434 protein-coding genes, 5 pseudogenes and 1 riboswitch (1 of these 440 only partly in view) are annotated in these 448,063 nt (G+C 63.8%); of the genes and pseudogenes, 206 read left to right on the forward strand and 233 right to left on the reverse strand.

Going from position 1 to position 448,063, the window contains the following annotated elements; genetic code table 11:
- Both IVB50_RS05580 and IVB50_RS05585 read right to left on the reverse strand, forming a co-directional pair.
- Window positions 1-244 carry the 5' end (the start) of an alpha/beta hydrolase gene (locus tag IVB50_RS05580; RefSeq protein WP_247294873.1) on the reverse strand. It extends 470 nt beyond the left edge of the window, so 244 of the gene's 714 nt are visible here — the first part of the coding sequence; it begins with the start codon at window positions 242-244; its stop codon lies beyond the left edge, outside the window.
- Window positions 245-316: 72 nt separating this feature from the next.
- The gene (locus IVB50_RS05585) at window positions 317-751 is read right to left on the reverse strand and encodes a DUF983 domain-containing protein (RefSeq protein ID WP_231190417.1); all 435 of its coding nucleotides are present in this window, start codon (window positions 749-751) and stop codon (window positions 317-319) included.
- Window positions 752-830: 79 nt separating this feature from the next.
- Here IVB50_RS05585 and IVB50_RS05590 point away from each other — a divergent pair, with 79 nt between their 5' ends.
- The gene (locus IVB50_RS05590) at window positions 831-2,201 is read left to right on the forward strand and encodes a PLP-dependent aminotransferase family protein (RefSeq protein WP_247294875.1); all 1,371 of its coding nucleotides are present in this window, start codon (window positions 831-833) and stop codon (window positions 2,199-2,201) included.
- 7 nt (window positions 2,202-2,208) lie between these two features.
- Here the strand turns inward: IVB50_RS05590 and IVB50_RS05595 are convergent, their stop codons facing one another.
- Entirely contained in the window at window positions 2,209-2,466 is a 258-nt protein-coding gene (locus IVB50_RS05595) for a hypothetical protein (protein WP_018454225.1), read from the reverse strand.
- A 230-nt stretch (window positions 2,467-2,696) separates the two neighbouring features.
- Between IVB50_RS05595 and IVB50_RS05600 the strand changes: the two genes are divergently transcribed.
- A complete protein-coding gene (locus IVB50_RS05600; RefSeq protein WP_085349094.1) occupies window positions 2,697-3,440 on the forward strand; it encodes a sulfite exporter TauE/SafE family protein in 744 nt (247 codons plus the stop codon).
- Here IVB50_RS05600 and IVB50_RS05605 read toward each other — a convergent pair.
- From IVB50_RS05605 to IVB50_RS05625, 5 genes are all read right to left on the reverse strand, one after another.
- Complete coding sequence (locus IVB50_RS05605; protein ID WP_247294877.1) at window positions 3,344-4,705, reverse strand: O-antigen ligase family protein; 1,362 nt, start codon at window positions 4,703-4,705, stop codon at window positions 3,344-3,346. The two genes, IVB50_RS05600 and IVB50_RS05605, sit on opposite strands and share 97 nt — an antisense overlap.
- Before the next feature lie 69 nt (window positions 4,706-4,774).
- On the reverse strand, window positions 4,775-6,181 hold the full coding sequence (locus IVB50_RS05610) for an MATE family efflux transporter (RefSeq protein ID WP_247294878.1): 1,407 nt from the start codon (window positions 6,179-6,181) through the stop codon (window positions 4,775-4,777).
- A 64-nt stretch (window positions 6,182-6,245) separates the two neighbouring features.
- The gene (locus IVB50_RS05615; RefSeq protein ID WP_247294880.1) at window positions 6,246-8,045 is read right to left on the reverse strand and encodes an ABC transporter ATP-binding protein; all 1,800 of its coding nucleotides are present in this window, start codon (window positions 8,043-8,045) and stop codon (window positions 6,246-6,248) included.
- A gap of 326 nt (window positions 8,046-8,371) precedes the next feature.
- Complete coding sequence (locus IVB50_RS05620) at window positions 8,372-9,958, reverse strand: DHA2 family efflux MFS transporter permease subunit (protein WP_247294882.1); 1,587 nt, start codon at window positions 9,956-9,958, stop codon at window positions 8,372-8,374.
- Between the two features lie 25 nt (window positions 9,959-9,983).
- Window positions 9,984-11,300, reverse strand: a complete 1,317-nt coding sequence (locus IVB50_RS05625) for an HlyD family secretion protein (protein ID WP_085361417.1) — start codon at window positions 11,298-11,300, stop codon at window positions 9,984-9,986.
- A gap of 193 nt (window positions 11,301-11,493) precedes the next feature.
- Between IVB50_RS05625 and IVB50_RS05630 the strand changes: the two genes are divergently transcribed.
- Both IVB50_RS05630 and IVB50_RS05635 read left to right on the forward strand, forming a co-directional pair.
- Entirely contained in the window at window positions 11,494-12,129 is a 636-nt protein-coding gene (locus IVB50_RS05630; protein ID WP_085361418.1) for a TetR/AcrR family transcriptional regulator, read from the forward strand.
- A gap of 53 nt (window positions 12,130-12,182) precedes the next feature.
- The gene (locus tag IVB50_RS05635; protein ID WP_085361419.1) at window positions 12,183-12,518 is read left to right on the forward strand and encodes a DUF6665 family protein; all 336 of its coding nucleotides are present in this window, start codon (window positions 12,183-12,185) and stop codon (window positions 12,516-12,518) included.
- 152 nt (window positions 12,519-12,670) lie between these two features.
- On the opposite strand, the gene IVB50_RS05640 is transcribed toward IVB50_RS05635, so the two are convergent.
- From IVB50_RS05640 to IVB50_RS05680, 9 genes are all read right to left on the reverse strand, one after another.
- Window positions 12,671-13,456 carry a potassium channel family protein gene (locus tag IVB50_RS05640; protein ID WP_085361420.1) on the reverse strand — a complete coding sequence of 262 codons (786 nt, stop codon included), beginning with the start codon at window positions 13,454-13,456 and terminating at the stop codon, window positions 12,671-12,673.
- Between the two features lie 227 nt (window positions 13,457-13,683).
- Window positions 13,684-13,872 (reverse strand): hypothetical protein, encoded by a 189-nt coding sequence (locus IVB50_RS05645; protein ID WP_085385390.1) that lies wholly within the window; start codon window positions 13,870-13,872, stop codon window positions 13,684-13,686.
- 285 nt (window positions 13,873-14,157) lie between these two features.
- On the reverse strand, window positions 14,158-14,886 hold the full coding sequence (locus IVB50_RS05650) for a Crp/Fnr family transcriptional regulator (protein ID WP_018454215.1): 729 nt from the start codon (window positions 14,884-14,886) through the stop codon (window positions 14,158-14,160).
- A gap of 32 nt (window positions 14,887-14,918) precedes the next feature.
- Complete coding sequence (locus IVB50_RS05655) at window positions 14,919-16,313, reverse strand: amidase family protein (protein WP_247294884.1); 1,395 nt, start codon at window positions 16,311-16,313, stop codon at window positions 14,919-14,921.
- A 62-nt stretch (window positions 16,314-16,375) separates the two neighbouring features.
- Window positions 16,376-17,386, reverse strand: a complete 1,011-nt coding sequence (locus IVB50_RS05660) for an ABC transporter substrate-binding protein (protein ID WP_085361535.1) — start codon at window positions 17,384-17,386, stop codon at window positions 16,376-16,378.
- Between the two features lie 29 nt (window positions 17,387-17,415).
- A complete protein-coding gene (locus tag IVB50_RS05665) occupies window positions 17,416-18,255 on the reverse strand; it encodes an ABC transporter permease subunit (RefSeq protein WP_085361422.1) in 840 nt (279 codons plus the stop codon).
- Complete coding sequence (locus tag IVB50_RS05670; RefSeq protein ID WP_085361423.1) at window positions 18,252-19,550, reverse strand: M20 family metallopeptidase; 1,299 nt, start codon at window positions 19,548-19,550, stop codon at window positions 18,252-18,254. The genes IVB50_RS05665 and IVB50_RS05670 overlap by 4 nt, the downstream gene beginning before the upstream one ends.
- 320 nt (window positions 19,551-19,870) lie before the next feature.
- Entirely contained in the window at window positions 19,871-21,076 is a 1,206-nt protein-coding gene (locus IVB50_RS05675; protein WP_247294886.1) for an extensin family protein, read from the reverse strand.
- Between the two features lie 305 nt (window positions 21,077-21,381).
- Window positions 21,382-22,230 (reverse strand): DUF2147 domain-containing protein, encoded by an 849-nt coding sequence (locus tag IVB50_RS05680; RefSeq protein ID WP_247294888.1) that lies wholly within the window; start codon window positions 22,228-22,230, stop codon window positions 21,382-21,384.
- A 193-nt stretch (window positions 22,231-22,423) separates the two neighbouring features.
- Here IVB50_RS05680 and IVB50_RS05685 point away from each other — a divergent pair, with 193 nt between their 5' ends.
- Together IVB50_RS05685 and IVB50_RS05690 are read left to right on the forward strand one after the other, a co-directional pair.
- Entirely contained in the window at window positions 22,424-23,194 is a 771-nt protein-coding gene (locus IVB50_RS05685) for a DUF2147 domain-containing protein (protein ID WP_247294890.1), read from the forward strand.
- Between the two features lie 289 nt (window positions 23,195-23,483).
- Entirely contained in the window at window positions 23,484-24,869 is a 1,386-nt protein-coding gene (locus tag IVB50_RS05690; RefSeq protein WP_094183504.1) for a FecR domain-containing protein, read from the forward strand.
- 175 nt (window positions 24,870-25,044) lie between these two features.
- Here the strand turns inward: IVB50_RS05690 and IVB50_RS05695 are convergent, their stop codons facing one another.
- Window positions 25,045-25,644 (reverse strand): hypothetical protein, encoded by a 600-nt coding sequence (locus IVB50_RS05695; RefSeq protein WP_247294892.1) that lies wholly within the window; start codon window positions 25,642-25,644, stop codon window positions 25,045-25,047.
- A 165-nt stretch (window positions 25,645-25,809) separates the two neighbouring features.
- Between IVB50_RS05695 and IVB50_RS05700 the strand changes: the two genes are divergently transcribed.
- The gene (locus IVB50_RS05700) at window positions 25,810-27,669 is read left to right on the forward strand and encodes a hypothetical protein (protein WP_247294894.1); all 1,860 of its coding nucleotides are present in this window, start codon (window positions 25,810-25,812) and stop codon (window positions 27,667-27,669) included.
- A 307-nt stretch (window positions 27,670-27,976) separates the two neighbouring features.
- Here IVB50_RS05700 and IVB50_RS05705 read toward each other — a convergent pair whose 3' ends face one another.
- Both IVB50_RS05705 and IVB50_RS05710 read right to left on the reverse strand, forming a co-directional pair.
- The gene (locus IVB50_RS05705; protein ID WP_247294897.1) at window positions 27,977-28,201 is read right to left on the reverse strand and encodes a hypothetical protein; all 225 of its coding nucleotides are present in this window, start codon (window positions 28,199-28,201) and stop codon (window positions 27,977-27,979) included.
- Window positions 28,202-28,208: 7 nt separating this feature from the next.
- On the reverse strand, window positions 28,209-28,445 hold the full coding sequence (locus IVB50_RS05710) for a hypothetical protein (protein ID WP_247294900.1): 237 nt from the start codon (window positions 28,443-28,445) through the stop codon (window positions 28,209-28,211).
- Window positions 28,446-28,934: 489 nt separating this feature from the next.
- On the opposite strand from IVB50_RS05710, the gene IVB50_RS05715 reads away from it, so the two are divergent.
- On the forward strand, window positions 28,935-29,201 hold the full coding sequence (locus tag IVB50_RS05715) for a hypothetical protein (RefSeq protein ID WP_247294901.1): 267 nt from the start codon (window positions 28,935-28,937) through the stop codon (window positions 29,199-29,201).
- Window positions 29,202-30,242: 1,041 nt separating this feature from the next.
- Entirely contained in the window at window positions 30,243-30,488 is a 246-nt protein-coding gene (locus tag IVB50_RS05720; protein ID WP_247294904.1) for a hypothetical protein, read from the forward strand.
- A gap of 311 nt (window positions 30,489-30,799) precedes the next feature.
- On the opposite strand, the gene IVB50_RS05725 is transcribed toward IVB50_RS05720, so the two are convergent.
- Window positions 30,800-31,057, reverse strand: a complete 258-nt coding sequence (locus tag IVB50_RS05725; protein WP_247294906.1) for a PepSY domain-containing protein — start codon at window positions 31,055-31,057, stop codon at window positions 30,800-30,802.
- A gap of 331 nt (window positions 31,058-31,388) precedes the next feature.
- Between IVB50_RS05725 and IVB50_RS05730 the strand changes: the two genes are divergently transcribed.
- On the forward strand, window positions 31,389-31,601 hold the full coding sequence (locus tag IVB50_RS05730; RefSeq protein WP_247294908.1) for a hypothetical protein: 213 nt from the start codon (window positions 31,389-31,391) through the stop codon (window positions 31,599-31,601).
- 682 nt (window positions 31,602-32,283) lie between these two features.
- Window positions 32,284-32,673: a response regulator gene (locus tag IVB50_RS05735; RefSeq protein WP_247294910.1), complete on the forward strand. Its 390-nt coding sequence runs from the start codon at window positions 32,284-32,286 to the stop codon at window positions 32,671-32,673.
- A 932-nt stretch (window positions 32,674-33,605) separates the two neighbouring features.
- Here IVB50_RS05735 and IVB50_RS05740 read toward each other — a convergent pair.
- The 5 genes from IVB50_RS05740 to IVB50_RS05760 all read right to left on the reverse strand — a co-directional run bounded on the left by IVB50_RS05740 (window position 33,606) and on the right by IVB50_RS05760 (window position 35,916).
- Complete coding sequence (locus tag IVB50_RS05740) at window positions 33,606-33,866, reverse strand: hypothetical protein (protein WP_247294912.1); 261 nt, start codon at window positions 33,864-33,866, stop codon at window positions 33,606-33,608.
- Window positions 33,867-34,097, reverse strand: a complete 231-nt coding sequence (locus IVB50_RS05745) for a hypothetical protein (protein ID WP_247294915.1) — start codon at window positions 34,095-34,097, stop codon at window positions 33,867-33,869.
- A gap of 334 nt (window positions 34,098-34,431) precedes the next feature.
- Window positions 34,432-34,701 carry a hypothetical protein gene (locus IVB50_RS05750; protein WP_247294917.1) on the reverse strand — a complete coding sequence of 90 codons (270 nt, stop codon included), beginning with the start codon at window positions 34,699-34,701 and terminating at the stop codon, window positions 34,432-34,434.
- 54 nt (window positions 34,702-34,755) lie between these two features.
- Window positions 34,756-34,998 carry a hypothetical protein gene (locus tag IVB50_RS05755; protein ID WP_247294919.1) on the reverse strand — a complete coding sequence of 81 codons (243 nt, stop codon included), beginning with the start codon at window positions 34,996-34,998 and terminating at the stop codon, window positions 34,756-34,758.
- Between the two features lie 177 nt (window positions 34,999-35,175).
- The gene (locus IVB50_RS05760) at window positions 35,176-35,916 is read right to left on the reverse strand and encodes a hypothetical protein (protein WP_247294920.1); all 741 of its coding nucleotides are present in this window, start codon (window positions 35,914-35,916) and stop codon (window positions 35,176-35,178) included.
- Between the two features lie 237 nt (window positions 35,917-36,153).
- Between IVB50_RS05760 and IVB50_RS05765 the strand changes: the two genes are divergently transcribed.
- Window positions 36,154-37,308: an AAA family ATPase gene (locus IVB50_RS05765; protein WP_247294923.1), complete on the forward strand. Its 1,155-nt coding sequence runs from the start codon at window positions 36,154-36,156 to the stop codon at window positions 37,306-37,308.
- A gap of 456 nt (window positions 37,309-37,764) precedes the next feature.
- The gene (locus tag IVB50_RS05770; RefSeq protein ID WP_247294925.1) at window positions 37,765-37,980 is read left to right on the forward strand and encodes a hypothetical protein; all 216 of its coding nucleotides are present in this window, start codon (window positions 37,765-37,767) and stop codon (window positions 37,978-37,980) included.
- 90 nt (window positions 37,981-38,070) lie between these two features.
- On the opposite strand, the gene IVB50_RS05775 is transcribed toward IVB50_RS05770, so the two are convergent.
- Window positions 38,071-38,760 (reverse strand): DUF4145 domain-containing protein, encoded by a 690-nt coding sequence (locus IVB50_RS05775; RefSeq protein WP_247294927.1) that lies wholly within the window; start codon window positions 38,758-38,760, stop codon window positions 38,071-38,073.
- Between the two features lie 78 nt (window positions 38,761-38,838).
- On the opposite strand from IVB50_RS05775, the gene IVB50_RS05780 reads away from it, so the two are divergent.
- The 3 genes from IVB50_RS05780 to IVB50_RS05790 all read left to right on the forward strand — a co-directional run bounded on the left by IVB50_RS05780 (window position 38,839) and on the right by IVB50_RS05790 (window position 41,090).
- On the forward strand, window positions 38,839-39,264 hold the full coding sequence (locus tag IVB50_RS05780) for a phage terminase large subunit family protein (protein WP_346283354.1): 426 nt from the start codon (window positions 38,839-38,841) through the stop codon (window positions 39,262-39,264).
- Between the two features lie 524 nt (window positions 39,265-39,788).
- The gene (locus IVB50_RS05785) at window positions 39,789-40,094 is read left to right on the forward strand and encodes a hypothetical protein (RefSeq protein ID WP_247294928.1); all 306 of its coding nucleotides are present in this window, start codon (window positions 39,789-39,791) and stop codon (window positions 40,092-40,094) included.
- A 12-nt stretch (window positions 40,095-40,106) separates the two neighbouring features.
- Window positions 40,107-41,090, forward strand: coding sequence for a ParB N-terminal domain-containing protein (locus IVB50_RS05790; RefSeq protein ID WP_247294930.1), 984 nt, complete (start codon window positions 40,107-40,109; stop codon window positions 41,088-41,090).
- A 40-nt stretch (window positions 41,091-41,130) separates the two neighbouring features.
- On the opposite strand, the gene IVB50_RS05795 is transcribed toward IVB50_RS05790, so the two are convergent.
- The 3 genes from IVB50_RS05795 to asd form a co-directional block, all read right to left on the reverse strand.
- Complete coding sequence (locus tag IVB50_RS05795; protein ID WP_247294932.1) at window positions 41,131-42,339, reverse strand: hypothetical protein; 1,209 nt, start codon at window positions 42,337-42,339, stop codon at window positions 41,131-41,133.
- 326 nt (window positions 42,340-42,665) lie between these two features.
- Complete coding sequence (locus tag IVB50_RS05800) at window positions 42,666-43,232, reverse strand: NUDIX hydrolase (RefSeq protein WP_247294934.1); 567 nt, start codon at window positions 43,230-43,232, stop codon at window positions 42,666-42,668.
- Between the two features lie 67 nt (window positions 43,233-43,299).
- Window positions 43,300-44,163: an archaetidylserine decarboxylase gene (asd, locus tag IVB50_RS05805; RefSeq protein ID WP_247294936.1), complete on the reverse strand. Its 864-nt coding sequence runs from the start codon at window positions 44,161-44,163 to the stop codon at window positions 43,300-43,302.
- Between the two features lie 35 nt (window positions 44,164-44,198).
- Between asd and IVB50_RS05810 the strand changes: the two genes are divergently transcribed.
- The gene (locus tag IVB50_RS05810; RefSeq protein WP_026232679.1) at window positions 44,199-45,863 is read left to right on the forward strand and encodes an aminotransferase class III-fold pyridoxal phosphate-dependent enzyme; all 1,665 of its coding nucleotides are present in this window, start codon (window positions 44,199-44,201) and stop codon (window positions 45,861-45,863) included.
- Between the two features lie 221 nt (window positions 45,864-46,084).
- Here the strand turns inward: IVB50_RS05810 and IVB50_RS05815 are convergent, their stop codons facing one another.
- The 3 genes and pseudogenes from IVB50_RS05815 to IVB50_RS05825 form a co-directional block, all read right to left on the reverse strand.
- Complete coding sequence (locus tag IVB50_RS05815) at window positions 46,085-46,744, reverse strand: hypothetical protein (RefSeq protein ID WP_085349114.1); 660 nt, start codon at window positions 46,742-46,744, stop codon at window positions 46,085-46,087.
- Window positions 46,745-46,868: 124 nt separating this feature from the next.
- Window positions 46,869-47,559: pseudogene (locus tag IVB50_RS05820) on the reverse strand (methyltransferase domain-containing protein).
- 30 nt (window positions 47,560-47,589) lie between these two features.
- Window positions 47,590-48,642 carry a glycosyltransferase family 1 protein gene (locus IVB50_RS05825; RefSeq protein WP_247294938.1) on the reverse strand — a complete coding sequence of 351 codons (1,053 nt, stop codon included), beginning with the start codon at window positions 48,640-48,642 and terminating at the stop codon, window positions 47,590-47,592.
- Window positions 48,643-48,915: 273 nt separating this feature from the next.
- Between IVB50_RS05825 and IVB50_RS05830 the strand changes: the two genes are divergently transcribed.
- Together IVB50_RS05830 and IVB50_RS05835 are read left to right on the forward strand one after the other, a co-directional pair.
- A complete protein-coding gene (locus IVB50_RS05830; protein ID WP_085385382.1) occupies window positions 48,916-49,623 on the forward strand; it encodes a L,D-transpeptidase in 708 nt (235 codons plus the stop codon).
- A 113-nt stretch (window positions 49,624-49,736) separates the two neighbouring features.
- A complete protein-coding gene (locus IVB50_RS05835; RefSeq protein WP_039799008.1) occupies window positions 49,737-50,147 on the forward strand; it encodes a c-type cytochrome in 411 nt (136 codons plus the stop codon).
- Here IVB50_RS05835 and IVB50_RS05840 read toward each other — a convergent pair.
- Both IVB50_RS05840 and IVB50_RS05845 read right to left on the reverse strand, forming a co-directional pair.
- On the reverse strand, window positions 50,123-50,416 hold the full coding sequence (locus IVB50_RS05840; RefSeq protein ID WP_247294940.1) for a hypothetical protein: 294 nt from the start codon (window positions 50,414-50,416) through the stop codon (window positions 50,123-50,125). The genes IVB50_RS05835 and IVB50_RS05840 overlap by 25 nt on opposite strands.
- Window positions 50,409-51,203 carry a DUF899 domain-containing protein gene (locus IVB50_RS05845; protein ID WP_085385381.1) on the reverse strand — a complete coding sequence of 265 codons (795 nt, stop codon included), beginning with the start codon at window positions 51,201-51,203 and terminating at the stop codon, window positions 50,409-50,411. The genes IVB50_RS05840 and IVB50_RS05845 overlap by 8 nt, the downstream gene beginning before the upstream one ends.
- 147 nt (window positions 51,204-51,350) lie before the next feature.
- Here IVB50_RS05845 and IVB50_RS05850 point away from each other — a divergent pair, with 147 nt between their 5' ends.
- From IVB50_RS05850 to IVB50_RS05885, 8 genes are all read left to right on the forward strand, one after another.
- Window positions 51,351-52,571, forward strand: coding sequence for a helix-turn-helix domain-containing protein (locus IVB50_RS05850; RefSeq protein ID WP_085385380.1), 1,221 nt, complete (start codon window positions 51,351-51,353; stop codon window positions 52,569-52,571).
- 30 nt (window positions 52,572-52,601) lie between these two features.
- Complete coding sequence (locus IVB50_RS05855; RefSeq protein ID WP_085385379.1) at window positions 52,602-53,240, forward strand: PQQ-binding-like beta-propeller repeat protein; 639 nt, start codon at window positions 52,602-52,604, stop codon at window positions 53,238-53,240.
- A 137-nt stretch (window positions 53,241-53,377) separates the two neighbouring features.
- Window positions 53,378-54,946, forward strand: a complete 1,569-nt coding sequence (locus tag IVB50_RS05860; protein WP_085349121.1) for a DUF4403 family protein — start codon at window positions 53,378-53,380, stop codon at window positions 54,944-54,946.
- Between the two features lie 135 nt (window positions 54,947-55,081).
- On the forward strand, window positions 55,082-56,221 hold the full coding sequence (locus IVB50_RS05865; RefSeq protein WP_085385378.1) for an ABC transporter ATP-binding protein: 1,140 nt from the start codon (window positions 55,082-55,084) through the stop codon (window positions 56,219-56,221).
- An 87-nt stretch (window positions 56,222-56,308) separates the two neighbouring features.
- Window positions 56,309-57,358, forward strand: a complete 1,050-nt coding sequence (locus IVB50_RS05870) for an ABC transporter substrate-binding protein (protein ID WP_085385377.1) — start codon at window positions 56,309-56,311, stop codon at window positions 57,356-57,358.
- A 33-nt stretch (window positions 57,359-57,391) separates the two neighbouring features.
- Entirely contained in the window at window positions 57,392-58,654 is a 1,263-nt protein-coding gene (locus IVB50_RS05875) for an ABC transporter permease (RefSeq protein WP_247294943.1), read from the forward strand.
- Window positions 58,651-59,481, forward strand: coding sequence for an ABC transporter permease (locus IVB50_RS05880; protein ID WP_018454162.1), 831 nt, complete (start codon window positions 58,651-58,653; stop codon window positions 59,479-59,481). The genes IVB50_RS05875 and IVB50_RS05880 overlap by 4 nt, the downstream gene beginning before the upstream one ends.
- Before the next feature lie 157 nt (window positions 59,482-59,638).
- Window positions 59,639-60,850, forward strand: a complete 1,212-nt coding sequence (locus IVB50_RS05885) for an ABC transporter substrate-binding protein (RefSeq protein ID WP_018454161.1) — start codon at window positions 59,639-59,641, stop codon at window positions 60,848-60,850.
- Between the two features lie 101 nt (window positions 60,851-60,951).
- Here the strand turns inward: IVB50_RS05885 and IVB50_RS05890 are convergent, their stop codons facing one another.
- A complete protein-coding gene (locus tag IVB50_RS05890) occupies window positions 60,952-61,497 on the reverse strand; it encodes a PRC-barrel domain-containing protein (RefSeq protein WP_018454160.1) in 546 nt (181 codons plus the stop codon).
- Between the two features lie 372 nt (window positions 61,498-61,869).
- Window positions 61,870-62,085, reverse strand: coding sequence for a hypothetical protein (locus IVB50_RS05895; protein ID WP_018454159.1), 216 nt, complete (start codon window positions 62,083-62,085; stop codon window positions 61,870-61,872).
- Window positions 62,086-62,320: 235 nt separating this feature from the next.
- Between IVB50_RS05895 and IVB50_RS05900 the strand changes: the two genes are divergently transcribed.
- From IVB50_RS05900 to IVB50_RS05935, 8 genes are all read left to right on the forward strand, one after another.
- Window positions 62,321-62,869, forward strand: a complete 549-nt coding sequence (locus IVB50_RS05900) for a lytic transglycosylase domain-containing protein (RefSeq protein WP_247294945.1) — start codon at window positions 62,321-62,323, stop codon at window positions 62,867-62,869.
- Window positions 62,870-62,922: 53 nt separating this feature from the next.
- Window positions 62,923-63,051, forward strand: a riboswitch (TPP riboswitch).
- Entirely contained in the window at window positions 63,039-64,064 is a 1,026-nt protein-coding gene (locus tag IVB50_RS05905) for an FAD-dependent oxidoreductase (protein WP_247294948.1), read from the forward strand. Its footprint overlaps the riboswitch before it by 13 nt.
- Entirely contained in the window at window positions 64,055-64,252 is a 198-nt protein-coding gene (gene thiS / locus IVB50_RS05910) for a sulfur carrier protein ThiS (protein WP_085349129.1), read from the forward strand. The genes IVB50_RS05905 and thiS overlap by 10 nt, the downstream gene beginning before the upstream one ends.
- Before the next feature lie 175 nt (window positions 64,253-64,427).
- A complete protein-coding gene (locus IVB50_RS05915; RefSeq protein ID WP_247294953.1) occupies window positions 64,428-65,210 on the forward strand; it encodes a thiazole synthase in 783 nt (260 codons plus the stop codon).
- Window positions 65,197-65,805: a thiamine phosphate synthase gene (locus IVB50_RS05920; protein ID WP_085349131.1), complete on the forward strand. Its 609-nt coding sequence runs from the start codon at window positions 65,197-65,199 to the stop codon at window positions 65,803-65,805. Before IVB50_RS05915 ends, IVB50_RS05920 begins: the two co-directional genes overlap by 14 nt.
- A 202-nt stretch (window positions 65,806-66,007) precedes the next feature.
- Window positions 66,008-67,906 carry a phosphomethylpyrimidine synthase ThiC gene (thiC, locus tag IVB50_RS05925; protein WP_247294956.1) on the forward strand — a complete coding sequence of 633 codons (1,899 nt, stop codon included), beginning with the start codon at window positions 66,008-66,010 and terminating at the stop codon, window positions 67,904-67,906.
- A gap of 123 nt (window positions 67,907-68,029) precedes the next feature.
- On the forward strand, window positions 68,030-68,338 hold the full coding sequence (locus IVB50_RS05930; protein ID WP_247294958.1) for a hypothetical protein: 309 nt from the start codon (window positions 68,030-68,032) through the stop codon (window positions 68,336-68,338).
- Window positions 68,339-68,634: 296 nt separating this feature from the next.
- Window positions 68,635-69,153 (forward strand): mismatch-specific DNA-glycosylase, encoded by a 519-nt coding sequence (locus IVB50_RS05935; protein WP_247294960.1) that lies wholly within the window; start codon window positions 68,635-68,637, stop codon window positions 69,151-69,153.
- Window positions 69,154-69,317: 164 nt separating this feature from the next.
- Here IVB50_RS05935 and IVB50_RS05940 read toward each other — a convergent pair whose 3' ends face one another.
- On the reverse strand, window positions 69,318-69,755 hold the full coding sequence (locus IVB50_RS05940) for a VOC family protein (protein ID WP_085349134.1): 438 nt from the start codon (window positions 69,753-69,755) through the stop codon (window positions 69,318-69,320).
- Between the two features lie 266 nt (window positions 69,756-70,021).
- Here IVB50_RS05940 and IVB50_RS05945 point away from each other — a divergent pair, with 266 nt between their 5' ends.
- Window positions 70,022-70,675 carry a glutathione S-transferase family protein gene (locus IVB50_RS05945; protein ID WP_247294961.1) on the forward strand — a complete coding sequence of 218 codons (654 nt, stop codon included), beginning with the start codon at window positions 70,022-70,024 and terminating at the stop codon, window positions 70,673-70,675.
- On the opposite strand, the gene IVB50_RS05950 is transcribed toward IVB50_RS05945, so the two are convergent.
- Complete coding sequence (locus IVB50_RS05950; protein WP_085351856.1) at window positions 70,672-71,400, reverse strand: SDR family oxidoreductase; 729 nt, start codon at window positions 71,398-71,400, stop codon at window positions 70,672-70,674. The genes IVB50_RS05945 and IVB50_RS05950 overlap by 4 nt on opposite strands.
- A gap of 117 nt (window positions 71,401-71,517) precedes the next feature.
- Window positions 71,518-71,952: a hypothetical protein gene (locus tag IVB50_RS05955; protein WP_018454147.1), complete on the reverse strand. Its 435-nt coding sequence runs from the start codon at window positions 71,950-71,952 to the stop codon at window positions 71,518-71,520.
- 448 nt (window positions 71,953-72,400) lie between these two features.
- Here IVB50_RS05955 and IVB50_RS05960 point away from each other — a divergent pair, with 448 nt between their 5' ends.
- Window positions 72,401-72,787: a RidA family protein gene (locus IVB50_RS05960; RefSeq protein WP_247294963.1), complete on the forward strand. Its 387-nt coding sequence runs from the start codon at window positions 72,401-72,403 to the stop codon at window positions 72,785-72,787.
- 151 nt (window positions 72,788-72,938) lie between these two features.
- Window positions 72,939-73,199, forward strand: coding sequence for a hypothetical protein (locus tag IVB50_RS05965; protein ID WP_007613673.1), 261 nt, complete (start codon window positions 72,939-72,941; stop codon window positions 73,197-73,199).
- A 229-nt stretch (window positions 73,200-73,428) separates the two neighbouring features.
- On the opposite strand, the gene IVB50_RS05970 is transcribed toward IVB50_RS05965, so the two are convergent.
- Together IVB50_RS05970 and IVB50_RS05975 are read right to left on the reverse strand one after the other, a co-directional pair.
- A complete protein-coding gene (locus IVB50_RS05970) occupies window positions 73,429-73,971 on the reverse strand; it encodes a transposase (protein WP_085351857.1) in 543 nt (180 codons plus the stop codon).
- A gap of 61 nt (window positions 73,972-74,032) precedes the next feature.
- A complete protein-coding gene (locus IVB50_RS05975; RefSeq protein ID WP_018454143.1) occupies window positions 74,033-74,518 on the reverse strand; it encodes a molecular chaperone DnaJ in 486 nt (161 codons plus the stop codon).
- A 111-nt stretch (window positions 74,519-74,629) separates the two neighbouring features.
- Between IVB50_RS05975 and IVB50_RS05980 the strand changes: the two genes are divergently transcribed.
- The 3 genes from IVB50_RS05980 (at window position 74,630) to IVB50_RS05990 (ending at window position 76,492) form a co-directional block, all read left to right on the forward strand.
- Complete coding sequence (locus IVB50_RS05980) at window positions 74,630-75,397, forward strand: SDR family oxidoreductase (RefSeq protein ID WP_247294965.1); 768 nt, start codon at window positions 74,630-74,632, stop codon at window positions 75,395-75,397.
- Window positions 75,398-75,614: 217 nt separating this feature from the next.
- Window positions 75,615-75,863 carry a helix-turn-helix domain-containing protein gene (locus IVB50_RS05985; protein WP_018454141.1) on the forward strand — a complete coding sequence of 83 codons (249 nt, stop codon included), beginning with the start codon at window positions 75,615-75,617 and terminating at the stop codon, window positions 75,861-75,863.
- A gap of 113 nt (window positions 75,864-75,976) precedes the next feature.
- Window positions 75,977-76,492, forward strand: a complete 516-nt coding sequence (locus tag IVB50_RS05990; RefSeq protein WP_247294967.1) for a collagen-like protein — start codon at window positions 75,977-75,979, stop codon at window positions 76,490-76,492.
- Between the two features lie 9 nt (window positions 76,493-76,501).
- Here the strand turns inward: IVB50_RS05990 and IVB50_RS05995 are convergent, their stop codons facing one another.
- Both IVB50_RS05995 and IVB50_RS06000 read right to left on the reverse strand, forming a co-directional pair.
- A complete protein-coding gene (locus IVB50_RS05995; RefSeq protein ID WP_018454140.1) occupies window positions 76,502-76,717 on the reverse strand; it encodes a hypothetical protein in 216 nt (71 codons plus the stop codon).
- A 96-nt stretch (window positions 76,718-76,813) separates the two neighbouring features.
- Window positions 76,814-77,080 carry a DUF2277 domain-containing protein gene (locus IVB50_RS06000; protein ID WP_018454139.1) on the reverse strand — a complete coding sequence of 89 codons (267 nt, stop codon included), beginning with the start codon at window positions 77,078-77,080 and terminating at the stop codon, window positions 76,814-76,816.
- Window positions 77,081-77,205: 125 nt separating this feature from the next.
- Here IVB50_RS06000 and IVB50_RS06005 point away from each other — a divergent pair, with 125 nt between their 5' ends.
- The 4 genes and pseudogenes from IVB50_RS06005 to IVB50_RS06020 all read left to right on the forward strand — a co-directional run bounded on the left by IVB50_RS06005 (window position 77,206) and on the right by IVB50_RS06020 (window position 79,701).
- On the forward strand, window positions 77,206-78,297 hold the full coding sequence (locus IVB50_RS06005; RefSeq protein WP_247294969.1) for an alpha/beta fold hydrolase: 1,092 nt from the start codon (window positions 77,206-77,208) through the stop codon (window positions 78,295-78,297).
- A gap of 145 nt (window positions 78,298-78,442) precedes the next feature.
- A complete protein-coding gene (locus IVB50_RS06010; RefSeq protein ID WP_085351861.1) occupies window positions 78,443-78,787 on the forward strand; it encodes a hypothetical protein in 345 nt (114 codons plus the stop codon).
- A 67-nt stretch (window positions 78,788-78,854) separates the two neighbouring features.
- Window positions 78,855-79,047: pseudogene (locus IVB50_RS06015) on the forward strand (hypothetical protein); the annotation flags it as partial.
- A gap of 51 nt (window positions 79,048-79,098) precedes the next feature.
- Entirely contained in the window at window positions 79,099-79,701 is a 603-nt protein-coding gene (locus tag IVB50_RS06020; RefSeq protein ID WP_026232674.1) for an MSMEG_1061 family FMN-dependent PPOX-type flavoprotein, read from the forward strand.
- Between the two features lie 83 nt (window positions 79,702-79,784).
- On the opposite strand, the gene bfr is transcribed toward IVB50_RS06020, so the two are convergent.
- The 3 genes from bfr to IVB50_RS06035 form a co-directional block, all read right to left on the reverse strand.
- Window positions 79,785-80,273, reverse strand: a complete 489-nt coding sequence (gene bfr, locus IVB50_RS06025) for a bacterioferritin (RefSeq protein ID WP_018454135.1) — start codon at window positions 80,271-80,273, stop codon at window positions 79,785-79,787.
- A 133-nt stretch (window positions 80,274-80,406) separates the two neighbouring features.
- Window positions 80,407-80,679, reverse strand: a complete 273-nt coding sequence (locus IVB50_RS06030) for a (2Fe-2S)-binding protein (RefSeq protein ID WP_026232673.1) — start codon at window positions 80,677-80,679, stop codon at window positions 80,407-80,409.
- 161 nt (window positions 80,680-80,840) lie between these two features.
- Window positions 80,841-81,137 carry a hypothetical protein gene (locus tag IVB50_RS06035; RefSeq protein WP_143274228.1) on the reverse strand — a complete coding sequence of 99 codons (297 nt, stop codon included), beginning with the start codon at window positions 81,135-81,137 and terminating at the stop codon, window positions 80,841-80,843.
- Between the two features lie 136 nt (window positions 81,138-81,273).
- Here IVB50_RS06035 and IVB50_RS06040 point away from each other — a divergent pair, with 136 nt between their 5' ends.
- Together IVB50_RS06040 and IVB50_RS06045 are read left to right on the forward strand one after the other, a co-directional pair.
- Window positions 81,274-81,618: a hypothetical protein gene (locus IVB50_RS06040; RefSeq protein WP_018454132.1), complete on the forward strand. Its 345-nt coding sequence runs from the start codon at window positions 81,274-81,276 to the stop codon at window positions 81,616-81,618.
- Window positions 81,619-81,830: 212 nt separating this feature from the next.
- On the forward strand, window positions 81,831-82,115 hold the full coding sequence (locus tag IVB50_RS06045; protein ID WP_007613695.1) for a hypothetical protein: 285 nt from the start codon (window positions 81,831-81,833) through the stop codon (window positions 82,113-82,115).
- Window positions 82,116-82,202: 87 nt separating this feature from the next.
- On the opposite strand, the gene IVB50_RS06050 is transcribed toward IVB50_RS06045, so the two are convergent.
- Both IVB50_RS06050 and ettA read right to left on the reverse strand, forming a co-directional pair.
- Window positions 82,203-83,429, reverse strand: a complete 1,227-nt coding sequence (locus IVB50_RS06050) for a lytic murein transglycosylase (RefSeq protein WP_085351863.1) — start codon at window positions 83,427-83,429, stop codon at window positions 82,203-82,205.
- 7 nt (window positions 83,430-83,436) lie between these two features.
- Window positions 83,437-85,086 (reverse strand): energy-dependent translational throttle protein EttA, encoded by a 1,650-nt coding sequence (gene ettA / locus IVB50_RS06055; RefSeq protein WP_018454130.1) that lies wholly within the window; start codon window positions 85,084-85,086, stop codon window positions 83,437-83,439.
- Between the two features lie 232 nt (window positions 85,087-85,318).
- Here ettA and IVB50_RS06060 point away from each other — a divergent pair, with 232 nt between their 5' ends.
- Together IVB50_RS06060 and IVB50_RS06065 are read left to right on the forward strand one after the other, a co-directional pair.
- Entirely contained in the window at window positions 85,319-85,534 is a 216-nt protein-coding gene (locus IVB50_RS06060; protein WP_018454129.1) for a hypothetical protein, read from the forward strand.
- Window positions 85,535-85,638: 104 nt separating this feature from the next.
- Complete coding sequence (locus IVB50_RS06065) at window positions 85,639-86,601, forward strand: D-2-hydroxyacid dehydrogenase family protein (RefSeq protein ID WP_247294971.1); 963 nt, start codon at window positions 85,639-85,641, stop codon at window positions 86,599-86,601.
- A gap of 4 nt (window positions 86,602-86,605) precedes the next feature.
- Here the strand turns inward: IVB50_RS06065 and IVB50_RS06070 are convergent, their stop codons facing one another.
- Window positions 86,606-87,574 (reverse strand): NAD-dependent epimerase/dehydratase family protein, encoded by a 969-nt coding sequence (locus IVB50_RS06070; RefSeq protein WP_247294972.1) that lies wholly within the window; start codon window positions 87,572-87,574, stop codon window positions 86,606-86,608.
- 156 nt (window positions 87,575-87,730) lie between these two features.
- On the reverse strand, window positions 87,731-88,921 hold the full coding sequence (locus IVB50_RS06075) for a L,D-transpeptidase family protein (protein WP_247294976.1): 1,191 nt from the start codon (window positions 88,919-88,921) through the stop codon (window positions 87,731-87,733).
- 321 nt (window positions 88,922-89,242) lie between these two features.
- Here IVB50_RS06075 and IVB50_RS06080 point away from each other — a divergent pair, with 321 nt between their 5' ends.
- Window positions 89,243-90,085, forward strand: a complete 843-nt coding sequence (locus IVB50_RS06080) for a hypothetical protein (protein ID WP_018454124.1) — start codon at window positions 89,243-89,245, stop codon at window positions 90,083-90,085.
- Window positions 90,086-90,087: 2 nt separating this feature from the next.
- Here IVB50_RS06080 and sseA read toward each other — a convergent pair whose 3' ends face one another.
- From sseA to IVB50_RS06095, 3 genes are all read right to left on the reverse strand, one after another.
- On the reverse strand, window positions 90,088-90,939 hold the full coding sequence (sseA, locus tag IVB50_RS06085) for a 3-mercaptopyruvate sulfurtransferase (RefSeq protein WP_018454123.1): 852 nt from the start codon (window positions 90,937-90,939) through the stop codon (window positions 90,088-90,090).
- Window positions 90,940-91,161: 222 nt separating this feature from the next.
- A complete protein-coding gene (locus tag IVB50_RS06090) occupies window positions 91,162-91,575 on the reverse strand; it encodes a rhodanese-like domain-containing protein (protein WP_018454122.1) in 414 nt (137 codons plus the stop codon).
- A 42-nt stretch (window positions 91,576-91,617) separates the two neighbouring features.
- Window positions 91,618-92,793 carry a VWA domain-containing protein gene (locus IVB50_RS06095; RefSeq protein ID WP_247294979.1) on the reverse strand — a complete coding sequence of 392 codons (1,176 nt, stop codon included), beginning with the start codon at window positions 92,791-92,793 and terminating at the stop codon, window positions 91,618-91,620.
- A gap of 248 nt (window positions 92,794-93,041) precedes the next feature.
- On the opposite strand from IVB50_RS06095, the gene IVB50_RS06100 reads away from it, so the two are divergent.
- Complete coding sequence (locus IVB50_RS06100; protein WP_007600695.1) at window positions 93,042-93,884, forward strand: MoxR family ATPase; 843 nt, start codon at window positions 93,042-93,044, stop codon at window positions 93,882-93,884.
- Between the two features lie 408 nt (window positions 93,885-94,292).
- Here IVB50_RS06100 and IVB50_RS06105 read toward each other — a convergent pair whose 3' ends face one another.
- The 4 genes from IVB50_RS06105 to IVB50_RS06120 all read right to left on the reverse strand — a co-directional run bounded on the left by IVB50_RS06105 (window position 94,293) and on the right by IVB50_RS06120 (window position 98,562).
- Window positions 94,293-95,939 carry a GMC family oxidoreductase N-terminal domain-containing protein gene (locus tag IVB50_RS06105; RefSeq protein ID WP_247294982.1) on the reverse strand — a complete coding sequence of 549 codons (1,647 nt, stop codon included), beginning with the start codon at window positions 95,937-95,939 and terminating at the stop codon, window positions 94,293-94,295.
- 16 nt (window positions 95,940-95,955) lie between these two features.
- Window positions 95,956-96,549 carry a GNAT family protein gene (locus IVB50_RS06110; protein ID WP_018454118.1) on the reverse strand — a complete coding sequence of 198 codons (594 nt, stop codon included), beginning with the start codon at window positions 96,547-96,549 and terminating at the stop codon, window positions 95,956-95,958.
- Between the two features lie 117 nt (window positions 96,550-96,666).
- A complete protein-coding gene (locus tag IVB50_RS06115) occupies window positions 96,667-97,593 on the reverse strand; it encodes an SMP-30/gluconolactonase/LRE family protein (RefSeq protein WP_085395672.1) in 927 nt (308 codons plus the stop codon).
- Window positions 97,594-97,728: 135 nt separating this feature from the next.
- Entirely contained in the window at window positions 97,729-98,562 is an 834-nt protein-coding gene (locus tag IVB50_RS06120; protein WP_162496389.1) for an AraC family transcriptional regulator, read from the reverse strand.
- Between the two features lie 177 nt (window positions 98,563-98,739).
- Here IVB50_RS06120 and IVB50_RS06125 point away from each other — a divergent pair, with 177 nt between their 5' ends.
- Entirely contained in the window at window positions 98,740-99,843 is a 1,104-nt protein-coding gene (locus tag IVB50_RS06125; RefSeq protein ID WP_085395674.1) for a mandelate racemase/muconate lactonizing enzyme family protein, read from the forward strand.
- 9 nt (window positions 99,844-99,852) lie between these two features.
- Here IVB50_RS06125 and IVB50_RS06130 read toward each other — a convergent pair whose 3' ends face one another.
- Window positions 99,853-100,209, reverse strand: a complete 357-nt coding sequence (locus IVB50_RS06130; protein WP_085395675.1) for a hypothetical protein — start codon at window positions 100,207-100,209, stop codon at window positions 99,853-99,855.
- Window positions 100,210-100,391: 182 nt separating this feature from the next.
- Between IVB50_RS06130 and IVB50_RS06135 the strand changes: the two genes are divergently transcribed.
- Window positions 100,392-100,616, forward strand: coding sequence for a hypothetical protein (locus IVB50_RS06135; protein ID WP_018454113.1), 225 nt, complete (start codon window positions 100,392-100,394; stop codon window positions 100,614-100,616).
- Window positions 100,617-100,895: 279 nt separating this feature from the next.
- On the opposite strand, the gene IVB50_RS06140 is transcribed toward IVB50_RS06135, so the two are convergent.
- Window positions 100,896-101,552, reverse strand: coding sequence for a glutathione S-transferase family protein (locus IVB50_RS06140; RefSeq protein WP_085395676.1), 657 nt, complete (start codon window positions 101,550-101,552; stop codon window positions 100,896-100,898).
- A 169-nt stretch (window positions 101,553-101,721) separates the two neighbouring features.
- Here IVB50_RS06140 and phaZ point away from each other — a divergent pair, with 169 nt between their 5' ends.
- Window positions 101,722-102,945 carry a polyhydroxyalkanoate depolymerase gene (phaZ, locus tag IVB50_RS06145; protein WP_018454111.1) on the forward strand — a complete coding sequence of 408 codons (1,224 nt, stop codon included), beginning with the start codon at window positions 101,722-101,724 and terminating at the stop codon, window positions 102,943-102,945.
- A gap of 127 nt (window positions 102,946-103,072) precedes the next feature.
- Here phaZ and IVB50_RS06150 read toward each other — a convergent pair whose 3' ends face one another.
- Together IVB50_RS06150 and IVB50_RS06155 are read right to left on the reverse strand one after the other, a co-directional pair.
- Window positions 103,073-106,402, reverse strand: coding sequence for an adenylate/guanylate cyclase domain-containing protein (locus tag IVB50_RS06150; protein WP_247294985.1), 3,330 nt, complete (start codon window positions 106,400-106,402; stop codon window positions 103,073-103,075).
- Window positions 106,403-106,719: 317 nt separating this feature from the next.
- Window positions 106,720-107,235, reverse strand: a complete 516-nt coding sequence (locus IVB50_RS06155) for a hypothetical protein (protein WP_204512115.1) — start codon at window positions 107,233-107,235, stop codon at window positions 106,720-106,722.
- Between the two features lie 570 nt (window positions 107,236-107,805).
- On the opposite strand from IVB50_RS06155, the gene IVB50_RS06160 reads away from it, so the two are divergent.
- Window positions 107,806-108,732 carry a catalase family peroxidase gene (locus IVB50_RS06160; protein ID WP_085361470.1) on the forward strand — a complete coding sequence of 309 codons (927 nt, stop codon included), beginning with the start codon at window positions 107,806-107,808 and terminating at the stop codon, window positions 108,730-108,732.
- Window positions 108,733-108,734: 2 nt separating this feature from the next.
- Here IVB50_RS06160 and IVB50_RS06165 read toward each other — a convergent pair whose 3' ends face one another.
- The 7 genes from IVB50_RS06165 to IVB50_RS06195 all read right to left on the reverse strand — a co-directional run bounded on the left by IVB50_RS06165 (window position 108,735) and on the right by IVB50_RS06195 (window position 117,684).
- Entirely contained in the window at window positions 108,735-109,661 is a 927-nt protein-coding gene (locus IVB50_RS06165) for an AraC family transcriptional regulator (protein ID WP_085385352.1), read from the reverse strand.
- Window positions 109,662-109,931: 270 nt separating this feature from the next.
- Window positions 109,932-111,800 (reverse strand): ABC transporter ATP-binding protein, encoded by a 1,869-nt coding sequence (locus IVB50_RS06170; protein ID WP_204512116.1) that lies wholly within the window; start codon window positions 111,798-111,800, stop codon window positions 109,932-109,934.
- 9 nt (window positions 111,801-111,809) lie between these two features.
- A complete protein-coding gene (locus tag IVB50_RS06175; RefSeq protein WP_204512117.1) occupies window positions 111,810-112,736 on the reverse strand; it encodes a glyoxylate/hydroxypyruvate reductase A in 927 nt (308 codons plus the stop codon).
- Window positions 112,737-112,749: 13 nt separating this feature from the next.
- Window positions 112,750-114,078, reverse strand: a complete 1,329-nt coding sequence (locus IVB50_RS06180) for an FAD-binding oxidoreductase (RefSeq protein ID WP_247294987.1) — start codon at window positions 114,076-114,078, stop codon at window positions 112,750-112,752.
- 58 nt (window positions 114,079-114,136) lie between these two features.
- Window positions 114,137-115,012, reverse strand: a complete 876-nt coding sequence (locus IVB50_RS06185) for an ABC transporter permease (RefSeq protein ID WP_085361475.1) — start codon at window positions 115,010-115,012, stop codon at window positions 114,137-114,139.
- Between the two features lie 2 nt (window positions 115,013-115,014).
- Window positions 115,015-115,965 carry an ABC transporter permease gene (locus tag IVB50_RS06190; protein WP_204512119.1) on the reverse strand — a complete coding sequence of 317 codons (951 nt, stop codon included), beginning with the start codon at window positions 115,963-115,965 and terminating at the stop codon, window positions 115,015-115,017.
- 27 nt (window positions 115,966-115,992) lie between these two features.
- Window positions 115,993-117,684, reverse strand: coding sequence for a peptide ABC transporter substrate-binding protein (locus tag IVB50_RS06195; protein ID WP_085351879.1), 1,692 nt, complete (start codon window positions 117,682-117,684; stop codon window positions 115,993-115,995).
- A gap of 216 nt (window positions 117,685-117,900) precedes the next feature.
- Here IVB50_RS06195 and IVB50_RS06200 point away from each other — a divergent pair, with 216 nt between their 5' ends.
- Together IVB50_RS06200 and IVB50_RS06205 are read left to right on the forward strand one after the other, a co-directional pair.
- Complete coding sequence (locus IVB50_RS06200; protein ID WP_018454100.1) at window positions 117,901-118,533, forward strand: cupin domain-containing protein; 633 nt, start codon at window positions 117,901-117,903, stop codon at window positions 118,531-118,533.
- A 142-nt stretch (window positions 118,534-118,675) separates the two neighbouring features.
- Window positions 118,676-120,535 (forward strand): ATP-binding protein, encoded by a 1,860-nt coding sequence (locus IVB50_RS06205; protein WP_247294990.1) that lies wholly within the window; start codon window positions 118,676-118,678, stop codon window positions 120,533-120,535.
- Between the two features lie 176 nt (window positions 120,536-120,711).
- On the opposite strand, the gene IVB50_RS06210 is transcribed toward IVB50_RS06205, so the two are convergent.
- Window positions 120,712-121,731 carry an AraC family transcriptional regulator gene (locus tag IVB50_RS06210; RefSeq protein ID WP_018454098.1) on the reverse strand — a complete coding sequence of 340 codons (1,020 nt, stop codon included), beginning with the start codon at window positions 121,729-121,731 and terminating at the stop codon, window positions 120,712-120,714.
- A 187-nt stretch (window positions 121,732-121,918) separates the two neighbouring features.
- Here IVB50_RS06210 and IVB50_RS06215 point away from each other — a divergent pair, with 187 nt between their 5' ends.
- The 5 genes and pseudogenes from IVB50_RS06215 to IVB50_RS06235 form a co-directional block, all read left to right on the forward strand.
- Window positions 121,919-122,368: a cupin domain-containing protein gene (locus IVB50_RS06215; RefSeq protein WP_018454097.1), complete on the forward strand. Its 450-nt coding sequence runs from the start codon at window positions 121,919-121,921 to the stop codon at window positions 122,366-122,368.
- A 106-nt stretch (window positions 122,369-122,474) separates the two neighbouring features.
- Entirely contained in the window at window positions 122,475-123,965 is a 1,491-nt protein-coding gene (locus IVB50_RS06220) for an NAD(P)/FAD-dependent oxidoreductase (protein WP_085351881.1), read from the forward strand.
- Between the two features lie 102 nt (window positions 123,966-124,067).
- Complete coding sequence (locus IVB50_RS06225) at window positions 124,068-125,141, forward strand: hypothetical protein (RefSeq protein WP_018454095.1); 1,074 nt, start codon at window positions 124,068-124,070, stop codon at window positions 125,139-125,141.
- A 154-nt stretch (window positions 125,142-125,295) separates the two neighbouring features.
- Window positions 125,296-125,838 carry a hypothetical protein gene (locus IVB50_RS06230; protein ID WP_240544095.1) on the forward strand — a complete coding sequence of 181 codons (543 nt, stop codon included), beginning with the start codon at window positions 125,296-125,298 and terminating at the stop codon, window positions 125,836-125,838.
- 24 nt (window positions 125,839-125,862) lie between these two features.
- Window positions 125,863-126,471: pseudogene (locus IVB50_RS06235) on the forward strand (YncE family protein); the annotation flags it as partial.
- 36 nt (window positions 126,472-126,507) lie between these two features.
- Here IVB50_RS06235 and IVB50_RS06240 read toward each other — a convergent pair.
- Entirely contained in the window at window positions 126,508-127,302 is a 795-nt protein-coding gene (locus tag IVB50_RS06240) for an ABC transporter substrate-binding protein (protein ID WP_247294993.1), read from the reverse strand.
- A 255-nt stretch (window positions 127,303-127,557) separates the two neighbouring features.
- Here IVB50_RS06240 and IVB50_RS06245 point away from each other — a divergent pair, with 255 nt between their 5' ends.
- A complete protein-coding gene (locus IVB50_RS06245) occupies window positions 127,558-128,751 on the forward strand; it encodes an efflux RND transporter periplasmic adaptor subunit (protein WP_247294996.1) in 1,194 nt (397 codons plus the stop codon).
- Window positions 128,752-128,766: 15 nt separating this feature from the next.
- A complete protein-coding gene (locus tag IVB50_RS06250; RefSeq protein WP_247294998.1) occupies window positions 128,767-131,925 on the forward strand; it encodes a multidrug efflux RND transporter permease subunit in 3,159 nt (1,052 codons plus the stop codon).
- Here IVB50_RS06250 and IVB50_RS06255 read toward each other — a convergent pair.
- A complete protein-coding gene (locus tag IVB50_RS06255) occupies window positions 131,922-134,189 on the reverse strand; it encodes a cation:proton antiporter (protein WP_247295001.1) in 2,268 nt (755 codons plus the stop codon). The genes IVB50_RS06250 and IVB50_RS06255 overlap by 4 nt on opposite strands.
- 432 nt (window positions 134,190-134,621) lie before the next feature.
- Window positions 134,622-135,794 carry an MFS transporter gene (locus tag IVB50_RS06260; protein ID WP_018454089.1) on the reverse strand — a complete coding sequence of 391 codons (1,173 nt, stop codon included), beginning with the start codon at window positions 135,792-135,794 and terminating at the stop codon, window positions 134,622-134,624.
- 59 nt (window positions 135,795-135,853) lie between these two features.
- On the opposite strand from IVB50_RS06260, the gene IVB50_RS06265 reads away from it, so the two are divergent.
- Together IVB50_RS06265 and IVB50_RS06270 are read left to right on the forward strand one after the other, a co-directional pair.
- Window positions 135,854-136,705, forward strand: a complete 852-nt coding sequence (locus tag IVB50_RS06265; protein ID WP_026232669.1) for a helix-turn-helix transcriptional regulator — start codon at window positions 135,854-135,856, stop codon at window positions 136,703-136,705.
- A gap of 171 nt (window positions 136,706-136,876) precedes the next feature.
- The gene (locus IVB50_RS06270; protein WP_085351884.1) at window positions 136,877-138,229 is read left to right on the forward strand and encodes a malonyl-CoA decarboxylase; all 1,353 of its coding nucleotides are present in this window, start codon (window positions 136,877-136,879) and stop codon (window positions 138,227-138,229) included.
- A gap of 189 nt (window positions 138,230-138,418) precedes the next feature.
- On the opposite strand, the gene tarD is transcribed toward IVB50_RS06270, so the two are convergent.
- From tarD to IVB50_RS06295, 5 genes are all read right to left on the reverse strand, one after another.
- Window positions 138,419-139,588 carry a D(-)-tartrate dehydratase gene (gene tarD / locus IVB50_RS06275; protein WP_085361487.1) on the reverse strand — a complete coding sequence of 390 codons (1,170 nt, stop codon included), beginning with the start codon at window positions 139,586-139,588 and terminating at the stop codon, window positions 138,419-138,421.
- A gap of 144 nt (window positions 139,589-139,732) precedes the next feature.
- The gene (locus tag IVB50_RS06280) at window positions 139,733-139,990 is read right to left on the reverse strand and encodes a DUF3297 family protein (protein ID WP_007613756.1); all 258 of its coding nucleotides are present in this window, start codon (window positions 139,988-139,990) and stop codon (window positions 139,733-139,735) included.
- On the reverse strand, window positions 139,987-140,463 hold the full coding sequence (locus tag IVB50_RS06285; RefSeq protein ID WP_018454085.1) for a glutathione peroxidase: 477 nt from the start codon (window positions 140,461-140,463) through the stop codon (window positions 139,987-139,989). The genes IVB50_RS06280 and IVB50_RS06285 overlap by 4 nt, the downstream gene beginning before the upstream one ends.
- Window positions 140,464-140,465: 2 nt before the next feature.
- Window positions 140,466-141,866: an amidase family protein gene (locus IVB50_RS06290; RefSeq protein ID WP_085395718.1), complete on the reverse strand. Its 1,401-nt coding sequence runs from the start codon at window positions 141,864-141,866 to the stop codon at window positions 140,466-140,468.
- 104 nt (window positions 141,867-141,970) lie between these two features.
- Window positions 141,971-142,228: a hypothetical protein gene (locus IVB50_RS06295; protein WP_007613759.1), complete on the reverse strand. Its 258-nt coding sequence runs from the start codon at window positions 142,226-142,228 to the stop codon at window positions 141,971-141,973.
- A 250-nt stretch (window positions 142,229-142,478) separates the two neighbouring features.
- Between IVB50_RS06295 and pqqA (IVB50_RS06300) the strand changes: the two genes are divergently transcribed.
- From pqqA (IVB50_RS06300) to IVB50_RS06345, 10 genes are all read left to right on the forward strand, one after another.
- Window positions 142,479-142,559 (forward strand): pyrroloquinoline quinone precursor peptide PqqA, encoded by an 81-nt coding sequence (gene pqqA, locus IVB50_RS06300; RefSeq protein ID WP_007595659.1) that lies wholly within the window; start codon window positions 142,479-142,481, stop codon window positions 142,557-142,559.
- Between the two features lie 118 nt (window positions 142,560-142,677).
- A complete protein-coding gene (pqqB, locus tag IVB50_RS06305; RefSeq protein ID WP_085361488.1) occupies window positions 142,678-143,607 on the forward strand; it encodes a pyrroloquinoline quinone biosynthesis protein PqqB in 930 nt (309 codons plus the stop codon).
- Entirely contained in the window at window positions 143,604-144,395 is a 792-nt protein-coding gene (pqqC, locus tag IVB50_RS06310) for a pyrroloquinoline-quinone synthase PqqC (protein ID WP_247295004.1), read from the forward strand. Before pqqB ends, pqqC begins: the two co-directional genes overlap by 4 nt.
- 10 nt (window positions 144,396-144,405) lie before the next feature.
- Window positions 144,406-144,717, forward strand: a complete 312-nt coding sequence (gene pqqD, locus IVB50_RS06315; protein ID WP_247295006.1) for a pyrroloquinoline quinone biosynthesis peptide chaperone PqqD — start codon at window positions 144,406-144,408, stop codon at window positions 144,715-144,717.
- Window positions 144,714-145,913 (forward strand): pyrroloquinoline quinone biosynthesis protein PqqE, encoded by a 1,200-nt coding sequence (gene pqqE / locus IVB50_RS06320; RefSeq protein ID WP_018454081.1) that lies wholly within the window; start codon window positions 144,714-144,716, stop codon window positions 145,911-145,913. Before pqqD ends, pqqE begins: the two co-directional genes overlap by 4 nt.
- Window positions 145,903-146,889 (forward strand): prolyl aminopeptidase, encoded by a 987-nt coding sequence (gene pip / locus IVB50_RS06325; RefSeq protein WP_247295009.1) that lies wholly within the window; start codon window positions 145,903-145,905, stop codon window positions 146,887-146,889. The genes pqqE and pip overlap by 11 nt, the downstream gene beginning before the upstream one ends.
- Window positions 146,890-146,901: 12 nt before the next feature.
- Window positions 146,902-147,579: a DUF4286 family protein gene (locus IVB50_RS06330; protein WP_247295012.1), complete on the forward strand. Its 678-nt coding sequence runs from the start codon at window positions 146,902-146,904 to the stop codon at window positions 147,577-147,579.
- A gap of 233 nt (window positions 147,580-147,812) precedes the next feature.
- Window positions 147,813-149,612 carry an FAD-dependent oxidoreductase gene (locus IVB50_RS06335; protein WP_247295015.1) on the forward strand — a complete coding sequence of 600 codons (1,800 nt, stop codon included), beginning with the start codon at window positions 147,813-147,815 and terminating at the stop codon, window positions 149,610-149,612.
- On the forward strand, window positions 149,582-151,429 hold the full coding sequence (locus IVB50_RS06340) for a 2-oxoacid:acceptor oxidoreductase subunit alpha (protein WP_085385335.1): 1,848 nt from the start codon (window positions 149,582-149,584) through the stop codon (window positions 151,427-151,429). Before IVB50_RS06335 ends, IVB50_RS06340 begins: the two co-directional genes overlap by 31 nt.
- The gene (locus IVB50_RS06345; protein WP_085351892.1) at window positions 151,426-152,481 is read left to right on the forward strand and encodes a 2-oxoacid:ferredoxin oxidoreductase subunit beta; all 1,056 of its coding nucleotides are present in this window, start codon (window positions 151,426-151,428) and stop codon (window positions 152,479-152,481) included. The genes IVB50_RS06340 and IVB50_RS06345 overlap by 4 nt, the downstream gene beginning before the upstream one ends.
- Before the next feature lie 4 nt (window positions 152,482-152,485).
- Here the strand turns inward: IVB50_RS06345 and IVB50_RS06350 are convergent, their stop codons facing one another.
- A complete protein-coding gene (locus IVB50_RS06350) occupies window positions 152,486-152,929 on the reverse strand; it encodes a DUF4399 domain-containing protein (RefSeq protein WP_018454075.1) in 444 nt (147 codons plus the stop codon).
- Window positions 152,930-152,946: 17 nt separating this feature from the next.
- A complete protein-coding gene (locus IVB50_RS06355; protein WP_085385333.1) occupies window positions 152,947-154,497 on the reverse strand; it encodes an SUMF1/EgtB/PvdO family nonheme iron enzyme in 1,551 nt (516 codons plus the stop codon).
- A 303-nt stretch (window positions 154,498-154,800) separates the two neighbouring features.
- On the opposite strand from IVB50_RS06355, the gene IVB50_RS06360 reads away from it, so the two are divergent.
- The 6 genes from IVB50_RS06360 (at window position 154,801) to IVB50_RS06385 (ending at window position 157,443) form a co-directional block, all read left to right on the forward strand.
- The gene (locus IVB50_RS06360) at window positions 154,801-155,421 is read left to right on the forward strand and encodes a hypothetical protein (protein ID WP_018454073.1); all 621 of its coding nucleotides are present in this window, start codon (window positions 154,801-154,803) and stop codon (window positions 155,419-155,421) included.
- 32 nt (window positions 155,422-155,453) lie between these two features.
- The gene (locus tag IVB50_RS06365) at window positions 155,454-155,903 is read left to right on the forward strand and encodes a DsrE family protein (RefSeq protein ID WP_085385332.1); all 450 of its coding nucleotides are present in this window, start codon (window positions 155,454-155,456) and stop codon (window positions 155,901-155,903) included.
- 82 nt (window positions 155,904-155,985) lie between these two features.
- Entirely contained in the window at window positions 155,986-156,312 is a 327-nt protein-coding gene (locus tag IVB50_RS06370; protein WP_085361496.1) for a metalloregulator ArsR/SmtB family transcription factor, read from the forward strand.
- Window positions 156,309-156,740 (forward strand): SRPBCC domain-containing protein, encoded by a 432-nt coding sequence (locus IVB50_RS06375; RefSeq protein WP_085361497.1) that lies wholly within the window; start codon window positions 156,309-156,311, stop codon window positions 156,738-156,740. Before IVB50_RS06370 ends, IVB50_RS06375 begins: the two co-directional genes overlap by 4 nt.
- 44 nt (window positions 156,741-156,784) lie before the next feature.
- Complete coding sequence (locus tag IVB50_RS06380; RefSeq protein WP_085385331.1) at window positions 156,785-157,003, forward strand: hypothetical protein; 219 nt, start codon at window positions 156,785-156,787, stop codon at window positions 157,001-157,003.
- 2 nt (window positions 157,004-157,005) lie between these two features.
- Entirely contained in the window at window positions 157,006-157,443 is a 438-nt protein-coding gene (locus tag IVB50_RS06385; protein WP_085352024.1) for a DUF1801 domain-containing protein, read from the forward strand.
- A gap of 215 nt (window positions 157,444-157,658) precedes the next feature.
- Here IVB50_RS06385 and IVB50_RS06390 read toward each other — a convergent pair whose 3' ends face one another.
- The 4 genes from IVB50_RS06390 to IVB50_RS06405 form a co-directional block, all read right to left on the reverse strand.
- Window positions 157,659-159,194, reverse strand: a complete 1,536-nt coding sequence (locus tag IVB50_RS06390; protein WP_247295017.1) for a SpoVR family protein — start codon at window positions 159,192-159,194, stop codon at window positions 157,659-157,661.
- The gene (locus IVB50_RS06395) at window positions 159,191-160,468 is read right to left on the reverse strand and encodes a YeaH/YhbH family protein (RefSeq protein WP_026232663.1); all 1,278 of its coding nucleotides are present in this window, start codon (window positions 160,466-160,468) and stop codon (window positions 159,191-159,193) included. The genes IVB50_RS06390 and IVB50_RS06395 overlap by 4 nt, the downstream gene beginning before the upstream one ends.
- 19 nt (window positions 160,469-160,487) lie before the next feature.
- Window positions 160,488-162,431 (reverse strand): PrkA family serine protein kinase, encoded by a 1,944-nt coding sequence (locus IVB50_RS06400; protein ID WP_018454065.1) that lies wholly within the window; start codon window positions 162,429-162,431, stop codon window positions 160,488-160,490.
- Between the two features lie 299 nt (window positions 162,432-162,730).
- On the reverse strand, window positions 162,731-163,381 hold the full coding sequence (locus tag IVB50_RS06405; protein WP_085351899.1) for a hypothetical protein: 651 nt from the start codon (window positions 163,379-163,381) through the stop codon (window positions 162,731-162,733).
- Between the two features lie 308 nt (window positions 163,382-163,689).
- Here IVB50_RS06405 and IVB50_RS06410 point away from each other — a divergent pair, with 308 nt between their 5' ends.
- From IVB50_RS06410 to IVB50_RS06435, 6 genes are read left to right on the forward strand one after another with little or no spacing between them, the layout of a single operon-like run.
- The gene (locus IVB50_RS06410) at window positions 163,690-166,539 is read left to right on the forward strand and encodes a bifunctional transaldolase/phosoglucose isomerase (RefSeq protein ID WP_247295019.1); all 2,850 of its coding nucleotides are present in this window, start codon (window positions 163,690-163,692) and stop codon (window positions 166,537-166,539) included.
- 13 nt (window positions 166,540-166,552) lie between these two features.
- Window positions 166,553-167,551, forward strand: coding sequence for a phosphogluconate dehydrogenase (NAD(+)-dependent, decarboxylating) (gene gnd, locus IVB50_RS06415; RefSeq protein ID WP_247295021.1), 999 nt, complete (start codon window positions 166,553-166,555; stop codon window positions 167,549-167,551).
- A 28-nt stretch (window positions 167,552-167,579) separates the two neighbouring features.
- Window positions 167,580-169,091: a glucose-6-phosphate dehydrogenase gene (zwf, locus tag IVB50_RS06420; RefSeq protein ID WP_018454061.1), complete on the forward strand. Its 1,512-nt coding sequence runs from the start codon at window positions 167,580-167,582 to the stop codon at window positions 169,089-169,091.
- A complete protein-coding gene (gene pgl / locus IVB50_RS06425) occupies window positions 169,088-169,837 on the forward strand; it encodes a 6-phosphogluconolactonase (protein WP_247295023.1) in 750 nt (249 codons plus the stop codon). Before zwf ends, pgl begins: the two co-directional genes overlap by 4 nt.
- Window positions 169,824-170,354, forward strand: coding sequence for a gluconokinase (locus tag IVB50_RS06430; RefSeq protein ID WP_026232661.1), 531 nt, complete (start codon window positions 169,824-169,826; stop codon window positions 170,352-170,354). Before pgl ends, IVB50_RS06430 begins: the two co-directional genes overlap by 14 nt.
- Before the next feature lie 34 nt (window positions 170,355-170,388).
- Window positions 170,389-171,201 carry an HAD family hydrolase gene (locus IVB50_RS06435; protein ID WP_085351905.1) on the forward strand — a complete coding sequence of 271 codons (813 nt, stop codon included), beginning with the start codon at window positions 170,389-170,391 and terminating at the stop codon, window positions 171,199-171,201.
- Window position 171,202: 1 nt separating this feature from the next.
- On the opposite strand, the gene IVB50_RS06440 is transcribed toward IVB50_RS06435, so the two are convergent.
- Together IVB50_RS06440 and malQ are read right to left on the reverse strand one after the other, a co-directional pair.
- Window positions 171,203-173,005: a glycoside hydrolase family 15 protein gene (locus tag IVB50_RS06440; protein WP_247295025.1), complete on the reverse strand. Its 1,803-nt coding sequence runs from the start codon at window positions 173,003-173,005 to the stop codon at window positions 171,203-171,205.
- 42 nt (window positions 173,006-173,047) lie between these two features.
- A complete protein-coding gene (gene malQ, locus IVB50_RS06445; RefSeq protein ID WP_204512130.1) occupies window positions 173,048-175,009 on the reverse strand; it encodes a 4-alpha-glucanotransferase in 1,962 nt (653 codons plus the stop codon).
- A 204-nt stretch (window positions 175,010-175,213) separates the two neighbouring features.
- On the opposite strand from malQ, the gene IVB50_RS06450 reads away from it, so the two are divergent.
- Genes IVB50_RS06450 through treY form a run of 6 tightly spaced genes read left to right on the forward strand, consistent with a single transcriptional unit; the run spans window position 175,214 to window position 189,217 of the window.
- A complete protein-coding gene (locus IVB50_RS06450; protein ID WP_247295027.1) occupies window positions 175,214-177,160 on the forward strand; it encodes a maltotransferase domain-containing protein in 1,947 nt (648 codons plus the stop codon).
- An 11-nt stretch (window positions 177,161-177,171) separates the two neighbouring features.
- Window positions 177,172-180,465, forward strand: coding sequence for a maltose alpha-D-glucosyltransferase (treS, locus tag IVB50_RS06455; protein WP_085351909.1), 3,294 nt, complete (start codon window positions 177,172-177,174; stop codon window positions 180,463-180,465).
- Window positions 180,458-182,596: a 1,4-alpha-glucan branching protein GlgB gene (gene glgB, locus IVB50_RS06460; RefSeq protein ID WP_018454055.1), complete on the forward strand. Its 2,139-nt coding sequence runs from the start codon at window positions 180,458-180,460 to the stop codon at window positions 182,594-182,596. The genes treS and glgB overlap by 8 nt, the downstream gene beginning before the upstream one ends.
- A gap of 3 nt (window positions 182,597-182,599) precedes the next feature.
- Window positions 182,600-184,678 carry a glycogen debranching protein GlgX gene (gene glgX, locus IVB50_RS06465; protein WP_085351910.1) on the forward strand — a complete coding sequence of 693 codons (2,079 nt, stop codon included), beginning with the start codon at window positions 182,600-182,602 and terminating at the stop codon, window positions 184,676-184,678.
- Window positions 184,675-186,429, forward strand: coding sequence for a malto-oligosyltrehalose trehalohydrolase (gene treZ, locus IVB50_RS06470; protein ID WP_247295029.1), 1,755 nt, complete (start codon window positions 184,675-184,677; stop codon window positions 186,427-186,429). The genes glgX and treZ overlap by 4 nt, the downstream gene beginning before the upstream one ends.
- A 1-nt stretch (window position 186,430) precedes the next feature.
- The gene (gene treY, locus IVB50_RS06475; protein ID WP_247295031.1) at window positions 186,431-189,217 is read left to right on the forward strand and encodes a malto-oligosyltrehalose synthase; all 2,787 of its coding nucleotides are present in this window, start codon (window positions 186,431-186,433) and stop codon (window positions 189,215-189,217) included.
- A gap of 3 nt (window positions 189,218-189,220) precedes the next feature.
- Here treY and IVB50_RS06480 read toward each other — a convergent pair whose 3' ends face one another.
- The gene (locus IVB50_RS06480; RefSeq protein WP_085351913.1) at window positions 189,221-189,538 is read right to left on the reverse strand and encodes a polyhydroxyalkanoic acid system family protein; all 318 of its coding nucleotides are present in this window, start codon (window positions 189,536-189,538) and stop codon (window positions 189,221-189,223) included.
- A 184-nt stretch (window positions 189,539-189,722) separates the two neighbouring features.
- On the opposite strand from IVB50_RS06480, the gene IVB50_RS06485 reads away from it, so the two are divergent.
- Window positions 189,723-189,887, forward strand: a complete 165-nt coding sequence (locus tag IVB50_RS06485) for a DUF3309 family protein (protein ID WP_007595743.1) — start codon at window positions 189,723-189,725, stop codon at window positions 189,885-189,887.
- Between the two features lie 103 nt (window positions 189,888-189,990).
- On the opposite strand, the gene ligD is transcribed toward IVB50_RS06485, so the two are convergent.
- Window positions 189,991-192,678, reverse strand: a complete 2,688-nt coding sequence (gene ligD, locus IVB50_RS06490) for a DNA ligase D (protein WP_085361508.1) — start codon at window positions 192,676-192,678, stop codon at window positions 189,991-189,993.
- 116 nt (window positions 192,679-192,794) lie between these two features.
- Here ligD and IVB50_RS06495 point away from each other — a divergent pair, with 116 nt between their 5' ends.
- The gene (locus IVB50_RS06495) at window positions 192,795-193,679 is read left to right on the forward strand and encodes a Ku protein (RefSeq protein ID WP_018454048.1); all 885 of its coding nucleotides are present in this window, start codon (window positions 192,795-192,797) and stop codon (window positions 193,677-193,679) included.
- A 144-nt stretch (window positions 193,680-193,823) separates the two neighbouring features.
- On the opposite strand, the gene IVB50_RS06500 is transcribed toward IVB50_RS06495, so the two are convergent.
- The 6 genes from IVB50_RS06500 to IVB50_RS06525 form a co-directional block, all read right to left on the reverse strand.
- Window positions 193,824-194,513, reverse strand: coding sequence for a response regulator transcription factor (locus IVB50_RS06500; RefSeq protein ID WP_018454047.1), 690 nt, complete (start codon window positions 194,511-194,513; stop codon window positions 193,824-193,826).
- Window positions 194,510-197,233 carry a sensor histidine kinase KdpD gene (locus IVB50_RS06505; RefSeq protein ID WP_247295034.1) on the reverse strand — a complete coding sequence of 908 codons (2,724 nt, stop codon included), beginning with the start codon at window positions 197,231-197,233 and terminating at the stop codon, window positions 194,510-194,512. Before IVB50_RS06505 ends, IVB50_RS06500 begins: the two co-directional genes overlap by 4 nt.
- A 37-nt stretch (window positions 197,234-197,270) precedes the next feature.
- The gene (locus IVB50_RS06510) at window positions 197,271-197,873 is read right to left on the reverse strand and encodes a K(+)-transporting ATPase subunit C (protein WP_018454045.1); all 603 of its coding nucleotides are present in this window, start codon (window positions 197,871-197,873) and stop codon (window positions 197,271-197,273) included.
- Between the two features lie 110 nt (window positions 197,874-197,983).
- Entirely contained in the window at window positions 197,984-200,098 is a 2,115-nt protein-coding gene (kdpB, locus tag IVB50_RS06515; RefSeq protein ID WP_247295038.1) for a potassium-transporting ATPase subunit KdpB, read from the reverse strand.
- Between the two features lie 49 nt (window positions 200,099-200,147).
- Complete coding sequence (kdpA, locus tag IVB50_RS06520; RefSeq protein ID WP_247295041.1) at window positions 200,148-201,851, reverse strand: potassium-transporting ATPase subunit KdpA; 1,704 nt, start codon at window positions 201,849-201,851, stop codon at window positions 200,148-200,150.
- 31 nt (window positions 201,852-201,882) lie between these two features.
- Window positions 201,883-201,972 carry a K(+)-transporting ATPase subunit F gene (locus IVB50_RS06525; RefSeq protein WP_018454042.1) on the reverse strand — a complete coding sequence of 30 codons (90 nt, stop codon included), beginning with the start codon at window positions 201,970-201,972 and terminating at the stop codon, window positions 201,883-201,885.
- A 488-nt stretch (window positions 201,973-202,460) separates the two neighbouring features.
- Between IVB50_RS06525 and IVB50_RS06530 the strand changes: the two are divergent.
- From IVB50_RS06530 to IVB50_RS06540, 3 genes and pseudogenes are all read left to right on the forward strand, one after another.
- Window positions 202,461-202,928, forward strand: a pseudogene (locus IVB50_RS06530) (hypothetical protein).
- Between the two features lie 214 nt (window positions 202,929-203,142).
- Complete coding sequence (upp, locus tag IVB50_RS06535) at window positions 203,143-203,778, forward strand: uracil phosphoribosyltransferase (protein WP_018454040.1); 636 nt, start codon at window positions 203,143-203,145, stop codon at window positions 203,776-203,778.
- A 33-nt stretch (window positions 203,779-203,811) separates the two neighbouring features.
- Window positions 203,812-205,398: an AMP-binding protein gene (locus IVB50_RS06540; protein ID WP_247295044.1), complete on the forward strand. Its 1,587-nt coding sequence runs from the start codon at window positions 203,812-203,814 to the stop codon at window positions 205,396-205,398.
- A gap of 69 nt (window positions 205,399-205,467) precedes the next feature.
- Here IVB50_RS06540 and IVB50_RS06545 read toward each other — a convergent pair whose 3' ends face one another.
- Window positions 205,468-206,634, reverse strand: a complete 1,167-nt coding sequence (locus IVB50_RS06545; RefSeq protein ID WP_007613843.1) for an acyl-CoA dehydrogenase family protein — start codon at window positions 206,632-206,634, stop codon at window positions 205,468-205,470.
- Window positions 206,635-206,813: 179 nt separating this feature from the next.
- Here IVB50_RS06545 and IVB50_RS06550 point away from each other — a divergent pair, with 179 nt between their 5' ends.
- Both IVB50_RS06550 and IVB50_RS06555 read left to right on the forward strand, forming a co-directional pair.
- Window positions 206,814-207,317 (forward strand): MaoC/PaaZ C-terminal domain-containing protein, encoded by a 504-nt coding sequence (locus tag IVB50_RS06550; protein WP_018454038.1) that lies wholly within the window; start codon window positions 206,814-206,816, stop codon window positions 207,315-207,317.
- Entirely contained in the window at window positions 207,317-208,168 is an 852-nt protein-coding gene (locus IVB50_RS06555) for a CoA ester lyase (protein WP_162496395.1), read from the forward strand. Before IVB50_RS06550 ends, IVB50_RS06555 begins: the two co-directional genes overlap by 1 nt.
- A gap of 186 nt (window positions 208,169-208,354) precedes the next feature.
- On the opposite strand, the gene IVB50_RS06560 is transcribed toward IVB50_RS06555, so the two are convergent.
- Window positions 208,355-209,152, reverse strand: a complete 798-nt coding sequence (locus tag IVB50_RS06560) for a fumarylacetoacetate hydrolase family protein (RefSeq protein ID WP_085361511.1) — start codon at window positions 209,150-209,152, stop codon at window positions 208,355-208,357.
- Between the two features lie 198 nt (window positions 209,153-209,350).
- Between IVB50_RS06560 and IVB50_RS06565 the strand changes: the two genes are divergently transcribed.
- Window positions 209,351-210,250 (forward strand): LysR substrate-binding domain-containing protein, encoded by a 900-nt coding sequence (locus IVB50_RS06565; RefSeq protein WP_018454035.1) that lies wholly within the window; start codon window positions 209,351-209,353, stop codon window positions 210,248-210,250.
- Between the two features lie 105 nt (window positions 210,251-210,355).
- Here IVB50_RS06565 and IVB50_RS06570 read toward each other — a convergent pair whose 3' ends face one another.
- From IVB50_RS06570 to IVB50_RS06625, 13 genes are all read right to left on the reverse strand, one after another.
- Window positions 210,356-211,468, reverse strand: coding sequence for a trypsin-like peptidase domain-containing protein (locus IVB50_RS06570; RefSeq protein ID WP_018454034.1), 1,113 nt, complete (start codon window positions 211,466-211,468; stop codon window positions 210,356-210,358).
- 27 nt (window positions 211,469-211,495) lie between these two features.
- Window positions 211,496-211,621 (reverse strand): hypothetical protein, encoded by a 126-nt coding sequence (locus IVB50_RS42380; RefSeq protein WP_018454033.1) that lies wholly within the window; start codon window positions 211,619-211,621, stop codon window positions 211,496-211,498.
- Window positions 211,621-211,953, reverse strand: coding sequence for a hypothetical protein (locus IVB50_RS06575; protein WP_085395707.1), 333 nt, complete (start codon window positions 211,951-211,953; stop codon window positions 211,621-211,623). The genes IVB50_RS42380 and IVB50_RS06575 overlap by 1 nt, the downstream gene beginning before the upstream one ends.
- Window positions 211,954-212,086: 133 nt before the next feature.
- Entirely contained in the window at window positions 212,087-212,548 is a 462-nt protein-coding gene (locus tag IVB50_RS06580) for an Hsp20 family protein (RefSeq protein ID WP_018454031.1), read from the reverse strand.
- A 240-nt stretch (window positions 212,549-212,788) separates the two neighbouring features.
- Window positions 212,789-214,279 (reverse strand): amidase family protein, encoded by a 1,491-nt coding sequence (locus IVB50_RS06585; RefSeq protein WP_085352025.1) that lies wholly within the window; start codon window positions 214,277-214,279, stop codon window positions 212,789-212,791.
- Between the two features lie 17 nt (window positions 214,280-214,296).
- Entirely contained in the window at window positions 214,297-215,094 is a 798-nt protein-coding gene (locus IVB50_RS06590) for a xanthine dehydrogenase family protein subunit M (RefSeq protein ID WP_247295047.1), read from the reverse strand.
- A gap of 11 nt (window positions 215,095-215,105) precedes the next feature.
- On the reverse strand, window positions 215,106-217,493 hold the full coding sequence (locus tag IVB50_RS06595) for a xanthine dehydrogenase family protein molybdopterin-binding subunit (RefSeq protein ID WP_247295049.1): 2,388 nt from the start codon (window positions 217,491-217,493) through the stop codon (window positions 215,106-215,108).
- Between the two features lie 2 nt (window positions 217,494-217,495).
- Complete coding sequence (locus IVB50_RS06600; protein WP_247295051.1) at window positions 217,496-217,987, reverse strand: (2Fe-2S)-binding protein; 492 nt, start codon at window positions 217,985-217,987, stop codon at window positions 217,496-217,498.
- A gap of 21 nt (window positions 217,988-218,008) precedes the next feature.
- On the reverse strand, window positions 218,009-219,115 hold the full coding sequence (locus IVB50_RS06605; RefSeq protein WP_085395710.1) for an ABC transporter ATP-binding protein: 1,107 nt from the start codon (window positions 219,113-219,115) through the stop codon (window positions 218,009-218,011).
- 8 nt (window positions 219,116-219,123) lie between these two features.
- Window positions 219,124-220,026, reverse strand: a complete 903-nt coding sequence (locus IVB50_RS06610) for an ABC transporter permease (protein ID WP_018454025.1) — start codon at window positions 220,024-220,026, stop codon at window positions 219,124-219,126.
- Window positions 220,023-220,940 (reverse strand): ABC transporter permease, encoded by a 918-nt coding sequence (locus IVB50_RS06615; RefSeq protein WP_085361515.1) that lies wholly within the window; start codon window positions 220,938-220,940, stop codon window positions 220,023-220,025. Before IVB50_RS06615 ends, IVB50_RS06610 begins: the two co-directional genes overlap by 4 nt.
- 55 nt (window positions 220,941-220,995) lie before the next feature.
- Window positions 220,996-222,345 carry an extracellular solute-binding protein gene (locus IVB50_RS06620; protein WP_247295053.1) on the reverse strand — a complete coding sequence of 450 codons (1,350 nt, stop codon included), beginning with the start codon at window positions 222,343-222,345 and terminating at the stop codon, window positions 220,996-220,998.
- Between the two features lie 195 nt (window positions 222,346-222,540).
- On the reverse strand, window positions 222,541-223,842 hold the full coding sequence (locus IVB50_RS06625; protein ID WP_204512143.1) for an MFS transporter: 1,302 nt from the start codon (window positions 223,840-223,842) through the stop codon (window positions 222,541-222,543).
- Window positions 223,843-224,194: 352 nt separating this feature from the next.
- On the opposite strand from IVB50_RS06625, the gene IVB50_RS06630 reads away from it, so the two are divergent.
- The 3 genes from IVB50_RS06630 to IVB50_RS06640 are packed head-to-tail and all read left to right on the forward strand — an operon-like array spanning window position 224,195 to window position 227,956.
- Entirely contained in the window at window positions 224,195-225,409 is a 1,215-nt protein-coding gene (locus IVB50_RS06630) for an ABC transporter substrate-binding protein (protein WP_085351926.1), read from the forward strand.
- Between the two features lie 7 nt (window positions 225,410-225,416).
- On the forward strand, window positions 225,417-227,144 hold the full coding sequence (locus IVB50_RS06635) for an FAD-dependent oxidoreductase (RefSeq protein ID WP_085385314.1): 1,728 nt from the start codon (window positions 225,417-225,419) through the stop codon (window positions 227,142-227,144).
- A 17-nt stretch (window positions 227,145-227,161) separates the two neighbouring features.
- Window positions 227,162-227,956 (forward strand): IclR family transcriptional regulator, encoded by a 795-nt coding sequence (locus tag IVB50_RS06640; RefSeq protein WP_085361518.1) that lies wholly within the window; start codon window positions 227,162-227,164, stop codon window positions 227,954-227,956.
- Between the two features lies 1 nt (window position 227,957).
- Here the strand turns inward: IVB50_RS06640 and IVB50_RS06645 are convergent, their stop codons facing one another.
- The 6 genes from IVB50_RS06645 to IVB50_RS06670 form a co-directional block, all read right to left on the reverse strand.
- The gene (locus IVB50_RS06645; RefSeq protein ID WP_085351929.1) at window positions 227,958-228,731 is read right to left on the reverse strand and encodes an SDR family oxidoreductase; all 774 of its coding nucleotides are present in this window, start codon (window positions 228,729-228,731) and stop codon (window positions 227,958-227,960) included.
- Window positions 228,732-228,789: 58 nt separating this feature from the next.
- Complete coding sequence (locus IVB50_RS06650) at window positions 228,790-229,380, reverse strand: thiamine pyrophosphate-dependent enzyme (RefSeq protein ID WP_143273367.1); 591 nt, start codon at window positions 229,378-229,380, stop codon at window positions 228,790-228,792.
- Window positions 229,380-229,919, reverse strand: a complete 540-nt coding sequence (locus IVB50_RS06655; RefSeq protein ID WP_085351930.1) for a thiamine pyrophosphate-binding protein — start codon at window positions 229,917-229,919, stop codon at window positions 229,380-229,382. Before IVB50_RS06655 ends, IVB50_RS06650 begins: the two co-directional genes overlap by 1 nt.
- 323 nt (window positions 229,920-230,242) lie before the next feature.
- Window positions 230,243-230,986, reverse strand: coding sequence for an aspartate/glutamate racemase family protein (locus tag IVB50_RS06660; RefSeq protein ID WP_085351931.1), 744 nt, complete (start codon window positions 230,984-230,986; stop codon window positions 230,243-230,245).
- A 9-nt stretch (window positions 230,987-230,995) separates the two neighbouring features.
- A complete protein-coding gene (locus tag IVB50_RS06665) occupies window positions 230,996-232,261 on the reverse strand; it encodes an FAD-binding oxidoreductase (RefSeq protein WP_085351932.1) in 1,266 nt (421 codons plus the stop codon).
- A gap of 3 nt (window positions 232,262-232,264) precedes the next feature.
- Entirely contained in the window at window positions 232,265-233,926 is a 1,662-nt protein-coding gene (locus IVB50_RS06670; protein WP_247295055.1) for a thiamine pyrophosphate-binding protein, read from the reverse strand.
- A gap of 204 nt (window positions 233,927-234,130) precedes the next feature.
- On the opposite strand from IVB50_RS06670, the gene IVB50_RS42385 reads away from it, so the two are divergent.
- Entirely contained in the window at window positions 234,131-234,256 is a 126-nt protein-coding gene (locus IVB50_RS42385; RefSeq protein WP_256464935.1) for a hypothetical protein, read from the forward strand.
- A gap of 83 nt (window positions 234,257-234,339) precedes the next feature.
- Here the strand turns inward: IVB50_RS42385 and IVB50_RS06675 are convergent, their stop codons facing one another.
- Genes IVB50_RS06675 through IVB50_RS06700 form a run of 6 tightly spaced genes read right to left on the reverse strand, consistent with a single transcriptional unit; the run spans window position 234,340 to window position 240,238 of the window.
- On the reverse strand, window positions 234,340-235,125 hold the full coding sequence (locus IVB50_RS06675) for an ABC transporter permease (RefSeq protein ID WP_085361521.1): 786 nt from the start codon (window positions 235,123-235,125) through the stop codon (window positions 234,340-234,342).
- Window positions 235,122-235,988, reverse strand: coding sequence for an ABC transporter permease (locus IVB50_RS06680; protein WP_026232651.1), 867 nt, complete (start codon window positions 235,986-235,988; stop codon window positions 235,122-235,124). The genes IVB50_RS06675 and IVB50_RS06680 overlap by 4 nt, the downstream gene beginning before the upstream one ends.
- 19 nt (window positions 235,989-236,007) lie before the next feature.
- The gene (locus IVB50_RS06685) at window positions 236,008-237,057 is read right to left on the reverse strand and encodes an ABC transporter substrate-binding protein (RefSeq protein WP_247295057.1); all 1,050 of its coding nucleotides are present in this window, start codon (window positions 237,055-237,057) and stop codon (window positions 236,008-236,010) included.
- A gap of 22 nt (window positions 237,058-237,079) precedes the next feature.
- Entirely contained in the window at window positions 237,080-238,387 is a 1,308-nt protein-coding gene (locus IVB50_RS06690; RefSeq protein WP_247295058.1) for an FAD-binding oxidoreductase, read from the reverse strand.
- Window positions 238,388-238,402: 15 nt separating this feature from the next.
- Window positions 238,403-239,119, reverse strand: a complete 717-nt coding sequence (locus IVB50_RS06695) for an HAD family hydrolase (protein ID WP_018454007.1) — start codon at window positions 239,117-239,119, stop codon at window positions 238,403-238,405.
- A 36-nt stretch (window positions 239,120-239,155) separates the two neighbouring features.
- A complete protein-coding gene (locus IVB50_RS06700) occupies window positions 239,156-240,238 on the reverse strand; it encodes an ABC transporter ATP-binding protein (RefSeq protein WP_018454006.1) in 1,083 nt (360 codons plus the stop codon).
- Window positions 240,239-240,448: 210 nt separating this feature from the next.
- Between IVB50_RS06700 and IVB50_RS06705 the strand changes: the two genes are divergently transcribed.
- On the forward strand, window positions 240,449-241,387 hold the full coding sequence (locus IVB50_RS06705) for a LysR family transcriptional regulator (protein ID WP_204512151.1): 939 nt from the start codon (window positions 240,449-240,451) through the stop codon (window positions 241,385-241,387).
- Window positions 241,388-241,444: 57 nt separating this feature from the next.
- On the opposite strand, the gene IVB50_RS06710 is transcribed toward IVB50_RS06705, so the two are convergent.
- The 7 genes from IVB50_RS06710 to IVB50_RS06740 form a co-directional block, all read right to left on the reverse strand.
- A complete protein-coding gene (locus IVB50_RS06710; RefSeq protein ID WP_085361526.1) occupies window positions 241,445-242,356 on the reverse strand; it encodes a lipase family protein in 912 nt (303 codons plus the stop codon).
- A gap of 263 nt (window positions 242,357-242,619) precedes the next feature.
- Window positions 242,620-243,810, reverse strand: coding sequence for a mannonate dehydratase (uxuA, locus tag IVB50_RS06715; RefSeq protein WP_204512152.1), 1,191 nt, complete (start codon window positions 243,808-243,810; stop codon window positions 242,620-242,622).
- 15 nt (window positions 243,811-243,825) lie between these two features.
- Window positions 243,826-244,875 (reverse strand): L-idonate 5-dehydrogenase, encoded by a 1,050-nt coding sequence (locus IVB50_RS06720; protein WP_085361528.1) that lies wholly within the window; start codon window positions 244,873-244,875, stop codon window positions 243,826-243,828.
- A complete protein-coding gene (locus tag IVB50_RS06725) occupies window positions 244,872-246,278 on the reverse strand; it encodes a TRAP transporter large permease (RefSeq protein ID WP_085351941.1) in 1,407 nt (468 codons plus the stop codon). The genes IVB50_RS06720 and IVB50_RS06725 overlap by 4 nt, the downstream gene beginning before the upstream one ends.
- Before the next feature lie 4 nt (window positions 246,279-246,282).
- Window positions 246,283-246,861 carry a TRAP transporter small permease gene (locus IVB50_RS06730; protein ID WP_018454000.1) on the reverse strand — a complete coding sequence of 193 codons (579 nt, stop codon included), beginning with the start codon at window positions 246,859-246,861 and terminating at the stop codon, window positions 246,283-246,285.
- A 136-nt stretch (window positions 246,862-246,997) separates the two neighbouring features.
- Window positions 246,998-247,957 (reverse strand): sialic acid TRAP transporter substrate-binding protein SiaP, encoded by a 960-nt coding sequence (locus IVB50_RS06735; protein ID WP_018453999.1) that lies wholly within the window; start codon window positions 247,955-247,957, stop codon window positions 246,998-247,000.
- Window positions 247,958-248,062: 105 nt separating this feature from the next.
- The gene (locus IVB50_RS06740) at window positions 248,063-248,872 is read right to left on the reverse strand and encodes a FadR/GntR family transcriptional regulator (RefSeq protein ID WP_204512153.1); all 810 of its coding nucleotides are present in this window, start codon (window positions 248,870-248,872) and stop codon (window positions 248,063-248,065) included.
- A gap of 145 nt (window positions 248,873-249,017) precedes the next feature.
- On the opposite strand from IVB50_RS06740, the gene IVB50_RS06745 reads away from it, so the two are divergent.
- Together IVB50_RS06745 and IVB50_RS06750 are read left to right on the forward strand one after the other, a co-directional pair.
- Window positions 249,018-250,487, forward strand: coding sequence for a mannitol dehydrogenase family protein (locus IVB50_RS06745; RefSeq protein ID WP_204512154.1), 1,470 nt, complete (start codon window positions 249,018-249,020; stop codon window positions 250,485-250,487).
- A 99-nt stretch (window positions 250,488-250,586) separates the two neighbouring features.
- Window positions 250,587-250,994: a nuclear transport factor 2 family protein gene (locus IVB50_RS06750; RefSeq protein ID WP_018453996.1), complete on the forward strand. Its 408-nt coding sequence runs from the start codon at window positions 250,587-250,589 to the stop codon at window positions 250,992-250,994.
- A gap of 70 nt (window positions 250,995-251,064) precedes the next feature.
- Here the strand turns inward: IVB50_RS06750 and IVB50_RS06755 are convergent, their stop codons facing one another.
- Window positions 251,065-251,781, reverse strand: coding sequence for an HAD family hydrolase (locus IVB50_RS06755; RefSeq protein WP_204512155.1), 717 nt, complete (start codon window positions 251,779-251,781; stop codon window positions 251,065-251,067).
- A gap of 144 nt (window positions 251,782-251,925) precedes the next feature.
- Between IVB50_RS06755 and IVB50_RS06760 the strand changes: the two genes are divergently transcribed.
- Window positions 251,926-252,780, forward strand: a complete 855-nt coding sequence (locus tag IVB50_RS06760; protein ID WP_247295061.1) for an SDR family oxidoreductase — start codon at window positions 251,926-251,928, stop codon at window positions 252,778-252,780.
- 7 nt (window positions 252,781-252,787) lie between these two features.
- Here the strand turns inward: IVB50_RS06760 and IVB50_RS06765 are convergent, their stop codons facing one another.
- Both IVB50_RS06765 and IVB50_RS06770 read right to left on the reverse strand, forming a co-directional pair.
- On the reverse strand, window positions 252,788-253,675 hold the full coding sequence (locus IVB50_RS06765; protein WP_085351944.1) for a dienelactone hydrolase family protein: 888 nt from the start codon (window positions 253,673-253,675) through the stop codon (window positions 252,788-252,790).
- A 111-nt stretch (window positions 253,676-253,786) separates the two neighbouring features.
- Entirely contained in the window at window positions 253,787-255,076 is a 1,290-nt protein-coding gene (locus IVB50_RS06770) for an MFS transporter (protein WP_247295063.1), read from the reverse strand.
- 396 nt (window positions 255,077-255,472) lie between these two features.
- Here IVB50_RS06770 and IVB50_RS06775 point away from each other — a divergent pair, with 396 nt between their 5' ends.
- Window positions 255,473-256,051, forward strand: coding sequence for a MarR family transcriptional regulator (locus tag IVB50_RS06775; RefSeq protein WP_247295065.1), 579 nt, complete (start codon window positions 255,473-255,475; stop codon window positions 256,049-256,051).
- A 13-nt stretch (window positions 256,052-256,064) separates the two neighbouring features.
- Here IVB50_RS06775 and IVB50_RS06780 read toward each other — a convergent pair whose 3' ends face one another.
- Complete coding sequence (locus tag IVB50_RS06780) at window positions 256,065-257,048, reverse strand: hypothetical protein (RefSeq protein ID WP_247295067.1); 984 nt, start codon at window positions 257,046-257,048, stop codon at window positions 256,065-256,067.
- A gap of 818 nt (window positions 257,049-257,866) precedes the next feature.
- On the opposite strand from IVB50_RS06780, the gene IVB50_RS06785 reads away from it, so the two are divergent.
- A complete protein-coding gene (locus IVB50_RS06785; RefSeq protein ID WP_018453989.1) occupies window positions 257,867-258,637 on the forward strand; it encodes a response regulator transcription factor in 771 nt (256 codons plus the stop codon).
- Between the two features lie 173 nt (window positions 258,638-258,810).
- Here the strand turns inward: IVB50_RS06785 and IVB50_RS06790 are convergent, their stop codons facing one another.
- From IVB50_RS06790 to motA, 37 genes are all read right to left on the reverse strand, one after another.
- Window positions 258,811-259,269 carry a hypothetical protein gene (locus IVB50_RS06790; RefSeq protein ID WP_018453988.1) on the reverse strand — a complete coding sequence of 153 codons (459 nt, stop codon included), beginning with the start codon at window positions 259,267-259,269 and terminating at the stop codon, window positions 258,811-258,813.
- Window positions 259,266-259,778, reverse strand: a complete 513-nt coding sequence (locus IVB50_RS06795; RefSeq protein WP_018453987.1) for a FlgN protein — start codon at window positions 259,776-259,778, stop codon at window positions 259,266-259,268. Before IVB50_RS06795 ends, IVB50_RS06790 begins: the two co-directional genes overlap by 4 nt.
- Before the next feature lie 42 nt (window positions 259,779-259,820).
- Window positions 259,821-260,300, reverse strand: a complete 480-nt coding sequence (locus IVB50_RS06800) for a rod-binding protein (RefSeq protein WP_018453986.1) — start codon at window positions 260,298-260,300, stop codon at window positions 259,821-259,823.
- Entirely contained in the window at window positions 260,297-260,716 is a 420-nt protein-coding gene (locus IVB50_RS06805; protein ID WP_085351951.1) for a hypothetical protein, read from the reverse strand. Before IVB50_RS06805 ends, IVB50_RS06800 begins: the two co-directional genes overlap by 4 nt.
- Window positions 260,717-260,722: 6 nt before the next feature.
- The gene (gene fliR, locus IVB50_RS06810) at window positions 260,723-261,475 is read right to left on the reverse strand and encodes a flagellar biosynthesis protein FliR (protein WP_247295069.1); all 753 of its coding nucleotides are present in this window, start codon (window positions 261,473-261,475) and stop codon (window positions 260,723-260,725) included.
- Window positions 261,472-263,553 (reverse strand): flagellar biosynthesis protein FlhA, encoded by a 2,082-nt coding sequence (flhA, locus tag IVB50_RS06815; RefSeq protein ID WP_247295071.1) that lies wholly within the window; start codon window positions 263,551-263,553, stop codon window positions 261,472-261,474. The genes fliR and flhA overlap by 4 nt, the downstream gene beginning before the upstream one ends.
- Before the next feature lie 92 nt (window positions 263,554-263,645).
- Complete coding sequence (gene fliQ, locus IVB50_RS06820; RefSeq protein WP_018453982.1) at window positions 263,646-263,912, reverse strand: flagellar biosynthesis protein FliQ; 267 nt, start codon at window positions 263,910-263,912, stop codon at window positions 263,646-263,648.
- Window positions 263,909-264,331, reverse strand: coding sequence for a flagellar hook assembly protein FlgD (gene flgD / locus IVB50_RS06825; protein ID WP_018453981.1), 423 nt, complete (start codon window positions 264,329-264,331; stop codon window positions 263,909-263,911). The genes fliQ and flgD overlap by 4 nt, the downstream gene beginning before the upstream one ends.
- Before the next feature lie 14 nt (window positions 264,332-264,345).
- Window positions 264,346-264,756, reverse strand: a complete 411-nt coding sequence (gene flbT, locus IVB50_RS06830) for a flagellar biosynthesis repressor FlbT (protein ID WP_085351953.1) — start codon at window positions 264,754-264,756, stop codon at window positions 264,346-264,348.
- Window positions 264,756-265,100 carry a flagellar biosynthesis regulator FlaF gene (flaF, locus tag IVB50_RS06835; protein ID WP_018453979.1) on the reverse strand — a complete coding sequence of 115 codons (345 nt, stop codon included), beginning with the start codon at window positions 265,098-265,100 and terminating at the stop codon, window positions 264,756-264,758. The genes flbT and flaF overlap by 1 nt, the downstream gene beginning before the upstream one ends.
- A gap of 67 nt (window positions 265,101-265,167) precedes the next feature.
- Window positions 265,168-266,214, reverse strand: a complete 1,047-nt coding sequence (locus IVB50_RS06840; protein ID WP_247295073.1) for a flagellar hook-associated family protein — start codon at window positions 266,212-266,214, stop codon at window positions 265,168-265,170.
- Window positions 266,215-266,217: 3 nt separating this feature from the next.
- Window positions 266,218-267,696, reverse strand: a complete 1,479-nt coding sequence (gene flgK / locus IVB50_RS06845) for a flagellar hook-associated protein FlgK (RefSeq protein ID WP_231190391.1) — start codon at window positions 267,694-267,696, stop codon at window positions 266,218-266,220.
- Between the two features lie 34 nt (window positions 267,697-267,730).
- On the reverse strand, window positions 267,731-268,972 hold the full coding sequence (locus IVB50_RS06850; protein WP_026232642.1) for a flagellar hook protein FlgE: 1,242 nt from the start codon (window positions 268,970-268,972) through the stop codon (window positions 267,731-267,733).
- A gap of 95 nt (window positions 268,973-269,067) precedes the next feature.
- A complete protein-coding gene (locus IVB50_RS06855; RefSeq protein ID WP_026232641.1) occupies window positions 269,068-269,649 on the reverse strand; it encodes a transglycosylase SLT domain-containing protein in 582 nt (193 codons plus the stop codon).
- Window positions 269,600-270,961, reverse strand: coding sequence for a flagellar hook-length control protein FliK (locus tag IVB50_RS06860; protein WP_247295075.1), 1,362 nt, complete (start codon window positions 270,959-270,961; stop codon window positions 269,600-269,602). Before IVB50_RS06860 ends, IVB50_RS06855 begins: the two co-directional genes overlap by 50 nt.
- Window positions 270,958-272,151, reverse strand: a complete 1,194-nt coding sequence (locus IVB50_RS06865; RefSeq protein ID WP_247295078.1) for a chemotaxis protein — start codon at window positions 272,149-272,151, stop codon at window positions 270,958-270,960. Before IVB50_RS06865 ends, IVB50_RS06860 begins: the two co-directional genes overlap by 4 nt.
- Window positions 272,148-273,485, reverse strand: a complete 1,338-nt coding sequence (locus IVB50_RS06870; protein WP_085351958.1) for a MotB family protein — start codon at window positions 273,483-273,485, stop codon at window positions 272,148-272,150. Before IVB50_RS06870 ends, IVB50_RS06865 begins: the two co-directional genes overlap by 4 nt.
- A 6-nt stretch (window positions 273,486-273,491) precedes the next feature.
- Window positions 273,492-274,187, reverse strand: a complete 696-nt coding sequence (locus IVB50_RS06875) for a hypothetical protein (RefSeq protein WP_247295079.1) — start codon at window positions 274,185-274,187, stop codon at window positions 273,492-273,494.
- Entirely contained in the window at window positions 274,184-275,815 is a 1,632-nt protein-coding gene (gene fliF, locus IVB50_RS06880) for a flagellar basal-body MS-ring/collar protein FliF (protein WP_018453970.1), read from the reverse strand. Before fliF ends, IVB50_RS06875 begins: the two co-directional genes overlap by 4 nt.
- A gap of 302 nt (window positions 275,816-276,117) precedes the next feature.
- The gene (locus tag IVB50_RS06885) at window positions 276,118-277,029 is read right to left on the reverse strand and encodes a flagellin (RefSeq protein WP_007613947.1); all 912 of its coding nucleotides are present in this window, start codon (window positions 277,027-277,029) and stop codon (window positions 276,118-276,120) included.
- Window positions 277,030-277,295: 266 nt separating this feature from the next.
- Complete coding sequence (locus tag IVB50_RS06890) at window positions 277,296-278,204, reverse strand: flagellin (RefSeq protein ID WP_018453968.1); 909 nt, start codon at window positions 278,202-278,204, stop codon at window positions 277,296-277,298.
- Between the two features lie 264 nt (window positions 278,205-278,468).
- Window positions 278,469-279,209, reverse strand: coding sequence for a flagellar type III secretion system pore protein FliP (gene fliP / locus IVB50_RS06895; RefSeq protein WP_007595877.1), 741 nt, complete (start codon window positions 279,207-279,209; stop codon window positions 278,469-278,471).
- A complete protein-coding gene (locus tag IVB50_RS06900; protein ID WP_018453967.1) occupies window positions 279,206-279,649 on the reverse strand; it encodes a flagellar basal body-associated FliL family protein in 444 nt (147 codons plus the stop codon). Before IVB50_RS06900 ends, fliP begins: the two co-directional genes overlap by 4 nt.
- A 42-nt stretch (window positions 279,650-279,691) precedes the next feature.
- The gene (flgH, locus tag IVB50_RS06905) at window positions 279,692-280,387 is read right to left on the reverse strand and encodes a flagellar basal body L-ring protein FlgH (RefSeq protein ID WP_018453966.1); all 696 of its coding nucleotides are present in this window, start codon (window positions 280,385-280,387) and stop codon (window positions 279,692-279,694) included.
- Window positions 280,388-281,146, reverse strand: a complete 759-nt coding sequence (locus IVB50_RS06910; protein ID WP_247295081.1) for a MotE family protein — start codon at window positions 281,144-281,146, stop codon at window positions 280,388-280,390. It abuts the gene before it with no gap.
- Between the two features lie 64 nt (window positions 281,147-281,210).
- Complete coding sequence (flgI, locus tag IVB50_RS06915; protein WP_007595884.1) at window positions 281,211-282,341, reverse strand: flagellar basal body P-ring protein FlgI; 1,131 nt, start codon at window positions 282,339-282,341, stop codon at window positions 281,211-281,213.
- The gene (flgA, locus tag IVB50_RS06920; RefSeq protein ID WP_247295083.1) at window positions 282,338-282,814 is read right to left on the reverse strand and encodes a flagellar basal body P-ring formation chaperone FlgA; all 477 of its coding nucleotides are present in this window, start codon (window positions 282,812-282,814) and stop codon (window positions 282,338-282,340) included. Before flgA ends, flgI begins: the two co-directional genes overlap by 4 nt.
- A gap of 13 nt (window positions 282,815-282,827) precedes the next feature.
- Window positions 282,828-283,616, reverse strand: coding sequence for a flagellar basal-body rod protein FlgG (gene flgG, locus IVB50_RS06925; protein WP_007595892.1), 789 nt, complete (start codon window positions 283,614-283,616; stop codon window positions 282,828-282,830).
- Between the two features lie 15 nt (window positions 283,617-283,631).
- Window positions 283,632-283,961 (reverse strand): flagellar hook-basal body complex protein FliE, encoded by a 330-nt coding sequence (locus IVB50_RS06930; RefSeq protein ID WP_018453963.1) that lies wholly within the window; start codon window positions 283,959-283,961, stop codon window positions 283,632-283,634.
- A gap of 2 nt (window positions 283,962-283,963) precedes the next feature.
- A complete protein-coding gene (flgC, locus tag IVB50_RS06935) occupies window positions 283,964-284,380 on the reverse strand; it encodes a flagellar basal body rod protein FlgC (RefSeq protein WP_085385293.1) in 417 nt (138 codons plus the stop codon).
- Window positions 284,381-284,391: 11 nt separating this feature from the next.
- The gene (flgB, locus tag IVB50_RS06940) at window positions 284,392-284,772 is read right to left on the reverse strand and encodes a flagellar basal body rod protein FlgB (protein ID WP_018453961.1); all 381 of its coding nucleotides are present in this window, start codon (window positions 284,770-284,772) and stop codon (window positions 284,392-284,394) included.
- Window positions 284,773-284,857: 85 nt separating this feature from the next.
- Window positions 284,858-285,943, reverse strand: coding sequence for a flagellar biosynthesis protein FlhB (gene flhB / locus IVB50_RS06945; protein ID WP_247295085.1), 1,086 nt, complete (start codon window positions 285,941-285,943; stop codon window positions 284,858-284,860).
- 13 nt (window positions 285,944-285,956) lie between these two features.
- Entirely contained in the window at window positions 285,957-286,997 is a 1,041-nt protein-coding gene (locus tag IVB50_RS06950) for a flagellar motor switch protein FliG (protein WP_027570476.1), read from the reverse strand.
- 2 nt (window positions 286,998-286,999) lie between these two features.
- Window positions 287,000-287,380: a flagellar motor switch protein FliN gene (gene fliN / locus IVB50_RS06955; protein WP_007595899.1), complete on the reverse strand. Its 381-nt coding sequence runs from the start codon at window positions 287,378-287,380 to the stop codon at window positions 287,000-287,002.
- Between the two features lie 76 nt (window positions 287,381-287,456).
- Window positions 287,457-287,771, reverse strand: a complete 315-nt coding sequence (locus tag IVB50_RS06960) for a hypothetical protein (RefSeq protein WP_018453958.1) — start codon at window positions 287,769-287,771, stop codon at window positions 287,457-287,459.
- A complete protein-coding gene (locus tag IVB50_RS06965; protein ID WP_026232638.1) occupies window positions 287,752-288,693 on the reverse strand; it encodes a FliM/FliN family flagellar motor switch protein in 942 nt (313 codons plus the stop codon). Before IVB50_RS06965 ends, IVB50_RS06960 begins: the two co-directional genes overlap by 20 nt.
- Window positions 288,687-289,586, reverse strand: a complete 900-nt coding sequence (gene motA / locus IVB50_RS06970) for a flagellar motor stator protein MotA (protein ID WP_247295087.1) — start codon at window positions 289,584-289,586, stop codon at window positions 288,687-288,689. The genes IVB50_RS06965 and motA overlap by 7 nt, the downstream gene beginning before the upstream one ends.
- Before the next feature lie 142 nt (window positions 289,587-289,728).
- On the opposite strand from motA, the gene IVB50_RS06975 reads away from it, so the two are divergent.
- The 4 genes from IVB50_RS06975 (at window position 289,729) to IVB50_RS06990 (ending at window position 294,091) form a co-directional block, all read left to right on the forward strand.
- Window positions 289,729-290,517: a DUF1217 domain-containing protein gene (locus IVB50_RS06975; protein WP_247295089.1), complete on the forward strand. Its 789-nt coding sequence runs from the start codon at window positions 289,729-289,731 to the stop codon at window positions 290,515-290,517.
- A 3-nt stretch (window positions 290,518-290,520) separates the two neighbouring features.
- Window positions 290,521-291,249, forward strand: coding sequence for a flagellar basal-body rod protein FlgF (gene flgF, locus IVB50_RS06980; protein ID WP_247295091.1), 729 nt, complete (start codon window positions 290,521-290,523; stop codon window positions 291,247-291,249).
- Between the two features lie 35 nt (window positions 291,250-291,284).
- A complete protein-coding gene (fliI, locus tag IVB50_RS06985) occupies window positions 291,285-292,610 on the forward strand; it encodes a flagellar protein export ATPase FliI (protein ID WP_018453953.1) in 1,326 nt (441 codons plus the stop codon).
- 845 nt (window positions 292,611-293,455) lie between these two features.
- Window positions 293,456-294,091 (forward strand): MarR family transcriptional regulator, encoded by a 636-nt coding sequence (locus IVB50_RS06990; RefSeq protein WP_026232636.1) that lies wholly within the window; start codon window positions 293,456-293,458, stop codon window positions 294,089-294,091.
- Window positions 294,092-295,352: 1,261 nt separating this feature from the next.
- Here the strand turns inward: IVB50_RS06990 and IVB50_RS06995 are convergent.
- Window positions 295,353-295,742, reverse strand: a complete 390-nt coding sequence (locus IVB50_RS06995) for a hypothetical protein (protein ID WP_247295092.1) — start codon at window positions 295,740-295,742, stop codon at window positions 295,353-295,355.
- 286 nt (window positions 295,743-296,028) lie between these two features.
- On the opposite strand from IVB50_RS06995, the gene IVB50_RS07000 reads away from it, so the two are divergent.
- Window positions 296,029-296,286, forward strand: a complete 258-nt coding sequence (locus IVB50_RS07000; protein ID WP_247295094.1) for a DUF2798 domain-containing protein — start codon at window positions 296,029-296,031, stop codon at window positions 296,284-296,286.
- 50 nt (window positions 296,287-296,336) lie between these two features.
- Here the strand turns inward: IVB50_RS07000 and IVB50_RS07005 are convergent, their stop codons facing one another.
- The 3 genes from IVB50_RS07005 to IVB50_RS07015 form a co-directional block, all read right to left on the reverse strand.
- Window positions 296,337-298,124 (reverse strand): chloride channel protein, encoded by a 1,788-nt coding sequence (locus IVB50_RS07005; RefSeq protein WP_085361046.1) that lies wholly within the window; start codon window positions 298,122-298,124, stop codon window positions 296,337-296,339.
- 12 nt (window positions 298,125-298,136) lie between these two features.
- Entirely contained in the window at window positions 298,137-298,790 is a 654-nt protein-coding gene (locus IVB50_RS07010) for a class II aldolase/adducin family protein (protein ID WP_198957640.1), read from the reverse strand.
- 159 nt (window positions 298,791-298,949) lie between these two features.
- A complete protein-coding gene (locus IVB50_RS07015; protein WP_018460263.1) occupies window positions 298,950-299,576 on the reverse strand; it encodes a MarC family protein in 627 nt (208 codons plus the stop codon).
- Window positions 299,577-299,862: 286 nt separating this feature from the next.
- Between IVB50_RS07015 and IVB50_RS07020 the strand changes: the two genes are divergently transcribed.
- The 7 genes from IVB50_RS07020 (at window position 299,863) to IVB50_RS07050 (ending at window position 305,963) form a co-directional block, all read left to right on the forward strand.
- Window positions 299,863-300,681: a gamma-glutamyl-gamma-aminobutyrate hydrolase family protein gene (locus IVB50_RS07020; protein ID WP_247295096.1), complete on the forward strand. Its 819-nt coding sequence runs from the start codon at window positions 299,863-299,865 to the stop codon at window positions 300,679-300,681.
- Between the two features lie 3 nt (window positions 300,682-300,684).
- A complete protein-coding gene (locus IVB50_RS07025) occupies window positions 300,685-301,872 on the forward strand; it encodes a carboxylate-amine ligase (protein ID WP_018460265.1) in 1,188 nt (395 codons plus the stop codon).
- 92 nt (window positions 301,873-301,964) lie between these two features.
- Entirely contained in the window at window positions 301,965-302,171 is a 207-nt protein-coding gene (locus IVB50_RS07030; protein ID WP_026233987.1) for a hypothetical protein, read from the forward strand.
- Between the two features lie 112 nt (window positions 302,172-302,283).
- Complete coding sequence (locus IVB50_RS07035; protein ID WP_018460267.1) at window positions 302,284-302,850, forward strand: ferritin-like domain-containing protein; 567 nt, start codon at window positions 302,284-302,286, stop codon at window positions 302,848-302,850.
- Between the two features lie 154 nt (window positions 302,851-303,004).
- Entirely contained in the window at window positions 303,005-303,388 is a 384-nt protein-coding gene (locus tag IVB50_RS07040; protein WP_007601432.1) for an Hsp20/alpha crystallin family protein, read from the forward strand.
- An 8-nt stretch (window positions 303,389-303,396) separates the two neighbouring features.
- The gene (gene lon / locus IVB50_RS07045) at window positions 303,397-305,802 is read left to right on the forward strand and encodes an endopeptidase La (RefSeq protein WP_247295098.1); all 2,406 of its coding nucleotides are present in this window, start codon (window positions 303,397-303,399) and stop codon (window positions 305,800-305,802) included.
- A 5-nt stretch (window positions 305,803-305,807) separates the two neighbouring features.
- Window positions 305,808-305,963 carry a hypothetical protein gene (locus IVB50_RS07050; RefSeq protein ID WP_247295101.1) on the forward strand — a complete coding sequence of 52 codons (156 nt, stop codon included), beginning with the start codon at window positions 305,808-305,810 and terminating at the stop codon, window positions 305,961-305,963.
- A gap of 70 nt (window positions 305,964-306,033) precedes the next feature.
- Here IVB50_RS07050 and IVB50_RS07055 read toward each other — a convergent pair whose 3' ends face one another.
- From IVB50_RS07055 to IVB50_RS07095, 9 genes are all read right to left on the reverse strand, one after another.
- Entirely contained in the window at window positions 306,034-306,336 is a 303-nt protein-coding gene (locus tag IVB50_RS07055) for an HU family DNA-binding protein (protein ID WP_007601427.1), read from the reverse strand.
- A gap of 357 nt (window positions 306,337-306,693) precedes the next feature.
- Entirely contained in the window at window positions 306,694-307,926 is a 1,233-nt protein-coding gene (locus tag IVB50_RS07060; RefSeq protein ID WP_247295103.1) for an acetyl-CoA C-acetyltransferase, read from the reverse strand.
- 147 nt (window positions 307,927-308,073) lie between these two features.
- Window positions 308,074-309,537, reverse strand: coding sequence for a GH1 family beta-glucosidase (locus IVB50_RS07065; protein WP_085361044.1), 1,464 nt, complete (start codon window positions 309,535-309,537; stop codon window positions 308,074-308,076).
- 863 nt (window positions 309,538-310,400) lie between these two features.
- Window positions 310,401-310,808: a hypothetical protein gene (locus IVB50_RS07070; protein ID WP_018460275.1), complete on the reverse strand. Its 408-nt coding sequence runs from the start codon at window positions 310,806-310,808 to the stop codon at window positions 310,401-310,403.
- Window positions 310,809-310,868: 60 nt separating this feature from the next.
- Window positions 310,869-311,036, reverse strand: coding sequence for a hypothetical protein (locus IVB50_RS07075; protein WP_162847266.1), 168 nt, complete (start codon window positions 311,034-311,036; stop codon window positions 310,869-310,871).
- Between the two features lie 169 nt (window positions 311,037-311,205).
- Window positions 311,206-311,439, reverse strand: coding sequence for a hypothetical protein (locus tag IVB50_RS07080; RefSeq protein ID WP_018460276.1), 234 nt, complete (start codon window positions 311,437-311,439; stop codon window positions 311,206-311,208).
- Window positions 311,436-311,735, reverse strand: a complete 300-nt coding sequence (locus tag IVB50_RS07085; RefSeq protein ID WP_085384859.1) for a hypothetical protein — start codon at window positions 311,733-311,735, stop codon at window positions 311,436-311,438. Before IVB50_RS07085 ends, IVB50_RS07080 begins: the two co-directional genes overlap by 4 nt.
- A gap of 131 nt (window positions 311,736-311,866) precedes the next feature.
- On the reverse strand, window positions 311,867-314,386 hold the full coding sequence (locus IVB50_RS07090) for a TonB-dependent receptor (protein ID WP_018460278.1): 2,520 nt from the start codon (window positions 314,384-314,386) through the stop codon (window positions 311,867-311,869).
- 153 nt (window positions 314,387-314,539) lie between these two features.
- Entirely contained in the window at window positions 314,540-315,898 is a 1,359-nt protein-coding gene (locus tag IVB50_RS07095) for a histidine kinase (RefSeq protein WP_026233990.1), read from the reverse strand.
- Window positions 315,899-316,044: 146 nt separating this feature from the next.
- Between IVB50_RS07095 and IVB50_RS07100 the strand changes: the two genes are divergently transcribed.
- Together IVB50_RS07100 and fghA are read left to right on the forward strand one after the other, a co-directional pair.
- Window positions 316,045-316,665, forward strand: coding sequence for a response regulator transcription factor (locus tag IVB50_RS07100; protein ID WP_018460280.1), 621 nt, complete (start codon window positions 316,045-316,047; stop codon window positions 316,663-316,665).
- 70 nt (window positions 316,666-316,735) lie between these two features.
- Window positions 316,736-317,581, forward strand: coding sequence for an S-formylglutathione hydrolase (gene fghA / locus IVB50_RS07105; RefSeq protein ID WP_018460281.1), 846 nt, complete (start codon window positions 316,736-316,738; stop codon window positions 317,579-317,581).
- Between the two features lie 9 nt (window positions 317,582-317,590).
- On the opposite strand, the gene IVB50_RS07110 is transcribed toward fghA, so the two are convergent.
- Entirely contained in the window at window positions 317,591-318,091 is a 501-nt protein-coding gene (locus IVB50_RS07110; protein WP_018460282.1) for a DUF3280 domain-containing protein, read from the reverse strand.
- A 127-nt stretch (window positions 318,092-318,218) separates the two neighbouring features.
- Here IVB50_RS07110 and IVB50_RS07115 point away from each other — a divergent pair, with 127 nt between their 5' ends.
- The 6 genes from IVB50_RS07115 (at window position 318,219) to IVB50_RS07140 (ending at window position 323,087) form a co-directional block, all read left to right on the forward strand.
- Entirely contained in the window at window positions 318,219-319,400 is a 1,182-nt protein-coding gene (locus IVB50_RS07115) for an ABC transporter substrate-binding protein (RefSeq protein ID WP_018460283.1), read from the forward strand.
- Between the two features lie 10 nt (window positions 319,401-319,410).
- Entirely contained in the window at window positions 319,411-320,391 is a 981-nt protein-coding gene (locus tag IVB50_RS07120) for a YVTN family beta-propeller repeat protein (RefSeq protein ID WP_026233991.1), read from the forward strand.
- The gene (locus IVB50_RS07125; RefSeq protein WP_018460285.1) at window positions 320,388-321,194 is read left to right on the forward strand and encodes an ABC transporter ATP-binding protein; all 807 of its coding nucleotides are present in this window, start codon (window positions 320,388-320,390) and stop codon (window positions 321,192-321,194) included. The genes IVB50_RS07120 and IVB50_RS07125 overlap by 4 nt, the downstream gene beginning before the upstream one ends.
- A complete protein-coding gene (locus IVB50_RS07130; RefSeq protein WP_018460286.1) occupies window positions 321,191-322,039 on the forward strand; it encodes an ABC transporter permease in 849 nt (282 codons plus the stop codon). The genes IVB50_RS07125 and IVB50_RS07130 overlap by 4 nt, the downstream gene beginning before the upstream one ends.
- Complete coding sequence (locus tag IVB50_RS07135; RefSeq protein WP_026233992.1) at window positions 322,036-322,650, forward strand: hypothetical protein; 615 nt, start codon at window positions 322,036-322,038, stop codon at window positions 322,648-322,650. The genes IVB50_RS07130 and IVB50_RS07135 overlap by 4 nt, the downstream gene beginning before the upstream one ends.
- A gap of 137 nt (window positions 322,651-322,787) precedes the next feature.
- Window positions 322,788-323,087: a copper-binding protein gene (locus IVB50_RS07140; protein WP_007601401.1), complete on the forward strand. Its 300-nt coding sequence runs from the start codon at window positions 322,788-322,790 to the stop codon at window positions 323,085-323,087.
- A gap of 127 nt (window positions 323,088-323,214) precedes the next feature.
- Here the strand turns inward: IVB50_RS07140 and IVB50_RS07145 are convergent, their stop codons facing one another.
- Window positions 323,215-323,772 (reverse strand): PQQ-dependent catabolism-associated CXXCW motif protein, encoded by a 558-nt coding sequence (locus tag IVB50_RS07145; protein ID WP_018460288.1) that lies wholly within the window; start codon window positions 323,770-323,772, stop codon window positions 323,215-323,217.
- 10 nt (window positions 323,773-323,782) lie between these two features.
- A complete protein-coding gene (locus tag IVB50_RS07150; protein ID WP_247295105.1) occupies window positions 323,783-324,664 on the reverse strand; it encodes a substrate-binding domain-containing protein in 882 nt (293 codons plus the stop codon).
- 127 nt (window positions 324,665-324,791) lie between these two features.
- Between IVB50_RS07150 and IVB50_RS07155 the strand changes: the two genes are divergently transcribed.
- Window positions 324,792-325,715 (forward strand): quinoprotein relay system zinc metallohydrolase 2, encoded by a 924-nt coding sequence (locus IVB50_RS07155; RefSeq protein WP_026233993.1) that lies wholly within the window; start codon window positions 324,792-324,794, stop codon window positions 325,713-325,715.
- Window positions 325,716-325,765: 50 nt separating this feature from the next.
- The gene (locus tag IVB50_RS07160) at window positions 325,766-326,584 is read left to right on the forward strand and encodes a quinoprotein dehydrogenase-associated SoxYZ-like carrier (protein ID WP_026233994.1); all 819 of its coding nucleotides are present in this window, start codon (window positions 325,766-325,768) and stop codon (window positions 326,582-326,584) included.
- Between the two features lie 120 nt (window positions 326,585-326,704).
- Here the strand turns inward: IVB50_RS07160 and IVB50_RS07165 are convergent, their stop codons facing one another.
- Entirely contained in the window at window positions 326,705-327,064 is a 360-nt protein-coding gene (locus IVB50_RS07165) for a hypothetical protein (protein ID WP_018460292.1), read from the reverse strand.
- Window positions 327,065-327,152: 88 nt separating this feature from the next.
- Here IVB50_RS07165 and IVB50_RS07170 point away from each other — a divergent pair, with 88 nt between their 5' ends.
- The 4 genes from IVB50_RS07170 to IVB50_RS07185 are packed head-to-tail and all read left to right on the forward strand — an operon-like array spanning window position 327,153 to window position 329,973.
- Window positions 327,153-328,133: an ABC transporter substrate-binding protein gene (locus tag IVB50_RS07170; protein ID WP_204513979.1), complete on the forward strand. Its 981-nt coding sequence runs from the start codon at window positions 327,153-327,155 to the stop codon at window positions 328,131-328,133.
- A gap of 1 nt (window position 328,134) precedes the next feature.
- A complete protein-coding gene (locus IVB50_RS07175) occupies window positions 328,135-328,872 on the forward strand; it encodes an ABC transporter permease subunit (protein WP_018460294.1) in 738 nt (245 codons plus the stop codon).
- Complete coding sequence (locus IVB50_RS07180; protein ID WP_018460295.1) at window positions 328,862-329,572, forward strand: ABC transporter ATP-binding protein; 711 nt, start codon at window positions 328,862-328,864, stop codon at window positions 329,570-329,572. Before IVB50_RS07175 ends, IVB50_RS07180 begins: the two co-directional genes overlap by 11 nt.
- Window positions 329,573-329,619: 47 nt before the next feature.
- The gene (locus IVB50_RS07185) at window positions 329,620-329,973 is read left to right on the forward strand and encodes a hypothetical protein (protein ID WP_018460296.1); all 354 of its coding nucleotides are present in this window, start codon (window positions 329,620-329,622) and stop codon (window positions 329,971-329,973) included.
- 170 nt (window positions 329,974-330,143) lie between these two features.
- Here the strand turns inward: IVB50_RS07185 and IVB50_RS07190 are convergent, their stop codons facing one another.
- The 4 genes from IVB50_RS07190 to IVB50_RS07205 all read right to left on the reverse strand — a co-directional run bounded on the left by IVB50_RS07190 (window position 330,144) and on the right by IVB50_RS07205 (window position 332,058).
- Window positions 330,144-330,353, reverse strand: a complete 210-nt coding sequence (locus tag IVB50_RS07190; protein ID WP_018460297.1) for a hypothetical protein — start codon at window positions 330,351-330,353, stop codon at window positions 330,144-330,146.
- Between the two features lie 118 nt (window positions 330,354-330,471).
- Window positions 330,472-331,377, reverse strand: coding sequence for a hypothetical protein (locus IVB50_RS07195; protein ID WP_018460298.1), 906 nt, complete (start codon window positions 331,375-331,377; stop codon window positions 330,472-330,474).
- 36 nt (window positions 331,378-331,413) lie between these two features.
- Window positions 331,414-331,494, reverse strand: coding sequence for a pyrroloquinoline quinone precursor peptide PqqA (gene pqqA / locus IVB50_RS07200; protein WP_018460299.1), 81 nt, complete (start codon window positions 331,492-331,494; stop codon window positions 331,414-331,416).
- Between the two features lie 171 nt (window positions 331,495-331,665).
- Entirely contained in the window at window positions 331,666-332,058 is a 393-nt protein-coding gene (locus IVB50_RS07205; RefSeq protein ID WP_026233996.1) for an EF-hand domain-containing protein, read from the reverse strand.
- Between the two features lie 345 nt (window positions 332,059-332,403).
- Between IVB50_RS07205 and IVB50_RS07210 the strand changes: the two genes are divergently transcribed.
- From IVB50_RS07210 to IVB50_RS07230, 5 genes are all read left to right on the forward strand, one after another.
- Window positions 332,404-334,068: a methanol/ethanol family PQQ-dependent dehydrogenase gene (locus IVB50_RS07210; protein WP_085350564.1), complete on the forward strand. Its 1,665-nt coding sequence runs from the start codon at window positions 332,404-332,406 to the stop codon at window positions 334,066-334,068.
- A gap of 10 nt (window positions 334,069-334,078) precedes the next feature.
- Window positions 334,079-334,435: a c-type cytochrome gene (locus IVB50_RS07215; RefSeq protein ID WP_018460302.1), complete on the forward strand. Its 357-nt coding sequence runs from the start codon at window positions 334,079-334,081 to the stop codon at window positions 334,433-334,435.
- The gene (locus tag IVB50_RS07220; protein ID WP_018460303.1) at window positions 334,432-335,361 is read left to right on the forward strand and encodes a transporter substrate-binding domain-containing protein; all 930 of its coding nucleotides are present in this window, start codon (window positions 334,432-334,434) and stop codon (window positions 335,359-335,361) included. Before IVB50_RS07215 ends, IVB50_RS07220 begins: the two co-directional genes overlap by 4 nt.
- A gap of 113 nt (window positions 335,362-335,474) precedes the next feature.
- Window positions 335,475-336,464, forward strand: a complete 990-nt coding sequence (locus tag IVB50_RS07225) for a tripartite tricarboxylate transporter substrate binding protein (RefSeq protein ID WP_085384845.1) — start codon at window positions 335,475-335,477, stop codon at window positions 336,462-336,464.
- Window positions 336,465-336,594: 130 nt separating this feature from the next.
- Window positions 336,595-337,020 (forward strand): hypothetical protein, encoded by a 426-nt coding sequence (locus IVB50_RS07230; protein ID WP_085350671.1) that lies wholly within the window; start codon window positions 336,595-336,597, stop codon window positions 337,018-337,020.
- A 58-nt stretch (window positions 337,021-337,078) separates the two neighbouring features.
- On the opposite strand, the gene IVB50_RS07235 is transcribed toward IVB50_RS07230, so the two are convergent.
- Window positions 337,079-338,047, reverse strand: a complete 969-nt coding sequence (locus tag IVB50_RS07235) for a helix-turn-helix domain-containing protein (RefSeq protein WP_007601369.1) — start codon at window positions 338,045-338,047, stop codon at window positions 337,079-337,081.
- A 512-nt stretch (window positions 338,048-338,559) separates the two neighbouring features.
- Between IVB50_RS07235 and xoxF5 the strand changes: the two genes are divergently transcribed.
- From xoxF5 to IVB50_RS07270, 7 genes are all read left to right on the forward strand, one after another.
- Window positions 338,560-340,365 (forward strand): lanthanide-dependent methanol dehydrogenase XoxF5, encoded by a 1,806-nt coding sequence (gene xoxF5, locus IVB50_RS07240; protein ID WP_018460306.1) that lies wholly within the window; start codon window positions 338,560-338,562, stop codon window positions 340,363-340,365.
- Between the two features lie 109 nt (window positions 340,366-340,474).
- Window positions 340,475-340,963 (forward strand): c-type cytochrome, methanol metabolism-related, encoded by a 489-nt coding sequence (locus tag IVB50_RS07245; protein WP_007601366.1) that lies wholly within the window; start codon window positions 340,475-340,477, stop codon window positions 340,961-340,963.
- A 61-nt stretch (window positions 340,964-341,024) separates the two neighbouring features.
- Entirely contained in the window at window positions 341,025-342,134 is a 1,110-nt protein-coding gene (locus tag IVB50_RS07250; RefSeq protein ID WP_018460307.1) for an S-(hydroxymethyl)glutathione dehydrogenase/class III alcohol dehydrogenase, read from the forward strand.
- A gap of 33 nt (window positions 342,135-342,167) precedes the next feature.
- Window positions 342,168-342,731, forward strand: coding sequence for an S-(hydroxymethyl)glutathione synthase (gene gfa / locus IVB50_RS07255; protein WP_018460308.1), 564 nt, complete (start codon window positions 342,168-342,170; stop codon window positions 342,729-342,731).
- Between the two features lie 642 nt (window positions 342,732-343,373).
- On the forward strand, window positions 343,374-343,826 hold the full coding sequence (locus IVB50_RS07260; protein WP_007601363.1) for a (2Fe-2S)-binding protein: 453 nt from the start codon (window positions 343,374-343,376) through the stop codon (window positions 343,824-343,826).
- A gap of 1 nt (window position 343,827) precedes the next feature.
- Entirely contained in the window at window positions 343,828-346,140 is a 2,313-nt protein-coding gene (locus IVB50_RS07265) for a molybdopterin cofactor-binding domain-containing protein (RefSeq protein WP_085384846.1), read from the forward strand.
- 57 nt (window positions 346,141-346,197) lie between these two features.
- Window positions 346,198-346,458, forward strand: a complete 261-nt coding sequence (locus IVB50_RS07270) for a hypothetical protein (RefSeq protein ID WP_018460310.1) — start codon at window positions 346,198-346,200, stop codon at window positions 346,456-346,458.
- A gap of 306 nt (window positions 346,459-346,764) precedes the next feature.
- On the opposite strand, the gene IVB50_RS07275 is transcribed toward IVB50_RS07270, so the two are convergent.
- The 5 genes from IVB50_RS07275 to IVB50_RS07295 all read right to left on the reverse strand — a co-directional run bounded on the left by IVB50_RS07275 (window position 346,765) and on the right by IVB50_RS07295 (window position 352,719).
- Window positions 346,765-348,492 carry a methanol/ethanol family PQQ-dependent dehydrogenase gene (locus IVB50_RS07275; RefSeq protein ID WP_018460311.1) on the reverse strand — a complete coding sequence of 576 codons (1,728 nt, stop codon included), beginning with the start codon at window positions 348,490-348,492 and terminating at the stop codon, window positions 346,765-346,767.
- A 116-nt stretch (window positions 348,493-348,608) separates the two neighbouring features.
- Window positions 348,609-349,262 (reverse strand): Rieske (2Fe-2S) protein, encoded by a 654-nt coding sequence (locus tag IVB50_RS07280; RefSeq protein WP_018460312.1) that lies wholly within the window; start codon window positions 349,260-349,262, stop codon window positions 348,609-348,611.
- Window positions 349,263-349,526: 264 nt separating this feature from the next.
- Window positions 349,527-349,991, reverse strand: a complete 465-nt coding sequence (locus tag IVB50_RS07285) for a group III truncated hemoglobin (RefSeq protein ID WP_247295107.1) — start codon at window positions 349,989-349,991, stop codon at window positions 349,527-349,529.
- 139 nt (window positions 349,992-350,130) lie between these two features.
- A complete protein-coding gene (locus IVB50_RS07290; RefSeq protein WP_018460315.1) occupies window positions 350,131-350,982 on the reverse strand; it encodes a 3-hydroxybutyryl-CoA dehydrogenase in 852 nt (283 codons plus the stop codon).
- Window positions 350,983-351,240: 258 nt separating this feature from the next.
- On the reverse strand, window positions 351,241-352,719 hold the full coding sequence (locus tag IVB50_RS07295) for an FAD-binding oxidoreductase (protein WP_026233998.1): 1,479 nt from the start codon (window positions 352,717-352,719) through the stop codon (window positions 351,241-351,243).
- Between the two features lie 222 nt (window positions 352,720-352,941).
- On the opposite strand from IVB50_RS07295, the gene hisC reads away from it, so the two are divergent.
- Window positions 352,942-353,994 carry a histidinol-phosphate transaminase gene (gene hisC / locus IVB50_RS07300; protein WP_026233999.1) on the forward strand — a complete coding sequence of 351 codons (1,053 nt, stop codon included), beginning with the start codon at window positions 352,942-352,944 and terminating at the stop codon, window positions 353,992-353,994.
- A 217-nt stretch (window positions 353,995-354,211) separates the two neighbouring features.
- On the forward strand, window positions 354,212-354,910 hold the full coding sequence (locus tag IVB50_RS07305; RefSeq protein ID WP_247295111.1) for an ABC transporter permease: 699 nt from the start codon (window positions 354,212-354,214) through the stop codon (window positions 354,908-354,910).
- Here the strand turns inward: IVB50_RS07305 and IVB50_RS07310 are convergent.
- Window positions 354,884-355,693: a substrate-binding domain-containing protein gene (locus tag IVB50_RS07310; RefSeq protein ID WP_026234000.1), complete on the reverse strand. Its 810-nt coding sequence runs from the start codon at window positions 355,691-355,693 to the stop codon at window positions 354,884-354,886. The two genes, IVB50_RS07305 and IVB50_RS07310, sit on opposite strands and share 27 nt — an antisense overlap.
- A gap of 172 nt (window positions 355,694-355,865) precedes the next feature.
- Here IVB50_RS07310 and IVB50_RS07315 point away from each other — a divergent pair, with 172 nt between their 5' ends.
- The 3 genes from IVB50_RS07315 (at window position 355,866) to IVB50_RS07325 (ending at window position 357,839) form a co-directional block, all read left to right on the forward strand.
- Window positions 355,866-356,150: a hypothetical protein gene (locus IVB50_RS07315; protein ID WP_018460320.1), complete on the forward strand. Its 285-nt coding sequence runs from the start codon at window positions 355,866-355,868 to the stop codon at window positions 356,148-356,150.
- 292 nt (window positions 356,151-356,442) lie between these two features.
- Window positions 356,443-357,510 (forward strand): hypothetical protein, encoded by a 1,068-nt coding sequence (locus tag IVB50_RS07320; protein WP_157643161.1) that lies wholly within the window; start codon window positions 356,443-356,445, stop codon window positions 357,508-357,510.
- Window positions 357,511-357,572: 62 nt separating this feature from the next.
- Window positions 357,573-357,839, forward strand: a complete 267-nt coding sequence (locus IVB50_RS07325; RefSeq protein WP_018460323.1) for a Plug domain-containing protein — start codon at window positions 357,573-357,575, stop codon at window positions 357,837-357,839.
- An 11-nt stretch (window positions 357,840-357,850) separates the two neighbouring features.
- On the opposite strand, the gene IVB50_RS07330 is transcribed toward IVB50_RS07325, so the two are convergent.
- Window positions 357,851-359,167: an alpha/beta hydrolase-fold protein gene (locus IVB50_RS07330; protein WP_247295114.1), complete on the reverse strand. Its 1,317-nt coding sequence runs from the start codon at window positions 359,165-359,167 to the stop codon at window positions 357,851-357,853.
- A 49-nt stretch (window positions 359,168-359,216) separates the two neighbouring features.
- On the opposite strand from IVB50_RS07330, the gene IVB50_RS07335 reads away from it, so the two are divergent.
- On the forward strand, window positions 359,217-359,435 hold the full coding sequence (locus tag IVB50_RS07335; RefSeq protein ID WP_143273219.1) for a hypothetical protein: 219 nt from the start codon (window positions 359,217-359,219) through the stop codon (window positions 359,433-359,435).
- Between the two features lie 7 nt (window positions 359,436-359,442).
- Here IVB50_RS07335 and hutU read toward each other — a convergent pair whose 3' ends face one another.
- From hutU to hutI, 3 genes are read right to left on the reverse strand one after another with little or no spacing between them, the layout of a single operon-like run.
- Window positions 359,443-361,110, reverse strand: a complete 1,668-nt coding sequence (gene hutU / locus IVB50_RS07340; protein WP_026234001.1) for a urocanate hydratase — start codon at window positions 361,108-361,110, stop codon at window positions 359,443-359,445.
- A gap of 13 nt (window positions 361,111-361,123) precedes the next feature.
- Window positions 361,124-362,680, reverse strand: a complete 1,557-nt coding sequence (gene hutH / locus IVB50_RS07345) for a histidine ammonia-lyase (RefSeq protein ID WP_018460325.1) — start codon at window positions 362,678-362,680, stop codon at window positions 361,124-361,126.
- Window positions 362,680-363,894 (reverse strand): imidazolonepropionase, encoded by a 1,215-nt coding sequence (gene hutI, locus IVB50_RS07350; RefSeq protein WP_018460326.1) that lies wholly within the window; start codon window positions 363,892-363,894, stop codon window positions 362,680-362,682. Before hutI ends, hutH begins: the two co-directional genes overlap by 1 nt.
- An 84-nt stretch (window positions 363,895-363,978) precedes the next feature.
- On the opposite strand from hutI, the gene IVB50_RS07355 reads away from it, so the two are divergent.
- From IVB50_RS07355 to IVB50_RS07385, 7 genes are all read left to right on the forward strand, one after another.
- Window positions 363,979-365,337, forward strand: coding sequence for a formimidoylglutamate deiminase (locus IVB50_RS07355; RefSeq protein WP_018460327.1), 1,359 nt, complete (start codon window positions 363,979-363,981; stop codon window positions 365,335-365,337).
- The gene (gene hutC / locus IVB50_RS07360; RefSeq protein ID WP_018460328.1) at window positions 365,334-366,062 is read left to right on the forward strand and encodes a histidine utilization repressor; all 729 of its coding nucleotides are present in this window, start codon (window positions 365,334-365,336) and stop codon (window positions 366,060-366,062) included. The genes IVB50_RS07355 and hutC overlap by 4 nt, the downstream gene beginning before the upstream one ends.
- Window positions 366,063-366,168: 106 nt before the next feature.
- Entirely contained in the window at window positions 366,169-367,113 is a 945-nt protein-coding gene (locus IVB50_RS07365; RefSeq protein WP_247295117.1) for an ABC transporter substrate-binding protein, read from the forward strand.
- A gap of 73 nt (window positions 367,114-367,186) precedes the next feature.
- Window positions 367,187-367,960, forward strand: coding sequence for an ABC transporter permease (locus tag IVB50_RS07370; protein WP_007601313.1), 774 nt, complete (start codon window positions 367,187-367,189; stop codon window positions 367,958-367,960).
- Window positions 367,957-368,742, forward strand: a complete 786-nt coding sequence (locus IVB50_RS07375; protein ID WP_018460330.1) for an ABC transporter ATP-binding protein — start codon at window positions 367,957-367,959, stop codon at window positions 368,740-368,742. The genes IVB50_RS07370 and IVB50_RS07375 overlap by 4 nt, the downstream gene beginning before the upstream one ends.
- Complete coding sequence (locus IVB50_RS07380) at window positions 368,735-369,967, forward strand: Zn-dependent hydrolase (RefSeq protein WP_018460331.1); 1,233 nt, start codon at window positions 368,735-368,737, stop codon at window positions 369,965-369,967. Before IVB50_RS07375 ends, IVB50_RS07380 begins: the two co-directional genes overlap by 8 nt.
- Window positions 369,968-370,827: 860 nt before the next feature.
- Window positions 370,828-371,967, forward strand: a complete 1,140-nt coding sequence (locus tag IVB50_RS07385; protein WP_026234004.1) for an MFS transporter — start codon at window positions 370,828-370,830, stop codon at window positions 371,965-371,967.
- Window positions 371,968-371,973: 6 nt separating this feature from the next.
- On the opposite strand, the gene IVB50_RS07390 is transcribed toward IVB50_RS07385, so the two are convergent.
- Window positions 371,974-372,963, reverse strand: a complete 990-nt coding sequence (locus tag IVB50_RS07390) for a tripartite tricarboxylate transporter substrate binding protein (RefSeq protein WP_018460333.1) — start codon at window positions 372,961-372,963, stop codon at window positions 371,974-371,976.
- 287 nt (window positions 372,964-373,250) lie between these two features.
- On the opposite strand from IVB50_RS07390, the gene IVB50_RS07395 reads away from it, so the two are divergent.
- On the forward strand, window positions 373,251-376,091 hold the full coding sequence (locus tag IVB50_RS07395; protein WP_247295119.1) for a winged helix-turn-helix domain-containing protein: 2,841 nt from the start codon (window positions 373,251-373,253) through the stop codon (window positions 376,089-376,091).
- A gap of 23 nt (window positions 376,092-376,114) precedes the next feature.
- On the opposite strand, the gene IVB50_RS07400 is transcribed toward IVB50_RS07395, so the two are convergent.
- The 3 genes from IVB50_RS07400 to IVB50_RS07410 all read right to left on the reverse strand — a co-directional run bounded on the left by IVB50_RS07400 (window position 376,115) and on the right by IVB50_RS07410 (window position 379,785).
- The gene (locus IVB50_RS07400; protein ID WP_247295121.1) at window positions 376,115-377,053 is read right to left on the reverse strand and encodes an aldo/keto reductase; all 939 of its coding nucleotides are present in this window, start codon (window positions 377,051-377,053) and stop codon (window positions 376,115-376,117) included.
- 93 nt (window positions 377,054-377,146) lie between these two features.
- Entirely contained in the window at window positions 377,147-378,643 is a 1,497-nt protein-coding gene (locus tag IVB50_RS07405) for an MDR family MFS transporter (RefSeq protein ID WP_085361028.1), read from the reverse strand.
- Complete coding sequence (locus IVB50_RS07410; protein WP_018460337.1) at window positions 378,640-379,785, reverse strand: HlyD family secretion protein; 1,146 nt, start codon at window positions 379,783-379,785, stop codon at window positions 378,640-378,642. The genes IVB50_RS07405 and IVB50_RS07410 overlap by 4 nt, the downstream gene beginning before the upstream one ends.
- 47 nt (window positions 379,786-379,832) lie before the next feature.
- Here IVB50_RS07410 and IVB50_RS07415 point away from each other — a divergent pair, with 47 nt between their 5' ends.
- Entirely contained in the window at window positions 379,833-380,561 is a 729-nt protein-coding gene (locus IVB50_RS07415) for a TetR/AcrR family transcriptional regulator (protein ID WP_245288575.1), read from the forward strand.
- 49 nt (window positions 380,562-380,610) lie between these two features.
- Here IVB50_RS07415 and msrA read toward each other — a convergent pair whose 3' ends face one another.
- The 6 genes and pseudogenes from msrA to IVB50_RS07445 form a co-directional block, all read right to left on the reverse strand.
- Window positions 380,611-381,126, reverse strand: a complete 516-nt coding sequence (msrA, locus tag IVB50_RS07420) for a peptide-methionine (S)-S-oxide reductase MsrA (RefSeq protein ID WP_026234007.1) — start codon at window positions 381,124-381,126, stop codon at window positions 380,611-380,613.
- Window positions 381,127-381,298: 172 nt separating this feature from the next.
- Window positions 381,299-381,721 carry an OsmC family protein gene (locus IVB50_RS07425; protein WP_018460340.1) on the reverse strand — a complete coding sequence of 141 codons (423 nt, stop codon included), beginning with the start codon at window positions 381,719-381,721 and terminating at the stop codon, window positions 381,299-381,301.
- Window positions 381,722-381,927: 206 nt separating this feature from the next.
- Complete coding sequence (locus IVB50_RS07430) at window positions 381,928-382,776, reverse strand: enoyl-CoA hydratase/isomerase family protein (RefSeq protein ID WP_018460341.1); 849 nt, start codon at window positions 382,774-382,776, stop codon at window positions 381,928-381,930.
- 62 nt (window positions 382,777-382,838) lie between these two features.
- Window positions 382,839-384,152: an epoxide hydrolase family protein gene (locus tag IVB50_RS07435; RefSeq protein WP_018460342.1), complete on the reverse strand. Its 1,314-nt coding sequence runs from the start codon at window positions 384,150-384,152 to the stop codon at window positions 382,839-382,841.
- A 264-nt stretch (window positions 384,153-384,416) separates the two neighbouring features.
- A complete protein-coding gene (locus tag IVB50_RS07440) occupies window positions 384,417-385,142 on the reverse strand; it encodes a VOC family protein (RefSeq protein WP_018460343.1) in 726 nt (241 codons plus the stop codon).
- Between the two features lie 33 nt (window positions 385,143-385,175).
- Window positions 385,176-385,846 (reverse strand): annotated as a pseudogene (locus tag IVB50_RS07445) (sensor histidine kinase).
- Between the two features lie 331 nt (window positions 385,847-386,177).
- On the opposite strand from IVB50_RS07445, the gene IVB50_RS07450 reads away from it, so the two are divergent.
- From IVB50_RS07450 to IVB50_RS07465, 4 genes are all read left to right on the forward strand, one after another.
- Entirely contained in the window at window positions 386,178-389,021 is a 2,844-nt protein-coding gene (locus tag IVB50_RS07450) for a winged helix-turn-helix domain-containing protein (RefSeq protein WP_018460345.1), read from the forward strand.
- A 118-nt stretch (window positions 389,022-389,139) separates the two neighbouring features.
- On the forward strand, window positions 389,140-389,847 hold the full coding sequence (locus IVB50_RS07455; protein ID WP_247295123.1) for a hypothetical protein: 708 nt from the start codon (window positions 389,140-389,142) through the stop codon (window positions 389,845-389,847).
- A gap of 184 nt (window positions 389,848-390,031) precedes the next feature.
- Entirely contained in the window at window positions 390,032-390,733 is a 702-nt protein-coding gene (locus IVB50_RS07460; RefSeq protein WP_085384006.1) for a type 1 glutamine amidotransferase domain-containing protein, read from the forward strand.
- A gap of 122 nt (window positions 390,734-390,855) precedes the next feature.
- Window positions 390,856-391,812, forward strand: a complete 957-nt coding sequence (locus IVB50_RS07465) for an alpha/beta fold hydrolase (protein WP_026234009.1) — start codon at window positions 390,856-390,858, stop codon at window positions 391,810-391,812.
- A gap of 49 nt (window positions 391,813-391,861) precedes the next feature.
- Here IVB50_RS07465 and IVB50_RS07470 read toward each other — a convergent pair whose 3' ends face one another.
- Window positions 391,862-394,744: a winged helix-turn-helix domain-containing protein gene (locus IVB50_RS07470; RefSeq protein ID WP_247295124.1), complete on the reverse strand. Its 2,883-nt coding sequence runs from the start codon at window positions 394,742-394,744 to the stop codon at window positions 391,862-391,864.
- Window positions 394,745-395,098: 354 nt separating this feature from the next.
- Here IVB50_RS07470 and IVB50_RS07475 point away from each other — a divergent pair, with 354 nt between their 5' ends.
- Window positions 395,099-396,082, forward strand: coding sequence for an AraC family transcriptional regulator (locus tag IVB50_RS07475; RefSeq protein ID WP_018460351.1), 984 nt, complete (start codon window positions 395,099-395,101; stop codon window positions 396,080-396,082).
- Window positions 396,083-396,165: 83 nt separating this feature from the next.
- Here IVB50_RS07475 and IVB50_RS07480 read toward each other — a convergent pair whose 3' ends face one another.
- On the reverse strand, window positions 396,166-398,487 hold the full coding sequence (locus IVB50_RS07480; protein WP_018460352.1) for a molybdopterin guanine dinucleotide-containing S/N-oxide reductase: 2,322 nt from the start codon (window positions 398,485-398,487) through the stop codon (window positions 396,166-396,168).
- Window positions 398,488-398,815: 328 nt separating this feature from the next.
- Here IVB50_RS07480 and IVB50_RS07485 point away from each other — a divergent pair, with 328 nt between their 5' ends.
- Window positions 398,816-399,166 carry a RidA family protein gene (locus tag IVB50_RS07485; protein ID WP_026234010.1) on the forward strand — a complete coding sequence of 117 codons (351 nt, stop codon included), beginning with the start codon at window positions 398,816-398,818 and terminating at the stop codon, window positions 399,164-399,166.
- Between the two features lie 69 nt (window positions 399,167-399,235).
- Here IVB50_RS07485 and IVB50_RS07490 read toward each other — a convergent pair whose 3' ends face one another.
- The 5 genes from IVB50_RS07490 to IVB50_RS07510 form a co-directional block, all read right to left on the reverse strand.
- On the reverse strand, window positions 399,236-400,444 hold the full coding sequence (locus IVB50_RS07490) for a multidrug effflux MFS transporter (RefSeq protein ID WP_026234011.1): 1,209 nt from the start codon (window positions 400,442-400,444) through the stop codon (window positions 399,236-399,238).
- Between the two features lie 179 nt (window positions 400,445-400,623).
- A complete protein-coding gene (locus tag IVB50_RS07495; RefSeq protein WP_018460355.1) occupies window positions 400,624-401,799 on the reverse strand; it encodes a helix-turn-helix transcriptional regulator in 1,176 nt (391 codons plus the stop codon).
- A gap of 316 nt (window positions 401,800-402,115) precedes the next feature.
- Entirely contained in the window at window positions 402,116-402,718 is a 603-nt protein-coding gene (gene mddA, locus IVB50_RS07500; RefSeq protein WP_346771296.1) for a methanethiol S-methyltransferase, read from the reverse strand.
- Between the two features lie 154 nt (window positions 402,719-402,872).
- A complete protein-coding gene (locus IVB50_RS07505) occupies window positions 402,873-403,298 on the reverse strand; it encodes a hypothetical protein (protein WP_018460358.1) in 426 nt (141 codons plus the stop codon).
- 51 nt (window positions 403,299-403,349) lie between these two features.
- Complete coding sequence (locus tag IVB50_RS07510) at window positions 403,350-403,907, reverse strand: methyltransferase domain-containing protein (protein ID WP_247295128.1); 558 nt, start codon at window positions 403,905-403,907, stop codon at window positions 403,350-403,352.
- A 209-nt stretch (window positions 403,908-404,116) separates the two neighbouring features.
- On the opposite strand from IVB50_RS07510, the gene IVB50_RS07515 reads away from it, so the two are divergent.
- Both IVB50_RS07515 and IVB50_RS07520 read left to right on the forward strand, forming a co-directional pair.
- Entirely contained in the window at window positions 404,117-405,124 is a 1,008-nt protein-coding gene (locus tag IVB50_RS07515) for a cupin domain-containing protein (protein WP_198293418.1), read from the forward strand.
- A gap of 613 nt (window positions 405,125-405,737) precedes the next feature.
- Window positions 405,738-406,481, forward strand: coding sequence for a Crp/Fnr family transcriptional regulator (locus IVB50_RS07520; RefSeq protein WP_247295130.1), 744 nt, complete (start codon window positions 405,738-405,740; stop codon window positions 406,479-406,481).
- Here IVB50_RS07520 and IVB50_RS07525 read toward each other — a convergent pair.
- Complete coding sequence (locus tag IVB50_RS07525) at window positions 406,456-407,418, reverse strand: hypothetical protein (RefSeq protein WP_247295133.1); 963 nt, start codon at window positions 407,416-407,418, stop codon at window positions 406,456-406,458. The genes IVB50_RS07520 and IVB50_RS07525 overlap by 26 nt on opposite strands.
- Before the next feature lie 12 nt (window positions 407,419-407,430).
- Window positions 407,431-407,718, reverse strand: coding sequence for a hypothetical protein (locus IVB50_RS07530; RefSeq protein WP_018460363.1), 288 nt, complete (start codon window positions 407,716-407,718; stop codon window positions 407,431-407,433).
- A 354-nt stretch (window positions 407,719-408,072) separates the two neighbouring features.
- Between IVB50_RS07530 and IVB50_RS07535 the strand changes: the two genes are divergently transcribed.
- The 15 genes from IVB50_RS07535 to IVB50_RS07605 all read left to right on the forward strand — a co-directional run bounded on the left by IVB50_RS07535 (window position 408,073) and on the right by IVB50_RS07605 (window position 423,771).
- Window positions 408,073-409,173, forward strand: a complete 1,101-nt coding sequence (locus IVB50_RS07535; protein ID WP_026234013.1) for an inositol-3-phosphate synthase — start codon at window positions 408,073-408,075, stop codon at window positions 409,171-409,173.
- Window positions 409,173-409,772 (forward strand): histidine phosphatase family protein, encoded by a 600-nt coding sequence (locus tag IVB50_RS07540; RefSeq protein WP_018460365.1) that lies wholly within the window; start codon window positions 409,173-409,175, stop codon window positions 409,770-409,772. Before IVB50_RS07535 ends, IVB50_RS07540 begins: the two co-directional genes overlap by 1 nt.
- Window positions 409,769-410,872 carry a glycosyltransferase gene (locus IVB50_RS07545; RefSeq protein WP_018460366.1) on the forward strand — a complete coding sequence of 368 codons (1,104 nt, stop codon included), beginning with the start codon at window positions 409,769-409,771 and terminating at the stop codon, window positions 410,870-410,872. The genes IVB50_RS07540 and IVB50_RS07545 overlap by 4 nt, the downstream gene beginning before the upstream one ends.
- A gap of 2 nt (window positions 410,873-410,874) precedes the next feature.
- Window positions 410,875-411,684 (forward strand): nucleotidyltransferase family protein, encoded by an 810-nt coding sequence (locus tag IVB50_RS07550; protein WP_018460367.1) that lies wholly within the window; start codon window positions 410,875-410,877, stop codon window positions 411,682-411,684.
- Window positions 411,681-412,448: a TIGR04290 family methyltransferase gene (locus IVB50_RS07555; protein WP_018460368.1), complete on the forward strand. Its 768-nt coding sequence runs from the start codon at window positions 411,681-411,683 to the stop codon at window positions 412,446-412,448. The genes IVB50_RS07550 and IVB50_RS07555 overlap by 4 nt, the downstream gene beginning before the upstream one ends.
- Complete coding sequence (locus IVB50_RS07560) at window positions 412,445-413,398, forward strand: beta-xylosidase (protein WP_018460369.1); 954 nt, start codon at window positions 412,445-412,447, stop codon at window positions 413,396-413,398. Before IVB50_RS07555 ends, IVB50_RS07560 begins: the two co-directional genes overlap by 4 nt.
- Window positions 413,386-414,591: a phosphopentomutase gene (locus tag IVB50_RS07565; RefSeq protein ID WP_204511965.1), complete on the forward strand. Its 1,206-nt coding sequence runs from the start codon at window positions 413,386-413,388 to the stop codon at window positions 414,589-414,591. Before IVB50_RS07560 ends, IVB50_RS07565 begins: the two co-directional genes overlap by 13 nt.
- A gap of 209 nt (window positions 414,592-414,800) precedes the next feature.
- A complete protein-coding gene (locus IVB50_RS07570; RefSeq protein WP_247295135.1) occupies window positions 414,801-415,913 on the forward strand; it encodes an NAD-dependent epimerase/dehydratase family protein in 1,113 nt (370 codons plus the stop codon).
- Window positions 415,913-416,977, forward strand: coding sequence for a GDP-mannose 4,6-dehydratase (locus tag IVB50_RS07575; protein ID WP_018460372.1), 1,065 nt, complete (start codon window positions 415,913-415,915; stop codon window positions 416,975-416,977). Before IVB50_RS07570 ends, IVB50_RS07575 begins: the two co-directional genes overlap by 1 nt.
- Window positions 416,974-418,260 carry a TIGR04295 family B12-binding domain-containing radical SAM protein gene (locus IVB50_RS07580; protein ID WP_018460373.1) on the forward strand — a complete coding sequence of 429 codons (1,287 nt, stop codon included), beginning with the start codon at window positions 416,974-416,976 and terminating at the stop codon, window positions 418,258-418,260. The genes IVB50_RS07575 and IVB50_RS07580 overlap by 4 nt, the downstream gene beginning before the upstream one ends.
- Entirely contained in the window at window positions 418,257-419,360 is a 1,104-nt protein-coding gene (locus IVB50_RS07585; protein WP_018460374.1) for a glycosyltransferase family 4 protein, read from the forward strand. Before IVB50_RS07580 ends, IVB50_RS07585 begins: the two co-directional genes overlap by 4 nt.
- Window positions 419,357-420,487, forward strand: coding sequence for a glycosyltransferase (locus IVB50_RS07590; RefSeq protein ID WP_018460375.1), 1,131 nt, complete (start codon window positions 419,357-419,359; stop codon window positions 420,485-420,487). Before IVB50_RS07585 ends, IVB50_RS07590 begins: the two co-directional genes overlap by 4 nt.
- Window positions 420,484-421,572 carry a glycosyltransferase gene (locus tag IVB50_RS07595; RefSeq protein ID WP_247295137.1) on the forward strand — a complete coding sequence of 363 codons (1,089 nt, stop codon included), beginning with the start codon at window positions 420,484-420,486 and terminating at the stop codon, window positions 421,570-421,572. The genes IVB50_RS07590 and IVB50_RS07595 overlap by 4 nt, the downstream gene beginning before the upstream one ends.
- The gene (locus IVB50_RS07600; protein ID WP_018460377.1) at window positions 421,569-422,693 is read left to right on the forward strand and encodes a glycosyltransferase; all 1,125 of its coding nucleotides are present in this window, start codon (window positions 421,569-421,571) and stop codon (window positions 422,691-422,693) included. The genes IVB50_RS07595 and IVB50_RS07600 overlap by 4 nt, the downstream gene beginning before the upstream one ends.
- A gap of 10 nt (window positions 422,694-422,703) precedes the next feature.
- Window positions 422,704-423,771 carry a UDP-glucuronic acid decarboxylase family protein gene (locus IVB50_RS07605; protein WP_018460378.1) on the forward strand — a complete coding sequence of 356 codons (1,068 nt, stop codon included), beginning with the start codon at window positions 422,704-422,706 and terminating at the stop codon, window positions 423,769-423,771.
- Window positions 423,772-423,814: 43 nt separating this feature from the next.
- Here IVB50_RS07605 and IVB50_RS07610 read toward each other — a convergent pair whose 3' ends face one another.
- Both IVB50_RS07610 and IVB50_RS07615 read right to left on the reverse strand, forming a co-directional pair.
- Window positions 423,815-424,075, reverse strand: a complete 261-nt coding sequence (locus tag IVB50_RS07610; protein ID WP_018460379.1) for a hypothetical protein — start codon at window positions 424,073-424,075, stop codon at window positions 423,815-423,817.
- Window positions 424,076-424,182: 107 nt separating this feature from the next.
- Entirely contained in the window at window positions 424,183-424,680 is a 498-nt protein-coding gene (locus IVB50_RS07615) for a ferritin-like domain-containing protein (RefSeq protein ID WP_026234016.1), read from the reverse strand.
- Window positions 424,681-424,904: 224 nt separating this feature from the next.
- On the opposite strand from IVB50_RS07615, the gene IVB50_RS07620 reads away from it, so the two are divergent.
- From IVB50_RS07620 to IVB50_RS07635, 4 genes are all read left to right on the forward strand, one after another.
- Entirely contained in the window at window positions 424,905-425,492 is a 588-nt protein-coding gene (locus IVB50_RS07620) for an NADH-quinone oxidoreductase subunit B (protein WP_088930861.1), read from the forward strand.
- Between the two features lie 29 nt (window positions 425,493-425,521).
- A complete protein-coding gene (locus IVB50_RS07625) occupies window positions 425,522-426,391 on the forward strand; it encodes an MBL fold metallo-hydrolase (protein ID WP_026234018.1) in 870 nt (289 codons plus the stop codon).
- A gap of 73 nt (window positions 426,392-426,464) precedes the next feature.
- Window positions 426,465-426,800 carry a hypothetical protein gene (locus tag IVB50_RS07630; protein ID WP_143273835.1) on the forward strand — a complete coding sequence of 112 codons (336 nt, stop codon included), beginning with the start codon at window positions 426,465-426,467 and terminating at the stop codon, window positions 426,798-426,800.
- A gap of 182 nt (window positions 426,801-426,982) precedes the next feature.
- A complete protein-coding gene (locus IVB50_RS07635) occupies window positions 426,983-427,219 on the forward strand; it encodes a DUF3551 domain-containing protein (protein ID WP_083926601.1) in 237 nt (78 codons plus the stop codon).
- A gap of 109 nt (window positions 427,220-427,328) precedes the next feature.
- On the opposite strand, the gene IVB50_RS07640 is transcribed toward IVB50_RS07635, so the two are convergent.
- The 5 genes from IVB50_RS07640 to IVB50_RS07660 all read right to left on the reverse strand — a co-directional run bounded on the left by IVB50_RS07640 (window position 427,329) and on the right by IVB50_RS07660 (window position 430,212).
- Window positions 427,329-428,189 (reverse strand): SIR2 family protein, encoded by an 861-nt coding sequence (locus IVB50_RS07640; RefSeq protein ID WP_018460384.1) that lies wholly within the window; start codon window positions 428,187-428,189, stop codon window positions 427,329-427,331.
- On the reverse strand, window positions 428,190-428,669 hold the full coding sequence (locus tag IVB50_RS07645) for an NUDIX hydrolase (protein WP_018460385.1): 480 nt from the start codon (window positions 428,667-428,669) through the stop codon (window positions 428,190-428,192).
- A gap of 73 nt (window positions 428,670-428,742) precedes the next feature.
- Window positions 428,743-429,528 (reverse strand): succinate dehydrogenase iron-sulfur subunit, encoded by a 786-nt coding sequence (locus IVB50_RS07650; protein ID WP_018460386.1) that lies wholly within the window; start codon window positions 429,526-429,528, stop codon window positions 428,743-428,745.
- Between the two features lie 38 nt (window positions 429,529-429,566).
- On the reverse strand, window positions 429,567-429,731 hold the full coding sequence (locus tag IVB50_RS07655; RefSeq protein ID WP_157643156.1) for a hypothetical protein: 165 nt from the start codon (window positions 429,729-429,731) through the stop codon (window positions 429,567-429,569).
- On the reverse strand, window positions 429,703-430,212 hold the full coding sequence (locus IVB50_RS07660) for a DUF2243 domain-containing protein (protein WP_204511969.1): 510 nt from the start codon (window positions 430,210-430,212) through the stop codon (window positions 429,703-429,705). Before IVB50_RS07660 ends, IVB50_RS07655 begins: the two co-directional genes overlap by 29 nt.
- Window positions 430,213-430,635: 423 nt before the next feature.
- Between IVB50_RS07660 and IVB50_RS07665 the strand changes: the two genes are divergently transcribed.
- Window positions 430,636-430,851 (forward strand): hypothetical protein, encoded by a 216-nt coding sequence (locus tag IVB50_RS07665; protein WP_018460391.1) that lies wholly within the window; start codon window positions 430,636-430,638, stop codon window positions 430,849-430,851.
- A 503-nt stretch (window positions 430,852-431,354) separates the two neighbouring features.
- Here IVB50_RS07665 and IVB50_RS07670 read toward each other — a convergent pair.
- Complete coding sequence (locus tag IVB50_RS07670) at window positions 431,355-431,555, reverse strand: hypothetical protein (protein ID WP_083926603.1); 201 nt, start codon at window positions 431,553-431,555, stop codon at window positions 431,355-431,357.
- Complete coding sequence (locus tag IVB50_RS07675; RefSeq protein ID WP_162847264.1) at window positions 431,556-431,729, reverse strand: hypothetical protein; 174 nt, start codon at window positions 431,727-431,729, stop codon at window positions 431,556-431,558.
- Between the two features lie 270 nt (window positions 431,730-431,999).
- Here IVB50_RS07675 and IVB50_RS07680 point away from each other — a divergent pair, with 270 nt between their 5' ends.
- Entirely contained in the window at window positions 432,000-432,188 is a 189-nt protein-coding gene (locus IVB50_RS07680; protein ID WP_083926604.1) for a hypothetical protein, read from the forward strand.
- A gap of 20 nt (window positions 432,189-432,208) precedes the next feature.
- Here IVB50_RS07680 and IVB50_RS07685 read toward each other — a convergent pair whose 3' ends face one another.
- Window positions 432,209-432,676: a metallophosphoesterase family protein gene (locus IVB50_RS07685; protein ID WP_247295139.1), complete on the reverse strand. Its 468-nt coding sequence runs from the start codon at window positions 432,674-432,676 to the stop codon at window positions 432,209-432,211.
- Between the two features lie 17 nt (window positions 432,677-432,693).
- Here IVB50_RS07685 and IVB50_RS07690 point away from each other — a divergent pair, with 17 nt between their 5' ends.
- From IVB50_RS07690 to IVB50_RS07745, 12 genes are all read left to right on the forward strand, one after another.
- Window positions 432,694-433,161 (forward strand): hypothetical protein, encoded by a 468-nt coding sequence (locus IVB50_RS07690; RefSeq protein WP_198293419.1) that lies wholly within the window; start codon window positions 432,694-432,696, stop codon window positions 433,159-433,161.
- Between the two features lie 139 nt (window positions 433,162-433,300).
- A complete protein-coding gene (gene coxB, locus IVB50_RS07695; protein WP_245288577.1) occupies window positions 433,301-434,284 on the forward strand; it encodes a cytochrome c oxidase subunit II in 984 nt (327 codons plus the stop codon).
- Window positions 434,281-436,194 carry a cytochrome c oxidase subunit I gene (gene ctaD / locus IVB50_RS07700; protein WP_018460397.1) on the forward strand — a complete coding sequence of 638 codons (1,914 nt, stop codon included), beginning with the start codon at window positions 434,281-434,283 and terminating at the stop codon, window positions 436,192-436,194. The genes coxB and ctaD overlap by 4 nt, the downstream gene beginning before the upstream one ends.
- Window positions 436,191-436,790 carry a cytochrome c oxidase subunit 3 gene (locus IVB50_RS07705; RefSeq protein ID WP_018460398.1) on the forward strand — a complete coding sequence of 200 codons (600 nt, stop codon included), beginning with the start codon at window positions 436,191-436,193 and terminating at the stop codon, window positions 436,788-436,790. Before ctaD ends, IVB50_RS07705 begins: the two co-directional genes overlap by 4 nt.
- A complete protein-coding gene (locus tag IVB50_RS07710) occupies window positions 436,787-437,140 on the forward strand; it encodes a hypothetical protein (protein WP_018460399.1) in 354 nt (117 codons plus the stop codon). The genes IVB50_RS07705 and IVB50_RS07710 overlap by 4 nt, the downstream gene beginning before the upstream one ends.
- Window positions 437,128-438,066: a cytochrome c oxidase assembly protein gene (locus tag IVB50_RS07715; RefSeq protein WP_018460400.1), complete on the forward strand. Its 939-nt coding sequence runs from the start codon at window positions 437,128-437,130 to the stop codon at window positions 438,064-438,066. Before IVB50_RS07710 ends, IVB50_RS07715 begins: the two co-directional genes overlap by 13 nt.
- 58 nt (window positions 438,067-438,124) lie before the next feature.
- Window positions 438,125-438,913 (forward strand): heme-binding protein, encoded by a 789-nt coding sequence (locus IVB50_RS07720; RefSeq protein ID WP_247295141.1) that lies wholly within the window; start codon window positions 438,125-438,127, stop codon window positions 438,911-438,913.
- 111 nt (window positions 438,914-439,024) lie between these two features.
- Window positions 439,025-440,881, forward strand: a complete 1,857-nt coding sequence (locus tag IVB50_RS07725) for a PQQ-dependent dehydrogenase, methanol/ethanol family (protein WP_026234022.1) — start codon at window positions 439,025-439,027, stop codon at window positions 440,879-440,881.
- Window positions 440,865-441,704, forward strand: a complete 840-nt coding sequence (locus IVB50_RS07730) for a substrate-binding domain-containing protein (RefSeq protein ID WP_018460403.1) — start codon at window positions 440,865-440,867, stop codon at window positions 441,702-441,704. The genes IVB50_RS07725 and IVB50_RS07730 overlap by 17 nt, the downstream gene beginning before the upstream one ends.
- Window positions 441,704-442,339, forward strand: a complete 636-nt coding sequence (locus IVB50_RS07735) for a cytochrome c (protein ID WP_026234023.1) — start codon at window positions 441,704-441,706, stop codon at window positions 442,337-442,339. The genes IVB50_RS07730 and IVB50_RS07735 overlap by 1 nt, the downstream gene beginning before the upstream one ends.
- 16 nt (window positions 442,340-442,355) lie before the next feature.
- Window positions 442,356-442,724 carry a c-type cytochrome gene (locus IVB50_RS07740; protein WP_018460405.1) on the forward strand — a complete coding sequence of 123 codons (369 nt, stop codon included), beginning with the start codon at window positions 442,356-442,358 and terminating at the stop codon, window positions 442,722-442,724.
- Window positions 442,725-442,750: 26 nt separating this feature from the next.
- Complete coding sequence (locus IVB50_RS07745) at window positions 442,751-445,129, forward strand: glucose/quinate/shikimate family membrane-bound PQQ-dependent dehydrogenase (RefSeq protein WP_018460406.1); 2,379 nt, start codon at window positions 442,751-442,753, stop codon at window positions 445,127-445,129.
- Here IVB50_RS07745 and IVB50_RS07750 read toward each other — a convergent pair.
- The 3 genes from IVB50_RS07750 to IVB50_RS07760 are packed head-to-tail and all read right to left on the reverse strand — an operon-like array spanning window position 445,089 to window position 447,591.
- A complete protein-coding gene (locus IVB50_RS07750) occupies window positions 445,089-446,915 on the reverse strand; it encodes an SDR family oxidoreductase (protein ID WP_026234024.1) in 1,827 nt (608 codons plus the stop codon). The genes IVB50_RS07745 and IVB50_RS07750 overlap by 41 nt on opposite strands.
- A 57-nt stretch (window positions 446,916-446,972) precedes the next feature.
- Window positions 446,973-447,425 (reverse strand): hypothetical protein, encoded by a 453-nt coding sequence (locus tag IVB50_RS07755; protein ID WP_051113078.1) that lies wholly within the window; start codon window positions 447,423-447,425, stop codon window positions 446,973-446,975.
- On the reverse strand, window positions 447,397-447,591 hold the full coding sequence (locus tag IVB50_RS07760) for a hypothetical protein (RefSeq protein ID WP_018460409.1): 195 nt from the start codon (window positions 447,589-447,591) through the stop codon (window positions 447,397-447,399). Before IVB50_RS07760 ends, IVB50_RS07755 begins: the two co-directional genes overlap by 29 nt.
- Window positions 447,592-448,063 lie beyond the last annotated feature (472 nt).

Here is a 448,063-nt window from a genome sequence, read left to right on the forward strand (position 1 = left end):
AGCTGTGGCCGAGGAGCACGATGTCCTCGAGATCCTCGAACCTGATGACGTTGAGAATGTCCTGGATGTGCGTGTCGAGATCGATCGCGGGACTGGCCAGATGCGCGCGCTCGCCGAGCCCGGTATAGGTCGGCGCAATGAGGCGATGGCCGGCCTTTGCCGTCAACGGATGCATCTTCTTCCAGGCCCACCCGCCGGACCACGCGCCGTGACAAAGCAGGAAGGTTTTTGAGCGTGCGGCCATCGGCGTTTCCATCGTTCTTGTTTGTACGATGGAGTGTAGCGGCCGGTCCCGCGATGTAAACGCTACGGCCCCTTAAGCCGCGCGCGCGTTCACCTTCACGAGGACGGCTGCAGGCCGACCAGCTTCGCGCCGCAGCTTGCCCGCCTCAAAACCATGCATGCCGATCTGCCATTGCAGCCCGACGATGGCACCCTTGGTCGGCTGCAACAGCGCGAGCGAAGCGAACAACGTCACCGGCAGCCACACCACCAGTTGCAGCCAGACGGCCGGCGCATAGGCGGTTTCGACCGCGAGGATTGCCGGCACCACGAGATGGCCGACGACGACCATCACGAGATAGGCCGGGAAATCGTCGGCGCGCTGGTGGAACAGCTCCTCGCCGCAATGGTCGCAGGTATCTGCCACCTTCAGGAAACGGCCGAACGCATGGCCTTCGCCGCAGTTCGGGCACTTGCCGCGAAATCCGCGCCACATCGCCTTTGCCAGAGAGACTGAACCGGTTGCCATGACCCCACCTCTTCCTTTTCTAGGATCCATACAATAATATCTTGTATCCATACATTCAAAGGATATGGGCCTTCATTGCATGGATTGGACCCCTACAATTTCGGAGCTGAGCGGGCCGCGCTATCAGCGCATCGTCGAAGCCATGGAGGCCGACATCGCCGCCGGCCGGCTGGTGCGCGGCCAGCAATTGCCGACGCAGCGGGCGCTGGCAAAGGCGCTCGGCATCGACCTCACCACGGTGACACGCGCCTACACCGAGGCGCGGCGCCGCGGCATCATGGAGGCCCGGGTCGGCCAGGGCTCGTTCGTGTCGGAGACCAGCGCGCGCCGCGTGGTCGATCTGCCGCATCCCGTCGCGATCGACCTCTCGATGAACGTGCCGCCGCAACCTCTCGAAGCGCAGCTCGACGAGCGCATCATCGCCGGGATGGAAGCCATCCGCGCGCAATCGGGCCTGACCGCGCATCTCAACTACCAGCCGCCCGGCGGCAGCGCACACGAGCGCGAGGTCGCGGCGCGATGGATGCGCCCCCGCGTGCCGCATGCGCATGCCGACAGGCTCGTGATCTTTCCCGGCGCACAGACGATCCTGTTCAACCTGCTCGCCCACGTCGCCCGGCCCGGCGACATCGTGCTGACGGAAGCCCTCACCTTCCCCGGCATCAGGGCCGCCGCCGCGCGCCTCGGCGTCAGACTCGTCGGCGTCGCGATGGATGACGGCGGCATCCTGCCAGAGGCGCTGGCAAAGGCTTGCCGCACGCATAGACCGAAAGCGGTCTATCTCATTCCGACGCTGCACAATCCGACCACCGCGACGCTTCTCCCCGAGCGCCGCAGCGCCATCGCCAAGATCATCAACGATGCCGATACGATTCTGATCGAGGACGATGCCTACGGGCTGCTCGATCGCTCGGCATCGCCGATCGCCAATCTCATTCCGGATCAGACATATCTCGCGACCACGCTGTCAAAATGTATGGCGCCCGCACTACGGGTCGCCTATCTGGTGACGCCCGACGGCAGCTCGCAGCGGGAGATGCGTAGCTCTTTGCAGGCGACGGTGCAGATGCCGGCGCCGCTGATGGTCGCGCTGGTGACGCATTGGATCGAGACCGGGATCGCCGACCGCATCATCACCGCCATCAGAAGCGAGGCGATCGGCCGCCAGCAGCTCGCGCAACGGGCGCTCAAGGGATTTGAGTTCCAGGCCAAGCCCGCCGCGCATCATCTGTGGCTGCGGCTGCCGGAGGACCGTCCCGATGTCGCGGCGCATCTGCTGCGGAATGGACTGGCAGTCGTCGCCGGCGAGGCCTTCACCGTCGACGGGACCGCACCACACGCGGCACGCGTCTCGCTAGGCGCGGCGCGCAACCGGGCGGAATTGACGGAGGCGCTGCGCATCCTCATGAGCGCGCTGCACAGGCCCGCCGACACCCGGCAGATCGTCTAGCAAATACCTATCGATGCTGCCGGCGATGGTGGGAGCGCACGACCGGCGCAACAGCCGATGGATAAGCTTGCGATGCGTAGGCATCGCTCGGCTGGCCGAGAGCCCCGCGCGCGGCGGGCGTGAGCTGGCCGCCATTCAGAACGTCGCGGTCGGGATGGGCAGCCTGATAGGCCGCAGGCTCGGAAAACTGGGCCTGCGCCATGGTCGGCATCAAGGCCGCCGCCGACACTAGTGCGGCCGCGACGGCAATCTTCGTGCGGGTCATCGTCCTTCTCCATATCTCATTCGGGAGACTGGCCGATCGAACCGCATGATGGCGTCGAGCGGGCCCCCAGTTTGAAGTACGAGCGTCATGTAGGCCTGTCTTTCGCGAACGCCCGCTGCTGGGGATCACGCTTGCGTGCGGTTTTGAAATTGACCTGCATGGCCGCAGCTGTGCTATGCGAGCGATGGCGATCAACAGTTCGGGATCGTCAAGATAACAGGGACAATCTGTTGGAAATACTCACCTACGGGCTGCTGCTGCTCGGCGCACTGGCCGGGGGCTTCGTCTCGGGCCTTGCCGGTTTCGGCACGGCGCTGATGGCGCTCGGCATCTGGCTCTACGTGCTGCCGCCCTCTCTCGCGGTGCCCCTGGTGCTGATCTGCTCGGTGATCGCGCAGAGCTCGACGCTGCCGTCGATGTGGAAGAGTTTTGATCTCTCGCTGGTCTGGCCGTTCCTGATTGGAGGACTGATCGGCGTGCCGCTGGGCACCATGCTGGTCGCCTCCGCCGATCCAAAAGTGTTCAAGCTGAGCGTCGGCGTGCTGATCCTTGTTTTTTCGACGGCTCTCTATCTGAACAAGCGGCCGCTCGCCGTCACGTTCGGCGGCCGCATTGCCGACGGCGCGATCGGTTTTGCCGGCGGCATCTTGGGTGGCCTTGCCGGACTGTCGGGGCCACTTCCGATCCTGTGGGCAAACATCCGAGGCTGGAACAAGCACGAGCGGCGCGGCATCTTCCAGCTCTTCAATTTCACCGTGCTCGGCGCCGCCTTGGTGTTGCAGACCGCCTCGGGCCTCGTCGCGTTCAAGGTGGTCTGGCTCGCAGTGATCGCATTTCCGGGCACGCTGATCGGCGCATGGGCCGGCGCGCGCGTCTATCATGCGCTGAGCGACAAGCATTTCGGCGATGTCGTGCTCGGTCTGTTGTTCCTGTCGGGCCTCGGCCTGGTCTGGAACAGTTTGGGCACGCACTGACTCCGTATTGTCTTCGCGGCGAGCGCCATGCCGCCGGCAATGCCGACGCCAAGCACGTAGATCCAGCCCTCGGCGAAATCGAACAGATGCGAGTTGAGCAGCGAGGACAGCATGTTCTGCACCACGACCAGAAGGCCGACCCAGCAGGCCAGCCCCTCTCCGCGAAACAGCGAGAGGTGCGCGAACCAGAGCGCATAGAGGATCACGACGCCCGACGCGCCCCACTGCACGGCGACATTGAGCGTCTGGTTGTGCGGATCACCGACGATTTCCGCTCGAACCCCGCTCTCGCCGACAGCCGCGCGCGCGAACAGGCCGCGGATCGCCCCGGTGCCGTGACCGAGCAGCGGCGCGTCCGCGGTGAACGCCAGCGATTTGCGCCAAAACTCCAGTCGTGACCCCATGCCGCTGACATCATTGCCGGCGATGCTGACCTCATAGTCTCCGTTGAATTTGGCGACTGTTGCGCGCAGACGCGGCGAGGCGGTCCACAGCAGCACGGCCAACAGCCCCATCGCGCCGACGGCGAAGAGTGCGGTGCGGCGGCGCAAATGCAAAAGCGCGAAGACCACGATCAGGATCGGCAGCGTCACCAGCGCTGTCCGCGAGACCACGACGAACATCATGTTGGCGAGGAATCCGATCGCGAGCGCCACGAACAGCGCCGCGACGCGGTAGCGGCCTCGTCGCAGCAGCGACACGATCGGGTAGACCAGCGCGATCGCACAGAGCGCGAACTCCTGGCTCTGGTCGATATAATTGCGCACCGCGATCCCGCTTTCGACCTTGTAGGGCCCGCGCGACAGATAGAGTTTCAGCGACAATGCGGGATCGACGGCGACGGCGAAGGAATAGAGCATCAGTGCCGTGCAGGATACCAGGAACGCGGAAAACACCCAGCCGCCAAACGGCCAACGCTCGAACTGGTAGATCAGAAGCGGAATTACCAGCAGCTTCGCCGCCGGGCCGATCGCATGGATTCGGTCCGGCCACGGCGCATCCGACCAGAGCGTGCCGATGGCGGCGAGTAGGACCAGCGCAATCGGCAGCAGGCAGATTGCCCGAAGCAGCGAACGCGGAAATTCGCGAAGGTCGAGGAACGCGAACGCGATCAGCCAGGGAATGAGCGCGAAAATGAGCCCGGTCGTGGTCCACGGCAACAGCAACGCGATCAGCGCGACGGAGCGGGCTGGCGTGCGATAGCGTGCCGCCCAGATCGCGGCGAGCCAGGAATTGGGCCGCTGCTCGTTCAACACCTCGGTCATTTGGCCCCTGCAGCCGATCCCCACGGCGCGGCAAGTTTGCCGGAGCCGTGGGGCGGGGACAAGCGATCGCTACGCTGGCGCGCGTACAGGAGACGCCACGCGCTTGGGCGCAGCCGGCTCCGGGGACTTCTCATGCCGGAGCGTGGCAAGGCGCTTCCTGAATTCACGCCGTAGCAGCCACAAGCTCAGGGCCGCCTGCAGCGTGGTTGTCGCGATCGACAGGTACCAGACGTGCTCGATCCGGAAGCCCGGCCGCGTCGACAGCCAGATCGCCGGCAGCGAATAGGTGAGCACGCGCGTTGCCGAACTCCACAGCACCGGCTTGGTATTGCCGAGGCCCTGGAACATGCTCGAGCAGGTGAAGATCACGCCCTGCGCCACCATGTTGAGCGAGATGATCCGCAGGAACAGGAACGCGATCTCCATGGTTTCCCGGTCGTTCGAGAACCCCGAGAGCAGGAGCTGCGGCTTCAACTGCGCGAGGCACATGAAGCCTATCATCACGACACTGGTGATCAGCGCCGCCTTGACGAAGGTTTCGCGCACGCGCTCGCCTTTTCCGGCGCCCATGTTCTGGCCGGCGATTGGCCCAGCGGCGAGCGCAACTGCAAGCGCCGGCATCTGGATCAGGCCCAGGACCCGTTGTCCGATCCCGAAACCGGCCTGCGCCGCCGCACCGAAATCGCGCAGCACGAAATAGACCACCGCCATGAGGATGAACATCATCGCGAACTCGCCGCCGGCAGGCAGGCCGACATTGAGGATGCGCCTCAGATGCTGCGCCTGCGGACGCCACTGCGCCGGATTGAAGGCGACATAGCGTTCGACCTTACGAAAATGCGCAAGCAGCGTCACGACGCCGATCAACACCGCGATCGAGCTCGCCAGCCCCGCACCGGCAACGCCGAGCGCATGGCCCGTGCCCAAGCCCGCGATCAGAACCGGCGCCAGCGCGATGTTGATGGCCACCGCAAGCGCCTGCACCAGCATCGTGGGACGCACGATGCCGGTAGCGCGCAGCGCGGATCCCATCACCTGGCTCGCGAATTGCAACGCGAGCGCCGGCATGAACCACAGCAGATACGTGGCCCCCGCCTCGATCGTGGCTTCGTCCGCGGCGATCGCATGCATGTAGGCGCGCGACAGCGCCGCGCCTGCGACCAGGGTCAACAGTCCGAACAGCACCGACAGCACGATCGCCTGATTGAAGATCAAATTGGCATCCGGCCGATCCTTGCGTCCCACGGCATGCGCGATCAACGACACCGCGCCGACGCCGAGCACCTGCATCAGCGCGTTGATGAGAAAGCCGGCATTGCCGGCCGCCGCCACGCCCGCGACCGCGGCATCGCCCAAGCCCGAGACGAAGTACAGATCGACCAGCTGGCAAAGCATGATCGTGACCATACCGACCATGATCGGCGGTGCCATGCCCAGAATGTGCTTCGCGACGGAGCCGTTGGTCAGGTCTTTCATTTCACCCATCCTTGACCGATTCCTTGGCGACGCGGCCGACATTGGTCCGCCGGCCGCGCGCCACTCATTCCGCTGCTGCGATCTGTCCGAGCTCCACCACCTGGCGCTCGAACAGGCCGCGATAGATGCCGCCGGGCCTGGCCGCGAGCTTGGCATGCGTGCCTTGCTCGACGATCTCGCCGCGGTCGAACACCAGGATGCGATCGAGGCTCTTCACCGTCGAGAGCCGGTGCGCGATCACGATCGAGGTGCGGCCTCGCATCAGCCGCTCCATCGCCTGCTGGATCAGCGCCTCGGATTCCGAATCGAGGCTCGAGGTCGCTTCGTCCAGGATCAGCACCGGCGCGTCCGCCAGGAAGGCGCGCGCCAGCGCCACGCGCTGCCGCTCGCCGCCGGAGAGCTTGACGCCGCGTTCACCGACCAGCGTGCCGTAGCCCTTGGGCAGGCGCAGGATGAAGTCATGCGCGTTGGCCAGCCGTGCCGCCTGCTCGATCGCCTCCAGGCTGGCGCCGGGCCGGCCATAGGCGATGTTCTCGGCGAGCGAGCGGTGGAACAGGATCGGGTCCTGCTGCACGACCGCGATCTGGCTGCGCAGCGAATGCTGCGTGGCCTTGGCGATGTCTTGCCCATCGATCAGAACGCGGCCGCCGGTGACGTCGTAGAGCCGCTGCACCAGCTTGACGAAGGTGGTCTTGCCGGAGCCGGAGCGGCCGACGAGACCGACGCGTTCGCCGGCGCGGATCGTGACCGACAGTCCATCATAGAGCGGCGCATGATGGCCGCCATAATGGAACGTGACGTCGTCGAACACGAGCTCGCCGCGCTCGATCGCAATCGGCCGCGCGTCCGTCGCATCCGTAATCCCGATCGGCTCGTCGTGGATCGCCACCAGCTCCTCCATGTCATTGACCGAGCGCTGCAGGTTGTTGATGTGCATTCCGACGTCGCGCAAATAGGCATGGATGACGTAGTAGCTCGTCAGCACATAGGTGACGTCGCCGGGCGAGGCTCGCCCCGACATCCACAGCAGCACGGCGCCGCCGATCACGGAGGCACGCAGGGCCAGCAGCACCGAGAGCTGCGCCAGATTGGTGTAGTTGTAGCGCAGCCAGGTCCGCCGCACGCGCACGCGCCAGCGGTTGACGACACGGGCAAGCCGCGCATCCTCGCGCGCTTCCGCGCCGAACGATTTCACCACCGCGTTGCAGGTCAACGCATCCGCCAGCGTGCCGCCGACCTTGGTGTCCCAGGCATTGGAGATGCGCGCGGCCGGCGCGATGTAGCGCGTCGAGAACAGCACCGTCATCGTGACATAGGCCAGCGCGCCCAGCGCGATCACCGCGCCAAGCGAGGCCCAGTGCAGGCCGAGCAGGATCATCGACCCGATCAGCACCAGCAGCGACGGCGCCAGCGCCATCAAGATGGTGTCGTTCAACAGGTCGAGCGCCCACATGCCGCGGGTGACCTTGCGCACCGTGGATCCCGCAAAGGAGTTGGCGTGCCAGTCGGTCGAGAACCGTTGCACGCGCATGAAGGCTTCCTGCGCGACCTCGGACATGATCTTCAGCGAGAACGGCACGATGGCCTGGAGGCCGGTCAGCCGCAGCACCATGGAGGCTGCGCCCAGCGCCACGATACCGCCCAATGCCATCAGCGCCGCGTGCCGCGCGGCGGAATCGGATGGGCCGCGCGTCAGGGCGTCGACCAGATGTCCGGAGAAGACCGGCATGAACAGGTCGGCGATGGTCGCACCCAACAAGCCGCCGGCGACGATGAGGGTACGCCCCGGCTGCTTCAGCCAGTGCCGGAACACGAAGGGCAGCACCACGCGTATCGCCGCGGGCCTTTTTGACAGAGCGGTCATGGCATCATCCGGCCGCTTATGGCGCGGGCCGGCTCCATTGATGGACGCAGGCCGGCCGCGAGGGCCGAGACGGCGTCACTTAAAGTTGGTTTTGACTTGGGAAGCGGGGCGATCGGGACCAGGAGCCCAATCGAAGCTGGCGGAAGAGGCCTCTAGGAGGCCGAGCACATACCGAGCCAGAACATCATCGAGCGCGGGCGTGCGATCTGCGAATGCGACGAAATCATGCAAATCCTCCCGGTTCGATGGAATGAGGTGCGCTTTATAGATGTGTCAGTGGTGATTTGCAACGGGGCTCGCGCGAGATCACGCACGAGTGTTGCAAATTAGTGCGCGTCGCCGCTGGCGCCGAACGGCGAGGCCGGCCTCTTCAACAGTGTGACGAGCAGGGTGAGGCCGAGATAGAACAGCGTCAGGATGAAGAAAGCATCGCCGAAGCCCATCACCACGGCCTGGCGATGCACGAGCTGGCTGAGCTGCTTCATCGCCATCAGCGTGGAATCGCCAAGCCCCTGAAACTTCTGCATGAACATGGTCAGGGTTTCGGTCGCGGTCGCGTTGCCCCAGGTCACACGCTCCTGCAGGCGCGTAATGTGCAGATCGGTGCGGTCATTGAGCACGGTGTTGATGACGGCGAGACCTACGGCACCGCCGAGATTGCGCATCAGGTTGAAGAGGCCCGAGGCGTTCTTCACTCGGTCGGGCGCCAGCGTGCCGAGCGCGATGTTGTTGGTCGGCACCATCGCGAACATCATGCCGATGCCGCGCAGGATCTGCGGAATCAGCAACTCATAGAAATCGTAGTCGCGCGTGATCCAGGTCATCTGGTAGGAGCCGAGCGCGAACACGACGAGCCCGAACGCGATCATGTAGCGCATGTCGTACTTCGCCATGAGACGCCCGACCACCGGCGCGATCAGGAACATGGTGATGCCCGAGACGAACATGGTCTCGCCGATCATCAGTGCGCTGTAGCCACGCACTTCGGCGAGGTAGCGCGGATAGATGTAGGTCAGGCCGTAGAGGCCGATGCCGATGCAGAACTGAAGGACGCAGCCGATCGCGAAATTGCGGTTGGAAAAGGTGCGTAGATTGACGATCGGCTCGGCCGCCGTGAAGACGCGCCAGAAGAAGGCGATCGCCGAGATGCCGCAGATCCAGGCGCAGATCGCGACCGAGGGGTCCTGCATCCATTCATATTGCGGGCCTTCCTCCAGCACGTATTCCAGCGTGCCGAGGAAGCCGGCCATGAACAGCAGCCCCCACCAGTCGAAACGGTCGAGCAACTCGAAATGCGGCTCGTCGAAATCGACCATCGCCAGCACGCCGATGGTGATGCCGATGCCAGGCACGATGTTGATGAAGAACAGCCAGTTCCAGGACATCAGGTCGGTGATGTAGCCGCCGACAGTTGGCCCGATGGTCGGAGCCAGCGTTGCGACGAGCCCGATGATGGGACCGACGATGTGGAATTTGGTGCGTGGGAAAACGGTGTAGGCCGAGGCGAACACCGTCGGGATCATGCCGGCGCCGAGAAAACCTTGCAGCGCGCGCCAGAGGATCATCTCCTCGATGGTGGTGGCGAAGCCGCAGAGCAGGCTCGATGCGGTAAAGCCTGCCGCCGAGATTGCGAACAACAGCCGCGTGCCGAAGGCGCGCGACAAGAATCCCGACAGCGGGATCGCGATCACTTCGGCGATCAGATAGGCGGTCTGGACCCAGGAGACCTCGCTAGAGCTTGCCGACAGGCCGGCCTGGATTTCACTCAGGGACGCCGAGACGATCTGGATGTCCAGGATCGACATGAACATCCCGAACACCATGATGATGAAAGCGAACAGCCGCTTCGGCGCGATGCGCTCCGAAGCGGGGTCCGCCATCATGGCAGGTGAAGCGGTCGTGGCGTTCGCCATGGTCTGACCTCGCGGCGCAGGCGCGCTACTGCGGATGGATCATGGTGGCGTCGTCGAGATCGACCTCGCTGTCGGCGTCGGCCGCGCCCTTGTTGGTGTCGACCGTTGCAGTGACCGACATGCCGGCGCGGAGCAGGTTTTGCTTCGCGACCGACTTCGGCACGCGGATGCGGACCGGCACGCGCTGCACGATCTTGGTGAAGTTGCCGGTGGCATTGTCAGGCGGCAGCAGCGTGAACACCGAGCCCGCGCCCGCTGCGATGCTGTCGACGACACCGGAGAACTTGCGCATGCCGTAGGCATCGACCTTGATCGTCACAGGCTGGCCGGGGCGGATGCGCTTGAGCTGGGTCTCCTTGAAATTGGCGTCGATATAGACGTTATCGAGCGGCACGACGTTGCCGAGCCGCTGGCCAACCGCGACGAAATCGCCGGCACTGACGAGGCGGTTCGAGAACGTGCCGTCGACCGGCGCGCGCACCGCGGTGAAGGCGAGATCGCGCTCGGCCTTGGCCAGCGTGGTCTTGAGCTCGGCGAGTTGCGCCTGCGCTTCGGCCTGCTGCGCCTTGGCGACGTCGACATTGCTGAGCGCGACGTCGTAGGCGGCCTGCGCAGCCTTGACCGCGGCGGCGCCCTGGTCGCGTCCGGCTTCGGAGCTCTCGAAGGTGGCGCGCGAGGCAAAACCCTTGTTGCTCAGCGCCTGCTGGCGCTCATAATCGAGGTCGGCGCGCTTGAGGCCGGCTTCGGCGGAGACGAGTTGCGCCCTGGCCTGCGCGACCTGGCTGTCGAGCGCCGCGACCTGGCGGCCGATGCGATCGATGGTGGCCTGCTGGGTCGCGATCCTGGTCGCGGCGGCGTCGACGGCGATCTTGTAGTCGCCGTCGTCGACGCGGAAGACGATGTCGCCGGCGCGCACCGTCGTGTTGTCGCCGGCGAGGATCGAGGAGACGTGGCCAGCAACGCGCGCGCCCAGCATGGTGTTGTTGGCGCGGACATAGGCGTCGTCGGTCGCGACGTAGAAGCGGCCGACCAGCGTGTAATAGCCGGCATAGCTCGCGGCCGCGAGCGCCAGCACGAGCCCTACTCCCATCATCACGAATTTGCGCTTGCCGGACTTCGGCGCGCCGGCGGCGGGCGCGTCTGGGGCTGCGGCCGGCTTGTCGGTCACGGGCTTCTCCGGCGCCTCGCTGGGACGGCGCTTGGTTTCCTCGGCCACATGAGAGCGCAACTGCTCGGCGAGAGCCACAGACGTCTCGGTGGCAGCGTCACCACCCGCGGGCGCCGGCGTCTCCACGGCGTCCGGGCGAAGGACGCGCGCAGCCTGGTCTCTCACTACGGCCATGGAGGCCTCCCCAAAAAAGCGCGATGAGGGACAACCCGCCCTACGGCCGGTTCCCTCTCACCCATCCCAAATATCATTGACCGAACGGTTCGGTCAATATAGATAATACCCGAACGGACCCTACCGGCCCGAATCCTTTATTTCGGTTTCATCACCCTGGACCGATGCAAAAACTTTCCGAGACCCTGAACCAATGATTGTACCCGGCCGCGAACATCTCCACGTCGTCCAGGAGGAGGACAGCTCCAAACGCCGCCAGATCCTGGACGGGGCCCGCAAGGTGTTCATGGATCTCGGGTTTGACGGTGCCAGCATGGGCGAGATCGCCCGCGCTGCGCAGGTCTCCAAGGGCACGCTTTACGTCTACTTCGCCGACAAATGCGCGCTGTTCGAAGCCATCCTCGAGCAGGAGGCGCTCCAGCACGGGCAGGTCGCGTTCAATTTCGATCCGGCACGCGATGTTGAAACCACGCTGAAGGATTTCGGCCGGGCCTACAACCGTCTGCTGTGCCGGCCCGGCGGCGGATCGGCGATCCGCACCGTGATGGCGATCGCCGAGCGCATGCCCGATCTCGGCCGCCGCTACTATGCGCGGGTGCTGGACAAGTCGATCAACCGCCTCTCCGACTATCTCAAAGCCCACGCCGCCGCCGGCGATCTCGATATCGACGATTGCGATCTGGCGGCGTCGCAGTTCATGGAACTGTGCAAGGCCTCGCTGTTCCTGCCCTTCGTCTTCCAGGCCGCGCCCGCACCGTCGGAAGAGCGCATGAGCGAAGTCGTCGACAGCGCGACGCGGATGTTCCTGGCAGCGTATCGGGCGAAGTAGCGGCAAGGCGGGCCTGCGTTGCAGGCCGCTCCGGCGGCATTATATTCGGGCTCATGTCCCGTGATCTCCGCCCGCCCGTCGATATCCTCCATTACGAGATTGTCCAGGAACAGGCCTCCGCGCTCGGACGGATGGGCCGCACGCTCGAACAGGCGCTGGCGCGCCTGCGCGAGTTCGACGCCGCCCATGCCCTCCCCGAGGTGCCGGCCGCGATGCAGCCGGCCCGACGCAAGCTGGTGATGGAAGCCGGCCACGCGCTCTGGATGTTGGTGGTGCAGCGTGAGGCATCCGGCTTGCGCGACAGCCGCCACATCATGCGGACCTACAATGTCCCGGCCGAGGTGCAGTGCTGCATGGGGCTGGTGCCGGCAGCGTCGAAGCCGGCCTGAAATGATTTCTACGGGGCGCTAGACAAGGCCGGCCGTTACCACGGCAACGATTGCGATGGCTGCGAGCGCCTAGAAAGAGGCCATGGTCGAATGGCCGCTTGGGCACAGATTCTGATGATGGCAATACGTTTCGATCGCCGAGGTAGCAACAGCTACGCCAAACCTTCATCGGGAATATTGAGAACTGCGCCGCATGCTTTGCAATGCACGGCATCGCTCTCATGCCGCTGCAGTCCGCAAGTTGGGCAAGGAAATCTGACCTTGTTCGGACTCAACAATGCGCGCGCAAGATTGAAGAACAGGGTTACGCCGAAAATCATGATCACGACGGTTATCAAACGACCTATTGTGCCTGGCAGGGTGATATCGCCAAAGCCAGTCGTCGTCAGCGCGGTCACAGTGAAATACAGGGCGTCAGCATAATTCCGAATCTGATCGTTGCGAAACTTCTGGGTCTCGTAAACTATCCCCGTCATGACAAATATGAAAACCGCAAGATTGGTGACGGCAAAGATGACCTCCTCGTTGCGACGGAAGAACGACGAATCCATGCGCAACCTGGCGAGCATCTGGTAGTCACGGAGCATTCCCAGCGTCCGCAAAATCCGCAGAAAGCCGCCAGCCTCGCCAGCGAGGGGCGCCAGGAATGAAACGATGGCGACCATGTCAGCCCATGTCGAGAGGCGGCCGAACTTTCGAAGCGGATGCCGGTGGGCGAGTAGCCGTGCTGAAAAATCGGCCAATATCATTGCGCCGAATAGCAGGTCGAAGGTTTCGATGATCTCACTGGGGTGCAGGAACGACGTTCCGATGATGAACAGTATGGTCACAACATCAAACGCGAGCAAAGCATAGCGGAAACCAACGGCGCTGGGCGTTGTACCCTCGTAGAGGCGACGGACGCGGCTTCTCAGGGAGGTGTGGTTCACAGCTGCCATGCTCGCAGTTTGCACAGATGATTGCAGCTGGGACAACCCTCGCACCCTGGGAGATCTAAGTCAGTGCGACGAGTTCGAGCTAGTTGACGCTTCCGTGACAGTCCGCAGCACCAGCGTCAGGTGGCTGTTACCGGGATGGATTGTCGTCGGCACAACCTCGATGCTATCGGCTCCAAGTTCGCCTGCTTTCTTCCACTGAAACGCAGCGCCGGATCTGCTGTAGACATTCACCCTTTTTGTTTCTCTTCCGCGCTTCTTCCATCCGAGCTTTTGGAGCGTTCTTCGAAGCGGTCAGCGCCCTTCGCTAAATCGTGTCCCGTCTTGCTCTCGTTTTTCGCTTCGTCCTTAGCAGCCGCCTCGCGCAGGCCTTCAGCGGCGCGTTCCCCAGCTTTTGATGATTTTCGTTCGTCATCCATGTGAAGCACCTTTCCTGATAAACAACACGCTTCTCCAGGACTAATCCGTGCCTGTCCCAGATTGGCCATAACAAACTTCAACCGGATCGCTTGGAGATTGTTCCAGTTCGGTTGAAGCTAGTGCGTTTGCTGGCCCAAAGCTGATGTCAGACGAGCCGCGCAGTCCCTGTGCGCTAAAGGACTATCGAAGATTACAAACAGCATGTGCGCTCCGGTCACAAGCGCCCATCATGCTCAAGGCGGAGACTTCCGTTGCGTCGGTAAGCTGACCTTATTGGTTCACGCCTAGTCCGCCACCTGCTTCCTCAACGCAGCGAGATCGTTGACGACCATCTTGGTCGGGCCGGTCCAGATGATGCCGTCGTTCTGGAGGCGGCTGAGGATCAGGCTGATCGATTGGCGCGTCGCGCCGATCATGCGCGCGAGATTGGCCTGCGTGATGCGACCGAGCGAGATCGGGCCGCTCTCGTCCTGGGCTGCGTTCTCGCACAGCTTGACCAGCAGCAGCACCAACCGTTCCGCCGCCTTCTGCCCGGCCAGCGTCTGCGCCAGCATCGAATAGGTCTCGCCCTTGAAGCCGAGGCACTCGATCAGCGCGACTGCGAACGGCGGCGACTGCGCGATCAACCGGCGGACCGCATCCTGGTCGAGATGCAGTGCTTCGACGCGCCCGAGCGCGCGGGCCGACCAGCTGTGGCGGTGATCGCCGAGGATATAGGGCGCGCCGACGAAGTCGTCGGCCTCCCAGGTCGACAGCATCAGTTCGCGCCCCTGCGTGCCGGCATGGGTGCTTTCGACGATCCCGTTCAGGATGATGTGGATGCCGTTTGCGGGCTCGCCCTCCCGCAGCAGATATTCGCGGTTCTGGTAGGTCGCGAGCCTGCCGGTTCGCATCACCAGCTCCAGATCGGGCTTGTCCAACGCCTTCAGCACATAACGTCCGGTCCCGGGCCGTGGCAGGTCGGCGCGCGGCTCAACTGGATCGGCCACCTCATGCGCATCGCTGCGCCCCACGATCGGTCTCCCTTCGAGTGACGGCTCGAAGGCTAGGAGGTCTCCGCTCGGATTGCAACGCGGCGCAGATGTTCTGGCTCGGCCGAAGCCCCCATGAAAGCGCAAGCCAGATCGGTGAGCAGGCGCTCCCGGCCGGCCGGCGCCAGGAACGTGATGCCATAGGGCACGCCGGCTGCGGTGACGGCGTTCGGAACGGCGATGGCGGCCAGCCCAAGCGGGTTGGCGTAGTTGGTGTAATAGCCGTTGTTGAAGTTGGCCGTCAGCGGATCGCGCGCGACGTCGTCGATGCTCAGCACGGTGCCGACCGTCGGCACGACCAGCGCATCATGAACTTGCCAGAAATCGCGCAGCGACCGCTGGACCTCCTTGACCTTGTAGAGCGCACGATAGGCGTCGGCCGCCGTGAACTTGCGGCTGCCGATGACGAGGTCGCGCACGATCTTCACGCCCGCCTCCGGGTTGGCGTCGAGGAATGCGCCGACCGACACGTCCCGCTCGGCGAGGAAAGGTCCGAAAAACATCAAATCGTTGACCGAGATGAACGGCGCGAAATCGACCAATGCGACCGACAGATCGAGCTGCCGCAGCTTGCGGAGTCCATCGCCGAACAGCGCCTCCGTTTCCGCATTGCCGAAGAACCTGAGCTGATCCGGACGCGGCGTTGCGATGTTGAGCGGCCGCGCCGGAGATGCCTGCTCCGTCCATCCGGCGGAATCCACCGGTGAAAAACAGTCCTCGACATCGCGCCGCGCCAACACGCGATAGATCTCGTGGCCATCGCGGGGATCGCACGTGTAGAGCGAGATGGTATCGAAACTACGGCACGCGTAGACCATGCCGCGCTGACTGAAGGCGCCGGGCGCCGGCTTGAAGCCGGTCACGCCACAATAGGACGCCGGCACCCTGCCCGATCCGCCGGTATCGGTGCCGAACGCAAAGGACGAGGTGCCCGTCGCGACCGATACCGCTGCGCCCGAGCTGGAGCCGCCGGGGATGTAGTCGGGGTTGTGCGGGTTGCGGGCGATGCCATAGGGCGAGCGCACGCCGACGAGGCCGGTCGCGAACTGATCCATATTGGTTTTGCCGAGATAGATCGCGCCGGCGGCGATGGCGTCGGCGACAACCGGGCTCGTGTCTTTCGCGGTGTAGGCGAATTCCGGGCAGGCCGAGGTGGTTTGCTCGTCGGCCACATCGATACAATCCTTGACCGAGAACACAAGGCCGTAGAGCGGCAGCTCGCCGATCTCGCCAATGCGGGCATCGAGCGCGCGGGCCTTCGCCATGACGCCTTGCGGATTTGCCGTCGAGATCCAGACGCCGCTCTGGTCGGCGTCATCGAGGCGCGACAACACGTGCGCGGCGACATCGGACGGCTTGAGCTCGCCGCTGCGATAGGCGGCGCGGAGGTGGCGAGGTGCGAGATTCATGTCGGTCACGTGCTTGCAGGAATTGACAATGTGCCGGCGAGGCAAGCCCGCCGGCACCGACCCTAGCGGCCGATCACCTTCTCCAGATAGGCGGGCTGGATGAAGGCTTCGAAGTCGGCGCGCGGCAGCAGCTTCGGCAGGCGCTCCTGCTTCACCAGGAAATCGGCGGTCGAGATCAGCGTGTCGACGAACTTGCCCTTTTTCGCGGATGTGCCGAGATACTCCTCCGTGAGCTGCGTGCTGCAGGGGATCATCCCGGTGCCCTTCATCATTCGCTGCGCGTCCTCGAGAGGCAGCGAAAGCTCTTCCGCGATCATTTCGGCAGTCTTCTCCGGGTTCTTCAGCCAGAAATCGATGCCTTCGCATTCGGCCTTGATGAATTTGTCGACGTAGGACGGATACTTCTCCGCGAACGCGTTCATGACGACGCCGATGTCCCAGGTCGGGTAGCCGCGCTTGGCCATCTCGCCCGAGGTGACGAGGATCTTGCCGCCGTTCTTCACGGCCTTGCCGAGATTCGGCTCCCAGAACCAGGCCGCGTCGATGTCGCCGCGAAGCCAGGCCGCCGCGATGTCCGCCGGCGCGAGGTCCAGAATCTTCATCGAGGCGGGATCGACACCCTCCTCCTTGAGCGCCTGGAGCAGGAGGTAGTGCGTCGTGGAGCCGAACGGCGCCGCCACCGTCTTGCCCTTGAGGTCCTTGAGCGAGGTGATGTTCTTGTCGGCGCGAACCACCATCGACTCGACGTAGTCAAGCATGTTGATCACCAGGATGCCCTTGATCGGCAGGGCGCGGGTCGCGCCGATCGCGGTCGGCGGGTTGCCAAGACCGCCGAAATCGACGTCGCTGCCGGCGATCGCGCGCAGCATGTCACCGCCGCCACCGATCTTGACGTATTTGATGTCGACGCCCGGCATCTCCTTGGCGAGCAGGCCAAGATGCTTGGTGACCAGCTGCGCATTGACCAGGTTCAGATAGCCGACGGTCACCTTCGCCGGCTTGTCCTCGGCGCGGACTGCGGCCGTGAGCGCCAACGTGGTAACCGCGAGCGTCGCAATCAGTCTCTTCATCATGGAGGTCTCCCCTACGATCAGAATTGGATTCAGGCCCACGGCATCAACAGTTTCGCGATGCCGCGCATAAAGAGGTCGAGCACGACGCCGGTGAGACCGAGGACGATCAGCCCCATGATCACGACGTCGGAGAGCAGGAATTTTGCCGCGTCCCAGATCATCCAGCCGATGCCGGCGGAGGCCGCGACGATTTCGGCGGCGACGAGAACGGTGTAGGTGAATCCAAGCGAGATGCGCATGCCGGCCAGAATCAGCGGTCCCGCCGCCGGCAAATAGACGTGAAACAGCAAATGGCGCCGGGTCGCGCCGAGCGACTGGGCGGCGCGCACATAGACCGGGTCCACGCTGGTGACGGCCTGGATCGTCGAGATGACGATGCCCGGCAAGCCGGCAAGAAACAGCAGCGACAGCTTCGAGCTCTCACCGATGCCGAGCCACATCACCAGCAGCGTATAAAGTCCGAGCGGCGGCAGTGGCCGGTAGAACTCGATCAGCGGATTGAGCAGCGCGCGCGCGTTGCGCGACACGCCCATGAGGACGCCGAGCGGGATGCCGATCAGGCAGGCCAGCGTGAAGGCCGTGAGGATGCGATAGAGGCTTGCGCCGAGATGCTGAAGCAGGGTCGCGCCCTGATATCCCTTCGTCATCGTCTTGACGAACGCGGCCCAGACCGCCTGCGGCTTCGGCAGGAACAGCTCGTTGGCCCAGCCCATCTCCGTGACGATGGCCCAGCCGGCCAGCAGCACGGCCACGGTCAGCGTCGAGAGCAGCACCGATCGCGAGACCTTCGGAAGCCGCAGCCGGAAGCTGCCGCGTCGGGTGCGATCCGGCGAGATTGGAATCGTCATGTGGGTCGCCTCGACGCTCATGTCCGCACTCCCAGGATCTGCATGATGGTCAGCGCGTAGATCCGCGTCGCCATCACCGACTTGGTGATCGAGATGTTCTCGTTGTCGACGGCCCAACCGTCTTCTCCGGGACCGAACGTCACCGCATTGATTCCGGCTTCGCGGAAGCGGATCGTGTCGTTGAAGGCATTCTTGCGGTTGACCCCGGGCTCGCGGCCCATCAGACGCCGGTAAACCGCGCGCAAGGAGCGGCAGGGCTCCTCCTCGACCGGCACCGGTTCGGTCGCGTTGACGAACAGCGAGCCCGGCACCTGGCGCACCTCGACCTTGACGTCGTTCACGCCCGCAAAAGTGTCCCGTCCGAGACGCTCGATGTCCGCAATCACGCTCGATAGCGTCATGCCCGGCACGATGCCGACCACGGCGAGCGTGATGGTGCAGGCATCCGGGGAGAACTGCATCTCGCCGGGCAGGCCGGACCGAATCCGCACCACGGCGCAGCAGGGCGGCGTATGCCCCATGAACTTGCTGTGGACATGGGTGAACGCCATGTCCTTCAACCTCGGCAACAGCTTTGCCGCTTCCATGATGGCGTTGACGCTGATGTCCGGTCGCCAGATGTGCGACTTGATGCCGTGAACGGTGAGCTCGATCAGGCAGTGGCCGGAATTGGCCACCGATAGGTTCATGCCCCAATCCTTGTTGACGTCGCCCCAGGCGGTCGGCTCGGCGGTGATCTCGTAGTCGGCGGTCAGGCCAACCTTGTTGAGCATGTAGATGGAGCCTTCGGTGCCGTTCCGCTCCTCATCGACGGTGTAGCAGCACATCAGGGTGCCATCGAACTTCACGCCCGCTTCGGTCAGGGCCTGCACTGCCAGCAACGATGCCGCGAGGTTTCCGCGCGTGTCGGACGTGCCGCGCGCATAGAGCAGATCGCCGTGGCGCGTCGCCTTGAACGGATCGAAATCCGTCATGTGCCATTTCTCGGGCTCGACGGCCGGATAGGTGTCGAGATGGTCGTTGAGAATGAGCGAGGGGGCGCCGTCCCGTCCCTTGAGCACGCCCAGCACGTTCGGCCGGTGCGGCTGCGCGCTGTGCTTGGTGACCTCCATGCCGAGCGCTTCGAGCTTGCCCGCGACCAGCATCGAGATCGCCTCTTCCTCGGCGGGCGGCAAATCGGGATCCAGCGGATTGCCGGAACGGGGCTGGCCGGTGCGGATCAGCTCGGATGCCAGTTCAAGCCAGCGCTCCTCCGTGATGCGCGACAGCACGCGCTGTTCGAGATCCGAATAAGGAGGGCTGACAGGCATCTGCATGACGGGATCCGCTGGCTCACGGCGCCGGCAGCGCCGCTTCGTGGCGGCCTCCTCATTGCAGCGACCGTGCCAACTGCGGGAAAAGCCCGTCGCGGCAGGATTGTATCGATGATTTCAATGGCTTAGGCGAGGTTTGCGCGTGCGCAAATTTTTGCGCCCGAGATGCGCTCTGCCAAAGACGCGGCGTCGACTGAACAGGCAGGGCTCAGCGCGAGGCGGGCCGGCCTGGGGTCGTAGCCCGCATGGAGCGCAGCGGGATGCGGGAACGCCGTCCCCGGAATGCGCTTAGCTCCATCCAGGCTACGGGTCGCACGCGCGCCTCAATCGTCGGCGTACTCGTCCTCTTCGTGCTTGCGCAGCGTGCTCTTGCGCGTACCCAGCGAGCCGGTGATGGTGGGATCGCGCCTGCTGGCGTAAGGGTTGCGCTGCTGCGCCCGCCCGGCGACCTCTTCGCCGGAGACGGCGGCGGGCTGGCAGATCAGCCGGCGGTTGGCGCGGCGCATCAGATCGACGTGGATGTGATCGTAATGATAGACGTTCGAGCCCGGCGCCAGCACCGTGGTGAAATGCACGCACGCGCCCGACTGCACGTCGCGCAGGAAGCCCTGCTCTTCCGGCATGCCGCGCCAGCCATCCTTCACGGTGACGCGGCGGCCGTCGGCGAGCACGAAGGCGGCGATGTCGAGCGCGTTGCCGAAGGCGTGCTCTGAAATATGGGCATGCGAATTGCCGTTCATGCCGCGGCAGGAATAGGCGGAGATCTGCTTGATCTCCGCGACGCGGGTGCCGAACCAGCGCATCGCCGAGGGCTGCACGGTATCGGCAAGCCAGCGGTCGAGCTCGGATACGATCGGACAGGCCAGCGTCGCAACCGGCTTGATCGCAACAGGGCCGACGGCGGTGACGGGATTGCCCTGTGCCGGACCAAGACGCGGCAGCGGTTGCTGCGCAGGCGCCTGCGAGTACGGCGCCGGCCGCGCCGGATAGCTCGGTGCATTCATGTAGCGCGACGCGCCCGCGGCATCGGTGCCCTCAGGCGGCAGATCGATCTCGTCTTCCTGCTGCGCCACACCGGGCGCATTCAGAGGCATTGGACCAGGGGAAGCGCCATAGCCGGAGGGCTGGCGCACCGCGGTCTCGGGATAGTTTGAGCGTTGTGGATAGGACGATGCCGGATAGTTCTGGCTCTGCGGGTAATTCGATCGGGGCTGCGTCACCGGCCAGCGCGGCTGGTTGCCGACGCTACCGGGCGGTCGCAATTCCTCGTCGGCAAAGCCGTAGCTGCTCGAGCCTTCGCCGAGGGCGGCGACTTTGAGCGGAAACTCCGCGCCGCACATGCCCGGCCCGGAAATCGGCTCGATACGGACGAGATCCGGCCCTTCTTTCACCGCGCCTGATTTCAGGCATGCGGCTTCGGCCTCGGCCCGCCACGGTTCACGTTCGGCCTGGAAGACGCCGCGTCCGCAACCCGCTAACGAAACAAGGACGATGGAGCCGACGAGATACAAACGAACTCCGCGCGTCATGCACGCACGTTCGGTGAATTTACTTAAAGACTCTTCAACGTGTTGATTTCAGTGTTCTTTAACCATGTCGGCCGGCGCCAGCAGGAGCGCTGCCGGTGACGAGCGACAGCAAGGCTGACTTTTTCGAAAAGAGACTCTCTGTTAACCGTGATCCTCTCGCGCAAGGCGGCGCGACAGCGGGAGCGACCTCATGACGTTCGCCGGGAGACTGAGCGTTATCACCGCGTACCTCGCCATGGCCTTTGTCGGTGCCATCGTGCTAGGCATGATCTAGCGGCTTCAGCCGGAGGTATCGAACGCTTCCCTTACGACCGCGCGCTCCACTGCCGCGACGTCGTGATCAGCTTCTCCGGCCGCTCTTCGGCTCGCGTCCAGTCGTTGCCGGAACACCAGAAATGGCCCAGTGCGCAGGCTTCGACGTGAAGCTTGCCGGAGCTCTTCAGCGTCATCCTCGCATAATAGGTACTGCCGCTGGAGCGGCTGTAGATGTTGCCGGTCCAGACGTCGTGCGTTTTCGGCTTCATGTTGACGAGCACGCTCTCGCCCCTGGTCGATGCTTCAGTCAGCGCGAAGCCGCACAGTGCAGGACCGCAGCGTTCGATGCGGACCGTGCCCTTGGCGCCTGCGCTCTCCCATTCGCCGAGCGGCAAATAGGAGAGTTCGTCGTCGCCGCGCTCAGGGCTCGTCACGGCCTGCTCGAGCTGCGGCCTTGGCGCGACGACGAGTGCCTCCATGCGCGGCGGATCGAGCGCGACGGTCTTCGGCGGATCCGTCTGCGGTAGCTCCACCCGTGGCGGATTGGAGCTTGGCGCCTGCGGCAGGACAATTGGCTGCGAGGTCGTTGAGGCAAGGACAGGAGCCGTCTGCGCCGTCGCAGGCGCGACCGCAATCGCTTGCGCTGGCCTGACCGGAGCCACGGGATAGAGCGGCTGCGGCGGCGGAAGCACCGGCGCAGGGGCTGGCGTCGTGTCGACGTCAGGCCGAAAGCTGCGATGGGAGGAAACCGAGACACAGGAAGCCGATCGGCAATTCCTGGGCGCCTCGACCTGAAATCGATGACCGGCAATCGAGAACGCGTAAGACCCGGCCTCGGCTGCGGGCGCAATCGCCAGCAGCGCGATCAATGTGCCAAGCGAAGTCACAAGCCGCGTCATCGGCGCCTCCCTCTGTGTGGCGACGACGTTACGCAAATGGAATCGCGACCGAATGTGCGCTGCGTCACCCAGCCGCGGCGAGCCGTTGTGACGTCTATCACAGAACGTCCGGCCAGCCCGGCGTAGGGTCGAACCACGCTTCATCCACCCGCGACTTCAGTCCCATCGGGACCACACATCTTCGGAGGTTGTCATGAACAAGCTCACCATCGCCGCCACCGCCCTCTTCCTCGCGTCCACCGCCGCCGCGCATGCCGGCAATGCGATCTCGTTCCAGATCGAAGGCCAGAACATCCGCATCGAGACGCCACGCAACTGCGCCTCGCTCAATTGCGTGACCATCATCGCGCCGGGCCTCTCGGACAAGCCGATCAAGCTGAACAACATCAACCTCAAGGGCCTTGGCTCCAAAGACGATGACGTCGACACCACGCCGGCTCCTGCCACGACCGCGCAGCCCGCGCCGGCTCCGGTGCAGCAGCATCCCGTGCAGCAGCCCCCGGTGCAGGCGACTGCGCCGGCAGCGCCCGCTATCGCAGCACCGAGCACGACGGTTGCCGCTGTTCCGTCCGTCGGTTACGACGCCACGACGCAGACCGCGCCCGTTGCGGCTCCCACTCCTGCGCCCGCGCCGGTCGCGGTTGCTCCGGCCCCGGTGCCCGCCGCGCCTGTCGCGGTTGCCAACACACCGATCGGCGTCTGGGCCACCGAAGAGAACAAGGGCAATGTCCGCGTCGAACAGTGCGGCGTCAATCTCTGCGGCTACGCCGCAAAGACCAACGAGCGCATCCTGATCAACATGAAGCCCGACGGCGCGAAGTGGAGCGGCCGTATCCACGATCCCGACTCCGGCCGCAATTACGACTCGACGATCGCGATGAAGGGCCCGAATGCAATGCGCGTGCAGGGCTGCGCCTTCGGCGGCATGTTCTGCGGCGGCCAGACCTGGAAGCGCGTGAGCTGACGCCGCAGGCGTCGTCTCCAACACATGCACATTCTTCGTCATGCCCGGGCTTGTCCCGCCTGCGCGGCCGAAGCCGCTTCGGCGAGGCGAAGGCCCGGGCATCCACGTTCTTAGTCCCGCGCTTCAAGGCGTGGATGGCCGGGGCAAGCCCGGCCATGACGGTGGAGAGGCTTGGCCGCAAGCTAGCATCGCGTACCGTTTGAACGTTCACCGCCTCCGTGCGATAGACATTCATCCGCCGTTCAGCTGTACGCGGCTGATATCGGTCGATCTCTCACCGGGATTCTTCGTGACTCTTACCGTGGCCTGGCGCCGCTTCATGTTCGCGCTTGTGCTGCTGGCGTCGCCGCCGGCCGGCGCGAGCGTTGCGTTCGGATTCGATGCGATCGAGCTTGCGCAGGCGCAGCCAGAAGCGCAGCCGTCGCCCGCCCCTTCGCCGACGCCATCGGCTTCACCCGCTCCCGCGACCGAGGCGCAGCCCGCTGCCGTCGAGCCGATCGGCAACGTTGCGACGGTGACGGGCATCGCGACCGTGATCCGCGACAAAAATTCCTATCCGCTGCGCGTGCGCGACGACATCTATCTCAACGACGTCGTGCAGACTTCGTCGAACTCATCGCTCGGCATCACCTTCGACGACGCGACCACGTTCAACCTCTCCGCCAGCACGAAGATCACCATCGACACTTACGTCTATGAGGACGGCGGCAAGCACAACGCAGGCATCTTCGACATCGGCAAGGGCACGGTCGCCTTCGTCGCGGCGGCGGTGGCAAAGACCGGCGACATGAAGATCACGACGCCGACGGCCACGCTCGGCATCCGCGGCACCACGGGCGTGGTCGAGGTGCCGGAAGGCGCGGCCGCGAACAAGACCAACAACGTCAACATCAAGCTCTATCCCGACGCCGATGGCCGGGTCGGACACATCGACGTCGACGACCGCACAAGTGGGACCCGGCTCGGCGCGCTGACGCAAGGCGCGAGCGGTTTTGCGATCCGGCCGGGCGCAGCCGCGGCCGGCGTCATGCGCTTTGCCGCGGTGCCGATCACGATTCCCGCACAGCAGATCGCGCGCGACCGCGGCTTCGTCAGCCAGGTGCATCTGGCGCAAACCACGGGCCGGCAGATCGTCACCGAGCAGCGCGACTTCCGCCGCGCCAATCCGACCGCGAGCCCGCGCATTCCGCGGCCGTTCCAGCCGCCGCAACAGCAACAATTGCGGCCGAACACGGCGCCAGGACAACAGCCGCAACAGCCGCAGCGGCAGGGCCAAGCGCCGGGCCAAGGTGGCGCCGTGCAGCCCGGTACGCCGCGCGTAGGTCAGGGTCAGCAGCAACAAGGCCAGAAACAAGGCGCGGGACGTCCGGCAGGCCCACCGCGCGCCGGTCAAGGCACGCAGCCTGACGGCACCCCGCAAACCCGGCCGCGACGCGGTGGACAGAGTCCGACGCAGCCCGGCGGAGTCGCGCCGCCGCAGCCGGGCGGAACGCAACAGCAGCCCGGTCCGCAGCCGCAACTGCCGCGCACCGGCATGCAACCGGGCCAGCCGCCCGCTGCTCAACAGCCGGGCCTGCAACGCCCGGGCGGATTCCAGCAGCGCCTCCCCGCCGCACAACGCCCCGCAGCGCCGCGACGGCCAGCGCCAGTTCCGAAGGAGAAGGAGCGGCGGTGACTTTCTTCCTTCTCCCCTTGTGGGAGAACGACCCTTTAACTAACTATTTGATCACACGAGGGAAACCAAGAGCGGTGTCCGCATGGTGTCCCTTGCGCATGGTTCCCTCCGCCGTGCGAAATCGATGCTTCGGCCTCGGGTATGAAATGGCAAGGCTGACTCAGACCTACGCGCGTTACCCGCAATCATCGTCAGGCAGGATGACGGGCTCGGTGTCCGGGTGAGACAAAAGCGTAGTGTCGTTCTCGAATTTCCGCAGAACTCCGAGCCCGCCGCGCTTTTGCTGACTGCGGCTCATCTCGCCAATTCCGGGGAAAGCCTTGAGGAATATCTCGCCCAGCTCTTGTTGGCTCAAAAGCTCCACATGAAGTGCGCAGAACCATGCTTGAAGAATTTGCATCGCAACCGGCGACTTTTCTCGAAGCCTTAGGTAGTCCTCCACACAAACATAAAGAAGATACTCGTTCTTGGTGTCGTCAAACTGATCGAGCGTCAATTGATCGTCCTTGCGCGCCGCTTCGGTGTCACCGACATGCTTGAAACAGTTTCGGTATAAATTTAGCGCTGCATAGATGTCTCTTTTTGGCCGGCCCGGATGGTCGCGCAGCAATAGTTCGGTCATTGGTTCGATCCCGCGAAGTCTGCACAGGCTCTCAAGCAATTCACGAGCATTACCGGCTAGCGCTTGAATCGAAACCGGATCACGGTCTTCAAAGAACAGATCAATTGCTGTCAGTAGCTGAGAACGCGCTACGAGAAATGGCGTAAGCGGCATGCGGATGGCCAGTCGAATCAGTGCGCGTTGAAGCAGAACAGTATAGGAAAATTGCCCCGCCTGTGAATAACCGGGACAAACGCCCTGGCCCTCGTATTGCTACCCTGCATTGTGCCACGTTGAGGGCTTCCGATTCGCCGCCGCCCGAATGCATTTGCCAATTTGATGATCATGAAAAGAATTTCAGACGAGAGAATTGCCGTTATTGGCTTGCTCGCGCTTGCGGTGTGGCTTTTTGTAATTTTGCCCCTCCACTATCGTCCGCCGCCCCTGGTCGCCGACACACAGATTTCCGAAGAATGCTTTCGCAGACTGCTCGGAGTGTGCTTCGTGATCCCGCCCGAAAGCGAGGGCGGCATATTCGGCTTCGCCGAGTTTGTGCAAGCCTTCGCGTTGCTGGTCCTGATCTTTACGGTCAGCGGAACACGCTATCAATTCCGGGTTGAGACTGCCCCAATCCCACTGTGGAGTCTCACTTATTGGAGTTCAGCGATAATCGGAGCCTTCGCGTTGCTCTCTGACTTGTGGTTCGCGCAACGCTATCCGCTCCCCTGGTTCCTTTCGAGTCAGGCATACTGGCAATTTGTATTGGGCCTGTTGTTTCTCTCGCTCGCCTTGATTTGGCTCTGGTATGCCTACATCCGTCCGCCGCAGTTCGGAAGAAGGAATGCCTACAGGTTCACCGGCGCGGTTTACCACTACGTTATGCAGGGCGATGGCAGCGACATTTCTATCGTGGCTGACGAGCTTGGGCGCGCCGCTCATTCGATCATCGAAATGGCATCAGCGGCGTTCGATCCACGACATCTTCGGCATCGAGCTGAGGTGGGAGAACCAAAAGCCGAAGATTACGCCTGTGATCTGCTGCTGATCCTTGGAAACAGGAGGTTTTGCCGACACGTCGCCAGCAGCGCGCCAAATACCGCGATTGCTTTGTTCCGCGCTGTGGCGGAGACGAAGCAATACAATATTCCCATGTCGCAATTTTCGTCAGCACTGACGACGGAGGCAATCGTCAATAAAGACTCTATGCTGTATCACGAGGACGCAGGTTATTATTCAGGCTATTTCGGATATGCAAGGCCATTCACGAATGCGATCTTTGGCGATTTTGATTTTGTCGAAGCTCTCGCAACAAATGGCACCTCTCCACTTGATGTGGACCTCGATGTTCATTGGAAGTTCGACGGCAAGCAACTCGAAGCCTACACTCGAGCAGTCTTAACGACGTTCAAGGCGGCGCTAGCCAAAGGCAACTACCACCGGCGCTCTTACGCCCTCAATCGCGCCTTCGGAATTATCGAGCATGGTTGCGCTGACCTGTACAAGCTCAATGATCAGCTTGGTCCGCAAGAAAAAAGCGACATTCATGATCGGCTTCATGCCGTCGTGAGATTTCTCAATGATGCAATCACAGCGCTAGAGAAATCCGGAACTAAGAATCCAAAGCTGCGGAGACGTGAAGAACCTCACCAGTGGCAATACAAGGACTACCACGATAAAATCGCTCACCTGATCTTTGAGATCATTGGTCACGCGAGCAGTCTCAAGACCAAAGAATTCGAGGGCTGGACAGTCCAGTACAGCGCTGTTTGGAGCGCGCTTTCCAATTTCGATAACAGCAAGACGCGGAAAATTGTGCTTTTTAAAGTGCGACGACTTCTTTACGAGGAAATCAAGGGAGTTGAAACCCGCCCCAACTTCAAGAACGCCGCCTATCTTGGCTTTTGCTTAAACGTGATGGGCTTAAAGGTAGGAAAGAAGAACGATTTCCGTCGTGACGAATATCCATTGCGGCGAGCGGTCATCTCTTTTGCGCGCAAGAACTACCTTGCCTTGGTTGAACGCCAGCCCAAAGTTGCCGACGCGGTTCTGATTGGCTCTATCTCGTTCGACAAAGAGAGGAAGCAGCTTGTAAAGACGTATCAAGCGGGACTGGCTCTAGTAGCCCCGACCGTTACCTTGGATTTGACGGAGCCCAAGGAACTAATTGCTAGCGCTCGCGCTGATGACAAACCAGAATGAATGACGACGACGACGATTAGTGCCGATTAGACTTCAGTGAACTGAATACTGCCTCCTTCGCAGACAGCACTGAATGAGGCCCTCGCGTTTGCGTGCTCAAAGCAAAATGCTTTTCCTTTCTCAGTTGTCTCCACCCACCAATCTGATTTCTGATCGCGCGCAATCTGCGCAGCATGTGTCCGCAAGCGATCTAGCTCTCGTCCAGATGCTCTGACGACTATACAATATGTCATGAAGCCCCCTATCATGTTGCACACAATCCACCCAACGCGTAATAGGCCGTAATAGAATGAGGCTGGACGCTGTCCTAATCGGGGATGATGCCACGTTCGCGCTTATCCATTAGCGTCCGCTCGATGCGCTCGGCTTGTTCCTTGGTCAAATTGACCGCCAGGGTGACCCCAACCACCGCTGGCCCCCTACGTTGCCGATCGTAAACCATCCAGCCCTTTCCCCCCTGCCGAACCAAGAACCTGGACGGAGGAGACCCCTTGTCGCGCTCCGTCATTGCCGATCCCGCTTGTTTGATCATCGGACCATCACCTCAACATTTCAATGAGCGTTCTCCAGGCGAGCGCATCATTCGCCGCCAGAAGCGAACCGCCAAGCCTTGCCAAGTAGTTTGGCAACTCGCAATCGGGACGCGCGTTCATAGTCTCGACAAAGGAGGCGACTGCGTTCTTCAGATCACCTCGTTCGAGATGGTCGAATGCCCGTTGCTTACACCGCTCGACATATTTGTCGCGCGTCATCTCAATTAACAGGGAACGTTCCATTTCGCCTCCCGTACCGATGACTGCTTCCAATGGTGGAGTTGGAACAGAGTGGATTTGGCCCGTCTGTTCGAAAGGTGACAAACGGATGCGCTTTTGGTCGCAACTGTGGGAATCAGGACACAGACACACATCGCACAGCCTGTCGGCACCGCGCGGACCACGGCATAAGTTCAAGCCGGTCTCAGGCCCGCATCTTGTCTATAGTTTCCTGACGACTACGCCGACGCCATGGTTGAACCGATCCATCCGAAGCCGATGCCGGTGCCGGTGATCCTCACGACGGATAAGGAGCGCGATGTCTGATGCGAGCGCTATGGTTGAGGCTAAGGCGCTGCAACGGCCGTTGCCGGGTGATGCGCTTAAGGATCGATCCTGTTCGTCTACGCAAAAGGCGAGGACACTGCGCCGAAGATCGAGGACGGATTTATGTTCCAGGAACGAATTGCCGCACCCAGACATTCTCCAATTCGAGAATTGAAGGAGAATAGCATGCGCAAGTACTTGTTTGCTGCAGCGATAGTGACTGCGATCACGACACCCGCAATTGCGGATGAAGTTGGTGTTGGAGTTCAGGCCGGTCCAGTGGGCGGAGGCGTCACAGTCGGAGAGTCTCACGAGCACCGGCCTATTGATCGCGACCGCACAACTGTCATCAAGGAGCACGAGCCTCGGGAAAGTGATAGAACGACTGTCATCAAGAAAGAGAATGAGGACGGCACCCGAGAGAAGGCCGTCATTCATCACGATAACGAGTAACAAAATAGCCCGGACCAACGTCCGGGCTTTTTCTTGCCTCACTTGCGCACCTGAAACCAAATGCGCCCGCATGTAGTTAGAAGGCATGGATGATAAAGAGGATCATCTGCAGGCCCGCAGTGAACGAGCGCTTGTCGTGGTTGCCCTCAGCACGGCAACGCTGATTGGGTGCGTTGCGCTTTTGGTTTCTCAATTCTGAGGTTCTCTCATGAAGAAAAAAGAGGGGGCCGAAGCCCTCTTTCAAGATCAGTACCGACGATAGCCCCGATGGTAGCCATAGCCGCGACGTACATAGGGGCGGCGGACGACATAGGCTCCTCGCCGATACACGGGTCTCGTGCGGACGCACCCGCGCGGACCGCACACCACTGCAACGCTCTCGACGTTGGAGGACTGGAGCTGTCCCAAGGGGGCGAGCGGCATTGCTGAAGCGGCTCCGGGCGAAAGCACTGCGCCACCTAAGGCGGCCAATGCGAAAAGTGCGTATCTGAATTTCATCTAGTTTCTCCCGTTGACTGTAGTCTTCGCAGGCAGCGTAGAGGTTCCTCTCTGAACGAGGGATGACCGCGACGACCGGGGAGTGCGAGCATGATCTGAACACGGAGAGTTCCCAATCAAGCCGTAACAGCAGTAGGAGGCAGCTCACACTCTCGAAGACGCTTGGTCGCACAGATTGGCATGTCGGATGTCCGGGTGCATGCTCTTGCAGCCAATTCGTTTTCGGCTTCCGTTCTCATGGCACGGGGCAGCTGGCCTGTTTCCGAACCTAGCCGCCCGGTTGATCGCCCGGACCGGGTTTCATTTTTGGAACAAAAGGACGGTCTGCGTGTTTCCGAGCATTGTTGCTGGGGAACCTGCAAAGATGCTTACGATGATGGCAACGGTAGCTGCGCCTGTCGTGGTGCTGACGACATTGATAATCGTCATCTGTGAGATCAGGGACGCCTGGCATAGAAACCGCATCGAGTAGTAAGACCGCATCAGTGGGCCGGGACCGCTACAACCCGTTACCCAAGGAAGGACCATATCAGGGGATTGGCCATGGGCATCGAGCGCATGCACTCGGCGAAATACTGGCGGGCTCGCGCGGAGGAGTTTCGCGCCAAGGCAGACAACTGCGAGTATCCCGAAACGCGAGATGCGCTTCGCAGTGTTGCCAAGAACTACGACGACCTCGCGCGAAGCGCTGAGCAAATCGGACGCACGGCCGAAGCTCGCCTAGTGGCTGAGGAATATGCGAACGACCAACGCGGGCTACAGCAGAAACTCCGCCACAAGATGAATTAAGGCCGCCTCGGTTGGCGGCCTCTGTCCACACCCACGACCAGCAGTAGCTCGGCGCCGTTCCGAACTGATTTCCGCCGCCCTAATTTCGCGGTGCCTATGCGCAAAGGCCCGCGCAAGCGGACTTACGCTGCGAACGGTCTGGCCAGTGGCCAGACGAAGTCAGGCTCTGCGATCTTGAGCCCCGCTTTGTCTGCAAGGCATGCGGGCAGCGCGGCGCCGACGTCAGGCCCGGAAGCGAGCCCACCGTAGCCGCTGGCGTGCTGCCCGCACGAAGAGAGTAAGGCCCCGTGAGTTGGCGGCCTGTCACGGTGTCAATCGTCCTGCTTTTCTGAGGTGATCTGACCAGTCCTTGGATCGGCATGGAAATCCATCTTCTTGCCGTCCTTGATGCCTTCACCCTCCCATCGGCCATCATCGGCTTCCAGCTTCGTGACCTGCGAATAGCCAGATTGCTTAACTTTCGCCATGACCTGGTCCATCGGCATCCAATCTGGCCCAGGCTGATCAGCATAGGCGAATGGCGGAGCCAACAAGATCGAGGCCAAGGCGGCTGCGGCGAGTTTGCGCATAGTGATCTCCTATCTGGATCACCTCCAACGAGGCGAGCGGATATTCGTTGCCTCACGGTTTGCTGCAAAAAGTGGCCGTGCCCAGTTCGGCTTCTGCTGCGCGGAACCAATCCGCTGTGTGCCTTTTTGCACAAAATACGGAACGGATACCGCTCTTGCGAGTCATTCCGCATTCGGGCCTGGGAGATAGCGGCGTGCCGTCAGCGGAATACTATTTGCGACAAGCTGAGGTCGCATCAAGGATGGCCCTCACAGAGGGCCTTCATCGAAGCGAATGCTAGCCGGCCCTTTGCGGTCCAACTGGCGCTTCCACTACGTGGAGTTGCTTAGCATGGCGTGCCTGACCCCCGCCGAGAAGATTGAGCAGAGCTATGACGACGCCATGATCGCGCTGGCCGACTATCTCACGCGCGACTGCGATGCCGAGACCACCGTCGACCGGCTGCTCCGCATCCTCGATCGCGACAGCCTCCGAGATGCTATCACTGAGGTCTTGGTCGATGCGCGGGTGCATCCTAGGCCGAGGGCGGATGTGCTGGAATAGACGGAGCGGCCACGCGGCTTACCGGCTGATGCGGAACAAATAGCACACCTATGGTTCCGGTGACTCTGACCTACGCTGGTGCGAGAGCCGTTGTGCCTCCTCGTTCTGGACCTGTTCAAGCAAATCGAGGGTGGCGGCAAGGCCAGCGTAGGTTCGGGACACGTTTATAAGCAGGTTGGCGACCCGCTTTGTCGTACCTTCAATGTTGGCGCGTGTTCGATATTCAGCCGCGAGTTTGCGGCACTGTTCAGAGCTTTGCCGTGCTGCCGTGATCATCCACACCCGCCCACATGTCCCAAGCGCATGCTTACCGATTTGGATTTCTCAGTGCACGTCAAATCCGACTGAAGAACTACATACGAAGGTTTAGACGCTGCGATTGCAGCCGACCGAACAAGGGCGCGGGTGTCCGCATGGGCGAAGAGCTGAAATCCCAAGTGAATGAGCACCGCAAGCGACTGCTGCCGATCAAAAGCGTCGGTCTAGCGCTCAACTGCAAACTTCCGGTCTACCGCTCTGAGCCGACATGTAGCGGCACCGCCCCAACGGTAGCGATGGGCCATCTCCGGAAGTGCACATGCGTAAGCCACTCTCCTGGCGGACTAGATTCCGTTGATCCAGATCAAGGGTTTTCCGAAACCCAGGAGCCCAATATGCTCTCCCTCGGGGCTGGGACACGGATATGATGGCGCAGCCGACAGTCGTGATCGTGGTTGATGACGATGTGAGCCTTCTGAAGAGCGTGGCGCGGCTGTTGGCGCGCCACGGCATCGAGAGCCGTACTTTCGCCTCGGCCGAGGAGCTGCTTGAGAGCGACAGCGTGCAGACGGCAACCTGCTTGCTGCTTGACATTCACCTCGGGGGAATTTCGGGGATCGCGCTGCAGCGCCGGCTTGCGGCATCGGGATCGACGTGGCCGGTCATCTTCATGACCGCGAGCGACGACGAGGCCACGCGCAATGAGGCGATGGACGCCGGATGCATCGCCTATTTGCGCAAGCCGTTCGCGCAGGATGTCTTGCTGAACGCCATTTCAAAAGCTGCGGCTTGGCCCGGGCAACCAAATTACTAATGCGGAAAGGTCGTCGCTTCCGTTTTGGGTTAATCGCGTCAGTTTTGCTCTCCGTCGATGACTTCCGATTTCTGGCGACAACTTGTCCTAATATCGTGCGCGGCCCTTGGAACGCCGCGCGGGGTAGCCCGTTGAGCGCGAGCCAGCGTCTAACATCAGAAAGGGTCAGCCATGTTTTTCAGGACTACCTTGGGCGGAAATGACGGAAAGGTAGCTCTCTCCCGGCGCGAGATGCTTGTCGGAATTGGGGTGGTTGGCGCGTGCGCCGTTGCATTGCCGGCAATTCTCGGTTCAAAACCCGCTGAGGCCCTAGAGTCCGCATTGGTGGCCGAGCCGCTATCGGATGCGCCCTCAACCCAAACTGCCGAAAGCAGTGCTGCCGAGCGCGATTCTGAAACGCATGAGCTGACCGAGTTTTCCTCTCAGGAATGGCGCCGCAGGCGGCGGCGGCGTTGGCGAGAGGTATGCACGACCCACTGGCGCCGTGGGCGACGTGTGCGCGTGTGCCGCCGCGTCTACTAAATAGACTTGAGCTGCATTCTAGGCGGTGAAGGCCGTGAGCGCTGCCCCGCGCTCCGCGCGGGTTCCCGCCTGACTTGGTAGGGCATGCTCTAAGGCATACATCCGGGCCGCGTGAACAGCGAAACGGGCCATGCGCCGCTCAACTGAGCTTCTTGCCAAGTCTGGCCATGATTGCTCCGCAGATCGTTAATCATCCAGCATTTGTCGCATCTCGTCCCGGCGCCTCCTTGACCAATGGACAAACGATGCCCCCGCCACCAAGCCGCCCGAATCACGTCCCGTTACTAAGCATTGACTCGCGCGCAGCGTGGATAGCCCAACGGACAGGGCGGACTACTATGGCCGATGCGAACTGGGACGACTTGGATAGGTTTGAACAAAGGCTGCTGATCAAGTTGTTCGGCGGCGGCTCAACGAGATACGATGATCCGGTGGTTGTTGAGGGTCTTCGACGCCGTGGCTTTGTAGACGATAACAACCAACTTTCCGTGCCAGGGCTGCGTGTTTTCGCCGTCGCTGTCCGCGAACAGCAAGCAAAAGCCCGATCCCATTTGGCTATCCGGACAAGCCACTGGAGTCAGAGCCGCCGCAACAACCGATGACGCCGCCGCCACCGTCGCCATCCATTCGGTGCTTTTGCTGCCGTTCCTGACGACGTGCGAGGGATGCATCTAGTGTCGTTCCGTCGATTGCGCCGTCGTCGCAGCGAACGCGCGGATGGCGACTTCCTGCGTTGCCCACATGCGCCACTCTTCGAGATCACCAGCATAGCGCAGCATCGATTGGCGAAATGCCGCATCATCAACGCTCATGCCTTTGTCGAGCAGCAGGTAATTTCCATGCTTGACCAATGCCTCGTTCCGACGATCGATAAACAATTGCTGTGCCTCTTCGAACGTCATTTCGAGCCTCCGCGCTTAACTGCCAGTTTCCAAATTCTGTTTCCGCCTTCACCAGGCCGGACCCCAGTCGAGTCAAGGTCGGAATGCCAGACACTTCCCCCGTGCGTGATGAAGGTCCCCGGCGGATATGTCCGCGATGCATCCCAAATGCCCAGGTAACGGAGTGTCGGGCGCGACTCGAGTTCCTGGATCCGCTGTCTCAGCGGCCTGATTGCCGCCAGGACGAAATCGCCGATCACTGGTGCCAGCGATTTGACGAGGCCTTCGATCTCAGCTCGCCGCTGGGGCGACACTCGGGCTTCCAGCGCGCGACGTTCTTCGGGAGTTGGACCGTTCATGGCATCCGCTTCGTGTCCGCTGGCTTGCCATGCCGCCTTTCGTACGCAAGCTGCAACCGCGACTGTTCGCGAACCAGTAAGCGCGCGGCCGCAACGTTCTCGGGGTTGTCGCGATGCCACAGCAGTTCGCGGATGCGCTTGTCGAGCCGAGCGATAGGAATCAGATCGTCAATTTCGGGCGGAAGCCGAACCACCAGACGCGCTGCTTTTGCTGCGGCCGACCGCCGCCCATATTCCAGATCGCTCGCTGTCAACCGGACGACCATGTGTCCCTGCCCTCAACGTGGTTTGATTTACCTTCTTAATAGCAGATCGAGATCTCAACCCACGTTACGCCGTAACCGATGGAGTTTCTGCAGCGCCAGCTTCAAAGCTTTTGAGAGTTCTTTCCGATCTCCCTCATCCCATTCCAGCAGCACGCCCTGGCTGCGAAGCCAATCCACGTCGCTCCAGTCGAGATCGATGGCAATTCGCGTAGCGCCCTTCGCCTGGCGCGCGCGGTGTTCCCGCATGCGCTGGGCGGCGGCCGTCGGTGCAAAGTGCGCCTTCGCCTTGGTTTTCACGGTGGGCCTCCAGGGCTAAGTGCCGTCAAAATGGGCAACCCCCCTTTTAGAATTTAATCTCATGCCATACGGACCAGCCCGTGCGGTTCTCGGGGCTTTGCTGGGCCATTTCTAAACCTCCCCCCCCCCGGTCGCCGGCCTTCGATCCGCTGCGCCACGCCCTCCGCGCGGGTTGGCTCAGAAGGCCTTTGCCTGCCTGCTATTGGGGCCGAGTGCAGATTCCTGGCCGAGAAGGCCGGCGCCTATTGGCTCATCGACAAGGTCGCGACGCTCCAGCTTGAACCGACGATCAAACGCGTCGCGCTGACGCATCGTCTGCCACTTCTCAATCACAGGCGAGATGCGCGGCGCAATCGCAGCCGCGAGCAGGCCCGCGCCAGCGTCCAGCTCTTCCGGTGTCGGCCAGATACGGTCAGGAAAATCGATCTCATGTTGCGCGGCGCGAGCGCGCACGGTCGCCAGCGCGTCATGCAAGCGGATCCAATAGAAACTGACCTTCGGCGGCTCGGCACCGGCGCCGTTCTTGAAGTGCTGCGCGACCGCTTGCATGGCATCGATGACGGTGCCAGCGGAGAGCACGACCCAGCGCTTGCCGTCGTGCGCGAAGCAGAGCTGCACCGGCTTGCCATCGTCGAGATCGTTCAGCCGCGAGATGATTTCGAACTCCAGATCGCGCATCGCATGATCGACCGCAGCGCGGGCAGCACCGGCATCGACCAGTAGATCAAGCGCGCTGACGATCACGGCGTCGGCCGCGATGAAAATCTGATCGCGCCACAGGCCATCCGCGCGCTGCTCCGGGCTCGGCACGATGAGCGGCTGCAACTGGCCGCGTTTCTTCATGGCTTTGCGGATGTGCTCGGTCTTGCCGATGAGAACGTCGAATTGGTGAGGCGGGATCGGCGTGAGGCAAAACATGGTTCGGATTTCCCAAATGCTTCGGCGGAGGCAGAGTTGCCTCTTGCGGAAAACCACGAGCCCGATTAATAGTCAAGACGATTTCGTCAATGTTTTCAACGGCTTATGACGGATCAGTGAGGTTCAGTGCGGCTCGGTGAGGTTCGGAAACACCTCGGTGAGGCTGCTTTGAGGAAGCGAAAAATCCCGCCGCCGGTCTGGCAACCGACGCGGGATCAAGAACTGAAAGGAAAGTGGATGAGCGACAACCATATATCGACCGTGGTCGAAATGTCTAGGCCAGCGGATGACGGCTATCAGAAATGGGCTAAGGAGGCAGGCGTACCGTTCGCTGGCGGCCCAATTGGCTTCGCGAACCTGCAACTTTGGGGCTGGCAGCCGGTGGCTGACCGGGAATGGGCTGTATTCGAGCATATCCCGCTCGGCAGTACGGCCGGTTTTTACGGCGAGGGAGGTGTCGGCAAGAGCACGGCCGCCATGCAGTTGGCGTGCGCGTGCGTGACGGGTGAAAATTGGTTCGGCTTGGCGGTCAAAAAAGGTCCTGCCTTCTATCTCGGCTCCGAAGATGATGAAGAGGAGCTGCACCGTCGGTTGGACGCCATCGCGACCTACACTTATTTGACGATCCCCAGTGCATTAGCGCGCTTGGGCTTGCATGTTGCGTCCTTTGCCGGACGCAACATGGCGCTTGCTCGTATCGACAGAGATGGCGATATGATCCCGACCGAGTTGTACTGGCGGCTGTACTATCAGGCCGCACAAGTTCGCCCGGTAGTCATCGTGCTCGATCCGCTGCACGACATCTACCCCGGACAGGAAAGTGATCGCGGTCGCGTCAGTGAATTCGGCGGTCTGCTGCGCCAACTCGCGATTGCATCCGGCGCTGCCGTGATGGTGAACGCCCATCCGTCGCAAGCCGGCGCCAGCAGCGGTTCGGGCACTAGCGGGTCAACATCGTGGCACGGCACGTTCCGCGCCCGGTTGTTCATGCGACAGGACCCTGACTGTCCCGACGGTCGCATTATCGAATTCAAAAAGAACCAATACGCGAAGCGCGGCGATAGCATCCGCGTGCGGTTCGATAAAGGCATCTTTGTTCGCGACGAGGAGTTCGGTGACGCAGCCGACCCCGCCGCCGCCGAGCAGCGCGCCGAGCAGTTGTTCTTGGACCTGCTCGACCGTTTCGAACAAGGTGGCCGGAAAGTCTGTGACAAGGTCGGCACGTCCTATGCGCCTGCCAAGTTTGCCGACGAGCCCGAGGCGAAGGCCGCGCGGCTGAACAAGACGGCCCTCGGCGCAGCCATGTCACGACTCTTCGCAGCTCGCCGTATTCGAGTGATCACCGAGGGACCGCCGTCGAAGCAGCGCTCTCGCATCGTTCGCGCGTCATGATCGTGACCTTGATGAGATCGTTCCACCGTCGCTTCCAGCGGCTTCCAGCCGCTTCCAGCGACGGTGTTCCTCTCTCCCCCCATACCCCCCTCCCACCGGTGGGAGCTGGAAAGCTCCCCTCGGTGGGAGGGATGGGGATGGGAGAGGAGCGGCTTTCCGGCTGGCCCATTTCTCGGTTGGCCTTCGCCTTTCCTGCTGCGTCGGCATCATCATCGTCGGGGTGCGGCGTCGGCATCATTATCATCGCGTCGGCTGCGTTGCCGCCGTCGTCGCGGTCGGCAACGGGTCCTGTGACCATGGCCGAATGCAGGGCCGCTGCCGCCCGCCATATTAGCCGTTGCAAAGTTTGTGGAGATGATGAAGCCGCACCATGGGTAGACCCGCATCAGAACGCGCTCCGGCGCTCGCTGAGGCATCCAAACAGCGCGTCCGGCTCGCGCGGCCGCCCAGGCCGATTTGAACGAACTGAAGGCCGCCAAGATGCGCAGCGAGCTGGTCGAGGCCGCCGCCGTCGAGGCGGAGTGGTCCGGAATTCTACGGACAGTTCGCGCCGGGACGGTGGCAGTGCTGTCGCGGGTTGCGGCGCGGCTGCCGCACCGGTCGCGTGCTGACGTTGCCGAGATCGACGCGGAGATCAGGACAGCGCTTCTTGAGATCGCAAATGCCGGCTGAACTCGCCCCATGATCGGACTGGAGATTGGCGGAGCGGCGACGGCCCGGCACCATTTGCAGCGGGCACAAAATGTGCGCGCTGGAACTTTGTCAGGGCGTTCCCGGCGGCGGCACCTTCTTCTGCTGCTTTATGCCGTCAGCGATCAATTTGAGATGTTCCAGACGTTTTGTCCGCGCTTTCCGAGCGATATACCACTCATCAAATAGCAATTCCGTCAGTTCAATGAGGGTCTGAGCTTCATCGACATCCACATCAACGATGACGTTTATGTCGGCTTCCATGTGCGCGCCAATGTTGCCGATGCCACGCACATGGTCAATTGCCTCAACACTATCGGGTTGGACACCAGCGGGCGCTTTGCCATCATGGACGCGAGTGCGCAATTCATCGATTTCATCGATCAGCCTAGACTTGGAGATGCCGCAGAAGTCGCGGATCATTCCTTGCAGGCAGCGACGTATGACCGTCGCTGATGCCTTCGGGCTGAGATCGCGGATAGCGCACGCTTCGAAATAGTCACTGCGGATTGGCTGTGGAATGTAATCTGGTTGTGGCTTGGCCGAAGAGGGTGGAAACAATTTCCAATGCCCAACTGGTTGACCAAGGTTGAAGTTATTATGCGTGGTATCTACGAATGGTGCGAGCGTGGCTTCTAACGTTAGTTCTCGGCAGTCACCGTTGGCGCAAACAACGTACTGCGTGAACATAGCAGGCTGACCGTGTTTCCAACCTTCGAGCCGTTGGCGGCTCCATCCCTGACGCACGCGTTTTTCGTCCAAGACCTGAGCGTGTCCGCAATATGGGCATTTCCAGTTGTCGCTAACGCTGAGCATTTCGGTTCGCTTCTACAATCGGGGATGATATCCCATGACTACACTCGGGGCTGTCAGTCGCCAAGCCCTGCGTTCGCTAATCCCGCCGCCGCGCCTAGAGCTAAGCGACTGGACCGAAGCCAACATCCGCCTCCCCGAAGGCGTCAGCGCCCTGCGCGGCGCGATCCGCCTGTACCCGTATCAGCGCGAGATCGCCGACGCGATCAGCGCCCCCCAGATCGAGCGCGTCACGATGGTCAAGGCCGCCCGCTCGGCTTCACCACGCTGCAGTCGGGCGCGGTCGGCGCATTCGTCGCCAATGAGCGGAGCCCGATCATGTGCCTGCTGCCGACCGACAGCGACTGTCGCGATTACGTCGTTTCAGACATTGAACCAATTTTTGCCGCCAGCCCGGCCTTGAAGGGCCTGTTGAGCGCCGACGCCGAGGAAGGCGAGCGCAACACACTCTGAGCCGGTGACCTTCGGCGGTGCGGCTCGACATTTCGGCATTTGCCGAATTTGTCGAGGCCTTCCGCGCGCGGGGTCACCTGACGACTTGCGAGCACGGGAGTATCCGCACCGCAGCTCGACGGTCATGGTCCAATCGCGCCGACTCAGTTGCGGTTCCGAAAGTCGCACGATCCGTGCGAGTTTGTGCGCCCATCGCCCCGCGACGCGATGCGCTGCCGCCGCGGTTCGTCAATCCGTCGCTGGATTGAGCCGGTGACCTTCGGCGCCCAAGGGTTCGCACCGCCAGCTCGACGGTCATCGTCCAATCGCGCCGACTCACGTCATAAGAAAAACTTCAAGTTGGCGGGCTTCGTCTTCTTGCCGCCGCCAGCTTTCCGCCTCGCGCCGCAGTTCCGTAGTCGCGCCTGTTCAAAAGACATGTTTGCGGCCTGTCGTGATCGATAACACACTCCCCAGCGCCTCCCCAGCAACTCCATGCGGCGCTAAACTGCTCAGCGTCATTCGTTGAGGAGATTTGCACTTCCATGGCAAGCAAGACCAAGGCCGCGAACGCCGCCGCCGCCATCGCCAACGGCGTCGCCAGCACGATGCTCACCATCCCGGAGTTCTGCCACGGCGCAAAAATCTCGGAGGGCCACTTTGGGCTGCTGCGCGAAGCTGGACTCGGCCCGAAGGAAATCCGGCTGGGTCGCGCCGTGCGCATCACGGTGGAGGCCGCCGCCGAGTGGCGGGCGATGTTCTCGCAGCAGAGCACGCAGGACGCGTTCAACAAGTTCTTGCAGGAGCGCAAGGAGCAGCGCGAGTTGCGTAAGCGGCAGCAGGGCTCGTAGGTGCACCAGCCTGTGATCAAGAGCACAACAACCATCGCGTTGTCGGGCATCGATGTCCCTGCGGAGCGCCTCCGGGCGCTTCGACAGGAGGCTGTCGACGTGCTGGCTGAGAGCATGAAGCGGAATGGTCTGATTCATCCCGTCACGCTCCGCAAGCGCGCCGGTCGCGGTTACTGGGTCGTCGCGGGCGCTCATCGGTTGGCGGCGGCCGAAAAGCTGGGCTGGCGCGAGATCGCCTGCGTCATCCTCGACAAGTATTCTGAAGACGAAGCGACGCTGATCGAGATCGACGAGAATCTGACACGCAGCGAGCTGTCGCCGGCCGAACGCGCGCGGCACATCAAACGCCGCAAGGCGATTTATGAGAAGGCCCATCCGGAGACGAAGAACGGCGCGACCGGCAAAGGCCGGGGCAAACAGCTTTCGCAAAATGAGGAAGCTAAGGAGCGCTTCACGGCTGATACCGCTCGGAAGACCGGCAAGTCAGAGGCTGCGGTGCAGCGCGATGCCACGCGTGCCAAGCGCGTCGAGGTTCTCTCCGAGATCATCAATACGAGCCTCGACAAAGGCGCGGAGCTGGATGCCCTGGCGAAGCTGCCGGGCGCAGAGCAGCGCGATCTGGCAGCGCGCGCGAAGGCTGGGGAGAAGGTTAGCGCGCGCAAGCCGCCGAAGATGGACAAGCTCGTCGAGCAGGCGCTTCGCCTCGTCGCACAGATGACCGCCGCAGAGCGCAAAATTTTCTTGAGCAAACTAGAGGCAGACACGAAGGCCCGTCATCGAGCCGTCGCCGCGCAGGCCGCCAAAGATCGACCCCGACGTGATCAAGCAGGCGGGCAACTTCCACGTCGAGTTGATGAACAACACCGAAGAATTCTGCGCGCGCATCAAGCAGTGGCACGCGGCAAACCAGATCGACGAAGAGTGCCATGGCTGTGTGGTGCAGGCGCTCGAAATGGCGTCAATGCGATTGCAGGAAACGGCTCAGGATATCGATGATCGCTGATAAGAATGGCACCAGCGGACTCCGCAACGCGATCTAGGAGGCTTTCACGACATCAGCGAGCTGGATGACGTTGTCCGGCTTCGTCCGGTCGATGAGCATCCCCCGGCGCGTCAGGTCGTCGGAAACATCATCAAGGTATCTCGCATAAGTGCGCTCGATCTCGGCAACGGAGGTATCGTGCCCGTAGGCAACCATGCGCAGCGGGGCGTTGGCGCGGATTTGCCGGATGATCGAGCTGTGCCGCAACGTGTACGGCGTCAGCGTCGGATCGAGATCGAGCCGTTCCAGCACGACGCGGAACCGCGCGGCCATATTCCAAATGCGATCGAACAGCGGTTGCTTGGCGCCGCGCGCCTCAGCCCGCTTGCGCAGCATCGCAGCCAAAGCGGGTGTGATCGCGACCTGCCGCTGTTCGGGGTCGCGGTCCTTGCCCTTGTTGGAGCACCACAGCATCAGGCGCGGCTTCTCGGCGTCTTCGTCACGAATATCATGAGGCCACAGCTTGAGCGCTTGGCTCTCGCGCGTGCCGGTCACCGCCAGCACTTCGATCAGGGCGCCGAAGTCGGCATCTTCCACATCGCATTCGCGGACGACATCGAGGATGTCGGAGTCCGGCAGATAGTAGTTGTCACGCGGCGGGTTGCTGCCGCCCTTGGCTTTCAGCGGCTTCAGGCCGGTCTTCCATGCGGCGCTATTGCTGATCCGCCTGTCGCGCTTGGCCGCCAACGCCAACGCGGCCTTGAACGACTTGCCGGTGCGGTTGGCGCTCGACAGCTTCAGCCCCTTGGTGACCAGCCCGTTCCGCCAGTTCAACAGCTCGATCTCGGTGAGCAGCATCACCACCTTGGACAGCATCGCGGGGGACAGGTGGTTGCGAACCGAGGTGGCATTGTAGATCGCGCCGCCACGAATCTTGAGATCGGTCTCGTAGGCGGTGAGCGCTTCATCGACCGTCACCGGCTTGTCGCTGTCGCCCTCGCTGCCACGGACCATTGCCAGCGCGCGCTTCTGCGCCTGCCAGTAGCTCATCACGCTGCCGTTGTTCGCAGTCTCGTAGTCGTCAGCGATGGCGAAGCGCTTCAACCAACCCGCTTCAACGCTCCACGTGCCGGGGCCTTCGTTGCGGCGATAACAGAGGAAGATTCCGGGCGCGACCAGGACCTTGTACGGCTTCTTTTTGATCGGCAGCTTGAGGCGGTTGGTTCGGTTTTTCAGGTTGTTGGAATAGACGCTGCGCGCCATGATCCTGCCCTCGGTGACCCTCAAAGTGTCCCTAAACTGGCACTGTGGCCTAATGTGGCTCGGTGAGGCTCAGTGAGGTAGACTTCAGGAAATACAGCGGGTTATGCTTGGGCAGTGGTATACGATGCGGCTCGGTGAGGGTCAACTATTCCCCTTGTGGGAGAAGGTGGCGCGAAGCGCCGGATGAGGGGTTCTATCGGCGAAAACTCATCGACAGCTTCACGCGTGGAGAGAGACCCCTCACCCGCCTCGCCGCTTCGCGGCGAGCCACCCTCTCCCACAAGGGGCGAGGGTGCACCGTCAACGCGGGGCGAGGTGAAGAAAACTCACGCCTCTCCGCGTAGCCAGGCTTTCATCTTCTGCAACAGGCCGTGCCGCAACTCGCCCACCGAGGCTGCTTCAGCCGGTGTCAGTGTCTGCAAAGCCGCATCGACATCGTCGGTCGCCAGCGGTGGCGGCTCGGGCGCAGGCGAAGATGCAAGCCCCGCCGCCGCGAGCGCGATCGGGCCAACCTGGGTCAGGAACACGCGCTCATACTCGCGCGACAGGCGCGCGAGCGCGTCTTCCAGGGGCAGCCAGTCGACCGCCTTGATGTCGTTCATCAGCTTGCGGACGGGACCGCCCCCGGCCTCCATGCGCCAGAAATGCACGACCTTGGAGCGGCCACCTGACTGATAGACGAGCGTACCCAAAAATTCGTGGATGGCGACGTCGTGGCCGGTCTCTTCCCGCACTTCGCGATGCGCAGCTTGCTTCGGCGTCTCGCCGTCGTCGAGCTTGCCCTTGGGCAAAACCCATTCGTTGCGCTTGCGCTGGCGCACGACGGCAATCAGCGGCGACGCACCTCGCTGCAGCACAATACCACCCGCCGCCATGACCGGCGCCCGTGCCATCACCCAATCCGTCGTCGTAGAAACGTCCCCACCGACGATATAAGCGGCCGCCGCGGCGGATTGAAGGCTAGTTTTTTCTCAGCAACGCTTGACCTGCGCGAATGCGCGTGCCTTCGGCGATGCCGTCGCAGAAGGTGAAATCGCCGGGCGCGAGAATGATGATGGTCGAGCCGTGCTCGAACCAGCCGAGCTCCTCGCCCTTGCTCACGTTGACGTCGCAGGGAAAATTGACCGGCCCCCTGGCCTGCGCATTCAGCACCATGTCGAGGAAGTGCAGGCGGATGCTTGCCACCAGGATCGCGGCGACCGGCACCAGCGTCACGGCCTCGCCAGTTGATAGATGCGTGCGGATCACCGCGCGCTCGTTCTTGCAGAACAGGCGCTCGACGCGCTTCAGCGCGATCGGGTTGACGTTCCAGACATCGCCATGGATCAGCGTGACGCGCTCGATATGTGCGTCATAAGGCGCGTGGAAGCGGTGATACATGCTTGAGGTCAGCCGCAGCGTGACGAAGGACCCGTTGCGGTGCTGGTCGACCAGCACGGAATCGCCGAGCAAATCGAGCAGCGAGTACGGCGCGCCCTTGACCTGGAACAGCTCGGTATCGGCGATCCGGCCATGGGCGCCGACGATGCCGTCGGACGGACTCGCGACAATGGACGGGTCCGGATCAAAGGGCCGCAGGCCCGGCTTGAGCTCCCGGGTGAAGCAGTCGTGCAGGCTCCGGAAATGGGTTTTGCGTGCCTCCGACAGATCGAGGTCGGAGAACAGCTTCCACAGCGCGATGGAGCCGTCCCGCACCAGCGGGTTCTCGATCTTGGAGAACCAGCCCATGAACCGGGTCAACGCGGCGCGCGGGATGCGGTTGGTCAACAGGAAGTTGAGGTCTTCCTGCTGGGTGAAAGAGGCGATGAGGGCTTTGACTGTCATGAATCTGTCAGCTCGCAGTATTAGCGCTTGTTGTCATGGAAACGACACTCCCGATTCTTTCTTTGTCCGTGGCCGCCGCAGCGTCTGCTGCCGCCGCCTTCCCGAAGATCAAGGCGCGGATCGAATTGTCCCGCGCCAAGCACCGCTCGCTCGCCGGACACTCCAAGATGTCGCGCCGGGTGGCAAAGCTGCTTCCGTTCTACGAATTCGAAGGCGATGCCTACTTTGCCTGCGACGGCGCGCCGGCGAACATCGCAGGCCTGCGCAGGGACGGCTTCTTCCGCCTCGCAAGCCTTTACGCCGAGCGCTACCCCAAGGGCCGCGCGATGACGAAGGAAGCGGCGGAAAAGATCTCCGACCTGCACTTCACCGAGACCTACCGCGTGCCTTTCCAGTTCTCGCGTCTCGTTCGCGAGCATTTGGGCACCTCGACCTTCGTGGAGTCCTCGCGCGGCGTCACCGTCACGGATGTCGACGGCAACACCTCCTACGACCTCACGGGGTCCTACGGTGTCAACATCTTCGGCAACGACTTCTACAAGGAGTGCATCGAAGGCTCCGAGAAGCGGGCGCACGCGCTCGGACCGGTACTCGGACCCTACCATCCCGTCATCCTCGAGAACGTGGCGCGGCTGTGCCAGATCTCGGGCCTCGACGAAGTGTCCTTCCATATGTCCGGCACCGAGGCCGTGATGCAGGCAGTGCGGCTCGCGCGCTACCACACCAGGCGCACGCATCTGGTCCGTTTCGCCGGCGCCTATCACGGCTGGTGGGGCGACGTGCAGCCCGGCGTCGGCAATCCGATTCCCGCGCACGAGACTTACACCCTCGCCGAGATGTCGGAGAAGACGCTGCACGTGCTGCGCACGCGCAAGGACATCGCCTGCGTGCTGGTCAATCCACTGCAGGGCCTGCATCCGAACGGCAACGCGCCCGGCGATTCCTCGCTGGTCGATTCCTCCCGGGGCGGTAATTTCGACCGCGCGGCCTACACCGAATGGCTCAAGCAGCTGCGCGAGGTCTGCACTGAGCGCGACATCGTGCTGATCTTCGACGAGGTCTTCGTCGGCTTCCGTCTCGCTGCCGGCGGCGCCCAGGAATACTTTGGCGTCAAGGCCGACATGGTGACCTACGGCAAGAGCCTCGCCGGCGGCCTGCCGGTCGGCGTGGTCTGCGGCAAACGCGAGCTGATGCGCCGCTTCCGCGACGACCGCCCCGCCGACGTCTGCTTCGCCCGCGGCACCTTCAACTCGCACCCCTACGTCATGACGGCGATGGACGAGTTTCTGAGCCGGCTCGCCAGCCCGAATTTCCGCGCCGTCTATGACGGACTGGACGAGACCTGGAACGGCCGCGCGCAAAAGCTCAACCAAATGATGAGCGATGCCGACCTGCCGGTGCGGTTCGCAAACTTCTCGTCGATCTGGACGGTGAAATACACCACGCCGTCCCGCTACAACTGGATGCTGCAATATTACCTGCGCGCTGAAGGCCTGTCCTTGAGCTGGGTCGGCACCGGCAGGCTGATCTTCAGCCTGAACTACACCGACGCCGATTTCACCGAGGTCGCCGAGCGTTTCGTCCGCGCGGCCGAGAAGATGAAGGCCGACGGCTTCTGGTGGCACGATGGCGTCCTCACCAACAAGACCATCAAGCGGCAGATCCTGAAAGAGATGCTGGCCAAGCGCTTCGGGCGCTGAGGCTGGTTCCTCCAACGGCGTCATGGCCGGGCACAGCCGTCCGAAGGACGGCGTCGCTTCCGCTCGCCTATGCCCGGCCAGCCACGCGTCTCCGCGCGAGACCTCCAAGACGTGGATGCCCGGGCCTTCGCCTCGCCGAAGCGGCTTCGGCCGCGCAGGCGGGACGAGCCCGGGCATGACGCAACCATCAGACATCGGAGGCCTTGGTGAGAACGGCGCGCTCAGGCGTGCTGCTCTTCGAGCGTGGGCTCACCGATGAGGCCCAGCGTGTGCTCGGGCTTGAGATGCAGGCCGGGATCCATCAGCTCGCCACGCATCAGCGCCAGCGGCGCGTTGCGGTAGAGCATCAAATCGTGGAAGGGGTCGGTCAGGATCTTCGTCATCCAGACGAGACCGGTCTCGACGTCGCGGATGAAGAACAGGTGCACCGTGCGGAACATGAGACCGCCGCCGCCGACGACGAGCCAGATCTTGGCCACTTGCCGCATGAAGTCGGTCGCGCCCGCCCAAGGCGTGAACAGTCCGAACAGAGTCGGATCGACCAACAGCACCACCGGCGACAGCGCCCAGATCGACATCAGCACCACCTTGCGCCGAAGGTTGTAGCCGACCTTGATCTCTTCCTTGTGCTCGTGCGTCGCCTGGTTGATCTGGTCGTAGCCATGCGGCTCGAAGAAGAAGTGGCCGGCCTGGCGCGAGGTCATCGAGACCAGCCAGCCCACCAGCGCGGAGACCATGGGGTCGACGAACAGCCAGACATAGGCGAACAGGAAGCTCAGCGCGCTGACAAAGTGCAGGCTCTGATTGATGCGGCTGTGGTGATAGTAGCGATGGTCGTCCCAGCGCTGGATCCGCAGCTGCTCGAGATAGTTCTTGATCATGCTCTCCCCCAAATGCTTTCGGGTTCAGGATTTACAGGGATTCGATGTAGGCCGTGTGACATCATCATTTTGTCATGTGACGATGCGCAGCGGCGCGATGACGCACGGGTTACGTGAGCTTGGATCAAGCCGCCTTGGCGACGTCGATCTTGCGGAATCGCACCAGCGAGAAATGACCGAGCGGCGGGATCAGGCGGCGCTCGGCGAGCTCGATGCCGTCGGCACCGGCCAGCCATTTGGCATAACGCGACCAGGCGAACTCGGCGGTGCGGAAACCGAGCGGACGTACCACCGGCTGCAGCTTCTGCTCGATGAAGCGGCGCATGCCGGTATCGGCGCTGACGCGGGTGAGGATGATCAGCTCCCCGCCCGGGCGCAGCACGCGGGCGAATTCGTCAAGCGCAACTTCCGGATTCGGCACGGCGGTGACGACGTATTGCGCCATCACGACGTCGAAGGAGTTGTCGGGGAATTCGAGCTTCTCGGCATCCATCACCGCGAGGCCTTCGACGTTCTCTAGGCCGCCCTCGACGACGCGCTGGCGCGCCTTGTCGAGCATCCGCCTCCGAGATGTCGGTGCCGAAGATGCGCAGATGCGGCGCGTAGAGCGGCAGCGAGATGCCGGTGCCGACGCCGACCTCGAGCACCCGGCCGCCGATCTTGTTGGTGGCCGCGATCGCGGCCTGCCGGCCTTTTGCGAACACGCCTCCGAACACGAGGTCGTAGACCGGTGCCCAACGATCATAGGCCTGCTCGACCGTGCCACGGGTGAGGTCGAGCTGCTGGGTGCCGTCAAGGTTCATGATCTTAGCCATCGATGAGGTTCTCGCTGTGGTCGAACGGGATCAGCCGCGCACCGGCCGCCGCGCCATGCGAGGCGAGGCGCGCAAGACGCGGCTGGGCTGAAGTGAAGTGAGGTTGCCGACGAATTGGCGCGCGCTGTTTTCCCAGGAGCGCTCCAGCGCGAAGTTGCGGCAGGTCTCGCGCGACATGGTCAGTGCGCGCAGGCACGCTTCGCGCAAATCGTGGTCGATCGCGCCGATCGGATGATCTGCGATGACGTCCTTCGGTCCCGTCACCGGAAACGCCGCAACCGGCGTGCCGCAGGCGAGCGCTTCGAGCTGCACCACGCCGAACGTGTCGGTCAGGCTCGGAAACACGAACACGTCAGCGGCGGCGAGGTGCGCGGTGAGGTCAGCGCCCTTCTTCTCGCCGAGGAAGACCACGTCGGGAAATTTCTTTTCAAGGCCGGCCTTCTGCGGACCGTCGCCGATGACGACCTTGGTGCCGGGCAGGTCGAGCGAGAGGAAAGCCTCGAGGTTCTTCTCCACCGCCACGCGGCCCATCGTCATGAAGATCGGCCCGGGCAGATCGAGCTTGGCTGGAGAGTCCGGATGAAACAGCTCGGTGTTCACGCCGCGGGTCCAGAAGCCGAGCCGCTTGAAACCGCGCTCGGACAGCTCCTGCCGCAGCGAGGGCGTCGCGACCATCGTCATGGCGGCGGCATCGTGGAAGTGGCGCAGCACGGCGTAGCCGACGCTCGCGGGGATGCCGGTTCGCACCGAGACGTATTCGGGAAAGCGCGTGGTGTAGGAGGTGGTGAAGGCGAGCCGGTTGCGACGGCAATAAGCCCGCGCCGCCCAGCCGATCGGCCCTTCGGTCGCGATGTGCAGCGCCTCCGGCGCCGCCCTCTCGATCCGCCGCCCAATCTCCCTGCCGCTCGGCAGCGCAATGCGCAGCCCCGGATAGGTCGGCAACGGCCATGACCGAAAGCCGTCCGGCGTCAGGAAGTCGATCTCGACATCCAATGCCTTGGCCGCGCCAGCCAGCGAGGTCAGCGTCCGCACCACACCGTTGACCTGCGGATGCCAGGCGTCAGTCGCGATTAATACCCGCATGGGGAAATCCCGAGATTTTTATGATTCTCGGCTTAGGACCATCAACCACGGATATTTCAGGCGTGTGACGTCATGGAAGTGTCGGCCCGCTGTTTTGTTCGTTAACGGGTCCGCGCAGCCACGAAACCGTCATGAAACAATCCTTTCCGCCATGAAACCGTTTTCGGTTTTCCGCGCAAACGTCCCGAAACTTCTTGCCGTTAGTGATCTAGGCAACAGAGCACCGCAACGGTGCCGGGTGACCAAGAAACACCGCGCAAACAGGGGCGACCGATGATCAATCTGGAGACGTTGAAGACTTATTCGCGCGCCGTTGCGTTTGGCGCAGTGGCTGTCACCGCGATCGCGTTCGCCGGCCCGGCCAAGGCCGCGCCTGTGCAGCTCTTCCCCTTCTTCCAGCCGCTGCCGCCGATCGCAGCGCCGCAGCCGTACCAGCCTTATCAAGCGACGCCCTATCGGGCCGCGCCGTCCGAGGAGCAGGACGCGGTCGAAACGCCGGCCCGCTTCCGCCGCCAGACCGTCTCCTATGCGACGCGTGAGGCGCCGGGCACCATCATCATCGATACGCCCAACACCTATCTCTATCTCGTGCTCGGCAATGGCCAGGCGATGCGCTACGGCATCGGCGTCGGCCGCGACGGTTTCACCTGGTCCGGCACCCAGTCGGTGACCAAGAAGGCGGAGTGGCCGGATTGGACCCCGCCGCCGGAGATGATCGCCCGCCAACCCTATCTGCCGCGCCACATGGCCGGCGGTCCCGGCAATCCGCTCGGCGCCCGCGCCATGTATCTCGGCGGCACCATCTACCGCATCCACGGCACCAACGCACCCGACACCATCGGCAAGCACGTCTCCTCCGGCTGCATCCGCCTGACCAATGACGATGTCGCGGACCTGTACTCCCGCGTCAACGTCGGCACCAAGGTGATCGTGCTGCCGATGACGGAGCGCCGCGCAGAACTCGGAGCCGCAACGCGGTAAGCGACAGGACATTGTGACGCAAGCGGCCCCGGAACCCACCGGGGCCGTTTTCGTTGGCCCTCTGCATACCGATGCGCGCGCGTGCTGCGGCGCGATCCCCGATGGAGGCGCGAATGCAATCACGTCCGCAAACGCCGCAAGGCAAATGCCTGCGCGCGATCGCTGCCGCCGTGGCACTGCTGCTGACCGTGCCCACCTCGCGCGCACAGCAGCCGGGGAGCGACGATGCAGCCCAGCAAGCCTTCAACAATTCCTGCCGCACCTGCCACTCGGTGAAAGAGGGCGACAATCGTCTGGGCCCCAACCTCAACAAAATCGTCGGACGCAAGGCCGGCGCGCTGCCGAACTACAACTATTCTTCGTCGATGAAGGAAGCCGGCTTCGTCTGGGACCAGGACAAACTCACCCGCTTCATGCTCAAGCCGGACGAGGTCGTCTCCGGCAACAAGATGCAGCCCTATGGCGGCGTCTCGGCGGAGGAAGCGGGCAAGATCGTTGCCTATTTGCAGGCGGCTTCGCAGTAGGGCCACCGGCCCCGCCGATCTGCGATCAGCCTCAGCCACGCCGCCGAATGAAACGCGCTCATCAGCAGATACATCGGCACCATCCCGCCGAGCATCGCCCCATGTCCGGAGCCACACAGCATGTCCGCCGGGCCATCAAGCATGGCCGTCAGTACGGCCATGATCGCGAAGGTCGGCGTCGCCGCCAGCCCCAACCATCTGGCGAGGTGGCGCGCAGCCACCGCACCGTTGCGGCTCGCGCCGGCCATTGCGCTGACGGGACTAGTCACGTCCTTCAGCCGCCTCCTCGCGAAAAGCCTTCTCGCCCGCGGTCGAGATCTCGACCCATCTCTTGTCGGGCGCCGCACCTTCGGTGTAGCTGTCGTGCCAGTTCCACCATTTGTAGGTCGGCGTCTGCGGATAGCCTTTCGGCGAATCCTCCCAGACCTCCTGCCGTCCCAGCGGCGTGATGTCGAGGTAATTCCAGGTGCCGCCCATCTGCTCGTCGCCCCGGCTCTTGACGAAATAGGTGCGGAAGATCCGGTCGCCGTCGCGGAAGAACACGTTGGTCCCGTGCCACTCGTCGACGCCGAAATCCGCATCGAAACTGTCGGTGACGGTGACCCATGGCATGGTCCAGCCCATCCGCTGCTTCAGCCTGCTGATATCGGCCTGCGGTGCGCGCGAGGCGAACACCAGCGTGGTGTCGCGGGCATTGAGGTGCGCGACATGCGCGACCTGGTCGGCCACCATGGAGCAGCCGCGGCAGGCATGATCCGGCCAGCCGAACACGCCCGGCTCGAAGAACGCACGGTAGACGATCAGCTGCCGCCGGCCCTGGAACAGGTCGTGCAGACTGACCTTGCCGCCCGGCCCCTCGAACGCATAGGTTTTGGTCACTTCCATCCACGGCATGCGCCGGCGCTCGGCCGCCAGGGCATCGCGGGCACGGGTATGCGCCTTTTCCTTCACGAGCAGTTGCTGACGGGCGGCCTCCCAGTCCTGCGGCGACACCACCGGCGGTGTTTGCATGGCGGCTTGTCCGTTATTTCCTGCGTTGTCAGCTGATGTCATCATGGCTCTCCAACTTTTCCCGGGCGGCCGTTCCGTATCTCGCTATGCAAGATGCGGAACCGCTCGCCCCTCGCCGCACATTGTCGGCCGTCAACGATCTCTCGCACCGGACGGTTGCGTGGTGGGAGTAACAAGTGTGGCGGGATTTGAATGGAGTCGCTGATCACGGCCGCGGCGCGCGCGCTCCAAGCCGGCGATCCGCTCGGCGCGCTGAACCGCGTTGCGCTGCGCAACGATGCACCTTCGCTGGCGCTGCGCGGCATCGCGATGGCGCAACTCGGCGATCTCGCCAAGGCGAAGACGCTGCTGCGCAGCGCCGCACGTGCCTTCGGCCCGAGAGAGGCGGTCGCGCGGGCAAGATGCGTCGTCGCGGAGGCCGAGATCGCACTCGTCTCGCGCGACCTGAATTGGCCGGCCAACACGCTCGTGGCCGCGCGGGCGACGCTCGCAAGCCACGGTGACCTCGCCAACGCGGCCCATGCGGGTCACATCGAGGCGCGCCGACTTCTCCTTCTCGGGCGCCTTGACGAGGCCGAACGCACGCTGGCCGACATCAAGTCCACGCCGCTGCCCCCGGCTGCGCAGGTCGGCCGCGAACTCGTGATTGCCGGCATCGCGATCCGGCGGCTCAGAACGAAAGACGCGCGCGCGGCGCTCGGGCGCGCGGCGAGCGCAGCACGACAGGCCGGCATTCCCGCGCTTGCGGCCGAGGTCGAAGGCACGAGCCGCGTGCTCGACACGCCCGCAGCGCGCTTGATCACGCGCGGGCACGAACGGCCGCTACTGCTCGAGGAGGTCGAGGACCTCGTGACATCGGAGGCGCTCGTGGTGGACACGTTCCATCACGCGGTTCGCAGGCGAGGCATCCTCGTGCCGCTCGGAACGCGGCCGGTGCTGTTCGCACTCGCGCGCATCCTGGCGCAGGCCTGGCCGGCCGATGTCTCGCGGGAAGGGTTGATCACGGGAGCGTTTCAGGCAAGGCACGTCGATGAATCGCATCGCGCCCGGCTGCGCGTCGAAATCGGGCGGCTCCGCACCAAGCTCAAGCCTCTGGCCGACGTCAGCGCGACCAGGCAAGGTTTTGCGCTGACGCCGCGCAACACGCGGCAGGTTCTCGTCCTCGCACGGCCCGTCGAGGAGAAGCACGCCAATGTGCTCGCCTTCCTCTCTGATGGCGAGCCCTGGTCGAGTTCGGCGCTCGCGCTGGCGCTGGGAACGAGCGCGCGCACCGTGCAACGGGCCCTCGAAGAGCTGGCGCGATCGAACAAGGTGCAGTCCTTCGGACACGGACGGGCGCGGCGCTGGATGACGCCGCCCGTGCCGGGTTTCCCGACAGGCTTGTTACTCCCCGGACCGCTCATGAAGACGTAAAGTGGGATTCACACCGCAGGGACCGAGCAGATGAAACGTTCAGCCGCCGAGATCGTCAGGGAATACGGGCCCTATGCAGGCGTCGAAGCCGTGCACGGCGTCACCTATGACGGCAGCCTTATGTGGTTCGCATCCGGCGACAGATTGAACGCGGTCGACCCGGCCGATGGCAAGATCACCCGCTCCATCGATGTCGCCGCGCATGCGGGAACGGCGTTCGACGGCCGCCACCTGTTCCAGATCGCCGAGGACCGCATCCAGAAGATCGACGCTGTGACCGGCAAGGTGCTCGCCACCATCCCGGCACCCGGCGGCGGCGGCGATTCCGGACTGGCCTGGGCCGAGGGCTCGCTCTGGGTCGGACAGTATCGGGAGCGCAAGATCCATCAGGTCGATCCCCAGACGGGAAAAATTCTCCGCACCATCGAAAGCAAGCGCTTCGTCACCGGCGTGACCTGGGTCGACGGCGAGCTCTGGCACGGCACCTGGGAAGGCGAGGACAGCGACATCAGGCGGATCGACCCCGAGACGGGCAAGGTGCTGGAGCAGCTCGACCTGCCCGCCGGGACGATGGTGTCAGGATTGGAGTCCGATGGCGGCGACCGTTTCTTCTGCGGTGGCGGAGATCGCGGCAATGTGAGGGCGGTGCGCCGTCCGAAGCGCGGCTAGGTACGCGAGGACGAATGCGCGGCAACGGTGCGTTCGCGGCCGTTAATATGTTTGCCCCAATTCCACCCCATCGGTGGGCTCTAGCGCCCTCCTTGCCTGCCCTGTAGACTTCTGCCCCGGGGCGGCCTGGGGGATTGATGCGACTGACGCTGAACTTGAAAACTGTCCTGATCGCCGTCGCGGTGCTCGCGGCGTCGTTTTTCATCAGCCTGAAGGCGATGGACTGGCTGTCGCCGCGGGCGACGAATTCCGCGCCGCCGGTCGCGCAATTGCCGCCGCTGCCGCCGGTCTCGAAGAGCTCGATCGTGGTGGCGCCGGTCGCCATCGCGCTGTCGGCGATCCGCGAGCAGGCCGAGAAGGCCGCTCCGCGCAATTTCGCCGGCAAGGCCGAGAACCCGATCTCGCAAATCCTGGAGAACGCCGACATCGGCTGGTCGGCGGTACGCGGACCGATGGCGACTGCCGGCGACAAGGACGTGCTGACGATCTCGACGCCGCTCACGGGCAAGCTGAACGTGACGGGCTCGCTGTCGTCGAAAGCCACCGGCGCGCTCGGCGAGGCGCTCGGCAGCGTGCTCGGCGGCAATGCCGCGAAACAGATCGGCGCGGTCAACATCAAGAATTTGAACGCCAGCGCCGAGATCAAGGGCAACGTCGTCGTTACCTCGCGGCCGAAGCTCGCCGCCAACTGGCATCTCGAGCCCAATCTCGGCGCCCAGGTCAATCTTGGCGATACCAACCTCAACATTTCGGGCGCCAAGGTCAACGTGCCTGCCCAGGTGAAGCCGCTGATCGACAAGACCGTCGGCGAACAGATCAACGCCGTCTCCGAACGCATGCGCAACGATCCGACCTTGCGGGACAACGCGAAGCTGCAATGGGCCAAGGCCTGCCGCTCGATCCCGCTGCAAGGCTCGGGGTCTTCCGCCGCGCTGCCGCCGCTTTGGCTCGAGATGAAGCCGACCCGCGCCATCGCGGCACAGCCGCGCGTCGACGCACAGAACGTGACGCTGCTGCTTGGCCTCGAGCTCGAGACGCGCGTGATCTCGACGCCGACCAAGCCCGACTGCCCGTTCCCCGACAAGATCTCGATCGTGCCGCCGACCGGCACCGGTGTGAACATTGGCGTGCCGATCGACGTGCCCTTCACCGAGATCAACAAGCTCATCGCGGCGCAGATGGTCGGCCACACCTATCCCGAGGACGGCTCCGGCCCGGTCGATGTCACCGTCAAGAGCGTCAACGTGATCCCGTCGGGCGAGCGCCTCCTGATCTCGCTGCTGGTGCGCGCCAAGGAGAAGAAGAGCTGGCTTGGTCTCGGCGCCGAAGCGACCGTGCACATCTGGGGCCGGCCGATGCTCGACCAGGCGCAGCAGACGCTGCGGCTCGCCGACATCCAGCTCGCCGTGGAATCCGAGGCGGCCTTCGGCCTGCTGGGTGCCGCGGCGCGCGCGGTGGTGCCGCAGATGCAGCAGGCGCTGGTGCAGAAAGCGACGGTCGATCTGAAGCCGATTGCCGCCAACGCACGCGAGAAGATCGCCGCCGCGATCGCCGACTATCAGAAGAACGAGGATGGCATCAAGGTCGAAGCGAAGATCGACAGCCTGAGCCTCGCCGACATCGCCTTCGACTCCAAGACGCTGCGCGTGATCGCGGAAGCCGGGGGCTCGCTGAATGTATCCGTGACGAAGCTGTCGGGGATGTAGCGCGCCCCTTTTCCCGACGGGTCCGTGCGCGCAGTCGCTTGCGCCGCTGGCAATCTGGTCGGACGATGCTAAGCTGTTCCTCGCACCCCGGGGACGGGGTGCTGACAGCACTGTGGCTGACAACGCGAGGACGACATGGAAGCCGGCATGGTTACGCCTGCGCCGGCGCTGGTGCGCTTTTCCGGCATTCAGAAGACCTATGATGGCGAGCACCTCGTGGTGAAAAACCTCGATCTCGACATCAGGAAGGGCGAGTTCGTCACCCTGCTTGGTCCGTCGGGCTCGGGCAAGACGACCACCCTGATGATGCTGGCGGGTTTCGAGGTTCCGACCCATGGCGAGATCTTCCTCGCGGACCGACCGATCAAGAACGTGCCGGCACACAAGCGCGACATCGGCATGGTGTTCCAGAATTATGCCCTGTTTCCGCACCTGACGATTGCGGAGAATATCGCCTTCCCGCTCTCCGTTCGCAACACGAACAAGGCCGAAGCGCAGGATCGTGTCAAAGCGGCATTGCGCATGATCAAGATGGAAACTCTGGCGCAGCGGCGGCCCGGGCAGCTGTCCGGCGGTCAACAGCAGCGCGTGGCGCTGGCCCGCGCGCTGGTTTTCAATCCGCAACTCGTGCTGATGGACGAGCCGCTGGGCGCCCTAGACAAGCGCCTGCGGGAGCAGATGCAACTGGAGATCAAGCAGCTGCACGAGACCATGGGCATCACCGTCGTCTATGTCACCCACGATCAAAGTGAAGCGCTCACCATGTCGGACCGCATCGCCGTGTTCAACGATGGCATCGTGCAGCAGATCGACAGGCCCGACGCGCTGTATGAGCATCCGGTGAACAGCTTCGTCGCCCATTTCATCGGCGAGAACAACGTGCTGTCCGGCACCGTCGAGACGGTCGAGAAACAATATTGCCGCGTTGTGCTGGCGGGCGGCGGCGCCGTGACCGCACGAGCGGTCAACGTATCAGGCGCGGGCGCATCGACCTCGCTGTCGGTGCGGCCGGAGCGGATCGCCATCATCCCGGATGGCATCTCCAGCGACGAACCGAACCGACTGCCGGCCAAGGTGCAGAACACCATCTACCTCGGCGACCACGCGCTGGCCGTGCTCGACGTCGCCGACAACAAGGAGTTCATGGTCAAGCTTCAGCCGGGGACACATGACAGCCTGAGAGCTGGCAGCCTTACAGCTGGCAGCCTGAGACCTGGCGATGACGTGTTCATCACCTTCCGCCCGGAGGACTGCCTGGCCCTCGATCCCGTCTGATCCGACCATGCAGCATCGCTCCAAGGTGGGCGGACCTGGACCAACCAAGCTCAACGCAAGTCACGTGAAGAAGAAGGAACAAAGACCATGCTGAAGCGCAAGATTATTCTGGGTTTGGCCGCGGCATTCACCGCCAGCGCGACGCTGGCCACGGTCGCGCAGGCGCGTGACCTCACCGTTGTGTCGTGGGGCGGCGCCTATCAGGATGCCCAGAAGAAGGTCTATTTCGAGCCGTTCAAGAAAGCGACCGGTGTTCCCTTGAATGACGAGTCCTGGGACGGCGGCGTCGGCGTGTTGCGCGCCAAGGTGCAGGGTGGTGCCGCCACCTGGGACGTCGTCCAGGTCGAGAGCGACGAGCTGGCGGTTGGCTGCGAGGAAGGCCTGTTCGAAAAGCTCGACTATTCGAAGATCGGCGGCGAGGCCGCCTATATCCCACCGTCGGTCAATCCTTGCGGCGTCGGCGCCATCCTCTACGATTTCGTTCTCGGCTACGACAAGGACAAGCTCAAGGAGGCCCCGAAGGGCTGGGCCGACTTCTTCGACACCAAGAAGATCCCGGGCAAGCGTGCCCTGCGTCAGGGGCCGAAGACCACGCTGGAGATCGCCCTCATGGCCGACGGCGTCGCGCCAAAGGACGTCTACAAGGTGCTGGCGACCGACGAGGGCGTCGAGCGCGCGTTCAAGAAGCTGGACACCATCAAGGGCGACATCGTCTGGTGGAAGGCCGGCGCTCAGCCGCCGCAATTGCTCGCCTCCGGCGAGGTGGCAATGACCTCGGTCTACAATGGCCGCATCGACACCGCGAACAAGAACGAGAAGAAGAATTTTGGCATGGTCTGGGACGGAGCGCTCTTCACCCTCGACACTTGGGTGATCCTGAAAGGCAGCCCGAACAAGGACGCGGCCTACAAGTTCCTGGACTTCGTCGGCAAGGCTGAGAACCAGTCGAAACTGTCGGAGAACATTGCTTATGGCACCTCGAACAAGGACGCAGCCGCCCTGCTCGCGCCTGCTGTTCTGAAGGACCTGCCGACAGCGCCTGACAACATCAAGAATGCGGTGGAGATCAATGTTGCCTTTTGGCTCGAGAACATCGACCGCCTGACCGAGCGCTTCAACAAATGGGCCGCGAAATAGCGTCCCCACAAAGCTCGACCCAAGGTTAGACCAATGACGGATGCGCTCTTGACCGGCGCCCATGGCCCGACCGAGGTGCCGCTCAAGCGCCGATTGCGGCGGGCGGAGCGAGCACGCCAGGTCAAAGCATTGGCGCTGGTTCTGCCGCTTCTCGTCTTCCTGCTCTTCACCTTCGCTGGGCCCATCGCCGGCATGCTGTGGCGTGCCGTCGATGACCGCGAGGTGCGTCTGGTTCTGCCTCAGACCATCGCGGCTCTCGCCAGTTGGGACGGCAGGGATCTGCCGGACGAAAAGGCCTACGCGGCGCTGGCGGGCGACATCATGGCGGCGCGCGATTCCGGCACCATTGCGATTGCGGCCAAGCGGCTCAACTACGCACTGAACGGCTTCCGCACGATCCTGACCAGCACCGCACGCAATCTGAAGACTGCGCCCGAGCCCGGCACGGCGAGGGAGACGCTGGGCAAGATCAACCCGGCCTGGCGCGAACGCGCCACCTGGACCACGATCAAGGACGCCAGTGGCCCCGTGACCGGCTTCTATCTTTTGTCGGCGCTCGATCTGACGCGGAACGTGGACGGCGCGATTGTCGCAGCTCCGCCCGATCAGGCCATCTACCGCGACGTTTTCGTCCGCACCTTCCTCATCAGCCTCAGTGTCACGGTGCTGTGCCTGATCCTTGGCTTCCCGGTCGCCTACCTGCTGGCGGCGCTGCCGCCCGGCCGGTCGAATTTGCTGATGATCTTCGTCCTGCTGCCGTTCTGGACGTCGCTTCTGGTCCGCACCTGCGCCTGGATCGTTCTGTTGCAGGGCAAAGGCGTCGTGAACGACAGCCTGCTCTGGCTTGGCATCATCGACGAGCCATTGCGCCTGATCTACAACCGCTTTGGTGTCTGCGTGGCCATGACCCACGTTCTCCTGCCGTTCATGATCCTGCCGCTGTACAGCAGCATGAAGGCGATCTCGCCTGCTTACATGCGTGCCGCCGCCTCGCTCGGCGCGCCGCCGCTCACCGCCTTCCTGCGGATCTACCTGCCTCAGACGCTGCCCGGCATCGGCGCGGGAAGCCTGCTCGTCTTCATCCTGGCGCTCGGCTATTACATCACGCCAGCACTCGTCGGGGGCGCCGCCGATCAGATGATCAGCTACTTCATCGCGCTCTACACGACCGAGACGGCCAATTGGGGCCTTGCTTCGGCACTGGGTGCGGTGCTGCTGCTCGCCACTATTCTGCTCGCGCTCGTCTACGGAAAGCTGGTGCAGGGACAGCAGGTCACGGGAGGGATGAAGAATTGAGCGACAATTCCTCCATCCGCACGCCGAGCCAGCGCATTGCGTGGACCGCGACCATCGTGATCTCCACGCTGGTGTTCATCTTCCTGATTGCGCCGATCCTTGCGATCATGCCGCTGTCGTTCAGCTCGGGCTCGTACCTCACCTATCCGCTGCCGGGCCTCTCGCTGCGCTGGTACGACGACTTCATCAATTCGCCGCGCTGGATGAATTCGCTGAAGAACAGCATGATCATCGGTGTCGCCTCGACCCTGCTGTCGATGGTGCTCGGCACGCTGGCGGCGTTAGGGCTGGCGCAGTGGAAGAGCCGGTTCAAGCCGCTCGTGCTGGCCTTCGTGCTGTCGCCGGTCGTCGTGCCCGGGGTCATCACCGCGGTCGGTCTCTATTTCTTCTTCGCGCCGATCGGATTGACCGGCAGCTATCTCGGCTTGATCCTGGCCCACACCGCGCTGGCGACGCCCTTCGTCGTCATCACGGTCGGCGCGACGCTGCAGAGCTTCGACACCAATCTGGCCCGCGCTGCCGCCTCGCTCGGTGCCTCGCCGCTTGACGCCTTCCGCCGCGTGATCCTGCCGCTGATCCTGCCCGGCGTGGCATCGGGGGCCCTGTTCGCCTTCGCGACCAGCTTCGATGAGGTGGTGATCGTGCTGTTCATGGCAGGTCCCGAGCAGCGCACCCTGCCGCGCGAGATGTTCAGCGGCATCCGCGAGAACATCAGCCCGACCATCACGGCGGCAGCGGTGATCCTGACGACGGTCTCGGTCATCCTGCTCGCCACCCTGGAAGGCCTGCGCCGGCGCAACGAACGGCTCAAGGGCAGCAGCGCGTGAGCTTCTTCCTTCTCCCGGGGAGAGGGTGAAAACACTGCCGCGCCCTGCTTATTTCTCAACCCTCCTCGCGCATTCTCGGGCTTTGCTCCGGGGACAGATTGTCGTTAGAACGGTCCCCGCAACAAAACCCAAACAACAACGCTGAGGGAGAAACAAAATGCAAAAGCTCATCGCCGCGATCGCGGCCGGTCTCGCGCTCGCCGCCACGTCAGGCGCCGCCCAGGCGCAGATTTCCGACGACGTCGTCAAGATCGGCGTGCTCACGGACATGTCGAGCCTCTATGCGGACGCGACCGGCAAGGGCTCGCTCGCCGCCGTGGAGATGGCGGTCGCCGATTACGGTGCCAAAGTCGCGGGCAAGCCCGTGCAGGTGGTCTCCGCCGATCACCAGAACAAGCCCGACGTCGGCGTCAACATCGCCCGCAACTGGTACGACAACGACAAGGTCGACGCGATCTTCGACGTGCCGACCTCGTCGGTGGCGCTGCCGATCTCGGCGTTGACGCGCGAGAAGAACAAGATCCACATCAATTCCGGCGGCGGCTCATCCGATATCACGGGCGTCGCCTGCTCGCCCAACACGGTGCACTGGACCTACGACACCTATGCGCTGTCGAACGTCGCCGGCAAGGCGATGGTCAAGCGCGGCGAGGACACCTGGTTCTTCGTCACCGCCGACTACGCCTTCGGCATGGCGCTGCAGCGCGACGCCGCCAACGTCGTCAAGGAGAGCGGCGGCAAGGTGCTCGGCGAGGTCCGCCATCCGCTCAACTCGTCGGACTTCTCCTCCTTCCTGCTCCAGGCCCAGGCCTCCAAGGCCAAGGTGGTCGCACTGGCCAATGCCGGCGGCGACACCACCAATGCGCTGAAACAGGCGGCCGAGTTCGGCCTGACGGAGGGCGGCCAGAAGATGATCGCCTTGCTCATGGAGATCACCGACGTTCATTCGCTCGGCATCAAGTCGACGCAAGGCCTGATCATCACCGACGCGTTCTACTGGGACACCAACGAGGAGACGCGCGCCTTCTCCAAGCGCTTCAACGAGAAGGTCGGTCACATGCCGACCATGATCCAGGCGGGGCTCTATTCCGCGACCATGCATTACCTGAAGGCGATCGACGCCATCAAGACCGACGAGGCACCGAAGGTGATGGAGCAGATGCGCAAGACACCGGTCAACGACTTCTTCGCCAAGAACGGCAAGATCCGCATCGACGGCCGCATGGTCCACGACATGTATCTGTTCGAGGTCAAGAAGCCCGAGGACTCCAAGGGCGAGTGGGACCTCTACAAGCTGATCGCCACCGTGCCCGGCGACGAGGCCTTCCGTCCGCTCGACAAGGGCGGCTGCCCGCTGGTGACGCACTGAAGTTCTTCTCCCTCTTCCCGCTTGCGGGGAGAGGTTGGGAAGAGCACGACAGCGCGCCCGGCAAAAACCGGGCGCGCTTCGTTTAGCCGTTCAGAGCCGCGTTACTCCGAGTATTTGAACTCGGGCATGTTCTTCAGCTCGTCCTTGCTCGCATTGAACACGGCGTGGTCCGGATACCATTTCGACGCGGACGTGGCCGTCGTTGTCGTCGCGGGCTTGTTGTCGGTGCCGGTCGCGGCACCCGTCGTGGTAGTCGCCGCGGGCCGGTTGGCTGCGCTGTTCGGGTTGTTCCCGGCAGCGCCGGTGTAGGCAACCGCCTCGTTGACGAATTTCAGCTTCTCAAAGGGCACCGCAACCAGATGCTCGCCCAGGCCGAGGAAGCCGCCGACGCCGATCACAGCGATCTTGATGTTACCGCTCTTGTCCATCAGCAGATCGTTGATCGAGCCGATGTTCTCATTGGCGTCGTTATAGACCTTGATGCCGTCCATCTTGGACGTACGCCACTGTCCCGACGCGGTCGTGGTGGTCGTCGTCGCCGCGGCAGCCGGCGCCTTGTCGGTGGTGGCGGTCGGATTTTGCGCGAACGCAACGGTTGCGAGCAGTGCGGTACCGGCAAGACCGGCCGCGATCGATTTCATCAACATATTGTCCTCTCCTTCAGCAGAAAACTTGTGCGGAGAAAACAGCTCGGATCAGTCCCAGTTCCGCGCGTGCTGCAATTTCGTCGCGTGCTGCGCGAGCATCTGGGCTGCGTTCAATTGTTCCTAAGTCACTCAGGAACATTTCGCAGCGCACGATTTCGTGGATAAATTCATGCGGCGCGCGCGATCGCGATCGCCCACGGCGGCGAGCTGTCGCTGCACGACCCGGAGCCGCATGGGCCGATCGTGCGGATGCAATTGCCGGTACGGCAGCAGCCGCAGCTTGCGGCTTAAGCCATGATCCGGACCCGAAGGGTCGCGCCAGCGCAAAGTGTGCAGCGGTTTTCCGAAAAGATCAGGCCCGAAGACTAAACCTCAGGCCGCAAGCGGCGGGTGCGCGACGGCTCCCTCATCAAAAATCGCAACCGCCTCGAAGCGATAATTGCAAGCACGGCATGTCCAAAGATAGGAGATGCGTCCGTCGCCCGCCTCGATCCAATCAGGTTGGGGGATCGGCGCGCCGCATTGCGCACAGGGATTTTGCCTGGGAATGTCGCCGATGTGTGCCTTCACCACGTTTGCTTTTGTCATGGCACCTCTCCCGATTTGCGCCGCTCTCTTACTCGCTTTCGGGCCCGCACGCGAATAGACAGGCCCGCTGTCGCGAATGACGGCTTCGTCTGCATGACAAGCCCTACGCCGGCCTTGCGTCCGAATGACGGCTCTGCGCTGCAAAAACGTAATCGGAGGCGTTTCGCCACATCATCGCCGCGTTCGCGGGGCCTAACGCGAGCGGGCGCAGGTGAGCGGTGCCGAGGAACATTTGATGAAAATTTTACATGTCGCCGCGCTGCTCGCGGCCGGACTGACGTTGCCACAGGCCGCATTCGCGGGCCAAGCGGAGTACGCCGAGATGGTCGCGGCCCATGCCCGCGCCAACGGCGTGCCGGAGGCGCTGGTGCATCGCGTCATCATGCGCGAAAGCCGCTATCAGCCCGGCCTGGTCGGCCATGGCGGCACCATCGGGCTGATGCAGATCAAGCTCGCGACCGCGCGCGGGGTCGGCTACACCGGCGACGCCGCCGGCCTGCGCGATCCCAATACCAACCTCACCTATGCCGTGAAATATCTCGCCGGCGCCTATCACGCCGCCAATGGCGATCACGCCCGCGCCGTGCGTTATTTCGCCGGCGGCTATTACTACGCCGCAAAGCGGCAGCGGCAGGAGGCCGTGCAGGTCGCCAATACGAGCGAGGCCAATATGGGCGCCCCTTGGCTCGAGCCGAACGGCAATCCGCAGCCGATATTCGGCGCCGCGCCGCACAGGAAGCTCGCCCAGCGCGTCCGCAACGCCCGGGCGCAGGCGCCCAGGTAAGCGCGGTTCCCGCCCAAGCGCGTTGACCACCCTGCCCTGCTGGCATACATTAGAGCCGTTCCGAGGGGTGCTCCGAGGAGGAGCTGAGATACCGCTAAATGGGCAAATCCGCCCAGGACCGCGGTGACCCTTTGAACCTGATCCGGGTCATGCCGGCGAAGGGACAGGGATGTTGCAGACGACCAAGCGACCGGATTCCCCGGTATCCATCATCGGCGCAGGCATCGCAGGCGCCTGGCAGGCCTTGCTGTTCGCGCAGGCCGGCCACGCCGTCACCTTGCACGAGCGCGGTGACGCCGACATGACCGATGCCACCAGCCATTGGGCCGGCGGCATGCTCGCGCCCTATTGCGAGGCGGAAGTTTCCGAACCGATCATCTCCAGGCTCGGCCTGCGCTCGCTCGACATCTGGCGGCGCGAGCTGCCCGACACGCCCTTCAACGGCTCGCTGGTCGTCGCCCACCCGCGCGAGCGCAGCGACTTCGAGCGTTTTGCCCGGATGACCGAGGGCCATCGCCGGCTCGATGCCGCCGGCCTTGCCGAGCTCGAGCCCTCGCTCGAAGGCCGCTTCCGCGACGCGCTGTTCTTTCCGACCGAGGGCCATGTCGAGCCGCGCCGCGTGCTCCCGAAACTGCACGAGCGCATCCGCGCCGCCGGCGGCACCATCAAGTTCGAAAGCGACGTCGCCGCGGCCGAACTCGCAAAACTTGATCCTGAAGGCATCGTGATCGACTGCCGCGGCCTTGCTGCGCGCGACGAGCAGCCCGGCTTGCGCGGCGTCAAGGGCGAGATGATCCTGATCGAGACCAGCGAGGTGCAGCTTGCGCGGCCGGTGCGGCTGATCCATCCGCGCTGGCCGCTCTATGTGATCCCGCGCGAGGACAATCTGTTCATGCTCGGCGCGACCTCGATCGAGGCCGAGGACACCGGCGTCAGCGTCCGCTCGGCGCTGGAGCTGTTGGGCGCGGCCTATGCCGTGCATCCCGCCTTCGGCGAGGCCCGCATCGTCGAATTCGGCTCCGGCCTGCGCCCCGCTTTTCCCGACAATCTGCCGCGCATCGGCATTCGCGGCAACACGATCAGCGTGAACGGCCTCTACCGTCACGGCTTCCTGATCGCCCCGGCGCTGGCCGAGCTGACGCTTGGCTTTGTCGAGCGCGGCCAGATCGACAATGAGGTGATGCAATGCGCGTGATCGTGAACGGCGAGCAGCGCGAGGTGAATTCGGCCAGCGTCGACGCGCTGCTCAGCGAGCTCGACTACGAGGGCACCCATTTCGCGATCGCGCTCAACTACGACGTCGTGCCGAAGAGCCGCTGGGCCGAGACGGCGCTGAAGCCCGGCGACGAGATCGAGATCATCACGCCGCGGCAGGGAGGGTGATGATGATGGCGCGCTCGCCGAACACTCAGCTGTCATCGCCCGGCTTGACCGGGCGATCCAGTACGCCGCGGCGTCTCGGTTCTAACCGCACCGCCTCTGGAATACTGGATCCCCGCCCCCCGTGCGCAATTTGCGCACTAGGCGGGGATGACAGTGTCATTTGGAGAGACACCCCATGGTGACCTTCTACGGCAAAACCTTCCCCTCCCGCCTCCTGATCGGCAGCGCGCTCTATCCCTCGCCTGCGATCATGCAGTCGGCGATCCGCGCCTCGGGCTCGAACATCGTCACGGTGTCGCTGCGGCGCGAATCCGCCGGCGGCAAGACCGGCGATGCGTTCTGGAATCTGATCCGCGAGCTCGACGTCACGGTGCTGCCGAACACCGCCGGCTGCCGCAGCGTGCGCGAGGCGGTGACGACGGCCAAGCTCGCGCGCGAATTGTTCGGCACATCCTGGATCAAGCTCGAAGTCATCGCCGACAACGACACGCTGCAGCCCGACGTGGTCGGCCTGGTCGAAGCCGCGACCATCCTGATCAAGGACGGTTTTGAGGTGTTCCCCTATTGCACCGAGGATCTCTCGATCGCGAACCGCCTGGTCGATGTCGGCTGCAAGGTGGTGATGCCGTGGGCGGCGCCGATCGGCAGCGCAAAAGGCATCACCAACCGTGACGCGCTCAAGCTGATGCGCGAGCGGCTGCCCGATATCACGCTGGTGGTCGACGCCGGCATCGGCGCGCCGTCGCATGCGGCCGCGGCGCTCGAACTCGGCTACGACGCCGTGCTGCTCAACACCGCCATCGCCAAGGCCGCCGATCCCGTCGCGATGGCCAACGCCTTCCGCCTCGGCGTCGAGGCCGGCCGCACCGCTTTTGAGGCCGGGCTGATGAACGCCCGCGATTTCGCCTCCCCTTCCACCCCTGTCGTTGGGACACCGTTCTGGCATGCCGTATCCTGATCGCTTTTATCCCGTCGTCGACAGCCTCGCCTGGGTCGAGCGCCTGACCAAGCTCGGCGTCGGCACCATCCAGCTGCGCGCAAAGGACCTCGACGACTCGCAATCGCTGCAGATGGTCACCGACGCGCTGGCGATCACCGCGGGCACGCAAGCCAAGCTCGTCGTCAACGACTATTGGCGCGCGGCGATCGTCGCCGGCGCAAAATATCTGCATCTCGGCCAGGAGGACCTTGCCGACGCCGACCTCGCTGCCATCCGCGAGGCCGGCTTGTCGCTCGGCGTCTCCACCCACGACGATGCGGAGCTGGACACCGCGCTTGCCGCCGAGCCCGACTATGTCGCGCTGGGCCCGATCTTCTTCACCACGCTCAAATCGATGCGTTTCGAACCGCAGGGCATTCCGAAGATCACGGAATGGAAGAAGCGCGTAGGCCACATCCCGCTGGTCGCGATCGGCGGCATCAAGTTCGAGCACGCCGCGGAGATCTTTGCCGCGGGCGCGGATTCCATCGCCGTCGTCAGCGACGTCACCCAGAATGCCGACCCGGATGCGCGGGTGCGGCAATGGCTCGGCCTGTCCGCGGAGGCGGCGTGATGCGCCTCACTCTCTCACCCCGCACGCCACTGTCATCGCCCGGCTCGACCGGGCGATCCAGTACGCCGCGGCTTCTCGGCTTGAGCCGCACCGTCTCGGAGTACTGGATCCCCGCTCCCGTGCGCAATTGCGCACTAGGCGGGGATGACAGCCGAATTTGCCTCTCGCATAGCGACATCAACGAATTAAACCGGAGGATCCCATGAACATCCGCTCCAATCCCGACAAGACCGTCCCCGCCGTCACCACCGGCCCGCTGCCCTCGTCGCGAAAAATCTTCGCCTCGCCCGATGCCGCGCCCGACCTGCGCGTGCCGCTGCGCGAGATCATCCTGTCCGAAGGCGCCGGCGAACCGAACCTGCCGGTGTACGACACCTCCGGCCCCTACACCGACCCTAGCGTGACCATCGACGTCAACGCCGGTCTGGCGCGCGGCCGCAAGGCCTGGGTGCTGGAGCGCGGCGGCGTCGAGGAATATCAGGGCCGGCAGATCAAGCCGGAGGACAATGGCAGCGTCTCCACCGACAAGGCCGCGCGCGCCTTCTCGGCCTATCACCAGCCGCTGCGCGGCCGCGACGGCCACAAGATTACGCAGCTCGAATTCGCCCGTGCCGGCATCATCACCAAGGAGATGATCTACGTCGCGGCACGCGAAAATCTCGGCCGCAAGGAGCAGCTCGAGCGTGCGGAAGCAGCCCTTGCCGACGGCGAAAGCTTTGGCGCGGAAGTGCCCGCCTTCATCACCCCGGAGTTCGTCCGCAGCGAGATCGCGCGGGGACGTGCCATCATCCCCTGCAACATCAACCACGCCGAACTCGAGCCAATGATCATCGGCCGCAACTTCCTGACCAAGATCAACGCCAATATCGGCAACTCGGCGGTGACGTCATCGGTCGAGGAAGAGGTTGAGAAGATGGTGTGGGCGATCCGCTGGGGCGCCGATACCGTGATGGACCTCTCGACCGGGCGCAACATCCACACCACCCGCGAATGGATTTTGCGCAACGCGCCGGTGCCGATCGGCACCGTTCCGATCTATCAGGCGCTGGAGAAGTGCGACGGCGATCCGGTCAAGCTGACCTGGGAGCTCTACAAGGACACGCTGATCGAGCAGTGCGAGCAGGGCGTCGACTATTTCACCATCCACGCCGGCGTGCGCCTGCAATACATCCACCTCACCGCCAACCGCGTCACCGGCATCGTGTCGCGCGGCGGCTCGATCATGGCCAAGTGGTGCCTGGCGCATCACAAGGAAAGCTTCCTCTACACCCATTTCGACGAGATCTGCGATCTCATGCGCAAGTATGACGTCTCGTTCTCGCTCGGCGACGGCCTGCGTCCGGGCTCGATCGCCGATGCCAACGATCGCGCGCAATTCGCCGAATTGGAGACGCTCGGAGAACTCACCAAGATCGCGTGGGACAAGGGCTGCCAGGTCATGATCGAAGGCCCCGGCCACGTGCCGATGCACAAGATCAAGATCAACATGGACAAGCAGCTCAAGGAATGCGGCGAAGCGCCGTTCTACACCCTCGGGCCCCTGACCACCGACATCGCGCCGGGCTACGACCACATCACCTCGGGCATCGGCGCCGCCATGATCGGCTGGTTCGGCTGCGCCATGCTCTGCTACGTCACGCCGAAGGAGCATCTCGGCCTGCCCGATCGCAACGACGTCAAGGTCGGCGTCATCACCTACAAGATCGCCGCCCACGCCTCCGATCTCGCCAAGGGTCACCCGGCAGCCCAGCTGCGCGACGACGCGCTCTCCCGCGCCCGTTTCGACTTCCGCTGGAGCGACCAGTTCAACCTCGGCCTCGACCCCGAGACCGCCAAGAACTTCCACGACGAGACCCTGCCGAAGGAAGCCCACAAGGTCGCGCATTTCTGCTCGATGTGCGGCCCAAAATTCTGCTCGATGAAGATCACGCAGGACGTCCGCGACTACGCCGCGACGCTGAACGACCCGAACGGCGTGGGCATGTCGATGAGCGGCACCGCCGAGGACGGCATGGCTAAGATGAGCGCGAAGTTCAAGGAGATGGGCGAGAACTTGTATCTGGATGCGGAGAAGGTGAAGGAGAGCAATCGGGTGTTGTGAGCGGGCCCGTGCGAACTTTGGGGGCGACGATCGTCGCCCCCAAAGTTGGAAACGCAATGCGAACGGCCCATGCGGTCTGAAATACTACCAGGACTACCACCGTACGGACCTCCGGCCATCTCTTTGACCGGACACGGTGAGCGCGAATTTCGGGAAGGTTTGGTTGTCCGCTTCTATCCCAAGGGTTCCGATCCATGGATCGGCAATTTCGTGGGAGGCATCTTCGATTGCACCACTGTGCTCGATCATCCCAACGGAAGGGACGTGATCGTTGTCGCGTGTGGCGATACTTGCATTATCGATCCGGAACACCACGCCATTCGAGATCGCATTGCAAGTGACACCGGACAAGTGATTGCGGTACCGGCTCTTGGACTGGTGGTTTTCCAAGGGTTGGTCGATTTTAGCGCGGTTCGGTCAGATGACCTGTGATGGATTAGTCCGCGGATTTCGTGGGATAGCTTCCGCAGTATCAATGTCCACGAAACCAAACTTACCGGCGAAGCATGGTCTGCAATTGGAGACTCTTGGGTATCATTCAGCCTCGATCTTTTGACAGACCACTGCACCGACGGAGTTTATGAGTTAGATGCGGCTCGGGCGGTGCGTGTGACGCGCAAATCGGACTAGCGCGGGCAAGCGTAGCCCGGATGAGCGCAGCGACATCCGGGTCTTTGCCGCCCCGCATATCACTCCGTTCATGCGGGCTACAGCCGCGGATAATTGACGTGCCGGATACATCCCCTCACCGCCTCCCCGACCAGCTCCTTCCCAACCTCCGTCTCGTCTTCGTCGGCACCGCCGCCTCGACGCGGTCGGCCGAGCTCGGGCACTATTACGCCCATCCCGGAAACCGCTTCTGGCGCGCGATTCATGAGGCCGGGATCACGCCGCGGCGCTATCAGCCGGGCCAGTTCGCAAGCTTGCTCGATCTCGGGATCGGCTTCACCGATCTTTCCAAATCGGGCGCCGGGATGGATCACCAGATCGCGGCGGAGACGATCGACGTGCCGGGGTTCAGGGCCAAGATCGAAAAGTATCAGCCAAGGACAATTGCGTTCACGAGCAAGAAGGCGGCGAGCTTGTTTTATGGCAGGCCGTCAAGCGGGATTGCGCTGGGGCGGCAGCTGCGGGATGAGAGTCTGCCCGAGATGTTCGTGCTGCCCTCGCCGTCCGGCGCGGCGTCCGGGCATTGGACGCTGGAGCCGTGGCGCGAGCTTGCGGCGTGGATCGCTGCAACGGAATAGTCGAGAGTGTCCCCGCTTTGGCCTGCTCGCGTGTCCCGGGCAAGCGAAGCGCAGACCCGGGACCCAGAAGCTCCGGCACGGATGCGGCATGGGCCCCGGCTCTGCAGCGCACCACGCCGCGAAGAGCGGCGCGATGCGCTGCGTCCGGGGCACGGGCACCTGCCTCACCCAGCATACGCCCTATCCAAATCCGCAATCACGATCTTTCTCATCTGCATCATCGCCTGCATGACGCGGTTCGCCTTGCTGCGGTCGGGGTCGCCGAGGTAGCGGCCGAGCGCTGATGGGATCACCTGCCAGGACAGCCCGAACCTGTCCTTGAGCCAGCCGCAGCGGGATTCTTCGCCGCCGTCGGCGGTGAGCCTGTCCCAGAAATAATCGACTTCCGCTTGCGTCTCCACGCTGATGAAGAACGACACCGCTTCGTTGAACTTGTATTGCGGGCCCCCGTTGAGCGCGTTGAAGCGCTGGCCTTCGAGCTCGAACACCGCCATGAAGTCGCTGACGGTCTCAACCTTGGCGTTGGGAAACACCGATTTGTAGAAGGCGACGGCCGCCGGCACGTTGTTGTCGAACCAGAGAAACGGCGTGATGGAGGTCATGAACGGATATCCTTTCGCCTCGGGCGGGCGCGCGGCGGCGCGCCGATGTTCCAAGGACGTGGCAGGTAGGGACGTTCCGACAGCGGCGGCGGGATTTTCTTGTAGCCCGGATGAGCGACAGCGACATCCGGGGCCGGCAGCTGCCCCGCATATCGCTATCGCTCATGCGGCCTACGGGGTCCACGAAAACGCATTAACCTGTCGGAATCCACTCATTCCATTCGTCCTCCGAACGCAAAACGCGATCAACCCCGGAGCCCCTCCCGATGCCCCCCACCATCACCGCCTTCGAAAGCTCGCCCGACCGCGGCAAGGGGCAAGCCCGCGACATGCGGGTGCGCTGGGCGCTCGAAGAGGTCGGCCAGCCTTACGACGTGCGTCTGGTTTCGTTCCAAGCGATGAAAGAACCCGCGCATCTCGCCCTGCATCCATTCGGGCAGATTCCGACCTACGAGCACGGCGATCTCGCCCTGTTCGAGTCCGGCGCGATCGTGCTCCATATCGCCGAGCGTCACGCCGGGCTGCTGCCGACGGAGCCGCACGCCCGGGCCCGCGCGATCGCCTGGATGTTTGCTGCGCTGAGCACGCTGGAGCCGCCGATCGTCGAGCTCGGGATGGCCATGCTGTTCGAGCGCGACAAGAGCTGGTACGCGGAGCGGCTGCCCATGCTGCAGGATCGCGTCCATGTCAGGCTCGGCGAATTGGCCCGTCGCCTCGGCGATGCCGACTGGCTCGACGGCGCGTTCAGCGCCGGCGACCTCATGATGGTGACAGTGCTGCGCAGGTTGAACGCATCAGGCATGCTGGACGAATATCCAGATATCGCCGTCTATGTGGCTCGCGGCGAAGCGCGGCCCGCGTTCAGGCGGGCGTTCGATGCGCAATTGGCGGTGTTCACCGGGGCACGCTTGGCGCCCTAAAGATCGAAATTGGTCGGCAGCATCACCACGTCGCGGATGGTCATGCCGCGCGGCCGCGTCAGCATGAACATCACGACCTCAGCCACGTCGCCGGCCTCCAGCAGGCTTCCCGAGTCCCTGGCTTCCTTCAGCTTCTCCGGCGGCCAGTCCGCGAGCAAGGCGCTGACGACCGGACCGGGCGAAATCGAGCCGACGCGGATGCCGTGCTTGAAGACCTGGCGCCGCACCGTCTGGACGAAGCAGTTCACCGCCCATTTGGACGACGCATAGACCGGCTCCCATGGCGTGGGAAAATGCGCCGCCAGCGAGCTCGTGACGATGATGTCGCCGGTCCCGCGCGCGATCATGTGCGGCAGCACGTCGTGTACGTTCTTCATCACGACGTTGACATTCAGGTTCAGCATCCGGTCGATCGCCATGGTGTCGGCATCGACCAGATCGCCACCGACATACGTCCCGGCATTCGCATGCAGGATATCGAGCTGGCCGGCCTGCTCCAGAACGCGCGGCAGCACCGTTGCACAGTCTTTTGGGTCCAGCAGATCGATGAGCAGCGGGATCACCGCGTCGCCGTGCTTGTCGCGGAGCGCCTTCAGCGCGGCCTCATCGCGGTCGACCATCACCACGCGCGCGCCGGCGGCCAGCATCGCCTCGGTGCTGGCCAATCCGATGCCCGACGCAGCCCCGGTCACGGCCGCCACCTTGCCGTCCAACTCTCTCGCCATGGGATCCCCATCTTGCCGAGGTCACTGGGATCGTGAGTATAGCGACCCCGGCCGGAATTGTCGGGAAGAGATGGTGGGCGCGGCGCTTGCGCCCCATTTCCCCCTACGACATCGGCCTTACCGCAGCGTGATCGCAAGCCCGCTCAGATCCGCATTCGCCATCAGGCCGACCTGCGTGCCGGACAGCTCGAGCACGGCGCCCTTCTGGTTGGTCAGCACGATCGCACGCGCGCCGCGGCCCACTGCGATGCCCGCACCGGCGGCGCCATAGACGCCGGCGATGTCGGAGGGCCGGTTGATGTTGGAGACGCGGCCGCGCAGCACGGTCTTGGAGCCGCCGAAGACGAGGCCGTAGTCGAGCCCGCCGGTCGAGAGCGAATAGGCGCGGCCGCGGAAGTTCAGCACGCCCGAGCCGCCGGAGCCGCCGATGATCCAGCCCGCCTTGTAGATCGTCAGCACCACGGTGCCGCCGTCGGCCAGAGCCGAGGTCGAGAGGCCGGCAAGCGCGGCAATGCCGACCAGCGCGGCGCGGAGGGTGGATGCGAACTTCATGGGAGTCTCCGGGGGCTATTCTTCAAGGAGGGAAACGAATCGAACGAGCGGAATCTATCCGATGGATCGGGGCGGCAACATGATGGGATGGGCGCGAGTCGCGGTCTGTAGCAACACACCCAACTGTCATCGCCCGGTTCAACCGGGCGATCCAGTATTCCAGAGAGAGCGATAGTGAACCGAAACCGCGGCGTACTGGATGCCCCGGTCGAGCCGGGGCATGACGGCGGAGTTTGGCGCGACAAGACGCTCACCCGCCATCATGCCATTCTGCCCCTGTTTTGCCCGACGGAGCAACGATTATTTTGTTTTTCCCGAAGTGAAAAAGAAAGCTCAATGATTCCTGCTAGATGCCTACTGTGCATGGGGTTGTTTTCGCGTTTTTTGTTGGAGGCGCCCCGAGCTGCCGCTACGCTTGCGCTTCCAGCCCTCCATCCGAGGTGATCCCATGCCGATCCAGCATTTCGCGCCCCCGCCGCACGTCAAGGCGCCGCCGCTGTCCTTTGCCACGCGCGCAGGCGATCTCCTGTTCGTCTCCGGCATTCCCGGCTTCGACGCGAACGGCGCGCTGCCCGACGGCTTCGAGGCGCAGTTCGCCAATGTCGCCATCAACATCAAGCGCGTGCTGGCGGAGGCCGGCGCCGAGATCCGCGATCTCGTCAAGGTCAACGTGCTGCTGACCCGCGCCTCCGACGTCGCCGCCATGAACGCGCTCTATGCCGGCGCCTTCGGCCCGCCGCCCTACCCTGCCCGCACCACCTGCGTGATCCACGCACTGCCCGATCCGAAGATGCTGATCGAGATCGAGGCGGTGGCGTCGCTGGCCAAGAGTTAGACGTGTGATCGTCAGGCGATAGTCAAGGGATAAGGGTCGTCCGAACAGCCGACCAACGGCTGACATATCCGTGAACGGTCGCCGCCCCGCTTGCCAGCCACGCAGATTTGCCGCACCAGTTTTCTCTCACGTTCCCATCAGGAGATATTTCATGCGTCGCGTTCTCGCCCTTTGTGCCGTTGCCGGCATCGCCACCTCCGTGTTCGCCGTGCCGGCCTCTGCGGCAGTCGGCTATTACGTGATCCGCTGGGACAACACCGGCATTTGCCAGGTCTGGAACGAGGACCTCAAGTACAAGCCGTTCCAGTGGGGCGTGTCGACCTACAAGGTCGTCAGCAAGCCGCTCCCGACCTTCACGGCCGCCTCGGAGCTCCAGATCAAGCTGCGCGCGGAGCGCCGCTGCACGCTCTAGGCGTGAGGCGACAGACCGGATTTCAAAGGGCGGATCGCGCAAGCGGACCGCCCTTTTCTTTTGGACGGACCACCGGTTTTTCGGCCGACGTCACGCATTTTCCGCGCACACGCTTTGAACCTGGCCGGTTGGCGGACCCACTCACATCTTGTCCGGGGCGCACCAGCGTCCGACTCCAAGTCTGACGTCCGTAGCCCGGATGAGCGAAGCGATATTCGGGAATTCCCGGTCAGCCTCCCTGGGCTCGCTCACCGAAAGCAATCCCACTTTCGCCGGCATCGCCCGCCCAGTCTTCCGAGAGCAATCCCGCCCGCGCATATCGGTGAAAGGACGAATGCGGCCAATCACAAACGCGCTGGACGTAGCGATGCTTGACGGGGTTGAAGTGAATGTAATCCACGTGGCGGGCGAAATCATCTTCGTCGCGAACCGTGTGCTCCCAGTAGCGTCGTTGCCACAGAGCCAATTCTCCATTGGAGTGGCGGGCTACGTCGATACCCGCATGCAGTAGTGCGCTGCTGAAATGCCCCTCGATCCTTCGCCAACGTCCCGCGAAATCGGCGTCATGCGGCGGGAGGCTCATGACGACATGCAAATGGTCCGGAAGGATCACGATCGCATCGACCTCGAACGGGCGCTCCCTGCGAGCGGCCCGGAAGGCATCACGCAGGGCGCCAACGTTTTCAATCAAAATGGTCGATCTGCGGTCGAAGAGCGCTACAGTGAAAAAGTAGGTGCCGCCGGGAAGAAAATTTCTGCGATACAAAACCATGGGCTAGACCCGTCCCGGATGTCGCTTCGCTCATCCGGGCTACAGGATAGCACATGAGCCCTCACGCGTCCTTGTACGCGCCGGGATGGATCAGGAGGTCGCGCGCGGCGGCGAGGTCGATGAACGCTTCCGCGCTGCCGCCCTGGTCGGGGTGCATGCCCTTGGCGGCGCGGCGATACGCCTGATTGATGTCCTCGCAGGTGAGCTGCACCGCGAGCGGCAGGCCGAGCACCTTGCGGGCACGATCCTCGCTGGACAATTTTTTCGGCGCAGCATTGCGGCGCCCGAAGCGCGGCGCGGTCAGGTCGTGAACGACATCGAGCACCACGCCGAGACGGCGCCGTGCCGCCAGCGTGACGCTGTGATCGTCATTGTCCACGGCCTGGCGCAGCACAGGAAGCGCCTGCTCGGCGGCCTGACGCAGCATGGTATCGGTGCTCATCCGCGCGATCTCGGCCACCAGCCGTCCGGCCTCGGCCCAATCGGCGCCGTCCACCGACCGCAGGCGTTCGAGTGCGAGTTTCCAGGATTCGAGCCGTTCCATCATGCGCGCAACGTTTAGCAATCAAGATCAGTATGCCAAGGGCGCCGTTTCCGACCCCTTAATTTCGAGTTAGCCTTTCATGAAACTTCGAAAAGAAATCGGGAGGAAATTGTCATGGCATTGCTCGCAAACCATATCGCCGTCATCACGGGCGCCGGTTCGGGCATCGGCCGGGCCATCGCGGCCGGCTACGCCCGCGAGGGCGCGCAGGTGGTGCTGCTCGACGTCAACGCCGACACGGTCGCGGAAGCCGCCGAGGGGATCCGCAAGTCCGGCGGCAAGGCCGAGAGCTTTGCACTCGACGTCACCAGACGCGACGACTGCTTCGCGCTCGCCAGGCAAGTCGCCGACAAGGTCGGGCAGGTCTCGATCCTCGTCAACAATGCCGGCATCACCCGCCGCAACGCCTTCACCGCCGATACCGAGACGGTGGCGAAGGATTGGAATGACATCATCTCGCTCAACCTCAACGGCGTCTTCAACATGACGCAGGCGTTCCTCGCGCCCTTGCGAGCAGCCAAGGGCCGCATCGTCAATATCGGATCGATCCAGTCCTTCGTGCATCTGCGCACGCCGAGCTCGGCGGCCTACACCACCTCGAAACACGGCGTGCTCGGCTTCACCAAGGCGCTCGCGGTCGAGCTCGGCAAGGAGGGCGTGCGCGTCAATGCAATCGGGCCGGGCTTCATCGAGACTAACATCAACGCCAATGTGCGTGCGACCAATCCGGCGCTGGTGCAGGCTTTCGTCGATCACACCCCGCTGGCGCGCACCGGCAAGCCCGAGGACATCGTGGGTCCCGCGATCTTCCTTGCGTCGGACATGTCGGCCTACGTCACGGGAACGATCGTGATGGTGGATGGCGGATACCGGACGGTGTGAGCGGGAGGGATGCCTGCTTTGCGGGGTATGCTCGCAGGAATATGCAATCCGTGCCAATCGCGGCGGCGCGGCGGCATTCCCAAGGTCAATTCGTGCGATCGCCCGCTGTTAACCTTTCGTTAACCAAACCCGCCCACCGTAGATCTACGGCTTGGGGGTCGTTTGTTCTCGATCCGCTTCCAAAGACGGAAGCGGGCGTTGATCGGGGAGTGTGTCGATGACCACTGTTCATGTCGCTGCGTCCGAACCGGGCGCGTATGTCCTTTCACCGAACCAGATCGTTCCGCTGCTGATCGGCGCGACCGTCGACGAGGTCGAGCGTGAGCTCGTGCTGCAGACGCTCGCCCGCTGCGACGGCAATCGCACGCGCGCCTCACGCGTGCTCGGCCTCTCGGTGCGCACGTTGCGCAACAAGATCAGGCTCTATGCCGCCTCCGGCATAGAGGTGCCGGCCTATCACGACTAGCGCGCGATGTGCCGCCGATTGGTGTTGATCATGCCCAGGCGCGAGCCCGGGCGGAATTGCCGCTGTCGTCAAACGCCGCTAATTAGCTTGCTTCCGGTCGAGGGAGCAGCGGCGTGGCAGACGAACAAAAACGGCAGGGACCTCAGGGACCGCGCGGACGGCAGGGCGAACCGGGGCGGCCGGGACCGCAGGGTCATCCGGGCAAGCGCGGGCCGGATGGCGCGCGTGGCAAGCCAGGACCTCAGGGCAAGCCGGGGCCGATCGGGAAGCCCGGACCGCTGGGCAAGCCCGGCCCGCAAGGCAAGCAGGGCGAAGCGGGACCGCGCGGGGCGCCGGGGACACAGGGACCTGTCGGGCCGCAAGGGCCGGCGGGGCCGCAAGGCCCGCGTGGTGAAGCCGGACCTCCGGGCCAACTTCCGTCGATCGAACAGGTGCTGCCGTGGCTCGATCAGCTGCTCGACGCCTGGGACGAACGCCGCCGCCAGCGCGAGCATGAGGCTGCCGAGCGCGAGGCGCTGGAAGCCGCGGTGCAGGAGACCGACGACGCGCCCCTCGATGACGAAGACGAGGACAGCGAAGGCGATCACAGGAAGAAGAAGAAAAAGAAGAAGCACGGCCACAAGGACTGACGGACGAATCTATTTCGTCCCATTCTCGCGTCGCGGCAGCATGCCCATGCGCTCGAACTGCCAGCGCATGGCGCGGTACCAGAGATAGCCGACCGCTGCGCCGCACAAGGCCAGGATCACGACGTTCGCGCTCGAGAACGAGCCGCTCCACCACGTCATCCACGCGGTCCACAGCAACGTGAAAACGATGGCACCTGCTTTCAGCGGAAGAAGGGGGCGGCTCATGGTCGTGCTCCGGGGTGTCAAAAGCCCGTCGAACATCATCGCGCGCTGAGACCGTTGTCACCGTGAGGCAGGTCACGGAACGGACCTTCGAGCCGCCTAACCGAACCGCAGCCGCGAACGTTCCTTGGCCTTTTCCGCTTCGACCTCACGATCACGCGCCGGCGCATGGGTGTGCAGCGACGTCAGGAGTTTTCGCGCAGCCTCCGAGACCTCCGCCACCGCACGATCGAAGGCCGCCTCGTTGGCCTGCGACGGCTTGTTGAAGCCAGACAGTTTTCGAACGAACTGGAGCGCGCTGGCGTGGATCTCATCCTCGGTCGCCTCCGGCTCGAAGTTGAACAGCGTCTTGATGTTGCGGCACATGCAGTCTCTCCTGACCTTTCCCTCAAGGACGACCGGCGAAAACGAAATCCTACATCCTTCCGGACAGTTCTGCTAAGTTCCGCCGCAACGCGGCCGCCGACCAGAGCCGCACGGGGGAAATCGACATGAAAGCTTCTTGCGCGGCGCTGTCAGCCATCCTGTTGTCCGTCTCGTTGGCGGCCATCTCGACATCCGCATGGGCGGCCGATTATCCGACGCCGAAGCAGGGCGCCTGGATCGCCAGGGATTTCAAGTTCCACACCGGCGAGACCATGCCGGAGCTGAAGCTGCACTACACAACCGTGGGTGAGCCGAGCGGCCAGCCGGTCCTGGTGCTGCATGGCACCGGCGGCTCGGGCGCGAGCATGCTGTCATCAGCCTTTGCCGGCGAGCTGTTCGGCGCGGGGCAGCCACTCGATGCCTCCAAATATTACATCATCATCCCCGATAATATCGGTCATGGCAAATCGTCAAAACCGTCCGACGGGATGAAGACGAGCTTCCCGAAATACGACTACAACGACATGGTCGAGGCCCAGTATCGCCTGGTGACGGAAGGGCTCGGGGTCAAGCATCTGCGGCTCGTCATCGGCAATTCGATGGGCGGCATGCACACCTGGTTGTGGGGCGAGAAATATCCGAAGGCGATGGACGCGCTGATCCCGATGGCCTCGCAGCCGACCGAGATGGCATCCCGAAACTGGATGCTGCGGCGGATCATGCTCGACACCATCCGCAGCGACCCCGACTACAACGGCGGGAATTACACCAGCCAGCCGCGCATGATGAAATACGCCATCACCGCCTACGGCATCGCGAGCATCGGTGGAACGCTGGCCTATCAATCGCAGGCGCCGACGGCGGCGAAGGCCGACAAGATTGTCGACGAGCGGCTGGCCATGCCGATCACGGCAGATGCCAACGACTTCGTCTACCAGTGGGAGTCTTCGCATGACTACAATGCCGGCGAGAAGCTGGAGGCCATCGAAGCGCCGCTGCTGCTGATCAATTCAGCCGACGACGAACGCAACCCGCCTGAGACCGGCATCACGGACGCTGCGATGACGCGGGTGAAGAACAGCAAACTGTATCTCATCCCGGCAAGCACCGAGACGCGCGGCCACGGCACCACCGGAAACGCCAAATTCTACAGCGAGCAGGTCCAGCAATTTCTGCAAGCCGCGCCGCAGCAAACGATCGAATCTGCGCGCCGCTGATTTTGCATCGCATCAACGGCCGTCTAGCCCGCATATTATTTGAGCATGCATTACGCTGACGGCTCGGGCTTAATTGCGTCGATGTCCGAATCGACGCGCGGGATAATCGCGCGCCAACGGCACGACACGCGATGAGGAGGATCGCATGCACAGGCTCGCACTGTGCGTTTGGCTGGCCGCACTGACGGGCGCCGCGTTCGCGTTCGACAACGGGCAATATGATCACGTCCCGCCCGACATCCGCGCCTGGTTCAAGAGCGTGATCGCACCGAACGGCGTGCCCTGCTGTGACGTCTCCGACGGCCATCGCACGGAGTACGACGTGCGCAGCGGTGCCTATTGGGTGCCGATCGAGGGACAATGGATGGAGGTGCCCGAGCGCGCCATCATCCGCGACCGCGGCAATCCGGTCGGCCAGGCCGTGGTGTGGTACGTCCGTCACCGCGGCGCCATCATCATCAGTTGCTTCGTGCCGGCGGATGCGGTGTAGCGCGATAGCGCCTCGACGCGGCGCGTGCTAGCTCGGCCGATAGCTCCTGTGAACGACTGAACGCGAGCTCGCGCTCTATCCGCCTTGCGTGTGGGCGGCAAGCATCAAGCAGGTCCTGGAGGGCCATCGACCTTCCACCCATCCCCAACAGCTGGCTCTATCACGGGCCGCGGCTGGCGCTGCAGCCAGTCCTGATCTGGTGGGCTCTGAACTGCGCTGGCGTGATCGACTGGACGCGGCGGCGTGACAAAGGGGGTTAGCGATCGGGCCGAGAGATGATATTCTCGGGGCATTCCACCAGGGAGACCTTCGTGACTGATCTTTGCGCCGAAGACCTCGCCACCATCTATGCCCAGCCGAGCCCGCGCGTGATCGCGAAAGCGCGCCCCGCAATCGACACGCATGCGAAGAAATTCATCGAGATGTCGCCGTTCTGCGTGCTCGCGACATCGGGAGCGGACGGCAGCGTCGATGCCTCACCACGCGGCGGCGGCGTTGGCTTCGTCCACGTCGCCGGCCCCAACCAGCTGCTGATGCCTGATCGCTCCGGCAACAACCGGATCGACAGTTTTCGAAATGTCGTCGAGGGCTCGGGCTTCGTGCATCTGTTGTTCTTCGTCCCCGGCATCGACGAGACGCTGCGCGTCGGCGGCCGCGGCTCGCTGTCCGCCGATCCGGACCTGCTCGCCTCGATGGTGGAGTTTGGCAAGTCGCCGCGCGCGGTGCTGAACGTCGCCGTCAGCGAAGTCTATTTCCACTGCGGCAAGGCACTGATGCGCTCGAAGCTTTGGTCGTCCGAGAAGGTGCCGCGCTCGGTGATGCCGAGCATCGTCGAGGTGGTCCACGAGCAGACCGGCCTTGGTGAGCCGCAGAGTCAGGAGATCGTGGAAGAGCTCTACAAGACGCAGTTGTAGCTGGCGTCCAGGCTGTCGTCCCGGCCTGGTGCGCAATCGCGCATCAGGCCGATACGGAGTTGTGCCATCGCTAACGCGCCGAACTAATGCCCGTCCCCCTCGAGCCCGCCAACGTGCTTCTGGGTGTAGAGTTCGAGGCCGATGCGGCCGATCAGGTCGAGCTGGGTCTCGAGGAAGTCGATGTGGTGCTCCTCGTCGCTCATCAGCTTCTCGAACAGATCACGCGTCACGTAGTCCTTGACGCTGTGGCAGTAGGTCGCCGCTTCCTGATAGAGCGCCCGCGCGCTCATCTCGGCGGCGAGATCGCACTCGATGATCTCCTTGACGTTCTGGCCGATGCGCAAGGGATCGAGCACCTGCATGTTCGGGAAGCCGTCGAAGAACAGGATTCGCTCGGTGAGCTTATCGGCGTGCTCCATCTCCTCGATGGACTCCTTGCGCCAGACCTTGGACATGTCCCGCAGGCCCCAATTGTCGAGGAAGCGGTAGTGCAGCCAATACTGGTTGATCGCAGTCAGCTCGTGACGCAGTGCCTTGTTGAGATAGTCGATAACTTTTGCGTCGCCCTGCATGGTTCACTCCAGCTCTTGCAGTCCAAATCGGCCGTAAACCGAATTTAGAACGCTTCTAAATGAGTTTGAAGACTGGAGCAACCGGCTACGGGGACGCAGCCGGGGAAAAGCTCAGCCAGGGTTGCGGAGCATTTCAGCAGGCCGCGAGGGCGAACTCGGCCGGCTGGGCCGTCTCGTCGTTCGCCGCCACAGTGTGGTTGTGCGGGCAGCCGGAGCAGCAGGACGTGGCACAGGTGCCAAGCGCTTCGTCGATAATGGTCTTGATCGTCCGAGCGCAGCGGCCGCATTCGGCGCTACAGCCGAGACACCCATAGACCTGCTTGGCATGGCGCACAGCGTCGTCGGACTCGGCGACGGCGGCGCGGATGTCGTCATCGCTCAGCACGTTACAGGAACAAACGATCATGGAAGCGGCAGGCCCTTTGGTGATGCGCCATCATCGATATTTAAGGGGCCGGCCGGATGCAAAAGGAAAAAGCGGAATTTGAAGCTATTCCAAACTAGCCCGGAAACAGCCTAGAACGGCTCTAAAATAGGGCCTTGCACTGGATCAAGATTGCGGCGGACCTAGTCGCCCCCACCGCCTCCACCATCGCCGCCGCCCCCGCAATCTCCGCCACTACTGCCGCTATCGCTGCTGGAACAGCTGCCGCCGTCGGTCGCGCAGCCGGAACTATCGCTGGAAAACCAACTCCCAAACGAGAAGCCGTCGCTCGTGCCGGTGGCGGTGTCGCCGCCGCCATTGACGCTGGCCCCGGCGCGGGAGCCGCGCTGGCCGCGGTTCTGGAGATGGGTAATCCAGCCGTAGCCGATCGCGAAGACGATCCCGGCAGCGATCAATGCATTTATCATCGCGTTACCCATCGTCGCCCTCCCCTGGCTGGGCTGCGGTCCCTACCGATTGGTCGCCCCGGCAAAGGTGCCGTTCATTGATCATTCAAACGAAGTATGGAACTTTACCCTCAAAGAGTTCCCGCGTGTTTGCTCGAAAGGTCAGCCAATGAAGAAGTCGCTCCTGGCAATTGCTGCCGTCGCCGCTGTGGCCCTTAGCGCCATTACACCAGCCCAGGCGCAACGCGGCGTCGCCGCGGGTGTGGCAGCCGGAATCATCGGCGGCGCCATTGTCGGTGGGGCGCTGGCCTCTCCGTATTATTACGGGCCAGGCCCTGGCCCGGGCTACGCATATGGTCCCGGATATGGCGCCGGCTACTATCCGCCGCGCTACTATGCGCCGGGCCCGGGCTACGTCGCGGACGACTATTACGGCAACGGCTGCGTCTGGCAGAAGCAGCGCTTCTGGGACGGTTATGCCTGGCGCGTCCGCCGCGCCAGAGTCTGTGGCTGAAGTCGCCCCAAGCCGGCTCATTCCAGATGCGCCGTCCATTTAGGGGCCTGAAAAAGACCGCTTTTTCTCGTCACAGCTCCGTGTGCGTTTACCGCGGATTGACCATTTGCGCGCTTCCTAGCTGCAAGGCCAATTCCATCAGAGTCTGCGTGAACCTTTGAACCCCGGGCGCTCCTAACAAGGAGCATCCATCTCTCAGGAGAGCCAAGAGTATGAAGAAGACTTTAGTTGCCGCCCTCACGGTTGCGACGATCGCCGGTTCGCTGGTGACCGCCACGCCGTCCGCCCAGGCCCATGACGGGGTCGGCGTCGGCATCGCAGCCGGCCTGATCGGCGGCGCGATCGTCGGCGGCGCCATCGCATCGAGCCGTCCCGCCTATGGTGGACCGGTTTATGTGGCCGAGCCCGGCCCGCCGCCCCCGCCCTGCTACTGGCAGCGCCAGCGCTACTGGGATGGCTACGGCTGGACCGTCCGCCCGGTTCGCGTTTGCTACTGATCTGACCGCATGGCGTTCATGAGCGCCGCGATCGAAGCCCGGCCGAGCACCTCGGCCGGGCTTTTTTTCTTTTAGCCAGCCCTGCGCCTATCGCGCCGCCTGGATCGAGCGCAGCACCTCTTCGCTCGGCCAGCAATCGACCTTGAGGCCTGCCGACTTCTGGTAGGCGCCGAGCGCAGCGCGCGTCTGCATGCCCGCCTTGCCGTCGATCTTGTCCTTGTAGAGCCCGACGCGCGTGAGCCCCCGCTGCATCGCCTCGACGTCCTTGGTCCGCAATTGCTTCGAGGCAGACCATGGGGTCGCGAACGGTTGCGGGCTCGTCATGCGGTCGGCGAGATGTCCGACGAACAGCACGTAGAGGTCGGAAAAATTGTATTCCTTGATCACGAAGTAGTTCTTCGTGGTCAGGAAGGACGGGCCGTAGATGCCTTCAGGCTGCAGCAGGGAGGCCGGCTGTGCCTGCTCGGCGGCAGTGAGCTTTTGTCCACGCACCGGTACAAAGCCTTCGCGCAGCCATTGGCCGATCGGCTTCGTCACCTCGGGCACGCCGGCGGTGCAATCGACTTTGGCCGGTGCCTGCACCTCGTAGGCCCAGCGTACACCGCTCTGCCAGCCCTTGTTGACGAGCTGCTGCGCGGCGGAGGCCAGCGCATCCGGCACCGAGTGCCAGATGTCGATGCGGCCGTCGCGGTCGAAATCGACGCCATGCTTGTAATATTCGGACGGCAGGAATTGCGTGAGCCCGGTCGCACCGGCCCAGGACGAGCGCATGTCCTTGCGTGTCACTACGCCGTCACCGAGAATTTTCAGCGAGAGGATGAACTCGTTGCGATAGCTGTCCTTGCGGCGGCCGACATAGGCCTGCGTCGCCAGCACGCGGACGAGATCGTAAGGCAGCGTATAGCGGCCATAGTCGGTCTCGCGGCCCCAGATCGCCAGCATCACGGTAGCAGGCACGCCGGAGTTTTTCTCGATCTCGGTCAGCGCGGGGCGATATTTTTGCAGCAACCGCTGCCCCTCGCCCGCAAGCCGCGCGATCGAGGCTTCCCTGACATAGTCGGCCGGCACCTGCACGAACTCGGCCTGTGACGGCGCCCCCGTTGCGGGACGCCCCGGCAGGATCAGATCCGGCAGCTTGTAGTCCGGCTCGAGCCCGCGCGTCTCTCGCTCGAACGTCGCGCGCGACACGCCGGCGGCCTCCGCCTCCGGCCACAGCGAGGCGATGAACTGCGCGAAGGCGGCGTCGGCAGCGCCCGCGGGCGACAGGCCGCAGGTGATAGCGATCACCGCAGCTATCAGCACCCGCCGCATCATTTTGAGATCACCGCGTCAGCTTCTTGTACTTCACGCGGTGCGGGATGATGCTGTCCTGGCCGAGCCGGCGCATCTTGTCCTTCTCGTAGTCCTGGAAGTTGCCCTCGAACCATTCGACATGGCTGTCGCCTTCGAAGGCCAGGATGTGGGTCGCGATGCGGTCGAGGAACCAGCGATCATGGCTGATGATGACGGCGCAGCCGGCGAAATCCTCCAGCGCCTCTTCGAGCGCACGCAGGGTGTCGACGTCGAGGTCGTTGGTCGGCTCGTCGAGCAGCAGAACGTTGGCGCCGGATTTCAGCATTTTCGCAAGGTGCACGCGGTTGCGTTCACCGCCGGAGAGCGCGCCGACTTTCTTCTGCTGGTCGGCGCCCTTGAAGTTGAACGACGAACAATAGCCGCGTGAATTGACTTCCCTCTTGCCGAGCAGGATCAGCTCGTTGCCGCCGGAGATCTCCTCCCACACGTTCTTGCTGCCATCGAGCGCGTCGCGCGACTGGTCGACGTAACCAAGATGAACGCTCTCGCCGATCGTGATGGTGCCCTTGTCCGGCTCCTCCTGCTTGGTGATCATTCTGAACAGCGTGGTCTTGCCGGCGCCGTTGGCGCCGATCACGCCGACGATACCGCCGGGCGGCAGCTTGAAAGTGAGATCGTCGATCAGCATGCGATCGCCGAAACCTTTGCTGAGCCCTTCGAAGTCGACCACGTTCTGACCGAGTCGCTCGGCCACCGGAATCGTGATTTGCGCGGTCTGTGTCTGCTTTTCGCTCGCCTGTTTCAGCAGTTCGTCATAGCGCTGATAGCGCGCCTTGGACTTGGCCTGGCGGGCTTTCGGCGAGGACGCGATCCATTCCTGCTCTCGGGCCAGCGTCTTCTGATGCGCAGCGTCCTCGCGGCCCTCCTGCTCGAGCCGCTTCTGCTTCTGCTGCAGCCAGGACGAGTAATTGCCCTCGTAGGGAATGCCCTTGCCGCGATCGAGCTCGAGAATCCAGCTCGTGACGTTGTCGAGGAAGTAGCGGTCATGGGTGACGATCAGGATCGCGCCGGGATAGTTGCGCAGATGGCCTTCCAGCCACGACACCGACTCCGCGTCGAGATGGTTGGTCGGTTCGTCCAGCAGCAGAAGCTCGGGCTGGTCGAGCAGCAGCTTGCAGAGCGCGACGCGGCGGCGCTCACCGCCGGAGAGTTTCGACACGTCGGCATCGTCGGGCGGACAGCGCAGCGCGTCCATGGCCTGGTCGACCTTGCTGTCGAGATCCCAGAGGCCCTGGGCCTCGATCTCGTCCTGCAGCTTGGTCATCTCGTCGGCGGTCTCCTCGGAGTAGTTCATCGCCAGCTCGTTGTAGCGATCGAGGATGGCCTTCTGCTTGGCGACGCCCAGCATGACGTTCTCGCGCACGCTCAATGCCGGATCGAGATGCGGCTCCTGCTCGAGATAGCCGACGCGGGCGCCCTGGGCGACCCAGGCCTCGCCGTTGTACTCCTTGTCGAGGCCGGCCATGATTTTGAGCAGCGTCGACTTGCCCGAGCCATTGACACCGAGCACGCCGATCTTGGCGTCCGGGTAGAAGCTCAGATGGATGTTATCGAGCACCTTCCGGGTCGGGTAGCTCTTGGTCAGGCCCTGCATGAAATAGATGAACTGGCGCGCCATCGGTCCCGAAAACCTTCGATTTGAGGAAATTTGCTTGCCGCCGATGTAGCGATCCCGCCCCGAAAGGGCAATGTTTTCCCTCCGTTCACCACGGATGAATACGGGACGGACACCATCCCGCCGCCGATCCGGACAATTGAAACCATCTTTTAATAAATCAGGCCAAAGCTCGGTTTCGCGCGGAAACAGCGCCACCCGCTCAGAATGAAGGGGAGCACAGCGAGACAGCGTCATGGCCATGATCGAGACCAACTCCCTTCCCGTTCCGGCGGAAGCCGGCAGCGCCTCCGCATTTGCCTCGGAGATCAAGGGCTTCTGGAAGCGCTTCTTTGCCACCGCTTTCAACCCCTACCGGCCCGAACTGCATTACATGCGCGGCCCCGGCCCGGCCTGGCGCGCCAAGCACGGCATGAATGCGCCGTTCCGGCTCAAGCCCCGCGACCTCTGAGCCTTTATCACCTGTCGGATTTTTGAAGACGCGAACGGCTTGCGCACGGTCCTGATTGCGCGCAACCATGGCCTGGTTCCACCTCTCGCCATGGAAGAACGCTGATGACGCGGCTGCGCTGTGCAATTCTCGACGACTATTTCAACCTCGCCCTCGACGTCGCCGATTGGCAAAGCCTGTCCGACCGCATCGACGTCACCGTGTTCAGCCATCCCTTCGCCTCCGAGCAGGCCGCGGCGAGCGCGCTGGCTGATTTCGAGATCGTCTGCGCGATGCGCGAGCGCACCGCGTTCCCCAAGAGCCTGTTCGAAAGCCTGCCGAAGCTGAAGCTCCTGCTGACGTCAGGCATGCGCAACGCCTCGATCGACATGGAGGCCGCCAAGGCGCGGGGCGTCACGATCGGCGGCACGCAATATTCGCGCGATCCGACCGCGCCCCTCACCATGGGCCTGATCCTGGAACTGACCCGCGGCATCGGCCGCGAGAACGCGCGCATGCATGCGGGCGAGCCCTGGCAGGCCTTTGCCGGCGTCGAGATCGAGGGATTGACGCTCGGCGTCGTCGGGCTCGGCAAGCTCGGCAGCAAGATGGCTGATATCGCGAAGGCGTTCGGCATGAACGTGATCGCCTGGAGCCCGAACCTGACCCCGGAGAAGTGCAAGGATGCCGGCGTCGGCTACGCCACCAAGGAGGAGCTGTTCGCCAAGGCCGACATCGTCAGCATCCATGTGGTGCTGAGCGAGCGCTCGCGCGGGCTGGTCGGGGCTTCCGATCTCGCGCGGATGAAACCGACGGCCTTCCTCGTCAACACCGCGCGCGGGCCGATCGTGGACGAGCAGGCGCTGCTCGAGGCGTTGCAGCAGAAGAGGATTGCAGGCGCCGGCATCGACGTATTCTCGGTCGAGCCGCTGCCGACGGACCATTCCTTCCGCAAGCTCGACAACCTCGTGCTGACGCCGCACCTCGGCTACGCCACCGAGGACGGCTTGCGCATCCATTACGGCCAGATGGTCGAGGCGATCGACGCCTTCACCAAGGGCAGTGAGCTGCCGCGCAAGCTGGCGTGATGCCTCAGGCCGCCGAGCGCTGGCTGGTGGGCTGCCGTGCCGCATCGGCAAAGCCGTCGCGCCAGGAGGCATGCGCCGGCAGCCAACCGAGCTCGCGCTTGGCCTTGCCGTTGGAGGCTCCACGCACCTCCGTCATCATCGCAACCATATGCTCGCCCGCAAGCAGGCGCCCGAGCCAGGCGGGGATGTGACGCGGCGGCTTGGCACCGAGGAGTTCGGCCAGCGCGGGCAACCAATCCTTCACCGGCGCCGGATGATCGTCGACGATATTGTAGATGCTGCCGGTGCGTCCGCGTTCAAGCGCGGCGAGCGTGGCAGAGGCTGCATCTTCGGTGTGAATGAACGACCACGTGCCGCCGCCGTCACCGATTACCGGCACACGCCGGTGGCGCAGCTGGTCGATCATCGCCGGCGAGAGCGTGCCGGTGCCGGGTCCATAGAAGAATCCATAGCGTAGCACGATGCCCACCGGCTTCGTCGAAGCGGTGACGATTCGCTCCAGATAGCGGATTGCCTCAAGCGTGCGTCGCAGCTCTCGCGGTGGATTCGAGTCGAGTTCATCGGTCTCGGTCTTGACCGTTCCCCCGGCGCGACTGAAGGTCCAGCCGCAGAAGCTTTGCGCGATGAAGCGCTTGGCGCCGGCCTCGCGCGCGGCGTTGAGCAGAATGTCGGTTCCGCGGGTGCGGAGCTCGTTGGTTCGCTTGAAAGCCCGATCGAAATGCCGGAGGTCCGTGGCGGCCGCGAGATCTGTCATCTGGTGGATGACGGCGTTGGGCTTTGCCGCAATCACCGCAGCGCGCATGCTGTCGGCATCGAGGCCGTCGGCAACGACCGTCTCCGCACCCAATCGCCGCACAAGGTCTGTTTTTGCCGCACTCCGTGTCGTGCCGATCACCGAATGACCCGCGGCGACCAGCGCCTGAACAAGATACTGACCGACCGCGCCGGTCGCGCCCGCAACAAAGATGCGCATCCTGTGCTCCTCAATTCGTTGCAATCCTCCCGGACGTAATCGAGGTGCGGAGCCGTTCAAGTATGCGCAAGTGAGACTTGCACGCATGCGTCAAATGATGACGGCGCGTGACCGAAGGCCACGCGCCGTCATCAGATCAATTCTTGCGAAGCCGATTCAGCGCACGGTGACGGGCGCGGGCAGCGGCGGCACCACTGTCAGCTGGGTGCCTCCGACCGGGCCGGCCTGCGCGGCCATTGGTGCGGGGCCGGCAGTGCCGGGCATGGGCGCGGCGGATGCGGTCGCCGTTCCCGGCGGCGGACCACCCGGCATCACGACCACGCGGGTGCCGACCTTGACGCGATCGAACAAGTCGGAGACGTCCTCGTTCAGCATGCCGATGCAGCCGGACGACACGAACTTGCCGATGGTCGAGGGCTGGTTGGTGCCGTGGATGCGGTAGACGGTCGAGCCGAGATACATCGCACGGGCGCCGAGCGGATTGCCGGGACCGCCGGCCATGAAACGCGGCAGATAGGGCTGGCGCTCGATCATCTCGGTCGGCGGATGCCAATCCGGCCACTCGGCCTTGCGAGTGATCTTCTGCACGCCGGTCCAGGTGAAGCCGTCGCGGCCGACGCGGACGCCGTAGCGGATCGCACGGCCATTGCCCAGCACGTAATAGAGATAGGTGTTCGGGGTATCGACGATGAGTGTTCCGGCCGGCTCCTTGGTCGCCAGCGAGACCTCCTGGCGGCGCAGGTTCTGCGGCAGCTGCGCCGGAGCAGCGTCAGGCTGCTCCTCGGGCGGCAGCGACGCGATCACCATCGGCCGGCCGTCGGCACCAACGGGCGGCTGCCCGGCCTGGACCGTTCCGGTCGCGGCGGGACCACCGACCGCCTCGGGCGGACGCAGGCCGTCACTGCCGGGCGCCTGAGTCGGACGATCGGCGTAGATCACCGCGGGCGGGCCGGCAGGGCGGCCGTAGCGCGGGTCGTCGGGCGACGTCACGGGACCCTGCGGTGGCGCGGCCGAGTAGACGGGGGCACCTGCGGGACGGCCATAACGGGGATCATCGGGCGACATCACCGGACCCTGCGGCGGCGCGGCGGAATACACCGGGGGAGCGCCGGGCGGACGGCCGTAACGCGGATCCGGACCGGGCGGCGGCAGCGCTGCCTGCGGCATCGCGTCATCTTCATCGTCGAGCGCGTCGAAACTCGGCGCGCGGTCGCCGGGCCGATATTCGGCCGGCGGCCCGCCATAGCTCGGCGCCTGCTGGACCGGATAGCTCTGGGCCTGTGCGAGCGAGGTTCCCGCCGCAGCGACTGTTGCGGCAGCGCATATCGTCAGAAAATGTTTGATCATCATCGCTCTTGTATAGTCCCCGGGCCCCGTCCGGACCGTTAACGGCCAGATGACGGAAGATAGCGGCACATTCAAGACATTACAGGCGGATTTGTGCCTGATTTGCCGATTTGTGATCCGCAAGACTACCGTTGCCTCCTTGCATCATGGGGCGAAAATCAGCCCACGCCCGAGATCGCCGGAGTCGCCGGCTCCGTTTTTTACGGAACGGCGCGGAATCGTTGCGGTATGTTCGAATCAGCCTGATTCGCCTCCGCTTTGAGCTTCGATCCCCGCGTGGCGAACGCGGCAAGCAGTACCGTCACCGCGTTCAGATGGCTCATGGGCCCTGGCCACTTCACCGCCGGGGCGGAAATTCGCAATCCCTCGATGCTTCCCGGCTTTCGCTTCCTGTTTGCCGCGATCCTGCTGTCAGCCTCCATCCTGGTATTCGGCCTGGGCGCCGCCGCGCTGCTGCGGGCGAGCCACGAGCAGTATGTCAGCAACCCCTCCTGGCGGAACGGCCCGCAGGAGCAGGTGTTTGCACAAGCTCCCGAGCCGGCCCAGCCGGTGCTCGCGGTCCTCCGCGCCGAGCCGGAAGCGGCCACCGATCCGACGCCGTCGCTGCGCGATCAAGTCCCGACCATCGCACTGCCGATGAGCGAGCCCGAACAAGTGGTCGCGCTGACGACTGAGACCGACGGTCAGCCGCAGGTCGTTGCCCCTCCGGCTGACGTCCCGGCCGAACCGGCCAATGCGAAGACCAAGGCCGAGACGACGACGGACGCCGCGGTGCAGGCCTCAAGCAACACGCTTACTCCGGCCGACGCCAGCGCATCCATCGCCGAGGCCAAGCCCGTTTCGATCGCTCTCGCGAGCAAACCAACACCTGCCGCCCCCAGCGGAGCCTCGGCTTCGTCCAGGTTCGACATGGCGAGCGCGAAGTTCGCCGCATTGAACGACCCGGCGACCACGGCCTGGGAGGGTCCGCCGGCGAAGGCCAAGGCCGGCTCTAAGGCCGACAGCAGGTCGCCGGAGAGCAAGGCGACCAAGCCGCGGGCGCATCGCGTCAAGAAGCGCCGCCGCATTGTCTGGCGCGCGCCGCCGCCGGTTCAGCAACTCGATCCGTTCGGACAACCGCAACCCACGCTCGCCGCAACGACGACCGCGCGCGCACGTCAGTAGGGTTACGCCGGCCCGGTTGCGATCGGCGGTCCCTTTTCCTGGCCCCATTCCGACCATGAGCCATCGTAGAGCGCGGTGTCGGTGATGCCGAGGCGATAGAGCGCCAATGTCAGCACGCCGGCGGAGACCCCGGAGCCGCAGCTCGTCACGATCGGCGCATCGAGCCTGACGCCGGCGTTGGTAAAGGCAGCGCGGAGATCATCAAGCGGCTTCATCGTGCCGGTCGCGGCGTCGAACAGGAGATTGTAGGGCACGTTGCGCGCGCCCGGGATATGGCCGGAGCGGATGCCTGCGCGCGGCTCCGGCGCCCGGCCCTCGAACCGGTCGGCGGCGCGCGCGTCGATCACCTGCTCGGCACGGCTTTCGACGTTGGCGATCAATTGCTGCATGCTGCGCACGCGTTTTGAATCGTAGCTGGCCGTGAACGTCGCAGGCTTCGGCTTCGCCTCGCCACTCTCGACCGGACGCCCCTCGGCGCGCCACTTCTTCAGGCCGCCATTGAGGATGCGCACATTGCCGTGCCCGAAAGCCAGGAACATCCACCACGCGCGGGGAGCAGCGACCCAGCCGCCGGCATCATAGATCACGACGGTGTCGGCATTGGAGATGCCGAGATGACCGACGTCGCGGCCGAACTGCTCGGCACTCGGATACATGTGCGGCAGCGGGTTGGAATGGTCCGAGATCGCATCGACGTCGAAGAACACCGCGCCCGGCAGATGCGCGGCGAGATAATCGTCCTTCGGCAATGGCAGCACACCCGGCAGCTTGAAGCTGGCGTCGAGCACCTTGACGTTGGCGTCATTGATGTGGGCGGCGAGCCATTCGGTAGAGATGAGGGGATCGGTGGGCATGCGAGATCTTTCTATTATTCCGGGCGAGCGCAACGTGAGCGAGGTTGAAGCAGTGCGCATCCAACTCCGCTGTCATCGCCCGGCCAGTGCGCAATTGCGCACTAGGACCGCGCGATCCAGTATTCCAGAGGCGATTGTAATTGAGCCGAGAGGCCGCGGCGTACTGGATTCCCCGCTTTCGCGGGGAATGACGCCGGAGATTGGAGCGGCAGCGCAGCACCCTCACCCCTTCTTCTTCGGCTCCCACTGTTGGGTCGGCCCGCCGGCGTCGCGCCAGGCGGCGTAGCCGCCCGCGATGTGGGCGACGGGCTTGAGGCCCATGTCCTGCGCAGTCTTGGCGGCGAGCGCAGAGCGCAAGCCGCCGGCGCAATGGAAGACGAACTTCTTGTCCTCCTGGAACACCGGCTTGGCATAAGGGCTCTGCGGATCGATCCAGAATTCGAGCATGCCGCGGGTGCAGGCGAACGCGCCGGGGATGCGGCCGTCGCGCTCGATCTCGCGGGGATCGCGGATGTCGACGATGACGACGTCGCCGTTCTTGGAGATCTCGATGGCGTCTTTGGCGGTGAGCGTCTCGATCTCGGCATTGGCCTCGTCGATCAGCGCCTTGATGCCACGGGTGATGGTCTGGGGCACGTGGTTCTCCCTCTTGTAGTCATTCCCGGCGCGGAGCGCGAGCTAGTGCGTTAATTCCTTCATCGCACCTTCAAGTCCCTCGATCGTGATCGGATACATGCGGTTGGCGAAAATGCGTTTGATGATGGTGGTGGATTCCGAATAGTCCCAGTGCTTCTGTTGCACGGGGTTCAGCCACACCGAATGCGGATAGGTACGGATGATGCGGTCGAGCCAGACCGAGCCGGGCTCCTCGTTGACGTGCTCGACCGAGCCGCCGGGCACCATGATCTCGTAGGGCGACATCGAGGCGTCGCCGACGAACACGATCTTGTAATCGTGCGGGTATTTGTGCAGCACGTCCCAGGTCGGGGTGCGGTCGGTAAAGCGCCGCTTGTTCTGCTTCCACACGCCTTCATAGAGGCAATTGTGGAAGTAGAAATACTCCATGTGCTTGAACTCGCTCTTCGCCGCCGAGAACAACTCCTCGACCTGCTCGATATGCGCGTCCATCGAGCCGCCGATGTCGAAGAACACTAGCAGCTTCACCGCGTTGCGGCGCTCGGGCCGCATGTGCACGTCGAGATAGCCGTGATTGGCGGTCTCGCGGATGGTGGTGTCGAGATCGAGTTCATCCGGCGCGCCGGTGCGCGCGAATTTGCGCAGGCGGCGCAATGCCACCTTGATGTTGCGGATGCCGAGCTCGACATTGCCGTCCAGATCCTTGAACTCGCGCTTGTCCCACACCTTGACGGCGCGGTTGTTGCGGTTCTTGTCCTGGCCGATGCGAATGCCTTCGGGATTGTAACCATGAGCGCCGAACGGCGAGGTGCCGGCGGTGCCGATCCACTTCGAGCCGCCCTGATGACGGCCCTTCTGCTCCTCGAGACGCTTCTTCAGGGTCTCCATGAGCTTGTCCCAGCCCATGGCCTCGATCTGCTTCTTCTCTTCGTCGGTCAGGTATTTCTCGGCGAGCTTCTTCAGCCACTCCTCGGGGAGCTCGGCCCCCTCCATGGCGTCGAGCAGGCTTTCCAGCCCCTTGAAGACGGTGCCGAAGACGCGGTCGAACTTGTCGAGGTTGCGCTCGTCCTTCACCAGGGAGGTGCGCGAGAGATAGTAGAAATTCTCGACCGAGTAGTCCGCGAGGTCGGCGTCGAGCGCCTCCATCAGCGTGAGGTATTCGCGCAGCGTCACGGGGACCTGCGCATCGCGCAGAGAAGTGAAGAATTGCAGGAACATGGGTGACAGATTGCCCTTTGGATTGTCGGCGTCAAGGGGCGCCTCGGAGACCCCACCCGACGAGCTCTGGGCAGGATTGTCCGCCAGGCGGGATTGGCGGAGCGATTGTGCTCGTCATCCTTTCGCTGATAAAACGGGTCTGAAAGCCTGACCGAACCAGGAACGGCCGCCACGCGCGGCCGTTCCGTTTGTTGGACCAGGGCCATGAAACTGGCAATTCCTGGGACGACGACCAACAAGGACGCGCGATGAAATTTACCGGCACCAAGGACTATGTTGCGACCGACGATCTCAAGGTCGCGGTCAATGCCTCGATCGTGCTGGAGCGCCCGCTGCTCATCAAGGGCGAGCCCGGCACCGGCAAGACGGTGCTGGCGGAGGAAGTGGCGAAGGCGCTGAACGCCCCGCTTCTGACCTGGCACATCAAGTCCACCACCAAGGCACAGCAAGGCCTCTATGAATACGACGCGGTATCGCGCCTTCGCGACAGCCAGCTTGGCGATGCCCGCGTGTCCGACATCAAGAACTACATCAAGCGCGGCAAGCTGTGGGATGCCTTCACCGCCGAGCAGCGCCCGGTGCTGCTGATCGACGAGATCGACAAGGCCGACATCGAATTCCCAAATGATCTCCTGCTTGAGCTCGACCGCATGGAATTCCACGTCTACGAGACCGGCGAGACGATCAAGGCCAAGCAGCGCCCGATCATGATGATCACCTCCAACAACGAGAAGGAGCTGCCGGACGCGTTCCTGCGCCGCTGCTTCTTCCACTACATCAAGTTCCCCGATGCCGACACCATGACCCGGATCGTCGACGTCCACTTCCCCGGCATCAAGAAGCGGCTGGTCGAGGAAGCCCTGCGCATCTTCTTCGAGGTCCGCGAAGTGCCCGGGTTGAAGAAGAAGCCCTCCACCTCAGAGCTTCTGGACTGGCTCAAACTGCTGCTCAACGAAGACATGAGCGTCGAGCAGTTGCGCGAGCGCGACCCGCGCAAGCTGATCCCACCACTGCACGGTGCGCTGCTCAAGAACGAGCAGGACGTGCATCTGTTCGAGCGATTGGCGTTCCTGAGCCGGAGGGAAGTGTAGGTTCGAGCGCACTCCGCTGCCGCCCCACCTTCCGGTGTCATTCCCCGCGAAGGCGGGGAATCCAGTACGCCGCGGCTTCTCGAATCAATCATAACCGCCTCTGGAATACTGGATCGCCAGGTCAAACCGGGCGATGACACCGAGAGTGTGGCGCACTCTCTCCACCTCGTCATTGCGAGCGCAGCGAAGCAATCCAGGCTGCCTCCGCGGAAAGATCCTGGATTGCATCGCTGCGCTCGCGATGACGGAGCAAGGGTGAGCATCGCCCTCTCCAACTCGCGCTTCAAATCGCGAGGGGCGACCAAGGTCGCGTGAGATGGGCCTCCGGCTCTGCAGCGCACAGCTGCACCGGACGATGCTTCGCATCGCCGGGGAAGCGCAGCGCTGCGTCCGGAGCACGAGACCTTGCTACGCCACCGCCGCATCCGGCACGCGCGCGGCTTCCATCGGCTTCTTGCCGCGGATCAAGTCCGAGGCGCGGTCGGCGATCATCATGGTTGAGGCATTGAGGTTCGCCGAGACCATGCGCGGCATCACGGAGGCATCGATGACGCGGAGACCTTGCAACCCGTGAACGCGGAGCTGATCGTCGACCACCGCCCAGGTGGAATCCGCCGGGCCCATGCGGCAGGTGCAGCCGGGGTGGAAGGTGGTGGTGCCGCGCTCGGTGGCGGCCGCCAAAAACTCGTCGTCGGTATTGACGTTGGGTCCGGGGAAATCCTCGTAGGCGTAATAGGGCGACAGCGGCGCGCTCTTCAAAAGCCTGCGCGCGAGCTTCATGCCGCCGACGATGACCCGGCGGTCGAGCTCGGCGTCAAGATAGTTGGTCTGGATGATCGGCGGCGCAAACGGATCTGCCGAGCGGATGCGGACATAGCCGCGGCTCTCGGGGCGCTGCTGCCAGGACGCCACCGTCATGCCGGGCTCGTCCTCGAGCTGGCCCTGCACGCCTTCCTTGTAGCTCGCCGGTGTGAAGGTGAGCTGGAGGTCGGAGCTCTCCGCACTCTCGCCGGAGTGCCAGAAGCAGTAGACCATGGTCGGCGACAGCGACAGCAGGCCTTTGCGCGCGGTCGCCCATTTCATCGCCTCGACCCAGAGACGCCAGCCGCGGCGGAGCTCGTTGATGGTCCTGATGTCCTTGACGCGCGCGACCGTGCGCGGGGCGTAGTGATCTTGCAGGCCTTCGCCGACCGGAAGCGCGTGACGCACGGCGATGCCGTGGGCCTGCAACAGATCCGGTGAGCCGATGCCGGACAACTGGAGCAGCTGCGGCGAATTATAGGTGCCGCCGGAGAGGATCACTTCCTTGTTGGCGCGGACCTCGACCGGCGTGCCGCCATGACCGCCCTTCATGTAGCGCACGCCGACGGCGCGCTTGCCCTCGAAGATGATCTCGGTCGCATGCGCGTGGGTGCGGACATGCACGTTCGGCCGCTTCATCGCGGGCTTGAGGAAAGCGGTGGCGCCGGAGACGCGCAAGCCCTTGTCGATGGTGCGCTGGCAATAGGAGACGCCTTCCTGGGTCTTGCCGTTGTAGTCGGGGTTGCGCGGAATGCCGAGGCTCACCGCGCCTTCCATGAAGGCTTCGCAAAGCGGATCGCGCCAGTTCATGGTGGTGACGGTGAGATTGCCTTCGCGGCCGCGATAAATGTCCTCGCCCTCGCCGACCCGCTTCTCCAGCCGCCGGAAGTAGGGCAGCACGTCGGCATAGCCCCAGCCGCGATTGCCCATCTGCGCCCAGGTGTCGAAATCCATGCGCTGGCCGCGGTTGTAGATGTGGCCGTTGATCGAGGACGAACCGCCGAGCGTCTTGCCGCGCGGCGCGTAGATGCTGCGGCCGCCGGTCCAGGGTCCGACCTCCTGCTGGTAGGCCCAGTTGATGCTCTTCATGTGGAAGGTCTTGATGAAGCCGGCCGGCAGATGGATGTAGGGATGCCAGTCGCTCGGGCCGGCCTCGAGCACGCAAACGCTGGTCGCAGGGTTTTCGCTCAGCCGGCTGGTGAGCACGCAACCGGCGGAGCCCGCGCCGACGATCACATAATCAAATCTGTCCATGGTGCCTCGGCCGCCTCTAGCGCGGCTTGTCGTTGAGTTGATAATTCAAATGCGTTCGCACCGTAGGCCATTCGGCCGCGGTGATGCTGTAGACCACGGTGTCGCGTAGCGTGCCGTTCGGCGCGACCTGGTGGCTGCGCAGGATGCCGTCCTGCTTGGCGCCCAGGCGCTCGATGGCGCGGCGGCTCTGGTGATTGAAGAAGTGGGTGCGGAATTCCACCGCGATGCAGTCCAGGGTTTCGAAGGCGTGGGTGAGCAGCAGCAATTTGCACTGCGTGTTGAGCGGGCCGCGTTGCGCGCTCTTACCATACCAGGTCGAGCCGATCTCGACGCGGCGGTTGGCCGCATCGATGTTCATGTAGGTCGTCATGCCCACGATCTTGCCGCTGCCATCGAATACGGTGAAGGGGAGCATCGAGCCGGCGGCCTGAAGACCGAGCCGGCGGTCGATTTCCTTGCCCATGTTGTCCGGCGTCGGGATTGCGGTGTACCAGATGGTGGAGAGCTCACCATCCTTCACGGCCTCGCTCAGCCCCTCGCGGTGCTGATGCGACAGCGGCTCCAGAGCGGCATGCTGTCCGCGCAGGGTGATGGGATCAGGCCAGGGCATTTGAAACTCTCTCCTTTGTCATTGCGAGGAGCGAAGCGACGAAGCAATCCAGACTGTCACCGCGGACGCATTCCTGGATTGCTTCGCTTCGGTTGCAATGATGGTCACTAGCACCGTTTACTTGTTAAGGAAATTCAACGGCAAACCGCTGCGCGGCCAGTCCATGGCGATCAGCTCGCCCTTGCCGGAGAGGGTGATGTAGGCGGTCTTCAGCTCGGGGCCGCCGAAGGCGATGTTGGTGGTGACGCGGTCGCCGGTCGGGATCTGCTCGACCAGCGTGCCATCGGGCGCGATCACCGAGATGCAGCCGGAGACGAGGGTGGCGACGCAGACATTGCCGTTGGCTTCGACCGCCAGCGAATCGAACATCTGGTAGCCGCCGAGGCCGCAGATCGGTTTGCCCCGCTCGCCGCGATAGATCGCGTCGCGCGGCTTGAGCGTGCCGGGCGCGGAGAGCTCGTAGGCCCAGAGCCGGCCCGTCGGCGTCTCCGCGATGTAGACGGTGGTCTCGTCCGGCGAGAGGCCGATGCCGTTCGCCGGCAACACGCCGTGGACGACCTCGACGATCTCCTTCATGCCGGGCTTGAGATAGTACATGCCGCCGACGTCCATCTCGCGCGCGCGGCGCTTGCCGAGATCGGAGAACCAGAGGCCGCCCTGCTTGTCGAACACCAGATCGTTCGGCCCGCGCAGATCGTGCTCGGCGCATCTGGTCACGACGGTTTCGATCTGGCCGGATTGCAGATCGACGCGCTGGATCGAGCCGCCGAGATAGCCGTCGGGCTGCGGACCCGGCATGATCATGTTGCGGGTCGGGATCCAGGAGAAGCCGCCATTGTTGCAGATGTAGATCTTGCCGTCGGGGCCGAGGGCTGCGCCGTTCGGGCCGCCCGGAATCTTCGCGACGACCTCCTTGCGCCCGTCGGGATGGATTCGGGTCAGGCGCTGGCCGCGGATTTCCACCAGCACGACCGAGCCGTCCGGCATCACGACCGGCCCTTCGGGAAATTCGAGGTCGGTGGCGAGAACGCGGACGTTGGACATGTGGGGACCCTCCCGGCTGCTTGTTATGACTTGCGCGGGATGTCCGGCACGGGCCCCACACGCAAGATTGCCTGCGGTTATGACAAAGTCACCGGGGCTTGCCAAGCAAGCCGGATGGTATGCCAGCGTTGCGCGCTAATCTCGCACGGGTATCCAAATCTCCAGGCCGCCATTGCCGGTGGCGGGATCGAATTTCTCGTCGTAGCGCTCGAAGTTCGGCGCATCGGCAGCCTTCAGGCCGGAGGCCGGCAGCCACTGATTCCAGATCGCGTTGACGGTGCGCCTGATCGAGGCGACGTGGTCGGTGTGGGTGAACACCGCATAGCGCTGCTCGGGGATGCGGATACGGCCGAAGGGGCGCGGCAGTTCGGAGAAATCGGCGACCTCGACGCCGGCAATGTAGTCGAAATTGCCGGCATCGTCGCCGTTGCAGCAGACGCCATAGGCGACCGGTCCAACGCGCGCGGGAATGTCGGCGACCTCCTGGTGGAAGCGCTGCCACAGTCCAGGAATGGCCGCGCCGTTGTCGCAGGAGATGCGCTCGCTGATGCCTGCGACGAGGAAGGCCTTTGTGGTTTCGAAGCGCGGGTTGGCGAGTTTGTCCGAGATGGTTGAATCCATGAGGATCGGCTCCTGAAGCTTGAGATGGCCGGTGCATTGCGCGGCGCGCACCGCTTCGGGCGTGGTGCCGAACTGGTCGCGGAACGCGCGGGTGAATGCTTCGTGCGAGCCGTAATCGGCCTCCAGCGCCAGCGACAGGATGTCCGGCGCGCCATTCGCAAGACTGCGCGCCGCTTCGCTCAGCCGCCGCGCGCGCACGTACCGCATCACCGGCAGGCCGGTGGCTACGGCAAACGCGCGCACGATGTGGAACCGCGACACGCCCGATATCGCAGCGATCTCGTCGAGCGTCATCGGCTCGGCCAGATGGCTCTCGACATACCAGAGCGCGCGCTGGGCTGGGTTCATGGCGTTTCTCGTTCGAAGCGCGACCATGATGCACGGAAGTCCGCGGGTTTCGCTTGATCGGCGTTGCGGTCCCGCAGGAGGATAACGCCGGAACAGCCACTGGCAACGTCCGGGCGTTCATGGCTACACTCGGGACGTCCTTGAAACCGCTCACAAGAAAGCAGGAGGAACCGCGTCATGAAAATCACCGATGTGCGGGCGCACCATATCCGCATCCCCTATGACGCTGGTGTCGCGAGCTTCCGTCAGGGCGCCTCCGCCATCACCGCCCTCGACATGGTGATCCTCGAGGTCACCACCGACGCCGGGCTCACCGGCTGGGGCGATGCCTTCGCCTATGTCTGCCCCCGCACCACGCGCAGTGCCGTCGAGGAAATGATCGCACCACAAGCCCATGGGCTGCAGGTTCCCGATGCCGCCGGCATCCCCGCGGTGATGGACCAGATCCAGCGCAATCTGCATCTGTTCGGCCGTTACGGCATCACCATGTTCGCGATCTCCGGGCTCGACATCGCGCTGTGGGACCTCGCCGCCAAGATCGAGGGCGTGCCGCTGAACCGCCTGCTCGGCGACACCAGGCGCTCGGCCATTCCGGCCTATGCGAGCCTGTTGCGGATCGGTTCGCCCGACAACATCGCCGCCGAATGCAAGAAGGCGCTCGCACTCGGCTATGGCGCCATCAAGCTGCACGAGACCACGGCGCCGGCGGTGTTTGCCGCGCGCGCGGCGATCGGGCCCGGCATTCCGCTGATGGTGGACATGAACTGCCCGCTGTCAGGCGAGCAGGCGGTCGCGTTCGCCAGGACATGCGGGGACGCGCAGCCGATGTTCCTGGAAGAGCCGGTCTGGCCGCCGGAGGATTTTGCGGCGCTCGCCGAGGTCCGCAGCAAGGGCGGGCTCGGCGTCGCCGCCGGCGAGAACGCCTGCACGGAATATCAATTCCGCCAGATGATGGAGGCGGGCGCGGTCAGCCACGCCCAGCCGTCGGTGATCAAGGTCGGCGGCATCACGGAATTTCTGAAGGTTGCGGCGCTCGCGGATCGGCAAGACGTCAAGATCGTTCCGCACTCCCCGTATTTCGGCCCCGGCCTGCTGGCGACCTTGCATCTCCTGGCGGGGCGCGACGACGGGTTGGTCGAGATGTTTTACCTGAAGCGCGAGGCCTGCCTCTGGGGCGGCCGCGCCGATGTCGATGCCACCGGCCATGTCGCGGTGCCGACCGGACCTGGGCTCGGCTATGAGCCCGCCCGCAGCGTCATGGAGCGATATCGCGTCGCCTGAGCGCGGCGCCTATTTCGCCGCATCCTTCGGCGGCGGCGCATCCTGTTTCTTCTTCACATCCTCCGCGGTCTTCGCCTGCGCGGCCTGGAGATCGCCGAGCATCTTCTGCAAGCCGGCCACGGTCGTCTTCAACGCATCGATCTGGCGAGCCGCGGCGTCCAGCTTCTGCTGGTGATCGAGGTTGAACTTGGTGATCGTCTTCTGGAGGAAGTCGACGTTGCTCTGGAGGCAGCTGGTGCGGCGCTCCATGGTCTTCTCGACGGTGCAGATCTCGATACCGGGCACGTCCTGCGCGCGGACCGGCACAATCGCCAGCGTAGCGAGCAGCAACATCGCGAAACAAACGACGGCGCTTCGAAGCAGCATACAGGTTCCTTGTCAAATCAATCACGGCAATGTGCGCTTTTTGCACGCAGCCTGTCGAGGCTACCACACTCGCACCGCATTCTCGCGTTGAGCTTGCGGCTGTTCCCTCGCACGGGGAGCGATGATCTGCACGCGGAGGAAATGGGCACTCTTTCCGCGGCTTTGTTTAAGGGAGTTTTTTGATGGCAACGCGCGACAGACGACTGGCGGAATTCGACGGCGCCGGAGAACCGCCGCCCGGCCTTGCAGTCGAAGTGCTGTGCGAGGACCACAGCGGAACGTATCAGCTGCCGTTCGCCTGCCGCTATATCGAGGGACGCTGGCAGAACCACGCGGCCGGCGTCGCAGTTGAAGCAACCGTCATCGGCTGGCGCGTCCCGCGCATGAAGCATTCGGGCGTGGCCTGAGCACTGATTTCTGTCTCAAAATGCAACGGGGCCGCGTCCCGGCTTTAACCTTCGGAACGCGGCCCGAACGAATCACGTCCGAATCAGCCGTAGCGCCCCGTACGCGCCTGTTCACGGCTAGATGTCGCAACCGGCCAGCGCGCGCATACAATATCTGCACAGCGCGTGAGCGGGCTCAGCCCACCACGGGCGTCAAACGTTAACGCCTTCAATGACATGACCGCGGGGTGCGGCGGTTGGATGCTCGCTCCCAAAACAGGCAGATGGCACCCGGCCTGCCTAATATTCGACCTCGAGCTCCTCGATCTCGGCCGGCTCATCCCGTGCCGCCGCGATCCATTCCTTCATCTCCGGCATGGCGATGATGGTATCGGCATAGGCTTGCAGCTGTGGCTCGAGCTTGACGTTATAGGTCACGAAGCGCGTCACCACCGGGGCGTACATCGCGTCAGCCATGGTGCGGGTCTCGCCGAACAGGAAGGGGCCGCCCGATTTGTCCAGGCAGTCGCGCCAGATCGCCCAGACGCGATCGATGTCGGCCTGCGCGCGCGACCAGATCTTGAAGCCGGGGAAGTGCCCCTTCAGATTGACCGGCAGCGAGGCGCGCAAGGTGGTGAAGCCGGAATGGATTTCGCCGCAGATCGAGCGGCAATGCGCGCGCTGAACGCGATCCGCGGGCAGCAGCCCGGCATCCGGCATCGCCTCGTTGAGATATTCGGCGATCGCCAGCGTATCCCAGACGATCGCGCCGTCGTGCCGCAGGCACGGCACCAGGATCGACGACGACAATAGCAGGATTTCGGCACGCGCCGACGCGTCGTCCGGCGCGGTGACGATCTCATCGAAATCGAGCCCGGAAAATTTCGTCAGCAGCCAGCCACGCAGCGACCAGGACGAATAGTTCTTGCTGCTGATGGTCAGTGTCGCCTTCGCCATATGGCCTTCCCTCACGCCTAAGACTTGCACCCGCCTGGACTGCGGGAGTGCGCACCGCCTGTGCTTCCCGCCAAAAGAGCAGCAAGCGACGTGCCAATCTTGAGGACGGCCCATCTCCGGTTTGGCTCCGATATTGCATAGCAGCACGGGGACAGGTGGGCGTTTCAGTATGATGTCGATGTATTATCAGGCCTTTCAGAACCATATGGACCTGACGGCGCCGTGGCGGTCGGGGGCTTCGTCCGCACTCAAATTCCTCAATCTGGTGCCGCAGGGCTTATCGGATCAGGTCGTCGGCCGGCTGTCGGCCGCGCTGGAGTTGATCTCCCGCTCCACCCTCACCTATCACCGCCCCGCCTACGGCATCGACAGCGTCATGGTCGGCAATCGCGAGGTCGCCGTAACCGAGGAGATCGCTTACGCGACCCCGTTCGGCTCGCTGCTGCGTTTCAAGAAGGAAGGCGTGGGCGAGCAGCCGCGCATGCTCCTGGTGGCGCCGATGTCCGGCCATTTTTCGACGCTGCTGCGCGGCACCGTGAAGACGCTGCTGCAGGATCACGACGTCTACATCACCGACTGGCACAATCCACGCGACATTCCCCGCAGCGAGGGCCGTTTCGGGCTCGACGACTACACCGAGCATCTCATCGACTTCCTCGGCCAATTAGGCCCCCGCCCGCATATGGTCGCGATCTGCCAGCCCTCGGTCTCCGCACTCGCGGCCGCCGCGATCATGTGCGAGGGCAACCATCCTTCGCGGCCGGCGACGCTGACGCTGATGGCCGGCCCGATCGACACGCGCATCCAGCCGACGAGGGTCAACGAATTCGCCAAGAGCAGGCCAATCGACTGGTTCGAGCAGAACCTGATCAACTACGTGCCGATGCAGTGCCGCGGCGCCCTGCGGAAAGTCTATCCCGGCTTCGTGCAGCTCACCGCCTTCGTCTCGATGAATCTCGAGCGCCATATCAAGCAGCACATCGATCTCGCCGATCACATCGCCAAGGGCGAGAAGGAGAAGGCGGCCAGCATCAAGACCTTCTACGACGAATATTTCGCCGTGATGGACCTGCCCGCGGAATTCTACATCGAGACCGTGCGAGACGTGTTCCAGGAGCATCTTCTGCCCCAGGGCAAGCTGATGCATCGGGGACGTCCGGTGAACACCAAGGCCGTCAGCCGCATGGGGCTGATGACGGTCGAGGGCGAGAAGGACGACATCTGCTCGATCGGCCAGACGCTGGCCGCGCAAGACCTCTGCACCGGCGTACGCGCCTACCGCCGCGTCCACCACATGCAGGCCGGCGTCGGCCATTACGGCGTGTTCTCGGGCAAACGCTGGAACAACGAGATCTACCCGCTCTTGCGGGATTTCGTGCACGTGAATTCGTAACCCGTCAGCCCCTGGCCCGTACGTCACGTGCGAACCTCAACGCGCAATTGCAGTGAGGCGACCGGAGATGGGTCAGGATCGAGACGTCTCTCCTGACCAAACGGCTAGCTAAACAAACCGCACGTGCCTAATGCACTTGCTTGAGCAGCTCTCTGGCTTCAACGACTTCGGGAAGATTGCGCTCCGCATCGAATTCAGCGAGCACGGGAGCGAGCACCTCGGATACCGCGCCCGCTCCGCCATTTGTCTTATGCAGGCGTGCAAGTCCAATGGCGCTGCGCAGCTCGAAAGTCTTCACCCGTTGGTGCCGTGCGATTTCAAGCGCTCGGCTTAGCGCAGTTTCGGCCCTGGCTAGGTCCGAAGGATCATGACGCAACAAAAGCTCCCCGTAGACGCGATGCAGCTCGGCATCAAGCCAATGCTGACCGGATTGCCCCGCCCATGCGATCAATCCGCTCAAGATTTCCAGCCCGTTTTCGAGTTGGCCCGACTCTGCATCCGCCATGGCGACATGCATCCCCCAAAACGGCTCACAGAGGTAGCAGTCATTCTCGTGCAGCAAGGTCCAGCCGCGACGCATTTCCGTTAGCCCGGCCATTCCGTCGCCAGCGCGCCACTTGGCCAGGCCATTCAGGTAAGTGCCGGCGGCCACATACAGCGGCATCGTGTGGTCGCGAGCGAGACCAAGCGCCAGGATCGTCTCTGTTTGCTGCAACATGCCCCCGCATAGTCCGTCGAACACAGCTCGATGAACAAGCGCATTGGCCTGAGAAAGCGCCCGTTTTTCTCCGGAAGCCCTTATCGCTTCCGCGGCGAGGCGGCGTGCGCGGGCGATCCTGCCAAGGGGCCAAAGCACCAGGGCAAGAAACCTCATGATCACGAATGGGAGATCCAGCGCCGAGCCCCTGAACGTCGCGGGATCCGGCTCGTCACCATAGATCTCTAGTGCCTTCTCAAGATGTAATCTCGCGTTCAAGTAGTCGCCCCCGAACCAGCAGGTAACCCCGCCCGTCCAATGTGCAACGACGGCGGCCACCGGTGAGGCCGGTCGCCGGTCAGCGGCGTTCACGATGGCATCCACCAGCGCCTGCATCGGCGCGAGTTCGCCGTGTGTCAGGCAGGCATTGAAGAGACCCGAATGGACCGGCGCAAGTTCAACCGGATCATTGATGTCGGCTGCGAACTGTCGGGCGCGCGTCCATGCGGCGACCGTTTCGGGAGCGCTGTGCCCGAGGCTGCCCCGTAATGCACGGCCATATGCGATTTGAAGATGTAGCCTACCCATCATCCGGTCGTGCTCATCGGGCAGGTCATCGGCGATGGCAATCGCCTTGCCGAGATGTGCAATCGCCTCGGAATAAGCGGAGCGTTTCAGCGCCTGCAGGCCCGCCTTGCGCCACCATTCGAGGGCGACCTCGTTCAGCCCCGCCTCAGTGAAGTGGTGTGCCAGAACTTCCGGCTCAGTCTCGGCGACGACTGGAAACTTCTCGCGCAGGACATCGCCGATGCGCTTGTGAAGCACCTGCCGTTTGCTCTTGAGCAGGCTCTCGTAGGCCGCTTCCTGAACGAGGGCGTGCTTGAAACTATAGTTTGCTTCGGGCGGAGCCCCGCGACGCACCAGCAGTTCGGCCTCTTCGAGTTGCGCTAGCGCAGCGCTCAGCGTCAGATCATCGCGTCCCGCCACATATCTCAGCAGCGCGTATGAAAAGTCGCGACCGATGGCGGCGCCTATCTGCGCTAACTCCTTGACGGGGGCCAGCCGGTCAAGCCGCGCCATCAGCGAATCCTGCAGCGTCGCGGGAATAGCGAGCGGCGGGAGCGGATTATCGAGACGATAGCGCCCGGCATCTTCGAGGAGTAGCCCGGACTCCAGCACCATCTTGGTCAATTCCTCGACGAATAGTGGGATGCCATCCGTCCTATCGATGATCTGCTTCATCATCTCGCGTGGCAGCTGGCGACCAACGGCCACCTGTTCGACCAGCGCGCGCGAGTCCCGCCGATCGAGTCGGTCGAGCCGCAACAGACTGACGTTGGCAAGGCCCGACCAGGAGGGCTCGAACTCTGGCCGGGATGTCATGAGCACGAGTATCGGCAGTCCTCTGATACGATCGACCGCGAGATCGAACAGTTCAAGTGTCGTGGCATCGGCCCAATGCATATCCTCGCAGATAATCAGCAGGGGTTGCTCTCGCGCCAACCCCTCAAGCTGATCCAGAAGGGCGGCAAATGTCTGTCGCCGCTGCTGCGCCGGGCTCAAAGCCAGCGGCGGACAATGGTCGCCGGTGGGAATCGAAAGGAGAGCCGCAATGAGCGGTGTCGCTTGGGCGACCTGCTGTGTTCCAAGCGACAGCATTGCCTCGAGCTTGTCGAGCTTTTGCCCAGGCGTGTCGTGCGACCGGATGCCGGCGGCGCGCTCGAGCTGCGCGACAAAGGGATGGAGCACACTGTTGGTATGGTAGGGCGAACACTGATATCGCACCCGGCGGTGCGCCCCCAACGAGGGGCTTTCGGACAGGGTTGCGACAATGCGCGACTTGCCGATGCCCGCTTCGCCAGAAATCAATACCATCTGGCCCTGCCCCTGCCATGCCAGCCGCTGGCGCGAGAGAGTGAACTCGATCTCGTCCCTGCGGCCGACAAAACCGATCGAGCGTACCGCGCGGACCGCCTCGAAGCGACTCTCGGATGCGATCGCCCCCTCCACCGCCCAGACTGCGATTGGTTCGGCTATCCCCTTGACCTCACGGCGGCCGAGATTGCGAAACGTGAAGAGATCACCAAGCAGCCGGCGCGTCGACGAAGCAACGACGACCGCGCCCGGTTCCGCCAGGCTCTGGAGCCGAGCGGCGAGGTTTGGTGTGTCGCCGACGGTTGCCTGCTCCTCTGATGCATCTCCACTGATGAGGTCACCGACCACCACAAGCCCTGTCGCAATTGCGATGCGCAGTTCAACCCGTTCGTCGGCGCCCGTTTTGAGCTGCCCAATTGCGGAGATAGTGTCGAGGGCAGCTCGTACTGCGCGCTCCGCATCATCCTCATGCGCGCGAGGATAGCCGAAATAGACGAGTATTCCGTCGCCAACGAACCTGGCTATCCTGCCGTCATAAGCGGCAATGACGCTCGCGCAGGCGGCGCGGTAGGCCCGGATCACTTCCCACATATCCTCGGGATCGAGACGCGCCGAGAGCGCGGTCGAGCCGACCAGATCGCAAAACATAACGGTGAGGTGGCGCCGCTCGGCGTCCTGAGGAGGGGTCGGCGATGCGATCAACGCGGCTGGATCGAGGTCGGCAATAGCACGCAGCATTTTGCGGCGATGGCCTAGCAGGACTCCGAGCTTTTCAAAGTCCTCGTCCATCAGTTCGGGGAGGACGCCCACGTCGATTCCATTCTGGGCAAAACGCTCTGCGTATTGCCCAAGCCCCAGTTTCTCGAGCCACTCCGCAATCTGCATTGGCTCCACCGATCGTGTGGTTGGCGGTTAGCAGGATTTTGGACCACGGCGCGGGGACGATATCCCAACACCGCCATGATGGCACGTCTTGTTTGTTGTGCGATAATTTAGGTTACTCAGTACCGACACGGCTTCCAAGCCGGGTCGCCGCCCGATGCGAACGACTGCGCTACCAAAAATCGTCTTCCCGCAGCGTTGGACGACAGAGGTTGCGATGAGTGGTCACTACTCACTCCGGACCTGAAATCGAATCCAACACTGCGGCTTGTGCACTCGTCATGACGCCAAGCAGACGTTCTTGCGTGAGGACAATTCCTTCATTGCTTGTCCATGCGCGCTTCGTAGTTGCGAGCCATCATGCCCGCCGCAACTTGGAGCGAGGAACCAACCACCCAACAGCCGGCAACAAAGGTTATCAGGCCATTGGCTGGGTTTTGATCAAGGACAAGGATGCTGACGGACAGAGTTGCGGCAATCGCGGCGCCGAACGTTCCAGCCGCACTCATGATCTCAGCCGGCTCGGAACCATTCCACTCTTCCGAGTTGCTCGAGATCGACTTCCGCGCGACACTGCGAGACAAATCAATTCCGACATAATAGCTGAGAGCTCCATAGAGCATCGTTATCAGCACGATCCAGCCGCTTTCAAACAGTCCGCCTTTCTCACGCAACAGGGTCGCACCCACATAGAGGCCACAGGAGGCCCCAACGGCTGCGAGCCCAATTCTTTCAAGAAGATGGGCCGACCTGATCAGACCGGAACGAGCGATCCGAAGATTGCCGGAGCCCCTCGTTAGGGAAAATGCGCTGGAAACTGCATCACTAATTTTCATTGGGGGTCTCCTTCTTAGGTAAGTAGCGGCCTACCGGCCGACCCCGAATAGAGGCAGCCTCGTGGACGCGTATTGCGATTGCCTTGATTCCAATTTCTGAAAAATCTGTGCTGAGTGATGGGGCTGGCTTGCTCGTGAGCAAGACGAGAGCCAATCCAAAGCTGCGAGCACGCGGCTACGCAGGCATTGCATCTCACCCGTGTCGGTCAGTTAGGTCCGGGTGCGGCAATTTCTTGCGGGAGTGATAGCTCGAAAGAGAGTGATGAAATATGAGACGGTTCACATAACGCGGTTCCCCGTCGCTCTATCCGATCACAATTTCCGGAGGACAAGTCTGCATCGTCGCGAGACCCGGGAGCACGGGAGCACGGGAGCTGAATCAGTAAACAAGTTGTCCCGCGTCTCGCCGACATCAGATCTATCCCCTCATACCGTGTTTCGTGCACGTGAATTCCTGAAGCGCGAGCAAGCAATCAGCAGGATCGGACAAGGCAGCGCGGCTTTAGGAAAGACGCCGGCGCTCCGCCAGCCCTAACACACGGACATGCCGCTTTTGCCGGAGGCCAAGCCATGTCCGAACTTCCCACCCCCGCTGCAACACCCGCCGCGGTCGTCGATGCATTGAAGGCGGTCGCAGGCAATCCGCCGAAGGTGCGCGCGAGCTTCGCCAAGGGTCGATGTGTGCGCGGGACCTATGCCCCGTCCGACCGCGCGGCAGAGATTACGCGATCGCTGAGCTTCACAAAACCGTCGCGCGTGCTGGCGCGCTTCTCCGTCGGCGGCGGCAATCCCGGGGTGACCGACACCAACAACCTCGTGCTGCGCGGCTTCAGCTTCAGGCTGGGCGACGACGCCCATCGCTCGGACATCCTGACGGAAACCGCTCCGGTGCATTTTGCACGGACGCTCGACCAGATGCTCGCCTTCCTCGAGGCGCGCATTCCGGGTGCGGACGGCAAGCCTGACATCGAGAAGGTCCGGGCCTTTTCGGCAGCCAATCCTGAAACACTGAACCAGGCGAATTACGTCGCGGCACGCCGGCTGCCCGGCAGCTTTGCCGGCACGACCTATTGGGGCGTGCACTCCTTTCCCGCGACGAACGCGAAGGATGAGACCCGCTTCATCAAGTTCAAGGTCTCGCCGGTCGGCGGCGACGTCACCTTGAGCGAGGACGAAGCGAGGGCGAAGTCGGCCGATTTCCTGCATGACGATCTCGCGCGGAGGATCGTAGCCGGCGACGTCCGATTCAACGTGATGGCCTTGCTCGACCGTCCCGGCGATCCCACTATGGACGTGACCCTGCGATGGCCGGACGAGGACAACCGTGAGCAGGTGCGGCTGGGGACGATCGTCATCACCAGCCTCGAAGCCAACGCGGCCTGCGACGGCTCCATCTTCAATCCAGCCAATCTTGCCGACGGCATCGGCCATCCGCCGGACGAGATTTTTGCGGCGCGCCGCACGGCCTACACGATCTCGCTGGCGAAGCGTCGGTAACTTCAAGTCTTGTCCCGTCCACCATCCGTTTCTCGGCGCCATGCGCCCGGACTGACGCCGACGATGGACGAGAACACCCGCGTGAAATGGCTCTGATTGGCAAATCCGGCCGAGATGGCAATCTCGGATAACGGCAGGTCGCGGACTGTCATCAGTTGCTTGGCCGCCTTGACGCGCTGTTGAAGCAGCCATTGATGCGGCGGCAGGCCGGTGGAGATCCGGAATGCGCGTGAGAAGTGGCTGACTGACAGGCCAAGCTCGGTCGCGATCAGCTGCAGCGCGATCTTGCCCGAGAGATCGGAATCGAGCCGGTCACACGCACGCTTCACCTGCCATGGCGCGAGACCGCCGCGGCTCGGTTCCGCGGCCGGCTTCAGCCCACCATAGGTCTGGGCGACATGGGCGGTGAGCGCGAGCATCATGTGATCGACGAAAAGCTGGTTGGTCTCGTCGGGCCGACACAGTCCTTGCCGCAACGAGGCACCGACATGTCGAACGACCTCGTCGTCATGACCGACACCGGGCTCGTAGCTGAGCTCGCCTACGCGCGGCCCGCCCGGTTGCCTGGCAACGCTGTTGAGCGCCGAGCGCGGCAAATAGAAGAAGAGCGAGTGAAACGGCTTGTCGATCACATAGCGCGGGTCACGCTTGAGGTCGTACAGATAAGTCGCACCTGCGCGAACATCCGCCTTGGTGACACAGCGGCCCTCCTCCCAGCATTCGCAATCCGGATAGTCGCGGAGTTTCAGGCTGAGGAGATAGGCATCTTCCGCAGCCAGCGATCCGGAAATATCCGGTGTCGGATCGTCGTTGCGGACTTCGGTGACCGCGAGCTCGGCGCTGTGCAGCGAACGCGTGATCAGGACCGGTGCTTGCTTGGAGCGAAGGCCCTGCCCGAGCCTCTGCCCGTAGACGCCTGCTTGTGTCATTCTAGTAAATCCATCCGTAAAGGCACGTCTTCGCCGGCCTTCCCGAGATCCGCGCATTATCGGAGATCGCCGGCCGACGGTCCAGCTGCAGCGCATAACACGAAGCTGGCGCGGCCAGCCGTCGCACCGGGCCGTGCCGCGATGATTTCATTGTGATTTCAGCGTGATGTCACCGGCCTGGCGTCGCGAAGGACACCACCGTTGACCTGCCCGGCAGATCGCGGGGCGACTTCATCGTGCATTTTGGAAATAATTTGCGGCCTGCGCACGTCAGTTGGACCATTCCTCGCCCCAGAGCTGGACGACATGGCCCGGCGACACCTCACGAAATTGACGCACGGGCGGCTGGTAATCGGGCGCGCGCACCGGGCTTCTGATCTCGTCATTCGTGGCCTCGCGCCTGGTGCCGCGGCGCGCTGGATCGGGCACTGGCACGGCCGCCATCAGCTTCTTCGTATAGGGATGCTGCGGATTTCCGAACAGGGCCGCGCGTGGACCGGTTTCGACGATCTCGCCGAGATACATCACCGCGACGCGATGGCTCATGCGCTCGACCACCGCGATATCGTGGGAAATGAAGAGATAGGCAAGTCCCATGCTGGCCTGAAGGTCCAGCATCAGATTGACGACCTGCGCCTTGACCGAAACGTCGAGCGCCGAGACCGCTTCGTCCGCGACGATCAGCTTCGGTCCGAGCGCGAGCGCGCGGGCAATGCAGATGCGCTGGCGCTGGCCACCGGAGAATTCGTGCGGAAAGCGCGCGGCCATGTCGGCGGTGAGACCAACGCGGACAAGCAGGTCGGCGACCTTCTCCCGTGCCTGCGACGCCGTGACGAGCCCGTTGGCGAGCAATGGGGCCGCAATCGCCGTTCCCACCGACATGCGCGGGTTGAGGCTCGCGAACGGATCCTGGAACACGATCTGCATCTGCTTGCGAAAGTCACGCAAGGTGCGGGCATTCATCGCCAGCACATCCTGCCCGTCCACCAGAACGGTGCCGCTGTCCGGCTCCGTCAGCTTGAGAATGGAGCGGCCCGTCGTCGACTTGCCGCAGCCGGATTCGCCGACCAGCGCCAGCGTCTCCCCGGCGCGCAAGGTGAAGGAGATGTTCTCGACCGCATGGACGCGGCCCGAGACCTTGCCGAACAGGCCCGAGCGGATTGGAAAGCGCGTCGTGAGGTTGGAGACCTCGAGCAGCGGTCGCTCGGCAATCGAGACCGTATCGGGCGTCTCCGCCGGCTCGTCAGAGGTCCCCGTCACCTTGTCGACGGTCGGAAAACGCATCGGCCGCGTCCGCCCGTCCATCGAGCCGAGGCGTGGCACGGCCGCGAGCAGCGAGCGGGTATAAGGATGCGAGGGTGAAGCAAAGATGCGCGCGGTCGCATCGGTTTCCACTGCCTGGCCGCCATACATCACCACGGTGCGGTCCGCGATCTCGGCCACCACCCCCATGTCGTGGGTGATGAAGAGGATCGACATCTCCTCTTCCTGCTGAAGCTCCTTCAGAAGCTCCAGGATCTGGGCCTGGATCGTGACGTCGAGCGCGGTGGTCGGCTCGTCTGCGATCAGCAGCCTCGGCTTGCAGGCCAGCGCCATCGCGATCATGACGCGCTGGCGCATGCCGCCGGAGAAGCGATGCGGATGCTCGTGGAAGCGCGATTTCGCCGCAGGTATCCGCACGCGGTCGAGCAGGCATATGGTCTCGACCTCCGCCGCCGCGCGCGACAGGCCGCGGTGCTGGATCAGTGCTTCCGCAATCTGGAAGCCGATGGTCAGCACCGGATTGAGGCTCGTCATTGGCTCCTGGAAGATCATGGCGATTTCGTTGCCACGAACATCCTTCATGCTCGCTTCGGGCAGCGTCAGCAGGTCGCGACCGGCAAGCCGGACGCTGCCTTCGACGCGGCCGTTCTCCTTCGGAATGAGCCGCATGATCGAGAGCGCAGTGACGCTCTTGCCCGAACCGGACTCGCCGACGATCGCCACGGTTTCCCGCGAGGCAATATCGAACGACACGTCGCAGACGACGGGAATCCATCGCCGCTCACGCAGGAAGGACGTCGTCAGGCCGGAAACCGACAGCACCGGCGACTGCGCGTTGGCAGCGATTTGATCAGCTCCGCTTGCGCCCATGCTCATGCCAGTGTCCTAATAGCCGCGACTACGATCGACACGCCCCGGCAATTCTTCACCGCGGCGGTGGCGCGCAATCACATCCAGCACGAAATCGACCGCCGTATCCGGCGTCGTCATGCTGGCATTGTGCGGCGTGACCAGGATGCGCGGATGGCTCCAGAAAGGGTGACCCGCAGACAGCGGCTCCGGCTCGGCGACATCGAGGACAGCACCCGACAACGCGCCGCTGTCGAGCGCCGCGAGAAAGTCGGCTTCGACCAGATGCGGGCCACGCCCGACGTTGACGAGCGACGCGCCGCGCGGCAGGCGCGCGAACAAGTCCGCATTGAGGATGCCGCGGGTCTCATCCGTCAGAGGCAACAGGCAGACGAGAATGTCGGTCTGCGCAAGGAAATCCGGCAACGTCCCCATGCCCGTATAACAGGTGACGCCGTCGATCTCGCGCATCGATCGGTTCCAGCCGAGTAGTGGAAAGTCGAAAGCCGTGAGGCGTTCGAGCACGGCCTGGCCGAGTTGGCCGAGACCCATCACGCCGACGCGCCGCCGCTTCGCCGGCGTGATCCGGATCTCGCGCCAGACCTGCGCCTTCTGCTGGGCGATGAAGTGCAGGAGATCGCGATGCAGGGCGAGCACCGCCATGGTGACGTATTCGACCATGGTCTCGGCGATGCCAGGCTCCAGCATGCGAACGAGCGGAATGTGCGCTGGAAGTTTTTTCGCGTCGAACTGATCGACACCCGCACCGACCGAGAAGACCAGCTCGAGATTTGGGAAAGTCGTCGCGATGTCGTCGGGCGGCACCCACGCCACGAGATAGCGGATGTCGGCGGGATCGCCGATGTCGGGCCAGAGCCGGAATGGCACATCGGGCGCGCGCTCGGCGAAGAAGCCCGCCCATTCAGCGCCCCGAACCATGTTGGCCTTGTAGAGAACCGTCATGCCGCCAAAACTCTCAGAACGGGCTGACCGGCGCGAGCCGGCGGCCGTCGATCAGGCGCTTGTGGCTGTAGGCCGCGGGATCGACCAGCGGCGTCGCGCCCGTCACGATGTCCGCCGCGAGCTTGCCGGCCGCAGGACCGATGCCAAAGCCGTGGCCGGAGAAGCCGGTGGCAAGGAAGAAGCCAGGCATGGCATCGACCGGCGAGATGACCGGAATGGTATCCGGCGTGCAGTCGATCGTCCCGCCCCAGGCTTCCGCGATCTCGATGTCCTTCAATTCAGGGTTCGACTTGATCAGCGAAGCCAGCGCGGCATTGACCAGCGACATGTCAGGCGCGGGATCGCGCACCCGCTCGGTCTCGAATGGCGACGGCTTGTCCAAGCTCCAGTTCGTGCCGCGCATGAGCTGGTCGAAGAAGGATTTGCCGAACGACAGTTTCAACCCATTCTTGCGATGCAGATAGGTCGGCCAGAAAGTTCGCGCGTACCGGAACAGATCAGGCGACAGTTCGACCGTGCCGCGGTTGCGTAGCGCCAGGGTAAAGCCGCCGTCGAGGCGGCGGCGGATGCAATAGAAATCGGTGCCGAGCGCACCGGAGGTGATCTCCGGCCCCGGCGTGGTCCGGCACGCGGTCGCATTGACGAGGCCGATCGGCAGCTCGATGCCGTGGCGACGGCAGAATAGCGACGACCAGGCGCCGCCGGACAGCAGCACCGATTGCGTGCGAACGGTGCCCTTCTCGGTGACGACGGCGCTCACCCGTCCACCTTGCGTCTCCAACCCACGCGCGGCGCAGCCCTGATGAATCGTGACGCCGTGCTTTCGCGCGGCGGTCGCAAGCGCCGGCACGGCCATTGAGGGCTCGGCGCGCCCGTCGCTCGGCGTGTGCAATCCGCCAACCCATGTCTCGGCATTGCCGGGCAGGCGCTCGGCGACCTCCGCCGGCGTCAGCACGGTCGAGTGAACCTGCATCTCGCGCGCCGTTGCGGCCCATCGCTCCCAGCTGGCGAGCTCGTCCTTGCTCTTGGTCAGGAACAGCACGCCGGTACGGCGGAAGCCGGCATCGACGCCGGCATCGTTTTGCATGTCTTCCCACAGCCGCAGCGCCTCGCGGGCCAGCGGGATCTCCTCACGCGCGCGGCCCTGCTGGCGGCACCAGCCCCAATTGCGGCTCGACTGCTCGCCGCCGACATGGCCCTTCTCGACCAAGGCGACGGAGAGGCCCTTCTTTGCGAGATGATAGGCCGCGGAGACGCCAATGACGCCGCCGCCGATGACGACGACATCCACCTGCGCTGGCAGGCGCTCGTCACTGTTTATGCGGGTGAGCGGCGGGGACATGGGAAACTCCAGATATTCAGTTCGATCGAGACAGCTCGGCTCGTCGCTAGTTTGCAGATCATGGGATGTTCATCCGCGGATCGAGCGCGTCGCGCAGGCCGTCGCCGAGGAAGTTGAAGCTCGTCACCGCAAGCGTGATGGCGAGGCCCGGTGCAATCGCGAGCCAGGGCGCGCTGGTGAGATAGATCTGCGCGTTATTGAGCATGTTGCCGAGGCTCGCGGCCGGCGGTTGGATGCCGTAACCGAGATAGCTGAGATAGGATTCGAGCAGAATGGCCTTGGCCACGTTCAGCGTCGCCGCCACCACGATCGGCGCGATCGCATTGGGTACGAGCTCGCGGAACATGATCCGCAGATTCGACGAGCCGAACGCGAGTGCAGCAACCGCAAACTCGCGCTCCCGCAGCGAGCGCACCTGGGCCTCGACGACGCGGGCCACCCACATCCAGGCGGTTGCCGCGATCAGCACGGTGGTGGTGATGAAGCCGGGCTCGATGAGCGCCGCGAGCGCAAGCAGCAGGAAGATGGTCGGAAAGCAGAGCATGGCATCGACGAGCCGCATCAGCACCGCGCCGACCACGCCGCCATAGAAGCCGGCGAAGGCCCCGACGACGATGCCCACCGCCATCGCCATCACCATCGCGACGAAGCCGATCGACAGCGAGACGCGCGCGCCCATCATCAGCCGCGCCAGCACGTCGCGGCCGAGTTCGTCGGTGCCGAGGATGTGCGCGCCCGACAGCGGCGGTGCGAACCGCTTCATGATATCGATGTAGGTGTCGTCGAACGGCAGGAGGTACGGGCCGAATGCCGAACCGAGAACAAGGACGAGAATGATCACCGCGCCTGCAAGTGCAAGCCGGTGCCGACGAAATCGCCGCCACGCGGCCTGGCCGGGTGCGGGTTGAGCGCTGGACAAGTCTACGGTCGTCATCCCTAGCCCACCCGGATGCGCGGATCGACGACCGCATAGAGGATGTCGGCCAGCAGCGACCCGATCAGCACCATGATCGCCGAGAACATCAGAATGCCCATCACCACGGGATAGTCGCGATATCCGATGGAATCGAGGAACAGCCGGCCCATGCCGGGCCAGGTGAACACGGTTTCAGCGACCAGCGCACCACCGAGCAGCGTCGGAAACTGAAGGCCGCCCATCGTGATCATCGGCAGCAGCGCGTTACGCAAGGCGTGAACCGTAAGGATTCGCCATTCCGGCATGCCCTTGGCGCGCGCGGTGCGAATGTAGTCCTGGTTGATGACTTCGAGCATCGAGGAGCGCATGAAGCGGCCCCACATCGCGGTCTCCACCAGCGCCAGCACCAGCGCCGGCGCAATGAGATGATGGAGCAGATCGAGCAGGGAGCCATCGCCGACGGTCTGCCGGTTGCCGGCCGGCAGCCAGCCGAGCTTCACCGAGAACACATAGATGGTGACGAGGCCGAACCAGAAGGTCGGGATCGACAATGCGATCATGGCGCCGACGGTTGCGAGCGAATCGAACAGCGAATAGCGGCGCAGCGCACCGAGCACGCCAATCCAGCAGCCGAGCAGCACCGCGATGATGGTCGCAGTCGCCATCAGTTCCAGCGTGGCGCCGAGATGCGACGAGATCACCGCCAGCACCGCCTCGCCGTCACGATACGAGCGGCCCCAATCGCCCCTCAGCATCCGGCCGAACCAATCGAGATACTGGATCGGCAGCGAACGATCGAGGCCGAGTTGCCGCGTGACGCGGTCGAGATCCTCCTGCGTCATCTGCGCGGACGCCGCGAATTGCGAGAGCGGACCGCCGGGCGCCAGATGCAGGATGGCGAAGCCGATCGCGGACACGATCACCAGCAGCATGATCGCCTGCGCCAGGCGATTGGCGACGTAACGGGCCATCTCAGGCGATCTCGCGCGCCTGAACCATCAGGCCCAATACCATTCGCGAATGTTCCAGCAGTTGATCGACATGTTGATGTTGGGACGGAAGCCTTGCAGCCCTTCCTTCACACCTTCGGCGATGAAGCCCTGGAACAGCGGCAGGATCGCGAGGTCGTCGCGGATGAGCTTTTGCAGAGCGCCATAGGTCGTCTTGCGCTGCGCCAGATCGAACTGCTTGGCACCTTCGGCGAGAAGCCGATCCGCCTCCGGGTTGCGATACTGATAGGTGTTGTAGCCGCGGCCACCTTTGGCAGGAATGGCGCCGGAGCCGAAGCGGGGCGTCACGTCGGGGTCGCTGCCGAGCATGAAATTCACTCCCACGATCACCGAATTGAATTTCGATTGCTGCCAGAAGTCGCCCCAGATCACGGCGGCCGGCATGTTGTTGACGCGCATCGCGGCACCGATCGCGCGCCAGTCCTGGATCAGCAGCTGCTGGGTCTGCTCACGCACCGCATTGCCCGACGTCGTTGAATTGGTGAATTCGAGCTTGACGCCGCCTTTCTCGCGCACGCCGCCGGCGCCGCGGACCCAACCGGCCGCATCGAGCAGCGTGTTGGCCTTGGCCGGATCGTATTTGTGCTGCGGCAGTCCCTGCTGGAACGACCAGGCCTGTTGCGGCACGAAGCTTTCGGTCTGCGTCGGCAAGCCGTAGTTCAGCGCGTCGATGATCGCCTGCTTGTTGATCGCGAGATACAGCGCCTCGCGCACCGTGCGGTCCGCCAACGCGCCGAACTCCAGATTGGGCGCGATGTGCTCCACCGACGACGTGGATGAGACGAAGATCTTGCGGCCCTTCAGCGTCTTCGCTTCCTGCACGAAGTTCGGCAGAATGCCTTGCAGGCCGGTGTAATCGACCTGGCCGGTGCGGAACTGGGTGTAGAGCACGGTCAGGTCTGGAATGTATTTGAACACCACGCGCTCAACGTAGGGTCCCTTGGCGTGATAGCCGGTATGGGCATTCAACTGAATGTGGTCGCCCGGCACGCGCTCGCCCCAGCGGAACGGTCCGGTGCCGACAGGCGCATTGTGGAACGGCGAGGCGTTCGGATCGGTCACCTTCTCCAGGATGTGCTTGGGCACGATGAAGGTCAGCGATCCCAGGATCGACATATAGGGCGAATAGGGAGCTTCCATGCGCCAGTGAATCTCGTCGGGCGCGACGATCTTGATGTCCTTGACGAGACTATGGCCGACGCGGCTGCGCGCGCGAAAATCGGGGTTGTTGATCAGCTCAAGCGAGAACTTCACGTCCTCGGCCGTGAACGGCGTGCCGTCGTGCCATTTCACGTCGCTGCGGAGCTTGATCTTCCAGGTCAGGCCGTCGGCCGAGAGGCCGCCATTCTCGACCGTCGGGACTTCGCGGGCGAGGTCGGGAACGAACTTGCCGTCGGGATCGATGAACCAGAGCGGCGAGAACACCTGCCACCAGATGCCCTGATCGACTTCGATGCCCGGCATCAGGGGATGAAAGACCGTCGGCTCCTGCGACAGCGCCGCGATCACCTGTCCGCGCGGCTTGTCCGGCGGATTGGTCGGGCGTTCTGTCTGCGCAAATGCGTTGCCCGATAGCGTCCATCCCGCCGCGGCGCCGGCCCCGAGCTGAAAGATCTGACGGCGATTCGGATTGCCGAGATGCAGTGCCCCAACGCCGAACTTCCCGGTGTCGTCCGCCATGACCACTCTCCGTTGTCGCACGCGGCACCGTCTCCCGGGCCCCGAGACCCCGGCAAAGGGACAGGAATGGGCTTTAGTGCTTCTAAATTTTCTATCAAAAGTTCATCACGACTAAATACAGCTGTCAATCATATTGCTAGGATGCGCGACCTTTTCACTCCGACTGAAGCTCCGGAACGTCATTGTCCGGGCTGAGATGATGCATGGGAGAGCGACATGGATGGTCGCGGCGAGATCAACGATCCGAAGGATGCCCCGCCGACCGAAGCCGACGATGCCGTCGACCAGCGCCTCGGCGAGACCGTGCGGCTGCTGCGGCAGCGCGCGGGCCTGTCGATCCAGGACGTCGCCAAGAAGACCGGCCTCTCCAACGGCATGATCAGCCAGCTCGAACGCGCGCGCGCCATGCCGTCGATACGCACGCTGCGCCTGCTCAGCATCGCGCTCGACGTTCCCATCTCCTATTTCTTCGAGACCACCGATCCCGCCGACGTGCAGCGCTATATCGTGCGCAAGAACGGCCGGCGCCTGCTGCGGCTCACCGCCAGCGGCGTCGTCAAGGAAGCGCTGACGCCGGCAGACAAAGGCCAGCTCGAATTCTACGAGCTCACGCTCAATCCCGGCGCCTCGTCCGGCACCGACTTCCTGCAGCACACCGGCGAGAAGGCGGGCTACATCCTCTCAGGCAGCCTGCGGCTGTGGCTCGACAACCAGGCCCATCTGCTCGACGCCGGCGACAGCTTTCGCTTTCCGAGCATCGTGCCGCACATGTTCGACAACCCGACCCAGCAGACGGCCCGCGTGATCTGGGTGACGACGCTGCGCCAGACCGATTCGCCGGCAGGTTGAAAGCGCCGCCAGCCCGGCACCACCGCAAATTGCCCCTCGACGCTGCCGCGCGGAATCTGTAGCTCACATCTGTAGCTCACGTGGAGCCGGTCATTGACAGGGCGGACACGAGGGTCTGCCACTGACGCGTTGGTGTGAGACCATGAAACTCAGGCGGCTTCTGACACTCGCGATGGCCGCGCAGGTCATCGTGACCGCGGCGGCTCTCCTCGTCTCCTATGCCGCGACCGGAACCGGGTTCGGCATTGCCCAGATCGTCGCCATGCTCGCAAGCGGCGCCATTGCGGTCCTGCTCGCTCGTCTGTGCACGCGCGCGATCGAAACGGCGCAGGAAAAACGGGCCGCCGCGCTACTGACCGAGCAGGCGCGGGCCAGCGCACAGATGACGCAAGCGGTCATCAAGACCGCGCTCGATGCCTTCGTTCAGACCGACCAGAACGGCATCGTGCTGGAATGGAGCCTTCAGGCCGAGGCCCTGACGGGATGGACGCACAAGGAGGCGCTCGGCACGGACGTCGTCAATCTCCTCATCGCCGAGCCGCTGCGCGACGGCTTCAGGCAACGCATGATGCGGCTGCTGCCGGAATTGTCGGATACGCCGATCGGCATCCGGTTCGAAGCGACCCTGCTGCACCGGGACGGCGACGAGATCCTGATCGAGGCCTCCAGCACGGCGCTCCACATCGGGGGGCGCACCCTCATCAACAATTTCGTCAAGGATGTCACCCAGAAGCGCGCCGCCGAGGAGCAGCTGATCCAGGCCCAGAAGATGGAGGCGATCGGTCAGCTCACCGGCGGCATTGCGCACGAATTCAACAACATGCTCACCGTGATCACGGGCACGATCGAGATCCTCGCCGACGCCGTGAAGGATAATCCGCCGCTCGCGACCATCACCAAGCTGATCAGCGACGCCGCCGATCGCGGCGCCGCGCTGACGTCGAGCCTGTTGTCCTTTGCCCGCAAGCAGGCGCTCAAGCCGGCCGAGAGCGACATCAACGAGCTGCTCGAAGAGCTCGCAAAGCTGCTGCTGGCAACCTTCGACAAGAAGATCGAGATCGTGACCCGGCTCGACGGCAACATTTGGCTCGCCCTCGTCGATCGCGGCCAATTGAGCTCGGCGCTTCTCAACCTCGCGATCAACGCCCGCGACGCGATGCTGGACGGCGGCAGACTGACGTTGACGACGCGCAACGTCGTGTTCGGCGTCCGCGAGGCCGTGGCGGTCGGGGCCGGCTATGCCGGCGACTATGTCGAGATCGAGATAGGCGATACCGGCACTGGCATTCCGCCGGCCATTCTGGAGCGGATCTTCGATCCCTTCTTCTCGACCAAGGACATCGGGAAGGGCACCGGGCTCGGGCTCAGCATGGTGTTCGGATTCATCAAGCAGTCCGGTGGCGGAATCAAGGTCGCTTCCGAAGAAGGACGCGGCACGACTTTCACGATCTATCTGCCGAAGGCGGAGGCGAGCACGCTTCGCCCCACCGGCTATGACGAGCGCAAGGTCGTGGGCGGGACGGAAACCATTCTTTGTGTCGAGGACGACCGCGACGTCCGCCAGTACGTCACGGTTCAGCTCGAAAGCCTCGGCTACAAGGTCATCTCGGCCGCCAATGCAGCCGAGGCACTGGCCATCGCGGCCGAAGGCACGCCCTTCGACCTGCTTTTCACCGACATCGTGATGGCCGGCAGCTTGAACGGACGAGAGCTCGCCGACGAGATGGTGGCATCGCGCCCCTCGCTGCGGGTGCTCTTCACGTCGGGCTATGCCTACGACGCCCCGCATGCGCAGGGGCGCGCCACCAAGGGCGCACCGCTTCTGACAAAGCCCTACCGCAAGGCCGAGCTCGCGCGCATGCTGCGCCGCTCTCTCGACACCGCTGTCGACGACGCGGGCGATCCGATCCCGACGCCCTATTCCGTGCAGGCCGATCTCGAAGGCTTTCTGCGCAGGCAGGCGGCTGAACGCGATGGCGCGACAAGGTCGCGGAAGACCTAGGCCATCCGCTGCGAATTCCAACGCGGGTGGCATGGTTGAATGGTCAATCAACGACAAGCTAAAAGACTGCGACGATCAGTATTGCTGGGGCGATGTTACTCAGGCGACGACGTTCAAATGATGCCGCGTCTTCGCGCCGCGCGCTCCCCAACCGACATCGGGAAGCCGCCGGCGCATCAGCTCATCTTCCGCCGCAGCGTCGCTGACGGCGTCTCGCCGAATTTTTCGCGATAGGCGCCGGCCATGCGGCCGAGATGGGTGAAGCCGAGATCGAAGGCGATCTCGGTGATCGAAGTGTCCAGCTCGGCTTGCGTGAGCCGGGTGTGGAGATTGGCGAGGCGCATGTCGAGCAGCATCTGCGAGATCGACACGCCGAAATGACGGCGGAAACCGAGCTGTAGCGCGCGGATGCCGATCCCGGACTCACAGGCGAGGTGCGCAACGTCGAGCGGCTCGCAGGCATTCGCCGCGAGGCAGTCCCGCGCAGTGTGCAGCGCGCGCGGCAGACGCTCGCCCTGGCCCGAGAACGTTCTGATCGCGTCGGACAGGCCGTGCCGCTGGCCGTCGAGGAGGTAATGAAGCAGCGCCTCGCGCCAGCCCGCGGTCGCGACCGGTGAAAGCCTGCCGGACGGTCCGAGACCTTCGGCGAGCATCATCAGCTCGACGAGCTTCGCCGCGAGGCCGCGCGCGGCCGGCACGTTCAGGTCGAGCGTAGGGTCGAACTCGACCGCGCCGGTCGCCCTGCCCGACAATGCCGCTGCGCGCTGCTCGACCATGCGGCGGTCGAGCAGCAGGATCGCTTGCGCCGACTCGGTCCAGATCATCCGGGTCGGGATGGTCGGCGACAACAGCGACGCCGTCCGTTCCGGCGCTGTGTCGAGTTCGCGGGTACCTGCGCGGATACGGGCCGTGCCGGCGAGCGGGATCTGCACCAGGAAGAAGCGGTCGAGGCAGCCGGGATCGATGGTGACGGATCCGCCATAGGCGACATAGTTGATGGAAAAGCCGTCGAAGGCGGCACAATTGTGCCTGGCCGAGAAGCCCGACCTCCGCATCGGCGTCAGATCATGCGGGCAGAAGATGCGCCCGACCTGCTCGGCCGCCTCGTCGGCGTCGTCGGTGGTGACGCGGGCGAAAGCCGCGAGCCTTTCGGCCGCGGATCGAGGCGTGCTCATTTCCAGCTCGGCTGCGGACATCGCCGACCACGCTTGGCATCACGGAATATTTTAAACCTATAATAGTTCCCCGTCCCCGGAAAGAGCCCTGTCGCAAAAACGTCGTGCCGCACGGCACAGGACGTGTCCGGATTCGTTTAGCGGATAGACAGCAGCCCGCGCCTGACCGAAGCTCCACCCTCGTCGGGATCCACGATGGAGGCGAGCCATGACTGCACTCGAGAAGGGCATTACCGCGAACGGCACGGGCTATGGCGGCAAGACCTGGAATATTCTGGGCCAGGTCTATTTTCCCAAGGCCGTCACCGATTCCACCTTTGCCTTCGAGACCAACAGCGAGCCGGGCCAGTTCGTGCCAGTGCACATCCATCCGACCCAGGACGAATTCATCCTGGTGCAGGAGGGCACGCTCGACCTCAAGCTCGACGGCAAATGGGTCAAGGCCAACGCCGGCGATCTCGTGCGCCTGCCGCGCGGCATCCCGCACGGCTATTTCAACAAGTCCGACAAGCCGGCCCGCGCGCTGTTCTGGGTCTCGCCGATGCAGAAGCTGGAGGCGCTGTTCAACCAGCTCCACAATCTGGCCGACCCCGCCGAGGTCGTGCGCATCTCGGCCCTGCACGAGGTCGACTTCCTGCCGCCTGAAGCCAACGACTAGGCGGCCGCCCCACTCCCATTTCTGTTTCGTCGCAGGTCCAGCGGCGGCGCAGCGCGGCCGAACGCGGCCTGCTGTGCCCAGAACATTCGAGCTCGCGAGCAATCCCATGGTCAACCCAAAGCATGTCTGCGTGATCGGCGCCGGCGTCTCCGGCCTTGCCGCCGCAAAGGCGTTCTCGACCCGCGGTCACCGGGTCACCATCATTGAACGCAGCGCCGATCTCGGCGGCGTCTGGGAGCCGGCGCGCTCCTATCCGGAGGTGCAGACCCAGAGCCCGAAGGAGCTCTACCGCTACACCGACCGCGCCATGCCCGAAGCCTATCCGGAATGGCCGACCGGATCGCAAGTCCACGCCTACCTCGCCGACTACGCACGAATTTTTGGCCTCGACCGTATGCTGCGTTTCAACACCAGCGTGTCGGGCATGGCGCGACGCGCCGACGGCAGACCAGGCTGGACGCTCGCGCTCTCGGACAAGAGCGGCGCCAGCACAGCTGAGGATTTCGACTTCGTCGCGGTCTGCACCGGACAGTTCAACGAGCCGCGGGAGCTGCACTGCCCAGGCGAAGACGGCTTTCTAGCACAGGGCGGGCAGATCCTGCATTCATCGAAATACAACGATCCTCAAGTGGTGAAAGGACGGCGCGTCGTCGTGCTCGGCGGATCGAAATCGGCAACCGACATCGCGGTGAACGCCGTGAAAGCGGGCGCGCGTGAGGTGACGATCGTGATGCGCGAGCCGGTCTGGCGCATTCCTTATTTCATCGGCGGTCTCGTGAACTTCAAGCGCATCCTCTACATCCGTGCGCAGGAGGAGATGTTTCCGGGCTGGGGCATCGGCGCGATGTCGCGCCTTGCGCATCGCATCGCAGCACCGTTCGTCTGGGCAAACTGGCGCGGGCTGGAAAGCCTGTTGAAGGCGCAGCTCAAGCTGAAGCAATGCAACATGGTGCCGAAGGAGCGGATCGAGGACGGAGTCAACTGCTCGGTGCCGATCGCAACACCCGGCTTCCATCCGATGGTAGCCGACGGCCGCATCAAGGCCGTGTTCGGCAGCTTCGATCATTACGACGGTGACACCATCGTGATGAGCGGCGGCGAGCGCGTGGCGGCCGATGTCGCGGTGCTCGCGATCGGCTACAAGCTCGGCGTGCCATTCCTGCCCGCCGCGTACCAGGCAAAACTGGTCGATGCGGATGGGCAGTACCGGCTCTATCGCCTGATCGCCAATCCCGACCTGCCGGAGCTCGGTTTCGTCGGTTTCAACTCCTCGTTCTGCACCGTGCTCTGCGCCGACCTCGCCGCCAACTGGCTGGTCCGTTACGCCGACGGACAGCTCGCACGCCAGCCGACCGCGCAACAGATGCGCGACAACATCGAGATGATGCTGCACTTCAAGCGGGTCGAACGGCCGGCTGCGGGCGTCTATGGCGGCCTCTGCGTCGCGCCCTATCACTACCGTCACTTCGACGAGCTGATGGCCGACATCGGCGCCAAGGAGCAGAAGCGCGGCGGGCTCGCGGGCCACTTCCGGCCGCCGGACGCGGACGCCTATGCGCGGTTTCTCGCCTCCGCGCCGGATTACCAAGCGGCGTGAGGCCGCGAATTCGGGCCGAGTGGGATTTGCCGCTCGCCAGCCCTCGCCTCCGATGCTTACGATCCCCTTGGCCATCGAATCGACAGGCCCAGGGAACCGGCCATGAGAGCACGACATCGCGCCGCCGCAGTCATAACGGCGCTTGGGCTGATCCTTGCGACCTTCGTCCCGAGCCTGGCGCAAACGCTCACGGCCAGGCAATCGGAGGCGGTTGCGACCTACGAGCGTGCGCTCGGCGATTTCAAAGCGATTCTCTCCGAGCGGCGCCGCCAGATCGACGCCAAACAGCCGCTGCCGAACCTGCCGGGCCAGGCGCTCTATCTGGCACGCGTCGCCGTGATCAGTGCTTACAAGGATCTCACCGACGTCATGCCGTCGCGGACCGGCAGGCCCAACAAGTTCGAGATCCCGCCGGCCTATTTCGATGCCGACATCGAACCGCTGGTGGACGAATACTCAAAGCTGTTCGAGATCATGGAAGCGCCGCCGGCCGGCGCGCAGAACTCGGCGACACCGTTCAAGGACGTGGTGGATCTCGCGGTCGCGATCGCACGCGCCAAGGGGTTGGCGCCTGACCACGCCGAAGCCGCGGGCCGGATCAGTCTGGGGCTGTTCTTCGCCGAGACCAACGGCAAGCAGAACGTCCGCAACGGGCGCTCGAACACCTATATGGGCAGCTTCCAGACCGGCCCGTCCGAGGACCGCAACGGCCATAGGAAATGGGACGCCATCAAGGGCGAGATCGCGGCCGCCGATCCCGGGTTGAGCGCGCGCGACGACAAGGAGGAGGCGCGGGCCCGCGGCACCGATCATCGCTTCAATCACTGGACCAACGTGCGCGACGGCCTGATGAACGCGCATGCGGATATTTTCCGGGAGATCCCAGGAATCGTGAAGACGCTGCCCGACCCGATCGACCAAATGAAGCTGTTCGAGCTGATCCAGATCGTTCCCACGCCGACGCGGGCGGCGCTCAGGTCCGGCGATCTCCTGAACTACAGGGTGTCCAGTCCGACGATCATGAAGCACCTGCGCAACAACAGCATCTTCGCATTCGGACAGGCCGACCGGGCGCGCACCTCGGCAAGCTTCCGGGAAATCCTTGGCGCGATGTGGCTGTTCAAGCGGAAGTTCGAGAAGGCGATGGCGAAATACGCGGAGATCAAGCCACGCTGAGGGGCCTCGCCGCGTGGCACGCGACTGAGAGGCTAGCTCCCGCCTTGTAGCCGTCCGTCGGCGTCTTCAAAGGCAAACGCTCGCCACCTGGTCATTGCGTCCTGCGCCCGGTGCATTTAGCTTCTCCGGACAAGAACAAATCTCGGGGGGACATATGACAGCCGCTCTTCGCAAGCGCACGCGCCGTGCCGCATGTGCTTTGATCTCAACATCCCTGGCGGGCCTCGCCAATTTCGCCGCGCACGCCGAGATCGTCGTCACGGCCAATGACGGCAAGATGGTGCTCGAGAACGGCAGCGCCCTGGTGCGCAAGCAACCACTGCCGGACACGGTGAGCGTCATCGACTTCACCGACGGTGCCTTGAAACTTCTAGGCGAGGTGCCCGCCCCGGCCAGCGTCGTCGGACCGCCGCCGAGCGTGGCAATTGCGCCGGATGGCGCGTTCGCCCTCGTTACCGGCGCGATGAAGCTCGATCCCGCGGATCCGACCAAGACGGTGCCCGACGACAAGCTTTCGGTCATCGACCTGAAATCCACGCCGCCCAAAGTACTGGCGACCTTGCAAGCCGGCGCGGGCGCTGCCGGCGTTTCGATCAACCGCGCGGGCACGCTGGCGCTGGTTGCGAACCGCAGCGAAGGAACGGTCTCGGTCTTCACCATCAGCGGGGGCACGCTTGCGCCCGTCGGCAAGATCTAGCTCGGCGACGCCAAATCAGGCCCCAGCCACGCGGTCTTTTCCCATGACGGCGCGACCGCGCTGGTCACGCGCGACGGAGACAGCAAGATCTCGCTTCTGACTGTGGACGGGAGCAAGGTCGAGTACGCCAAGCGCGATCTCTCCGCGGGCATCCGCCCCTACGACATCGATGTCACCGGCAGCGCCGCCGCCATCGTCGGCAATGTCGGCGCCAGCAGCGGCGACAACGACTCGATCAGCCTGATCGACATGACGGCGAAACCGATCCGCGTCGTCACGACAGTCACCGTCGGGCAGACGCCGGAAGCCGTGAAGATGTCCCCGGACGGCAACTACGTGGCCGTGACCGTCATGAACGGTTCGAACAAGCCGTCGGCGTCGCCGTTCTTCAACGATTTCGGCCTGCTCAAGGTCTACAAGATTTCGGGCACTGACCTTACGCCGGTGACGGAAGCGAAGATCGGCCATTGGTGCCAGGGCATGGTGTGGTCCAAGGAGTCCAAATATGTCGTGGCCCAGTGCATGGTCGAAAACGAGCTGATCGCCTTCTCGTTCGATGGCAAGGCGCTGAACAAGACATCCACGCTCAAGATGCAAGTGAGCCCCGCGGGCATCCGCACCGCGGAGCCGTAGGGCCGGAGCGCGGCGCAGTCATCCTGCGCCGCCGTCCTATTCGGTGCGGATCGGCGCGTCCTTCAGGCCATTGCTGTCGTAGGCCTTGCGCAAGGTGCCATTCGTCACCGCCTCGTTCATGAATTTGGTGACGAAGGTCAGCGCTTGGGGGTGGCCGAGCGGTACAGCGACCGCCGTGACGGTCTTCTTGAAGGTCTCGTCGAGCACGCGCGTGCCCGGGATCTTCTGCGCCATCTTGTTGAGCTGGTCGCGCGACAGCGCAAACGCATCGATCTGGCCGCTGCTGAGGAGGCCGAAGATCTCGTCATAGGTCTGATAGCCCGTGACCTTCGCATTCTTCAGATGCGCGGCCGCGCCGCGCATCGTGGTCGTGGCGTTCACGGCCGCGACCTTGATGCCCCCCTGATCGAGCGTGGCGAAATTGGTGACGTTCGAGCCTGATTTGACGATGTAGGTGGCGTCCGCGACCTCGTAGATCGGGCCGAACATCATCCTGCTCTCGCGCTCAGGATCTTTGGGCAACCAGGTGACGTCCCAGTTGCCGTTCGATGCCGCGTCAGTGATCTGCCCTGAATTCTGGTACACGACATATTCAACGGGCACGCCGAGTTGCCCGGCCATCTCCCTGCCGAGATCGACCGGCACGCCGGCATAGCCGTCTCCGGTCTTGGTGGACCAGAACGCGCCGCCAGCCAGGCTGATCGCAATCGCGACCCGCAGCTTGCCGGTCGGTGCGATCTCGTCCTTAAGTCCATCGCCTAGCGCGGGCATGACGACCGCCGCTGCGAGAATGAGGCCGGCAAGGACCGACTTAAGGACCGACGTGGGCATGTCATGATCTCCCGACCTTTTCTTCTTGTATTCTTCTCTTGTTCGTCCCGACCGCTTCGCGCGCCGTCGCTCGGCCTGTGACATAGTTCTGGTCGATCGGGTGCGCGATAAAAAGCGGTTTGTGATGGCAAAACTGCCAAAGGCCACAGCGCGGTCCGCAGCGCAAGGCCGACGACTGCCATGGCTATGGTGTTCCACGTCCGGGCATTTGTTGGTAGCCTCCCGCCTCGATAGACAGCAACCGGGGGCCACCGAATGACCTGCGCGAATCCCGCATCTCCCGCACGGCGCAACGAAGCGTGGAGACATGTCGGGCAGGCACTGGCCGCCGCGATGGCCGTGGCCGCGCTCGCCGGCTGCGAGGACAAGAACAGTTTCGTCGCTCCGCCGCCGCCCAAGGTGGACGTCGCCGCGCCGGTGCAGCGCCCGGTGACGCGGTATGTCGAGGCCACCGGCAACACCGCGCCGTTCAAGAATGTCGATCTCGTCGCGCGCGTGCAGGGATTCCTGCAATCGATCGACTACCAGGACGGCGCCTTCGTCAAGCAGGGCACCCAGCTGTTCACGATCGAGCCCGAGACCTACAAGCTCAAGCTCGACCAGGCGCGGGCGGCCGAGGCCGGCGCGCAGGCCTCAGTCCGGCAGGCGGAAGCCGACTACAAACGGCAGGCTGAGCTGGTGCAGCGCCAGGCCGTCTCGCAGGCCACGCTCGACACCTCGACATCGACGCGCGATAACGCGCAGGCCAATCTCCAGCAGGCCGAGGCCAACACCAAGCTCGCCCAGGTCAACTACGGCTACACCAACGTGACCGCGCCTTTCGACGGCATCGTCAGCGCTCACATGGTCTCGGTCGGCGAACTCGTCGGCGTCTCCTCTCCAACTCAACTCGCGTCCATCGTCGCGATGGACCCGATCTATGTGAATTTCACCGTCAACGAGCAGGACGTGCTGCGCATCCGTGCCGAGGCCGCCCGCCGCGGGCTCACCGCCGCAGACATGAAGCAATTTCCGATTCAAGTCGGTTTGCAGACCGAGGCCGGTTATCCGCATGAGGGCAAGCTTGACTATGTCGCCCCGACCCTCACCCAGTCGACGGGCACGCTCGCAGTGCGGGGCCTTGTCCCCAACGACAAGCGGGTGCTGCTGCCCGGCTATTTCGTCCGCGTTCGCGTGCCCTTCACTCAGGAGAAGGACGCCCTGCTCGTGCCCGACACCGCGCTCGGCAGCGATCAGGGCGGCCGCTATCTCCTCGTCGTCAATGGCGACAACGTTGTCGAGCAGCGCAAGGTGCAGATCGGTCCCGTGGACAACGGTTTGCGCGTGATCGAAAGCGGCTTGAAGCCGGATGATCGCGTGGTGATCGCAGGGCTGCTGCGGGTGATTCCGGGCCAGAAGATCGAGCCGCAGGTGACGAAGATCGAGCAGCCGCAGGCGTCTGCCAAGTAAGTAGGAGCGCCTGCCATGATCTCAAAGTTCTTCATCGAGCGGCCGGTCCTCTCGAACGTCATCGCGCTGCTGATGATCCTGATCGGCGGCGTCGCGCTGTTCAACCTCGCGATCGCGCAATATCCCGACGTGGTGCCGCCGACAGTGCAGGTCACCACACGCTATCCCGGCGCCAGCGCCAAGACCGTGATCGACACAGTTGCCTTGCCGATCGAACAACAGGTCAACGGCGTCGAGGACATGCTCTACATGCAGTCCTACAGCGGCTCCGACGGCACCTATACGCTGACCGTGACCTTCAAGATCGGCACCGACCTGAACTTCGCGCAAGTGCTGGTGCAGAACCGCGTCTCCAGCGCGCTGTCGCAATTGCCCCAGTCGGTGCAGAACCAGGGCGTCACCGTACAGAAGCGGTCGACGTCGATCCTGCTGTTCGTGACGCTGACCTCGCCCGACAAGACGTTCGACAGCCTTTATTTGAGCAACTACGCCACCATCAACCTCCGCGACGAACTCTCGCGCCTGCCCGGCGTCGGCAACGTCACCGTGTTCGGCGCCGGCCAGTATTCGATGCGGGTGTGGCTCGATCCGAACAAGCTGCAGGTCCGGGGCCTGGTGCCGCAGGACGTCATCCAGGCGATCCAGCAGCAGAGCCAGCAGGTCTCCGCCGGCCAGGTCGGCGCACCGCCGACGCCGCCGGGTCAGGCGTTCCAGTACACCCTCAACGTCAACGGCAGGCTCGACGATACCACCGAGTTCGAGAACATCATTGTCAAATCAGGCACCAGCGGCGACGTCACGCGGGTGCGCGACGTCGGCTGGGTCGAATTGGGCGCGCAGACCTACAGCCAGATCTTCTCGCTCAACAAGCAGCCTGCCACCGGCATCGGCGTGTTCCAGTCACCCGGCGCCAACGCACTCCAGGTCGAGCAGGCTGTCGAGAAGAAGATGGCGCAGCTCGCCAAGGCCTTCCCGCAGGGCATGAAGTACGACACGCCGTTCGACACCACCAAATTCGTGCAGGCCTCGGTGCACGAGGTCTACATGACGCTGATCGAGGCCGGCCTGCTGGTGCTGGTCGTGATCCTGGTGTTCCTGCAGGACTGGCGCGCGATGCTGGTGCCGGCGACCACTGTGCCGGTGACCATCATCGGCGCCTTCGCCGCCATGGCCGCGCTCGGCTTCACCATCAACATGTCGACGCTGTTCGCGATCGTGCTAGCGATCGGCATCGTCGTCGACGATGCCATCGTCGTGGTGGAAGGCGCGGCCCACAACATCGAGCAGGGCATGAACGGCCATGACGCCGCGATCAAGGCGATGGACCAGCTGTTCGCGCCGATCGTCGGCATCACGCTGGTGTTGATCTCGGTGTTTTTGCCAGCGTCGTTCCTCGCCGGGCTCACCGGCCGCATCTATTCGCAATTTGCGCTGGTGATCGCGGCGACCGCGCTTCTGTCCGCCATCAACGCGGCGACGCTGAAGCCGACGCAATGCGCTCTCTGGCTGCGGCCGACGGTGCCGCCGGAGCAGCGCAACTTCTTCTATCGCGGCTTCAACGCGGTCTACAACCGCGTCGAGCGCGGCTACATCCGACTGATCGGCGTGCTGTGCAGGAACAGCACGATCTCGGTCGCGATCGCGCTGGTGCTGATCGGGATCGGCGGCTACGGGCTGTCCCGGGTACCGACCGGCTTCCTGCCGATCGAGGACCAGGGCTACCTGATCGCCGCCGTGCAACTGCCTGACGGTGCCGCGCTGGAACGGACCCAGAAGGTGCTCGACAGAGCGAGCGAGCTGATCAAGGACACGCCCGGAGTCCAGCAAGTCATCACCATCGCCGGCATCTCCGCGCTGGACAACAGCGCCAGCCTTGCCAATGCCGGCGTCGCCTACATTATCCTGAAAGATTGGGACGCGCGCAAAGGACCGGGCGAGGATCTGCGCTCACTGGTCTACGGGCTGAACGACAAGCTCGCGGCCATCATGGAAGCGCGCACGCTGGTGCTGCCGCCGCCGCCGATCCAGGGCATCGGCAACGCGGCCGGCTTCTCGATGCAGGTCGAGCTGCGCGACGGCAACAGCGATTTCGCCAAGCTCCAGGCCATCACGGGCGCGATGGTCAGCAATGGCCAGAGCCAGAGCGCGCTGCAGCGCGTCCAATCCTCGTTCCGCTCCTCGGTGCCGCAATTCAACGTCGAGATCGACCGCATCAAGACCCAGACGCTGCACGTGACGACGGACCAGGTGTTCGCGGCGCTCTCGACCTATCTCGGCTCGTCCTATGTCAACCAGTTCAACAAGTTCGGCCGCGTGTTCCAGGTCTACACCCAGGCCGATCCCGCCTTCCGCGTCACCGAGCGCGACATCGCCAACATGATGGTGCGCAACTCGAACGGCGACATGATCCCGATCGGCACGGTTGCCACGATCACGCCCGCCACCGGCCCGTCGCTGATCAGCCTCTACAATCTCTATCCATCGTCGACCGTGATCGGCCTGCCGGCGCAGGGCTACTCCTCTGGCCAGTCGCTGAAGCTGATGGAGGAGATCGCGGACAAGACGCTGCCGCCGGGCACCGGCTTCGAATGGACCGCGATGTCCTATCAGGAGAAGGCCGTCTCCAACCAGATCTACTGGGTGTTCGGGCTCGCCATGCTGCTGGTCTATCTCGTGCTCGCCGGCCAGTACGAGAGCTGGTACGCGCCGATCTCGGTAATCCTGGCGGTGCCGCTGTCGTTGCTCGGCCCCATGCTGATCCTCAACGCACTGAAGATCGACAACAACCTCTATTGCCAGATCGGCCTGATCCTGCTGATCGCGCTGTCGGCCAAGAACGCCATCCTGATCGTCGAGGTCGGGCTCGAGCTGCACGGCCGCGATGGCAAGCCGGTGCTGGAATCCGCGGTCGAAGCTGCGCGCGCCCGCTTCCGCCCGATCCTGATGACGTCGTTCGCCTTCATCCTCGGCGTGGTGCCGCTGGTGATCGCGACCGGCGCCGGTGCCAGCGCGCGCAAGTCGATCGGCATCACGGTGTTCTCGGGCATGCTGGCCTCGACCTGCCTCGCGGTGCTGTTCGTGCCGGCGTTCTTCGTGGTGGTGCAGCGCTTCGAGAACTGGCGTGCGTCGAAGAAAACGCCGAAGGCGGTGGCAGTGGCCGAAGTGAAATCCTAGGCTTTCTCCGTGGACGTCGGCCGCGCCTCCCCGCTCGAGACCAGGAGCACCGACACCTTCGCTTGCCTGAGCACGGCGTCGGCGACGCCGCCGAAGGAGAGATGATCGGCCTGGATGCGATCGACCCCCATCACCACGAGATCGACGGCGGTGGTCTCGATCTCGCGCAGGATCGCCGCTTCAGGCGCCCGGTTCGCGCGCAAGGTCGTGGTGATGTCGACCTCGTAACGGGCGGCGAGATCGCTGGCGTCCTTCAGGATGCCGGCCTCCTGGTTCAGACCACGCGAGGCGCCGCGCTGCGCGCCCTTGTCGCGCGTCGTCGCGACATAGATCACCCGGAGCGAGCCTGATCCCGCCTGCGCCAGCGCGACCGCGACCTCGGCGCCGCGCTTGGAGACGCCGCTGCCGGAGACCGGAACGAGGATGTTGAGCGCCTCGGGCGTCGGCTGCTTCAGGTGCTTGCCCTTGGCCGCCACGACCGCGAGCGGTCCCTCGAACTTCGCTGCGATGTCCTCGATCCTCCGATCGAAGCGATCCTTGGCGGCAGCAACCTTGTCGACGCCGATGACCAGAAGATCGAAGCCCTTGCGCGCTTCGTCGGCGATGGACTCGCCGAGCTCCGCACGCCTTGCCCGGGTGACGACGTCGACGCTGCCGACATCGCCATCGCCATGGGCCGATACGATCTCGGCGGCCTTCTTCACCACGGTTTCCGCGCTTTCCTCTTCATCGCGGCCCTTCTCCTGATCCTTGGCGCGCTTGCCGATGTGCAGCACGGTGATTGGCAAGCCGCGCATGCCGGCGATCAGGCCGGCGATGTGGGCAGCGAAGGTGGCGTTCACGCTCTCGTCCACGGCGAGCAAGGGGCGTTCGAGATTGCCGACGAAGCCGCGCTTCTCGAATTCTTCCCGCTCCAGGCGCTCTTGCTCGTCCTTGTTCATCGGCAGCTTTGCCAGCGCGGCGCGCAGCATCGGCGGCATCGCCATCGTGGTCACGATCGCCATGGTCACAATCATCGTGAACAGGTTCTGGCTGAGCACGCCGATCGAAAGACCGATGGTGGCGATGATCACCTCGGTCGAGCCGCGCGCGTTCATCCCGCTTGCGAGGGCCAGCGACTCCCTTGTGTTCAGCCCGCCCACGGTTCCGCCGACGAAGGCGCCGCCGAACTTGCCGACGCTGGCGATCACGACCAGCAGGCCGGTGAGCATCAGCAGATGGGGATCGCGCAGCACCGTGAGGTCGGCGCTCAGGCCGGCCAAACCGAAGAACACCGGCATGAAGAAGCTCGAGATCAGCCCGCGCAGCCGCTCGTCGATCTGCCGCGTCAGGATCGGGGACTCCCCGACCAGAATGCCGGCGACGAAGGCACCGAGCACGGTGTGGACGCCGATCAGATGCGTGACCAGCGCCATCGCGCACATCAGCAGCAGGATCACCGTGATGACCGGGGCGGTGCTGACGAGATTGTCGTTGGCCCATCGAATGAGCTGGAACACGATGCGGCGGCCGATGGTGAAGCTAATCGCGAGGAAGGCCAGCGTGCCCAGCACAGCTTTCGCCACCGAGGCGATATCCAGCGCGCCGTGCGAAGCGAGGCTGAAGATGACGGCGATGATGATCCAGCCGATGGTGTCGTCGATGACGGCGGTGGCGACGATGATCTGGCCGACATTGCGGCGCATGAAGTTCATCTCGCGCACAACCACCGCGACGATCTTCACCGAGGAGATTGACAGCGCCGTGCCCATGAACAGCGACGCAACCAGGCGGGCTTGCGGATTCGGCAACAGCGCATCTGGCAGGAATTCGCCGAGCGCAAAACCGCAGGCAAAGGGCACGAGGATGCCGGCAATCGAGATCGCGATCGCGGCCTTGCCGACCTTCCTGACCAGCTTGAGGTCGGTCTCCATGCCGGTCAGCAGCAACAGCAGCAGGATGCCGAACTGCGCGATGCCGTCGATCATCGCTTTCTGCTCGGGCGTTTTGGGGAAGATTGCCTGCTGTGCGTCAGGCCAGACCCAACCGAACAGCGAGGGACCGAGCAGGATGCCGGCGAGCAATTCGCCGATCACCGAGGGCTGGCCGAGGCGCTGCATGATCTCGCCGAGACCGCGGCCGACCGCGATCAACAGCACGATCTGGGCCACCAGCAGGAATTCCGAGGGACCGGCCGATTTGCCGCCCTCGGCGCTGGCCGCAACGGTGGTGAGGACAAGCGCCGCGGGGACAAGGCCGACCGGTCGGAGCAGGCTCCACTGCATGCAGGAATTTTACCCCTTCATCTGCCCCGGCGAGGTGCCGGGATGACGGGGATAGAACCCGCGGCAGGCAACAGGAGTTCCTTGACTTCGCGGCGGGTAAGGGGCCTCAACAAAAAAACGCGAAAACAACCCCATGCACAGTAGAGATGAGGTTGAAAAGACTGGAGAAAATTTCGTCTTTGCCGAAATCTAATTTCGCTTTGCCGAAAATGCTTGCCCCGTCGGGCAAAACACTGGCATGATGGCATCATCGGCAGACTACGCGAGCCGCCGCCACTCCCACGTCATTGCGGGCGCGGCGACTTGACAGCCGAACCTTTAGCGAAGGCGGAAGCAATCCAGAATCCGTCCGCCGAAAGATTCTGGATTGCTTCGTCGCTACGCTCCTCGCAATGACGGGATTGAAACGGGCGCGCGCCTCACGCCGATCCCTCACACCGCCTGCGGTGTCCTGATCTCGCGCGGGAGAATGATCGCGGCTGCGATCGCGAGCAGGCAGAGTGCGGCGAAGGCATGCAGCATGGTGACGAAGCCGCCCTGCTCGTAGAGCCAGGCGACCAGGCCGACCGAGGCGCCGGCCGCGGTGAAGCCGATGAAATAGCGCACGGCATAGGCGCGCGAGCGCCATTCCTCGCTGGTGTATTTGCCGACCATGGCGTCGTTGACCGTGACCTGTCCGAACGCGCCCATGACGATGCCGATCGAGACCAGGATCAGCGGCAGATTGGACAGGCTCGCGGCGAGATACAGGAACGGCGCCAGCATGAAGGACAGCGGCAGCGCCACTGTCTTCAGCGAATAGCGGTCGAGCAGCCGGCCGATCGTATACTGCGTCATCGCGCCGAACACGTAGACGCAGGCCGCGATGACGCCGAGCAGCGCCGGGCTTTTGGTGAGATCGGCAAGCCGCTCCGCGAACAGCTTTGGCAGCGCCACGGTGACGGCGTTGAACGTCGTGGAGATCGCGATCACCACGATCAGCAGCGACAGGATCACGCGCCACATGTCCTGCTTGGCGACCCGCGCCTGCGCTGCCGCCTGCTTCGAGCCCTTGCGGTCCTCGTGAACGACCATCGTCGCGAACGCGATGCCGATCAGGATGGTGACGATGCCGGGGACGATGAAGGCGAAGCGCCAGCCGAGATACTGGCCGATCACGCCGGTGACCAGCGCCGACGAAGCGACGCCGAGATTGCCCCAGACGCCGTTGATGCCCATCTCGCGGCCGAGCCTGTCAGCGTAGGAGACGATCATGGCAGTGCCGACGGGATGATAGATCGAGGCAAAAATGCCGATCGCGAACAGCGCCGCGCCGAGTTGGGCCGGGGTCTGCACGAAGCCAACCGAGATCATGGAGGCGCCGATGCCGACGAAGAAGATCAGCATCATGTGGCGACGGCTCCAGCGGTCGCCGAGCCAGCCGGTGAGCAGCGAGCCCGCGCCGAAGGCGACGAAGCCCGGCGTCGCGTAAGGCAGGAGTTCCGAATAGGCCATGCCGAGCGCCGGTCCCATGATGATCACCGCGGCGGCGAAAATCAGCATCGCGTAATGGTCGATGAAATGGCCCGCGTTGACGAAACTGATCACCCGGCTGGGGCTGTTCATGGGAATCCTCTCCTGCTCCGAAATGAGTTATATGTCTTGGGCATGACGGGATGCTGCCAATGACTGTCGTCGAGACGCCAATCCTCCGGGCGGTCCGGAGCAATCATCGCTCGCCCGCGGGCGTGCATCTGGTCGCACGCGACTATCCCAAGGGCATGCGGATCGATCCGCATATGCACCGCGAGGCACAGCTGATCTATGCCGCCAGGGGCACCATGCAGGTGACGACGCCCGGAGGGCGCTGGCTGGTGCCGCCGGACCGCGCGGTCTGGGTCCCCGCCGGGCTCCAGCACGCCATCGATCTGCTCGCCGACATCGAGATGCGGACGCTGTATTTCGACTTGGCCTGGCTGAAGCGCGCGCAGCGCCATGAGGGACTGACCAAGGAATTCGTGGTGCGGGTGTCGCCGCTGCTGAACCAGGCGATCCTCGCGCTGTTCGACGCGCAAAATACCGAGGAGCGGACCGATCTGCTGGTTCGGCTAGTGATGCTGGAACTGGTCCGGGCCGAGGATTCCGCGACCTTCGTGCCGCTGCCACACGAGCCGCGCTGCCGGCGCGCGGCCATGATCGTGCTCGACGATCCCACCGGCCTGCACGACATCGACGCGCTGGCGCGCGAGGTCGGAACCTCCGCGCGCACACTGTCGCGGCTGTTTTCGACAGAGACGCAGCTGAGCTTCAAGAGCTGGTGCCAGCGTGCGAGGATTGCGGCGGCGATCCAGCGGCTGTCCACCGATGCCAATGTGTCCGTGAAGCAGCTCGCGACCCAGCTCGGCTATGCCAGCGTACCGGCGTTTTCGGCCGCGTTCCGTCAGGTGACGGGACGGACGCCGACGGAGTTTGCCACACACTCGGTGTCATCGCCCGGCTTGACCGGGCGATCCAGTACTCCGAGACGGCGCGGCTAGAAGCGAAAAGCTGCGGCGTACTGGATGCCCCGGTCAAGCCGGGGCATGACAACTCACTTGGGGCGCATAGCCCCGCTAAACTTGCCAAAATCCCCCGCTTGATTGTGATCGGATTCCGCCCAAATCCCGTGTAAGATTCCCGCACCGCACAAACCCGACACGAAAGCCCCGATGGCCAACGCCTTCTTCTCCGACTTACTTACTACCATCTCCGAGCGCGGCCGCACGCTGCTTCGCCGCGGGGATTCTGCCGACACCAAGCCGGACGCCGATGGGCTGATCGAGCTCTGTGGCGCGCTGCTGTCGGGCCGGGGTGAAGCTTCCGGCACCGCCATGGCGCGTGAGGTGCTCGACATCTACCAGGACCTGGATGCGGCGGGACGTCGCGCCTTTTTCGAAGCCCTGGTGCGCGATTTCGGCCCGGATCGGGAACGCCTGTCCAAGGCGATCGAGACATGGCGCGCCAAGCCGGCCGACGAGGATGCCAGCGCCCTGCACTTCGCCTCCGAGCCGCGCCGGCAGGAGCTGATCCGCCGCCTCAACCGCGCACCCGGCGGCACCGGCGATCTCGTCAAGATGCGCGCCGACCTGCTCGACATGATGAACAGGCACGCCGATCTCGCCGCACTCGATCGCGACGTTTCGCATCTTCTCTCGTCATGGTTCAACAGGGGGTTTCTCGTGCTGCGCAGGATCGACTGGTCGACCCCGGCCAACATCCTCGAAAAGATCATCCGTTATGAGGCCGTGCACGAGATCAGCGACTGGGACGATCTGCGCCGCCGCATCGATCCGGTCGACCGCCGCTGCTACGCCTTCTTCCATCCCGCGATGGTGGACGAGCCCCTGATCTTCGTCGAGGTCGCGTTGACCGAGACGATCCCCGGCGCGATCGCGCCGCTGCTCGCGGTCGATCGCCCATCCGTCCCGATCGAGCGCGCCCGTACCGCCGTGTTCTACTCGATCTCCAACACCCAGCGCGGTCTGGGCGGCATCTCCTTCGGCAGCTTCCTGATCAAGCAGGTGGTGGAGGAGCTGCGCCGCGAATTGCCCAAGCTCGACAATTTCGTGACGCTGTCGCCGGTGCCGGGCTTCATGCCATGGGTGAAGCAGGACAAGGATTTGCCGCTGTCGGACGAGGACCGCGAGATCCTGAAGCGCCTCGACGATCCCAAATGGTTCGAGAACCCCGAGACAACGACACTGCTACGTGGCGTGATCGAACCGCTCGCGGCGCACTATTTCCTGAAGGCGCGCACACCCAAAGGCAAGCTGATCGACTCCGTCGCGCGCTTCCATCTCGGCAATGGCGCCCGCCTCGAGCGCATCAATTGGTTAGGCGATCTCTCGCCGAAGGGCGTGCGCGAGTCCGCCGGCGTGATGGTCAACTACCTCTACCGCCTCGACGACATCGAGAAGAACCACGAAGCCTACGCCAATGACGGCGAAGTCGTGGCCTCGAGCGCGGTGAAGAAGCTCTTGAAGGGCGAAGGGCGGCGGCTGTTGGATATGCGACTGTCGTAAGGGACGACCTCGGCTGATTGCGTTGGTTCGTCCACAATCTCGGTGTCATCGCCCGGCTTGACCGGGCGATCCAGTATTCCAGAGGCCTCCGTTGAAGCGCTCGCTCTCGCCACATTCGCCACGGCGTACTGGATGCCCCGGTCAAGCCGGGGCATGACAGCGGAAAGCATGGCGTGGCCGTCGCGCCCCCTACTCCGCCAGCGCCTTCATCTCCTTGTAGAGATCCGACTTGCCTTCGAAGCCGATGCCTGACAGCTCCGGCATGGTGATGTGGCCGTTCTCGACGCGGACGCCGTCGGGGAAGCCACCATAGGGCTGGAACAGGTCGGGGTAGCTCTCGTTGCCGCCAAGGCCTAAGCCGGCTGCGATGTTGAGCGACATCTGGTGGCCGCCGTGGGGGATGCAGCGGCTCGGCGACCAGCCATGAGTTTTCAGCACCTCCAGCGTGCGCTGGTATTCGCACAGGCCGTAGGACAGCGCGCAATCGAATTGCAGCCAGTCGCGGTCGGGGCGCATGCCGCCGTAGCGAATCAAATTGCGGGCATCCTGGTGGCTGAACAGGTTTTCGCCTGTTGCCATCGGGCCCGGATAGAATTCGGCGAGGGCTGCCTGCAGCGCGTAATCCAGGGGATCGCCGACTTCTTCGTACCAGAACAAGGGATAATCCCGCAGCATCTTGGCATAGGCGATGCCGGTCTCGAGATCGAAGCGGCCGTTGGCGTCGACGGCGAGCTGCGCGTCCTTGCCGATTTCCTTCAGCACCGCTTCGATGCGGGTGCGGTCGTCCTCGATATCAGCACCGCCGATCTTCATCTTCACGACGTTGTAGCCGCGATCGAGATAGCCTCGCATCTCGCCGCGCAGCATCGAGAGGTCCTTGCCGGGATAGTAGTAGCCGCCGGCAGCGTAGACGAACACGCGCGGATTGGCTTTGACGCCGTGACGCTCAGCCAGCAGGCGAAACAGCGGCTGGCCCGCAATCTTCGCGACCGCATCCCACACCGCCATGTCGATGGTGCCGACCGCGACCGAGCGCTCGCCGTGACCGCCCGGCTTCTCGTTGGTCATCATCGCGGCCCAGACCTTGTCGGGGTCGAGATTGTCGCCGGCCGCGTTCAGCAGCGATTTCGGATCGGCCTCCAGGATGCGCGAGGCAAAACGCTCGCGGATCAGGCCGCCCTGCCCGTAGCGGCCGTTGGAGTTGAAGCCGTAGCCGACGACGCGCTTGCCGTCGCGAACGACGTCGGTGACGACGGCCACGAGGCTCGTCGTCATCTTGGTGAAATCGATATAGGCGTTGCGGATCGGCGAAGAGATCGGCTTCGTGATCTCGCGGACGTCGACGATGCGGACGGACATGGGGTTTGGCTTTCTGCGGGCTCCCTCCTCTCGTCATGGCCGGGCTTGTCCCGGCCATCCACGTCTTAGCCGCTCGAAGAACGTGGATGCCCGGGACAAGCCCGGGCATGACGGCGTGCCCCAAGCACGCTTCGCATTCCAAAACTACTTCTTATCCCTGAAATACGGCTCGACCGGGCCGTGCACCTTGATGGTCAGCGGGTTGCCGTGGCGGTCCTTGGCGTTGCCTGCGGTGACGCGGACCCAGCCTTCGCTGATGCAGTATTCCTCGACATTGGTCTTCTCGACACCCTTGAAGCGGATGCCGACGTCGCGCGCCAGGATGTCCGCATTGTAAAAGGGGCTGTTCGGATCGACCGAGAGGCGGTCCGGAAATTCGTCGCTCATGATTGTCTCGCTCATAACAGGGTCTCGATTTGCTGCCGCAATCCTTCGGGCCGCGCGGTCGGCGCATAGCGCGAAACCACCTTGCCGGCGCGGTCCACCAGGAATTTCGTGAAATTCCATTTGATGGAGGCGCCCAGCAGGCCGGATTGCTGGCGTTTCAGGTACTCATACAACGGATGGGCATTGCTGCCGTTGACGTCGATCTTCTCGAACAGGGGAAAGGTGACGTCGTAATTGGTCGAGCAGAACGCCTGGATCTCGCTCGCCTGCCCTGGCTCCTGCGCACCGAACTGGTTGCAGGGAAAGCCGAGCACCGAGAAGCCGCGCGGGGACAGGTCGCGATGCAGATCCTCCAGCCCGCGATATTGCGGCGTGAAGCCGCATTTGCTCGCGGTGTTGACGATCAGCAGCACCTGCCCCTCGAAGCTGCGCATCGGCACTTCTTCGCCGAGAAGCGAGTTGGCCTTGAAGTCGTAGATCGCGGACATCGCTAACCTACGGGATCGATCGGCGACGGCGGCACGCCGCCCGCCTCGATCGCCTCGCCTGCGAGCAGGCAGAGATCCTCGCGATAGCGGCCCGACACGATGTGCACGCCGACCGGCGCCTTGCCGACGAGGCCCGTGGAGACCACGAGGCCCGGCAGGCCCATGAAGGGAATGGCGATCTGCGGCAACTGCGCTTCCCAGACGCGTTTGAAGGAAGAGTCGTCCTTGCGGTCGAGATGATCGGGGAACGGCAGTTCGCCGGAGACCGGCGTCAGCAGCACGGCATAGGTCTCGAAGAACAGCATCCAGTCGCGGGTCAGCGTGGCGCGGCGGGTCAATGCCTTGGCGTAATTGGCCTGGTCCATCGGCGTGACCCTGGCACGGTTGCCACGCAGGCACGCCAGCGCGCCGGGATCGCCTTCACGCTCGGCCATCTCGAGCTGCGCCTCATAGCCGTCGCCGAGCCAGAGCTTGATCTGCCACTCGACCGCTTCGCGCATCGGCGGGGTGTTCTCGATTGTCTCGACGGTCCAGCCGGCCCGTTCGAGCCGCTTGCCGGCGTCGATGACGGCGGCCTTCACCTCGGGCGCGCTGGCCAGGCCGTCCGGGTCGAGACAGAGCGCGGCGCGCTTCGGCCGCGCGGGGCCTTCCAGCGGCACCGGCACAAACCAGGGATCGCGGATGTCGCGGGCCGACATGGCCGCGAGCGAAATCCTGATGTCGTTGACGGTGCGCGCCAGCGGCCCCGACACCGCCATGATCTGCGGCCCGATCGGGCGCTCCGGCAGGGCCGGATTGAAGGCCGGGATGCGGCCCAAGGTCGGGCGCAAGCCATGCACGCCGCAGGCATAGGCGGGATAGCGGATCGAGCCGGCAATGTCGGTGCCATGGGCGATATGGCCGATGCCGGCCGCGACCGCCGAGCCCGCGCCGCCGGACGAGCCGCCCGGCGTCAGCGAGGCGTCGCGGGGGTTCTTGGTGTCGCCGTGGACCAGGTTGGTGGTGAACCAGCGATAGGAAAAGGCCGGGCAATTGGTGCGCCCAAGCAGAACGGCGCCGGCTTTGCGGAAATTGGCGACCACCGGATTGTCCTCGCGCGCGATCAGGTCGCGCTGGAGTTTGAGGCCGTTGGTGGTGGCAAAGCCCTCCTGGTCGACATTGGCCTTGATGGTGACGGGCACTCCGGCCAGCACGCCGGGGTCCTCGCCTCTGGCGATGGCGGCATCGACGGCGTCGGCCTGCTTGAGCACGTCCTCGGGCCGGTGGTCGATCACGGCGTTGAGGCTCGGATTGACCGCGTCGAGCCGGCCGAGGCCGGCCTGCGCGGCCTCCCTGGCGGAGACCTTTTTGGTTTTGACGAGATCGGCGAGGTCGGCCGCCGACAGGCGCCAGAGGTCTTGCATGACTTGCTCCGTGTAACCGGCGTCTTTTAGCCCCGGGAACGCGGCAAAGCCATGCGGATTTCGCAGGGATTCCTCCGCCATTGCGACGGTGGCGAGAGCAAGCCTTAATGCCGGGTGGCGGACTGGTCCGGAATGTCCAGGAGTGCCTCGGTGAAGGGGAATTCGAGCACGATCTCGCCTTCCCGGTCGGTGACCTCGATGACGGCCTCAAGCAGGGCCGGCTGGGTGCCTTCCGATCTCAGCACCTCCAGAATCATCTGGCGGGCAACCTCCCAGGCGCGATCGGGATTGCGCAAATCCTCTCCCTCAGGATCCACGATCAGTTCGTCGCCGATACGGGTGTTGAAGAAATATCTGGGCATCACGAAGTTCCAGTTGGGTCGCCTGTACCGGATTGAAAGCTGCACTGCACTCACAACCGCTTTATCAGGAGAGGGTTCGCGACCGAATGCGCCGGGCGCAAGGCAGCATCACCAGCAAGTATCGTTCCGGCAGCATTTTTTGCGCCGCAACATGGCTTTCTCGGGAAAATTTCACTGGCGAACTTTTCCACCCGCACTAACTTAAGGATTGGGCGGATACGTCCGAATTCTCGAAAATGGAGAGCCGAAAATGGCCTGGAAAGCCCCGAAGATCGTCGAAGTGCCCTGTGGCATGGAAATCAACATGTATGTGAGCGCCACCCGCAAGTAAGCGGTTGGTGAGTTCGCGTTCTGCGCAGGTGGATCTTTCGGTCACGATGCATGTCCGGAAGACAGGATTTGTGTTTGCGTGAGGTCCACCTCGCGACATTGCCTCCAGGAGACGGATCATGCTTCGCGTCGTCGTCCTGGGCGCCGCAGCCGGCGGCGGAGTGCCGCAATGGAATTGCGGCTGCGAGGGCTGCCGGACGGCCCGTGATAACGGCCAAGAGCTGCAACGGACCCAAGCCTCGGTCGCCTTCAGCGGCGACGGCGAGCACTGGTTCTTGATCAACGCCTCCCCCGACCTCCGCCAGCAATTGAATGCGACGCCACAGCTGCATCCGAAGGCAGGCGCGCTGCGCCATACGCCGATCGCAGGCGTGATCCTGACCAACAGCGAGGTGGACGCAGTGGCCGGCCTGCTGTCGATGCGCGAGGGTTCGCCCTTCACGGTCTATGCGCACGAGAAGGTGCTGGCGATCCTGAAGGCGAACAGCATCTTCAATGTGCTGAACGAGAAAAACGTGCAGCGCCTGCCGGTCGACATCAATGAGCCGTTCGAGCCGCGGCTGCCGGACGGGGCGCGCTCAGGACTTGAGGTGCTGCCCTTCGCGGTCTCGGGCAAATCGGCCTGGTACCTGGAAGGCAAGACGCATCCGGGCGGCGACAGCGGCGAAGGCGATACGCTGGGGCTGAAGATCACCGACAAAGCAACCGGCAAATGCTTCTACTTCATCGCCGCCTGCGCCGAGGTCACCGACGCGCTCAAGGCCGAGATCGACGGCGCTGCGCTGGTGTTCTTCGACGGCACGGTGTGGCAGGACGACGAGATGATCAAGGCCGGGCTTAGCCACAAGACCGGCAAAAGCATGGGCCACGTCGCGATGTCCGGCGACCACGGCGCCATCGCGCGGCTCGCCGACCTCACACTCGACAGGAAGATATTTCTGCATATCAATAATTCGAATCCGGCGCTGCTGCCCGCTTCCCCGGAGCGCAAGGCCGCTGAAGCGGCGGGCTGGCAGATACCCGCGGACGGAACGGAGATCGTGCTGTGAATGCCGCGTCACTGACTGGAATGACCGCGCTCTCGATCGGCAAGGACATCAGGCTCACTAGCGCCGAGGAGCTGGAGGCGGCGCTGCGTCACATCGGTGCGACGCGCTATCACAGCCTGCATCCGTTCCATAGACTGCTGCATGGCGGCAAGCTCAACAAGGGCCAGGTGCAGGCCTGGGCGCTGAACCGCTACTATTACCAGAGCACCATCCCGATCAAGGACGCGGTGGTGATCTCGCGCTTCCGCGACCGCGCCACGCGGCTGGAATGGCGCCACCGCATCGAGGATCATGACGGCGACATCGGCTCCGAAGGCGGTATCGAGCGCTGGCTGAAGCTGACCGAAGGCCTCGGGTTGGACACAGCTTACGTGGAATCGACCGAAGGCATCCTGCCGGCGACGCGCTTTGCGGTGGAAGCCTATGTGCACTATTGCCGCGAGAAGTCGCCGCTGGAGGCGATCGCGTCCTCGCTCACCGAATTGTTCGCGCCGAACCTGCACGAAGAGCGCATCTCCGGGATGCTGGAGCACTACGACTTCGTCAATCCTGATATCATGAGCTACTTCAACCGCCGGTTGGCGCAGGCGCCGCGCGACGCCGGGTTTGCGCTCGACTATGTCAAGGCGCATGCCACCACGCCCGAGCAACGCGCGTCCGTCTGCAATGCGCTGATCTTCAAGACCAACGTGCTATGGGTGCAGCTCGACGCACTCCAGCACGCCTATGTCGAGGGCCACATTCCGCCGGGCGCGTTCGTGCCCCAAGAACACCAAAAGGCGAGCTAAGGAACGAGCGATGGCCGAGCCGCGTCACATCAGCGTCAGCGAGACCAGCCGGCCGGTTCTGCCGCGGCACGCCAAGCTGAAATATGACGAGACGCGAAAAGTCTGGGTGATCCTGGCGCCCGAACGCGTGCTGGCGCCGGACGAGATCGCGGTCGAGGTCTTGCAGCTCTGCGACGGCGAGCGCAATGTCGGCGAAATGTCCGACCAACTCGCGGCAAAATACGCCGCGCCGCGCGAGGCGATCCTGGCCGACGTCATTGTCATGCTGCAGGATCTCGCCGACAAGGGCTTTCTCACGGAGGCCCGGGAGAAGACGTCATGAGCGATGTGCTCGGCAATCCCACCATCCCGCCCGACGCCAGCGACAGCCTCGCGGTGCTGGAGAAGAGCCGCTCGACGGCAGAGACATTCGGCATTCCGCTCGCCGTGCTGCTCGAGATCACCCATCGCTGCCCGCTGCAATGTCCCTACTGCTCCAACCCGGTCGAGCTCGACCGCTCGGGCAAGGAGCTGACCACCGAGGAATGGAAGAAGGTATTGAGCGAGCTCGCCGAGATCGGCGTGCTGCAGGTGCATTTCTCCGGCGGCGAGCCGACGGCGCGCAAAGACCTGGTCGAACTGGTCAAGCATGCGAGCGACGTCGGGCTCTACACCAACCTCATCACCTCGGCGGTGCTGCTGACGCGCGAGCGGCTGAGCGAACTTGCCGATGCCGGGCTCTGCCACGTCCAGATCAGTTTTCAGGGCGTTGAAGAAGCCCTCGCCGACCGCGTCGGCGGCTACAAAAACGGGCACCGCAAGAAGCTCGAAGTCGCAAAATGGACGCGCGAGCTCGATTTGCCGCTCACCGTGAATGCGGTGATGCATCGGCAAAACCTGCACCAGCTGTCTGATATCATCCAGATGTCGGTGGACCTCGACGCCGACCGGCTCGAGGTCGCCAATGTCCAATATTACGGCTGGGCGCTAAAGAACCGCGCCGCGCTGATGCCGACGGTGGCGCAGCTCGACGAGTGCACCCGCATCGTCGAGGAGGCGCGCGAGCGGCTGAAGGGCCGGCTCACGATCGACTATGTCGTGCCCGATTATTACGCGCTGCGGCCGAAGAAGTGCATGGGCGGCTGGGGTCGGCAGTTCTTCAACATTTCGCCGGCCGGCAAGGTGCTGCCCTGCCACGCCGCCGAGAGCATCACCGGGCTCGACTTCGAATCCGTGCGCTCCAACCATTCGATCGCCTGGATCTGGCAGAACTCGGACGCCTTCAACCGCTACCGCGGCACCGGCTGGATGAAGGAGCCGTGCAAGAGTTGCGAATTCCGGGAGATCGATTTCGGCGGCTGCCGCTGCCAGGCCTTTGCGCTGACCGGCGACGCCGCCAACACCGATCCCGCCTGCGCGCTGTCGCCGCTGCACGAGACCATCTTCAAGCAGGCCGAGCGCGAGGCTGAGGGCGAAACCAACCGCTTCCTCTATCGCAATTTCGCCGGCGGCACCCTGGAATCCGAGAATGGTGCCTGACGCCGACGCGGCCAGCTCAGTCAAGCGCGCCGATCCCTTTGCACCGCTGACCTCCGAAATGCTCGACGTCGGCGACGGCCACGAACTCTATGTCGAGAGCGTCGGCCGCACCGACGGCATCCCCGCGGTCTATCTGCATGGCGGCCCCGGCAGCGGCTGCCAGCCCGACCACCGCCGCCTGTTTGATCCCGACCGTTTCCATGCCGTGCTGTTCGACCAGCGCGGCTGCGGTCGCAGCCGGCCGAAGGGATCGCGCCAGCACAACACCATACAGCATCTGATCGCGGACATGGAAAAGATCCGCGAGAAATTCGGCGTCGCGCGCTGGATGGTGGTCGGCGGCTCCTGGGGCGCGACGCTGGCGCTGGCTTATGCGCAGGCGCATCCCGAGCGCGTCTCCGGAATTGCGCTGCGCGCGACCTTTCTCGGCACGCGTGCTGAAGTCGAGATCGCCTTCACCTCGCGCCTGTCGCAATTCTACCCCGCGCTCTACGACGATTTTCTGAGCGTGCTGCCGGTCGAGGAGCGCGCGCAACCGGTGGAAGCCTACTATCGCCGCATCCTCGATCCCGATCCGGCGGTGCATGGCCCGGCCTCGCGCGCCTGGCACGATACCGAACGCGCCTTGTCGGAGCACAAGGCGGCAAAGACACGGCTGGATCTGGCGTCGCTGAACGTGTGGCGCACATTGCCGGCGACGCCGTTCATGGAGGCGCATTATTTCGTCCAAGACAGCTTCATGACGGAGAACGAGTTGTTGCGGAACGGCGGCAAGCTCGACGGCATTCCCGGCATCATCGTCCAGGGCCGCTACGATCTGTTGTGCCCTCCCGAGACATCGCAGGCGCTCGCGAAAGTGTGGCCGGGTTCCGAGATTCGCATCGTGGAAGAAGCCGGCCATTCGCTCTATGATACCGGCGTGCGGGACGCGGTCATGAAGTCGATCGCAGATATCGCTTCGAAGATTTCGCGATAGCGGGACAAGAAAATGCCACTCGCCGGGAAGGGCATGTTGCTCACGTCGATGAATATCGACGTTCCAAATGAACCCGATTTCAACCGCTGGTACGATCGCGAGCATCTGGAAGAGCGCGTTGCGATCGAGGGCTTTCTCGAAGCGCGGCGCTATGTCGCGCACGCCGCCAATCCCAAATATCTCTCGCTGTATTCAACCGCGACGCTCGACGTGCTCGACAGTCCCGCCTACCGGGCGAGGCTCGCCAATCAGACCGAATGGTCGCGGCGGAGCATGGCGCATTTCAAGGACATGCTCCGCGTGGTCGCCCGCATCACGATCAGCAACGGTACCGGACGCGGCGCGGCGCTCGGCCTCGTGCGGCTGCGGCCGACGCCGGACAATGCAGTCGCGTGGCGTGACGCACTGCAAGAACGGCTGGCGCCGGAAAAACACGACGGCATCATCTCCATGCATCTGCTCGAAAGCGAGCCGGAACTATCAGGCGCGACCGCGGATATTCCGGCGGTGCGCAACGAAGGCGCGCGCGACTGGTTCGTGCTGATCGACGGCACGCATGTCGGCGCGGTCTCGTCCGTGATCGCCGAGCGCTTCACCGGCCCTGCCGCCTCGCCATTCCCGCTTCCCGTGTCGGTCGGCTCCTACTGCCTGATGTGGGACCTCGCGAAGAGCGACATCGCGCGCAACTAAGCCATCGGACGCATCGCAACATGCTGCACCGCCACATACTGCGCACGGCCGTTAATGCTGTGCGCGCGTAGCTCCCATGAAAGAGGGGAAGCGCGAAATTTGCCGTTGTACTTCGGAGCGGTTCTAATAAGCTAACCTAATGACGTCATTCAGAAACCAGATCGCCGCGCGTTAGCGTTCGCAAGCTCAAGAAAAGGCCGCGGGGTCTTTGAGCCTGCGCGGACAGGGTAGGAATGAAACCGACCGATATTGCGGCCCCCGACTACTTTCACAAAGTGGTCGATTGCCAATGGGCCTGTCCTGCGCACACTCCCGTTCCCGAATACATCCGACTGATCGCCCAAGGCCGCTACAGCGACGCCTATATGATCAATTGGAAATCGAACGTGTTTCCCGGAATTCTGGGACGGACCTGCGATCGTCCATGCGAGCCGGCGTGCCGCCGCGGACGCGTCGAGGAGACGCCGGTCGCGATCTGCCGCCTGAAGCGCGTCGCCGCCGACTTCAAGGACGACATCACGCAGCGCTTGCCGCGCCCCTCGGCCAAGAACGGCAAGCGCGTTGCCTTCGTGGGGGGTGGTCCCGCTTCGCTGACGGTCGCCCGCGATCTCGCGCCGCTCGGCTATCACTGCACCGTGTTCGACGCCGATGCCCAAGCCGGCGGCATGATGCGCTCGCAGATCCCGAAATTCCGCCTGCCGGATTCGGTCATCGACGAGGAGACCGGCTACATCCTGGGTCTCGGCGTCGACTTCAAGGGCGGCCATCGCATCGAGAGCATGAAGGCGCTGCTCGCGGAGAAGTACGACGCAATCTTCGTCGGCTCCGGCGCACCGCGCGGCCGCGAGCTCGACATCCCCGGACGCAAGGAAGCAGCCGCCAACGTCCATATCGGCATCGACTGGCTGTCCTCGGTCTCGTTCGGTCATACCGACAAGATCGGCAAGCGCGTCATCGTGCTCGGCGGCGGCAACACCGCGATGGATTGCTGCCGCACTGCGCGTCGCCTCGGCGGCGAAGAGGTGAAGGTCGTCGTACGCTCCGGCTTCGAGGAAATGAAGGCCTCGCCCTGGGAGAAGGAAGATGCGCTCCACGAGGACATCCCGATCCTCAACTTCCTCGTGCCCACAGCCTTCGTCCACGACAACGGCAAGCTCATCGGCATCACTTTCCAGAAGGTGAAGGCCGAATATGACGCCAAGGGCCGCCGCAACCTCGTGCCCTCGGGCGAGCCGGACCAGACCATCGAATGCGACGACGTGCTGGTCGCGGTCGGCCAGGAGAACGCCTTCCCCTGGATCGAGCAGGACTGCGGCATCGAGTTCGATAAATGGCACATGCCCAAGGTCGATCCGCAAACCTTCGTCTCGACCAACCCGAAGGTGTTCTTCGGCGGCGACGCCGCGTTCGGGCCGAAAAACATCATCTGGGCGGTGGCGCAGGGCCATGACGCCGCGCTGTCGATCCACAAAATGCTCTCGGGCGAGGACATCACCGAGCGGCCATTGCCCGACGTGTACATCTCCTCGCAGAAGATGGGCATCCACGAATGGAGCTATGACAACGACATCTCCAACGACAAGCGCTACAAGGTGCCGCATCGCGACAAGGTGATCGCGCTGAAGGACATCCGCACCGAGGTCGAGCTCGGCTATGACGTCAAGCTGGCGCTGGGCGAAGCTCATCGCTGCCTGAACTGCGACGTCCAGACCGTGTTCTCGACCTCGCTCTGCATCGAGTGCGATGCCTGCGTCGACATCTGTCCGATGGATTGCATCACCTTCACGGACAACGGCGAGGAAGGCGATCTCCGTCAGCGCCTGAAAGCACCCTCGCTGCATCCGGACCAGGATCTCTATGTTTCCAGCGACCTCAAGACCGGGCGGGTGATGGTGAAGGACGAGGATGTCTGCCTGCATTGCGGGCTGTGCGCCGAGCGCTGCCCCACCGGCGCCTGGGACATGCAGAAATATTTGATCGAGATGACTCACGCAGGTTCAGCATGTCCGACAAAAAGCCGATCAGCAGCGTAAACGACTTCGTCGTCCGCTTCGCCAACGTCAACGGATCCGGCTCGGCCAGCGCCAACGAGATGTTTGCGCGCGCGATCCTGCGCCACGGCGTTCCGGTGAGCCCCCGTAACATCTTCCCCTCCAACATCCAGGGCCTGCCGACCTGGTACGAGGTGCGGGTGACCGAAGACGGCCATCTCGGCGCCCGCGGCGGCGTCGACATGATGGTCGCCATGAACCCGCAGACCTGGGACAAGGACGTCGCCGGCATCGAGCCCGGCGGCTATCTGTTCTATGATTCCACCAAGCCGATGCCGTCGACCAAATTCCGCGACGACATCACCGTGATCGGCGTCCCCCTGACCGCGATCACCAACTCGACCTATACCGATCCGCGCCAGCGCCAGCTGTTCAAGAACATCATCTATCTCGGGGCGCTCTCGGCGCTGCTCGACATGGATCCGAAGCTGATCGAGCAGCTGATCGGCGAGCAGTACAAGGGCAAGGAGAAGCTGCTCTCGTCCAACGTCCACGCGCTGCATCTCGGCCGCGACTGGGCACTGCAAAACCTGAAATGCCCGACCGGGCTGCGGGTGAAGAAGTCCGACAAGGTCGGCGACCGCATCTTCATCGAAGGCAACAGCGCCGCCGCGCTCGGCGCCGTCTATGGCGGCGCCACGGTGTGCGCGTGGTATCCGATCACGCCGTCTTCGTCCGTGGCCGAGGCCTTCACCGCGCACTGCAAGAAGTACCGGCACGACCCGGAAACCGGCAAGGCGAAATACGCCATCGTGCAGGGCGAGGACGAGCTCGCCTCGATCGGAATCGTGATCGGCGCCTCCTGGAACGGCGCGCGCGCCTTCACCGCGACCTCCGGCCCCGGCATCTCGCTGATGACCGAGTTCATCGGCCTGTCATATTTCGCCGAAATCCCGGCCGTGATCATGAACATCCAGCGCGCCGGTCCCTCGACCGGCATGCCGACCCGTACCCAGCAATGCGACATCATCGCCTGCGCCTATGCTTCACATGGCGACACCAAGCATGTGCTGCTGTTCCCGGAGGATCCCGCCGAAGCGTTCGAGTTCGCGGCCGCGGCTTTCGATCTCGCCGAGCGGCTCCAGACCACCATCTTCCTGATGCTCGACCTCGACATCGGCATGAACCACCGGCTCTGCCGTCCGCTGAAATGGGACGACGCCAAGCAATATGACCGCGGCAAGGTGATGACCGCGGAGATGCTGGACGAAGGCCGCGATTTCGGCCGCTATCTCGACGTCGACGGCGACGGCATCCCCTACCGAACCTATCCCGGCACGCATCCGACCAAGGGCTCCTATTTTACCCGTGGCACGTCGCGTGACCGCTATGCGCGTTACTCCGAAGAAGGCTCGGTCTACGCCGACAACATGCAGCGCCTGATGCGCAAGTTCGAGACCGCGCAGGATCTGGTGCCGCGGCCGCTCCAGGCCAATGCGGAACGGCCAACCAAATACGGCGTGATCTATTTCGGCTCGACCACGCCGGCGATGGACGAGGCGATCGGATTGCTTGAAGCGCGCGGGCATCAGCTCGACCGCCTGCGCATCCGCGCCTTCCCGTTCCACTCCAGCGTGGCGAGCTTCCTCGCCGAGCACGATTTCGTCTATGTAGTCGAGCAGAATCGCGACAGCCAGCTGCGCCAGCTCATCGTCAACGAAAACGGCATCGACCCGGTGCGGCTGGTGCCGATCGTGCATTACGACGGCTCGCCGATCACCGCCCGCTTCATCGCAAAAGCCATTGGCGACCACCAGGATCACATCAAGGTGACCCCGCTCCGCAAGGCCGTGTCATGACCTACATTGCAAAGCCGAAATTCCACCATCCCGGGCTGAAGAAGAACGAGCTCGGCTACACCCATCGCGATTACGAGGGCAAGATCTCGACGCTGTGCGCCGGCTGTGGCCATGACTCGATCACGGCCTCCATCATCGAGGCCTGCTATGAGCTTTCGATCGAGCCGCACCGGGTCGCCAAGATTTCGGGTATCGGCTGCTCGTCGAAGACGCCGGACTATTTTCTCGGCAATTCGCACGGCTTCAACTCCGTGCACGGCCGCATGCCCAGCGTCCTGACCGGCGCCAATCTCGCCAATCGCGACCTGATCTATCTCGGCGTCTCCGGCGACGGCGATTCCGCCTCGATCGGCTTCGGCCAGTTCGCGCATTCGATCCGGCGCGGCGTCAACATGACCTATATCGTCGAGAACAACGGCGTCTACGGTTTGACCAAGGGCCAGTTCTCGGCGACCGCCGACCGCGGCTCGAAGTCCAAGAAGGGCGTCACCAACACCGACAACGCCATCGACCTCGTCGCGATCGCGCTGCAGTTGGGGGCGACTTTCGTCGCGCGCTCGTTCTCCGGCGACAAGACCCAGCTCGTGCCGCTGATCGCGGCCGCGATCCGCCACAAGGGCGCGTCGTTCATCGACGTCATCAGCCCCTGCATCGCCTTCAACAACCATGCCGGCTCGACCAAGAGCTTCGACTATGTCCGCGAGCACAATGACGCGGTGAACCGGCTCGATGTGCTGGTCAGCCGCGATCCGATTGCGGTGGATTACGCACCCGGCACCGTGCAAATGGTCGAGCAGCATGACGGCAGCAGGATCGCGCTGCGCAAGATCGATGCCGACTACGATCCGCACGACCGGCTCGGCGCCCAAACCTTCCTGCAAAAGCACGCCGCCAAGGGACAGATCGTCACCGGCCTGCTCTATGTCGATCCCGACGCGGAAGACCTGCACGAGCATCTCAACACGGTCGAAACGCCGCTCAACACGCTGGAAGCCGACACGCTCTGCCCCGGCTCGGCGGCGCTGGACAAGTTCAACGCCAGCCTGCGGTGATTGCCTATCGTGCCGCGGCCGGCTGCCGGACGCGTATGGTGATCTTCTCCGACACGATGGGCGGCTCGAACGGATAGTGCTTGGCATCGCCCAGCACGAGTTGAAGCGTGTGCGTCCCGGGCGGAAGCTCGAGCAGCGTTTCGGTCTGCCCTGCCCCGAAATGCAGATGCGACTTGTCCTGCAGGATCGGCTCCTTGGGATCGATGGGGTCGTTGACGTCGATCAGCAGATGATGGTGACCGGCGTTCTGGTACTCGTCGCCGGCATGGGTCACTCCCATGTTGCGCAAGCCGAACCGGACCCAGAATCCGCCGCGCACCTTCTGCCCGTCACGCGGGGTGATGAAATAGAGCTTTGCGTCCTTGGGCGCTGCCTTGCCCTGCGAAAAGGCTGCCCCCGGAAGCAATGCGAGCGCCGCCGCCAGCGCGACGCAACGAAGGATCTGCATCAAACCAACTCCACCACTTAAGGACTGAGCGCCACGCGGAATCCGTGCGTGGGGTAACGAACATTGGTGTCGTAGCCATCGCGGTTGGACGGCCGCACATATCTCGAATCGTTCTTCCAGGAGCCCGAGCGCAGGACATGAGCGCTGCAGTCCCCGCTGCTCCATGCCGAGCCGTCGGTGGGCGCGCCCTGATAGGTCTTGTGCCAGCAGTCCTCGACCCACTGATCGACGCCGCCGCCCATGTCGTGGAGCCCGAACGGGTTCGGCTTGAAGCTGCCGACTTTCGCTGGCTGCTCGGCCGCGAGATCACCGCAATCCTTGCAACCGGCCATGCCCGGCTGCAGCTTGTCGCCCCACCAATATCTGGTCTGCGTTCCGCCCCGCGCGGCATATTCCCATTCGGCTTCGCTCGGAAGCCGATACGTCTTCTTCGTCGCCTTGGCGAGATAGGCCGCATATTGCTGCGCGTCGGTCCAGCTCACATTGCTGACCGGCGCATCGTCCTTGCCGATGGCGGTGAAGCTGCACGCCTTTGCAGCGGCGCACTCGTTCCATTCCTGCACGGTCACGGGATATTTGCTGATCGAGAACGGCTTCACCGTCACCTGATGGACGGGACGCTCGGTCGGGTCGTCGTTGCTTCCCATCGCAAAGCTGCCGCCGCGAATGGCGACCATCTCGGGTTCGCGGACGGGAATCGGCGATTGACTTACCGATTGACTCGTCGATTGATTTGGCGCCGGAGCGGGCGATGGAGATGATGAAGCCGACGAGGGAGAAGGCTGCGGCGTCTGCGGCGCCGCTTCGCGCGGCGGAGGCTGCGGGCTCGGCGATGCGGCAGGAGAGGCGGGAGTGACGGCGGCCTGCTCGCCTACCCTGCCCGGCGCCTGAGCCAGAAGATACCACAGCACGCCGGCGGCCATCACCGACAGCGTGATACCCAGGAGAAAGATCAGGGCATTCTCGCGCCGCCCCCGCGTCCTGCCGACCGCGTCTGCATCCGGCAGCACTTTATAAACGCGCACGGGATCGGTGATGTTCTTGACCTTGCGGTCCCCGAGCGACTCGTAACCGCACACGACCTTGTGCTTGATCTGCTCGTAGATCGCGCCGGAGATAAAGACCTGGCCTGGCTCGGCGATGCCCTCGATACGCGTGGCGATATTGACGCCGTCGCCGTAGACGTCGTCAGGCTCCACGATGACGTCACCGAGATTGACGCCAATCCGGTACTCGATCCGGGTGTTCTTCGGAAGCGAGGCGTTGCGGCCGATGAGATTCTGCTGGATGACGATGCTGCATCGGACGGCCTCGACCGGACTGTCGAAAATCGCGATGAAGCCATCGCCCGTCGTCTTCACCAGACTTCCGTTGTGCTCGACGATGCTGGGCTGGATGAGATCCCGCTCGATCCGCTTGACGCGGACGTGCGTGCCCTCTTCGTCGGCCTGCATCAGGCGGCTGTAGGAAGCGATGTCACCGACAATGATGGCCGCGAGGCGACGAGGCATAGGGCCGTGCGAAGGCGGCTCGTCATTCCCGGATCTGAAGTTGCGAATTTCGCCCATTGCGGGGACTCCACAAACTTGCAAAGGCAGACCCCAGCCTACGACTGCCAAAGGCGATCGTCTGTGAAGGCTATCACATCGATGGAATCGGGCAATGTCCGTGGAATCGCAGGCGCCGAGTTCCGAAAGGCGAAGGCGTCACGTCGAATGAACCTTCAGGACCCCACCGACGACTAATGCCCGGCGTGGAACTAATCACCTCGCTCCGCCCTGCGATGATGCTGTCAGCTGTGCGGACGTTGAACGCGTCGCACCGGGGCTGCGTCTACAGCGTACAGCTCAGCTGCTGCACGCGAGGCCATCATGAAGTCTTTTCTCGTTGCGGCCGTCTTCCTTGCCGCGCTCGGCGGCGCCGCTCACGCCGAGGAGGCCGACGATATCCGTGAGGCCATCAAGGCCGAAGCCGAAACCTTCAACGCGCGCATGTATGCCGGCGAACCCGGCAACAAGGCCTATGCCTGCTTCGTGCGCCGCTACGATGCCGAGCATCTGGCGCACCATCCGAAGCAGAAGGTCGCCTCGATGAAGCTGCTGATCTCGGCGGAGATGGACACCGAAGACAAGCAGTTCCACAACTCCTTCCGCCTCGGCTTCAGATATCGTCACCGCTCCGGCGATTTCGATTCCAGCGGCTCCTGTCATCACGCTGTGTTCACCAAGGACGGCACCGAAATCCGCCTCGGTTGCGGCGTCGACTGCGAGGGCGGCGGCATCGGCGTCGCGCTCTCGAAGGACGACAAATCGGCGATCGTGCGGCTGGCGCGGGTCAGGGTCTGGCAGAACAACAAGCCGGACGACGATGCCGAACTGTCACTGGTCGCCGGGGCCGACGACGGGATTTTCCGCCTAGATCGAACGGACAATAAGGAATGCGCCTCGCTCGTGACCGACCGCAAGGAACTCGCCGCGCTCCGCCACAAATGATATGTGTCCGGCACAATCGAGGGGAGATCGTCATGAACCGCCGGAACATCTTGTGGAGCGCCGTCTCAGGCCTGGGCGCGGCACTTGGCGCCTCCAGCGCGAAGGCCGCGACCGAGGCCGGCACGGGCAACAAGCTGAAGGTGGTCTATCACCTGAGCGATGCCGAGAAGGTCAACTTCGTCCTCGGCAACATCCAGAACCACATCGATGGCGTCGGCGGCCCCGACCATGTGACGATCGCGCTGGTGATCCACGGCCCGGCACTGAAGGCGTTTCACTCGGCGCAGGCCAACCCTGACATTAGCAAGCGCGTCGGCGATTTTTCCAAGGATGGCGTCGAGCTTGCCGCCTGCGGCAACACGATGAAGGCGCAGAACGTCACGCTCACGGATCTCCTGCCGGGCTTCGTCAGCGCGGAGAAGGGTGGCGTCGTCCGTTTGGCCGAGCTCCAGTCGCAGGGTTATCTCTATCTGCGGCCGTAGGAGCGCGCGCTCGACATCCCCCTTGACGTACCCATAACCCCAGGGTTATGAATATATCCATAACTTGCAGGTTATGGATTTTATGCCCGCCATCGCCCACGACCTTCTGTTCAGGACGCTCGCCGACCCCACTCGTCGGGCGATCTTCGAGCGATTGTGCCGCGAGGGCGAACAGACGGTCGGAGCCCTGACAGCACTGTCGGGCGTTTCCCAGCCCGCAGTCTCAAAACATCTCGGCGCGCTGAAGCAGGCTGGTCTGGTGCGCGACCGGCATCAAGGGCGGCAGACGCATTACAGCGCCCAGCCCGGCGCGCTCAATCCGCTGATCGACTGGACCAGCCAGATGACCGGATTCTGGCAGAACCGGCTCGATGCGCTCGACGATCTCCTGAAGAGGATGGACCAATGAACGAATCCCCCACCGAAACCCGATCTGTCGTCGTCGAGCGCGAATATGCCTTTCCGGCAGAGCGGATCTGGCGCGCGCTGACGCAGCCGCATCTGATCGAGGAATGGCTGATGAAGAACGACTTCAAGCCGACCGTGGGCCACCGCTTCAACCTTCGCGGCGAGTGGGGCGGCGTGTTGGACTGCGAGGTCCTCACCATCGAGCCGCAGAAGACGCTCGCCTACACCTGGAATTTCTCGCATGACGACGCGGCGTTCGATCTCAAGAGTGTCGTGACCTTCACGCTGACGCCGGCGGGCGCAGGCACGCATCTGCGCGTCGAGCAAGCGGGCTTCAGCCCGACGCAGAAGCAGGCTTTTGGCGGCGCGCATGCCGGCTGGAAGCAGTTTCTCGCCAAGCTGGACGAGCTGCTGGCAAGGGCAGACTAGCTCGGCCGCCGGCCTTCATTCAATCATCTCAAGAGGAGGTTTCATTGACCGGAAACATGTGGGTTCGACAGATCCATCGTTGGCTGTCGATCGCTTTCACGCTTGCCGTCATCGCCAACATCGTCGCCCTGACGCTGCAAGTCCAGGCGACGTGGATCGGCTTGCTCGCCTTCGTCCCATTGATCCCATTGCTTGCGACCGGACTCTACATGTTCGCGCTGCCATATCTCGGCCGCCGCCGCGGCGCCCGACAAGAGGCGTGAACATGAAGAAGGCCGTCACCGTGAAAAACAGCAGCGCGACGAAGGCGGATGGCGCTTCGCCATCCAGGATGATCGACGGCAGGATCAAGGAGCTCGGCGACTGGCGCGGCGACATGCTCGGACGAATCCGCGGCCTGATCAAGGAGGCCGATCCTGACGTCGTCGAGGAATGGAAATGGCGCGGCGTTCCGGTGTGGGAGCACGACGGCATCATCTGCACCGGCGAGACCTACAAGGCCGTGGTGAAGATGACGTTTGCCAAGGGCGCAGCGCTGGACGATCCAGCCGGCCTGTTCAACTCGAGCCTCGACGGCAACGTGCGGCGCGCGATCGATATTCGCGAAGGCGAGAAGATCAACGAGAAGGCGTTGAAGGCGCTGATCCGCGCAGCCGTGGCGCTGAATGCGTCCAAGAAGAAGCCGGCGAAACGTTCCGGATAGAACAGCCGTTGTGGAGCCACGAACGCTTTCCTTCTCCCCTTGTGGGAGAAGGTGGCGCGAAGCGCCGGATGAGGGGTCTCTATCGACACGGGAAACGTTGAGAGATACCCCTCACCGCAGTGAGCTTGTGTCTCCGAGCGTCGCCGCCCTCTCCCACAAGGGGCGAGGGCGCATCAACGCGCATCTCGCCGTATTGCTCCGCATAGTCAGCAGCGTCAGGCCACCGCCGAGATCGGGCGCGGGCTCACGACATATTCGCGCAGCACCTTGTCATTGGCGTCGACCTCGATCAGTGCGACGTCGTAGGTCCAGAGATCGGCCAGATGCTGGAGCACGCGCTTGGCGTCGGTCTCGTTGAGCTGCGCGCCCTTGATGACATGGTGATGCAGGATCAGCCGCCGGTCGCCGGAGAGATCGACGTCGACCACATCAATATTCGCGTCGATGTAGCCGACATCGTGCTGCCGTGCCAGCTCGCGCCGAACGCGGCGGAAGCCCCGCTCGTCGTGAATGGCGTCGACCCGGATGCCGGCGCGTTCCTCGGGGTCATCATGCAGGTGGAACATGCGGAGGTGCCGCATCAGCTTCGGACTCAGGAACTGGGCGATGAAACTCTCGTCGCGGTAGTTGGCCCAGACGTCGCGCAGCACGCCCATCACGTCGTTCTTGCCGGCGATGTCCGGGAACCATTCGCGGTCCTCGTCTTCCGGCCTGGTGACGATGCGCTCGATGTCCTGCATCATGGCGAAGCCGAGCGCATAGGGATTAAAGCCGGAAAAGCGCTGGTCATCGAATTCGGGCTGGAACACGACATTGGTGTGCGACTGCAGGAATTCGAGGAAATTGCCGTCGCTGATGCGGCCCTGCTGATGCAGCTTGGTCATGATGCGATAGTGGACGTAGGTCGCCGTCCCCTCGTTCATCACCTTGGTCTGGCTCTGCGGATAGAAATATTGCGCGATGTGGCGGACGATGCGCAACAGCTCGCGCTGCCAGGGCGCCAGCCGCGGCGCGCTCTTCTCGAGGAAATACAGCAGGTTCTCCTGCGGCAGGCCGAGCAGCTTGCGGCGGCGTTCGATGCTGAGCGCGGACCGGGTCTTGCTCTTTCCCGCCGGCACGGTGCGCCAGAGGTCGTTGAAGACCTCCTCCTCGTGCTGGCGGCGGCGCCCTGCCCGCTTCTCTTCGGCGCGGAGGTCGAGCTTCTTCTTGCCGGGATAGCGGTCGATCCCATGCGACATCAACGCATGCGCGGCATCGAGGGTGCGCTCGACCTCCACGCGGCCGTAGCGATCCTCGCATTGCATGACGTAGTTCTTGGCGAAATCCAGATAGTCCAGGATGCCATCGGCGTCGGTCCACTGCTTGAACAGATAGTTGTTCTTGAAGAAGTGATTGTGGCCGAAGGCGGCGTGCGCGATCACCAGCGTCTGCATCGTCGCCGTGTTCTCTTCCATCAGGTAGGAGATGCAGGGCGAGGAGTTGATCACGATCTCATAGGCGAGGCCCATGAGGCCCTTGCGGTATGAGGCCTCGTGATACGCAAAGTGCTTTCCGAACGACCAGTGCTTGTAGAACAGCGGCATGCCGACCGACGAATAGGCGTCCAGCATCTGCTCCGCGGTGATGACTTCGATCTGGTTCGGATAGACGTCGAGCCCGAGATCTTTCGTCGCCACCTCCTCGCAGGCATCCGTGATGCGCTGCAAGGTGTGAAAATCCCAATCGGCGCCTTCGAACAAGCGTTCCGTCATGGAGCGGCTTTCTCCTGGGCAGTGTCGCGGCGCTGAAACAGATCGTGGAACACCGGAAAAATTTCGCTGCGCTCGCTGACCTTGCGCATCGAGAGCGGTGCGCCGCTGTTGCGCAAGCGCTCGTAGAGGGTCCAGAGCGAGGAGTCGGACAGATCGAAGGCGCTGCCGCCGGACTCGCCGACCTCGAGATAGGCGAAGAACTGGCAGACCGGCAGGATTTTGTCGGTCAGCAGCATGCCCGCGAGCTCGCCGTCGGAATAGGAATTGTCGCCGTCGGAAGCTTGCGCAGCGTAGATATTCCAGTCCGACGGGCTGAAGCGTTCGCGCACGATCTCGTGCATGGCCTGCAGCGCGCTGGAGACCAGCGTGCCGCCGGAAGCCGGGCCATAGAAGAAGGTCTGCTCATCCACCTCCTCGGCGCGATCGGTGTGGCGGATGAAGACGATGTCGACATGCTTGTAGCGGCGCTTCAGAAATACGTAGAGCAGCATGTAGAAGCGCTTGGCGAGATCCTTCATGTGCTCGGACATCGAGCCCGACACGTCCATCAGGCAGAACATCACAGCCTGGGCAACGGGCTTTGGAACCGTCTCGAAGCGGCGGTAGCGGATGTCGAGCGGATCGATGAAGGGAATGCGCTTGGATTTCGCCTTCAGTTTTTCGAGCTGGGCTAGCAGCAGCAGACGCTCGTCCTCATCTGCACAGGCAGCGATGGCGGATTCAAGCTCTTCGATCTCCTCCTTGCTGGGACGCTTGAGCGCGATACGGCGCGCCATTGCGCGCCGAACCGTCCGGCTCACCGAGATGTTGGATGGCGAGCCCGACGTGGTGTAGCCGGCGCGCTGGATGCCCTCGCTCTCGGTCTGCGCGATCTTGCGTTTGGCGAGATCAGGAAGTTCGAGGTCATCGAGGAAGAGATCGACGAATTCGTCGCGGCTGAGCACGAAGCGGAAGGCGTCCTCGCTGTCGCCTTCGCCCGGACCGGAATCCTTGGCACTGCCCTGGCCGGAGCGCTGGAGATAGTCGCCCTCGATGAACTTCTTGTTTCCGGGCAACACCATGTCGCGCGTTCCGCCGTCGCGGCGGAAACGCGGCTCGTGCATGCCGTCGAGCGGAATGGTGACCTCGCCACCCTCCAGGACGTCCTTGATGTCGCGTTCCTGCGAGGTCTTCTTGACGGCGCCCTGCACCAGGGATTTGGCCCGACGCAAGAACCGCTGCCGGTTCTCGAGACTCTTGCCGCCTGGATTCAGGCGCCTGTCAATAATGTGAATCGGCACTTTTCCATCCGCCTCAACCGGCCTGCTTCACGCGCATGTACCATTCGACGAGCCGGCGAACCTGACGCTCGGTGTAGCCGCGCTCCACCATGCGTGCGACGAACTCGCCATGCTTCTTCTCCGTCTCGCCGTCCTTCTTCGACCCGAAGGAGATGACCGGAAGCAGGTCCTCAACCTGGGAGAATATCCGCTTTTCGATCACATCGCGAATCTTCTCGTAGGAGATCCAGGTCGGATTCTTGCCGCCGTTCTGGGCGCGCGACCGTAACGAGAATTTGACCACCTCGTTGCGGAAATCCTTCGGGTTGGCGATGCCCGCCGGCTTCTCGATTTTGGTCAGCTCCTGGTTCAAAAGCTCACGATCCAGCAGCTGGCCGGTGTCGGCGTCCTTGAAATCCTGGTCCTCGATCCAGGCATCGGCGTAGTCGACGTAGCGGTCGAACAGGTTCTGGCCGTAATCCGAGTAGGATTCGAGATAAGCCTTCTGGATCTCGTTGCCGATGAACTCGGCATAACGCGGCGCAAGGTCGGCCTTGATGAATTCGAGGTAGCGCTTCTCGACTTCCTCGGGCAGTTGCTCGCGCTTGATCGATTGCTCCAGCGCGTACATCAGATGCACGGCGTCGGCGGCGACTTCCTGCGGATCGTGGTTGAAGGTCGCAGCCAGGATCTTGAAGGCAAAGCGGGTGGAAACACCGTCCATGCCCTCGTCGACGCCGGCGGCATCGCGATATTCCTGGACGCTGCGCGCCTTCGGATCGGTCTCCTTCAGGCTCTCGCCGTCGTAGACCCTCATCTTGGCGTAGATCGTGGAATTTTCGTGCTTGCGCAGGCGCGACATCACCGAGAACCGCGCCAGCGTTTCCAGCGTCGCGGGCGCGCAAGGCGCGGCCGCGAGCTCGGAGCCCTGGATCAGCTTCTCGTAGATCTTCTGCTCCTCCGTGATCCGCAAGCAGTACGGCACCTTGATCACGCAGATGCGGTCGATGAAGGCCTCGTTGTTCTTGTTGGCCTTGAAGCTCGACCACTCGGCTTCATTGGAGTGCGCAAGGATGACGCCGGTGAAGGGGATCGCGCCGATATTCTCGGTGCCGATATAGTTTCCTTCCTGCGTCGCGGTGAGCAGCGGGTGCAGCATTTTGATCGGCGCCTTGAACATCTCGACGAACTCGAGCACGCCCTGGTTGGCGCGGTTGAGGCCGCCGGAATAGCTGTAGGCGTCGGGATCGTTCTGCGCGTAGGTTTCGAGCTTGCGGATGTCGACCTTGCCGACCAGCGAGGAAATGTCCTGGTTGTTCTCGTCACCCGGCTCGGTCTTCGCGATCCCGATCTGGCGCAGCCGCGACGGCTGGATCTTTGCAACCCGGAACTGGGAAATGTCGCCGCCGAAGGCTTCCAGCCGCTTGTAGCACCACGGGCTCATCAGGCCGGTGAGACGGCGGCGCGGAATGCCGTATTTCTCTTCCAGCATTGGGCCGAGCTGATCCGGATCGAACAGGCTGAGCGGGCTTTCGAACACGGGCGAGAGCTCGTCGCCGGCCTTGAGCACGTAGATCGGATGCACCTCCATCAGCGACTTGAGCCGCTCGGCGAGCGAGGATTTGCCGCCGCCGACCGGACCGAGCAGATACAGGATCTGCTTGCGCTCTTCGAGGCCCTGCGCCGCGTGACGGAAGAAACCGACGATGCGCTCGATGGTTTCTTCCATGCCGTAGAAGCCGGCGAAGGCCGGATAGGTGCGGATCGTGCGGTTCAAAAAAATACGGCCAAGGCGTGGGTCCTTGGCCGTGTCAATCGTCTGGGGCTCACCGATCGCTGCTAGCAGTCGTTCGGCCGCGTTTGCGTATTTCATGGGATCGCTTCGACACGATTCCAGATACTCCGCCATCGACATGTCGTGTTGGCTTCTCGCCTCGAACGACTTAGCGAAAGCGTTGAATAGAGAATCGTTGTACATGATCCCTCTCCGCGTGAGTTCCGCTACACAATTGAACGAAAGCAGCGACCGGACCGTTCCTTAGCGCCACTCTCGAATCAGCGTGAGCACATGACGATCATTCGACACCCGGGCGCCTTCTCGGCGCAACGCACAACGTAGGCACAGGGTGAGTTACGAACAGGCACCTGCCTGATATTTGAGCGAATCTTTGTCTATATTGGCTCATTTCCAGAAAATGTCACTCGCTCGCAACATCCGGGCATTACCGGGGATGCGTTCATCCGGCGCCGCATCATAGCCGTCTGCGAACGGCGATCTTATGACGCTTGTGCGGCGAAGCCTTGCGTGGCGCGTTCATCTTCCTGCTGCAATGCGGTGCGTGGACCGCCGGCGGCGTGACAGTCGCGGCAAACGCGCAGCAGTGTATCAAAATCGGTCGCCAGGCCCTCCGACCGGATGACGATGCGATCGTCCGTCACACCGCGGGCCAAGCCGCGGATGCTGCAGAGCTGCCTCTGCAAGGCCGGCGTCGGCGTCAGCACGATCACCTTGCGCCCGCGGCGTTCTTCAGCCGAAATCTCCGCGATCGAGTCCCACAGCAGAAATTCATTGCCGATGCGAAGGTCGCGAATGCCATAGGGGGTGACGATCACCACCGATGCCCGCTCGGCGGGGAGCATCCAGATCAGCCGGCCGGTCATCGCGGCGAACGCCACCACGCCGGCATAGCCGACCGTCGTGTCGTAATCGCCAAAAGCGTTCCACCAGCCCAAGGCGAGCGTTGCGCTGAGCAGCGTCATGGCGAAACCCGCAACGATCAGCAACCGCAGTTGGGTCGTACATGGACCGATTTCGAGATCGTGGGACGCATCGACGCATCCGGTCGACGTGACCGACTGGGGGCTGTCTGTGACAGCGAGCGCCAGACGGTCATGATGTGCTTGCATGCTTTCCCCCAGCATGGCCATTCGCGACCGAGCCACGATGCATCAGGCGGACCGGAATCCGCTGATGAGTACTCCACGCAGCCGCTGGCGGCGAGGCGAGGCAGCTGGCGTTACACAACAAGGGCCTAGCCGATTCCTCACGGCCAACGACCTTTTACGCAACTCGGCTCCCTCTACGCGGATCGCCATGATCGCGACGGAGTTACACTGGAGGATATGACGCCCATACCCTTGATTGGTTCCCTCAAGGAAGCATGTAAGCTAGAGGATAGCGCGTCAGGACCGGCGCGGAAACCCCTCGCCCGCAGGCTTGGAGATAAATTAGCATCATGAATCCCGTCAAAGAACTGGAAAAGCACGGACAAGCCGTCTGGCTGGACTTCCTGGCCCGCGGCTTCATCGCCAAGGGCGACCTGAAGCGGCTGATCGATACCGACGGCGTCAAGGGCGTCACCTCCAACCCCTCGATCTTCGAGAAAGCGATTGGCAGCTCGGACGAGTACGACGCGCCGATCGGCAAGGCGTTGAAGCGCGGCGATCAGTCGGTCGCCGACCTGTTCGAGGCCGTCGCGGTCGAGGACATCCAGAACGCCGCCGACGTGCTGCGTCCGGTCTATGACCGCCTCAAGGGCGGCGACGGCTATGTCAGCCTGGAAGTCTCGCCCTATCTGGCGATGGACACCGCCGGCACGGTCACCGAGGCGCGGCGGCTCTGGAAGGACGTCAACCGCAAGAACCTGATGGTGAAGGTGCCGGCGACGCCGGAGGGCCTGCCGGCGATCGAGACCCTGATCGGCGACGGCATCAGCATCAACATCACGCTGCTGTTCTCCAGGGACGTCTATCTGCAGGTTGCCGAGGCCTATATCGCCGGCCTGGAGAAATACGTCGCAGGCGGCGGCGACCCCTTGCACGTGGCGAGCGTGGCGAGCTTTTTCGTCAGCCGTATCGACTCGGTGGTCGACAAACAGCTCGACGAGAAGATCGCCCGCGCCAACGACCCGAGTGAGAAGGAACGGCTCGCCGCGCTGAAGGGCAAGGTCGCGATCGCCAATGCGAAGGTCGCCTACCAGGATTACAAGCGCCTGTTCTCAGGTCCGCGCTGGGACAAGCTCGCGGCCAAGGGCGCCAAGCCGCAGCGCATGCTGTGGGCCTCGACCGGCACCAAGAACAAGGACTACAGCGACGTCCTCTATGTCGAGGAATTGATCGGTCCCGACACCATCAACACCGTGCCGCCGGCGACACTGGATGCGTTCCGCGACCACGGCACGCCGCGGGACAGCCTGGAAGAGAATGTCGACGACGCCAGGCGCGTGCTGGAAGAACTGGAGCGCTCCGGCGTCTCGCTCGATGCTATCACCGAGGAACTCGTCAAGGACGGCGTCAAGCAGTTCGCCGACGCCGCCGACAAGCTCTATGGCGCTGTCGCCCACAAGCGCGCCACCGTGCTCGGGCCTGCGATCGACCGCCAGCTGCTCTCGCTCGGCGACGGCCTCGGCAAGGCCGTGGCCAAGAGCACCGAGGAATGGCGCGCGTCGGCAAAGATCCGCAGGCTGTGGCAACGGGACAAATCGGTCTGGACCGGCACCGACGAGGACAAATGGCTCGGCTGGCTCGACAGCGCCGCCAAGGCCGACGTCGCCGATTATGAGGATTATGCCAGCCGCGTGAAAGGCCAGAAATTCTCCGACGCCGTCGTGCTCGGCATGGGCGGGTCAAGCCTCGGGCCGGAGGTGCTGGCCGAGACCTTCGGCAAGAAGCCCGGGTTCCCGAAGCTGCACGTGCTGGATTCCACCGATCCGGCGCAGGTGCGGGCAATGGACGCCAGGATCGACATCGCCAACACCGTGTTCATCGTCTCCAGCAAGTCCGGCGGCACCACCGAACCGAATGCGATGAAGGATTATTTCCACGAGCGCGTCGCGCAGGCGGTCGGACCGAAGGTCAAGACCGGCCGTCGCTTCATTGCGGTCACTGATCCCGGATCGTCGCTGGAGACGGCGGCGAAGACGCTAAGCTATGCGCGCATCTTCCACGGCGAGCCCTCCATCGGCGGACGCTACTCGGTGCTCTCGCCGTTCGGCCTGGTGCCGGCGGCAACCGCGGGCGTCGATATCAAGACCTTCATCAAGCACGCGCTTGCGATGGCCCGCTCCTGCGGACCGGACGTGCCGCCGGCCGAGAACCCCGGCGTGCAGCTCGGCCTTGCCATGGGCCATGCAGCGCTCGAAGGCCGCGACAAGGTGACGATCCTGTCGTCGAAGAAGATTGCCGATTTCGGCGCCTGGGCCGAGCAGCTCATCGCGGAATCGACCGGCAAGGACGGCAAGGGCCTGATCCCGATCGACGGCGAGCCGCTGGGCGAGCCGGCGGTCTACGGCAATGACCGGCTCTTCATCGACATCCGTATCGAGGGCGAAGCGGACGCCGCCCATGACTCGCAGCTTGCTGCGATCGAAGCGGCCGGCCATCCCGTCGTGCGCATCGTGATGAAGTCGATCGACCATCTCGGCCAGGAGTTTTTCCGCTTCGAGATGGCAACGGCGGTCGCGGGCAGCATCCTCGGCATCAACCCGTTCGACCAGCCGGACGTGGAAGCGGCCAAGATCAAGACCCGAGAGCTCACCGCCTCGTTCGAAAAGACCGGCGCGCTGCCGGCCGAGCAGCCGGTGGTCAGCACCACCGAGGCCGATCTCTACACCGACGAGACCAATGCCGCAGCCCTGCGCGCCGCCGGCGCCAACGGCGACCTCACCTCGTGGCTGAAGGCGCATCTGTCGCGCTCCAACCATGGCGATTATGTCGCCCTGCTCGGCTACATCGCGCGCGACAAGGCGACGATCGACGCGCTCCAGACCATGCGGCTCGAGGTGCGCGAGAAACGACACGTTGCGACCTGCGCCGAGTTCGGCCCCCGCTTCCTGCACTCGACAGGACAGGCCTACAAGGGCGGCCCCGACACCGGTGTGTTCCTCCAGATCACCGCCGACGATGCCAGGGACCTGCCGGTGCCGGGCCAGAAGGCCAGCTTCGGCGTGATCAAGGCCGCGCAGGCACGCGGCGACTTCGACGTGCTTACCGAGCGCGGCCGGCGCGCGCTGCGGGTCCACTTGAAGGGCGGGCTCAAGAAGGGTCTCGCGGCGCTCAATGCGGCGCTTAACGACGCACTGAACTAAGGGAATTCCTCAAATGCAACTCGGCATGATCGGCCTCGGCCGGATGGGCGGCAATATCGTTCGCCGCCTGATGCGCCAGGGACATTCGACCGTGGTCTATGACAAGGACGCCAAGGCCGTCGCGGGCCTTGCCGCAGACGGCGCGACAGGCTCGGCGACGCTCGAAGAGTTCATTGCGAAACTGGAGCGGCCGCGCACGGCTTGGGTGATGCTGCCGGCCGGCCACATCACCGAGACCACGATCGACACGATCGCGGCTGCGATGCAGGACGGCGACGTCATCATCGACGGCGGCAACACGTTCTGGCAGGACGACGTCCGCCGCGGCAAGGCGCTGAAGGAGCGCGGCATCCACTATGTCGACGTCGGCACCTCCGGCGGCGTCTGGGGCCTCGACCGCGGCTATTGCATGATGATCGGCGGCGAGAAACAGGTGGTCGATCGGCTCGATCCGATCTTCGCCGCGCTCGCGCCCGGCGCCGGCGACATTCCGCGCACGGAGGGACGTGAGGGGCGCGATCCCCGCATCGAGCAGGGCTACATCCATGCCGGCCCCGTCGGCGCCGGTCATTTCGTCAAGATGATCCACAACGGTATCGAATACGGCCTGATGCAGGCCTACGCCGAAGGTTTTGACATCCTCAAGAACGCCAACATCGAGGCCTTGCCGGCGGATCATCGTTACGATTTCGATCTCGCCGATATCGCCGAGGTGTGGCGGCGTGGCAGCGTGATCCCGTCCTGGCTGCTCGACCTTACCTCGACCGCGCTCGCGGATAGCCCTGCACTGGCGGAGTATTCGGGTTTCGTGGAGGATTCCGGCGAAGGACGCTGGACCGTGAACGCGGCGATCGACGAGGCCGTGCCGGCCGAAGTCCTGACCGCGGCGCTGTTCGCACGTTTCCGTTCCCGCAAGGAACACACTTTCGCCGAGAAAATTCTCTCAGCGATGCGAGCCGGTTTTGGCGGCCACAAGGAGCCGAAGCAGCCGACTGCTTCGAAGCCGAAATAGCAATTAGCAGAACGAAGGCCAATAGTTCGTGACAAAAGACCCGCAAGCCAAGCGCAAGCCGGAAAATTGCGCCTTCGTCATCTTTGGTGTCACCGGCGACCTCACCCATCGGCTGGTGATGCCATCGCTCTACAATCTGGCGGCCGAGCATCTGTTACCCGAAAAGTTCTGCGTGGTCGGCGTCGCCCGCCGGGGCCAGTCGGACAACGAGCTGCGCGACAGCCTATTGAAGGGCTTGCGCCAGTTCGCGACCCGGCCGGTGGACGACGACATTGCCAAGAAGCTGCTGGAATGCGTGACCTTCGTCGAAGCCGACGCAAAGGATCCGCCATCCTTTGATCGCCTGCGCGAGCATCTGGATTCCCTGGAATGCGCGCAGGATACCGGCGGCAACCGGCTGTTCTACCTCGCGACCCCGCCGGCTGCGTTCGCGCCGACCGCGCGCGAGCTCGGCCGCACCGGCATGATGAAGGAGAACGGGGCGTGGCGGCGCCTGGTGATCGAAAAGCCGTTCGGCACCGACCTCGCCTCGGCGCGCGCGCTGAATGGCGAGCTGCTGAAGATCATGGACGAGCACCAGATCTACCGGATCGATCACTATCTCGGCAAGGAGACGGTGCAGAACATCCTGGTGCTGCGCTTTGCCAACGGCATGTTCGAGCCGATCTGGAATCGCAACCATATCGACCACATCCAGATCACGGTGGAGGAAAAGCTCGGCGTCGGCCATCGCGGCGGCTTCTACGATGCCACCGGCGCGCTGCGCGACATGGTGCCGAACCACCTGTTCCAGCTGATGTCGCTAGTCGCGATGGAGCCGCCGGCGCGTTTCGACGCCCATTCGGTGCGCTCAGAGAAGGCCGAGATTCTGACCTCGATTCAGCGCCCGAGCGAAGAGGAAGCGCTGAAGAGCTCGGTGCGCGCCCAATATCTCGCAGGGCGCATCGGCGACGATGAGATCCCGGACTATCGCAAGACCGAGGATGTCAAACCCGGCAGCACTACCGAGACCTATGTCGCGCTGAAGCTGATGATCGACAATTGGCGCTGGGCCGGCGTGCCGTTCTATTTGCGGACCGGCAAGGCGCTCGGCCACAAGCGCACCGAGGTGGCGATCAAGTTCAAGCAGGCACCGTTGTCGATGTTCTCAGGCACCGCTGTCGATCGCCTCTCCCAAAACTTCCTCACGATCGGCATCGCACCCACCGAGACCATCGAGCTCCAGTTCAACGCCAAGATCCCGGGGCCGAGCGTCACCATCGACGGCGTCGAGATGAAGTTCCGCTATGGCGACTATTTCCGGGCCGATCCCTCGACCGGCTACGAGACGCTGATCTACGACTGCATGATCGGCGACAACATCCTGTTCCAGCGCGCCGACGGCATCGAAGCCGGATGGGAGGCGGTGCAGCCGTTCCTTGACGCCTGGAAGAACGCGGGCAGCAACGGCATCGAAACCTATCAAGCCGGCAGCGACGGCCCCGCCTGCGCCGATGAATTGCTCCGCCGCGACGGCCGAAGCTGGCGTAAGTTTTCGTGACGGCGGCGAGACAGCCGAAGCTGATCGTCGAGGCCGACGCCGAGGCTCTCGCGCGAGGCGCGGCCGAACGGGTGATGGCGCAAATCGCGGCCAATCCCGGGCGCATTGCGATCTGCCTGACCGGCGGCTCCAGCCCGAAGAGGCTCTACCAGCTGCTGGGCAGCGAGGCCTGGCGCGAAAAAATCCCGTGGGAGCGCGTGCACTGGTTCATCGGTGACGAGCGCTTCGTGCCCGAAAGCGATCCCCTCAACAACATGGCGGTCGCGCGCGCGACCTTTCTCGATCGCAACGCGCCCTCCGGCCATGTTCACCCGATCCCGACGACGGCTGACGACCCTGATCAGAGCGCCGAGGCCTATGCGCGCGAGCTGCAGTCTTTCTACGGCGCGGAAAGCCTGGATCCGGCACGGCCGCTGTTCGACATGGTCTTGATGGGCGCGGGGCCGGACGGCCACACGGCTTCGCTCTTCCCGGGCTACCCCGCGATCGAGGAGACGGGACGCTGGGTGGTCGGCGTCCCCAAGGCCAATGTTGCCCCCTTCGTGCCGCGGGTCTCGCTCACCCTGCCCGCACTGGCGTCCTGCCGCGAAATGCTGTTCGAGATAGCGGGGCACGACAAGCAGCCGATCTTGACGCGCCTGCTCAATGGCGAGACTCTGCCGGCTGTACGCGCGCGCTCGAATGGCGAGACCGTCTGGCTGGTCGACCGGGCCGCGCTTCCGGAGGGAATTCGTGGCCGGCGTTGAAGCACCTTGTGCATTGATCGTGATGGGCGTGTCGGGCTCGGGCAAGAGCACGGTTGCAAAAGCGCTCGGCGAGCGCCTCGGCTGGCGTTTCGAGGACGGCGACAGCTTTCATCCCGCCAGCAATGTCGAGAAGATGCGGGCCGGCCATCCCCTCACCGACGAGGACCGCTGGCCCTGGCTCAACGCCATTGCCGACGAGATCGCGAGGGTCTGTGACAAGGGCGAGCACGTCATCATCGCCTGCTCGGCGCTGAAGCATACTTATCGGGACGTGCTCCTGCGCGGACGCGACGACGTCCGCTTCATCTTCCTGAGGGGCACGAAGGAGCTGATCGCCGCACGCCTGGCGCAACGTAAGGGGCACTTCATGCCGCCCGGCCTGCTGACGAGCCAGTTCAACACGCTGGAGCCGCCGGAGGCTGGCGAGCACGTGATCACAGTCTCGATCGACGAATCCGTGGAAGCGATCGTAGACGGCGCGGTGCGGCAGTTGAAACTGGGCGGCGCGAAACGCTGAGGCCAAACACCCAAGAAACACCCAAGGGACCGTCATGACAAAAATCTCGCTCGTCGTCTCCGACGTCGACGGTACGCTGCTGACCAAGGACAAGACGCTGACCGACCGCGCGAGGTCCGCGGTTCAGCGTCTGCACCAGGCCGGCATCGGCTTCACGATTACGTCGAGCCGCCCCGCGATCGGCATGCGTTTCCTGATCGAACCGCTGGCGCTCTGGCTGCCGGTCGGCCCGTTCAACGGCTCCTCGATCGTCGACCCCGAGATGAATCCGGTCGAACAGCATCTCATCCCCGCCGCGGCGGCCGAGCGAAGCTTGCAAATTCTGCGGGACTTCGGCGCCGACATCTGGCTGTTCACCACCGACAAATGGCTGATCGACAAGCCTGATGGCCAATACGTGGCACATGAGCAGCACACCATCCGCTCCGACCCGACCATCGTGACGGATTTCTCGCCGTATCTCGCGAGCGCCTGCAAGATCGTCGGGGCCAGCGCCGATGCAGCCGGCCTCGAAGCTTGCGAGAAGGCGATGCAGAAGGCGCTCGGCAGCGAGGCGATGGCGGTGCGCTCGCAGACCTATTACCTCGACATCACCCCGCCCGGCTTCGACAAGGGCACATTCGTGCAAGCCATGGCCAAGCGCCTCGGCATTTCAACGGACGCGGTCGCCACCATCGGCGACATGCAGAACGACCTCGCGATGTTTCGCGTCAGCGGCGTTTCGATCGCAATGGGCAATGCGGCCGACAACGTCAAGGACCAGGCCACCCACGTCACCGCGACCAACGAGCACGACGGTTTTGCGGAAGCGATGGAGATGATTTTGAAGCGGAACGAGGTCGCCTAGGTCACTGCTTCGACCGCTGCATTGCAGGCTTCTTGCTGCCCTGCCTTGCGGCCGACAGGTTATGCGCGGTGTTGACCAGCGCGATATGAGTCAGCGCCTGCGGGAAATTGCCGGTCTGACGCCTGGCGCCTGAATCATATTCCTCGGCCAGCAGTCCCACATCATTCGCGACACCGACCACGCGATCGAACAAGGCTTGCGCCTTGTCGAGATCGCCCGCCAGTACATGGGCATCGGCCAGCCACAGGCTGCAGGCGAGGAAGGCGCCCTCGATCGGCTGCTTCTCCTCGGACACTTCGCGCGGATCGTGCCGCAGCACAAAGCCGTCAGGCATCATGTGCTTTTCCATCGCCGCGATGGTGCCGCGAATGCGCGGATCCGACGCTTCCAGGAAGCCAACGGACGGCAGCAGCAGCACGCTGGCATCGAGCAGCTTCGAGCCGTAGGACTCCACGAAGGCATTCTCCTCCGCGTCGAAGCCCCGGTTGCAGACGTCGCGATGAATGGCGTCGCGCAAGGTGCGCCAGTGCAGCAGCGGCGCCTTGAAGCCGAAGGTCTCGGCGCTCTTGATGCCGCGGTCGAAGGCGACCCAGGTCATCACCTTGGAGAAGACATAGTGCTTCGGCTGTCCGCGCCGCTCCCAGATGCCGTGATCGGGCTGGTCCCAGACTTCGGCGAGATGCTTGAGCACGGCGCATTCCAGCGCCCAGCTCTCGTCGTCGAGCTTGAGCTTGGCCATCCGCGATTGGTGGAAGGCGTCGATCAGTTCGCCGTAGACGTCGAGCTGGAGCTGCGCATGCGCGGCATTGCCGACGCGCACCGGCTGTGCGCCCTCGTAGCCATCGAGCCAACCGGCCTCCCATTCCAGCAGCCGCCGCTGGCCCCAGATGCCGTACATGATCTGCATGTTCGCCGGTGAGCCTGCCGCCGCACGCAACAGCCAATTGTGCCAGGCCGAGGCTTCCTCGGTGTAACCCGAGTTCATCAGCGCCAGCAGCGTGAAGGTGGCATCGCGCAGCCAGCAGAAGCGGTAGTCCCAATTCCTGGCGCCGCCGAGCTTCTCCGGCAACGAGGTGGTCGGCGCCGCGACGATGCCGCCGGTCGGAGCGAAGGTCAGCGCCTTGAGTGTGATCAGCGAGCGCACGATCAGGTCGCGATAGTCGCCATCGCGATTGCAGTGGCTGCACCAGTCCTGCCAGAATTTCTCGGTCTCCTTGAGTGCGACCTCCGGATCGATTGGCGCGGGCGGCTCGAGATGCGAGGGGCCGTAGGTCAGCACGAACGGCACGGTCTCGCCGGCCTTCACCTCGAAATCGGAAACCGTGGTCAGATCCTCGCCTCGGGTCTTGGCCGGTGTCCGCAGCACAGTCATGTCCTGCCCGGCGACCGCCAGCAGGGAATGATCGATCCGCCGCACCCAAGGGATGTCGACGCCGAAGCCGAAGCGGATGACGAGTTCCATCCGCATCTTCACCGTGCCGCTGACACCGCGGACCAGCCGCACGATGTCGGAGGCCTTGCCGCGCGGCGGCATGAAGTCGATCAGCGCAACGGTGCCGCCGTCAGTCTCAAAGCGCGTTTCGAGGACGAGGGTGTCGCCGAGATAGCGGCGCGACGTGGCGGTGACGCCCTCGTCCGGCGCGATCAGCCAGCGGCCGTTCTTGTGCGTGCCGAGGAGCGCTGCAAAACAGGCGTCGGAATCGAAGGCCGGCCAGCACAGCCAGTCGATCGAGCCGTTGCGGCCGACCAGCGCCGCGGTCTCGCAGTCGCCGATCAGCGCATAATCTTCAATCCTCTGAGACAATGTCGTGCGAGCCTCGAAAACGACGTCCGGAGACCCCGGCGATCAACGCCCGCCGGGTAACGAGCGTTCCCGTGTCGCGGCCTTCAAGGCTGCGACATCGACCTTCGAAACGATCTTGTCGAGCGTCACAGGCAGGCGCTGGCGCCAGTTCGGATGCTCGTCAATCGTACCGGGAATGTTGGGCTGGTCGATCACGCCGAGCAGATCCTCCAGCGACACCGCAAGCAGCCGCGACGGCGTGCGCGACAGGAAGGCGAGCACCGAATAGACATCATTGGCACGGATGCCGTTGGCACGCAGGATCTCGTCGAGCAGGCCGAGCGCATCCCAGCGGGCCTGATCGTTCTCGCCCGGATCGAGCCCGAGCGAGCGCTTCATCCTGAGATCGCTGAAAGAGCGCCAGCCGGCATAGGTCGACAGATCATGCGTGTTCAACGTCACCAGCGCGTTGGGCCGGTAGTGATCGACGGGCCGGAAGTGACCGGCATCGTCGCGCTCGAACATCATGACGAGGTAGGACCAGATGCCGAAATCCTGCATGGTCTCGCGAAAACCTTCCGGCACCGTGCCGAGGTCCTCGCCGATCACAATGCACTTATGGGCCGCGCTCTCCCGCGCCACGGTCGCCAGCAGCGCCTCGAACGGCATCTGCACATAGGCGCCGTTGTCGGGCTTGAAGCCGCGCGGCACCAGATAAAGCCGCTTCAAGCCGAGCACGTGATCGAGACGGATGGCTCCGGAATGGCGCATCGAAGCCGCGAGCATATCGGCGAATGGCACGAAGGATTGCGCCTCCAGGCCGCCGGCATTGAAGCCGGCCAAGCCCCAATCCTGGCCAATGGTATTGAGCACGTCCGGCGGCGCGCCGACGGCGAGATGACGGGAGATCGCCCCCTGTTCGTTCCAAGCATCGAAGCCGTTCGACTGCACGCCGACGGCAACGTCAAGATAGAGCCCGACCCGCATGCCGAGCTGGCCGGCCAGCTCCTTGGCCGCATGCAACTGGCTATCGGCGGTCCATTGCACGAATTCGACGAACTCGACCTCGTGCTTGTCCGGGCCGTTGCGCAGCTCGGCGCATTTCGTCTCATCCGGCTGTTGCCATTCCTGCGGCCATTCCCACCACGGCGCCGCAAAGCGATGGCGTAGCACCTCGAAGCAGGCAAAACGGGACAACAGCGGCGCGCGAGCCGCCCGGAAGGCGTCGAACTGGTTGCGGCGGACGCCGCTCGCGGTTTTCACGAAGCTGTCGAAGGCGGCACGCAAGGCCAACCATTTCAAGGCCGCCATGTCCGGATAGGGCACACGATCACCGTCGCGGAGCCGCGCGGCGGTCGCGGCCGCATCGGGGACGAGGTCGGGGGAAAATTCCGGGATCGCCTCGACGTCGATATAGAGCGGATTGAGAAACAGCCGGCTGTTCGGCGAATAGGGGCTGCAATCGGCCGGATGGTCATCGAACAACACATGCAGGGGATTGAGCCCGACGCCGTCGGCGCCCAACTGCTTCGCGAGCCGGACCAGACCGGCGAGGTCGGTGAAATCGCCGATGCCCCAATTGCGGTCCGAGCGGACGCTGTAGAGCTGCACGGCAAGCAGCCAGCCCCGGTCGAAATCGCCGCCGAAGGCCCGCTCCGGCGCCACGATCATCGGCACCTCTTCCGTCACGCCTCCGGCATCCGTCAGCGTCAGCCGGTGATAGCCGAGCGGCAGGCCGGCCGGCCAGGCAATCACGGGCTCGCGCGTCTCACCTTGCGCGATCAAATTGCCGTTGCCGGTCATCTTCCATTTGAGCGGCGGCGCACCGATCGTCACCAATTCGGTGCGCGGATGGCCCAAGGCGCGTACCACCACAGGCCCGCTGACGAAGCGGTAAACCCGCTTTTCCGGCAAGGCGTCGAGGATGGATTTGAGGGCCACGGGATCGGTGACCCGCAGCTTTCCGAGGGCATCGACGAATTCGGATTGAACGCCCTTGATCCGGGCTTGAGCTAAAAGATCCATTCGGCACGCAGCTTGCAGGCCATTTTGTGGCCGGGGGCATCGATTTTAACGAGGTCGCGGAAGAAGTTAGTCAGGGTTAACTCGCGAGCCGCGCCTGCCGTTCCCCAGGGAACCAATGACACACAAGCGGCTTTCTATAGTGGTATCAAGCGTAGGTTCCCGGCAAGGGAAACGGGCTCCTGCTTTCTTGTCAATGGCATCACCGTGAACAAGACAATTCAAACTGTCGAGAGTGCCGCAGCCGGCAGCACTTTCCTCATCGAGGACGTCTATCCCCTGATCGACGGCGGGCGCTTCCCCGTGAAGCGGATCGCGCGCGAACCGGTCGAGGTCTGGGCCGACATCTACCGGGACGGCGACGCCGTGATCGGCGCAGCGCTGATCTGGCGACAGGAGCAGGACCGCGAATGGCAGAGCGAGCCGATGATCCCTCACGGCAATGACCGCTGGTCCGGCGCGTTCACACCCGTCGAGCCCGGCAAATATGTCTATGCGATCGAAGCCTGGACCGACGAATTCGCCACCTGGTCGCACGCGGTCGCGCGCAAGCAGCGCTCCGGTGCCGACGTCACGCTCGATGCGATCGAGGGCGCCGGCCTTTTGACCAAGGCGCATGGCGCGCAGCAGGACGCCGCCGCCGTCATCGTCAGGCGATGCGAGGACTATCTTCAGACCGGCGACGTTGCCCCGCTGCTGGCAACCGAGCTCGGCGCAGCCATGGCCGAGAGCCAGTTGCGGCCTGATCTCACGCGCTCGGCGCTATTCCCACTGTTCGTCGACCGCGACAAGGCACGCTTCGGCGCCTGGTATCAGATGATGCCGCGCAGCCAGAGCGTGGTGCCAGGACAGCATGGCACGCTTCGCGACTGCATCGCGCGCGTGCCCGACATCGCCGCGATGGGCTTTGACGTGCTGTACTTCACGCCGATCCATCCCATTGGCCGCACCCGGCGCAAGGGCCGCAACAACATGCCGGTGGCGGGCGACGGCGATCCCGGCTCGCCTTATGCGATCGGCGCCATCGAGGGCGGGCACGACGCGCTGCACCCCGAACTCGGCACGATCGAGGATTTTCGCGCGCTGGTCGCGACCTGCCTGGAATACGGCCTCGAACTCGCGCTCGACTTCGCCGTGCAATGCTCGCCGGACCACCCGTGGCTGACGCAGCATCCGGAATGGTTCAAATGGCGCCCGGATCGGTCGGTGCGGACGGCTGACGGGCCCTATTCCGATATCGTCATCCCCGATTTCGCGTCCGTCGACCGGGCTGGACTGTGGAACGCGTTTCGCGACGCCATGCTGTTCTGGATCGACCACGGCGTCACCATCTTCGCCATCGACAATCACGACACCGCGCCGCTCGCCTTCTGGGAGTGGCTGATCCGTGACATCCGCCGCCGGCATCCCGAGGTGATCCTGTTTTCCAAGACGTTCGCGCGCCCGAAGCTGATGAAGGGCCTCGCCAAGCTCGGCTTTGCGCAATCGTTCAGCTATTTCCCCTGGCGCACGGCGAAGTGGGAGCTGGAGCAATATCTCGGCGAGCTGACGCGCTATCCCGAACGTGACTTCTATCGGCCGAACCTGTTCGTGAATACGCCCGATCTTTTGCCCTATCATCTCCAGGGCGGCGAGACATGGGCGTTCAAATCGCGCGTCGCGCTGGCGGCGACGCTGTCCGGCAATTACGGCGTCTACAGCGGGTTCGAGCTGCTGGAGCACGACGCGATCCCCGGCCGCGAGGAATATCTCAACTCCGAGAAATACCAGATCAAGCAGCGCGACTGGAACAAGCCCGGCCACATCAAGGCCTACATCACGGAGATCAATCGCATCCGCAACGAGAATGCTGCGCTTCAGCAGACGGCGAACCTGCGCTTCCTCGGCATCGAAGACGGCGAGACGATCGCCTTCGTCAAGGAAGCGACCGACCCGGCCAACATCGTCGTGGCCGTGGTTGCGCTCTCGTGCCACGTGCGCGAATTCTGGTTGCCGCTCGGCGACGTCACGGTTGACGCCGGCGGGCAGCGACACCATGTGTCGGCACTCGAAAACCTCCTCACCGGCGAACAGGCCCGCATCGAATGGGGCGGGATCAGGTTGCGTATCGATCCCGAGCGCGATCCGGCGCTGCTGTTCCGCTGCCTGGCGTAAGGGCGCACGCCATGAACGTATTGTCTTCCGTCGACACCAAGAAAGCCGAGGCTGCCGAGATCGTGGACGAGCTCTGGTACAAGGACGCCATTATCTATCAGCTTCACGTCAAGGCGTTTGCCGATAGCAACAATGACGGCATCGGCGACTTCGCCGGGCTGACCGAGAAGCTGCCCTATCTCCAGGAGCTCGGCGTCACCGCGCTCTGGCTGCTGCCGTTCTATCCCTCGCCCGGCCGCGACGACGGCTACGACATCGCCGACTACGGTTCGGTCAATCCCGATTTCGGGACGATGAAGGATTTCAAGCGCTTCATCCAGGAGGCCCAGAAGCGAGGCTTGCGCGTCATCACCGAGCTCGTCGTCAACCACACCTCGGACCAGCACAATTGGTTCAAGCGTGCTCGCCGCAGCCCGGCAGGCTCGAGCGCCCGCAACTGGTATGTCTGGAGCGACACCGACCAGAAATACCAGGGCACCCGTATCATCTTCACCGACACGGAGAAGTCGAACTGGACCTGGGATCACGAGGCCGGCGCGTTCTACTGGCACCGCTTCTTCTCGCACCAGCCGGATCTCAATTTCGACAATCCGCGCGTCGTCAGCGCGCTGATCCAGGTGATGAAGCGCTGGCTGGATGCCGGCGTCGACGGCTTCCGTCTGGACGCCATTCCCTATCTCTGCGAGCGCGAAGGCACCTCGAACGAGAACCTCCCCGAGACGCATGCCATCATCAAGCGGCTCCGCCACGAGCTGGATTCCTACTCCAAGGGCAAGCTGCTGCTGGCCGAGGCCAATCAATGGCCGGAGGACGTGCAGGAATATTTCGGCCGCGGCGACGAGTGCCACATGGCCTACCACTTCCCGCTGATGCCGCGCATCTACATGGCGATCGCCCAGGAGGACCGTTTCCCGATCACCGACATCCTGCGCCAGACGCCGGATATTCCGGCGAGCTGCCAATGGGCGCTGTTCCTGCGCAACCATGACGAGCTGACGCTGGAGATGGTGACCGACGTCGAGCGCGACTATCTGTGGACCACCTACGCCAACGATCCGCGCGCCCGCATCAATGTCGGCATCCGCCGGCGCCTCGCGCCGCTGATGGACAACGACCGGCGCAAGATCGAGCTGATGAACTCGCTGCTGCTGTCCTTCCCCGGCACGCCGATCATCTACTACGGCGACGAGATCGGGATGGGCGACAACATCTATCTCGGCGACCGCAACGGCGTGCGCACGCCGATGCAGTGGAGCCCGGACCGCAACGGCGGCTTCTCGCGCTGCGACCCGGCCCGCCTCTACGCGCCGCTGATCATGGATCCGGTCTACGGCTATGAATCGGTGAACGTGGAGGCGCAGTCGCGCAGCCTGTCCTCGCTGCTCAGCGCGACCAAGCGTCTGATCTCGGTGCGCAAATCGACGCTCGCCTTCGGCCGCGGCACCATGACCTTCATCCGCCCGGCCAACCGCGCCGTGCTGGCCTATGTCCGGCAGTACCGCGACGAGGTGATCCTCTGCGTCGCCAATCTGTCGCGCGCGGCCCAGGCGACCGAGCTCGATCTGTCGCCCTGGAAGGACCGCATCCCGCAGGAGATGCTCGGCCGCACGCGTTTTCCGGCGATCGGCGAACTGCCCTACATGGTCACGCTGGGGCCCTATGGCTTCTACTGGTTTCAGCTCACCGAGCGCGACAAGTCCGAGCCGGTGACGCCGCGCGCAGTGCCCGAATTCGAGACGCTGGTGGTGCCGGTGAACTCGACCTGGGTGTCGCTGGCGCGCGAGCGCGGCGTGTTCGAGCACGAGGTGCTGCCGGGATTCCTGTCGCGCACGCGCTGGTATCCGGAGCACAATCCCAAGCACATCAAGCCGACGCTGACCTCGGCGGTGCCGTTCTGCGACATCGGCGACAACAGGCCCTGGATCGCGTTCTTCGAGGCGGCGCAGGGCGACGTCACCACGCGCTACGTGCTGCCGATGCAGATCGAATGGGTGCGCTTCGACCGCGAACGCTTCAATCCCAGGGCGCTCGCCGCCGTGCGTCAGGGGGCCCGCGAAGGGACGCTGCTGGACGTGGCAACCGAGCAGATCTTCATCGGCCTGTTCCTGCGCAATCTGTCGCAGAACCTGGTGGTGGAAGAAAACAATCTGCGGCTGGAGTTCAAGGCGACCAGCCGGTTTGCCGAGTACACCATCAAGGAGCCCGAACGCATCCGCACGATCGAGCAGTCGAACAGCACCGCGCTGGTCGACAACCAGTATGTCGCCAAGATCTATCGTCAGCTCGAAGCCGGCATCAATCCCGAGATCGAGATCGGCTCCTACCTCACCGAGATCGCCCGCTTTGCCAATACGCCGGCACTGCTCGGCAGCGTCGAGCTGGTCGAAGACGACCGTCGCAGCGCAGTCGGCGTGCTGCACGCCTATGTCGAGAACCAGGGCGACGGCTGGGGCGTCACCGCGGGCTATCTCGACCGCTATATCGACGAGCAACGGGTGCTGCCACCGGGCGAGATGCCCCGCGAGACCCAGGAGCAAGCGCCCTATCTGCACTTCATTACGCAGATCGGCCGACGGCTCGCCGAGCTGCATGTGGCTCTGGCCGCTGCAAAGCCCGGAGATCTCGCGCCGGAGCCCATTGGCTCCGCACACGTCAAGCGCTGGTCATCCGAGCTCGAGACACGGGCCGAGCGGGTTTTCGAGCGGCTGGCCGCCAGCACCGACCGCCTGCGGGAGGTGGACCGACCGCTGATCAATCAGCTCGCCGCGGAGCGCGCGACCCTGTCCGGCCGGCTCAACGCGCTCTTACCTTCCGAGCTCGGCGGGTTGAACATCCGTCATCATGGCGATTTCCGCCTCGGGCAAACTCTGATTGTGAAGGACGATATCTTCATCATCGACTTCGACGGAGATCCGCGTTTGCCGCTGGCCGACAAGCGGCGCAAGCTGCCTGCGGCGCGTGACGTTGCCGGCCTGATCCGCTCGATTGATCTTTCGGTTAACGCGGCGCTTCACCGCGCGCTCACGGGCGCCTCCGACGAACAGGGCCGTCTCACGGCAGCGCTCGACGAATGGCGCGAGCGCACCACCGCGACGTTCCTCACCGCCTACCGCGAAGCCATGACCGATCGGCGGCTGTGGCCGGAAGATCCGCAATCTGCGGCTGGCCTGTTAAGGTTTTTCCTGCTTGATCAAGCGTTCGAGGAAGTAGAGTACGAGCTGTCCCACCGGCCTGAGGGGCTCCATGCGCCGCTGTCCGGACTGCTTCGCATTCTGTCCAGTATCGAGAGCGAAGCCCATGCCTAAACTCCCTGCCGAGGCCTATGCGATCATCGAGGGTCGCCACTCCGATCCGTTCCACTATCTCGGGCTGCATCCCGAGGGCGACAAGAGCGTGGTGCGCGCGTTTCTTCCCGATGCTTCCAACGTCGAGGCGGTGGGCGAGCACGGCGAGGTGGCGAAGCTCGATCGCGTCCATGATGCCGGCCTGTTCATCGGAGCTCTGCCGAACGGCGCGAAGCACTACCAGCTCCGCGCGAAGTTCGGCGACAACGTCATCGAATTCGAGGACACCTATCGCTTTCCGCCGATCCTGACCGATTTCGACCTCTATCTGCTTGGCGAAGGCACCCACCAGCGCCTTTACGACAAGCTCGGCGCGCATCCGATGCGGCTCGAAGGCATCGATGGCATCGGCTTCGTGGTGCTGGCGCCCAACGCCCGGCGCGTCTCCGTGGTCGGCGATTTCAATTTTTGGGACGGACGGCGCCATCCGATGCGGGTGCGCGGCGCGGGTTATTGGGAATTGTTCATCCCGCACGCCAAGGCCGGCGACCACTACAAGTTCGAAATTATCGGACCGCATGGCCATCTGCTTCCGCTGAAGTCCGATCCGATGGCTTTTGCAAGCGAGGTGCGCCCGAAGACCGCTTCTATCGTGTTCGACGAAGCACATCTGCCCCGGCCGCGACCGGCGCCCGACGGCATCAACGCGTTGTCCGCGCCGATGTCGATCTACGAGGTCCATCTCGGCTCATGGCGGCGCAAGAACGGCAATGAATGGCTGACCTATCGCGAGCTGGCCGAGCAGCTGCCGGCCTACGCCCGCGACATGGGCTTCACCCATCTCGAATTCCTCCCCGTCAGCGAGCATCCTTTCGACGGCTCGTGGGGCTATCAGCCGACGGGGCTGTATGCGCCGACCAGCCGCTTCGGCACGCCGGAGGATTTTGCCGCGCTGGTCGATGCCTGCCACCGCGAGGGCGTCGGCGTGCTGCTCGACTGGGTGCCCGGCCACTTCCCGGACGATCCGCACGGGCTCGGCAGCTTCGACGGCACAGCGCTGTACGAGCACGCCAATCCGCTCCAGGGCCGGCATCTCGATTGGGGCACGCTGATCTACAATTACGGCCGCACCGAAGTGACGAACTTCCTGGTCTCGAACGCGCTGTTCTGGCTCGAGCGCTACGCGATCGACGGACTGCGCGTCGATGCCGTCGCGTCCATGCTCTACCTCGACTACAGCCGTCCGCCCGGCGCGTGGATTCCGAACCAGCATGGCGGCCGGGAGAACATCGAGGCGATCGCGTTCCTGCGCCGCTTCAACACCGAGCTGTTCGCGCGTTTCCCGCAGGCGACCACGGCCGCCGAAGAGTCCACCGCCTGGCCGCAGGTCTCGCGCCCGGTCGAATTCGGAGGGCTCGGCTTCGGCTACAAGTGGAATATGGGCTGGATGCACGACACGCTGAACTACATCAGCAAGGACCCGATCCACCGCAAGCATCATCACGGCGACATCCTGTTCGGCCTGCACTACGCCTTCTCGGAGAACTTCGTCCTGCCGCTGTCGCACGACGAAGTCGTGCACGGCAAGCGCTCTATCCTCGGGCGCATGCCCGGCGACGAATGGCAGCGCTTCGCGAATTTGCGCGCCTATTACAGCTTCATGTTCGGCCATCCCGGCAAGAAGCTGCTGTTCATGGGCGCCGAGATCGCGCAAAGCCGAGAATGGAATCACGACCAATCGCTCGACTGGCACTTGCTCGAGTACAAGCCCCATTCAGGCATCCAGGCGTTGATCCGCGATCTCAACCGGCTCTATCGCGCGGTGCCCGCCCTGCACCAGATGGACTGCGAGCAGGCCGGCTTCGAATGGCTGATCACCGACGACGCCAACCGCAACGTGTTCGCCTGGCTGCGCAAGGGATTTGACGAGCACGCCCGGTGCATGGTGATCGTCAACTTCTCACCCAATGTCTATCGCAATTACCGCGTTCGCGCGCCGTTCGGTGGCAAGTGGAAGGAAGTGTTCAACTCGGACTCCGCTCATTACGGCGGCAGCAATGTCGGCAACATCGGCGAAGTCCACGCCGTCAATGGCGAGCTCCGCCTCACCATTCCGCCGCTCGCCGCGATCTTCCTCGTTCCGGAAAGCTGAACGATGCGCCTGACTGCTGGATCGCCCGCACGCCTCGGCGCAAGCTGGGACGGACGCGGCACCAATTTCGCGCTGTTCTCCGCCAACGCGCAGAAGGTCGAGCTGTGCCTGTTCGACATGCAGGGCCGCCGCGAACTCGAGCGCGTCGAGCTGCCGGAGCGCACCGAGGATGTCTGGCACGGCTATCTCAACGACGTCTCGCCCGGCCAGCTCTACGGCTACCGCGTGCATGGCCCCTACGAGCCGGAGCACGGCCACCGCTTCAATGCCAACAAGCTCGTGCTAGACCCCTATGCCAAGCGGCTTTCCGGGCGGCTGGTCTGGAGTGACGCGCATTTCGCCTATCGCACCGGAAGCCCGCGCGAAGACCTGTCGTTCGACCGGCGCGACAACGCGCGCGGCATGCCGAAGGCCGTCGTCGTCGACGAGACCTTCAACTGGGGCCGCCGCGAGATCCGGCCCAACATTCCCTGGGAAGATACCATCATCTACGAGGCCCACGTCAAGGGACTGACACAGAAGCGCGACGACGTGCCGCCGAATTTGCGCGGCACCTATGGCGGCCTGTCCTCGCCCGCGATGATCGAGCACCTGAAGAAGCTCGGCGTCACCACGGTAGAGCTTCTGCCGGTGCACAGCTTCGTCGACGACCGCATCTTGGTGGAGAAGAAGCTCGTCAACTACTGGGGCTATAACACCCTGTCCTTCTTCGCGCCCGAGCAGCGCTACGCCCAGGACAACGCTCTCGATTCCTTCCGCACCACGATCGCACGTCTGCACGATGCCGGCATCGAGGTGATGCTCGACGTCGTCTACAATCACACCGCCGAGGGCAATCATCTCGGTCCGACGCTGTGCTATCGCGGCATCGACAACGCCTCCTATTACTGGCTGAACCGCGAAAACCCGCGCTACTACGACGATTTTACCGGCTGCGGCTCGTCGGTGAACCTCACCCACCCGCGCGTGCTGCAGATGGTGATGGATTCACTGCGCTACTGGGTCGAGGTCTGCCACGTCGACGGCTTCCGTTTCGACCTCGCCACCACGCTGGCCCGCGGACCGAACGGTTATGATCGAGGCAGCTCGTTCCTGACCGCGATCCGCCAGGACCCGGTGCTGGCGAGCGTCAAGCTCGTCGCCGAACCCTGGGATCTCGGCCTTGGCGGCTATCAGGTGGGCGCATTTCCCTCGCAATGGTCGGAGTGGAACGACCGTTACCGCAGCGCCATGCGCCGCTACTGGAGCGGCGAAGGCAGCCTGATCGGCGATATCTCCAGCCGCATGACGGCGTCCTCCGACCTGTTCAACCACGACGGACGGCGGCCGCGCGCCAGCATCAACCACATCACCGTGCATGACGGCTTCACCCTGGCCGATCTCTTCAGCTACAACGAGAAGCATAACGAGGCCAATGGCGAGGACAATCGCGACGGCTCCAACGACAACCACAGCAACAATTGCGGTGTCGAGGGTCCGACCGACGATCCCCAAATCGTCAGCTTGCGCCGGCAGCTTCGCAAGAACGTACTGGCCTGCCTCATGCTGGCGCAGGGCATTCCGCTGATCCTCGCAGGCGACGAGGTCGGGAATTCGCAATCAGGCAACAACAACGCCTATTGCCAGGACAACGAGGTGGGCTGGGTCGGCTGGGACAATCTCGGCAAGGACGGCGACGACATGGTCGGTTTTGTCGCCGAACTCGCCGATATCCGCCGCCGGTTCTCGCAGCTTCGCAGCCATCGCTGGCTCGACGGCCGCCCCAAGGACGGCATCTCCTATGGCGCGCTGTGGCTGACGCCGGCCGGCGACGAAATGACGGAAAGCGACTGGAAATTCCCGGAAGGGCGGTTCCTCTCCTATGTGATGGGGCCGATGGAACCGGGCAGCGCCGCGATCTTTATCGTACTCAACGCAGCCCCCGAAGAGATCGCATTCAAATTGCCAAAAATGACTGAATACAAGAGCTGGCAGCAGATCCTGAACACGACCGACGCCAAGCTGAATACGATCGACTTCCAGCCCGGGAGCGACAGCAAGGCGCCGCCGCGCTCCGTGCTCGCTTTCGCGGGGGCGCTATGAGGCCATCCTTCGGGGCGAGGCCGACGAGGGACGGCGTATCGTTCCGGCTGTGGGCGCCTGCCGCGCGCCGTGTCGATCTCCTGCTCGACAGACGACACGCGATGCAGCGCCGGCAGGATGGCTGGTATGTCGCCGAGATTGCCAATCTGCCCGTCGGCAGCAACTACAAATTCAGGATCGATGACGAGATCGACGTGCCCGATCCGGCGTCTGCATTCCAACCCGACGACGTGTTCGGCCCGAGCGAGGTGATCGATCATGACGCCTTCGCCTGGCGCGCATCCGATTGGCGCGGCCGCCCGTGGGAAGAGACGGTGCTGATCGAGACGCATGTCGGCACCTTCACTGCGGAAGGCACCTATCGTGCCATGATCGACAAGCTCGATCATCTCGTCGCGACCGGCATCACCGCGATCGAACTGATGCCCCTGGCTGACTTCGCCGGTCGCCGCGGCTGGGGTTATGATGGCGTGCTGTGGTACGCGCCCGACAGCGCCTATGGTCATCCCGATGAATTGAAGACGCTGATCGACGAAGCCCATCTGCGCGGGCTGATGGTGTTCCTCGACGTCGTCTACAATCATTTCGGCCCCGAGGGAAATTACCTCGGCCGCTACGCGCCGGCCTTCTTCACCGACGCGCACACGCCATGGGGCAGTGCGATCGATTATCGCGTGCCGCAGGTTCGCGCTTTTGCCGTCGAGAACGCGCTGTCGTGGCTCAGCGACTATCGCTTCGACGGCCTGAGGCTCGATGCCGCCAATCACATCATGGCGATCCCCGGCGAGCAATCGATGCTGCAAGACCTTAGCGTCGCCGCGGGCGAGCTTGCCAAGGCGACGGAGCGCCATATCCATCTCGTGCTGGAGAACGGCGACAACCGCGCGAGCCTGCTCGACGCGGCGCAGGAGCCTCCGAACGGCAAATATCGCGGCCAGTGGAACGACGACTACCACCACGTCTGGCACGTGATGCTGACGGGCGAACTCGCCGGCTATTATGCGGACTATCAAACGCCGCGGCTCGATCTCGCACGCGCGCTCGCCTCCGGCTTCGTCTATCAGGGCGAGATCTCGGAATTCTGGGGCAAGAAGCCGCGGGGCGAGAACAGCGGCGAGCTGCCGCCGGCAACCTTCGTCAACTTCCTGCAGAACCACGACCAGATCGGCAACCGGCCGCTTGGCGACCGGCTCGAAAGCCTGGCATCGCCCGAGCAGATCGAAGCCGCACTCGCGGTGACCCTGCTCGCACCGATGGTGCCGATGCTGTTCCAGGGCGAGGAGTGGGGCTCCATCGCGCCCTTCCCGTTCTTCTGCGACTTCCAGGGCGGACTGGCTGATGCCGTCCGCAGGGGGCGCAGGCAGGAATACGCCTGGGCCTATGAAAAGTACGGCGACGAGGTGCCCGACCCGCTCGATCCGGCAACACTGCAATCGGCCGTGCTCGACTGGACCGACCACACGCCGGAGCAGGATGCGCGTCTCGCGCTGGTGCGGGAGCTGCTCGCACTCCGCCACAAGGAGATCGCGCCACGACTGAAAGGTGCGCGCTTCGGTGATGCCGCCGTGGCCGATAGCGGCCTGCTCACCGCACATTGGCACATGGGAGATGGCGCGACGTTGCGCCTCGTGGCCAATCTCTCCGACAAGGACATCGCGTGTTCCGACGGCGGTGTGGGGACCCTGATCTGGGGCGGCGCAACCGGCGACCGGCTTGCGCCCTGGTCGGTGGTCTGGCGCCTCGGAGGTTGAGATGCCTCCAGCCATTCCTCTCGCAACCTACCGGCTTCAGCTCACCGCGGATTTCGACTTCGACAAGGCCGCCGCGGTGGTGCCCTACCTGAAGGCGCTGGGAATCACGCATCTCTACACCTCGCCGGTGATGAAGGCCCGCAAGGGCTCGACGCACGGCTATGACACCGTCGACCACAGCCAGTTCAATCCGGAGCTCGGCGGCGAGGCCGGCTTCGCGCGGCTGAGCGAGGCGCTGACGCGACACGACCTCGGCCTCATCATCGACTTCGTACCGAACCATGTCGGCGTGCACTTCGCCGACAATCCCTGGTGGCTGGACGTGCTGGAATGGGGCCAGGCCTCGCCGCACGCCGTCTCCTTCGATATCGACTGGGATCAACTGGCCTTCCGCGCCCGCGGCGGCGTGCTGCTGCCGATCCTCGGAGCGTCCTATGGCGAAGCGCTCGAGAGCGGCGATATCGAGCTGCGCTACGATCCCAACGAAGGTAGTTTTTCCGCCTGGTATTTCGAACATCGATTGCCGATCGCGCCGGAGCGCTATGGCGAGGTGCTGCGGATGATCGTGAAGGACGCCGACGCCGCCGAGACCGAGACGGGCAAGCGCCTGCTGTCGCTCGCGGCGCGCTACACGGGACTGCGCCGCCCCAACCGCAAGGAAGCACCCGGCTTCAAGGCGGAGCTCAGGGAGATCGCAGGCAGCGCCGATATCATCGGGCGCGGCCTCGGCGCCTATCGCGCGGCCAAGGACCGTCCCGCGCAGACGCTGGCGCTGCATCATTTGCTGGAGCGCCAGCACTACAAGCTGGGGCACTGGCGGCTTGCCTCCAGCGACATCAACTATCGACGTTTCTTCGACGTCAACGGGCTCGCCGGCATGCGCGTCGAGGATCCCGGCACGTTCGCCGCCACGCACCGGCTGGTGAAGCAACTCATTGCCGACGGCAAACTGCAAGGCATCCGGCTCGATCATATCGACGGCCTGCGCGATCCCGCGCAATATTGCCAGCGGCTGCGCCGGCTGGTGCGCGACGCTCAGGGCACCACAAAGCCGTTCTATACGGTGATCGAGAAAATCCTGTGCGAGCACGAGCGCCTGCCGCATTTCGCCGGCGTCCAGGGCACCACCGGCTATGAGTGGATGAATGCCATCACTCACGTTCTGGTCGACGCCAAGGGGCTGGAGGCCATGGACGAGACCTGGCGACAGATCAGCAACCGGCCGCCGCGGCTCGCGCCTTACGTCAAGGATGCCAAACGGCGCGTGCTGGAGACGCTGCTGACCAGCGAATTCACGGTTCTGACGCGCCTGCTTGCGCGCATCGCCAACGGGCACTACTCGACCCGCGACTTTTCCGCTGACAGCCTGCGGCAGGCGCTCGAGCTCTATGTGCTGCATTTTCCGGTGTACCGCACCTATTTGACGACAAGCGCGCCAACGGCGAACGATCGTAAGCTGATCGACAACACCATCGAGCACGCTCGCCGGGAATGGTTCGCCGCGGACGAAGGCATTTTCGACTTCCTGCGCGACGCCCTCACCATGGACCTGCTCAAGCCTGGCCGTCCCCCGCACAGTGCCCCGCGGGTGCGCCGCTTTGCGCTGAAGGTGCAGCAATTCACCGGGCCGATGATGGCGAAGTCGTTGGAGGACACTGCTTTCTATCAATTTCACCGGCTGCTCGCCCTGAACGAAGTCGGCGGCGATCCCGCGAGCAAGGGCCTCACCATTCCCGCTTTCCACGAGACCATGCAGGCCCGCGCCAGGGAATGGCCGCAAGGGATGACGGCGACCGCCACGCACGACACCAAACGTGGCGAGGACGCCCGGGCGCGGATCGCTGCCTTAAGTGAAATTCCCGGCGAATGGACCAGCGCTGTGGCACGCTGGAAAGTCCTGAACGCACCGCACCTCGCGCTCGACGGCAATCTGCGCGCTCCGTCGGCCACGTTCGAATACATGCTCTACCAGACCCTGCTCGGCGCCTGGCCGCTCGTGGAGCCGGCCGATGCCGGTTTCGTCGCGCGTATCCAGGCCTATGCGCTCAAGGCCGCGCGCGAGGGCAAGGAGGAGACCAGCTGGCTCAACCCGCACGAGGCCTATGAGAACGGCGTCAAGAGCTTCATCGCGAAGATCCTCGATCCCGCGCAATCAGGCGAATTCCTGGAGGCGCTGAACACGCTGGCTCGCCGCGTCGCGCTGCTCGGCGCGCTGAACGCGCTGAGCCAGCTCACGCTCAAGGCGACACTGCCGGGCGTGCCCGACTTTTACCAGGGCACCGAATTCTGGGATCTGTCGCTGGTCGATCCCGACAACCGCCGCCCGGTGGATTTTTCCGCGCGACACGCGGCGCTGGGCACGCTGGACAACCCGGATTGGAATCATCTGATCAAGAGCTGGCCGGACGGTCAGCTCAAGCTGGCCTGGACGCGGCACCTGCTCAAGCTGCGCAACGAGCTGCCCGACGTCTTCGCGCGAGGTGACTACCAGCCGCTTCAGGTGCGGGGCGCACATGCCGACCATGTCGTAGCGTTTGCCCGCCGCCACGGCCGGGCTGCGGCGATCGTCGTGGTCGGGCGCCAGTTCGCACCTTTCACGCAAGCAGGCCGCGAATGGCCGGCGTTCGATGGGGCCGACGCCACTATTGACGTCACGGGCTATAATGTGCCGGGTTTCGCCGGCAACGATCTGCCGCTCGCGCAGGCGCTTCGCGGTTTTCCCGCTTCGGTCATCCCCGCGCGCCCAGCGGGCGCGGCGAAGCCGGTGCGACAGCGCACCCGCGCTTGAACGCTAGCTTTTCCCGTCCTTGCCCAACAGCAGCTGGCCGCGCTTGCGAATCGTGGCCTGCGCCATCTCCGCAAAGCGCTGCAATAGCCAGGGCAGCACCACCTGCACCTTGACATGGTCGTCGGCGACGTCGACCTGCCCCGTCGCGATCTGCCCGAGCGCGCGGATGCGGAAATTCATGCTGTCGCCGCTCCAGCTCTCCTCCTCGACCTGCATCACGGGAATGCTCGCCGCAGCACGGCCTAGCCCAGTCTTGAGCCGGCGCACCGCCTCCTCGCGGCCCAAGCGGTGGGGAATGGAGACGACAAGCGGTGCTGACATGGCTCTGCCCGGTTAGTGATTGAACCTCACATAGTCATGCCCGGCGGTACCACAAAGGTTCCATGCAAGTTGCGCGTGCACGGTGTTTCATTGGCGGAACTTTAGAACCTGCGGCAAGTTGCCCTCGCACCACGGGACAGGTTGCAAACGACCCTTCTAACGAAGGGCTGGAGGAGATTTCCGCATGTCTATCGGTACGATCATTCTGATCATTTTGGTCATCGCGCTGCTCGGCGGCTTCAGCGGCATCGGCGGCGGCCCGTTCTACGGCACCGGCTATTACGGCGGCGGCGGTCTCGGGCTCGTCATCGTGATCCTGCTGATCCTGCTCCTGCTGGGACGGATCTAGCCACCAAACGAAGATCTAGTAGGGTGGGCAAAGGCGGAATGCGCCGGGCCCACCTTTTTGCTCGGCTGAGAGAAGATGGTGGGCACGCTTCGCTTTACCCACCCTACTTCGTTTTCCCGGCGAGCTTCTTGATCGCCGCCTTGATCGACGCCGCTGCATCGTCATAACCATCCCACGCCTTCGATCGCGCCAGCAAGCCGGGCACCGTCCGCACCGTGTACCGCTTCGGATCGAGGTCGCTCTTCACCTGCGCCCACGTGACCGGCATCGACACAGTCGCACCATCTCGCGCACGCGGCGACAGCGGCGCCACCGCCGTCGACATCCGATCGTTGCGCAGATAGTCCAGGAAGATCTTTCCGTTGCGCAGCTTCTTCGACATGTTGAGCAGATAGCGCTCGGGAGCGTCGTCCGCCATCCACTGGCAGACGCCTTGCGCGAAGGCCTTGGCCTCCTTCCAGCTCACCTGGTCGCGCGCGCCGTGACGCAGCGGGACCACGACGTGCAGACCTTTGCCGCCGGTGGTCTTGCAGAAGCTGTCCATGCCGATGTCGGTCAGCCGCTGCCGCATCTCCTTGGCGGCCTCGACGACCTCGGCGAAGACGACGTCGGGCGCGGGATCGAGATCGAACACCAGCCGGCCCGGGGTATCGTAGGCGTAGGGCGCGCAATTCCAGGGATGCAGCTCGACGCCGCCGATCTGCGCCACGGCCGCGAGCCCTTCGATGCGGTCGATCTGCAAATAGGGCTTGCGGTCGCCGGAGACCCGCGCGAGCTCCAGAAGGTTCGAGGTGCCCTGCATGGCGTGGCGCTGGAAGAAGCATTCGCCCTTGATGCCATCAGGGGCGCGGATCAGCGAGCACGGCCGGCCCTTGAGGTGCACGATCATCCATTCGCCGACGGCTTCGAGGTAGCGCGCGAGATCCAGCTTGGTAACGGGATCGCCATTGCCGTCGTCCGGCCACAGCGCCTTGTCCGGCTTCGAGAGCACGACACCCATCACTTCGGCAGTGCCGGCTTGCGCTGTTCGTGCACCGGTCTTCGCTTGCGCGCGCGGCTTCGCGCGCTGCTTCGTCGAGGGCTCGGCAAGCTCGGTATCGACCGGTGTCTCGGCCTCGACCTCCTCCGCCGGCTTGTCCTGCCGCAGACCCTTGAAGGCGGCCTGGCGGATATTGCCGTCGGCAGTGAAGCCGGCGAACTCGATCTCCGCCACGAGCTCCGGCTTCAGCCAGTGCACCTCGCGCGTCTTTTTCGGTGCGTTCTTGCCGCCGAAGGGGCTTTGCTTCGCCTCCATAGCCTTCAAGGACGGCATGATGCGCTTGACCTTGTCCGCGCCGAAGCCGGTGCCGACCATGCCGACGAAGGCGAGATGATCACCGCGGTGCACGCCGGCCATCAGCGAACGGAATTTGCCATTGGTGGTCTTGTAACCGCCGATCACGACCTCATGGCCGGCGCGGCATTTTGCTTTGGTCCAGCTTTCTGTCCGCCCCGAACGATAGGGCGCGTCCAGCTTCTTCGACACCACGCCCTCGAGCTCGAGCTTGCAGGCGGATTGCAGCACGGCGTCGCCGCCGCTTTCGAAATGCTCGACATAGCGAATCTGGCTCGATTTGCGCTTACGCGCTTCCAGCAGCTCCTTCAAGCGCGCCTTGCGCTCGCCGAGCGGCAGCCGGCGATAATCGAGGCCTTCCGCAAACAGCAGGTCGAACGCAAAGAAGATGAGCTCCTCGGTCTTGCCGTCCGACAGCGCCGCCTGGAGCGACGAAAAATTGGGTGCTCCATTGTGGTCGAGCGCGACGATCTCGCCGTCGACCATCATATCCGGCAGCGCGCCCGCCTCCTTCGCGATAGTTGCGAATTTTTCGGTCCAGTCGAGGCCTTTGCGCGTCTTCAACGTCGCCTTGCCGCCCTCGACCCGCAGCTGCACGCGGTAGCCGTCGAACTTGATCTCGTGGCACCAGCCGTCGCCGCTCGGCGGGCGCTCGACCGACGTACAGAGCTGCGGCGCCACGAAATCCGGCATCTCCGCCGCCTTGTTCGCGGTCGTCGCGGTTGTCGCTTTCTTCTTGACTGTTTTGCCGGTTTTCAACGCCGCGCGGGGCGCCGGCTTGACCGTGCGCTCTTTCGCCTCGTCCGCCCGGTTGGACTGCCAGACCGCGTCGGCCTTGGCCTTGGTGCCCTTCGCCAGCATGAACGGTTTTGGCGCACGGCCCTTGCCTTCGGCGATCTGATCCATCGCGCGGCCGGAGGCGACCGATTTGTCCTCCTCGAGAATGTCGTTGTCTGCGCCCTCGCGAACATATTCGTCGCGATGCTTGATCAGGAGCCAATTGGTCCGTTTGCCGCCGGTGCGGTCGTTGCGCATGCGCACCAGGACCCAGCTGCCGTGCAGCTTCTCGCCGTGCAGCGTGAACTTCAGATCGCCCTTCTTGAAACCGCGTTCGGGATCATCGGATTCCCAGGTGCCGCGATCCCACAGCATGACCGTGCCGCCGCCGTACTGGCCTTCCGGAATCGTGCCTTCGAAGTCGCCATAGTCGAGCGGATGGTCCTCGACCTCGACGGCCAGCCGCTTGTCGTGCGGATCGAGCGAGGGCCCTTTTGTCACCGCCCAGGACTTGAAGACGCCATCGAACTCGAGCCGCAGATCGTAGTGCAGCCGCGAAGCGTCATGCTTCTGAATCACGAAGCGGCGCTGCTTCGACGGCGCCACCGCGGTCTTGCCCGATGGCTCGGGCGTCTTCTCGAAATCACGTTTCTGTCGATACTTGGAGAGCTTTTGCAGCACGACTGGTCCCGGATTCTCTTTGGCGTGAAGCCTATCACGGCCCGCATCCCACCCGGAACCAAAACCCCGCGGGACGGTTGGGGTTCCAAAATGACTCGCAGACGCTGGAGAACGGAATGGCACCGCGCGCCTATTGGAAGGGAACGTTGAAGCTCTCGCTGGTCAGTTGCCCCGTTGTGCTTTATCCGGCGACCACCGCGGCCGAGAAGACGCGGTTTCACATGATCAACCGGGAGACCGGCAACCGGTTGAAGCAGCAGATGATCGACGCCGAGACCGGCGACGTCGTCGAGAGCGACCAGAAGGGGCGCGGCTACGAGCTGCGCAAGGGCAAATATGTCGAGATCGAGCCGGAGGAGCTCGAAGCGGTCCAGATCGAGAGCAACCACACCATCGACATCGAGAGCTTTGTGCCGAGCGACGAGATCGACCAGCGCTATCTCAACCACCCCTACTACATCGCGCCCGACGGCAAGGCCGCGGTCGATGCTTTTGCCGTGATCCGCGACGCCATGAAGGACCAGGATCGCGTCGCGCTCGCCAAGATCGTGCTCACCAATCGCGAGCACATCATCGCGATCGAGCCGCTCGGCAAGGGCCTGCTCGGCACCACGCTGCGCTTCCCCTACGAACTGCGCGACGAGGACCAGTTCTTCGACGACATCAAGAGCCCGAAGATCACCAAGGACATGGTTGAGCTCGCCGGCCATATCCTCCAGACCAAGACCTCCCATTTCGATCCCAGCAAGTTCAAGGACGACTACGAGACCGCGCTGAAGGCCCTGGTGAAGCGCAAGGCCAGCGGCAAGACAATCGAACTGCCGGAGCCCGAGGAGAAGCCGAGCAATGTGGTCAGCCTGATGGATGCGCTGAAGCAGAGCTTGAAGGGACGCGGCGGGAAGAAGACGGCGGCGAAGTCCCATGCGCGCCGGGCGTCGGGGCGAACGGGCGCCGCGAAGAAGACGCATCGGTCGACAGCGCGGCAGAGGAAGGCGGGTTAGCTCTCCACCGCGCACCTCACTCTCTTCCCTCAAGGTGAGGAGGCGCGAAGCGCCGTCTCGAACCATGCAGGCCTCGCTGCAACAGTCGGGACCTTCATCCTTCGAGACGCGCGTTCCGCGCTCCTCAGGATGAGGGATGCAGCGTCAATCCCCCGCCTTCAGCCGATAGCCGATCCCCGTCTCCGTCAGCACATGTTGCGGCCGTTCCGGATCCGCTTCGATCTTTTGCCGGAGCTGGCGGACATAGACGCGGAGATATTGCGCGTCGGTCAGCTCGTCCCATAACTCCCTCAGCAGGAAGCGGTGGGTGAGCACCTTGCCGGCGTGCTGCACCAGCACACGCAGGAGGTCATATTCCTTCGGCGACAGTTTGACGTCGCGCTCGCCGACCCTGACGACCCGGCGCACCAGATCGACCGAGAGATCGCCGGCACGAAACACCGGCCGTTCGCCCTGGATCTGAAGCTGGTGGCGCAGCGCGGCGCGCAGGCGCGCCAGCAGCTCGTCCATGCCGAACGGCTTCGTCAGGTAATCGTCGGCACCCAGATCCAGCGCCTGCACCTTGCCGGCCTCATCGCCACGGCTCGACAGCACCACGATCGGCACAGCTTCGTTGCGGGCGCGGATGGTACGCAACAGCTCATGGCCCTGGATGTCGGGCAGGCCGAGATCGAGGATGATCAGCGCGGGATCCTCGCTGAGCTTCTCCAGCGCGGTCTTGCCGTTCGACGCCTCCAGGATCTCATAGCCTTGCGTCGAGAGCCCCATCCGCAGCAATTTGCGGATCGGCGGCTCGTCGTCGATGACCAGCACTTTGATCGGGGCGGCGCTCATGCGGCGGTATCCAATGCACGGGTCCGGGCGGGAATGGGCAGACGGATGGTCAGAACCGCGCCGCTCCGGTCGCTGCGATTCGCCGCCGAGATCGTGCCACGCATCGCCTCGACGAAGCCGCGGGAGATGGCGAGCCCGAGCCCGGTGCCGGGACGGACATGGTCGCCCTTCTGCACGCGATAAAACTTGTCGAACACCCTCTCGAGCTCCTCAGACGGAATGCCGTCGCCCTCGTCGGCAATCTGGAGCACCACATGATCGCTGTCGCGCCGGCTGCGGATCGAGACCGTCGCGTGGGGCTGCGAATATTTGGCGGCGTTGTCGAGCAGGTTGAACAGCACCTGCTCGAACAGCACCGCATCGAGCTGGAGCATAGGAAGGTCTGCGGCCAACTCCAGCTCCACCTTGTGGGCGGTGAGGATCTTGGCTGCCCGCCGGAGCGCGCTGCCGACGATCTCTCCGAGATCGTGCAACGCAGCGTTGGGCACGATGGCGCCGGATTCGAGCTTGGTCATGTCGAGCAGATTGGCGATGAAGCGGTTGAGCCGTTCGGATTCGTCGATGACCGTCGCGAGCAGGTCGCGATTCTCGGTGTCGGAGAGCGCGCTGGCGAGATCGCGCATGGTCGAGGCCGCACCCAGCACGGATGCGAGCGGCGTCTTCAGGTCGTGTGAAATCGAGGTCAACAATGCGGAACGCAGCCGCTCGGATTCGACGGAGCGCTTGACGCGATCGACGTCCTCGACCAGCAGCACGCGTTCGATCGCCAGCGCGCCCTGGTCGACCAGCGCGTCGAGCAGCCGGCGCTGGTCCGGCGTCAGCAAGGGACCGCTGCGGTCGTTGTCGATTCCGATGACCCCGATCGGGCCGCGCCCGGTGCGCATCGGCAGGAATAGCCGTTTTGCACCAGGCAGCGTGTCCGAGCCGCGGCCTGCAGGCCGGTCATTGCTCCAGGCCCAGTTGGCGGCCGCAAGGTCGGCCTGATCGAGATCGTCCTCGGGCGGATAGCCCGACTTCACCGTGAGCAGCCCTTCGTCCGGCAACAGCAGCACCACGCGGACTTTCAGCATCAGCGCGATCTGGTAGGCGGTCGCCCACAGCACGTCGTCGAGCGTGCCGGTGCCGGCGAGCTTGCGGCTGAAAGCATAGAGCTGCTCGGTGGTCCGGATGCGGCCGATCGCAGCATCAGCCTGGGTGCGGACCCGCCCCGCCACATTCGACACCACGAACGCAATCAGCATGAAGAAAAAGAACGCCGCGACATTGGTCGGATCGGTAATGGTGAAGGTATAGACCGGCGGCAGGAAGAAGAAATTGTAGGCGAGGGACGCCGCGACACTCGCAAGCAACGACGGCCACAATCCGTAGCGCACGGCAACCGTCACCACGGCGGTCAGAAACATCAGGTCGACGTTCTCAATGCCGAAATACGGCTTGATCGCCACGGCGGCAGCGAGGCCAAGCGCGGTGATCCCGACCGCCTTCAGATAGGGCCGCCCATCGAACGGGTCCGATCGCGTTGCGGTCTGTACCGCCGTCTTCGGCGGCGGCTCGTTCGTGAATTCGTCGCCAGGGATGACATGCACGCTGATGTTACCGGCGCGGCGCACCAGATCGTGCACGACGGAGCCGCGCGTCATCTCGAACCAGAGCGAGCGCGTGGACTTTCCGATCACGATCTGGGTGACGTTGTTGCCCTGCGCGAAGTTGACCACGTCGTCGGCGAGGCGGCGGCCGACGCCCGGAATCGTCAGTGCCTCGCCGCCGAGCGATTCCGCGAGCCGCAGCGTATCGGCGAGCCGGTCGCGCTCCTCATCGGACATTTGCAGGGACCGCCGCGTCTCGATCGACACCGCGATAAACGGCGCGTGCAGCCGGTCGGCCAGCCGCTTGGTGTAACGCACGAGGCTGGCCGCGCGCGGATCTTCGCTGATGCAGACGAGGATGCGCTCGCCTGCGGCCCAGGGACCGGCGATCGCGTTCGCCTGCATGTGGCTGAGTAGCTGCTCGTCGACCCGTTCGGCCGTGCGCCGCAGCGCGAGTTCACGCAGCGCGGTCAGGTTGCCCGGCGAGAAATAATGCTCCAGCGCCCGCTCGGCCTGCCTGGGGACATAGACCTTGCCTTCCTTCAGGCGCTGGATCAGGTCGTCGGGCGTGAGGTCGATCAGCTCGATGGCGTCTGCACGGTCGAACACCGAATCCGGCACGGTCTCGCGCACCCGCACATGGGTGATCTGCGCGACAACGTCGTTCAGGCTCTCGATGTGCTGGATATTGACGGCGGTGTAGACGTCGATGCCGTGGGACAGCAGCTCCTCGACATCGAGATGGCGTTTTGGATGGCGGCAAAGGGGAGCATTGGTGTGGGCGAGCTCGTCGACCAGCGCGATTTTCGGGCGGCGCGCGATCACGGCGTCGAGATCCATTTCTTCGACAATCTGGCCGCGGTAGTCGAGCTTCTTGCGCGGGATCACTTCCAGCCCACGCACCAGCGCCTCTGTCTCGGCCCGGCCATGGGTCTCGACGAAGCCGACCACGAGGTCGATGCCGGCCTTGCGCTTGGCGTGGGCGCTTTGCAGCATCTCGTAGGTCTTGCCGACGCCGGGAGCGGCGCCGACGAAGATTTTCAGCTTGCCGCTCACGCCCTCCTCCCGGCGCGCGGCCTCCAGCAGCGCCTCGGGCGAAGGACGTTGTTCGGGATCGCGGCGCTCTCGGACCATCAGATCAATATAATCATCCGCGCGGACCTAGCCTAGACTACTTCGTGGCACGATCGAGCGCGAGATTCAGAGTCAGCACGTTGACCCGGGGCTCGCCGATCAGGCCGAGCAGGCGGCCCTGGGTGTTGGAAGCCACCAGTTGCTTGACCTGATCCTCCGGCACGTTTCGCGCCTTCGCGACGCGCGGCACCTGGAATTGCGCCGCTTCCGGCGAGATATCCGGATCGAGGCCACTGGCTGAGGTCGTCACGAGGTCGACCGGCACGGCGGCATTCGGATTCTCGCCCCTGAGCTTGTCCACGTCTTCCTGCAGCCGGTCGGCCAGCGCCTTGCTGGTCGGGCCGAGATTTGAGCCACCCGAATTCGCGGCGTTGTAGGGCGCCGGTACCGTCTTGGTCGAATCGTTCGGATTCGGCGCCACCGTCGCCGAGGGACGGCCGTGGAAATATTTGTCGTCCTTGAACTCCTGCCCGATCAGGGCGGAGCCGACCACCTTGCCGTCGCGCTCGATCAGGCTGCCCTGCGCCTGCGCGGGGAAGATCGCGCCGGCAATAGCGGTCATCGCGAGCGGATAGGCTAAGCCAGTGATGGCGGTGAGCACCAGCAGCAGGACGATGGCGGGGCGGATTTCTCTGAGCATGTGTTTCTCCTATTTCTTTCGTCATTGCGAGGGGCGAAGCGACGAAGCAATCCAGTCTCTCAGCCGCGGCAAGAATTCTGGATTGCTTCGCTTCGCTCGCAATGACGGGGTTAGGCCAAATGCAAAGCGGTCACCACGAGGTCGATCGCCTTGATGCCGATGAAGGGAATGACGATTCCGCCGAGGCCGTAGATCAGCAGGTTGCGCCGGAGCAGTGCGCCGGCCCCGACCGCGCGATAGGCGGCGCCCTTCAGCGCCAGCGGGATCAGCGCGATGATAACAAGCGCGTTGAAGATGATCGCCGACAGGATGGCGCTCTGCGGGCTCGACAGATTCATGATGTTGAGCACATTGAGCTGGGGGTAGAACGCCAGGAACATCGCCGGGATTATCGCGAAATATTTCGCGACGTCGTTGGCGATCGAGAATGTAGTCAGCGCGCCGCGCGTCATCAGGAGCTGCTTGCCGATCTCGACCACCTCGATCAGCTTGGTCGGATTGGAGTCGAGGTCGACCATGTTGCCGGCCTCGCGAGCCGCCTGGGTGCCCGTGTTCATGGCGACACCGACATCTGCCTGCGCGAGCGCCGGCGCATCGTTGGTGCCGTCGCCGCACATCGCCACCAACTTACCCTTGGCCTGCTCGTCGCGGATCAGCTTGAGTTTGTCCTCGGGAGTTGCCTGCGCCAGGAAGTCGTCGACGCCGGCTTCCGCTGCAATCGCGGCCGCCGTCATGGGATTGTCGCCGGTAATCATGACGGTGCGGATGCCCATGCGTCGCAGCTCGGCAAAGCGCTCGCGGATACCGCCCTTGACGATGTCCTTGAGCTGGATGATGCCGAGCAGCTTGCCGTCCCGGGCGACCGCCAGCGGCGTGCCGCCGGCCTTCGATATGTCGTCGGCGATGGTCTGAATCTCGCGGCCGATGTCCGAGAGCCCGGCGGGCTGGATGGAACGAGCCGTGTTGCCGGAGGCGACCACCAGCGGCGCACCGCCACCGACATAGTTGAGGATCGCATCGACCGCGCCCTTGCGCACCGACGAGCCGCCGGCATCGACGCCGCTCATGCGGGTCAGCGCCGTGAACGGGATGAAGGTGGCTCCCAACTCGGCCATGTCGCGGCCACGGATACTGTATTTTTCCTTGGCCAGCACCACGATCGAACGGCCCTCCGGGGTCTCGTCGGCGAGCGAGGCGAGCTGGGCCGCGTCCGCGAGCTCCTGCTCGGTGACCCCGCGCACCGGGCGAAAGGAGGTCGCCTGGCGGTTGCCGAGCGTGATCGTTCCGGTCTTGTCGAGCAGTAGCGTGTCGACGTCTCCGGCGGCCTCGACCGCACGGCCGGACATCGCCAGCACGTTGAAGCGGACCAGACGGTCCATGCCGGCGATGCCGATCGCCGACAGCAGTGCGCCGATCGTGGTCGGGATCAGCGTCACGAACAGCGCGACCAGCACAACCACCGAGATCGAGCCGCCGGCATAGGCCGCGTAGCTCGGGATGGTGACGGTGGCGAACACGAAGATGATGGTGAGGCCCGCCAGCAGGATGTTGAGCGCGATCTCGTTCGGAGTCTTCGCCCGCTCGGCGCCCTCGACCAGCTTGATCATACGGTCGATGAAGGTCGAGCCCTGCGCTGCCGTGATCCGCACGCGAAACCAGTCGGACAGCACCTGGGTGCCGCCGGTCACCGCCGAACGGTCGCCACCGGATTCGCGGATCACGGGTGCGGACTCGCCGGTGATGGCGGCCTCGTTGACGGACGCGACGCCCTCGATCACCTCGCCATCGGAGGGAATGGTATCGCCGGCCTCGACCAGCACGATGTCGCCGACCTTGAGGCTGGTGCCGGGCACCAACTTGAAGGTGCGGTCAGAGCCGGTCAGTAGCTTGGCCTGGCTCTCGGTGCGGGTCTTGCGCAGCGATTCCGCCTGCGCCTTGCCGCGGCCTTCTGCTACCGCTTCGGCGAAGTTGGCAAACAGCACCGTAAACCAGAGCCAGACGATGATCTGAAAGGTGAAGCCGAGATTCTCACCGCCGGTGAGGAGATCGCGCAGGAAGATCACAGTGGTGAGCGCGGCCACGATCTCGACCACAAACATCACCGGATTCTTGATCATCAAGCGCGGATCGAGCTTGATGAAGGACGCGCGGATCGCAGGCACGACGATCTTGGGATCGAGCATCGCCGAGACGGACGCGCGTTTTTGCAGTTTCGTGGTATCCATGGAGGTCACTCCAAACAATCAGAAGGCGGTCGATCAGAACACTAGTCGTTCAGAACACCTGGCCGGCGTTCATCGCGAGATGCTCGACGATGGGGCCGAGGGCGAGGGCCGGGAAGAAGGTGAGGCCGCCGATGATCAGGATCACGCCGACGACGAGGCCGACGAACAGCCCGCCCGTGGTCGGGAGGGTGCCCGCGGACGGCGGGATCGATTTCTTGGCGGCCAGCGAACCCGCGATCGCCATCGCCGGGATGATCATGAAGAAGCGGCCGACGAACATCGCGCTTGCGAGCGTGAGATTGTAGAAGAAGGTGTTGCCGGTGAGGCCCGCGAAGGCCGAGCCGTTGTTGCCGGTCGCCGAGGTGAAGGCATAGAGCACCTCGGTGAAGCCATGCGGCCCGGCATTCGCCATCGAGGCGACCGCCGCCGGATAGACCACGCCGACCGCGGTCCATCCCAGATACATCAGCGGCAGCACCAGGATCGCGAGCATCGCCATCTTCACTTCGCGCGCCTCGATCTTCTTGCCGACATACTCCGGCGTGCGGCCGACCATCAGGCCTGCCACGAAGATCGCGAGCACGACGAACAGCAGCATGCCATAAAGGCCGGCGCCGACCCCGCCGACGATGATTTCGCCGAGCTGCATATTGATCAGGGGAATCATGCCGCCGAGCGCCGTGAAGCTGTCATGCATGGCGTTGACCGCGCCACAGGAGGCGGCCGTCGTGATCACCGCGAACAGGGAGGACGCGACGATGCCGAAGCGAACCTCCTTGCCTTCCATGTTGCCGCCGGTCAGGCCGAGCGCGTGCAGGGTCGAAGTACCGTTGGCTTCCGCCCAATAGGTGATGGCGACACCGGCGACGAACAGCACACCCATCACGGACAGGATCGCCCAGCCCTGGCGCTGGTTGCCGACCATGCGGCCGAACACGTTGGTCAGCGCCGCACCCAGAACGAAGATCGACAGCATCTGCACGAAGTTCGACAGCGCGGTTGGATTTTCGAACGGATGCGCCGCATTGGCGTTGAAGAAGCCGCCGCCATTGGTGCCGAGCATCTTGATCGCGACCTGGGAGGCGACCGGGCCGACCGCGATGGTTTGCTTGGCACCCTCGAGCGTGGTGGCCTCGACATAGTCACCGAGCGTCTGCGGGATGCCCTGCCAGACCAGGAACAGCGTATAGACAATACCGATTGGCAACAGCACATAGAGGCTGCAGCGGGTGACGTCGACCCAAAAATTTCCGACGGTGCGCGCCGACGCGCGCGAGAAGCCGCGGATCAGGGCGACCGCCAGCGCGATGCCGGTTGCCGCCGACAAGAAGTTCTGGTGCGTCAAGCCGAGCATCTGCACGAGATAGGACAGCGTGCTCTCTCCACCGTAATTCTGCCAGTTGGTGTTGGTGATGAAGGAGATCGCGGTGTTGAAGGAGAGATCCGCGGCGACAGCGCTTTGGCCGGCCGGATTGAACGGCAGGACGGCCTGCAACCGCATCACGCCGTAGATGATGAGGAAGCCGCCGACATGGAACAACAGCATGGCGACCGTATAGGTCAGCCAATGCTGCTCGCGCTTCTCGTCGACGCCGGAGAACCGGTAGATGCCGGCCTCGATCGGACGCAGCACCGGAGACAGGAAGGTCCGCTCGCCGTTGAACACGCGCGTCATGTACCAGCCGAGCGGTTTTGTGAGCGCGACGGTAATGACGCAAAAGAGAATGATCTGGAGCCAACCGATCATAGTCATGATATCAACCCTTCAGGCTTCGTGAGCACGGTCAGAACCGCTCGGGCCGCAGCAGCGCGTAAGTGAGGTAGAACAGGAGGCCGAGCGAAACGGCGCCGGCGAGCGAATAATCGAAGATCATGGCCGCTCCTTCAAAGCCGTTCGCAGGCGTAGGTGTAGCCAATCGCAAGGGCGAAGAAGCCGAAGCCCAGCGCCAGCATCAGAATGTCCATCATGGAGATACTCCTCGTTGCGCCATTGATTTGGACGCAACCGTTTCTCGGGAGACCCGGTCGGCGCGTGAAAGGAAATGCCAGTGCATTTCCACCGCGCCCACCGGGACCTTTGACCGTGCTGAAGTGCCACCCCAGGCATAGGTTTTCGAGACGAGGGCCGTGGCGAAGTTATAGGAATCTCATAAAAGGCCGAGGCTGGCCTGGTCGGACAACGCTCGCGAGGCACATCACATCGTCGTCCCGGCGAAGGCGGAGAATGGCGCGCGACCGCCCCCATCCCGCACTTATGAAATCCCTATATCTCCCGCCCCGCCCCCATCTCGTTTTCAAATGCCGTTTTGGCCATCTTGGAGAGGCCGGCCGACTGACCGACGCCACCTCCAGGAGGCCTGACATGACCACCGCCGCTCTCCGACACTACGATCCACCGTCACTTGGCAACCGCTTGCGCAATGCGCAGGTGATGACGCAACCGCTGATGCTCGAGATCATCGACAAGGCGTGTCGGCACTTCCCTTCAGCTCGGACAGATCGAGCCCACCGCGCGCGTCACGCGCCTGATCGAAGCAGAGGCCTGGGCCGATGCCGCGCACTGATGGAGCTGGAGCTGCCGCTCTGGCAAGTCCGCCGCATCGCCTATGACGAGGGTGAATGGCATTGCGCTCTCTCGCGCGAGCGCGAATTGCCGGACTGGCTCGACGCCGCGGTCGAGGCGCGCTACTCCGATCTCGCGCTCGCACTGCTGTCGGCTTTCATCGAGGTTCAGGCATTGGCCCTGGAAGTTTCGCGTCCGAGTGTTCCCACTGTTCGCCCCGCGCCTGACCCGCTCTACGAGCCGGTAGGCTGCGAAAATTTCGGCTAGTGGGCGCGGTCCTGACGCTCGTCATCACACTCGTGGCGCGCGGGCTCGGAGCATAAACCGTCACGCCCATCGACCGCGAATTGACCATGGCTGCCTACGGGGCGAGCAACCGGCTCCGCAGCGCGGTCGCGACGCCCGGCTGAGGGCACGTCTCCCACACCAAAAACACTCGGCCGATCTGGCGCAGTTTCACGGAACCGTGTAGATCGGTTTCATGAGCATCAGCAACGTCAACGTGGTCGCCCATCCCCTGGTCCAGCACAAGCTCTCCCTGATGCGGGAGAAGGACCGCTCGACCAAGAGCTTTCGCGAAATCCTGAACGAGATCGGGATGCTGCTCGGCTACGAGGTGACGCGCGACCTGCCGCTGGAGCTGGTCGAGATCGAGACGCCGATTGCGCCGATGCGGGCGCCCAAGATCGCCGGCAAGAAGCTCACGCTGGCGCCGATCCTGCGCGCCGGCGTCGGCTTCCTCGACGGCATGCTGGCGTTGATGCCCTCGGCGCGCATCGCTCATATCGGGCTCTACCGCGATCCTGATACGTTGCAGGCCGTGGAGTATTACTTCAAGGCGCCGCAGGACCTGTCGGATCGCACCGTGATCCTGATGGATCCGATGCTGGCGACCGGCAACTCGGCCTGCGCCGGCGCCTCGCTGCTGAAGGCGCGCGGCGCCCGCGACATCCGCTTCGTCTGCCTTCTGGCCGCGCCTGAAGGTATCGCGCAGTTCCAGAGCGAGCATCCGGACGTGCCGGTCTGGACCGCCGCGATCGACGAGCGGCTCAACGACCACGGCTACATCGTGCCGGGGTTGGGCGACGCCGGCGACCGGATGTTCGGCACCAAGTAGACAGGTTCGCGCGGTCGGGTTAGTCCGGTTGCCATGAGCGCCAATGAATTCTCGCTGCAATCGCTGATCCGGGCCGAGGCGGCCGCTGATCCCGCCTTCGTGTTCGACGGCACGCTGGTTTCGCGCGCCGAATTCTCGGAACAGATCGAGCAGACCGCCGCCTGGCTTGCCGCGCGCGGTATCGGCAAGGGCGACGTCGTCGCGGTCTGGCTGGTCAACCGGATCGAATGGATCGCACTGCTGTTCGCCGCCGCCCGGCGTGGGGCAATCGTCGCCGCCGTCAATACACGCTACCGCAGCGCGGAGGTCGCGCATCTCCTGAAGCTGTCCGGCGCCCGTGTGATGGTGATCGAAGCCGCGTTCCGCTCGATCGACTTTGCCGCTATTCTCGCCGACGTCGCCAAGGACGAGGTGCCCGCGCTGCGAGAACTCGCGGTGGTCGGCGCGGATGAGATTCCCGCCCAATGGCCATGCGTACGCTTCGACGCCTTCGACAAGCCTTATCCGCCGGCTACGCCGGAGGAGGAGGACGTCGGTCTGCCTCTGCTGCTCTACACGACGTCGGGCACCACCAAGGGACCGAAGCTTGTCGCGCATTCACAGCGAACATTGGCCACGCACGCCGCCGCCGTTGCCAAGGCGCTCAAACTCTCGCCGCAGCGCCATGCGCTGCTGGCGATGCTGCCGTTCTGCGGCACTTTTGGCATGACGAGCCTGCTCGGCTTCGTCGCAGCGGGCGCGGCCGTCCATGCGCTCGACGCCTTCGAGGCCGCGCCGGCGCTGAAGATTCTCCGCGAGTGCGGGATCACGCACGCCTTTGGTTCCGACGAGATGTTCCGCCGCATCCTCGCCCTCACCGACGCGCCGCATCCATTTCCGCATCTCGAGGCATGCGGCTTTGCCGCGTTCCAGCCCGGCTGGCGCGAGCTTGCGGCGGAGGCCGAAGCGCGCGGCATGCCGTTGCACGGCCTCTACGGTTCGAGCGAGGTGCAGGCGCTGTTCTCGATCGCACGCTCGAGTGATGGCTTCGCCGATCGCATCGAGGGCGGCGGCTGGCCGATGTCGCCGGAGGCCAAGGTCCGGGTGCGCGACACCGAGACCGGCGAACTCGCCCCTCGCGGCGTCTCCGGCGAGATCGAGATCCGTGCGCCGTCACTCTTTCTCGGCTACTACAACAATCCCGACGCGACGCGCGACGCCTTCACCGCGGACGGCTTCTTCCGCACCGGCGATATCGGCCAGCTGCGCGGCGACGGCTCCTTCGTCTACGAAACCCGCGCGGGCGACGCCATGCGGCTCGGCGGCTTCCTGGTTGCGCCCGGCGAGATCGAGGACGAACTCAAATCGTGCGCTGGCGTGGCCGACGCCCAGGTCGTCGCGGTCGATCTGAAGGGAAACGCACGCTGCGTTGCCTTCGTGATCCCCGCTCGGGAAACCCACCACGAGCCGCCGCGGCAGGACGCGCTGATCGCGCGCCTGCGCGAGCGGCTCGCCGGCTACAAGGTCCCGGCTCGGATCTACGTCGTGGAGGCCTTCCCCGTCACCGACAGCGCGAACGGCGTCAAGATCCAGCGCGCCCGGCTTCGGGCCATGGCGATGGACCGGATCGCGGCCGAATAGCTCTGCCGTAGCGCGTCACGGTGATCGGGCGCGAATATCGCGGCGCCCGGCAATGGTACGTGTTCGAGCTTAGTATGACTTGGCCAGTCCAAGCACCTTTTCCGCGATGAAGCTCAGCGCAAGCTGCGGGCTGACCGGCGCGATGCGCGGAATCAGAACTTCACGCAAGTAACGCTCGACGTGAAACTCCTTGGCATAGCCAAAACCGCCATGGGTCATCACCGCCTGCTCGCAGGCGTGATATCCGGCCTCACCCGCAATGTATTTCGCGGCATTGGCGGCGCCACCGCAAGGCATGCCCTTGTCGTATTGCCAGGCCGCCGACATCACCATCAACCAGGCCGCCTCGAGCTCGACCCAGTTTACAGCCAGCGGATGCTGAATGCCCTGGTTCTTGCCGATCGGCCGGTTGAACACCACGCGGGTCTTGGCGTATTCGGTCGCGCGCGACAGCGCGAGCTTGCCGAGGCCGACGGCTTCCGCGGCGATGAGAATGCGCTCGGGGTTCATGCCTTCGAGAATGTACTGGAAGCCTTTGCCCTCTTCGCCGATGCGATCCTCCATCGGGATTTCAAAGTCCTCGAAGAACAGCTCGTTGGAATCGACGACCTTGCGGCCCATCTTCTCGATCTCGTGGACCTTGATCCTGTTGCGGTCGAAGTCCGTATAGAACAGGCTCAGCCCATGCGTCGGCGAGCGCACGTCCTCCAGCGGCGTGGTGCGCGCCAGCAGCAGGATCTTGTGCGCGACCTGCGCGGTGGAGATCCACACCTTCTGGCCGTTGACGATATAGCGGTCGTTCTTGGCCACCGCTCGGGTCTTGAGCTGTGTGGTGTTGAGGCCGGTGTTGGGCTCGGTCACGGCAAAGCACGCCTTCTCGCGGCCCTCGACCATCGGCGGCAGCATGCGCTTGCGCTGTTCCTCGGTGCCGAACACGACCACGGGATTGAGACCGAACACGTTGATGTGCACCGCGGAGGCGCCGGACATGCCGGCGCCGGATTCCGCGATGGCGCGCATCATAATCGCGGCTTCGGTGATGCCGAGGCCGGAGCCGCCATATTCCTCCGGCACGCAGATGCCGAGCCAGCCGGCGTCCGCCATGGCCTTGTGAAAGTCGTGCGGGAAGCCGCCGTCGTGGTCCTTCTTCAGCCAATAGGCGTCGGGAAAGTCTTCGCAAACCTTTGCGACGGCGTCGCGAATGGCTTCCTGCTGAGCGGTGAGCGCGAAATCCATATTCTTGATCTCCTTCTTGGGAGAAGCGAACGCGCAATCTCCCCCTCGTCGCGTTCCCCACGCGAAGGCCGTGGCGGATTGGTGCGCCCGAACGTGCCTTCGCTTGCGTTCTTTAACTTGAAAAGCAGGGTACAGATACGTGAATTTCCCTATCAACTGTGTGTAGCATGCATAGGGTCATGCGGCGCGAGGATGCGAGCGCGCCGTTATTTCGCAGGGAGGAAACCGCGATGGCCGGACTTTATTTCGAGGAGTTTTCGGTGGGCCAGGAGTTCAGGCATCCCCTGACGCGGACCGTCACGGAGATGGACAACACCCTGTTCAGCCTGCTGACGCTCAATCCGCAGCCGCTGCACATCGACGCACATTTTTCGGCCCAGACCGAGTTCGGCCAGCGCATTTTCAACAGCCTTTACACCCTCGGCATCATGATCGGCATGACGGTCTATGATACGACCATGGGGACCACCGTTGCCAATCTCGGCATGACGGACGTCACTTTTCCGAAACCGGTCTTCCATGGCGATACGCTGCGGGCGACGACAAAGGTGCTTTCGTTGCGGGAATCCAAATCGCGCCCCAAGGCGGGCATCGTCGAGTTCGAGCACCACGCTCTCAACCAGAACGACGAGATCGTCGGCAAATGCCGCCGCATGGCGATGATGCACAAGAGGCCGGTCTGATGCGTTCGATGCTGTTCGTGCCGGGCGACTCCCCGCGCAAATTCGAGAAGGCCAGCGAAGGCAACGCCGACGCGCTGATCATCGATCTCGAAGATTCCGTCGTCACCGACAAGAAGCCGGAGGCGCGCGGGTTGACGCTGACGATGCTGAAGGGCCGCAACAAGCCCCACCAGCTCTATGTCCGCGTCAACGCGCTCGACACCGGCATGACGCTCGCCGACCTTGCCGCGGTGATTCCGGGCCAGCCCGACGGCATCGTGCTGCCGAAATCGCAGGGCGGCGACGACGTGCGACAGGTCGCGACCTGGCTGGAAGCTTTGGAAGCTGCGGCTGGTATCGCCATTGGCTCAACACGCATCGTCTGCGTCGCGACCGAAACCGCAGCTTCGATCTTCGGGCTCGGCAGCTACAAGGGCTGCTCTCCTCGCCTCGCGGGCCTGATGTGGGGCGCGGAAGATCTCTCGGCCTCGCTCGGCGCGACTGAGAAAGCGGCGGGCGGCGTGTTCCACAGCCCTTATCGTCTGGCCCGCGATCTCTGCCTGATGGCGGCCGCCGCGGCCGAGGTCGCGCCGATCGACACCGTCTATACCGACATCGACAATCTCACCGGACTCGAACAGGAAACGCGCGCGGCGCGGCGTGACGGTTTTTCGGCGAAAGCGCTGATCCATCCCAAGCACGTCGACGTGGTCAACGCGGCGTTCGAGCCGACCGAAGCCGAGCGCAATTGGGCCGAGAAGGTGATCGCGGCGTTCGCGAGCAATCCGAACTCCGGCACGCTGCGCCTCGACGGCCAGATGATCGACAAGCCGCATCTTCGCGCCGCAAAGAAGATCCTCGGCCAGAGTTAGATCAGGACGCCGCGCTGCGACAGATGGGATCGAAGCCACTCTCAGCGTCGTCGTGGCCGGGCTTGTCCCGGCCATCCAGGGCTTCCACGCAACCGGCACCCAAAACGTGGATGCCCGGGACAAGCCCGGGCATGACGAAGCGAAACGTCCGGCCCCTCACTTTCCGCAGGCGGGGAGAGGGGAGCGTTAGACGATCTTGATCGACATATCCGGCAAGCCGTCGAGCTTGCACAACAGCACGTCGCCCTTCACGACCGGGCCGACATTCTCCGGCGTGCCGGAATAGATGATGTCGCCGGCCTTCAGCTCGAACGCTTCCGACAGTTTTGCGATTTGCTCGGCCACGCTCCAGATCATCTTGCTGAGATCCGAGCTCTGCTTCACCGTCCCGTTGATCGCCAGCGAGATGGCGCCCTTGTCGAAATGCCCGGTCTTGCTGGCCGGGTGGATCGGGCCGATCACCGCGGCGTGGTCAAAGCTCTTGCCGATCTCCCACGGCTTCTTCTCCGCGGCCATCCCGTTCTGGAGATCGCGCCGGGTCATGTCGAGGCCGAGCGCGTAGCCATAGACGTGGTCGAGCGCCTTCTCGGCCGGGATGTTGCTGCCGCCGGATTTCAGCGCGGCGACCAGCTCGACCTCGTGGTGATAGTTCTTGGTCAGCGACGGATAGGGATGATCGGCGACTTCGCCCACGGCGACGTTCTGGATCGCGTCGGTGGGCTTCTGGAAGAAGAACGGCGGCTCGCGGTTCGGGTCCGAGCCGCGCTCGATCGCGTGCGCCGCGTAGTTGCGCCCGATGCAGTAGATGCGGCGGACCTGGAACACCTGAGTTTCGCCGACGATCGGGATGGTGACCATCGGCACTGGAAAGATCGGCTTCGGGCCGGCCTGCGCCGCGGCCGGCGCAACTTCCGCGATTGAGGCAGCACTTGCCGCCGCGGCAATTGCGAGCAGCTCCCGTCGCGTTGCTGATGTCTCTTTCATGGCTTGTGCTCCCTTTTTATGTTCGTTGGGCGCATAATGCGCGCCGAGCCGCCTGATAATCAATATTCAGTATGCCAGCAATGCTGGACCGGCACGTCGACTAATTTAGAACAGGCCGGCTGCAGCCGAGCCTTCCGAACCGGCTCCCTTTCACCCTAGCATGGAACTTGCATAAATTCTGGGCGACATGGACGCCGCATGAACCTCATCAGCCTCGATATCCGCATGCTCCGGTCGCTGATCTCCGTGGTCGAGACCGGCAGCATCACCGAGACCGCGCGGCGGCTGGGCCGCACTCAGCCGGCGATCACTCTGCAATTGCAGCGGCTGGAGGAGCTCACCGGCAAGCAATTGTTCGAGCATGTCGGGCGCCGGCTCACGCTGAGCGAGGACGGCACCACGGTTCTCACCTACGCCAAATCCATCCTGAGGTTGCATGACGAATTGATTTCGCAGCTGGCGTCACAGGAGATCGAGGGTCAGGTCGTGCTCGGCACGCCCGACCTCTATGCCGCCTTCATGCTGCCGCAGATCCTCAGCGTGTTCCGAAAATCATTCCCGCGCGTCCAGGTCGAGCTCAATTGCGCGCTCTCGACGCCGCTGGTGGGCCTCGTCAAGCGCGGCGATGTCGACATCGCGCTCGTCACCCGCATGAACGATTTTACGGGCGGCCAGGTGGTACGGCGCGAGCAACTGGTCTGGATGACCGGCGAGCAGTCCTCCGCGCACCAGGAACGGCCTATCCCGCTGGCGTTGCTGCCGCCCGGCAACATCTATCGCGACTACGCGATTGACACGCTGGAACGTGCGAATCTGCGCTGGCGCATCGCCTGCGTCAGCGAAAGCGTCGGCGGCCTCCAGGCGGCGGCCTTCGCCGGCATGGCCGTGACCGTACTCGGCCGCAGCGCGCTGGTGCCGGCGATGCGCGAGATCGGCCCGAACGAGGGCCTGCCGCCGCTGCCGAAGATCGAGCTGCTGCTTTACAAGTCGAGCGGCGCGACCTCGAAGGCGGCGACCGCCTTGCACGACTATCTCGCGCACTATCTGCGCCTCGACGAGGAGCTCAGCGGCCGCGGCGAGCCGATCGAGCTGGGATAAAGCCATCCGGACGTTCGCGCAGCGGTCGTCCCAAACTGCGTCCCGGGTCCACGATCGCAGACAAAGAGCGACCGGCTTGCTGCGGTGATATCCTCTTTGATTGGCCTAGCGAACGAGGCGGTTGCTTCCTGCATTGGCATTGCGCGGCTCGGTTGCTGGAGCCACTCGGACGAGGACCGTGAGCGGTGTGCCGTTGCGCAGCAGAGCGAGCTTCACCTCGTCGCCGACCCGCGCAAGACCAATGGTATTGCGCAGCTGCGCGGCGGTGCGGATCGGGCGGCCCTCCGCCGTGGTGACAATGTCGCCCTTGTGCAGGCCAGCCTTCTCGGCCGGCGAATCCGCGGCAACTTCGGCGATGAGCGCGCCTTCGGTGCGTCCCTTGTTGACGGACGGGTGGAGGTCCTTCAGCGAAATGCCGATGCGACCGCGCTCGACCCTGCCGGTGGCGATGATCTGCTCCATCACCTTGCGCGCCATGTTGACGGGAATGGCAAAGCCAATACCGACATTGCCGCCAGCGGGCGAGATGATGGCCGAATTTATGCCGACCAGTTCGCCCTGCAGGCTGACCAGCGCGCCGCCGGAATTGCCGGGATTGATAGCGGCGTCGGTCTGAATGAAGTCTTCATAACCCTGCTTGCCGAGGCCGGTTCGGCCTAGGGCGCTGACGAGGCCCGACGTCACCGTCTGGCCGAGGCCGAAGGGATTGCCGATCGCGAGCACGAAGTCCCCGACTTCCAGTGCGTCGCTGTCACCGAGGGGAAGCGCCTTCAGTCCGGTCGGATTCTGGATCTGGAGCACGGCGACGTCCGTCGGCGAGTCGCGGCCGACGACCTTTGCGGAAAACTGCCGGCCGTCCTTGGTCGTGATCTGGAGGGCGGAGGTGCCTTCGACCACGTGGTTGTTGGTCAGCACGTAGCCGCTCCGGGCATCGACGATCACGCCGGAGCCGGTCGCGCTGACTTCCTTCTCGATCTGCCTCGGAACGTCGAAGAATTCGCGGAACAGCGGGTCACGATAGAGCGGATTGTCCTCGCGTACCCGGCCGTGCACCGAGATGTTGACCACCGCCGGCGTCACCTGCCGAACCAGAGGCGCCAAAGTCGGCACCGAGCCGCCCGGCTTCAGATCGGGGATCTGGCCTGCGGCGGGATGTGACGCCGTCAGTATCAGCACCAGCAACGCAAGCGAGAACGAACGCATAGCAATCGTCTTCATGACCAGTCGCATCGTCTGAGATTGAAATCAGAGAGCCGCTTCACGTTTGTCTGGCGGCACGTCGAGCCAGCCTTGCAAGGCTAGAAATGGAATGGCCCAGGCCGCGGAGACCTGGCCGACCAGCACCAGAGCAAGAACGGCCTGCGTGAGCATCACGCGCCTCGCCGTTCTGCGGCGGCCCAAGGCCGCCGCAAGCGCATCGGGACGCCGCCGCCGCGCGGCGGGTCGTCGTCATTGTCGCCGTCGAGCCGGCGCAGGGCCGCGAGAATATCGGCGAGCCGAATCGTACGGTTCATGCCGGGAATTTCACGCAAAGCGGGACAGGATTCGACGGCGTACATGTCGGACGCCCATGACGACAGAATGATCCGCTTCTCCGGCGTGGAGAGCTCCTTTGCATTCAGGACATCCGCGGGCGAACCGTAGTGAACCGCGGGATGAAACAGCGGGTTGAGATTTCCGGAATTCGTATTCACGTTTGTCATCGGTTGGGCCTCCCCTGACGCTCCTTTCGAAGGGATGGATGTGCTGATGATCGAATGGCCGTTCTCTCATGCATGTGGGAGCGCGGCGCGCATATCTGAGCGCCGCGTTCCACCATTCCCCTCGATCGAGCGCTTAGGCTGCTTTCTTCTGCTCGATCTGAGTTGCAGGAGAGGCCGCGCCCGCGATCTGGATCCGGCGCGGCTTCATCGCTTCCGGAACCTCACGGACGAGGTCGATGATCAAGAGGCCGTCCTGGAAGGACGCCTGCTTCACCTGGACATAATCGGCCAGGTTGAACACGCGCCGGAACGGCCGTGCGGCGATACCCTGGTACAGATATTCGCCCGTCGCACCTTCGGGCTTCTTGCCCTCGACGGTCAGCGCATTCTGTTCGGCCGTCACCGTGATATCGTTGACGCCAAAGCCCGCCACAGCGAGGCTGATCCGGTAGTGATCTTCGCCGGAGCGTTCGATGTTATAGGGGGGATAGTTGTCTTCGCTCGCCTGGCGCAGCGCGCTGTCGACGAGACCCGCCAGATGATCGAAGCCGACGGTGGAGCGCCACAGGGGCGCGAAGTCAAACGTGGTCCTCATAACCAAGTCCTCCAAAGAGCAAGATGGATACGAAGGAGCGCAGGACAGGGTTTTAGACGGGTCCAAAGACACCGGCCCGGCGCCCGCTCCGGGCCCCTCGCGGGCACCCGGCACACCGCTCTCGCGGCGAAAATGACTTAGAAGAACGCAAGTCGACTTCAAGAGGGCCCCTCGAAAAATTTTTCGGGCGCAGAGGCCGACCGGCAGGACGCGGCCGGCCCGCTCCAGGCCGGGTTCGGCTCACGCCTTCGCGCGGGCACGATCCGGTTCGCGCAACGCCAGCTGCGGCCAGAACGCCGCCCATGGCTGGGCCGCTTCGAACGCAGCGGCGATGCGGAAGATCGTGGGCTCGTCGAGCCAGGGAGCGACGATCTGCAAGCCGATCGGCAGCCCATCGCGATCGAAGCCGCAGGGCAGCGTCGCGGCCGGAAGGCCGGCGAGATTGATCGGCCAGGTGAAGGGCGACCAGCCGAGATGCGGATCGACATTGCCGCCGTCGATCGTGTCGACGCCGAGGCGGCCGGCCTCGAACGCGGTCACCGCGACGGTCGGCGTCACCAGCGCATCGACGCGCTCGAACAGCTTCAGGAAGCTGCTGCGAGCCTGGGCGCGGCGATACCCTGCTTCGATATAGTCCGTGCCGCTGTAGCGCCTGCCGGCACTGATGACGTCAAGATAATCTGCTTCGGAGCTGGCGAGATCGGCCGTGGTCTTGCTCGAGACCGCGCCCGCCTGTTCGGTAAAGGCGATCGGCTTCAGCGTGTGCTCCAGGATCCCGGGATCGAGGCCCGGACCATCCATGGTGACCTGCGCGCCGCAGGCATCGAGAATGGCCAGCGCCTTGCCGAACGCCGCGCGCACATCGGGGCTGACCGCGGCGTAGCCGAGATCGACGCTGGCGCCGATGCGAATGCCGTTCAACGGCGCGGCCTTCGTATCGAACCGACGCGCCGCCACCGGCAGGCTCGCGGGATCGCGCAGATCGTAAGCAGCGATGATCTCCAGCGTCAGCGCGGCATCCGCGACCGTGCGCGTAATCGGCCCGGTATGCGCGAGCGAGCCCCAGGACGGTGGCGAGAAGCCGGGCGAACGGGGCACCAGGCCAAAGGTCGGCTTCAGGCCAAACACACCGCAGAAGGACGAGGGCACGCGGATCGAGCCGACCCCATCGGTTCCGATCGCGATCGGACCGCAGCCGGCGGCAACGCCCGCCGCCGCGCCGCCGCTCGATCCGCCACTGGTGCGACCCGGGTTCCAGGGATTGCGCGTGGTGCCGGTGACCGGGCTGTCCGCCGTCAACTTGTAACCGGACTCGCAGGTCGTGGTCTTGCAGGTGACGATCGCACCCGCTTCCTTCAGCGCTGAGACAACCGCCGCGTCGACATCGGGCACGAACGCCTTGTTCATCGGTGAGCCGCCATAGGCCGGCACGCCCGCGACAAAGACCAGGTCCTTGATCGTGACGGGGACACCGGCGAGCGCTCCCTTGGTCTCGCCGGCGCGCATCTCCCTGGTGAGACGGTCGGCCTCCGCCCTCGCCTGCCCGTACATCGGCGTCACCACCGCGTTGCAGGCCTCGTTCGTCGCCTCCAGTGCGGCAATGGTGTCGTCGACGACATCGCGCGGAGTGAACGCCTTGCGCCGGTAGCCGGCCAGGATCTCGGTTGCGGAAAGCGAGCCAAGGCCAGTCGGCACCGGCGGGAAGGCCGTTCGGCCGGAACCATCAGTCATCATCAACCCTAAAAGAGCTAGCTGAGCGCCGCGTCGACGGCGCGCTTGGCCATGACCGTGACGAGATGTGCACGGTAGTCGGCTTCGGCGTGGACATCGGAGGTGAGACCGTCGGTGTCGATCCTGATCGCCGCGATCGCGGACGGATCGAAATTTCGCGACAGTGCTTCTTCCATCGGGGGAACGCGGAATACGCCGGAGCCCGCGCCGGTCACGGCCACGCGAACACCATCGGCGAATTTCGCGACGAACACGCCGACCAGCGCATAGCGCGACGCCGGCGCCTTGAACTTGGCGTAGCCCGCCCTGAGCGGCACGGGAAAGCGGATCGCCGTGATGATCTCGCCAGGTTCAAGCGCGGTCTCGAACAGACCACGGAAGAACCCGTCGGCCGCGATCTCGCGCGTGCTGGTGACGATGGTCGCGCCCAATCCGAGCACACCTGCCGGATAATCGGCCGACGGATCGTTGTTCGCGACGGAGCCACCGATAGTGCCGCGGATGCGTACGGCGGGATCGCCGATCATCGAGGCCAGCGCGGCGAGACCCGGGATCTTCGTCTGCACCAGCTTCGAGGCTGCTACCATGCCATGTGGCGTCATTGCACCGATGGTGATGGTGCCGCCGTCGTTGGTGATGCCCTTCAGATCTCCGAGCCTCGACAGGTCGACTAGGGCTGGCGGACTGGCGAGCCGCTGCTTCAGCGTCGGGATCAGCGTCATGCCGCCGGCGAGGAGCTTGCTGTCTTCGATCGAGGTCAGCAGTTTGGCAGCGTCGGGAATCCGGTCCGGCTGGTGATAGGCAAACGGCTTCATTGTCATCCTCCCTATTCCGCAGCGACCGGCAGCGACGCGTTCTGCAGCAGGCGCCAGATCCGGTTCGGCGTTGCCGGCATGTCGACATGGGTGACGCCGAGATGCGACAGCGCATCGACCACCGCGTTGATGACGGCGGCCGGCGAACCGATGGTGCCGACCTCGCCGCAGCCCTTCACGCCCATCGGCGTGTGCGTACACAGCGTCGAATGGGTCGCGATGTTCATCATCGGCATGTGGTCGGCGCGCGGCATGCAATAGTCCATCAGCGAGCCCGATAGCAGCTGGCCCGAGCCCTCGTCATAGACCGCGTTCTCGTACAGCGCCTGACCGACGCCCTGCACGATGCCGCCGTGCAACTGGCCCTCCACGATCATCGGGTTGATGACAGTGCCGACGTCGTCCACCGCGGTGTAATTGACCAGCGTCACCGTGCCGGTCTCCGGGTCGATCTCGACCTCGGCAATGTGGCAGCCGCCGGGATAGGTGAAGTTGACGGGATCATAATAAGCCTGCTCTTCGAGCCCCGGCTCCAGCACTTCGAGCGGATAGTCGTGCGGCACGTAGGCGGCGCCCGCGATCTCCTCGAACGTCCTCATGCGGTCGGTGCCCGCGACCGAGAATTTTCCGGCCTCGAACTGGATATCCACTTCGGCCGCTTCAAGCAGATGCGCCGCGATCTTCTTGCCTTTCGCGACCACCTTGTCCGTCGCCTTCGACAGCGCCGCGCCGCCGACCACCAGCGATCGCGAGCCATAGGTACCCATGCCAAACTGCACGCGATCGGTATCGCCGAACACGATGTCGACATTGTCAAACGCGACGCCGAGCTTTTCCGAGACGATCTGCGCGAACGTCGTCTCGTGGCCCTGGCCGTGATTGTGCGTGCCGATCATGACCGTGACCTGGCCGGTCGGATGCACCCGCACGGTGGCACTCTCATAGAGCCCGCCACGCGCGCCCAATCGCCCCGCGAAGCGTGACGGCGCGAGGCCGCAGGCCTCGACATAGGTCGAGTAGCCGAGTCCACGGAATTTGCCCCTGCGCGCCGACTCCGCCTTGCGGATACCGAAGTTCTTGACGTCGGCCGCGACAAGAGCGCCGTCGAGACACCCCATCGGATCGCCGGAATCGTACTGCACCAGCACCGGCGTCTGATACGGGTAGGCCCCCTTCGGGATCATGTTGCGTCGGCGGATCTCGACGCGGTCGATGCCCATCTCGCTGGCTGCGACGTCGACGATGCGCTCCAGCACGAAGGTCGCCTCGGGTCGGCCCGCGCCGCGATACGCGTCGACCGGAACCGTGTTCGTGAACACCACCTTCACGTTGCAGTAGATCGCTGGCGTGGTGTAGACGCCGCCGAGCAGCGGTCCGTAGAGATTGGTCGGGATGTTCGGTCCGAAGGTCGAGAGATAGCCGCCCATATTGGCGAGCGTGTTGACACGGAAGGCCAGAAATTTTCCGGTCTCGTCCAGTGCGAGTTCGGCCTCGGTGACGTGATCGCGGCCGTGGCGATCGGAGACGTAGCCTTCCGACCGGCTCGCGACCCATTTGATCGGCCGCATCACGCGCTTGGCGGCCCAGGTAATCACGGCCTCTTCGCCGTAGTGGAACTGCTTGACGCCAAAGCCGCCGCCGACATCGGGCGCGACCACGCGTAGCTTGTGCTGCGGAATGTTCAGCACCAGCGCGCCCATCAGGAAGCGCACGACATGCGGGAACTGGCTGGTGGTCCAAAGCGTGAAGCGATCCGTGCCGGGCTCGTATTCGGCGATCGCCGCGCGCGGCTCCATCGGGTTGCCGATCAACCGGTTGTTGACGAGGCTGAGCTTTGCGACATGGGCCGCCTTCCGGAAGGCGGTCTCGACCGCGGCCTTGTCGCCGAGCTCCCAATCGCAACAGATGTTGTTCGGAACGTCGTCGAACAGTTGCGGCGCGCCGGGCCGCACGGCTTCGAGCACGCCGACCACCGAGGGCAGCACCTCGTAATCGACTGTCAGCAGCTCGGCTGCCGCGCCGGCCTGCGCCGGCGTCTCCGCGACGACGAAAGCCACCATGTCGCCGACGAAGCGCACCTTGCCCTGCGCCAGCATCGGGAACGGCGGCTCCTTCATCGGCACGCCCTTGGCATCCGAGATACCCCAGCCGCAGGGCAGCGAGCCCAGCTTGTCGGCGGCGGCATCCTCGCCGGTCAGCACCGCGATGACGCCGGGCGATGCCAGGGCCGCACTCTTGTCGATGCCGCGCAGGATCGCGTGTCCGTGCGGCGAGCGCACGAACACACCCGCCGTCATGCCCGGACGCTTGATGTCGGAGACGTAACTGCCGCGTCCGGTGAGGAAGCGCTGGTCCTCTTTCCGTTTAGGTGAAGCGCCGATCCCGATCACATGGCCCATGGTCACTCTCCCTTGGCCACGTTCATGGCGGCGGCGCCTGCCATGACCGAGATGACGATGTTCTGATAGCCGGTGCAGCGGCAGATATTGCCTTCGAGGCCGTGACGGACGTCGACCTCCGTCAGGTTCGGCTTCTCGGCCGCGAGCGCCACCGCCGTCATCAGCATGCCGGGTGTGCAAAAGCCGCATTGCAGACCGTGATGCTCGCGAAATGCCTCTTGCATCGGATGCAGCCGGTTCGAACCCGGCACACCTTGCAGGCCCTCGATGGTGAGCAGCGTCGCACCGTCGAGCGCGGGCGCAAGCAGCGTACAGCTCTTCACCGGCAGGCCGTCGAGGTGCACGACACAGGCGCCGCACTGGCTGGTGTCACAGCCGATATGGGTGCCGGTGAGGTTGAGCCGCTCGCGCAGCAGCTCGGCGACCAGCGTCGCCGGTTCGACATCCACAGTTGTCGGCCGTCCGTTGAGTGTGAAGGATATCTGCACGATCATACTCCTGTGCGCGACGGGTCTTTAGGCGAGTGGAAGCGCGCTGCCGGTGGCCCATGTGGCCATCACGACATCGCCGACGGTGAAGGGATCCGCGAAGAAAGTCTTTTCCGGCACGTAGGCCACGAACGCGTCGTCCGGCACGGTGTCGAGCATGACCTTGACGAAATAGCCCTGGTATTCGATCGCGAGCACGCGACTCGGCAGCGAGGTGGAGCAGCCCGGCGGCAGCGCCCTGCCCGGCCGGACCAGCGCGACATCGTCGCGGCGCACGGCGATGTCGATCTTGTCGCCGACGCTGACCGTGGACCGCGCCTGAAGCGGGACCTCGATGCCATCAGGCGCGGCCTGTGCGAGCGTAAAGGTCGAACCGTTGACCTTCTCGACCCGTCCCGACAGCACGTTCTGCCCGCCCATGAACTCGGCGACGTAACGATCATGCGGATGGGCGTAGACATCGCGTGCCGCGCCCGCCTGCTTGATTCTGCCTTGCTCCATCACCACCACGAGATCGGCGAGCGCGATCGCCTCGAGCTGGGTGTGGGTCACGTGGACGAAGGTGATGCCGAGCTCCTGCTGCATTCGCCTGAGCTCCTGACGCATCTGCACGCGGAGCTGTTCGTCGAGCGCGGACAGCGGCTCGTCGAGCAACAGGACCCTCGGCTCGGTGATCGCGGCACGCGCCAGCGCCACGCGCTGCTGCTGGCCGCCGGAGAGCTGCGCTGGAAGGCGGTCGGCGAATTGCGTCAGATGCACCTTCTCGATCATGGCATCGGCTGCGCGGAGGCGATCGGCCTTCGACATGCCGCGCACGCGGAGCGCAAAGGCGATGTTCTCGCGCACGGTGAGATGCGGGAACAACGCGTAGGACTGAAACATCATCGCGGTGCGCCGCTGCACCGGCGCGAGCCCGACGACGTTCTGGCCGCCGATCACGATCTCGCCGGCGGTCGGGTCCTCGTGGCCGGCGATCATGCGCAGTATCGTGGTCTTGCCGCAGCCGGAGGGGCCGATGAAGCAGCAATAGGCGCCGTCGGCGATCTTGAGGTTGACGCCGTCGACCACATTGCCGACTCCGTCAAAGCTCTTGCAGACGCCCGCCAGTTCGATATCGCCGCGATCGCTCTTCATTTCCCAGCTCAACCCTTTGTGCTGCTGCCGCGCTTCTTCTGGATCAGCACGATGCTGCCCAGGCTCGCGCCGATGACAATGAAGGAGACGATGGTAGTCACGGTGCCGAGCGCATAGAGCGAAGGCGAGGTGACGTTCAGCGTCATGCTCCAGATCTCCAGCGGCAGCGTGTTGAGCGAGCCCGCGGTCTGGAGGCTGCGGGCGAACTCGTCGTAGGAGAGCGTGAAGCCGAACAGCGCGACCGCCACCAGGCCGGGTGCCAGCACCGGGATCATCACCAGCCGGATCGACTGCCAACGGCTGGCGCCGAGGTCGTAGGCCGCCTCCTCCCAGACGTGGTTGAAGCGCGACATCACCGCGAACATCACGAGCACGCCGAACGGCAGCGTCCATGACAGTTGCGCGCCGAGCGCCGAGGTGTACCAGCTCGCATTGAGGCCGAGGGCCTGGAACAACAGACCGGTACCGAGGCCGAGCACGAGTCCCGGTGCGACCAGGCTGCCGATCATCATGTAGAACACGACGGTGTCGCCGCGAAAGCGCTTGCGAAAACCGAGCCCGGCCAGGAACGACACCACCACTGTGATGATAGTGACGATGATCGCGAGCTTGATCGAACGATCGAACGAGCCCTTGACGTCGCCGGTCCGCACTTGGGTGAAGAGATCGACGAACCAGTGCAGCGAAGTGCCCTTCATCGGGAACACGAGGCCGCCACGGATGTCCTGGAACGACAGGACGTAGATACAGAACATCGGGCCGTACAGCGCAATCACATAGAACGCGAACAGTGTCGCCAGAACATAGAACGTCCACGGCCGACCGCCCTTGCTCGGCGCAATCGCCTTTGTCACCGGCGCGATCGCCTTTGACACATCAGCCTTGGGCATGTCGGCGAGAACCGCACTCATCGCGTGATCTCCTGCCTGATGTCGACCGTGCGCAGGATCAGCGAGACGATCGCGACCAGCACCAGCGTCAGCAATACTGCGCTCGCCGCCGCGGTCGGATATTGCAGCACGCCGACATCCTCGTAGAAGGCGCTGACCACAGAGGCCGAGCCGCCGCCGGACATCACCTTGACCACGAAGAAATCGCCCATCACGATCGAGACGACGAAGATGGTGCCGAGGGCGATGCCGCTCTTGGACATCGGCACCACGATCAGCCGCATGATGTCGAAACGACTGGCGCCGGCATCGATCGCGGCCTCGATCAGCTTCTTGTCGATCCGTGCCATGGAATTGAAGATCGGCACGATCATGAAAATGGTGAGCTGATGGACATAGGCGATGACCACCGCAAGGTCGGAGAACAGCAGCACCTCAAGCGGCTGGCGGATCACACCGAGTCCCAGCAGCGCCTGGTTGATCAGGCCTTCCTTGCCGAGCAGCGGAATCCAGGAAATCATCCGGATGATGTTCGAGGTCCAGAACGGCACCGTGCAGAGCAGGAACAGGCCAATCGCCAGTAGTTGGTTGCGGACGTGGAAAACCAGGAAGTATGCGACGAAGAAGCCGATGATCAGCGTGAAGATCCAGGTCAGCAACGTGAACTTGATCGTCGCCAGATACAGCTTCAGCGTCAGCGCCGAATGCAGCACCTCGACATAGCTTGCGAGCGTGAAGCCCGGCGTCAGCCCGCCGAAGCCGTCGGTGGCGAAGAAGCTCGCGGCCAGCACGACCAGGATCGGCGCCACGAAGAACGGTACAAGCACCAGCACGAGCGGCGACACGTAGAGCCAGCCGGCGAGATTTGCGCGTGGTGGGGTTTGAGCTGGACTAAGACTTGGCTGCATGTCGGCAAACGCCTCGAAGTCGGTCATTTGGCACCGGCGCATCGCCGCGCCGGCGCTTCGTTCACGTCAGGGAAAGCAGGTTTCAGGCCACCTTGAAGTCGTTCCAGCGCTTGTTCATGTAGGCGGCTTCGTCCATCAGCGTGTTCCAGCAGGAGATGTTCTTGACGCGGTCGAGGAACGAGCCGCCGTCACGCTTGGTGCCGCTCTTCTCCATCGGCACGCCATAGGGGTCGTTGACCACCTCGGGCGCGGGCTGGCCCTCGTACCAGAACGCCCATTCGGCCGCCGTGAGGAATTTCTTCGCAGTCGAAGGGACCGGGCTGTAATAGCCGTAGCGCGCGACGAAACCGCCCTGCCAGCCCGACAGATACCAGTTGAGATATTCGTAGGCCGCGTCCAGCTTCCTGCCGGAGAGATGTTTCATCAGGCCCATGCCGTTGCACCAGCCGCGATAGCCTTCCTTTCCGTTCTTGATGTTGACCGGCGCGTAGACGCAGGGGATTTCCTTCACGCGTACCGCGGCAACCGCCGGCGACCACATCGACTGGATGACCACTTCGCCCGCCGCCATCAGCTGCACCGACTGGTCGAAGGTGGTCCAGGTCGCGCGGAACTGGCCCTGCTTCTTGAGCTCGATCAGCTTGTTGCAGGTGAAGTCGATCTCCTCCTTGGTCATGTTGCCTTTGTTTCCGTACTTGATCAGCCCGGCGCTTTCGAAGCAGAGCGCGGCGTCCATGATGCCGATTGCGGGCACGTCGAGGATCGCGGCCTTGCCTTTGAATTTCGGATCGATCAGATCCTTCCATTCCGTGACTTCATGGCCGACGAGGTCGGGGCGATAGCCGATGGAGTCGGCGTTGTAGACCTGCGGCAGGAAGGTCGCCCATTCGGTCACGCCGTCGCTCAAATCGGTCGAATCGGGCTTGGCGATATACATGGCCTCGTAGGGCGAGATGCCCTGGCGCGGGATCTTGTGACCGTCGATCTCGCCCTTGGTAAAGATCGGCAGGATGTTGTCGAACTCCTTGACCTTCTTGACCTCGATGCCCTGGATCACGCCGCGCTTGGCAGCGAGCTTGGCCTGCCAGCCCTCGAGATCGGCGATATCGACCGTATTTGGCTGGCTTATGAAGCGGTTGATGGCGGCGGAAGTGTCGAGGTTCTGCATCGTCACCTTGAAGCCGAGATCCTTGGCCGCCTGGTCGCCGATCGCCTTCACCACCGAATAGGACACGCCGACATGGCGCAGCTCGATGTCCTTGATCTCCTGCGCCCAGATGGTTGGGAATCCGCGGATCGCGTCCGATCCTGCAGCCGCGCCGGCCACCGCCGCGGCGCCCTTCAACAGCGTGCGCCTGCTCAGCTTTTTCGCAGACTTGTCGCTCGTCCCCGCCGGATTGGCAGTGGATGTCCCCTTGTCCCTGTCAAGCATGGCAACCCTCGTTGGCTACAATGAACGTGCGCACCGGTCGCCATTGACCGGCTGCGGATGTGATCAATTGCGAGGGAGGCTATGGGCGGGAGGTCGTGAAGTAAAATTGGAAGTAAAAATTCGCTGCATAAACGCGGCTAATGATTCGCCCCGCTGCACCGGCTTTTGGCAACGCGCATAAGATGAAGGCGGCCCTCAGGACCTGAGCGAGTCCCGCGCGGTCTCCGGCGCTATCAACGTTGCGATGATGGTGATGACCGACAGTGCGATGATATACACCGACACCGGCCGGTACGAGGCGGCCCATGCAAGCAGTGCCGTCGCAATCAGCGGCGAGAAGCCGCCACTGAGCGCGGCGGCAACGTTGGCTCCCAGCGATGCGCCGCTATAGCGCACCTGGGTACGGAACAGCTCCGGCATGAAGGCCGCCTTCGGCCCGAACAACAGCGCATGCGTCAGTGTCATCGTCACGACGAGCGCGAGCGTGATCAGCGCAGGCTCCCTGGTGTCGAGGAACCAGAACAACGGAAACGCCAGCGCCACCGAGAACACGCCGCCGGCGAGATACAGCGCTTTGCGGCCGAAGATGTCGGACAGCCAGCCTGCGAGGGGCAGCGTCGCGAGCTCGACGAGCGCGGCATAGACCACCGCGTTGAGGATCACCTGCCGCGGAAGGCCGAGCTGCGTCGTGGCATAGACCACGGTGAAAACAGTGAGGAGATAAGCGAGCCCGACTTCGGACACCGTGATGCCGATCGCCAGCAGGAAGCTGCGCCAGTCGCGGCGCAGGACTTCCAGCACCGGCTGCGCCAGCACCTCCTTGCGCTCGAGCACCTCCTTGAAGTGCGGCGTCTCCGCGAGTTTCAGCCGCACGATGAAGCCGACACCGACGAGCAGGATGCTGATCAGAAACGGCACGCGCCAGCCCCAGCTCAGGAAGTCCGCTTCGGGCAGCTGCGTCATCAGACCGAAAATGCCGGTGGACGCGGCGACGCCGACGGGGAAGCCGATCTGCACCAGACTGCCGTAAAAGCCGCGGCGGTTGCCGGCGTGCTCGGCCACCATGACCACCGCGCCGCTCCACTCCCCACCGAGCCCGATGCCCTGGACGAAGCGCAAAATGACGAGGAAGATTGGCGCCCAGACGCCGATCTGGCTGTAGGTCGGCAGGCAACCGATCAGGAACGTGCCCAGTCCCATCGCGAACATGGTCGCGACCAGCATCTTCTTGCGGCCGAGCCGGTCGCCGTAATGCCCGATGATCGCACCGCCGATCGGCCGCGCGACAAAGCCGACCGCATAGGTCGAGAACGCCGCCAGCGTGCCGACCATGGGATCGAAACTCGGGAAGAACAGCTTGTTCAGCACGAGCGCCGCCGCCGTGCCGTAGATCAGGAAGTCGTACCACTCGATCGCGGTGCCGAGCGCGGCTGCCCACACCACATGCGCCGTCGTCGATTTCTCCGCCGCAGTGGAGACTCCCGATGCTGCCGTCATTGCCATCCGCCCCAAGATTCCTGGGCGACATGATGGCCAATCGTTGTGGCGGTTGCAACTTGCGGGAGTGTTAGTTCTCCCAAGATCAGAATGCGAGATTTTCGCGCCACTGCCTCCTCACTGTCGTCCCGGCGAAGGCCGGGACCCATAATCACAGGGAGGAGTTTGGCAAAGACCGGCGCCCCGGTACTGCGACCGCCCGACTTCGAGAGATCACGCGGTATGGGTCCCGGCCTTCGCCAAGACGACGCGGAGCCTTTATTCTCCATTGACAAACTTATTTGCTAATATCTAACTTGCTGCCACAATAACCGGCCGCGCCAAGCGCGCCCATAAACGAGAGGGAACGACGATGAGAGGGTTTTTGGCCTGCGCCATGCTCGCGGCCATGACTTCGGCTGCCATGACCACCGTTGCGAACGCGCAAATCTCCGACGACGCCGTGCGGATCGGCGTGCTGACGGATCTGTCGAGCTGGGGCCGCGACAACAGCGGGCCGGGCTCCGTGGAGGCCGCGAAAATGGCCTTGGAGGAATTCGGGCCCACCGTGCTCGGCAAGCCGATCGAGATCATCAGCGCCGATCACCAGATGAAGACCGATGTTGGCGTGCAGATTGTGCGCGGCTGGTTCGACAACGGCAAGGTCGATGCCGTCGTCGACATCCCCAATTCCGGCATCGCGATCGCCGTCCACAATATGGTGCGCGAGCGCAACAAGATTGCGCTGCTCTCCGGGCCCGGCGCGAGTTCGCTGACCGACGAGCTTTGCAGCCCGAACACCGTGCACTTCACCTACGATACCTACGCGCTGTCGAAGGTGACGGCCTCCGCCGTGATCAAGGAAGGCGGAAAATCCTGGTACTTCATCACCGCCGACTACGCCTTCGGGCAGCAGCTCGAGAAGGATGCCACGCGCTTCATCAACGAGATGGGCGGCAAGGTTTTGGGCGGCGTGAAGCACCCCACCAATACGGCCGATTTCTCGTCCTTTGCACTCCAGGCGCAAAGCTCGAAATCGGACGTCGTCGCTTTCGCCAATGCGGGCCAGGACACCGACAATGCCATCAAGCAGTCCGGCGAGTTCGGCCTGGTGCAGGGTGGCCAGAAGCTGGTCGGCCTCCTGATGTTCGACACCGATGTCCACGCGATCGGCCTCAAATCCGCGCAGGGTACCTACATGACCACGGCCTCGTACTGGAACATGGACGAGGCGACCCGCGCATGGTCGCGGAAATTCTACGAGCGCACCAAGGTGATGCCGACCATGATTCAGACCGGCGTCTACGGCTCGGTGCTGCATTATCTCAAGGCCATCAAGGCCGCCGGCACCGATGATCCCGCCAAGGCGATGGCCAAGATGCGCGAGCTGCCGATCGAGGATACATTCGTTCATGGCGGACGCTTGCGCGAGGACGGCCGCGTCATTCGCGACATGTATCTCGCCAAGGTGAAAACACCCGAGCAGTCCAAGGAACCGTGGGATTATTTGGAGATCATCAAGACGGTGAAGGGCGAGGACGCCTTCCGCCCGGTCTCCGAGTCGAAATGTCCGTTGCTCAAGAAGTGAGGCCTGCATGACCGGCAACGAGCGCAACGAGACTTACGAGTGCGATGTGCTCGTGGCCGGATCGGGCTGCTCCGGCATGTCGGCCGCCATCACCGCGCGCTATCGCGGCCTCGACGTGCTGATCGTCGAGAAGGAGCCGCGCTTCGGAGGCACCACCGCCCGCTCCGGCGGCTGGCTCTGGATTCCCGGTACCTCGCTGGCCAAGGCCTACGGCATCGAGGAGACACCGGAGCAGGCGCGGACTTACCTGCGGCACGAAGCCGGCAACAACTTTGAAGCCGCGCGCGTCGATGCATTCCTGAGCGCCGGGCCCGAGGCGATCGATTTTTTCACCAGCAAGACGGCGCTCCGTTTCGACATGCCGCTGGTGTTCCCGGACTACCACGCCGAGGCGCCCGGCGGCGCCCAGGGTGGTCGTTCGATGGTGGCGCGCCCGTTCGACGGCCGCGAACTCGGCGACCAGATCAAGACCCTCGGCATGCCCCTGCCCGAGCTGACCGTATTCGGCATGATGCTCGGATCCGGCAAAGACATCGTCCATTTCATGCGCGCGACGAAGTCCCTAAGCTCGGCGGTCTATGTCGCAAAGCGCCTGTCGCGGCATCTGATGGACGTACTGCGCTATGGCCGCGGCATGACGCTGACCAACGGCAATGCGCTCGCCGGGCGCCTGGCAAAATCGGCCCAGGACCTGAAGATACCGATGTGGCTGTCCTCGCCGGTGCGCGAGCTCACTGTCGAGAACGGCACTGTCACGGGCGCCATTGTCGCCCGCGACGGACGCGACGTCCGCATTCGTGCGAGACAAGGCGTCGTGCTCGCCTGCGGCGGTTTCCCGCATGATGTCGAACGGCGCAAGAAGATGTTCCCGCACGCGCCGACCGGGAACGAGCATTTTTCGCCGGGACCGACCGGCAACACCGGCGATGGGCTGCGGCTCGCAGAACGCGCCGGCGGACATGTCGAGGACAGGCTGCCGAACGCGGCAGCCTGGGTCCCGGTCTCGGTCACCAAGCGCAAGGACGGCTCACACGGCGTGATGCCGCATTTCATCGACCGCGCCAAACCCGGTGTGATCGCGGTGATGCGTGACGGCAAGCGCTTTGCCAACGAGGGCAATTCCTATCACGACTTCGTCCAGGCCATGGTCAAGGCGGCGAAACCCGGCGAGGAGATCGCGGCGTACCTGGTCTGCGATCACCAGACCCTGCGCAAATACGGCCTCGGCTGCGTGCCGCCGTTCCCGATGCCGCTGGGTCATCACCTCAAGACGGGATATCTCATGCGCGGCGAGACACTGGAGGCACTCGCGGCAAAAGCGGGTATCGATGCCAGCGCGTTTACCGAGACCGTCAAGCAGTTCAATGCGACCGCACCACAGGGACACGACGCCGCCTTCGGCAAGGGCTCAAAGGCCTATAACCGCTACCAGGGCGATGCGCTGCACGGCCCGAACCCCTGCGTCGCGCCGATCGAGAACGGCCCGTTCTACGCCATCAAGATGGTGGTCGGCGATCTCGGCACCTATGCCGGCATCGTCACCGACGAGAACGCGCGGGCGCTCGATGCGGAGGGACGGGTGATTCCCGGGCTCTATGCCGCCGGCAACGACATGGCGAGCATCATGGGCGGCAATTATCCGGGCGCCGGCATCACGCTTGGGCCGGCGCTGACCTTCGGCTACATTGCCGGCCGTCATCTCGCCGACAGCGCCGCCAAGCGCAACGCGGCGTAAGCCACGCCAGGAGGCGCATGAAAAGAGAGAGCCGCGGCATCCAGTCGATCGAGGTCGGCGGAGAATTGCTCCGCGCGCTTGCAAGATGCGGCGAGCCGATGATGCTGCGCGATCTCGCGCGCGAGGCCGGCATGACGCCGGCCAAAGCGCATCCCTATCTCGCCAGCTTCTCCCGCATCGGCCTGATCGAGCAGGACGAGACCACCGGCCGTTACGAGATCGGCGCGCTGGCGCTGGAGCTCGGCCTGATCAGCCTGCGCCGACTATCCGGCGTACGCATCGCAGGACCGAAGATCGCGGCGCTCGCAAGTCAGATCGGGCATGCGGTCTCGCTCGCGGTGTGGGGGACGCACGGCCCGACCGTGGTGCAGCTCGAAGAACCCGGCCAGCCCGTTCACATCGTGATGCGCGCCGGCTCGGTGATGGCACTGCTGGAGACGGCCACGGGCCGCGCCTTTGCGGCCTTCCTGCCGGAGAAGACGATCAACGCCGCGCTCGAAAGCGGCCTCGATCGTCATGGCGTCGGCTATAATCCGAAGCGCGCCGTGAAAGGCGCGAAGGTCACTGAGATGCTCACAGAGGTCCGCAAGCACGGCCTCGCCCGCGCGCTCGGCGACCCCCTGCCCGGCGTCAACGCATTCTCTGCGCCGGTGTTCGATCATTCCGGCCATGTCGCGCTGGTAATCACCGCGATGGGGCCGGAAGGCACTTTTGACGCGCGCTGGGACAGCCCGATCGCCCATGCGCTACGCGATTGCGCGGGCGGCATTTCGAAACGACTGGGTCACGGGATGACGGCTGCGGCGGAGTGATCTACTTCACCGGCACCGTGTAATTCAGAATCAACCGCCCACCATCTGGATAGATCGTCTGCCCCGTGATGTAGGACGCATCGTCACTCGCAAGAAACGCGACGACGGAGGCAACTTCGCTCGGCTCGCCGCCACGGCCGGCCGGCGTGCGTGACATCACGGTCTTGCGGGCATCTTCCGAGGTGTAGATGGACGATGCCACCATGTCGGTCAGAATCGTGCCCGGCCCGACCGCGACGACACGAATATTGTGCGGAGCGAGTGCGACGGCAGCGACCGAGGTGAGCTGCTTCATGCCGCCCTTGGACATGGCGTAGGTCGCAAGCGCCGGGATTGCCAGCAGTGCATTGACCGAGGACATGTTGATGATGACCCCGCCGCCGCCTTGCGCGATCATCTGCTTCGCCGCCGCCTGCACGCCGAAGAACGCGCCCTTCAGGTTGATGCCGATGATTTCATCGAATTCTTCTTCGGAGATCTCCAGGAGGTCCCGGTTGCGAGCGACGCCGGCATTGTTGACCATGATATCGAGCCGGCCGAACTCTTTTGCGGCAGTTGCGACCAGCTGGTCGACATCGGCACGCTTTGCGACATTGCCGACGACAGTGCGCAAGGCATCCGGTCGCGCGAGTTCGGCGGCCGTCGCGGCCAAGCCCTCGGCATCGACATCCGAGATGACGACCTTGACGCCGTCGTCCAGGAATCGCTTTGCGCAAGCCTTGCCGATACCGCGCGCCGCGCCGGTGATGGCGGCGACCTTGCCGGATAGTTTCATGGTCTCACTCCAGAGTAGCTGCTTCGACAGCAGACTGTCGCCGGGCGAGAAACCCGGCTCAGACCGACGCGAAGCTAAGATGAGCACGGAACCGGTTCTTGATAAAGACGGCATCGCGCGAGGGTAGCGAGCGCGGCGGATTTTCGGCCAGAACCTTGATGACAAAAAGGCGCGGGCCATCGGCCGGCTCGTCGAGCTGCGTCGCCAGACGTTCCACCTCCTCGAGCGTCCGCACGGTCCCGGTCGCGGCAAAGCCGCAGGCCACAGCGATCGCAGTGAGATCGACGCCGCGCCCGGTGTGGCTGGCCTGCATACCGGTCTCGCCAAAATGCTGGTTGTCGATCACGACGATGTCGAGATTGCGCGGGCGCGCGACGCCGATGGTGGCGATGCCGCCGAGGCCCATCAATTGCTCGCCATCCCCGGTCAAAGCGAGGACGCGCTTTCCCGGCTGGGCTTGCGCGAGGCCAAGCCCGATCAGCGCGGCGCCGCCCATGGCGCCCCAGAGATAGAAATTGCCGTCATGGTCGCCGACCGAATGAAGATCATAGGTCGGCGAGCCGAGGCCGGACACGACCAGCGTGTCCTTGCGATTCTTCAGGAGCGCGGCGACGGCGGCGCGGCGGTCGAGCTGAGCTTGCATTGGCATCACCACTTCTTCTTGCCGATCAGGCGTTGCCCGATCAGCACCGCGATCTGCTGATCGGAATCGTAGGCGAGCGCTGCGGCCGATTCCACGGTCTCGACCAGATCCTCCGCCGTCTCCGCGCGCATCACCTTCAAACCAATCGCTTCCAGCGAGGGCTGCGTCGCACGGCTCATCGGCACCTGCCAGGGATTGAACTCGGCCCATTCGCCGCGCATCGTCACCAGCATCAGCAGTGGAAATCGTCCGATCGCCGACAGCGACAGCATGTTGATGCAATTGCCGACCCCGCTCGACTGCATCAAGAGCACGCTACGCTGGCCGCCGAGCCAGGCGCCTGCGGCGATGGCGACGCCCTCCTCTTCCGTCGTCAGCACGTTGGTGGTGACGTCGCGGTCGGCGGAGAACAGGCGGATGAGCTGGCTGTGACCGGCATCGGGAACGTAGAACATCTGCCGCACGTCGGCGGCTTTCAGGATGCGGTAGAGCTCGGACGGCCAATCGTCTGCGCGCGTGTCGGGATTGGATTGAAGGCTGTGCACCGCTGGTCTCCGTGGATTTCGAGAGGCACTCTAGCGATGTTCAGGCGCCAAAGCTCTGACCGTCTGGCGCGATCAGGTATCGAGGGATTGTATAGCTGCCTCTTCCGCTGCCGGTGGGACAGCGCACGATGCGCATGGCTGCGCCCTCTCCCCTTGCGGGAGAGGACATCACCGCTGACAGATACAAACTCATTTGGGTGAGGGGTATCTCTCCGCGAACTCATCCGCATCCATATGCGCGGAGAGATATCCTCATCCGGCGCTTCGCGCCACCTTCTCCCGCACGGGAGAAGGAAGAGGAGTCATAGACAACTTCTCGACCTCTAGCCAAACTGGCGCGGCCGCAGCCCGGCATGAAACCAGGTGATCATGGAATAGATATCGTAGACGGGCAATCCGACCTCGGCCTGAAGCGCCGCTGCATAAGGCGGCATGTTGGTGCATTCCAGCACGATCGCGCCGACATCCGGGTTCCTGGCGATCAGCTCCTTGCCGGCCTCGACCACATCACGTTCGGCCTGCGCAATGTCCATGTCCTCCTTCTCGGCCTTGATCAAGACGCGGAAGAATTCCTTGCCGTGCTCGGTGCCGACCAGCGGCGTATCGAGCGGCACGCCGGCGCCTGCGAGATGGGCCGGCGTCAAGGTCGAACCGGATACCGTGACGAGGCCAACGCGCTTGCCCGGCGGCAAGGTCGCCTGCACCCACGGCACCTGCATCAGTGACGAGGTCGCAACGGGAACGCCGACCGCGGCCGCGATCTCCTTCTGGAACAGCGAGAGGAAGCCGCAATTGGTGGTGATGGCCTCGGCCCCGAGCCGCACCAGGTCCTTTGCCGCGTCGATGAAATCAGGCAGCAGACCGGCGGCGCCCTTCAATACCACCTTCTCGGGCGAAGCCCCGCTCACCACACGATAGAGCACGGGGAAGGGCCAGGTGGTGCCGTTGCCCATGTCGCCGGGAATGCGGGGAAAGCGCGCCTCCAGCATCAGGATGCCGAGCGGCGCTCCATAGATGGCCTTGCCGCCGCGGGCTATTCGGGGGGACGAGTTGGCTGGAGCGGTCATGATGCGATCTCAGAGAAAACGATCGGGCGAAAACGGTGCGAGCGGAATTTCCGGCGGCTTGCCGCTCAGAAGCTGGGCGACGAGACGACCGGTGCGGGCCGAGCCGACCAGGCCGATATGGCCGTGGCCGAAGGCATAGACGATGTCACGCGAGGCCCGCGCGTAACCGATGCAGGGACGTCCGTCCGGCATGCTCGGCCGATGGCCGAACCAGGTCTTGATACGCGAAGCCGGAATGTCCGTGGGCAGTTTCGGGAACATGCTGACGAGATGGTTGCGCAGGATCTCGGCGCGCTTCCAGTTCGGTGCGGCCTCGAGGCCGGCGATCTCGACCGTGCCGGCGGCGCGCAAACCCTTGTCGGTCCAGTTCACCACCATCTTCGCATCCGAGGCCATCATCGAGCTGCGCGGCCCCGATTCCGGATTCTCGATCATGACGTGATAGCCGCGCTCGGTCTCAAGCGGCAGCGGATCGCCGATGGACGCCGTGAGCCGCTTCGAATGCGCACCGGCGGCAATCACCGCGGCATCGCACGCAATCTCGCCGGTCTCGGTCAGGACAGCCACGAGCTTGTTGCCGGATAGCTTCAGCCCAATTGCCTTGGCCCGCACGAGCTTGGCGCCGCTTGCTAGGGCATGTTGCGCGAGCGCCGCGACATAGGCACCGGGATCGCGGCAGCGCCCGGCCTCCTCCACCACCACGCCAAAAGTGTAGCGCGGATGCAAATCCGGCTCGCGTTGACGCATCTCGTCGGACGAAAGCTCAAGCCATTCGACGCCGACGCGCTTGCGCACGCGCCAACCGAGATCGTTGTCGAAATTGCCGCGTGACGGGAAGACATGCATCACGCCGTTACGCTCGATCAATTCAGGGACGCCCGCCTCCTCCGCGAGCTTCCTGTGCAACTGCGGCGCGTCCTTCAGGAGGCCGCGTAGCGCGAAGGCCGTCGTCTCGACCCGCGCCTCGGTCCAGCCCGAGAGCAGATATTTGACCAGCCAGGGCAGCGCCTTCGGCAGATAAGACCAGCGGATCGCGAGCGGCCCGAGCGGGTCCACCAGATAACCCGGCACCTTCTTCCAGACACCGGGCTCGGCCGGCGGGATTACCGAATGCGAAGAGAGCCAGCCGGCATTGCCGTAGCTCGCCGCCTGTTCGCCACCGGGCTCGCCGGCGTCGATCAGCGTGACGCGATATCCCTCGCGCAGCGCCTCGATGGCGCTGATCACGCCGACCGCGCCGGCACCGATGATGGCGACGTGGCGGCCCTCCGACATCGCTTAAGCCTTCACCGCAGGGGCGAAGTCCTTGCCGACCGACATCGCGCGCGGATCGATGATGCAGTGGAGGATCGACGGCTTGCCCGAGGCGAGCGCACGCTCGAACGCCGGCGCGAACTCTTCGGTGCGCTCGACGCGCTCGCCATGGCCGCCGAACGCTTTTGCGTACATCGCAAAATCCGGGTTCTTGAGCTGGGTGCCGACCACGCGTCCCGGATAGTCGCGCTCCTGGTGCATGCGGATGGTGCCGTATTGCGCATTGTCGACGATGATGACGACGAGCGGCGCATCGTATTGCACGGCAGTCGCGAATTCCTGCCCGTTCATCAGGAAGCAGCCGTCGCCGGCGAACGCGATAACGGTGCGATCCGGATATTGCCGTTTCGCGAGCACCGCCGCCGGCACGCCATATCCCATCGAGCCCGAGGTCGGCGCGAGCTGGGCGGCAAAGCTGTGGAAGCGATGATGGCGATGGATCCAGCCGGCGTAGTTGCCGGCGCCGTTGCAGACGATCGCGTCCTTGGGCAGGCGATCGCGCAGCCAGGTCATGACCTGGCCGTACTGGAACGTGCCCGGCAGCTCGCGCGCCTTTTCGGTCCAGGCAAGATAGTCGGCATGCGCCTTGGCGGCCTCGCCCTTCCAGGCAACGGCGCCTGCGGGCTTCAGCGTCTCGACCGCGGCCGCGAAGGCGGCGGGCGTGGCCTGGATCGCGAGCTCAGGCTGATAGATGCGGCCGAGCTCTTCCGAGCCGGGATGAACGTGGATCAGCTTCTGCCGCGGGGTCGGAATGTCGAGCAGCGTGTAGGATGAGGACGGCATTTCCGACATGCGGCCGCCGATCAGCAAAATGACGTCGGCGTGGTCGAGGCGCGCCTTCAGGCTCGGGCTCGGCCCGATGCCGAGATCGCCGGCATAATGCGAGTGATCGGCGTCGATCAGCGAGGCCCGGCGGAAGGAGGTCGCGACCGGCAGGTCGAACCGCTCGGCAAAGCGCGCGATGCTCCGGGTCGCTTCATCCGTCCAGCGCGAGCCGCCAAGAATGACGAGCGGCGCCTTGGCGCTCGCAAGCATGGCGCCGACGCGCTCGATATCGGCAGGCGCCGGCCAGCTCACCGCCGGCTCGATGCGCATGGCGTCCGCAACGGCTGCGGTCTCGGTCAGCATGTTCTCGGGCAGCGAGATCACCACGGGACCGGGACGGCCCTGCATGGCGACGCGGAAAGCGCGCGCGACCAACTCCGGAATCCGGTCGGGACGATCGATCTCGACCGCCCATTTCGCCATGGTGCCGAACACCGCCTTGTAGTCGAGTTCCTGAAACGCCTCGCGCTCGCGCATGCCGGTGTCGACCTGACCGACGAACAGGATCATTGGCGTGGAATCCTGCATCGCGATGTGGACGCCGTGGCTCGCATTGGTGGCGCCGGGGCCGCGGGTGACGAAGCAGATGCCGGGACGCCCGGTGAGCTTGCCATAGGCTTCCGCCATCATCGCCGCACCGCCTTCGGCGCGGCAGATCATGACGTCGATCGGGCTGTCGTGCAGCGCGTCCAGCGCCGCCAGATAGCTCTCGCCCGGCACGCAGGTGACGCGCTCGACGCCCTGGGCGACGAGCTGATCGATCAGGATCTGGCCCCCGGTGCGGGCGTTGCGAATGGTCATGACGGCTCCCTCAAGGCTTTGGCGATGCGTTTCGCAGCTTCGCGAAATTTTGCTCGGAGCTGGCGTAGGACAGGCCGACAGGGCGCGCAAGATCGAAAGGCTCCTCGCACCCTGCGCAGGCGTCATGCCCGCCCCTGCTGGTTGCACTGCAGCCCATGTCGCAGCCGCTTGCCGGACGAGAGGTGGCGAGCTTCGACGCCTTCGTTGACGACCTGGCCGAACCAGATCGGTGCCCTATTCGACCGCGACCTCAGCGAGGCCGACGTGCCGGCAAACAGCAGGGCACAGATCGTGGAGATGATTTTGGCGTGGCTGGCGGCGAAAGCGTGAGACGGCGAGGTTCGTGCCAAGCATTCGGTGTCGTCCTGGCGAAGCCAGGACCTCCTGGCTTTCGCCAGGACGATGAACAAAAATCACCCGCCCTTTTTCTGCCGCGCGCTCGCCAGCAGTACCAGCACGAAGGAGGCCGCCGTCATCAGCGTCGAGATGGCAGCGATGGTCGGGTCGATCTCGTCGCGGAGGGCGGTGAACATGCGCTTGGTCAGCGGCTGATACTGGCCGCCGGAGATGAAAAGCGCGACGATGGTCTCGTCCATCGCCGAGATGAAGGCGAAGATGCCGCCTGCGACCACGCTGGACTTGATCTGCGGCAAGGTCACCGCGAAGAAGCTACGCAGGCGATTCATGCCGAGGCTGCGTGCGACCATCTCCTGCGCCGGATCGAAACTCTGCAAGCCCGCCAGCACCGAAATGATCACGTAAGGCAGCCCCAGCATCACATTGGCGAGCACCAGGCCCGGCAGCGTCGCGACCAAGCCGATTTTGGCATAGAGGAAGAAGATCCCCACCGCAGTGATGATGATCGGCACCACCAGCGGCAACAGCAGCATCATGTGGATCAGCCGCATGATCCGCAGCTTCGACTGGCTGATGGCATAGGCGGCGGAGACGCCGAGCGGCGTTGCGATAAGCACGGTAAGGAGCGCGACCGTCAGCGTTACCCGCGTCGCCTGCATCCAGGCCGCGTTGGAGAAATACTGCTGATACCAGCGCAGCGAGAACGACGGTGGCGGAAAGGTCAGAAAACGCGCGCTGGAGAAGGAGATCGGCGCGATGATCAGCACCGGCAGGATCAGGTAGATCAGCACCAGCGCGCTGATCACATAGAGGGCGATCCGGGCGGGTGACAATCGCGTCATTTCTGCCCCAATATGCGATCGAGCGAGATGAAGCGGCTGACGACGAAGAAGATCGCGAGCACGCTTAAGAGCAGCACGACGGCGACTGCGCTCGCCGCGCCGAACTGGTTGTATAGCTCGACATTGCGGCTCACCAGCATCGACACCATCACCGTGCGGCCGCCGCCGAGCAGTTCCGGCGTGATGTAAAAACCGAGGCAGAGCACGAACACCATGGTGCAGCCTGCCAGCACGCCCGGCAGAGACAGCGGCAGGAAGACGCGGACGAAGGTGAGCGACGGGCTCGCTCCCAGGCTGGCGCCGGCCTGCATGAGGTCGGACGGGATCTTCTGCATGGTGGCGTAGAGCGGCAGCACCATGAACGGCAAGAGGATGTGTACCGTCGCAACCACCGTGCCGAAGGTGTTGTGCACCAGCGCGAGCGGTTCGCTCGTCACCTCGAGATAACGCAAAAGCTGGTTGATCACACCGGTGCGCTGGAGCAGCGCCAGCCAGGCATAAGCGCGCACCAGCACACTGGTCCAGAACGGCAGCACGACCAGCGACAGGATGAGAATGCTCCATCCTTTCGGCACCGAGTTGGCGAGGTAGGCCACGGGATAGCCAAGCAGCAGCGCGATTCCCGTGACCACGAGGCTGATCTCGAAGGTCAGCGCAAAGCTGCGCCAGTAGATGTCTTCGGTGAAGACGCGGCGATAATTCTCCAGCGTGAAGCCGTCATGGTAGATCGACTGCCAGGCGAGCCAGCCGACCGGCAGCACGATCAGAGCCAAGATCACCAGCAGCGCCGGCGACACCAATGCCAGCATCAGGCCGTGTTCGCGACGCTGATGCTTTTGGGAGGGATCCGGCACGGATGTCATCGACGCGGCCTCGCTTCGCCTACTTCTGCATGAACGACGCCCAACGCTTCTCGGTGGCTTCGCCCGCCGGCGAGGACCACCAGGCGTAGGACATCAGGGCCTGCTTGGCCGCATTGGCCGGCTCGCTTGGCAATTGCGCGGCGCGCTCCGGCTTGATCACGCCGGTATCGAACGCCTTGGGATTGCCCGGGCCGTAATCGATATTGAGCGGCAGATTGGCCTGGTGCACGGGATCGACGGCCTCGTTGAGAAACTTGACGGCCGTCTCGAGATTCGGCGCGCCCTTGAGGATGCAGAGCGAGGTGCTTTGTAAAACGCCCTGGTTGTAGGTGAAGGCGACCTTGGCGCCTTCCTTCGCGACCGCACTGACACGGCCATTCCAGGCCATCTCCATGTCGACCTCGCCGTCGTTGAGCAGTTGCGCCGACTGTGCGCCGGAGGTCCACCACACCGTGATGTGCGGCTTGATCTCTTCCAGCTTCTTGAAGGCCCGGTCGACGTCGAGCGGATAGAGCTTGTCGGGCGCGACGCCGTCGGCCATCAGTGCCGCCTCGAGCGTCGCGAACGGGTGGTTGCGCAGTGCGCGGCGCCCGGGAAATTTCTGGACGTCCCAGAAATCGGCCCAGCTGTTCGGCGCGTCCTTCGGAAAGGTCTTCTGGCTGTAGGCCAGTACGCTGGAATAGAACTCGTAGGAAACCGAATAGGGGCTGCGATAGGACTCCGGCATCGCGGCGCCATTCGGGATCTTCGAGAAGTCGAGCTTCTCGATCAGCCCCTGCTCGCCCCCACGCAGGCAGTTGCCGGTCGGAGTATCCACGACGTCCCAGATCGGCTTGCCGCTGCCGACTTGCGTCTTGATCGCAGGCCAGGCGTCGGGAATCGAATCTTGGTTGATTGTGATGCCGAGCTTCTTTGCCGTGGGATCGAGGATCGCCACCGTCTGCGCCTGCTGATAGGCGCCGCCTTGCGAGACGAAGGTGATCTGTTCGGCAGCCCTGGCAGCCGTGCCGCTTATCGCGATCGCACCAACCAGCGTGTAGCCAAGTCCAAAAATCCGATTCGTATTCATCCTCGCCTCCTCCAGATAAATGTCACTGTCCGATCGCATCGAGAAACTGGTACCAGCCGGCGACCATGCGCACGGCGGGCTCGCGCAACGGATAGAACGGGATGGCTTTCAATCGCCTCGCGTCGAGCAGCCCGACCTCTGGCGTCTCGCCGCGCACAAAGGCGGCGAGATAGCGGCCCATCAGGCTCGACATCGCCACGCCCGCGCCGTTGTAGCCCATCGAGAACAGCGTGCGGTCGTCGAGCCGGCCGATATGCGGCACCGAGTCCAACGTCATCCCGACCAGGCCCGACCATTTGTAGGCGAGCGGGACGTCGGCAAGGTCGGGAAAGATTCCGACCATCGCCTTGCGCAACGCGTCGAAAGCGGTTTCCGAATCCTGCTTGCCGAAGGCGCCGCGGCCGCCAAAAATCACACGATTGTCGACCATGCGGAACCAACGCATCATGCGCTTGGTCTCGGTGTAGGTGCGCCCGGTCGGCATCAGGCTTCCCGCGAGGTTGCGCGGCAGCCTGTCGGTCGCGATGATGGCGCTGCGGAACGGGATCAGCGTGCGCTGCATGCTCGCGGTCGCGCCGGTGAGGTCGGAATAGCTGTTGGTGGCGATGATCGCCTGCTTTGCCCGCACTGCGCCTTGCGGCGTTTCAGCGGCGATGCCGCTGTTGTCGCGGCGGAGCCTTACGACCGGCGACTCCTGGAAAATCGGGATGCCGCGGCGCGCCACGCCATCGGCAAGGCCGCGCAGATAATTCAGCGGATGGATGCCGCCGGAGCCGGGATTGAGCACGCCGCCGACGAAGATGTCGGAGCCGGTCTCGTCGCGCACTTGCCCCTTGTCGAGGATGCGGACCTCCGCATCCCCCATCTCGCGCTTCATCCAGTTGGCCTCGTCGATCGCGGCCTTCAGGGTCGTCTCGTTGTGAGCGGCCTTGACCTGGCCGGTGCGCGTCAACGCGGCACTGGTGATGCCAAATTCGGAGACCAGCTCCTCGACGGTATCAGTGGATTCATGCGCGATCCCGTACATGCGCTGCGCCATGGCGCGGCCGTGCACGGCGTCGATCTCGCGGAACGAGAGGCGGAACTTTGCGGTGATCACGCCGCCATTGCGTCCACTCGCGCCCCAGCCCGGGCGGTTGGCCTCGAGTACGATCGGCGACAAACCGCTTTTGGCGATGTGGTGCGCAGCAGACAGGCCCGTGTAGCCCGCACCGATGATCACCACATCCGCCTGGTGCTCGCCTGACACGACCGGAAACTCGCGCGCCGGCTCGGCCGTGGCGGCCCACAGCGAGTTGGCCGACGGCAGCGCCTTCCAGTCCCGTGTCATGCCACCGCTCATGCCTTACGCCGCCGGCCCGATGGCCGCATCGGCAAGCGCCTTCAACGTCGGAAAATGGAAGTCCGGCTTGGTCAGCGTCTCCACGGCCGGTGTGCCTCCGAAACCGGCCATGCCCTGGCGGCGCTCGATCCAGCACACCTTGTAGCCGAGTTTCCGCGCAATCCCGATGTCGTGATACTGGCTCTGCGCGACGTGAAGGATATCGGACTGCTTGTAGCCGAAAGCGGACTGGCGGCCCTTGTTGTAGGCGAAAAACTCCGGATCGGGTTTCGCAACGCCAGTCTCGTCGGCGCAAACGGTATCGTCGAAGGGATTGCCGAGCGCGTGCGCGTAACAGGACAGCGCGACGCGGTCGGCATTGGTCATCGCGACCAGGCGGAATTTGGTTCTCAGGCGCTTCAGAGCCTCGACCGAGTCTGGGAACGGTCCCCAGCGCAGCACCGCGAGCTGGAACACGTCGCAGGAGGCGTCATCGGCCTGCAGCCCGAGTTCCTTGGCAAGATAGCGATAGACATGGAACATCACCTCGCTCGACCGCTCGTGGTGCTTGTCGCGACCGCGCTTGTAGGATTCGAAGATCTTGTCGTCGCTGAGCTCGGCCGGCGACTTGCCCGAGATCCGGCGCACCGCGGAGAGCACGCCGGTCTCGAAATCGATCAAGGTGCCGACGACGTCGAAGGTGAGAACCTTGAAATTGCTGAACGAGGCTGCTGACGACATTTTTGGCTTCTTCTCTCGGTTGGACAAGGCTTGGGTTCAGTCCCTCACCCTGGGCACGACGATGGTGTCCTCGGGGTGAAGGGTCACGGTAAGGCTGCCGCCCAGCGGCGGGATGCGGCTGTAGGCCTGGTGATAGCTCGCCTGGCGCAGGCTGAGCACGATGCCATCGGCGAGCGCCAGGAAGATGCGCAGGCTCTCGCCCTGATAGACGATGTCGGTGACCGTGCCGGTGAGCCGATTGCAGGCGGTGTCCGGCGCACCATCGTCGATCAGCAGTTTTTCGCTGTGCACGGCGAGCATCAGCGCGTCCCCGTCGGGAATGGCGCGGGCGCTGCGCAGAAGCACATTGCCGAGCGCAACGCCGGAGGCATCGACGCGTCGCACGGGAAGCATCGTGGCCTCGCCAATGAAACTCGCGACGAAGGAATCCGCGGGATGATCGTGCAGGCGCTCGGGCGCGTCGATCTGGATCAGCCTGCCGTCCTTCATCACGGCGACGCGGTCGCTCATGGTCAGCGCTTCGCGCTGATCGTGGGTGACGTAGATGATGGTGGCGCCGATGCGCTTGTGCAGCGCGCGCAGCTCGATCTGCATGGATTCGCGCAGTTGCTTGTCGAGCGCGGACAGCGGTTCGTCCATCAGGATCAGCCGCGGCTCGAAGATCATGGCGCGTGCGAGCGCCACGCGCTGGCGCTGGCCGCCGGAGAGTTGCGCGATACCGCGCTCTTCGTAGCCGGCAAGACCGACCATCGAAAGCGCCGCGCGCACCTTATCCGGCCAGGCCGCCTTCGGCAGCCGTCGCGCGCGCAAGGGAAAGGCAACATTCTCGCCGACGCTCATATGCGGGAACAGCGCGTAGTTCTGGAACACGACGCCGATGTCGCGCTTGTGCGGCGGCATCCAGGTGACGTCGCGGCCGCCGAACAGGATCGTTCCGCTCGATGGCAGGATGAAGCCGCCGAGGATGCCGAGCAATGTGGTCTTGCCGGACCCGGAGGGGCCCAGCAGCGAGACGAACTCGCCGGCGGCGACATTGAGGGACACGTCGTCGAGGGCACGAACGGCGCCATAGGCCTTGCTCGCGGATCTGATCTCGACGCTTTCCGCTCGTTTGTCCAACGATCGACCTCGCCATGTCCTGAGCCGGCGTGCTTCACTGCGCGCCATAAGCCTGCTTTATAGACAGGAATTTGAGCACTCCTGGTCGAAGCGTGCACCGCACCAACATCTTCGCTCGCAGGCCCTGTCTTTTGGCTATGACGCCAATGACACCAGACTTGGCAAAACTCGGCAATTGCCAAATTCTCACCTGGGTCATAACATGGTGTTATGCCCGAGCTGCGCCGGATGCTGCCCTCAAGTAACGCCCTGTTCGTCTTCGACGCAGCGGCGCGCAATGGCAGCTTCACGGCGGCGGCCGCCGAACTGAACGTCACCCAGCCTGCGGTGAGCCGGATGCTGGGTCAGTTCGAGGACCATCTCGGCGTTCGCCTATTCGACCGCAAGGCGGGACGCGCGGTGCTCACTGAGGAAGGCGAACTCTTGTATCGCCGCGTGCTCGAAGGCTTTCGCAGCATCGAAAGCGGGCTGGTCGAGATCGAGCGGCGCCGGAAGGGCACCGAGACGGTGACACTGTCGGTCTCCTCCGCCTTCACCACGCATTGGCTGATGCCGCGCATCGACAAGCTGCAGAAGCAATTTCCTCAGGTCGATTTGCGCTTTCAGCTGATCTCCGGCGCGCTGCGCGGACCAGTGGAGAATGTCGACCTCGGCATGCGCTTCCGCGATCGCGAGGAGCCGTCATCCGGTGGCACGCTGGTGATGAAGGAGGTCATGCTGCCGATGTGCAGCCCTGCCTATCTCGGCGAAACCGATCCCGCCGAAGGCAACACCATCATTCGGCTCGCCGAGACGCCGGGCGACTGGGCCGCGGATTACGCATCGCTTCTCACCGGGCGCCGCGGTGCGGCCAAGGCGCTGAGCTTCACGGACTATGCCGTCGTGATGCAGGCCGCCCTGCTCGGCCAGGGCATCGCGCTCGGTTGGCTGACGGTCGCCTCGCACTGGCTATTGACCGGCGCGCTGGTGCCCGCCTCCGACACGCTCACCACCACACGCCGCATCTGCGAATTCCTGCCACCGCGCAACCGGCCGATGCGTCCCATCGCCGCCGAGATCCGCGACTGGATCACCGCGCAGATGAAAAGCGAGATCGCCGCGATCGACCGGCTCTATCCGAAGCTCGGCGCGATGGCGGCTTGCTACTAGAGCGTTTTCGGGCGAAGTGGACCGGTTCACGTGAAGAAAACGCATCAAAACCGGAGTCTAGGCGGGTGTCAGCGCGGCACAGTAACGATCGGGCAGGTGATCGCCGATCCCTGCCGGCAGCAGCACCGTGAGCCTGCCGACGACATCCGTCCGCGTGTTCTCGGATACGCCGCTGAGGAGATTGCGGACCTGCTCACCAATTCCAGCATTCGCCATTGGCTCATCCGAACCAACATTCGTCGTGAGCTGGCTGGCGCTGAATTTGGCGCCGCGTGCACAGGCGAGATAACGGCCGACGTGATGAAAGCCAAGCCCGGGCGGAGGCACGGTCGGGACGATGTCGGTGCCGTGCACGAGACGATAGGTCGTCCTGCCGAACGTACCGTTGTAGAGGGCGACGAAATCGTCGCGGCCCACGCGCGGACAACCGTAAAGATAGATCTGCGCATCCGCGAGCTGGAGCTGCTCCCGCGCGAAGTCCGCCGTTGCCACCGCGATCGCGGCGCCGAGGCTGTGCCCAGTGATGAAGATCGGTGATTTGCGCGCCAGCGCTGCCGCCAGTGCGCTCTTCACGTCGTCCCACACGGCCGCCGCCGCATCGACGAACCCCTGGTGCACGGGCGCCTTCGGTCGGCCAAGCGTGAAATCGCTGACCCAGTTCAGGAGATGAAGCGGGTCGGTGCCGGCGAAGGCGACAATGGTTGCGTCACCCTTGCTCGCGATGATCCCGCGCGTGTCGGTCAGCGGCAGCGTCGAATGCGCCGGCTGGCTCAGCAACTTGACGCCGGACAGATCCCAGAAAGGAGAGACCCTGTTGATCGTGTCCGGCACATGGGTCTCGTAGGCGAGTTGCGACATCCACATCATCGCGCGAGCGATGTCGAGATCAAAGCCGGTTGATGTCTCGTTGAATTTTGCAAATGCCCGTCGGTCATATTGATCGGGAGGAAGTTCGACCAGAATGCTCACATCAAGCTCCTAAATGGCTTATTGCTGCAATACGTCGATCGAAAACGGAATGACGCTACCTTCGCATATGGCTGGAATTTTGACAATCTGTGCGCGTGCCCGGGACGTATTCTGCCTTTGCGCCTAAGGGGACAAGGTTGAGACGAGGCACCTCTCCCCCCGCGTCATTGCGAGCGTAGCGAAGCAATCCAGAGTCCTTCCGCGGAGGAATTCTGGTTTGGTTCGCTGCGCTCGCAATGACGGTATGGATAAAGTTTTGGCCTCTATCGATGCTCGATCGCGCGGATCGCGCCGCGGAGCTCGGCCAGGCCGCGGAGGCGGCCAATCGCGGTGTAGCCCGGATTGGTGCGCTTGGTGGCCGCGAGATCGTCGAGCATGCGATGGCCGTGGTCGGGCCGGAACACAATTTTCTGGCCGGGCGAACGCCGCGCGTTCTCCTTCAGCAGCGCCTTCAGCACCGCGACCATGTCGACGTCACCGTCGAGATGATCGGACTCGTAGAAGGACAGGCCATCCGCCTCGCGCTTGGTCGCGCGCAGATGCGCAAAGGCAATGCGCGGGCCGAAGCGTTCGGCCATCGCGGGAAGATTGTTCTCGGCGCGCACGCCAAGCGACCCCGTGCACAGGCAGATACCATTCGCCTTTGACGGCACCGCATCGAACAACGCCTGATAGTCATCGGCGCTGGACGCGACGCGCGGCAGACCGAACAGCGGGCGCGGCGGGTCGTCCGGATGCAGCGTCAATGAGACCCCGAGCTGCTCGGCGACGGGGGTGACGCGGCCCAAAAACTCGGCGAGATGCTGCCGCAGGATTTTTGGCGTGACGTCGCGATATGTTTCGAGCCGATCGCGGAATTGCGGGATGGTCAACGGCTCGGTGGTGGAGCCCGGCAGCGCGCTGGCGATGACCATGACGAGATATTCGATATCGGCCTGGCTCATCTGCTCGAACAGTTTTTTCGCGCGGGCCTGCTGCTCGGGCGAGTATTCCTGGACGGCGGCGGGACGCTTCAGGATGTGCAGCTCGAAGGCCGCGAAACGGTCTTGATCGAAGCGCATGGCGCGGGCGCCGTTCGGCAGCTCCCATTCGAGATCGGTGCGGCACCAATCCACGACGGGCATGAAGTTGTAGCAGATGATCTTGATGCCGGCCGCGGCAGCCGCCTCCAGGCTGGCGATCCATGTCTCGATCGAGCGCGTCGCTTTAGCCCCGAGACGCTTGACGTCGTCGGGGATCGGAATCGATTCCACCACCGACCAGGTCAGCCGCGAGCGCCCGGGTTGGCCGCTCTCGATGAAGTTCTTGCGCTCCTCGACCGCCTTGCGTGTCCAGGCTTCGCCGATCGGCACCTGATGCAGCGCCGAGACGATGTCGCTCGCCCCGGCCTGCCTGACATCGTCGAGCGAGACCGGATCGTCCGGCCCGTACCAGCGCCATCCCTCGAGCATCATAAGAATTCTCCCCGATCAGTTCGCGGTCAGCACGACCTTGACGCTCTGCGAGCGGTCGAGCGCCAGCCGCAGCGCGTCCGGCGCGGTGGACAGCGGCCGCTCGGCGGTGACCAGCGACAGCACGTCGACGCTGCCGTCCGCGATCAGCTCCACCGCCGTCATGAACTCAAGCCCGAAGCGGAACGAGCCGCGCAGGTCGATCTCCTTGGCCATCACCGCATTGGCCGGCACCGGAATCTGGCCACCCGGCAAATTGCCGATCTGCACCACAACGCCGCCGCGCCTGACGATACCGATCGCACTGGCAAGGCCTGCAGCCGTGCCCGAGACTTCGAAAGCGACATCGTAGGGGCGCGAGGTGGCCTGCGCCTTCAGGCCTTCCTCGCCGGCTGCGACATTCTCGACGTGAGAGGCGCCGAGCCGGGTCGCAAAGGCCAGCGGCGCCGGCGCGATGTCGGCCACCGTGATGTCGGTCATGCCGGCGCGGCGCGCGGCGAGCATGGTCAGAAGCCCGATCGGACCCGCGCCGAAGATGATGCCGCGCTTGCCATCGATGTTGCCGGCACGCGCGACGGCGTGCAGGCAGACCGCGAGCGGTTCGGCGAGCGCCGCGGCCTGATAGGACACATGATCGGGAATCTTCACGCACTGTGCCGGGATCGCGTCGAAATAGTTGGCAAAGCCGCCCTGCATGTGCGGTGTCTTCGAGGCCGAGCCCATGAAGTAGATATTTTCGCAGAGGTTCTGCCGGCCTTGGCGGCAGGCGCCGCAATGGCCGCACCAGCGCGACGGGTTGACGGCAACGCGGTCGCCGACCTTCAGATTTGCCGCGGAGCCCGCGATCTCCACGACCTCGCCGGAGATTTCATGGCCGAGCACCAGCGGCGATTTCACCACGAAATCGCCGGTCCGGGCATGGCGGAAATAATGCATGTCCGAGCCGCAGATGCCGCCGGCGCCGAAACGGAGGCGCACCATGCCTTCAGCGAGCTTGTCGAGCGGATGCTCGACCATGCGCAGATCTTCGGGGCCAAACAGGGTTGCGGCGAGAGCAGTTGAGGTCATTTGGAAAGTCCCATGTATTTCGGTAGCCACAGGGTCAATTCGGGGATGTAGGTGATCGCGATCAGCGCAACCATCAGCGGCACCAGCCACGGCAGGATCGCCACCGTCGTGCGCTCGACCGAGAGCTTTGCGACGCGCGCGAGCACGAACAACACCATGCCGAGCGGCGGATGCAGCAGACCGATCATCAGGTTCAGCGTCATGATCAGACCGAAATGGATCGGGTCGATGCCGAGCTTGAGCACGATCGGCAACAGGATCGGCACCAGAATGGTGATCGCCGCCGTGGTGTCGATGAAGCAGCCGACGAACAGGATCAGGACGTTGGCGAGCGCCAGGAACACCCATTTGTTGTGGGTGATGCTGAGCATCCAGTCCGACAGCATCTGGGCTGCCTGCGACACCGTCAGCAGCCAGGCGAAGATCGAGGCTGCCGTGACGATGAACAGCACCGAAGCCGTGGTCTCGATGGTGTCGAAAGTCGCTTTCGCGACCGTTTTCATCGTCATGGTGCGGTAGCGTACCAGGCCGAGGAACAGCGACCAGATCACGGCGGCGACCGCGGCTTCCGTTGGGGTGAACCAGCCGAGCGTCATGCCGCCGATCAGGATCACCGGCGCCATCAGCGCCATCACCGCGGAGAAGTCGAAGTACCAGTCGATCGCGAGCAGCGCGAACAGGCCGAGACCAACTGCCCAATTGGTGGAGAGACCGGCGACCGTCAGAAGCCAGACAGCCATCGGGAAGCTCAATACGACGAGGATCTCGAGCCCCGCCGATCCCAATTGCGGCCAGGAGAACGGCGTATCGCTGCCCCATTTGTTCTTGTGCGCGAAGTAGGTGACGGTGGCCATCATCAGGAGCGTCAGCACGACGCCTGGAATGACGCCCCCCAGAAACAGCGCGCCGATCGAGACGTTGGCCATCATGCCGTAGATCACGAAAGGCAGCGACGGCGGGATGATCGGCCCGAGCGTGGCGGAGGCCGCGGTGACGCCCACGGAGAATTCCGTGGAGTAGCCGTGGTCCTTCATCGCCTTGATCTCGATGGTACCGAGACCGGCGGCATCCGCGATCGCGGTGCCAGACATGCCGGAGAAGATCACCGAGCCAATGATATTGACGTGGCCGAGGCCGCCGCGCATCCAGCCGACCAGCGCGACGGCGAATTTATAGATGCGCCCGGTGACGCCCGCGATGTTCATCAGATTGCCGGCCAGGATGAAGAACGGCACGGCGAGCAACGGAAAGCTCTCGACACCGGCGATCATGCGCTGCGCCAGCGTGACGTCGGGCGTCACGCCGCTGACCAGGATGTAGAGCAGCGACGACGCCGCCATGGCGATGGCCACGGGAACGCCGAGCAGCATGAGGATGAGGAAGCCTCCAAGCAACAGCAACATGGAATTACCCTTCAAAGCCGTCGTAGGCGCCGGGACGTTCGAGGATCGAGTAGCCCTGCCGCAAATGTTGTATGGCCACTTGCACCGAGCGGACGAACATCAGCACGAAGCCCGCCAGCACGGCGTAATAGACGTAGTCCTTGGGAAGATTGATGGTGGTCATGGATTCGTCGCCGATGATCTGGATGTAGACCCAGACCAGCTTGATGGCGTAACCGAAGAAGACGATCCGGATCAGATCGATCACTGTCGACAATGCGCGCGCCACAAGGTGCGGAAGATAGCGATAGAGCAGGTCGACCTGGATGTGCCGCGACAGCCGCACGCACATCGAGGAGCCGATGAAGACCACGCCGATCAGGCAGTAGGTCGCGATCTCCTCGGTCCAGGCGTAGCTGTCGTTGAGGACGTAACGGGTGAAGAACTGGAGGAAGACGGCGAGCGCCATCACCCAGAAGATCGCCAGCGCGACCCAGTCCTCAAAAGCGTAGATGCCGAGATCGACCTTGGGCGTCGCCTCTTCCTCGAAGGTGTGGGCGATCTCGTCCGCGGTGATCTGCCGGTGCGTTTCGGCGGTGGACATGGGTGTGCTCCTCAAACTGATCACGTCGTTCCGGGATGGTGCGTCAGCACCAGACCCGGAACCTCGAGATTTTCAGGTGCGCAATTGCACACCGTAGTTCGGTCCAGCGGACCGCCCCGGGATGGCGACTACGTCATTACTTCACCGCCTGAATGCGTTCCCAGTCGGCCTTGCGGTAGCCGAAGGTCTCGAACGCGACGTTCTTCAGCACGGTGTCGCGGAACTCGCTCTTGTCGACCTCGGTGACGGTCAGGCCCTTCTCCTTGAAGAAGGCGACCAGCTTGGCCTCGTTCTGCTTGATCTCCGCGGTCGCCTTGGCGGCGGCCTCCTGCGCGACGTCTGTGAAGGTCTTCTTGTCCTCGTCGCTGAGCTTCTTCCAAAGCGCACCGGCCACCACCGTGTTGAGATGGTCGACGATGTGGCCGGTCAGCACGATGTGCTTCTGCACCTCGTAGAACTTCTTGGCCTCGATCGTGGTGAGCGGATTCTCCTGGGCTTCGACGGTACCGTTCTGGAGCGCCAGATAGACTTCGGCGAACGCGATCGGCGCGGTGTTGGCGCCGCAGGCGCGCGGCATGGCGAGATAGGCGGGCACATCGGGCACGCGCATCTTCAGACCCTTGAGGTCGGCACAGGTCTTGATCGGCTTGTTCGACGAGGTCTGGCGCACGCCGTAATAGGTCACCGCGACGATGTGGTGGCCGCTCTTGTCCTCATAACCCTTGGTGAGCTCCTTGAAGATGTCGCTCTTGGTGTAGGCGAGCAGATGATCGGCATCGCGGAAGGTGTAGGGATAATAGGTCACGCCGATCGGCGGAAAGCTCTTGGCCGCGAAGCTCGAGCCGGAGATGATGATGTCGACCGAACCGAGCGAAAGGCCCTGGTTGATGTCGGCCTCCTTGCCGAGCTGCGACGCTGGATAGACGTCGATCGCATAGCGCCCGTTGGTGCGCTTGCCGATCTCCTGCGCGGCCCAGACCGAAGCAGTGTGGAAGGGCTCCGAGGTCTCGTAGACATGGGCCCATTTGAGCTTGGTCTGCGCCATGCCGGCGCCAGCCGTAGCAATCATCGCCGCGGCCGAGACCGCCAGCACCATTGTCATCTTTTTCAACACTGACTTTTCCTCCATTTTTCAAGTCTGCTTCTTTTAAATCTGCTTCTTGTCCGCCCGCCCCCAAACGCGGGTGCGGGCCGCACGATCTCATCGCGGTCGCGCGCTGCTGCTCGCAGCTCGCTTCTTCTTCGGCGCACGTTCCGGTTTTGTCGGTTTTGCCGTCGATCGCGCCGCGCGCCCGGAGGACGGTCCTGCCGCGCTCTCGGCGCCGAAGTTCTGCGCAAAGCGCTCCTGGGATCTCGCGAGATGATCGCGCATGGCTTCGCGCGCGGCCCCGGGATCATGCGCCGCGATCGCGTCGCGCACCGCGCGATGCTCGTCGAGTGCAGTGCGCCACGTGCCCGGGCTCTCGAAATAATGCGCAAGCTGCGCGAAATAGGGATTGAGGCGCTGGTCGAACAACTCGCCGACCACGCGCACCAGAACGGCATTGCCGAGGCTTCCGGCGATCGCGACGTGGAAGGCGCGGTCGTGGACCATCGAGGCTTCGCCGGGGTGTTCTACATTCTCCATCGCGACAAGGGACGCATCGATGCGGGCAAGGTCGTCCTTCGTCGCCACGCGCGCGGCTTCTTCGGCGATGGCGCTTTCCAGGAACTCGCGGGCACGCAACAGCTCGAACGGGCCCTCGATGACGGAAGCAGGCGCGGTCGCCGCAACCGTCGCAGGCTCGATCACATAGATGCCGGAACCGACGCGGATACGAAGGCGGCCCTCGACTTCGAGCGCGATCAGGGCTTCGCGCACCGTCGGCCTGGATATCTTGAGCTGCTCGGCGAGTTCGCGCTCGGTCGGCAAGCGGCTGCCGACCGCGTACTCACCGCTGTCGATCAGGCTTCGCAATTGATCGGCGACTTGGCGATAAAGCCGTCTCGCCTCCACAGCTTCCAGCGGCACGCTGGTCCTCCCGAAAGGGTCATGCCGGCAGCTCTCGCTGCCCGCGGCCCGCCAATTTTGGAAAATTGGTCTTACCAATTGACCGCAAGCATTGACCGAGGACGGGCGCCATGTCAAGCAGCGGCCAAACAAGGGGAGAGACGACATGCGCCTCGGCCGCGCCAATCTCGACCGGCTGCCACCCGGCATCCGCCGCCCGGCCTACGACCGTTCGCGCGTCACCTCTGGCATCGTGCATCTCGGCCTTGGCGCGTTTCATCGCGCCCACCAGGCCGTCGTCATCGATGATTGCCTTGCGGCCGGCGCCACCTCGTGGGGCATCGTCGGTGCCAGCCTGCGCAGCCCGGACACACGCGACGCCCTCGCCCCGCAGGATCATCTCTATACGGTTGCCGTCCGTGCAGCCGAAGGCACCGAACACCGCATCATCGGTGCGCTGCTCGACAGCGTGGTCGCGCGCGAAAGCCCGGCACGATTGGTCGAGCGAATGGCCGATCCCGCCATTCGCATCGTCTCCCTCACCGTCACCGAGAAGGGCTATTGCCACACGCCCCAGACCGGCGATCTCGACGAACGGCATCCTGATGTCGTGCACGACCTCAACAATTTCGACGCGCCGCGCTCGGCTCCCGGCTTCATCGTCGCCGCGCTGGCGCGCCGGCGGGCGCTGGGCGCCCCGCCCTTCACCGTGCTGAGCTGCGACAACCTCGCCGCCAACGGCCACACCGTGCAGCGGATCGTGACGCAATTCGCCGCGCTGCGCTCGAAGGATCTCGGCAAGTGGATCGCGGATACGGTGGCCTTCCCCTCGACCATGGTCGACCGGATCGTGCCGGAGACGACGGATAGTGACCGCGATGCGGTTTCATCGGCGCTCGGTTTACGCGATGCATGGCCCGTCATGACCGAGCCCTTCACGCAATGGGTGGTCGAGGATCGCTTTACGGCCGGCCGGCCCGATCTTGCCGCCGCGGGCGTCGAACTGGTGAACGACGTCAAGCCGTTCGAGCTGATGAAGCTGCGGCTGCTCAACGCCAGCCATTCGGCGCTGGCCTATCTCGGCTATCTCGCAGGCTACGAGACCATTGCCGACACCATGCTGGATCCGCATTTCGCGCGCCTCGCCGCGCAGGTGATGGAAGAGGCCGCGGTGACATTGACGATGCCATCAGGCGCAGATCTGGCCGCCTATCGCGCCTCACTGCTCAAGCGCTTCGCCAATCCGGCACTGCATCACCGCACCTGGCAGATCGTGATGGACGGCTCGCAAAAGCTGCCGCAGCGCCTGCTCGGCGCGATCCAGGATCGTCTCGCCAGGAACCTGCCGATCGCGACGCATGCGCTCGCGGTGGCCGGCTGGATGCGCTACGTCAGCGGCCTTGACGAGAAGGGCCGCACCATCGACGTGCGCGATCCGCTCGCAGCCGAGTTCGCCGGCTTGGCGCGCGAGGCAGGTCCCGTCGCCGAACGATTGGCACCCGCGCTGCTCGGCGTCGGAAAAGTGTTCGGGCCCTTGGGCGCCGAGCCGCGCCTGCGCGAAGCCGTGACCGCTGCGCTCGGCCGGCTCTACAAGGATGGCGCGCGGCGTGCGGTGGAGATTCTGGTCTCGGCGTGACCACAAAACGGGCAGCGATGCTGCGTTGCGGTCCAGATCGACGGAAAGTCGACGGAAGTCTTGCTTGATTTTTGCCTGTCATTGCCCCACCCGAGAGGCATGGCAAAGGACAGCAAGGTGATCGCCGCGAACGCAGCGTTCTACGCCGCCTTTTCGACCGGCGATTTCGACGAAATGGAGCGGATGTGGGCGGACGATGACGCCATTTCCTGCATTCATCCCGGCTGGCCGGCCATCATCGGCCGGGCCACGGTGATCGGAAGCTGGCGCGACATCCTGCAGAGTCCGGAGCGGCCGCAGATCGTCTGCGCGGAACCGCAGGCCATCGTCGATGGCGACAGCGCGCGCGTGCTCTGCATCGAGATCGTCGACGGCACGGCATTGGCTGCGGCCAACCATTTTCGGCGCGTCGGCGACGACTGGCGCCTGGTGCACCACCAGTCCAGCCCGATCGCGCAGATTGTCGAGCAAGCTGAGGACGATAGAGCGAGCCACCGCGTCCATTAACGGGCGCCCGGCCCGCAGGCACATTCTACTGTGCATGGGGTTGTTTTTTCAGTTTTTTTGTTTTGCCGCCTCACCCGAGCCCCGACAGATCATCCAGCACGACCCGCGCCTGGCTAAAATCGTCGTCCCGGAAGAACATGCTTCTGGTGATGAGCACGGGAATGTTCGCCCGCGAAGCTGCGGTCAGGCCGTTAGCGGAATCCTCGATCGCGACGCAGTCGGACGCGTTGAGCTTCAGCCGCGCCAGGGTCTCGACATAGACATCCGGCGCAGGCTTTTTATGCCGCACGTCATCTCCGGCGACAATCGCATCAAAATCCGCGGCCCAGCACTTTCCCAGGGCGCGCGACAGCAGCGCGTCGATGTTGGCGTGCGACGTGGTCGTCGCGATCGCGAGCCGCTGGCGGCGCGCCTTGGCAGCGACGAGGAGATCCGTCACCCCGGGCCGTAAGGGGCAGCAGCCGGTTTGGACCAGTCCGGCATAATGCGCGGTCTTGATGCGGTGGAGTTCCGCGATGTCCACATCCGATAATGGCGCGGCGATCCTCAGCCTTTCATGGTGGGCGCGAATGCGTTCCTTGCCGCCCGTGACCCGCAGCAGGTCCTTGTAGACGGCCCGATCCCATTGCCAATCGAGACCGTGGCGGGCGAAGGCATGGTTGAAGGCCTGCCGATGCAGCTCTTCGGTCTCAGCCAAGGTGCCGTCGACGTCGAAGATCAGCGCGGCGGCGCGGCGGACTAGCTCAGCCGCGTCAGATAGCATGATGGCTGGCGCTTCTGCCTGCATGATCGATGCGTCCCTCCGGTGAGCGACCATCGCCTGCACAGGCGGGCGAGACAAATTGCAATATCTTTTGCCGGACCCAAAAATCTCTTATGAGCGGAGGCGCGCTGCGGCGCGAACGGGAACTCCGACCTGCAAGGAAGATGTATGCTGCTCTTTATCCTTGGCCTCGGCTACAGTGCGCGGCACTTCGTCCGCCTGTTCGGTGGCTGCTTCTCGCATATCGCCGGCACGGTGCGCGATCCCGCGCAGCGGGGCGCTCTCGCCGGCGTCGAGGTGCATGCTTTCTCCGGCAGCAGTCCGGCACGCGAGACGATCGAACGCATGAGGGACGCGGATGTCCTTCTCGTTTCGATCCCGCCCGGCAGTGCCGGCGATCCCGCAATCGCGGCCTTCTCCGGCCTGCTGGCGGCGGGCGGCGACCGCAAGATCGTCTATTTGTCCACGATCGGCGTATATGGTGATCACGCCGGCGGCTGGGTCGACGAGAGCACGCCGCCGAAGGCGGACCTCGACCGGACGCGCATGCGGGTCGCGGCGGAACAGGCATGGACCGACACGACCGGTGGCGACGCCGCGATCCTGCGGCTTGCGGGTATCTATGGCCCCGGCCGTAACGCGCTGGTGACGCTGCGCGCTCGAACGGCGCGGCGCATCATCAAGCCGGGACAGGTGTTCAACCGCATCCACGTCGACGACATCGCGAGCGCGATCATGGCTGCGATTCATCACCCGAGCGGCGGCACGTGGAACGTCTGCGACGACGAGCCGGCGCCGCCGCAGGAGGTGATCGCTTACGCGGCGAAGCTGATGAATGTTGCACCGCCGCCGGAAGAGCCGTTCGAGACCGCCGAGATGTCGGCGATGGCCCGCAGCTTCTATGCGAGCAGCGCCCGCGTCTCCAACGCGAAAATGAAGTGCGAGCTCGGCGTCACGCTTGCTTATCCGACCTACCGCCACGCCCTGGATGCGTTGTGGCAAGCGGGGGAAGGAGGATCATGATCAAGCGTCAGCTCAACACGCCATACTTCTTGAACCAGGCCTGGGCCTGCTTCCAGGCATCTTCTGCTGCGTCCTTGCGATAGCTGCCGCGGTAGTCGGCATGGAAGCCATGCGGCGCTTCCGGATAGATCTTGAACTCGGCCGTCTTCTTGTTCTGCTCCAAGGCTGTCTTGAGCTGCTCGACCTGGGCGACGGGAATGCCGGTATCGGCGCCGCCATAGAGGCCGAGCACCGGTGCCTTCATCTCGGGCGCGAGCTGCATCGGGCTCTTCGGCCACGGCCGATTGGCTGGATCGACCGGCGGACCGTAGAAGGCGACGCCGGCCTTGAGGCTGCCCCTGTGAGCGGCATATTCCCAGACGGTGCGTCCGCCGCGGCAGAAGCCGATGATGCCGAGCTTACCGGTGTCGCCGCCTTGCGATCCCGCCCACGCCACCGTCGCATCGAGATCGGACAGCAGCTCCGCGTCCGGCTTGGCATTGACGATCGGCAGCAGGTCCTTGATCTCGGTGACCTTGGTCAAATCGACGCCCTTGCGGAAATAATAGTCGGGCGCGATCGCGAAAGCGCCGAGCTTGCCGAGGCGCCGCGTCACATCCTTGATGTATTCGTGCAGGCCGAAAATCTCCATCGCCACGATGATCACCGGCGCTTTGGTGTTGCCGGCGGGGCGGGCAAAATACGCATGCATCTGCTCGGAGCCGACCTTGATCTTGGCGTCCCCGGTCTGGAGGCCGCGGGTGTCGGTCGTGATCGCCTCGGCGCGCACGGGCCCGGCCGCAAGCGTGTAGCCGGCGGCGACGGCCGCAGTCGCGCTCATGAATCCGCGGCGCGAGACCGGAGCGACCTTGGTCAGCCCGACGACGTCGGATGTCATGGTGGTATCGATACTCATGGGTTCATCCTTCCTGATGCGTGCGCCTGATCGTTCAGGCGACGCATTCGCCATAGTTGCCGGCAAACGCAAATCACCAGCCTGCGAACGCGCTGCTTTCAGGCCTTGTTTTCAGGTCTTGTTCTGATGCTGTTTCACTGGCGCAGTCTCGGGCATGAGGCTCATCGCGACTAGTCCGACGATCGCCGCGAGCAGCAGGTACCAGGCCGGCGCCAGCGGATTTCCGGTGACGTGGAGGAGCCAGGTGACCACGAGCTGCGCCGTACCGCCGAAGCTGGCGATCGCGACCGCGTAGACGGTCGCGAACACACCGCCGCGGATGTTCTGGGGCAGCGCCTCGGTGAAGGTCGCGTAGAACGCAGTGAACGGCAGCGAGCCGATGACGGACAGAACACCGAAACCAACCAGGAGCGACAACGCGCCGGAGGCATGGACGATCCAGAGGAAGGTCGGGTAGGTCAGCAGCAGCGTTGCGAGCTGCGGCCAGATCATCACCGGCTTGCGACCGAGACGATCTGCGAGCCAGCCCCCGACCAGCGCGCCGACAAACTGGATGCCGTTGCTGACCAGCGACACGGCGAAAGCCAGTGTCGACGACACATGCAGCGTGTTCTGCGCATAGGTCGTCATGTATTGGGTGACGTAGGTCGAGATCGTGCCGCTTGCCAGGATCATCAGCGCAAGTCCGATGACGCCAAGGTGCCGTCTCGCCTGCGAGAGATGACCAGTGTGCTCGACGGTGCGGGCACCGGCTTCGGCCTGCGGGATAGTCTCGGGCAGCGTCCGGCGCATCCAGAACCCGAACGGCAGGCACACCGCTCCGATCAGAAACGCCACCCGCCAGCCATAGGCGTCGAGCATCTCCGGCCCCATCGTCTTACTCAGGATGACGCCGACGAGCGCGCCTGCGGTCGCGGCGATCTCCTGGCTGGCCGGTTGCCAGGCCACCACCAGCGCGCGATGCTGGGGCGGGGCGATCTCGATCAGATAGGCGGTGGTCGGTCCAACCTCCCCGCCCAGAGCAAAGCCTTGCGCCATACGCGCCGCGATCACGATGACGGGCGCTGCAAGGCCGATCGATCGATAGGACGGCGTGAGCGCGATGGTCAGGATCGATAGCCCCATGAGCGCGAAGCTCAGCAGCATGGCAGGCCGCCGGCCGATCCGGTCGGAATAGATCCCAAGCACGATTCCGCCGATCGGCCGCGTCACGAAGCCGGCGCCGAAAGTCGCCAGCGACAGCATCAGGCTGCCGTACTCGCTTCCCGTCGGGAAGAAGGTATGGCCGATCTGGATGGCGAAGAAGCTGTAGGTGATGAAGTCGTAGAACTCGAGCATGTTGCCGACGGTGGCGGCCAATGCTGCGCGCTTGACGCTGAACGGCTTCACTTGCTCGATCATTTCCCGGGCTCGATCCTATTTCGATTTAACCGCCTAGCCGCATTGCAACGCAACATTCATTAACCGAAAACGGTGGTTCTCTCGCCCCCTTTTCCGCTGCCCGAGTTGCTGCCGATCCGTCCGCTCGCGCGATTCGAAGCGCATCGCGCAACAAATGGGCTTTGCGGTGGTCGCAGCGACACATCATGTTGCACGCACATCCCGCGCGAGCGGAATCTGCGCGTACACCGCGGTCATTTGAGTGAAATTTTCAGAAGAGTTGAGCCGGGGGATTTACTCGAACTTTGTTCGTGACGCTCTAGTTCCACGACTGGAAGGTTCCGCCTCTCTCAGGGAGCTTCATTATCAGCCACCCGGATTGCGCTGCCAAAAGCTGAATTGAGTAAAGATATTGAAATGTATTTGGCTCGCGAAGCGATCGAATTATTGGGGCAGACGGCCCGCATCCTGTGGTTCGAAGGCGCCAAGCATGGCCTGCGCGACCGCGAATGGATGGCGCTGCGTTTCCTCTCCCGTGCCAACCGGTTTTCCCGGACGCCCTCGGCGCTCGCCAGCTACGTTGGCACCACGCGCGCCACCGCCTCGTTCATCATCGGCGAGCTCGAGCGACTGGGCTACATCGAGCGCAAGCGCTCCGCCATGGACAAGCGCTCCGTGTTGCTGAGCGTGACGCAGCAGGGCAAGAAATTTCTCGTGCGCGACCCCATCAGCGTTCTGCTCGAGGCCATTGCCGTTCTCGACGACGAGGCCAAGACTCGCTTTCGCGACACACTCCGGCACGCGCTCGATCAGGCCGATGCGGCCGAACAGCGGCACCATACCGACGTCTGCAAGCGATGCATCTTCCTCCGCGAAGATCGCACCACCACGGACAGCAGGACGATCGCCGAGTTCAGCTGCCGCCTGTTTCGGGCGCCGATCGCGGAGGCGGAGGTCGATCTGCTATGCACCAGCTTCGAGCATCACCGCAAATAGAAGTGGCCCTCGATCAGGGCGTGGCCTTGCGTGACGAATAGATGACGCCCCCGCTGGACTCGACCACCAGACGTCCGTTCTCGTTTTTGATCTCCTCGATACGGCCAAGGCCGGGCACCTGCTGTCCCAACACCGCCTCGACGACGCCGTTCGGGCCTTGCAGGATCGCGATCCCCTCATAGGCCTGGCGGACCGACCAGCCCTTGACCGTCTTGCGCGGCGCCGAGATGCGCTCGGAAGGTGCTACCGATCCCGTGATCTCGGGCGTAGCGGCCGAGGCCATCATCGGCATTGGCTGTGTGGCGACGGGCGCCGGAGCCTGGGCCTGCACCTGGGCAAGCTTGTCGAGCTTCACCGTAGAGGACGAGCCCACCCGTTCGATGCGATCAAGATTTTCGCCAAACCGGCCAAAACGGTCATTGGTCGCCTTGCTCGATTGGTCGACCGCGGTGCGGAGGCCGTCGAGATTGTCGGACACGCCCGACACCTGCCTGCGCAGTTGCGCCACCGTCTCGCGCAGATTCCTGATCTCAGTGTTGGCCGCGACGTTGCTCTGGGCAGGCTGCATGGTGAGATAGGCGATCACTCCGGTGCAGGCGCAGACGACCAGGATCGCAGCGACCGCCAATGTCGCGAGCGGCACGACCCATGTCGGACGCGGGGGCGGCGGCTTGGCCACGATCACGGCCGGCTTGATCACGATGGGCGTAGGCTTGGAAATTGCCATCTTGTCGAGGCGCGCCTTGGCGCGAATACGCTTCAGACCCTCGAGCGCCTCTTTCGCCAGAGTTTCATCACTCGCTGCTGCCGACGCAGGCTTGGTGTTCGCAGGCTTGGTATTTGCAGCAGGCTTGGTATTTGCAAAATGCTTGGCATTTACAAAAGGCCTGGCCGTCGGCGCCGCATTGTCTCTGGCATCGCGCGTCTCCGCGGCCGGTTTCGCCGCTGCGGAAACATCGGCGTTCGCGTTGGGACGAGCTTGTCCATCGGACAACATGCGAGAATGCTCCGTTCGGTTCGATCTGTCGAACGGTGACATTATTTGCCGAAGCTTGCCTGAAACGTGCGCATCGAAAACTTCTCATCACGCGCGATGCGACGTCACATGAGTCAAACGCGTCACGCACGTGGCGAGAGTGCGACTCGAAAGACACACCCTCGCCAAGATTTCGCCAAGCTGGAGTCGCCTCGCCATACATGAGTCGAATTGTCGCACGTGGAAACGCGATGACGAGAGTCAATCCCGGGTTGAAAACCCATCAATGTGCATGAAGCGCAGCACCACCCGAAATAGCTGTAATCATACGGGGATGCGGAAGTTTAGAACCGCCAAGGTGCAAAACTAGTTCGAACTCCAAATCAACTGATGCGATTGAATATACAAAGAAACAACTCGAACCAAACCAACAGCATCAAGCACGTGTAGCAAACGCTTAGTTGCGCACGCTTGATCGGAAATCGGCAATTGTTACGGTCCTACTCAAGTGATTCTCGCCAGTTGGCGAGGGGATTGACACAGTACAGTAGCGTTCGGACGCATGAGCGACTTGGCGCAATTGTTCTAGGTCGCTTTCTCAATCCGCTCCGCGAGGTGATCCGCAAGACACCCGCCGAGCCTCACGCAGTAAGCGTTCAGTATCGAGTCGAAGTAGCAGGCCTGCGAGACGCAGGCACTGAATGCGTAGGGCTGCCCGCGAATATCGAAACCATAATAACGGTTCGCGGGAAGGAATATCGTCAAACAGCACAGTTGCCGAGCCGGGCATCACAACAACCAACCGGCCGTAACAAGTGCGAAACAGGGGCGAAAGACTGATGTATATTATCGTTGATGATCGCGAGAGCGTCACGAACAGCTATGTCGGAGGGCTCGTTCGCGAAGGTGTATCGTCGATCGGCTTCTCCTCCGGAGAATTCTGGGACTGGCTGCAATCTGCGAGTGAATCGGATCTGGCCGCGGTGGACGCCTTCCTCCTCGGGGATTGCGACACCCGAGGAAGCCTGCCGCGGGCGATGCGCAAGCGCTCCTCGGCGCCCATCATCGCCATGAGCGGCCAAAAGATGCTCAAGAACACGCTGGAGCTCTTCGAATCGGGCGTCGATGACGTCGTCCACATACCGATTCACCTCCGCGAGATCCTCGCCCGAACGGCCGCGATTGCGCGCCGCCGGGTCGGGGAACTGCCGAGGCCCTGCGAGACCAGGATCCAGGTCTTCTTCAACGGACGTGACCCCGAGATCGCTGGCCACGCCCTCACCCTGCCACGCCGCGAACTGCGCATTCTCGAATATATGGTCAGCAACCACGGCAAGTGGGTCACCAAGACGCAGATCTTCAACGCGGTCTACGGCATCTTCGAAGCGACGTTCGACGAGAGCGTGATCGAGAGCCACGTCAGCAAACTGCGCAAGAAGCTCCGCGACCGCCTCGGCTTCGATGCGATCGTGGCGCGGCGTTACGTCGGGTACCGCCTCGACATCCCGGCCGGCGAAACCATCGACGTGCCGATGCAGGAGCTCGACGAAGTCGGCATCTTGCTCAACAGGTCGCATGCCGCTCCGGCGGCGTATCCGGCCGGAAACTGATCGGCAGGGCGCTGCCACGCAACCGACAACGGCCTCGCGAACCACCTTCGCAGGGGCCGTTGTAGTTTCAGCGACATCAACGGCGAACAGAGGCGCGGCAGTACCGGCGCCGCGGCTCGCGTCTAAGTATGATTCTAGAGGCTCGCTTCTGATTCAATCAGAACCGGTAATGCCTAGGGCTTCTGCTGGAATTCTTCCTTCGACACGTAATTGAAGTCCTCGACAAGGACGTCCTGGACGACTTCGGCCTGCATTCGCTCGTTGACACGCTGCTTGATGGCCGTTGTGAGGATGGAGAGGTCGTAACGGGCGAGTTTTCTGAAATCCAGGCGGTCGTCGGCATAGATCCTGCGGAAGGCTTCATCGACGACGAACGGCTCGGGCGGCACGTTGAGCTGATGCATGGTCCGCGCCTCTACGGTGTAGACGAAGCGCGCGACGATGTAGCCCTGCACGTTGCCACTCTCGACCATTGGCACGCTCAGGGCCCGCGTCTTCTGGTACTGCAGCCCGTCGAGATATTCATCCTTTGCCGGCAGCAGACTGCCATTTTCCTTCCAATAGGCCACGGCATAGCTCGTTCCCGCGGTGAGGATGCATACCCAGAGCCCGGCTAGCACGAGTCTGATCATTTTCCGTCCTGTGCTGCGCGGCCGGTATAGGTGCCGTCCGATTCGGCGTCCTTGATGGCCTTGACGATGATGCTCGCAACCTCGCGCACCGCATCGTAATGCATTTCGAGGATGGAACGGTTTCGCTCGAGCTTCTCGCGCAGCCGCTGGACCTCCTCGGTGATCTCGACCTCGCCGCCGAGGTGCATTCGTGCCCGCATCAGACGGACGAATTCCAGCATGCTCCGGCTCTTCCGGGCGCTGAACTCGTCGAAGTCGATCTTCTTGCCGGTCGCGAGCGCGGCCGTCTCCTCTTCGACGATGCCTTCGAGCCGGCGGATCGCAGCCAGCAGGCCGCGTACCTCGTCCGATCTCGCCGCGTCCGCGCCGTCGTTCGCCACCTCGCCGCCGACATTCGGCAGCAGCACGGGCAACAGGGCATCCCCCGACACGGCCGCCGTCGTCATCGCCTCGCGGTCCACGACCGGCTGTTCCATCACCAGGGCCGCCGCGCCTTCTTGTGCCTGCATAGGAAATTCACCCTTCCACTTCTGTCATCCATTCCCGGATCGTCATCCGGCCTTGCCCGAAGCGTCCGGTCCCGCCGGATGCGCGGCAGCGAGCTGCTTGGCAATGCCAATGCCCTTGCCCTTTGCCAGCTGAGCACCGAGCTGCTCCGCCAGCATCGACTTCCAGACGCCGCCGGCCGTGCCTTTTCCAAAGACCTGCTCCGACTCCTTCGGCAGCATCGTCTCGACGAAGGTCTGGAGGATGAAGGCCTCGAACTTGCGGTACACCTCGCCGGATGCCGGCGCCTTGATCACCTGCACCGGCGCCCCGTTCACCGCACCCGACTGGGGTTCCGAGATCTTCGTCGCGAATTGATCGGCAGCAGCCGCCTTGGCCTTGCCGACCTCCGCGTCCATCGTGGCGGCGAAATCCGCGTCCGATGATTTCAGCGCGTCGAGCTTCGCGGTGGCCGCGCGCTGCGTCACGGGATCGGCGGCGTCGAGGACGTCGAGAACGAGGTCGGGTGTCGCTGTCACGATCATGTCTTGGTCCGATTGGCTAGCCGTGGCGGCCACTCGCGCACGGTGAGGCTTGTTCCCGTCATCTCCTCGAGCGATCGCTTCTCGGCGTCGCGAAGCTTGTCCGCGAGCGCCGCCTTCGCGACCTGCTCGAACTGCTTCACACGGCGGCTCTCCGTGCGAACCTGGTCGAGCTGCTGCGAGGCCTGGGCCTGAATCGCGCGAGCGCCGACGCTGGCTCTGGTCAGGCGCCGCGCGATCGATTCGCTCGATGATCCCGCCGGCGGCTTCCCCTCGTTGAGAGTTCCGACCAGCCATTCCTGCTCGTCCTGCAAGCTGCGCTCCTGCTGGCGGAGATGAGCGAGCTGCCACTCTGACAGCCGAAGCTGGAGCTTCAGGAGCGAGACCATCCGGCCGAGCTTGTCCGCGCGCGACGTCATGATTGATCACTCCGCCAGCCACGACGAGACGCCGAGCATGAATTGCGTCAGGAGTTCGTCGCTGGTGAGGTAGAGCAGCAGGAAGCCGCCGAACAGCACGAAGGGCACCGAGATGAAATAGACCGGAATCGCCGGCGTCAGCTTGTTGATTAGGCCGACCGCCAGGTTGACGACGACCGAATAGACGATGAAAGGGCTGGCGATCCGCAGCGTCAGCACGAACGCCTCCGACAGCCTGCCGACGAGCTGGCCGAGCGGCATGCTGCCGCCGAGCCGGTCGCCGGGATGCCAGACGGCGTAGGAGTTCATCAGTCCGCGCAGGACCTGCCAGTGCTGGTCGGTCATGAAGAACAGCGTGGTGACGGCCGTCATGATCAGCGGCACCAGGGCCGGCGCCGGATCGGTATCGCCGACCGGGGTCCCCGGGATGTTGCTCAGCCCGATTGCGCTCGCCATCACGGTGGCCATGGTCTGGAGTGCGAGGAAGAACACGCGACCGCCGAGCCCGATGACGCAGCCGACCACGAGCTCGGAGCAGATAAGGAGCGCGAGCGTCAGAGGCGCCGCGTTGTCCGTAAGGGGTTTCAGGACGGCGATCAGGATCGGCGTCAGCGCAAACGTCGTGACGAGCGCGACGAACAAGCGGACCTGGGCCGGAACGTTGACGCTGGAATAGCCGGGCACCAGCATCAGGCAGGCACCGATGCGGCAGAACACGATGAACGTCACCAGCACGCTATCGGTGAGGCCGCTGATCACGATATGGCTCCGAGGGCCCGGATCTCGGTGCTGCGCGCGACCTCGACATGCGACAGGATCGGCAGTGTCGGAAAGACCCGCTCCAGGATCATCCGGACGTAGGGACGCGCTTCCGGGGTCACCGCCAGCACCACGCTGGTGCCGTTCTCGGTGAACTTGCGGATCGCGGCGCTGGCTTCGGTCGCAAACTGCTCGATCAGGCGCGGATCGGCGTCGAATTCGACGACGTCGCCCTTGGCGTCGCGCTTCAGGCTCTGGTGAAACGCGAGATCCCAACGGTTGCCGAGACGCACGACGTTGAGTACGCCGTTGTCGGAGAGATCGCCGCAAATCTGCTGGGCAAGACGGGTACGCACGTGCTCGGCCACCTGCTCGGAGCGCCGCACATGGGGCGCGATCTCGGCGATGGCTTCGAGGATCAGATGGAGGTTGCGGATTGACACGCGCTCGGCCAGCAGGATCTTCAGGATCGCCAGCAGCCCCGAATACGATATCTGCGACGGGCAGAGATCCTCGACAAGGCGCTTGTATTCGGGATCGAGCCGGTCGAGCAGGCCGCGCATGTCCTTGTAGGACAGGAGCTGGGCGAGGTTGGCCCTGATCACTTCGCTCAGATGCGTGAGCAGCACCGACAGATTGTCGACCGGCTTGCAGCCCTGACGCTTGACCTCGTCGGTGAAAGCGTCCGTCACCCACAGCGCCTTCATGCCGAAGGCCGGCTCGATCACCTCTTCGCCGGGAACGTCGGGCTTGCCATCCTTGTCGACCAGCACCAGCACTTCGCCGAGCCTGAGCTCGCCCTGGGCGACGCGGGTGTCGTGGATCCGGATCTGGTATCCCTTGGGATCGATCGACAGATTGTCGGTGAGCTTGATCTCGGGAACCACGAAGCCGTACTGCTTGGCGAACTTCTTGCGGATCTTGGCCACGCGGTGCGCCAGCTCGGTGCGCGAGCCCAGCAGATGGACCGAGAGGTGGCCGCCGAGCGCCAGCTCGATCTCCGCGGTCTTAAGCGATTCCTTGACGGATTCCTTGGCATCGACCTGGGCGCGTTCGTCGGCGTTGCGCGCATCTTCCTTGCGCCTCAGGGCTGCCTGCCGCCTCGGCAACGAGTATCCGACGAAGGCCATGACGCCGCCGAGCAGCAGGAAGGGCGCCGTCGGCAGCCCCGGCATCAAGGCGAGCACGAACATCATCAGCGCGGCGGCCGACACCGCGCGCGGATAGCCGCCGAGCTGCCGCAACACCGCCTGCTCGGCCGAACCTCTGGTGCCGCCCTTCGAGACGAGCAGGCCCGCCGACAGCGACACGATCAGCGCGGGCATCTGCGTTACCAGGCCGTCGCCCACGGAGAGCTTGGTGTAGACGTCGGCGGCGCGTGCCAGCGTCAATCCATGATGCGTCACGCCGATGATGATACCGCCGAAAATGTTGATCGCGGTGATGATCAGGCCGGCGACGGCGTCGCCGCGGACGAATTTCGAGGCGCCGTCCATGGCGCCGAAGAACGCGCTCTCCTCTTCCAGCTCGCGGCGCCGGCGCTGGGCTTCCTTGTCGTCGATCAGGCCCGCGGACAGATCCGCGTCGATCGCCATCTGCTTGCCCGGGATCGCATCCAGGGTGAAGCGGGCGCCCACTTCGGCGATACGCGTTGCGCCCTTGGTGATCACGACGAAGTTCACCGTGACCAGAATCGCAAAGATGATCAGGCCGATGACGAAGTCACCACCCATGACGAACTTCGAGAAACCGGCAACGACATGGCCCGCGGCGTTTTCGCCCTCCCCGCCGCGCGACAGGATGAGACGGGTCGTTGCGACGTTGAGCGCAAGCCGCAGGATCGTCGCGATCAGGAGCACGGTCGGGAAGGCCGAGAAATCAAGCGGCCGCTGGATCCACAGTGCGACCATCAGGATCAGTGCCGAGAGCGCGATCGAGAACGCGAGGCCGAGATCGATCAGGATCGGCGGTATGGGCAGGAACAGGATCGTGAGCATGGCCACGATGCCGCCCGCGAAAACGGCGTCGGCGCCCAATCGTCGCGGGGTCGGCAGGCTAGCAGCTAACGTATCGGACATGGGTCACCGGCAGAGGATCCGGCCCGTAATCTGCCGTGCAAAGCTTACGCGGGGGTGGTGGCAGGGTGGCAGAGGTGGCCGGGACCGTCGGGTCAGAAGCCGCGCTCGATGTGCGAATAGACCATCTCAGTGAAGGTGGAGAGATGGGCTCCGATGAAGGAGCCGGAGACGGCAACGACCACGAGAATGACGATGATCTTCGGAACGAAAGTCAGCGTCACCTCCTGGATCTGGGTCAGGGCCTGGATCAGCGCGATGATGGTGCCGACCAGCATCGCGGCACCGACGGCAGGTCCGGAGGCGACGATAATGGTCCAGATCGCCGCCTGGACGATGTCGAGAGCGTCCCGTTCGTTCATGACTGGCTGATCGTGAGACCGGGGCCGATCGCGACCTTCGTGCCGTTCTCGAGTGTCGCGACCGAGCCGTCGCTGTTGATGGAGATCGAGGCGACCTTGCCGCTGAAGCTCGCTCCTGTCGCATCCGTGAAGCTGACGGTCTTTCCGATCAGCCCGTCGGCCTGCGACAGCGACTGCGAAGACAGCAGAGCGTCGAGCTTGGTGTTGGTCTGCATCGCCTGCTCGACCGACGAGAGCTGCGCAAACTGGCTCATGTATTGCGAGGTATCCATCGGATTGGTCGGATCCTGGTTCTTCATCTCTGCAATGAGGAGCCGAAGAAACGTGTTGTAGTCGACGCCGGTGCTCGACGTCGACGTCGTCGAGCTGGTCGAACTGGACGACTTGCTGGTGCTATCGGTCGCGCTGGTGACGTTCATGTATCTCTCCGCTGTCAGGCAGCCTCGAATGGGGAATCAATCGTGGCGCCGGCCAGGATGGCCTGCTCCACTGGAAACAGTGCCCGAATCCGCTTGAGCGCGTCGAAGTAACGGGTCGCCCCGACCAGGTCGTCGACCGCACCAAGCCCGACCAGCATCTCCTGGCTCTCGCACACCGCGAGCAGAGCGGCGTGATGCTGCCCGTAGAGAGCCGAAGCATCCCGGACATCGGTCGGATTCATCAGCATGAGCTGGACGATGAAATAGAGCTGCCGCAGCGCCGTGGTGGCGTCGGAGGCCTGCATGATCTGTCCTTCGAGCAGGAACATCACGTCATTGACGAGCTCGACGGAGACCTTGCGGTCCACGCGCAGCACAGCGCCGTTGATGTAGACCCGTTCGCCCGCACGCAAGGATATCTTCATTAAAGTGCGTCTCGGATCAGGCGGTTGATTTCGATGAGCTGGATCACGTCATTCGACTTTTCTTCGCGAAGGCGGTCGGCTTCCTTGACCACCCACAGCCCGATCGAGATGATGTCGGCGCGCAGCTTTTCCGGAAGCCCGTTTTCCGGATGCGCGAGATCCTCGATGAAGATCGTCCACAGCCGCCGCACATAGAGCAGGCTCTCGACCAGATCCTCCAGGCTGAAGCGGTCCTTCTGGATCCGCTCGAGCCGGTCGATGCCAAGGCTGAGCGCCTGCCGCTCGCGGCCCCGCGCCTCATAGCCGCTCTCGTCGACGACCGCTTCATAGGCTTCAAACGTCATCAGGACAACTCTGCGCAGGAGACCGAACAATAAGACAAGGATTACGAGCCTTACGAAGGAGCGGGACTTAGAGATAGTTGATGAGGCTGATCTTCTGGAGCTGCGAGGTGAGCGCAAGTGCCGTCTGGATCTGCGTCTGCAAGGTGTTGACCCTGACGGAGGCTTCCGTCGGATCGACCTTCTCTATACCCACGATCTGATTGTTCAGAATGTCCTGCTGCGTCTTGAGCTTGTCGGTTGCTGAGGTGATCCGCTGCTGGACCGTGCCGATGTCGCCGCCGAGGGTGGCAAGGTCAGTGATGGCGTTTCCGACAAGGCCGATGGCCTTGTCCACGACAACCTGGAACGTCGCTTGATCCAGGTTGGCGTTCCCGAGATCTGCCATCATGGTGTAGGCCTCGGCGAGCTTGCGGAAGCCTGTCTGATTGGCGCTGACGGAGGTATCCGCTATCTCGGTCGTGGAGATACGGCTTTGCATGACCTGGTCGGTGGCCGATGACCAATTGGTGTTCCAGGCCGGGCTCGCGAACTCGGCATCGAAGGTGGTGTCGAGGAAGGTCTGCATCTGGGCCGGGGTGATGCTGTTCACGCTGGGCGATGATTGCGAGAAGCCGAAGGTCGCAAGGAAGTCGGCGTCGACCTGGTTCTTGCTGGCTGAGCCCGCGGTGTAGGCCGTGATCGGCGTGTTCTGCGTGTTGATGCCCGAGAAGAGAGACGAGCCGTTATAGGAGACGTTGAGCGCGCCAATCAGATCCTGGAGGTTGGAGGACGCAGGCGGCAGGATGATCCGTCCGCCGCCGTCGGTGCTGCGCGCCGCGATCAGGTCCTTGAGGAAGTCCGTTGCGGTCGAACCAAGCTGGGTGATCCGGCTCTGCGTTATGTCCAGACGTCCCGAGACCAGCCCGTTGGTATCGACGAGCTGATCGGCGAAGCTCCAATCCGCCCGCAGGGTGACGTCGCCTCCCGTCGTAGCACCAAGCTCGAGGCCGACATCGGCGAAGCGGCCGGTGGTGGCTTCCTTCGAGGCCTTGGCCAGCGCGGCCTGATTGTTGGTGATCGAAGACCTCAACGACGAAGACAGCATCAAGGTCGAGATGTAGTTTGCGCTCATCATGACTTAATTTCCCACGGCAGCCAGCAGGCTCTGCAACATTTCGTCGACGGTCGAGATGATCTTCGACGAGGCCGAATAGGTGCGTTCGACCTGAAGCATCAACGACATCTCATCGTCCATGTTGACGCCGCTGACGTTCGACAGCGCCGCGGTGCTGCGGTCGAGCAGCGTTTTCTGGTAGGTGACATTGGAGTCGGCGGTCTTGCGCTGGTTTTCGATCCAGCTCGTCGACGACGACGCGAAGTCGATCAAGCTGCCGTTCGGCTTGCCTTGCGTGGTCGCATCGAACGGCTGCGACGCATCCATGGCGCCGATGAGCTGCTGCACCCGAGCCGAGTAACCGCCGTTGCCGGCGGTATTGTATTGGTATGCGACGTTGCCGCTGATCGGGCCATCGCGCAGCAGGTTGGGATTACCGCCTTGGGCGGGATCGACCGATGCAGCAACGGATATCGTACCAGCGAGGCCCACCAAGACGGTAGCGCTCGCCGGCATCGCCGGCGCGCCCGGATAGGTGAAGAGACCGGGGACGTCGGGCAGCGTCGGAACAGGCGACTGGTCACTTTCCTTGAAGGCGTCGACCAGGCCGCGCGCGATTTCGTCGAGCTGGCTCTGGTAAGTAACCGTATCATTGTCGCGCAGCTGCGCCAGGCCAGCAAGCTTGCCGGACTTGAGCGGCATCGCGGAATTGGCGCCGGTCACCGGAACGCCGTCGATATAGACCGCATTGCCGGTGGTGCCGGCCGTATAGGCGTTCGTCGGCGCAAAGCTCACCGTTCGCGCCGTCTTGTCGAACAGCACGACGCCGCTGTCGGTATAGAGCGCCGCGTCGCCGTTGGGACGGAGCGACATCGAGACCCCGACCTCCTGCGACAGCTGCGAGACGATGCTGTCGCGTTGGTCGAGGTAGTCGGTGATGTCATCGCCGGAGATCGTCCCCTTCACGATCGCGGTGTTCACGGTCTGGAACTGGGAGAGCAGCCGATTGATGTTTTGAACCGACGTATTCATGTCGGCATCCGCGCCCTCCCGGGCCGACTGCACGGTCTGGGTCGCCTGATTGAGCGCGGTCGCCATGTCCTTGGCGGACGTCACCGCGGCCTGTGCCAGCGTGGTGTTGTCCGGGGCGTTGGCATATTGCTGGAGCGCCTTCTTCAGCGCATTGAGCTGCGCCGTCGGCGACTGGTCGAGTTCCGGATCGTCCACCGTGGCAGATGCGATCTTCTGGAGACCGTCAAGTATCGCGCTCTGCTTGGCCGACGTCGAGGTTGCGGTCAGCACGTTGGTGTAGAGACCCGAGCTCGCGGCGCGCTGGATCGCCGCCACGTAGACGCCGGTTCCCGGAAGGTTGTCCAGCACGGCAATCTTGCGCGAATAGCCGGCGGAGCTGGCACCGGCGATGTTGCGCGAGATGACCGACGACTGGATGCCCGACGCCATCAACGAGGAGCGGGCGGATTCGAGAGCGGCGGTAAGGTTCATGATCTGCTCTTGCCGGGGACGAGCGCTGAAGAAATCAGCGCTTCAGGTTGACGACCACGTCCAGCAGATCGGCGCCGGTCTGGAACGATTTCGAGTTCGCGGTGAAGCCGCGCTGTGCCTCGATCATCGAGGTCAACTCGTCCGCGAGATCGACGTTGGAATCTTCCAGAGCACCCGACTGGATGGTGCCGAGCCCGCCCTGGCCGGCGAGGCCGACCTGCACGTTTCCGGATTCCAGGTTCGGTGAGTAGACGTTGCCGACTTCGGGCGTCAAATGGTCCGGGCTCGGGACGGTCGCGAGCGCGATCTGAAAGCTCGGCAGCGTGGTGCCATTCTTGAGGACGGCCGTGACCACGCCCTTGTCGTCGATGTTCACCTTGTCCACCGCGGACGGAGCGTTGCCATCCACGGTCGCCTTGAAGTCGAAGCTGGAGGCGACCTGGGTCATGGCCGAGAGGTCGATGTTGAAGGCAGCCGAACCACCGGGGATCGCCACCGTAAGCGATGTCGCACTCGGCGGCGGGCCCACCAGATCGAGCTTGCCTTTTCCGGTCGAGCTTACGTCAAACGTGAACGTGGTGCTGGGCCCACTTGATGGAAGCGCGGTCGCGCCGTTGTAGACCTGCATATCCCAGGTATTTGCCGCAGTCTTTTTGGCATAGACGTCGAGCGTCACGGCATTTCCGATATTGTCGTAAGTCACGATCGACGTCTTCGACGTATAGTTGGCGGGGCCGGCCGGTCCAGCAGAGAAGGTAGCGCTCGGATCCAGATTGGCGGCGACGGTCGCCTTGGTCGAAGCCGACGCCTGGAGCGCCATCTGGTTGACGTTGACGACCTGGAGGCCGCCGAACCCGTTGGCTGCGACGGTGGGAGTGGCACCGTTGGCAATGTTGTAGCCCATCAGCTGGAAGCCGGCCGCGTTAACTAGGTTACCCGTGCTGTCGGGCACGAACGCACCGGCGCGCGTCAGGAAGTTGGTGCCGTTCGGATCCTGCACGACGAAGAAGCCGTTGCCCTGGACCGCGAGATCCGTGGCCGAGGTCGTGAACTGGTAATTGCCGGCGTCGGAGATGGCGTAACGCACCGTGGTCTCGACCGCGCCGGAATCGTAATTGCCCGAGCCGCTCTTCAGGATCAGCGAGGAGAATTCGGTCGAAGCCCGCTTGTAACCGGTGGTGTTGACGTTCGCGATGTTGTCCGAAACGGTTGACAGCTTGTTGGACTGCGCGTTCATCCCGGAAACGCCGGTGCGCATAACACCATACAGGCTCATGAATTGGGCTCCTTTGGTAGGTTGCAGCTACAATGGAGACTGTTGCTTGCGCGGGGCTGATGATGGGGAACGATGCACAACTTGGCGTCGTCTCCTTAGGTCGTCTTGGGCTGACAGAACGAGCGCGCCTTGTCGGTCCACGCGCCGAAGCCGCTGGAGACGAGATGCGCGACGATGTGGCAGACGTAGCGCTTCTGCGCCGGCTGGTTGTTGGGGCCTGCATTGTAGCGGGCGACTGCCATGGTCCAGCTGCCCTCGCGCTGCTTGAGCTCCTTCAGGAAGCGTGCGGCGTAGTCGACATTCCCTGCGGGATCGAACATCGCCCGGACCGAGGCGAACTTGTCGCCGTGATAGTAATGGTTGATCTGCATGCAGCCGAGGTCGATCAGCTTGATCCCTTTGGCTCGCATGGCTTCGAAGTTGGCGATCGCGTCGTTCATGTCCTTGGCGAACACGGTCTGTCCTTCGGCGCCGAGCGCGTAAGGATAAAGTGCGCCGCGCCGCCCCGTCTCGGTCAGTCCGACCGCGTAGAGAATGCCGAGCGGAATTCCGTGCTGCTGGGACGCACGCGCCATCTCGCGCTCGCACGGGCGCGAATTGTCGGTCGCCGCGGCCGCGGCGCCGGCGTTACAGATAAACAGGGCCGCGACGAATCTGCGGCGCCACGTCCTGGTCATGACGCGTCTCCTGGTTGGACTGGCGCTCCTGTCGAGCCTGCTTCGCGCCGCCGTCCGCTTGTCCCGACGAATTACTCGTACCGTCAAACGTGCCTTGCGACTGCGACGAGGGCTGTTGCTGGCCCGAAAGCTGCGGCTGCGACTGGCCGGAGCCGCTCTGGAAACCATCCAGCGAGCCGTGCTGGACGGGCGCAATGTCGGCGACGTAGCCCGCGGACTGCATCAGGTCGCGGATCGAATCGCGCTGCTGGTCGAGCATCTGGCTCGTGTCCTTGCGCGCAGCGGCGAGGTGGACGGACACTTCGTTGCCGACCAGGCGAAGGCGCACGGTGACATTGCCGAGCGCGGGCGGCTCGAGATTGATGGTCAGGATCTTGAGCGGCTGATCCGGCGCATTGGCTTGGGACGCTGCAAGATCTGGAGCTGCGGACGCCGTCGATGCCGGAGCTTCCTTCAACTCGGCGACAACGGCGTTGGCAACCTGTTGCGGAGCGTTGAACTGCGCCGGCGGCAGATGGGTCTCTTGCTGGACCACGGTGACCTTGGTCGTCTCGGGCAATGCGTCCCGCGCCGACGCCTTGACAGCACGCTCGACATTGGCCGCGACGGCCTCGAAGCCGGGTGCCGTTGCCTTCGGCGATGGCTCACTGTCGTCCGTCGATGTCGCCTGGGCGCTGGTCGCCGCGTGCGAATCCGCGGCCTGCGAGCGGGCGGCGGTTGGAGCCACCGGAGGTGGGAGCTCGGCTGTCGCCTTCGCCATGCCCAAGGCCTGAACGTCGCGCTTCGTCGTGGAAGACCGCTCGTCGCGCCCGGACGCATCCTTCTTGTCGCCGGCCGGTGCTTGCATCTGCGGCATCACGACCGGCGGCCCGGCGACGATCTCCTGTCCGACGATCCCGGCAATACTCGATCGGCTCTGGACGTCGGCCTGCTCGATGTGATCGAGAGGTCCATGTTTCCCGGACGACTTATCGGTCTTTTTGTCGGAAGATTTCTCGGTGGACGTCTCGCTGGATCCCGGCTCCTCGACCGCCGCGGCACGGTCGTGCACCGTCTCGTCGCTCGCGTTGTCCTTCCCGCTCTGATGCGCCAGGCGCGTCCGCAGCGTTCCGGCTTTCACGGCCGTGGCGCTGCCCTCGTCGTTGAGCGCACGCTTCGCGAGATTCGAGACGGTGTGCAGAAGATCGTTGAAGGACGAGTCCGCCTGCGCTTTCGCCCCGGCGCTCTTCCCGGAGCGCGATGTGCCCCGCATGCTGAGGCTTTCGGCGAGACCCGAAAAGACCTGTCCGGAGGTTCCACTGAGCTTCATCATGGACGGCGATCCCTGGTGAGAAGTTCGAGCTCCCCGAGCTGCTTCCGCGCACGAACAAGCGTTGCGGTCGACGACGCGAGGTCGAGACGCGCCGGCGTGACCGGAGGCTTGTCGGCTGCGGCGGCGGATCCGCCAGCGAACGGCTTGCGAACGTCGAGTGCGAGCTGCACCGTTGCATTGAGAAAGGGAATGTCGCGCTCGGGCAGCTTCGACCGGTCGAGCGCCTTCAACTCGGCGAGACCGCCGTCATATTCGTCGGCGAGCGCCCGCGACACGCCGCGGAACAAATGCGCCCGCTCGCGCTCCGCCGAGGCATCGGCGCTGAGAGTCAGGGCACGCTCGCCGGCAAGCCGGGTGACGGCCAGCCCTCCGCGCACCATCGCGGTACGCGCGATCACGAGATAGAGCTTGAGGCGGCTCGCGCGGTCGATCTGCTCAAGCAAGGTGGTGATCCGCGCAAACCGGCGCTCGTCGAGCGCGAGGCCCGACTGCGTCAGGCCGGTCGCAAAGCGCTGCCAGAAGTCCCCGGCATAGACCGAGTTGTGGTAGTGCCGGATATAGGCCAGCGTCAGGAACTCGAACTTGTCGAAATCCTCGGCTTGCCCGACCAACAGGATCTCGCGCCGCAGCGCGGCCTCCTCCACCAATGTGCCCGGCAGGAGCAAGCGCGCATCATCCAGACGCTCGATTGCGAGCGATGCCTCGGCGCGTGCGAACAGTGCACCCTGGACCAGCGCGAGCTGTCCGCCCAGGCCCGACGGAACCGTCCGCGGCTTGACGTCCTTGAGCAGTTCGCGCGCTTCGTCCTGACGACCCTCGACATAGGCAAGCGCGCCATCGAACAGCCGTCCATCGACGTTCAGCTTGTCGCGCGGCAGCTTGCGGATGATTTGCGGCGCGCCGCCACTGAGCAGGTAGATCACGGCGGCCTGGCCGTTCTGCGGGTTGCTCCACAGGCCCGGATCGGCGGCGAGAAATTTTTCGCCGATCTGCCGGATCAATGCGCTGTGGCTGCCGTACGCCGCGCTATCGCCGTTGGCGATGCCGTCCTGCACGGCCTGCAACGCCCGAACGAGTTCATATGGCTCGCCCGATGCCGATGCCCCCGGTGCCGGCTCGGCGAATGCGCCTGCCGCCGTGAACGGCAACAGCAGCATCAGCAGCGCTGCGCGGAGAGGAGACCTGATCAAGGGCGCTTCTCCCGGACCATGATCTCGATCCGGCGATTCTGCGCGGCCGCCGCATCGTTCTGAAGCTTCGGCCGCCGATCGGCATAACCCTCGACATGCTCGATGCGCTGCGTATCGACGCCGGAGCGGACCAGCATGTAATAGGCCATCTGCGCACGGGCCGTCGACAGCCGCCAGTTGTCATAGGCCTCCGAACGGTACGGCCGATTGTCGGTGTGGCCGCGGACGATGATCACGCCGGGACGCTTTGCCAGCAGCGGGCCGATCTTGTCGATCACACGGATGAGTTCGGGCCGCGGCTCAGCCGAGCCGACCGCGAACATGCCGAAGTTCGCATCGTCGGTCAGGCTGATCAGCAGGCCCTCCTCAACCTGACGCACCTCGGCCACCGGTCCGGCGCCAGCCTTGACGTCCGACAGCGCGTCCGCGATCGCCGACTGAAGCTGTTTGACCGTTAGTTGCTGGGCCTGAACCGCGTCGCGCGGCCCGGATTCCTTGGTCGTGTCGTTGGGATGCGGCTGCGCGGCGACATTGGCTTGATTACCAGCCTGGGCGCCCGGCTGCGCGCTCCCTTCGCGTGAGGCCTGCGATGGCGCGAGCCCCGGCGGCAGCAGAGGCGACAGGCTTGCGGACGACGCATCGGCGCTCGGAGCCAGGCTTCCGCCGGCATCGTCCTGCCTGGCTCGGCGCGCCTGCGGCTCGGCCTGGCTTGAGCCGGAGGCAGTGTCGCGCGCGGACGCATTCGGCTTGGACTCGGGCTTGGGCTCGCCCTCGATGACGCGGTCGGCATCCTTGGCTGCCTGCGGCGCAAGCTTCCAATAGCCGGGATCGAACGGATCGCGGTAGGCGTCGCCTCCCTTGAGGCCATCCTCTTCGGCGGACGTCAGAGCGCCGGCGCGCCGCTGGCCCGAGGCCTGGTTCGCACTGCTGGCGATCTCGGCGAGCGTCGTATAGGGATCGCGGAACAGGACCTTCTCCTCGTAGAAGGGCGGCTTCTCGGCCGTCGGAGAGTCACCGCGACGTTCCTCGCTCGGTCCCCCCGGCTGGCGCCTGCCGTCCTGGCCGTCGAACGACGACGGCTCCTTCTTGGAGAGATCGTTGAGGCCCTTCGGGGCAGGTGCGTTCTCCGCGAGCTTGATCGGATTGAAATAGCTCGCGACTACCTGCTTTTGATCCTGGTTGAGCGCATTGATCAGCCACATCACGAGGAAGAACGCCATCATCGCGGTCATGAAGTCCGCATAGGCGATCTTCCAGACGCCGCCGTGCGGCTTCTCGTCGTCGAAGGCACTCCGCCGGCGGATGATGACGAGTTCTGGCTTGACCTCATTCATGACGGACTACCGGCGCGCCTCTTTCAGGCGCTCGCTCCAGGTCGTGATCTGCGTCTCGATTACGGTCTGGTCGGCCACGACGCGAACCTCAAAAGTATCGGCGGCCTCATACTCGAAACCCGTTCGCCTGGCCGTCCCGAGCTGCGTCTTCACCAAGTCGAGCAGTTCGCTTGGTCCGGTGACCTTGAACACCGGCACTGGCGAATTGCCGGTCAGCGCCGCAATCTGCTCGACCAGCGACCCGATCGCCTTGTCGCGGACAGCATCGGCGAGGAACGGCAGCAATATCCGCGCAACGGAGCTCGCGATGTTGGTCTCGATTTCGCGGCAAGCCGTCTCGAAGCCGCTGACAACCGCCACCGCCTGCTGGTCGGACCACTTGGCCCGCTCTTCGCCGAGCCGGATCGCGCTGCGAACTCTTTCCTCGGCGATCCTGGACTCGCCCTCCGCTACGCCGGCCGCATGGCCGCGCCGAAAGGCATCGTCCAGGAGACTGACCGCGGGGGCTTCCGCGTTCGGCGCCGGAGGCGGCGACTGAAGCTGCGGCTGCGAATGGGTCTCGGGTTGCGGCTGAGGCTCGCGCCGGGCTTCCTTCGGCCTCGTCAGCACATCCTGGATTTTGGGCGGCGGTGGAGGCGGAGGCGACTTGACCCGCCCGTTCGCATCGAACTGCGTCAGGAGCTTTCCGATTGCCGCGTTCATGCCGCCTCCTCGCGTCGCATCCAGTCTTTAAGGATCGCTGCCGCCTGCATCTGATCGAGACGGACGATCTGCTCCAACCGCTTCTGCGGCGTTCGTTGCATCTTGCCTTCGAGGTCTTCGACCAGGTTGAGCTCGGCCTCTTCGCTGTCCGCCAGCGTGAGGGCGCCGGCGGCTGCCTGGAGCTGGGCGGCTTCCGCCGCCTCGGTCTGCTCCTGCGCCGCGCGATGGGTCAAAATGCCGTTGACCGCAGGACGAAGTCCGAACCACACCAGCATCGAAGCGACGGCCAGGATCGTGACCGCGTTGATGACGCTGCCGAGCTGCTTGTTGATCATCTCGACGAAGCTGATCGGCGGCACCGGCGCCAGTTCGCGCGAGCCTTCGATGAAATCGACGGCCGTCACCTGGATCTGGTCGCCGCGCGCCTTGTCGAGGCCGCCGGCCGTGGCTGCGAGTTGGCTGATCTCGGCGAGCTTGCTGTCGACGATGGCCTGGTTGCTCTTGTCGCCCAGGTCGGCAATGAGCCGCCCGCGGTTCACCAGCACGGCAATGAACAGCTTCTTCACCGAATAGCCGTCGCTCACCGTCGTCGTGGTCTTGGACGAGACCTCGAAATTGGTGACGTCCTCGCGGCGGGTCTTGTCCTCGCTGGAATTCTTGGTGCCGCCGGCGTTCACCTGCTGGTCGGGAAGATTCTGCTGCACAGTGGTCGGCTGCGAACGGTCCGCGTTCTGTGACTTCTCGTTCTCGCGGACGTTCCGGACCGAACGTTCCGCGCGACTCTCCGGATCGTAGACGGTTTCGTTGATCTGCCGCTTGTCGGTGGAGAGCTGCGATGCAACGCTCACTTCGAAATTGTCGAGGCCCAGGTACGGCGTCAGCGCCTTGCGAATGTTCTCCTGCACCATTCCGCCGACCGTCTTCTGCAGGCTCGCCATCTTGGTCGGAGCGGCAGTGGCCTCGTCCTCTTCGGCAAGCAGCATCGAACCGTCGGCGTCCAGCACCGTGACCTTGTCGCGGCTCATGCCCGGAATGGCCGCCGCGACGAGATGACGGATCGACTGCGCCGTGCGCGCCTCGATGGCGCCGTCGGTGCGCAGCACGACCGATGCCGAAGGCGGCTGCTGCGTCGCGCGGAACGACCCCCGCACCGGCATCACGATATGCACCCGCGCCGCCTTCACGCCCTTCATCAACTGCACCGTGCGCGCGATTTCGCCTTCCAGCGCACGGAGCTTGGTGACCTCCTGCATGAACGAGGTCAGACCGAGCGACCCGATCTTGTCGAACAGCTCGTAGCCGGAATTGGCGCTGGTCGGCAGCCCCTTCTCGGCGAGCAGCATCCGCGCTTGCATGGTCTGGCTCGGACGCACCGAGACCGCGTCGCCGGCGGTGTTGACGTCGAAGGTGATGTTTTGCTCGCGCAGCGCTGCACCCATGCGCGTCACGTCTTCGCGGGAAAGGCCGGTATAGAGCGTTTCGAATTCAGGCCGGCTCAGATAATAGGCGCCGCCCACGACGGTGACGAGAACGGCGAAACCGATCAATCCCAAAGCCATCAGGCGTCGCGGCCCAAGCTCCAGCAGATTGTTGAGCAGTTGCTGTACCTGCGCACGACTGAGCAGCATGTGACCTCGTACCAATACGAACGTAGAGGACACTCTGCTGCCAACCTTGTCTGAAGGTTGCGCGAGACCACGAATGTGTCGGTTCGCAGGCGAGGCGTTGCAATTTTACCAGAGAGCGAGTGACGCAATCGCGCGCGTCGGCAACAGGCGGACGGCCGGTTGCATCGCGGTGCGATCGGCGACGGCATGTTGCCTGGGATGCGACGTCAGGAAATCGATGTTGGCACGTCGTGTGCCGAGATCCGCCGTTCATGGCGGAGACCGTGCTCCCTGGGGAGCACGGTCGTTTTCGAAGCCGCGGCTTAGCGGAACAGCGACAGGATGCTCTGGCTGTTCTGGTTGGCGATCGAGAGCGCCTGAACGCCGAGCTGCTGCTGGGTCTGGAGCGCCTGAAGGCGGGTCGATTCCGCGTTCATGTCGGCATCGACGAGCTGGCCGACACCGCGGTCCACGGAGTCCATCAGGGTCTTGACGAACTCCGTGTTGGTCGCGAGGCGGTTCTTGACGGCACCGAGATTGGCGGCGGCCGAGGCCACCGAGTTGATGCCGGCGGTGACCTGCGCGATGTAGCCGTCGAGCGTGGTCTGGTCAGCTGCCGAGTCGGTCAGCGCGGAGATGCTCATCGTGTCGATCGACGGGGAGGTCGAACCGGCCGTGTCCAGAATGCCGCCCTGCGCCGAGGTGTAGAGCGAGTAGTTAGCGGTGGTCACGGTGATGGAGCCGATGGTGGGCGTACCGCCGACACGCGAGTACGACGACACCAGGTTGAAGGTCGTCGGCGTGGTGGCGGTCGTGCTCAGCCAGTTGATGCCGTTGAAGGTCGCCGAGTTGGCCTTGAGCTTCATATCCTGCTGGATCTGGGTGATGTCAGCCTGGATCTTGGTGCGGTCGATACCGGCGGTCTTGGCTTCGACCAGCAGCGCCTGGAGCTTGGTCAGGCCGGAGTCCTTGTCGCCGATGACCGAGGTCAGAGCGGTATATTCGGTGTCGACGGTCGCGGCCGACAGACCGAGCGAGTCGGAGACCGCGGAAAGCGCGGCGTTGTCGGAGCGCATCGACGTCGCGATCGACCAATAGGCCGCGTTGTCCGAGGCCGTGGACACGCGCATACCGGTCGAGATCCGGTTCTGCGTCGTCGCGAGCTGCGAGCTGACGTTGCGAAGGGTCTGCAGCGCGGTCATTGCAGACGAGTTGGTGAGGAGGCTAGAACCCATTTTGATGTCCCTTTGGAGATTGGATTGAGTTTGGGACATACCGGACTTGCACCGGTACGGCAGGGCGGCGTCATGCCTTTGGGCTGCGCAGAAGCGTCAAGGCCCAACCTGTCGTAACGGCGACCATAGCCCGCGAAGCTTGTGCGAGGCTTGTGGCTCTGTGGCTTTGCCGCAACAAGGCGGCCGAAATTGCGGCGCGCGACGTCACGCCAAACAAAAGGGCCGCGCTTCGCAAGAAGCGCGGCCCTCTTCGGATGGTTCGAGGCTTAGCGGAACAGCGACAGGATGCTCTGGCTGCTGTTGTTGGCGATCGAGAGCGCCTGGACGCCGAGCTGCTGCTGGACCTGGAGGGCCGACAGCCGGGTGGACTCCTGGTTCATGTCGGCGTCGACGAGCTGGCCGATACCGCGATCCACGGAGTCCATCAGAGACTTCACGAAGTCCGTGTTGGTCGAGAGGCGGTTCTTGACAGCACCGAGGTTGGCGGCGGCCGAGGCCACCGAGTTGATGCCAGCGGTGACCTGCGCGATGTAGCCATCGAGCGTGGTCTGGTCAGCTGCCGAGTCGGTCAGTGCGGAGATGCTCATCGTGTCGATCGACGGAGCGGTCGAGCCGGCCGTGTCCAGAATGCCCCCCTGCGCCGAGGTGTAGAGCGAGTAGTTGGCGGTGGTCACGGTGATGGAGCCGATGGTGGGCGTGCCGCCGACACGCGAGTACGACGACACCAGGCTGAAGGTCGTTGGCGTGGTGGCGGTCGTGCTCAGCCAGTTGATGCCGTTGAAGGTCGCCGCATTGGCTGTCGCCTTCATCTGCTGCTGGATCTGGGTGACGTCGGCCTGGATCTTGCTGCGGTCGATACCGGCTGTCTTGGCTTCGACCAGCAGGGACTGGAGCTTGGTCAGGCCGGAGTCTTTGTCGCCGATGACTGTGGTCAAAGCGGTATATTCGGTGTCGACGGTCGCAGCCGACAGACCGAGCGAGTCGGAGACCGCCGAGAGCGCGGCGTTGTCGGCGCGCATCGAGGTCGCGATCGACCAGTAGGCAGCGTTGTCCGAAGCGGTCGAGACGCGCTGGCCGGTGGAGATGCGGGTCTGCGTGGTGGAGAGCTGCGAGCTCACAGACCGCAAGGTCTGGAGTGCGGTCATGGCGGTCGAGTTCGTAAGCAGGCTTGACATTGCGAATGTCCCTTTATGTACGCGTTACATTTTCACGAGGGGACATACCGGGCTTTCACCGGTACGGAGGGGCGGCATCATGCCTTTGGACTGATGTGGGTGGGGTCCAACCCGCCGTGACGCATTGCTAGCACGCCGAATCTTGCGCGCGGATTAAGATTGGCTTGAATTACGCCGTAAAATCAAATGGTTAACAGTACATTTTGCTAACCATAGTCCGGTACTTCTCGCTAACCATAACCATTCCTCTGGCGCTCGTTGCCATCACGAGAACGACCGCACCAGCCCTGAGGCGAGCAGGTTCCAGCCGTCGATCAGCACGAAGAACAGCATCTTGAATGGCAATGCGAGGATCGTCGGCGGCATCATCATCATCCCCATCGACATGGTCAGCGTCGCCACGATCATGTCGATGACGAGGAACGGCAGGATGATGAGAAACCCGATCTCGAAGGAACGCCTGAGCTCGGAAATCATGAAGGCCGGAATGATGACGCGCATGTCGACGCGCTTGTCGTCGAACTTCCTGCGGAAGCTCTCCGCGGCGAGCGATTCGAAGGTCTGCAGATCCTTGTCGCGAACATGGGCCAGCATGAATTCGCGGAACGGATCGGTGATCTTCAGATAGGCCTCTTCCTCCGAGATCTCGTTCTTCATCAGCGGCTGGATGCCGGTTTCCCAGGCGCGGTCGAAGGTCGGCGCCATCACGTAGAAGGTCATGAACAGCGCGAGGCTGATCAGCACCAGATTGGCCGGCGTGGTCTGAAGGCCGAGACCGGCGCGCAGGAATGACAGCGCCACCGCAAATCGCGTGAAGCTCGTCACCATGATGAGCAGTCCCGGCGCCACCGACAGCACCGTGATCACCGCCATCAGCTGGATGATCCGGCCGCTGGTCGAGCCGTTGCCCGGTGGCAGCAGCGAATTGAGGTCCGGAATCTGGGCCAGTGCCACTTCGGGCAGCACGACCAAGAGCAACGCAAGCAGCAGGACTCTCAGTTTCACTGAATCACCAACGTCTCAATGATCAATTCGCGGATCTTGCCCGAGGAGCGGATATTGGCGCGTTCGGTCAGGTCGTCGCGCAGATGCTGAAGCCCGCGCGATCCCTCGAACTGCGCCACCGTCGCCGAACGCAGATAGGTGACGATGTCTTCGCTGATATGGGCCGCCAGGATGCCGGCATCCTCGTCGCTCATGCTGTCGGTCACCATGGAGGCTTCGATGCGGGCCCAGTTGTTGGCCGGCGCGCCGAGATTGGTCACGATCGGGGACAGCTTCCTGAGCCGCGCGCTGCCGGCGTAGCTCGAGGCTAGAGGCGGCGGCGTGGCGGTTTTCTTCGCATCCGCGACGCGCTCGGCGGCCGCAAACAGATGCAGGCCGGCAAGCGCGCCCGCGCCGATCGCGATCAGGGTCAGCACCACGATGGCCACAATCAGGCGCATGACGTCCCCTGCCCTCGTGACGCGGCCCGACGGGAGCGCATCTCAGAACGGTGCCACGGCGTCATAGATCCGATGTCCCCATCCAGGCTGCTGCACGTCAGAGAGATTTCCCCGACCGCCATAGGCCACGCGCGCTTCGGCGATCTTCTCGTAGGAGATCGTGTTGGTTCGCGAGATATCGCGTGGACGCACGATGCCGCCGACGTTGAGCACGCGCATTTCCGTGTTGACCTTGAATTCCTGCGAGCCGCTGATCATCATATTGCCGTTCGGCAACACGTCGGTGACGATGGCTGCGATCGACAGCTTGATATCCTCGGTGCGGTCGATCTGGCCGTTGCCCTTGATCTGGGTGTTGGTGTTGAGGTTGGCGCTCGTCGAGCCCTTGTCCTGCCATCCCGCAACGTCCATCAGCCAGTCGAGTCCGAACTTGATTTGCGAATCGCGCGAGCGGCCGGTCTTGTTGTCGAGCTTGGCCTTGTCCTGCATCGAGATGATCACCGTCACGACGTCGCCGACGCGCCGGGCGCGGGGATCGCGGTAGAGGTCGGTGCCGTCGTCCCAGGTCGAGCGATAGCTGACGGGCGAGTGCATACGGGGGGTCACGGGAATCGGATCGGCCTGCGTCCTCAGGCCGCTCCCGACCGGCGACAGTCGCGGGCCAGTCAGGACCTCGGCCGGATCAGTGACGCATCCCGCAAGCGATAACAGCGACAGGATGAGGATCAGATTCTTCATCTATTTGGTCTTTCCGTCATCCACGCGACGCATCCCGCCGAGCAGATCGGCGAGGTGCGCCGCGCGGCCCGTCTCCATCTCGTTGAAGATTGCGCTCGAACTCCTCGGGCTGAGCTTTGCGAGCACGGCCGCAGCCGTCTCGTCCGCCATCCCGGCGATCTGGGTTGCGGCGGCATCCGGCTTCATGCGCGAGTAGATCTCGACCACACTCGCTTCGGCCTTCTTCAGGAACTCGTCGCGCAACGCCATCCACTTCTCATATTCCGCGCGCTTGGCCTCGACCTCGGCGATCCGCTCGCGAAGCTGGTTCTCGGCCTTCTCCAGCTCCTTGAGCTGCCAGGCCAGCCTTGCATCGGCGGCGGAGTCGGCGACATTGCTGCAGAACAGGGCGACTTCGTTGTCCGCGGTTGCAGCGGCCTGGGGCGGCACCGGCTTCGGCGGCGCCGTGACGCTGCCGGGCTTGGCCGGTCGCGCCGCGGCTGTGGGTGCCGACGCGGGCTTCTCGGAGGCCGAAACGGCACCCGTGATCACTGGTCCCGAATCTTCGGCTGCCCACGCTGTCGCCCGCATCGACGCATTGTCGCTCGGGATCGATGAGATTGGCTTCTGTGGGCCAGACGCACGGGCGCGCGCGAAGGACAGCAGGTTGAGCGGCTTCGACGGCTTGGCCTCATCCAGCGCCAGAACGGGCGAAGCGCTCGCGAGCGCGGAGGCTGCGACCAGGAGGAGGAGTTTGGCTTTATGATCCAGCTTCAACATCGGCCCGCGTGCGATTCTCGGTCGAGAGAGCATTGAGCGACCAAGCTTGCACGGCGCTTACGCGTCATTGCACGATGACATCCGCCTGGAGGGCGCCAGCCGTCTTGATCGCCTGGAGGATCGCGATGATGCCGGATGGTTTCAGGCCGATCTGGTTCAGGCCGCGCACCAGGCGCTGGAGATCGACGCCGCTCAGGATCGCCACCTGCGATCCGGCTTCGTTGGCCTCGACCACGGTCTGGGGCACGACCACCGTCTGCCCTTTCGAGAACGGCGCGGGTTGCGACACCACGGGAAGCTCGGTGACCCGGACCGTCAGATTGCCGTGCGTCACGGCAACGGTCGATATCCGCACGTCGCGTCCGATCACCACCGTGCCGGTACGCTCGTTGATCACCACCCGCGCCGGCGTGTCCGGCTCGACCGTCAGCTCGCCGATTTCGGCAAGGAAGCGGACCGGTCCGATGTGGCGCGGCTTCGACAGCACGATCGTGCGGTAGTCTCGCTCGAAGGCGATCTGGGCGCGGTAGCGTCCGCCCGCGTAGCGGTTGATGGCGTCGAGGATTCGCGTTGCGGTGACGAAGTCGGGGTTCTTGAGCTCCAGCACAAGATATTCCATTTCATGGAGACTACCCTGCACCTCGCGCTCGACCAGCGCGCCGTTCGGGATGCGACCCGCGGTCGGCGTACCCTGGCTGACGTTCTGGGCCTGGCCCCCGACGCTGTAGCCGGCGACCGTGACGGCGCCTTGCGCCACTGCATAGACCGCTCCGTCCGCCGCGCGCAGCGACGTCATCACCAGGGTGCCGCCGAGCAACGAGGTCGCATCGCCGAGCGATGACACCGTCACGTCCATGCGCTCGCCCGCACCGATCGAGGGCTGCAGGTCCGCGGTCACCATGACGGCCGCGACGTTGCGCGTGCGCAGCGTCGTCGGACGCGGCGGATTGTTGGTGCTGGTGGTCTCGTTCCTGACATTGATGCCCATGTTCTCGAGCATCGATTGCAGGGACTGCTCCGTGAACGGCGCATTGCGGAGCGTGTCGCCAGTCCCGTTCAGGCCGATCACGAGGCCGTAGCCGACGATCTGATTTTCGCGCAATCCCTTGATGTCCGCGATGTCCTTGATGCGGACGGCGGCCTGGGCGCTGGCGGCGGAAACGAGCAGGACGAGCGCAAGCAGGACTCTGGTCATGACCCGTCCACGACCTTGACGGTGCCGTCCGGCTGGACAACGCCCCTGATGATCACACCGGTATCGGTGTTTCGTATCGGGATGAGCGCGCCGGGCGCGCCGGACTGCATCGCTGCGCCGTAGGTCACGATCGACAGGCCGCTGTCTTCGACCACGACCTTGACCATGGCGCCGCGGGCGACCGTCCAGGGATCCTCCACCGAGTTGGTCGGGATCGGCTGGCCGGGCAGCAGCGCGCGGCGCGCCATGCGGCCGACCAGGACCTGGCGTCCTTCGATGAATATGGCGACGCCGAGCACGTTCGGCGCAAAGGCGCGCTCGGTGATCATGTCGTCCCGGATCAGTTCGCCGGCGCGGATCGAGACGGCCGGCACGGGGAGCCGCTTCTCCTCGGCCGCGGCGAGACGCGCCGAGACGAGAACCAGCAGCACGGCGGCCATCCCGCGCATGATCGAGCCCATCCTGTTCAACATGGATACACCGGAACTAGCGCATGCCCTTCGAGACCGTCTGGGCCATTTCATCCGAGGCCTGGATCACCTTGGCATTCATTTCGTAGGCGCGCTGGGCAGAGATCAACTCGGTGATTTCCTTGACGGGATCGACGTTCGAGGCTTCGAGATATTGCTGGTTGATCTTGCCGTAGCCGGAATCGCCGGGCAGCCCGACGACCGGCGTGCCGGACGCCGTGGTCTCGCGATAGAGATTGCTGCCCAGCGGTTCGAGCCCGGCCTCGTTGGCGAAATTGGCGAGATTGAGCTGCCCGATTTGCCTCGGGTTCACTTCCGTATCCAGCTTGGCGAACACCTGTCCGGTCTGGTTGACCGTGACCTGGACCGTTCCCTGCGGCACCGTGATTGCCGGATCCAGCAGATAGCCGTCGGTCGTGACGAGCTGACTATTGGCATTGGTGTTGAACGAACCCGCGCGGGTATACTGCACCTCGTTGTTCGGACCGAGCACCTGAAACCAGCCGCGGCCGTTGATCGCCATGTCGTAGGGATTGCCGGTCTGCGTGAGCGCGCCCTGGATATGCAGCTTGCGGATTGCCGCCGACTTGACCCCGAGGCCGAGATTGGCGCCTTCCGGAATCGGCGACGAGCCGCTGGTGTTCGCAACGCCCTGCATGCGGTCCATCTGGTAGAACAGATCGGTGAACTCGGCACGCGCCCGCTTGTACGAGGTCGAGTTGATGTTGGCGATGTTGTTGGCGATGACTTCGATGTTGGTCTGTTGGGCGTTCATGCCCGTGGCCGCGATGGCAAGCGATTTCACAGCGTCACTCCTTGATCAGATCGACATCCGAACGACTTCCTGGTAGGCCTGCACGACCTTGTCGCGAACTGCGACCGCCGTCTGCAAGGCCTGCTCGGCCGACATCAGCGCCTCGACGACGCGCCGCGTCGATTCCTTGCCCTGCATCGCCGAGACCGAGGCCGCCTCGCCCGCCTTCAGCGTCCCGATCGCGTCCGTCGTCACTTGTTTCATGACCGATTCGAATCCGACGTCGCCACCGGACTGAATCGCGGGCGTCGCCGCCGGCGAGATGGCCTGCGTCTCGGTCGCGCGGCTTGCCGCTTGCCCGGCCGAAATCGCCGTGGATGAAATCGCTTCAAGCATTGTCAGCTCCTCAGCAGGTCGATGGTCATGCCCAGCATCGACCTCACCTGTTTCACGACCTGCAGATTGGCTTCATAGGAGCGGTTGACTTCCCGCATGTCCGCCATCTCGATCATCATGTTGACGTTCGGCAGCTTGACGTAGCCGGCCTTGTCGGCGGCGGGATGCCCCGGCTCGTACTCCACGCGGTAAGGCGTGGTGTCGACCCCGATTTCCTTGACCTTCGCCAGCTGCGCGCCCGAGGCGCGGTCCATCGCGGCGTCGAAGGTGATCGTCTTGCGTTGATAGGGATCGGCGCCGGCTGAGCGCCCTGTCGACGTCGCGTTGGCGAGGTTCTCCGAGACGATGCGCATGCGCGTCGACTGCGCTTCGAGCCCGGAGCTCGCGACCGTCAACGAGGATTGCAATGAGTCCAGCATGTCAGTTCACCTCAGGTCTTCGCGCTCGACAGCAGCATGCGGTGAAACGACCGCACGATCGCCGAGTTCATCGAGTAATCGCGACTGACGTCGCTGCCCTTGATCATTTCCTGCTCGAGACTGACGGAGTTGCCGGAGTGAACCACATCCCAGCTGTCCTTCTTCGCAGTCGCCCGCGTGTCGCTCTCGGCTGGGGAGAGCTGCAGGTGCGACGGCGACGTGGTCGCCAGTCTCACCGGCATGCCGTCGAGCACCTTGTTGAAGGGTTCGACGTCGCGCGCCTTGAAGCCCGGCGTGTTGGCGTTGGCGACGTTGGTGGCGATCGTCGATTGGCGGAGCTCGAGGTATCGCGCCTGCGACGATGCGAGTTCGAAGAGATAGAGCGGTCCCACGGCAGCACCATTCTGGTTCAGACGGTGTAACCTTAGGGTCGCAAGCTTTCGTCAGGCTGATGGAAGGGACGCCGTCCTCGGAATTCTACTGGACCTTCTCGGACTGCGGCGTCTGCTTGGACTGCAGGAAGTAGATGATCTCGGCGACCGGCCGGAAGAACTCCGCCGGAATTACCTGGTCGACCTGAACCGCCTCGTAGAGCGCGCGCGCCAGCGCCTTGTTCTCGATCACCGGAATCCGGTTCTGCTCGGCGACTTCGCGGATCTTCAGCGCAATCACGTCCATGCCCTTCGCCACGACGATCGGCGCCGGATTTTCCTCGCGATTGTAGCGCAGCGCGATCGCGAAATGCGTCGGGTTCGCGATCACCAGCGTCGCGCGCGATGCGGAGGCGATCATGCGCTGGCGCGAGCGGTCGCGCGCCAGCGAGCGCAGGCGCGCCTTGATCAGCGGATCGCCTTCGGCCTGCTTGTGCTCGTCCTTGATCTCCTGCCGCGTCATGCGCAGCTCGCGCCGCCAGTGGAAGCGCGCCCAAGCCAGATCGACCGCGACCAGGACGATGGTCGCGATGCAGATCGCCGAGACGATTCGCATGGCGATGTTGAGAATCATCTCCGGCAGCGCGACCGGATCGGTGTACATCGCCTCGAACGCCTTCGCTTCCGACGAGCGCAGCACGAACGCGACGACGACGGTGACCGCGGCGAGCTTGAACAGCGACTTGGCGAACTCGACAAGGCCCTGCGATCCAAACAGCCGGCTCCAGCCGCCGAGCGGAGAGATTCGCGAAAGGTCCGGCGTGATGCGCTGGAGCACCAGGCTGGGAGCATTTTGCAACAGCGAGGCTGCGAGCCCGAACGCCGCCAGGGTGACGACGAGCGGCGTCAGGAATCGCAGTGCCTGAAGCCCGACCACGATGAGGAGATTCTGGGCGTCGGCCCCGGTGCTGAGAGGGAAGCCGTCGAGATCGTCGAGAAAGCCCGTCAGCATCGGCGTCAATTGCTGCACGCCCTGACCGATCAGGAACGCCTGGATCACCATCAGCGCGGCCATCGAGGCGAAGATGGAAGCCTCCCGAGAGACCGGGATTTTGCCCTGTTCGAGCGCATCGCGGACTTTCTTCTCGGTCGGCTCTTCTGTCTTGCTCTCCTGATCGGTTGTTTCTGCCATGCCCGTTCAGCGGTCAGCGAAAGACCAGCTCATCCTCCTGCTCGGGGTTGAGCTCGATTTCGCCCTTTTCCGCGAGGTCGAGCGCGAGGTCCGTGATCACGCGCCGCGCCTCCAGCACGTCGCGCTGGTTCGACGGTTCGCCAATGGCGAGTTCGTGCTCGACGACCCGGCGGACGCGCGAGGCGACCGAGGACAGGATCATCTCGCGGAAGTGCTTGTCGGTGCCCTTCAGCGCGATCACGATGCGATCGGTCGGCACCTGGTCGAAGATCATGGTGCGCGCCTTCGGCGTCAGGTTGGTGACGTCGTCGAAGGTGAAGAGCAGCTCCTTCAGCACTTCGGCCGACTTCGGCCGCTTCTCCGACAGACTCTTCAGCATGTCCTCGATGTGTCCGCGCTCCATCTTGTTGATGATGTCGGCGACCCGGGCATAGGTGTCCGCGCCGAGGTTGCGCGCGAAGTTCAGCGTCAAATCCTCATGCAGCGTCTTCTCGAGGACCCTCATGGCGTCGTCGACGATCGGCTTGAGACTGAGCACACGCCGCATCAGCTCGTTGCGCAGGCTCGACGGCAGCTGGCTCATGACCTTGGCGGCGCAGGACGGCTTGACCTTGGACAGGATGAGCGCCGCGGTCTGCGGATGCTCCTTGGAGAGGTAGCTTGCCAGCGAGTTTTCCGACACCGACGAGACGCGGTCCCACACGGACCGGCTCGAATTGCCGAGCAGGTCCGACATGATGGCCGACACCTGGTCGGCCGGAAGCACGTCGCCGAGCACGGCTTCCAGGCCACCGAGGGTGCCGAGGATGTTGGCGCCCATCGAGAATTGCTGGGCGAACTCCTCGACGATCGCTTCCAGTTCCTGCGCCGTGATCGGCCGCAGCTCGGCCGCAGCCTTTGTCACGGTGCGGATATCCTGCGGCTCGAACTGCGCGAGCACGCTGGCGGCCGCCTGCCGGCCCATGGCGAGCAGGAGTGCCGCGACCTTCTCCGTTCCGCCCAGCGTGGCGACGCCGCGCTGCTTGATGGGAGCCATGCCGACCTGTGCGGCCATGGTCAGGTATCACCCTGTCCCAACGGCCCGACAATTTCGGTGAGCGAGACGCCGAAGCGGGAATTGTCTTCTTCGACCACGACGACCTCGCCGCGGGCGACGACGCGACCGTTGACGACGACGTCGACGGGTTCGCCGACCCGGTGGTCGAGCGGAACCACCGCGCCACGGCCGAGCTTCATCAGGTTTGCCACCGGAATGGTTGCCGATCCCAGCACCACCTGCATGGTCACGGGAATGCGCAGGATCGCATCGACATTGGCGAACTTGCCGGTCTCCTCCGCAGTGCGCGCGGCGATCTCCGCCAGCCGCTCCAGCGGAGATGTCTCCGTATGCCCCTCGTCGGACGCCGATGCTGACTCATAGTCGAAGGATTGCGCCATTTGGTATCGCCTCTTGGTATTTCCGCTCCCGGAGCGCCGCGACGTTCCGATCGTATTTATTCCGCCGGCTTCGGCTTCAATGCTTGTTCACGTCGGCGCCGCCCGCGGTCGCCGCGGATGCGAGTCCGCTCCTCGCATCGAGCGCCGCGATCGCCTCGTGGGCCTGGTCGATCTTCGTGCTCAGCACGTTGGCGAGCCGCCCGAGATTTGCGGTGGAATCATGCGCCGCGGTGATGACCGTGTCGAACGCGCCCGCCGTCTCCTGGACGATGGTCGAGAACTCGCCCTGGTAGCTGCGCAACCGCGCCAGCTCGCGATGCATCCGGGTCACCCGCATGCTGGTGAAGGCGAGCGCGATCAGCAGCACGGCATCAACGAGATAGGATATCATCGACGAACTCCCGTTTCTGATCGACGGGATCTGCCACCTGCATGGCGTAATAGCCATCAAGCTGGCCGATCTGACACCAGAACAGCACCTGGTTGTTGCTCTCGAGCCGAGCCAGCGTGCGCGGCGTGGCTTCGAGCTCGAGCACCTGTCCCACCTGGAACTTCACGACGTCGCCCAGCGAAATCATCTTCTCGTCCAGCACGGCGCTCAGCGTCACCTCGGTGCGGTGAACCTCGGTCTCCATCTGCTCGCGCCAGCGCGGATCGGCCGCGCGGCCGTCGCTGACGACGACGGTCGCGAGCTTTTGCCTGAGCGGGTTGAGCGCGGAATGCGGGATGATGAGGAACATCTGACCGCCGCGGTAGAGCGCCTGCAGCATGATGTTCGCGCAGATCGACATGTTGCCGCTCCGCCCGATCGCCAGCGACGCCATGGCGGTCTCGACCCGCTCGACGCGGAAGGTGACGTTGGAGGTGCCGGCGAAAGCGGATTGCAGCGCCTTGGCGAACCGCTCGAACAGCGCCTGGACCAGGCGGATCTCGATGTTCGAGAAGCTGCGCTCGACGTCGAGCGGCGGTTCGGCGCCATCGGAGCCGAACATCGCTTCGACCATGGTGAACACGAAGTCGCGGTCGAGCATGATGATGATGCGGGAGTCCCACTGCTCGGCATAGAGCACCGCCGCAACCGCGTTGGCCTCGTAGTCCTTGATGATGTCGCCGACACGGTCGTTGGTGATGCCGTTGACCGAGAAATAGCATGGCGTTCCAGCCATCGGCTGCAGGCTGTCCGTGCACGATGCCGCCATGCGATCGAAGATCACATTGAGCATCGGCATGCGCTCGATCGAAATGCCGGCGGCGTCCAGCAGATAGTTCGGCAGCGGCTTGCGCTGATCGATTTCGAGGGCTTCCATCATGATGCGCGCGCAGCCTTCGGTTCAACCTCGGTCACGACAGCCTTGGGGCCCGCGATCGTCTCGTTCTCGACGACGTCGATCGAGGGCCGCTCGGGGCTCGCGATCATCTTGCGGCCGTGCTCGACGGCGATCTGCGGCATGGCGCCGTTCATGAACGCCAGCAGCGTCTGCTTGACGATGATGTAGGGCCGGCAGCGCTTCTCGCGCGTCATCTTCACCTTCATCGCGAAGGGCGAAATGATCCCGTAGGACAGGAAAATACCGGCAAAGGTGCCGACGAGGGCGGCCCCGATGAAGCCGCCCAGCAGCTTCGGGGACTGGTCAAGCGCGCCCATGGCCTTGATGACGCCGAGCACCGCGGCGACGATGCCGAGCGCAGGCAGCGCCTCCGAGACCACCACCAGCGCGTGGTAGGGCGCCAGCTTGCTCTTCACGATGGTGTGGATCTCCTCGTCCATCAGCGCTTCGATCTCTTGCGTTCGCGCGTTACCCATGATGATGAGGCGGACGTAGTCGCAGATGAACTGGAGCAGCGACGGATCTCCGAGCACGCTCGGGTACGCCTTGAAGATCTCGGAGGACGCGGGATCGTCGATATGCGCCTCGACCTCGTTGCGGCCCTTGCCCCGCAGCTCCCGCATCAGCGCGTGCAGCGCACCGAGCAGATCGAGATAGTAGCGCTGACCTGGCACCGCTCCCGTCACCGCCTGCACGCAGGCAAGCCCGGTATCCGCGACCGTCTTCCAGGGATTGGCCATGATGAAGGTGCCGGCCGCGGTGCCCATGATGATCACGAACTCCCACGGCTGCATCAGCACGCCCAGATGCCCGCCCATGGCGGCAAATCCGCCCAGCAGTGCCGCTACCGTGATGACGATCCCCACGAAACTGCCCAACGCGCCGCTCCATCACCGATCCCATCGGGAATATCTAGTTGGCGAGCCTTGCGCGAGGCTGGCTTCCCCCTCGCCAGCCTCGCGCAAGCGATTCACGGCAGCTTGGGACGACGTCGCGAGAGCGGCCAGAGGGGCGCGTGTCATGCTATCCACCATCGCGGACTACACCAGACTGACCAAGGACATGGGCAAGTCGCTGACACAGGTCGCGACGCAGCCGGACGTCAGCCGTGACACCGATTATTTCCTCAGCCACATCGGCAACGTGAAGACCATCGACGACTTCCTGAAGGACTATCGTCTCTACTCCTACGCGATGAAGGCATATGGCCTCAGCGAGATGACCTATGCCAAGGCGTTCATGCGCAAGGTGCTGACCGAGGGTATCGCGGACAACAAGACCTTCGCCAACAAGCTGACCGATACCCGCTATCGGCAATTCGCGGCCGCCTTCAATTTCGCCGCCCTCGGCGACAAGGCGACCCAAACCGCCGCGGCCACGACCGGCACGGCGACCCAATACGTTACGCAGACGATGGAGGAGAAGGCCGGCGACCAGAACGAGGGCCTGCGGCTGGCGCTCTATTTCACGCGCAAGGCCTCCACGATCACCAATTCCTACCAGATCCTCGCGGACAAGGCGATGACGCAAGTGGTGCAGACGGCGCTCGGCCTGCCGTCGACGATCAGCTCGGCTGATATCGATGCCCAGGCCAAGATGATCACGAGCAAGATCAAGCTCACCGATTTCCAGGACCCGGCCAAGGTCGCCAAATTCGTGCAGCGCTTCGCGGCGATGTGGGATGCGACCCAGGCCCAGAGCGACAACTCGACCAACCCGGCGCTGGTCCTGATCGGCGGCGCCACGACGTCGATTGGCATGGATTCCAACGTGCTCACGACACTTCAGAACATCAAGTTCAACAGGTAAGTCATGCAATCGGCCCTCTATGTAGGATTGTCGGCGCAGGTCGCTCTCGAAAAACGCCTCCAGACGATCGCCAACAACGTCGCCAACGTCAACACGGCGGCGTTCCGCACCGACGTGGTGAAGTTCGAGACCGTGCTGTCCAAGGCGGGCGCGAACCCGGTCGCCTTCTCCTCGCCCGGCGACAACATCATCTCGCGCGAGATGGGCAGCATCACCGAGAGCGGCAACCTACTCGACGTCGCCGTGGTCGGACAGGGCTGGATCGCCTTCGCCGGTCCGAACGGAACGGTCTATACGCGCGACGGCCGACTCCAGATCGCCGCCAACGGCGACCTTCAGACCGTGTCCGGCTTCCCCGTCATCGATTCCGGCGGCGCGCAGATCACCCTCGATCCGAACGGCGGACCGGTCTCGATCGCGCGCAGCGGCGCGATCACCCAGGACAACAACGAGATCGGCACCATCGGCCTGTTCAACATTCCCGCCGACGCCAATCTCGACCGCTACGGCAATTCGGGCGTCACGCCCAACCGGCCTGCGACCGCGATCGCCGACTTCTCCCGCGACGGCTTCAAGCAGGGCTATGTCGAGGGCTCGGGCGCCAATCCGATGATGGAATTGACGAAGCTGATCGCGGCCTCGCGCGCCTTCGACGGCACCAATTCGATGATCGAGGGCACCGAGAGCTCGCTCCAGAACGCAATCCGGACGCTGGGCGAACCCGGCAAATAGACTGCGCCCGCGCGCAATGAGATTGGACGGTTTCCTTGAACGCTCTTCGGCAACTTGAGTGGGCGCTGCTGGAGCTTCAGCAGAGCACTCCCCTGGCAAGCGTCAGCGGCGCGATCTCCGAGATCGCGTCGACGCATTTCCGCGTCTCCGGCCTGTCGCGCTTCGTCAGGCTTGGCGAGCTGATCGGCGTCAACTCCGGCGGCAAGCCCCAGATCGGCGAGGTGGTGCGGATCGACAGCGAGGGCATCATCGCCAAGCCGTTCGACCGGCAGTTCGCCGGCGGCCTCGGCTCGGTCGCCTACCGGATGCCGCCCCTGTCCTTCGCGCCCGATCCGAGCTGGAAGGGCCGCGTCATCAACGCGCTCGGGGCGCCCCTGGACGGACAGGGCCCTCTCACCCCCGGGTCGCGTCCGGTCTCGGCCGAGGCGGAGGCGCCTTCGGCCATGAAGCGCGCGCGGGTCCACAAGCCGCTGCGCACCGGCGTACGCGTCATCGACCTGTTCGCCCCGATCTGTGCCGGCCAGCGTGTCGGCATCTTTGCCGGCTCCGGTGTCGGTAAATCGACGCTGCTTGCGATGCTCGCCCGCAGCCAGGGTTTTGACACGGTCGTGCTGGCCCTGGTCGGCGAGCGCGGCCGCGAGGTGCGCGAGTTCATCGAGGACGTGCTGGGCGCCGATCGTCACCGCGCCGTCACGATCGTGTCGACGGGAGACGAGAGCCCGATGATGCGGCGACTGGCGCCGAAGACGGCCATGGCGGTCGCCGAATATTTCCGAGACCGGGGCGAATCCGTCCTGCTCATGGTCGATTCGATCACCCGCTTCGCCCACGCCGCCCGTGAAGTGGCGCTCGCCGCCGGTGAGCCCGCGGTCGCGCGCGGCTACGCACCCACCGTCTTTACCGATCTGCCGCGCCTTCTGGAGCGCGCCGGGCCCGGCGAGGAGGGATCCGGGACGATCACCGGTATTTTCTCCGTGCTGGTGGATGGCGACGATCACAACGAGCCGATCGCCGATACCATCCGCAGCACACTCGATGGACACATCGTGCTCTCCAGGCACATCGCCGACCAGGCACGTTACCCGGCGGTGGACGTTCTGGGTTCGGTCTCCCGTCTCGCCCATAACGTCTGGGACCCCGAAGAGCGCGAATTGGTGAGCAAGCTGCGCGCCATGATCGCCAAATACGAGGACACGCGCGACCTTCGCCTGATGGGCGGATACCAGGCGGGACGTGATTCGGGGCTCGACCAGGCGGTCGACATGGTCCCGAGAATCTATGGCGCGATGCGGCAGGACGCTTCGGCTCCCCCAAGCGCCGATCCGTTCCGCGAGCTGCGGGACATGCTCAAGGGCGACTAGCAAGTCTCAGATTGAGTCGGCGCGCGAGGCGCCACGCGATCGCACCTTGCTCGTTGTTTTCGACAGGCGATTGCGCATGCCGCCACGCCTCCAGCGCATGCGCGGCCGTCTCCGGTTTCCGCCGCGATCGCCTACACCATTCGGGTGAGGCTGGCCGCGCCGAATGCGACCGACCGGCGAGTTCTCGACCCAGTTCGGACAACCGCCGCGTGTAATTCCTGTGAGTTCCCTCGGACAATTCTTGGCAGAACGCACAAGTTGTGGATGACATGCGGACGCACATCGTCGTCCTGCACAAGCTTCGATCAACTTGCATCAACGACAGCCAACGGGCCGTGCAATAAAACCGTCGCATAGTCGCGTGCATGTTGCTCGTGGGACAGCGTATTGCGTTCACCAACATGTGTCCCGAGGAGCGAGATTGTCTTGAACGTTACATTCGCCTGCGACGACATCCTGTCTGCGAGATGGTCTCTACTTGATTTTGTTGAGAAGGTCATTCATCGTTTCGTCGGAAGATAAGAAACGTCTGCGTATGACTTGAACCTTAGGGGCTTCGGTTGAACTACTCCGATCCATCGTCTGGTGGCGACGGCTATTCGGGCTCCCGTGCGACGACGCCGCGAATGGCATATCCACAGCAACACCGCCTCCCACGCCATAGCTTGCAGTGCTCATCAGTCCAGGTCGGGCGCCGGGCAGGCCGTGCCTTCACGCGAGAGAAGAGCACGGTGCATGTGTCGGACGTTGCCGGTGGTCCGGCTTCTCGCAAACGGCTCGTGCGCAACGGCGGAAGGCGGCTCCGGAGCGCCGCAGACGTGACTCCCGGGGCAAGGTAGGAATTCATGCCATTGGCAAGAGAAGCCGTGGAGCTGCTGGTTCAGGCAGCGAGGGCTTGGTATTTCGAAGGCGATCAGCATGGGTTGCGCGATCGGGAATGGATGGCGCTGCGCTTTCTCGGCCGCGCCAACAGGTTTTCGCGCACGCCCTCCGCGCTCGCCGGCTTCATCGGCGCCACCAGGGCGACTGCATCGCAGATCGTGAAGACGCTGGAGAGCAAGACCTTCCTGGTGCGAAAGCCGTCGCACGAAGACAAGCGTTCTGTCGTGCTGCACGTCACTGCGCAGGGCGAGAAGTGCCTGAGCCAGCACGATCCGGTCAATCACGTGCTGAACGCGGTCACGGCGCTCGGACCCGACGAGTGCGTCAGGCTGCGCGATTCGCTGCGCGAGATCCTCAATCATCTCGACGCGGCACATCAGCGGCTCGATGCCAGCGTCTGCCGGGACTGCATGTTTCTCGCCGAACGCGGGCCGGGTACCGGCAAGGGACGCGCAACGGCCGAATTCATGTGCCGGCTGTATCGCGCCCCGGTTTCGCTCGAGGAGACTGAACTGCTCTGCACCAGTTTCGAGCGCACCCGCGACCGTCCCAAGATCGAGGAGCATCTCGACCGCGCGCGTGTGGTGAACCAGGGGTGAGGCACGCGTAAATTTCCGCGCGGTGGCGATCTCTGAAAGGCGCACAGAGCCTCTCATGTTCCGGACAAGCTGCAACGCGCAAAGCGTGTCGAAGACGCGCGTAAACGCGCTTATGGCGCTGCTGCGCAGAACCGGGACCAGGGCGACACGGCGTAATGCGGCGAGATGGGCCCCGGCTCTGCAGCCGCACCGCAAAAGCGCTGCGCTGCGTCCAGGGCACGAGAACGGAGTGTGGCGCACATTCTCTCCACATCGTCATTGCGAGGGCAGCGACTTGTCCGCCGAAGCTTTAGCGAAGGCGGAAGCAATCCAGAGTCTCTCCGCGGTAAGACTCTGCTTCGCTGCGCTCGCAATGACGGAGGATGAGGCGGCGGCTTCGTCCTCCCAGCACCACTGTCATTCCCCGCGAAAGCGGGGAATCCAGTACGCCGCGGCTTCTCGGTTCAATCATAACTGTCTCGGAATACTGGATCGCCCGGTCAAGCCGGGCGATGACAGGGAGTGTGTAGCCGTAGACACGCCTTCGCGTCCTCGCGGCGTTTCGCCCGAGCTTTGCCTGGTCATTCCACCCTCAAAGCCAAGAGGGCGCAGGGAAGACCGGGTGCCGGCTGGCACCCGCGGTCCGCTGCGCGAAAATGTAGCGCAAGGGAAACCGCACAGCAGCATACAGGTGTAGCCAATCACTCGGCCTTCCCTGCGCGATGGTTGGACGGCTTATGCCGTGCTCTCCCGGGAGCCGAGTTCCTTTTGGCCTCCCTCGTCCCAACGAAAGTCACCGGCACCGCGCCGGTTGACGCGACTGCCGCATCCGCAAGAGCTTGACCGTAGCAACGACGGCCAGGACCACACGGTTTTGCCGTACGCACGGCTCGCCATTTCGCCGCAGTTTTTCCAGCCCTGTCGACGGAGCCGGAAACTTACAGACGAGACGAAGCCTAGCAGCGCCGCTCGTCGGAACGAAGCCTTGGGCTCACGGAGAGCAATCCGCCCTGCCCTTGGCCTCTCGCACCCGAACGCTGCCGCGTCCACCGCAAGCCCGGCTCGCGAACATGACGACCACAAGATCGCCCCTCAAGGATGAGCCGGGATGGACGACACATACGCTGAAACCGAATTTCGGTAAAGTGGAATATTTTTTCTGGAGGGGATTGACGCGCCCGCGACACAGGTCGCGCAATGAGACGCCTCGCGCAGAAGCAACAAGGGGCGGTGCAAAACACCGCCCCTTGGCGCGAAACGAGACTGCGGCGAGGACAGGCGCCTAATAAGGCTGATAATAGCCACGCGGACCATAGTAGGGACCGCCGCCGTAATATCCCTGGCCGCCGTAGTAAGGACCCGGGCCGTAATTATAGCGGTCCTCGTAGTACTCCTGGCGCCTGCTCTCTGCGATCGCGCCGCCGATCAGACCTGCCGCCGCGCCCATGAAGGCGAGGCCTGCAGCGTTCGGGCCTCGACGATAATAGCGATGGCGGCGAGCCGCGCTGAAATCGGTGGCAGCCGGAGCGGCCGGGCCCGCGGCAGCGGCCTTGGCGGGCGCGGGCGAGTTGGCAGCCGAAGGGGTGATCGGGGCCGTCATCAGAACAAGACTTGCGAAAGCTGCCAGCCCAACGTTGCGGCCGGCTGCAGAAATCATCGGTCCCTTATTCATCTTGACCTTCCTGTTCTCGCTCAAAGCGACATAATCAAACACCACTTAACGGGCAAACCACTGAAATGGTTTCGTGATCGCGGCAATCTGCCACGCGTTGAACGATTGTAAATCGAACGTCCAGATCCAGCTTGAACCATCCAACATGAGCGGATAATGAACAGGCGCACCGTTTTTCGGTCGCCGTAAGCGTTTTACGTGAACCAACGCATCAACCGACGCCGTCGGGATCGATGCCGTTCTTGGGTTCACCGTGACTGACGCGTCTTATTCCAAGAGAAACCAGATGATTGCGGTTGGCAAACTGCCGGCGCGCTATGCGTCGATCGTGATGCCATTTGTGCTGTCCATCCTCATGACGGCCGTGGTGTCGGTCATTTCCACCCTTCGAAGCCTCGGCGCAACGCCGGCGTTCCTCGCGACCTGGCCGGGCGCCTGGGCGCTGTCATGGCTCGTCGCCTTTCCGACGCTGCTGATGGTGCTGCCGCTGGTCCGCCGGATCGTGGCGAGCGTCGTCGCTGCTCCCTCGCAGCCAGGCCGATAGCAGGCGCGGACGGCGGCGCATGACGCACGCCGTCCCGCTTCCGCGTGACCTTACGACAGCGCGCCGAGTACGCCGCGCGTCGCCTTGTCGATCTCCTCGACATAGCGGCGGCGGGCGAAGGTCTCGGTAAGGAAGCCGACCACCTTGCGGCTGTCGGTGGAATCGACCACCGCCAGCATCTCGGCCTCCGCCTCGTCGAACACCGCCATCGCCGACTTCACGTTCATTTCCGGGATCAGCACGATCTCGGTCAGCCGCGCGAGCTCGATCACCTGGATTTCGTCGGCGATGGTGTCGAGGTCGCCCGAGAACAGGTCGGGCAGCAGGACAAGCCCGACATATTCGTCCGCATTGTTGACGATGACGATCCCGGGCCGCGAGCCCAGCGCGAATTCGCGGCGGACCGCGGCGATCGTCGTGGTCGACGGCACCTTGCCAACATCTGAGCGCATCAGCCGCTCGACGGTGAGGTTGCGCAGCCAGCCGACGTCGTTGGCGCTGCGGATGGTCTCGCCGCGCAGATGCAGGCGCCAGGTCGAGAAGGAGTGCCCGAACATGAAGCGGACGCAGATCGAGGTGACGATGCAGCCGGCGAGCACTACGGCGGTAACGTCGACGTTGCGGGTCATCTCGAGCACGAGGAACGACATGGTCAAGGGACCGCCGACGATGGCGACGCCCAGCGTCGCCATGCCCGTCAGCATCGCGACCAGCGGATCGATCACGAAGTTCGGGCTGATCAAGAGCAGCACCGCGGAGAAGAACTTTCCGATCAGGCTGCCCACGAACAGCGAGGCAAAGAACAGGCCGCCGCGGAAACCGGAGGCGAGCGAGATCAGGCAGGCCGTCACCTTCAAGGCGATGATCAGCGCGATCAGGCCGATCGTCATGTCGTGAAAGAGATCGAGCACCATTGCGCCGTGGCCGGCCGCCAGCACCTGCGGCGTGACGATCGCAAAACCGCCGACGATGAGGCCGCCGATCACCGGGCGCAACCAGACCGGCAGCCATTTGAACAGGCGCTCGAACATCGAGGACGAGCGCATCACGGCGATGCCGACACCGCTGGTGACGAGCGCGAGACCGATCAGCGCGAGATATTGCTCGACGCCGACGGCGCTGACCTTGGGTATTTCGAGCGAGTATGGCGCGCCGCCGAGCCATTGCGCGGTCAGGGCGCCCGCGAGCGAGGCGGCGAGGATCGGCGCCGCGCTGCCGACCGAGTAGACGCCGACGATCAGCTCGCAGGCGTAGAAGGCGCCCGTGATCGGTGCACCGAAGGCCGCCGCGATCGCCGCAGCGGCACCGCAGCCGACGATCAGGCGCAGATCGTTGCGGCGCAGATTGAAGAACTTGCCGAGCAACGAGGCGATACCCGAGCCGATCTGGGTATAGCCGGCCTCGAGGCCGACGGAGGCGCCGCAGCCGTTCGAGATCAGCGTCTGGCTGGACACCACCACGCTGTCGCGCATCGACAGATTGCCGCCGCGCAGTGCGTTCGCCTCGATCGGATCGACCGCGCTGGAGAGCTTGAGCCGTCGCCGCCACCACTCCATGATCCCAAGCACCAACCCGCCCAGCGCGGGCGCGATCAGCGCGGCCCACGGACTGACGCTGGTATTGGCGGACAGGCGGACGTCGATGGGAATGCCGTAGATCACCATGTGGGCAATCTGCGCAATCTCGGCCATCAGCGTCACGATGGCGCCGGCGAGCGTGCCGATCACCAGCGCCAGCGGGATCAGATAGAATTCGTTGCTGCGTAGCAGCGCCCGCAGCCGAACCATGATGCGGTTCGTCCCCTTGCGGTCGGCGAGATGTCTGATCCGCAGGAACACGTTCTGTCCGCCCTACCCTTCCGACATGCCGTAACCGGACATGCGCTGGCGGACCCGCTCGATCTCGGCGCTCGACAGCAGCGGCGGCTCTCCGATCTGGAGACAGCCGTGATATTGCCGCGCCAGCGTCTCGACCTCGACCGCGAGCCACATCGCCTTGTCCAGCGACTTGCCGATCGCGATCATGCCGTGATGGTCGAGCAGGCAGGCAAGTCGGCCCTCCAGCGCCCGCACGGCATGTTCGGACAGCTCCGCCGTTCCGAAGGTGGCATAGGGCGCGCAGCGGATGCTGTCGCCGCCGGCGGCCGCGATCATGTAGTGCACGGGCGGGATCTCCAGGCCCATGATCGCCAGGATGGTGCAATAGGTCGGATGGGCGTGGACGACGGCGTCGACGTCTGGCCGGGCCTTCAGGATGTCGAGGTGGAAGCGCCACTCGCTGGACGGCTTCTGATCGGGCGCGTGCGAGCCGTCCATCGTCATGAACACGATCTGGTCCGGCGTCATGGCGTCGTAGGGCACGCTGGTCGGGGTGACCAGAAGCCCGTCCACATGCCGGACGCTGATATTGCCCGAGGTGCCCTGGTTGATGCCGAGCGCATTCATGCGGCGGCAGGCGCCGATGATGGCCTGTCTCTTGTCGAGCTCGTCCGCTGTCATCGACATCTCGATTTCCTGACGGTGGGCGCCTGTCAGACGGGGAGTACGTCAAAGCAATGTGGCAGCGCAAGAGAAAGCGGACCGGGTCGCGCACGATCCCGTCAGCTGCCTCATGGCATCATGGAATAAACATGAAAATCAAACTATTAACAGATTGTCGCAGCTCTAGGGCAGGCCCGCCCGGACGGCCGCGATTCCGTTGATCACGAACTGCACCGAATAGGCCGCGAGCAACATGCCGAGCACGCGCGACAGCACCGCATTTCCGGTACGCCCGAGGGTGCGGGCAATCAGGCTCGCCGAGACAAAGCAGAGCATGCAGAGCAGGCACACGGCGAGCACGACCGCGATGATGATCGCGAGCCTCGGCCCGTAGCCTGCATCGCCGGTCAGGAGCAGCGTGGTCGCGATCGCGCCGGGACCGGCCATCATCGGGATGGCCAGCGGGAAGACCGCGACGTCGGAGGCATGCTCGGAGGTTGCCTTGTCGGCCTCGCGGGCCTCGCGATGCGGACGGTCGCCGAATATCATCTGGTAGGACACGCCGAACAGCAGCAGCCCGCCGGCGATCTGGAACGCGGGGATGCCGATCCCGAGCTGGCGCAGCAACCAGTTTCCGATCGTGGCGATCACCACCAGGATCGACGCCGCAATCAGCGGCGCGCGCAGCGCGATCGTGCGTTTGGTCTTGTCGGGCATTCCTCCGGTCGCGGCGAGGAAGGCGGGCACGAGACCAACGGGATCGACCACCAGCAGCAGCGTCACGAAGGCGGACAGGGAGAAATCGATCATGGCGCCTCTTCCGATCCGACGGCCCAAGCACGTCGCAATAACAAAAGTTAGTTCAGCGTGTGCTCAAAAACATCAAGCAGCTCAATCGCGAAGCAACCATTCTGCAGGATTGCCGTTGCCCTCGGCATCGACACACCAATAGAAGCAGCCCAGACAATTGCACGAGCCCCATTCCAGAATTGATCCGCACGATCCCATTTCCTGCAGCCGCTGGGCGCTTCGATTAGGGACAAACGTCAGAGAACTCCAGGCCGCCATTCACCAATTCGGCGGCGCCGCGGACGCAGTGGCGTACGGTCTTCAGCAGTGGCGGCTCACCGCATCCCGTGGCCAGTGGCAAGCCCGCAGCGGCGCGCCACAGGTCGGCATCCTCTCGGATTCCATGGTTGCGCGCGGCGAACAGCTGGCCTCGGTCGCCTTGATCTGCGTCAACGCCGTCGGCCTCGTCGCGGGCGCCGTGCCGCGGGTCCTGCCCGCGGCACCGGAAGCAGATGTCGATGCGTATCTCGACCGCCTCGACGGCCTCTTCATCGGCGGGGGGCAGACCAACGTCCATCCCTCCCGTTACGGACAAACGGCCGACGAAGCGCGCGATGGTCCATTTGATGAATTCCGCGACGAGGTCGCACTACGCCTGATTCCGCGCGCGCTGGCGCGCGGCATTCCCGCTCTGTTCGTCTGCCGTGGAATCCAGGAGCTCAACGTCGCGTTTGGGGGCACGCTCGCGAAAGAGCCGGACGATCTGCCCGAGGATCGACGCCACGGCACGCCCGAGGCGGACAATGAGGATGCCCGCTATCGGCTGCGGCAAAAAGTAACGCTGCGCAAAGGCGGCGTGTTGCAGCAGATCTGCGGCACAGACGCCATCTCGGTGAATTCTCTGCACAGCTGCCTGATCGCCGATCTCGCACCGGGGCTTGTGGCGGAGGCCGTGGCCCAGGACGGCTCGGTCGAGGCCGTCAGCGTCGAAGGCGCGAGCGCTTTTGCGCTCGGCACGATCTTTCATCCGGATTATTGGGCGAGCTCCGACCACGCGTCGGCCCGCATTCTCTCTGCCTTCGGAGACGCGGTTCGTCAGCATGCGAAGGCGCAAGGGGCAGCGTAGGTCATGCACCGTTACCGCTTCGGCATTGAGGAGGAATATTTTCTGGTCAACCGCCAATCGGCGGCACCGAAGTCTGAGCTGCCCAAGCCCTATATGGCAGCCGCCCAGAAACGCCTTGGGGAGCGGCTGACCACCGAGATCCTACAATCGCAGATCGAAGTGGCGACGCCGCCATTGGCGACTTCAGCCGATGCCGTCACTGAGCTTGCACACTACCGCGCGGTCCTGGCCGAGGTCGGCAAGGAGCACGGGGTCGGCATCGTCGCGGCGGGGACGCATCCGTTGGCTCAACCCCAGCAGCAGCGCATGACGCGCAAGCGCCGCTACAGCAAGGTCATCAGCGACCTCGGGATGGTTGGCCTGGGCAATCCGATCAGCGGGCTGCACGTTCACGTCGAGGTGCCCGAGCCAGACCACCGGGTCGAGATCATGCACCGCCTCGTGCCATTCCTGCCGCTGCTGCTGGCGCTGTCGACCTCGTCGCCGTTCTGGTGCGGCTACCCCACGGGACTGCTCGGCTACCGCAATGCCGCAAACGACGCCCTGCCCCGGACCGGCTTTCCCGAAATGTTTCGCAACCTCGCGGAATACGAGACCTATGTGAAGACCCTGGTCGATGCAGGCATCGTCCCTAATGCCACCTATGTGTGGTGGGCGCTCCGGCCTTCGCTCCAACATCCCACCCTGGAGCTGCGCATCACCGATTGCTGCACGGCAATTGCCGACTCGGTGGCGATCGCGGCGCTGTTTCGCGCGCTGGTCAGGCACGCCGTGCACCATCCGGATCTTAACGCCACCCATTCGGCCGTGCACCGCGCGCTGATCGAGGAGAACCGCTGGCGTGCCCAGCGCTACGGAACCGACGGGACGTATATCGACCTGGTGTCGTTCGAGCCGGTCTCGTTCAGGACCTGGCTTGAGACGGTGATCGCCATGCTGGCGCCCGACATCGCGCATCTTCGCATCGAGGACGATATCCAGCATCTCAAGACCATCCCCAAGCGCGGCACCTCGGCCCATCTTCAGCTGGAATATTTCCGGGGCTTGAGGAAATTCGGCCGATCGCCGCGGGAGGCGATCGGCGATGTGACGAAATGGCTGCGGACCTCGACCGAGGCCGGGGACTTCACCGCACGTGCGGGCGAGCCGAGAGGGAGTTCGGTGCGGCAGCCTGTCGCCAATCCGGTGTGAGGCGCCGCATGCGACGAGGGCTGGTTGAGGAACGACCTTCCGCCATCCGACTTAGCTGACCATGACCGCAAGGGACATGGTGGAGATCATCTATGAGCGACAGCGGTGTTAGCATGTTGCTGGGCCACGCCTCGACCCAGATGCTTTGGCTCTGGTTCATCGGCGCGTTCGTGCTTGGCGGCGCCCTCGTCTACGGAGTGATGAAGGCCGGTCACCTCCGTCGCAGCGAGCGGGCCCGTCTCGACCGCGCGACGGAAGAGCGGCAGCGCCAGGAAGACCCGTACAAGCGTCCGACCTGAGCGACGCGCCGAGTGCAGCTTGCCGTTTGGAACTTTCGTTCACCGAAAGGCTTGGATCGCCTGAGGATTGAGGAAGGCGATGCCTTCCCGTGTCGCCTCAAGAGGAGGATTTATGGCCAAAAAAGCGAAGAAGCGCACAACCAAGAAATCGTCGACGGGCCGCGCCCGTCAGGCGCCGAAGATGTTGAGCGACCTATTCCTGGAGACGCTCAAGGACATCTATTTCGCCGAGAACAAGATCATCAAGACCCTGCCCAAGATGGCCAAGGCCGCCAACTCGAAGGAGCTCGCGGCGGCTTTCAACAAGCATCTGCGCGAGACCCAGGGCCAGGTCAAACGTCTGGAGCAGATCTTCAAGATGCTGGGCAAGCCGGCCCGCGGCAAGCCTTGCGAAGCGATCAACGGCATCACCGACGAAGGCGCCGAGATCATGAAGGAGTTCAAGAACGCTCCTGCGCTCGACGCAGGCCTGCTCGCAGCCGCGCAGGCGGTTGAGCATTACGAAATCTCCCGCTACGGCACGCTGCGCACCTGGGCCGAGGAGCTCGGCATGCAGGACGCGGCAAAGCTGCTGCAGGCGACGCTGGACGAGGAAGAGGCGACCGATCACGCCCTGACCGAGCTCGCCACCTCCGTGATCAACCTCGAGGCGGAAGAGGAATACCGCCAGGCGGCCTGAGGCACACATAGGGTGACGACGGAACGCCGCGGCCCGGAAGGCCGCGGCGCTTGTTTTCGGATCGCACGATCCGCATGGCACCTGCGCGCAGCCGGGCTGGAATTCTCGGGAACCGGCCCCATATTCAGCGTTCCTCACCCGCCGAGCCCGCATCATGCAACCCAAAAATCCCCTCGACTGGATGCTGTCCGAAGCCTTGGACTCGCTGACCCGCGCCGAACGGCTGCGCCAGCAGTTCGGCCGGCAGGAAGCCTGCTGGGAGCCGCCGATCGACGTGCTCGAAACCGAGCATGAGCTCCTGATCCTGGTCGCGCTTCCCGGCGTCAATCCCGACAATGTCGAGACTGTCATCCATGACGGCGTGCTCGTCATCTCCGGCCAGCGCACCCTTCCGCCAGAGCTTCGCAACGCCCGCATCCACCGGCTCGAACTGCCGCAGGGGCGTTTTGAGCGCCGCATTGCATTGCCCGTTGGCCGTTACGCCATCAGCCGCTTCGTGATGGACGGCTGCGTCGCGCTGCGCCTCGCCAAATCCTGAGGTCGATCATGGCCACCGAACCAATGAATACCGCACCGACCAATCCCCAGAGCAATTCCGACGTGAAGATTCCCGAAGACGCGCTGATCATCATTCCCGTGCGCGAAATGGTGCTGTTCCCCGGCGCCATCGCGCCGATCGCGATCGCACGGCCGAAGTCGGTCGCCGCCGCGCAACAGGCGCTGCGCGAGCAGCGACCGGTCGGCATCGTCCTGCAACGCAGCCCCGAGACCGAGGAGCCCGGACCGGACGACCTCTATCGGGTCGCGACCATCGCCAACATCGTGCGCTACATCACCGCGCCCGACGGCACCCATCACATCGTCTGCCAGGGCGTGCAGCGCGCGCGCATCCTCGACTTCCTGCCGGGGACGCCGTTCCCGGCCGCGCGGATCCAGCAGATTCCGGAGCCGACCACCAGCACGCCCGAGATCGAGGCCCGCGGGCTGAACCTGCAGCGCCAGGCCATCGAGGCGATCGAGCTGCTGCCGCAGGCGCCGCCCGAACTGGTCGCGATGTTCCAGGGCACCACGGCGCCCGGCGCGCTGGCGGACCTGGCGACCTCGTTCATGGACATCAAGCCGCAGGACAAGCAGGAGGTGCTGGAGACCATCGACCTCGCTCTGCGTGTCGAGAAGGTGTCGAAGCATCTGGCCGAACGGCTGGAGGTGCTGCGCATCAGCAACGAGATCGGCCAGCAGACCCGCGCCAGCTTCGACGAGCGGCAGCGCGAAGCGATCCTGCGCGAGCAGATGGCGACCATTCAGCGCCAGCTCGGCGAAGGCGACGGCAAGGCGGCCGAGGTGGCCGAGCTGACGGCTGCCATCGCCAAGGCCAACATGCCGCCCGAGGCCGATGCACATGCGAAGAAGGAGCTGCGCCGCTACGAGCGCATGCCGGAGGCCGCCGGCGAGGCCGGCATGGTCCGCACTTACCTGGACTGGCTGATCGAGCTGCCGTGGGCACTGCCCGCGGAGAAGCCGATCGACATCAAGGAAGCGCGCCGCATCCTCGACGCCGATCACTTTGGCCTGGAGAAGATCAAGAGCCGGATCATCGAATATCTGGCGGTGCGCAAGCTGGCGCCGCAGGGCAAGGCGCCGATCCTGTGCTTCATCGGACCGCCCGGCGTCGGCAAGACCTCGCTCGGCCAGTCCATCGCACGCGCGATGGACCGTCCCTTCGTGCGCGTCAGCCTCGGCGGCGTGCATGACGAGGCCGAGATCCGCGGCCACCGGCGCACCTATATCGGCGCGCTGCCCGGCAACATCATCCAGGGCATCAAGAAGGCCGGCGCCCGGAACTGCGTCATGATGCTGGACGAGATCGACAAGATGGGCCGCGGCGTGCAGGGCGATCCTTCCGCCGCGATGCTGGAGGTGCTCGACCCCGAGCAGAACGGGACATTCCGGGACAATTACCTGGGCGTGCCCTTCGACCTGTCGCGCGTGGTGTTCATCGCGACCGCAAACATGCTGGACCAGATCCCGGGTCCGTTGCTGGACCGCATGGAGCTGATCAGCCTCGCCGGCTACACCGAGGATGAGAAGCTGGAGATCGCGCGGCGCTATCTGGTGCGGCGGCAGCTCGAGGCCAACGGCTTGACGCCGGAGCAAGCCGAGATCGAGCCGGAGGCGCTGAAGCTGGTGGTCAAGGGCTACACCCGCGAAGCCGGCGTGCGTAACCTGGAGCGGGAGATCGGAAAGCTGTTCCGCCATGCTGCCGTGCAGGTCGCCGAGGGCACGGCTGCCAAGATCGTCGTGACGCCAAAGGACATCGGCACTGTGCTCGGCCAGCCGCGCTTCGAAGGCGAGATCGCGCAGCGCACCAGCATTCCAGGCGTGGCCACTGGCCTGGCCTGGACGCCGGTCGGCGGCGACATCCTGTTCATCGAGGCCTCGCGGGTATCAGGCCGCGGCGGCATGATCCTGACCGGCCAGCTCGGCGAGGTCATGCGCGAGAGCGTGCAGGCTGCGATGACGCTGGTGAAGAGCAAGGCCACGCAGCTCGGCATCGATCCGCAGCTGTTCGAAAAGAGCGACATCCACGTTCACGTGCCGGCAGGCGCGACCCCGAAGGACGGACCGAGCGCGGGCGTTGCGATGTTCACGGCGCTGACGTCACTGCTCACCAATCGCACGGTGCGCAGCGACACCGCCATGACCGGCGAGATCTCGCTGCGCGGCCTGGTGCTGCCGGTCGGCGGTATCAAGGAGAAGGTGGTGGCGGCTGCGGCCGCTGGCCTGAAGCGGGTGATGCTGCCGGCGCGCAACAAGCGGGATTACGACGATATCCCGCAGAGCGCGCGCGACAACCTCGAATTCATCTGGCTGGAGCGCGTCGACGAAGCCATCGCCGCGGCGCTCGAGCCGGCCGAGGCCAAAATCGAGGCCAAGGTCGAAGCGGCGGAGTGAATGCGATGAAGAAACTGCTGGAAAAAGCGAAGCAATCGCGAAAGACGCAGCGGTTGCGCCAGTTGCTCGATCGCGCCATCGACGGGGTTCGCGATGCGCTGGCGGCATCCGGACCGCGGCTTCAGCCGATCCCGGTCCGCGCGAAGCGCCGCAAGGGTTGAGCCCTCCGTCTCAAGTCCTCGCGACAGCCCCGAACAAAAGGCCCCCTCGCTCGAGGGGGCCTTTGCGTTGTTAGCCCACGGCGTCCTTGGCGGCCTTGACCGGGCGGGCGCGGACGATCTTCCGGGCCGGCTTGGCCTTGAACATCATCTCTTCGCCCGTGAACGGGTTGGTGCCCTTGCGCGCCTTGGTGGCGGGCTTCTTGATGACCACGAACTTGGCGAAGCCCGGCACCAGGAACAGGCCGTTCTTCTTGAGCTCCTTGTGACCGACGTCGGTCAGCGTCTCCATGACGCTCTTGACGTCACGCTTGGAAAGCTCGGTGGTGGTCGCGATCTTTTCGATCAGCTGCGATTTCGACATTTGGGTGGCCATCGTGTCTCCTCTGATTCGTTGACGGCTGCATATTAGACCAACCGGTGAAGGCCTATAGCCTTCTGCACAGTTTTGTCGGGGTTTTACGGGCTTTTTTGGCCCTCTGTGGCAAAAAACCCTGCTTTTTAGCCACTTCCGGAGCGGGAGAAGCCTCAGGCAGCGGATTTTACCTTGTTTCAAAGGCCCGCACGCAGCCTTGCTAAAGCTGATTCGATGCTTTCGACAAGCGATGACCGGCCTCTTTGTCGGAGTCCGGTCGCGATTCACCCTGGAAAATAAGCCTAGATCGTCGTGATGTGGCGATCGCGGGTACTTTCTCTCCCTTATTTCTAGGGAGCGCGACGAGCTTCGCTCGCGCTAGATACGTTCGATGATGACGGCCGGGGCCATGCCACCGGCCGCGCACATGGTGACGAGACCGCGCTTCAAGTCGCGCCGTTCAAGCTCGTCGAGCAGGGTGCCGATCAGGATCGAGCCGGTGGCGCCGATGGGATGGCCGAGCGCGATCGAGCCGCCGTTGACGTTGACCTTGGCGCGGTCGAGCTTGAGGTCGCGGATGTATTTTTCCGCAACCACGGCAAAGGCCTCGTTGATCTCGAACAGGTCGATGTCGTCGATGGTCAGCCCCGCCTTCGCCAGCACCTTGCGCGTCGCCGGCACCGGCGCGTTCAGCATCAGCGTCGGCGAGTCCCCCATATTCGCCATCGCGACGACGCGGGCGCGCGGCTTCAGGCCGTGCGCCCTGGCGTAAGCGGGCGAAGCCAGAAGGATCGCGGCGGCGCCGTCGACGACGCCGGACGAGTTGCCGGCGTGGTGCATGAAGTCGATCTCGAGGTCGGGGTATTTCTGCAGGATCAGGCCGCGATAGGTCGCGCCCCTGTCGTCGAGCGCATGGTCGGCGACTGCGGGGAATGCGGGCTTCAAAGCGCTCAGCCCTTCCATCGTGGTCTGCGGCCGCGGATATTCTTCATGGTCGAGCGCGAGGCTGCCGTCCTCGCGATGCACCGGCACGAGGCTCTTCTTGAAGTGGCCGTTCGCGATCGCATGCGCGGCACGCTTCTGACTTTCGAGGCCGAGCGCGTCGACGTCCCTTCGCGTGATGCCTTCCAGCGTCGCGATCGCGTCGGCGCAGACGCCCTGATGCGACTGCGGATGCCGCGCTCGCAGGCGCAGATTGCCGTTGTCCATCATCATCGGACCGCCGCCGCGGCGTCCTTCCATCGACATCATCTCGCAGCCGCCGGCGACGACGAGGTCCTCCGTGCCCGACATGATCGAGCTTGCGGCCATGTTGACGGCGGTGATGCCGGAGCCGCAGAAGCGGTCGAGCGTTACGGCACTCGCGCGCACGTCGTAGCCGGCGTCCAGCGCCGACATGCGGCCGAGATCGCCGCCTTGCGTTGCGACCTGCGCGCTGCAGCCCCAGATGACGTCGTCGACGTCGGCGGTGTCGATGCCGGTGCGCGTCGCGAGCGCGCGCAGCACGGTTGCTCCCAGCTGCTGCGGATGAATGCCCGAGAGCGCCCCCTTGCCGGCCTTGCCGACGCCCCGCGGGGTCCGGCAGGCATCGATGATGAGTGCGTCGATCATTGGCGTTATCCTCTTGTTGAACGGTTGGAAGCGTTTTGAATCAGCGGGCGAAGGGAGTCAATGCGCGCTGGCGGAACCGCCTCACCCCGCCTCTCAACGCGAGCCAAGCTCGTCGCCCTTCCGCAAGAGCGGGGCGAGGGAGAGCGATCAAACCCCCGCTGCGTTCTTCGCGATCACGTTGCGATAGAAGCTGGCGCTGAGTTTCGGCGTACGCACCTGCGTATCGAAATTGACGTGGTAGAGCCCAAAGCGCTTGTTGAGCCCAAATACCCATTCGAAATTGTCCATCAGGCTCCAGAGGAAATAGCCGCGCACCGGCACGCCTTCGGCGGTGGCGCGCTGGAGCTGGGCCAGGTAGTTGCGCAAATACATGATGCGGTCGGTGTCGTAGATCTTGCCGTCGGGCGTCACGACGTCGTCGCCGGAGGTGCCGTTCTCGCTGATATAAATCGCGTCCGTTTTCCAGATCTTTGCCGCCAGCTTGGGCACCCAGTAGATCGTCTCGGGGCCGACGCGCAGCCAGTCCGAATTCATGTGCGGGAAGGATTTCGGGATCGGCAGCGGCATGAAGCCCGCGCCCTGGTCGGAGGCCACCACATAGTTCTGCGGCGCGTAGATGTTGAGGCCGAGGAAATCGACCGGCGAGGAGATGATCTTCAGCTCCGCATCCGTGTATTTCGGCGCGTCGCGCCCGGCGAAATTCAGGAAGGCGTCGGTGTACTGGCCCGTCATGATGACGTTGAGATAGCCGGCGTTCATTTCGCGCAGCGCGATCTCTGCGGCGCGGACGTTCTCCGGCGTGTCGATCGCGGGGGCACAGGCATCGATGTTCTCCGCCGGCCCCACCCTGGTGCCACGGCGGCCATGGGCGCGTACCGCCTGCACCGCAAGCCCGTGCGCGAGCGCGCTGTTGTGCCTGATCTGGTTGACCTCGGCTTGTGGCAGCGTCACGCCGGGCGCGTCGATGCCGATGCCGTAGCCGAAATAGACGAAGCGACCGCTCTCGTTCAGTGTGAATACGTTCTTGACGCGATCGGTCAGGTGCTCGGCGACATAGGCCGCGTAATCACCGAAGATCTTGCAGGTCTCCGTCGACCGCCAGCCGCCAAACCGGTCCTGGAGCGATTGCGGCAGGTCCCAATGATAGAGCGTCAGCCACGGCTCGATGCCGTTCTTGAGGAGTTCGTCGACCAGGCGGTTGTAGAAATCGAGTCCCTTCGGGTTGGGCTTGCCGTCGCCGTCCGGAAACAGCCGCGGCCAGGCCACCGAGAAGCGATAGGCCTTGCAGCCGAGCTCCCTGATGAGCGCGATGTCCTCCTTGTAGCGGTGATAGTGCTCGTTGGCGCGGTCGCCGGTCGAGCCATCCTCGATCTTGCCGGGGATGCGGACGAACTTGTCCCAGATCGAGGCCCCTCGCCCGTCCTCGTTGACCGCGCCCTCGACCTGATAGGACGAGGTCGCCGTGCCCCAGACGAAGCCCGCGGGGAAACCGTCCACGTTTCGCGGCGGCGATGCGGGCTTGGCGTCCGCGACCTCGAGAGGATTGGCGATTCCGGCTGCGGACAATCCCGCCAGCGTGGCGAACTGGCGACGCGAGACCTTGTCCGACATTGATCGTGCTCCGGGGTGATGCTCTTTCGGTGGCACCATGGCGAATCGCGGGTCGTTTGAGAAGCGGGCGAGCCGAGGGCCGAGGATGCAGGATTGCGGAATGCGACAAAGTTGTCCGAAAGGGGCTAGGGCGATCGTCGGCAGAGCTACCCCAAAGCCGAAATACCAGCCCCACCGTCATTCGAATTCCAGCCCAATCCGGCAAGGAAGTTGTCAGTTCCCTCGATACGAGGGCCCGTAGGCTCACAGAATGCCATATACCGCTCGGAAATTACGACCAAACTTCGCAAATATGGCGTATGCTGCAGCCATCGCCGCTCCGCTCTGGGCGATTGTCTGTCTGCACCGGTCAAGCAAGAGAACGACTGACTTATGACGCGGTTTGACCGCATCAGACTGTGGTAACCTCTTCCGCTTGACCAAGCGCCTGTCCTGCCAGGGATACAATGACTGACCCGCGTCAGAGCCACCGTGAATTCGAGGTAGATATATGTCGTATGCCTACAAGCTGAATGAAGACGTTCGCCACCAGCCCCAAGGCCCACAAGGACGTGCCGCAACTGAGCCACCGATGATTTACACCATCGTCCAGCATATGCCCATCGAGTCCGATGGACGTCTCCGATACCGCATCAAGTGCAAGTCGGAGAAAATCGAGCGAGTCGTCACGGAAGATCAGCTTTCGTATTCGCAGTGATCGCTTGATGACGGCGGGAATCCAGCGCGGATGAATTGGCTCGGTGTTGCCATGACCAACGACGGGACCGTTCTCGTTGCTTGGCGAGCCTGGATTGCGGAATGTCTGCCTGGGTCGGGAGCAGACATGAGGTCCTTCCGCCGCGGTGGCGCGCGGGCTTCCGCGATCAGCGCGAGCGCTTCGGCAACTTTGGCAGCTTGTCGGGATTGAACGGCGGCATCTGCCCGGTTCGTTCAGGTGCGGGCGCCTGCTGTTCCGTCAGAATCAGCGTACCCTGGAGGATCATTCCCGGCGCTTGCGCTGCCGTCGCCGTGTAGGTTGCCACCTTGCCCGGGCAGTTTCCCTCGATGTCCAGCGTGAGCTCATCGTCGACGCCGAACACGGTTGCGCGTCCGTCGGTATGGCGCTTCGTCGACACGGTGGCGGTGAAGCGATCGCCGTCGACCTTGCAAGAGCCGTGATAGGTCATCAGGCTGTCGCAGCCCCAGATCTGTCCGTCTGCGATATGGACGATCCCGGTCCCCTGATCGAGCGGCGTCTTGTACCAGGCGGCGTAGGTGCCGTCCTTCAACATGGGAGCAGTCTCCCCTGGTATTTCCTCGCGCATATCGACACGATCAGCGCTAACAAAGCGTTAATCGCGCGGCCCGAGCCAATCCGGGCTATTCCTGCGCAGCTCGGCCTCCAGGTCTTCAATGATGCTGTGAAGCAGACAGGCGGCAAGTGGATCGGTCACTTCGCGCTCCAAATGCCGGTACCGCGCGATCTGGAATTCCTGCTCTCTCAACTGGTGCTCTGTCATCGGACGGGCCCTCCGACGAACCGACGCAGAGACAGCCGAACAGTTTCGTTACAATTTTAGGATCATTCGCTATGGTTTCCAATCGGTAAAAACAACGCGACGCCAAGCTTCGCCGGCGGGCGGGATCATCGGAGATGTCAAAAGGTCGATACGCTGACACGCACCGCTGTCACGGCACGTCGCCGCCGCTGCGACTTCCACCGATGCTGTGCGGCTTATTGAGGAAGAACTCCCGGTTACCGAGAGCCGCCTCCGCGTACTGATCAATCGCAACCTGGATGGCCTCGATGTGCATGCGGCACCAACCCTCGAGGCAGGACAGGCGCCGCGCATGATGAAGCGCCTTCAGAAATTCCGGCGGCTCCTGCATGTCGGAGAAGTAGGTCGGCCTCTCCCCCTTCATGCTCGTGCCATCTTTCGCGGCGGAACAAGGCTGCGCTTCTCAACCCCGACGCGCGATGGCATCGGCCGACGGCGGGGAACGAACAGGCTGGCGACGACGATCGGGTCGGTGTCTCCGAGCGCGGCCCGCTCCTGAACGAGCCCGCTCATTACCGTGCGCATCTTCATGACTTCGCCTGCGACGAAGCTGCAGTCCTCGTCCCTGTTGATCTGCTCATGCATGATCGCCTCGGCCTCACGCATGCTGACGCGTAACGCCCTGATGATCCTGCGGATTTCGTTGATGCGGTTGTCCATGGCTCGCTCCCTTGGCTGGACGAGCAGCATAAGAACAAAACATGAACAATGAGTCAATCGGCTTGAGGTAGAGCAGAGCCGGCGTGACACGCCATGCCGGGCGGCGCCAACCCGGGCTTACCGAGCCAAGATCAGAACGTCACCCGCATCCCCGCATAGAACGCACGCGGCCTTGCCGGACTGAGCGAGCGCGGGTCGGTGAACTCGGCACCGCCATTGGTGAAGTTGGGCACGGCTTCGCGGTCGAAGAACTGTCCGTAGGTCGCGTAGCGCCTGTCGAAGATATTGTCGATCTTGCCGTAGAGCTGGACGTTCTTGGTCACCTGGTAGGACGTGTGCAAGTTGAACACGGTGTAGGACGGCAGCTTCGTATATTGGTTGGACTCGTCGCCGACCAGATATTGGCTGGAGACGAACAGCGCGTTGCCGCCAACCTTCCACACGTCGGTGACGGCATAGTCGATGCCGACCTTGACGCGATGGCGCGGGATCGCGGGGAGCTGGTTGCCGGGTAGCACCTGAATGGTCTCGGTGACAGTATCCCTGAACGGGCTTTCGGAACCGAGCGCGAAAGCGTCGAGATAGCGTGCGTCGACGAAAGCGTAGCTCGCCTGAAACTGAAGCGTGGGCGACTTGATGTTGACCTCAGCTTCGAGCCCCTGACGCCTGGTACGGCCGACGTTGGAGAAATAGCCGAAGCCGGTGCGGCCGACTGCGGGAACGGCGACGATGTCGTCGTAATTGGTGGCGCGGAAGCCGCCGATTTTCCAGCCGAGCGTGCCGATGTTCAGCTCCCTGCTGCCGCGCAGGCCCGCTTCCACGGTCTTGGACACGACCTGCTTCAATGGCGGATCGGAGACGAGAAACGCGGCAATCAGACAGGGACGGGCTGGATCCGAGCAGCCGAGCTCGAGCGGCGTCGGAACGCGGTTGGCCTCGGAATAGCCGGCGTAGGCCGTCAGCTCCGGCGTGATCTTGTAGGTGCCGCCGATTACCGGATTGAAGCGGGTGAAGGTGTGATCGCCGTTGAGATCGGTCCCGAGCTGATCCTCCAGCGTGATGCGCGCGACGTTGAACCGGCCGCCGCCGGTGACGGCGAAGGCGTCCGTGATATTGAACGTGTCCATTGCGTAGAGGCCGTTATATTGATTGACGGTCCGCAGCGAGACAGGGCCGGCAACGGTATCAGGTACGCCAGTCGGCCCCAGGAAGAGGCCGCCGCCGCTGACGACGTAGCTTTCTCCGATCGTGCCGATTTCGGCGGTGGCGTTATAGCGCGTGACACTGGCGTCATAGGTCGCGCCCATCACGAAGCGGTTGTCGTGGCCGAACAGCTGGTCGGTGTTGGTGGCCTGCCCCGACACGCCGAAGGTGGTCGAACGTATCGAGCTCCGGTCGATCTCGCCGAGGATGGTCCCGGACGCGAAAGGATTGGCAAGCGGCAGGCCGTTCACGCCGTTTGCCGGTGTGGCGCCGTCGCCGAAGCAAAGAAGCCCAGCGAGCCCCGGGTCAGTGCATTCCTGCGCGTCGGTCGGATTGCCGTCGACGAGCTTCTGCTCGTACCTGCGCACATGCGCGGTGCCTTCGAGTGTCCAGGTCGGCGTCGCATCGACCTTGCCCGTCAGGTTGAGATAGCCGACGCGGTTGGAAGTGGTCTGCGGGGTCGTGTAGGTCGCGCCCCAATATTTGTCGAGCAGCTCGGCGGGAACGGTGGCGTTGGCGCCGAAATCGTTCTTGGCGACGCCCATGTTGGCGTGGAATTCGCTGTCGCCCGCCTTGTAACCGACGTCGCCGTAGAAGCGCCGCACGTCCGATTGGGAGAAATTGCGGAAGCCGTTGTCGTGCAGGCCTTCGAGCGCGGCATAGACGCCGTAGTTCTTGTCGACCGTCTTGCCCCATTGCGCCGAGCCCTGAATGCGGCCGAACGAGCCGCCCATGAGATCAAGCTCCGCGCCCTGATAGGTAAAACCGTCCTTCATTTGCAAATTGATCGCGCCGCCCAGCGCGTTGAGGCCGAAGGCGGGATTGTTGGTCACGAGCGTCACCGACCGGATCGCCGCGGTCGGGATCAGGTCCCAGTTGACGGCGTCGGAGAAGGCCTCGTTGATGCGAACCCCGTTCTGATACACAGCGAGGCCTTGCGGCGTGCCCGTCACCGGCGAGGCAACGAAGCCGCGGAATTCGACATCCGGCTGAAATGGATTGCCGGTAACCTCGCTGATGTTGACGCCGGCGATGTTGTCGCGAAGCGCGTCGGTGATGTTCAGCGAGCCGGTGCGCTTGATCTGGCTGGCGTCGACGGCGTTGATCGCCGAGGGGACCTTGTCGACGTCAAGACCTCTGCCGGTACCCGGCGCGGTCGGATAGACGTAGAGGCGCGTCTTGGGGCTGGCGGATGACGGCGCTCCGATGTGCGCGACCGGACGCGATGACGCGGTGCGCCGCGCCGTTGACCGCGGCGGCGCCGTCACCTCGACCGGCGGCAGGTTCTGGACGTTGGTTTCCTCGTCCTGCGCGGCCCCCGCGGGGATCGCGAAGACGGAGAGCAGCCCGGTCGAAACCAAGGCGATCAACAAACGACGATTGAACCCAAGAGGCTTGAACCCAATAGGCTTGAACCGAAAACGCTTGAACCAAACACGATCGCCCATCCCAGCCTTCCCATCCGTGACCACCGACTGTTTTGATCTTCCCCCGGTTGGTCGAGACGAGTGTAATCGGCAGGAATGCGTGCGCCAGCCACAAAAGGTCGGGCCGTATCGCACCAAATTTCCCGACCAAATCGGGAATTTTTCCCGACGCGATCAGGCCGCTGCCGTCGGGACCAGGGCCTCTACGGTCAGACCACCGTCACCCGAGACGACGTTGAGCGTGCCGCCCAGCGCGAGAATCCGCTCGCGCATGCCGACGAGCCCGAAGCCGAGCTTTTGGCCGGGCTCCATGCCGCGGCCATTGTCGCTGACCCGCACCCGGGCACAGCTGCGGCCGTCGCTTGCCGCCTCCGCCACCGGCTCGATGACGACGTTAACCGAGGTCGCGCCGGCGTGGCGGAACACGTTGGTGAGCGCCTCCTGCACGATGCGGTAGATGGTGAGGTCGGCGGTCTCCCCGGTGACGCCAAGCGCCGGCGAGATCACGGTCTCGATGGTGACATCGGGATGCGACTCCCGCCACAGCCGCGACAGCGATTCCAGCGCCTGGCGCAGGCCGAACTCGGCCAGGCCGACTGGCCGGAGGCGCTCCAGCACGCGGCGATTGAACTGCTGAAGCGCGTTGATCTGCTCCAGCATGGCACTGCCGTGTTTTCGCACGGCCTCCGCATTCGGGGCGCGTCCGTCCGCCTGCTTCGCCAGCGCGCTGGCATGCGCGCGTAGCGAGAACAAGTATGGCCCGAACTCGTCATGGAGCTCGCGCGCGATCTCCTTGCGCTCGACGTCCTGGAGCGACACCGTTCGCTCGGCGAGGCGCCGCTTGTCCTCGATGGCGTCACTGAGCGTTGCCGCAAGATGGTTGAGCTTGGTGCAGATCGCGGCGAGTTCCGGCGCGCCGCCCGGCGCGACGCGCGCCTGATAACGCCCGTCTTCGAGCTCGGCCATCACGTCCGCAAGGGATTGGAGCGGCGCCAATGCCCGGCCGATCACATTCATCATCACCAGGAACAGCGCCAGCGCGATCACCGAGCCGACCTCGAGCTGGGTCACGATGGCGTCCCAGATCTCGGCGATCTCGTCATCGGGATGGGAGGTGATCAGCAGCGAACCCGGCTTGCCATGGATCGAGACGGGCACGCTCACCGCGGTCTGCTCGGGATGAACCAGGCTGACGAACCAGGCCGGCGGCGCGCGGGTGTCGTCATCGGCGTCGGTCCGGGGCTGCGTCAGCGGACGGCCGGCTTCGTCCCGAAGCGCGATGCTGACATGGCGCAGGCGGCTGAGGTCGCGTGCGATCTGGTTCAGCCTGGCATCCGGATCGGGCGCCTCGTTGAGATCCGCAACGATCATCTCGATGAATTCGCGCGCGAGCCGGATCACGCTCTGGTCCTCGGCCTGCACGCGCGGCCCGGCTTCCGCGACCTGGCGGCCGATATTGACGGCGAGTCCCAGCGCCAGCAGCAGCGCCAGCAGCAGGTTGATGCGCCCGCGCAAGGATAGATTTTGCCACATTGGTATCGCCCGTGCCCCCGCGAAGGATTGGCCTGCCCCTTGTCCGATAACGTTGACAGAGGCGAAGCGCCCGATATCTAATCGAAAGCGTACAGCAATCCCGGCCGGGCGCGAAACAGGCCAAGACGCTGTCGCGAGGAACGCCTATGCGCATTTTGATCGTCGACGATCATCCCATCGTCGCCTCCGGCTGCCGTGCCGTGCTGGCGGACGAGGGCGAGATCGAGATTTTGGAGGCCGCCGACGCCGAAGACGGCGAGTGCGTCTTCATCGTCGAGCGCCCCGACCTCTCGATCATCGACATCAACCTGCCGACCGTGTCCGGCTTCGAGCTCGCGCGCCGCATCCTCGAGCGCGCGCCCGAGGCCCGGATCATCATGTTCAGCATGAACGACGACCCTGCTTTTGCCGCGCGGGCGATCGAGTGCGGCGCCAAGGGCTATGTCTCCAAGACCGGTGACCCCGACGATCTCGTCGAGGCGATTCGCACCGTCGGCGGCGGCGGCACCTATCTGCCGAGCGCGATCGCGCGCAGCATCGCCTTTGCGGGACCCGCGCTGGCGCAAAGCCCGCTGTCGAAGCTGAACGCGCGCGAGATGGAGATTTTGCGGCTGCTCAGCGCCGGAAAGAGCCTATCCGAGATCGCCTGGCTGGTGCAGTCGTCCTACAAGACTGTCGCCAACACCTCGTCCATCATGCGCCAGAAGCTCGGGGTGAAAACCTCTGTCGAGCTGGTGCGGCTGGCGATCGACAGCGGCGTGGCCTGACGGCCGCCGCGAATTCGGTCACACAAGCGTTGCAATCCTGATGTGGTTTGATGCCACGGAGCATAACGGCATGACGATCCAGACTGTCTCGACCAATACATCCTATGGCGGCGTGCAGGGCGTGTATCGCCATGCCAGCCAGGCGACCGGAACCGACATGACGTTCTCGGTCTATGTTCCCCCGCACGCACAGGGCGCCAAGCTGCCTGTGGTCTGGTATCTCTCCGGCCTCACCTGCACGCACGCCAACGTCACCGAGAAGGGCGAATTCCGCAAAGCCTGCGCCGAGCTCGGCTTGATCTTCGTCGCGCCCGACACCAGCCCGCGAGGCCCCGACGTGCCCGGCGATGCCAATAATGCCTATGATTTCGGTCTTGGCGCCGGCTTCTATGTCGACGCGACGGAAGCGCCGTTTTCAAGCAATTATCGCATGTGGAGCTACGTCACCGACGAACTGCCGAAACTCGTGGCGGAAAATTTTCCGGTCGATGCGAAGCGCCAATCGGTGATGGGCCATTCGATGGGCGGCCATGGCGCGCTGACGGTCGCGCTGCGCAACCCGCACCGTTTTCGCGCGGCCAGCGCCTTTGCGCCGATCGTCGCGCCGTCGCTCGTGCCCTGGGGCATCAAGGCGTTGACCGGCTATCTCGGGCCGAACAAGGACATTTGGCGCAGCCACGACACGGTGGCGCTGATCGAGGACGGCGCGAAGTTTTCAGGCTTCCTCGTCGACGTCGGCGAGGCCGATAACTTTTTGAAAGAGCAGCTTCGTCCTGAATTGCTGCAGGCGGCCTGTGCCAAGGCCAACATTCCGCTGACGCTGCGGCGGCAGGCGGGCTACGACCACAGCTATTACTTCATCTCGACCTTCATGGGCGATCACCTGCACTGGCATGCGGAGCGATTGAAGGGGTAAATATCTCCCTCACGGCTTGCCGTAGTTCGGCGCCAGCAAGCGGTTGCGGATCAGATAGCTCATCGTGCGCGTCCAGGATTCATCGGTGTTGCCGCGCATATCGGCGCTGGCGGCCGTGATCATGTTGCCGGTCTTCACGTCGCGCAGGTAGATGTTCAGATTGATGATCAGGTTCGAGACCTTCTGCACCATGCCAGTGATTTCCAAATCGGCACCCAGCTGCCCGGCAAGCTTGAGGTCGCAGCCGCCGCAGGCCTGCAGATTGGCGTGACGGGCCGCATCCCGGACCGGCGCAATATCGATCAGCTGGAACCTGCCTGACTCAACCAGTGCCTTGCGCAACTGCTCGCTGATGAGGTCGAGCCGCGCTTCCTCGGGCTTGGAGCCGTAGAACTCGCCAGGCAGGCTGGTGTCGATCAGTTCGAAATCGAACACCGCGAGTTTCGGCGGATCGGCGAATGCGGCCGAGCCCGTCAACAGCAAAGCGGCGAAACATATCAGCGCTCGCATGATCGTGATTCCCGGCGTGGCGGCGTGAGGACGAAATGCGGGGTTGCATGCCCTGACAAATCGGTCATGCTTTAGCAGAGACAATTCTCCATCGGCGGTCAAGCCGGGGAGAACATCTGGAGGAAACATGATCCGATGGTTGGTCGGCCTGATCTGCCTGGGTTTTGCTGCGACGAGTGCGCTCGCAGCCGACCCTGTCATGATCGGCGTCGGCTATCTCGGAATCGCCGGCACCAGATCAACGCTGTCGCTGGTCGAGCAGCCCGCGGAGAATGACGGCGTCGCCGGCGCACGCCTGGCCATCGAGGACAACAACACTACCGGCAAATTCCTCAACCAGCGATTTGCGCTGGAGGAGCGTCGTATCAAGGAGGGCGAAGATGCCGTGCAGGCCGCGACAGAGCTCGCCGCACGCAACGGCTTCATCATCGCCGACCTGCCGGCCGACACGCTGCTGAAGGTCGCCGACGCCCTGCGCGAGCGCGGCACGTTGCTGTTCAACGCCGGCGCGATCGACGAGCGGCTGCGCGAGGCCGATTGCCGTGCCAACGTCATCCACACCGCGCCGACGCGCGCAATGCTGGCCGATGCGCTCGGTCAGTATCTGGTGTGGAAGCAATGGAAGCGCTGGCTGCTCGTGGTTGGCTCGCATGACGAGGACAGACTGTTCGCCGATGCGCTCCGGCGCACCGCGACGCGGTTCGGCGCCAAGATCGTGCAGGAGCGCAGCTTCGAAGACAAAGGCGGCGCGCGCCGCACGGACTCCGGCGTGACGCTGATCCAGCGGCAGATGCCGGTGTTCACCCAACAAGCTCCGGCCTATGATGTACTGGTCGCCGCTGACGAGAGCGAGGTGTTCGGCGCCTACCTGCCCTATCGCACCTGGGATCCACGGCCTGTCGCGGGCTCGGCCGGCCTCGTGCCGCGGAGCTGGGACGCTGCGCAGGACCAGTGGGGCGCGATCCAGATGCAGAACCGCTTCGTCAAGCTCAACGCGCGGCGGATGACTGCGCTCGACATGCAGGCGTGGACCGCCGTGCGCATGATCGGAGAGGCCACGTCGCGCACCAATTCCGGCGAGGTCAAGAAGGTCACCGATTTCATCAAGGGCCCGGAGTTCTCGGTCGCCGCCTTCAAGGGCACGAAGCTGACCTTGCGCGACTGGAACCTGCAGCTGCGCCAGCCGATCCTGCTGGTCGATGGCCGCATGGTGGTGTCGGTGTCGCCGCAAGAAGGTTTCCTGCACCAGGTCTCCGAGCTCGACACGCTCGGCTATGACCGCCCGGAGAGCAAATGCAAGCTGAAGTGAGGACATTAAAGTGAGGACTTGGACGTTCCGCGCGTGGCGTGTTGGGTTGCTGTCCGGATTGGCGCTGGCGGCAGCGCCGGCGCATGCGTTCATCGCCTATGTCTCGAACGAGAAGAGCAACACGGTGTCGGTGATCGATACCGAAAGCTGGACGGTGACCAAGACCATCAAGGTCGGCCAGCGCCCGCGTGGCATCGACTTCACGCGCGACGGAAAGTTCGTGATGGTCGCGGTCGGCGACGACGACACGATCCAGATGATCGACGCGAAGACGCAAACCGTGGTGGACAGCCTGCCCTCCGGTCCCGACCCTGAATTGTTCGCCCAGGATGCCGCCGGCAAGGTCCTCTATGTCGCCAACGAGAACGACAACACAGTGACCGTGATCGACCTCGAGAAGCGCGCTCGCCTTGGCGACATCCAGGTCGGCGTCGAGCCCGAGGGCATGACCATCAGCCCGGACGGCAAGACGCTGATCAACACGTCCGAGACCACCAACATGGCGCATTTCATCGACACGTCGTCGCGCCAGATCGTCGCCAACGTGCTGGTCGACGCGCGACCGCGCTTTGCCGAATTCAAGCACGACGCTTCCGAATTGTGGGTGTCCTCGGAGATCGGCGGCACCGTCTCGATCATCGACCCCGGAAAGCACGAGGTGACCGGCAAGATCAATTTCGAGATTCCGGGGTTGAGGAAAGAGGCGATCCAGCCCGTTGGCATCGGCATGACCCGGGACGACAAGACCGCCTTCATCGCGCTCGGTCCCGCCAATCGCGTCGCCGTGGTCGATACCGCCTCGCGCAAGGTGACGAAATATCTGCTGGTGGGACAGCGGGTCTGGCACATGGCATTCACCCCGGACGAAAAATTTCTGCTCACCACCAATGGCGTCTCGAACGACGTCTCCGTCATCGACGTCGCCGCGCAAAAGGTGATCAAGACCATTCAAGTGGGCGAACTGCCCTGGGGTATCACGATCGCGCCATGACCAGCCCTGTTCCCATCGCCGAACAACGCGAAACACCAAGGCCCGATCCGGCGACCGTGCCCGCGCTATCGATCGACGACGTCAGCCACGCCTATGGACCGCGCCGCGCGCTGATGGACGTGTCCTTCAACGTGCAGCCCGCGAGCTTCACGGCCCTGCTTGGCCTCAACGGGGCGGGCAAGAGCACGCTGTTCTCGCTGATCACGCGCCTGTTCGGCATCCAGTCCGGCCGCGTCGGCATTTTCGGCCATGACATCAGCAAGAGTCCCGGCGAGGCGCTGCGGTTGCTCGGCGTCGTGTTCCAGCCGCGCACGCTCGATCTCGATCTGTCGCTGACGCAGAACCTGCTCTATCACGCCGCACTCCACGGCATCAGCCGCCGCGAAGCCGGCGCTCGAGCCGCCGAGCTGCTCGGTCGCATCGGGCTTACCGAGCGCGCCGGCAGCAAGGTGCGCGATCTCTCGGGCGGGCAGATGCGGCGGCTGGAGATCGCCCGGGCGCTGCTGCACCGGCCGCGCCTGCTCTTGCTGGACGAGCCGACCGTCGGCCTCGACGTCAAGGCGCGCGCCGACATCATCAGCCATGTGCGCCAGCTCGTGAGCGAGCAAGGCATCGGCGTACTCTGGGCCACGCATCTGTTCGACGAAATCATGGCCGGTGACGATCTCGTGGTGCTGCATCAGGGCAAGGTGCTGGCGCAGGGACCGATGAGCCGCGTCGTCGCGGAAGCCGGCGCGCAGGACGTCAACACCGCCTTCATGCGCCTGACCGGCGCGCAGACCCTGCCGGGCGGCGGCGCATGAGCAGCATCACCACGCGCGAGGCGCAGCGCGGCTTCTCGGCCGCCGAATACATGACCTGCCTCACGGGCATTGTCTGGCGCGAGGGACTGCGCTTCCTGCACCAGCGCGAGCGGTTCGTCTCGGCGCTGGTGCGGCCGCTGGTCTGGCTGTTCATCTTCGCCGCCGGTTTCCGCCAGGTGCTCGGCATCTCCATCATCCCGCCCTACGAGACCTACATCCTCTACGAGGTCTTCATCGCGCCGGGGCTGATGGCCATGATCCAGCTCTTCAACGGCATGCAGTCCTCGCTCTCGATGGTCTATGACCGTGAGATGGGGAACATGCGCACGCTGCTGGTGAGCCCACTGCCGCGCGGCTACCTGTTGTTCTGCAAGCTGCTCGCGGGCACCGCGGTGTCGCTGCTCCAGGTCTACGCGTTCCTGCTGATAGCCTGGTTCTGGGACATCACCCCTCCCCTATCGGGCTATCTCACCGTGCTGCCGGCCCTGATCCTGTCCGGACTGATGCTGGGCTCGCTGGGCATGCTGATCTCCTCCGGCATCAAGCAGCTGGAGAACTTTGCCGGCGTGATGAATTTTGTCATTTTCCCGATGTTCTTCGCTTCATCGGCACTCTACCCGCTCTGGCGGGTGCAGGAGGGCAGCCCATATCTCTACTATGTTTGCGAGGCCAATCCGTTCACCCATGCGGTCGAGCTGATCCGCTTCGCGCTGTACGGACAGATCAACTGGATCTCGCTGGCGGTGGTCGCGACCTGCACAATCGTCTTCATGATCGGCGCGATTCTGGCCTATGATCCCTCGCGCGGGCTGGCGCGACGGGGGCCTGCGGGAGGCGAAGGATGACGGTTCGGGTTCTGGCCATGGCCGCTCTGATGCTCGCAGCCGCGAGCACGGCGGCACGCGCGGCCGATCCGCGCTATCCGGATTGGCCCTGCACGCAGGCCAAAGTGCCGGAAATTTCGCTCGCCGCCGTATGGGCCGGTCCTCCGCTCGACGACGTGCAGAACAAATGGAAGGACGACGCCAAGGTCAGCGCGCTGGTCGCCAAACTGTCGGCACGCAAGACGCCGCTGGACGAGGGCGAGAAGTTGGTGAAGGAGTTTTTGGCGGGCTCCGCGGCCGACAAGACCACGAACGCAAAACTGCTGTTCGCAGGCCTGTTCGACACGCTCAACGCTCAGCGCTCGCAGGTCATGAGCGGGCTGGAACGCGTCAGCCGCAAGCAGCGCGAAGCCGCCGACAAGATCCGCGAGGAGAGCGTCCAGCTTCAGGCGCTCCAAGGCGCCACGCCGCGCGACGAGGCTAAGGTCGATGCGCTCAGCAACGAGCTGATCTGGAAGACTCGCATTTTCGAGGACCGCCACAAGGTGGTGCGATTCGTCTGCGAGGTTCCCACCACCATCGACCAGCGGCTGTTTGCGCTTGGACGCGTGATCCAGCAGGAAATGGAATAGAGTCAGCCTCATTGACCGCTTGCGGCCGGTTCCCGCGCCTCCATGGCGATCATTAACCTGCCGCCGTGCTATATGCCGGAACCAAATCGGTCTAGGATGTCTTGTCGACGGGTAATCCAAGGCATCGGGAGGCCTCGATGGGAACCACGAAATTCATCCTCGCAGGCGCTGCAGCCATCAGCATGCTCGCAAGCAGCGCATTCGCTGACGATCTGACCGGAATGGTCACCCGGATAGATCGGCTCAACAGCACGATTTCGATCCAGCAGACGCAGAAGGGCACAGTCGGCGGCAGCGCAGGCGGCGCCGGCGCGCTCCAGGAGTATAAGGCCAAGGATGCCGCGATGCTCGACGCCGTCCACGCCGGCGACAGGGTGAGCTACTCTGCGACCGACAATAACGGGACGGGCACGCTGACGAAGTTGCAGAAGCAGTAAGCTTTTCCTCGCCTCTTCCCACGTGCGACAGGGCGTCATGGCCGGGCTTGTCCCGGCCATCCACGCACAGCCACGAGGCACCAAGAACGTGGATGCCCGGGCAAGCCCAGGCATGACGATCTCTTGCCTATTGCTCCGGCCGCGGCTCGGGCTGCGCCTCCTCAGTAGGAAGCTTTGCACGCTCCCAGCCGTCGGTGCCATCGGGATACCAGGCGATGTTGGAGTAGCCATACGCGAGCGCGCGCTTGGCGGCGTTCCAGGACATCCAGCAATCGGCCAGGCAATAGATCACGAGCAGCGCGTTCTTATCGCCGTGTGATGCACGCGCCAGGCCGCGCTGGAAATAGTCGTCCATGGCGGGCGGCAGCGTGCCGTAGCCGGTATCCGGCAGCCAGATGCTGCCCGGAATATTTTTGCGCGGCGCCTCGCGCCAAACGGTACCCGCGGGAAGGTTTTTCGGCTTCGGCGCGCGCGGCAGCACGTCGATGAAGGCGCCGCTCTTCGCGCGCCAAATCGCCTCGGCTTCTGACGTCGACAGCACGCGCGCGCCGCCGAGCGTCGGCGGCACGGGCGCGCGGTAGTTGTCGGTGCGATAGCCTTCGGGCTCGAACGGCTCCTGCTGCTGCGCAACGACCGGCGCCACCAGCACGGCGCCGACCAGCGCAGCCGCAAGGTGCCGCCTCATGGCGTCTGCCTCATGGTGCCTTCTTGGTCGTCTCCGCGCCAAGCGGCCGATCGTTCTCGTCCAGCAGCGGCACGCCGAAATCGAGCAGGATCTTGTTGATCTCGCCCTGGTTCTCCTGGATCAGCTTGTTGAGCTGCCGCTTCCAGTTCTGGTCGGCGCCACGCACGCCCATGCCGATGCGATAGACCAGTTTTGGCCCGGTGGTTTCCTTCACCAGCGGCGTGACATGAAGCGACCCCGCCTTCTTCGCGTAGAACCCTGCCATCGGTCCCCACAGCACGCCGGCGTCGATCTTGCCCGCCGTGAGATCATCGATCATTGCCTGCGCCGAATTGTCGTAGCGCGTGTCGATCATGAGCGGATAGGGCTTTGCATCACCCATCAGTCCCGCAATGGCCATGTTGGTCGCAGGCGGCGTGCCGGCGACGATGCCGACATGCTTGCCCTTGAGCCTGGCATCCTCCAGCGTGTCGACCTCCTCCAGCCCGCTACCTGCTTTCGCGACCAAGGCATAGCTCGTGCGGTAGTAGGGATTGGTGCCTTGCACGAGGTCATCGCCTTGGGGGAAGCCCATGATGACGTCGCAGCGATGCGAGCCGAGCGTCATGCGCACGAAGCCGGTGGCTTGCGGAAAAAAGACATAGTCGAGCTTCTTCTGGAGCTTGTCCGCAAACAGCTCGGCAAGCTTGTTCTCGAACCCCTCGCCCTTCTCATTCGAGAACGGCAGATTGCGCGGGTCGGAACAGACGCGTAGCACCTTGGGGTCGACCAGTTCGAACGAGAGGTCACCCGTCTCGTTGGTCTGCGCTATGGCGACGTCGCCGAACGCGCAAGACGCAACCAGGATACTCAGTGAAAGCAACCAGCGACGATGTCGTCCGGCCTCCGTCATCGCGCTTCCTCCTAGGCTTGTTTGAATGCTAGCCATGCAACGCATGACGCGCCATGTTTTGCCAGACTTTGTGCTGGCTTTCTTTGTTGCAGTGCAATGCGCGCAACCTTTGAACTGAGGCTGAAAAGTGTCTCGCATCGCTCTCGTGATCGCAGCCTTGTCCCTGGTAACAGCGACGCTAGCATGCGCCGCAGCGGCCGAATTGCCTGTGAGCGAAGTCGCGCCGGGAATCTTCGTACACTCCGGGACCATCGCCCTGATGACCCGCGAGAACGAGGGCGACATCGCCAATGTCGGCTTCATCGTGGGCGAAGATGCGGTGGCCGTGATTGATACCGGCGGTAGCGTTCGCGAGGGCGAGGCGCTGCTGGCGGCGGTGCGGGCCCGCACCAGCAAGCCGATCCGCTACGTCATCAATACCCACGGCCATCCCGACCATGTTTTCGGCAATGCGGCTTTCGTCGCCGGGGACACCATTTTCGTCGGTCACAGCCGATTGCCGCGGGCGCTCGCTGCCCGTGGGCCGTACTATCTCGACAATTTTAGGCGCATCATGGGCGACGAATTGATATCTCCCGTGAAAATCGTGCCGCCCACAATGCTCGTCACGGACACCCTGATGCTCGATCTCGGTGCGCGCCGCCTCAACCTGCGGGCTTGGCCGGCCGGGCACAGCGACAATGACCTGACCGTGTTCGATGAGATGACGAAGACGCTGTTCACTGGCGACCTCATCTTCCTCCGCCATATTCCGGTGATGGACGGCAGCATTCGCGGCTGGCTTCGCATCCTCGCGGAACTCGAGAGCATTCCGGCGCAGCGCGTCGTTCCCGGTCACGGACCTGTGAGTGAATGGCCTGCCGCGCTGACCGATGAACGGCGCTATCTGACGGCACTGCTGGCGGACATCCGGGCGTCGAACAAGAAGGGCGAGCCGATCCGAACCGCTGCAGACAGGGCCGCCGCCTCGGAACGGCCGCACTGGGAGCTGTTCGACGACTACAACGCCCGCAACGCAACCGCAGCATTTTCGGAAATTGAATGGGAGTAGCGGACGCGCTACGATGCGTGAAACGTTGCTTCGTCCGCGGGACCATGACCATGACGGGATGCACGCGCCGACTGCCTCTGATCGCCCTGCTCCTCGGCATTGCATTCGCCGTGCCGGCGCAGGCGGAAGAGGCTTACGATCCCTGGCCGGGCCTGGTGCAGGACATCTTCAGCAGCCGTCCGATGAATGACGGCGGCAATGTCATTGGAATCGAGATGCCGTATCGTGCCGAAGACGCGGCCATCGTGCCGGTGACCCTGCGCAGCAAGCTCTCGCCCGGCGATGCCCGCCGCATCCGTTCGATCACGCTGGTGATCGATCGTAATCCCGCGCCGATGGCGGCGAAGTTCGAGCTCGGACCGGATGCCAACGTCACTGAAATCTCGACCCGCGTGCGCGTCAACAATTACACCGACGTTCATGCGGTGGCCGAGCTCAGCGATGGCCAGCTCTATGTCTCGAAAGTCTACGTGAAGGCCTCCGGCGGCTGCTCGGCACCAGCAGGGAAGAATGCCGAGGAGGCCCAGAACCGGCTCGGCCAGATGCGCTACCGCCAATTCGCGCGCGAGGAGGCCCCGGCGAGCCGCATGCGGGAAGCGCAGATCATGATCGGCCATCCCAACAATTCCGGCCTGCAGATGGACCAGGTCACACAGCTCTACATTCCCGCCTTCTTCATCAACCAGCTCAAGCTGACGCAGGACGACAGCCCCGTGCTGTCGATGGAAGGCGGCATCTCGATCTCGGAAGATCCAAATCTGCGCTTCACCTATGTATCCAACGGCGCCAGGCGTTTTCGCGCGGAAGCCAAGGACACGGACGGACACGTGTTCCGGAACGAGTGGGACGTGGAGAAGCCGGGGACGTGAGGCTCCCGGTCGTCATGGCCGGGCTTGTCCCGGCCATCCACGATCTTAGGTGCCGCCAAGACGTGGATGCCCGGGGACAAGCCCGGGCATGACGAATACGGTGGTCGTACAACCAAGCGGTCAGAAACACCTCACCTCGGCTTCCGCCTGGGCACGCCTCAAATCATTCACGGCCGAGTTCGCCTGCTCCGAGGTGCGGAACTGGACGCCGAGATTGCCGCGGACCTGGGACATGCTGAGCGCGGTTTCTGCGGTAACGTAGCGCTCATAGGACACGATCGAGGCCACCACGTCGATCGAGCAGGAACATTGTTCGATCGCCTGCCGGCTCTCGCCATTCGCCTTCATGCAGCCATAGACATACTCGGCACGCGCCGACGTCGGATAATCATTGGCCTGTTCAGCCTGCGCGGCGAGCGCGGTCGCAGCCCACACCGCCAATGCGGCGACAATCGGTCGTAGCTGTCCGGCCAGATTCATGAGCGTCCTCCCGCTGGTTGCGACGGAAGCTATGCTATGCGTATTGTCCTGAAAAGCACTTCTGTCAGAGGAAACGGCTCACAACGTGATGAGAACATTTGGTGGATCATTGGCGCTCGCGGTGGCGCTGGCGCTGACGCTAACCGGGCCCGGCCGCGCCGCGGATACGATTCGCCTTGCGGTGCAGAAGACCGGAACATTCTCCTGGGAGCTGGCCGCGATCCGCGCCAACGGCCTCGACAAGGAGGCCGACCTGTCGCTCGACGTCGCCGAGCTTGCGAGCCCCGAGGCCGGCAAGATCGCGCTGCGCGCCGGCAATGCCGACATCATCCTCTCCGACTGGCTGTGGGTGTCTCGCGAGCGCACGCTTGGCGCCAAGCTCACCTTCTATCCCTATTCCAGCGCGCTCGGCGCGGTGATGGTGCCGGCCTCCTCGCCGATCAAGTCGCTCGCCGACTTGAAGGGCCGCAAGCTCGCCGTCGGCGGCGGTCCCATCGACAAGAGCTGGCTGCTGCTCCAGGCGCGCATGAAGCAGGACGGCATCGACCTGAAATCGGAGGCGACCATCGTCTATGGTGCTCCGCCTCTGCTCGCCGCCAAGGCGCTCGACGGCGAGATGGATGCGAGCCTCAATTTCTGGAATTTCTGCGCACAGCTGGAGGCCAAGGGTTTTAGACGCCTTGCCGGTATCGAGGACATATTGCCGAAACTCGGCGCCAAGGGCGCGGTCTCCGCGGTCGGCTATGTCTTCGACGAAACCTGGGCGGCAAGTCATCGCGATGCGGTGGCGCGCTTCATCGCGATGACCCGCAAGGCCAAGCAGCTGCTGGTGACCTCCGATGCCGCCTGGGACAAGATCGCACCGCTCACCGGCACGAGCGATGCCACCCTGCTCAAGACTTATCGCGAGCGCTATCGCGACGGCATTCCGCGCCGGAGCATCGATGACGAAGAAAGGGACGCGCGCGTGCTCTACCGCGTGCTGGCCGAGACCGGCGGCCGCGACCTCGTCGGCCCGGCTGCCGAGCTCGATCCCGGCACGTTCTTTCACGCAGTTGCCGGGGAGTGAGGTGCTGCGTCTTCTGTCGTTTGCCCTGTTGCTCGCGATCTGGTGGATCGCCGCCCTCTTCGTCGGCGCCGCGAAGCTGCCCTCCCCGCCCGCCGTGCTCGACGTCGTCGTCGCGGAAGCATCGAGCGGCGCGCTGTTCCTGCATCTCGGCGCAACGCTTGCCCGCGTAAGCCTCGCCTTCGTGCTGGCGATGTCGCTCGGCAGCGCCATCGGCTATCTGATGGGACGGGTGAAGCTCGCCGACCGGCTCGGCGATCCCTGGCTAATCCTGCTCCTGAACCTGCCCGCGCTGGTCGTGATCGTGCTGGCCTATATCTGGGCCGGGCTCACCGAAGCCGCAGCGATCGCGGCGATCGCCATCAACAAGTTGCCGACCGCCATCGTCACCCTGCGCGAGGGCGCGCGCGCGCTCGACCGCTCGCTCGACGAGATGGCGAGCGTGTTCGCGATGCCGCGCTGGCGCGCTTTCCGCCACGTCGTGCTGCCGCAACTGGCGCCCTATATCGCAGCCTCAGCCCGCTCCGGATTGTCGCTGGTGTGGAAGATCGTGCTGGTCGCCGAACTCCTGGGGCGACCCAACGGCGTCGGCTTCGAGATCGGCGTCGCCTTCCAGCTGTTCGACACGCCGCGGCTGCTGGCCTATTCGCTAACCTTCGCCGCCGTCGTGCTCGTGATCGAGACCGCGCTGGTGCAACCGTTCGAAGCCCGCGCAACACGATGGCGACCCCGTGCGGCTTGAGGTCGATATCACAGGCAAGAGGTTCAAGAGTGCCGCGGGCGGGACGCAGGAGGTGCTCGCGCCGGTCAGCTTCGCGCTTCAATCCGGCGAGGTCGGCGTGCTGATCGGACCGTCCGGCTGCGGCAAGAGCACGATGCTGCGCATTATCCTCGGCCTCGACCGCGATTTCGAGGGACGCGTCTCGCGCCCGCCGGAAGCGCGGATCGGTATGGTTTTCCAGGAGCCGCGGCTGCTGCCATGGCGCTCGGTCGAGCAGAATGTGCGGCTTGCGGCACCCGATGTCACCGACGCCAAGCTCGCCGAGCTGTTCAGGATCCTGGAGCTGGACGCGCATCGCAGTCATTTTCCAGGCGAGCTGTCGCTTGGCCTCGCCCGGCGCGTCGCGCTCGCTCGCGCCTTTGCCGTCGAGCCTGACCTGCTCGTGCTCGACGAGCCCCTCGCCTCGCTCGACGACGCACTCGCCGGCCGTTTGCGCGACGAGATCGCGACGCTGGTGGCGCGCCGTCCGGTGATGACGTTGCTCGTCACCCACAGTCTGGATGACGCGATCCGGCTCGGCGACCGCCTGTTCTTGCTGTCGCCGCGACCGGCGCGCATCGTGCGCGAGGTGCCGATTGCCATCCCGCGCGCGGAGCGCAGCGAGGCCGAACTCGGCAAGATCAGGGCCGAGCTCGCGGCGTTGCAGCTTGAATCGCAATGAGAACTCATGGTCAATTGGACCAACGACATCTTCGCGGGAGGGTCATCATGCGGCGTACGCTGATTGCGATCGGCATCCTGTTGGTTGCGATGCCGGGCGCGGCGCTCGCCCAGGCCAAGGGCAAGGGTATCCGGCTCTGGAATCTGACGACGGAGGCGATCTCCGGCTTCCAGCTCTCCCCGGCCGGGAAGACCGAGTGGGGGCCGAACCAGTGCCTGAACGACAAAGACAAGGAGGTCGACCACGACGAGCGGCTGCGCATCACCGGCGTCGAGCCCGGCCGCTACGACGCCAGGGTCAGCTATCCCAATGCGCGGCAATGCATCGTGCGCGACATCGAGATCAAGGCGGATGCGGTGTTCTCGATCGCCGACAAGGATCTGAAGGACTGCAGCAAGTAACGGGGGCTGCGTTACGAGCGTTATCCCCTCATGGTGAGGAGCGCGGAACGCGCGTCACGAACCATGCAGGCCCGTCTGTCGCCCTGCGGCCATCCTTCGAGACGCTTGCTTCGCAAGCTCCTCAGGATGAGGACCTAAGCCAGTCGCGACCGGCAACGCAGCTCAGGGCTTTACGCCTTGTCGTTCGGATGCGGATATTCGCAGCGCCACCGCACCGCCTGCCACTTCGGATGGTCACCAATCCATTGCGCGATATAGGGCGGCGCAGCCATCGCGCATTGCGTCGGCGACCCCGCATAGTTGAACACCAGATGTTGCTCCTCGCAGGTCGCTGGCGAGAGCAACGCACACACAGTCACCACCAGGTCGATCGGATTCATGCCGGGATCCTCGCAGAGGCGATGAAGTTAGCACAAAAGATTACGTTCCGATGAGCGGGAAGTTTCAATCCGGCCGCCCGAAATAAAGCGGGAATTGCCTGTCAACTCTCCCCGAGCGCTAGAAATTAACTCCAAAGACCAGCCTTGCCTGGTGGCGCTCGAAATTGACGAGGTCGAGATTGCCGCCCGATCCGGCCGGCCGGCCCCATGCCTGCATGCTCCAGCTCATGGTCAGGCGCGAGCGCTCGGAAAGCTGGAAATAAGCGGTCGGACCGACGAAGAGCGCCTGTCCTGCGAACTCGCCGAGGCCGATGCCTTCGTACTGCCGGAAGTAGCGCACCTCGCCGCCGAGCAGCACATCGGGCCGCACGCGCACCAGGCCGGCGAAGGCCGCGCCGATGGTCGAACTCTTTTCGGACAGTCCCGCCATTTCGAAACGCGCCCATTCGGGTTGATAGATCAGGTTGAGCGCCCCGATGGCGAAGTTCGGGATCAGCTCGCGATCGAAGGCGAGCGTGAAATCGGTACCGTACATCCGCCCTTTTGCTCCAGAAGTCTCGTCGATGCGGTCGCCATGGAGTTCGGCGGCGACGGTCAACCCGAATGGCGCGCGCTCGCGATCGAGCAGGCGATAGCGCAGGTCGAGCGAAGCGCCCTGAAAATTGAACTGGCGGCGGTCGCCGATGTCGGGGACGCCGGTGATGTCGTGCAGGGTGGCAGTGCCGCCGACCTCGATGCGAAAGTTCGGCAGCGGCACGATCTCGATCTCGACCTCCTGCGAGAGGGCGCGATAGGTCCCGCCTCCTTTGCCGAATCGGCCTGTCGTCTGAGTCTGGAATTCGCGCTCGCCGGGATTGCCGACATCGGTACCGATCATGAAGCCGAAGATGTGTTCGGTATCGAAGCCCTCTTCGGCGCGGACGCATGCCGGCGCGAGCGCGACGGTGCAGGCGGCTATGGTCCAGAATGTAAGGGCTCTCGCGCGCATCCCCGACACTACCACGGCTTCGACGGTGGTTGCCATCGAAGCCGCGGCAGGTCGTCAGTCTTACTTGTGGTCTTACTTGCGCAAAGCGCAGGCGTACATGTTGATTTCCATGCCGACCGGCACTTCCACGATCTTCGGAGCTTTCCAGGCCATTCGGGGACTCCCAAGGGATTGAGCGCGACATCGCGCCGGCGAAAACCTAGGGCTGCGTCAGCCACAGCGCAAGTCTGGAATCGCACCGTTGACACAGCGAACTGTCGCATCGCGCTTGCAAATTTCTCTCTCGGGCAACTCGCCTTCGCTCCCAGTCAAGCGGCGCGGTTCTCACCGCAACAAGCGCAGCAGCGCGCGACCGGCGCGCGAGTTCAGCTCCTTCGCATCCAGCGTTCCATCCTTGTCGGGATTCGCCGCGTTGAAGCGCTGCTCCACCACCGAGAGATATTCGTCGAGCGTGAGAGTCCCGTCGCGATCGGGATCGGCGGCGGCGAGTTCTTTCGCTGTTAACCGTCCGCGCAATTCGCGGGCGTCGAGCGTGCCGTCGTGATCGGGATCGAGCTTGGCGAACAACGCCGCCGCCGCCTTCTTCACCTCGGCAAGATCGAGGGTGCCGTCATTGTCGGTATCGAACGTCTTGACCGCGTTGCCGGAGGCCGACCATGCCGGACCGGACAGCAGTGCAATCGTGAGCGCAAGTGCAACAGAGCGACGCGATATCATGAAAACCTCCCTCACCAAGAGCTCCGATTCGAACCGGATCGAAACGACATAAGTCCACAAGCGAGCCTCGGTTCAAGTCCCGAATTGCAGCCTGCGCACCGCACAACTTGCAGAACCCGTCGGCGCGACCGCTGCCGTGGCGCACGCGCTCTGCTCCATGCCGCGGAATTTCTTCAGCGCCTGCGCACAAGTGAGAGTTGCTTTGTCAGGTCTCCGTCAGGTGACGGCATCCCGCGCCGCCTACCATATCGGCATCGCAATTACGACTTTCGTATTGACGCGTTTTGCATTCGGGCGGAGTGTTGCTGTCGCAGCGTCAATAGGCGCGCATATTGGGAGGGACGGATGAAACGCTTTGCGATGGCCGCGAGCCTCGTCATGCTTGCATCGACTTGTGCAAGTGCACAAACCAGCGAGCAGCTGGTCAAAGGCGCGACCGATACATCGAACGTTCTCAACTACGGGATGGGCTACAATCTTCAGCGTTTCTCGACGCTGAACCAGATCAACAAGGACAGCGTCAAGAACCTTGTCCCGGTCTGGAACTACTCTTTCAACGACGATCGCAGCGAGGAATCGCAGCCGCTGGTGTACCAGGGCGTGATCTACGTGACGTCGCACAACGCGACCATGGCGGTCGACGCCAAGACCGGCAAGCAGATCTGGAAATCCAAGGTCGAGTATCCTGCCGAAACGCCGCGCATCGTCTGCTGCGGCATCATCAATCGCGGCGCAGCACTCTATGAGGGCAAGGTGTTCCGCACCACGCTGGACGCCAACGTGATCGCGCTCGACGCCAAGGACGGCAAAGAGCTGTGGCGACAGAAGGCGGCCGATATCAAGGAAGGCTATTCGATGACGGTGGCGCCGCTGGTCGCCGACGGCGTCGTGATCACCGGCATCTCCGGCGCCGAGTTCGGCACCCGCGGCTTCATCGACGGCTGGGATCCCGCAACGGGCAAGCACCTGTGGCGCACCCATTCGATCCCCTCTCCGGATGAGCCCGGCGGCGACACCTGGAAGGGCGATACCTGGAAGCTCGGCGGTGGCTCGACCTGGATTACGGGCTCCTATGATCCCGAGCTGAACACGGTTTACTGGGGTATCGGCAATCCCGGACCGTTCAACTCGGCGGTACGCCCGGGCGACAACCTCTACACCTGCTCCGTGCTGGCGATGGATCCCAAGACCGGCAAGATCAAGTGGCACTACCAGTTCTCGCCCAACAATCCGTTCGACTATGACAGCGTGGCCGAGATGGTCCTCGCCGATATGAACGTCGAGGGCAAGCCGACCAAGGTGTTGATGGACGCCAACCGCAACGGCTTCTTCTACGTGCTCGACCGCACCAACGGAAAGCTGCTCGCGGCCAATCCTTACGTGAAGGTCAACTGGGCGACGGGAATCGACATGAAGACCGGACGTCCCATCGAGACCGACGTCTCGAAGGATGCGCGTGAGGGCAAGAAGGTGACCGTCTATCCGTCGATCCTCGGCGGCAAGAACTGGGAGCCGATGTCGTTCAATCCGCAGACCGGCCTCGCCTACGCCAACACGCTCGCCTTCGGCGGCAGGTACAAGACCGAACCCGCCACCTTCAAGCAGGGTGAATGGTATCTCGGCATGGACCTCACCGATCTCTGGGAATGGGGTGACGGCCCGCGCGGTCATCTGAAGGCGATCGATCCCATGACCGGCAAGGCGAAGTGGGAAGCACCCAGCGACATCCCGCGCTTCTCCGGCGTGCTGTCGACCGCGGGCGGTGTCGTGTTCTCGGGCGCGCTGACCGGCGAGTTCGAGGCCTTCGATGCCGATACCGGCAAGAAGCTCTGGCAGTTCCAGACCGGCTCGGGCATCGAGGGACAACCGGTGACCTGGCAGCAGGACGGCGTGCAGTATGTCGCCGTGACGAGCGGCTATGGCGGCGTCTACTCGCTGTTCTCCGGCGACGAACGGCTGGCCAAAGTCCCGCCCGGCGGCTCACTTTGGGTTTTTGCGGTCAAGCAATAACCACGGCACGATGCTGAGAAAGCTATCTCACAAGACGGTGGCGATCCTCGCCGCCGTCGCGGTGCTGACGGTCGCGCTTGCGGCGACCGTTCGTGCCGCGGATGATTCAACCGGCAATCCCGTGCAGGCACAGATCGACCACGGCAAGTCGACCTATGCCGAGAAATGCTCGCACTGCCACGGCCCCAACATGATGAACCCCGGCACCATCACGCCGGACCTGCGCGCCTTCCCCGACGACAAGACGCGCTTCGTCACCACCGTGAAGAACGGCAAGAACAACAAGATGCCGCCCTGGGCTGACATTCTCAGCGACGAGGAGATCGGGAATCTCTGGGCCTTCATCTCGAGCCGGAGAAAACCATGAGGCGCTGGCTGGCCGTTTGGAGCATTGCCGCGATTCTCGCGGCGGCGGCCGCAGCTGCACGCGCGGCCGACGATCCGCTCAAGATTTGTCTCGACGAGGTCAGGCCGCCGCTCTCCGTGCATCACAAGGGCAAGCCCGGCTCGGGTTTCGACGTGCTGCTGGCGCAGGCGATCGCCGACCGGCTCGGACGGCCGCTGACGATCCAGTGGTTCGAGAGCAAGCTGGACGAGGATTCGAGCCCGCAGCTCGAGGCCAATGCGCTGCTGTCCGATGGGCGTTGCTCGCTCGTCGGCGGCTACGCGCTGACGACGGACTCCCTCGTCAAGCCCGGCATGAAAACGGCGCGCTTGCCGGATTTTGCCGGCGCCACGCGCGACGACCGGCGCCGCCGCGTCGCGCTCGGCGTGCTCGCGCCGAGCCAGCCCTATGTCTACTCGCCGATGACGGTCGTGCTCGGGCCGAAGGCGCGGGGTCGCAACATCGGCGATATCGGAGATCTCGCCGGCCTGCGCCTCGTCATCGAGAGCGGCTCGCTCGGCGATGCGATCCTCATGACCTTCGACAAGGGGCGCCTGATCGACGACATCACGCATCTCGTCCCCGGCCGCGATGATCTCCTCGGCGCACTTGCCCGTGGCGATTATGACGCGACGCTGATCGACCTCGGCCGCTTCGACGCCCATCGCGCCGCGCACCCCGACACGGCGATCACCGCGTCCGGCTATTACTATCCGATCGGGGCCAATCGCGGCTATGTCGGGCTGGCCAGCGATCCCGCACTGCTCGACGCCGTCAACAAGGCGCTGACCGGGCTTGCTGCCGAGGGCAAGATCGCCGAATTCGGCACACAGGCGGGGCTGAGCTATCTGCCGCCGCGGGAGCCTGCGATCCTTGGCGACGTCTGGTTGAAGATCATTCAGCGCTAGTGGACAGCTGGCGCACCCAGCGCGGCCCTTCGAATGCGCCAATCTGTCTCGCCAGCCACCCATGGCAGAGGCGACCCGATGCAGTACCGTCGGCGACAACCCGGGAGAGAATCATGTCCGCAAAACTCGATCGCCGCCGCTTCATCGCCGCCGGCACCACCACACTCGCGATGCCTTTCGTCTCGCGTGGCGCCTCGGCGCAGGCTGCGTGGCCATCGCGGCAGATCCGCATGATTTGCAGCTATCCCGCCGGCGGACAGACCGATCTGCTCGCGCGCGCCTATGGTGAATTCATTGCCAAGCAGGTCGGAAAGACCGTCGTCGTCGAGAACAAGCCCGGTGCCGCCGGCGCGATCGGGACGGCGGAGGTCGCCCGCGCAGAGCCCGACGGCCACACAATCCTGTGCTCGATCTCGACCACCTACATCATGAACCGGGTGGTGATGAAGACTCCCGGCTACGACATGGACAAGGATTTGACGCTGGTCAGCGTCATTCCGGGCGCCGGCCTGTTGCTGGTGGCGAACCCGAAAACCGGCGTCAAGACGCTGGAGGATTTCGTCGCCTTTGCGCGCAAGAGCGGCAAAGTCAACTTCGGCACCTATAGCGCGGGCTCGGCCCCGCATATGACGGTCCACGAGCTCAACAAGCAGTATGGCCTTGCCATCGAGCCGATCCACTATCGCGGCGAAGCCCCGATGTGGACGGGCATGCTGGAAGGTACGCTCGATGTGGCCATGGGCAGCTACACCGCAGCGCAATCGGTCTTGCAAAGCGATCGCGGCACCGTGTTCGCGGTGCATTCGAAGAAGGTCGACGCCATCCCTGATATCAAGACCCTCCCCGAGCAGGGCGCGACGTCGAAATTCTTCACCGTCAGCGGCTTCTCCGGTTGGGCCGTGCCGAAAGCGACACCGCAGCCGGTCGTCGACCGCCTGGCGGAGCTTTGCGTCGCTGCCAACAGCGATCCGAAGGTGAAGGAGGTTCTCAACACGTTCGTGCTCGAACCCGCGATCGGCTTCAAGGAAACCAACGCCCTGTATCAGCGCGAGCTGCCGATCTGGATCGAGAGCGCGCGATCGCTCGGCCTCGAACCCGCCTGAACCGCGAGGCATGACGCCCTTCGCAGCGCGGCGTCCGACCAAAGCCTAGTGCCGGAAGCGCATTTTCCCGCTATGATTGTGCGACGCTGGCGGGAAGGTCTCGCCGGCGCGGACGAGAAAGGCCGATCCCATGACACCGGATGGCGTTGCCGTAGCCGTCATGATCATCCTACTCTTTCCGATGGGCTATTTCACCCTGGCGTCTCCGGCCTTCCTGCTGGTGAAGCTGGATATCCAGCCCGTCGCCCAGCTTTTGCGCGGAATGTTCAATGCGCATTTTCTGGTGATGCGCGTTGCCGGAATCATCGGAGCGGTCGCTTTCCTGCTCGACGGTCGTCTGGTCGCAGCGATGGGCGTTGGCCTCCTTGCAGCCTTGGCGATCTATGGGCGCCGCTGGTTCATGCAACAGATGGACGAACAGCTCAGCGCCAGGGACGCCGGCGATGCCGAGGCCCCGCGCCGGCTACGCCGACTGCATTGGAGTGGAATGCTGGGCAACGCGGTGTTGCTCGTCGCTCTCCTGACCAGCATTCCCTACATCGCCATATCGGCATGAGAGACATCGCGGGCGCGTGACGGTCAACCGTCGCGTCGACTCCGAACCTGGCGTTTGCCTAGTGCTCGTCCGCCGCAACCGCGCCCTGTTGCGCCTTGTGGATCGAGGACGGCACTACGCCGAAATATTTCCGGAACACCCGGCTGAAATGCGATGAGCTGGAGAAGCCCCAGGAGAACGCGACGTCGGTAATGGTCTTGCCGGCGTGGGCCTCGAGCTCCTGGCGGCAATTCTGAAGACGCGCCTGCCAGATGTAGTCGCTCACCGTGGTGCCGCGCTCCGAGAACAGCATGTGCAGATAACGCTTGGAGCAGCCCAGTTCGCCGGAGATCTGGTCGATGCACAGATCCGGATCGCGCAAATGCTCGCGGATGAAGAATTGCGCGCGCACATAGGTCGCTTCGGGTCCGACGCGATCGAGCATCGTGTCGGCCTCGCGCAGCGGCAGCAGCAAGAGGTCGATCAGCGAATCGGCGACGCCGACCGCACTGTTCGCCGACAGCTTGGCCGCCTCGTCGAAGGTCGCATGGACGAAATCATGGGCGATGCGCCCCGTCCCCGTGCGTGAGGTCAATTTGCAGGCGGGCATTCGCTGCGACGGGAATCCACGGTCGCGCAGCAGCGCCTTCGGCACGATCACCACGTCATGGCGCGTGAAAGCGGGACTGATGATCGAATGCGGACAGGAGACGTCATAGGCGATGATGTCGCCCGGGTTCAGCTCGATGTGGCGGCCTTCCTGCTCGAAATAGGACACGCCGTAAGTCTGGAAGTGGATCTTGATATACGGGTGTTCATTGGCCTTGGCGCGCGCCAGCGTGTGCGCGATGCGATGTTGGCTGACCTCGATCTGGCAGAGCTTCAGACGCGAGACGCTGGTGTAGTCGATGCGGCCTTCGAGCGAAGACGCTTCCAGCGGATCTACGTCGAAATGCCCACACAGGCTGGTCAGCCCGTCGATCCAGCTTTGGATCTGACGTTTCGGCGTCATGCCCGTCGTCGAGAGCGTGTGAATCGTGTCGGACATTAATCCAGCCACTGGTTTGATCCGGAGATTTGACGCGAATCGCGAGCCGCGCTGCCGGAGCCCTGAACCGTGATTGCGTGACGTTTACCTCGATTTTGAGCGATCTTCTAGAACGAGCGCCATCGTTCCATTGCCACCCTTGTAAGTTAATCCTCCGCCTTAGTTGCAGCGCCGTCAAGCGGAACCTGAGCGGTGAAGGCGCTGCCAAAGCGTTGCGGAAGCCGCTGAATTCGCTACTGCAAAATCAAAAACTTCCGACCCGTGCGCTGTCAAGCAAACCAGCTTCTCTCTTGGGCAAGTTTCCCGATGACGAAGTCGTTAGGGATTGTATCAGGAACAACAAGAACGGGCCGCTCCGCACGTGGACCCGTGGCTCTCATCAGGAGGAGGAAACACCACAGCATCGTTTCTGGTCCAATCGTGACCGCCCTGCACGAGCAGACGCCGGACGAAAAGCCCGGCGATTAAGCAATGCTTCGGAAACAATAAACGAGACCAATGGAGGAATGACTATGCGCAAGGTACTACTCGCGGCCTATCTTGGCTCCGCGGCGGCTCTCGCCGTCGGCAGCGCGTCGGCCAACGACGAAGTGCTCAAGATGTCGCAGAACCCGAAAGACTGGGTGATGCCGACCGGCGACTACGCCAACACCCGCTATTCCAAGCTGAACCAGATCAACGCACAAAACGTAGGCAAGCTCCAGGTCGCCTGGACCTTCTCGACCGGCGTGCTGCGCGGCCACGAAGGCGGCCCGCTGATCATCGGCAACATGATGTACGTCCACACGCCGTTCCCAAACAAGGTCTACGCTATTGACCTTTCCAATGAGAACAAGATCGTCTGGAAGTACGAGCCGAAGCAGGATCCGAACGTAATCCCAGTGATGTGCTGCGACACGGTCAACCGCGGCCTGGCCTATGGCGACGGCAAGATCTTCCTGCATCAGGCCGACACCACGCTCGTCGCGCTCGATGCCAAGAGCGGTCAGGTGGCATGGACCGCGAAGAACGGCGACGCCAGCAAGGGCGAGACCGGTACTTCGGCCCCCATGGTCGTCAAGGACAAGGTGCTGATCGGCATCTCCGGCGGCGAGTTCGGTGTTCAAGCCCATATGACCGCCTACGACATCAAGACGGGCAAGCTGGCTTGGCGCGGCTACTCTGAAGGACCGGACGATCAGATCCTGGTCGACGCAGAGAAGACCACCGCACTCGGCAAGCCGGTCGGCAAGGACTCGAGCCTGAAGACCTGGCAAGGCGATCAGTGGAAGATCGGCGGCGGCGCCACCTGGGGCTGGATCTCCTACGACCCCGAGCTGAACCTCGTCTATTACGGGTCGGGCAATCCCTCGACCTGGAATCCGAAGCAGCGTCCCGGCGACAACAAATGGTCGATGACGATCTGGGCTCGCAACCCTGACACCGGCCAGGCCAAGTGGGTTTATCAGATGACGCCCCACGACGAGTGGGACTATGACGGCGTCAACGAGATGATCCTCTCGGACCAGGCCATCAACGGCCAGCCGCGCAAGCTGCTGACGCATTTCGATCGTAACGGCCTCGGCTACACGCTCGATCGCGCCACCGGTGAGCTTCTGGTCGCCGAAAAGTACGATCCGAAGGTGAACTGGACCTCCGGCGTCGACATGGACAAGAACTCGCCGACCTACGGCCGCCCGAAGGTGCTCGATGCAGCTTCGACCGACAAGGCGGGCGAGGACCACAACGTGAAGGGCATCTGCCCGGCCGCGCTCGGCACCAAGGACGAGCAGCCGGCAGCCTACTCGCCGGACACGCAGCTGTTCTACGTTCCGACCAACCACGTCTGCATGGACTACGAACCGTTCAAGGTGAGCTACACCGCGGGTCAGCCCTACGTGGGCGCAACGCTCTCGATGTATCCGCCACAGGGTGAAACCCACATGGGCAACTTCATCGCCTGGGACGGCAAGACCGGCAAGATCGTCTGGTCGAACAAGGAGCAGTTCTCGGTCTGGTCGGGTGCGCTCGCAACCGCGGGCAACGTGGTGTTCTACGGAACGCTCGAAGGCTACCTGAAGGCAGTCGACGCCAAGACCGGCAAGGAGCTCTACAAGTTCAAGACTCCCTCCGGCATCATCGGCAACGTCACCACCTATGAGAACGGCGGCAAGCAGTATGTCGCAGTGCTCTCCGGCGTGGGCGGCTGGGCCGGCATCGGTCTGGCGGCAGGCCTGACCGATCCGACCGCCGGTCTCGGCGCCGTCGGTGGCTACGCGGCGCTCAGCAACTACACGGCACTCGGCGGTACGCTGACCGTGTTCTCGCTGCCCAACTAGGCCTCTCAGCATCGCTCCGGCGCGTGGATCAACTCCACGCGCCGGCTCGTCTCACCGAATGCCTTCCGAGGAAAATCTCTTGCGTAAAATCTGCTCTGCCATTGCTGCGATGTTCTTGGTCGCGTCCGGGGGAATTGCCGTCGCTGACGGATCAGGTGACCCGACTGCCGTCAAGCAGAACGAAACCGGCGAATGGTCCGACAAGGAAGGCAACCCAACCTACAAGATCACCGACGGATCCGTCGACTGGTACACCTATTCCGGATACCGCCGCTATCACTCGGATTGCCATGTGTGTCACGGCCCGGACGGCATGGGCTCGACCTACGCCCCGGCGTTGAAGGATTCGCTGAAGACGATGAGCTATGCCGATTTTCTCGGCGTCGTCGCCTCCGGCCGCAAGAACATCTCGACTGCTGCAGAGAACGTGATGCCGGCCTTCGGCGATAACCCGAACGTCGCCTGCTACATGGACGATCTCTACGTCTACCTGCGCGCCCGCTCCAACGAGGCCTGGGGCCGCACAAGACCCGGCAAGCACGAGGACAAGAACGACGCCTATACCAAGAACGAAGATTCGTGCATGGGCAAGAAATGAACGTGCGGAGCCCGACCAGGACCTGGATCTGGGCGCCCTGCTGGAATTTAAGGAGCTTAAGATGAAGACACGTGCCGCCGTCGCTTTCGAAGCCAAGAAGCCGCTCGAGATCGTCGAAGTCGATCTGGAAGGACCAAAGGTCGGCGAAGTCCTGGTCGAGATCAAGGCGACGGGCATCTGCCATACCGACGCCTACACGCTCGACGGCTTCGACAGCGAGGGAATTTTCCCGTCGATCCTGGGCCATGAGGGCGCGGGCATCATCCGCGAGATCGGTGCTGGCGTGACCTCGGTGAAGCCGGGCGACCATGTCATCCCGCTCTACACGCCGGAATGCCGGCAATGCAAAAGCTGCCTCAGCCAGAAGACCAACCTCTGCACCGCGATCCGCGCGACGCAGGGCAAAGGCGTGATGCCCGATGGTACCAGCCGATTCTCCTACAAAGGCAAGCCGATCTACCACTACATGGGCTGCTCGACCTTCTCGAACTTCACCGTGCTGCCGGAGATCGCGGTCGCCAAGATCCGCGAGGACGCGCCGTTCGACAAGAGCTGCTACATCGGCTGCGGCGTCACCACGGGCGTCGGCGCCGTCGTTAACACCGCCAAGGTCGAGCCGGGCTCCAACGTGGTCGTGTTCGGCCTCGGCGGCATCGGCCTGAACGTGATCCAGGGCGCCAAGATGGCTGGCGCGGACAAGATCATCGGCGTCGACATCAACGACTCCAAGGAGGAATGGGGACGCCGGTTCGGCATGACCGACTTCGTCAATCCCAAGAAGATCACCGGCGACATCGTCCCGCATCTCGTGACCCTGACCGACGGCGGCGCCGACTATACCTTCGACTGCACCGGCAACACCACAGTGATGCGCCAGGCGCTGGAAGCCTGCCATCGCGGCTGGGGCACCTCGATCATCATCGGCGTTGCCGAATCCGGCAAGGAGATCGCGACCCGCCCGTTCCAGCTCGTCACCGGGCGAAACTGGCGCGGCACCGCCTTCGGCGGCGCGCGGGGCCGCACCGACGTGCCGAAGATCGTCGACTGGTACATGAACGGAAAGATCCAGATCGACCCGATGATTACCCACACGCTCAAGCTCGAAGACATCAACAAAGGCTTCGACCTGATGCATGAGGGCAAGTCCATCCGTTCAGTCGTCGTGTTCTAGTTCGAAAAGCGTCACCCCAAGGAGGATCGACCCATGACTGTTGCACTCCATCCCTCGATCGATAACGGCATCAAACAGGGCAGCGGCAGCTTCGCCGGCGGCACGCTCGCATGCAAATGCAAGGACCATCAGGTCAAGGTCGCCGTCAAGGGCGACGTCGCGCATAATCACGCCTGTGGCTGCACCAAGTGCTGGAAACCGCAGGGGGCGAATTTCTCCGTCGTCGCCGTGGTACCCCGCCAGAACGTCACCGTGCTCGAGAACGGCGACAAGCTCCAGATCGTCGATCCATCGGCGACGATCCAGCGCTACGCCTGCAAGGCCTGCGGCACGCACATGTACGGCCGCATCGAGAACAAGGATCACCCGTTCTACGGCCTCGACTTCATCCACCCCGAACTGTTCCAGGAGCAGGGTTCGCAGGCGCCGCAATTCGCCGCCTTCGTCTCGTCGGTGATCGAATCGGGCGTGAAGCCGGAGCAGATGGGCGGAATACGGGCTCGGTTCAAGGAGCTTGGACTTGAGCCCTATGACTGCCTGTCACCGGCGCTGATGGACGCGATCGCGACCCACGTGGCGAAAGCCAAGGCCGCTTAAGCAAAGGCCGCCTGAGCAAAGGTCGCCTGACGTTTGCTGCGCCCCGTCCGCTCGCGTTCCACCACACCCAGCGAGCGGACGGAGCCGGCCCGGGACAATCGCGGCGATGCCGCCGCTTTTCAACTGCACTTGTGTGGGGACCGTCAACTCCCTCAGTCCTGGTCTCTGAATGACTGCGCAGGGCCGCCGGCTTCCGGCTTGAAGTCCGCGGCCTGCGTTTCTCCCTCCCTCGACTGAGGCATCCTGCTTCGTCCGCACAGGTCTTCTGGCGGACGAAGCTCTTTTTTTAGTGCGCCCATCTCGAGAGGCGCGCGGCGCGATGGGGCGCCCTGCTTTTGACAAACCTTCGTTGCAATCTTTTCCCGTCGAGAACAGCTGATTGGAAAACACTTGGCTGTGAACGCCAGACCGAAGCGATCCTGCTACGATCGCGTCGTGACGATGCCGCGCGAAATTCAATAATCAAGAACACGACGGGAGGTATCGAGCACATCCGGACATGACATTGGCATTCCTCTGAGTCCTGCCGGGATCTGCCCGCGCGGGAGGACGGCTGGAACGCGACGCCGCGCAGCGGGCGTTCCACCGACCGGCATCTGGAAAATCTGAAATCGGCAAGCTTATGAAGAGCGAGGGACGATCATGATCAAGGTGAAGATCAATGGCCAGGAACAGAGCTGGGACGGCGACCCGGATCTCCCGCTACTCTGGTTCCTGCGCGACGAGGCCGGGCTGACCGGCACCAAGTTCGGCTGTGGCCAGGCCCTGTGCGGCGCCTGCACCGTTATCGTCGACAAGGAAGCCGTGCGCGCCTGCATCACGTCGATCAACGACGTCGCCGGCCGCGAGATCACGACGATCGAGGGACTGCATCCGAACGGCGATCACCCGGTGCAGAAGGCCTGGCGTCAGGTCAACGTACCCCAGTGCGGCTTCTGCCAGGCGGGCCAGATCATGCAGGCGGCTGCGCTGCTGATGGACAACCCGAAGCCGTCGCACGACCAGATCCGCGAGGCGATGTCCGGCAACATCTGCCGCTGCGGCTGCTACCAGCGCATCGAGAATGCGGTCCATCTCGCATCGACGGGAGTGTGACATGAATTTCATCGACAACCCGAAGAAGCTTCGTGGCTTCGAGAAGAACATCAAGGTCGAGAAGGTTTCGCGCCGCAGCATCCTGAAGGGGCTCGGCATCACCGGCGGCTTTGTGCTCGCGGCGCCCGTGATGTCGCGCCAGGCGTTCGCCTACGAGACCGGCGCCGGCAAGATGCCGCACGGCGTCGTGGTCGATCCGCGCGTATTCGTCGCGGTCGCGCCCGACGGCACCGTCACCATCCTCGCCCACCGCGCCGAGATGGGAACGGGCGTGCGCACCAGCCTGCCGCTGATCGTGGCCGAGGAGATGGAAGCCGACTGGTCACGGGTCAAGGTGGAACAGGCCCATGGCGACGAGGTCAAGTTCGGCAACCAGGACACCGACGGCTCGCGCAGCACGCGGCATTATCTGATGCCGATGCGCCAGATCGGTGCCTCCGCCCGTACCATGCTTGAGCAGGCCGCCGCGAAACGCTGGGGTGTGCCGGCAACCGAGGTCAAGGCCGTCAATCACGAAGTCGTCCACAGCGCGACGAGCCGCAAGCTCGGGTTCGGCGAGCTCGCAGCCGACGCTGCCAAGGAGTCGGTCCCGAGCATCGAAGGGCTCAAGCTGAAGGACCCCAAGGACTTCCGCTATCTCGGCAAGGGCCAGATCGGCATCGTCGATCTCCATGACATCACCACCGGCAAAGCGCGTTACGGCGCCGACGTGCGGCTGCCTGGCATGAAGTATGCCGTGATCGCGCGCCCGCCGGTGACCGGCGGCAAGTTGGTCTCGTTCGATCCGGACGCGGCGTTGAAGGTCCCGGGCGTGGAGAAGGTGATGGAGGTGCGCGGCTGGCCGTGGCCGTCGAAATTCCAGCCGCTCGGCGGCGTTGCCGTGATCGCGCGCAATACCGGCGCGGCGATCAAGGGTCGCGACGCGCTGAAGCTGACCTGGGACGATGGCGCCAACGGCAAATACGATTCCGTCGCCTACCGCAAGGAGCTCGAGGAGGCCTCGCGCAAGCCGGGCCTTGTGGTGCGCCAGGAAGGCGATGCCGAGGCTGCTCTGAAGGGCGCCGACAAGGTCGTCGTCGGCGAATATTATCTGCCGCATCTTGCTCATGTCAGCATGGAGCCGCCGGTGGCGGTCGCCGACGTCAAGGGTGACAAGGCGGAGATCTGGGCGCCGGTGCAAAGCCCGGGCGGTACGCGCGAGGACGTCGCGAAGACGCTCGGCATTCCCGAGGGCAATGTCACGGTCAACGTCACGCTGCTCGGCGGCGGTTTCGGCCGCAAGTCGAAATGCGACTTTGCGCTCGAGGCCGCGTTGCTGTCGAAGGAGCTCGGCGTACCCGTCAAGGTGCAGTGGACGCGCGAGGACGACGTCCGCCACGATTTCCTGCACACGGTCTCCGTGGAACGGATCGAGGCGGGGCTCGACAAGAGCGGCAAGGTGATCGCTTGGCGCCATCGCAGCGTGGCCCCGAGCATCGCCTCGACGTTCGCGGCGGGTGCAAAGCATGAGGCGCCCTTCGAGCTCGGCATGGGCCTCGTCGACATGCCGTTCGAGATCGCTAACATCTCCTGCGAGAACCCGGAAGCCGCGGCGTTCACCCGCATCGGCTGGTTCCGCTCGGTCTCGAACATCCCGCGCGCCTTCGCGGTCCAGTCGATGGTGGGCGAGATCGCCCATGCGACCGGCCGCGACCAGAAGGAGACGCTGCTCGCGCTGATCGGGAGCCCGCGCATCGTCAAGCCCGCCGTGAAGGACATGTGGAACTACGGCGAGCCCTTGGACAGCTATCCGATCGACACCGCGCGCCTGCGCAAGGTGGTCGAGCTGGTCGCCGAGAAGGGCGAATGGGGCCGTCAAGTGCCGAAGGGCCATGGCCTCGGCATCGCCGTGCACCGCAGCTTCGTCAGCTATATCGCGACCATCGTCGAGGTGGCCGTCGACGACAAGGGCAAGCTGGCGGTGCCGCGGGTGGACACCGCCATCGACTGCGGCACCTATGTCAACCCCGAGCGCATCGCCTCCCAGATCGAGGGCGCGGCGATCATGGGGCTCAGTCTCGCCAAATACGGCGAGATCACCTTCAAGGACGGCAAGGTGCAGCAGAAGAACTTCGACGACTTCCAGGTCCTCAGGATCGACGAATCCCCTGCGGTGACCAACGTCTACATCGTGCCGCCAGGACCCGACACGCCGCCGAGCGGCGTGGGCGAGCCTGGCGTCCCGCCATTCGCGCCGGCGCTGATGAACGCCATCTTCGCCGCGACCGGAAAGCGCATCCGCAGCCTTCCGCTCGGCAAGCAATTGGAAGCGTAAAGGCGGGAACACAAGGCGGCCTCGCGCCGTTTGCATCGATCTGACAGGAGCAGATCGATGACCCATATCCCAAAGGCGCTCGCAGTCTCGTTGCTGTCGAGCGCCTTTCTTTTGACGGCCACTGGCGCATACGCCCAGAGCAACACCACGCCGCCGACAACGGCGACGCGCCCCAGCACGCCGGACCAGAACTCGCTGCCCAACGCCAATGCCACGCCGCCCTCGACCACCCAGACTACCGGACAGCACAATCCCGATCCCAAGGTTCGCGAGATGAACCAGAAGGAAAAGGACAAGGTCGAGCGCGAGGGGAAGTAGCGATCTGAGCATCGGCGTTTTGACATCGCGAATATCGGCTCTACTTCTTCGCCGAAGCGCATCGATGTGCCCTCTTTCCTTGCGGGAGAGGGCAGCGACGCCAGTTGCCACGATCACGCGTGGGTGGGGGGTATGCCTGCGCGGGTCCGCACATTGAGACGCGCGGATAGAACCCCTCATCCGGCGCTTCGCGCCACGTTCTCCCGCAGGGGAAGAAGGGACAACGCCCACGCAAAATGCGGCGGACGTTACCGTCCGCCGCATTTGCCCCCTGACACTCCGCTTCTTTCGATCCGCCAGCGGGGCCTATTTCTTCAGCGCGAACACCCAGATCACGCCGCCCTGCGGCACGTTGGCTTCGATGCCGATATTGTTGGTCACGAGGGCATCCTGGATGCGCTGCGCATCCACGCCCCATCCCGACTGGATCGCGATGTATTGCGTACCGTCGATCTCATAGGACACCGGCATGCCCATGATACCGGAATTGGTCTTCTGCTCCCACAGCAGCTCGCCACTCTTGGCGTTGAAGGCGCGGAAGTTGCGGTCGTTGGTGCCGCCCACGAAGACGAGATCGCCCGCGGTCGCCGTCACCGATCCGAACAGCTGCGATTTCGGGAAGTTGTGTTGCCACATCTTCTTGCCCGTAACGGGGTCCCAGGCCTGGAGCTCGCCGAAATGATCCGCCCCGGGCTTCGTCTTCAGCCCGATGTCCTCCGGCTTGGTGCCGAGCCAGAGTTCGCCGGGCTTGAGCGGAACCTTCTCGCCGGTGAACCCGCCGCAGAAATTCTCGTTGGCGGGCACGTAGACGAGGCCGGTCTTCTGGCTGTAGGCCGCCGAGGGCCAATCCTTGCCGCCCCACAGCGACGGACAGAACTCCACGCGCTTGCCGACCATCGGCTTGTGCGCGGGATCGACGATCGGCCTGCCACTCTCGGCGTCGATGCCCTTCCAGACGTCGGTGGAGACGAACGGCCAACCGGCGACGTAGTTGATCTTGGTCGGCGTGCGCTCGAGTATCCAGAAGATCGCATCGCGTCCCGGATGGACCAGACTCTTGATGTTGCGACCGTCGCGTTGCAGGTCGATCAACATCGGCGCTTCGACCTCATCCCAATCCCAGGAATCGTTCTGGTGATACTGATGATAGGTCTTGATCTTGCCGGTGTTCGGATCGAGCGCGAGCACCGACGAGGTATAGAGATTGTCGCCCGGATGCATCTCGCCGGGCCAGGGCGCGGCGTTGCCTACGCCCCAATAGATCGTCTTGGTGTCCTTGTCGTAATTGCCGGTCATCCAGGCCGAGCCGCCGCCGTTCTTCCAGTCCTCGCCCTGCCAGGTGTCGTGGCCGGGTTCGCCTTCGCCCGGAATCGTATAGGTCCGCCAGAGCTCCTTGCCGTCCTTGGCGTCATAGGCGGCGACATAGCCGCGCACGCCGAACTCGCCGCCGGAGCCGCCCACGATGACCTTGCCGTCGACGATCAGCGGCATCAGGGTCATGTACTGGCCCTTCTTGTAATCCTGAACCTTGGTGTCCCACACCACCTTGCCGGTCTTGGCGTCGAGCGCGACGACATGGTCGTCGGTAGTGGCCAGATAGAGCTTGTCCTCCCAGAGGCCGACGCCGCGACTGGTCGGATGCAACTGGAACAGGTCGTCGGGGAGCTGCCGCTTGTAGCGCCAATATTCGTCGCCGGTCTTGGCGTTCAGCGCGATCACCTGGCCCATCGGGGTCGCCACGAACATCACGCCGTTGTTGACGATCGGCGGCGCCTCGTGACCTTCGACCACGCCGGTCGCGAAAGTCCAGACCGGGGTGAGGTTCTTCACATTCGAGGTGTTGATCTGGTCGAGTGGGCTGTAGCCCTGCCCGTCATAGGTCCGCCGGTAAAGCATCCAGTTGGCGGGCTCCGGGTTTTCCAACCGCTGCGCGGTAACCGGCGCGTAGTTCTCGATCGGGCCTGACATGGCGGCGGTCGATGCAAGACACGTGAAGGCGACAAAGCCGGACAGTAACCATTGCTTCCTGGTCATGGACGTTCCCCTTTTATATCCGTTTGAATTCTTGTTTTGAATTCTTGTCGTTCGTCCCGTCGTCCGCCCATCGGCGGATGCGGCCTCTCGTGACGCGGGCACAACCCGCACGCCCATCATCCCGGCTGCGCGCCACCTACCTTTCCGATGAAGTTCCCGGCGACGCTGAGCGAGCCGTCAGCCAGCGCCAGCGGCAGCGCAGCGAGCCGTCGCGGCGCCGGCCCGAACACGACCTGCGCGCCCGCGCGAGGATCGTATTCGGAGTTGTGGCACATGCATTTGAGCACTTCCTTGTCGCCGACATCGCTCTTCACCCAGGCCGTGACAGGACAGCCGGCATGCGAGCAGATTGCCGAATAGGCGAGGATGCCGTCGACAGCGCGCGCTTTCGTCTGCTCGTCGAGCTCGGTGGGGTCAAGGCGGATGATCAGAATCTCATTGAGGCGCGAGGCGCTGCGCACGACCGATGTCTTCGGATCTTTCGGCCAGGCATGCACCGGCGGTCCGCCGGCCGACAGAGCGGCCGCGGTGACGGGCTTTCCCTCCTGATCGCCTTCGGAGAACACGAGCAGATCGCCCTTCTGAGGCCGTTCGTCGGAGCCGGGCGCATCCTCGCCCGCGTGGACCTGCGTGGAACAGGCGAGGCACGCCGTGGTGGCCAGCGCATTCATCAACAGCGCCCGCCGGGTTTGCTCCGTGCAGGCGTCAGCGTCGGATTCCGCTGTGTTGTCGGAGGATGAAGAGGATGTGTTGAACGATGCACGCGACATGCCCGCAAGCAGGCGCTGGAACTCTGCCGAAAAAAAGGCAAAGATTTTTTCCCGCAGTGCATCACATGGTTATGCTCGCACTGATTGAACGAGAACACGCGCATTTACGCGCATTTTTCTAATTGCAACGTCACGCTACGCGACCGGCATGATGATTTTGCAGATCAGATCAATGCTGCCGGTATTGGTGCAATGCGCCGACGCTCGGCGCCATCGTAGCGCCATCAGCGCGGCTGCGCATTTCTCAGGCAGGCGTTTTGTGTTCTAGGAGCGGAGCACGTGACGCGGCGCAGCGATGCGTCCGGCCAACGTTGCCGACGCCATCTCAAAACTGTCGGCGATGCGGCGCGCCCTGTCGATGAAGAGCGCGGCTGCCGGCGGCGGGCAGACCTCGCGTGCCGTCTGTTCGAACAAATCGAGCCAGCGGTCGAAATGATCCCCGATCAGGTTCAGTGGCATATGCGCCCGCATCGGTGAACCATGGTAGCGGCCGCTCATCAGCACGACCGACGACCAGAAATCCCGGAGCTTGGCCAGATGCTCGTCCCAATTCTGCACGTTCGCGAACACCGGCCCCAGCAGCTCATCCTCGCGGATGCGCCCGTAGAAGCGGGTCACGAGTTCCCCGATCATCTCTTCGGTGATCCCCGTGCGCTCGATTGCATCCTGGGTCAGCAAATTCCGCCGCGCGGTCGCAGCCTCGCGCTCGGCCTTCAGTCGATCCGACATGTCCCTTGTTATCCGTTCCGTTGTTCCCGCACGGCGCCCGTTCGACATTGTCGGGCCGATTGCGCGCGGCGTCTTTGTCGCAGCGCAAATCGCGGGGTCTGGCGGCGAGCACACTCAACGCCCGCCGCCCGCGCCGTTGTCAGGCGCTGTAGGTATAAAAGCCCTGCCCCGTCTTGCGGCCGAGATGGCCGGCATCGACCATTTCCTTGAGCAAGGGGGCCGGACGGTATTTGGGGTCGTTGAAGCCTTTGTAAAAGACCTCCATCACCGACAACATGGTGTCGAGCCCGACGAGATCGGCGAGCGCCAACGGGCCGATCGGATGGTTGCAGCCGAGCTTCATGCCGGCATCGATCTCTTCCGCCGTCGCAATCCCCTCCTGCAGCGCGAAGATCGCCTCGTTGATCATCGGACAAAGGATGCGGTTGACGGCAAAGCCCGGGCTGTTCTTGGCCGTGATCGCCACCTTGCCGACGCGCTTGGCCAAATCGAGCGCCTTGGCGTGGGTGTCGTCGGAGGTCTGCAAGCCGCGGATGAGCTCCAGCAGCGCCATAACTGGAACCGGATTGAAGAAGTGCATGCCGATGAATCGGTCGGGACGGTCGGTCGCCGCGGCGAGCTTCGTGATCGAGATCGACGAGGTGTTCGTGGCGAGCAGCGTGCGTGGCGACAGCGTCGCACAGAGATCCTTCAGGATCTTGACCTTGAGTTCCTCGTTCTCGGTCGCGGCCTCGATGACGAGATCGCAATCGACGAGCTTGGCGCGGTCGGTGGTGCCGGTGATGCGCTTGAGCGTGGCGTCGCGATCGCCCGCCGACATCTTCTCCTTCTTGACCAGGCGCTCGAGGCTGCCGCCAACCGTCGAAATCCCGCGGTTCACCGCCGCATCGGAAATATCGACCATCACGACCGAAAGCCCGGCCGCGGCACAGATCTGCGCGATGCCGTTCCCCATGGTGCCTGCCCCGATGATGCCAACGCTTTGGATCATTGCCTCAAATCCTTCATCCTTGCGGACGTGCCATGCCGGCCCGCCCCTTTGTTCCTGCATCAGGGTCTAGCACCGCCCCCGGGCGGGTGCGACCTGATCCTGTCCCTTCCTTAAAGCATCCAAGGCGGGAATAAAGCCGCCTTTCGGCCGCCACACGGCATGATTTGACGCCCCCGGCTGTTTGGCCCGGCCTATCCGCGGCATCCGTCTCCGTGAGCGCCGAGCGTTCGGGAGCACCGGGCTTGAGGTGGGCACAGCTCAACCGAGACGAAGCACCTTGCCCGGATTCATGATGTTCTTGGGATCGAGCGCCCGCTTGATCGTGCGCATGATGTCGAGCTCGGTCCGGGAACGGTAGTGCTGGAGCTCGTCGAGCTTTTCGATGCCGATGCCATGTTCCGCCGAGATCGAGCCGCCCATGAAGGTGACGAGGTCGTTGACGGCCCGTGTGATCGCCGCGGAATATTGGGAGAGCGTATCGCGGTCCATGCCCTTCGGGCCCATGAAGGAGAAGTGCACATTGCCGTCTCCGATGTGGCCGAGCGGATAGGGGCGGATCGCCGGCAGGATTGCGAGTACGGCCTCGAGACCGCTGTCGATGAACTCGGGAATCCTGGAGACCGCGACCGACACGTCGTAGCTCAAGCCCGGACCTTCGGTGCGCGATGCCTCGGCCACGCTCTCGCGAATCCGCCACATGTTGCGCGACTGCGCTTCGGTTTGCGCGATCACCGCATCCAGCACCCGGCCCGTCTCGAGTTGGTCGGCCAAGAACTGCTCCATCCTGTCCGACATGCCCGTGCCTCCGTCCTGCCGTGGCCGTGCCGATGACCATTCGAGAAGGAGATACCATTCCGTCTCAGCCTTGAGGGGATCCTGGGTGCCGGGAATGTGGCGCAGCACCATGTCGGTGCACGCACGGCTGATGAGCTCACAGGAGCCGACATTGTCATCGGAAGCGGCATGCGCCTCCGACAGAAGGTCGATGGCTGCCTTGGGATCGCGAATTGCGAGCCATGCCGTGCACACGTCTTTCGGCGCCGGCCAGAGTTTCAGCACCGCCTTGGTGATGATGCCGAGCGTCCCTTCGGCGCCCATGAACAGATGCTTGAGGTCATAGCCGGTGTTGTCCTTCTTGAGTGCGCGCAGGCCGTCCCAGATATCGCCGTTAGCCAGCACGACCTCGAGACCCAACACCAGATTTCGCGCATTGCCATAACGCAGCACCTGCACGCCGCCGGCATTGGTGGACAGATTACCTCCGATCATGCACGAGCCCTGAGCACCGAGGCTGAGCGGAAAGAGGCGGTCGTGGCGCGCGGCTGTGTCCTGAAGCGTCTCGAGGATGCAGCCCGCCTCCACAGTCATAGCATAGCCGACGGGATCGATATTCAGCACCTGGTTCATGCGACCAAGCGACAGCACGATGCCGCGGTGCATGGGCCACGGCGTGGCACCGCCCATCAGGCCGGTGTTGCCACCTTGCGGAACGATGGCAATGCCGTTGTCGTAGCAGAGCTTGACGACAGCGGAGACTTCCGCGGTGATGGCCGGACGCACGATCGCCGCGGCCTGCCCCGCCAGCGTGCCGCGCCAGTCGGTCACGAAGGGCAGCTTGTCCTGCTCGTCCACGATCAGGCCTTTGTCGCCGACGATGGCCCGCAAGCGGTCGAGAACGGCTGACGTCACCGGCGCGCTCGGAATCGAGGGGGCGGTGGGAAGGGCTGCACCCGGCATGTGTTCCTCTCTTTTCGGCCGTTGCGCGCCTTGGGGCGCGCCGGCCTTCGTTCTTTTTCATTCTGGGCGGTGGTGCAATGACCCTAGCATAGGGGTCGCGCTTGCGGGAACGTCTCCGGCAGTAAGCCTCGTGCGGATTTGCCTGCAATGCTGAACGCAGGCGCACTTCCACCGGGCTCCCGCATACCCTACTGTGCCCCGATCAAATTCGGATTGGAGCTCATGAGCCGTTTCTGGAGTCCAGTCGTCCACACGCTTTCGCCCTATGTCCCCGGCGAGCAGACCAAGCAGGACGGCATCGTCAAGCTCAATACCAACGAGAATCCCTACCCGCCCTCGCCGCGCGTGCTGGCGGCGATCGCATCGGCCGCGGAGCGGCTGCGCCTTTATCCCGATCCGCGCGCAACGCGCCTGCGCGAGGCCATCGCGGCCCATTGCGATGTGGCGCCCGAGCAAGTGTTCGTCGGCAACGGCTCCGACGAGGTGCTGGCCCACACCTTCCAGGCACTTCTGAAGCACGAACCACCGCTTCTATTCCCCGACGTCACCTACAGCTTCTACCCTGTCTATTGCGGCCTCTATGGAATAACGCATGACGAGGTGCCGCTCGATGCTGCGATGAGGATCGATATCTCCGACTACAGGCGACCATCGAGCGCCATCCTGCTCTGCAATCCGAACGCTCCAACCGGCATCGCCCTTCAGCGCGACGCCATCGCATGGCTGCTCGCCGAACAGCCGGACCGGCTGGTGGTGGTGGACGAGGCCTATGTCGATTTCGGCGCCGAGAGCGCCGTGCCGCTGGTTGCACGCCACGACAATCTGCTGGTTATCCAGACTTTCTCGAAGTCGCGCTCGCTCGCTGGCCTGCGGGTTGGTTTTGCCATCGGCCAACGACCGCTGATCGAAGCGCTGGAACGGGTGAAGGACAGCTTCAACTCCTATCCGCTCGATTGCCTCGCGATCGCCGGCGCCGTCGCCGCGATCGAGGACGACGGCTGGTTCCGAGACACCCGTGCCCGTATCATCGCAAGCCGCGAAACCTTGGCCCGCGATCTCAGACAACTCGGCTTCGATGTGCTGCCGTCGCTCGCCAACTTCGTTTTCGCGCGCCATCGAAGCCGGAGCGGAGCAGATCTCGCGGCAGCGCTTCGCCAGCGTGGCGTTCTGGTCCGGCATTTCGGAAAGCCGCGCATCGAGGACTTTCTGCGCATCACGATCGGAACGGAGGCCGAGTGTGCCCGGCTCGTTGAAGTGCTGCGCGGCTTGATCTGAGCCCCGACCGTCCCCGCATCGGGCAAAAGATGAGGCCGAACGCCACCTCGTACCCATGCCGCGCAAGGCTTTGATTTCCGGTCAAATTCGGGTTACCAAACCGCTCCGCCGCTGCCTTGCACGACGCTGCCCTCAGGGAAATATACGTGAATCACCCCCGCAGTCCCGAAATCGGCGCACCCGAGGCATCGTGGCGGGCGCCGAAGCTCGGGCACGGATGAACGACTTCGCGCGATCCATCGGCGCCGCATTCACACTGATCGGCGAGGCCGACGCAGAGCTTTTGGGCATCGTCGGGCTGTCGGTGCGCGTCAGCCTGACTGCCAGCATCCTCGCGCTTCTGATCGGGGCGCCGTTCGGGGCGCTGCTTGCGATCACCCGGTTCCGTGGGCGGCAGGTCATCATCGTCCTGACCAATGCCTTGCTTGGCCTTCCGCCGGTCGTGGTCGGGCTCGCGCTCTATCTTCTGCTGTCGCGCTCGGGCCCGCTCGGGGCCGCCGGCCTGTTGTTCACGCCGGCGGCCATGGTGGTCGCGCAGACGCTGCTCGCCACACCGATCGTGGTCGCACTGGTGCACCGGCCGGCGAGCCTGCTGTGGGCGGAGTATGGCGACCTCGCACGGATCGACGGGCTGTCAACGCTACGCAGCATCGGCTTGCTGTTCGCGCTGGGCCCGACCTCGCTGCTGACGGCCTTTCTCGCAGCCTTCGGGCGCGCGATCGCCGAGGTCGGCGCCATCCTCATCGTCGGTGGCAATATTCGCGGTTTCACGCGCACGATGACGACCGCGATCGCGCTGGAGACCAGCAAGGGCGACCTGCCGCTGGCGCTCGGGCTCGGGCTGATCCTGCTCGCACTCAGCGTCGCAGTGTCGACCGTCGCCTTCCTGCTAGTGGGACGCGTTGGGGAAAAATAGCTGCTCGCCCCCGACCTTGTAGCCCGCGATGGCCTCCTGCCCCCCAGGAGAGATCAGCCAGTCGACGAAGGCCTGCCCGTCCCGCGCCTTCACGTTCGAATGCTTGGCCGGATTGACCAGCATGACGCCGTACTGGTTGAACAGCCGCTTGTCGCCTTCGGTGAGGACGGCAAGGTCGCCGCGGTTCTTGAATGACAACCAGGTGCCGCGGTCCGACAGCAGATAGGCGTTCGACGACGACGCCATGTTCAGTGCTGGACCCATGCCCTGGCCAATCTCGCGATACCAGCCGTCCTTGGCGGCACCGAGGTCGATGCCTGCCTCCTTCCACAGCCGCAGTTCGGCCGCGTGCGTGCCGGACTTGTCGCCGCGCGAGATGAACGGCGCCTTCACGGCCGCGATCTTGCGCAGCGCCTCGGCCACATCCTTGCCGCCGGCGATCTTGGCGGGATCGCTCTTCGGCCCGACAATGACGAAGTCGTTGTACATGACGTCGAAGCGCTTCACGCCCTCGCCTTCGGACATGAACTTGTCTTCGGCAGGCCTGTCATGGACGAACACGACATCTGCATCGCCGCGCCGCCCGATGTCGAGCGCCTGACCCGTACCGACGGCAACGACCTTCACGTCAACGTCTCTGGCCTTCGAGAACAGCGGCAGCAAGTAACCGAACAGCCCCGACTGTTCCGTCGACGTCGTCGAGGCCACAGTAATGGTGCGCTCCTGTGCGAACGCGATGGTGGACCAGAGCAGAACCGCTCCGAGAGTCATTATCCTTTTCATGCCTCGTCCTTACACAAGATGCTCGATGTTCCAAACTTTACCGTCGATAGAGCTGTACAGGGAACCTCGACAGCGCCGCAATGCGCTTGGTCATGAGCCTCGCGGCGCTCCTAAGTGAGGAACGTCCGCTCCGCGCGCAAGTTGTCGTCAAGGCAACCCAGGAGGAAACCAGATGAAGAAGATCATTTTGGCATCCGCGTGCATCATGGCGCTGGCGACCGGCGGCGCCTTTGCGCAGACACAACCCGCCCCAGGCGCATCCGGCCAGGGCGACGTTGGCCCTTCGTCGCGGGGCCCCGCGACCAAGGGCATGACAACCGGCGCGTCGTCGAACATGCAGAACGAGGCCGCCGACAGCAAGGGCAAGCAGACCCCGTCGGCCGGCGGCAGCAACACCAATAACATGGGCAGCCAGGCCGGCGGCGGCGCTGGCTCCGGCTCCGGCGCCGGAAAGTAGGCCGGTATCGATCGAAAATCCTGGAGAGGGGCGATCGTCCCCTCTCCAGAACCTTTGTGCCGTCAAAGCTTGTCGATGTCATGTGCGAAGGTGTTGGTGTCGAACGAAGCGTATTGGCGGGGCTGCACCTTGGTTACAGTCACGCCGGCTAAATCGCAGCCGCGCGCCCTGAAGGCGTGGATGTTCTGCAATTGGTCCTACCTACATTGACATCAGTGTGACAGCCGGGGATTTTTACATTGCTGGCGAATCAGCGATGGCCTCAAGCCGAGTACCTCTTGGACAACTCCCAGTGCTTTCGAGACTGATATCGTTGCTGCGCCGCATCGCCGCGGTGAAATGGGCGTTCACCCGGCTTCGCCCCGCGCCGCACGGTGGCAGCATCGACGTCACGCCTGACGCAGTAGACGCCTCACCCGCCATTGTTGCAGAAATTGCAGATACGGCTCCGGCTCTCGACACCAGCATCAACGCGGATACGTCGCACTGCGACGTCCCGGTCGCGGCTTCAGCCGCCGAAGACAACACCTCCAGCCCTGTCATCGCGGAGAGCCCGTCGGAAACGCCAGCCGATGTCAGCGGCAGCGACGATTCATCCCAGGAGACGCCGACGGAAGTCGAGCCGATCGTCGTGGAAGTTTCGGTCGCGACTATCGACGTCGTGCGCGAAGCGGTCGACGTCCCCGAACTCATCATCAACAGCGATCCAACTTCCGAACTTTCGGCCGACGTTGAGCCCGTTGTGGCGGAGAAGGCCTCTTCTGTCGATGTCGAGGTCGTCACGGTTGACGCCATCGCTCTGGTCGTCGACGTGGATACTTCCTCGACTCTCGACGACACGTGTGTCGCGTTCGCCGATCGCGACATCTCGCCGGAGCATGTCCCTGAGGATAGCATCGAGAGCGATCCTTCCCCCGGCGCCGCGGAAGACTCCACCGAGACGCTCGGCGTCGTCACAACTATCGAGCCAGCTCCGGCCCTCGTGTCTCCGGCTCCGGAGATCCCGTATGCACCGAAAGCTCGCGTGAGAGCCGCAGAGCCCGCCGACCGCGCCGCGCTAATCCGGCAGCGCTGGGCGGAGACCGGGATCAGGATGTGGAATCCCCGCCTCCACGGCGCCGATGATGCCACGCTGAACATCCAGGGCAGCGTCGGGCTGCTGCCGCCCGCGCCCGGCGAGACGATGCCGCGCTACGACAAGCTGGAATTCCGGATGCTCGGCGGACAGATCGTCTGCGAAGGCGTGATTGTCGAAGCCCCCGCGCATGCAAGCCAGCGCAGTTTTACACGGCTCGCCGAGCCGGGGAAACCCGATCCGGTCCGCGAATTAATGCGGGAACGCCAGGCCGCTCTCGCCTGACCCTTTATTCCAGTGACGAGCAGCCCATATGCTAGGCTAACGCCCTGAATTTGGGAGATCGCATGCCCGCAAGATCGTTGCGACTGGTCGTGATTGTCGTCCTCTGCGTCTCGCAAGGAGCCTTCGCCGCATCCAGTAAACGCCATGCGCCCACGACCGATCAGGCCTCACCCTACAAGGCCGACCGCCTCTCCTTTTCGCGCGGAGAGACGATCCTCAACACGCCCGGCCAGACCACCGTGCTGACGCGAGAGGTCCTCGACGACAAGAACGCGACGAGCCTCAAGGACGCCATGCGCTCGACCGCCGGCGTGACGATCGGGCGCTAGGCTACTTTCGCTCAGGGGATAGGATAGCCCTTCCAGACCCACTCCAGCGCCGACGGCAGCGTCTGCGCGATCGTGGGACGGTCGACGTGCTTGGCGTTGCGGACGAACAGAAACTGATAGTGGTAGCCCTTCTCCGCGAGCACCTTGGCCATCAGCGCGTTGGAGAGGGTCCAGTCGTGCATGCCATCGGGAATGGTGGGGTTCGGATAGAACAGGTCCTGGTCGCCGCCGAAGAACCAGAACCGGATCGGCTTGGTCGGCGCGGCGACGATCAGCGGCAGGCCGGGCGGCTCGGCCGGCGTGAGCACGCCCGCCTTGGAGATGAGATGGGGTGTGGCTGGCCCCGTCCATGCGCTGTGATACTCCCAGGCACCGCCGCGCAGCGACGGGTCGTGCGGCCATTGCTGGTTGACCATGGTCGGCGAGAACGCCAGCACGCGGTGATAGAGATCCGGATAGAACCACGCCATGGTGAAGGCGGCCACACCGCTCGAACTCAGCCCCATGGTCGCACGCCCATCGGGATTTCTGGTCAGCTTGACATCGGCGTTCTTTTCGACCAGCGGCAGCACTTCACGCTCGACGAACTGCGCGTAGGCACCTGACACCGCGTCATATTCGCGGCCACGCTGACTGCCCTGCGCGTCCTGCCCGCCATTGCCGATCTGAATCGCGATCATCGGCGGCACGCGGCGCTGCGCGATCAGATTGTCGAGCGTGACGGCGAGGTCCTTGTAGGCGTTGGAGCCGCCGTCGCCGACCACGATGAACGGCGCCTCGCTGCCGCGCACATATTGCGCCGGCACATAGACGTCGATGGTGCGCGACCAGACGCCGGGATGGCTGGTGGTGACGATCATGTGCGACTTGTCGTCCGGCGCCGTGACGGTCGTCATGATCGAGGAATTGGTGCAGCCGGCGGCGTCATCGCGGATCAGGCCAGGATTGTAGATGGTGCTCTCCTTCGACGACAGCGTGAAGGACTTTGTCGTCCCACGCGGCACGCCCTCCTTCGCGATCGTCTCCGGCGCAGGATTGTGGGTGGGACCGATGATGAAATTGCCCTCGGCACCCGGTGGCGGCAGCGTTCCGTCAGGAAGCTCTGTGGCGCGTGGATAATTGGGATTGGATGGATCGCGCGTCGGAGGCGCCGTCTTGAAGTCAAGACCCGTCGTATCAATGAAGAACGGGCCCGCCTTGTCGGTGGTGTTGGCCCCAGGCGGCACGGCCATGTTCTGGGTGACGCAGGCCGGCTGCGAGAAGGCAATCGAAGTGAAGGAGACGACGGAAATCAGCGTCCCCGCAAGGACGGAGAATGATTTGGTCATTTCAGCTCCCGATACCGACGAGTCTTTCTGGCTCGCCTTGGCGCAAAGTATGACGAGCCGACTGTGCGCGGTCAAACCTCAGCCGGCCGCGTTGCGGCTATGGCCGCCATGCTCAAAACGGGCAGGCACGGTTACTCCAGGCCGGCTGGGATGCGACTTCATCCAGGGCTACTACTTCGCAAAGCCCATGCACGGCGACGCGATCGACGAGTATCTCGCAAAGGAACGCCAGCGCCTCGGCAGCGCCGAAGCCAGGGTCGTGGCCTAAGTCGCGCCTAGCGCAGGCTCGGCAGGTCGAGCCCTTTGTCGCGGGCGCAGTCGATCGCGGTGTCGTAGCCCGCGTCGGCGTGGCGCATGACGCCGCTGGCAGGGTCGTTCCAGAGCACGCGCGCGATCCGCTTCGCCGCTTCCGGCGTACCGTCGGCGACGATCACCATGCCGGCATGCTGGGAATAGCCGATGCCGACGCCGCCACCGTGATGCAGCGACACCCAGGTCGCGCCGCTGGCGCAATTGAGCAGGGCGTTGAGCAAGGGCCAGTCGGACACAGCGTCCGACCCGTCCTTCATCGCTTCGGTTTCGCGGTTGGGGCTCGCCACTGAACCGCTGTCGAGATGATCGCGGCCAATCACGATGGGTGCCTTCAATTCGCCGCGCGCCACCATCTCATTGAAGGCAAGGCCCAGGCGATCGCGATCGCCGAGCCCGACCCAGCAGATCCGCGCCGGCAGGCCCTGGAACTTGATGCGCTCCCTGGCCATGTCGAGCCAATTGTGCAGATGCTTGTCGTCAGGCATCAGCTCCTTGACCTTGGCGTCGGTCTTGAAGATGTCCTCGGGATCGCCCGACAGCGCGGCCCAGCGGAACGGCCCGACGCCGCGGCAGAACAAGGGACGGATATAGGCGGGAACGAAGCCGGGAAAATCGAAGGCATTCTTCAGGCCCATGTCCTGCGCCATCTGGCGAATATTGTTGCCATAGTCGAGGGTCGGAATGCCCAGTGCATGGAAATCCAGCATGGCCTGGACGTGCTCAACCATCGAGGTCTTCGAGGCGCGCTCCACGGCCTTGGGGTCGGCAGCGCGCTTGGCTTCCCACTCGGCGAGCGTCCAGCCCTTCGGCAAATAGCCGTTGATCGGATCGTGCGCGCTGGTCTGATCGGTGACGATGTCGGGCCTGACGCCACGGCGGACCAGCTCGGGAAAAATCTCCGCGGCATTGCCGAGCAGGCCGACCGAGACCGCCTTCTTCGTCTTCGCTGCGTCGGCCATGATCGCAAGCGCCTCGTCCAGCGTTGCGGCCTGGCGATCGAGATACCCGGTGCGCAGACGCATCTCGATGCGGCTCGGCTGGCATTCGACCGCCAGCATCGAGGCCCCGGCCATGGTCGCAGCCAGCGGCTGCGCGCCGCCCATGCCGCCGAGACCGGCCGTCAGAATCCATTTGCCGGCGAGGCTGCCGCCATAGTGGCGGCGGCCAACTTCAACGAAGGTTTCGTAGGTGCCCTGCACGATGCCCTGGCTGCCGATATAGATCCAGGAACCCGCCGTCATCTGGCCGTACATCATCAGGCCCTTGCGATCGAGCTCGTTGAAATGATCGAGCGTCGCCCAGTGCGGCACGATGTTGGAATTCGCGATCAGGACGCGCGGCGCGTCGGCATGAGTGCGGAACACGCCAACCGGCTTGCCGGACTGGACCAGCAGCGTCTGGTCGTCCTCGAGCTCGCGCAGCGAAGCAACGATCCGGTCAAAGCTCTCCCAGTCGCGCGCGGCGCGGCCGATGCCGCCATAGACGACGAGCTCGCTCGGACGTTCTGCAACGTCGGGATCGAGATTGTTCATGAGCATGCGCAAGGGAGCTTCGGTCAACCAGCTCTTGGCGCTGATTTCGCTGCCGCGGGGCGCGCGGATGGTGCGGTCGTTGTCCAGTCGGCGGTTCATGCGGAACACCTCGTCAGGCAAGTGTCGGAAACGGGTCAGTTGACAGTACGGCGAGCGCCGCAGCCGGCAGCGCGTCGGCTTCGACCAGCGCTGCAGCCCTGGCGAGATCGCCGGCCATGTAGCGGTCGGCGCCGAGCTGCGGCACCTGCTCGCGCAGTGCGGCGATGACGGCGGCGAGCGGCGCGCTGGTCGCATGCGGCGCGCGCAGCGTGATGCCTTGGGCGGCGACCAGCAGCTCAATGCCCAGGATGGTGGCGAGATTGTCCGCCATGTCAGACAGGCGCCGTGCAGCATGCGCGGCCATCGAGACATGGTCTTCCTGGTTGGCGCTGGTCGGCGTCGAATCGATCGAGCACACGGCCGCGCGCTGCTTGTTCTCGGCATAGAGTGCGGCCGCCGTCACCTCGGCGATCATGAAGCCGGAATTGATACCGGGATCGGGAGTGAGGAACGGCGGCAGGCCGAAATTGAGCGCGGGATCGACCAGCGTCGCGATGCGCCGCTCGCTGATCGCACCGATTTCCGACAGCGCCAGCGCGATGGTATCCGCGGCAAAAGCCACCGGTTCGGCATGGAAGTTGCCGCCGGAGACGATCTCGCCGGTCTCGACCAGGACAAGCGGATTATCGGTGACGGCATTGGCCTCGATAATCAGCGTCCGCGCCGCCTGCAGGATCAGGTCGAGCGCCGCGCCTGCGACCTGCGGCTGGCAGCGCAGGCAATAGGGGTCCTGCACGCGCTCGTCGCCTTCGAGATGCGACAGGCGGATGTCGCTGCCGTCGAGCAGCGCCATCAAGGTTGCCGCGGCCGCGATCTGTCCCGAATGGCCGCGCAGGGCCTGGATTTCGGGGCGGAACGGCGCCGTCGAAGCCATCGCGGCATCGACCGACAGCGCGCCGGTGACGAGCGCGGCGCGGGCCAGGCGAAATGCGCGCAGCACGCCGGAGACGGCGTAGGCAGTGGAGAATTGCGTGCCGTTGATCAGCGCGAGCCCTTCCTTGGGACTGAGCGTCAGTGGCGGTAGGCCGGCTGCGGCGAGCGCGTCGCTGCCTGATACGCTCTTGCCGTCGACGAACGCCTGTCCTTCGCCGATCATCACAGCGGTCATATGCGCGAGCGGCGCGAGATCGCCAGAAGCACCGACCGAACCCTGCTGCGGCACCAGCGGTGAGACGCGCCGCGCCAGCATGGCCTGCAGCTGCTCGATCACCTCGCGGCGCACGCCGGAAGCACCGCGCCCGAGCGAGATGATCTTCAGCGCCATCATCAGCCGGACAATCGGCTCGGGCGTCGCCGCACCGACGCCGCAGCAATGCGAGACGATGAGATTGCGCTGGAGCAGCGCGGTCTGGTCAGGTGGAATCCGCTTCGACGCCAGCTTCCCGAAGCCGGTGTTGATCCCGTACACGGGGACGTCGGCTCGCGCAGCCCTTGCAACGATCCCCGCGGCCGCGTCGACGCGCGGCCAGAACGAGGGATCGAGAACGACAGATGCGCCTTCGAGCACGCGCGCGAGATCGTCGAGGCTAACCGTTCCCGGCTTGACGACGATCGCTGTGCTCTCCTCCATCACTGTCCCCTCCACACCCGGCGGTGAAGCGGATTGAAGCCGATACGGTACACCAGCTCGGCGGGGCGATCGATGTCCCAGATCGCAAGGTCGCACCATTTGCCGGCCTCTAACGTGCCGGTATCATTGAGCACGCCGAGCGCTCGCGCGCCTTCGCGGGTGACACCCACAAGGCACTCGGCCACATTCATCCGGAACAGCGTCGCGCCCATGTTCATGGCGAGCAGCAGCGAGGTCAGCGGCGAGCTGCCCGGATTGCAGTCGGTCGCGAGCGCCATGGCAACGCCGTGCTTGCGGAACGCCTCGACCGGCGGTTTTTGCGTCTCGCGGATGAAGTAGAAGGCGCCGGGCAGAAGCACGGCCACCGTTCCGGCCTTCGCTATCGCCGCTGCACCGGCTTCGTCGGTGTGCTCGAGGTGATCGGCCGAGAGCGCCGAGAATTTTGCGGCGAGCGCAGCCCCGCCGAGGTTCGAGAGCTGGTCAGCATGCAGCTTAACCGGAAGTCCGAGCCGCCTCGCCGTCTCGAACACCCGCCCCGTCTGCTCGCCGGAAAATGCGATCCCCTCCATGAAGGCATCGACGGCATCGGCGAGGCCCGCCTTCGCGACCGCCGGCAACATCTCCCTGCAGACGAGATCGATGTAGCGATCCTTGTCGCCATCGGCCTCTGGCGGCAGCGCATGCGCGCCGAGAAACGACGTGCGGATCGCGACCGGCCGCTGACGGCCCAGGCTTCGCGCGGCGGCCAGCTGCCGCATCTCGGTCTCGGTGTCCAAGCCGTAGCCGGACTTGATCTCGACCGTGGTGGCACCCTCGGCAATCAGCGCATCGAGCCGCGGCAGCGCGTGTGCTACGAGCTCGGCCTCGCTTGCCTTGCGCGTCGCGGCCACTGTCGAGACGATACCGCCGCCGGCGCGCGCGATCTCTTCGTAGCTCGCGCCCTTCAGGCGCAGCTCGAACTCATGGGCGCGGTTACCGCCATAGACCAGATGGGTGTGACAGTCGACGAGACCGGGCGTGATCCAGCGCCCTCCGCAATCGATCCGGTCGGCTGCATCGGCGCTCGCCGGAAAATCGGTCTGCGAACCCGCATAAGCGATACGGCCGCCGCGCGCGGCGATCACGCCGTGCTCGATCTCACCGAGATCGGGACCATCGGCCCGCATCGTGGCGAGCCGGGCGTTATGCCAGATCCGGTCGAAGCGTTCTGCCATGCAACTGTCCCTTCGCGTGGGATGCTTGACTTATATGTCTAGACATATAATCGTGTCGCGGTTCTGTCCAGCCGGCATGGAAACATGACACGACTGCATTTCGCCTCCGCGCTCCTGCCCTCGGGCTGGGCCAATGACGTGCAGGTGGTGATCACCGCCGGCGCGATCGCCGAGGTGACGCCGGGCATGGCGCCGGTCTCCGGCGATGAACGCCACGACATCGCGTTTCCGGGACTTGCGAGCCTGCACAGCCACGCTTTCCAGCGCGGCATGGCGGGTCTCGCGGAACTGCGCGGCGATAGCACCGACACCTTCTGGACCTGGCGCGAGACGATGTACCGCTTCGCGCTGGCGATGACGCCTGACGACGTCGCAGCGGTCGCGACACTGCTTTATGTCGAGATGTTGGAGCAGGGTTTTACCCGCGTCGGCGAATTCCATTATCTGCATCATGATCGCGACGGCTCGCCCTACGCCGACATCGGCGAAATGGCCGCACGCATCGCGCAGGCCGCCGAAGCTTCGGGTATTGCGCTGACGCTGCTGCCGAGTTTTTATGCGCATGGCTCATTTGGGGGCGCAGCACCGCATGCCGGCCAGCGCCGCTTCATCTGTACGGTTGATCAATTTTCCGCACTGATGGCTGCCTCGCGCAAGGCGATTGAACGACTGCCGGGCGCGAATATCGGCATCGCGCCGCACAGTTTGCGCGCGGTGACGCCGGCCGAGCTTGCACCGATCATTCCACTCGCGGAGGGCGGCCCGGTGCACATTCATGCCGCCGAGCAGGTGAAGGAAGTCGAGGATTGCCTGGCGTGGTCCGGACGACGTCCGGTGCAATGGTTGCTGGAGCACGCACCCGTCGATCAACGCTGGTGCCTCATTCACGCCACCCACACCACGGACGAGGAAGTCCGCGCCTTCGCTAGGACCGGTGCGGTCGCCGGCCTCTGCCCCATCACCGAGGCAAGCCTTGGTGATGGCATTTTCCCGGCGCGCGAATTCGTCGGTGCCGGCGGTGCCTTTGGCGTCGGCACGGATTCCAATGTGCTGGTCGGCGTCGCCGACGAGCTGCGTCAGCTCGAATATGGCCAACGGCTCAAGCACCGTGAACGCAACGTGCTCTCTGCCGGCGCAGGCCGCTCGACGGGACGCGCCCTGTTCGATCATGCGCTTGCAGGCGGTGCGCGGGCACTAGCCCAGATGTCAGTCGGTCTGACGCCAGGTGCACGCGCCGACATCGTCACGCTCGACATCACGCATCCCTCGCTGGCGGGGCGCGCGCGCGATGCCGCCATCGACGGCTGGATCTTCGCTGGGGGCAACGGCGCGATCGATTGCGTCTGGGCCGGCGGCGACAAGGTCGTCGAAGGCGGGCGGCACAGACTGCGCCAGGCCGCGCGCGAACACTTCAACGCATCGGTGCGGAGGCTCGTCGCATGAGCCTCGCCACAGATGCCGGCGACAAGCCGACGCTCTACAAGCGGATCCGCGCCGATATCGAGAAGCGCATTCTGACCGGCGAGTGGCCGCCCGGGCATCGCATCCCGTTCGAGCACGAACTGGTGGCGCGTTACGGCTGCTCGCGCATGACCGTGAACAAGGCGCTGTCGGAGCTCGCGCAAGCCGACCTGATCGAGCGGCGGCGACGTGCCGGCTCCTTCGTGCGACGCCCGCAACATCAATCCGCCGTGCTCAAGATCGCCGACATGCGCGCCGAGATCACCGCGCTCGGGCGCGCTTACGGCTACGAGCTGATCGGCCGCAAGCTCCGCGCCGCAACGGCTGCCGACCGCGACCGCCTCGGCGTCAAGAAGGCCGGCAAGGTCGTCGCGATCACCTGCCGCCACAGCGCCGACAACGTGCCGTTCGCCGTCGAGGACCGGCTGATCGATCTCGCGTCGGTGCCGGATGCGGCGGCCGCGGATTTTTCGCGTGAGCCGCCCGGCTCGTGGCTGCTTCACCATGTGCCATGGACAGAGGCCGAGCATACGATCAGCGCTATCGTTGCGGACGATCGCACGGCCGAAGCGCTCGACATCGCCGTCGGCGCGCCCTGCCTCGTGATCGACCGCTATACCTGGCGCAGCGCGCGCACGATCACCGCCGTGCGGCTGCTCTATCCCGGTGACTCTCACCGCCTTGTCGCCCGATTCAAGGGAGGCTGAGAGGACGATGTCGGCACAAATCGTGCAAAGCTTCGGGCAACGGTCCGCGAGGACCGACCAAGATCAACAGGACGTCAATCCATCGATCGGCAAGAGGACGACAATCATGCGTAGTTCGAAAGTATTTGCGGCAGTCATTGCACTTGCGGTCTCCACCCCCGTGCTCGCCGACGACGTCAAGGTCGGCGTCGGCATTTCCGGATGGACCGGGTTCGCGCCGCTGACGCTGGCGAAGGAAGCCGGCATTTTCAAGAAGAACGGCCTCGACGTCACCATCAAGAAGATTCCGCAGAAGGATCGCCATCTCGCGATCGCGTCCGGCGACGTCCAGTGCGCGGCGACCACCGTGGAGACCTGGATCTCCTGGAACGCCAACGGCGTCGCGACCAAGCAGATCTTCCAGCTCGACAAGAGCTACGGCGCCGACGGCATGGCCGTGCGCAACGAGCTTGCCGCGATCAAGGATCTGAAGGGCAAGACGGTTGCTGCTTCCGCGCCCGGTACCTCGCCCTATTTCGCGCTGGCCTGGATACTCAAGAAGAACGGCTTGTCGGTGAAGGACGTCACTGTCGTGAACCTCGAGCCGGCGGCGGCGGCACAGGCCTTTGTCTCCGGCCAGAACGATGCCGCGATGACCTATGAGCCGTATCTGTCGACGGTTCGTGCCGCCCCCGACAAGGGCAAGATCATCGCGACCACGCTCGACTATCCGATGGTCATGGACACGTTCGGCTGCACGCCGAAATTCCTCACCGAGAACCCGAAGGCCGCCAAGGCGCTCGCCGACAGCTATTTCGAGGCCCTCGACATGATCGCCAAGGACCAGGCCAAGGCCTACGAGATCATGGGTGCCGACGTGAAGCAGAGCGGCGAGGCGTTCGGCAACTCGGCAAAATATCTGCGCTGGCAGGACAAGGCCGCGAACCAGAAATTCTTCGCCGGCGATTTCCTGACCTTCAACAAGGAGGCCGCCGACCTCCTGCTCGAGATCGGGATCATCAAGGCCGCGCCGAAGGTCGAGGATCTCTTCGACGCCAGCTATATCAAGTAAATCTCCCAGGAGCCGCCGGCCCCGTCTCGCCGCGGGGCCGGCAAACTTGTTCACCGCCCGGATAGACAGTTTGATGCGTCCCCTCGATCCCGTGACGTCAAGGCAGCGCGTGGCTTACGGCCTTGCGTTCTTCGTGGTGTTCGTAGCCCTCTGGTCCTGGGCGACCTTCGGCGGCCATGTGTCGAAGGTGTTCCTCGCCAACCCGCTGACCATGGTGCAGGAAGGCGTCGATCTGATCATCAAACAGGGCTTCCTGTTCGACATCGGCATGACGATCTGGCGCGTCGTCGGCGGCTTCGTGCTGGCCGCAATCATCGCGGTGCCGTTCGGCGTGCTGATGGGCGCGTACAAGCCGGTCGAGGCCTTCCTCGAACCGTTCGTTTCCTTTGCGCGCTATTTGCCGGCCTCCGCCTTCATTCCCCTCCTGATCCTGTGGGCAGGCATCGGCGAGCTGCAGAAGCTGCTCGTCATCTTCATCGGCTCGGTGTTCCAGATCATCCTGATGATCGCGGTGACCGTCGGCACCACGCGGCGCGACCTGGTCGAGGCGGCCTATACGCTGGGAGCCAGCGACCGCGGCATCATCCGCCGCGTGCTGTTGCCCTCTTCCGCGCCGGAGATCGCCGAGATCCTGCGGCTGGTGCTGGGCTGGGCCTGGACCTATGTCATCGTCGCCGAACTGATCGGCTCCTCCTCCGGCATCGGCCACATGATCACCGACAGCCAGGCGCTGCTCAACACCGGCCAGATCATCTTCGGCATCATCGTGATCGGGCTGATCGGCCTCGTCTCGGACTTCCTGTTCAAGGCGTTCAACGCGTGGCTGTTTCCCTGGAGGCTCGCATGACGATCCTCAAGATCGAACAGGTCTCGCGAACTTTTCCCGCGCGCCACGGCAACGCGCCAACGAGGGCGCTGGAGCCGACCGACCTTGTGATCGGCAACAACGACTTCGTCACCATCCTCGGCCCTTCCGGCTGCGGCAAGTCCACGCTGCTTCGCATCGTCGCCGGCCTCGATCGCCCGACCGGCGGACGTGTGGTGCTCGACGGACGCGAGGTGACTGGCCCGGGCGCCGACCGCGGCATGGTGTTCCAGTCCTACACGCTGTTTCCCTGGCTGACGGTGCGCGAGAACATCGCCTTCGGCCTTCGCGAGCGCGGCGTGCCCGAGGTGGAGCGAAACAAGGTCGCCGATGCCTTCATCCGCCAGGTCGGTTTGTCCGGCTTTGAGAACCATTGGCCAAAGCAGCTCTCCGGCGGCATGCAGCAGCGCACCGCGATCGCGCGCGCGCTCGCCAATGATCCCAAGATCCTGCTGCTCGACGAGCCCTTCGGCGCGCTCGACAACCAGACGAGAGCCCTGATGCAGGAAATGCTGCTCGGGATCTGGGAGCGCGACCAGAAGACCGTGCTGTTCGTGACCCACGACATCGAGGAAGCGATCTTCCTCGGCAGCCGCGTCATCGTCATGAGCGCGCGTCCCGGCCGCATCAAGGCCGAGATCAATGTGGACCTGCCGCATCCGCGCTCCTACAAGATCAAGACCACGCCCGAATTTGTGCAGTTGAAGGAACGGCTGGTCGAGGAGATCCGCACCGAGGCGTTGAAGGTTGCCGAGCATGCCTAACACCTTTTCACGCGCAAACGGCGAGCGCGTTCTCGCCGATCTCAATGCGCTCCGTGCCATTGGCGCGTACAAGACCGGCGTGCACAAGCCGACCTTCTCCGAGCCGCACAAGCTTTCGCTGGATTGGCTGGTGCAGAAGCTGCCCGACGCAGGCCTCTCCGCCGCGATCGACGGCATCGGCAATGTCTTTGGCACCAGCGCAAAGTCGGGACCCAAGCTGCTCGCGGGATCGCACCTCGAAAGCCAGAACTACGCCGGCTGGCTCGACGGCCCGCTCGGGGTCGTCTACGCGCTCGAAGCGGCCCGCGTGCTCAATGCCGATCCCTCGCTCGAAGGCGCGGTCGAGGTTGCCGCCTGGTGCGACGAGGAAGGACACTTTGGACACTTTCTCGGTTCGCGCTCCTATGTCGGCCAATTGACCGAGACCGACATCGATGCCGCACGCGACCGCACCAGCGGCCGCACCATGCGGGCCGCACTTGCCGACATGGGGCTCGCAGGACGACCACGCATCGCCGCCGAGCCGGGCCGGCACGTCGGATATCTGGAAGCCCATATCGAGCAGGGCGACACGCTCGAAAGCGGTCGCCTTGCGATCGGCGTCGTCACCTCCATCGTCGGCATCTGGCAATACCAGATCAATTTCGTCGGTGAACAGAATCACGCCGGCACGACCCGCATGGCTGCACGGAAGGATGCCGGGCTGGCGCTGGCAAAGTTCTGCGTCGCGATCGACAAGCGTTTCCCCGAGAGCTGCGGCCTGCGCACGGTCTGGACCACCGGCCGCATCACGCTCGATCCGGGCGCACCGAGCATCATTCCGGGTGCGGCCGAAATGCTGTTCCAGATCCGCGACGACGATCCTTCCGTCGTCGCACGGCTGGAAGAACTGCTGCGGAGCATGGCGGACGAGGTCAGCGCGAACGGCCCCTGCACCGTCACCGTGGACAAACTGCGCACCGGTGCGCCGGCCATGATGAACGCGGGCATCCAGGACGCGATCGAAGCCGCGAGCAAGGCCCTGGCCGGCGGACGGTCCATCCGCATGCCCAGCGGCGCCGGCCACGACGCGCAGATGCTGGCGACAATCATGCCCGCGGGCATGCTGTTCGTACCGTCGATCGGCGGCATCAGTCATCACTGGACCGAGAACACCGCCGACGTCGACATCGTCACCGGCGCCCAGGTGTTTGTCGACGCTTGCCAGCGGATACTCGGCGGCTAGAACGATTACAGACACAGCTTCGCATCCTCGCGGCGTGTTTCGCCCGAGCTTTGCTTCGTCGCTTCACCCTCTTGTCCAAGAGGGCGCAGGGAAGGCCGGGTGCCGGCTGGCACCCGCGGTCCGCTGCGCGAAAAGCACACGCAGGAAAACCGCACAGCAGCATACAGGTGTAGCCAATCACTCGGCCTTCCCTGCGCGATGGTTGGACGGCTTATGCCGTGCTCTCCCGGGAGCCGAGTTCTCTTTGGCCTCCCTCGCCCCAACGAAAGTCACCGGCACCGCGCCGGTTGACGCAGATGCCGCATTCGCCAGAGCTTGACCGTAGCAACGACGGCCAGGACCACACGGTTTTGCCGTACGCACGGCCCGCCATTTCGCCGCAGTATTCCCAGCCCTGTCGACGGAGCCGGAAACTTACAGACGAGACGAAGCCTAGCAGCGCCGCTCGTCGGAACGAAGCCTTGGGCTCACGGAGAGCAATCCGCCCTGCCCACACCTCTCGCACCCGAACGCTGCCGCGTCCACCGCAAGCCCGGCTCGCGAACATGACGACCACAAGATCGCCCCTCAAGGATGAGCCGGGATGGCCAACACATACGCCGTTTCCGAATTTCGGTAAAGCGGAATATTTTCATCAGTGCGGCTTGACACCGGTGCGGGTCGGGCTGTCAAGGTGTTTCGCCCGACGGCGCAGCCCACCGGCGCGCCGAGATGCCGGTGACGAGCCAAAAGGCCTGGTGTCCGCTTGCGGCCGCCCGGGGGCCGCCTGCGACAATCCGAGTCCGCCGCGGACATAAAGACGCGACAATTGCGGGGCTTGTCGATTGCCCCTGCCCTGATTCCCCCTTCCCGGAGTTCCCATGTCTTCTGCCGACAGGCCAGCGACACGCCTTGCGACCAGACTTGCCTTCCTCGTCGCGGGTTTCGGCATGGCGTGTTGGGCACCACTGGTGCCGTTCGCGAAGGCGCGGCTCGCCGTCGACGACGGCATCCTCGGACTGCTCCTGCTCAGCCTCGGCATCGGCTCGGTCGTCGCGATGCTTCTGACCGGCGTGCTGAGTGCGCGCTATGGCAGCAAGCCGATCATCATGGCGGGCGGGATCGGTCTTGCCCTGGTCCTGCCTCTGCTGACAATCGCGAACTCGCCCGCGATGCTGGCGCTGGCACTCCTCGCATTCGGCGCCGCGCTCGGCTCCATCGATGTCGCCATGAACATCCACGCGGTTGAGGTGGAGCGCGCCGCGGGACGTCCGCTGATGTCCGGCTTCCACGCGCTGTTCAGTATCGGCGGCTTCGCCGGGGCCGCGCTCATGACCGCACTGCTCTCGCTGCAACTCGGCGCGCTCGCTTGCACGCTGATCTGCTCCGTCCTGATGCTGATCGCGATGCTTGGGGCCTGGCCGCGGCTGCTTCGCTCCGTGCAGGTGCAGGAAGGACCGCTGTTCGTGCTGCCGCATGGCGCCGTGCTCCTGCTCGCGCTGCTTTGCGCCATCACCTTCCTCGTCGAAGGCGCGATGCTCGATTGGGGCGCGTTGCTCGTCATCGGCGCGGGTCTCGTTTCCGAAGCGCAAGGCGGGATCGGCTACATCGTGTTCTCGGTCGCGATGACGATTGGGCGGCTCGGCGGCGACGCCGTCGTCGCGCGCATCGGAGACCGCACGACATTGTTCTGGGGCAGCCTGATTGCGATCGCGGGTTTCGTGGTCCTGCTCACCGCTCCCGTCGTGGCGGTCGCCATAGGCGGCTTCCTACTCATCGGCCTCGGCGCATCCAACCTCGTGCCGGTGCTGTTCCGCCGAGCGGCGAGGCAGAAGGTGATGCCAACGGGCCTCGCCGTCGCGGCGATCACGACCGCCGGCTACGCCGGCGTTCTCGTGGGCCCCGCCGGTGTCGGCTTCATCGCACGTCTTGGCGGATTGCCGGTGGCGTTCTGGCTCCTGACCGCGCTGATGGGCCTCGTCACGCTGACGGCGCGCATTGTCACGCGCGCCGATGCCTGAGCGGCTTCACAAATTGATCAGCCCGATCGATTTGATCAGGGGCGCGAGGCTTGCGGATGTGGCCTCGACGATGCGCTGGAATTTGTCCGGGCTTGAATCGTTGTCCGGCTCCATGCCCTGGGCGCGATAGCTCGCCAGAAGCGCCCTATCGGCCATGGCGAGCCGCGTCGCCTGCGCGATCCGGTCGATGATCGCATCGTCGGTGTCCTTGGGTGCGAACAGACCGAACCATCCCTCATACCGGATGCCGGGCATGCCGGATTCGACGGCGGTCGGGATCTCCGGCGCGCCGCTCAGCCGCGTTTCGGTGGTGACCGCAAGCAGCCTGACTCTTCCCGCTTGGGCCAGCTGCTGCAATTGAACGGACATGACGGCAATGACGAGCGATATCTGGCCGCTGACGAGGTCGTTGGTCGCCTGCGCGATGCCGCGATAGGGCACGTGGACGATGTCCAGCGCGCCGGCCTGCTGCTTGAAGGATTCGCCGACCAGATGGTTTCCGGTGGCGATCCCCGGCGTGCCATAGGACAGCTTTCCTGGATTGGCTTTCGCATAGGTGATCAACTCGCGCAGGTTTGCGGCAGGCACCGAAGGATTGACGGCGAAAACCAGCGCGCTGTTGATCAGCCGGTAGATGGCGCGGAAATCGCCAACGGAATATCCGGGATTTGCCGCCGTCATGGGAATGATGACCTGCGTGCTGCCGTTGCCGAGCAGCAGCGAATAGCCGTCGGGCTCCTCGCGCGCGACCGCCGCGGTCCCGATGGCGCCGCCCGCGCCGCCGATATATTCGACGAAGGTCGGCCCGAGCAGCGACGGCATCCTGTCCACCCAGGGGCGCGCGATCTGGTCACCCGATCCGCCGGCTCCGTAGGGAATCACCAGGCGAATGGGACGAGACGGATAGTCGGCGGCTTGTCCGCTGCGGGGAAGCGCGGCGAGCGCCGCTGCGCCCGACAACGCGTGCACCAATTGTCGCCGCGTGAAAGAGGCCATGCTGGAAATTCCGGAAGTCGGCAGTCAATGTGGTGGCGGGACCGGCTCCCGGACCATGCCATCGCAGCAATCCGGCATCACAGTCAATGCTCCATCCGGCCGTGCCCCGGCGTCATCGCATTGTCATGTCGGCCTAACTCTTTATTTCACAAGCATTATTTCGGCGAGCCATCCGTCCGCGCAGGGCTGTCAGCCCTGCCCACTGCTTTCGACCGGTTTACTGTACGCCTCGTTCTGTTAGATCAGAAAGTAATACCTTTTGACTCCCTTCGAGGGGGCGATGGCGCGTGCCAGATCGTAGCGAAGATTCGGCCATTTCCTTTGGGCCATTTCGACTGTTTCCGAAGTCCCGGCTCCTGGAGAAGGAGGGCTCGCCGCTTCATGTCGGCGGCCGCGCGCTCGACATTCTCATCTTCCTTGCCGGACGCCCCGGAGAAGTGGTCGACAAGAGAGAGCTGGTCAAGCGCATCTGGGCCGGCGTCAATGTCGACGAGGGTAGCCTGCGCTTCCATGTCGCAGCGCTACGCAAGGCGCTCGGCGACACCGGCAAGTCGGCGCGTTACGTCGTCAACGTGCCCGGCCGCGGCTATTGCTTTGTCGCCTCGTTCGCTCAAGCAGCTCCTCCGGCCGCCCCGCTCCCGGCCGAAAGCGCCCCTCCCCGCTCCTTGCCCGCTCAGCTCACCAGGATGGTCGGCCGGGAAGGTGTCATCGAGAAGATCTCGAACGGACTTTCGCTCTATCGCTTCATGACCGTCGTCGGCCCGGGCGGCATCGGCAAGACCTCGGTCGCCGTCACCGTCGGGCATCGCCGCTCCCAGGATTTCGGCGGGCGAGTCTTCTTTGTCGATTTCGGTCCGCTGAGGGATGCCAGTCACATCGCGACCACCATTGCTTCGGCGCTCGGACTGACCATCAGCGCGGAGGATCCGACGCCGGCCCTGCTGACGTTTCTGAAGACCGACCCGGCCCTGCTGATCTTCGACGGTTGCGAACATGTGCTGGATCATTTGGCGCCGCTGGTCGAGCGCATCGTTCGCGAAGCACCGCAGCTTCGTGTTCTCGCAACCAGCCGCGAGTCGTTCCGGAGCGAAGGCGAGCGAATTTTCCGGCTGTTCCCGCTGGACTGTCCGCCCGAGCGCGAAGGGCTTGCTGTCGACGAGGTCCTTGCCTACCCTGCGGCTCAGCTCTTTGTGGAGCGCATTGCGCAGAGCTCGGGCCCGTTCCAGCTCAGCGCGGAAGAGGCCCCCCTCGTCGCGAGCATCTGCCGGCGCCTCGACGGCATCGCGCTGGCAATCGAGCTCGCGGCGGGCCGCGTCAATGCTTACGGCATCGCCGGCACGGCATCCCTGCTCGACAGCCGCTTTTCGCTGCAATGGCGCGGCCGACGCACCGCCGTGCCGCGGCACCAGACACTCGCTGCGGCGCTCGACTGGAGCTACGACCTTCTGCCTGCCGCGGAGAGCGCAACGCTGCGACGCCTGTCGGTCTTCGCCGGGCCTTTCGCGCCGGAGGCGGCTGCGGCGGTCGCGTCGGGTGACGGCCTCAACGCCTCCGAGACCCTCGAAGCAATCGACAGCCTGGTGACCAAGTCTCTGATTTCGCCGTCCGGCTCGCGGACGCTGCGCTATCGGCTGCTCGACACCACGCGCACCTATGCATACGGAAAACTCAACGAGCTCGGCGAAGCCGGGCAGTTCGCGCGGCGTCATGCCGAGCATTTTCGCGATTTATTCCAGCGCGCGGAGGCCGATATTTCGACGCCGCTGCCCGAATGGCTGAGCATGTATGGCGCGGAGCTGGACAATGTGCGCGCGGCGTTGGACTGGGCCTTCGGGCCCGACGGCGAGCCGAAACTCGGGATCGCGCTGACGTCGGCCGCAGTCACGCTGTGGGTGCGTCTTTCGCTGTTCGCGGAATGCCGTGAGCGCAGCAGAACGGCGCTCGCGGCGCTCGGAGACACCGCCGACGACGACCGCATCCGCATGCAGCTGCTGTCGGCGCTCGGATGGTCGCTGATGTATGGCGAAGGCCGCGCGCGCGAGGCGCGGCCGATCCTCGAGACGACCCTCGAGCTGGCTGACAGGCTCGACGACAAGGATTTCCGGCTGCGCGCGCTCTGGGGCTTGTGCATCGACCAGTTCAATAACGGACAGTTCGGCAAGGCCCGTGCGCTCGCCGATCGCTTTGCGAACGCAGCCGCGAACTCGCCCGACAGGACCGATGTCATGCTGGGCGACCGGCTGATGGCCGTCGCGCTGCATTATCTCGGGGATCAGAACGAGGCTCGGCTGCGCATCGACCGGGTCAATGCATCGTTGCATGTGTTGGCGGAGAAGCCGAAAATCTTCCCGCTCGATCTGAGAATATCGACGCAATATTTTCGAGCTCGCATCCTGTGGCTTCAGGGTCTGGCCGATCAGGCTCAGGCCCTCACCGCCAGAAACATCGAGGAAGGCCGCGCCAACGGCCACGCGCTGACATTCTGCAGCGTGCTCGGACAAGCCGCCTGCCCGATCGCCTTCTGGTCCGGCGATTTCGACGCCGCCGAGCGTCACGGCATCGAGCTGCTCGAACACACCGAGCGCCACGCCATCCGGCTGTGGGGCCTGTGGGCACGGGCCTTCAACGCCGCAGTCATGGTCAGGCGCGGCGACGTCACGACCGGCCTGCCGCTGCTGCGCGAGGAGCTCAATCGCGCCGGCGATGCGCGCTTCCTGCCGCGCTTTCTGCCCTTGCTCGGCGAGCTCGCCGCGTGTTCCGGAGAGGCCGACCAGGTCGATCGCGGGCTCGACGTGATCGAGGATGTCCTGACCCGCTGCAACGACCGGCAGGAGCTCTGGTATCTGCCGGAGCTGATCCGCATCAAGGGAGAGTTGATGCTCAGGAACGCCCGGCATTCAGAGGATGCCGAGGCGCGCTTTCGCGAGGCCATGGACATTGCCGTCCAGCAAGGCGCGCTTTTCTGGGAGCTGCGAAGCGCGGTCAGCCTGGCGCGGTACATGATCGGGGCCGGCCAGAGCGCGGAGGCCTTGGCAATTCTGCAACGCGCATGCGGGCCGTTCACCGAGGGCGCCGGCATTGCCGAGATCCGCAGCGCCCACGATCTGATCGAGCAGCTCCGGGCTTGACGAGTCGGCTGACCGGCGCCGATTCATCCGGCCCGCGGAATGAATCCGGGCACGCCGGTCTCGACGACCGTGTTGAACCTGATGTTTGTCGTAATCTGGTCCCTCATCTCTCGCATGGCGTCTTCGGGCAAGGCCGAAATATCGAAGTTTTCCTGGATGCGCCGGGAATTGGTCGAAGTCGTCAGGAAAGCGGTGCCGCGCTGGACCGCCCACGCCAGCGCAATTTGAGCCGGCGTCCTGTGCAAGCGCTCCGCGATGGCAGTGATCACCGGATCGGCTAGCACGTTCGGCTTCATGGCGTGTCCCAGCGCTGCAAACGCCTGCAAGACAATCCCGTGCTCTCGACAGAAGTCGAGCAGGTCCCATTCGGGAAGATACGGATGCGATTCGACTTGCACCATGGCGGGCCTGATCCGCGCGATCGAAACGATCTCGCGCAGCTTGTCCAGGGTGATGTCCGACAGACCGATCGACTTGCAGTGCCCCTCGTGGACGAGGCGCTCCAGCGCCCCCCATGTCTCCGCCAGCGTAACCCCTGAATCATAGATGACCCGACCGTGCTCATCCCTCGGGTCCTGCTCGTCGCCGGGTTGAAAGGCAAAGGGCGTATGGATGATGTAGCAATCGATCTCGTCGAGTTGCAGCCGCCGGCGACTGCCGTCGAAGGCAGGCCTGACCCGTTCCGGCCGATGATTGGTGTTCCATAGCTTCGTCGTAACGAACAGGTCCTTGCGCTGAAGCGTCCCCGCCTTGAATGCCTCCCGCAGCGCATCGCCGACCGCCTCTTCGTTGCGATAGCGCTCCGCGCAATCAAGATGTCGAAATCCGGCCTCCAATGCAGCCTTGGTGGCCCGCCTGGTCACGAGCGGATCCGGAATGAGCGTGCCAAATCCCACCGCGGGAATCGTCCCGGATTGATGAGTTAGAATTCTCGTATAACGAAGCGAATCCGACGTTGTCATGCTGATGCTCCTTTGTTTGCCCTCAGCTCCCTCAAAAGTAAGGGACGAGGTATTCGAAATTGACGATGCGATGTCATTCCACGACTCCAGGCGTTAACCGGTAGGCCGCGGCTTACGGAGAAAAAACACGAGCGGAATCATGACGAGCATGGCGAACATCAGGATCTCGAACTGGTCGATGACCGCGACGGTCGCCGCCTGACGCGTGACCATGCCGTTGAGGGCCGCAAGACCCGGCTTGCCGACCGAGCCCCCGACGTAAGCGGCGACACGATAGGGCGTGAGGTTCTTTGCGAGTGCGACATGCACAGCCTGCGTGTTGGCGTAGAAGAAGAGCTGGACGACCGCGATGCCAATGGTGCTGCCATAGAGGCGCGACAGGTTGATCAGCGCGCTGCCTTCCGGGCGGAGCTTCGGATCGAGCGTGCCGAACGCGGCCCTGGCGAGCGCGGGCAGCAACATGCCGAGACCCGCTCCCTGGAGCAGGCCGGCCTCGACGACCGGCCGCCAATCCATCGCCGGTGAATAGCCAAGCATCAGCCAGTTGGCATAGACCACCAGCGTCATTCCACCCACGAGGAACGGCCGGTAGTCGATCTGCGCCGGGACCAGGCTCGTCAGCACCAGCGCCCCCACCAGCGCGACGCCGCGAGGAACGGTCATGTATCCGGTGGTGTCGACGGGGTAGTTGAGCAATTCCTCCAGCATCGGGGACGTCAAGGCCAGGGTCGGCAGCAGCACGAAGCCAAGCGCGAAGGAGATGACCGTCGAGAGCACGAGATTGCGGTCCCTGAACAGCGCCGTGCGGAGAAAGTGCTCCTTTGTCGTCATGACGTGCACGATGAAGAGATAGAAGCCGAGCACGGAGGCGCCCGCCTCGATCCAGATTTCCGTCGAGGCGAACCATTCGAGGCGCTCCCCGCGGTCGAGCAACATCTGCAACCCGATCATGCCGACGGAGAACGTCGTCAGACCGAAGAAGTCGAAGGACCGGCTCCGCTCCGCCCGCTTCTCGCGGAGCAGCTGAGCCATCGTCAGGAAAATGAAGCCCGTCATCGGCAGGCTGAAATAGAAGATCGAGGGCCAGCCGTAATATTCGCTGAGCCAGCCGCCAATGGCCGGGCCACTGCTGATGCCGAGTAGGGAGCAGACGGTCCACGCCAGGCTCATGCGCGCATGTCGCACCGGCGATGTCGCCTCGAGCAGGATCGCCAGCGAGAGCGGTGCCAGCGGTCCGCTCGCCGCGCCCTGGAGGATTCGCGCCAGCACGAACTGAATCGACGTCGTCGCCAGCGCGTCGAGCGCGAGACCCAACACGAAGATCGTGACGGCGGCCTGATAGACCACCTTCCGACCGTAGCGTCCCGCCAGCCATTGCGTGATCGACATGGTCACGGCGCTCGCCGCGATATACGAGGAAAACACCCAACCGACCTCGTCATTGGCCATCGAGAGCGTCGCCTGAATATGGGGTAGCGCCGCGTTCGGTATCGAGATGTTGACGGCCTGCATGTAGGTCGCCATGAGGGCGGCCGCGGCGATCGCGTGATGACCGCCGGGCGCCGTGGACGATGGGAGGGGCGTACTCATTTGCCCTCCATCGCAAGCGCCGGTTGGAGCAGATGCGCCCAGCTGCGGCGATGGCCTGTATCGACCCGCGCCGTCACGCTGATGCCTGAGAACAGCGGCCGGTTTGGATCGAGATCGTCGAGTTCCAAGCGCACCGGCAATCGCTGGACGACCTTGACCCAGTTTCCCGTCGCATTCTCGGGCGGCAGGAGCGAGAAGTCCGAGCCGGTCCCCGGACTCATGCTGACGATGTGTGCCTTGAACTTGCGATCGGGATAGGCATCGACGTCGATCGTCGCCTCCTGGCCAGGGCGCATATGAGTGAGACCGGTCTCGCGAAAATTCGCCTCGACCCAGACGTGCCGGCTCGACAGCAACGAGAACGTCGGTGCCCCGGCATTGACGAAGCCACCAATCTGGAGATCGTCGACCTTGGTCACGATGCCGTCGTCCGGCGCCGTCACGGTGGCGTAGGAGAGATCCAGCCGCGCACGGTCGAATTGTGCCTTGGCTGCGCGGACTGCCGGATGGCGATCGACATCACCCTCAAGCTCGCCGTTGAGTGCGACGATCGTGGTGGCGATCTGCTGCTCGACCGACGCCACGCGCTGGCGAGCGACCTTGAGATCCGTCTCGGCCCGTTCATAGACCGCGCGTGGCGTGAAGTCGGAGGCAACCAGCATCCTCTTGCGGTCGAATTCGTGCTCGTCGAACGTAGCCGTCTCTTTGGCCGACTGCAGCTCCGCCTGCTGCTGACGGTGGGTCGCCTTGAGGGATTCGATCTGGAGCCGCGCACTGCCGAGGCGCGCCTCGGCCTGGTCGACGGCAATTTGATAAGGCTCCGGGTCGATGCGAAACAGCACCTGCCCCCGCCGGACGCGCTCGTTGTCACGCACGGCTATCTCGACCGCCTGGCCGGAAACGCGCGCGTTGATGGTCACCTTGGCGGCACGCACAAAGGCGTCGTCGGTCGAGACATATTGCTCCTGCGCCAGATAGATGAATGCGCCGACCACGGCCGCCGCCATCGGCAGCGCAAGCATCAGCGGCCGTCGCAGCGGCTTGCCGAGCCCTGCCCCAAACCATTGGGCGGCTGCGTCGCTCGGGCGGAAGCTGTTGCGAACGCCGAGCCCGCCGGCGATTGGCGCGAAATCGAAACGCATCGGAAGATCCTCGGGTTCAATCTATTTAATAACGTTCGTTACAAATATTGTACCCCGACGCGGCGATCAAGTCCGCGACCTTGATTTTTATAACGATCCATACAAATATGCGTGTGGAACATGCCAACCGGGGTTCTGACGATATGGCACGGAAAAAGAGCGAAACGAGCCCGGCGCGCCGGGGACGCCCACCGGCCTACGACGCAGAGACGGCCTTGAAGCGGGCAACGGAAACGTTCTGGAGGACCGGTTATTCCGGTACCTCCCTGGACAAGGTCGCTGCCGCGACCGGGATGAGTCCGCCGAGCCTCTACGCGGTGTTCGGCAACAAGCATGCGCTCTATCTCGAGGCCCTCGCGCGGTATTGGGAGATCAGCCTTGCCGCGACGCGTGAGGCTCTCGCCGGGGACCATCCCTTGGACGAAGCGCTGATCCTGGCCTATGACGCGGCGCTGTCGATCTACTTTTCCGGCAAGGGAGCCGCACGCGGCTGCTTCGTGGTGGGGACGGCGGTGACCGAAGTCGCAGAAGATGCCGCGATCCGGAGCAGCGTTGCGGCGGGACTGCGCATGATAGATGCCGATTTCGAAGCCCGCTTCCGGCTCGCGCAGGACAAGGGCGAACTGAAGCGCGACGCCGATCCGGCGGCGCTTGCCATTCTCGCTTCAGCCACGATGCACACCATCGCCATTCGCGCCCGTGCCGGCGCCCGCCGCTCCGAGCTGAGGGAGATGGCCCGAAAAGCGGTCGATGTGATCTGCGGATGCCGGCGATGATCTCGCGGATTTCAGCCATGGCTCTCCCCGGCAATAGCGACGACCAGCTTTAGCCTGCCGCGGCAGCCCCGCGCCGCGGCAACTTCCAGTCGGGGCGGATGAAGTGGCAGGTGTACCCGTCCGGATAGCGTTCGAGATAATCCTGATGCTCCGGCTCGGCTTCCCAGAACTCGCCCGCGGGCGCGACCTCGGTCACGACCTTGCCAGGCCAGAGACCGGACGCCTCAACGTCTGCAATCGTGTCCTTGGCGATCCGCTTCTGCTCGTCGCTGGTATAGAAGATTGCCGAGCGATAGCTCGTGCCCAAATCATTGCCCTGGCGGTTGAGCGTGGTCGGATCGTGGATCTGGAAGAAGAACTCCAGCATGGTCCGAAAGCTGGTCTTGGCGGGATCGAAGGTGATCTCGATCGCTTCGGCATGACCTTCATGGTTGCGGTAGGTGGCATTCTTCACCGCGCCGCCGGTATAGCCGACGCGGGTGGAGACCACGCCCGGTTGCTTGCGGATCAGATCCTGCATGCCCCAGAAGCAGCCTCCGGCCAAAATTGCGCGTTCCGTTGTCATATCTCCACTCCCAATTGATCGGTCTGTCCGTTCTGAACCCGTCGCATCCTATGCTTTCGGCGGCCCAGTCGAAAGCCAGGCATTTGCCCATCCGGTTCCTCTCGTGGAGGCCAAAGCTTCGACGACCTCAGCTTCCCCAAGCAGAACCAGATGGACATAAATTGAGCGCGCCTTACGTCAGCTTCGCGTCGAGCGTGATTGCGGCGTTGAGCACCTTCGACACCGGACAGTTCTTCTCGGCCTCGCCCGCGATCTTGGCGAAACCAGCGTCGTCGAGGTTCGGCACCTTGGCACGTAGCGTCAGCGCCGATTTGCTGATCTTGAAGCCTTTGCCTTCCGGCTCGAGGCTGACCGCAGCTTCAGTCGTGAGCTCGTCCGGCGTGAAGCCGGCGAGTTGCAGGCCGAAGGCCAGCGCCATAGTGAAGCAGCCGGCATGGGCCGCAGCGATCAATTCCTCGGGATTGGTGCCCTTCTCGTTCTCAAAGCGGGTCTTGAACGAATAAGGCGTCGCGGCGAGCACGCCGGATTCGCTCGATAACTGACCAGTGCCATCGCGACCGGTGCCTTTCCAGACTGCTGTTGCCTTGCGGATCATCTCAATTCTCCTGGTTGATTTTTTTAGCACCGGCACTCGGTACGGTACGAAAGCGACATTGGCACGACTGCCTGTCGCCGTTCCAACCGGCCGAGCGCCGCAGCAGTTCCGCCAAATCCCGTTCCGATAAAATCGGAACGGAACTTGATTCTTGCTTTGACGCGTTTTCTTCACGCGAACCGGTATCCACTTCGCTTGAAAACGCTTTAGCTACCGATCTGTCCGACATGGAAGCCGAGCCGGTTCTCGACATCACCGGCGCGGTGGAAGCCGCGCGACATCAGCGCCTTGATGCGGCTCTGGCTTGCCGGGCGGCTGAGCGAGGCCAGGAACGCGTCCCATTCCGGCTTGATCTCGATATCCGGTGGCAGGCTCGCAACGTCGACGAGGCGCTTGGTCTCGGCAATCGCCTCCTTGTCGAAGGACGCGATGCGCATGGCCAGCGCCTCGACGAAGCCATCGAGCTCGGCATCCGGCAACGAGCGGTTCACATAGCCGTAACGTTCGGCGAGATCGCCGTGGATATCGTCGGCGCCAAGCAGAACCTCGAGCGCGCGGCCGCGGCCCATCAGGCGCGGCAACCGCGCCATCGGGCCGCCGCCGGGCACCAGGCCCGCACCGACCTCCCATTGCGACAGGACCGCCTTTTCGCGGCTGGCAAAGCGCATATCACTTGCCAGCGCCAGTTCGCTGCCGACGCCGGTCGCACGGCCCCTAATCGAGGCAATCGAAACCACCGGCGCGCGGCTGAGACGCACCAGCATGTCGGGCAGTGCCTGCAGGCCCGTCGGCCCCGGCGGGATACGAAGCGAATCCTCCAGCGGCGCGAGGAAGTCGTAATGCGTGATGAAGAAGCCTTCGACGGCGCTGTCGAACACCACGACCTTCACCTCAGGATCGGTCTCGATCGCCTTGACGACGTCATCAAGAAGCGGAAGCTGCTTGGGGCCGAAGATATTGACTGGGGGCATGTCGAAGGTGACACGCCAATACGACGGCAGCCGACGTTCCAGGCGGATTTGGTCGGTCGTGAAGGTGCGTTCGGGGCGGTTCATGATTGGATTCCTGGTCTGTGGGGAAAGAAGGGAACGCGCGGAAGTGCGCGTCCCCGCAGGTCTCAGATCGACTGACGCAGCGGTCGGAAGGCGGTGCGCATTTCCGCGCAGAACAACGCGGGCTGCTCCCAGGCGGCGAAATGGCCGCCCTTGTCGAGACGGTTGTAGTGCATCAGCCTCGGATAGGCCTTCTCGGTCCAGCTGCGCGGCGCAGCGTAGATCTCGTCCGGGAAGACGCTGACGGCGACCGGGATCTTGATGTGCTTGGGCTCGAAGAACACCAGCTTGTTCTCCCAGTACAGCCGCGCCGACGACACCGCGGTGTTGGTGAGCCAGTAGAGCGCGATGTTGTCGACCACGTCGTCGCGCGACAGCCCTTCCGTCTTGCCGTCGAACACCCGGGCGATCATTGCGGCGCTGCGCGCATCATGGTCGAGCATCCAGGACGCGAGGCCCGCCGGCGAATCCACCAGGCCATAGAGTGTCTGCGGCCGGTTGGACATCTCGATCGCGTAGCCGAGACCGTGCTTGTAGAAGTCATCGAGCTGATCGTAAGCGTAGCGCTCGTCGGCCGAGAGGTTCGACGGCCGCGATCCGCCGGGCTGAAGCGCCTTGGCGATGTCGTCAGGAACGGTCGCGGGCATGTTGGTGTGGATGCCGAGCAGTTCCGGCGGCGCGATCACTGCCATCTGCTCCGTCACGGCATTGCCCCAATCGCCGCCTTGCGCGACATAGCGGTTGTAGCCGAGCCGCTTCATCAGCACGATCCAGGCACGCGCGACGCGCTGGGGATCCCAGCCCAGCTCCGCCGGCTTGCCGGAGAAACCGTGGCCTGGGAGCGAAGGGATCACGAGATCAAAAGCGTCCGCCGCCGTCGCGCCGTGTGCGGCGGGATCGGTGAGCGGGCCGACGATCTTCATCTGCTCGATGATCGAACCGGGCCAGCCATGCGTGACGATCATCGGCAAGGCATTCTCGTGCCTGGAGCGGACGTGAATGAAATGGATGTCGACGCCGTCGATCTCGGTGACGAATTGCGGCAAGGCATTCAGCCGCGCCTCCATCTTGCGCCAGTCGTAGTCGTTCTGCCAGTAGCTCACGAGCTGCTGCACCGTCGTCAGTTGCACGCCCTGCGATTGATCGGCAACGATCTCACGATCAGGCCAGCGCGTCGCGGCGAGACGGCGACGGAGATCGAGCAGATCCTGCTCGGGCACGCTGACGTGGAACGGGCGGACCGCCCCGCTCACGCCGGCCTTCGCAGAATGCAGCGGCAGCAGGCTCGACACGCTTGCCGCGACCGCGGTCATCGCGGCTTGACTCAACAGTTGACGGCGGTCTGGATTGAGAATGTCGGTACGTGCTTGCGTGGTCATGTTCGATCTCCCTGGCTTTGGTCGGTGACGCTGACCGAATTTGACATAAACGCCTCGGTTCGCCATGCCGAGAGATTGGCGCAGGCCCTGGCAATTTGCTCGTTATGGGTTGTTAGAGCGCGTTAGCCGTTGCGAGCCGCGCGACACCGAGGAGAGCGATCGTCGACTCGCGACGCGCGCCGCCAAAACAACACGGCGCGCGATGAGCTCAGTCATCGCGCGCCGTGTCGGCTTGCATCAGTCGAAGAATCCGTGCTGCCCAGCTCAGGATGGCAGCGGCTGGCCCGCCTGTTCGCGGACGATGTAATCGGCGTACCAATCGGCCCAGTTCTCGTCGTGCCCGCCGGTCCGCTTTTCGTGCTCGCCATGGGCCGCCGCCGCGCGGCGCAGTGCTGCGGCCAGCGCAGCCTGCGAAGCGAATGTCGTGCCGTCGCCCGCGATCCGTCCCGGCAATCGCGTCGTGACCTCCTGGAACAACCAGCCATTGCCGTCGGGATCGCTGAACGACGCATATGAGCCGTAGCTGCCGCGCTTCGGGTCAGCACCGCTCACCCGAACGCTGCCGGAGAGATAAGGCTCGTCGGTCCCCGCGTGAACATCGCCGGCACCGTGGAATGGAGCGCTGACCTCGACGCCGCGGTCCAGCAGATCCTTTCGCGCCGCCTCCAGATCGGAGACGATCAGGTAGAGGCCTCGCACCGAGCCCGGCGCTGCCGCCGTCACGTTCCTGCCAAAAATCACCGAGCAGGCCGAACCTGGCGGCGTGAACTGGATCACGCGCCAATCATCGCCAGAGGCAAAATCGGCGTCCAGTCGCCAACCGAGACGCGCGTAGAAGGCCTTGGCGCGATCAACATCGGACACGGGGATCACGATCACCTCGAGCCTCTGATCAACGCTACGCGATACCGAAGGCTCGTTGGCAGACTTGTTGGAAGGCTTGTTGGAAGGCTTGGCCGCGGCGTCGCGGTCGATTTCGGTAGTGGCCATGTCGAACTCCCTGGGTTGGATTTAAGACGAGCTTCAAGCAGCTGCGATCGGCATCACGATGGTTACGCGTGTGCCGTCCTCTCCCGCCTCGCCCTGCAGCCGGGCGTGAATGCTGCGTGCGAGTCCTTCGAGAATCCGGCTGCCGGTGCCCTGAAGCGGCCCGTCGCGCCGATCCCGTTGTCTATTACCGTGCAGAACCAGGCGCCGTCGCGATTGGCCGTCTCGATGCGGATCAGTGCGTCATTCCTGTTCGGGAAGGCATGCTTGGCCGCATTCGTTACCAGCTCCGTCAGCATCAGCGCGAGCCGATGGCATTGCGACGCCGGCAGCGTGCCGCTTTCAATTGCAGCCTCGCAGCGGATGCCCGCCGGCTCCAGCACGGCCTCGGAAATCGCTCCGCACAGATTTTCGAAGAAGGCCGCCACCGGGATCGCCGTATGGTCGTCATTGTCGGACAAGAGTTGATAGAGCCTGCCGAAGGCGACAATGCGCCGCTCGAGCCGGTCCGCTGCAAGCGACACATCCCTGGTACCCGTTCTGGTGAAATCGCGGCGGACTGACGCACCGAGTATCGTCAGCGTATTCTTCATCCGATGGTGGGATTCCCGCAGCACGAGCTCCCAGTCACGCGACTGATCGTCTAAACTGGCCACAAATTGAGATCGAACGACGTCGTCATTCGGCCGAGCATTGATACCGGACATCGTAGCCTCCCCGTTGGAATTAGCGTCAAACTCGGAACAGATACTGGATGCAGTTCGCGCGCATTGCTCGTTAGACGTTGCAAGATTCTGTTATGATGGGGTACGACGACGGGCACTCCGAACGTGAGCTGGTCGGTCAAGCACACTGCCGGGTTGTCCCGATCGCTTCGAAAGAGGCTCGCGTTGAGTACAATTTGCGACGGATCGTCGCGCGCGACCGGCCAATTGCCGGCACCCTCCACGCGATTTCGCCACTTTCGGCCAGTTTACTCAGGGTTCCCTTCTGCTAGATCAAAGTGCAGAGTTCAGCTCTCACTGGAATGATTGGCCCGTGCCGGACACTAACGACCAGGATTCGGCCATTGCTTTCGGGCCATTCCGGCTGTTCGCAAAGACGCGGCTGCTCGAGAAGGACGGCGCCCCGGTTCACCTCGGTGGCCGTGCGCTCGACATTCTCGTTTTTCTCGCCGAGCGCGCGGGCGAGGTCGTGGACAAGCGTGAGTTGATGCGGCGGGTCTGGGCCGACGTGAATGTGGACGAAGGCAGCCTGCGCTTTCACATCACGACGCTGCGCAAGGCCTTGGGCGATCCGGGCGAAGGCTCCCGCTACGTCGTCAACGTCCCCGGACGGGGTTATTGCTTCACGGCCGCGCTGCTCCGGGCCGCCCCATCGGAGAACCGGACCAGCCTGCCCGTTGCTGCGCCGCGCTCGCTGCCCTCGCCGCTCGCGAAGATGATCGGGCGAGACGATGCGGTCGAGAAGATTTCCGCCGAGCTTGCCTTGCATCGCTTCGTCACGATCGTGGGCCCCGGCGGGATCGGCAAGACCTCGGTCGCACTGGCGGTCGCGCATCGCGAGTTCCAGGCCTTCGACGGCCAAGTGTGTTTTGTCGATTTCGGCGCACTGAGGGAGACCCGGCTCGTTACGGGAACGATTGCGGCCGCGCTGGGCCTGACAGTCAATTCCGACGACCCGATGCCGGGGTTGCTGGCATTCCTGCGCAGCCGGCGGATGTTGCTGGTGTTCGACAGTTGCGAGCACATCCTCGACGATCTCGCCCCCCTGGCCGAGCGCATCGTCCGGGAAGCGGGCGAGCTGCATATTCTCGCCACCAGCCGCGAATCTTTCCGCGCCGAAGGTGAGCGTGTCCATCGGCTGTTTCCATTGGATTGCCCGCCACAGCGCGACGGGCTCGGCATCGCCGACATCCTTGCCTATCCTGCAACTCAGCTCTTCGTGGAACGCATCGCAGAGAGTCTGAGCGAATTCGAGCTCAGCGAAGAGGATGCGCCGCTCGTCGCCGATATCTGCCGTCGGCTGGACGGCATCGCGCTCGCCATCGAGCTCGCGGCCGGGCGCGTGAATGCCTATGGCATCGCTGGGACGGCCTCTCTGCTCGACAGCCGTTTCTCGCTGCTGTGGCGCGGGCGGCGCACCGCTGTGCCGCGGCACCACACCCTGAGTGCGGCACTCGCCTGGAGCTATGATTTGCTGCCGGCAACCGAAAGCGCAACGCTGCGCGGATTGTCGGCATTCGTCGGGCCATTCACCCTGGAAGCCGCGCTTGCGGTCGCATCCTGTCAGGGCATTGGCGAAGCAGAAGCCGCCGAGGCGATCTCCAATCTGCTTTCCAAATCGCTGATCGCGACCTCGCCTGCGGAGCGGCGGCTGCGCTATCGCCTGCTCGACACCACACGTGCCTTCGTCGCGGAGAAGCTCGTCGAGAACGGCGAAGCGGACCGCGTCGCACGTGCCCATGCCGAATATTTCCGCGACTTCCTGCGCGACATCGCCGTCAAATCCACGGGCATGCAGAGCGCCGGCGGCTTCCTTCCTTATGCCGACCACCTGCCCAACGTCAGGGCCGCGCTGACCTGGAGCTTTTCGGACGGCGGGGACCGAACGATCGGCGTGGATCTGGCGGCGTCAGCGGCGCAATTCTTCCTTGAGCTGACATTGCTGACGGAATGCTACCGCTGGACCCAGCAGGCGCTGGCGTCCCTCGACGCGAGCGCGGTGGATGGCCGCAATGAAATGATCTTGCAGGCCGCGCTCGGCGTCTCCGCGATGTTCACGCAGGGCAATACCGAAGCGGTCCGCTCGGCATTCACGCGCAGTCTCCAGCTTGCCCAGGAGCTCCAGGATTTGCACTGGCAGCTCTGGCTGCTCCGCGGATTGCACATCTATCTCACCAGGGTCGGAGATTTTCACGGAGCACTCGGAACCGGGGAACAGGGCGAGAGCGTCGCGCGGAAGCTGAACGATCCCGCCAGCACGCTGAACGTCGAATGGATGCTGGGCGTCGCCCATCATTTGATCGGCAACCAGGACAAGGCGGTGCAGCTCTGCGAGAGCGCGATGTTGCATAATCCCGGCTCGCAGCGGCTGAATATCGGCCATCTCGGCTATGACGACCGCATCGTCGCACTGGTGGCGCTGGCACGCGGGCTTTGGCTCACCGGCCGGCCCGATCGTGCGATCGAGGCGTCGAGATACACCGTTCGCGAAGCCGAACTGCTCGAACAGCCGCTCACTCTCGGTATTTCCTTGATCTGGACCATCTACGTGTTCCTCTGGGTCGGCGACTTGGCCAATGCGGAAATCCTGATCGAGCGGCTGATCGATCATTCCGCGCGCCACTTCCTCGGGCCCTATCACGCGGTCGGCATCGGCCAGAAGGGTGAGCTGCTGCTTCGCCGCGGCGACGTCGCCGCCGGCATCGAGCACCTCCGCCGCAGCCAGGCCACGCTGTACGCGACGCGACACCGGATCATGACCACGGTGTTTGCGACCGCGCTCGCGGAGGGACTTGTGGCGCAGAACCAGGCCGACGAAGCCTTGCAGACCATCAACGATGCCATCGCAGAGATCCCCGATCATGGCGAATCCTTCGACATGCCGGAGATGCTCAGGGTCAAGGGCGACATCCTCGCCCGGTCGGGCAATGCCGCGGAAGCCGAAAGCTGCTTCCTGGACTCGCTCGATCTGTCACGCCGCCAAAGCGCGCTCGGCTGGGAGCTGCGGGGGGCAATTAGTCTCGGCCGGGTTTGGCGCGGGGCCGGAAAAGCCGCCGACGCACGCGCCCTGCTCGCCCCCCTCGTCGCGCGGTACCAGGAGGGCCTCCAGACCCGTGATCTCGTCGCCGCCAGGGAGCTCCTTGCGGCGCTGAATTGAGAGTATCTTCAATGAGATACCGCAAGGCTATCCGCTCGCAACTCCTAACAAATTCTAACACGCCAAGCCGCATCCGCCCCGCCATGGTGGTGGCACTTCATGGTGGATATGGCGGGACATGGCGCTTCTTGACGATGTAATTGATGCCAGCGGCGGAATGGCCCGCTGGAATAGCTTGAGCCGGTTCACGCTTCACCTCTCCGTCGCGGGAACGCTGTTCTCCAGCACCGGACATGCCAGCGAATTCAAGGACGTGACGGCGGAGGGCTCGACCCGCACGCAATCGGTCCGCTTCACCGGCATCACCGGAGGCGAACACTCCGGCTCGTTTCAGCCGGACGCGATCACGATCGAAAGCCTCGAAGGTGAGATTCTGCGGACCTGGCGCAATCCGAGTCTTGCGTTCACCGAGGCCGGTTCGCCCGCGCTCGCGGGCGAGCTGCATCTCGTCTTCTTCTGCGGCGTCGCGATCTGGAATTATCTGACCAATCCATTCCTGCTCGCCCATCCCGATGTCTTGGTGGAGGAGCTGCCGCCGTGGCAGGAGAATAACGAGTCATGGCGGCGGCTGCGGGCGCAATTCCCACCGAGCCTGATCACGCTCGCGCCCGAACAGATCTTCTATCTCGACGAGAACGCATTGCAACGGCGGACCGATCACGATCTGTTCGGAATGAAAGTCGCGCATTACTCCTGGGCCCATGACAGCTTCGGCGGCATCGTGGTGCCGACGCTCCGACGCGCGCAGACGCTGCGGCCCGACGGAACCGTGGTCGCCAAGCCCGTGCTGATGGATGTCGAGATCTTTGACGCCGTCTTCGAGTAGCGGCCCGCGCGATATCTCCAACTCTCAACGTCTAACAATACATAACGAGCCAACAGTCGGCCTTGAGCGCAGATTGGGTTCGCGAGCAACGAACGACGTGACGTGCTCGAACGAGACCCAGCTCCGCGCATCTCCACCGCAATGGAGCGCGTCATCGCAGCAAACGCACTCAAGGAGAACGGTCATGAAAATATTGATGGTCATCACCTCGCACGACCAGCTCGGCAACACCGGGCGCAAGACGGGCTTCTGGCTCGAGGAGCTCGCCGCCCCCTATTTCATCTTCAGGGATTCCGGGGCCGAGATCACCCTCGCCTCGCCGAAAGGCGGCCGTCCGCCGCTTGACCCCAAGAGCAACGAGCGCGAATTCCGCACCGACCTGACGCTACGCTTCGAGGCCGACGTCGCCGCCGAAGCCCAACTCGACAAGACGGTTCGCCTCGACAGCGTCAAGCAGGAAGATTTCGACACCGTCTTCTATCCCGGCGGTCACGGCCCGATGTGGGACCTCGCCGAGGACAAGGACTCGGTCAAGCTCATCGAATCCTTCCTTGCCGCCGGCAAGACAGTCGCCGTGGTCTGCCATTCGACTGGTGCGCTGCGCCACGTCAAGACGCCCGACGGCAAGCCCCTGGTTCAGGGCAAGGAGGTGACCGGTTTCACCAATGGTGAAGAGGAGGACGTCGGCCTCACCAAGGTGGTGCCTTTCCTGGTCGAAGACGAAATGCTGAAGCTTGGCGCCGTCTTCTCGAAGACGGCAAACTGGGGCGTTCACGTCGTCACCGACGGCCTCTTGATCACGGGCCAGAACCCGCACTCCTCGGGTCCGGCCGCGCAGGCCCTGCTCGCCGCCCTGAAGGGCGAGCCGCTGGCGCGCGCGTCGTAAAGCCCAGATGCGGCACATCGCGAGAGGCGCCCGCGATGGTGCCTCTCGACGCCGCCGTCACAAGCGGATGTCCCCTACTTGCGACACATCTTCACTTCACATGCCGGATTCGGAGCGATGACATGAACATCCCAGCCACTCTTGCCCTCTCGGCCGCTTTGGCCTGCGCGACCGTGCAGGCCTCGGCACAGGATCTGCGATCGAGCCGGCGCTCGATCAGCTATCACAAGACCGATATCCGGGGTCTCGAGATTTTCTACCGCGAGGCTGGGCCCACCGACGCTCCGACGGTGCTGCTGCTCCACGGATTTCCCTCGTCGTCGCGGATGTGGGAGCCGCTGATGCCGCTGCTCGCCGACAAATATCATCTCATCGCGCCGGACTATCCCGGCTTCGGCAACAGCAGCGCGCCGCCGCCATGCGACTTCACCTATACGTTCGACAACATCGCCGCCGTGATCGGCGAGCTCACAACGAAGCTCGGCCTCACCGACTACGTCCTGTTCATGCAGGACTACGGAGGCCCTGTCGGCTTCCGCATGGCGCTGGCGCATCCCGAACGCGTCCGCGGTGTCATCGTCCAGAACGCGGTTTCGCACGAGCAGGGGCTGAGCCCGCTCTGGAATGCGCGCAGGAAGTACTGGGCCGACCCGGCGCACGAGGTCGAGGCGCTCAAGGCCAACTTTACGTCCCTGGAGGCGACGAGTCAGCGGCATCTCGGCTCCAGTCCGCGTCCCGAGCGCTATGACCCCGACACCTGGATCGACGAATACGCGTTCCTGACGCGTCCCGGCCAGGCCGAGATTCAGACCACGCTGTTCCTGGATTACCGGACCAACGTCGCCTCCTATCCGAAATGGCAGGCTTGGTTGCGCCAGACGCGGCCACCGACGCTGGTGGTCTGGGGCGAATACGATCCGTCATTCGCCGTCGCAGGCGCGACGGCCTATCGCGACGACGTGCCGGATGCCGAGGTTCACATTCTCGAAGCCGGCCACTTCGCGCTGGATGAAGCCACCGACGAGATCGCTTTGCTTGTCCGCGACTTCCTGGGGCAGCTGGCTGGACACAAGGGTTGAGCGCTGATGGACGCGCTCAGCAGCGAGAAGAGACGGTCGTATCGACTGTTCAGGCCCCCGGTTCGTTCAACATGCGTCGTGCTGCAATGAGATCGGCGGTCTCGAACCCTTCGGAGAACCGGGCATAGGTTTGAGCGAGCTGTTCGAGCGGATTTTGCACATGCTGCCGGGTTCGAAGCCGCGCCAGCGACATCTCGGCTCGCAGCCGCCACGATAGCGCGCCCTGCTGTTCGGCGAGCGAGATCGAGGCGACAAGATCGGCCTCGGCCGCGTCGGGATTGCCGCCCTGGACCTCCAGCTCTCCCCGCAGACGGAGCAGCTCGGGCATGTCGAACGCGCCGCCTTCCCGCTCGACCCGCAGAATGGTTTCGTGAAGAACCTGAATGCCTTCCGTCAATTGTCCCAAGCTGACCAGGCCCCGAGACAGATCCGCGGCGAACGCCGAGGCATAGAGTTCGTAGCGGTCGGCATGCAGGCGTGGAAGCGCACTCCGCATCAGGTCGACGCCGCCGGCCGCCTCGCCCCGAGCGATCATGCTCTGCGCCCGAAAACCCGCCGCGACGGCTTCGTAAGGCACGAGCCCGTGCATGCTCGCATGCGCGGTCAGACGACCGGTCATCGCCTCGACCGACGACCAGTCGCCGAGCCAGCCGAATACCGAAGCGGACCAGCATAATGCGATACAATGCATGACCACGTCATGCGGCGCCGAAGCGCCGACCAGCGGCCGGATGCATTCGAGCGCACGATCGGGAAAGCCGCGCAGCCATAGCACGCGCGCGAGCGGAATTTGCGGTGTGCGTGAGTAGGCGAAATGCCCGGGTTGGGTGCCGCGGAGCGCAGCGTCGTCTCGCAGGCCCTGGTCGAGATGAGCCTGCGCCGCGGCCTGGTCTCCGGCGAGGTGATATGACACGCCGAGCAGCGCTTTGCTCCCGGCGATGCCCGCGGTATCGCCGATGACGCGGGCAATCCGCTCGGCGTGAAGCGCAGTCGGCACCAGATGCCGATAGCGACCGGTCCGGCGGTAGAACATGTTGAGCCGGGACAACAGCCTGAATGTGTTGGCGTGATCGGAAAGCGCTTCCGCTATTTCCAGCCCGCGCCTGAGCGCCGCTTCCGCCTGCTCGCTGTTACGTTCGGTGAACATCAAGGCGTGACCGAGCGTCGACTGAAGTTCGAGCTCCCATGCGCCGCCCCGGTCGGCCTCGTCCAGCATTGCGAGTGCGCGATCGGACCAGATGCGGGCCTCGTTCAGCAAATTGAGTTCGACGAACAGCCTTGTGCAGCTGCCGGCGAGCGGCACGCGCAAGCCGGCGCCGTCGTCGTTGGCATAAGCCCATTGCAGCGCAGCGCGGGCATCGGCGAGCAGGCTCGCGCTTTCCTGCAAACGTGACGCATGATCGCCGCCCTCCTTGTCCCTCATGCCCGCTTCGAGCGTGCATTGAACATAGAGAGCATGACGATGCGCGATCTGCGCCAGCTGTCCGCCGTCGGCCAGTTTCTGCAGGGCATAGGCACGCGTTGCGTCGAGCAGGCGATAGCGCCGCGATGCGCCGTCCGGCTGGGTGGAAACCAGCGACTTCACCACGAGTTGCTCCAGGGCCTCGACGACGCGATCCTCCGCCATCTCCGCCCCGGCCGCGACTGCTATCGCGCCCCTCAACGTGAAGTGACCTGCGAAGACGGCGAGGCGCTGAAATACGATCCGCTCGCTCTCGCCGATCAGACCGAAACTCCAGTCGAGCGTAGCGCCGAGCGTCTGCTGCCGCGGCGGCGCCGTCCGCCGCCCGCGCGATTCGAGCTGCAGCCGGTTGTCGAGCAGCGCCGCCATCTCGCGCAGTCCATAGAGACCGACACGTGCGGCAGCCAGCTCGATCGCCAGCGCGATGCCGTCGAGCTTGCCGCAAATCCGGGCCAGGACTTCGGCATCCTCGTCGGTGATGTCGTCGCGATGCCCCGCCGCGACGGCGCGATCGACGAACAGGCGCACGGCGGGATAAGCAAGCACCTCGCCGGCACTGAGGCGGGTGCCCTGCGGCGGACCGGGGAGCGAAACGAGCTCGAAAATCTGCTCGCCTTCCACCAGCAGCGACTCGCGGCTGGTTGCGAGGATGACGATGCCAGGCGCCTCCCGGTAGATGTTTTCTGCAAGGCGCGCGACCTCCTCGATGACGTGCTCGCAGCTGTCGAGCACGAGAAGCAGCCGGCGGCCGCGCAGGAAATTGACGATGCTGGCCGAGGGGTCCTCGTGGTGCACGACGAGGCCCAACGCGGCTGCAACCGTGCTCGCGACCAGCGCTCCGTCCTTGAGCGGACCGAATTCGAGGAAATGGACGTTGCCGTCGAAGCTATCGCACATCTCGTGCGCGAGCGCAGTCGCAACGGTGGTCTTTCCGATGCCGCCCGGCCCTCGCAGCGTGACGAAGCGATCGCGGAGCAAGCGCGCTGCCAACTCGGCCACGGCGTCCTCTCGCCCGACCATCCGGTCCAATCGGCGCGGTAGCGACGGTGGCGGCGCGGCCCTTTCAGGCACACGCGACGCCGGTGTAGCCACCTCCGCGCGCCCGCCACGCCGCACGGGCGCGACAAAGCAATAGCCCCGGCCCGGGATGTTGGTGATGTAGCGGGCACCATCCTTTCCGTCGCCGAGCACCTTGCGCAGCTCCGCGACATGGACGCGCAGGCTGACCTCCTCGACGAAAAGTCCGGACCACGCATAGCCGAGAATTTCGTTCTTCGGGACCACTTCGCCGGCGCGACTGACCAGCAGGCGCAAAATATCCATCGCACGGCTGCCGAGCCTGACCGGCAAGCCATCCTTCTCCAGCAGCCGCGACCGCAGCGAAAATGGCCCGAACGCGACGGCATCGAAATCTGGGATCGCCGCGGCGTCGCGGCCGCGGGGGCCCTGTCCTGCCGAGAGCTCGATCACTTTTGGCTCATCTTGACGGCCGCTCCAGCGAAATGCGGCGCGACTATACCCGGCGCCAGTGCGAGGTCCAGCGAGGGCAACCCACAGAACTCACACCTCCACATCGATCTCCACGCCATGACCGGTGCTCTCCTGAGTCGTGTCGGGGATACGCAAATGTCTGATAAACTGTACAAAAACGACGCTTCCTGAGACGGGATGCCGCACCTGATGCGCTCCCACAAAAACTAACACATCCTAATCACCACTAACGAGCTTGCAGGTCAGCTCACGCCTATCCTCTCACCATGGAAAACGTGGGCTTTGCGCGTTTGCTGGTTGCAAACAGCGGAGAACGCCCGGAGAGGACGAACGATGTTGACCAATTTGCAGGCAGGTGATGCCTGGATTGAATTTCCGGGCACCTCGGGGGATTGCGAGTTCCCCCGGGCAACACACGCGATCATTCGGGAGCGTCAATGGCGTCAGATCGATCCGCGCACGGGAGCGGCGGCCGAGGACATCGCGATCTCGCGATGGGAAGACCCGCGGAGCACCTCGTCGCACCAAGCGACGACGCCCGAGGATCGCTATTTCGTCGGCATCGCCCTCAAGACCACGCGCGCGAAACTGACCCGGGATCGCCAGGTCATTTTCGACGGGACCATGCCCGCGGGCACACTGTATCTCACCGCGCCGTCAAAGCCCCTCGCCGTACAATTCCAGTCGCCATGCGCCTTCTTGCACTTTTACATCTCCGCGGATCAATTTCCGGCACAATTTTCCGGAACTGAAGGTTTGAATGATCTCGTCCTGTTGCGCGATCCGCTCGCGGCCGAGCTTGCCAAGGCGCTGATCGAACTTGGCGACGCCGCGGACCACGAGTTCACGCGCTGCATTGGCCAAACCCTCGCGATGCATCTGGCGCGGCTGGAATTGCCACGCGCCAAGGTCAATGCCCTGCCGAAATGGCGGCTGCGGCGCGTCGAGCAATATATCGCCGATCATTTCCACCGCTGCATCAGCCTGTCCGAGCTCGCCAATGTCGCCGGCCTGTCCAGAATGCACTTTGCGGCGCAATTCCGCGTCGCGACCGGTTATCGCCCCCGCGAATATCTGCTCAATCACCGGATCGAGCAGGCCAAGACGTTGCTGGCGACCACCGAGCGGCCGCTGGCCGAGATCGCACTCGCCGTCGGCTTCAGCACGCAGGCGCATTTTTCGACTGTCTTCAAGCGCATCACCGATCAATCCCCGGCACGCTGGCGCCTCGCCAGCAAGGGCGAACGGCGAGAGGTGCAAGCACTCCCGCCGCGTCGTCCTGCTACGGAGAGGGACTGGATCAGCGCAGCCGCGTAAGCATTCGCTCGCGCCCTCATCCTCCCGGGCCTGCGAGCCACTCGGGGCCGTCCCTGCACCCACACAGGACGGCCCCTTTTTTTCTACACCGGATCGAAAGCCCGGATCGGCGGCAGATTGCCGGTGAACTTCTCGACCTCGACTGTCGTGAGCTGACCGGTGCAGCCTTGCGCAAAGGACGACGTGCCGACGTCGCGGGTGAGCACGTTCGGATTGCCGTGCACGCAGAGCGGCGCGTCGTCTTCGGGGTCCATCGGGTCGTACCAGGCGCCGGTCGGGAGCTGGACCACGCCGAGCGCGATGCCGTCGGTGACGTGGACCGCGGCGAGACAGGCGCCGCGCGCGTTGAACAGCCGGATGATGTCGCCGTGCTTGATCCCGCGTGCGTCTGCGTCCTGCGGGTTCATGCGCGCGACCTCGCGGCCGCGATGTTTGCTTTGAAGCGAATGTCCGCCGAAATCGAGCTGGCTATGCAGACGCGTCACGGGCTGGTTGGCGACCAGGAAGCACGGCGCCCCCGGCTTGGGCGTGTCGGACTTCTCCAGCCAGACCGGATGGCCCGGGCAATCCGCATCACCATGACCTGCGATCTTGGCAGAGAATATTTCGATGCGACCGCTCGGCGTGGGCAAAGCATGATTGACGGGATCGTCGCGGAAGCGGCGCAGCCGGCCACCGTCGTCGGGCTGCTGCGGCACCACCAGGCTGCCGCGCCGCCAGAACTCTTCGAAGCTCGGCGCTTCCAGGCCGCGCGCTTCGAGCGAGGCGCGGGTCGGCTCATAAAGATGTTCCAGCCACTGACGTGACGTCCGCCCCTCGGTGAAGGGCTCGCGCGCACCGAGACGGTCGGCAAGATCGGCGAAGATCTCGTAGTCGTCGCGCGCAAGGCCGAACGGCTCGGCGATCCGGTGCATCGCGACCATCAGGGGATCGTTGCTGGAATAGCCGATGTCTTCGCGTTCGAGCGTCATCGTCGAGGGCAGCACGATGTCGGCATGCCGGGCCGTGGCAGTCCATGCGAGCTCGTGCACGACCAGCGTGTCGACTTTCGCAAACGCCTTGCGCAGGCGGTTGATGTCCTGGTGGTGATGGAAGGGATTGCCGCCGGCCCAGTAGACAAGGCGGATATCCGGATAGGTGCGCGTCTCGCCGTTGTAGCGATAGGCGCTGCCGGGATTGAGCAGCATGTCGGCGATGCGCGCCACCGGAATGAAATCGCGGACAGCGTTGCGGCCCTGCCCTAATGTCGGCCCCGGCACGTCGTTGACGCGGCGACCGTAATAGCCGATTGCCCCCAACGAATAGGCGTAGCCGCCGCCGGAGAGGCCGATCTGGCCGAGCGCTGCCGCCAGCACCATGCCCATCCACACCGGCTGCTCGCCATGCTCGGCGCGCTGGAGCGAATGAGAGACGGTGATGAGCGCGCGCTTGCCGGCGAGCCGGCGCGCCAGCTTGCGGATTGTGTCGGTGTCGACGCCGCAGACCGCGGCGGCCCATTCGGCGTGCTTGGGTTGGCCGTCGCTCTCGCCGGTGAGATAGCGCAGGAAGACTGGCCAGCCCTCGGTGTAGCGATCGAGGAAGGCCTGGTCGTGCAGGTTCTCCGCGATCAGCGTATGAACGATGCCGAGCATCAGCGCGGTGTCGGTCCCGGGCACGCAGGTCATCCACTCGGCGCCGGCCTCGACGGGCAGGTCTTCGCGCAACGGGCTGACCAGGATGAACGCGCAGCCGCGGCGGCGCGCAGCTTCCATCGCGCCGCGCTCGACATGCTTGCTGATCGAGCCGCCTGCGACCATCGAGTTCTTCAGCGCCATGCCGCCGAACGCCAGCACGATGTCGGTATCAGCCGCGATCTGCTCCCAGGTGACATTGCGCTTGGTGATATCCTCGTAGCCGCAGAGGATCTGCGGCAGCAGCACCGAGGACGCGCCGGAGGAATAGGAGTTCACCGAGCGCACATAGCCGCCCAAGGCGATGTTGAGGAAGCGATGCACCTGGCTCTGGGCGTGGTGGAAGCGGCCCGCGCTCGACCAGCCATAGGAGCCGCCGAACACCGCGCCGGGGCCGCGCGTATCACGGATGCGTGCCAGCTCGTCGCCGAGCAGATCGAGCGCCTTTTCCCAGCTGACGGATACGAATTCATCGCGGCCGCGGCGATCGTCCGGACCCGGACCGCGTTCGAGCCAGCCGCGGCGGATCGCCGGCTGGGTGATGCGCGCCTGATGGCGTAGCGCGCCGGGAAAATTGTCGATGATGCGGTTCGGATCGGGATCGCCCGCATAGGCCCTGACCTCGAGCCCGGCCTCGCCTTGACGTGCCGAGAACACGCCCCAATGCGAGGTGTGCGGCTTGAAGCCGTCGGACAGGTCGAGGCCGGGGTCGGGGAAGCCAATCGTATCGTCCATCGTCGCATTCCTTGTTCCGGTCGCGGCACTGTCCCGGCCGCACCGATGTCATCCGCGTCGCAGTATAGCGATCCGCGCTTCGATGTCGTCGGGTCAGGGCCGGCGAAAATGCCGGGCGCTCGTGCAAGGACAGATTGGCGAACGTTCGCAGGAACGACCCGGCGGCGATTTTTCGTCCAATTTTGCTTTTATTTTCAACGCTTTAGTCGGTTGCATTCAGAGCCGCGCGGTCCGTCTTTCGGTGAGACTTGGCGCGAGATCTCTTTGCGACGACACTGACATTGAAATGTGCGATATGCCGCCCGTCACACACAACATCGGTCCCATCATGATCAAGCGCGTCTTGCCCTACGAGGGTCTGCTCCACGAAGTGGTCGAGCATCATGGCGTGCTCTACATCGGTGGAATCGTCCCAGAGGACACGAGCCTCGACATGTCGGGCCAGGCAAATGACGTCCTCGGGCAGTTGGCGCAGCTGCTCAAGACCCTCGGATCCGATCTGAGCAACGTCTTGCAGGTGACCATCTACATGACGAGCCTCAAGGAGAAGGCAGACTTCAACGCGGCCTGGAAGGCGCATTTTGCAGAGGCTCATCTGCCGGCGCGCGCCGCAATCGGCGTGGCGGATCTCGGTCCCGGCGTCAAACTCGAGATCACGGCCATCGCCGCTCGACAATAGTGGCATGCCAGGGCGCCGCAAAGAACCTCACACCAAACCCATTGTGTTCTCGGCAAGATCCACCTCAGATTAGCGCCGCTCGTGAAGGATAACCGCCACGAGCGACGTTACTGTCAGCACGATTCCTAGCCCGACGGCCGGATCGCTGGCGACAATCGCCGCGAGAGAGGCACCGCATGCAGCGCCCGCCATTTGCGAGAATCCGAACAGGGCTGCGGCGATACCGGCCTTGCTGCCAAACGGCGACAGCGCTGCCGCGCTCGACAGCGGGCTCACTATTCCCACGCCGAACAGAAAGACGGAAGCCGCTAACAGAAATGGCAGCAGCGCGCCGTTCGCGAGCAGCACCGCGCAAAGCAGCCCGGCGCCTCCGAGGACGGTTAGTCCCAAGCCGACCGACGTCGCACGGCAGGAACCAACCCGCGCCGATAGCCTAGGCGCCAGCATGCCGGCCGCAAACACCAGGAAGACCACGCCCGCAAATAGCTCACCAAGTTTGATTGGCAAGAATCCAAACGATTCGAGCAGCACCCGCGGCGCGCTGGAGAAAATCGCGAAAAGACCGGCCATCACCAGTCCAGCGGTTCTAGCAGGCGCAACGAACCGGCGATCCCGAACAAGCTCCAGATAGAAGCCGGCAATTTTGAGCGGATTCAGAGAACGACGCGCGCCGTCATTGGTTTCGCCGACGAAGGTCGCATAGGCCAAAGCCGTGCAGAGCGCGAAGGCCGCGACAAAGGCAAATTCCGAGCGCCAGCCAAAGAATAGATCGAGCGCACTCCCCAGCAGCGGTGAAAAGCCTGGGGCGGCCGCGGTTGCCATGGTGATCGAGGCCATGACCTTTGCAAGTGCCTGGCCATCGAACAGATCCCGGGCGATCGCACGTGAAAGCACCGAAGCCGCACATGCGCCGCAAGCCTGCATTGATCGGCCGATCAGCAGGCTCGATAGATCGCGCGCGAAAGCGCACCAGATCGTACCGGCGATGAAAATTCCGAGCCCTATCAGAATCGGCATGCGTCGCCCGAACCGGTCCGACAGCGGGCCGGCAATCAATTGCCCTATGGCGAAAATCGCCAGAAAGATCGTGAAGGCCGACGTGACCGCCGCGCTGGATACATGCAAATCGTCCGCGATGACCGGCAGCGAAGGCAAGAAGATGTTGGTCGCAAGGATTCCTGTCGCCGCCAGGGCACAAATCACTATTCTGCGCGCCGCCGCCCCTGCTTGACGTCCGTGCCCCGCCGCAGAAACCGTGCCCTCGACTTCAATGGACATGCTGCGCTCCCAAGTCCTGTCCAGATGCGGCGAGGCAGGGACGCCTGATCACCTACCCACTGCATGCTGGCCGGACGCATGCCATCCTGAACAACCACTGCTTGGGTGTCGTCCTGCGAATGTGGGAGGAGCGCGCAAATATTTGCTGCTTCTGGGTGCTGCAATGAGCGCCCTCTCTCCTATCCCGCCAGGGGCGTCGTATAGCCTGCAACCAGCTTGACGAGATCCGCCTGGCGCGCGGTGCCTGTTTTTTCAAACAACCGGCTGACATGCGTCCTAACCGTGCTATCGGCGACCCCGAACGCCATAGCGACCTCAGGAACGCCACCGACCTCGACGATGGCCAGCAACACGCGGAGTTCGGTCGGCGTCAGCTTGAACGCGCTGCCGATGGCTCCGGGAATAGAAGCAACCGCCAGCGACGCCTTGCGAACGAACAAGGCCGCCGTGGCGGTGTAAACAATACCAGCACGCCGACGCGCGCCTGACGTGAGGGGCAATGCATGGGCCACATAGCGGTCGCCCTCCCTGCCGGTCAGCGGCAACGCGATGCCCCTTATACCAAGTGCGGCATCGCCCTGCCCCGCGGTGGCGAAGACATCTCGCAGGGTGCGGTCGACCTGAGGATCGCTGGCGACCAGCCGCCCGCCCACGGAACTCAGAATATCACGAGCGTCGAGAATGGCATTGCCGGCCGTATTGGCGTGAATGAGACGTCCACCGGGATCGACGAGATACATGCCAGCACCGAGCCCGTCCAGCGTGTCAACGAACGTCGCGAGTTCAGCGGCCTTGAACTCGAACATCTTGCCGATCACGACGGCACGCCTGATATGCGGCGCGATCAGCCTCATTTGCCGGCGCGCGTGCTCGTCGACGAGCCCATTTCGCCGGTGGCGGAAGACCCCGAAAATAGCTGTGCTGACCGTGGTCCTGTCGACAACCGCGCTGACAAAATCGACAAGCCCCTGGGGCTCGGCCCACTGCCGGTATAGTTCACTCTGGGTGAGTGCTGCGAAAGACATCAAATCGGTCGTCGCGATCGGCTGCTCGAGGTCACCGAGAAAGTGCCCCTCCGCGGAGGAATAAATCTGCCGAAAGAGTTCGACCCGCAACGGCACGTCAAATCCAAAGCGATGGGGCACCGTGGCGTGCTGGACACCGACGTCCTTGCAGAACAGCCCGCCTGCTGCGCCGCCAACGAATTGCACGATGCTGACGATGGCGTCTTCCCAACGAGAGGGATCGATGGCGGCATCGTAGATGACGCTGATCAGGTCGCTCAGTTGCTGCTGATCATCTGAATTGTCTTTCGACGATTCCGAAACCGACCGCGGATGTGAAACCCTGTTCATTCGAAGACGCGCCCCCGGTGTGAGGATAGCTGTGAGACAACTTTAAGCTTTTCCGCTGATAGCGAGCCGGTATCGCGCTCAAATCATTTTGATCGTGTCCCACCGGAGCCGCAGGGAATATCGGCCATCCTTCAAATGGAGGATGGTCATGCGGTCGGTGATCCTCTTGGCCGGACGCCGCAGGTTGAAATGAGTTGATCAGAACGCGATGCGCACGCCGCCCTGGCCGTGTCGATACGGCTGCGACCGGACGCCGCGCCGCTTGAATCCACCCCTGCTTGCGGACTGATTGGCCTGTCTTGACGAGCGTCTCGGGTCAGATGTCGGCGTCCTGGGACGCGGCGAAGCTTCGGCATGAAAGCGGGACGAGCATGGCCGCGTGACGGCGGTAGCGGCGATACCGGTTGCCGAACTGCTGGATCAGATCGTGCTCTTCCAACTGAATGCCGATCAGGATGTAGGCTGTGATGCCAAGCGAATAGACCAGATGACCGACCGTCATCGCAGGCGTGGCCCAGACTGCGAGCAGGATGCCGAGATAGATCGGATGGCGGACATACCGGTAGAGCAACGGCGTGCGGAATTTGGCTTCGGGCGGTTGTTTACCGAACAGGTGCATGAACACCTGGCTGAGGCCGAACAACTCGAAATGATTGAGAAGAAACGTGCTGACCACCAGCTCGACCCAACCCAGCCAGAAGACGGCGTCGATCGCCCCCGCCGCGACCGGGTGGTTCACGGTCCAGACCGGCGTGGGGATCGGCTGCCACTGCCAGTACAGCAACAGCAGTGCAAAGCTGGCGAACAGCACGTAGGTGCTGCGCTCGACCGAAGCCGGCACGATTCGCGTCCACCAGCGCTTGAAGCTCTGACGCGCCATCACGCTGTGCTGGATCGCGAACACTCCGATTAGCAGCACATCGATAACAATGCTTGCCAGAACCGGACCAATGGCCCCGGAATCGATAGACTTTGGAGGAGCAGGTTCCCGGTGAAGCCAGTGAGATAGAGCAAGGCGACGAGCGTGACACCGTAAGCGGCAGTGCCGTAGAGGACCGCAACTAGACCTGCCATCAATCTTCTCCCAGAGAGTTCATTTTTTTTGCATCGATTCGTCCGATAGCGGCGGCGGCTGCGGCGGTGCTTACAATGAAGAGATTTCGAGCAGCGACTGGCGCGGGTACGTCACCCCGGGGCCGCGGCGGTGATCCCGGATTCTGCACGGTGACCATCCAAGAGCTTGAATTCATCATCACGCCTTCAGGGCGGACGAATTGTTTCAACTCGTCCTTCAAGGCCGCCACCAGCGTATCAAACAAACGAGCAGCCTTCGGACCGGCTTCGCGATAAACCTCCCCTGCGGGACCGATCGCGAGCTGAAACGCGACCGCTTCGTCAAGATCTCGCCCGACCAAGACTTCGGCATCGATCCGTTCGAACCTGATGCCGCCGTAGCCGGCAATCATCAATTGCCGAGTCACGGCCTCGGGATCGGTCATAGAAAACGGTCCGGGCCCGCAGGTTGCAGCGTCTTCCCTGACGGGGGGCAGCTAGCGAAGCAGAACCTCCTTCGACAGTGTAAGCCACGGATTGTCCGCCCGTTCGCGCCAGACGACCATCGTCATCAGTCCACCCGGCTTGAGCGCAAATCGCAAGTTGCTCAAGCCAGCCGTTGGGTTTTCGAAGAACTGGGTTCCAAAGCGAGAGAAGCAAAAATCATGTACCGGCTCGAACGGATGGGTCTGAACATCCGCTTCGAGAAAGCTGAGATTGGTCACCCCTGCCTCCTTCGCATCTGCGCGGCCGACGTCGAGGAAGGCATTGCAGCAATCGAGGCCGAGGACGGATCCGGTCGGTCCGACGCGCCGCGCAAGTTCAATTGCGGTGTCGCCCCAGCCACATCCCACATCCAGGGCCCTGTCGCCGGCTCTGATCGGCAGCGACGGGAAGACTTTAGCGCTATGCAGGTGAAGGCCGCCGGCGAGGATGTGCCGCCACGCATTGAATTTCGGAGCCAGTACAGCGTTCCAGAAATCGATATACGGCGTGACGGTTGCGGTAGCCTGCGCGATGCTCATGATCGGGATATCCGTCTGCTTGGTTGCCATCCAGAACCCCGTCGTGGCGTCCCGCTTTTCCATTCTTCCGCAACCGGTTCCGCGTCCGCCTGACCGTCTGGACAGCGTCTCAAGGAAACGTGGAGGAATCGGTTGCTTGGCAGTTCATTCATGAGCCCCGTATAAGCGCGGGGACCGCCACGGTGAATGATCGCCCAGCCGGATCAGTTGACCGATCGTCCAAATCTGAGATTAGCCTAATGATCGATCCGCTATCGGAAGTGCTTCGATCGGTTCGCCTGACCGGCGGCATTTTTCTGGATGCGCGGTTCACCGCGCCGTGGAGCGTCCATACGCAGATCGTCGCTGAGGACTGCGTGACCTTCGCGGTCAAGCCCTCGCTGCTGATCGCTTACCACTTCGTCATCGCCGGAAAATTTCTGCTCAGCGTCGACAGCGAACCTACAGTCGAGGTGCGGGCCGGCGAGATCGTACTGCTGCCCAGAAACGATGTTCATACACTCGCCAGCGACGCGGGTCTGGTACCGACAAACGCGCGTCATCTCATTCAGCCGTCACCGGATGGGGGGCTGGCAAAAATTATGCACGGCGGAGGCGGTGAGCCGGCGCAAATCGTGTGCGGTTTTCTCGGCAGCGAGGAAACCTATAATCCGTTGATCGCGGCCCTGCCAAGAGTGCTGAAGCTCGACATTCGCGAGGGGGTCGCACGCGACTGGATCGAGGCTTCAGTGCGATATGCAGCCGGCGAACTGACGGCCGGCAGGTTCGCCTCGTCAAACCTGATGTCTCGGCTTTCCGAACTGCTGTTCGTAGAGGCGATGCGGCAATATTCCGTGACATACACCGATCAAGATGGAGGATGGCTGAAGGGGATTGCCGATCCGAAAATCGGACGCGCGCTCGCCTCCATTCATCATAACGTCGGGCTGCCGTGGTCCGCGGAAGTCCCTTGCGAGAGAAGTCTCGATGTCGCGGAGCGCCTTCGTCGACCGCTTCACAACCCTGATCGGGGTGCCACCAATCCGGTATCTGACCATCTGGCGGCTTCAGGCAGCCAAGGTGAGCCTACGAGAAACACGCAAGCCGATCGACCAAATCGCAGAGGAAGTGGGTTACGGATCCGGAGAAGCATTCAGCCGGGAATTCGGCCTGGCGCCTGCGCGATGGCGGCAACGCTGACAACGCAATTGATTGCGCAAGCGTCAAGTTTCAGAACGAGCCTCCATAGGGGGACGATCAGGAAATGATGCGTCGCCGTCGCGGCGAGAGCCGTAGCGGGTCAAACCGGCCCTGGACGGTCGGAATCGCACCTCTTGTCTATCTCGCACAGCGGAGCATGTGACCAGCTGATACGCACGTCCTAGTGCCCTCGGCGTGGACCTGGAGCACGGGCACGCGTCACGCACGCCAATTTCAGTGCGCACAAACCCGCGCGATATCGGCGACGGGTCGAGATCGGCGAAGGCACGCACATGGTCCTGCTGGAGAAGAACCGGTTGCAGGCCTTCGACGCGATCAATCAGTTTCTCTCGGAACAGTATGAGCATGACTAGCGCGATCTCCGCGGATCCCGCCGCGAGAAACACAGATGCTTCGCCTGAGCGCGACTCGCGCTTCCGGTTCCCGAATCGTCCGATCCTTGAGGACGATCGCATGCGCCGTCTACTATTCCGGAACCGTTTGACCGATCGCCCTCGCACTTCTGGGCGCATGCTGGGCAGACAAACAATGACCTGCATGGAGTAAAACTATCAAAGTTTAATGCGCTCTGTCGTTCTCATCGATCAAATTGGGGACGGGTTCTGAGTTATTAGGCGACCAATGCAGGCAGGATTTGCGTTCTCCAAGCTCGCCGACCGGTTGGCGAGCCTCACTCCCGTAACGGCCGACGATCTCCACCTGCTCGCGGACATGGCAAGCACAATCGCGCATCTCGGTTCGCGTCAGGCCGTTTTGCGGCATGGCGATGATGCCACCCAGTGCTGCCTGCTCCTTCAGGGATATCTGTCGTGGCAGGATGCAGAGAGTGCGGACGGGCAGATCACGTCAATCCATGTTCCCGGTGACATCGCCGATCTACACACGCTTTATCGTCCTCGCGTTGACGGCAACCTGATCGCGCTCGGCCCTGCCATCGTCGCTCTCGTGCCACACCGCTTCTTTCACGATTTGTCCGCGCGTTCGCCCGCGATGTCTCGCGCATTGCTGCTGATGCTGCTCACCACCCACGCCATTCAGCGCAACTGGACAGTGAACCTGGGTAGCCGTGATGCATTGACGCGCGTGGCGCATCTGCTGTGCGAGATCACCACCCGGCTGCAAAGCGTCGGCTTGGCGAGAGATTTCAGACTGCCGTCACCCTTCACCCAATCGGACCTTGCGGCAGCATGCAGCATCTCCCCGGTCCACGCCAACCGCACGATTCAGGAACTGCGACGATGCAATCTCCTGCAATGGCAGGGCAAGACGGTAACGATCACGGACTGGCAGGGACTCGTGCGGCTCGCAAGATTCGATCCGACTTACCTGAGCATTTCGTCCAGCCGCGACGATGCGTCGTCCTCGCGTCTCAGGCCACTTACGGCGGACCTTGCGCTCGCTTGAGCTCCTTTCGGACGACACCTTGGAAACTTGCGGAGCGTGCAATCAGGGCCTCCCGCACCTCTTCAAGGACGCTATCCCAGTTGCCTGGTGTCCTCTGATGAAACAGCCGCAGGCTCGGATACCAAAGGGAATGGGCCTCGGATGCCGGCCAGCGCCAGTCGCAATCCGCATGCAATAAGACCCACGCCTCACAGCCGAGTGCTCCCGCGAGATGGGCCACCATAGTGTCGACGCAAATGACGAGATCGAGCCGCTGGAGGAGATGACCGAGAACCGTAACGTCAGGCGTGCTGACGTCCCTCGCGCCGATCTCGGCCAGTTCGCACGTTCGGGCCCCGCGTTGCAGTGAGCAGAGCGTCACGCCGGGAACGGCAAGATGTCCCAACAGGGACGGCGGAACGGTCCTCCGCTTGTCCCAATTGCCGACTTCCCAAACCAGGCCCACGGCAAGGCCCCTGAGTTCGAGACCTCGGTCTTGCGGGAGCGCTGGTTCGACCTTGGTCGGCAACGACAGGTAAGGTGCGCGCATCTCGACCTGCTCTCGCCTCGCCCTCATGGCATGCGGCACCTCCATAATCTCGATATCGACCTCGAAGTCGACCTCAGGTGCACCATCATGGAGCGCGAAGGCCCGATCGACGCCAGCCGCTCGCTCGACCAGCGGCAGAAGCTCGCCCTGGCACCAGACCGTGACGCGGCGCGCGACGTCACGAAGCGGCCGCATGAAGCGCAGGAACTGGATAGTGTCGCCGAGCCCGTGGTAGCAGCGGACCAGCACATCCTTGCCCCTCAGTTCCTCACCACGCCAGATCCGCTGCAGGTGACGCGGCCCGGTGTGCTTGGGTGGATACGCAAGCATTGCCAGATCGCGGTCATTGATTGCCCAGGCGCGTTCGAAGTCGCCTGCCCGCATCGCCTCGGTCCAGCTGCCCGACACGTGGCGATCCAACTAGCGCCGTACGAATTTGTGAAAGCGGCTCGGCTTCCCATCCTTGGTCTGGTCCTGATGGAGGAAGGCAATGCCGGCCTCGTCGAACTTGGCGAAGAATTCGTCCCAGCTGATCCGATCGAGACCTTCGTCGGGCGGATCGAAATCGATGCGCAGGATACCGGCGTGTCCGTCCTCCTCCGTGGCCTTGACCGTTGCAGGCTTTCCGCCGCGCTCCTCCGCCCATTTCCGGATCACATCATGGCTGGTGGTCTGCTGGGCTTCGCTGGTTTGTGATTTGGATGACATGTGACACCTCGATTGCTGACAAGGAGCGAGCGACGGATCGGCCCTCGCGTCGGACTGTTTCGCCGTGAACGCCGGGCGCGAGCATTTGTTCTTTCGTAGGCCGGACTCTCTCAAAACATCATCTTCTTCATCTTCATCATGGAAGCTTTTCGTTCCCACCAACCCGCCCGGGATTCTATCCCAGGTTAAGCGCGCGAGATTTTTTCGGCCGGAATCCGACGTGAGGCGGACATAGTGCAGTGAGTTCAGGAACGAACATACGTTCCCCACGTTCGCCGACGTACTTACGTCAACACTGCATCTCTTCAACACTGCATGCCTTAACGCTGCACGTCTTCCGGAGGGCCTCTAGCCATGCATTCTCGTCTTCAGGACAGGCGGCGCGTGCGCGTCGGCATCGTCGGTGTCGGCAATTGTGCGAGCTCCTTCGTTCAAGGGCTCTCCTATTACCGGGACGCCAAATCGAATGAACCGGTGCCTGGGCTGATGAACGCCGATCTCGGCGGCTACCACATCAGCGACATTCAGGTCGCGTCGGCCTTCGACGTCCATGCCGGCAAGGTCGGACGCGACGTGGCCGAGGCGATCTTCGCAGCGCCGAACAACACGCACCGCTTCTCCGACGTCGCCCCCACCGGCGTCATGGTCCAACGCGGCCCCGTCATGGACGGTGTCGGCCATTATCTAAAGGACGACGTCCCGATTGCGGATGTCCCGGAAGCCGACGTCTCCGAAGTGCTCGCGACCTCGCGCACGGACGTGCTTGTGTCCTATCTTCCCGTCGGCTCGCAGCGTGCGAGCGAATTTTACGCCGCGCGCGCGATCGAGGCCGGCTGCGGCTACGTCAATTGCATCCCCGTCTTCATTGCCTCGAATCCCGACTGGCGGCGGCGTTTCGAGGATGCAGGCCTGCCGATCGTCGGCGACGACATCAAGAGCCAGGTCGGCGCCACCATTCTGCACCGTGTGCTCGCCAATCTCTTCCGTGAACGCGGCGTACGGCTGGACAGAACCTACCAGCTCAACATCGGCGGCAACACCGATTTCAAGAACATGCTCGAGCGCGAGCGGCTGACATCAAAGAAGATCTCCAAAACCCAAGCCGTAACCAGCCAGTTCGACGTGCCCATGGATGCCGATAATATCCATGTCGGCCCGAGCGACCATGTGCCGTGGCTGACCGACCGCAAGCTGGCCTTTATCCGCCTGGAGGGCACCACGTTCGGCGGTGTTCCCTTGAGCGCGGAAGTCAAGCTCGAAGTCTGGGACTCCCCGAACTCGGCGGGTGTCGTGATCGACGCGGTCCGCTGCGCCAAGCTCGCCATGGACCGCGGGCAGGCCGGCGCGCTGACGGGCCCCTCGAGCTATTTCATGAAGTCGCCGCCTCAGCAGTTCACGGACGAAGAGGCCGGACGGCGAACGCGCGCCTTCATCGACGACAAGGCGTATACCTGATGGCGAAGATCATTCATCTGATCCGCCACGGGCATCATGCCCTGCTCGGCCGCACGCTCTGTGGCCGGATGAAGGGCGTAGAGCTCGATGATCTCGGCTGCGAGGAAATCGCGCGATGCGCCGATACTTTCACGCCCCCGCCGAGCATGGTTCAGTCGAGCCCGCAGCGGCGCTGCATGCAGTCGGCCTGCATCCTGGCGGCGCGCTTCGGCTTGCCGGTCGAGATCGTGCCGGCACTCGACGAGCTCGACTACGGCGAATGGACCGGACTGTCGTTCGAGGCGCTCGCCCGGGATCCCCGCTGGTCGCGCTGGAACGAACAACGCGGAACGAACCGCCCGCCGGGGGGCGAAAGCATGCGGTCGCTTCAGAAGCGCGTCGTCGCCCATCTGGAGCAGCTGCGCAACGATCATGGTAGCGGCACCGTCGTCGTCGCCGTCAGCCATGCCGAACCGATCCGCGCGGCGCTGCTGCACTATTCCCGGAAAGAGCTCGACGACTTCCTCTCGATCGAGATCGACCCCGGCAGCGTCAGCACCCTCAGCGTGGACAATCGCGGACTCAAGATCACCGGGATCAATCAGCGGGTGCCAGCGTGAAGATCGTCATTTTCGGCCTGACAATTTCCTCGTCCTGGGGCAACGGTCACGCCACCCTGTGGCGAGGGCTTTGCAAGCATCTCGCGCGAGCCGGCCACAGCGTCGTCTTTTTCGAGCGCGACGTGCCCTACTACGCGGGCGCGCGGGATTTGCACGAACTGCCCGGCGGGCAATTGCGACTGTTCTCGAACTGGGACGATGTGCTGCCTTTGGCGCGGAGCGAAATCCGTGATGCAGATGTCGCGATCATAACGTCCTATTGTCCCGACGCGATCGCCGCGACAGAGCTTGTCCTGTCCGAGGGTCGTGCGGTGCCCGTGTTCTATGACCTCGACACGCCGGTCACGCTGACGAAGCTGATGGCCGGCGAGGCCGTTCCCTATATCGGGCCGCGCGGCCTGCGGGATTTCGCCCTGGTCCTGAGCTTCACCGGCGGCTCCCGCATCTGCAACGAATTTCGCGACAGGCTCGGCGCCTGCAACGTCCGCCCGCTCTACGGACACGTCGATACGGACATCCATCGGCCGGTGCCGTCGCAGCCGCATTACCGTGCGGATCTGTCCTATCTCGGCACATATTCGCAGGATCGCCAGCGCGCACTCGAGGCTCTGTTCGTCGAACCCGCACGTAACAGGCAGGATCTGCGCTTCCTGATTGGAGGTGCACAATATCCGGAAGATTTTCCCTGGTCGCCAAACATCTACTTCGTGCAGCACTTGCCGCCGTCGGAGCACGCGGCGTTCTTTGCGTCATCCCGGCTGACACTCAACGTCACGCGCCGCGCCATGGCCGAGATGGGCTGGTGCCCCTCCGGCCGCCTGTTCGAAGCCGCTGCCTGCAAGGCCCCGCTGCTCAGCGACGACTGGCCGGGACTCGATGAATTCTTTGTACCTGGGCAGGAGATCCTGATCGCATGCGATGCGAAGGACACGCTTGCTGCGTTGACGATGGCCGACGCCGAGCTTCAGCACATTGCCGGGCGCGCCTATGAACGGACCATGGATCAGCACACATCCGACAAGCGCGCAGCCGAACTGATTTGGCTGCTCGAGCAGACGGCATCGCTCGGCGCGCGCCGACAGCAACCCGAGGAGGCCTGATCATGTGGGGCATCGTTCCGGCCGCGGGCCGCGGCAGCCGCATCCAGCCGCTCGCCTTCTCCAAGGAGTTGCTTCCGGTCGGAAGCCAACGGGACGACGGCATCGACCGTCCGTGCGCCGTCTCCGAATATCTGCTGGAGCGGCTGATCCTTGGGGGCGCCGACAAGATCTGCTTCGTGATCTCCCCCGGCAAATCGGACATCCTCGAATATTTCGGCGATCATTATGGCAGCGCCCAGCTCGCCTATGTCGTGCAGCCCGATGCGTCGGGGCTGTGCGATGCCGTGTTCAGGGCGGGCACGGTCGTTGGCCACGACGAAGACGTCCTGGTCGGACTTCCGGATACCGTATGGTTCCCAAAGGCGGCCTTGCAGACGTTGCCGGCCGCCGACCTGTCGTTTCTGCTGTTTCCGGTCGAACATCCCGAGTTCTTCGATGCCGTCGTGCTCGACGGCGATCGCGTCACGGAGATCCAGGTCAAGCAGCCGGATGCGGTGTCGAAATGGATATGGGGCGCCTTCAAGATGTCCGGCCACGGATTTCGCGAGCTTCAGTCGTTGTGGACGAAGCGCGACCGCCGCGATGAATATTTCGGGACGCTCGTCAATGCCTACATCGCGGGCGGCGGCCAGGGTCTCGGCGTCAAGGCCGGCGAATCCTATGTCGACGTCGGCACCATCGATGGCTACCGGACGGCAATGGCGTTGCTCGCGGAAAGCTCCGCCGGGAACGGACGCTCTCGACTGCTGGCCGGCGGTTCGCCGGAGGCAATCCGCCCTGCCTCCGCAATGAACAATGGAGTGACCGCATGAGCAGAGGCGCCCTCTCCCGCGAGGAAATCCGCCAGCGCGTCGATGCGCTCGGGCCATGGTTTCACAATCTGGACCTGAACGGCGTGCCGACAGCGCCTTCACACTTTCTCGGCGACTATCCCAACGTGAAATGGCGCCGCTTTTCCGGGATCATTCCGGACCGCCTCGAAGGCAAGACCGTGCTCGATATCGGCTGCAATGCCGGTTTCTACGCCATGGAGATGAAGCGGCGCGGCGCCGAGCGCGTCCTCGGCCTGGACACCGACGACGAATATCTCGCGCAAGCCCGCTTCGCGGCCGAGGTGAACGGGCTCAGGATCGAATTCCGCAAGATGTCAGCCTATGATGTCGGCCAGCTGCGCGAAAAATTCGATCTCGTGATCTTCATGGGCGTGCTCTACCACCTGCGGCACCCTCTGCTGGCACTCGACCTGATCCACGAGCACGTGGCTGACGATCTCCTGCTGTTCCAGTCGATGCAGCGCGGCGACAGCCGCGTGGATTCCCTCGACAAGAACTATGACTTCTGGACCACCGATCAGTTCGATTCCCCGGGCTATCCAAAGCTGCACTTCATCGAGAACAAATATGCCGACGACCCCACCAATTGGTGGGTGCCGAACCGCGCCTGCGCCGAAGCCATGCTGCGCAGCGCCGGCTTTGCGATCGCGGCGCATCCGGAAGAGGAAGTCTATCTCTGCAAACGGGTGACAAGGCCGCAGGCGGAAGGTCCGGTTTATCCGTCGCGGGAGACTGGCCGATGATCGAAGCCGCCAAGATCTGGAACGAGCCCAACAACAAGTCGCACTGGGACATCCTGATCGATCCGGATTGGACCATGTTCGCGAGCCTGTCGCTCGCTGCCGGAAAGGCGATCCGCAGCGCGCATCCCACACTCCCACGTGTGCTTGGCGGCATATCGCCGATCGATCCGTCCTTCCTGCGCAACATGCAGGCGCGCGGCGTACTCGATCATGTCGATGTCGTGGCCGTGCACGGCTTTCCGCTGGACTGGAACCTGTGGCAGATCGCGGAATGGCCGGCCAAGATCGACGAGATCAAGGCCGTCACCCCGCTGCCTGTTTGGGTCACGGAGGTGGGAGTCTCGTCTTTCGGCGCCGAGGAGGTGCAGGCTTGGGGCCTGACCCGAACGGCGGAGTTGTTGATCGGCCGCGCTCCGCGCATTCACTGGTACAGCCTCTACGATCTGCCTTCGAGTTGGGAGGCCACGACCCGGCACAAGGAAGCTGAAGGTTCATCCTACTACAGGCATTTTCACATGGGCCTGCTACGCGAGGACGGAACGCCGAAAGCCTCGGCGGACCTGTTCGCCCAATATGCACCTGCGATGGGCCTGTGCCAGTGGTTTCACTTCGAGGACCACCGCCTCGACGACGCCGTGCGCTGGATGCGCCGGCTGGGCGTGCAGCATCTCAGGACTGGCCTGTCCTGGGCCGACAGCTTCCGTCCCAATGCGCTCGACTGGTTCGATCGGCAGATGGACGCGCTGGCCGAGTTTCAGGTCACGGTGACCTTCTGCTTCACCCCGGAACATCGGGGTATCGAGCCTCATCACACCAGCCCGCCGCTCGACGTGAACGAGTTCGCCGAGTTCTGCGCGCAGATGGTCGAACGCTATTGCGCGAAAACCGGGCTCGCGCCGTCCGCAGCGTCTTCGCGCCCGGCCATCTCGGAGCCGACATGCGTGCCGTGATCCTGGTGATGGACTCCGTCGGGATCGGCGCCGCGCCCGATGCCATCAATTACGGCGACGAGGGTGCCGATACCGTCGGCCACATTGCCGAGATGTGCATGGCCGGCAATGCCGACGGACCGCACCGGGAGGGGCCGCTTCAGCTTCCCAATCTGGTTGCGCTCGGCCTTGGCCAGGCTTGCCGTCTCGCCACCGGGCGCGTGCCGCCGGGGCTCGATGGCCCAACTGAGCATGCGCGATTTGGCTGCGCGAGCGAGATCTCCAAAGGCAAGGACACGCCCTCGGGCCATTGGGAGATCGCCGGCGTGCCGGTGCCATTCGACTGGGGCTATTTTCCAAGAACCAAGCCATGCTTCGCGCGCGACCTGACGGAGAGCCTGTGCGAACAGGCTCGAGTGCCCGGCATCCTCGGGAACTGTCACGCCTCCGGCACGGAGATCATCGCCGAATTCGGCGAGCGTCACATCAGAACGGGCGAACCGATCTGCTATACATCGGCCGACAGCGTGTTTCAGATCGCAGCGCACGAGGAGACGTTCGGTCTCGAACGCCTCTATGAGGTCTGCCGTGTTGCACGCCGACTGGTCGACCCCCTCAACATCGGGCGCGTCATCGCACGCCCCTTCATCGGCACGTCGGTAGGTGACTTCAAGCGAACAGCGCACAGGAAGGACTTCTCCGTCCCCCCGCCGGAGCGAACGATCCTCGATCTTGCCGAGAGCGCAGGCCGTGACATCGTAACGATCGGCAAGATCGACGACATCTTCGCCCATCGCGGCACCGGGAGGAACCTGCGCGGCGATGGCAACCAAGCGCTGTTCGATGCCACGTATGATGGGCTGGCCTCTCTCGCGGAGGGCGGGATGTTGTTCGCCAATTTCATCGATTTCGACACGCTGTACGGCCATCGCCGAGATGTGGCAGGCTATGCAGCGGCGCTCGAAGCCTTCGATGCGCGAGTTCCGGATCTTTTGAACCGCCTGCGCGAGGATGATCTCCTGATCATCACGGCTGATCATGGTTGCGATCCGACCTGGAGCGGTACCGATCACACGCGGGAACAAGTGCCGGTTTTGGCGTGGAGCGCGCGGTTAACTTCTCCGATCGGCAAGCGCGCCGGATTTGCGGACATCGGCGCGACGGTCGCGAGCCATCTCGAGCTGCAGGCACCGGGTCACGGCGTGTATTTTTAGCCTGCTGCACCGCGCAGATTCACCTGGGTTATTGATCCAGGTTAGAGAAATTTTCGTTTGTAGGTTTCGCAGGAACGAACATTCCTTGCACCGCTTCTACTTCCAAATGTGACTGGCGCGCCGGTCGCTCGACCAGAACAGCAGCGCGCTTTCATTCTCATCACGGATTGATCCCGCAGGATCGATCTTACGGCGGCACGGAGCGGTGAATGACGCGAGTATTGATCACTGGAGGTGCGGGATTCATCGGATCGCATGCAGCGGACGCGCTGCTCGCGGCCGGCTACGAAGTCCGCCTGCTCGACAATCTCTCGCCGCAGGTCCACGGAGGCAACCGCCAGCGTCCCGCCTATCTTGCCAAAGACGCGGAGCTCGTCGTCGGTGACGTCACCGACGCTCTCGCGGTCGATCATGCGTTGCGCGGCACCGACATGGTCCTGCATCTCGCATCAGCGGTCGGCGTCGGCCAGAGCATGTATGACATCGAACCCTACGTCAGAACCAACGAGCTCGGTACCGCCGTGCTGTTGCAAGCACTATCCAAGCGCCCGGTCGCGCGGCTCGTGGTGGCCTCGTCCATGAGTATTTACGGCGAGGGCCTTTACCGGAGCGCCAATCAGAGCGTGGTCGCCTGCGAGGAGCGGGCGGTCGAGCAGCTTCGCCGCGGCGATTGGGAGCTGCGCGATGCCGCTGGCAACCCGCTCGATCCCGTCCCTACGCCGGAGACAAAGCAGCCTTCGCTGAGCTCGATCTATGCGCTCAACAAATATGCGCAGGAGCGCATGTGCCTGATCACAGGCAAGGCGTATGGCATTCCGACGGTGGCGCTACGCTTCTTCAATGCGTTCGGGCCACGTCAGGCCCTGTCCAATCCGTATACCGGCGTACTGGCCATCTTCGCCGCCCGGCTGCTCAACGGCCGTCCTCCCCTCGTGTTCGAGGATGGCCGGCAGCGCCGCGACTTCGTCCATGTCCATGACGTCGCCCGCGCCTGCCGGATGGCGCTGGAGGCGGAGCATGCGCAGGACGTCTTCAACGTCGGCTCTGGTCAGAGTCGCACCATTTTGTCGGTCGCGGAGGATCTGGCCGAAGTCATGGGGCGCCGCGACATTGCGCCCGAGCTGACGCGGAAATATCGCGCCGGGGACATCCGGCACTGCTTCGCCGATATGGGAAAATCCCGCGACGTGCTCGGCTTCGAGCCTCGCGTCGCATTCAGGGACGGGCTCGAAGAGCTGGCGGAATATCTCGCCGACCAGATCGCCGACGATCAGGCGGAGCGAGCCACCAAGGAGCTGCAGCAACGAGGATTGGTCGCGTGATGAGTGAACGAGACAACAGACCCGTCCTGATCACCGGCGGCTGCGGGTTTATCGGCTGCAACCTCGCCGACCGCCTCGCGGAGCGCGGCGAGCCGGTGCTGATCCTGGATAACCTCGCCCGCACCGGCGTGCGGGAGAATGCGCAGTGGCTGAAGTCCCGGCATGGCGACCGGGTCACAATCACCGTGGCCGACATTCGCGAGCCGATCCCGGTGATCGACGCCGTACGCGAAGCCCGCGCCGTGCTGCACTTGGCCGCCCAGGTCGCCGTCACCGACAGCGTGAGCGATCCGGCCGCCGATTTCGAGATCAATGCGCGTGGCACATTGAACGTGCTCGAAGCCGTGCGCCTCCACAACAACGCCGCACCGATCGTGTTCGCCTCGACCAACAAGGTCTACGGACGCCTGATCGATGATGGCGACATCGCGCTCACCGGCCGCCGCTACACGCCGAAAAGCGGCCTGCTGGCGGCCGGCATCTCGGAAAATGCGCCGCTCGACTTTTACAGCCCCTATGGATGCTCCAAGGGAACGGCGGATCAATACGTCCACGACTATGCGCGGGTCTACGGCCTCCAGACCGTGGTAATGCGCATGAGCTGCATCTACGGGCCCCGTCAATTCGGCACCGAGGATCAGGGTTGGATCGCGCATTTCCTGCTCAGCGCTATCCGCAGCAAAGAGCTGACGATCTATGGCGACGGCCATCAGGTCCGCGATGCGCTTCACGTCTCCGACGCGGCCGCGGCCTGGCTCGCCGTGCTCGATGGCATCGCGCTCGCCCGTGGGCGCGTATTCAATCTCGGCGGTGGTCCGGCCAACGCGATCAGTCTGCTGGAATTGATCGACCGCATCACCGATCTGACCGGCCGCAAGGTGGCCTATCGCTTTGCCGATTGGAGGCCCGGCGATCAGCCCTGGTACGTGACCGACACGCGCGCGCTCTCCAGCGCGCTCGGCTGGGCACCTCAGATTTCATTCGCAGACGGACTCCGATCCCTTCACACCTGGCTGGCCGGCCGGTTCGGATCGTCACAAGACAACCGCGAGGCGCTCGCATGACGCGTGTTGCCCTCATCAACCCAAACTGGGACTTTGGCGGCAGCATCTATTTCGGCTGCCGATCGCCTCACCTTCCGCTCGAACTCGGGATCTCCGAGCACTACCTGAAGGCGGCCGGGCACAAGACGCTGCTGCTCGACGCCCACATGTTTGACCTTTCTCTCACCGAGATCGAAGCCGAGCTGCGCGCGTTCGGCCCCGACCAGATCGTCATCACGACAGCGCCGACCTATCTGTTCTGGCGCTGCGCCCCTCCCGAGCTCCGCGTTCCGCAGGAGCTTGCGATGGCGGTGCGCGACTTGGCTCCGATCCTCATCGCGGTGGGTCCCCATGGCTCGACCGTGCCAAGGGCGGCGCTTCGAAAGCTCGGCACCGACATCGTCGTGATGGGCGAGTGCGAGGCGTCCTTGCTGCGTCTAGCCAATGGCGAACGGGACTTTCCGGGCTTGTGCTTTGCCGATGGCGCATCGCTCCGCGTCAATGGCGGCCCGCAGGCCGTCGCGTTCAAGGATCAGCCGCCGCTCGACTGGCCGGAGGAGATGATCCGGCGACACCACCATCACCATCACCGCTTCGAAGCCGAGCCGCAGGCGCCAGGCGCCGAGGTCGAATCATCCAGGGGATGTCCGTACAACTGCACGTTCTGCGCCAAGGAGAACTTTCGCAACGCCTACCGCAAGCGGCCCCCCCTTATCGTTCTCGAAGAGATCGACGGTCTGCGCCGTCAAGGCATCGAATATGTCTATTTCATCGACGAGATTTTCCTTCCGAACGCGGAGCTGCTGGAAGGGCTGACCACACGCGGACTGAAGTTCGGGGTGCAGACCCGCATCGACCTTTGGAAGCCGGACATGCTGGCTCTGCTCGGCCGCGCCGGCTGCGTCTCGATTGAAGCCGGCATCGAAAGCCTCACCGTCGAGGGTCGCGCCGCGCTCGCCAAGAACTGCAAGATGACGACCGACCAGCTTGCCGAACGGCTGGTCGAAGCGCGCCGTCACGTTCCTTTCGTCCAGGCCAATTTGATCGAAGTCCCCGAGGACGATGACCCCATCGTGCAGCGCTGGCGTCGCACCATGCAGGATGCCGGCATCTGGGCCAACGATCCGGTCCCGCTGTATCCCTATCCCGGGTCGCCGGATTATCGAAAGCTGTGGGGCGAGCCCGACGATTTCGCCTGGGAGCGCGCACACCGGCACTATCTCGCGATGTTCGACCAGTTCAGCGACGTGCAGAACGATCGCCCGGTCCCGCTCGAGGCTCTCGAACTGCAGGTGGCATCATGAGCCGCAGCTCGCAGCTCAGAATCCTGATGACGACCGATACTGTCGGAGGCGTCTGGACCTACTCGTCTTCTCTAGCTTCGTCCCTTGCTTCGAAGGGCGCCGACGTTACCCTGGTGACGATGGGCCCGCGCGCGCAGGCCGGCCAGCTAGAGATGCTGCGTGGTTCGCGGGTCCGCCTGATCGAAACGGACCTTGCACTCGAATGGCAGGATCCGGAAGGCCAAGATCTGGTCCAGGCCAGGCGCGTCCTTGCGAAGCTCGAGGCCGGAATCGTGCCTGACGTCGTTCACCTCAATAGTTTTCGCGAGGCGGCCTTCGCCTGGCGCGCTCCTGTGATGGTCGTCGCGCATTCCTGCGTCAACTCCTGGGGGCACGCCTGCCACGATACGAGCTGGCTCCGCGAACCGAAATGGCGCAGCTACACCGAACGGGTAACGGCCGCACTCGACACGGCACAGGCCTGGGTTTGTCCCAGCCAGTCCTTCCACGATGACATTGCGGAAATTTATCGGCCTCGCTCGCGCGGCATCGTGATCTGGAATGGAATTGGCCCTCAGGGCTTTGCGGGACGGAAGCAAGACGTGATCTTTGCGGCGGGCCGGCTCTGGGACCGCGCCAAGAACATCGAGGTCCTGGCGGCCGCGGCGCCTGGGCTGGACTGGCCCGTTCAGGTCGCGGGCCCGGCGGATGAGTGCCCTTCGGCTTCCATCACCTGGCTCGGGCATTTGCCTCACGAAGTCATGCGCGCGCATTTGCGGCAGGCCGGCATCTTCGCCAGCCCCGCGCTCTATGAGCCGTTCGGCCTCTCCGTTCTGGAAGCCGCGGCGGCGGGATGCGCTCTCGTCCTGTCCAACATTCCGACTTTCAGGGAATTGTGGAGCGGGGCCGCGCTCTTCGTCGATCCCACCGACAGCAAGGCGCTGCATCGAGCGCTCGCAGGTCTGTGCACCGACGATCGCGAGCGGGTGAGGCTGCAACGTGCCGCCTTTGAGCATTCCCTGACCTACTCGCTGACCCGAACCACGAGCGCCTATCTCAGCCTCTACGAGGAGCTGCTTGCCGTCCATCACGCGCCTGCCCCCATGGAGGTACGCGCATGAAATGCGTTCTATTCTATCACGCGTTCACCTCCTGCTGGAACAACGGCAATGCCCATTTCCTGCGCGGTTATGCCCGCGAACTTCACGCGCTCGGTCATGAGGTCGTCGTGTTCGAGCCGATCGACGGCTGGAGCCGATTGAATGCGATCCGCGAGGGTGGCAGTCAGACGATGGAGGATATTCCAACGCTGTTTCCCGGCATCGGCATCCGCCGCTACGACGCCTCCCTTGATCTCGATGAGGCATTGCACGGCGCCGATCTCGTCATCGTCCACGAATGGAATTCGCCTGATCTGATCGCAGACATCGGATCGAGACGGGCTCACGGCGCGCCCTTCACGTTGCTGTTCCACGACACCCATCATCGCGCCGTCAGCGCACCGGACGAACTCGCGCAGTTCGACCTCGACGGCTTCGACGGTGTGCTCGCCTTCGGCGAGGTCCTTCGCCAAATATATCTGAAGCTCGGCTGGGCGGACCGAGCCTTCACCTGGCACGAGGCGGCCGACATCGCCCTGTATCATCCGCTGCCGCATATCGAGCGCACCGACGATGTCGTCTGGATCGGCAATTGGGGCGACGGCGAACGCAGCGCCGAGCTCAACGAATTTCTGGTCGAACCCGTGGCCGAGCTGAAGCTGCGCGCGGGCGTCTATGGCGTCCGCTATTCGGACGCAGCCCTCGCGACCATTCAGGCGGGGGGCATTCGGTATGGCGGCTGGCTGCCCGCACACTGGGCTCCCATCGCTTTCGCCGGCGCACGCGCGACTGTCCACGTCCCCCGCGGTCCCTATGTCCGCTTGCTACCGGGCATTCCGACCATTCGCATCTTCGAGGCGATGGCGTGCGGCATTCCAATGGTCTCGGCCCCCTGGTCGGACGCGGAAGGCCTGTTCCCGGAAGGTGCCTATCTCAGCGCCTCCGACGGCACCGCAATGAAGCGGGCGCTTCGTGCGCTCCTCGATGACCGGGAATTATGGTCAGCCACGGTGGAGACTGGACTCCGAGCGATCAAGGAGCGTCACACCTGCCGTCACCGGGCGGAGCAGCTTGTCGGCATCGTGCAGGACCTCAGGGCTTCAAGCCACGCGACACAGCCCCTGCGATACATCGGAGCCTCCGCATGAAGATCTGCTTCTTCGGATCCAGCCTCGTCTCATCCTACTGGAACGGTGCCGCCACCTATTACCGCGGCATGCTGAAGGAGATTGCGGCCCTCGGCCACGACGTCACATTCTTCGAGCCCGATGCCTTCGAGCGCCAGGCCCATCGCGACATCGACGATCCCGACTGGGCGAAGGTGGTGGTCTACGCCGCGACGCCCGAGGGCTGGCGTAGCTCGCTTGAGGAAGCCGCCCGCTCGACCGACATGCTGGTCAAAGCCAGCGGCGTCGGCGTCTTCGATCGGGAGCTGGAGAACGCGGTCGCCGACATTCCGTCGAATGCAATGCGCATCTACTGGGACGTCGATGCCCCCGCGACGCTGGAGTCCGTGGCGGACAATCCAGACCATCATCTGCGCCATGCGATCCGATCCTACGACATGGTTTTGACCTATGGCGGCGGCGATGCTGTCGTATCCGCTTATCGCGGCATCGGCGCGCGAGACTGCGTGCCGATCTACAATGCGCTCGACCCCGCCACGCACTTTCCGGCGCCGCCCAATCCACACTTCACGTGCGATCTGAGCTTGCTGGCAAACCGCCTCCCGGACCGCGAGCAGCGCGTCGAGCGGTTCTTTCTCGACGTCGCGCGCCAATTGCCCGACAAAACGTTCGTGCTCGGTGGATCGGGGTGGGACTCCAAAGACACGCCATCCAATCTGCATAAGGTCGGGCATGTCGGGACCGGCGACCACAACGCGTTCTTCGGCTCCGGTCTGGCTACGCTGAACGTCAATCGCGACAGCATGGCGCGCTACGGCTTCTCGCCGCCAACGCGCGTGTTCGAGGCCATCGGTGCCGGAGCCTGCCTGATCACCGACCAGTGGGACGGCATTGATCATTTTCTCGAGCCAGATCGCGAGGTGCTGGTGGCCGCGAGCGGGGCGGAGGTCGCAGAGCATCTTGCCGCACTGCGCCCCGAGCGGGCTCAGGCGATCGCAGCGCGCGCTCGTGTGCGCATTCTGAGCCATCACACCTACCGGCAGCGCGCCCGCCAGTTCAACGATCTCTTTGCCGCAAGCAGTTCGCGAATCGAGGCAGCAGAATGAACCTCACCATCGTCGTCGTCGGTCTTTCGGTTACTTCGTCCTGGGGCAACGGTCATGCCACGACCTATCGCGCCCTGATCGAAGCCCTGGCACGACGAGGTCACCACGTCACGTTTCTGGAACGCGACGTCCCCTGGTATCGCGAGCATCGTGATCTTGCCAAGCCTTCCGGTTGGACTGTCGAGCTTTACCAATCCTTGAAGGACATCCCGCAGCGTTTCGGAAAGATGATCCGGGATGCCGATCTGGTGGTCATCGGCTCCTACGTGCCCGACGGCATCGCGATCTCCGAATGGATCACGACCCACGCCCGGGGGATTACTGCCTTCTACGACATTGACACGCCTGTCACGCTTGCGAAGCTCGAGCAGGGCCTGAACTATCTGTCCGCGGCGATGATCCCGCGCTTCGACCTTTACCTGTCCTTTGCCGGCGGCCCGGTGCCCGGCATGATCGAGGAGAACTATGGCAGTCCGCTGGCTCGGGTGCTGTATTGCAGTGCCGACACCGACATCTACGCGCCGCAACGCGCGGAGAAGAAATGGGCACTTGGCTATCTCGGAACCTACAGCGAGGACCGGCAGCCGGTTCTGGAGCAGCTGCTGCTCGCCCCTGCTCGCACTCTCTCACGCGAGCAATTCGTCGTCGCCGGCGCGCAATATCCCGATGAGGTGGTCTGGCCCGCCAATGTCGCCCGGATCGAGCACCTCACGCCCAAACATCATCCGGGATTTTACGCAGAGCAACGCTTTACGCTAAACGCCACCCGCGCCGACATGCGCGCGCTCGGCTTCTCGCCTAGCGTTCGGTTGTTCGAAGCGGCCGCGTGCGGCACGCCCGTCATCTCGGACCGGTGGCCTGGAATCGAGACCGTCTTCGAGCCTTCCCGGGAAATCCTGCTCGCATCGAGCCCCCGCGACGTCGTGGAGATCCTGCGCGACATGCCCGAGGAGCAAAGGCGCACGATCGCGGAAAACGCACGGCGCCGCGTTCTGGCTGACCACACCTCCGACCACCGCGCCCGGCAAGTCGAGACCTACTACGCCGAGGCGTCGGTCCGCCGCCGCCGGAAAGCCCCGCAACTTCCCGCCTCGCGTCCCATGCAGGTCGCTCAAATCTGAAAGGCAGCACATGACAGTTCAGACCCGCATCAACGCGTCCCGCCGCTCTCCCACCGTTCTGGTGGCCGGCGGCGCCGGCTTCATCGGATCCCACCTCTGCGATGCGCTTTTGCAGCGCGGTCATACCGTGATCTGCCTCGACAACCTGTTTACGGGAAGGATCGACAACATCCGCCCGCTGCTCAATCATCCGAATTTTCGCTTCATCGAACACGACGTGCGCGATCCCATCGAGATCGAGGGCGACATCGACCGGATCTACAGCCTTGCCTGCCCAGCCTCACCCAGGCATTACCAGAAGGATCCAGTCGGCACGATGAAGACCTGCGTGCTCGGCACCATCAACATGCTGGAGCTCGCGCAACGGAAAGGCGCCCGGGTGCTGCAGGCATCGACCAGCGAGGTCTACGGCGATCCCGAAGTGCATCCCCAGCCGGAAACCTATCTCGGCAACGTCAATCCGATCGGGCCCCGGGCCTGCTACGACGAGGGCAAGCGGGCCGCGGAAACGCTGATGTTCGATTACCATCGCATGTACGGCGTCGAAATCAAGGTCGCGCGCATCTTCAACACCTACGGACCCCGTATGCTGGAGAATGACGGACGCGTGGTCTCCAACTTCATCGTGCAGGCGCTTCGCGGAGAGCCGATCACGATCTATGGAGGTGGTACGCAGACCAGGAGCTTCTGCTTCGTCGACGATCTCGTGCGCGGCCTCCAGCTGCTCATGGAGAGTCCATCCTCGATTACTGGTCCGTGCAATCTGGGCAATCCCCACGAGGTCACCATCGAGGCTATTGCGCGGGACGTGCTGGCGTATACGGAGTCAATCTCGCCGCTCCGATTCGAGGAGTTGCCGAAGGACGATCCAAAGCGCCGCAAACCGGTGATCGACACAGCCGTTCGAGCGCTGGGATGGCGCCCGCGCGTGGCGCTCAAAGACGGTCTCAAGGCGACGATCGCCTATTTCGCCATGCGCATGGCCGGGGAAGCGCCGGCACTTGTTCCGGCCATTGCACCGCGCAGGAGCGGACGTACCGGGGCACGCGGACAGCTAACGATCGCCGATGGGCAGTAAACGGCAGAACGAGCCGAGGAACGCGCGGAACCCGCGCGAACTCTCAAGCCCGTGTAGCAGCCGCGCCACGGGCCCGCTTGCAGAAGTTCTCGAGATGGTACTGGTATTCGGAGATCGCGCGATTGGCCATCCGGATCCGGTTTTCCTGGCCTTCCTCGACCATCATGGTGATGCGCTGGGCCAGAAACACGCACGCCTCGAACTCATCGTGGATCGCCCCGCTGCGGGCCAGAAAGTCCCACGCGATCTCATAGGCCTGTTCGGCAGCGGGACTACGGTAGTCGCTGAAAATGATGTGCGCCATTACAGCCAAACGTGGATAAGAGGGTTCCGGTCCTGCGAGCCGATATGACCGCAGGCGGACTCGGCGGCCGAAGCCGCCGGTCTCGCCGTGGTGGGTGTGGAGTGCGATCAGGCCGCCTGGCGCTGATGCGCCAGATATTCCATTGTCACCTTCTCGACGTTCGAGTCGATCCAGGCGGCCATGCGCTGCTCCTCCTTCAGCGACGTCTCAAGAGGCTCCTTGGCCTCCGCGAACCCAGCGGCGCCGCAGAGGGCGAGCAAAGACTTGTATGCAGCAATCTCGAAATTCTCGAAGGCATTGTTGGCGAATGTGTTCTTGAGAATCTCGTCGCCGGCGACAGAGTGTGCCATGGCTTGCATGTTCGCCATCATGGATTGCGTCGTATCCTTGAGGCTGGAGGTGCTCTCCCCGCAGGCTTCCAGGCATCTCTCCAGCCGCTTCAGCTGCTCGTTGGTTTCCTGAAGGTGGGCGGCAACCTTGGCCTTGACCTCGGGATATTCGTCCAATCGTTCCGACTGACGTTCCATCAACTCTCGCGCCTGCACTTCCATCGCATGCGCATTGCGTAATCCAACCACGAATGTATCGCGGGCTGCGTTCGTCATTTCATGTTCCTCCATTTCACCGGCCTTGTCGCCGCCAACCGCAGTTTCGGTGGATCGTTCCTAGAGTGATCCGTGACGCCGACGCTGGGTTCCGGCCGCCGGACCCGAGGCTAACCTGCGATAACAGAACACAAATCCTCTACCGCCGCAGGAACGCTGCATACAGCCGACGGGTTTCCGGAGCGTGGTCGCATCGGCAAACGGCCGCAGCGCTCAGGAACAAAATGACAAACAGCTCTCCGCAAATTAGCAACCCAAGCCCTCCGCTTGGCCGGCCTGCACTTGGCCGTCCGGGCGAGAGACGGCCCGACAACACTTCCGATCCGTTCTTCATGACGATCCGCGACGATCTTGCGGACAAGGGCTTCTTCACGGCGAGCGCGGAGGAGCTGATCACCTGGGCGCGAACCGGGTCGCTGATGTGGATGACGTTCGGGCTCGCCTGCTGCGCGGTCGAAATGATGCAGATGTCGATGCCGCGCTACGACGCCGAACGCTTCGGCTTCGCGCCGCGCGCATCGCCGCGCCAGTCGGATGTGATCATCGTCGCGGGCACGCTCACCAACAAGATGGCGCCGGCGTTTCGCAAGATCTACGACCAGATGCCCGAGCCACGCTACGTCATCTCGATGGGGTCGTGCGCTAATGGCGGTGGTTACTACCACTATTCGTATTCGGTCGTGCGCGGCTGCGATCGTGTCGTGCCGGTCGACATCTACGTGCCCGGCTGCCCGCCGACCGCGGAGGCGCTGCTGTACGGCGTGATGCTGCTTCAGAGGAAGATCCGGCGGATCGGCACAATCGAGCGCTAGTGAGCTGACCAACTCGGACTTGAATGGACATGACGCAGATCCCGCTTCCCTCTTCCGCCGACGCGGAGCACGCGCAATCCGACCTCGACCGCAATGACAACACGCGGCAGATCGTCGCTGACGTCGCCTATCGTCAGCTCGCGATCGTCAACGTGATTTTCGTTGGCCTCGAAAACGCCGGCGACGGCAATTGGGTGCTGGTGGACGCCGGCATTCCCGGATCGGCTGGCGCCATCCGCTCCGCCGCGAAAGCCCGGTTTGGAGGAAACGGCCGGCCTTCCTGCATTGTCATGACGCATGGGCACTTCGATCACGTCGGCGTGCTCGAAACGCTACGGAATGAATGGCACGTGCCGGTTTATGCCCATGCGGCCGAGCATCCCTATCTGGACGGAAGCCAATCCTATCCGTCGGCCGATCCCAGCGTCGGTGGCGGGCTGCTCGCTCGGCTCTCTCCGCTCTTCCCGACAAAGCCGGTGGATGTCGCATCGCGCCTTTATGATCTTCCCTGTGATCACAGCGTGCCCTTCATGCCGGAATGGCAGTGGATCCATACCCCCGGCCATACCCCAGGGCATATCTCGCTCTGGCGCGAACGCGACCGCGTGCTGATTGCCGGCGATGCCTTCATCACGACGCGGCAGGAATCCGTCTACGCCGCAGTGACGCAAACGCCGGAGATGCACGGGCCCCCGATGTATTTCACCCCCGATTGGGGAAGCGCCAAGACATCGGTGCGCGCACTTGCCGCACTCGCTCCGGAGATCGTCGTCACGGGGCACGGCGCGGCCATGCAGGGGCCGCAGATGCGCGCGGCTCTCGATGCTCTCGCCCAACGGTTCGACGAAGTTGCCGTGCCTTCGCAATATCGACGCGGAGTCGTCGACGACAGAGCTTGATCACGCTGCACGGCTAGGAACGGTGGATGCTTCACATGATTGATCCGACATCGAAACCTCAAGGAGAAGACAGATGCGTAAGACAATCCTGACGATCTTTACGGCAGCAATGCTTGCAGGCGCTTCAGTCGGCGCAGCGTTCGCGCAAGGTGCTGGCGGTGGCGCCGGTGGTGGCGCAGGCGGCGCCGGTGGTGGGGCCGGAGGCGGTGCTGGCGGCGGCGCGGGCGCTGGTGCCGGGGCTGGCGGCGCAGGCGCAGGCGGTGCTGGAGCTGGAGATGGCGGCTCAGGCGGAACCGGCGGCGGCGGCGGCATCACCCATGTCGAGCGGGGCGGACAAGGTGCTTCCAGTCCTTCCGGCATGCGCAACGAAACGACCCCACCGTCCAACGGCGCCACGCCGCGTCGCTAGCGGTTCGCAGTTAGCAATCCTCCAAAGCGCGCCCTTGCTGTTGCGCGCATGAGAGCGGCCTCGGTGAGATCCTCTCCTCGCCGGGGCCGCATCGCGTTCAGGTCGCAATTAGAGGAGTCGGTAAACGTTGCACTTGGAACGCCGCTTCACGAGGCACGTTCAATGTTGAAATGGAGATTTCCATGAAGCATCGATTGCTCCTGGCCGCCGCCTCTCTCGCGCTCGTGACGGGCCTCGGCTCCCCAACGGCGGCCGTCGCACAAGACCGCTACTGCCTTCAGGGCCGCGTCTGGGGCTATCCGGGCAACTGCCAGTTCGCCAGTTACGCTCAGTGCATGGCGACTGCATCGGGAACGCACGCCTATTGCGGCGTCAATCCTCGCTATGCCTATGCACGGCGATATAGGGGATATCGGTGACCGGCCCAGGTGCAGACTGGTCATCGATCCTCCTTCTGACCGATCCCGCCGCTGAGCCGAGCGGCCCCGCGGCAGCAGAGCAAACGCTCAAGGCGCGCCAGGGACCGCTTTAGCTCTCTCGCTCGATACGCCGGCGGATGTCCAGCAAAAACTGGCTGACACCATCATCTGGGCTGACGCCGTCAGGCGACGCTATGGTGGTGATGCCCCAGTTCGCCAATACAGCCTCCTGCACCGGATTGCGCTGCGTGACGAACGCGAAGGACCTCGGTCGGTCCTGGCGGTGCCCGGACTCATCCCAACTCTGCCAAATCCGATGCAGCAGGAGCCGAATGTTGGGATCGGACATGCTGTATCCGATGAAAAGCAGCGTGCTGCCCAAGGCATCGGCGCGAAACCGGATATCGAGTGGCGAGTCGAACGCGAGCCGGTTGAGGAAGTCGGTCTCGGTCAAGACGAGCGAGGCATCGTCGTCGAAGTCGCCATGAAATTTGATGATGTGCGTGACGCCGGAACGGGCGCTTGCAATGTCCTTTGCGTTGCTGATCTTGGCATAGGGCTTTTCCAGGACCTCGAAGGCCGTCTCGAGGTTGCGGTCGTAGTTCGTGGTGTAAATGGTCGGAAAATCGAGCTCCACGATCAGCCGGTGGAGCCGTGAGGCCGCGATCCTGTCCGGGTCGACGCGCCAGTTGCGGTCGAGCCAGCTGCGGAGCGGGCCGATTCCGCCGCGCTTCAGCCGGTAGTACTCCGCCAGCATCTGATAGCCGCCGTGCATCCCAGCGATCACGTCGCGCTCAAGTCCAAGGTCATCCAGCAGATGGTCGATCAGAGATTGCCAGGACGGCAGGCCGACAGCCATCGAGACGCCGGCGCCGACGAACAGGATCGCGCAGCGTCGCTTGATCGCCGCGGCCAAGACCTCATGAGGCGGTCGCTCCTCGAATGCGAGTCCGGTCGGTTGCTGGTTCATCTACCTTGAATAACTGGACGAGACGCGGGTTCCTGGAGCCATGCCATCGCTCAGCGGTGAGGGGGCGGTCTTCTCCGTCTGCGCCGCGAAGCGGGCGATTAGACGACGAAGCTGCGCCTTGTGCACCAGACGGCCCGCCGTCTTCGGCGAGACCCAGATTGCTTCACGCTCTCCCTTTTCCGGCCACCAGCGCTCCTGCCCGTGGACCCTCATGGGAAAGACGGCAACGTTCATGGTCCGCTTGCGATCACCCTTCCGCTTGCGATGCTTGAAGGAGCCCAGCGCGCGCTTTGCGGTGACGCCGACGAGACCGGCCTCCTCGTACGCCTCGAGCGCAGCCGTACGGTGCGGCTCCGTCTTGCGCATCGGCGATCCCTTCGGGACACTCCACCTGCGCTTGCGCCTGGTCGTGATCAGCATCACGCGCAATTCGGAATTGTTCAGCATGAACGGCAACGCGGCGAATTGTTTCTTGCCCATCAGGCGCCTCCAGTTTGGTCGATAAGCCTACCCCGCAGCCATCGTTCCTTTATGCGCGAGTGTCCGTCCCCGATCAGAACTTCCGTTCGACCATCTTGAGGCGCAATCCGGAAATGGCTTCGCCCGGATTCAAGCCCTTGGGACACGCCTTCGCGCAGTTGAGGATGGTGTGACAGCGATAAATCCTGAAGGGGTCTTCGAGCTTGTCGAGGCGCTCGCCCGTCGCCTCGTCGCGACTGTCATTGACCCAGCGGGCCGCCTGGATCAGGGCCGCTGGGCCGAGGAAACGCTCGGAATTCCACCAGTAGCTTGGACAAGATGTCGAGCAGCAGGCGCAGAGGATGCACTCGTAGAGCCCGTCGAGCTTGGCCCGATCCTCATGGCTCTGTCGCCATTCCTTCGGTGGTGTGGGTGACACGGTTTGCAGCCAAGGTTCGATCAATGCGAGCTGTGCGTAGAAATTCGTCAGGTCGGGAACGAGGTCCTTGACCACTGGCTGATGCGGCAAGGGCAGCACGCGCAGCGGCTCGCCGTTCGGAACGTCCTCGCTCATGGACTTGGTGCAGGCGAGCGTGTTCTGGCCGGCGACATTCATCGAGCAGGAGCCGCACACGCCTTCGCGGCAGGACCGCCTGAATGTCAGCGTGGAGTCGATGTTGTTCTTGATCCAGATCAGACCATCCAGAACCATGGGCCCGCAATCGCTCATATCGACGAAGTAGGTGTCGAGCCGGGGATTGCGTCCGTCGTCGGGATTCCAGCGATAGACCTGGAATTCGCGCAACGATTTGCTGTCCGGCTTGGGCCAGATCCTTCCCTTTTCGACGCGGGAGTGTTTCGGAAGCCTGAACTCGACCATGTTACCTCCGGGAAGACATGAGGCGTGATAACCGCGCATCAGCCGGGATTGAAGCAGCGTAGTTGCAGAAGATCATCCAGCGACACACCCAACAGCACGATGCGAAAGGCCGGTGCTGTAGCGAGCATCAGCAGCAATATAAAAATGGCATAGACCAGAGCTGGCGAGGTCTCTCTAGCGAGGCTGTAGACTGCTTTCCGCATGGACCCTCCCTTGCGTGCCGGCGCGTGTCATGGCGGCGCCGATGACCAACATGGCCGCACCCCATAGCAGGAAGCCGATGTCCCAGAAGATGCGCTGCTCGTGAGGCACGGTCTCATTCACCTGGTGCAGCTTGAAGACCTCATGGTCAACCACGCCTTCAACCAGATTGAAGATGCCCCAACCGAGCAACACCGCGCCGAGACACTGGCCGCGCGACCAGTGGATGTCAGACCCGCGCGCCCGTTGCCACAGCACATACAGGCCGAGGAGCACAACAACATAGGCCGCGCTGTGGAAGATGCCGTCCCAGGTCGTGTTGAGCTTGACGTTGTCGATGGAGTTGAGCGGATACCAGCCGCTTAACATATGATGCCATTGCAGCAGCTGATGAAACACGATGCCGTCAAAAAACCCGCCCAGACCAAGCCCGAGAAGGACGCCCGCGGAAATCGGAAAGCTGCGTGAATTTCTGTGTTGCATGATTTTGCTCGTGCGCCGGTCGGCATCTGGATGATGGACAAACCGTCCTCAGTGCTGCCGTTCCTATGATCATGACGCACTTCCCGTGCCAATAACCTGCGTTAACCTGCGGGCTCGTGCCAGGATGCCGACATCAGGTGGAGCATCGCCCGGCTGCTTACGGCGGCGATAGGAACGTTCGAAACGGTCGCAGCGTCTTGTGAATCCAACATTGGAGATTCCACGTCGTATTTGCGATCAGATGGCACCCCGGCGAACAGCAGGTCGCATAGATGTCGCCGCCGATCATTCAGCGTCACCTGGCGATCCTGAGCAATCTCAGGGAAGTCGGCTAGAGCTTCACCAAGCGACAAAGGAGCGACGGTGGCCGTGTGTGTCCGCCCACGTCAAAGTCTTCGATGATTCCAATCGCGAGGAGCCAATATGGCGTATGCCCTGTTCAAGGACGGCGAAAAACTGAGCCGGACGTTTTCAACCAAAGAGGAAACCCTGAAAAAGGCCGAAGACGCCGGTCTGGTCGAAAGCGGCGGGGGTCAGCCCAGGCTCGAGGATGACCTGAAGATCAAGCCCTGCTCGCCCGACCCCGAACCTCGAAGCGAGGACGACCTCGATTGGACGCCGGAAAACCCGGCGTCCTGATCGCCGATCTAACAGCCTTTGCAGATGCTCTTGATCTTTCGATCGACGTGGGAATCCTGAGAGTTCTCCGAGCGTATTTCGGCGTCGCCCGGGATCGACGGACCGGGTGTCGCAGTTCCGTCAATCCGTCCGCTGCTGGTCCCCCCTGCGGGATTGCCGGCCCGCCCGACGGTGGTCGATCCTCGCGGCCCGCCACCGCTCGATTGGGCCGTTCCAGCGGTGTTCGTGCCGGTAGCCGTCGTGCCACGCGAAGCCGCGGCCGCGTCGCCTGGATTGCCCAGGCTGGGCGATGCACCGCCCGTCTGGTTTGTAGCTCCTGCAGACCCAAGGCCTGCCGACCCAGGGCTTGTGGCACCGCCGGTGCCGCCGCTCGTGCTGCTCGCGCTTGCTCCGCCCGATCCTCCCGAACCGCCGCCACCGCCACTCTGCGCCGAGGCGGCCCCTATCGACGCGGTCGCCAGGAACGCGATCAGCATCAAGCTCGAAGTTGTCTTAGCCATCGCTCAGCTCCTCTCACGATCGTCGTGCGTGTGATGTTGATCGCGCTCACCACCGCCTCCCGAGACGTGTGATTTGCGGTCGTTGGTAGCCGTTCCGGGCGCAGGGCGCTCATGCTCGCGACCTCCCTTTTCGGGGTGCTTGCGATCCTGCCGCGAGGAGCCCGGACCACCGAAGCGTTCACTGTCTGAGTTCTTGTGTGGCATTCATCGGTCCTGCTGGTAGCCTTGGTTTGTCGTGTTCTGCTTGATGTTGCCGTGACGACCCTGGGTGTCGAAGTTCTCGCGGTCGGGGACTCTTTCATCCGTCTCGATCCTGGGATCAGATCCGGGTCCCTTGTCGCTGCGCTGCTCTGGCGGTATGGGGGGCAATTTGGACATTGCATGCTCCTTGTTTCGGTCTCGCGACCTCATGCGCTGGCAATGAGATGGGGCGGCGGTCGTTCCTGATCGATGCTGATGCATGCCCCTAGGAACGAACGATTCCTGCCCGTGTTGACCCCGCAGTTCATACGGAAGGCTTTTTGTTCATGGTCCAGGCTCTATCGCGGGAAACGGAGAAGGACGGCACCCGGAAGCTGATGATGGCGGGATCGCTGGCGTACGTTGATCGCGTGCCACCACACCGACAGATCGCAGAGAGGACAAGTTATGCCGAAAGCGAAAGCGCCTGAAAACGACCCGAGAGAAACACCGGTCGACGATCCGCGACAGCAGACGGATTTGCCAACCCACCGGCAGACGGACCAGCCTTGGCAGGGAAATCCCGAGAAGGAGCAGATCGACCCAAAGCGTCCCCCGATTGATCTGGAGCGATGGCAAAAGTCGAATACCCACTAGCTGCTACGCATGCGCTTCGTTCACGCGTCGAGCTCATGGATGGTGGGCCGCAGGTCGCCGCCCTCATCGAGATCGAGCGTTGCCAGCGTGATCGGCAGCTTGAATCGCCTTGGACCGGCGCTTCCAGGATTCAGGAAAAGCACTCCGTTGATCGTGTTGACCTGCACCCGATGCGAATGTCCTGATATCACCACGTTCACACCGGTTGCCGCGGGGTCGATGGCGAGCGCCTTGAGATCGTGAAGGAGGTAGAAACAACGAGCGCCGAGGTGCACTGTTTCGGTTTCGGGATAGCGCCTCGCCCAACTGCCGACATCGACGTTTCCCCTGATGGCGGTGACGGGCGCTATTCGGCAAAGCCTCTCCAGAACCTCCGGCGCGCCGATATCACCAGCGTGGAGGATATGCGACACCCCTGCAAGACGGCGTCCGGCCTCAGGTCTGAGAAGGCCGTGCGTATCCGAGATCACTCCGATCCTCAACGCCATGTCAGGCCGCGACTTCAGTGCAGGACATCCAGTGGCACTTTCCCGATCTCCTCACCCTGCTGGTTCGTGACCAGGATGGAAAAATGACGATTCCTGAGTTCGGGACGCTCCGCAAGGAGCCTCTTCGCGATCTCCTCGGCAACGTCCAGCGCCACGATGTCGTCGGGCAATTCAGCTCCTCCCTCGTCGGCGACGGTCTCGGAGTCGACCAGATCAAAATGATAGCGCGGCACGTGAACCCTCAATTCGTCGCAGGAACGCGCGATCTCGGGCCTTCGTTCCGGCGCTCGCACGTCAACGCCCGGCGTGTCCGCAGGAACCCTCAGGGTCATCGCGGCATTGCTGCTTTTTGGAGCCGACACATGCTCGGAGAGTTGCGCGTGCTTGCCCAGCCGGGCGCAATCATCGCCAGTCTCGCCGTCCTGTTGCTGATGGCCGCTGGCGATGCGGCGATCGTGATCGCCGTGAAGGGCTGGCCATTCTAGCCCGATGATTGATGTCGGACATCCCTCTTCGGCCCATCGCTCCGATTAGCGGATAGGAACCTTTGTAGGCCTGCCCGGTTCCGCCTGTGAAGCGGAGTGCGACAAGGCGTCAATGCAGGTCTGGGTGCGAAGGGTTCTGGTGTTGTGCACGATCTGGCCGCTCACGGCGTGTGCGGGCCGGCAATCGGCGCTCGATCCGCAAGGGCTGCAATCCGACCAGATCTTGCACACGCTGTTCATCTTCCTCGCTGTGTCGGCGGTCGTCTGGACCGCCGTCGTGATCGCGCTCTGCATCGGAATGATGCGGCGAAAACGTTCGGCTGATCGGCCGCTTGACCTTCACCAAGCCTTCGAGGAATGCTCCGGGCGCGTCATCCTCGCGCTTGGGATTGCGACCACCGCCGTCGTGCTCGGTCTCTCCTTCGTGAGCTATGCCGGACAACGTACCGTCTTTGCCAAGGACGAGAAAGCCCACATCCTCAAGATCATCGGCCACCAATGGTGGTGGGAGGTCCGCTATGAGGCCGACAGTCCGCAGCAGAGTTTCGTGACGGCCAACGAGATCCGGATCCCGACCGGCCAGCCGGTGAAGGTCGAGCTGGAATCGGCGGACGTGATCCACAGCTTCTGGGTGCCGAGCCTGACCGGCAAAATGGACTTGATCCCCGGGCAGAAGAACGAGCTGCAATTCACGGCGAAGAACGCGGGCATCTATCGCGGGCAATGCGCCGAGTTCTGCGGGATCCAGCACGCCCACATGGCATTTGCCGTGATCGCGATGTCACCCGACGAGTTCGGCCGCTGGCGCCACCATGAAAACCAGAGCGCCAACAGCCCTGCCGATCCGCTCGGCAAGCAGGGCGAGGCTCTGTTCCGGGCGCGCGGATGCGCCTTGTGCCACAACATTAGCGGCACGCTGGCCGGCGGGCAGCTCGGCCCGGATCTCACGCATATCGGCAGCCGCACGACCATCGCGGCGGGAACGTTGCCGAATAATTCGGCCACGCTCGGCGCCTGGATCGCCGATCCCCAGCACATCAAGCCCGGCAATCTCATGCCGAGGATGCCGCTGCAATCGGATGAAATGATCGCCATCATTCATTATCTGGAGCAGCTCAAGTGAGCATCGCCGCTGAACCAAATGAGTTGCGGGACGACGTCCTGAACGGCCTTCGACTTTCCACACAGCTGGAGAAAGTGTGGCGCACGCCGTCCGGCTGGATGGGCGCGCTGACGTCGGTCGACCACAAGGTGGTCGGCCGCCGCTACATCATCACGGCGTTCGTATTCCTGCTCCTCGGCGGCCTCCTCGCGGTCCTGATGCGCATTCAGCTGGCCGGGCCGGAGAAGACGTTTCTCTCCGCCGACAAGTACAATCAGGTCTTCACGATGCACGGCTCGACGATGATGTTCCTGTTCGCCGTGCCGGTCATGGAGGCGTTCGCCGTTTATCTGGTGCCGTTGATGGTCGGCACGCGGAACATCGCCTTTCCGCGACTGAACGCCTTCAGCTATTGGATGTTTCTGTTCGGCGGCTGCTTTCTCTGGATTTCCTTTGCGCTGAATGTCGGCCCCGACGTTGGCTGGTTTGCCTATGTCCCGCTCTCCTCGCTGCAATTTACGCCGACAAAGCGCCCGGATGTCTGGGCGCAAATGATCACCTTCACCGAGGTCGCGGCGCTCGCCGTCTCCGTGGAAATCATCGTGACCGTGTTCAAGCTCCGCGCGCCCGGCATGACGCTCGACCGCATTCCCCTGTTCGTCTGGGCCATGCTGGTGACGAGCTTCCTTGTGATGTTCGCGATGCCCTCGATCATGGTCGCATCGACGTCACTGATCCTGGATCGCCTCGTCAACACGCGCTTCTATGATTCCTCCTCGGGCGGACATCCCCTGCTCTGGCAGCATCTGTTCTGGTTCTTCGGCCATCCCGAGGTCTACATCATCTTCATCCCGGGCACGGGAATGGTCTCGGCGATCCTCGCGACGTTCGCACGACGGCCGGTGATCGGCTATCCCGTGGTGATCCTCTCGTTGATCGCGACCGGCTTCCTGTCGTTCGGTCTCTGGGTCCACCACATGTTCGTCACGGGCCTGCCCCAACTCGGCGCGGCCCTGTTCACAGCCTCCAGTATGCTGATCGCGGTGCCGAGCGGGCTGCAGATCTTCTGCTGGCTGGCAACGCTCTGGGACGGGCGTCCGGTCTACCGGACCCCGCTGTTGTTCGTGATCGGCTTCATCGTGATCTTCGTGCTCGGCGGGCTGTCCGGCGTCATGGTCGCCTCGGTCCCGATCGACACCCAGGTGCACGACACCTATTTCGTCGTCGCCCACTTCCATTATGTCCTGATCGGCGGCGCTGTGTTCCCGCTGGTCGGCGCGGTCTACTACTGGTTTCCCAAGATCGCCGGCCGCATGCTCAGCGAGCGACTCGGGCGCTGGAATTTCTGGCTCGCCTTCATCGGCTTCAACGTCGCCTTCTTCCCGATGCACATCCTCGGGCTGATCGGAATGCCGCGCCGGGTCTACACCTACACCGCCGACATGGACTGGGCGCACCTGAATCTCGTGTCCAGCGGTGGTGCTCTCATTTTCGCGCTCAGCTTCGCGTTGCTTTTGGTCAATGTGGTCTACAGCTTGCGTAAGGGCGCGCTCGCAGGCGACAATCCCTGGGATGCCTCCACGCTGGAATGGGCGACGTCATCGCCGCCCCCGCCGCAGAATTTCGACCGCATTCCGGTGGTCAAGCACCGCGATCCGCTGTGGGCCGATAGCGAGAGCCTGCCCGTGGTCGCGGGTCTGAGCGCCGAGCGGCGCGAGGTCCTGCTGACGTCGCTCGCGGAAGCCGAGCCGCAGATCCGCGAGGCTTCGCCCGAACCCAGCATCTGGCCACTGCTCACAGCTATCGCAACGACCGTGTTCTTCATCGGCTCGATCTTCACGCCCTGGGCGGTGCTCTGGGGCACGCCGCCGATGGCCGTCACCTTGATCGGCTGGTTCTGGCCGAGCGGCAGCAAGGAGGACGAGGAGTGAGACAGACCATCGTCCGCAATGTCGCTGAACTGCCGACTTACGGCTACGGCCCGCGCAGCGGACCGTGGTGGGGCGCGATGGGCTTCATGGCGCTGGAAGGTATGGGCTTTGCCATTGCCATCGGTGCCTATCTCTATCTCTACGCCGTCAACCCAAGCTGGCCGATCGGCGCCTCGCCGCCCGATCTCTGGCCAGGCACAGCCGAAGTCGTGGTCTATCTGCTGAGCATCATCCCGAACGAGATCACCAACCGCGCCGCACACCGGCAGGATCTCGCGAAGGTGCGGACCGGACTCATCGTGATGGCCCTGATCGGCATTGCCCTGCTGGTGCTGCGCGGCTTCGAGTTCGCGCATCTCAACACCCGCTGGGACAATTCAGCTTACGGCTCCATTGTTTGGCTCATTCTGGGGCTGCACACGACCCACCTTGCCACCGATGTCGGCGACACGGTCGTGCTGGCGGTATTGATGTTCACGCGCCATGCGAAACCGCGCCGGTTCAGCGACGTGACCGACAACGTGTTCTATTGGAACTTCGTCGTGCTCGCCTGGCTGCCGCTCTATGTCTTGCTCGATTGGGTGCCACGCCTATGACCGCAGCCGATCGACATTCCAGACTGCTTTATTGGGCCGGCGTTGCGCTCGGGCCCATCGCGTGGGGTATCAACTTGCAGGGCGTCTACGTGCTCGCGCACTTCTCCTGCGAACAGACCAGGCTCAGCGGCGCGATCATGAGCGCGGTTCTGGCTGTCGTCGCGCTGGCAGGCACTGTCATTTCGGCCCGCGCCGTTCGGCGCGGCGCGGGGGCTGAATGGGCCGATGCGCGGGGTGGCGGACCACGAACGTTCATGGCCTGGCTCGGCGTCGGCTCCGGCGTGTTATTTGCGCTGGTGATTGCGAACCAGTTCGCCGCCTCGCTCATGATCAGCCCATGCCTGCGCTGAGCTTTGCAGCACTGCTGCTCGCGCTGCTCGCGGCGCCGGCCGATGCGCACGGACTATCGGATGTCGATCCCGGTTCGCTGTGGAGCTACGATCCCTGGCTCATGGCCCCGCTCTATGCCGTCGGTATCGGCTTCTATGTCGGAACGCAGCGGCTCTGGCATCATGCAGGTGGTGGCCGTGGCGTCAGCTTCCGCCAGGTGGCCGCGTTCTGGACCGGATGGCTGGTGGCCGCACTTGCCGTGACCTCGCCGCTGCACTGGCTCGGCGAGCGTCTGTTCACCGCGCACATGGTCGAGCACGAACTGCTGATGGTGGTCGCGGCACCGCTGATGGCGTTCGCCCGGATCAATGGTCCTCTGCTGTGGAGCCTGCCGGCCCGGCTTCGCCCGGCGGCAGGCCGCATGCTCGATCTGCCGATATTGGCGTGGCCCTGGCGTTTTGTAAGCCACCCCATGAGCGCGACCATCCTGCACGGCGCAGCGCTCTGGGTCTGGCATGCACCGCCTTTATATGCGTGGGCGCTCGAGAATACGGCGATCCATCGTCTCCAGCACATCAGCTTCTTCGCGACTGCGCTGTTGTTCTGGTGGGTGCTGCTGCATGGCCGCGGTCAGGGCCGTAGCACTCGAATTCGCGACGGCATCGCTGTCGCGTGCCTTTTCATCACCATTTTGCATTCCGGCGTGCTCGGAGCTCTGCTGACCGTGTCGCCGCGGCTGTGGATCCCAGGCCAGGGCGCCCTCGCCGGGGAATTCGGCCTCTCGGCACTCGAGGACCAGCAGCTCGCCGGCATCCTGATGTGGGTGCCCATGGGCCTACTCTATACCGGCGCCGCGTTGTTCTTTGCTCACCGCTGGCTGACTGCGAACGGCGGTCATTCCCGCCTGCCGCTCCCTTCAACATCCGGGCTGAGCGACGCTGCATAGGAACCGCAACTTCTGTTCGAACGTTCGCCTGCCGACTGCGACACTCCACGGAGGCCACATGGAAAAACGACCCGTCATGGTGCTAACGGCAATCACCGCAGCATTCTTGGTGCCTGCAGTCTTGAGCGCGCAGGACCAACCCAAGTCAGGGATGTCGTGCCCGGTCGACCATGACAAGCTCGCCGATATCCTCAAGAAGAGTGTCAAGCCGGGCGGCGGCCCCAGCAACGGCGGTCTCGACAACAACGAGTGGGCTGCCGTCGTCAATCGGCAGGGCATCGTCTGCGCAGTTGCCTATAGCGGCGGCAAGGTCGACGACCAGTGGCTCGGCAGCCGGGCCATCGCGGCCGAGAAGGCCAATACGGCAAATGCGTTCAGCCTGAAGGACAAGGCGATCGCGACCGCCAATCTCTATGCCGGTGCGCAGCCCGGCGGGTTCCTGTTCGGAGCGGCACTCGGCAACCCGCCGTCTCCGGAAGCCTTGTACGCCGGATCTCCCGACAACTTCGGCACGGCCCAGGATCCGATGGTAGGCAAGCCGATCGGCGGCACCATCGTGTTCGGAGGCGGGTTGGCGCTCTATGACGGCAACGGCATCACGGGCGCGCTGGGCGTCAGCGGCGACAGCTCCTGCGCCGATCACAACGTGGCCTGGCGCGTGCGTCACCAGCTCGGGCTCGACCGCGTGCCGGCCGGCGTCAGCCCCAACATGAAAGACGCAATCATCTATGACATCGGACCCGACGGCAAAAGTCCGTCTGGATTTGGCCACCCCAAGTGTAACGGCAAGGAAGATCAGATCGCAGTTGACCTCGGCGCCGGCGTGTCCGGCAACGTCGTGAGATAGCTCGTCGTCGGTCTCACCTCTTTGGAACCAAGCGAAGTCGGAACGTTTGTAGGTTCGTAAACCGGCCTGCAACGGCGCACGGCCTCATCACTGCCGTGGAGATCTTTACATATGTTAGTGCGTGGTCTCACGCGTTTGCTGGGCCGACTTCCAGGCTTCCTTTGTGCCCTTTGCGCGTCCTGCGCGTTGCTGTCGTCCGCCTCGGCACAGAGCGATCTCGCCAGCCGCATGAAAGATCCCGGCCAGTGGCCGATGGCGGCGCGCGACTACGCCAACACCCGCTATAGCAACCTTGATCAGATCAACACGTCCAATGCATCGCGCCTCCAGCTTGCATGGACGTTCTCGGTCGGTGCCGATCGCGGCCAGGAGGCGGCGCCGCTCGTGGTCGATGGCACCATGTATGTGGTCGGCCCTTATGCTGGCCCCTACCCCAACCGTGTGTTCGCACTCGATGCCACGAGCGGTGAATTGAAATGGTCCTACGCGCCAAAGCCTGAACCGGCAGCCGCGGGCGTTGCCTGCTGCGACGTCGTCAATCGCGGACTCGCCTTCGACAACGGCAAGGTCTTCCTCAACACGCTTGATAACCACACGGTCGCGATCGACGCCAAGACCGGCAAGGAGCTGTGGCATACGAAGCTCGGGGAGATCAACAAGGGCGAGACCATCACGATGGCTCCCGTCGTGGTCAAGGGCAAGGTGCTCGTCGGCAACAGCGGCGGCGAGATGGGCGTGCGCGGCTGGGTCACCGCGCTCGATGAAAACACCGGGGCCATTGCGTGGCGCGCCTACGCCACGGGCCCGGACAAGGACGTGCTGATCGGCGACGACTTCAAGCCGTTCTACGACAGTCTCAAGGGCAAGGATCTCGGCGTGAAGACGTGGCCGGCCGACCGCTGGCAGGTCGGCGGCGGCACGATGTGGGGATGGATCTCCTACGATGCCGAACTCAATCTGATCTACTACGGCACAGCCAATCCGAGCCCATGGAACGCCAACCAGCGCAGCGGCGACAATCTCTGGAGCACCACAATCTTTGCCCGCGACCCCGACACCGGCCGCGCCAAATGGGCTTACCAGATCAACCCGCACGACCTGTTCGACCACGACGAGATCAACGAGAATGTGCTCGTCGATCTCGAACTGAATGGAAAGCCGCGCAAGGTGCTGATCCACCCGGGCCGCAACGGCTATATGTACGTGATGGATCGGGCGACCGGCGAAGTCATCTCGGCGGACGCGTTTGAATTCGTCAATGCCTATAACGGCGTCGATCTCAAGACCGGCAAGATCATCCCCAACGAGGAGAAGACGCCGCTCGCCGGCAAGACCGTCGAGAACATCTGCCCGGCCGCGCCGGGCGCCAAGGACTGGCAGCCAACCGCCTGGTCGCCCCGCACCAAGCTGCTCTACGTGCCGCATCAGCATCTTTGCATGAATTTCAAGGCATCGCAGGTCGGCTATATCGCAGGCACACCTTATGTGGGCGCCGATGTCGACATGTATGCCGGCCCCGGCGGCCACCGCGGCGAATTCATGGCGTGGGATCCCGTCGCGCGCAAGAAGGTCTGGGAGATCCACGAGAAGCTGCCGGTCTGGAGCGGCGCGCTGGTTACGGCAGGCGACGTCGCGTTCTACGGCACCATGGATCGGCTGTTCAAGGCCGTGGATGCCAAGGACGGGCATGTCCTCTGGCAATTCCGCGCCGGCTCCGGATTCATTGGCCAGCCGATCTCCTATCGCGGCTCCGACGGACAGCAATACATCGCGATCCTGTCGGGCGTCGGCGGCTGGCCGGGTGTGGTGGCCAACGCCGAGGTCGATCCGCGGGTGCGCAACGGCGCGCTCGGTTTTGTCGGTGCGACCCAGGATTTGCCGTTCTACACCGCGGGCGGGAGTGAGCTGCTGGTCTTCAAACTCGGCGGCGCGAATGGTGAGGACACCAGCCATGCGCCTTCGAAATAGTTATCCCGGCATCGCTCTTGGTTTTCTGGTCGGGCTTGCAACCACGGCGGCGGCAGCGTCGGATCGCGAGCTTCGCGTCTGTGCCGATCCCAACAATCTGCCTTTCTCGAACAGCGCCGAAGCAGGATTCGAGAACAGGCTCGCGGCCATGGTGGCCGAGCATTTCGGCCTGCAGGTCTCCTACACCTGGTGGGCGCAGCGCCGCGGCTTCATCCGTAACACGCTGAAAGCCGGCAAATGCGACGTCGTCATGGGCGTGCCGTCCGGCTATGATCTCGTCGAGACGACGAAGCCGTATTATCGCTCGAGCTACGTGTTCGTCACGCGGCAGGACCAGCACCTCGACCTTTCGTCCCTGCTCGACCCGCGCCTGCATCACCTCGCGATCGGCGTGCATCTGATCGGCGATGACGGCAACAATCCGCCGCCCGCGCAAGCGCTCGGCGAACAGGGCATCGTTGACAACGTCCGCGGCTACTCCATCTACGGTGATTATCGCCAGGCCGATCCGCCGGCGCGCCTGATCGAAGCCGTCGAAAGCGGCAGCCTCGATGTCGCCGCAGCCTGGGGTCCGCTCGCCGGATATTTCGCCCAGCGCTCTCCCGTCCCCCTGACGGTCACGCCGATCCGGGATTACGAGCGCTTTGCACCTCAGCAGTTCCAGTTCGCCATCGCGATGGGCGTGCGCAAAGGCGACGACGCCTTGCGCGACCGACTGAATGCATTCATCGACGAGCACCGGTCCGAGATCACCTCGCTGCTGCGCAGTTACGGCGTTCCGCTGGTGGACCAACCGGTTACGGTATCGGGAGGACATGAGTGATGTCTGCTCCAGTGCTGCGCGCGAGCGCCCTGTCGTTGCTGCTGGCGGTTGTGCCGAATGGTGCGGGACTGGCCCAGCAGACTTTGCCGCAGTCGCAGGAGGCGCAGATGCCGACGCTGTCTCCGCGCCCGAACTTCGGTGGCAGCGTCGGCAATGGCAGGCCCGGCGTCTTCATGCAGGTCCCCGTCAGTCACCTCCATCCCGGCGCGCAGCCGGACCCGCCGCAGATCAAGAACCCTGTGCAGGGCGATCCCAATGCGGAGCAGCGCGGGATGACCTACTACGTCAACTTCAACTGCGTCGGCTGCCACGCGCCAAATGGCGGCGGCGGCATGGGTCCGGCACTGAGCAACAACAACTTTACTTACGGCTCGCAGCCAGAGAACATTTTTCTCTCGATCTACCAGGGGCGGCCGAATGGAATGCCGGCCTGGGGCGGCGTGCTGCCCGACAGCGTGATCTGGGATCTCGTCACCTATATCGGCAAGATCAGCAACGAGCCGAGCCACCAATGGGGCCGAACCTTTTCCGCGAATCTGCCTTCGCCCGAAGTCGAGCAAGTCCCGAGCGAGCAGGTCTCGACGACCGATCCCTGGTCTGCCACCAAGTCTTTCAATTTCGGCCAGAAGCCCTGATCGCCGGGAAGCAGCGATGGCAAATCCGATCACGAGATTGCTAGTCACCGCGCTGCTGGCTACCACAGGCGCCGCCTGCAAGGCTGCGGGCCCGGACAACTTCACCGGCGACGCGCGTCGTGGCGCCGACCTCGTCAAGCAGTATCACTGCGGCGGCTGTCACGATATTCCCGGCATTGCCGGCGCCGAAGGCAATGTCGGCCCACCCTTGCATCGGATCGGCACGCGGACCTACATCGCCGGCTACATCCAGAACTCGCCGGACAACATGGCTGATTGGATCGAGGATCCACAGCGGGCGTTGCCGGGCAATGCCATGCCGAGAATGGGCATCCCGCAGAAGGACGCGCGGGACATCGCGGCGTTTCTCTATACGCTGAAGTGACCATCATGCCTCCCATGCATCGTTCAATGAATTGGCTCCGTGACGCGCCATTGCTGGCCATCACCATTGTGCTCGTCGCTATCATGGGACTGGGCCTCCTGGCTGGCGGTGCCTGGCTCGAGGCCCTCGGTGGCTCCGTCTACTATCTGATCGCGGGCATCATGCTTCTGCTCACGAGCTGGCTGCTCGGGCGCCGCCGCGCCGAGGCGCTCTGGGTTTATGCCGCGCTGCTGGCCGGAACGATGGCCTGGGCGATCTGGGAGGCCGGCCTCGATTTCTGGTCGCTGGCGCCGCGCGGCGACGTACTCGTGCCGCTTGGCCTGTGGCTGATGCTGCCCTTCATTGCCTCCCGCCTGGCGCCTCGCTTGCGCGCAGCGCGATGGGCGCTTGGCCTTGTGTTGGTCGCCGCAGCCATCGTCGTCGGCATGTCCCTGACGAGCGATCGCCGCGATCTTGCCGGCACGATACCTGAGGGCGAAACAACGGGGGCCATTGCGTCTCCCGAACCGGACCAGCCCGCTGCCGGCCAGAACTGGACGGCCTACGGCGGCAGCGGCTTCGGTACGCGCTTCTCGTCGCTGAGCCAGATCACCAAGGACAACGTCAAGGACCTCAAGCTCGCCTGGGAATTCCGCACCGGCGATCACAAGGGCCCGGACGATCCCGACGAGATCACCAACCAGGCGACGCCGCTCAAGGTGGGCGATCTGCTCTACACCTGCTCGCCGCACCAGATCGTGTTCGCGCTCGAAGCCGCGACCGGAAAACTGCGCTGGAAGTTCGATCCGCAGGTGCAGCACAACAAGGCCTTCCAGCACATGACCTGCCGCGGCGTGTCCTATCACGCGACCAAGCCCGGCGCGATAACTGCCGACGGCACGCCGGCCCCGAGCGATTGTGCGGGGCGCATTTTCATACCGACCAACGACGGACGGATGTTCGCGCTCGATGCGCAGAGCGGCGTGCCTTGCCAGGATTTTGGCAATCAGGGACAGATCGATCTCAAGCAGGGCAGCGAGATCCAGACACTCGGCTTCTACGAGGGCACCTCGCCGCCCGTCGTCACGGACAAGTTGCTGATCGTCGGCGGAGCGGTGATCGACAACTATTCCGATCGCGTGCCGTCGGGCGTGATCCGCGGCTTCGACATCTATTCAGGACGGCTGATCTGGGCATTCGATGCCGGCAATTCCGATCCGAACGAGATGCCCTCGGCCTCGCATCATTTCACGGCCGGCTCACCCAATTCCTGGAGCATTTCCGCGGTCGACGAGAAGCTCGGACTGGTCTATGTGCCGCTCGGCTCGAGTTCTCCGGATATTTGGGGCGGCGGCCGTTCGCCCGAGAACGAGCGCTACGATTCGGCATTGATTGCCCTCGATCTCATGACCGGGAAACTGCGTTGGTCGTTCCAGAACGTGCACCACGATCTCTGGGACATGGATATGCCGTCGCAGCCCAGTCTGGTCGATTTGCGCCTTAACGGCGGCGTGACGCCTGCGATCTACATCCCGGCAAAGACCGGCGACATCTTCGTGCTCGACCGCCGCGACGGGCGTCAGCTGGTGCCCGCACCGGAGAAGCCGGTGCCGCAGGGCGCCGCGAAGGGAGACCGGCTGTCGCCGACCCAGCCCTTCTCGGAGTTGAGCTTTCGCCCGCCCGGCATGCTGACCGACGCGCAGATGTGGGGCAGCACGATGTTCGACCAACTCGCCTGCCGGATCAAGTTCAAGCGCCTGCGCTATGAGGGGCCGTTCACGCCGCCGTCTGAACAAGGCACGCTGGTGTTTCCAGGAGACTTCGGCATGTTCGAATGGGGCGGCATTGCCGTCGATCCGCAACGCCTGATCGCGATCGCGAACCCTCAATCGATTCCCTTCGTCTCGCGTCTCGTGCCGCGCGGGAAAGACAATCCGGCAGCGCCGAACGCGGCGCATCCGCCGGGAACCGAGCTCGGCGTGCAGCCGATGTACGGCGCCCCCTATGGCGTCGACCTCGGCATTTTCCTCTCACCGCTCGGCATCCCCTGCCTTGCCCCGCCATGGGGCAACATCGCCGCGATCGATCTCAAGTCGCACAAGGTGGTCTGGCAGCATCGCATCGGCACGATCCGCGATCAGGCCCCGCTGCCGCTGCCATTCAAGCTCGGCGTTCCCATGCTGGGCGGTCCGATCGTCACCGCGGGCGGCGTCGTCTTCATCACGGGAACGATGGATGACTACATCCGCGCGTTCGACGTTCGCGATGGCAGACGGCTTTGGCAGGACCGCCTTCCTGCCGGCGGCCAGTCGACGCCGATGACCTATGAGGCCAACGGCAAGCAATATGTCGTCACGGTCGATGGCGGCCACGGCTCGTTCGGAACTAAACTCGGCGATTACGTGCGGGCCTACGCGCTGCCGTGATCTGCCTCGGCAGGACATGCTTGTGCTTGGCGACGCCTTGTCCCGATCTGCCAGCGCGACGCGCAACTGCTGAAGCCAGGAGAGCCACGCCCGCAGCTAGTCCCAGCGCCGCGAGCCCCTGACTGATGACCCCGGCAGGTGGGAGCTGCTTGCGTGACAGCCAACCGCCATCGATTGACGTGCCCTGCGGACCAGCTTCGATCATGGTGCCCTCGCTGCTCTTCGCCGGGCGCGCGCGCGACAGCAGGTAGCGGAAGGCAACCCCCAGGATGTTCTCGGTAATCTGCGGAGCCATCGCGTAGGCAATTTGGCCGGCACGCGCCGGCCAGCCCACGGCGACCTCATCTTGGGGTGCGCGGACGAGGCTCACGAACGTCTCGGCAACGTCCTCCGCCTGATACAGCAGCGGACCGGGATCGAGCGTCCGGCCGGACATGTTGGCGCCGTGGACGAAGCCCGGCGTGTCGACCATGGCCGGGAAGACGCCGCAGACATGGATGTTGCGATGAGCCCTGAGCTCCTGACGCAGGCTCGCGGTGAAGCCCCGAAGGCCGAATTTGCTCGCTGTGTAGGCCGCAGCAAAAGGCGTCGGAGCCCAGCCCCCGAGCGAGATGTTGTTGATCAAGATACCGCGGTTCTGGCGCAGGAAGATCGGAAGCACCGCGAAAGCGCCATGCATCGTGCCGAGGAGATTGACCTCGATCGTTCGGCGATGAAGTGCGATATCCGCGTCCTGATAGGCCCCGAAAACGCCGGTGCCGGCGTTGTTGATCCAGACGTCGATGCCACCGAGCGCGTCTTCCGCCTCTCGGGCCAGCCGCTGCACCGCCTCGGCATCGGTGACATCGGTCGGGATTGCCAATGCGCGGCCTCCGAGCGCCTCGCATTCTGCAGCGAGGCTCGTCAGGACTTCGGCACGGCGTGCCGCCAGGACCACGCTTGCGCCCTTTCCGGCGAAGGCCAGCGCCGCAGCACGCCCGATTCCGCTCGAGGCACCGGTTATGACGACGCGCGTGCCAGTCATTTGCCGCGGCTCGGATCCGGAGCCGCCCGCCGGAAGCAGCCAGTGCAGGGATCGCCGGAGACGCTCGGTTCCGTCCGCTTCGAACCAGTCGCCATGCGCGAAGATCACCCGCTCCGGCGACAGCCGTATGAGCCGCTCGGCTGCCGACCGCACGGAACGGCCGCCGAGGCGCAGCAGCAGTCGGAGATAGACCGGCGCCGTTCCGTTTGGCTTGGAAATGCCGAGGAGGTTTGCCGCGGCCTCGTTTGACGCGCTGAGATCATCGGGATCGAGATTTTGCACCAGATCCGTCAGGATCAGTGTCCGGCTGCGCTTGTCGAACAGCTCGATCTCGGAGAACATCGGAGCGTTCACCGAGACGGCTTCGAGGTCGGCCCTCCATTCCTCAGGCGTCGCCTCTCCAAGCTCGCGGTCGATGTGGATCCGTGCTGCTCGAACTTGCCGACGCGCCGAAAGGCCGCGCGCCGCGAAAGTCGTCACCTGTGGCAGCTCTCTCTGCCAGTCGGACAGGAACATCCAGTGCGCGATATTCGGCGCGAGCAAGTACCTTATCGGCCCTAGCCGCTCCAACTCACCGCGGAGAGTCGGCGAATGTCTCACCGGCGAATGCAGCACAAGATCGCCGTTCGAGAGCCGAATGACGGTCATACGCACCGGAAGTTTCAGACCGGCAGCGCTGATCGGGGCATCGTCCACGACCCAGATATCGTCCGTCGCTCGCGACAAACGGGCCGTCGACAAGGTAGCGTCGGAACTTTGCATGAGCGTCTTCCATCACAAGGCGTTTGCTCAAGCTTCGGGAGCGACGCTCGTTCCTCGCTAGGACGCCCGAGCCTGCATGCGGGCATTGCGTCGGCGACGGCGCGCGGCGAGTCGTCCTCGGATCCTCTCCGCCGGAATGTGCCGCGAGATCGCCGGGGCAAGCTCTGGTTCTGAGGGAGGTTGTTGGGTGGCAATCGGCGCTTGGTCCGGACGAGCTTCCATCAGACCGAGCACGGCGCGGCCCTTGGCCGTGATGCGCCACCCGCCATTTGTCCGGTCGATCAGCCCTTGCGAAAAGATGTCCAGCCCCGGCACCCGCCCGGCGAGCCGCCGGGTGCGCTCGGTCCAGTCGCGACCGCTGGTCGCCAGAATGGCCATATCCCGCTTGAGATCCTCCATGGCCGCGAACCCATCCGGGTAGCTCACCAGGATCTTGAGGACCGTCACGTGGAAATTCACCCCTGCCCCCACATGACCATCATCACATCGTCGGGACTTCTGAAAGGGCATTGCGGGCCGCTAGTTTGAGACGATCCGCAGAGATGTCGCCCCTGCTTGCAGTCTCCAGAAGCTTCGAGGCTACGCGAGTCCTGGCGCCGATCTCACAGCGTGGAACAGCTTCACACACCTCGTCGAGAACGGTGCGCAACAACGCCTTGGTCGCGGTATCGATCATGGAAAGCCCCGGCGGAAAGGTTCACGGTAGGGCAATCGCTCCGGCCAGGGATTCAACATTGTTAATGATCTTAAAATTTCGCTGCCTGGCCACTGCCGGCTTGGCGATGTCTTGGGCCTGCTGTGCGCGACCTTGCGGGCTCCTGCTCGGCATTGCTCGTGAAATCGGGGAACCTCCGTCGTCGGCCAATCGTTCGCATGCCATGGAGATTGTCGTTTTCGCGGTCCTCGTCCTCCTGGTTGCGACTGTAGTTCGGCATGCGTGATGGCGAACCGCGCAGCTTCGCATCCTCGCGGCTGATTCCGCCCGAGCTTTGCTTCGTCGCTTCACCCTCTTGTCCAAGAGGGCGCAGGGAAGGCCGGGTGCCGGCTGGCACCCGCGGTCCGCTGCGCGAAAATGTAGCGCAAGGAAACCGCACAGCAGCATACAGGTGTAGCCAATCACTCGGCCTTCCCTGCGCGATGGTTGGACA

Source organism: Bradyrhizobium sp. 87, assembly GCF_023073015.1.
In the GTDB taxonomy this organism is placed as follows: Bacteria; Pseudomonadota; Alphaproteobacteria; order Rhizobiales; family Xanthobacteraceae; genus Bradyrhizobium; species Bradyrhizobium canariense_D.

Excerpts from the sequence above, each read along its gene's own strand:
- IVB50_RS05585 (WP_231190417.1), bottom strand. The coding sequence starts at position 751 with ATGGCAACCGGTTCAGTCTCTCTGGCAAAGGCGATGTGGCGCGGATTT.
- IVB50_RS05590 (WP_247294875.1), top strand. The coding sequence starts at position 831 with ATGGATTGGACCCCTACAATTTCGGAGCTGAGCGGGCCGCGCTATCAG.
- IVB50_RS05595 (WP_018454225.1), bottom strand. The coding sequence starts at position 2,466 with ATGACCCGCACGAAGATTGCCGTCGCGGCCGCACTAGTGTCGGCGGCG.
- IVB50_RS05605 (WP_247294877.1), bottom strand. The coding sequence starts at position 4,705 with ATGACCGAGGTGTTGAACGAGCAGCGGCCCAATTCCTGGCTCGCCGCG.
- IVB50_RS05610 (WP_247294878.1), bottom strand. The coding sequence starts at position 6,181 with ATGAAAGACCTGACCAACGGCTCCGTCGCGAAGCACATTCTGGGCATG.
- IVB50_RS05615 (WP_247294880.1), bottom strand. The coding sequence starts at position 8,045 with ATGACCGCTCTGTCAAAAAGGCCCGCGGCGATACGCGTGGTGCTGCCC.
- IVB50_RS05620 (WP_247294882.1), bottom strand. The coding sequence starts at position 9,958 with ATGGCGAACGCCACGACCGCTTCACCTGCCATGATGGCGGACCCCGCT.
- IVB50_RS05625 (WP_085361417.1), bottom strand. The coding sequence starts at position 11,300 with ATGGCCGTAGTGAGAGACCAGGCTGCGCGCGTCCTTCGCCCGGACGCC.
- IVB50_RS05630 (WP_085361418.1), top strand. The coding sequence starts at position 11,494 with ATGATTGTACCCGGCCGCGAACATCTCCACGTCGTCCAGGAGGAGGAC.
- IVB50_RS05635 (WP_085361419.1), top strand. The coding sequence starts at position 12,183 with ATGTCCCGTGATCTCCGCCCGCCCGTCGATATCCTCCATTACGAGATT.
- IVB50_RS05640 (WP_085361420.1), bottom strand. The coding sequence starts at position 13,456 with ATGGCAGCTGTGAACCACACCTCCCTGAGAAGCCGCGTCCGTCGCCTC.
- IVB50_RS05645 (WP_085385390.1), bottom strand. The coding sequence starts at position 13,872 with ATGGATGACGAACGAAAATCATCAAAAGCTGGGGAACGCGCCGCTGAA.
- IVB50_RS05655 (WP_247294884.1), bottom strand. The coding sequence starts at position 16,313 with ATGAATCTCGCACCTCGCCACCTCCGCGCCGCCTATCGCAGCGGCGAG.
- IVB50_RS05660 (WP_085361535.1), bottom strand. The coding sequence starts at position 17,386 with ATGATGAAGAGACTGATTGCGACGCTCGCGGTTACCACGTTGGCGCTC.
- IVB50_RS05665 (WP_085361422.1), bottom strand. The coding sequence starts at position 18,255 with ATGAGCGTCGAGGCGACCCACATGACGATTCCAATCTCGCCGGATCGC.
- IVB50_RS05670 (WP_085361423.1), bottom strand. The coding sequence starts at position 19,550 with ATGCAGATGCCTGTCAGCCCTCCTTATTCGGATCTCGAACAGCGCGTG.
- IVB50_RS05675 (WP_247294886.1), bottom strand. The coding sequence starts at position 21,076 with ATGACGCGCGGAGTTCGTTTGTATCTCGTCGGCTCCATCGTCCTTGTT.
- IVB50_RS05680 (WP_247294888.1), bottom strand. The coding sequence starts at position 22,230 with ATGACGCGGCTTGTGACTTCGCTTGGCACATTGATCGCGCTGCTGGCG.
- IVB50_RS05685 (WP_247294890.1), top strand. The coding sequence starts at position 22,424 with ATGAACAAGCTCACCATCGCCGCCACCGCCCTCTTCCTCGCGTCCACC.
- IVB50_RS05695 (WP_247294892.1), bottom strand. The coding sequence starts at position 25,644 with ATGCCGCTTACGCCATTTCTCGTAGCGCGTTCTCAGCTACTGACAGCA.
- IVB50_RS05700 (WP_247294894.1), top strand. The coding sequence starts at position 25,810 with ATGATCATGAAAAGAATTTCAGACGAGAGAATTGCCGTTATTGGCTTG.
- IVB50_RS05705 (WP_247294897.1), bottom strand. The coding sequence starts at position 28,201 with ATGATCAAACAAGCGGGATCGGCAATGACGGAGCGCGACAAGGGGTCT.
- IVB50_RS05710 (WP_247294900.1), bottom strand. The coding sequence starts at position 28,445 with ATGGAACGTTCCCTGTTAATTGAGATGACGCGCGACAAATATGTCGAG.
- IVB50_RS05715 (WP_247294901.1), top strand. The coding sequence starts at position 28,935 with ATGCGCAAGTACTTGTTTGCTGCAGCGATAGTGACTGCGATCACGACA.
- IVB50_RS05720 (WP_247294904.1), top strand. The coding sequence starts at position 30,243 with ATGGGCATCGAGCGCATGCACTCGGCGAAATACTGGCGGGCTCGCGCG.
- IVB50_RS05725 (WP_247294906.1), bottom strand. The coding sequence starts at position 31,057 with ATGCGCAAACTCGCCGCAGCCGCCTTGGCCTCGATCTTGTTGGCTCCG.
- IVB50_RS05730 (WP_247294908.1), top strand. The coding sequence starts at position 31,389 with ATGGCGTGCCTGACCCCCGCCGAGAAGATTGAGCAGAGCTATGACGAC.
- IVB50_RS05735 (WP_247294910.1), top strand. The coding sequence starts at position 32,284 with ATGATGGCGCAGCCGACAGTCGTGATCGTGGTTGATGACGATGTGAGC.
- IVB50_RS05740 (WP_247294912.1), bottom strand. The coding sequence starts at position 33,866 with ATGCATCCCTCGCACGTCGTCAGGAACGGCAGCAAAAGCACCGAATGG.
- IVB50_RS05745 (WP_247294915.1), bottom strand. The coding sequence starts at position 34,097 with ATGACGTTCGAAGAGGCACAGCAATTGTTTATCGATCGTCGGAACGAG.
- IVB50_RS05750 (WP_247294917.1), bottom strand. The coding sequence starts at position 34,701 with ATGGTCGTCCGGTTGACAGCGAGCGATCTGGAATATGGGCGGCGGTCG.
- IVB50_RS05760 (WP_247294920.1), bottom strand. The coding sequence starts at position 35,916 with ATGTTTTGCCTCACGCCGATCCCGCCTCACCAATTCGACGTTCTCATC.
- IVB50_RS05765 (WP_247294923.1), top strand. The coding sequence starts at position 36,154 with ATGAGCGACAACCATATATCGACCGTGGTCGAAATGTCTAGGCCAGCG.
- IVB50_RS05780 (WP_346283354.1), top strand. The coding sequence starts at position 38,839 with ATGATATCCCATGACTACACTCGGGGCTGTCAGTCGCCAAGCCCTGCG.
- IVB50_RS05785 (WP_247294928.1), top strand. The coding sequence starts at position 39,789 with ATGGCAAGCAAGACCAAGGCCGCGAACGCCGCCGCCGCCATCGCCAAC.
- IVB50_RS05795 (WP_247294932.1), bottom strand. The coding sequence starts at position 42,339 with ATGGCGCGCAGCGTCTATTCCAACAACCTGAAAAACCGAACCAACCGC.
- IVB50_RS05800 (WP_247294934.1), bottom strand. The coding sequence starts at position 43,232 with ATGGCACGGGCGCCGGTCATGGCGGCGGGTGGTATTGTGCTGCAGCGA.
- asd (WP_247294936.1), bottom strand. The coding sequence starts at position 44,163 with ATGACAGTCAAAGCCCTCATCGCCTCTTTCACCCAGCAGGAAGACCTC.
- IVB50_RS05810 (WP_026232679.1), top strand. The coding sequence starts at position 44,199 with ATGGAAACGACACTCCCGATTCTTTCTTTGTCCGTGGCCGCCGCAGCG.
- IVB50_RS05815 (WP_085349114.1), bottom strand. The coding sequence starts at position 46,744 with ATGATCAAGAACTATCTCGAGCAGCTGCGGATCCAGCGCTGGGACGAC.
- IVB50_RS05825 (WP_247294938.1), bottom strand. The coding sequence starts at position 48,642 with ATGCGGGTATTAATCGCGACTGACGCCTGGCATCCGCAGGTCAACGGT.
- IVB50_RS05830 (WP_085385382.1), top strand. The coding sequence starts at position 48,916 with ATGATCAATCTGGAGACGTTGAAGACTTATTCGCGCGCCGTTGCGTTT.
- IVB50_RS05835 (WP_039799008.1), top strand. The coding sequence starts at position 49,737 with ATGCAATCACGTCCGCAAACGCCGCAAGGCAAATGCCTGCGCGCGATC.
- IVB50_RS05845 (WP_085385381.1), bottom strand. The coding sequence starts at position 51,203 with ATGATGACATCAGCTGACAACGCAGGAAATAACGGACAAGCCGCCATG.
- IVB50_RS05850 (WP_085385380.1), top strand. The coding sequence starts at position 51,351 with ATGGAGTCGCTGATCACGGCCGCGGCGCGCGCGCTCCAAGCCGGCGAT.
- IVB50_RS05855 (WP_085385379.1), top strand. The coding sequence starts at position 52,602 with ATGAAACGTTCAGCCGCCGAGATCGTCAGGGAATACGGGCCCTATGCA.
- IVB50_RS05860 (WP_085349121.1), top strand. The coding sequence starts at position 53,378 with ATGCGACTGACGCTGAACTTGAAAACTGTCCTGATCGCCGTCGCGGTG.
- IVB50_RS05865 (WP_085385378.1), top strand. The coding sequence starts at position 55,082 with ATGGAAGCCGGCATGGTTACGCCTGCGCCGGCGCTGGTGCGCTTTTCC.
- IVB50_RS05870 (WP_085385377.1), top strand. The coding sequence starts at position 56,309 with ATGCTGAAGCGCAAGATTATTCTGGGTTTGGCCGCGGCATTCACCGCC.
- IVB50_RS05875 (WP_247294943.1), top strand. The coding sequence starts at position 57,392 with ATGACGGATGCGCTCTTGACCGGCGCCCATGGCCCGACCGAGGTGCCG.
- IVB50_RS05885 (WP_018454161.1), top strand. The coding sequence starts at position 59,639 with ATGCAAAAGCTCATCGCCGCGATCGCGGCCGGTCTCGCGCTCGCCGCC.
- IVB50_RS05890 (WP_018454160.1), bottom strand. The coding sequence starts at position 61,497 with ATGTTGATGAAATCGATCGCGGCCGGTCTTGCCGGTACCGCACTGCTC.
- IVB50_RS05895 (WP_018454159.1), bottom strand. The coding sequence starts at position 62,085 with ATGACAAAAGCAAACGTGGTGAAGGCACACATCGGCGACATTCCCAGG.
- IVB50_RS05900 (WP_247294945.1), top strand. The coding sequence starts at position 62,321 with ATGAAAATTTTACATGTCGCCGCGCTGCTCGCGGCCGGACTGACGTTG.
- IVB50_RS05905 (WP_247294948.1), top strand. The coding sequence starts at position 63,039 with ATGTTGCAGACGACCAAGCGACCGGATTCCCCGGTATCCATCATCGGC.
- thiS (WP_085349129.1), top strand. The coding sequence starts at position 64,055 with ATGCGCGTGATCGTGAACGGCGAGCAGCGCGAGGTGAATTCGGCCAGC.
- IVB50_RS05915 (WP_247294953.1), top strand. The coding sequence starts at position 64,428 with ATGGTGACCTTCTACGGCAAAACCTTCCCCTCCCGCCTCCTGATCGGC.
- IVB50_RS05920 (WP_085349131.1), top strand. The coding sequence starts at position 65,197 with ATGCCGTATCCTGATCGCTTTTATCCCGTCGTCGACAGCCTCGCCTGG.
- thiC (WP_247294956.1), top strand. The coding sequence starts at position 66,008 with ATGAACATCCGCTCCAATCCCGACAAGACCGTCCCCGCCGTCACCACC.
- IVB50_RS05940 (WP_085349134.1), bottom strand. The coding sequence starts at position 69,755 with ATGACCTCCATCACGCCGTTTCTCTGGTTCGACAACAACGTGCCGGCG.
- IVB50_RS05945 (WP_247294961.1), top strand. The coding sequence starts at position 70,022 with ATGCCCCCCACCATCACCGCCTTCGAAAGCTCGCCCGACCGCGGCAAG.
- IVB50_RS05950 (WP_085351856.1), bottom strand. The coding sequence starts at position 71,400 with ATGGCGAGAGAGTTGGACGGCAAGGTGGCGGCCGTGACCGGGGCTGCG.
- IVB50_RS05955 (WP_018454147.1), bottom strand. The coding sequence starts at position 71,952 with ATGAAGTTCGCATCCACCCTCCGCGCCGCGCTGGTCGGCATTGCCGCG.
- IVB50_RS05960 (WP_247294963.1), top strand. The coding sequence starts at position 72,401 with ATGCCGATCCAGCATTTCGCGCCCCCGCCGCACGTCAAGGCGCCGCCG.
- IVB50_RS05965 (WP_007613673.1), top strand. The coding sequence starts at position 72,939 with ATGCGTCGCGTTCTCGCCCTTTGTGCCGTTGCCGGCATCGCCACCTCC.
- IVB50_RS05970 (WP_085351857.1), bottom strand. The coding sequence starts at position 73,971 with ATGGTTTTGTATCGCAGAAATTTTCTTCCCGGCGGCACCTACTTTTTC.
- IVB50_RS05975 (WP_018454143.1), bottom strand. The coding sequence starts at position 74,518 with ATGATGGAACGGCTCGAATCCTGGAAACTCGCACTCGAACGCCTGCGG.
- IVB50_RS05980 (WP_247294965.1), top strand. The coding sequence starts at position 74,630 with ATGGCATTGCTCGCAAACCATATCGCCGTCATCACGGGCGCCGGTTCG.
- IVB50_RS05985 (WP_018454141.1), top strand. The coding sequence starts at position 75,615 with ATGACCACTGTTCATGTCGCTGCGTCCGAACCGGGCGCGTATGTCCTT.
- IVB50_RS05995 (WP_018454140.1), bottom strand. The coding sequence starts at position 76,717 with ATGAGCCGCCCCCTTCTTCCGCTGAAAGCAGGTGCCATCGTTTTCACG.
- IVB50_RS06000 (WP_018454139.1), bottom strand. The coding sequence starts at position 77,080 with ATGTGCCGCAACATCAAGACGCTGTTCAACTTCGAGCCGGAGGCGACC.
- IVB50_RS06005 (WP_247294969.1), top strand. The coding sequence starts at position 77,206 with ATGAAAGCTTCTTGCGCGGCGCTGTCAGCCATCCTGTTGTCCGTCTCG.
- IVB50_RS06010 (WP_085351861.1), top strand. The coding sequence starts at position 78,443 with ATGCACAGGCTCGCACTGTGCGTTTGGCTGGCCGCACTGACGGGCGCC.
- bfr (WP_018454135.1), bottom strand. The coding sequence starts at position 80,273 with ATGCAGGGCGACGCAAAAGTTATCGACTATCTCAACAAGGCACTGCGT.
- IVB50_RS06030 (WP_026232673.1), bottom strand. The coding sequence starts at position 80,679 with ATGATCGTTTGTTCCTGTAACGTGCTGAGCGATGACGACATCCGCGCC.
- IVB50_RS06035 (WP_143274228.1), bottom strand. The coding sequence starts at position 81,137 with ATGGGTAACGCGATGATAAATGCATTGATCGCTGCCGGGATCGTCTTC.
- IVB50_RS06040 (WP_018454132.1), top strand. The coding sequence starts at position 81,274 with ATGAAGAAGTCGCTCCTGGCAATTGCTGCCGTCGCCGCTGTGGCCCTT.
- IVB50_RS06045 (WP_007613695.1), top strand. The coding sequence starts at position 81,831 with ATGAAGAAGACTTTAGTTGCCGCCCTCACGGTTGCGACGATCGCCGGT.
- IVB50_RS06050 (WP_085351863.1), bottom strand. The coding sequence starts at position 83,429 with ATGATGCGGCGGGTGCTGATAGCTGCGGTGATCGCTATCACCTGCGGC.
- ettA (WP_018454130.1), bottom strand. The coding sequence starts at position 85,086 with ATGGCGCGCCAGTTCATCTATTTCATGCAGGGCCTGACCAAGAGCTAC.
- IVB50_RS06060 (WP_018454129.1), top strand. The coding sequence starts at position 85,319 with ATGGCCATGATCGAGACCAACTCCCTTCCCGTTCCGGCGGAAGCCGGC.
- IVB50_RS06065 (WP_247294971.1), top strand. The coding sequence starts at position 85,639 with ATGACGCGGCTGCGCTGTGCAATTCTCGACGACTATTTCAACCTCGCC.
- IVB50_RS06070 (WP_247294972.1), bottom strand. The coding sequence starts at position 87,574 with ATGCGCATCTTTGTTGCGGGCGCGACCGGCGCGGTCGGTCAGTATCTT.
- IVB50_RS06075 (WP_247294976.1), bottom strand. The coding sequence starts at position 88,921 with ATGATCAAACATTTTCTGACGATATGCGCTGCCGCAACAGTCGCTGCG.
- IVB50_RS06080 (WP_018454124.1), top strand. The coding sequence starts at position 89,243 with ATGGGCCCTGGCCACTTCACCGCCGGGGCGGAAATTCGCAATCCCTCG.
- sseA (WP_018454123.1), bottom strand. The coding sequence starts at position 90,939 with ATGCCCACCGATCCCCTCATCTCTACCGAATGGCTCGCCGCCCACATC.
- IVB50_RS06095 (WP_247294979.1), bottom strand. The coding sequence starts at position 92,793 with ATGTTCCTGCAATTCTTCACTTCTCTGCGCGATGCGCAGGTCCCCGTG.
- IVB50_RS06100 (WP_007600695.1), top strand. The coding sequence starts at position 93,042 with ATGAAATTTACCGGCACCAAGGACTATGTTGCGACCGACGATCTCAAG.
- IVB50_RS06105 (WP_247294982.1), bottom strand. The coding sequence starts at position 95,939 with ATGGACAGATTTGATTATGTGATCGTCGGCGCGGGCTCCGCCGGTTGC.
- IVB50_RS06110 (WP_018454118.1), bottom strand. The coding sequence starts at position 96,549 with ATGCCCTGGCCTGATCCCATCACCCTGCGCGGACAGCATGCCGCTCTG.
- IVB50_RS06115 (WP_085395672.1), bottom strand. The coding sequence starts at position 97,593 with ATGTCCAACGTCCGCGTTCTCGCCACCGACCTCGAATTTCCCGAAGGG.
- IVB50_RS06120 (WP_162496389.1), bottom strand. The coding sequence starts at position 98,562 with ATGAACCCAGCCCAGCGCGCGCTCTGGTATGTCGAGAGCCATCTGGCC.
- IVB50_RS06125 (WP_085395674.1), top strand. The coding sequence starts at position 98,740 with ATGAAAATCACCGATGTGCGGGCGCACCATATCCGCATCCCCTATGAC.
- IVB50_RS06130 (WP_085395675.1), bottom strand. The coding sequence starts at position 100,209 with ATGCTGCTTCGAAGCGCCGTCGTTTGTTTCGCGATGTTGCTGCTCGCT.
- IVB50_RS06135 (WP_018454113.1), top strand. The coding sequence starts at position 100,392 with ATGGCAACGCGCGACAGACGACTGGCGGAATTCGACGGCGCCGGAGAA.
- IVB50_RS06140 (WP_085395676.1), bottom strand. The coding sequence starts at position 101,552 with ATGGCGAAGGCGACACTGACCATCAGCAGCAAGAACTATTCGTCCTGG.
- phaZ (WP_018454111.1), top strand. The coding sequence starts at position 101,722 with ATGATGTCGATGTATTATCAGGCCTTTCAGAACCATATGGACCTGACG.
- IVB50_RS06150 (WP_247294985.1), bottom strand. The coding sequence starts at position 106,402 with ATGCAGATTGCGGAGTGGCTCGAGAAACTGGGGCTTGGGCAATACGCA.
- IVB50_RS06155 (WP_204512115.1), bottom strand. The coding sequence starts at position 107,235 with ATGAAAATTAGTGATGCAGTTTCCAGCGCATTTTCCCTAACGAGGGGC.
- IVB50_RS06160 (WP_085361470.1), top strand. The coding sequence starts at position 107,806 with ATGTCCGAACTTCCCACCCCCGCTGCAACACCCGCCGCGGTCGTCGAT.
- IVB50_RS06165 (WP_085385352.1), bottom strand. The coding sequence starts at position 109,661 with ATGACACAAGCAGGCGTCTACGGGCAGAGGCTCGGGCAGGGCCTTCGC.
- IVB50_RS06170 (WP_204512116.1), bottom strand. The coding sequence starts at position 111,800 with ATGAGCATGGGCGCAAGCGGAGCTGATCAAATCGCTGCCAACGCGCAG.
- IVB50_RS06175 (WP_204512117.1), bottom strand. The coding sequence starts at position 112,736 with ATGACGGTTCTCTACAAGGCCAACATGGTTCGGGGCGCTGAATGGGCG.
- IVB50_RS06180 (WP_247294987.1), bottom strand. The coding sequence starts at position 114,078 with ATGTCCCCGCCGCTCACCCGCATAAACAGTGACGAGCGCCTGCCAGCG.
- IVB50_RS06185 (WP_085361475.1), bottom strand. The coding sequence starts at position 115,012 with ATGACGACCGTAGACTTGTCCAGCGCTCAACCCGCACCCGGCCAGGCC.
- IVB50_RS06190 (WP_204512119.1), bottom strand. The coding sequence starts at position 115,965 with ATGGCCCGTTACGTCGCCAATCGCCTGGCGCAGGCGATCATGCTGCTG.
- IVB50_RS06195 (WP_085351879.1), bottom strand. The coding sequence starts at position 117,684 with ATGGCGGACGACACCGGGAAGTTCGGCGTTGGGGCACTGCATCTCGGC.
- IVB50_RS06200 (WP_018454100.1), top strand. The coding sequence starts at position 117,901 with ATGGATGGTCGCGGCGAGATCAACGATCCGAAGGATGCCCCGCCGACC.
- IVB50_RS06205 (WP_247294990.1), top strand. The coding sequence starts at position 118,676 with ATGAAACTCAGGCGGCTTCTGACACTCGCGATGGCCGCGCAGGTCATC.
- IVB50_RS06210 (WP_018454098.1), bottom strand. The coding sequence starts at position 121,731 with ATGTCCGCAGCCGAGCTGGAAATGAGCACGCCTCGATCCGCGGCCGAA.
- IVB50_RS06215 (WP_018454097.1), top strand. The coding sequence starts at position 121,919 with ATGACTGCACTCGAGAAGGGCATTACCGCGAACGGCACGGGCTATGGC.
- IVB50_RS06220 (WP_085351881.1), top strand. The coding sequence starts at position 122,475 with ATGGTCAACCCAAAGCATGTCTGCGTGATCGGCGCCGGCGTCTCCGGC.
- IVB50_RS06225 (WP_018454095.1), top strand. The coding sequence starts at position 124,068 with ATGAGAGCACGACATCGCGCCGCCGCAGTCATAACGGCGCTTGGGCTG.
- IVB50_RS06230 (WP_240544095.1), top strand. The coding sequence starts at position 125,296 with ATGACAGCCGCTCTTCGCAAGCGCACGCGCCGTGCCGCATGTGCTTTG.
- IVB50_RS06240 (WP_247294993.1), bottom strand. The coding sequence starts at position 127,302 with ATGCCCACGTCGGTCCTTAAGTCGGTCCTTGCCGGCCTCATTCTCGCA.
- IVB50_RS06245 (WP_247294996.1), top strand. The coding sequence starts at position 127,558 with ATGACCTGCGCGAATCCCGCATCTCCCGCACGGCGCAACGAAGCGTGG.
- IVB50_RS06250 (WP_247294998.1), top strand. The coding sequence starts at position 128,767 with ATGATCTCAAAGTTCTTCATCGAGCGGCCGGTCCTCTCGAACGTCATC.
- IVB50_RS06255 (WP_247295001.1), bottom strand. The coding sequence starts at position 134,189 with ATGCAGTGGAGCCTGCTCCGACCGGTCGGCCTTGTCCCCGCGGCGCTT.
- IVB50_RS06260 (WP_018454089.1), bottom strand. The coding sequence starts at position 135,794 with ATGAACAGCCCCAGCCGGGTGATCAGTTTCGTCAACGCGGGCCATTTC.
- IVB50_RS06265 (WP_026232669.1), top strand. The coding sequence starts at position 135,854 with ATGACTGTCGTCGAGACGCCAATCCTCCGGGCGGTCCGGAGCAATCAT.
- IVB50_RS06270 (WP_085351884.1), top strand. The coding sequence starts at position 136,877 with ATGGCCAACGCCTTCTTCTCCGACTTACTTACTACCATCTCCGAGCGC.
- tarD (WP_085361487.1), bottom strand. The coding sequence starts at position 139,588 with ATGTCCGTCCGCATCGTCGACGTCCGCGAGATCACGAAGCCGATCTCT.
- IVB50_RS06280 (WP_007613756.1), bottom strand. The coding sequence starts at position 139,990 with ATGAGCGAGACAATCATGAGCGACGAATTTCCGGACCGCCTCTCGGTC.
- IVB50_RS06285 (WP_018454085.1), bottom strand. The coding sequence starts at position 140,463 with ATGTCCGCGATCTACGACTTCAAGGCCAACTCGCTTCTCGGCGAAGAA.
- IVB50_RS06290 (WP_085395718.1), bottom strand. The coding sequence starts at position 141,866 with ATGCAAGACCTCTGGCGCCTGTCGGCGGCCGACCTCGCCGATCTCGTC.
- IVB50_RS06295 (WP_007613759.1), bottom strand. The coding sequence starts at position 142,228 with ATGCCCAGATATTTCTTCAACACCCGTATCGGCGACGAACTGATCGTG.
- pqqA (WP_007595659.1), top strand. The coding sequence starts at position 142,479 with ATGGCCTGGAAAGCCCCGAAGATCGTCGAAGTGCCCTGTGGCATGGAA.
- pqqB (WP_085361488.1), top strand. The coding sequence starts at position 142,678 with ATGCTTCGCGTCGTCGTCCTGGGCGCCGCAGCCGGCGGCGGAGTGCCG.
- pqqD (WP_247295006.1), top strand. The coding sequence starts at position 144,406 with ATGGCCGAGCCGCGTCACATCAGCGTCAGCGAGACCAGCCGGCCGGTT.
- pqqE (WP_018454081.1), top strand. The coding sequence starts at position 144,714 with ATGAGCGATGTGCTCGGCAATCCCACCATCCCGCCCGACGCCAGCGAC.
- pip (WP_247295009.1), top strand. The coding sequence starts at position 145,903 with ATGGTGCCTGACGCCGACGCGGCCAGCTCAGTCAAGCGCGCCGATCCC.
- IVB50_RS06330 (WP_247295012.1), top strand. The coding sequence starts at position 146,902 with ATGCCACTCGCCGGGAAGGGCATGTTGCTCACGTCGATGAATATCGAC.
- IVB50_RS06335 (WP_247295015.1), top strand. The coding sequence starts at position 147,813 with ATGAAACCGACCGATATTGCGGCCCCCGACTACTTTCACAAAGTGGTC.
- IVB50_RS06340 (WP_085385335.1), top strand. The coding sequence starts at position 149,582 with ATGTCCGACAAAAAGCCGATCAGCAGCGTAAACGACTTCGTCGTCCGC.
- IVB50_RS06345 (WP_085351892.1), top strand. The coding sequence starts at position 151,426 with ATGACCTACATTGCAAAGCCGAAATTCCACCATCCCGGGCTGAAGAAG.
- IVB50_RS06350 (WP_018454075.1), bottom strand. The coding sequence starts at position 152,929 with ATGCAGATCCTTCGTTGCGTCGCGCTGGCGGCGGCGCTCGCATTGCTT.
- IVB50_RS06355 (WP_085385333.1), bottom strand. The coding sequence starts at position 154,497 with ATGGGCGAAATTCGCAACTTCAGATCCGGGAATGACGAGCCGCCTTCG.
- IVB50_RS06360 (WP_018454073.1), top strand. The coding sequence starts at position 154,801 with ATGAAGTCTTTTCTCGTTGCGGCCGTCTTCCTTGCCGCGCTCGGCGGC.
- IVB50_RS06365 (WP_085385332.1), top strand. The coding sequence starts at position 155,454 with ATGAACCGCCGGAACATCTTGTGGAGCGCCGTCTCAGGCCTGGGCGCG.
- IVB50_RS06370 (WP_085361496.1), top strand. The coding sequence starts at position 155,986 with ATGCCCGCCATCGCCCACGACCTTCTGTTCAGGACGCTCGCCGACCCC.
- IVB50_RS06375 (WP_085361497.1), top strand. The coding sequence starts at position 156,309 with ATGAACGAATCCCCCACCGAAACCCGATCTGTCGTCGTCGAGCGCGAA.
- IVB50_RS06385 (WP_085352024.1), top strand. The coding sequence starts at position 157,006 with ATGAAGAAGGCCGTCACCGTGAAAAACAGCAGCGCGACGAAGGCGGAT.
- IVB50_RS06390 (WP_247295017.1), bottom strand. The coding sequence starts at position 159,194 with ATGACGGAACGCTTGTTCGAAGGCGCCGATTGGGATTTTCACACCTTG.
- IVB50_RS06400 (WP_018454065.1), bottom strand. The coding sequence starts at position 162,431 with ATGTACAACGATTCTCTATTCAACGCTTTCGCTAAGTCGTTCGAGGCG.
- IVB50_RS06405 (WP_085351899.1), bottom strand. The coding sequence starts at position 163,381 with ATGGCCATGCTGGGGGAAAGCATGCAAGCACATCATGACCGTCTGGCG.
- IVB50_RS06410 (WP_247295019.1), top strand. The coding sequence starts at position 163,690 with ATGAATCCCGTCAAAGAACTGGAAAAGCACGGACAAGCCGTCTGGCTG.
- gnd (WP_247295021.1), top strand. The coding sequence starts at position 166,553 with ATGCAACTCGGCATGATCGGCCTCGGCCGGATGGGCGGCAATATCGTT.
- IVB50_RS06435 (WP_085351905.1), top strand. The coding sequence starts at position 170,389 with ATGACAAAAATCTCGCTCGTCGTCTCCGACGTCGACGGTACGCTGCTG.
- malQ (WP_204512130.1), bottom strand. The coding sequence starts at position 175,009 with ATGGATCTTTTAGCTCAAGCCCGGATCAAGGGCGTTCAATCCGAATTC.
- treS (WP_085351909.1), top strand. The coding sequence starts at position 177,172 with ATGAACGTATTGTCTTCCGTCGACACCAAGAAAGCCGAGGCTGCCGAG.
- glgB (WP_018454055.1), top strand. The coding sequence starts at position 180,458 with ATGCCTAAACTCCCTGCCGAGGCCTATGCGATCATCGAGGGTCGCCAC.
- glgX (WP_085351910.1), top strand. The coding sequence starts at position 182,600 with ATGCGCCTGACTGCTGGATCGCCCGCACGCCTCGGCGCAAGCTGGGAC.
- treZ (WP_247295029.1), top strand. The coding sequence starts at position 184,675 with ATGAGGCCATCCTTCGGGGCGAGGCCGACGAGGGACGGCGTATCGTTC.
- treY (WP_247295031.1), top strand. The coding sequence starts at position 186,431 with ATGCCTCCAGCCATTCCTCTCGCAACCTACCGGCTTCAGCTCACCGCG.
- IVB50_RS06480 (WP_085351913.1), bottom strand. The coding sequence starts at position 189,538 with ATGTCAGCACCGCTTGTCGTCTCCATTCCCCACCGCTTGGGCCGCGAG.
- IVB50_RS06485 (WP_007595743.1), top strand. The coding sequence starts at position 189,723 with ATGTCTATCGGTACGATCATTCTGATCATTTTGGTCATCGCGCTGCTC.
- IVB50_RS06495 (WP_018454048.1), top strand. The coding sequence starts at position 192,795 with ATGGCACCGCGCGCCTATTGGAAGGGAACGTTGAAGCTCTCGCTGGTC.
- IVB50_RS06500 (WP_018454047.1), bottom strand. The coding sequence starts at position 194,513 with ATGAGCGCCGCCCCGATCAAAGTGCTGGTCATCGACGACGAGCCGCCG.
- IVB50_RS06505 (WP_247295034.1), bottom strand. The coding sequence starts at position 197,233 with ATGGTCCGAGAGCGCCGCGATCCCGAACAACGTCCTTCGCCCGAGGCG.
- IVB50_RS06510 (WP_018454045.1), bottom strand. The coding sequence starts at position 197,873 with ATGCTCAGAGAAATCCGCCCCGCCATCGTCCTGCTGCTGGTGCTCACC.
- kdpB (WP_247295038.1), bottom strand. The coding sequence starts at position 200,098 with ATGGATACCACGAAACTGCAAAAACGCGCGTCCGTCTCGGCGATGCTC.
- kdpA (WP_247295041.1), bottom strand. The coding sequence starts at position 201,851 with ATGACTATGATCGGTTGGCTCCAGATCATTCTCTTTTGCGTCATTACC.
- IVB50_RS06525 (WP_018454042.1), bottom strand. The coding sequence starts at position 201,972 with ATGATCTTCGATTATTCGCTCGCCGGCGCCGTTTCGCTCGGCCTCCTG.
- upp (WP_018454040.1), top strand. The coding sequence starts at position 203,143 with ATGAGCATCAGCAACGTCAACGTGGTCGCCCATCCCCTGGTCCAGCAC.
- IVB50_RS06540 (WP_247295044.1), top strand. The coding sequence starts at position 203,812 with ATGAGCGCCAATGAATTCTCGCTGCAATCGCTGATCCGGGCCGAGGCG.
- IVB50_RS06545 (WP_007613843.1), bottom strand. The coding sequence starts at position 206,634 with ATGGATTTCGCGCTCACCGCTCAGCAGGAAGCCATTCGCGACGCCGTC.
- IVB50_RS06550 (WP_018454038.1), top strand. The coding sequence starts at position 206,814 with ATGCGGCGCGAGGATGCGAGCGCGCCGTTATTTCGCAGGGAGGAAACC.
- IVB50_RS06555 (WP_162496395.1), top strand. The coding sequence starts at position 207,317 with ATGCGTTCGATGCTGTTCGTGCCGGGCGACTCCCCGCGCAAATTCGAG.
- IVB50_RS06560 (WP_085361511.1), bottom strand. The coding sequence starts at position 209,152 with ATGAAAGAGACATCAGCAACGCGACGGGAGCTGCTCGCAATTGCCGCG.
- IVB50_RS06565 (WP_018454035.1), top strand. The coding sequence starts at position 209,351 with ATGAACCTCATCAGCCTCGATATCCGCATGCTCCGGTCGCTGATCTCC.
- IVB50_RS06570 (WP_018454034.1), bottom strand. The coding sequence starts at position 211,468 with ATGAAGACGATTGCTATGCGTTCGTTCTCGCTTGCGTTGCTGGTGCTG.
- IVB50_RS42380 (WP_018454033.1), bottom strand. The coding sequence starts at position 211,621 with ATGCTCACGCAGGCCGTTCTTGCTCTGGTGCTGGTCGGCCAGGTCTCC.
- IVB50_RS06575 (WP_085395707.1), bottom strand. The coding sequence starts at position 211,953 with ATGACAAACGTGAATACGAATTCCGGAAATCTCAACCCGCTGTTTCAT.
- IVB50_RS06580 (WP_018454031.1), bottom strand. The coding sequence starts at position 212,548 with ATGAGGACCACGTTTGACTTCGCGCCCCTGTGGCGCTCCACCGTCGGC.
- IVB50_RS06585 (WP_085352025.1), bottom strand. The coding sequence starts at position 214,279 with ATGACTGATGGTTCCGGCCGAACGGCCTTCCCGCCGGTGCCGACTGGC.
- IVB50_RS06590 (WP_247295047.1), bottom strand. The coding sequence starts at position 215,094 with ATGAAGCCGTTTGCCTATCACCAGCCGGACCGGATTCCCGACGCTGCC.
- IVB50_RS06595 (WP_247295049.1), bottom strand. The coding sequence starts at position 217,493 with ATGGGCCATGTGATCGGGATCGGCGCTTCACCTAAACGGAAAGAGGAC.
- IVB50_RS06600 (WP_247295051.1), bottom strand. The coding sequence starts at position 217,987 with ATGATCGTGCAGATATCCTTCACACTCAACGGACGGCCGACAACTGTG.
- IVB50_RS06605 (WP_085395710.1), bottom strand. The coding sequence starts at position 219,115 with ATGAAGAGCGATCGCGGCGATATCGAACTGGCGGGCGTCTGCAAGAGC.
- IVB50_RS06610 (WP_018454025.1), bottom strand. The coding sequence starts at position 220,026 with ATGAGTGCGGTTCTCGCCGACATGCCCAAGGCTGATGTGTCAAAGGCG.
- IVB50_RS06615 (WP_085361515.1), bottom strand. The coding sequence starts at position 220,940 with ATGACCGACTTCGAGGCGTTTGCCGACATGCAGCCAAGTCTTAGTCCA.
- IVB50_RS06620 (WP_247295053.1), bottom strand. The coding sequence starts at position 222,345 with ATGCTTGACAGGGACAAGGGGACATCCACTGCCAATCCGGCGGGGACG.
- IVB50_RS06625 (WP_204512143.1), bottom strand. The coding sequence starts at position 223,842 with ATGACGGCAGCATCGGGAGTCTCCACTGCGGCGGAGAAATCGACGACG.
- IVB50_RS06630 (WP_085351926.1), top strand. The coding sequence starts at position 224,195 with ATGAGAGGGTTTTTGGCCTGCGCCATGCTCGCGGCCATGACTTCGGCT.
- IVB50_RS06635 (WP_085385314.1), top strand. The coding sequence starts at position 225,417 with ATGACCGGCAACGAGCGCAACGAGACTTACGAGTGCGATGTGCTCGTG.
- IVB50_RS06640 (WP_085361518.1), top strand. The coding sequence starts at position 227,162 with ATGAAAAGAGAGAGCCGCGGCATCCAGTCGATCGAGGTCGGCGGAGAA.
- IVB50_RS06645 (WP_085351929.1), bottom strand. The coding sequence starts at position 228,731 with ATGAAACTATCCGGCAAGGTCGCCGCCATCACCGGCGCGGCGCGCGGT.
- IVB50_RS06650 (WP_143273367.1), bottom strand. The coding sequence starts at position 229,380 with ATGCCAATGCAAGCTCAGCTCGACCGCCGCGCCGCCGTCGCCGCGCTC.
- IVB50_RS06660 (WP_085351931.1), bottom strand. The coding sequence starts at position 230,986 with ATGACCGCTCCAGCCAACTCGTCCCCCCGAATAGCCCGCGGCGGCAAG.
- IVB50_RS06665 (WP_085351932.1), bottom strand. The coding sequence starts at position 232,261 with ATGTCGGAGGGCCGCCACGTCGCCATCATCGGTGCCGGCGCGGTCGGC.
- IVB50_RS06670 (WP_247295055.1), bottom strand. The coding sequence starts at position 233,926 with ATGACCATTCGCAACGCCCGCACCGGGGGCCAGATCCTGATCGATCAG.
- IVB50_RS06675 (WP_085361521.1), bottom strand. The coding sequence starts at position 235,125 with ATGACGCGATTGTCACCCGCCCGGATCGCCCTCTATGTGATCAGCGCG.
- IVB50_RS06680 (WP_026232651.1), bottom strand. The coding sequence starts at position 235,988 with ATGACATCCGTGCCGGATCCCTCCCAAAAGCATCAGCGTCGCGAACAC.
- IVB50_RS06685 (WP_247295057.1), bottom strand. The coding sequence starts at position 237,057 with ATGAATACGAATCGGATTTTTGGACTTGGCTACACGCTGGTTGGTGCG.
- IVB50_RS06690 (WP_247295058.1), bottom strand. The coding sequence starts at position 238,387 with ATGACACGGGACTGGAAGGCGCTGCCGTCGGCCAACTCGCTGTGGGCC.
- IVB50_RS06695 (WP_018454007.1), bottom strand. The coding sequence starts at position 239,119 with ATGTCGTCAGCAGCCTCGTTCAGCAATTTCAAGGTTCTCACCTTCGAC.
- IVB50_RS06705 (WP_204512151.1), top strand. The coding sequence starts at position 240,449 with ATGCCCGAGCTGCGCCGGATGCTGCCCTCAAGTAACGCCCTGTTCGTC.
- uxuA (WP_204512152.1), bottom strand. The coding sequence starts at position 243,810 with ATGATGCTCGAGGGATGGCGCTGGTACGGGCCGGACGATCCGGTCTCG.
- IVB50_RS06720 (WP_085361528.1), bottom strand. The coding sequence starts at position 244,875 with ATGACCTCAACTGCTCTCGCCGCAACCCTGTTTGGCCCCGAAGATCTG.
- IVB50_RS06725 (WP_085351941.1), bottom strand. The coding sequence starts at position 246,278 with ATGTTGCTGTTGCTTGGAGGCTTCCTCATCCTCATGCTGCTCGGCGTT.
- IVB50_RS06730 (WP_018454000.1), bottom strand. The coding sequence starts at position 246,861 with ATGTCCACCGCCGAAACGCACCGGCAGATCACCGCGGACGAGATCGCC.
- IVB50_RS06735 (WP_018453999.1), bottom strand. The coding sequence starts at position 247,957 with ATGGTGCTGGCGGTCTCGGCCGCGGCGATGATTGCTACGGCTGGCGCC.
- IVB50_RS06745 (WP_204512154.1), top strand. The coding sequence starts at position 249,018 with ATGCGCCTCGGCCGCGCCAATCTCGACCGGCTGCCACCCGGCATCCGC.
- IVB50_RS06750 (WP_018453996.1), top strand. The coding sequence starts at position 250,587 with ATGGCAAAGGACAGCAAGGTGATCGCCGCGAACGCAGCGTTCTACGCC.
- IVB50_RS06755 (WP_204512155.1), bottom strand. The coding sequence starts at position 251,781 with ATGCAGGCAGAAGCGCCAGCCATCATGCTATCTGACGCGGCTGAGCTA.
- IVB50_RS06760 (WP_247295061.1), top strand. The coding sequence starts at position 251,926 with ATGCTGCTCTTTATCCTTGGCCTCGGCTACAGTGCGCGGCACTTCGTC.
- IVB50_RS06765 (WP_085351944.1), bottom strand. The coding sequence starts at position 253,675 with ATGAGTATCGATACCACCATGACATCCGACGTCGTCGGGCTGACCAAG.
- IVB50_RS06770 (WP_247295063.1), bottom strand. The coding sequence starts at position 255,076 with ATGATCGAGCAAGTGAAGCCGTTCAGCGTCAAGCGCGCAGCATTGGCC.
- IVB50_RS06775 (WP_247295065.1), top strand. The coding sequence starts at position 255,473 with ATGTATTTGGCTCGCGAAGCGATCGAATTATTGGGGCAGACGGCCCGC.
- IVB50_RS06780 (WP_247295067.1), bottom strand. The coding sequence starts at position 257,048 with ATGTTGTCCGATGGACAAGCTCGTCCCAACGCGAACGCCGATGTTTCC.
- IVB50_RS06785 (WP_018453989.1), top strand. The coding sequence starts at position 257,867 with ATGTATATTATCGTTGATGATCGCGAGAGCGTCACGAACAGCTATGTC.
- IVB50_RS06790 (WP_018453988.1), bottom strand. The coding sequence starts at position 259,269 with ATGATCAGACTCGTGCTAGCCGGGCTCTGGGTATGCATCCTCACCGCG.
- IVB50_RS06795 (WP_018453987.1), bottom strand. The coding sequence starts at position 259,778 with ATGCAGGCACAAGAAGGCGCGGCGGCCCTGGTGATGGAACAGCCGGTC.
- IVB50_RS06800 (WP_018453986.1), bottom strand. The coding sequence starts at position 260,300 with ATGATCGTGACAGCGACACCCGACCTCGTTCTCGACGTCCTCGACGCC.
- IVB50_RS06805 (WP_085351951.1), bottom strand. The coding sequence starts at position 260,716 with ATGACGTCGCGCGCGGACAAGCTCGGCCGGATGGTCTCGCTCCTGAAG.
- flhA (WP_247295071.1), bottom strand. The coding sequence starts at position 263,553 with ATGTCCGATACGTTAGCTGCTAGCCTGCCGACCCCGCGACGATTGGGC.
- fliQ (WP_018453982.1), bottom strand. The coding sequence starts at position 263,912 with ATGAACGAACGGGACGCTCTCGACATCGTCCAGGCGGCGATCTGGACC.
- flgD (WP_018453981.1), bottom strand. The coding sequence starts at position 264,331 with ATGAACGTCACCAGCGCGACCGATAGCACCAGCAAGTCGTCCAGTTCG.
- flbT (WP_085351953.1), bottom strand. The coding sequence starts at position 264,756 with ATGAAGATATCCTTGCGTGCGGGCGAACGGGTCTACATCAACGGCGCT.
- flaF (WP_018453979.1), bottom strand. The coding sequence starts at position 265,100 with ATGACGTTTGAAGCCTATGAAGCGGTCGTCGACGAGAGCGGCTATGAG.
- IVB50_RS06840 (WP_247295073.1), bottom strand. The coding sequence starts at position 266,214 with ATGATGAGCGCAAACTACATCTCGACCTTGATGCTGTCTTCGTCGTTG.
- flgK (WP_231190391.1), bottom strand. The coding sequence starts at position 267,696 with ATGAACCTTACCGCCGCTCTCGAATCCGCCCGCTCCTCGTTGATGGCG.
- IVB50_RS06850 (WP_026232642.1), bottom strand. The coding sequence starts at position 268,972 with ATGAGCCTGTATGGTGTTATGCGCACCGGCGTTTCCGGGATGAACGCG.
- IVB50_RS06855 (WP_026232641.1), bottom strand. The coding sequence starts at position 269,649 with ATGACCAGGACGTGGCGCCGCAGATTCGTCGCGGCCCTGTTTATCTGT.
- IVB50_RS06860 (WP_247295075.1), bottom strand. The coding sequence starts at position 270,961 with ATGATGAAGCTCAGTGGAACCTCCGGACAGGTCTTTTCGGGTCTCGCC.
- IVB50_RS06870 (WP_085351958.1), bottom strand. The coding sequence starts at position 273,485 with ATGAATGAGGTCAAGCCAGAACTCGTCATCATCCGCCGGCGGAGTGCC.
- IVB50_RS06875 (WP_247295079.1), bottom strand. The coding sequence starts at position 274,187 with ATGAACGCGGCAATCGGAAAGCTCCTGACGCAGTTCGATGCGAACGGG.
- fliF (WP_018453970.1), bottom strand. The coding sequence starts at position 275,815 with ATGCTGCTCAGTCGTGCGCAGGTACAGCAACTGCTCAACAATCTGCTG.
- IVB50_RS06885 (WP_007613947.1), bottom strand. The coding sequence starts at position 277,029 with ATGGGTTCTAGCCTCCTCACCAACTCGTCTGCAATGACCGCGCTGCAG.
- IVB50_RS06890 (WP_018453968.1), bottom strand. The coding sequence starts at position 278,204 with ATGTCAAGCCTGCTTACGAACTCGACCGCCATGACCGCACTCCAGACC.
- IVB50_RS06900 (WP_018453967.1), bottom strand. The coding sequence starts at position 279,649 with ATGCGCCTGATTGTGGCCATCGTGGTGCTGACCCTGATCGCGATCGGC.
- flgH (WP_018453966.1), bottom strand. The coding sequence starts at position 280,387 with ATGAAGAATCTGATCCTCATCCTGTCGCTGTTATCGCTTGCGGGATGC.
- IVB50_RS06910 (WP_247295081.1), bottom strand. The coding sequence starts at position 281,146 with ATGTTGAAGCTGGATCATAAAGCCAAACTCCTCCTCCTGGTCGCAGCC.
- flgI (WP_007595884.1), bottom strand. The coding sequence starts at position 282,341 with ATGACCAGAGTCCTGCTTGCGCTCGTCCTGCTCGTTTCCGCCGCCAGC.
- flgA (WP_247295083.1), bottom strand. The coding sequence starts at position 282,814 with ATGTTGAACAGGATGGGCTCGATCATGCGCGGGATGGCCGCCGTGCTG.
- IVB50_RS06930 (WP_018453963.1), bottom strand. The coding sequence starts at position 283,961 with ATGCTTGAAGCGATTTCATCCACGGCGATTTCGGCCGGGCAAGCGGCA.
- flgC (WP_085385293.1), bottom strand. The coding sequence starts at position 284,380 with ATGCTGGACTCATTGCAATCCTCGTTGACGGTCGCGAGCTCCGGGCTC.
- flhB (WP_247295085.1), bottom strand. The coding sequence starts at position 285,943 with ATGGCAGAAACAACCGATCAGGAGAGCAAGACAGAAGAGCCGACCGAG.
- IVB50_RS06950 (WP_027570476.1), bottom strand. The coding sequence starts at position 286,997 with ATGGCCGCACAGGTCGGCATGGCTCCCATCAAGCAGCGCGGCGTCGCC.
- fliN (WP_007595899.1), bottom strand. The coding sequence starts at position 287,380 with ATGGCGCAATCCTTCGACTATGAGTCAGCATCGGCGTCCGACGAGGGG.
- IVB50_RS06960 (WP_018453958.1), bottom strand. The coding sequence starts at position 287,771 with ATGATATCCTATCTCGTTGATGCCGTGCTGCTGATCGCGCTCGCCTTC.
- IVB50_RS06975 (WP_247295089.1), top strand. The coding sequence starts at position 289,729 with ATGCTATCCACCATCGCGGACTACACCAGACTGACCAAGGACATGGGC.
- flgF (WP_247295091.1), top strand. The coding sequence starts at position 290,521 with ATGCAATCGGCCCTCTATGTAGGATTGTCGGCGCAGGTCGCTCTCGAA.
- IVB50_RS06990 (WP_026232636.1), top strand. The coding sequence starts at position 293,456 with ATGCCATTGGCAAGAGAAGCCGTGGAGCTGCTGGTTCAGGCAGCGAGG.
- IVB50_RS06995 (WP_247295092.1), bottom strand. The coding sequence starts at position 295,742 with ATGAATAAGGGACCGATGATTTCTGCAGCCGGCCGCAACGTTGGGCTG.
- IVB50_RS07000 (WP_247295094.1), top strand. The coding sequence starts at position 296,029 with ATGATTGCGGTTGGCAAACTGCCGGCGCGCTATGCGTCGATCGTGATG.
- IVB50_RS07010 (WP_198957640.1), bottom strand. The coding sequence starts at position 298,790 with ATGTCGATGACAGCGGACGAGCTCGACAAGAGACAGGCCATCATCGGC.
- IVB50_RS07015 (WP_018460263.1), bottom strand. The coding sequence starts at position 299,576 with ATGATCGATTTCTCCCTGTCCGCCTTCGTGACGCTGCTGCTGGTGGTC.
- IVB50_RS07025 (WP_018460265.1), top strand. The coding sequence starts at position 300,685 with ATGCACCGTTACCGCTTCGGCATTGAGGAGGAATATTTTCTGGTCAAC.
- IVB50_RS07030 (WP_026233987.1), top strand. The coding sequence starts at position 301,965 with ATGAGCGACAGCGGTGTTAGCATGTTGCTGGGCCACGCCTCGACCCAG.
- IVB50_RS07035 (WP_018460267.1), top strand. The coding sequence starts at position 302,284 with ATGGCCAAAAAAGCGAAGAAGCGCACAACCAAGAAATCGTCGACGGGC.
- IVB50_RS07040 (WP_007601432.1), top strand. The coding sequence starts at position 303,005 with ATGCAACCCAAAAATCCCCTCGACTGGATGCTGTCCGAAGCCTTGGAC.
- lon (WP_247295098.1), top strand. The coding sequence starts at position 303,397 with ATGGCCACCGAACCAATGAATACCGCACCGACCAATCCCCAGAGCAAT.
- IVB50_RS07050 (WP_247295101.1), top strand. The coding sequence starts at position 305,808 with ATGAAGAAACTGCTGGAAAAAGCGAAGCAATCGCGAAAGACGCAGCGG.
- IVB50_RS07055 (WP_007601427.1), bottom strand. The coding sequence starts at position 306,336 with ATGGCCACCCAAATGTCGAAATCGCAGCTGATCGAAAAGATCGCGACC.
- IVB50_RS07060 (WP_247295103.1), bottom strand. The coding sequence starts at position 307,926 with ATGATCGACGCACTCATCATCGATGCCTGCCGGACCCCGCGGGGCGTC.
- IVB50_RS07065 (WP_085361044.1), bottom strand. The coding sequence starts at position 309,537 with ATGTCGGACAAGGTCTCGCGTCGCCAGTTCGCCACGCTGGCGGGATTG.
- IVB50_RS07070 (WP_018460275.1), bottom strand. The coding sequence starts at position 310,808 with ATGTTGAAGGACGGCACCTACGCCGCCTGGTACAAGACGCCGCTCGAT.
- IVB50_RS07075 (WP_162847266.1), bottom strand. The coding sequence starts at position 311,036 with ATGACAGAGCACCAGTTGAGAGAGCAGGAATTCCAGATCGCGCGGTAC.
- IVB50_RS07080 (WP_018460276.1), bottom strand. The coding sequence starts at position 311,439 with ATGAAGGGGGAGAGGCCGACCTACTTCTCCGACATGCAGGAGCCGCCG.
- IVB50_RS07085 (WP_085384859.1), bottom strand. The coding sequence starts at position 311,735 with ATGGACAACCGCATCAACGAAATCCGCAGGATCATCAGGGCGTTACGC.
- IVB50_RS07090 (WP_018460278.1), bottom strand. The coding sequence starts at position 314,386 with ATGGGCGATCGTGTTTGGTTCAAGCGTTTTCGGTTCAAGCCTATTGGG.
- IVB50_RS07095 (WP_026233990.1), bottom strand. The coding sequence starts at position 315,898 with ATGTGGCAAAATCTATCCTTGCGCGGGCGCATCAACCTGCTGCTGGCG.
- IVB50_RS07100 (WP_018460280.1), top strand. The coding sequence starts at position 316,045 with ATGCGCATTTTGATCGTCGACGATCATCCCATCGTCGCCTCCGGCTGC.
- fghA (WP_018460281.1), top strand. The coding sequence starts at position 316,736 with ATGACGATCCAGACTGTCTCGACCAATACATCCTATGGCGGCGTGCAG.
- IVB50_RS07110 (WP_018460282.1), bottom strand. The coding sequence starts at position 318,091 with ATGCGAGCGCTGATATGTTTCGCCGCTTTGCTGTTGACGGGCTCGGCC.
- IVB50_RS07115 (WP_018460283.1), top strand. The coding sequence starts at position 318,219 with ATGATCCGATGGTTGGTCGGCCTGATCTGCCTGGGTTTTGCTGCGACG.
- IVB50_RS07125 (WP_018460285.1), top strand. The coding sequence starts at position 320,388 with ATGACCAGCCCTGTTCCCATCGCCGAACAACGCGAAACACCAAGGCCC.
- IVB50_RS07130 (WP_018460286.1), top strand. The coding sequence starts at position 321,191 with ATGAGCAGCATCACCACGCGCGAGGCGCAGCGCGGCTTCTCGGCCGCC.
- IVB50_RS07135 (WP_026233992.1), top strand. The coding sequence starts at position 322,036 with ATGACGGTTCGGGTTCTGGCCATGGCCGCTCTGATGCTCGCAGCCGCG.
- IVB50_RS07140 (WP_007601401.1), top strand. The coding sequence starts at position 322,788 with ATGGGAACCACGAAATTCATCCTCGCAGGCGCTGCAGCCATCAGCATG.
- IVB50_RS07145 (WP_018460288.1), bottom strand. The coding sequence starts at position 323,772 with ATGAGGCGGCACCTTGCGGCTGCGCTGGTCGGCGCCGTGCTGGTGGCG.
- IVB50_RS07150 (WP_247295105.1), bottom strand. The coding sequence starts at position 324,664 with ATGACGGAGGCCGGACGACATCGTCGCTGGTTGCTTTCACTGAGTATC.
- IVB50_RS07160 (WP_026233994.1), top strand. The coding sequence starts at position 325,766 with ATGACGGGATGCACGCGCCGACTGCCTCTGATCGCCCTGCTCCTCGGC.
- IVB50_RS07165 (WP_018460292.1), bottom strand. The coding sequence starts at position 327,064 with ATGAATCTGGCCGGACAGCTACGACCGATTGTCGCCGCATTGGCGGTG.
- IVB50_RS07170 (WP_204513979.1), top strand. The coding sequence starts at position 327,153 with ATGAGAACATTTGGTGGATCATTGGCGCTCGCGGTGGCGCTGGCGCTG.
- IVB50_RS07185 (WP_018460296.1), top strand. The coding sequence starts at position 329,620 with ATGCGGCGTACGCTGATTGCGATCGGCATCCTGTTGGTTGCGATGCCG.
- IVB50_RS07190 (WP_018460297.1), bottom strand. The coding sequence starts at position 330,353 with ATGAATCCGATCGACCTGGTGGTGACTGTGTGTGCGTTGCTCTCGCCA.
- IVB50_RS07195 (WP_018460298.1), bottom strand. The coding sequence starts at position 331,377 with ATGGCAACCACCGTCGAAGCCGTGGTAGTGTCGGGGATGCGCGCGAGA.
- pqqA (WP_018460299.1), bottom strand. The coding sequence starts at position 331,494 with ATGGCCTGGAAAGCTCCGAAGATCGTGGAAGTGCCGGTCGGCATGGAA.
- IVB50_RS07205 (WP_026233996.1), bottom strand. The coding sequence starts at position 332,058 with ATGATATCGCGTCGCTCTGTTGCACTTGCGCTCACGATTGCACTGCTG.
- IVB50_RS07210 (WP_085350564.1), top strand. The coding sequence starts at position 332,404 with ATGAAACGCTTTGCGATGGCCGCGAGCCTCGTCATGCTTGCATCGACT.
- IVB50_RS07215 (WP_018460302.1), top strand. The coding sequence starts at position 334,079 with ATGCTGAGAAAGCTATCTCACAAGACGGTGGCGATCCTCGCCGCCGTC.
- IVB50_RS07220 (WP_018460303.1), top strand. The coding sequence starts at position 334,432 with ATGAGGCGCTGGCTGGCCGTTTGGAGCATTGCCGCGATTCTCGCGGCG.
- IVB50_RS07225 (WP_085384845.1), top strand. The coding sequence starts at position 335,475 with ATGTCCGCAAAACTCGATCGCCGCCGCTTCATCGCCGCCGGCACCACC.
- IVB50_RS07230 (WP_085350671.1), top strand. The coding sequence starts at position 336,595 with ATGACACCGGATGGCGTTGCCGTAGCCGTCATGATCATCCTACTCTTT.
- IVB50_RS07235 (WP_007601369.1), bottom strand. The coding sequence starts at position 338,047 with ATGTCCGACACGATTCACACGCTCTCGACGACGGGCATGACGCCGAAA.
- xoxF5 (WP_018460306.1), top strand. The coding sequence starts at position 338,560 with ATGCGCAAGGTACTACTCGCGGCCTATCTTGGCTCCGCGGCGGCTCTC.
- IVB50_RS07245 (WP_007601366.1), top strand. The coding sequence starts at position 340,475 with ATGTTCTTGGTCGCGTCCGGGGGAATTGCCGTCGCTGACGGATCAGGT.
- IVB50_RS07250 (WP_018460307.1), top strand. The coding sequence starts at position 341,025 with ATGAAGACACGTGCCGCCGTCGCTTTCGAAGCCAAGAAGCCGCTCGAG.
- gfa (WP_018460308.1), top strand. The coding sequence starts at position 342,168 with ATGACTGTTGCACTCCATCCCTCGATCGATAACGGCATCAAACAGGGC.
- IVB50_RS07260 (WP_007601363.1), top strand. The coding sequence starts at position 343,374 with ATGATCAAGGTGAAGATCAATGGCCAGGAACAGAGCTGGGACGGCGAC.
- IVB50_RS07265 (WP_085384846.1), top strand. The coding sequence starts at position 343,828 with ATGAATTTCATCGACAACCCGAAGAAGCTTCGTGGCTTCGAGAAGAAC.
- IVB50_RS07270 (WP_018460310.1), top strand. The coding sequence starts at position 346,198 with ATGACCCATATCCCAAAGGCGCTCGCAGTCTCGTTGCTGTCGAGCGCC.
- IVB50_RS07275 (WP_018460311.1), bottom strand. The coding sequence starts at position 348,492 with ATGACCAGGAAGCAATGGTTACTGTCCGGCTTTGTCGCCTTCACGTGT.
- IVB50_RS07280 (WP_018460312.1), bottom strand. The coding sequence starts at position 349,262 with ATGTCGCGTGCATCGTTCAACACATCCTCTTCATCCTCCGACAACACA.
- IVB50_RS07285 (WP_247295107.1), bottom strand. The coding sequence starts at position 349,991 with ATGTCGGATCGACTGAAGGCCGAGCGCGAGGCTGCGACCGCGCGGCGG.
- IVB50_RS07290 (WP_018460315.1), bottom strand. The coding sequence starts at position 350,982 with ATGATCCAAAGCGTTGGCATCATCGGGGCAGGCACCATGGGGAACGGC.
- IVB50_RS07295 (WP_026233998.1), bottom strand. The coding sequence starts at position 352,719 with ATGCCGGGTGCAGCCCTTCCCACCGCCCCCTCGATTCCGAGCGCGCCG.
- hisC (WP_026233999.1), top strand. The coding sequence starts at position 352,942 with ATGAGCCGTTTCTGGAGTCCAGTCGTCCACACGCTTTCGCCCTATGTC.
- IVB50_RS07305 (WP_247295111.1), top strand. The coding sequence starts at position 354,212 with ATGAACGACTTCGCGCGATCCATCGGCGCCGCATTCACACTGATCGGC.
- IVB50_RS07310 (WP_026234000.1), bottom strand. The coding sequence starts at position 355,693 with ATGAAAAGGATAATGACTCTCGGAGCGGTTCTGCTCTGGTCCACCATC.
- IVB50_RS07315 (WP_018460320.1), top strand. The coding sequence starts at position 355,866 with ATGAAGAAGATCATTTTGGCATCCGCGTGCATCATGGCGCTGGCGACC.
- IVB50_RS07325 (WP_018460323.1), top strand. The coding sequence starts at position 357,573 with ATGCCCGCAAGATCGTTGCGACTGGTCGTGATTGTCGTCCTCTGCGTC.
- IVB50_RS07330 (WP_247295114.1), bottom strand. The coding sequence starts at position 359,167 with ATGACCAAATCATTCTCCGTCCTTGCGGGGACGCTGATTTCCGTCGTC.
- IVB50_RS07335 (WP_143273219.1), top strand. The coding sequence starts at position 359,217 with ATGACGAGCCGACTGTGCGCGGTCAAACCTCAGCCGGCCGCGTTGCGG.
- hutU (WP_026234001.1), bottom strand. The coding sequence starts at position 361,110 with ATGAACCGCCGACTGGACAACGACCGCACCATCCGCGCGCCCCGCGGC.
- hutH (WP_018460325.1), bottom strand. The coding sequence starts at position 362,680 with ATGGAGGAGAGCACAGCGATCGTCGTCAAGCCGGGAACGGTTAGCCTC.
- hutI (WP_018460326.1), bottom strand. The coding sequence starts at position 363,894 with ATGGCAGAACGCTTCGACCGGATCTGGCATAACGCCCGGCTCGCCACG.
- IVB50_RS07355 (WP_018460327.1), top strand. The coding sequence starts at position 363,979 with ATGACACGACTGCATTTCGCCTCCGCGCTCCTGCCCTCGGGCTGGGCC.
- hutC (WP_018460328.1), top strand. The coding sequence starts at position 365,334 with ATGAGCCTCGCCACAGATGCCGGCGACAAGCCGACGCTCTACAAGCGG.
- IVB50_RS07365 (WP_247295117.1), top strand. The coding sequence starts at position 366,169 with ATGCGTAGTTCGAAAGTATTTGCGGCAGTCATTGCACTTGCGGTCTCC.
- IVB50_RS07370 (WP_007601313.1), top strand. The coding sequence starts at position 367,187 with ATGCGTCCCCTCGATCCCGTGACGTCAAGGCAGCGCGTGGCTTACGGC.
- IVB50_RS07375 (WP_018460330.1), top strand. The coding sequence starts at position 367,957 with ATGACGATCCTCAAGATCGAACAGGTCTCGCGAACTTTTCCCGCGCGC.
- IVB50_RS07380 (WP_018460331.1), top strand. The coding sequence starts at position 368,735 with ATGCCTAACACCTTTTCACGCGCAAACGGCGAGCGCGTTCTCGCCGAT.
- IVB50_RS07385 (WP_026234004.1), top strand. The coding sequence starts at position 370,828 with ATGTCTTCTGCCGACAGGCCAGCGACACGCCTTGCGACCAGACTTGCC.
- IVB50_RS07390 (WP_018460333.1), bottom strand. The coding sequence starts at position 372,963 with ATGGCCTCTTTCACGCGGCGACAATTGGTGCACGCGTTGTCGGGCGCA.
- IVB50_RS07400 (WP_247295121.1), bottom strand. The coding sequence starts at position 377,053 with ATGACAACGTCGGATTCGCTTCGTTATACGAGAATTCTAACTCATCAA.
- IVB50_RS07405 (WP_085361028.1), bottom strand. The coding sequence starts at position 378,643 with ATGAGTACGCCCCTCCCATCGTCCACGGCGCCCGGCGGTCATCACGCG.
- IVB50_RS07410 (WP_018460337.1), bottom strand. The coding sequence starts at position 379,785 with ATGCGTTTCGATTTCGCGCCAATCGCCGGCGGGCTCGGCGTTCGCAAC.
- msrA (WP_026234007.1), bottom strand. The coding sequence starts at position 381,126 with ATGACAACGGAACGCGCAATTTTGGCCGGAGGCTGCTTCTGGGGCATG.
- IVB50_RS07425 (WP_018460340.1), bottom strand. The coding sequence starts at position 381,721 with ATGATCCGCAAGGCAACAGCAGTCTGGAAAGGCACCGGTCGCGATGGC.
- IVB50_RS07430 (WP_018460341.1), bottom strand. The coding sequence starts at position 382,776 with ATGAACCGCCCCGAACGCACCTTCACGACCGACCAAATCCGCCTGGAA.
- IVB50_RS07435 (WP_018460342.1), bottom strand. The coding sequence starts at position 384,152 with ATGACCACGCAAGCACGTACCGACATTCTCAATCCAGACCGCCGTCAA.
- IVB50_RS07440 (WP_018460343.1), bottom strand. The coding sequence starts at position 385,142 with ATGGCCACTACCGAAATCGACCGCGACGCCGCGGCCAAGCCTTCCAAC.
- IVB50_RS07455 (WP_247295123.1), top strand. The coding sequence starts at position 389,140 with ATGGCGCTTCTTGACGATGTAATTGATGCCAGCGGCGGAATGGCCCGC.
- IVB50_RS07460 (WP_085384006.1), top strand. The coding sequence starts at position 390,032 with ATGAAAATATTGATGGTCATCACCTCGCACGACCAGCTCGGCAACACC.
- IVB50_RS07465 (WP_026234009.1), top strand. The coding sequence starts at position 390,856 with ATGAACATCCCAGCCACTCTTGCCCTCTCGGCCGCTTTGGCCTGCGCG.
- IVB50_RS07475 (WP_018460351.1), top strand. The coding sequence starts at position 395,099 with ATGTTGACCAATTTGCAGGCAGGTGATGCCTGGATTGAATTTCCGGGC.
- IVB50_RS07480 (WP_018460352.1), bottom strand. The coding sequence starts at position 398,487 with ATGGACGATACGATTGGCTTCCCCGACCCCGGCCTCGACCTGTCCGAC.
- IVB50_RS07485 (WP_026234010.1), top strand. The coding sequence starts at position 398,816 with ATGATCAAGCGCGTCTTGCCCTACGAGGGTCTGCTCCACGAAGTGGTC.
- IVB50_RS07490 (WP_026234011.1), bottom strand. The coding sequence starts at position 400,444 with ATGTCCATTGAAGTCGAGGGCACGGTTTCTGCGGCGGGGCACGGACGT.
- IVB50_RS07495 (WP_018460355.1), bottom strand. The coding sequence starts at position 401,799 with ATGAACAGGGTTTCACATCCGCGGTCGGTTTCGGAATCGTCGAAAGAC.
- IVB50_RS07505 (WP_018460358.1), bottom strand. The coding sequence starts at position 403,298 with ATGACCGATCCCGAGGCCGTGACTCGGCAATTGATGATTGCCGGCTAC.
- IVB50_RS07510 (WP_247295128.1), bottom strand. The coding sequence starts at position 403,907 with ATGGCAACCAAGCAGACGGATATCCCGATCATGAGCATCGCGCAGGCT.
- IVB50_RS07515 (WP_198293418.1), top strand. The coding sequence starts at position 404,117 with ATGATCGATCCGCTATCGGAAGTGCTTCGATCGGTTCGCCTGACCGGC.
- IVB50_RS07530 (WP_018460363.1), bottom strand. The coding sequence starts at position 407,718 with ATGTCATCCAAATCACAAACCAGCGAAGCCCAGCAGACCACCAGCCAT.
- IVB50_RS07535 (WP_026234013.1), top strand. The coding sequence starts at position 408,073 with ATGCATTCTCGTCTTCAGGACAGGCGGCGCGTGCGCGTCGGCATCGTC.
- IVB50_RS07540 (WP_018460365.1), top strand. The coding sequence starts at position 409,173 with ATGGCGAAGATCATTCATCTGATCCGCCACGGGCATCATGCCCTGCTC.
- IVB50_RS07550 (WP_018460367.1), top strand. The coding sequence starts at position 410,875 with ATGTGGGGCATCGTTCCGGCCGCGGGCCGCGGCAGCCGCATCCAGCCG.
- IVB50_RS07555 (WP_018460368.1), top strand. The coding sequence starts at position 411,681 with ATGAGCAGAGGCGCCCTCTCCCGCGAGGAAATCCGCCAGCGCGTCGAT.
- IVB50_RS07560 (WP_018460369.1), top strand. The coding sequence starts at position 412,445 with ATGATCGAAGCCGCCAAGATCTGGAACGAGCCCAACAACAAGTCGCAC.
- IVB50_RS07565 (WP_204511965.1), top strand. The coding sequence starts at position 413,386 with ATGCGTGCCGTGATCCTGGTGATGGACTCCGTCGGGATCGGCGCCGCG.
- IVB50_RS07570 (WP_247295135.1), top strand. The coding sequence starts at position 414,801 with ATGACGCGAGTATTGATCACTGGAGGTGCGGGATTCATCGGATCGCAT.
- IVB50_RS07575 (WP_018460372.1), top strand. The coding sequence starts at position 415,913 with ATGAGTGAACGAGACAACAGACCCGTCCTGATCACCGGCGGCTGCGGG.
- IVB50_RS07580 (WP_018460373.1), top strand. The coding sequence starts at position 416,974 with ATGACGCGTGTTGCCCTCATCAACCCAAACTGGGACTTTGGCGGCAGC.
- IVB50_RS07585 (WP_018460374.1), top strand. The coding sequence starts at position 418,257 with ATGAGCCGCAGCTCGCAGCTCAGAATCCTGATGACGACCGATACTGTC.
- IVB50_RS07590 (WP_018460375.1), top strand. The coding sequence starts at position 419,357 with ATGAAATGCGTTCTATTCTATCACGCGTTCACCTCCTGCTGGAACAAC.
- IVB50_RS07595 (WP_247295137.1), top strand. The coding sequence starts at position 420,484 with ATGAAGATCTGCTTCTTCGGATCCAGCCTCGTCTCATCCTACTGGAAC.
- IVB50_RS07600 (WP_018460377.1), top strand. The coding sequence starts at position 421,569 with ATGAACCTCACCATCGTCGTCGTCGGTCTTTCGGTTACTTCGTCCTGG.
- IVB50_RS07605 (WP_018460378.1), top strand. The coding sequence starts at position 422,704 with ATGACAGTTCAGACCCGCATCAACGCGTCCCGCCGCTCTCCCACCGTT.
- IVB50_RS07610 (WP_018460379.1), bottom strand. The coding sequence starts at position 424,075 with ATGGCGCACATCATTTTCAGCGACTACCGTAGTCCCGCTGCCGAACAG.
- IVB50_RS07615 (WP_026234016.1), bottom strand. The coding sequence starts at position 424,680 with ATGACGAACGCAGCCCGCGATACATTCGTGGTTGGATTACGCAATGCG.
- IVB50_RS07620 (WP_088930861.1), top strand. The coding sequence starts at position 424,905 with ATGACAAACAGCTCTCCGCAAATTAGCAACCCAAGCCCTCCGCTTGGC.
- IVB50_RS07625 (WP_026234018.1), top strand. The coding sequence starts at position 425,522 with ATGACGCAGATCCCGCTTCCCTCTTCCGCCGACGCGGAGCACGCGCAA.
- IVB50_RS07630 (WP_143273835.1), top strand. The coding sequence starts at position 426,465 with ATGCGTAAGACAATCCTGACGATCTTTACGGCAGCAATGCTTGCAGGC.
- IVB50_RS07635 (WP_083926601.1), top strand. The coding sequence starts at position 426,983 with ATGAAGCATCGATTGCTCCTGGCCGCCGCCTCTCTCGCGCTCGTGACG.
- IVB50_RS07640 (WP_018460384.1), bottom strand. The coding sequence starts at position 428,189 with ATGAACCAGCAACCGACCGGACTCGCATTCGAGGAGCGACCGCCTCAT.
- IVB50_RS07645 (WP_018460385.1), bottom strand. The coding sequence starts at position 428,669 with ATGGGCAAGAAACAATTCGCCGCGTTGCCGTTCATGCTGAACAATTCC.
- IVB50_RS07650 (WP_018460386.1), bottom strand. The coding sequence starts at position 429,528 with ATGGTCGAGTTCAGGCTTCCGAAACACTCCCGCGTCGAAAAGGGAAGG.
- IVB50_RS07655 (WP_157643156.1), bottom strand. The coding sequence starts at position 429,731 with ATGCGGAAAGCAGTCTACAGCCTCGCTAGAGAGACCTCGCCAGCTCTG.
- IVB50_RS07660 (WP_204511969.1), bottom strand. The coding sequence starts at position 430,212 with ATGCAACACAGAAATTCACGCAGCTTTCCGATTTCCGCGGGCGTCCTT.
- IVB50_RS07665 (WP_018460391.1), top strand. The coding sequence starts at position 430,636 with ATGGCGTATGCCCTGTTCAAGGACGGCGAAAAACTGAGCCGGACGTTT.
- IVB50_RS07670 (WP_083926603.1), bottom strand. The coding sequence starts at position 431,555 with ATGCCACACAAGAACTCAGACAGTGAACGCTTCGGTGGTCCGGGCTCC.
- IVB50_RS07675 (WP_162847264.1), bottom strand. The coding sequence starts at position 431,729 with ATGTCCAAATTGCCCCCCATACCGCCAGAGCAGCGCAGCGACAAGGGA.
- IVB50_RS07680 (WP_083926604.1), top strand. The coding sequence starts at position 432,000 with ATGCCGAAAGCGAAAGCGCCTGAAAACGACCCGAGAGAAACACCGGTC.
- IVB50_RS07685 (WP_247295139.1), bottom strand. The coding sequence starts at position 432,676 with ATGGCGTTGAGGATCGGAGTGATCTCGGATACGCACGGCCTTCTCAGA.
- IVB50_RS07710 (WP_018460399.1), top strand. The coding sequence starts at position 436,787 with ATGACCGCAGCCGATCGACATTCCAGACTGCTTTATTGGGCCGGCGTT.
- IVB50_RS07715 (WP_018460400.1), top strand. The coding sequence starts at position 437,128 with ATGCCTGCGCTGAGCTTTGCAGCACTGCTGCTCGCGCTGCTCGCGGCG.
- IVB50_RS07720 (WP_247295141.1), top strand. The coding sequence starts at position 438,125 with ATGGAAAAACGACCCGTCATGGTGCTAACGGCAATCACCGCAGCATTC.
- IVB50_RS07725 (WP_026234022.1), top strand. The coding sequence starts at position 439,025 with ATGTTAGTGCGTGGTCTCACGCGTTTGCTGGGCCGACTTCCAGGCTTC.
- IVB50_RS07730 (WP_018460403.1), top strand. The coding sequence starts at position 440,865 with ATGCGCCTTCGAAATAGTTATCCCGGCATCGCTCTTGGTTTTCTGGTC.
- IVB50_RS07735 (WP_026234023.1), top strand. The coding sequence starts at position 441,704 with ATGTCTGCTCCAGTGCTGCGCGCGAGCGCCCTGTCGTTGCTGCTGGCG.
- IVB50_RS07740 (WP_018460405.1), top strand. The coding sequence starts at position 442,356 with ATGGCAAATCCGATCACGAGATTGCTAGTCACCGCGCTGCTGGCTACC.
- IVB50_RS07745 (WP_018460406.1), top strand. The coding sequence starts at position 442,751 with ATGAATTGGCTCCGTGACGCGCCATTGCTGGCCATCACCATTGTGCTC.
- IVB50_RS07750 (WP_026234024.1), bottom strand. The coding sequence starts at position 446,915 with ATGCAAAGTTCCGACGCTACCTTGTCGACGGCCCGTTTGTCGCGAGCG.
- IVB50_RS07755 (WP_051113078.1), bottom strand. The coding sequence starts at position 447,425 with ATGCCCTTTCAGAAGTCCCGACGATGTGATGATGGTCATGTGGGGGCA.
- IVB50_RS07760 (WP_018460409.1), bottom strand. The coding sequence starts at position 447,591 with ATGATCGATACCGCGACCAAGGCGTTGTTGCGCACCGTTCTCGACGAG.